Below are 461373 nucleotides of genomic sequence, written 5' to 3'. Positions count from 1 at the left end.
CCCTGACTTGCCATTGTCGTAGTATGCAAACGTGCTTATCTCTCGCTCCTTGCTGCGGTTTTCGGGAGAAAGGTTCTTTCCGCAAAGCGCGGAGCTGTTCAGGTAGGGCGTATATTCGTAGGGCATCCGCTTGCGAACCGGATGCACTACTATGCATTCAATCAAGTTGCGGAAGGCAAGGCGAGTTTCGATCGCCTTCGGATTGGTTTTGAGCGCGGTGATAAGCCTTCTAACCTCCGAGGAGTATCGGTCACTGAATTTCGGGCGATCGAAGCCAACTATATTTTCGCCGCCACCGCCGAGCAGCCGCAAGCGCTCTTCAACGCTTTCCCGCTCCAGGTCGCACTCATCGATCCGCTTGAGCAATTCGTCCGGCTTGCGGCGGCTATTTGCGATGGCATAAGAGAGGCGTTCGATCTCGGTAGTCAATACGCGGCGTCGACGCTCTAGCTTATTGTGTTCGCTACCATTGTTCCGATCGTTTTTGCGCTCCTCCTTCCAAGTACGCATCGCCTCTTCAATGGCTTTCGGCGAAAGCAATTTCACCTGGATTTTTTCGGAGGCATCCTCGAGCAGAACGTCCATATCAAAGCTACGGGTGTGCTCGCAGGTGCCCCGCTGATGCGCGCTCGCGCATGCCGCGCGCGGCGCACCGTTACGCGAGGATTGAGCGATTCGCATATGGCCATTGCAGACGCCACACCGGAGCACACCGGCAAGCGGGTGCTCATTGTTGCGCGGACTCACGGCGCGACGCCGCGGCTGGCCAGTCGGTCCGAACATAGACACCGCGCGCACCCTACGAACCTTCTGCGCTAGATCCCAGAGCCCTTGCGGAACGATCCGTAGCTCTGGCTTTTTGACGATAATGTGGCGTTCAGCTGGATTGCGGCGCTTCTGTTTCTTCTGCGTCTCTGGGTTAAGAGTTGTCGAGCGAACGTTCCAATGTATCTCGCCGATGTAGAGTTCGTTGCCGATAATGCCGCGACCATGCCGACCGCCTGTGATGCACTGATGGTTCCAGGTGGTGCGACCCGCCTTGTTCTTGTGACGAGTTGCCCCTGGTGAGGGCACACCTTCGCGGGTGAGGTCAGCGGCGATAGTTCGGGTCGAGCGGCCCGCTGCATATTCTTTGAAGATGCGGAGCACAATCTTTGCTTCGTTCTCATCGATTACGCGCTCGCCGGGCGCGCCCGGCCTTGGCCGATAACCATAGGCGTATGAGCCCGGAATTCTTCCGTTCGCAACAGCGTTGTCATGGCCGCGCCGAACCTTTTCGGCGAGCTGCGGCTTGTAAATCGTGTTGTACAGACTTGCGATGCTAATGTCAGTGGCGGTCGCGTAGACTCCTTTCTGATCCATCAGCTCAACGCCGTTGAACTCGAAAACCTGCTTGAGACGCTGGATGGTTGCGGGATCGCGCGACAAGCGGTCGAAATGCTCAACGACGACTACGTCAAACTGCCGGCTTCGCACACCGTTGAGCAAGCGCTGATAGCCGTCCCGCGCACCTTCGGTAAGACCAGATTTTGCGGCATCCACAAACTCGCCGACGACATCGAGGTTGTTGCGCAATGCGACCTTGCGGCAGAGTAACAGCTGACCGTCAATCGAGCTCGCCTTTTGCATGTCGCTCGAATAGCGCGCGTATATTACGGCCGTTTTCTTCGATGACGGTGTCGTCATGCCGGTCCTCTATCGGCTGCCCCGAGCCATGATTTTCATCCCGTGCGATCTGACGGCCGATGGCGCGCGCCAACTCAAACCAGATTTCCTCATTGTCCGGATTATCCCAGCTCTGAGGATGGGAGGGGGCAAGCGGTCGAATGGTCGCTCGTTGTCTTCGGAAAGATCGGATGCGGGTAGGCATTTGCAAACTCGCGAGCGGAAGCTAGCGTAAATTTCCGCGCTGCGCTACGGCCAAGCCGCAGCGATTACTCGCAACGCGTCCCTCATGCTGGCTTCGGCAGCGTCGAATGAAAATGAAATTCGTCAAGTGCCGCAGCGTGCGTGAGGGCATTCCTGGCGATGAGGCGCGTAGTCCAGAGCAGAAATGCTAAGCAAAGCGGAGTAAAAATACTGGCGGCGGCGTAAGTTTGTTATCGGGTGCGGGTGCGGGTGCGGGTGCGGGTGCGGGTGCCCGGTGCGTAGGAGCCGTCCTCGGTTCCCCACATATTGTAGTGGCTGCCGCAGAGCCCCGGCGAACTGTAACGTTCAGCCCAGACGCGGTGGTCCGACCCCAAGGACCCTTCGATGATTGGGTCTTTTCTTATTCCGCTTGTTCGATCTTGCGTCGAGGCTCCAAGAGCCAGCAATCGCGTCTTCGTGAGCTCCGCAGTAGGGCGCGAAAAGCACTGTCAGAAATACTCGTGTTCCTCAGCATGCTGTAACTGGCGCTCGGGCAACCGGTTCGCCGGCAAGAGGGCCGGGCCGGTCAGCTGGCGGCCGGAAGGCTGACGCTCGAATCATCGCTCAAAGGCGCGATGATTTCTAGCGTCATGTAACGGGCGCGCTGGACGGCCCATTGTCGTTCTGTTCGAGCAGGACCACTCCAATGAGGCGAACCATGGCCTCCTCGTTGGGGAACATGCCGACCATATGTCCAAACCGGTTCACAGCCTTGCTGCACCACATCGAGAAAGACGCTCTGCTTCGGGCGTTTCGACGACAAAAGCCCGCAGGCCGGCGCGGAGGTCGATGGGATAAGGGTGGCAAAGTACGAAGAGGGGCTCACGGACCAATCCGCGATCTCTGCGCACGGGTCCACACTGTCCCTACCGGCTACAGCCGGTGCGGCGCGTCTACATCCCCAACCCGACGGGGGTAGGCGGCCTCTCGGTGTGCCGGCCGCTAGAGGACAAGATCGTCCAAAGCGCGGTGGCCGAGGTGTTGAGCGCCGCCTATGAGCTCGAATTCCTCGGGTTCTCCTACGGCTCCCGGCCGGGGCGGGATCCTCAGATGGAGCTTGATGCCCTCGATCCGGCTATCATGACATATCCAGTGTCTTCGATTCGGTCGACCACGAGTGGCTGCTGCGGATGGTGGCGCACAGGATTGCCGATCCTCGTATCCTGCAGCTCATCGAGATGCGGCTGCGAGCTGGCGTTCGTGAGAGCGGCGAGAAGCAAGACACACGCCGCAAAGGGCAGGATCAGTCCGCTCCTTTCCAACATCTTCCTGCATTACCTCCTCGATCGCTGGGTCGACCACTGGAGCGGTCGCCATGCAGCGCGGTCGCGTTGTGACCGTGCGCTTTGCGCACGACTTCGTCATCGGCTTCGAGAGCAAGGCAGATGCCCAGGAAATGCTCTTGGCCCTCAATGCGCGACTGGCCGGCGCTCCATGCGGACAAAACCCGTTGATCGAGTTTGGCGCGGTTCGCGGCCCTCCCGCGTCAGCCGCGCAGCGAGCGGTGGCCGAGACCTTCGCCTTCCTGGGATTCACTTACTTTGCGGGCGGACCCGAGATGGCCGGTTCATCGTGAAGCACAAGACCGAAGGGAAACGCCTGTGCTCTCGAGCAACATCACAAGTCTCGCGCGGCTCATGCGGGCGTCGCTCTTCGACAAACGTTGGTATAGGTTATGCAACCCGTTCTATATCCCCCGCTTACCTCTGTAGAGTTGAGCTGCCCGTCGGCTTGTCTGTAGTTTCAGCGTCGAAGCTGGACCGTCCGAAGGGTGGGGCGGCGCGAAATCCTAAGCTGAGTTGATAAGTGTGCTGCAAGGCATTGCTGCCATTGAGGCGTGGGACGAGGTTAAATGGAAATACGTCAGCCCACTTCCGCGGTGGAGGTCCATCAGCACATTGTGTGCTCGCTCCAGAAGCAAGACCCAGTGATCTTGGACATCGGCTGCTACGACGGAGCTGACTCTTTACATTGTCTGCGGCTTTGCCCAGAGGCTCAGCTCTACTGCTTCGAGCCGGCCCCCCCGGGGCGGTTGCTAGCTTAAGAGAAACATGGGGCTATACCCTGAGAAGGTGCCCCTAGCCACAGTCGCCGCGTTGATGACTGTTGCTGTAGCCTGGCTTACTGGCGAATTTCCGTCAGTCTCTTGAATGCGAGCATCGCGATGGCATTTACCGAGCTCTTCATCAAACGTCCTATATTGTCTATCGTCGTCAGTCTCCTGATCCTGCTGACCGGCATTGGTGCGGCCACCGTTTTGCCAATCCGGCAGTATCCTAAGCTGACCAACACGGTCGTCAATATCACTACCTCTTATCCTGGCGCCTCCGCCGACATGATCCAGGGGTTCATCACCACGCCCCTTGAGCAAGCGCTCGCTTCGGCCGAAGGCGTTGATTACATTACGTCCTCCTCGGTGCTCGGTGCCTCGACGATCCAGGTCTATATCAAGCTCAATTTCGAGCCCAACGAGGCGCTCACTGAAGTGCTCTCCAAGGTCAACTCGGTCAAATATTTAATCCCTAAGGAATCGAACGATCCGGTCGTCACCAAATCTGCCGGTCAGACCACAGCTGTCATGTATATCGCCTTCTCCAGCGAAGAACTGACGGCCAGCGCGATCTCCGACTATCTCTCGCGCGTGGTGCAACCGATTATGTCAACTGTAGATGGCGTCGCAGCGGCAGACATCCTCGGCGGCCAGAGTTTTGCGATGCGGTTATGGCTCGATCCCGCGAGAATGGCGGGCCACGGCGTGTCGCCAGCTGATGTTTCTGCTGCAATCGCGGCCAACAACTTCCAGGCTGCGGCCGGCCAGACTAAGGGCTATTTCACTCTCTCCGACGTCACGGTCAACACTGATCTGCGGAGTGTTGATGAATTCAAGCGCATGATCGTCAAAGCCAATGACGGCGGCTTTGTGCGCATGGAGGACATCGCGACAGTCGAGCTTGCGGCGCAGAGCACAAACGCCAGCGTCGCGATGAACGGCGAACACGCTATCTTCGTCGCCGTGCAGGCGAGCCCAGAAGGTAATCCACTGAACATAGCGCGAGGCGTTCGGGCACTGCTTCCAGAAATGAAGCGCAGCCTGCCGCCATCGCTGAAGATGGAAGTGGCCTACGACTCCACCAAGTTCATCCAATCATCGATAGACGAGGTGGAGAAGACGCTCCTTGAGGCGGTCGCGATCGTGGTGTTGGTGATCTTCCTGTTCCTGGCCTCCTTGCGGTCTGTCATCATTCCGGTCGTCACCATTCCGCTGTCCATTATTGGCGTCTGCAGTATGATGCTGGCGCTGGGGTTCTCATTCAATCTGCTGACCCTCCTTGCGATGGTGCTTGCGATCGGTCTTGTGGTTGATGACGCAATTGTCGTGGTGGAGAACGTTCATCGCCATATGGAAGAAGGTGCGTCGCCCGCGCAGGCCGCTACGAACGGCGCAGGCGAGATCGTCGGCCCCGTCCTCTCCATGACGATTACGTTGGCCGCCGTGTACGCGCCCATCGGCTTTCTCGGCGGCCTCACCGGCGCGCTGTTCCGCGAATTCGCGTTTACACTGGCGGGTTCGGTGATCGTGTCGGGCGTGATCGCGTTGACGCTGTCGCCCATGATGTGCGCGGTCTTCCTGAAGAGCGCTGAAGAGGGGCGGTTTGCAAAGTTTGTGAATCGTGTGTTCAGCGCCATGACGCGCTGGTACGGCCGCAAGCTCGACCGCTCGCTCGACTATCGCCCGATTACCGGGCTGTTTGCGCTGACCATGCTGGGCCTCGTCGCCTTTCTGTATATGCACACTTCCAAGGAACTCGCACCCGAGGAGGATCAGGGCATCGTATTCGCACTGACAAAAGCGCCGAAATACGCCAATATTGATTACCTGGATTATTACGGCGCCAAGCTCGACAAGGCACTCCAGAAGTTTCCCGAGACGGATTTTCGCTTCGTGCTCAACGGCATCAGCGGTCCGCAGGGCGGCATGGCCGGGATGTTGCTTAAGCCTTGGGCCGAGCGCAAGCGCTCATCGATCGCGCTGAAATCGCTGGTCCAGGCCGAGCTGTCCAAACTGGAAGGCATCAACGCATTTGCCTTTAGCTTGCCGCCGCTTCCGGGCGGTTCGGGCGGCTTACCAGTGCAGATGGTGATCAAGTCGACGCTCGGTTTCCAGTACATCTACGAGCAGATGTCGGAGCTGAAGGATGCCGCGCGCAAGAGCGGTCTGTTCATGGTCAGCGACTCTGACCTTGAGTTCAACCAGCCGGGGGTGCGAATCAAGGTCGATCGATCCAAGGCGAGCGACCTTGGCATCACCATGCAGAACGTCGGTAGCGCGCTCGCGACCCTCCTTGGCGGAAACTACGTCAATCGCTTCAACCTGCAGGGCCGCTCCTACGAAGTGATCCCGCAGGTGCCGCGCGAGAAACGCCTGACGCCGGAATCACTTGGGAGCTATTATGTCAAGACAGCGGCGGGCTCGATGCTGCCGCTATCGACCGTGGTCTCCATCGAGACTGCGACCAATCCGAACGCACTCACCCACTACAACCAGCTCAACTCCGCGACCTTCCAAGCCGTACCGATGCCCGGCGTCACGATCGGTCAGGCTGTGGACTTCCTCGACGTCGAGGCAATGAAACTGCCCGCAGAGTTCAGTCACGACTTCCTCGGGGACGCCCGTCAATATGTGCAGGAGGGTAACAAACTAGTCATCACCTTTGCGTTTGCACTCATCGTCATTTTCTTGGTGCTTGCGGCGCAGTTCGAAAGTCTGCGCGATCCCCTCATCATCATGTTCAGCGTTCCCATGGCAATCGCCGGCGCCTTAATCCCGCTATTCTTTGGCTTGGCGACGATGAACATCTACACCCAAATCGGACTGTTGACATTGGCTGGGCTGATATCCAAGCACGGTATTCTGATGGTCCAGTTCGCCAATCAGCTGCAGCTCAAGGAGAGACTCGATTCCCGCTCGGCCATCGAGATGGCGGCGCGCGTCCGCCTCCGCCCAATCTTGATGACCACCGCGGCGATGGTCACGGGCCTCTTACCTTTGTTGACCGCAACGGGTGCTGGCGCCGCGAGCCGCTTCTCGATCGGGCTCGTGGTCGTCGCGGGCATGTCCATCGGCACGCTGTTCACGCTTTTCGTGCTGCCGGCGCTCTATGTCGCGATCGCGTCGGATCACCGCGCCGACGCGAGTTCCGATCACGTCCAGAACGCCGCCGAGCTCGCCTTCATCGGAGCATCCGATGCCCACCTGGCCAAGCGATGATCCTAACGATCAACTCGGGTTTGCTCGATCGCGCCGCTAGCGTAGCGGCGCTGCTCGCCGACCGCGGTAACTTGATCGCACTGGGTGCCTGCAGTTCATGGCGGCGGACAGGAAGGATGATCCGCGGCTGCTGCGCTTCGTCTCAATCTACTGCTTGCCCGAGGTGAAGGACTACATCGCGACCAAATACGGCCGCTTCATTGTGCAGATGTGGTGAGCGACGGATGCCTGGGAGGGTTTCACGGTCCCTTGCGCGTCCGGAGCTTCAAACCGGTGGTGCGAAGCTTGGGGGAATCATGTGTTCGGCGAAGAGCGCGTCGCGGATCCGTTTCTGCTCCGACAGGCGGATGCTGTTGTTACCTGACGAGCAGGCCACCGCCACGTGAGTTGCCGGACATCACGGCAGCATAACTCGCAGGATTGACGTCGCCCGGGACAGGGACAGAATCCATGTTCCCCGAATGGGTGGCGTACCCATTTTTCAATTGGTTCTTGGTGGAGAATTATTCACTTCCTGACCGCGCTGCAATTGCTGTCTGAAAAGAGACCGCTGATTTGCTGCAGGCTTAGATAGTTGCCAAGAAATTCAATCCCCGCCAATTTTGGGCGCGAAACGAGCCGGCCAAGACGCGATAGTCCGGCGATTACTCGAGCGCGGCCGCCATTTCGGCTAAGGTTTGGGGATCGGAGGCTCCCGGGATGAACCCGCGGTCGGTGCGGGCCTGACTGCACTCTATCGGATGCGGCGGGGCGAGGCATCGGTTCCTGTGGACAGCTGTTCGCCCGGTTTACGTCCGCAGCTATTGGTTGGGTGGAAATAACCAGTCGGCCAAGGGATGCATCCGTGACCAGTCAGCGCGGACGCTCGAGTCCGGCACCTCGCCAGCTTCAATTGAGGCTTCGCCCGTCGAAGTGTCGAACGGGGGGTATTGACGGCGATGTCTATGGCACGCTCGCGCACATGCGGGCTTGCGCGATCTTGCATCAACCCGTGCTCCTCGCATTGGCGGCTAGCGCCGACCTGCTGCAGCACCAAGTCGCCCAGCCGCAGCGTCCGGAATGGCGGGTCGTCTCGCCGGTACAATCAGCATCGAATTCGCTCCTGAGGACGAATCGCTCTGATCGTTCCGCGGTTAGCACAACGCGGGATTCCGAATCGTTTGGCCGGAAGCTTTTCGAATGCGGTCACGTGATGGGTGTCCTCATAGCCAAACCGGGCGCTCCGGTCGGATCCAAGGGCTCTTCTGTGAGCGCGGAAATCTGGCCGCGGGCGTGGCGGATGAAGAGCCGAATCGCAGATCGAGCAAGTCCGCTTCTGAGCCGAAGAACGACAGGCGCGCCGCATCGACACAGTCCCAAATCAGCGCTGAATTCAGCGATCGGGCCCGTCATATTCCGCCCAACTATCCGTCGTCTCGTACACCCTCACGCTCGAGAGTTGGGCGAGGCGCGGTTTCGCGTGCTCCCAGATCCAGATGGCGATATTTTCCGCCGTCGGATTTTCCAGTCCCGGGACGTCGTTCAGGCAATGGTGATCGAGCTTCTTTATAAGAAGGCCAAACGCTTCCTCCATGTTGAAGAAATCCATTACGAATCCGGTGTGCGGATCGACGGCCCCGTTCAGCACGACCTCGACGCGATAGGAATGACCATGCACCCGATGACAGCGATGTGTCTGCGGGACGTTTGGAAGTCGGTGCGCTGCCTCGAACTTAAATGCTTGGGATATCTTCATGTGATGCCGAGTGTTTGTGGGACTGCACGCTGAGCCGCCATTTCGGCTGAGCCAGGCAGTCCGAGATAGCCCGCCGCTCGACGGCGTCAGGGCGGTCTTTCGATCGAAGCAGAAATTGTTCAAGCCACGCTCATCGAACCGGTCTGGCAGGCTGCCGGTTGCGGCCACACGAATTTTCAGTTCGTGTCCGCGAGTGACGGCCAGTGCGGCGCGATTTACTGACGCAAATCCAGTCACCACGCTGGCCGGGGCCGGCAGCCTGCCGTTCGTCTCGATCGCGCTGAGGAACCCGATCTCGTGTAAAGATTGCAGGACATCATCGAACCACCACAGTGGTTCTGAGCACGTTCATTGCTTGTGCCATGCAGATGATGGAGCGTCTACTACAAGATCCGGTAGATGCCAAAACCAACTTGAGGCTCTAGGGTCTGGCCGCGTTTCCCCGCCGATCATCATCCCGAGAAGTGAACGCAACCGGCACGATGCTCAACCAAAGGGCGGAACGGCACAATATGACTAGCAGAACCTGGGGGCTACCCTCGAACACCTCAGTCAGTATTCGCTACAACTGACGGGAGGCGTATGCCCAGGCAAAAATCAGCTTTGAAAACGTCAACCTATCCAGGCGATCACGGCGTGCCAGAGCAGATCCAGAGAGGATTGCGCTGAGTACGCCATCGTCGAATTCGGAAAAATTCACTCGTCCGTGAATGGACCGAATACAGAATTCGCCCTCGACAGCAAGCGCAATGTGATGCCAAAGAAAAAACAGCACGTCGATCTATCGGACCAGAATCTCTTGAGTCTTATCCTGCGGCTCGCCATTCCGTCGGTTGTTGGATTATCGATCCATGCGCTGCAGCAGGTCGTCAACGCGATCTTTGTTGGCGCCCTAGGCGCGCAGGCGATCGCAGCTGTTAGCATGACCTTGCCGATCGTGGTCCTGCTCGCCGCAGCCGGACAGGGGATCGGTGTTGGAGCAGCGTCGTTCATATCTCGTCATCTGGGCGCTCGTGAGTACCTAGAAGCGAGTCGAGGCGCAAGCACGGCACTCGCGCTCGCCGCTCCGATCGGTATCATAGTCACCCTCACTCTGCTTCCAAATCTGCCAGGGATATTTGCAACGCTCGGAGCAACCCCAACCATCATGCCCGTGGCGCTCGACTACGCGGGAACGGTTTTGTTGGGGTGCACCCCGATGCTACTAAATACCGTCAGCGGGTTCATTGTAAGAGCCGAAGGCTATACACGATTTAGCATGTGGGTGATGATGACCGCGTTTATCCTGAACGCTGTGCTTGATCCCGTCTTCATATTTTCACTTGACCTTGGCGTGCGAGGCGCAGCCCTCGCAACGCTGGTGTCTCAGATCTCTGCTGTCGGACTGTATATCGCGTATTTTACGAAGCTTGGCGGGACGGTTCTCGTCAGGATATCTCACATATCATTGCGAGCAGATCGCATCAGACAGCTCGCGTTGGTAGGCGCGCCGGCGACAATGACGAGTATCTTATCTGCTCTTGCCGTTATGCTCTTGTACGGAGCTGCTGCGCCGTTCGGCGACGATTCCATCGCCGCGGTTGGAATAGCTGTGCGTATCTTGATGGTCGGCGCACTGCCTATCACCGGGTTCTGTATTGGCGCTCAAGCTATCCTGGGTTTCGGTTGGGGCGCACGCGACTATGCTCATATATTGAGGGCTGCGAAGTTCATGCTCTTCGTGACGATCGCATTCTCGGTGCTGTATTCTGCTGCCGTTGTGATTTTCGCGAGGCCTTTAGTGAGCCTATTTAGCGATAACGAGTACGTCACCGAAATTGCCGTCTCGACCTGCATCGTGTTCCATCTCTTCTTTGGACTGTTTGGGGTGCAGAGTTTCGTGACGGCAATGCTTCAGTCATTTGGGAGAGCGCGCCTCAGTGCAATTGTGTCCTTGGCCAGGCAGGGGTATCTCTTCATACCGGCCGTACTGTTATTCCCGCTGGTAGCGGGTTTTAACGGACTGTTAGCCAGTCAAGCGCTCGCAGAGCTTGGCGCCGGAATAATCGCTCTCATCGTCATGTTCAACCAGTTCGGCGAGCTCAGACGAGCGCTCCGGCACGGTCCTCAAGAGCGATCGGGATAGCGGGTTGAGCTGAGAACGGATATGATCGAGGCACAGATCATTGGGCGCTAGCCTCCTGGGAGGCTCGCCGTTAAAGCGTGATGGGACTAGCTTCGATAGCCTGAGTTTTTGAGGTAGTTGGCGCATTCTTCGGGTGTAAATGCATAAAGGAGTTCGCCGATGGCGGCGCAGACCGCATCGACGGTTCGTGCGGCTGCCTTGCGGAGCAGATGCTTGAGTTTGGCAAAGACTCGTTCGATGCGGTTCAGGTCGGGTGAGTATTTTGGCAGGAAGAAGAGCTTTGCTCCGGCGAAGCGGATGAGCTGGCGCACGGCTTTGCTTTTGTGGCTGCCGAGATTGTCCGGGACGACGATGTCGCCGGGCCGAAGGGTCGGCAGGAGAACCTTCTCCACATAGATCCGGAAGCTCACGCCATGATTGGTCCCTCGATGAACCATGGCGCATCGATCCGGTCATGGCGCAGGGCCGCCAGAAAGGTAATGGTTTTCCAACCCATCTGGCCCCGAGCAACGCTGCCGGTCTCATCGACCCGCTTCATCCAGCCGATCGCCGTGCTGATCGCCACTCCAAACTGCTTGGCGGCCCGATTGCGCGCCCTAACGGCCAAATTAAGGGCGTCAGCTCTTACGGCATTGATATCGGCCAAAGGCTGGAAAGTCGAAGCGCCCCAAGGCAGTGGCAATGTGGTCGGCCGCGAAGCGGGGGTGATCTCAATCGAGAGCTGACTGTCACACCAGTAACATGCGGTGTTTCCGAATTGGTGAATGGAAATGCGAACCCCCTTTGCGCTTTGCTACTCTATGGCAAGCAGCTAAATGCAATGGCGCCAATACAAAAGGTGATGCTAACTTTTGCTACAAACCAGGTAAACACTGGCACGGTCATCGACAAGGCCTACAGCCAGAGCATCTTGATTGACCTTACCTTATACTCAAACCGAATGTCGCATACGACATAAACAACGTCTGGGAGTGGGGAAACTTCAGCTGGGCCCAGTCGATACGACGGATGAGATTCTGACGCGCGCAGCTGCCTCTCGGCATCGGATGGATTTCGCGTGCCTCAGTGCCGTCTTGAATACGGCAGCGAACGAACGAAAAAATGTTGGGCCAGTGTTCGAACCTGCGGGACTCGATCACGCCTCGTGAATGTATCATCAGGTGAATCAGGCCGTAACCAGCTATCGGAGAACTTGCACATCTTGATCGGGCTACCGGCCGAACAGGATGTGAAGATTGGCGGAGGCCAGGACGGCCCCACGCGAATGGTTAGAATACGTTATCGACGATGTCTTACGTGTTTGCTGACTTTGCCGATCACTGCCCCTGGCACTACGGCCAGGCGCGTCCGTATAAGCACGACTTGAAGAGAGGCCGGAGCACTGACCTATGGACAAGCGGCCTCTCGATCGCGGCGCATCGTCTCATCCGCCGCATCGGGTTGGAGACAGGGCGATGGCGAGTTGGCTGTGGCATGACCTTCGTAGGTTGATCCTCTGGCGTTGTGCATCGACTCGCGGCATGCTCGTGAGCCCTTCGCGTACAAGGGCAAGTGCAGAATCGCGGCTCATGCGGCATTCTCGCGATAACGGGTGCTCTCGTGCAGCATCTGCAAAACCGCGCTACGGTTCAGAAGTCCGCGGTCGATCGCGATTTCGATGAAGGGCCGCATTTGCTCAGCGGCTGTAAGCACAAGTGTCGATACCTGTTCATAACCAAGGCGCGGTACGAACACGGTCGCAAGAGCCGAAGATTGCATCAAGTTGCTGAGCGACCGTTCCCGGTCTGCCCGGATCCCCGAGATGCATTGGTCGGCAAATATTCTGGCCGATCGCGTCAAAAGCTCGATCGAATCGAAGAGGCGCGAGGCGATGACTGGCTCGAAGTGATTGATTTCGAGTTGGCCGCTCAACGCTGAGAGAGATACTGCGGCGTCGTTGCCCACGATAGCGAACGCAACTTGCTGGATCATCATCGGCAGGACTGGATTGAGTTTACCTGGCATGATCGAAGAACCGGGCTGGAGAGCGGGCAACCGCAATTCGCCAAGCCCCGTATTTGGCCCAGAGGAAAGGATGATCAGGTCAGAGGCGATTTTCGCCATTACCTCTGCTGCGATGCGGATTTCCGACGACACGCGTGCGAAGGCGTCGGCGTTCTGCATGGCATCGAACATGTCGTCGCCTGGGCGTACCGCGTGGCCCAAGATTGCCGCAAGATGTCCATAAACGGCACGGCGATAGCCCGGCACTGCTCCGAGCCCGGTGCCAATCGCAGTGCCTCCGAGGGGAAGCACCATCAATTCCTGGCGCGCCACGGACAGCTTCAAGGAGAGCCGCTTGATCGCTGATGCGTAACCGCCGAACGCCTGACCGAGCGTCATCGGCTGGGCGGCCTGCATGCATGTGCGGCCGACGCGCAATACGTCAGCGAATACAATGGCCCGCTCCGAAAGAGCGGCCGCCACCTGGTCCAGCGCACCCACCAGATCGCCGGACTTTTCGTGCGCCGCCAACTTGAGCGCCGAGGGCAGCACATCGTTCGTCGACTGGCATAGGTTCACGTGATCATTTGGATGGATCACGTCGTACCGACCGGGCTTTTCACCGACAATTTGCAGGGCCCGGTTCGCCAGAACCTCGTTCATGTTCATGTTGATCGATGTACCGCCGGAGCCTTCGAGCAAATCGATGATAAACTGCCCATCGTGTTTACCAGCAATGACCTCGTCCGCAGCTGCGATTAGTGCTCCTGCTACTTTGGCGTCGAGGGCTCCGAGCTCACGGTTCGCCGCCGCGGCAGCGCGCTTGATGCGCGCTAGTGCCCGAAGAAGTGCCGGCTGATCACCGAGCTTCTGGAGTGAGATGTCGAAGTTCTCGCTCCCACGCAGGGAGGCCAAGCCGTACAGGGCGCGCAGCGGCAGCTCGCGCGTTCCTAGACTGTCTATTTCGGTGCGAGTCGCTGACATCTTTGATCCCGGGTTCGGACGCTACGCAAACAACTCTCTCCGAAGACGGGTGAGAGTTAAAGCTAAGATCGGAGATGTTATGAAGGCTAATAAGTATGATTAATTAGGGTTATACTGTTCGTCGAGAGTCCGGGTGGAGCCACCCGCAACGCACCGGCAGGCGGCGTCCTCGTGAGCGAGCGGATCCAACACGATGCTGCCGACGGAACGAGCCATCCAGGGAATTTGAGCCGCGATCTGGGGCAAGGTCCAGTTCCGCAGGAGCACACAAGTATCATCCGCTATTCGCGCAGCCAACGTGCCTAATCCGCCTTGCTTAGTCACCAACGCGATCGTGCGCGAGAGGCCGGTCGCCGGCAATGGCATGACTTCGAGCGCCGGTCGATGGACGGCAGCCTGCAATATGCACAGGGGTGTTGTAATCGCCACGCCCATGCCATTGGCGACCATCGAGAGCAGCGAGTCCGACGTGTCGAACGACATCGTCTGCGGATGCTCTATCCTTAGACGCCGGAGATGACGTTCAATTTGCGTTCCCATGTGCGAACGCGCGGTGTAGCGGATAAGTCGGTGCTCGAGTAGTAGGTCGTCCAGTGGACGATCGCGAAGAGTATCCGCCCAGGCAATCGGTGCTACCAGGAGGAATGGCTCGCGCAATAGGGGTAAGCGGGTAACTTCGTCAACGCCCTCCATTGGATCCGATGTGACAGCTGCATCGATCTCGTTGCGCATCAATGCCTCGGCGTGCGCGGGTACCAGCCCCGAATACGCGCTCACGCGAAGCGCGATTGAACCCGCCATGAGGCTGCGGACCAACAGTGGTCCCACTGTGGACGCGAACGTGTCGATCATCCCGAGCCGAAGGTCCTCGCGTTCGGGACGCGCTGCGGCGGCCCGCATTTCCTCGACAGCTCGTCCGACGCGCAGGGTTATCTCGCGCATGTGGGTGAGCAGAGCTTGCCCCGCCTCCGTGGGCCCAAGGGGACGACGATCGCGACGGACGAGGGATGCGCCAATATGCGCCTCCGCGCGCTTCATCGCTTGTGAAACGGCCGATTGAGTGATGCCAAGTCTGAGGCCGGCCGCGCTCATGCTGCCCTCTTCGATGACGACGGCCGCGACTTCCAGTACACGCAAATCAGGCAAACTAAACATAGGAAGCCTACGCTAATGGATTTTTATCGGGTGTGCCACTAGTCCGTTTTCTCAGTTGCGGCGAGTCAATCTACTCGACAGGTTGGCGCACCGGAAACTCGCGCTTACTGCGCAAACAGCCGATTCCAAAGCCGCAGCGGTGGAACTGTTCGATGACACTTCATTTATCGACATTTCCAACCGCTCCAATTTCGGCGCAGAGTTCGATCCGGTGTGTCTGGAGAGTCCGCGCCAAATGACAACATTTCCGGGTGGCGGATCGGCGGCCCTGGCCAGGTCGCCACCCAATTGTGCAAGTTCGGTCAAGTAGAATGCGGGGTTCCAAGGCGACCTCGTCGAATGCCGACGTCCTTGATGAGTTCATCGGGCAATACGATCTCGGTGTCCGTGGAGGCGATCTTCGGTGATGCGTCCGGGCCGTACGATTGAGCATGATGAGCCAGAGGACGCGCCAGCTGAGAGGGCAGACGACCGCCATCAAACTAGCGAGCCGCTCTGCGGTCCGCAGTTTTGAGTCCTCCGCCCTGCAGCCCGATTTTAGGAGCTTCTGGAACAGCTCGATTTTCGTGCACGCACCTATTGGATCATGGACGTAGCCGCGCCTCTCTCTTGTCAACGATGAGCGCGCCGCCTTTGTCCACGAGGTCAGAAGTTGACCGCGATGGCCGCCGCGCATGAGCTCCCTCTTGAGCCTTTTGGCCGACGCGGGCGTCGATGTGTAGGTGCCTGCGAGTTCGCGGATATGGGTATCCGCAGACACGTCCGACCACCGGCCGATGATCCAATGCGACGGCCGTCCCGAAAGGAGTGAAGCCACCTGCCACAATGCGCTCAAGAGCGTAAACTTGATCTAGAGGCCGCGCCGATCTTGCGTCTCGTCTTCGGCACCATCATGCGAGTTCATTGACAGTAAGCCCAGTTCTAGACCATGGCTTTGAGATCCCAGTGGGTCTAAGGACGCAATTGATCGAAGTCGCTGGTTGGAGTGCCATTGTGATGCTGGTGAGCGCTCAATCAGGAAAGCACGCAAGTAGACGTCATCAGCTTGCTCTTCCGCGCAGGAAGGCGATGATGGCTCAGCTGCTCGGCAGCGCCTCGGAAGAGCCAGCAAAGAGCGCCTTCGGTTGAGCGCAATAGGACCGATCATCGAGAAGCGCGTCACACGCCAGCGTGAGGACGCTCACGGGATGAAGAAGGCGAGCTTGCCCGTCTGTCGGGTAGCGTCAATTATGATGCTAGAATGCGGGGTAATCTCAGGACACAGACATTGTTGTGTGGAAAGAATGCAAAAGTGTCCCGCAGTGCGGTAGACCGCTCGACCGAATGCTCCTCGCAATGCCGCAACGGCGCAATCGCCCGAGATGTTCGCGTACATCGCCAGAAACTTCGATGCCGAGTTCCTCAACGAGTTCTCGGGCAAGGCCTGGCGTGGTGTTTCACCCCCCTTCGACCGGTCCGCCGGGCTGCACGAACATTTTGGTCCAACGCTCGCGTACCAGCGGAAGGTTTCGTGCGACATTCGTGGTAGGGCACGCGGCGATCCGCGCCGTGCGCACGGCTGCGGCGTTATCCATCAAGCAACGCCCCCTTTTTTAGATCACCCTCTGGGGCCGCTTGCGGGAGAACTATCAGCAGAGGGATGATGACGACCATACCAGCTGCCAGCATCACTCCTGATGGGCCGGCTACAGTCAACACCTGGGCGCCGAGGACGGCTCCGAAGCCGATGGCCGAATTGATGACCGCCGAGTGCATCGCGGCAGCAGTCATCACTGTCGAACCGGCGGCGCGCAGGATCCAGGTCTGGAGTCCCGCGAACAGCGCCGCGACGGCCGCGCCCCAGATGACCAGCAAGACAAGGACCCGGCCTGTCCCCAACTGGGGACCAAACCATCCAAGGCCAACGAGCGCCAGACACAGAGCAAGCAGCCCCGCAGTGATGATGGGTTTCATGAAGCGGTCGATGAGGACGCCCGCCAAGATGTTCCCCAGGAATCCTGCTCCGCCAAAGCCGAACAACAGCGCGCCAATCATGACTTGGGCAACATTTGGAATCTCGTTGAGGAATGGTTCTATAAATGTGTACGCCCCGAAATGCGCCGCCGCCATGAATGTCGTTACGGCATAGATCCCCAACAGGTCATGCCTGCGGCAGACTGATCCAAGCTCTCTCCATCCCGCTGGCGTCCCGGCCTGCATTTTCGGAAGAACTGCCACCATCAGGGCTGAGGTGATCAGTCCGATGGCGCCGATCAATCTGAACGCTGCACGCCATCCGCTCACCTGACCGACGAAGTTCGCGAGCGGCACGCCAACAACGGTCGCCATCGAGATCCCGCCGAATACGATTGCCGTCGCAACACCCATACTGCCGGACGGCGCAATCTTAGACGCAACCACAGCCGCCATGGCCCAATAGAAACCGTGAACGACAGCGCCCACCGTGCGTGCCAGCAACAGCCCTTCGAAAGTGTGAGACATCGTCGCCGCAAACGTTGTTGCGGAAAGGATAATAGTTAAGGCGATGACTAGCGGCTTGCGAGGAAACTTCTGAAGCAGAACGGGCGACAACAGAGCGCTGGCAGCACCGATCCAGGCATAGAGGGCCACCGTGAGCCCGACCGCTGCCTGATCTCGTCCGAGGTCGCGAGCAATCTGAGACAACAGCCCGATAGGTGCTATCTCTGCCAAGACGATGTGAAACGAGGCGATGCCTAGCACGATGACGGCGAGCCAGATGCGGAGCGAAGATTCTGTGCCGTCACTCGTCATTATTAAACATCACTGTAATAAACATCACTGTACGAAGGATCCGCCCGTTTCATTGGTCGATGATCAGCCGCTGCTTGTACGCATTTTTCATCCATGGACGTGGCGCCGCATGGCATGGGCGTCTCTCCGGATGTTGATCGACCTGCATCGGTAGTATCCGATCGTTACGGTTGCATGGGTCGTTCTCTCCATCAACTGCGAGAGTTGATAGTTGACACACGACAAACGGCACTCGGTGTCCTCCGACTGGCGTCCTGAGTGGGACTGTCGTTCCGGCCGGCATCGTGAAGGAGGGCCTGACCTTACTCGAAGAGCTGCGTCGCTCGCCACCAGGCGCTGCGCTTCGCCAACCGCGCCAAACGAACGGTGCAATAGAATCGTGATGCCTTTCGTGCGCACGGACGGCCTGCAGATTGCTGAGCTGCCAACACCAGGAGGAGGTCTCACTCACAATGTCCCGGCATTCGGACCCGCGAAACGTCGAAAATTGGCGAGAAATGAAACGACCCCAGTGCTTAAAGCGGCTGGGGTCGTTCCGAGGTAAGCGCCAGACATGGGCGGGGGGCTGAGGCCAGACGCCTACGACATGAAATCAGACACGCAGATTTTCCGCACTGCTTTTACCGCGCCTCGGGTCGACTTTAAGCTCGTAAGAGACTGCCTGCCCTTCCCGCAGGTCAGAGAGGCCAGCGCGCTCCAGGGCCTTTATGTGTACAAAAACATCTTGGCCGCCCCCATCCGGCTGAATGAAGCCGAAACCCTTCGTCGCGTTAAACCATTTCACAACACCCCTCGCCACTCCCATCTCCCATTTGAGCAATACTGTAGAGTAGTTCTGGTCGGACCATTCGGGCGGCGCCGATTCGCCCATTGACGCACAATCTCCGCTGCTTCGGCGTCAGCGTAGTCGCTTGAGGAGTTCGAGCATGGCGAGCCTGGGCGATCATGCTTTCATGCCAGAGACCAGGCACAGCCGACGGGTTTGACCCAGGTCGCATCGTTCTGATCTTCCATCCTGTTGCGTCACTTGGGTGACGAAGGTTACGTTGGTGGGTTCTCCTAGCAGGGAAGCCGCGAATTTCATCGGCCCAGATGGCTCATCGGCCACTATTTTGCGGACAAGCAGCGGCCTCGCAACTACCAAAAGGGGTAGCTGGACGAGCGTGCCGCACCAAATTAGCATGCTCCCATGACTGTTCGGAGAACATGGAAGATGAACTGGAAGAAGGAACTGGAGGCGCTGGTTCAACAATCCGCGGCACTCGTAGAGCGCGCACGGAGCGTAGCGCCTATTCCAAAGCTGGTAGCACCCATCGCGCCAATCGCAAAAGCTTCCCCGCCCGATTCTCCCCGGCGGTTGAGCTGGGACACCTCCGAGCGAGAGCACATCAGCAAACGAGTTGCGAATTTCAGAGCGCATCAAGAGCGCGTGCGCCGCGAGCGCGACGAATATTTTTCCCGCACGATGCAACGGACACGAGATCTCGCGAGAGGCCACGGCTCCGACGAACAGATGTAGGCGGTCGGACAGTCGCGCAACTTTGCTAACAATCCGCCAAATCGCGCCAGAAGAGTCGACTGCGGCCGACCACCGGCTGGGAACGGCGAGTAGCCGTGAGAGTCGTACGAGTCTCCAAAAGACGCCCGTCACAGCCCATCTGAGGATTGCCGCGCGCTGAGGATTGCCGCGTCGTGTCCTCACGCCATAGGTTGCTCTCGTACTGGATGCGCTGGGGGCAACCACGCGATCGTTGTAGTGGCGCCGCCGACGCCCACACGAATCTGGCGCATGGATTTTGCACCGCCGAGGAAGGCGTGGGTGTTGACCCTACCCCTCGGGCTTAATCCAGTTTGACGTTCGTTCTGGCCGAAGACGAGGACCAGAGCATGCAGCACGTTCGAGATCGGAAGGCCCGATCTGCTGGCTCGGCGCGTGAGGCAGAGACACGAGATGTGCGCGTCGGGGAAGAGTTGAGATCAGACGCGCTTCACTGGAGATCGCGACAGGCATTTTGCTGCATCGGACCGTTGTTGTCGCGGAGTGTGAAAGCACGGAGTCGACATCGTCCGCGATGATCGAGACGCTGGGAGCGAAATGACGAATGATGATCGTCGTGCACGGCATGACTTGGCTCACGATGTGTCGCATCGGAACGGTGATGTTCGAGGGCTGGAGCATCTGAAGCTGTGTCGAAAGCGCTCAATGATGCGCATGACGCCACCACAATCGGGCCAGGCAGGAACTTCGGCCCAGGTTTGAGCTTCCAAATCCACAGGCGGCGGCTCGCTGTCGTTTGGGGCTGTCTCATGATCGAGAAGTTCGCGGCAAAAGGCGAGCTTGGCAGCGCGATGGCGGTTGGCCATGAAGCCGAAGTGGCGGATGCGATGGAAACCGTCGGGCAGCGTATGAAGCAGGAAGCGGCGAATGAACTCGTCGGGCTTGAGCTTCATGATCTTTGTCGCGCCGTCCTGGCGGTAATCCTTCCATGTGAAGGCAACATGATCGTTGTCGGGTGCGACGAGCCGGCTGTTGGCGATCGCGACGCGATGGGTATAGCGGCCGAGATAGGCCAGCACCTGTGCGGGTCCGCCGAAGGGCCGCTTGGCGCAAGCGACCCAGTTGACGCGCTGCATGGCTTTGATGCGACCAGCGAAAGCGTCGAGTTCGGCAAGAGAAGCAAGATCGCCGAAGAAGCGCAAGGCGCCGGCGTTGAAGACCCCGATCAGGCGTTTGAGAAAAAGCCAGCTAAAGAGCCGGGACAGCGGTTTGACGGCCAGGAAGAAGTTCGGTCGGCTGGCGATCCAGCGTGTTCCATCAGGTGACGGGCCGCCGCCCGGCACGACACAGTGAATGTGGGGATGATGCGTTAGCGCTTGTCCACAGGTGTGCAGGACCGCGACGCCGCCGATCTCCGCGTCGAGCCGGCGCGGATTGGCAGCAAGCGTCGGTCATCGCCTCGGCGGCGGCCTTAAACAGGATGGCATAGACGACCGCCTTGTTTTGGAAAGCAATCGCGGCGATCGGTGCAGGAAGCGTAAAGACGACGTGGAAGTAGGGAACCGGCAGCAGGTCGGCTTCTCGCGCGGCACGGCACGCGGCTCGGGCTGGCCCCTGACACTTCGGACAATGCCGATTCCGGCAGGAATTATAGGCGATCCGCGTCATGCCGCAGTCATTGCGGGCCTCGACGTGGCCGCCGAGCGCCTCGGTTCGGCACCCAACAATGGCGCTCACCACCCGCCGCTCGACGCGACCGTGATGACCGGCATGGTCACGACAATAGGCGTCGCCATGCCGGCGCAAGATATCGGCAATGTCGATGGCGGGTCGGTGCGGGCGGACGTCGGGGGTCATAAGCCGGATCCCGGAGCCGTTGTCATGCCGGTGGCGTCACCTCCAGCGACAGGCGGTCGAGCGGGCTCTGGGGCGCCCGGATCGTATGGGTGGCGACCTGCGTGTAGCGCGCCGTCGACGACGGATTATTTTGCCCGAGCAGAACCTGGATGATCCGGATGTCGATTCCGTTCTCCAGAAGATGTGTCGCGAAGCTGTGGCGCAGCGTGTGCAGCGTGACGCGCTTGGTCAGGCCCGCAGCCTTGACCGCCGAGCGGCAGGCGGCATGCAACACGGTCGGATCAATCGGGTGACCTTCGTCACGCCCAGGGAACAGATAAAGCCGCGGCCGGGCGAGCCGCCAGTAGGTGCGCAGGATGCCGAGCAGTTGGGACGACAGCATCACGTTGCGATCCTTCGCGCCTTTGCCGTGGCGCACCTGGATGACACCGCGGGTGCTGTCGATGTCTTCGATCCGCAGTCCCGCGACCTCGGAGGCCCTGGGGCCGGCCGCATAGGCGGTGGTGAGCGCGGCGCGGCTCTTCAGGCTCGACACCGCCTCGAGGAACTGCACCACTTCGTCGGCGCTGAGAACGACCGGCAGCTTGCGGTGCTCTCGCGCATAGGGAATGCGCTCCGGGATGAGCGCCTCGCCGAGCGTGACGCCGTAGAAAAACCGTAGCGCACAGACGATGATCTGGTTCAGCGCCGGCCATGAGATGTCGGTCGAGACCAGATGCACCTGGAAGGCCCGGACGTCTTCCAGCTCCAACCGCTCAGGCGATCGGCCGAAATAGCGGCTGAACTTCGAAACCGCGCTGATGTAGGATCGCTGCGTCGCCGGCGACAGATTGCGGACTGTCATATCCTCGATCATGCGGCGGCGAAGAGGGCTCAAATCGGCCATCTCAATACCCTGTCTGAGGGGGGCTCCAACACCCGCATCCTCTCCGCCAGGAGGCGATCTACGCCACCTCGCCACGCACGCTGCGACAGCGGCTTCGTTCAATCCCAAATCGATTCGGTCTAACCCCATCCGGCTTTAGGCCGCACAATCCGCGAAACGTCCTAACCGCGCTTGCATCGATGTCGGCGCGCCGCAGCTTGGCCGTCAGGCCATGACGGCTCCAGAACACGCGCACCAGCACACATCACACGAGCAGCGTAATAGCCTTGAAGAAGCCTCCCTCCTGATGTCCGTGTAGGGATGGGTGGCGTCGAGATCGAGGATGATCTGCAGGCCTCAACAATGCGAGAAATGCGCGCTACGCTCAGGAGAGGCTATTGCGGCACCCGCTGAGCTGTGCGTTATAAACAGAACGCTGCCATTGTAGCTCAGCGCTCAGTTGCAGGCAGCAAACCAATCAGCGCTTTAGCCTCGGACTTCAGCACTTCAACGGCAGATTTCCGAGCATCTGCATCAAAGCGAGTGCGAATGGCGGAGACTGAGAGCGCGCCCCGCAATTTGCCATAGACATCGATTACGGGCACCGCTGCGGCCGCAACCTCAGGATCACGCTCGCCGATCGAGACGTAGAAGCCACGATCTCTGATCTTCTTTCCACCAGCTAATGCAAAATCGCGGTAAGCGGTAAGAACGCGGCCCGCAGCGCCGCGATCAATCGGCAATCGTTGTCCTTCTTCGAGGTGATGCCGGACGGAACGCGGAGAATTAACGCGATAAAGGCAAATGCGCTCGTCGCCCTCCGCGATGTAGAAGGATGCGGTCTCTCCGGTTGCTTCGACCAGACGATGGAGCGAGGGTCTGATCAGGTCACCGAGGTCCAGCCCACGCTGATAGAGCGCCCCAAGGCGCCATAGCTCCGGTCCGGGTCGAAATAGCCGGTCGGTCCCCCGCACCAGGAATCCGTCCGCTTCCAGGGATGCGGCAAGGCGAAGGACCGTGCTCTTGTAGAAGTCGGTCGCCTCGGCAATCTCGGTCAGCGTCATGGCTGCGCGCTCAGCGCCGAAGGCCTTGAGGATCGCCAGGGCGCGCCCGACCGCATCAACCCCTGTCTTTGCCATTGATACATTCCTCGTGTTCTGTCGTGCAGAACAGATATCCAGAATGGATAGAAAGTCCAGTATTCAATGCTCATCTGGGTTCTATGTTACAGAATGCAATTGACTCCGGATGTAGCGCCAGTTACCTGTTTTGAGGCTTAGAACAGGTTCTGAGGAGCGAAACAATGGAAGGGCAGCCGGCACTTGCCGTCGACCTGCGCGACGTAATGATTCGCTTCGGCGACTTCACCGCCGTGAAAAGCATGAACCTCCAGGTCGGCGAAACCGAATTCGTTGCAGTGGTCGGGCCGACCGGCTGCGGAAAATCGACCATTCTCAATACTGTCACCGGACTGCTGAAGCCGGCCGCCGGCGAGGTTCGCATTTTCGGCAAATCGCTTAGGGGCCTGAACGGTCAGTCCGGCTACATGCTGCAACAGGAAGGGCTGCTGCCCTGGAAAACCGCCCAGGACAATGTCGGCCTCGGGCTCGTGTTTCAGGGAAGCTCGATCGCAAAGGCGCGCGAGCAGGCGCGGCCCTGGCTCGCCAAGGTCGGCTTGAAGGGGTTCGAGGAGCGCTATCCGCATCAATTATCCGGAGGCCAGCGCAAGCGCGTTGCCATGGCCCAGACCCTGATCATGGAGCCGAAGATCGTCCTGATGGATGAGCCTTTCTCCGCGCTGGACGTTCACACGCGCCGCCTCATGCATCGCATCCTGCTCGAGCTATGGCAAGCGGACCGGCGCTCCCTCGTCTTTATCACCCATGATCTCGATGAGGCGATCACGCTGGCGGACCGCGTCGTTGTGATGTCTGCCGGTCCTGCCAGCCGCATGGTTGGCGATGTCAGGATCACGCTGTCCCGTCCACGCGACGTCTTGGCACTCCAGACCACGGATGAATTCGTCGCGCTCTATCGTGAAATCTGGTCGCTGCTCGGCGCCGAAGTGGAGAAAAGCTATGCGCAGGGGTAAGGTTGCTCTCACGCAGTTCGCCATCGTCCTCGGTGTGATCCTGATCTGGGAACTGGGTGTGAGGGTCGGGCTGATCGATCCTTTCTTCTTTCCGGCACCATCGACGCTTGTCGCAAGAATAGGCGAGTGGATGTCAACATCGGACTTCTGGACCGATGTTGGGACAACACTGCTGGAGACGGTGCTGTCTTTCCTGGTTGGGATCGGGATCGGCACCGCGCTTGGTATCTGGCTCGGCTTAAGCCCGTTTGCGGCCGAGGTGGTCCAGCCCTTTATCAAAATGTTCAACGCGATCCCCCGCATCTTGCTGGGACCCATCTTCGTCATCTGGTTCGGATTGGGGCTCACCTCCAAGGTCGCGCTCGGGGTAACGCTGGTCCTCTTTGTCGCATTCTTCAACACGTTTCAGGGGGTCCGCGAGGTCAATCCGGTCGTGCTCGCGAATGCCCGCTTGCTGCGTGCATCGAAGTCCTCGCTGCTGCGCCACGTCTACCTGCCGTCCGCCACCACGTGGATCCTGTCGAGTCTGCGGGTATCTGTCGGCATGGCCGTGATGGGAGCGGTGGTCGCCGAATATCTCGGTTCGTCCGCAGGATTGGGGCACCTGATTGCGCAGGCCGAGGGCGTCCTTGATGCCACCGGTGTCTTCGCAGGGATCATCGTCCTCTCCGCCTTCGTCATCGCGCTCGATGCCATCGTCGACCGGGTGGAAAAGCGGCTGCTGGTCTGGCGGCCGGCACCTGCCCACGAAGTTTGATCGTAGCGCTCCCATTCTCACGGAGGTTCCCATGCACGCTTTTCCGAGACTGATGGTGGTTATCGCGGCAGCTGTATTGCCGCTCATTTCAGCGCATGCCGCCGAGCCCGAGAAGACAAAATTGAAGATCGCAGTGGGATCACAGATCCTCAACTATATGCCTCTCGAGCTTGGTGTGAAGCTCGGTTCGTTTAAGGACCAGGGCCTTGAGGTGACCGTCGAAAACTTCCAGGCCGGTGGTTCGAAGGCTTTGCAGGCGCTGGTCGGCGGTTCGGTGGACGGGACAGTCGGCTTTTACGATCACACCATTCAGATGCAGGCGCAGGGCAAACAGATTTCCTGCGTGTTCCTGCTCAATGACATTCCCGGCGTGTTGCTCGGTATCCGCAGCGGCCTCGCTGACAAGGTCAAGTCCGGTGCCGACCTGAAGGGCCTCAAGCTCGGGATCACGGCGCCGGGGTCATCGACCGACACCATGGCGCGCTACTACATCAAGAAATCTGGGTTGGGTCCGCGCGACGTGAACATTATCGCGGTCGGCAGCGGGGCACCCGGTATGGTGGCACTCGAGGCCAGGAATATCGACGCGCTCGTCTATTTCGACCCGATTGCGACCCTTCTCGCGCGCAAAAAGAGTGCGACGCCGCTGTTCGACGCGCGCACACTCGAAGGCTCAAAACAGGCCTTTGGCGGAATCTATCCGACCGCCTGTCTCTACCTGCAGCAGACTTTCATCGACAAAAATCCAGAAACGGTCCAGCGCCTCGTCAACGCCTTGCTCAAAACCCACCGCTGGATCAACACGGCGTCGACGGAACAACTCGTCGACGCGATGCCTCCTGCATACAAGACCGACAATCGCGAGGTGAACATCGAGATCATGAACGCGTCGAAAGCGCTGTTCTCGCCAACAGGTCAGATGGACATCGAGGCGGCCAAGATCCCGCTGGCTGTCCTAGGCGACTTTGATCCGAAGATCGCAGCCGCAAAGATCGACCTGATCAAGACCTTCACGAATCGATTCGCGGAACGTGCTGCGCAGCAACTGAAATAAGTTGCGTACTAAGCGCTCGCTATCGGATCACCTACAAGAAGGCTCTTCAGATGTCTCTGCCGCTAACCGGTATCCGCGTTCTCGACCTGTCAAACGTGTTGGCGGGTCCGTTCTGCGGTTACCATCTTGCGCGCCTTGGCGCGGAGGTCATTAAGGTGGAAAATCCGAACGGCGGCGACCTGGCGCGGCGCCTCGGCGCGGATCCGCAAAGAGCGGAGCGCCTGCAGGGACTCTCGTTTGTCGCTGTGAACGCCGGCAAGCAATCGATTGCACTGGACCTGAAATCGGAAGCGGGCCGCGAGGTGTTCTTGCGACTGGTCAAGGAAGCCGACGTGGTGCTCGAAAACTTCCGGCCGAAGGTGATGGAACGCCTTGGCCTCGGCTTTGATGTGCTTGTCAGGCTGAACCCGCGTCTGGTCTACTGCGCGATCTCCGGCTTTGGGCAGAGCGGACCGTGGTCCGCCCGTCCGGCCTATGACCAGATCGTCCAGGGTCTCTCCGGAGCCATGAGCGTCACCGGCGATATAGCCTCGGCTCCCCTGCGCACGGGCTTTCCGATCTCGGACACGATTGCGGGACTGACTGCTGCGTTTGCTATCGCCGCGGCTCTGGTCGACCAGCGGCATAGGCAACGGGGTCGGTTCATCGACGTGTCCCTGCTCGAGGCCACCATTGCGGCGATGGGATGGGTCGTCTCCAACCACCTGAACGCCGGGATCGAGCCGCAGCCCATCGGCAACGAGAACTTTACCGCGGCTCCCTCCGGCACGTTCCGCACCGCAACGGGCCCGCTGAACATTTCCGCCAACGAGCAGAAGCAGTACCAAGCCCTATGCGACCTGATCGACCGACCGGACCTGAAGACGGATCCACGCTTTGCTGGACGCGAGATGCGCAAGGTGAACCGCGCTACGCTGAGCGCGGAGTTGAACAAGGCATTGAGTTGCAAGCCCGCTGAGGAATGGGAGGCCCAAATGAACTTGGCTGGTGTCCCTGCCGGCCGTGTGCTGACGGTCTCGCAAGTGTTGCAGCAGCCACAGGTCGTTGAGCGCGGATTCATCGAGACTTTGGCGCCAGAACAAGACGATGCGCAGCCGTTACGAATCACGCGGCCGGGGTTCCGGCTGGATGAGGAGTTTTCGGTGCCTTCACCACCTGCGACGCTCGGAGCAGACACTGAGCGATGGCTGCAGCGGCTCGGCTATTCGTATGCGGAGGTTGAGCAACTAGTCTCAAGCCGAGCCGTCGGGAGGCCAAAGCAAGGAGAGGCTGATTTCCTGCCCGTCCGCGCAGCCACGGACGGACCGATATCATGACATCCGACGGCTTGCGTCGGTTGGCAATCGGCAGGTTGAAAGGACGGAAGCGGAAATGAGCGAAGAAGAACTGAGACAGCAAGCGGCCAGTTGGTGGCGAACCTCCATTTGCGATATCGCGCCAGGTCGCATCGCCTATCGGGGTTATCCAATTGAAGATTTGATAGGCCGCGTTTCTTTTCCCGCCATGATTTGGCTGATGTTACGTGGCAATCTGCCGACGCCAGCACAGGAGCAGCTGCTGCAAGCTGCGCTGGTTGGATCCGTTGACCACGGTCCGCACGCGCCCTCCATTGCAATTGCCCAAATGGCGGTGAGCGTGCGGCCTGCCCCTGAATGGCGCAATGGCCTCGGCAATCAACACGCTCGATGACGTGCATGGCGGAGCAGGGGAGCAGGCTATCGAACTCTACGAGGATGTGCTGCGACGGCGCCAAGGGCGAGAGATCGAGCAGGCCGCTGGCGCTGCAATCGACCATTTCACCGCAACCCGCAGCAAATATCTGCCTGGCTTTGGCCATCGGTTTCATCCAGTCGACCCGCGCGCGGCCCCGCTATTGGCGCTGGTGGATGCCGCAGCTGACGAGGGCAGTGTCGGCGGCGATTATGCCAAGGCCGCTCGCGCGATCGAGCGGGTGATGCAACAGCGCAAGAGCAAGCTCATTCCGATGAACATCGATGGCGCGACCGCGGTCATTTACGGCGAACTGGGCTTCGCCTCTCCGCTCGCGCGGGGGGTCTTCTGCTTGTCGCGCGCGGTCGGAATCCTGGCTCACGCCTGGGAGCAAACTGGGCGCAATGATCGCAACAAGGGCCCGATGCCCAAGCAGTTCGGCTACAAATACGAGGGCCAGCCGCGTCGCAGGCTCGAAGGCGCATCATGAGCATCTCGAAAACCCGCCCAAGCTGATGGAGGTTAGCGTGTTCTCGTCGATGCCGGCGGAGTTTCGTCGCCCGGCTGTTTCTTCGGAATGGGCAGACGCGAACCGCGGGGCATATCCAGTAGATTGTTTCATCGAGGGACCGTCGTTCGACCAGTCCGGGAATCTCTATGTCGTCGACATCCCCTTCGGCTGCATTTCCGGATTTCACCGGAGGGCGTCTGGTCTTTGATCATCGAATACGACGGCTGGCCGAACGTCTGAAGGTTGCTCCGGACGGCCGGGTGCTCGTGTCCGACTATATCAACGGTCTCCTGGAGCTCGATCCACAGAGAGGGACCATCCGACCGTTGCTGGGCCACCGCAATTCCGAGTCCTTCAGAGGCTGCAACGACCTGCATATCGCGACCAAAGGCGACATCTATTTCACCGATCAGGGCCAGACTGGATTGCACGATCGGACCGGCCGGGTATTTCGACTTTGCCCTGACGGCCGGATCATTGCTTGATTTCTAATGGCCCGGGCCCGAATGGCCTGGTGCTCAGTCCGGACGAGACCGTATTGTTCGTTGCAATGACGCGCGACAATAGCATCTGGCATGTACCGCTGATGCGTGATGGCGTGGGGAAAGTCGGACGATTCAGCTGGTTCTTCGCGACGAGCGGTCCTGACGGACTGACGGTCGATCAAAAAAGGGCGGCTCTTTGTCGCGCATGATTCCCTCGGCCCACGTTTTCGTATTGGCGCCAAACGGCGAAGCGGTCCGCTTGCATCCAGTCCTGCGCATGGGGGAGCTGCACGAATGTCGTATTGGACGCGGCACTCGGCACATTGCTCATTACGGAATCCTCTACCGGATCAGTGTGATGGCTGATCTCGCGCACCTTCCTCGAAATTCGCCAGCAGGAGTGGCAAGGTGGTGCGGAATCCTTTCACGCGCCGGTCCGCCGCACCAAGATGCAGGAAATGAGTCTGGTAGACGACTGGCTGGCCAGTTGCCGAGAGAATGTAATTGGTGACGAATGGATGGCGTTTGTGTGGGTGATCTCAAGCCAGAGCCAGTAAATCGCACTGCATGGGAAGCGCAAACGAACGATTCGTAAGGCTGGGTCGGGCTTCGCCCGCGACGGGCCGCCGCCGACCTGTCGCCTTTTGGTCGGGCGGGTCGCGGTATCGCTTCCCACAATGCAGAATGATTGATCGCTGATATTTTCGAACGTTCTCGCCAAGAAGGCCGAAGAGGTAACCGCTCGCGGTGGGAGTCAGCACCGCATCAGCGTCAAAGGTTCTCGATCATGCTGGGCCGCGACGCACGCGTGAAGCGTTCGTTTTGAGAAGCAACAAGCCCAGGATTGACTGCGTGAAGGACTTTACCGATAGCACGCTAGCCCAGGAGCGCTTTAAGTGTGTGGCGCAGAGGTCGTACCACTGTCAGAGCCTCTTGCGCGCGCGCAATCCTCCAACCCGATATCCCCTCTCCTCGTAGAAGTGGCGTACCCGTTCTAGGGCCGGAAAGCCATCCGGAGGCAACGCAACCTCAATCATCTGCCAGCCGCGTCGCTTCGCCTCCGAATCTACCGCCTCGAGCAGATGCCGACCGCAGTCAGAGCTGCGGAAGTCACGAGAAATCCATAGCTCCTGAAGCACGCCGTACGCTCCGGCTGCTCTCACGGCCTGTACGGCCGAGATGCTAGCTACCCCTACGATCTGCCCGGTGCCTTGTTCCTCGACGACAAAAATGAAGCCCTGCCCGGGATCCTGAATCAGGCGCAACGCCGCCTGCTTCGCGCCTCGAAGGCTGAACTCCGGTCCGAGGCCACCTAACTCGGAAAGTAGCTCTTCGACCGCTTTTGCGACCGCGTTCTCATCTCCTGGCACGCTCTTGCGCAAAGCCGTGCCCGCGCTGGACGCGCCTCGCCCTTCAGCGCCAACACGAACACCTGACCGAGCCCTCTGGAGGAAATTCATGCTCAGGAGGATACAGAAAACGCAATTGAGAGCAACTATCTGGCTCGGTAGGAAGCAGCACGTCCACACTCACTATAGGCAACAGAGCTGAGGTAATTGCAAGCCATTGCCGTTCTCAGAATCGACTGCGGTTTGAGCAGCTGCGAACTCATGATGGGCTGCCTTCGATTGGAAAACAATCACCAAACGGCACACGCCGGTCATGTCGATCAAACGTTCGTAAGAGTGATTGCCGATCGTCGCTCACGAACTACTCTATTCAATAAATCGTGCGCCACGATGATCGCAGCGCCATAGAGCGTCAGCTCGGTCCGTCCGAAGGAGAGATTCCCACCTCGCGTACGACATCGTACAAAGTTGCGCGAAGCGCGACAGGTATCATACGCGTGCGCCCGATAAAATCGTCTGAGCAAGATCGCGAAAGATTTTGCACACTAATGCACTATCTTAAGCTTATCTCGAACAATCGAAAGATATCGGGAAGCACAGCTTGTTTGGACCTTCGCTCCTCGTTTAAGGCACCGTCACGGAACGGGAGTGGTTGCGATGGAACATGGGCAGGCCGAACTGGTCGGACGGAAACCTGTAATCTTCGGGCAACGTAAGGTGCGGCCGCGGGCATGCCTGGCCGTCGGCAAGCGGCATCTGCGCGCCTTTCTACGGGATGTGCTGGAGGATATGGGATTTGTTATCAGCGAATGCAGGACTGCTGACGAGTTGCCGCATGTACTCCGCACGGAGTTCCCTGATCTGATCCTGCTCGGCATTGGCTCGGACCGCATCGAGCCTGGACGATTGCTCGAGATACTGGTACGCGAAGAATTTGCAGGCCGCGTGCTGGCGTTCGGAGCGCGCGAGTCGATCATCATGGCGGCAGTGCAGCAGGTCGGCAGTGAATATGGACTTGCTATGCTGCCGCCGCTCAGGGCGCCGTTTGCAGCCGAGACGTTGCGCGATCGGATCGGCATGCTCTTGCCAAGAGAGCCGGCGCCCCGTCCCGCGGTCCATGTCGGAGAAGCCTTACACGCTGGCTGGCTTGAGCTCTGGTATGAGCCGAAGTTTGACGCGTGTACCCTTAGCCGCCGCGGCGCCGAGGCGCATGTGCGAATGCGGCACCCGACCTGGGGCGTTGTTCCACCGGCCTATTTCATCCCGGAACCTCACGATCCGCATTTTAGGAACTTGTCGCAGTTCGTGATCGACCGCGCGATCAAGGATTGGCAGTATCTTCTGGAGCAGCAAACTTCGATCGATCTCTCCATCAATCTCCCGGCAGCATTCCTGATTGACCCGCAGGCGGTACGCGATCTCTGTCGGCGCATGCCGTCGCACGCCGCTTTCGGCGGTTTGACGATTGAAATCGAGAGCGTGGAAGCGATCCAGAACCTAGATCTCCTGGTCGAGGTTGCGCGTGAGGTTCGCTTTCACAACATTGGCCTTGCAATCGACAATGTCGGTGCCAATTGGCCGCAGCTGATGGGGATGACAAAATTCCCGTTCATGAAATTGAAAGTGGATCGTCAGTTCGTCGGCGGCTGCGCGAATGGGCCCCTCAAGCGAACGGTGTGCCGCCATATCGTCGATCTAGCCAAAGAGTACAATGTGCGCACCGTCGCCGAAGGTGTGGAGAGCCAGGCTGACCTAATCGCTGTGGCCGAACTCGGCTTCGACCTTGCGCAGGGCCATCTGTTCGGAAAAGCCATGCCACTGAAGCAATTTGCACAGTCATCTTTCAACCCTGCTCCAGCTCGTCTAAAATAGTTGCGAGTGGCTGAGTGCGGCCAAGCGACGCTCACGAGCACCGCCATGCCTACTCGGCACCAGGCATGAGGCTGAGTGCAATTCGGTCTGCAGGGCCAGTGTCGGTCGTCCCGCCGCCACTTCATTTCCCTCCGAAGCTTGTTATACCACAAGCCCGTTTTGGCAAGCCTCCAGCGAGTCCTCCGCGCAGCTAGCGTTGCAGCCATGAGCGAGGCTTGCACAAACCTCCAGTCGGGGTGTGTGACCGGAGGTTTGCCGAGATCCAACGTAGACCTGCGTCCGTTGGCGGTTTTTTGTCGCCGCCGGTTGAGGAAGCGTCAGCCTCGCTTGCCCCGCGCTGACGTGCCAAACAAACCGACGGACGCTTCCAGCGTCAAGTCGCCACTGACTCTCGCAAGAGGGCCCGAGGGCTCGTAGCCTGAAATTGAAGCGACCTGTTGCTGTCGCAGATGCAACATGGTCTCAGACCCGGGACAGCCGAATTGGGCAAATTGCCCAACATTGAGCGCGTCTGCGTTTGGCACGGCATTTGAAAGGGATCGCCCATGGCATCGCTCGCCTAAGGAGTCGGAAGGCATGGCTTACAAGATCGTCGCTTCGCAATGCACCGTTTGTGGCGCATGTGAGTTCGAGTGTCCCAACGCGGCGATCAGTCTGAAGCGCGACATTTACGTTATCGATGCCAAAAAATGTACGGAGTGCGAGGGCCCATTGCGACACGCCGCAATGCGCGGTGGTCTGTCCGGTCCCTGACACCTGTGTCCCGTCCAAGACAGGATAGGCAGCCCGCGACCAAAAGGCCTCATCGCTCGATTTCGCGAACGAAGTTGTAGATGTGGGACCTTGAGGAGACCACGACCGCATGGGGCGCATCGAGTTCGATTAACATCGTTATGAGCTTAAGACGCTGAGCGACTCCGAGGAACCCCTCAAAGGGCTCTGTCGGAGGACACCGTCGAAATTGTCACGAACAAGGACAAGGCCCTCGATGCTCAGTGGCCGCGTTAAGGCCTATCATCGCTGGCCGCGAGTCGAGGCGAGGCAGACCGGCGTCGAGCGGCCACGGACGCATCGAAGCCGGCGCAAAAGTCGCTCAGCACGTGAACACCTATTGCACCGAGAAGATCATCTTGGCCAACCTCACGGAGGCGGACGACCTCGTGCCTGGTCGGGCCGCCGAACACCAAGGAGCCGACCTGATCATCCGTGCGGTCCTGGAGCAATCCGGCTTTCGAAATGTCTAGGGAGCCTCGTGGGCTGTGACCAAACGGATGCCGGCCGAGATGATCGCACCTTCCTGACGCGCTGGTTCGAAAAGCTGCTGACGGAAAAGGTCGCCTCCTCGCGATCACACAGATACCGAAAGCGGCCCGGGTTCGTTCCGGTCGTGGAGCTCAACCCTTACGCGAGCAAGGAGCGAATGCATTTCACAGCGGAGCCTCCACAGATCCGGGCGTGTTCACCAGGCCGCGAGCAAGACCGTCGTGCCCGCCTAGTGCGCTCGTAATCGCTTGGGCAATATCGCAACGAGAATCGGTAGGTTGACGCATCGATCCTCGTGCGCATAATTCAAGCCGTCGCGGTCTCCGGATTTCGTTTGATCTGGAGCTAAGAGGGAAGCCGGTGCAATGCCGGCGCTGCCCCCGCAACTGTAAGCGGCGAGCCGCTGTCCAACGAAGTCACTGAAGCCATGCGGCTTCGGGAAGGCCGGACAGCAGCGACGACCCGTGAGCCAGGAGACCTGCCTCGACAAGATATCGTCCACGGGCGGGGCGTCCCGGTGTGCGCCAAGCAGTTGTCGCTCACGCGATGTTCGCTGTCTGCGTCCGCCATGGCCTTTGCCCCAACAAGGGGTCTAAGCTATGTCAATCCTTTCGCTTCCCGTTGCCACACTGGGGACGTCACGCATCGGCCCACGACGCGAACTCAAATTCGCGCTCGAGAGCTACTGGGCGGGAAAATCCAGCGAAGCCGAGCTCCTCGAGGCGGGGAGTGGACTTCGTGCCGCTAATTGGGCACGGCAGAAATCCCGCGGTGCGACCGTCATTCCTTCGAATGACTTCTCGCTCTACGACCATGTGCTCGATACCAGCCTAATGGTCGGCGCCATTCCCGACGTTTACGGCTGGAACGAAGGTCCTGTGTCGCTCAAAACCTACTTCACCATGGCGCGTGGCGCTCAAGACGGTGGTCACGCTCAGCATGGGCCCGGCGTAGCCGCACAGGAGATGACGAAGTGGTTCGATACGAACTACCACTACATGGTGCCGGAATTTCACCAGGATCAGATCTTTAAGTATGCCTCTCGGAAGCCGATCGAGGAATATGAGGAGGCAAGAAGCCTCGGCTATCAGACGCGGCCCGTCCTAGTGGGCCCAGTCACTTTCCTGAAGCTCGGCAAAAGCGTAAATCCCGCCTTCAATCCGCTGTCGCTGCTTGATCGACTCCTCCCCGTCTATGTCGATGTTCTCCGCGAACTAGCCTCGCGCGGCGCTGAATGGGTTCAGCTCGACGAGCCATGCCTAGTGATGGACGTCGACGAAGCATCTCGGGCCGCTGTCCGCCGGGCCTATGCTCATTTCGCTAAGGCCGTGCCGGCCCTTAAAATCATGCTGGCCACATACTTCGGGGGTGTCGGCGACAATCTTGAAACAGTATTGGCCTTGCCCGTTGCCGGGGTTCATGTCGACCTGGTTCGTGCACCTGACCAGTTGGACGCGATTGTCGCCAGAGCAGGTAGAGATCTCGTGGTCTCGCTCGGTGTCGTTGATGGTCGCAACGTGTGGCGCTCTAATCTGCCGGCGCTACTCGACCAACTTGCTCCTATGGTCAAAAAACTGGGCAGGGACCGTGTTCAGATTGCCCCCTCCTGCTCGCTGCTACATGTTCCGACCGACATTGAACTAGAGATCGATCTCGATCCCAATCTGAAGACGTGGTTGGCGTTCTCAGTGCAGAAGATCAAGGAACTTTCGATATTGGGCAAAGCGCTGGCTGGCTATGCTGCCGACGTGGCCGATGAACTCACGCTCTCAGAGGATGCATCCGTCACCCGCGAAACATCGCCGAAGATCCACAGTGCGAACGTCGCCGGACGAATGGCCGCGATCGACGATAGCATGCGTCGCCGTCGCAGTGCGTTCACCCAGCGCGCCGACGTCCAACGCGTCGCCTTCGCATTGCCGATGTTTCCAACCACAACCATCGGATCCTTCCCGCAAACGGCGGACGTCCGCAATGCGCGTGCAGCTCATGCGCGGGGAGCGCTGAATGACACGCAGTACGAGCAGCTTCTGAAAGCGGAGACAGCCCATACCGTGCATTGGCAGGAAGATATCGGCCTGGACGTGCTCGTACACGGTGAGTTCGAGCGCAATGACATGGTTCAATACTTTGGCGAGCAGCTGTTGGGTTTCGCATTCACCAAGCACGGCTGGGTTCAGTCTTATGGCTCGCGGTGCGTTCGTCCTCCTATCCTGTTTGGAGATGTCTCCCGCCCGAAGCCCATGACCGTTAAATGGTGGCGACATGCGCAGTCTCTGACCAAAAAGCCCGTCAAGGCTATGCTGACCGGACCGGTGACGATCCTGAACTGGTCGTTTGTCCGTGACGACATCCCGCGGAGCGAGACATGCCGACAGATCGCTCTCGCGATCCGAGACGAGGTCATCGACCTTGAAACAGCTGGAGCGACCATGATCCAGATCGACGAGGCTGCGTTGCGGGAGGGATTGCCGCTGCGCAAATCGCAGTGGAAGGACTATCTCGATTGGGCAGTGGACAGTTTCCGCATTTGCTCCTCCGCTGTCGCTGACGGAACTCAGATCCATACGCACATGTGCTATTCCGAGTTCAACGAAATCATCGATGCGATCGCAGCAATGGATGCCGACGTCATTTCAATCGAGGCGTCGCGCTCCAAAATGGAATTGCTCGACGCTTTCAAGAGCTACAAATATCCTAATGAAATCGGGCCGGGCGTCTATGACATTCATTCACCGCGCATTCCCGCAGCAGCCGAGATCAAGCAGCTGATTGTGTTGGCGCGGCAGCGGGTTTCCGATCGGCAGCTCTGGATCAATCCCGACTGCGGACTGAAAACTCGAAGATGGGAGGAGGTGCGTCCCGCGCTCGTCAATATGGTGGCCGCCGCACGCGAGTTGCGGGCCGAGGCATGATCGTACTGAGCGTGTCGCCAACGTATCTGTGAATAAGATGAACGCGCTTTGGGAGCTCGCGATATCCTTGCGAGCTTCCAAAGTTTCCAGCGCCTGCAAATGCCGGTTTGCCCCGGCGGAGGCGATCGCATACAGCGGCGACAAGCTCGAATCCGGCGGACGACCGCATGCCGGCCATACCGATTAGGTGACATATTCCAAGTCACTTACGCCCGACGCGAACCACGGTCCTATCGCTTCATTTATCCATCGCGTGGATGCGTCCCATCACAACAATCTATTTTACCGCCCTTGCGGAATTTCATACCTAATTTGCGCCTTCGCGCGGTCTTCGGGAAGATTTGCTGGTATTCGGCGGTGCCAAAATACTGGCGCGTGACGGCAAACTGACGGTTGAGTTTCAGGGCTCGGCAGTCAAACCGCCTGCGCGATGGATCCTAGCTCCATCAAGGCGCTGCCCGTGCCAACCGGACAGCTGGCAAGTGTGAGCAAGTCCTGAAGTTTACGACAGGAGCGAAAGGCAAGCGGCTCGCTAAGTTGTGCAGAGCGATATCCGCTTCTCCTTGTTTGACGGCGAATGCCCTCGTCGTAAGTCGATCGCCGGTAGTCCTCCCTACCGACGAAAGCTGGAACGATGCGGAAAGCAGCGTCGCTCCCGCGTGACTTTCGCCCGGCCTCGCATTGAGGCCGGGCGGCTTTTTATGTGCCTGCTTATCAGTGACAGCAGGGGATCATTCATTTTGGCGTCATTGCGGGACCCCGGGTTCTTGGAGCGCATCTGTTGCTGTTCGGCAGGGAATGAGGCCGGTGCTGCTAAGGCTATCTGTCTATTGAAGGCTTTGGTGTCGTGTTGGTGCGCGTCGGCAGTATCGGATATTCGATCTTAGGCAGCCGACCGGTCAGCGAATTCAGAAATGAGACAATGTCGTTTTCCTCTCTATCGCTAAGCTTGGTGCCGAGCTGGATTTCACTCATCAGGGCAACAGCTTGCTTCAGGCTCCAAACCTGTCCCGAATGAAAGTAAGGGGCTCGCAACGCGACGTTTCGCAATGGCGCCGCGCGGAAGACATATTCGTCGCCGACCGCCCTGGTGACCGCAAACCGGCCCTTATCGGCGTCCGGAAGCACGCTTGCGTCCGGCTTTTTCATCACGCCGAACGGGAAGTAGGCCTGTCCACCGAGATTGATACCATTGTGGCAAGAAGAACATCCCTTCGCCATAAACAGTGCCAACCCTGACTTCTGTTGATCATCGAGAGCATGTGTATTGCCCTCCAGATACTGATCGAATGGAGCCGCAGGTGTAATGAGAGTCGCTTCAAAAGCCTCGATCGCCTTCGCAAAATTTTCAAAGGTGACCGATCTCGCTTCGTTCGGAAAAGCGTTCTTGAACAAGACGACATAGCTGGGCATTGAGTTCAAGATACCGAGCACATGATCTGGAGTCGCATTCATTTCGGCACTCGCCTGCACAGGCCCGGCGGCTTGCGCCTTGAGGTCCGCGGCGCGTCCGTCCCAAAATTGCGCCGCATTGAACACTGCGTTGTAGACAGTTGGGGCCCGGCGCAGGCCGACCTTCCAGCCGTGACCAACGGAGGTCGGACCGGCATCGACTCCGCCGGTGCCGAGATTGTGGCACGTATTGCAGCTAATGATCCCGCTCGCCGATAGCCGCGGATCGAAGAACAGCATCTTGCCAAGCTCGACCTTTCCATGCGTCACCGGATTGTCTTTTACCGCAGGAATGACCGAGGGGATTGGATGGAAGATCTGCTTGGCGTTTCTCATCAGATCATCGTCGGCGTTAGCTCCTGATGACATCAGCAGCCCAATAGCTAAAATCGATGCTTCAGCGACAAGCCGAAGCTCCGGGATTGACATGTTCATACACCGCCTCATTAGTTCTGATTGTTAAACAAGGAAACAGTCGAAAGCGATGCCACGCGTTCCTCGACGGTCCGGCGCAGTATGCAGCGGATCATCTGAAGCGAGGCTGCATCAAAATGTGCGACTTTGCAGCTCGCCGCCGGCGTTCACGCACGGGCTTGAGGGGCTTACGTGATTCGCGAGTTGGCTTTGAGCTTAGATCGCGGCCTTTCTGTTGGTCGATCAGCCTAGCGCCTCAACGTTCGGCGTGATGGTCGATCTGACAACAACAAGTGTGCCGCAAGCAGTAAGCTGTCCGGTGGCCGCATCGGTGCTCCATCGAGCGATTGGGTGGCCAATACGCTCCCGCAAAGTTGATGTATCCGTCTTACTCCGCAGGCCGCGCTCAGCGCTCACGGTGTCATTGGACAATTAGCAACTGCGATGCCAGTTGCGTCCGAGATGCAAGTTGCTGATTTAGTTGTAGAACGGGTCCGGACGAACAAACAAAGTCTGATGTCTTGGTTTGATCACTACATTCAGTGTCACAGATGCCACAAACGCCAGGCCCGGCTAGAGGTGATCGTAGATACTTTTGTGGTGAGGTTCGCTTGCTAGCTTGCCGGCCGCACGCGGGAACGGCGGTAACAAGACCTACGCAGCTGGGCGAGACACTGAGAGGCGCCGGCGGTGCGCATCGTTCACGATTTCGCCGAGTCCGGCCGACTGAAGCCTCTCCGACTTATATCTGGGCCGCTCTGGCGCGCCGTCACCACGAAGCCCGGCTCGTTTGTAAGGACGAGCCTCAGAACCGAACATGGCTTGTTTCAATTCCACCTGAGGTTCGCTGGCATGGCAATTGCCGTGCTCAAGTCCGAAAGGCGCGGCTGCCCAGAGTTTGACGGTGCGACCGTCCGATTGATCGCTACTCCAATTCGACAGGTGACCAGCCTGACCCCTGATCCGGTGGGTGTTGGTTGGATTACCAAGTCGGCCCACTCACGGGCTCGCTTTTGAAATCCTGCGCGCTGGGGCAAAATAAGCTGAACTTCTGCAGGAGCAACCGCTTCTTCGTGCTCTTGCGTTGAATCATGCCGATACAAGAGGACACGCTGGGAGGAGATCGTGACATCAGTCCGCAGATGGCCCAAGTCCTGAGATTTATCGGCGTGTTAGCGAGGAAGAACGTGATTGAGCACCTGTCCATGGCTGGTTCAAGTTGGATACGGTATCTGTGATGGTTTCGATTGACGATCGCTTGAATGAGATCAGATCCGTACGGAATGACATTTGGCGTTGTCGCAGAAGGCTTCAAAGCGAGCTAGATGATCTCCAGCGTAAGATGCTCGAGGAGCGTCTGCTTGAGCGGCAGTCTGCCTTTGAACGGCTCGTCTCGGCCACGTTTCCTTTTACATTGAGATTGTGAAGCAAAATTTCGGGACCTCTGCCACGGGAGCATTCCGCGTTAAATAGCGTCCGCTCACAGAGCGCCTGCGCCTGGGTCAGGAATGTAGCTCCGGCGCCGCGGCCGTCGCGCCCCTCATGGCCGCCGCCCACCTGAAAAGCTCGGCCCATAGCCTTGGTTCACCGACGTGCTGCCCGCTGAGCACCGATAATGAAATCGTTCCGGCACCATCCAAGGGCACTGCCGGGGGATGCCGCTTGCCTCGATTCTGCGACACCGCAGTCACCTGAGTAACGTTGATCCGGCAGAGCGATCGAAGGAGCTTGAATCGCCCGTAGCGTCAGATTGTACAGAGCAGGGAACGGTATTTCAGATCAGGTGCAGTCGAATGATAAGACCCGCTCTCGCTTTTGTACTATGTTCCGCTCTCGAGTGGATCGGGCTAGGCATGGGGGCGGTTGCGGAAACAAGGCGGTACGCGTGCACGATCACTGCCGCCGATCGAGAGCCGGCCGGAGTTCGGAATGAGCGGGTTATTCTTACCGTTCAATATGGCTGCCGGATCGCAGGTGGTCTCTTGACCGACGCAGAGATCACAGCAGTGTCGGTCAGCGAGTGGGCTGCTGACCAAAGGACATACTTGGCCTCCATGGAATTTCATCACGCGCTGGAGGGAGTTGCAATTGGGCAACTCTCCGAGGCGACCGACTTCTCTAGCATGGAAGGCGAGCAAGGCATTGGGGTCGCAACTTCCGGCACGACAGTTTTCGAGTTCGCATCTGGTTCATTGGCCGACCTTTCAGGGAAGACCCTTAAATTCAGGACAAAACCCACCGGCCTACGTAGCTTCGAGTTGGAGTTCACAGATTGGCCAAAATCTCTTCTATGGAAGTGACGCGTGTCTTACGCTGAATTCCGCAGGCGCGCGCACACACGAATACTGTCGATACTCTTAAGCACACACATATGTGCTCCCCGGCCTATATATGCCGTCCCCCAAGACGAGCACACCCGCAACAGGTTAAGCCAAAACTCCGAAGGCACTCGAGCGCGGTAGAGCGTTCAAATCCTTCACGCGGTCCGATCAGCAGCTTTTTTGGCCGCCGATCCGCATATGGGACGATCTGGTCTCGCATGACAGCGCCTGCGCGACACGGAAGCTATCAACACGGTATAAACGCAGCCCGATCATGAGCACGAAGAAGAAAGTTGCCGGCCAACCGCCTCCCGAACGCCGACGAGTACCAAGTCAAGGCAGCCCTCATTGTACAACTGAAGCGGTTGATGGCGGAGCGGGAGATCACTCAGACTGAAGCCGCGAAGCTCGTCGGCGTGAAGCAGCCCAACATCTCCAAGCTGCTTCGAGGGCAGTTCAAGTTGGTTTCTTGGAAAAGCTGCTGCGCATGCTGGCGGCGTTCGATCAGGACGGCGAAATAAAGGTAAAGCCACATCGGAAGCGTGGCGAGGGGCCGGATCACGTTCATTCGGGCCTAAGAGCTGCCGAAACGGAGGGTTCATGACCTCTAACCCGACGGCGGCAAAAGCGCTCATGAACTCACCCAGCAGTGCCCGATCTGCAATCGAGATTCGCCTGACTGAATCCTTCGCCCCCGCTGTTCTCGCCGAGACCCGCCAGCGTTTCCAGGAACAACTGGGCGAAGAAGGCGAGGTCGCCCGAGAGACCGAAGCGCTTCAGCAGGAGCGCGAGAAGCTCAAAAGGGAAGATTAACGGGTCGAACGCTAGGCCCGACGCGGCGGCTTAGTGCAGCAGCCAACTCGCCCCTACAGAAGCGAAAGGCGTGCGAGGCAGAGCGATCGATTCGGAGGAGATGATTTCCGCTTGCACGACGGGCATCTTCCATCCGGAGGGCAGATCGTAATCCGACATCGTTAGAGCGGATCCCGGCTCGAGTCTTTGCCAGCCCAAGTACCGAATGCCGTGACATGGCGTCCAATGCGGATTCGAGTACCAATCGGCGCCGACACGGAGAATCAATTTAGCAGAGCGCGGTCAAGCCAAAGACGACGTTCAGGATGGCCCCAGGCGTAGTGATGCCGAACCTAGAAGGCGATGATGGTTGGCAGAAGGTACGCCGCAGCAATTCGGATCATTTCAACCAGTCCAACGGACATGCTGATCAAAGCGTAAAGCGCGACGATGGCAGCGATGAGTCCGATCCCGAAATGCCGGTGCTCGGTGATGTTCAAGGTGAGCGATTGGGCGATACTTTCTTCGTCCCTCCCTCGAGCTTCAATGCGGCAAGTAACCGATCTTTGGCGGCGTCGATTTTCGAAGTGGAGCCGTTCATACTCCTCGCGAAGCGCGGCATCGACGAAAAGGGTCCGTCACGGAAGCCGAAGCTGATCATCTTGAAGAACACCGGCGCCGACCCCTGGGCTTTCGGGATCGCTTCGCTCACGCCCGATGGCCGGTTCTAACGTGAACTTCTCCTCCATCTCATTCAAGACGTAAAATGACTGAAACAACCGCGAGAAAGGCGACAGCAGCAATTGATCCGGTCCGGACACGTCCTCCCTGTGGGTCGTCCGCATAGATTCCACCCTGGATTTTCGTGTCGATGCTGGTCCCGTAAGCCCAGCACGAAATATAAACGCTCAGAATGGCAACCTGGATAATTTCAGGAGTTGCATTCGACAGCGCCGCCGATGGGTATGTCCTTGAGCGCAAGTCCCACGAACCCAAGCGCCATTACCGCCGTAACAGTGGTGATGCACCAATTTACAAACGTTGCAATGCGTGAAATCCGCACCTGAGCACTTCGCTCCGAGGTCTTGGCCCTTTTCGACCTGCCTTGTCTCGACTGCCGACACTTGCGAAGCTGCCGGCCTTTCCGTGAATCCGCTCAATCTGTCTGACGCGTCAGAATCCGATGTTCCCATTTGTCGAACTACGCCGAACGCAAAAACCTGCAGATTGTTTGATGCGGAGGCGCCCAGTGTCGTAGCCGGAAAATTCAAATCCGGGCAAGCCCAGGGTGACCGTTTGCGGAGTTTAAGCTACCGCGCTGCTTGGGAATTGATCAGCTTACATGCTCTCCACGGCGTCAGCTGTTCGCCCTCCGCGCGCGCCTCTCCGCGGTATCAAATAAAAGAACGCCGGAGCGAGAGACCATGCGGAAATGGAAGAGGACTGCTGCTGGGCAACTGCGTTCTTGTGGAGACATCTGCAGCAGGTGGTGGAGCGCTCGGATGCGATTCTTGCTCGGGGTGGGATCGCGAGCACGATGGGCACATCTAACCGCGCTGAAACCGCTTCGAACGGATGGTGTTTGCGATCGCTGGATCGGCGCGTACGAAGCAAGGCTGCGCATCGGAGTGACGTCGGCGCGGCAGACTCTAGCCACGCCGCTGGTGGAGAGCGTAACCGATTGTTTTGTTTCGGACAGGGCGTTGCGGCTACGCTTGTCGGTGGCAGACAGGGTCAGGTTTATAACAATCCGCATCCGGCAGCTATCTAGCTCTATAAACGTTGCTTTTTCTATTGGACCGGCGCTGGCACACTCGTTGCAGACCCCTGCGCAGGAGGCGGCGGCTGTTAGTCCTTTGCATCCCATGCACAGGGACATGCCCCGTGATCGCACGCGAGTGAATAAAGAAGCCGATATGACCAACCGCTGGAGAGCAGGCATGACTTCACGCGAGAAGCGTCATGGTCATCGATAGACAGCGTCACACATGGCGCTCCTAACCGCTCAGCCGAGATGAGCTACAACATCGTGAACGACCGCTGCGGCATGAACGTCGCGAAGTTGCGATCGGTAGGACCGCCCATGCAGATTGCACGCTTACCTGAACGCCGGATCGGAAATCCGTCGGTCTACCGCAAAAGCGTCGCTTCTTGCTGAGACCACAATCGAAAAGGAAACCTGTATGAGCCGAGCACCTACCCAAAGCGTTGCAGAGATCAAGGCGCGCAACAAACAGCTAATCGATGAGGTGTTGACGGTCTACCCCGAGAAGACCGCCAAAAGGCGCGCCAAGCATCTCAGTGTTCACGAGGCGGGGAAGTCGGATTGTGGCGTCAAGTCGAATATCAAGTCCATTCCCGGCGTGATGACCATCCGCGGCTGCGCCTATGCGGGCTCCAAGGGCGTGGTCTGGGGACCCATCAAGGACATGATCCACATCAGCCACGGTCCGGTCGGCTGCGGTCAGTACTCGTGGGGCTCGCGGCGCAACTACTACGTCGGGACGACCGGCATCGACACGTTCGTGACACTGCAGTTCACCTCCGATTTTCAGGAGAAGGACATCGTGTTCGGCGGCGATAAAAAGATCACGAAACTCATCGATGAGCTCCAGGAACTATTTCCTCTCAACAGGGGCATCACCATTCAGTCCGAATGTCCGATTGGCTTGATCGGTGACGATATCGAGGCGGTCTCCCGAGAAAAGTCGAAGGAATATGGCGGCAAAACCATCGTGCCTGTGCGGTGCGAGGGCTTCCGCGGCGTGTCGCAATCGCTCGGCCATCACATCGCGAACGACGCCGTTCGGGATTGGATCTTTGACAAGAGCGCCCCAGAGACCAGCCCTAAATTTGAACCGACGCCATATGATGTTGCGATCATCGGCGACTACAACATCGGCGGCGACGCATGGTCGTCACGAATCCTGCTGGAAGAGATGGGCCTACGCGTAATCGCCCAGTGGTCCGGGGATGGATCTCTCGCTGAATTGGAGGCGACGCCGAAGGCAAAGCTCAACATACTGCATTGCTATCGCTCGATGAATTACATCTCACGGCACATGGAGGAAAAATTCGGGATTCCCTGGTGCGAGTACAACTTCTTCGGTCCTTCCAAAATCGCGGAGTCGCTGCGAAAAATTGCAGGCTTCTTCGATGACAAGATCAAGCAAGGCGCCGAACGCGTCATCGCGAAATATCAACCGCTTGTCGATGCTGTGACCGCGAAATACCGGCCGCGGCTTGAAGGCAAGACGGTAATGCTGTTCGTCGGCGGCTTACGTCCTCGCCACGTCATCGGCGCCTATGAGGACCTCGGCATGGATGTTGTCGGCACGGGCTATGAGTTCGGGCATAACGATGACTACCAACGCACCGCCCAGCACTACGTCAAAGATGGCACGCTGATCTACGACGATGTCACCGGCTACGAATTCGAGCGCTTCGTCGAAAAGATCCGGCCAGACCTGGTCGGCTCCGGTATCAAGGAAAAATACGTCTTCCAAAAAATGGGCGTGCCGTTCCGCCAAATGCATTCCTGGGACTACTCGGGTCCTTACCACGGCTATGACGGCTTCGCGATCTTCGCCCGCGACATGGACATGGCGATTAACTCCCCGATCTGGGGGAAGACCACCGCGCCTTGGAAGGACGCTCCGCAGCCGAGCCTCATGGCAGCGGAATAGGAAGGCCGACCCCGGGCCGTTTCTTTCCGCAGAGGAGGGGAAGGGCAGGAGAACGAACGCAAAACCCAAAGAGTGCCATGATGACACAGAACGCCGAACACATACTCGACCACTCTGAGCTTTTCCGGGGAGACGAATACCAGCAGATGCTGGCCAAGAAGAAGGCGCTATTTGAGAATCCGCATGATCCCGCCGACGTCGATCGCATCAAAGAATGGTCCAAGACATCCGAGTACCGCAAGAAGAACTTCGCCCGCGAGGCGCTAACCGTTAATCCGGCGAAGGCTTGCCAGCCGCTGGGTGCGGTGTTCGCCGCCCTCGGGTTCGAGCGCACACTGCCGTTCGTCCACGGCTCACAGGGCTGCGTCGCGTATTATCGCAGCCATCTGTCACGGCACTTCAAGGAGCCGACCTCGTGCGTCTCCTCGTCCATGACGGAAGACGCGGCCGTGTTCGGCGGGCTTAACAATCTTACCGACGGGCTTGCCAACAGCTATAACATGTACAAGCCGAAGATGATCGCGGTCGCCACGACCTGCATGGCGGAAGTCATCGGCGACGACCTCAATGCCTTCATCAAAACATCAAAGGAAAAAGGTTCCGTCCCAGCGGACTACGACGTACCATTCGCTCACACTCCTGCGTTCGTCGGCAGCCACGTTACTGGCTACGACAACACGCTCAAGGGCATCCTCGAGCATTTCTGGGATGGCAAAGCCGGCACGGCCCCAAAACTCGAGCGCAAAGCGAACAACACGATCAACTTCATCGGTGGCTTCGACGGCTACACTGTCGGAAATGTCCGTGAGATAAAGCGTATCTTCGAGCTGATGGGCATCGGCTACACCATCCTCGCGGATAACAGTGACGTGTTCGATACCCCCACGGACGGCGAGTTCCGCATGTATGATGGGGGCACTACATTAAAGGATGCCGCGAACGCAGTCCACGCCAAGGCAACCATTTCCATGCAGCAATATTGCACGGAGAAGACGTTGTCCTTCATCAAGGCGCACGATCAGGAGGTCGTCGCTTTCAATCACCCGCTGGGCGTCAGCGCCACGGACGATTTCCTGATGACGCTGTCGCGTGTCACCAACAAGGCAATTCCAAATGCACTGGAGCAGGAGCGTGGGCGTCTGGTAGACGCAATGGCTGACTCCAGCGCGCATGTTCACGGCAAGAAGTTCGCGATCTATGGCGATCCAGACCTCTGCTATGGCCTGGCCGCATTCCTGCTGGAGCTCGGCGCTGAGCCGATCCACGTGCTGTCGACGAACGCGAGTAAGGCGTGGGAGCTGAAGATGCAGGCGCTGTTCGCGAGCTCGCCTTTCGGTAAAAACTGCCGCGCCTTCCCAGGCAAGGATCTCTGGCACATGCGATCGCTCCTGTTCACAGAGCCGGTCGATTTCCTGATCGGTAACACCTACGGCAAGTATCTCGAGCGTGACACCGGAACGCCGCTAATCCGCATCGGCTTTCCCATCTTCGATCGCCATCATCACCATCGTTATCCAGTGTGGGGCTATCAGGGGAGCATGAATGTGCTGGTCAAGATTCTCGACAAGATCTTCGATGAGATCGATCGAAAGACCAGCTCGGTTGGCAAGACAGACTACAGCTTCGACATCATACGCTAAGGCGAGCTCCCCGCCTCATCGTCCGCAGAAACAGCGGCGCTGCGGCGGGGATCACAGGTTCTCCGCCGGCCATCCTTGTGGTCTGCGGTGTGTTGACATCCCCGAGAGAGACACCATGACTTCGCTTCCCACGACCATACAGGACGTCTTTAACGAACCGGGCTGCGCCAGGAACGCGAGCAAGTCGAAGGTCGAGCGTAAGAATGGTTGCACCAAGCAGCTCAAGCCGGGCGGCGCCGCCGGCGGATGTGCCTTCGATGGCGCCAAAGTCGCGCTGCAGCCCTTCACCGATGTCGCCCATCTTGTGCATGGTCCAATCGCCTGTGAGGGCAATTCCTGGGACAATCGTGGTTCGGTCTCGTCCGGCTCCGATCTGTGGCGCAGAAGCTTCACCACAGACATGAGCGAGACCGATATCGTCTTCGGCGGCGAGAAGCGGCTGTACAGGGCAGTCAAGGAGATCACAGAGAAATACGACCCGCAGGCCATCTTCGTCTACCAGACATGCGTGCCCGCAATGATCGGTGACGACATCGATATGGTCTGCAAGGCGGCCTCCGCCAAATTCGGCAAGCCGGTCATTCCCATCAATTCACCGGGATTTGTCGGGTCGAAGAACCTTGGTAACAAGCTTGCTGGCGAAGCACTGCTGGAGCACGTCATCGGTACCGGAGAGCCGGATTACACGACATCGTATGATATCAACATCATCGGTGAATACAATCTGTCCGGCGAGCTTTGGCAGATCAAGCCCCTGCTCGATGAGCTCGGAATCCGGATCCTGTCGTGCATCTCGGGGGACGGCAAGTATCGCGAGGTCGCTTATTCGCACCGAGCCAAAGCCGCGATGATGGTTTGCTCAAGGGCAATGATCAACGTCGCACGCAAGATGAGGCAGCGCTACGGCATCCCGTTTTTTGAAGGCTCCTTCTACGGTATTGAGGATACCAGCGATTCACTCCGCCAGATCGCGCGCATGCTGATCGAGAGTGGTGCGCCGGCTGAGCTGATGGAACGCACGCAAGCCCTGATCGCACGCGAAGAGACCAAGGCCTGGGCTGCGATTGAACGTTTCAAGCCGCGCTTTGCCGGCAAGAGGGTTGTTCTCATCACCGGCGGTGTGAAATCCTGGTCGATGGTGGCCGCTTTGCAGGAGGCCGGGCTCGAGATCGTCGGCACGTCCGTGAAGAAATCGACCATGAAGGACAAGGAACGTATCAAGGAATTAATGGGCCAGGACGCCCATATGATCGAGGACATGTCGCCTCGCGAGATCTACAAGATGCTCAAGGACGCAAAGGCCGATATCATGCTCTCGGGCGGCAAGTCGCAATTCGTCGCACTGAAGGCGGCGATGCCGTGGCTCGATATCAACCAGGAGCGCTGCCACGCCTATATGGGCTATGTCGGGATTCTCAAGCTCATGGAGGAGATCGAGAAGGCCCTCTACAATCCGATATGGGATCAGCTCCGCCAAGCCGCGCCATGGGATGATTTCGACCGGAAGCTTCAGGCAAAGACGGCTGCGCAGATGTATGCGCAAGCCGCGGATCCAGTTCGGGACCCGAGCAGGAACGGCGTCAGGACGATAACTTTCTCCAATCAAGCTGAGGCCAGCGAGGGTGAGCGCGCGATTGCGCCGCATGGCCCGAAGCTCGGCGAGCCCAACAAGCCCTGCACCAGTTCCATCGGGCGTTGCATTGCTTGTAAGGACATTCCGTCCGATCTCCAGCCGGCGGCACTGCAGGCGGCGGAGTAGGGGACATGGCGATCGTCACTACCTCGAAGAAAGCCTGTTCGGTCAATCCGCTCAAGATGAGCCAACCGATCGGCGGCTCATTTGCCTTCATGGGGTTGCGCGGCGCGATGCCGCTTTTGCACGGCCCTCAAGGTTGCGCCTCCTTTGGGCTGACGCTGTTCGTGCGCCATTTCAATGAAGCCGTGCCGATGCAGACGACTGCCATGAGCGAGGTCGCAACCGTGCTCGGCGGCCACGAGAATCTCGAACAAGCGATCCTCAACATCTACAATCGCGCCGAGCCCGAAATCATTGGCATCAATTCAACTGGGGTCACCGAAACCAACGGCGATGACGTCGAAGCCTTCATCCGGTTGATCCGACAGAAGCACCCGCAGCTCGAAAAGCTCCCCCTTGTCTACGTCTCGACTCCGGATTTCAAGGATGCCTTTCAGGATGGCTGGGGCAAGACGGTGGCGCGGATGATCGAGGTGCTTGTGGCACCGTTCGACCCAGCCAGACCGCGCGATGCGTCCCGCGTTAACGTGCTACCTGGTTGCCACCTCACCCCCGGCGACCTCGACGAGCTTCGCACGATCTTTGAGGATTTCGGTCTCAAGCCCTCCTTCCTGCCGGACCTTGCAGGTTCGCTGGACGGCCACATCCCCGACGAATTCACGCCGACTACGATCGGGGGGATTGGAGTGGACGAAATTGCGACCATGGGGCAGGTGGCCTGGACGATCGCGATCGGCGCGCAAATGCGCGGTGCGGCCGAGACCATGCAGGTGCGGACAGGCGTGCCGTTCCGTCTATTCGAGCGGCTCTGTGGCCTTATCCCAAGCGACGAATTGATGGCGTTCTTGAGCCAGATCACCGGCCGGTCAGTACCCTCGAAGTATCGCCGGCAGCGTGGACAGCTGGCAGACGCCATGCTGGATGCTCATTTCCATATCGGCGGCCGCAAGCTCGCGATCGGCGCCGAGCCGGACTTGTTATTTGATCTCTCCAGCTCGCTCGACGAGATGGGGGCGCAGGTCACTGCTGCGGTGACGACGACGAACTCACCGGTGCTGCAGCGGGTCAGGACCGAGGACGTCCTAATCGGCGATCTGGAGGATCTTGAAGAGCTTGCCAGGTCGCGTGACTGCGACCTCTTGATGTCCCATTCACATGGTCGCCAGGCGGCTTCGCGACTCAATGTTCCATTCTTCCGGGTAGGCTTTCCCATGTTCGATCGCCTTGGGGCTGCGCACCTCACAATCGTTGGTTATCGCGGCACGCGCGACCTGATCTTTGATATCGCCAATCTCATCATCACCGACCGAGAGATTAACCATCGGCCGACGCCTGACAGCTGGCGATTCACCAACTCTGGCCTGCAGGTCGATTCGCCTGGGTTGCATTGAGCAGGGAGAGAAAACAACGCGGATGAAAGTTGCATTTGCCACTCAGGACTTGAAGCATGTCGATGCGCACTTCGGCTGGGCCAAGAACATCGCGATCTACGAGGTCGGCCCGGAGGGGCATCGGTTTATTGAGGCGATCCAGTTCGGTGGTGACCTCACGGAAGACGGCAATGAGGATAAGCTAGCGCCCAAGATCGAGGCGATCAGGGACTGCGCAATCCTCTATGTTGCGGCGATCGGCGGCTCGGGTGCTGCACGAGTCGTCGCGAGCAAGATCCATCCGATGAAGGTGCTGCAACCAGAGCCCATCGACGAACTTTGCGTCAAACTCGAAACCGTGCTGAAGGGCTCGCCGCCGCCCTGGCTGCGGAAGCTGCTCGCCAAAGACTCGGAACGTACAGTGGATTTCGAAACCTGAAGGAACGAGGATGGGAGATACGTCCGAAGTCACTCCAGCCGCCGCGGCGGCGGAGCGGCCATTTCTGAAAGAGCTCGTCAAGATCTGGCGCGCCCAGGACTCCCACGGTGCCTGGGAGGGCAAGAAGGATCTCGATTTGCTCGAACCCTACGTCCTCGACAAGCACAAGCGCCGTGCGCTGCCTATTGTCGGCAATCCCGACCCCAAGACGACATGGCGGCTGGAGCTGTTCTTTAACGCGGTTGCGCTCTCGATCGAGAAGGCGACCGGAGTGATGATCTCGCCAATGCTGAAGATGCACAACGAAGGGTTCGGTCGGATCGTGTTGATCGGCGGTCGGCTCGTTGTCGTGAGCAAGCAGCTGCGCGACGTGCATCGCTTTGGTTTCGACCATTTCTCTGATCTCGCTGATCAAGGCGACAAATTCGTCAACAGTGGCGTTGAGATGATCCGTAAGTTCCCGGAAGCGGCGAATTATTGAGGCAAGCATGAACGATGTTGAAGCGCTGAAAGCGGAAATAAAGAAGCTGTCGGCGAAGGCGACCCAAGCCAAGATGGACCTCCACGACCTCTCCGAGGAGCTGCCGGTCAACTGGTGCTCGATCCTGAGTGTGGCGCAGAAGGCCCACGCTGCCTTCAGCGAGCTCGAAAGCAAGCGCCAAAATCTCCAAGCGCTAGACAAAGCATAGCGGATCTCAAGCCATGTCATTTAGGACCCGAGACGGCCGCAGTTGGGAGCCGGATTACCTGGTTTCTATCGATCTCAAGAAGTGCATCGGCTGCGGCCGCTGCTATAAGGTTTGCGGCCGCGAGGTCATGACGCTGAAGGGGCTAAGCGAGGTTGGCCAAATCATCGATCTCGATGAGGAGGACGATGAGCTCGAAAAAAAAATCATGGTGCTGAATGACGAAGGCGCTTGCATCGGCTGCAGCGCCTGCGCGCGGGTGTGTCCAACAAACTGTCAGACGCACGCGCCACGGGGTTGAAGCGACTTTCTTCGCTATCAATCCAGCTTTCCTGAGCTGACCGTGCCCGAACATGGACTATTGGCTGTCCTTCGGGGGGATCGGTCAAATGATCAAATGACACGACCGCGCCGTCTCGTGCTCGCGGACCACAGTAACCACGGCGCAAGGAGTTGATGGGCTAGGTGACTTTGGTTGCGAATTCTGCATGGTTTCAGTGCGGCAGAAATGCTCGTGAGTAGCCTGTCGGGCTGGCTAGCATCGCCTTGTTCAGGGCTGCGCGCGCAGTCTCCGCCTTTGCGCCTGATCAACAGACACTCGGCAGGCGATGTGAGCGGCCTTGGGCACCCCGGCTAGATCGCGCGGCAGTTAAGGGGTGATCCTTAACTCGCTCAGCGCCCTGAGCCCGCCGCCGAGCGTTACGGCGAAGCCTACGTCGCGGCTCGGGGATGCGCATTCGCGTTTTGGTGACCGGAAGGGCGCGATGCGTGCCCGAAATCTAACGCTCACGCAAAGCATGTCAGTCTACAGTGGACCTATTGGGCGTGTGGATGTTTCTCAAAGCTTTTTCATGTGCTTAGTGCGCGCGGAGCGCCTGGCACGGTGATTGCTAACTCAGTGTAAAGACAAGCTCTCGCAACAACTGACTTTGGAGAAGAAATGATGGTGCTGTGCATGGCGACCCCGGCTCCTTCGCTCAAAGTCGAGAACTGGCTGCGTGGCGACCCCCTTACGAAGTTCCAGCCAGGGGGAGTGTACATCGTCGAATTTTGGGCAAGTTGGTGCGGTCCATGTGAGGAGGCGATGCCCCATCTCATTGAGCTGCAAGCAAAATACAAAGACGAGGGGCTTGAGGTCGTCGGAGTCGCAGCTAGCGAACAAGCACCAACGGCGGATGAGGCTCGTACCAAGCTGGACGTATGGTTGACTGAGAAGTTCTCAAATTTGAACTATCGAATCGGGTTCGACAGTACGGGCGAAATGAACAAGCTTTGGATGGATGCCAGCTCATCTGTTGGGATTCCGACATCGTTCGTCGTCGATCGCGACGGCCACATTGCCTATATCGGTCATCCGATCACACTCGACGACGTCTTACCGAAAATAATAAACGGCACTTGGCGCAGCAGCTATCAAGCTAAATTCGCTGATGCGAAACGGATTGCGGAAGGCCAGCGCCTAGCGCGCGAACGCTCAATGCACCGGAGAATTGGAGCGGCGATGGAAGCAAAGGACTGGCCGACAGCGCTATTAGCCGTCGAAGAGGGCATTGCCGCGACGCCGGACAATCTCCACTTCCGGGAGATTCATGCGCATCTGTTGCTTCACAAAATGCGCGACACGGCGACTGGTTTCCAGGTCTTACGCCAACTGGTTCGAGATGCGATTGAGACACAGTCAGAGGCTTTGAGTGCGCTGGTTGGCGCGATGAGGCAACTCTTTGATGCGGAGAACGACAACACGCACCTCCCGCGTGCGGAACGCTTTGCGATCGGCAGGGATGTTTCGGAACATATCCTCAATCCTGGGCAGGCCTTCGGCGGCCTCAACTGCTCTTCCTATATGGTGGTCGCTCAGTACTACCACGAGAGTGGTGACAAGCAACATGCGATCGAGCTGATCGAGCGGGCGATGACGTGGCTAGACGATCCGAAAGCTATGCCGGAATTGCCAGCGGAGCGTGCGAAGAAGTATTATATGCCACGGCTGCTCCAAGCCCTAGCCAACTACAGGGACGAGAAGGTTTCTTGCGGCGGATCTTGTTCGGTTCCGCGAGAGAAGTCTCCTGGGGCTCCCAACGTCCAGCCGCAGGAGGAGACATGAAGAGAAATGTTAATCAGAAGACGCACCATCGGGCCCAATTAGCGCCTTCGAATCGCTCGCCACCAGCAGAATCATTCAGGGCGATTGCGACACGCACGCCACAAGGAAAACCTAGCCGACAACGAGCGATGCCACGCCCTGCGGCTCTTCGTTGCTGGGTGTCTCGTTAGTGCTTGTATTCAAGGGATGCCGGCTCCGCCGTTTTTACAACTCAGGTTTGTAGCTCGACACTATCGATCTGCTACTCACATCGAGCATTACTCACGCAGTTATGTTTGCCGTTTCCGGCACAAACCGCCCCTTCGAAGAACTTAAATGCAGCATCGAGGTTCGATCTGGCAGTCTCCTACCGGTTGCGCCGCCCCAGACGTCGATCCCATGTTCTATTGGGCTAGCATAATGAACAGAACGTGTTGTTCTTAAAAAAAGGAGGTGGTCGGTTCAGAAAATGCTGAAGGCGACTTGAGAGTGTCGGATCTCGAATGCTTCAAACCATCGATCAGTAACTCTTCAACATCAATTCTTGCGAAGCATACCGCACAAGTAGCGGTCATGCTCACGATCACCAAACGCGCGACCAAGACCACCACGGCCTTCGGGGCCCGGAGAGGCATGCGCGCCTACTCGTCCACTGAACGCACCAGCTCTACCGAAGCCCCGCCGCCATTGGTCCCGCACTTTTTTGTTGTCTGCACAGGCTGATCCGGAAGAGTGGAATCCGAGTTTCCGACCAGATCATGCTCAAACGGAAATGGAGGAAAATGTGAGTAACGATCCCGTGCTCGCGATTGTCGGCGGTCACCGGCGGCGGGGGGGCGCCGAATTCTCGCCTCCACGGACAGCCGCGGCTTTCGCTTTGGCAGGCTGAAGCGCTGGCCAGCTCCCGCTCGCCCGGCAAGACGATGTCGTTCTGGAGCAAGGGCGTCGTGATCGAGGAGCTGACGACATCGCCCTGTTCTCGGACGGCAACGGCATCTCCAAAACGGACGCGCCGATCGCGGTCAGGGCAGGCGCTGTCGTGGTCGACAACTCCTCCGCTTTCCGAATGGATCCGAACCTGCCGCTGGTGATCCTCGAGATCAATGCGGGCCGCGTCTGCGACCGCAAGGGCATCATCGCACCAGAAGAATCGCATCAAGCGCGTGATAAGCGCAACTTAGCGGGTCACCAGCGGGGCCGGCGCCGCTGCGAAGGAAAAGGTTCCGGAAATTCACGCGTGTCAATCTCAATTGCCAACTTTCAAGATCTTCTCGGACGGGATAATCGTGACTGGTGTGACCTGCATCCGCGTACCCGTGCTGCGCGCCCATCAACTTCGAATGCGAGAAGCCGATCAGCGAGGAGCATGTGCGCCCAATCATGGCGCAAGCGCCCGGCGTGAAGGTCGTCCGACCGCACCAAAAACGAGGTCCGATACCAATCGCCGCCGCTGGCCAGGGTGATGTTCTGGTCGGCCGCATCCACAAGGACCTCAGCGATCCCTCAGGGCATCCGACCTCGATGTTCGTTGCGGCGGATCAACTGCTCAAAGGCCGCGGCGTTGCACGCCATGCAGATCGCAAGGGCTGTTGCTGGGCCTGTAATCAGGCGCACGCCCGAGACGATAGGTCGAAGCCTGCGTGGCCGAAGCCGAGGCTGACGGGAAGTCCACCCGCCTGCTCGACCTGCGGGTGCTGCTGATTACCGCGACGGGTACTCGGGCACTCCTACACAGTTGCCAGCACCTCCACCCCTTTGGCGACCACTCCGTCCTCCACACTCCCTGCGGCGGATTCTGTCAGGCGATTTCGCACGTACGCTACCGCGCATCCGGGTCGGCGCGAGTTCTGCATCCATCCGTGGTCGCTGCAGTGGCGGATGCCGCCGGCTTCCGCAGCACGGACATCGCGCACCCCCGGAATGTCCGGATCACCGCCGGCCCTTCCGTGAACCATCAGCATAGTGATCGCTCCTCGCGCGACATCTCAGCGCCGCCCAGGCCGGCAAAGGCCTGGAGCACAACGCCAAAGCCAATCCACACACCGTCGATCGGCCTTTGAAGTGTGACCGCGACCATGAACCGGTCAGACTTAGAATGTCCTGATCACGATAGACCCGCTCAGTCGGACCGTCGCGGTGAGCCGGCCACAGCGTGATGACGACAGTGCTCTTGGCCAACACACGACCAGCAGAGTGGGCATGTCATCTGCCCGAAAAGCTGGGCCGGAAGTGCATCGCCAAGGTTTGAAAGAGCCCGCCGCAGGCGAAGCGTTTGCAGTGAATCTCTTTGCGGCGGACTGTCGAGCTGGCGAGAAAGGGATCTGAGGCGATGCCTCAGACTGGGCGGTTTTCGCTTCTGTTCTTCACCGGCTCCATTTTGGCTAGGCCGTCCTCGTATGAGATCTCCGTGTATGATCCATCGAGTTCCTTGGCTGCATCGAGCAAGTAGTCGAGCCTTGCGGCGGTACCGAGCTTCTTGAGGTCGTTCTTGTCGATGCCGGCGAGGTCCATCATCTCCTTCCATACGGTTGATTCGTTGCAAGGCAGAATGCGGAAGGTGATGTCGCCTATTTTTGTGCGGTACTTCGCGAGCAGATCAATGTTGTTGCAGAAGATGAAATAGCTGCCGTTGGGGCTCAGCCTGCCATCCAGCACCTTCGCGGCCTCGGGTAGATAAGCGAAGGAATGCAGATATCCGGCAAGGACTGGGATGGCTGGTTCGCCTTCTTGTGCAATTGCAAGAACTTGTTCGATGGAATAATCCGGCGGTCGTTTTTCGTCGGCGAGCTGGGCTTGGAACTTCAGCGCGATGTCGCCTCGAAACCCAAATCGCCCGGACTTCGTTGTTTCACTCTTAAGCACCGCATTCAGCAATCGCCCCTCCTTGTCCAGCGGGCCAAGAGCGGTGTTGTCGATTGAGGTCATGGAAGTCTCCTCATCAATTTGTGGTGTGCACGGGTCGCCCAATGCGACGTGCCCCTACCTTCCTGCAAGTTGTTTGCCGTCCGCGATGTCTGCAGCGACGTAGTGCGTAAACGGCGGCTTGGCGCGATTTGCGGGGATACCTGCTGTCACCATCACGAGGCCTCGCACGCATGACATCCTGCTGCCGGAAAACCGCCTGTCGCGAACCCGACAGGTCGCAAATCGAATGGTGGGCCTCTGCAATAGAAGCTGGTTTCATCTGCATCTCGACTGGCATGGGATTTGCCATTTGTGCTTTGCGAGAGAACTGAGAACGAGCCAGAGATGATCAACCTAACGAATAGCGCCATCAACGCACTGAAGGCCGCAATCTCCTCGACAGTGCAGCCGGCAACCGGTTTGCGGATCATGATCGAAGGCGGCGGCTGCCAGGGATTCACATATAAAATGGGTCTTGCTCATGAGCCAAGCTCCGATGAGACCGTGTTCGAGCAAGGCGGGATTAAAGTCTTTGTCGACAACGCGAGCCGGGCGCATCTCAACGGCACCACGATCGATTTCGTGGTGTCGCTCGAAGGATCAGGATTCCGCTTCGATAACCCAAATGCCAAATCGAGCTGTTCATGCGGCAAATCGTTCAGCTGAGTCGCCTTGGTACGCTTGGCAATGGAATGAGCATCGAACATGGGCCCGAAGGCTGAACCTACGAAGCAGTCTCGGACTATCGAGCCTTCCGATCGCGAGCGGATTGTCCGCGCCGTGCTCGATGAGAGTCGGCCAAGCCTCAGGCGCGATCGGGGACATTGTGAGCTCGTCGCAATAGACGGCGACAAGATCATGGTCGGGCTAACCGGCGCTTGCAGGGTATGCAAGCTTGCGGGCACGACGCTCGCGGCTATTCAGGCGCGCCTGATCGAGCGGCTCGGAAAGTTTGCCCGCCTGATCCCGTTCCCCGGAGCTGCCAAAGTGAGGGCTTAAATGCAGAGCGAACTCTCCGTGCGTCCGATTTACCTGGACAATAACGCCACGACCCCTGCACATCCTTTGGTGGTCGCCGCGATGCTGCCGTTCTTCTCTGGGCAATTCGGCAATGCGTCGTCCGGGCATGCATTCGGCATTGAGGTTGCACCCGCATTGACGCAGGCGCGCCGAAATGTGCAGGCTCTCATTGGCGCGGCATTCGATCACGAAATCGTTTTCACCTCCGGCGCGACGGAATCTGACAACACTGCGATCCTGTCCGCGCTCGCCGTGCAGGAAGGACGCGACGAGATCGTCACAACCGCCGTTGAGCATTCGGCCGTGCTGTCTCTTGCCGAGGAGCTGGGCCGACGAGGAATCAAGATCCATGTCATTCCGGTCGATGCAAGCGGTCGATTGGACATCGAGAGTTATGGCAATGCCTTGTCGGAGCGTACGTCAGTCGCCTCGATCATGTGGGCGAATAATGAGACCGGTACGATCTTTCCGGTGAAGTCCCTCGCCAAGATGGCGCGCTCAGTCGGCGCGCTCTTTCACACCGATGCAGTCCAGGCCGTCGGGCGGATTCCCATTGACCTGAAGACGACGGACATCGATATGCTGTCGCTCTCCGGCCACAAGCTCCATGGTCCGAAGGGCATCGGCGCGCTGTATGTCCGCAAGGACATTAAGTTCCGGCCGCTGATCTTCGGCGGCGTGCAAGAGCGGCGTCGCCGCGCTGGCACCGAAAACGTCCCAGGCATTGTTGGGCTCGGCAAGGCGGCGGAACTCGCGGCGGCACACCTCATACAAGATCAGATCCAGATTTGCGCCCTTCGCGACCGGCTGGAGCGCGGCATTCTCGCGCTCGGCGGTTGCATCGTGCTTGGTGATATCAAAAACCGCCTGCCAAATACCTCTAACATTGCCTTCGAGCGTCTCGAAGCGGAGGCCATCGTCCACCACCTGAATCGCGACGGAATTGCCACCTCACTCGGTTCAGCCTGCGCGTGCGGCTCGATGGAGCCGTCCCATGTCCTGCGCGCGATGAGAGTAGCGCCGGCGTTTTTGCGCGGTGCGGTTCGCTTCTCGCTCTCGCGAGAGACGGCGCTGGATGAGATCGATCGTGTGCTGCAAGTCCTGGCGCACATTACTTCCGAACAGAGAGCCCTGTTGCGTGCGTGTCAGGAGCGTGCGGGCGAGAGTTCGCAACCTGCAGAGCCCCTATGAAGGTCATGATTCGTCGTTCGCCTGAGACAGGCCTTTCGATTTATGTACCCAAGAAAGATCTTGAGGAGCCGATCGTCGGCTGGGAGCACGAGACGCTGTGGGGTGGTTGGATTAAAATCGCAAACGGCTGGGTGCTCGACCTACCGGCGATGGCGAGCGACACCACCCTACCAATCACCATAAACGCCAAGAAGCGCGGCGGCGAAGCAACCGAAAAATGAAACTCCGTGTCTATGGACGTCGTCCAACCGGGATGTCCAGGGAAGTCTTGGCGGGCGCGGTGAGCGCGTACCGGTCAACGCGACAGCCCATGCAGCCTTGTTCGGAACCAAGATCGTGCTGCCGCGCGCTGCCAAAGGCAGTATCTTGGCCGGGGCGCAGCATCGAGGCATCCGGCCAGCGGGATGGCGTTGGTGGGGAGGCCTTCGCGACCTCCCCTTTTCGGCGGCCGCCAGGCCGCTCGTTGCATTCCGCGCGTCTTAACAGCGTCAGGCCAATGGCTGGACTCCATAAGGTTCAGCTTTGAATGGTTGAGTCGCGCGCCGGCCCAGATCGCAGGCTCAGAAGTATCAACCTTCGTGATGATCCCTGACCCTGGCGAGCGGGCGTTTCTCTTCACCTGGTTGACAATGCCCTTCCGGAGCATCACGCAGGGGTCCGCGTGATCTTCCATGGCATAGGTCAGTCACAGGACTGCTTTCTCTGCTTCTAGGCTCGCCTTATCAACCTGTCCTTCAAAGCGCCCCGGACGTCTTTTGCGGATTGTGCTTTGCCTAGGCGTCACGTTCTGACGGAAGATCAACTTTCAAACGACGCCACCCGCCTGCCGTTTGCCGAAGCCATAGCTGACGCTGCCTGCCGGGCCTCAAAACAATGGTGTCAGCGCTGTTGTGATCGCAACCCTTGTCAGCTTTCCAACATGAATTGATAAAGCTAACAATCGACCAGGGCTTAGCTAAGTACTTGAAAGCGAAATGTTAAATTCATCCTGCAGGAATGGCACGCCAGTTGCTCTTGGCTTTCCAGAAAGACTCTGGGGATGCTTGCCGAAAGGGTTCGGCTTGCGAAGAGAATTGGAACAATGAGTACTTCAGCGCAACACCAGGTATCCTGCGGCGGCGAGATCAGCGAGACCATGCAAGTCATGGCGACGCACAAGGGCTGCGGTACGATCGGTGGCAGCGGTAAGGCAAGCTGCGGATCTCAGGCTGGCATCGCCAATCTGCCAATTGAGATCTGGGAAAAGGTGAAGAACCATCCGTGTTACAGCGAGGAGGCGCACCACCATTATGCCCGCATGCATGTCGCCGTCGCACCCGCCTGCAATATCCAATGCAATTACTGCAATCGTAAGTACGATTGCGCTAACGAATCGCGGCCTGGCATTGTCAGTGAAAAGTTGACGCCGGTGCAGGCCGCCAAGAAGGTGCTGGCGGTCGCTTCCGCGATCCCTCAGATGAGCGTGGTCGGCGTTGCCGGTCCTGGCGATCCGCTCGCGAACCCGGACAAGACATTCAGGACATTCGAGCTCGTCAATAGGCTCGCGCCAGATCTCAAGCTGTGCCTCTCGACGAACGGCCTTGCGCTACCCGATCATGTCGACACAATCGCGAGACTCAAGGTCGACCACGTGACGATCACGATCAACATGATCGATCCCGAAATTGGTGCAAAGATCCATCCGTGGATCTTTTACGGCCACAAGCGCTGCACCGGCATTGAAGCCGCAAGAATACTCAGCAATCGACAGCTCCAAGGGCTGGAGATGCTCACCGCGCGCGGCGTCCTGTGCAAGGTCAACTCGGTGATGATCCCCGGGATTAACGATCAGCATCTGGTCGAGGTTAACAAGGCCGTGAAGTCGCGCGGCGCCTTCCTGCATAACGTGATGCCGCTGATATCGTCGCCGGAGCATGGGACCGTCTTCGGCCTCAGGGGGCAACGCGGCCCGACTGCACAGGAAGTGACAGCATTGCAGGATAGCTGCGAAAGCGAGATGAACATGATGCGTCACTGTCGCCAGTGCCGGGCCGACGCCGTCGGACTGCTCGGGGAGGACCGTGGCGCGGAGTTCACAATGGAAAAAATCATGGTGATGGACATCAAATACGACGAGCAGGCCCGGAAGGAGTATCAGGCTAAGGTTGAGAAGGCGCGCACCGCGAAGCTTGCGGCCAAGCAGGACGCGCTTGCGCGGCTCGCCAGCGCGTCCAGCGAAATCAAGGTGTTGGTGGCGGTTGCAACCAAGGGCTCGGGATTGATCAACCAGCACTTCGGCCATGCCAAGGAGTTCCAGATTTACGAGCTCTCGACTTCAGGCGCAAAATACGTTGGTCATCGAGCAATCCATTCCTATTGCCAAGGTGGTCATGGCGAGGACAGCAAGCTCGAAATGGCCATCGGCGCCATCAAGGATTGCCACGCCATATTCGTGTCAAAGATCGGCGGCTGCCCGAAGGCCGAATTGATCAAGGCCGGCATAGAGCCGGTCGATCGGTACGCCTGCGAGTTCATCGATGGCTCGGTCACCGCCTGGTTCAAACTCTATCTCGATAAAGTCAATGAGGGGAAGATCCATCACGTTGAAAGGGTCGATGCAGCGGCCCGCTCCAACGCGCTGACTTCCGCCGCCTGAGGATGGGTTCAAGTAATGCCGTTCAAGATCATCGCGTCGCAATGCACGGGCTGTTCGGCGTGCGAAACGCAATGCCCGAACCTCGCTATTTCCGAGCGAGCCGGCGTTTTCCTGATTGATCCTGAGAAATGCACCGAGTGCGCCGGCTACTTTGACGAGCCACAATGCGTGGCGGTTTGCCCCGTTGACAATACATGCGTGCGCGACGCGGCGCTGCCGCGTCACCAGGAGCCTGCTTGAGGGCCACGATGGATGTCATGACGACACTAGCGGTTCAGAAATTCGGGCGGTTGATGCTCCGCATTGACGGGCGGCGGCCGCGGCTGTGCGAGACGTTGTATCGAACTGTGGAACGGGGACGACAGCATGAGCAACATCGCCCGCGATAGTGAGATCGTCGAGCTGACGGACGCCCCCTTGTTTGACTATGGCGACAAGGTGCGGGCCAACCGCACCATCCGCAACGACGGCACTTATGTGGGCAAGGAGATTGGTGAGGTTCTGGTCAAGAAAGGTGAGCTTGGCTATGTCGTCTCGATCGGCACGTTCCTACAACAATTTTATATCTATGGGGTCGAATTCCTCGGCTCCGGCTATCGCGTCGGCATGAAAGGCAAGGAGCTCAATCTAGTCAGGCGAAGCCGCGAAGGCGAGGAGCCTTCCTTGCCAGGAGCGGCATCCCGATGATCGAACCAAGACTGCCAAGATACCAGTCAGGCCAACGTGTCAAGGCGGCGATAGATCTGCTCAATGACGGTTCCTTTCCGGACGCGTCGCCGGAAGAGTGTCTAGTCAGCGTCGGGCACGTTGGTGAGATCGTCCAGATCGGTCGCCATACGGACGCGAACCTATTCATTTATATGGTCGACTTCGGCAAGCAGTTGGTGGTTGGCTGCATCGAGGCAGAAATTTCTGCAGTCTAGGAGGTTGCGCAATGAACGCGGCAATCATCAGAAGACATCATTCCGGCTTGCCTGCGCATCCCAACGAGCTCGACCGATGGCGAATCGTGCGCGCACTCACGAAGCGCGAGCGCTACCGATATGTCTCGCCAGAGGTGACTGCGGTTCCTGGCGGCTATCTGGTCGAGAGCCCGTGTTGCTCAGGCAATATCAATGCGGAGGGCGGCCTGGTCGAGATCGCGCTGCTGCGCCACGACAGGACTGGGGCGGCATGGCAGCTGTTCCGCAAAGATCACGGTAAGGGCGTCTGGGAGTGGCATTCGACCCATCAACGGCTTGGCTTGGCGACAACGGTTCTGAATGCCGATCCTGAACGTTTATTCTGGCGATGAGGATTTGTGGATGGTGTGCCAAGGTGAATTGACCATGATTGAGCAGACGCTCGCCGCTATTGACACAGGCTCTGAGCCCTGCCTGACGCTCCGGCAGAAATTTCCACATCTTGCCTGGATTTGTTGCGACGCCTCCGACATGACGCACACTCCGTTCCGCCGGTTTGGCCAGTTCGACCTGCATTTACTCGACCGCGGAGATCAATGTGCGCAGATCACGAATGATCCGCGGCGCGCCAGCGGCATTGTGCTGGCCAAGCGCTCTGCCATGTCATGATCAAGCAATCGCTGCCGGTGCCAGGCTCACAGGGCGCTGGGCCCGCGGGTTTTTTGCCATGCCGTCGTGCCCGGCCTGGCGAAATATCACGATCAGGTCGCTCGCTCGTTCATCGGGTCCATGACACGGGGCAGGCGATGGTCTCGCATCTTGTTCGCTGAGGATGGAATTTCCTGGCTATCTCTACGTGGCCCCTTCGATCAAGAACACTGCGGCGGTCAAATGAGGAAGAGCAAGCCGTGCTCGGTCAGCTGACGAAGAAAACTTCATCCGTCGCAGGATGTCCGCAGAACCGAGCAGGTATGAGAGGACGTTTATTCTTCGCGCGGTAACGCCGTACACTCGTGAAGGCCGGTTCATCATGCGCGGGAGCACAACGATCGTCCTGGCCGATCCAGCGAGCGCTTTCGAGTTGTTGTTTGAAGGACCGAATCGAGCATCCCTGTCTCGATAGCTTGCTTCCATGTTGAACCGCCTGGCGCGCGTCGGGAATCGGGTTGGTCACGCGGATAAAGATACAGAAGGACAGAGAACAAATTCGCGTGTAGTTCATGTTCTTATCTGGAAGATAAAAGCCCGCTTGAATAGTTGCCGATGGTCATTGATATGGTAATGGGAAGCGGTTGCGTCGTTTTTCAAAAACAAGGCGCTGCAGATAGATGTGCAAAGCGAAATCGGAGAACATGACGTGGCGAAAAGCACCAAGCGCAAAGAATATAGTAAGGACGAGGTCAAGCTGCTCAAGGCGCACTCAAGGGCCCGCACCCCTGTAGCTAGGGTTTCAAAGCTTATGAAGCGATCCGAAGGCTCCCTAAGGCAGAAAGCGTCCACCTTGGGGATTGGCTTGGGTCACCAGCGCTGAGATGGGATCAAGCTTCGGAAATCGACCGGTGTGATGATCGAGACCGTCAGGCGGCGTGCGATTACTGGCCAGTTGGTCGTCTCAGGCTCGGCGCCGACGGTTAGGTCGCGCGGCGAACGAGCTGACCGGCTTCTCCGTCGATCCGGTTACTTGACCTAAACCCGACCGATTGTCGTGTTCAATCAGCGACTCAAGCGAATCCTCGTCGCAACGTGCTGCTTAGGCGCTGAATATAGATTTGCCGGGCCCGGAAAATACGTTGTGCGAGCGCGTCGATCGACGGCAGGCACACGTCGTTTGCGGCTAAGCCATCTGCCGCTGCGTCCATCCTTCTCAAGGCGCGGCGACTGAAACCTAGTACCCACTTTCCCTGGGAAGTGAGTCATGATTCAACGTCGAGGATGATACCCGAAGCAAGAGAAGTCCATCTTTCGAAGAAAGATCGCCAAGTGCTTGAGCAACGTTGCCGCTCACCGGTGACGTTGCAGCGCGATTTGAAGCGAGCCCGGATCGTTCTGCTGGCAGCAGCAGGTCGCAGCACCCGATCGATCGCCAAGGAGGTTGGGGTCCAGCCTCGGATTGTCAGCCTTTGGCGGCACCGCTATGCGGATCATGGTCTTGAAGGTCTGCAAAGCAAGCCCCTGCCGGGCAAACAGCCGATCTATACGAAGGCCACTGACAAGCGGATTTTGAAGTTGCTCGATAAGTCGCCCCCCGCTGGGTACGCGCGCTGGACTGGGCCTCTGCTGGCTGGGGAACTTGGCGATGTCGACGTGCAATATGTCTGGCGGTTCTTGCGCGGTAACAAGATCGATCTCGTCGCTCGCAAGTCTTGGTGCGAGAGCAGCGACCGGCAGTTTACGGCCAAAGCCGCCGACGTGGTTGGCCTCTATGTCGCCCCACCGAAAAAGGCCATTGTGCTATGCGTGGACGAAAAGCCCTCGATTCAGGCCTTGGAAAGAGCGCAGGGTTATCTGAAACTGCCCAACGGCAGATCCCTGACCGGGCAAAGTCACGACTACAAGCGGCATGGCACGACCACGCTGTTTGCAGCGCTGGAAGTCGCTACCGGGAAGATCCTTGCGACGCATTCGAAGCGACGTCGCCGGGTCGAGTTTCTCGACTTCATGGATCGCGTGACCGCAGCATTTCCGAACCGACAGCTTCACGTCATTCTCGACAACCTCAGCACCCATCAGAGGAACGAGGAATGGCTCGAGGCACATCCCAATGTGAAATTTCATTTCACGCCCACCAGCGCATCCTGGCTCAATCAGGTCGAGGTGTGGTTTTCGATCCTACAGGGGCAGTCGTTGAGCGGCGCCTCGTTCACAAGCCTCAAACAGCTCGAGCAGCACATCGATGCCTACATCAAAGCATATAACGGCAAGGCTGAGCCATTCGTCTGGACCAAGAAAAAGGTCCGCCAGCGTCCCTTCAAAGCTCGACGTATCACTCAGCTCTGATTCCGGGTACTAGAATGCCCAAGCGGGAGAGATTGGTACCCTGTTTCCGACCCCGTGGGCGCTGGATCGCCCCCTCGAAGTTGCATGCCGGTAAGCCGCAGACAAAAGAGAACCGCGGTCCGGCCTACGACGAAGTATAAGGAACTCCGGCGGGAGATGTGCGTCCGGCAGGCGCAGAAGCGTACAAGTGTTTGTATGTTCATGGGCAGCCGCGCTGGCATCCGCTTGTGTTCGGGATGATGTGAGTTGAGCGAAGCGGCCGTGAACGCTGTTCATCGTCGTGATCGAGACCGTGGATATCGCCGCCGCGACTGCCGCGCGAATATCGCGGCGGCGGCGTCAGAGTTCATGACCGGTAAAGAGACCTGAATTGCGGATCGCACGCGCTAGCAGTGTTTGCGGCAGCATCGTCTCACCTGACATCATCGAAGAACGATTGCGTCTGACGTCCCGCGGCCGGAACGCTCGTCCAACTGCACGATCGATATGTTGCCTCAGGCAATTTTAAGCGTGTCGCCGCCGATTTCGCGGTTGCAAGGGCAGAGCTCATCAGTCTGTATCGCATCCAGAACGCGTAACGTGTCGGTGGGGCTGCGGCCGACATTGAGGCTAGTCGCATAGACATGCTGGATCGTGTTCTCAGGATCGACGATGAAGGTATAGCGATGTGCGATGCCATCACGCGAGCGCACTCCAAGGCCATCGACCAGTGCGCCCTTGGTGTCGGCAAACTGCCAGATGGATAGACGGTGCAGGTCCTTATGGTCACGCCGCCAGGCGAGCTTGCAAAACTCGTTATCGGTCGACCCACCAAGCACGATTGCGTCGCGACCGGCGAAATCCTTCGTCAGACGGGCAAACTCGGCGATTTCGGTCGGGCAGACGAATGTGAAATCCTTCGGGTAAAAAAAGATGACTTTCCATTTGCCGGGGAAACTTCTCTCAGTCAGCGTCTCGAAAGCGCTTTGCCCATCCTCCTCCTGCAGGTGAAAGCCGGGCTTCACGCCTATGATGTCGAACGGTGGCAACTTACTTCCAATTCCAAGCATATTGTCCTCACACATCGGGTCACACGGAACATCGTTCCACGGCTGAGCAAGCAATATGCCACCCGATCTGGCGGCAAGTGCCCGCCATGCCCGTCGTGGAACATTCGCCTTTGATGGTGGCGATGTCCTCGAGCCCGATCTGCAACATGTCGTCTCCTCAATTGTCTCGGGCGTAAGGCGCGGGATTTCCCGTTTGTGCTCCTTGGCCGGCGCTCGCAGTGGAATCCGAGCGCCGAGGCTTTGTCGGGTTTCTGTCAGAGCCCTTGCGGCTGTCCGGTCCGCCACAGCACGCCGGCGTCCGAGGCCACGCTGTTAGTCGAGGGTGATCAGAGGCTTAATGCAGGTGCGAAGGAAATGGCACGCCAGTTGCTAACTGGATGGAGCAACAACGAGCGAGGGCTGAGGGCACGCCGACGCTGATGGCGAGCGATGGCCTCCTTCCCGAAACTCGTGTGCCCATGGTTTCTACGAGAGAAACAGGCTCGCGCATTCGGCGCGAAAAATTAGCAATCGGTTGATGGAGAGCAACATGTCTTCGCTGAGACAAATCGCGTTTTATGGCAAGGGTGGCATCGGCAAATCGACGACGTCGCAAAATACGCTGGCGGCCCTTGCTGAGCTGGGCCAAAGGATTCTGATCGTCGGCTGCGATCCCAAAGCGGACTCGACTCGCCTCATCCTGCACGCCAAAGCGCAAGACACCATTCTGAGCCTGGCGGCGAATGCCGGCAGCGTCGAGGACCTCGAAATCGAGGACGTCATCAAGCTCGGCTACAGGGACATTCGATGCGTCGAGTCCGGTGGTCCGGAGCCGGGGGTCGGCTGCGCCGGACGGGGCGTGATAACGTCCATCAACTTTCTGGAAGAGAATGGCGCTTATGAGGACATCGACTACGTCTCTTACGACGTGCTCGGCGACGTCGTCTGCGGCGGCTTCGCGATGCCTATCCGTGAGAATAAGGCACAGGAAATCTACATCGTGATGTCCGGCGAGATGATGGCGATGTATGCCGCCAACAACATCTCCAAGGGTATTCTGAAGTATGCGAATTCCGGCGGCGTGCGTCTCGGCGGGCTGATCTGCAACGAGCGGCAGACCGACAAGGAGCTGGAGCTTGCCGATGCTCTTGCCAAGAAGCTCGGTAGCCGGCTGATCTACTTCGTGCCGCGCGACAATGTCGTGCAGCACGCGGAGCTGCGCCGAATGACGGTGCTGGAATACGCGCCGGACTCGAAGCAGGCGGATCACTATCGCAATCTCGCGACCAAGATCCACAATAATGCCGGACAAGGCGCTATCCCGACGCCAATCAGCATGGACGAGCTCGAAGATATGCTCATGGAGCACGGCATCATCAAGCCCGTCGACGAGAGCCAGGTCGGCAAGACCGCTGCCGAGCTCGCCGCTATTTCGGCATAGTTCATGTTGTCGGCCTTCTCGATCCGGGAAGGCCGACATCGTCCACTCAGAAGCTGTGCGAAAGTTATGATCGGCAGACAAGGAAAAACGGCCGACACGATCTCATCTCGCGTATCGGTAGCTCACGCCGCCGAGCAGCGCGACGCGAGTGAGCTCTACCAGCTTCTGACCGGGCGCCATCCGGCAGAAGTCGACATCAGCGACAATGATGACTTCGATCACCATGTGCTCGCTTGCATTCTGGCCACATCAGCCATGGATGGCGGCCAACTTCCCGAGCGGGCTGGCTTGACCAACCAGGAGCTCAATGCGCTGTTGGTGCAATACTTCCCATCGACCCCGGTCAGGAGCTATACCTGGCGCGATCAGTCCGCCTTACCGGCGCCTGACGAGACAGTTATGGTACGCGACCTCCTGCTTGCGCAACGTTCTACTCGTGGCGAGGTTGGCGGCTGGCTCGCGACGATGATCGCGCGGCGCGCCATGGAGCCTAATCACTTGTGGGAAGATCTCGGCCTGCGGAAGCGGGATGAATTGTCCCGTGTCCTCATGCGCCATTTCGGGCCGCTGGCGGCTCGCAATACGAAGAACATGCGCTGGAAGCGCTTCTTCTATCGCATGCTATGCGAAGATGACGGCCTGGTGATGTGTACCACGCCGGTCTGCACGGAATGCAATGATTTTGATCTTTGCTTCGGCGAAGAGAGCGAGGAGAGCCGGATGGCCGGACGTCGGCGGGATCATCTGCGCCGCCTTGATGACGCCGTCCAAGCCGTCCCAAGCTTGAAAGGCTGAGTTCATTATTGATACCCCTCTTTGGCGCCATTGCGGGTATGTCCTACGAGCTTTCGGCCACCTGTCGCATAGGGGGTGAAAACAGGTCGGGGCAAACGATTGCGCGCACCCGACCTAGGGTCGAGGCGGCGTCTGATGATCGTGGGTTGATAGCTCGAGGAGCCGACAATGCGCCGCTGAAGGAAGTTGCCGTCGCACTCAGACAGCTCCGTTGCGGTGATACCGGCGTGCTGCTATCCGAACTGGAAAAAACCGCGGTCGTCGGTACAGCCCCTGCGTCCCGTACCGTGCCGCTTAACAAGGCGATTGTCGACGAGCATGTCTTTACCAAATGAATCCGGCATCCACGTCCACGGGCTGTTAAAGGACCCGGCGCAGCTACGAAGGGCTCGACTCGGGGCCGCCCGAGCGCTCCCTCCGGACTGTAATCGGCAAGCATTCAGGGTTCGCCGCGATCACCTTGCTGCTGTCGTGCAACTTTCTTTCGGCGCCGAGCAAAGCGAAACCATCTCCGCGCCCGTCCGCAAGCATGCCATCGAGCACCAAGGTCTGGTTGCGCAGGAAACGGTGGTGGCGATCTGGCGCGACATTCACGAGAGCTCGCTCGTCACCAGCGAATCAGCCACGCGCGTCGCGCGATCGGGTTGAAACATTCCAGCCTGGTCGTTTCTGGGCGCGGATCGAGATGGAGGTTGAGAATGACGACGGATGGGATCCTTGCGCGATTGAACAAGGCCTCTGCGGCAGAGGATTTTTTTGCACTGCTCGGCGTCGAGTACGATGCGAAAATCGTCGATGTGGCGCGGCTTCATATCCTGCGCCGCATGGGCCAATATCTCGCAGGCGAGGAGTTGACCGGTGCATCTGATCCTGAGATCGCCGCGCGTTGCAGGGCCACGCTTGAGCGCGCCTATGCCGACTTCGTCACGTCCTCGCCGATCGAACAGCGCGTATTCAAGGTGCTAAAGGATGCGACCGCACCACAAGCGAACAAGCATCCCGCATTGGTCCAGCTCGATTTGTTGGAGTGAATTGAGCTTATATGTCGTGCTCTGGACCGTGAAGGTCCCAAGAGCCTCACAGCAAGCCATGGCTTCGAATTCAAGCGGAAAGTTGCAGTTGCGCCTCGCGGATCCGCAGTTCATCACCACGGCTCCTTAGGGGCCAATCACGACTCACCGCCGATATTTCCATCCTTTCGAGCTGGTACGCAGGTGTACCTATCTCCTGCAATCATGTGCCGGCAGCGGGACCGCACATGTTGCGCGGAAAACTCAGCAATGTTCAGATGAGTGTCTTCTGTCGCATTCCGGACACGGGTCAGTACGATCTCGAATGTTTCGACCTCGTGAGAGGCCGCCAATCCGACTTCGTTCTTCAGTAAGATTGTGAAATAGCGGTCAATTTTCATCGCCTCCGCAATTGGTACGACAATTGCTGTCATATGCTCAGCTAGTCTGGAGCAGCGCATGCACGTCTTGGTCCGCATCGATTGTATTTTTGACGCCGCGCAGGTTCGCGCGCGCTGCCTGCCGGCACCATAATGCGTCGCGACGCCAAAGCGAGGGTCGCATACTTGGCTGAGCTGAAAGGTGCGTTTGATTCGTGCGCCCCCGTTGGCCGATCCTTGGCCGAGGTTTCGCGGGGGGAGCCGTTGCTCAACAGCGCCGGCCGTGCGGCGCTGTTGACCGGGAGCCTTGAGCGCCGCCCCTCCTGTCCTCGCCAGGAGTTGCGGGCCTGTCGCTATGATCGGCAAGAAACAAGCGCACTCGGAGCAATGAGATCGCGCTTCCACCGGCGACGACGCGGCCGACAATCTTACCAGCCGAGCCTCTCGCAGGTCCTCAATCTGTTGCACCTCGGTTGCATCTCTAAGATGAGGAGGACCAATCGACCGGCACGCCTGACCGGCCCGGTCGGTGCCTTAGCATTGCCCGGAACCAAACCGTCCTCCCAGAATGCCGCATCCGGAACGAACCCGAAGCGCATGCTTCCGGGCTCGTCGTCAAGATCCAGCAACGGCTGTGTCGGCCCCGCGTTGCTGCCAGGCGGTGCTGTCGCGATGCCGGCCGGCATCCGGCCCGACGCTTAACTGAAAAAACTTCAACGCGAATTCCAACCTGGAGGCGGAGCATGCTGCGCTGGCGAGCCGCAACTGAAGGCAAATGGGAGTACAGATGATGAGCACCACACCGAAAAGTGCAGCTCCGGCCGCGGGTGGTGGTCGCGCGGCGACCAAGAGGGAGCTGCCCGAGCGATTTAAGCCGTATAAGCACGTCTGGGTTTTCATCGAGCAGGAACGCGGGGTCGTGCACCCCGTCTCATGGGAGCTGATGGGTGCCGGCCGCCGGCTCGCCGACAAGCTCAATGTTGACCTCGCCGCGGTTGTCATCGGCCCGGTCGGGGAGACAACGCAGCAGGCGGTCGCCGAATCGTTCTGCTACGGCGCCGACCTGGCCTATATCGTCGCGGACAATCTCTTGGCCGATTATCGCAACCAGTCCTATACCAAGGCCCTGTCAGAGCTGGTCAACACTTACAAGCCGGAAATCCTACTCCTAGGGGCAACAACACTCGGCCGTGATCTCGCCGGCTCAGTGGCGACCACACTGCTCACCGGCCTAACTGCCGACTGCACCGAGCTCGATGTCGATGCCGACGGCTCGCTTGCAGCGACCCGGCCGACGTTTGGCGGCTCACTATTGTGCACGATCTACACACTCAACTATCGTCCACAGATGGCAACCGTCCGTCCGCGCGTGATGCCGATGCCCGAGCGCGTGACAGGCGCCGTCTCGCGCGTCATCTCGCATCCGCTCGGACTTGTAGAAGAAGATATCGTCACAAAGGTCCTGTCATTCCTGCCAGACCGCGATTCTACAAAGTCCAACCTTGCCTATGCCGACGTGGTCGTCGCTGGAGGGCTCGGTCTGGGATCGCCTGAAAATTTCCAACTGGTACACCAGCTCGCGGACGTGCTTGGCGCCGAATATGGCTGCTCGCGGCCGCTGGTCCAGAAGGGTTGGGCCACCTCGGACCGACAAATCGGCCAGACCGGGAAAACCATCCGGCCAAAGCTCTATATCGCGGCCGGCATTTCCGGCGCTATCCAGCATCGCGTCGGCGTGGAGGGCGGCGACCTCATCGTTGCCATCAACACTGACAAGAATGCTCCGATCTTCGACTTCGCCCATATCGGCATCGTCACCGACGCCATTCGACTGTTGCCGGCGTTGACCTCTGCATTCCGCGCGCAGCTATCGCCGCACTCGCACGACCGCATCGCTGGCTAGGGGAGCTTGTTATGATTCAGGAAAGATTCGACGCCATCGTCGTCGGTGCTGGCATGGGCGGGAACGCGGCGGCGCTTACAATGGCCGAGCGGGGCCTGAAAGTGCTGCAGCTGGAACGCGGCGAGTATTCCGGGTCGAAGAACGTGCAAGGGGCCATCCTTTATGCCGACATGCTGGAGAAGCTGATCCCGAATTTCCGAGAAGATGCGCCGCTTGAGCGGCATCTAGTCGAGCAACGCTTCTGGATCCTGGACGAGCGTTCGCACACCGGGATTCACTATCGATCCGATGATTTCAACGAGGAGAAGCCGAACCGCTACACCATCATCCGCGCCCAGTTCGATAAATGGTTGTCGCAGAAGGTCCGCGACGCCGGCGCTACAGTGCTGTGCGAGACCACGGTGACCGAGCTCCTCCAGGATTCCTATGGCAGGGTCGTCGGGGTGCGCACAGACCGCGATGGGGGTGAAATCCATGCAGATGTTGTCGTGCTGGCCGAGGGGGTGAACGGAGTGCTCGGGACGGGCGCGGGCTTAAGGGGGCGGCCGAAACCGGACAAGGTCGCACTCGCGGTTAAGGAGATGCATTTTTTGTCACGCGAGACAATCGACGCTCGCTTCAATCTCAAAGGCGACGAGGGGCTCGTCATCGAAGCGGTCGGAACCATCTCCCGCGGCATGACCGGTATGGGCTTCATCTATTCCAATAAGGAATGCATCTCGCTCGGTATTGGCTGTCTTGTTGCCGACTTCCAGCGTACCGGCGAGACGCCTTACGGCCTGCTTGAGGGTTTCAAGCGTCATCCATCCGTCGCGCCGCTCATCGAAGGTTCGGAGGTCAAGGAATATTCCGCACACTTGATCCCCGAAGGTGGGTACAGGGCGATCCCGCAGCTTTGCGGGGAGGGCTGGGTGGTCGTCGGAGACGCCGCCCAGCTTAACAACGCGATCCATCGCGAGGGGTCCAATTTGGCGATGACGTCGGGCCGTATCGCGGCGGAAGCGATCTGCCTTATCAGATCGCGAAAAGATCCGATGACGGCCAAAAATCTTTCACTTTACAAGAAAATGCTAACTGATTCTTTCGTGATCAAGGACCTGAAGAAGTACAAGGATATGCCGGCACTCATGCATACCCACTCGCAGAACTTCTTTCTCACATATCCGCAGCTCTTCTCCAAGGCGATGCAGGATTACGTGCGCGTCGACGGCACACCAAAGCTCGAGAAAGAGAAGCTAATGCTGAGCTCGTTCATCAAGGCGCGGTCTTGGAGTGGGCTGTTTAGCGATGCCGTGCGCATTGCCCGGGCCTGGCGGTGATCCAAACCTAAGACAACGACGAACGACGGAGCCAGAAACAATGCCGAGCGAGCCATCCCAACGTGTCGAGGATAAACTATTCTACAACCGTTATCTTGTCGATTCCGGCCGTGCCCATATCAAGGTGCGTCCGCACACCACGCCATCCTCGCGGCTCTTGTCGATGTTGAAGGCCTGCCCTGCACGGTGCTACGAGCTCAGCGATAAAGGTCATGTTGAGGTGACAGTCGACGGGTGTATCGAATGCGGCACCTGCAGGGTGATCTGCGAAGAAAGTGGTGATATCGAGTGGAGTTACCCACGCGGCGGTTACGGTGTCCTATTTAAGTTCGGTTAAAACTTCGGGTGAGGGCCCTGCCACGGCGGCTGCGTCGTTCTCGCGATCCAACGAGATCACGCGTGAAATCGGGGTTAACCCGGGCACGTTCAACCGGTGTCCCAATCTTTCCGTTTACCCGGCGGGCCCTTACATGGTGGACAAACCCAGTTTCCCGTTTCCGCTATAATATTCCCGAAGATAGCCAAAGCGAGCGGATCCGAAGCAAGGGTGCAAACGCAACGTCGTCCGTCTCGGATCTGGTCCACGGTCTGGTTGTCGTCCGGAATATCTGGCCGGTTTCGTCCTCCCTGGAAGGTTGGCGGTAATCCGCCCGCCGCCACCACCTGGCTGCCTATCACCTACTGACGGAATGTTGGAAGCAGGCCTTCGCTCGGCCGTAGCCACCGACCCGACAACATGCCATCCCGTGCCTTGTGGACTAAAAAAGCACGAGCGCATCACGAAAATGGCGCATTCTGAGTCCTTCGCGCGACCGCCGGTTCGGCGTTCGTCAGGCGGACTGCGCGCATGCACCACACAACTTTGCACTTTAATTCCGCTGTATTGCCGGGATATATCGTCCGCCGGAGAGCATGACGATGGTTCGGGTGCAAAAGAGCAGGGCAGCCGCTAACGCGCGGCGAGCAGATGCAGGGCGTGAGAGTTCGGTTGGCGACATCCAGGCTCGCATAGTCGAACTGAGAAGCTTGCCGCGCGACAAGCTCGCGGATGCGGCGTTTATGCTCTCGATGAATGCACGAAGCCAGCGCCAGTTGATACGAGAGGCAATCGAGAAGCGCGCCGCGGTCGAGTTGGACTTTGATCCGCCGGCGAAAGGGGATTTGGCGACCTATCTCGCCAATGATGTGGTCTCGACCTTACGCGACCACGTTGCTGAACTTCCGAGCTTGCTGGACCTCTTGGTTCAGCGAGCGCCTGACGTGGGTTTCACCGTCCATCGGGAGGAGGCCGTTTCGCTGCTCGCCGCAATCGTTCGCGAACAGCGGCTCGAAGGAGTCCTTGAAGGCCTCAGGCTCGCCGGCCTTCTGAACGAGCCAGCTAAGCATCGCCATGGCGGGTTCAGTTCAGAAGTGGATTTGGGGGAAGTTGCCGCCCGCACGTGAGTGGCGAGGGCGCTTTGAGGACAATCCCTGCAGATGGAATGTCTACAGGCAACAGGGACGTCGGATATCTCGGCGCCTGCATGCGAGGTCAAAACCGCTTGAAATTCGCGGCGCAGTTCCTTGTCGTCCGGTTATCGCTGACGCGGAGTTGCCATGCACGCTCATTGCAGTCCCGAGCGCGTATAGCTCGGCGACCGTCGCGTTAGTGAACCCGAGGACCGCGGTTCGGAGCTTTCATGTTCAGTTGTAACCCGCGCGGTGCGCTGCGCTCATCGATCCTGGAGCCTTTCGCTAACAGCCAAGCAAGGGAAATCACCGAAGGTGACGTCGACCGAGCCGCGGCGATGTGTCAAAGCGGCGAAAGGCCTTCGCTCATAGCGAGGCGCTCTGGTGAAATCGGCCGTCCTTGTTCCGGTCGTCACTGGCCGCGCGCTGGCGGACGACGAGGAAGGCCAGGCAAGTATTCCGCGAGCTACTCGGCAACAGTGGATAAGCTCAGTTGCGGTCCGCCGCAACCTGACAAAGGGTCTTCTCGGGTCACGCTGGATCGTCGGGGTGAACGCTCTGCCGCGCGTCTGCCATACACGCATCATCGTTGATCGATGTCCGGAGAACTGCGCCGGAAGTCGCCTAGCCTATTTGCTCGGTCGCAAGCCGCACAGGGATTTCGTCGAACCTCGCGTGCACGAGCACGGCGAAGGCTTGGCCAAAACACGCCGCCGCGTGCGCCGAACAGCGTGTTCCGCGCAACTACCGGGCCTGATACGTTAGTAGGCCCGCTCAGACGCCAGGAAAGCGCCTCGCGTGCTGTGACCAGCCGCACTTCACTGAGCTGCTGCAATAGTCTGACCGCATCCGATCGCAACTTCCATCGCGATCAGCACGACTATAACCCTCCAGACGCAGCGAGCGCCGTGTCTCGATGATGCCCGTCGGCGCGTGGCCGTTCCGGAGATGGCCCGCAGTTTGCGCTGGAGCATCTCAAGCCGCTCCTTCAATTCGTATCCGTCTTTCAGGCGCGAATAGAGCCGCTCCAGCGCCGGCTTGCCCCAGAGTGCGTCGGGCTTCTCGGCAATGGCTGCGCGGCCCGCCACACGCTGCTGGACCAGGAGCGCATCGCCGATCAGCTGGAGAATGCTCTTGGGTCCTCGCGCGGTCGGCCGCGCTCGGCTAGTTCGCGTGCAAAGGGTGTCTTCGCGCCGGCGGCCGCAGGATTTCCGATTCAAGGAGGGAGGTAGAACGATTGTTCGAAACGGCACAGGTTGAGCAAAGACGGGGCACCCATGTGTGTCCAATTTCATCCAGAGTATGTCAGCTAACTCACACGGCGAGCCTTGCGGGGACGGAACGTTTCAATGCGCAATCAGAGGCTTAAGCGCGGTGGCGGGGGTGGCATAGCTGTTGCTATCGAAGTCCCGCAGACCGAGCGGAGGCTATGTGCACACCCGGTCCGACATGGCGGAAGCAGGACGTTAGCGGTCGACCCAGGTGCGGAAACTGAAATGCCGTTTCGAGCGGTCTCCACACAAGGCCCGAGTAAAAAGGCAAGAGGGACCTGGACCATGCATATCGAACCGGGAATAGTAACAGGCGCCAAGCTTGTGTTGAGCTACGCCATAGGCCTTGCGACGTGCTGCGTCGCCGCCGAGCTTCTGGTCGAGGCTATGCGCGAGCGGGGCGCTCTGTCATTTGCCCTGCAAGCCATCGCCGCGACGCTTGTGTTCATGTTCTTCGAGATCCTGCCGCACTTTGCGGTTGGCGTCTCCGAGGTGCGCTTCGTCCCCGGCTCGATGCTGTTTCTGTTGTTCGGCGCGGCGGCGGCTGCGTTTGGTCTTGCGCTCGGCCTGTCGCTGGAAAACATACTCTTTGTTCCGGCCGACCTGCCGCAATTTGGTATGAATGCCACGACGCTTCTGGTGCCGTTGTTTGCGATGCAGGCGCTCGCCACTCGGCTCATCCCGTCCAACACCGCGCATCGCGATCTGCAGTACAGCAAGGCGCTTGCTCTCTCGACGGCGTATCAGTCTGGTATCGTTGTCTGCGTCACGTTTTGGGCCCTCTACGGCGCGGGCTTCGGCGCCGCCAATCTCTATAACATCGCATGGTTCGGGGTTTCCTACGCACTTGTGTCCCTGGTCCAGCTAGAGGTTGAGATGGCTGTGCTGGCGCTCGCGAAACAAGTTGGGCGGCGTGACTGCGGGCGGAGTTGTCGCCAACCGCCTGTAGAAGGCATGTTGCCGTTGATAACAACGATGGCCGTCGGAGCGCCCGTTTTGCTCAAGCGATGCATACGCTTTCCCTTACAGTTGCCGTGAGCAGCGACCGCGGACGGCGCGTGCTTGCTGCTATCGGTGCCAGAAAGGCGGCCGAGCTTATGCTCATTTCGGACAAGGCCACCGGGAAATCTTATCACGCCGACTTGCGGCCGGCCGTCTGCGCCTGCCTCGTCGCTAATCAGCGGACGCGCACGACGGAGTTCGTCCTGCCGGTGCGCGATGCAGCCGAGGCGGACTGCCGCAATGACGTGGAGCACGGGCCCGATTCGCTCAGCGCAGCAGCCGGGTCGCACAGCATCGCGGGCGAGGTTGGAGGTGAGGGGAGGGGTGCGCTGCTGATTCAGGAGGAATCATCTGTCGAGCGATCTTACCTACGGAACATTAGCACTGCTGCGATCGAGCGCCTTTGGCCACTTGGCAGCGCTCTGCTGCGCTCGTCGGGAATGGTTGCGGTCCGACAAAGAAAATCGCCATGCCAGGCTTGATCGTGGTGTTGACCATGCTCGCACTGTTCAGCATCGTCCTGGCCGGCGGGCTGACGGGGCCGGCAAAGGTCATCAGCACCGACACCCTTGAAATCAACAGAACACGCGTTCGACTCTGGGGCATTGACGCGCCGGATGAGACCCAAATGTGCCGAGATATCAAGGGCAATCCATATCAATGTGGCCTCAGGGCCGCGCGCGATCTTGAAAGCTTCGTTGAAGATCGCGAAGTCAGTTGCGTGCCAGTCCTGGAGGATGAGTGTGGACGGACGATAGCGACCTGTTCAGCTGGTGGCACCGATATTGGAGAATGGTTGGTGCGCAACGGTCTCGTGCTCGATTGGAAGCAATACTCCAGGGGACGATACTATGCTGCGCAACGCGCGGCCGATCGTGCCGGGCTGGGCTTATGGGCGGGCAGCTTTGCCGTACCTTGGTTATATCGAGCCTGCATTCGGTTGGGTGGTCGACCAGCCAGCTGTTCTGACGACGCGAACGCACATCCTTGATGGCTACCCCTACACCAGAATACGCGGTTGCTCCGCGTGAGGTGACAGTCACGGGCGAGCTGGCTCGATCGGGAGTGAGTCAAGCTCACCACTGCCGCCCAACCATGCTCAACGAGTAGGATGGTCTCGTACTCTTGGGCGGGATGGTCGGAAGCAGTTCGGAGCAAATGAAGACGCTCTGCCGATCATATCGTTCTGTGATGCATCTTCTCCCCTGCCGCTCCGTAGGGCAGACATCGTATGACTCGGGCAAGCGAACTTTCTTAGCCTGCGCCCCGGAGCATCAGCGGCATACCTGGGATCCATTACTGTTCTATTCGTATTCGCGAGTTCGGTGGCGAATTGTTCGTGCCGCTCCGCGTGGTACATCGGGTCAGACGCCATGGCCGTGGGCACGCCGGTTGCCGACGGGCGTATCGTCCTCACCATGGGCGTTCGCGTTGCGACACTGAGGCTAGCGGTCAACGGGTCTCGGCCCAGAGGGCCTGCATCGGCATCTGGTTCACGGCGACTTTCTTCGGCCACAGTATCACCGGGGCCGTTGTCGGCGCAGCGCCCTCGGCGGTGCGCTGGAACGCGCCCAGCTCAATTGTCCATGCCGGACAATCACGGCGGCAAGTCTCCGATCCTTGCGGCGTTGACCTAGTGGGTCAATGCTTTCGACGTTTTCGTCAGGACACTAGCTTCAGCCCGACAATGCCGGCCACGATCAGTCCGATGCTGGCAAAGCGAAACGCGGCGGCCGGCTCCCCGAACAGGATGATGCCGAGCGCCGCGGTGCCGACCGCGCCGATGCCGGTCCAGACCGCATAGGCAGTTCCAATGGGCAGCGTCTTCAGAGCGAGGCCGAGCAGGATCACGCTGCCAGCCATGGCCACGAGCGTGAGCACGGACGGAACGAGCTTGGTAAAGCCCTCGGTGTATTTGAGGCCAATTGCCCAGGCGACTTCCAGGAGGCCGGCGACCAACAAAATGCTCCAGGCCATGCCGACCTCCGTTGATGGCGGGGTCGTCCCCGCGGCTGATGTGATGATGAGCGGCAAGGCCGTCCTCGCCTGGGCTCCCGATTCGTTTCGATCAGTCAGGGTCAACTGCTCTCAAGGATGAGCATTCCGACCTCAGTGGCTCGGCGAATTCACATGTTCGACAAAGCAGAAGACCGTCCGCGCCGTTCATGCGACTGGCAATCTTGCCAAATGTCGCCCCTTCGAAGAGATCCTTGTGTCTGTCGCGGAGAAGGTTGCCCAGAACGTGCCGTCGCTCAAAATCCATGCAGCAGAAAGTAACGTCGCCGTTTGGGAGAAGAACATTCCGATATTGCCGTTCGTCAGGACATGTCAGCGCTCCAACGATTGGCTGTCTTGCTTCAACCATCCTAAGCTCGCCGCTCGCAGGCCTGCTGCGCGGGGGACGCGAGCGAACGAGCGCTTCGTCAGGTATTATGTCGACTAGTTCGGGATGCACCTCGCCCATGACTATGAAGAGCAGTGACGAAATGCCGGCATCAACAAGTTGACGCATCAAATCGACATAGTTGCGCCTGACGAGACCACTGTCCATATGCGTGCCGTCGTCAAAAACGTGCACCAGGAAACCGCGGAACTGCAACGCACGCAGGCGTCTTAGATCCCGCCCATTCATTCCTACGAGGGTTGTGAAAATCCGGATTCCATGGCCACACGCGTAGGCATGCTCAACCATTTCGGTGCAAGCCGGATTGAGCCAAGGCTCCGAATACCCGGAAAAGCTGATGTCCACAGTTGCTGGTACGCGCGCCAGGCATCGCTTGAAATCTTGCAAAGAAAGATGCTTCACGTCGGATATAGCTCTTTGCCGTTCGGCGAACTTGTCCTGCGGGCAATAAGAACATCCGACGACACAGCCCGTTGTCGTGGTTACCTCCAAGACCCTGCCGCCAGTAATTGCAGAGCGCAGCTCCTGTGCAGTCATCGATTGTATATTATCCACGTCCGCGCTCCGCCATTGGGAACAAAGAGATCTTGAGGGGGCACCCTCGCATTGCATCCCTCATGTCGGTTCGCTCATGCATCATCCTCGGTTCGTCGCCCATCACCGCAACACTTCACGGTCGCAAGCCGCGGCCGCGATAGATGAAGACAGCGCCGACGGCTCACTCACCCTAGCGCCCCCAGTCCAGCAGGATCCGGTGGCTGCCGAGTGCACATGCATCGACGGCATCGATCTAACCTCTCGCTTGTTCCAACAAGCATCACTCATGCCATTGCCGGTATTGTCCATAAGCCGACACATCCGCGATAACTGTCTTCGCAATGGCACAACGGAGGCGCAACTGCGATCGAAAGCGTACAATATGACGCTATGTACGATTTAAGCTCTCTCGAAATGAGTTGAATCGCAGCCTTCCTATGAAATGTGAGGCCGTTGCCGCCGCCCCAAGGGCCAAGTCATCATCATCGACGTGCATCGGGATCGGCCGCGCGAAGTGCCGACTGGGAATGCACTTTGCCGCAGTCAACAGTGCGAATTCTTTACCACCACTTCATGCACCAAGTCGTGAATCTCAATAGTTGGAAACGCTATACGAGGGAACGGCGTCGTCATGCTCTTTGTATGCTCGGGAGGGCGGCTGGATAAATATCCGGGCGCCAGGGCTACGGTCGGACTTGCGAGGCGTCTTCTCGATGATGGGTCCAGAACAGGAGTGGGGCCGCGCTGGCCTTGCGTACGAATGTTCCGCCCTACGGGCTTCCGACTTTTCTAAACCGCTGGAGCAAGTCGGCGGCGCTAGTAGGGCACGGGCGACTTCACCTATATCTACGGTATCGCGATGAGCAGTTTCACGGTGGGCTCGGGCGCGGTTCGCTCATCGTCTTTCACGGGGGATCAGTTCACCGACAACCTCATTGCGGTGTTCATCGGACAAAACTCGAGTGGCACGCGCAATTTCGCTTCGACTCCGAGCATCCTGCCGACCTTGATGCGCTTCTCGCTCGGTGTCGCGTACAACGACATCCTCAACCGACTTCGATATCCTTGGCTTCGCTTAAAGGCCTCTTTGTCTCGCCCAGTCGCTTGAAGTCAGGTTGAGCTGGTCCCGGTTGTCTGAACAGAATCTGCGCATCGATAAGTGGAGCGCGTCTGCCGGGGGTATGCTGCCAGGCGGAGCGGCAGCGAGGTGAAGTAGGCTTGATCGGGCGTGCTGCCGTCAAGACTCGAATGGGGACGTCTACTGTTATAAAAGTCGAGATATCGGCCGATCGAATTGCGCGCCTCGTTGACGCTATCATAGGCCCGTAGGTACACCTCCTCGTATTTGAGGCTGCGCCATGGCCGCTCGACGAACACGTTGTCCCGCCATGCGCCCTTGCCGTCCATGCTGATCGCGATGCCGTTGTCGGCGAGCACGCCGGTAAAAGCCTGTCCGGTGAACTGGGAGCCCTGATCCGTATTGAAGATGTCCGGCTTGGCCGAACCAAGCAAGATCAGTCCAGCCGTCGCAAAGGTGGTAGGCGAACACAAGGCGCTCGAACTCGCTGCCGCCGAAATCCTTGAAATGAATCGGCCGGACCGTTCGAGCTATCGTCACCTGCCTGCCTCCTGGCTTCCAAAGCTACGGAGCGGGTTGATGATTTGAACGCCCTCGAAGTCCTTTTCATTGTCGGTCACGACAACGCAGTCGTTAGCTTCGGCTACGGCGGCAATGATTGTGTCTAGGACGCTTCGCGAACGGCCTTTGGCTTTGCCATTGACCATCAGCCGCGCCCAGACGAGGCCAGCTTTCTCGTCGAACGATAGGACGCGGCCGGCGAACAGGGCTTGCGGGCCTTCGGGGCCGGCGAACCAAGTTTCAAGGCTGCTCCGCTTCTTGCCCTTCGGCTTCTCCAAGATACCTCGACAGATTTCGGCGACGGTAAGCGAAGCAATGAAGAGGTCGTTGTCCTTCTGCGCGCCCATCCAAGCCAGCAGCGAGCCCGACGGCTCCGGCTTTATGACGTTGCTGATGATATTTGTGTCAAGGAGATAGCGGGTCACAGATCGACCTTACGTCCCTCTTCTCGCGGCCGGCCGAGGTCGAGATCCGCGCCAACCAGAGGTGAGCGACGCAAAGCGGCGAGAATGCCGCCCGCTTTCGCAGGCTCGCCCGCCACTGCCTGCTGTATGGTGCGGCGAAGCTGCCCGGCTTCCGGACCTTCCTCCGTCAATTTCCGGGCAAGGGATCGGAGTAGATCGCGGTCGGCGTCGAGCGCCTGGATCTCGAACCGCGCGATGCCGCGCTCAGTCAGACGAGACCGATAATTCTCGAGGGCTCTCTTCTGCGCACTGTTGCTCATCGCCTGCCTCCGTGCTATATCCAGATATATAGCCACGTTTTCCTTGGAGTGCAAGGCTGGTGGAACTGTCGGTGCCGGCAAATGAAGACGGCCTCTCCAAGGTGCTGGGGAGTGCCATCATAGCAAGACGCCCCCCTTTCAAGGGAGGCGATCACAAAATATGATCGCTACGACGGACGGTCGACCCGTGCCTCGCCGCTACGCTGCCACCCTCCAGCATTCGCTCCGTTTCCATTCAAGTCATTGATTTACAACATCTTTCTATCTTGCCAACGCGCTATCAGTTGGCATCATTGTCACGAAGCGGAGTGTTCCGCACGAGGACAAGGACGCGATCGTGGCGCGACCGAGACGTACAACAGCCGAAAAGCTTCGTGTGGTCGCCGATGCGTCCCACGAACCGCCTGTGCTTGCGTCATCGAAGCCCGATCCACGCCTCGGCCAATCTGGTCCGACTGCTGGCGCCACAGGCCGCGCGGGACTTCGTTCAAGCCGAAGCAGACAGCCGGACGCGAGACCGCCTCTCGGAGTAAGGAGGTCGCCTCATGAAGGTCGCGCGCTATGCCCGCTACTCATCGGACAATCAACGAGACGCCTCGATGGAGGATCAGTTGCGGCTCTGCCGCCTGCATGCCGAGAAACAAGGCTGGACTGTCGTTGACAGCTGTACCGACCGGGCGATCTCCGGCGCGTCGCTCTTGCGCCCCGGTATTCAAGAGCTGATCAGTGACCAGCTGCGCAATGTAGTCGTGAGCCGCTTCGAACGCCATCTTGCGGATGATCCACTGTCCGTCATGATTGTAGACCTGATCGATTCCGCTTGGTTTTTGCCCAACACACAGCCGCTGAATTTCGTTGTCGTAGCCACAGCGTGACATGATGGTGCGCAAGCTGCGCCTTAGGTCATGCATGGTGAACTTGGCGACGCTCGCTTCCTTTAAGGCGGTCGACCATCTTGGTGAACCCGGACATCTGGCCGCCGGTCTTTGGTGACGGGAAGACATAGTCCGAGGTTGCCCGCTGGAAATGTTTCGCGGCCGTGAGCACCTCGTCAACCAGGTGAGTGCGCGGCACATCGTGGTGCAGCCCCATCTTTGTCCATGCCGCATCGAACGTGATACGGCCATCCATGATGTGCTTTCGCCACTCGATCATGGTTGGCTCGCTACGGCGCGGACCACCGAGCAGGCACATGCGTGCCAGGAGACCGAAAGCCCCGAGCTTGCCGGATGCATCCCAGACCGTGATGATTTCCTCATCGGTCAGCGCGCGACCCTTCGTTCGGCGTCCGACCCTTTGCGCGCGCGGTTCCTTGGGAGCGCGATAGCCAGCGAGTACGTTGTGCTCGACATAGCCCTCACCGACGCTCCATTCGAGGAAGGTATGCACGTGCTTGCGCAAGTCCCTAGCTGCACCGCGCTTGCCGGTCTTGGCAATCTTGTCGACCGCAGCCATGACCTGGCGTCGCGTCAGGTCCGCCACGCCGCTCTCGGCGTGATCCTTGAGCCCGCGCCGCAGCGCCGACATTGCCGGCTTCCAGTTGACGACCTGACGTTCGGTCAAGGACGTCTGGTAGGGGCCATCTTCAGCAATGAGGGTCGCGAGCGTGGTGCGCTGCTTCTCGGCTGCCTGTCGCCGCCTCGCCTCGCGCTTGACGTCGTTTGGGTCCAAGCCCTTGACGACCTCGCCTGCGGCGATGGTGGCGGCCTTGCGCGCGGCCTTCTCATTATATTTGGGCCATGCGCCGAGGGTCTTACGCTGGGTCCCCCTCACCCCCGGCTTGGTGAAGAGGTAGACCCAGGTCCGGCCGCCGGTGGCGCGCATCCGCAAAGCGAGGCCGGGCAGCTTGTCGTCGTGGAGATAGTGCTGCGCCTTACCTGGCGGCAGCGTTGCGTTGCGGATCACCGCATCGGTAAGTGTCAGCTGGTTAGCCGGCTCCGTCATGCTTCCTTCCCTCTCTCTGTGCCGGTGTGCCACGCAAGAAGGGCGATCAGCCCTCGATCTCAACTATGGCTGGAATTGGTTAGCTAGGGTCTACGGATTGTGGTTCTTGCTGGGGATGCCTACGATCTTATTGCCTCAGACCGATCACGGTTCGGGGCCGAGGCCATGGGCAGCAAGGAAGAAAAGACTTAAATTGAGGCATTTGGATCGCCAGGTAGTAGGAAAATGCCGCGCGCCACGAAGCGCCATCGCAAGAGCCGTGGCATGCCGCCGCCCGCGACATTCAACATCGATAAGCTGCCGGGCAGCTCCAACTTGACCGCATTAGAGGCGGCCACGGTTATCCGGCGCACGCCCGGTGCACTCGAGCCGGCGCGACCCGAACCAACCGCTGAAATGGCGCTACGTCGATGGCCGGCCACTCTATCGAACAGATGCAGTGCGTGACTATCTGGCCAAGTGCGACAAAACCACTAAGGCCCCTCAGCCGCATAATGCTCACAGAGACGCCCGAGGAGCTCGGCCTTGATCGGCCAATCGGTTCGTCCGCTGCAGGAAACCGCCGACTGCCTGCGCAAGGATGGGGACACGCTGCTGGCTTTCTACGACCTCCTGGCCGAGCATTGGAAACACCTACGCACGACGGATGAGATGGACAAGCGATTTGTTCATGACCGAGATGACGATTGCAGAAATCGCGTACGTCCATTCTTTTGTTCGGCTGCGCCGCGGGCCATTCTTCCGTCCCGGCTATCGATCTCGCAGCCGCCGCGCGCAGGAGCGGTCAAGGCTGGCCGCGTTTGCGGCCACCGCAAGGCTTGGCCTTGACCGGCCCGAGCACGGCGGCATGCTGGCGTGGAACGGGAATACATTCCTGGATGGCACTTGCCGTCAGACGGGATTACCCTCGGCGGGCGCGGGCGACCTCGTGGCGAAGCGTGGCGTATCGGCTGCAAGCGCCACCAGGCTGCCCTATTTTGTCTTGCCGACCTGAGGCGCCCGCGCGCCGGTTTTTGGCCGTGGTTTCCATTGCGTCACCAAGCGCTCGTAGCTTTGCTCCGCCTGTGCGGCAATCAACATCTCGCGGTCGCGCAATGCCTTGATGTTGTAGGCATACGCTAGCCCACGTCGGCTGCCTTTCTGTTGCGGATGTCCGGCTTGAAGCTGCATCGCGCGGGTCTTGATGGCGACCAGTGCCGGGCGCGGCCACAGGTAATCCTCGCGCTTCGTCAACAAATGCCAGCAAAGCACGGTGAGCTTCCGGGCCACGGCCACCGCGGCGATCTGATGGCCGCGCCGGGCGCGGATGCGCACGAAAAACGCATGCAGCGGACCGGGCGCCTTGGCCGCTGCCCAGGCCGCCTCGACCAGCATGGCGCGCGCGTGACTGCGGCCGATCTTGCTGATGCGGCCGTGATGGGCGGCGCCCAGTCCGGATTGCCGCACCCGCGGGTTCAGCCCAAAATAGCTCACCAGCTTCTGCGGGCTGTTGAACCGGCTTATGTCGCCGATCGCCGCCATGATGCCGGCAGCGACCGCCAAGTTGACGCCGGTGATCGTTATCAATCTGTTGACCGCGGAATCGTCGATGGCGTCCTGCGCGATCTCGCGGTCGAGCAGGGCCAGATCTTCCGCCAGCCGGCCAAGCTCGCGCACGTGCCGATCGATCGCTGCGCGCTCATCGTCCGGCAACGGTTGAGCGGCCAACCACGTCCGGCCGCGGCCGTTGAAAAGATCGGCATGCGGGCACTTTGGGATCAGGTGCGGCGTGCAGAATCGAATGGACCTCGTTTTTGAGCCGCGTGCGATGCCGCACGACCTGGTAGCGCCGCGCCACCAGCCGACGCTTGCGTTCCGTCTCCGCGTCAGGCGTCCATATCTGCGGCAGGTACCCGGCCGCCTGCAGACTGGCGAGCGTGCCGGCATCAATCTTGTCGGTCTTGACGTGAGCCTGGGCGATCGCCTTGACCTGCAGCGGATTGGCGATAATCACCTGTGCCACGAACGGGGCCAGAACCCGGGATACCGCCATGCTGTTGCCGGTCGCTTCGACCACCACCTCATCACTGGCCAGCAGGGTCTTGCCAAATCCTTCCGATGCAGTCCGCGTCATATCAATGCGGCCCGCATGTCGGAGCCTGCCATCCTCCCAAACCACCACCTCCCCGAAAGGTTCGGTGGACGTCGATGCCAATCACCCGTCGCATTCGCACCTCCTGCCAATCAGACCACAGAACGGGAGCTACGGGCGACACGACAACTACGGATTCGCGCTCTCAGCGCAACCGGGCGAGTCGCAGAGGCGGCCAGCTACTAACTCGAGCTCGCGGCTCATCGAATGCATCGGCCTGCCCGCACCTTTCGTGCTCCCGGTGCCTCTGTCCCGATGGTCGCACCATACGCTACGATCCTGAATATCGCAGCGGAACATCGGCACCGAGAAACTCTCATACCGGTTACCAATCCCATTGAAAGCACCTTCGCTACCTGCGACACCGCACGATCCGATCGAAGGGCTGCCTGTCCAACAGGACCGCGCTTGCGATGGTCTTCAAACTGGCCGTGGGCGCGCAGAGAAGCTGGCGCTGCCTCGACGGTCATAATCAGTTCTCAAAACCCGTTCTCGGTGTGACATTCAACGACGGGATCGAGGTCATCAACAAGTCACCGACCGTCAGCCCACAACCGCCGCCGCCTAACCGGCTCAGGCCGTCACCGAAATTTGGCGATAGCTCTCTCCCAAGCACAGCGTCGTCGACCTCTACAGCGGTGTTCTCAAGGACGTTCGCTTTGATGACAACGATAGCCCACGCGCGCTGCAACGTCTCGACCTAACCATGTGATCGGAAGTGATGTCGTAGCTCGTAAACTGATGGACTGTGACCTTCGCCACAGGGTTATCCCGCGGCCTGATCCTGGGGTTTTAGTCACGATGAGTTCGCCATGCATTACCATCATCCCGATCGGGCGATCCTGGCTACTACGCCTGAATCATGCGTGATCTAAATGATGCTCATAAGGGAACGTCGAGCCGGCTCGCTTCGAAATCGACAGCTTAAGGGGAATCATTGATCTGTGTGGCGCTTTCGAAAAAAACAGATGTCTCCACCGGATGGTCGCCTGCTCCCAATGAGGATTAAACGGTACGGCTTTGTTGGCCCGCGGCATTCGTCAGCGATCTAGGCTGAGCTCGCACATTTATTTTAACTGCGCGTGTAGCGAAACATTATCGAGTTCGCCTTCCCACCAGGACACAAACACCGCGGCAATACCGTTCCCGATGACGTTGGTCAGCGCACGCACCTCGCTCATGAACTTATCGATCGAGAATACGATCGCAATGCCAGGGACAAGTTCAGGACTGACCACAGTCAAGGTCGCGGCCAGGGTGACAAAGCCGGCACCGGTAACACCGCTTGCGCCTTTCGAGGTGAGCATCGCCACAATGAGTATCGTGAGCTGCTGGCCGAAATTGAGATCGATCCCGAGCGCTTGCGCAATGAACAAGGTCGCCAACGTCATGTAAATGTTCGTCCCATCCAAATTGAAAGAGTATCCTGTCGGCACCACCAGGCCAACGACCGCCTTCGAACAGCCGAGCCGTTCCAGTTTTTCCATCAACTGCGGCAGCGCGCTTTCGGACGACGATGTTCCGAGCACGATCAGCAGCTCATCCTTGATGTACCTGATGAACTTTAGAATAGAAAAGCCTACCAAGCGCGCGATCAGGCCAAGCACAATGATCACGAAGAGCCCGGCTGTCACATAAAACAGGGCAATCAATCCGAGGAGTTTACCGAGCGCGGACGGTCCGAATTCGCCGATAGTGTAGGCCATGGCGCCGAACGCCCCGATGGGCGCTGCCTTCATTACGATCCTAATGACTCCAAACACCGCTTGTGCGGCATCGTCAACCAGACCGCGCATCCGCTCACCCCCCTCCCCAAGCGCCATCAGCGAGAACCCGAATAGGACGGCAAACAGTAGCACCTGGAGCACGTCACCTCGGGCCAAGGCGCCAACTACACTATCCGGAATGATATTGAGGAGGAAATCGACCGTCTTCTGCGCTTCCGCCGTCTTGACGTAGTTGGCTACGGCCGCGGCATCCCCCTTGGGAGCGAGCCCACGACCGACCTGAGCGAGATTGCCCATCAAAAGACCTAGGATGAGCGCGAAGGTTGACACGATCTCGAAATAAAGTAGCGCCTTGACGCCGACTCGGCCGACCTTTCGTGCATCCTGAACATGCGAAATTCCGGACACAACAGTGCAGAAGATGATCGGCGCGATCACCATCTTGATCAGCTTGATGAAGCCATCACCAAGCGCTTTGACCCAGCTACTCGTCCCGACAGCGGGCCATAGCCAGCCAACGAGAATGCCGATCAGGATCGCTATGAGCACCTGGACATAAAGAACTTTGTACCAGGGCCCAGGTTGCCGGAACAGGGCGGCCGGTTTGACAGAGCGGCGCTGGCGCGGATTGTACATCATGCTCGCCCCGGCGCCGTGCTCGCAAAGAGGGCGCTCAATGAAGGTGCAGCTTCGCTCAGTGTTCCTTCACCAGCGGGCGCAGGGGAATCTGACGGCTCCGAACAGCACAGTCCAGAGCCACGGACTGGCGCCTCTCCCGAATCGGCTTGCCGTCCACGCGGAACGAAGTTCTGAACCGCTTCCGAGAGCAGCGATAGAACGTTGAGAAAGCTTCCTTGAGAGCTGGAAAGCATCAGCGTCACCACCCATTTCTATCTTTTTCTTTGTTCGAAGATGCCATCCAGCATCTTCTAGACGCCAATCTTAGCAGCCGCCGACCACTCTTCACTTTAGCAGGCACTCTCGCCGCTGTAGCGTCGAAGCGACCAACCTTGAGGAAACACTCGCCATAAGAACTCATGGTGGTGCGGCCTCGCCTGCGTTCACCGGCTCGCGCCTCCTGTCCTCACTTCATGTGAATGCCCCGACATTCCCAAGAGGCTTCGATTTCGATCGCAAAACCACGAGGCCGAAAAGACATGCCAAGCAGCATTGCTCACGCTGCCTCCCTTGGCGATCTCGGTTCCGGTTTTTCAAGAGCCGTGTTTTGCGGGGCTGAACAGCACTCCTGAGAGAGCTTCTCACGCCTGTAGCTCGCCAACGCCTGGAGAGAGCACTCCACGACGTCCCGTTTCGCTAGATCCGAGGCAGGCGCTGCATCCAGCCACTTCAGCGCCACCTCGACCAATTCGATCGCGCGGTCCCTCTTACCGGTTTCGTAATAGTACTGAGCGACCGCCCCGTACGACAGGAACTTCGCGCCCTCGCTGCCTCGGGGCGGATTCGCAGCCAGGATGTGTTCGGAGAGCTCCTTGCCCATGGCAAAGCGCTCCGCATGTGGAAAATCGGAGTAGTCTTTCGCGGGGTCGAACAGTTGGCGGATCGCGACGCTCATCCAAACCACGGACTTCTTCTCGATCGCGTCGCGAACTAATTGGCGCAACACCGGCAGGCCAGCCCCCGGGTCGCGAATTTTGTGAAGCAACAATTCCGCGTGAAGCCCACGGAAGGAGACCTCGGTCGGCATCGCCGCGAGGGCCTCCTCGATAGCTGAAAGGGCTGCCGGCCAATCCTTTCTCTTCATGGCGGGCTCAAGTCTGGCAAAGATCGGCTCCACTAGAGCTCTCTTCTGCGATAGTTCACGCTTTCTGCGTCGGCCCGTGTTTATCCTTTCCGCATCCAGCGCTTTGGCGTCATCGCTCATTGCCCAGGATCCGTTCAGAACTTTGGGCAAGGCATGATCGAGCTGCGTCGGATGGCCAATAAAGGCGATGCGGCCGTCACGGTCAACGATGAATGACGTGGGAATCCCGACAGAAAAGCTTGGATCCAGCCAAAGCTTGTTCATTTCGCCGGCGTAGTCGAATGCAATCGCGTAGTTCAGATTTGACAAGCTCTTTGTCAACCAGGCGTCCAAGCTGGCTCGCGCTTCATTTTCCGTCGAAGCTTGTTCGTGAGCCGCGATGCCCACCACCTCAACTCCGTTGTTCCTGTATTTATCTTGCAGGACCACCAGATTTGGCATCGAGGCGATACATGGCCCGCACCACGTCGCCCAAAATTCGAGGATATATACTTTCCCACGTTCGAACTTTCTAACGGGCTGGCCGCGTAGCCAGTTCTCCACTTCGATCGAGGGGGCCCGCGAACCGACGCTCAGCAGGTTCGCCGCACCGACTTGACTTGCGCTCTCAGTCAGACTGGTCATTGCTCAAATTCGCTTTACCTGGCTTTGCGGAGAAAAAATTGCAAGTCGCATGCCAGCCAGCGCTCATTGAAATTACACATTTCTTGTATCATGCCTGTCGAGCTTGCGACGCATGTCGCATATCCGACCAGCTGCTTGGAGCTTCTCAGGCAATCAGTCGGTCGGAGAGGCGGGAAGTCAGGCGGCGCAAGGTCGAGTTCACCACTCCACGTCCTGATCGGCTTCCAGGATGACCATTTCGGCGCTCTGGATCACGACGTGAACTGACCTGCTTTGGCCCGTCGACTTGCGCTTGAGTCCGATCTGAGACTTCCAATTTAACTTTTTGAGCCAAGGGGGATTGAGGGATAGTGTCCTTCCTTTGCCGGCCATTGCTGGAGAATTCACCCCGTCCCGTACTGGACGAGGAAAGCCCACCCGAAATGCAGAAGTTGAGCACCTGCTCATTCCGATCGATGGCGGTGTAAACAACAGCATCCCTAGGCGGCCCGATCCAGGAAGCGCTCAAGAGCCGCCTGGGCGACGACCCTCTCGCGCATCCCCGGGCGGTCAGTCGCGGCTTCAAGTCGCTGGAAAATGCTGTCTGAAAGTTGAATCGTTATCTTTCTGGTCCGCTGAGCTTCGCTTGGGCTCAGCTGCGCGTCCACCTCAGCTTCATTCCGACTTGAGCTCGGTGTTTTCCGGCGCTCGCTGCTAATCTGCATACTCCAGCTTGCTTCTCTCTGCGACTGCACATCGCCCGCACTTGCTCGCGTGGTCGGGATGTCCGGTCGAAACGACCCTGCTATGCCGCATGACAAACGGGACGAAAAACCGCATGCCGCGTCAACCGCGGGGACATCCTGTGTCGCCGTCTGGCGTACCGAACGAAAGAAACGGCGGACTTCACCGCGCCAGACCTCTCGTAGTCGCGTGCCCCTCTAGACAGTCAGGTCGCCGCAGACGAGCGATTTCGCGGATGGTGCCTGCACCCTTGCTTGAAATCGATAAAGTTGCCGGCCCAAAAACAGGCGCAGGCGCAATCTAGATGGCGCGCTCGCGCCGTGATCGCGCGAACGGGACGCACCGGCGTTGTTCCTGTGGGAGTGATGCGCGTCATACTAAGCGCACCAGCTCATGCGCGCGACCGAATACACCGCGCCTCGCCGAGGTCCGGCATACAACCCCAACGTGCGACAGGACTTACAACGGGTCGCGTGCCGCGCCGTTGAAACGTATCTGCTGGCCCGGTGCGACCACTCACTCATCGGGAACCTCCGCGTGGGAAGATCGCGCTGTTGGGCGCGCTCTCGCCGATGTGGATCTATGCCGCCTACGTTATTGCGGACGTGGCGTCAGCGCTGCGAAGAGGTTATCAAGCTCGCCGAGAATTCGGGAATCGATCTCAAGGCTGCCCATCTCGACCGAGACTTGGGATATCGCCAGTACGATCGCGAACTGCGCGCCCAGCAATTGCGAGATGCCCAGGAGCGGCCCGAACTTGTCGAGCAGATGCGCATCGACCTGCGGCGGACGGAGATGGGCTTCACCACGCTTGAGTTCATCCGGGTGGCGCTCGCGAAGCACGAGGTGAGCAAGAAGGGCAACAAGAAGCCCATTGCGTTCGCGCCGGGCCTTGCCCGTCCCAACCGCTGGTGCGGCTCGATGGAGTACGAACCGAGCAATGGTGGCGCGATCATCAGCTACGTCACGCGTCGCGACATCGCCGAGACCATCCGGTGCATTCCCGAGGCCGAGAATCCGAGCGACGAGGATCTGGCCGGTTTCCGAGCCTATATGAACCCGCCCGATGTCGAGGCTCCGGCCGGGTGATCGGATCATGAGCGAGAAGCCACCACCACAAGTCCCGGTTCATTGCTGCGATCGGTGCTGAGATTGACGAGCGAGATCGAAAGAAGATGGTTGAGGATCGTCTTGAAGAAGTCCTCCGCGTGCTTGTTGAGGTCGGTTAGGCCAAGGCGACCGCGGGTCGAGACCTGGCCCGCAACGTCGCTCAGGGCGTCTACGATCTCGCCAATGAAATACCCCCGTGTGAGCATGTGTAGTCCCGCTCTCGATCTCAGCTTCGTCGTGAATCAATATGAGCGCTTAGCGCTCTCAGGCTCGGATCGCGATGGAGGTCAGCTCGATAGGGCAGGCTGTGCCGAGTGCGTCGTGCCCTCTGACGGGGCAGCCATGTCGATCCAGAGGTGATGAAGTTGTATATCTGGAAGGCCTCCGTTTCGCTGGTGCATAGATTCCAGCAGCGCTCACCTTGCCGCCGTATCGCGCTTAGTGATGCGGAGCTCATCATTCAGACTCCACCCATCGACCGGAGTTGCGACCAACCCCTGAAGCCAGGCGCGAATCTGCGTCCCAGAAGTCAATTCACGAGACTGGATGTATCCAATCATGGGGCCGATCGCGTGAGCGGCACCGTGATGGGCAGCTTTGAAACGTTGAACGCCACCAGTCGAGGAATGAGCGCTATAAAGGTACTCGCGGTCATCGCGGGTTGCGCTGGCGGGGATGGGCAGGCGCTTGCATTCGATAGGAACGAGAGACGAATACTGCGAGTATTCGCGGCCTTCGATCCAGATCGTCGCTGCGCTAGGGGCCGGAACCAAGTCGACCTTTCGCCCACCGACGATTTCGTCAGGCTCCTCGATACGAAACTGGAGAAAATCCCATCCACCAGACTTCCTCGTTGCGCTATTCATATGAGCGCAGAGCCGGGACGTTAGCGATGTCTCGGCGGTTTCGATCGGCCGCTTGGGATCATCACGCCATTTTGGCAGCTCGTCGGCGAATCAAAAGCGGTTCGCGCCTCAGTTTACCCCAGTGAACCACATCATGACATGTCAGCGGATGGTTCGCGGGGAGGGCGACGACGCGTTCGCTCCAGAGCAACAATGACTTCGCCGCTCCATCTTGGATGCGGACTCGGCCGCGAAGGCGACGTCAATAGCGGAACTGGCGAGATCCGAGATCAGATGGTCGCTCGCTCCGTCGACCAATTGTCTCTCGACATGGGGAAAGCGCTGCCGATGCTCGAGGAGAGTGGCCCGGAGATTGCCGGCTGAGAGGGAGGTGTGAATGCCGATGATCAACCGACCACTCTCGCCACGCGAGCGGATCTTGAGGCGAGCGGTCATTGCGTCAGTTGCGCCTACGATGCGCCGGGCATCCTCGATGAATTCCTCACCCTCAATGGTTGGTTGCGTGCCGCCGTTCGTGCGCTGGAAGATCTTGCTGCCCAAGGCGTGCTCGAGATTTCGAAGAGAGCGACTAAGCGTCGGCTGCTTGATTCTGAGTGTGTCTGCCGCCTGGCGAAGGCTGCGATGCTGGGATGCGACGATCGCCCAGCGCAGAGCTCGAAATTCCACTGGCACGTCGAAGCTACGGGGGTTGCCTCTGACTAAGGGTTCTCTTGAAAGGAGCCTTGCTTGCACTGCTTCAGCGCCTCCTCGTCCGCGATACTATTCCGATGGCCCCGATGGGGCGGATCAATTGGCAAACCTGCTGCTTGCTGGGATTCCCCGCTCGTCCATGATGGCATAATTGTCCACGCGATGATGATGCGTCCGTTGGGAGCCTCGCCTTCTCGTGGCTGCGCTCCTTTGGCGCAGAACTATTCGTAACGCTCTAGTCCGAGATCCTCAGCTTCGATGTCGGGTTTTCTTCCCGAGACAAGGTCCGCTATGACCCGAGAGGAACCGCAGCTCATCGTCCAACCGAGAGTGCCATGCCCGGTGTTCAAGAATAGATTTCTGATCCTGGTCCCGCCGATGATTGGGGTGCCGTCTGGGGTCATGGGTCGAAGGCCTGACCAGAAGGATGCGCTCTTGGGGTCTCCGCCAGGGAACAGATCCATCACGGAACACTCCAGGGTCCGTCGACGCGCTTCGACGAGGTCATTGGTGTAGCCCGAGATTTCAGCCATCCCGCCGACACGAATTCGATCTCCCAGACGGGTAATTGCAATCTTGTATGTCTCATCCATGACCGTCGATTCGGGGGCACGGGAAACGTCGGTGATTGTAATTGTCAGCGAGTATCCTTTGACAGGATAGACTGGCAGCTTGATTCCGATCTTCTTGAGGAGAAGAGGTGAATAGCTCCCTAATGCGACAACTACTGCGTCCGAGCGAATAGTCCCGCGATCGGTGATCACACCACGCACCTGGCCGGCATCGATGTCCAGTCCATTGATGATATGTCCGTAACGGAAGTCAACGCCCAATGCTGAGGCTCTTTGCTCCAGCGCATTGGTGAACTTGAAGCAGTCGCCGGTCTCGTCTTTCGGAGTCAGAAGTCCTCCCACTATGCGGTCGCGAACGTAGCGTAACGCGGGTTCAGCCCGAACACAACCATCGCGATCCAGTACCTGGAAAGGGATGCCGTCTGCCGCAAGAGCCTTCACGTCCTTAGTTGATGCATCGAGCTGCTGCTGAGTTCGGAACAGCTGCAGGGTTCCCTGCATGCGCTCGTCATAGTTCAGGGAGGCCTCCCCTCTCACCTCGGCAAGCGCCATGCGACTGTAGTCGGCTAGGCGCAGCATCCTTCCCTTGTTGAGCGCATATCGGCTCGCCGTGCAGTTGGACAACATGCGGAGGAGCCAGGAGAGCATGGCCGCATCAAGCTTTGGCCGAAGGATTAATGGTGCATGCTGCATGAGCATCCACTTGATGGCCTTCGTTGGGATTCCGGGGGCAGCCCAGGGCGAACAGTAGCCGAAGGAAACCTCCCCCGCGTTCGCGAAACTCGTTTCCAGCGCTGGACCCGGCTGTCTGTCAAGAACAACCACTTCGTGCCCGAACTTTCCAAGTTGAAATGCGGTTGTGACGCCGATAACGCCCGCGCCTAAAACGGTGACTTTCATTATCTGCTCCAATGTTCTGCCAGATGATGCTGTTTGACTGGGGACAAGTTCAGCAATAGCTTCTTTGGAAGCGATGACCGAGGCCGGTGAGGATCTCGTAGGAGATCGTGCCGGCGTCAGTCGCCAGCATTTCGAGGGTCTGATGAGGACCGATCACTTCGACCAAGCTTCCGAAATCGAGCGCGCCATCCCGCAAATCGGAGATGTCGACGGTCATGCTGTCCATCGAGACTCGCCCCACGATGGGCAGACGTTGACCGCCGAAGTAGACAGCTCCGCGACCGCTCAAGCTGCGTGGGAGCCCGTCGGCATAGCCGGCGCAAAGTGTGGCAAGCCGGGTGCAGTCGTGGGTTACGTGCGTTCCACTATAGCCGACCATGGCACCACCCGGAACCGTGCGGGTCTGCGCAACTGCGATAGAGAGGCTCACGACGGGCTCCATCGGATTTACAGCGTTTACCTGCGGCGCACCGCCATAGAGCGCGATCCCTGGGCGAACGAGAGAGCCGTGATAGTCCTTTCCCATCAGCACGCCAGCGGAGTTGGCGAAGCAGGACGGTATCGGCCCGAATTCCTTTATCACGATCTGCATCTCTGCGAGCTGCGCGGCGTTTTGCGCTTTGGTAGGCTCATCTGCGGAGGCGAGATGGCTCATGACGTAGAGAATCTCGAGCTCCGGCGATTGCGCTATTTCCATGCGCACCGCAGCGCGCTCCGCGGGCGCCAATCCGAGCCGTGACATGCCAGTGTCGAACTGCAGAACGGCAGGAAGACGCCTACGCTCCATGCGGGCCTGAGCGCGCCATCCGTGAAGCTGGCTTAAGGAGTTGATCACCGGTATGACAGCGGCAGACGCGCAAGCAGCCTCTGCGCCGGGCAATAGACCGTTCAGCACGAAGAGCTGCACGTCCCCCGGAAGATGAGGTCGCAACACAATAGCTTCCGCCGCATGTGCCACGAAGAAGTGCTTGCAGCCGGCTGCAAGCAAAGACCTCGCCACTTGGATTGCACCCAGGCCGTAGGCATCGGCTTTCACCACTCCCGCCACGCGAGCTGGATTCGCGATCGATGCAATGAGCTGAAAATTGCGGCGCAATGCGGCCAAATCGACGGTCATGTAGCCCGGAAAGCCCTGCGCTTTCCCGTCCAACACCGCCCTCGAAGCAGTCCGGCCCAATGTCTCTTGGCTTTCCATGAGGAAAGGGTTAGCGCAATATTCGAGCAAGTGCCGGGCGTTCCTTGCTTGATTATTCGAGGAATGTTACAAATTCAAACAATCTACTAACTTCTCGAATAAATCGTACAGCGCGATGGATAGCATAGATCGCAATATCTTGCGCGCGCTCCGCGTGAACGCCCGGGCGAGCAATGTCAATCTGGCGGAGGAAGTTGGGCTTTCTCCTTCGGCGTGTCTGAGACGGATCAAGCTGCTCGAGAAGGCAGGCGTCATCCGCGGGTACACGGCACTCGTCGAGACGGGTGCCGACTCGCAAGGTCTTGCCGTTCTGATCAACATTACGTTGGAACGGCAGACAGTAGAGTATCTCAATAAATTTGAGGCTGCGGTACGCAAATATCCGGAGATACAAGAGTGCTACCTCATGACCGGGGGAGCGGATTACTTCCTGCGGGTGGAAGCGGCCAATGCTGTCGAGTTCGAGCGGATTCACAAGGAGATCCTCTCGACGCTTCCAGGCATCTCACGTATTCATTCCAGCTTTTCGATTAGAAACGTACTTGCGAACCGGCCAAAGGGCCGACACTGACATGTGCTTTGCGCGGTAAGGCCGCAATCTTGGCAGCTCCCAATGGCCCAGAAACGGTCGCTCTGTTGCTTTCCGTTCGAGCTTCGTCTTCGGCCATTTGGCGGTAGATTTTTCCGAATGATCTTATCAGTCGTCGTGATCGGCATATGATCAATGAACCGTACGACCCGGGCACGATCCTCCGACAGGCCGGCATCGACTAATGGCAGAGGTATCGCCCTATGCCTTTGGCACTCCGCGGGATTCCCGGGCGAATGCCTCGTGCAGTACTTCTTTTCCCCTGCGTAGAGGCAGGTAAGACGTGGGATGTAAGTATTCTGTCGGGGCCAGATTCGTGTGAGTCCCCTCATATGCCTAAAAGGACGGGGGAGTAAAATCGGGTCCGACTTTATCTGTTGGCTTTGACTCTGGGGAAGTTCGTGACCCAATTTCACTCGCAGCCTGCTTTGCTGTTTGACACTTGCTCTCGCTGCTGCAAATTTAGTCGCACGATCCTTCCACGCAGTCGGAGTGATCCTCCGCGCCCCCTCGATTAGGCGATTTACGGTTCGGCGGCAGTATTGAACTCGAGTTCGGGCGACATTTCGATGACTGCCTCAGAATGCCCGCTCTTTAGCACGAATTTGATGGCTTGGGCGCGGTCCACAAACAGGCCGCCGAACGCGCCGTTCTTCTCTCGAACGACCCAGTTACCTTGCTGATTCCTACCAACAAAGACGATAGACGCGGTAGAGCGACACAGGGGATCGACGAATTCACTCATCACATGCCTCTCCTGATGTTGGCAACAGATCGGGTGGGGTGCGTGTTCCGGAGCTGCTGGTTGATCACCGCTCTTGGGCTCAAGAACCTGAAGGAAAGCTGGGAGTCTCCCGCCTGGATGATGTAGTTGCACGCTCTCCGTTTGATGGGGAAGAAGTACGCGGAGACGAAATGTGAAGTCGCGTATGGGTCAAAGTACGAGCGCAACGAACGCGTCGTCGCACCTGAGGCGGCACGCATTCGCGTTGCACGTGGTCCAACATAACAGCCTCTCCTGAATAGCTGAGAGTCCGAATCCACGAACCTATTAACGCTAGTAGTCGCCTGTGCGCGTGACTTGCCTTCGTGGGTCTCGGTTCGGTGCCTCCTCTCCAAAAGTGTGCGCGAGAACGAAAAGCAATCGCGACGGTTAGATCAATTCTCTAACTCTCATCGATCGCCGGGAAGCGCCTATTTCTCAAGTCATGTGCTCGGATTCGGGCCTAGTGGTCCGCGGCTGGAGGTAGAGCGCCTCTATCCCCATCCGCCGCATCAGCGTTGTGGCATGCCGGCGGCCGATCTTGCACCCTTCGGCAGCCAGCAGGTCTCGCAACATTCGCGAACCGGCGAAAGGACATCCAAATGCAGCCGGTCGACGTTGCATGATCGCGAGGTCGGCGGGCGATACCGGACGTGGTAGACAATCGACACTCCACGGCTGATCTTCAGAACTTCCGCCTGTTTCGTGATTGGCAGGTCGTGCTCACGGCGATCATCGCTTGGCGCTCAGCAAGCTTTGCTGCGCGCGCCTTCTAAAAATCGTACTCCAGCGTCAGCTCCCCAATCTTGCCGTGCCGCGTTGTCACGTCTACGGCAGGCTCGGTCGTTCTGTTGCCTCCTGCAGGGCCAAATACCGCGGCCGCCGCTTCCTGAGGCTGGGGACTTTCACTGCGCGATCTGGTTCGGGTGCACGTCGATGCTCTGCCAGCTGGGCCAGCGTCACGGCTAACACCACGTTGGCCTTGAATGCCGGTGCGTCGTGCCGGCGGGCTCGTTTGCTCATCGTCTCTCCTGATTCGTGGGACAATCCTGCCCGCCGTCAGGCAGAAACTCGACTTATCGCCCTGTCCAGATTTCCGGAGCCAGCTCTAACATCATTCTCGGCTTGGTCGTCTTTTTAGCTGCCTCGATGCACGCCAGACGCGATCCGCGTCCCCATCAACTACTTTGCGAGGGGTACCGCTCTGCATTCCTCCTCGAAGGCACTTATTGGTCGGTGCCTCTGACTAAAATGCGCCACCGATCTCCTTAATTAGGGCTTCTGTGGAGACCAAGCGGCTATAAGTTGCACTGACTCGCAAACTGTTCTCGTGGCGCTGCTGGCTGTAAGTGGCACACGCATCTGGCACGAGAGTGACGAGGTAGCCGCGATCGCAGGCATCTCGGGCCGCAGACTCGACACACTCGTCAGTAACGACCCCCGCCAGCACGAGTTGCCTAACCCCTAGATTGCGCAGCAAATAGTCGATTTGAGTGGACACGAACGCACTCGATGACGTTTTCGGCAGTATGATTTCATCATCGCCGGGGGCGATCTGATCAATAACTTTCCCGTCCCATGCTCCCTTCGGCACGTGAAAGCCTAAGATCTTGTAGTTCAGCCCACGATCTCGACCGTCTTTGGTCAAATTTTCGATAGTTGTGTAGAGCACTTCTATGCCCGTTCTACGAAATGCCGCCTGCAACCGCTGCATGTTGGGTACCGCAATGGTACTCAGACGATCGAAATAATAGCCATACTTGGCTGCAAGCTCCGTGTCAGACACATTCTTGAACTCACCGCCATCACGGTGCACGCAAAAGTTTTGCACGTCGATGAACAGTAGCGCAGACTTCCTCGGATCGAGTGGAATCTCTCGCGTGGCCGGGCATTGTGTTTTTGACATACTCTCTCATCCTTGCAGTGGTCAAATAGCAGAGATCAAGGTTATCTATTACGCTGTGCCAACGCCGGGAAAGAACCATCGAAACACCCGACAAGTCGTATGTTGGTCCAGCAGACGCCGAGAGCGTGATGGAGCAGATTTGATGCTCGCAAGCGGCAATCGCGTCGGTCCCTTAGCAACTGCATCGCGCGTAGCAGAGGCAAGCCAACAGCGGCTTGACTACAACCCTAACCCCAGATCGGCTTTCTCTTCGGAGAATATGCGGCTTCTCAGCTCGTCGCCGGTGAGCCAAACCAGCCAATCGTCGTCGACAATTCCCTCTTCCACGAGCTGTAGTGCTGAGCCGCCTCTCTCTTGATGCGTATATCCGTATCGTGAGACCACGCCCTTATAGATCGCCCAGTGCGCCACGAGTGCACACACGAAATCAGGAGCCCATATGGCAAAAGACACGCCAAAAGCGAGTCCTGCTAAAATACTTGTCATACCAGCCCCTCGGTAGTCTCTGCGCACCCACACATCTCCGTGGTAGGCGACTTTCCCGGTCATTCTCTTTGCACCTTCTGCAATAGATACGCATTTGTCGTGAGGATGCGCATGTTGGGTTGGCGACGCGTAAAACGCCTTAAGAGATTCAAGGTGTTCTGCAAGGTTACTGCTTGAAAGGTCGTAAAGCCGAACTGCCTGCAAAACCGCAACTTCGTTGCCCTTGTCACGACCAACGACCCAAAATCCTTCCCCGGATTCAATTGGAGAGCGGTCAGGCCGAAAAACTGGAGATGTAGGCCCCTTGGTCGGAGTCGATTGAGTGATCGAGACGTATTCTCTAAAGTCATCCCCCAGCGAAAGCTTTATGCCTCTTTGGGACGCGGCAACATCATAATGCCGAATGACCCTAGCGACGTGTAGTAGGTCAACCGCGTTCTTCGTTGCATTGCTACGCGCTGTTGCGTTTAACACCGGAGCACCTTTCAGTCGCATGTTGCTAAAGCATTGTTCAGGATCGTTACACTACCTATTTCGATAGGTGGCTCAGCGCGACGATTGGTGAATTGGCTCTCCTCGAGCTCATCGAGAAAGGCGAGAACGAGGTCCGGATCGAGATTCTTGAAGGGCGAACGTCGCGGGTTTCTTCCGCAAACGGAGGGCGGCAAAGAGGCGCGAAGCGCGCTGCGGTCGCGCATCTGCAGTCCCTCTATAGCCTGTCGGAACGGCGGGCGTGCTCGATCGTGGGCGCGGATCGGAAGATGATCCGCTATCGCTCCATCTGTCCTTCGGACGTGGCTCTCCGTGGCCGGCTGCGTGACCTCGCCAACGAGCAGCTACGTTTTGGCTACCGCCGGCTGTTCATGCTGCTGGGACGGGAGGCCGGAGGACGAGCCGTCGGGGATCAATCAGATCCGGCTATGCGGCGGGCTCGCCGCAGGGCCGGGGAGGCTCGCGCTCCGATCCTGGGTGGAGGCCAAGCCCAACGCACGCTGGTGCTGGACTTTGTTCACGACCAGTTCGCCGAGGGCCAGCGCATTCGCATCCTCAGCGTTGTCGACGACGTCACTAAGGAATGCCCGGGCGCCGTTCCGGCAACGTCGATCCCAGGGCGGCGCGTGGACCCGCGAACTGAGGGCAATTGCACAGCAACGCGGCAAGCCGGGAATGATCGAGTCGGACCGTGGCACCGAGTCCACCTCTAACGGCATGCCCCCGTGCAAGGAGGTAGCCGAGAGTTTCAACCGCCGGATGCGCGACGAAATGCTCAACGAGACCCTGTTCTCCGATCTCAACGACGCCCCCGCCTGGCAATCGCGAGATCGTCGGTGCGATCCCTTCCCCTCCTTTTGCAGCGCGAATTGCTTTCCCCAATGCCGCCTCGCACCAGGCCGCTATGAAAGTGATATTCCATTCCAGTACCAGCGACGGAGAAGGGGACGGCTGTGAGGCGCCTTTCGATAGTTCTTAAAAAGGACCGTTGTCTGGTTCTCGATCAACTGACAAACACAGCATTGACTGCATCCACCGTGCTCTCGACGATGATATCGGCTTCGTGCCTTGTTAAGCACAACGGTGGCGCGAGCCCGAGAATGTCGCCCTGCGGCAAGGCGCGGCCGATGACGCCGCGCTCAAGCAGCGCGGCAGCGACCTGCTCCCCCACTTTTTTGGACGCATCGAAGAAGATGCGGTTATCCCTATCCTCGACAAATTCCACCGCCGCCATGAGCCCGTCGCCGCGCACCTCGCCGACGTTTCGATGATTGCCCAGCGTCTCAGCCAATGCAGACCGGAGATAGGCTCCAGTATCGCGGGCATTCGCGATCAGGCCCATTTCATCGATTAGCTCGAGATTTGCAATGGCAGCCGCTGCGCAGATAGGATGAGCGGAACAAGTCCAGCCATGGCCGATAGTACCGAGTTGGTCGGAGCCTTTCACGACAACTTGCCAAACTTTGTCCGAAACGATGACGCCGGAGAGGGGCGCGTACGCGGAGGTCAGGCCTTTTGAAATTGTGATCAGGTCCGGTCTGATATCGTAGTGATCGGAGCCAAACATCCTCCCTAGGCGGCCGAATCCGGAGACGACTTCATCCGCGATGAGTAGAATGTCGTATTTCTTCAACACGGACTGCACCTTCGACCAGTAGCCGGTGGGCGGCGGAATTATGCCGCCAGCACCTTGGATCGGCTCCCCGATGAACGCCGCGATTGTATTGGCACCCTCGGCTACAATCATGTCCTCAAGCTTGTCGACACAGGCCTGGGCGAACTGCTCCTCGTTCATAGTCGTATCAGCGCGACGAAAATAGTACGGGGCTTCAGTGTGGAGAATCGGCGCGCGCGGTAGATCAAAGGCGTTGTGGTACAGTTCAAGGCCTGTCAGCGAGCCCGTCATGACCGTTGAGCCGTGATAGCCGCGCCAGCGGGAGATAATCTTCTTCTTCTCCGACCGGCCAAGCACATTATTGTAGTACCACGCCAGTTTGATATTTGTCTCGTTCGCGTCCGAGCCTGATAGGCCGAAAAAAACGCGACTCATGCCCGCCGGCGCGCGATCGATGATCATCTTGGATAGTGTGATCGGGGCTTCTGTGCCGTGGTCGACAAATGCGTGGTAATAGGCGAGTTCGTTCGCCTGCTTTGCAATCGCTTCCGCGATCTTCCGGCGGCCATATCCGACATTCACACAAAAAAGACCCGCAAAGGCGTCAAGGCTGGTTCTGCCAGACTTATCTGTGATGTAGACTCCTTTACCCCCGGTGATCACGCGCGTTTGGATTTCACCTCGCGCATGGGCGCCAGCTTGCGTAGCTGGGTGGAAGAGGTGATCGCGGTCCCAGGCGCCGAGTTCGTTCGATCTGTCGAACATTCTGTTTCCTCTGCTACTTTGCATGAAAAGGCGTCGAGGCACATTCTATGGCGATAAGTGCCCCACCTGTGGCTCTATGGTGGGCTGCTTGCTGCCGCCGAAAGTTCGGATTCTTGTTGGGCGTTACGTTCGACAATAACGAACTCTGATGTTGCGAAAAGAGGCCCATCCCAGCCAGGGTTGGTAGTTGCGCCACAACGATGGCGCGGTACTCAGCTGAGAGCACGTCGAGCTCGGAGACCCGGCAGTGAACGTGCTCGGGCAGGCTGCTCGGCTACACGCTCACTTCTTCTCCCAAGGGCTGGGCAAGGTACGGAGCGCCGTCTCGTCCAGCAGCCCAAGGGTCGGCACGGGAAAGCTTTCGACCGGTAGCTGCGCGCAAAGCTTGCGGTGATCAGCCAAAAGGGCAAGCTGGTGATGCCCATCCGTTACGCGCTCTCACGCTGGGAGGGGCTGACGCGCTTTATCGGTGCTGGCCACATCGAGCTCGATAGCAACGCAGTCGCGCGCTCAATCCGCCCCGATCACGCTCAACCGGAAGAATACAGTCCTCGCAGGCTCTGACTGCGGCGTCCCGCATCAGCTCTGCCGCCAAGCAGTTCCAGCGCGCGAGCTGTCGCAAAATTGTGGTGACGGCCTGGCTGGTCGGGCTGCGGCGGTTATGAGCTGACGGTCAGTCGGTTTGTCGATGACCTCGATCCCGTCGTTGAATGTCACCCGAGAACGAGTTTTGGAAATTGGTTGTGGCCATCGAGACGGCGCCAGCTTTTCTGCGCGGCTTCAGGCAGTTTGAAGACCATCACGAGCGCCGTCCTGTTGGACAGGCAGCCCTTCGATCGGATCGTGCGGTGTCGCAGGTAGCGAAGGTGCTTTCAATGGGATTGGTAACCGGTATGAGATTTCTCGGTGGCATCGTTCCGCTGCGGTATTCGACATCGTGGCGTATGGTGCGTGCGACCATCGGGACAGAGGCACCGCAGCACGATGTGCGGGCAGGCCGATACACACGATGAGCCGAGAGCTCGAGTTAGTAGCTGTCCGCCTCTGCGGCTCGCCCGGTTGGGCCGAGAGCGCGAATCCGTAGTTGTCGTGTCGCCCGCCGCTCACGCGTCTGGCAGCAGGTGCAATTGCAAAGGGGTAAGTTGGATTGATGTCTACCGAACCTTCGAGGAGGTGGTATCTTGGGAGAACGGCTGGCTCCGCCATGCCGGCCGAGTTGATATGACGCGGACCGCGCTGAGGGATTTGGCAAGACGCCTGCTGCTGGCCAGTGAAGAGATAGTGCGCGAATGCGACCGGCAACATCATTGCGGTCTCGCGAGTGCTGGCGCCGTTCGTGGCGCGGCTGATTATCCAATCCGTTGCAGCTGAAGGCGATCGCCCAGGCTCACGTCAAGACCGATAAGATCGATGCTGGCACGCTCGCCAGTCTGCAGGCGGCGAGATACCTACGGCAGATATGGACACCTGACGCGGAGACCGAACGCAAGCGCAGGCTGGTGGCGCGGCGCTACCAGAACGTGCGGCATTACGCGGCTCAAGAACGAGGTGTGTTCGATCCTGCACGCACACCTGATCCCAAAGTTCCCACATGCCGATCCTTTCTACGCTCGCGGCCGGGCGTGGTTGGCTGCTCAACAGCTGCCGGACGATGAGCGAGCGGCCATCGATCGGCACGTCCGCGAGCGGTTGACTGGCTGGCGGAAGGCCTATGCTACTCGACCGGCAGATCGCGCAGGACGCAATCGAGGATTCCGCGGTCAATAGATTGATCACGATAACCGGGTGAATCTGGCGGTCGCTGCCGGCATCCTGGCGGCGATCAGCGACGTCTGCCGCTCCAACAGCCCGCAGAAGCTGGTGAGCTATTGCGGGCTGAACCCGCGGGTGCGGTAGTCCGGGCTGGGAGCGGCCCACCACGGCCGTATCAGCAAGATCGGGCGTAGTCATGCGCGCGCCACGCTGGTCGAGGCGGCCTGGGCGGCAGCCAACGCGCCCGGTTCTCTGCATGCTTTTTTCGTGTGCATCCGCGCCCGGCGGGGCCGTCAGATCGCCGCGGTCGCCGTGGCTCGCAAGCCCACTGTGCTCATTACCTATGGGCGCGCCCAGCGCTGGTCGCCGACAAGACCTGCGTGGTGCAACTTCGAGCCGGAAATCCACAACAAAAAGGTAGCCGTCCCGGCCCAGCCTATGCCTACAACATCAAGGCGCTGCGCGACCGCGACATGTTGATTGCTGCCCAGGCGGAGCAAAGCTACGAGAGATTTGTGTCGCAATGGAAAGCGCGGCGGCCAAAAACCGGCACGCGGGCGCCTCAATCCGGCGGGAGAAAATAGGCAGTCCGGTGACGCTTGCAGCGGACGCGTTACGCTTCGCCATGAGGTCGCTCACGCCGGAGAACCATAATCGCGGCTGACGGCAAGGTCGAGCCACGCCTGGAATGCAGTCCCGTTCCACGCCCGCGTGCCGTCGTGCTCTGGCCGGTCAAGGCCAAGCCCGTGCGGTGGCCGCAAGTGCGACCAGCCTTCACCGCCTGCCCGCGGCGGCTGCGAGATCGGTCGCCGGGACGGAAGAATGGCCCGCAGCGCGACCGAACAAAAGAATGGACTAGCAGCGACTTTCGCAGTCCTCGGCTCGGCAGAAAAAATCGCTTGTCCATCTCATCCGTCGTCCGCAAGTGTTTCCGGTGCTCGGCCGGGAAGTCGTAGAACGCCAGTAGCGTGTGCCGATCCTTGCTTAGGCAGTCGGCCGCCTTCTCGTATTTCGGCGTGTAGCTCTCGATGAACGCGTCGAACGCCAGCTCGGCCGCGGCCTTAATTTTGGCCATCCAGATCTCCTGCAACGCCCGTTTGGCCTTCGGCTGCTGGCTCGTCGGCAACGTGGCGATCGCATTCGCGGTCTTGTCTACCCAGCAACGCTGCTCGCACGTTTTTCGGCCAGAAATGTACTCATCTGATTCCGCACCAGTCGATTATTCCGGCGGCCAGAGTTTTCGTTGTCTCCTCCAACGAGGCGATGACTACGTACTCGTCACTACTGTGAAGACCGTCGCCAGAGGCGCCGTAGATCATGCTGTCCACCCCCGCGCCGGCGTAATGCGCGCAGTCGGCGACAGCGATGAATCCGGTGATCTTCGGCTTGCCGCCGAGTTGGGCTCGGCGCCTGAGAAGCGACTGTGCAATCGGATGATCGGATGGCGTATTCATCGGCGGGAAATGCAGGCCGCTGAGTTCCCACTGGACTTTGATCGGGTTATGCTGGAGCCAGAGGTCCTGCTGACAGAAGTGGTGCACAAAAGCTTCAAACTCGGACCGCACATCTTCCTTCGTTTGGTTTGGAAGAAATTTGTAGTCGAGGTCGATGACCGCGACGTCCGGGATAATTGCAGGATTCGTCATGACGAGCGGCAACCCATCCAGCCCGAGGCCCGCACCGGCGCGCATCGCGCCTACGTTTATTGTGTTCATGCCCGGCGGCAATAGCGGATGCTGGCGATAGCGACATCGCGAGCTTTCGAAGTGTCTAAGAGCGTCCAGAAATCGTGCAGCAATATCGATCGCATTTACAGCTCGCGCCGACCGATCAGGCTCGTCGCGCTGCGGCCAAATTTCATTGTAGCGCCAAGCGGAATGGCCTTGTCGACCCATAATGGTAACGCGGATCCATTCTAAGCCACCCTCACAAATCAGGATATTGCCCCAGCTTGGCTCGGTAATGATGGCTGCTTTGGCAAGATGACCCCGCTCCACCGCATCAATGGCGCCGAAGCCGCCAGCTTCCTCATCGATGACGGAATGGATGGAAACGCGACCATCAAGTTCGATACCGGCGGCCTTGATGCCTCGGACCGCGGCTATGGCGGCTGCTACACCGCTCTTCATGTCAATGGCGCCGCGGCCGTAAAGTCTACCGTCTTTAATTTCGCCCCCGAACGGATCCATCGTCCATGCGCTCCGCTCGCCGATCGGCACCACGTCGATGTGGCCGCACAAGAGTAGGCTGCGCTCCTCAGAGCCGGCTAGCTGACCAACGACATTCGGTCTGCCCGCGAACACGTCCCATCGGTCGATCGCCATTCCAAGTGACTTTAGCGTCGATTCGATCAAGTCTTGGGCCGCGTCCTCGCGATTCTGGATCGGGTCCTTCAGAAACTTTGGATTCACCGATGGAATCCGAACAAGCTTTCGAGTGAGTTCCGTCACATAACTCCGCTCACGATCGATCGCCGCCCAGGCAGCTGTGACTGCAGCTTCGAGAGTTTCCATAGGGCCTTGTTTCTCAGCGTTGCGGTTGATAGCGACCTCAGGGTGATCAGGCTAATGCTACGCGCCCGGATAAGTCCCCGCCGGTCATGCGCCGAGCTCTCGGGCGGCAGAGCTTAACGCGCGGTACCCGATCCCAGAGCCTTCAAGGAAGTGCCACGCCGGTCAGCCTGGCAAACTCTGCGATCATCCGCTCCTGGAATTCCGGACGGGTCGCCTCGTTGGCAGGCGCTTCTTGCCTAAGTCGGTGCCAATAGCCGCCGCTGACCTTGGCTGCTGGCTCGTCGCTCACGGCGAGCCAGCTCTGTGTGCGCTGACCGGTGTCGACGTCTACCGGGGCGGCGAGGCCGCCCATCTTCGTGCGCGCCCAGCCCGGATCGACGGCATGGCTCAACACCTGTGGCCACCGTCGCGACAGCGCGAGGGCGAGCGCGACGACGTGAAGCTTGCTTTCCGCGTAGGCTCTCGCCCAATCCCAAGGTCGCTTGGTCCAGTTGAGATCGCCGAGTGAACCTTCGCCGCCATGATGCAAACCGCTGCTGAGGTAAACCAGCCGAGCCGGGCGCTCGATCAAAGCCGTCAGCATGTATGGCGCCAGGGAATTGACGGCAAGCGTGTTCGGATGCCCCTCAGGGGTCGAGCCACGGGTTCGTTCGGTGTAGACGCCGGCATTATGAATAACTGCATCCATGCGACCGATCGCGTTCACTTGATCGGCGATGCTTTTGACCTCTCGCGCGCTGCAGAGATCGCCAACCGCAAAACCCGCGGCGCGCGAAGCAAAGTCGCCCATGGCAGGAATGCGGTCCTTTAACCTGGCATGGAGCAACACTCTGTGCCCTTCGCTCAGCAAGGTCTCGGCCGCCGCGCGTCCAAGACCGTCTGCACTTCCCGTAATGAAAACAATAGCCACTCGCTCATCCTCTCCGATCCTAACGGCGCAAACACATATCTCGGTCTGGCTTAAGTGAGACCCCGAGCTCTACAGCCAGCCCGCACCGCCCGTGTTTAGTGTTTACCCCGGGCTCGCCGAATGAGATTGTGCAACGGGCGCGCATAGAGATCGCCCTCCGGGTGGTACGAGATATGAAAGATACCATTCTTCTCCGCCGCGAAGATGCGGATGCCCGGTTCGTCGAACCAGCCGAGATCAACCGGATGAGCGACAAACGGCTTGGTGAAGAGACGAAGCCCATCGGCCAGGCTCTCTTTGTCTTTCTTTTGCGCCAGAGTGCGGGTCGATCCTGCCGAAAATTTGGGTATGTGGGCCTTTAGTAGGCGCCGCGCGTGCGATATCGATGTAGTCATCGAAATTGATTGCTATCGAGAGCCGTAAGCCTTTTTCCAAGGCGTCGACGTCATACGACTGAAGGAAACGCGATACATGCAAGGGATTAAAGAGGCCAGTCATTGCTACACCCTCGTCCTGTCGCGATGAGGAACATCATCTGCTGCGAGACAACTTTCCGGTACAACATGGAAGGACGACTGAGACACTACTAGTCTTGGTGGGTCGCTGGCCGGGTGATAATTGATCGGTACCGCGGAGGAGAGAACATTCCGGAACAAGGACGACATCATTTCGGTTTCAGGGAGCGACTAATCACCACCATCGGACCGTCGCATGGGTCCAAATGGCCTTATGTCGCCTTAGGCCTTGCAATCGGTTCGAGCCGAAGATGTCGGCAATTGAAAGCTTCCCGGAGGGGTACCGTTTACCGACGACACCATTACCAGGATCATCAACAGCCATCCAGGTAGCAGCATCGGCGAGCTAGGTCGCCAGCCTATTGCCCTCATGACTCAAGACGTTGGTTAAAAAAGACGCATCGGTCGCTTTCAAATTTCAAGCTGCCGCACAGGAGCTGCGGACTCAGAAGTTGTAGCCATCTAAAATGTCTCTTTTAATGGCGATAGCAGCGCTCTTTGGATCGTGCACGACAATCGCGTCATAAACTTCCTTGTGCCGTCGGGCAGCGCTTTGGAATAACGCTTCGTTTGGGACGGACTGCCTGATGGAGGGGCCGATGTGCATCCAAAGCGGTTCCAGAAGGGTACGGACGAACGCGAGCCGGCTCATATCGGCAACTAGCATGTGAAAGTGGTAATTTGCCTCTAAGAAGAGATCGATGCTGTTTGTTTCCGCTGAGCGGTCAATGTCCCTGACGAATACGGCGAGTGACGCTAGTTCATCGTCCGATCGCAGCATAGCTGCACGCTCCGCCGTGGTCGTCTCCAGGACGATACGTAGCGTGCAGATATCCTGAAGCTGCTTAGGGCTGAATTGAGGGACTGCCATCGTCCGATTGGCTGTTGAAACGACGCAGCCGGTACTTTCGAGACGCTGCAGTGCGTCCCGAACGGGCATCAGGCTTGTTCCTAAACTCTTCGCGAGCGTCCTCAGCGGTAGCTTCTGTCCAGGCGTGAACCGGCCCATCATCAGATTCCGCTTCAGACGGTCGTAGATTTGCTCGTGAAGCATGTCCCGCGAGACCGGAGTGAGGACCGGCCCCTGTACAGCTTCAGGAAGGAGGTCGTTTTCTGGGCGCATTGCTCAACTCCGTTTAGATTTTTTTGTTATAACACTAGACAATCCAGTTGACATCAAAATTTAGGAAGCGCAGATTTCATTCTGTTATAACACTAGACGGATTAATGGGATGAGCGTCACGCTGAACTGCGATATGGGGGAAGGCTACGGAAATTGGCGCTTTGGGAACGATGCCGGCATCATGCCCTTCATCGATTGCGCCAATATCGCGTGCGGTTTTCACGCCGGCGACCCCATGACCATGATGCAGGCGGTCGAGCTGGCCGCTTGCGAGGGAAAAAGGATTGGGGCCCATCCCTCACTGCCAGATCGTGAAGGCTTTGGTCGGCGTGAGCTGCGCTTGTCCCCGGAGGAATTGCGCGCAGCATTCATCTATCAGATTGGTGCTCTTGCTGGTGTTGCTCGCGCCGTCGGGAAAAGCCTGAACCATGTGAAACCACACGGCATCATCTACGGTATGGCCGCGCGCGACATGGCGCTTGCCACCGCAATGGCGGAGGCCGCGAAGACATTCGACCTTCCGCTCTTCGGAATGGCAGGCACTTTTCACGAGAGCGCGGCCAGGGCGGTGGGGACGCATTTCGTAGCGGAGTTTTTCGCTGATCTTTCTTACGGCGCGGCCGGCGAACTGATCATTCCGCGGACCCAGTCGGCGGTCGATATCGAAAAGACGGCCGCTCGTCTCGAGCGGGCGGTGCGAGAGGGGAAAGTCGAAGCGGTCGACGGTACTCTCCTCGACGTCTCGTTCCAAACTGTCTGCATTCACTCGGACCCGCCCAATGCGCGGGACGTCGCGGCTGCCATGCGCCGCGTGCTCGATACCGCTCAGCGGTAAAACAATCGGGCGGAAGACCCGAACAACAACAGAACGCACTCTTTCAGGAAGAAATGAACATGAGAGGACTGATGAGGACGAGCGTGCTTGCGGCTTTGGCCAGCTGCGCTTTTGTGGGAAGCGCGCAAAGCCAGCAGCCGGTTACGAGCTTCCCTGTGCAGCTTGTTGACGGGGGTAAGAAGACCGATGCCGACTGGAAGCTCTTGGGCGGGGAGGAAGTGACGAAGCCCTGGAACATCTGTGTACTCTTCCCGCATCTCAAGGACAGCTATTGGGTTGCCGCGAACTATGGCGTCGCGGCTGAGATTCATCGTGCTGGAAGCGCAATGACGCTTTACGAGGCCGGAGGGTATACGAACCTTTCAACCCAGCTCAGCCAGATGGACAACTGCATCGCGCAGAAATTCGACGGCATCATTCTGGGTGCGATCAGCGCTGACGGTGTTGGGCCTCTGGTCAAGAAGGCGACGGATGCTGGCATTCCGGTGATCGATTTCGTCAATGGCGTCAAAGAGCCGAGCGTTTCCGGTCACGCCCTCGTCAGCTTCTACGACCTCGCCTACCAGACCGGAAAATACATCGTCGAGCAGTCTGGCGGAAAGTCCACGGTAGTTGGCTTCTTTCCGGGCCCGCAGGGAGCGGGCTGGTCCGATGACGCGGTGCGCGGCTTCAACGACGCAATCAAGGAATCGAAGGTCGAGATTGCGGTGACGCGGCGCGGCGATACCGGCCTGAATGTTCAGCTCGACATGATCAACAACGCGCTACAGACGTACGACAAGCTCAATTGGCTGGTCGGCGTCGACATTGCCGCGCAGGCCGCTGCGGTTGCAGTTCGCAACGCCAATTTAGGAGGGAAGGTCAGCGTCGCAGCGTTCGATATTATCCCGCCGGTGTACGACGATATCGCCGCTGGAGCCACGAAAGCTTCGCCCACCGACTTTACTGTTCTTCAAGGGCGCCTCGCTGTGGACATGGTTCTGCGACTGCTGCAGGGCCAGAAGTTGCTGGCCAAGCGTGCGGGGCCGAAGCCCCAGATGGTGACCGCGGATACGATCAAATCGGTTAGCAAGACCGACATGTTTGCACCAGCGGGATACAAGGTCGAATTTTCGGTCGAAGCGACCAAGAAATGACCATCGTTAGCGACTTTCAGGAGGGCGAAGTATTTGCCTCGCTCTCCGGCGTATCCAAATTCTATGGGAGTTTCGCCGCATTGAAGGACGTGAGCATTACGCTTCGGTGCGGCGAGGTTCATATGCTTCTTGGAGAGAATGGGGCGGGCAAGTCAACGCTTGTTTCGTTACTTATTGGAGCAAATAGGCCCAATGAAGGCGCCCGCATTCTGTGCGGGCGCGCCTGCCCGGATCTTACTCCGTTGGAAGCGCGCGAGAGTGGAGTCAACGCCGTTCTGCAAGACTTTGGCCTGGCGCCCTCGATGACGGCGGTGGAAAATTACGCTCTTGGCCGAGAAAAAACACGAGGCGGGATTCTAGACAAGGCCGCAATGCGCGCCGGGATGATGAGGTCGATGGAGAAACTCGGCGTCGCCATCGACCCCGACGCACGCGTCGACACTCTAACGCGCGCTGAACAACAGCTCCTGGAAATCGTACGTGCACTTGGCGGAAAACCAGGTGCGTTGATCCTGGATGAGCCAACCGCAACCCTCAGCCACGACGAATCCGAGCATTTGTTTTCCACCGTGGAGGTGTTGAAAAAAGAGGGGTGGGCGATCCTCTACATCAGCCATCGTATGGAGGAGATCCAGCGCCTCGGCGACGTTGTGACAATCCTGCGAGATGGATGCTTTGTGAGCTTTCATCGGCTGGCAGACGTGACGAACGAGCAGATGATCGCTGAGATGGTCGGCCGGGAGATAGCGAATTTCTATCCCCAGATTCCGCATACTCCTCGCCATGCTGTCTTGGAGGTGAAAGGGCTTTGCTCCGGGCACAAGATCAAGAACGTCTCATTTGAGGTCAGGGCCGGCGAGATTGTCGGGCTTGGCGGGCTCGTCGGTTGCGGTAAGGCGGAGGTCGCCCGCGCGATCTTCGGATTGCAGGCGATTGACGCAGGGGAAATTGTGCTCGTCGGCGAGAGCATCAAGGCTCATTCGCCGACCGCCATGCTCAAACGCGGGTTGGTTTACCTGCCGCAGGACCGCCGGGGTGAGGCGCTCGCGCTGAACCGTCCGATAGCAGAAAACATCGCAATTGAGGTGCTCGGGGAAGCTGGGTCGGCGTACGCCGGCTTCGTGCGAACGACTGTCCTCGCGAAGATTGTGAACGGTCTGCTCGCAAGGCTGAAAGTTCAACCCGCTGAGCCCAATAAAGCAGTTCAGGAGCTTTCAGGCGGCAATCAGCAAAAGGTGGTGCTCGGCCGAGCGCTGAGCCGAAAGCGGAACCTCTATATGTTCGATGAGCCGACGGCTGGCATCGATGTTGGTGCCCGCCTTGACTTCTACCATCAACTCCAACGGCTGTGCGCCGAAGGTGCTGCAATCCTCCTCATCACTTCCGACCTCCAGGAATTGGTTCATCTTTCTCATCGTGTCCACGTCATGCATGAGGGCTCGTGCACGGCGAGCTTGGAAGGAGACGGGATCAACGAGGAAGCCGTCATCGCGTACGCCTTTGGCGATACGCCACAAAAGGATCTTCAATGACTCTGATACGCTCCCAGGCGGGTATCAAGCCTTCGGCAAGCGTCAATGCCGTATCGACACTCTTGACGTTCGGTGCGCTGCCGGTCGTCTTGGTTGTCTGCGTCGTCGTGTTCCAGTTTGGAAATCCGCGCTTTCTCAGCTCGGCCAATATGCTCAACATACTGCAGCAAGGCGTGTTCCTGATGCTGATCGCATTCGGGCAGATGCTCGTTCTGCTCGCTGGCGGATTCGATCTGTCGGTAGGATCAGTCGTTGCGCTGACTTCCATCATATCGGCGCAGGTCATGGTTGCCGTTTCGCTGGCCTATCCCGAAGCGCCCAGTCTTGCTATTGGCGCAGGTTTCCTCGCGACTGTCATCGTGGGTTTGATTTGCGGGCTAGTAAACGGGCTTGGTGTCGCGGTGCTGAAGGTGAACGCCTTCATTGTGACACTGGCGACGGCCTCGATCTTCCGCGGCGTGACGCTTGTTATCTCGCAGGGCCTGCAGGTAAGCGGCCTGCCGCGTGAATTCGTCTATGGCATCGGATCTGGTTTCTTCCTCGGCCTGCCTGTCTCGTTCTTCTTCGCACTTCCAGCACTGCTCGCCGTCTTTCTACTGGTCCGGCAAATGCGCTTCGGCCGCTACATCTATGCCATCGGCTCCAACATCCGCTCTGCTATGGTGGCTGGCGTCCACATCAACCGCTATCTTATCGCTTGCTATATGCTGTGTGCGACGATCACCGCCTTCGCAGGCTGGCTTTTGACCGCACGGGTGTCCTCAGGCGAGCCATTGCTCGGCGGTGAATTTCCACTCAACTCGATCGCAGCAGCGGTCATCGGCGGATGCTCCCTTCGTGGCGGTGAGGGCTCGCCGACGGGTGTCTTTATGGGCGTGATCTTCATCACCGTGCTGGCGAATGGTATGGACCTTCTACGGATAGGATCGAACTATCAGATGATCGTGCTGGGGGTCGTGCTCGTTGGTGCGGTCGTGCTGGATCGCTATCGGCTCGCGGATGCAACGAAGCGCTGACGAATGCCGGGAGCAGTCTGTTTTGATGCGCCGCTTCCGTTCTAACGAAACACCACCCGTTGGGTTTTTATATCCGAGGTCCGGGACATGCGCGATCTCGGGATGCCCATAGTAAGGACTACATGATGCTCAAACAACTTTCGAATTCCCTCGCTCATACCGACGTCTCCACAACGTTGCACCCCTATACCGATGCGCGGGCCCATGAGCGGGAAGGCCCGGTCATCATCGATCGCGGTAAAGGGATCTACGTCTACGACGATGCTGGCAAGGAATATATCGAGGGTCTTGCAGGTCTGTGGTCCGTGGCTGTCGGGTTTGATGAACCTCGCCTTGTGCAAGTCGCGAGTGCGCAGATGGCCAAGCTTCCCTACTACCACACGTTCAGCCACAAGGCTCAGGAGCCTTCGATCCGGTTGGCTGAAAAACTTGTCGGAATGACGCCCGCTCCCCTGAGCCGCGTCTTCTTCACGAGCTCGGGCTCCGAAGCAAACGACACCATGATTAAAATGGTGTGGTACATGAACAATGCATCGGGGCGACCCAAAAAAAAGAAGTTCCTTGCGCGCAATCGCGCCTATCACGGTGTTACCGTGGCTTCGGGCAGTTTGACCGGTCTGACTAATAACCACACCGATTTTGACCTGGCCGGTCATTCCGGTCCGTCACCTAACTTGCCCGCATTTTTATCGTTTCGCTCAACCCGACGAAACAGAAACTGGATTTGCTGCGCGCTTGGTCGCGGAGGCCGAAGCGGTGATTCTACAGGAAGGCCCAGAAACGGTCGCGGCTTTCGTTGGTGAGCCGCTGATGGCTGCCGGCGGTGTGATGCCGCCTCCTGCCGGGTACTGGAAGGGAATTGAAGCACTGTGCCGCAAGTATGACATCCTTCTGGTCGCCGACGAGGTGATTTGTGGCTTCGGACGGCTGGGTGCGACGTTTGGCTGCGAACTTTACGATTTTACCCCCGATATCATGATTGTCTCGAAACAACTCACTTCATCTTACATGCCGCTTGCTGCGGTGATCCTTTCGCAAAAGGTGTACGACGCCATCGCCGACAACACGGCGAAGATCGGTACCTTCGGTCACGGATTTACTGCATCGGGCCATCCTGTCGCGACCAGAGTAGCTTTGGAAAACCTCAAAATCATCGAAGAGCGCGATCTCGTCGGAAACGCCGCGCGTATGGGGCGGATTCTTCAGGCTCGCCTTGGCGAGCTTGCCGATCATTCGCTTGTCGGCGAGGTGCGAGGAGCGGGGCTAATTGCCGGGATTGAACTTGTCTCCGACAAGGAAACACGTCGTCCCTTTGCGGCCGCGAGCAAGGTTGGAGCAGCGGCTTTTGCTGCGGCCCAAAAGCACGGTCTCATCGTGCGCGCGATCGGCGATACGATCGCCCTGTGCCCTCCGCTCATCATCAATGAGGATCAAGTGCACGACTTGGTTGCCCGTCTGAGCGATGCGCTCGACGATGTAGCCCAATGGCGATCCGCCGAGAACCTTAGTTGACGTCAGCGAGGAGGCGTATGTGATTTACGAACAGCCAAAGTTCTTGCCTGCTGGCGACCGATATCTGCTGATTGAGTTTGGGAACGAGATGAATCTCGATCTCAACTTCACGGCACAGGGCCTGGCGTCAGCGGCTGCGGAGGCAAACGTACACGGCGTCATCGAGACGGCGCCTTGCTTTGCTTCGCTGCTCGTTCACTACGAGCCGACGCTGATCGGCTATGATGATGTGGTCCGCGAGTTCTCTCGGCTTTCGGACTCTCTGGGCTCGTCGGAGGATATCGAACTGGAAAGCCGGCTGTTCTACCTGCCGACGCTTTACCTCGATCCATGGACGAAGGCTTGTGTCGAAGACTACTGCGCGAAGATCGCGAGGAAGGTGCCAGATCCCGAGCTGTTGGTGCAGCAAAATGGCCTTGAGGATGTCAACCATCTAGTTCGGCTTCACTCGTCCTCGGAGTATTGGGTTGCGTCCCTGGGCTTCTGGCCGGGGCTGCCCTTCTTGATGGCGCTCGACCCGCGGGCGCGTCTGACCGCGCCCAAATACAACCCTCCGCGGACGGACACGCCGGAGGGGGCAGTTGGGTTGGGCGGCGCCGCAAACTCCATCTATCCTGTCGCCACGCCCGGCGGCTACCAAATCTTTGCCCGCACGCCAGTGCCAATTTGGGATCCAACTGGCAAACGCCCGGCTTTCGAGGGAAGTCTGTGTCTCTTTCGTCCAGGAGATCGCATCAAGTTCGTTCCAGTCACGCGCGAGGAATATGACGACGCGGAGCTAGCGGTGAAGGAGGAGCGCTACGACTACACGATCGTGGAGTACCAGAAGTTCGCGGTCCGCAACTACAACAACTGGGTCTCGAAAGTGAGCGGGGCCAACAAGGCGCATGTACCGACATGATCAAGGTATTGAAAGCCGGACTTGAAACATCGATCCAAGACTACCCGGGGCGCATCGGATATTGGAATCAGGGCTTTCCGCCCTCTGGCCCCATGGATAGCTGGTCATTCCGCTTGGCGAACGTACTCGTCGGTAATCAGCCAGGTGCTGCGGGGCTCGAATGCCAGTTCCTGGGGCCTACACTTTCCTTCGATGCTGACACGGTAGTCGCCGTTACTGGTGCAGACATGCGCCCGGCGCTTGACGGCGAGCCATTCCCCATGTGGCAGTCGCTCGCCGTAAGAGCCGGCCAAACACTAGCCCTAGGAGCAGCTCGTGTCGGTGGTCGTGCTTACATCGCGGTCGCTGGTGCGTTCGCGAATGAGGAGCGGCTTGGTTCGCGCTCCACCTTTAACAAAGCCGGTGTCGGCGGCATGGACGGCCATTCCATCAAGGCCGGCCAGGATTTGCCTGTTGGGGAAGCGAGAGCGACCCCCGGCCTCCTGGTGCCCAATAACCATAGGCCTGACATCCGCACAGACCGGACGTGGACCATCGAGGTCTGCGCGGGTCCAAACGATGACTGGATCGACGAGGCCGCCAAGGAAAGATTTCTGAGCTCCGCGTGGACACTTTCCGCTAAGTCGGATCGCACCGGCTTCCGGCTGCAAGGCCCCGAATGGACGTTCACGGAAAAGGCTTACAACAAGCCGAAAGAACATGGATCGTTACCGTCGAACATTATCGATCACGGTTATCCCATGGGAGCGATTAATCTCGCCGGCCAGACGCCGATCATTCTGGTGAATGACGGTCCCTCGATGGGAGGCTTCATCAACCCCTATACGGTTCCCTCAGCTGCATTCTGGAAATTGGGCCAAGCAAAGCCCGGGGAGCACCTGCACTTCCGGCTCGTCAGCGTTGCGGAAGCTCAAGGCATGGCTAGGCAAATCGCAGAACGTTGCGTGCGCGAGATTCTTGTAAACGCCTGATCGAGAGAAGAGGAAATGTCCGACATGGTCAAACAAATTTTGGCGCCCCTACCGGGCCTTTTCTATCGCAAATCTTCCCCGGACGACGCTCCGTTCAAGCAAGAAGGTGATCCCGTCGTGGCCGGCGAAACGATCGGGCTAATCGAAGCCATGAAATCCTTCTTCCCCGTTGAGGCGGGAGTTGCCGGCACGCTCGCTCGGTTTCTGGTGCAGGATGGCGAGACCGTCGACGCCGATCAAGCCATTGCAGAATTGGAGTAGGTCGGAATGGCTATCAAGTCGCTCTTCATCGCCAATCGCGGCGAAATTGCCGTGCGAATAAATAAAGCGGCAAAGGCCTTGGGTATTCGGACCATTCAGGCCGCCAGCGAGGCCGACACGGATTCGCTCGCCTGTCGTATGGCCGACGAGGTGGTTGTGATCGGTCCACCGCAAGCCGCAAAGTCTTACCTGGACGTGCAGGCGATCGTTCAGGCAATCAAGGCAAGTGGCTCCGACGCGGTGCATCCGGGCTACGGCTTCCTGTCCGAGAACCCGCGGTTCGTCTCAGCTGTTGAGGCGGCGGGGATCACATTTGTCGGTCCGGACGCGGCAACGATCGCGAAGATGGGCGATAAAGCAATGGCGCGCGCTGAGGCGGTGGCAGCTGGGGTTCCCGTCGTTCCAGGCAGTGAAGGCCGGATCGGTGACCTCGACGATGCGCGCCGACAAGCCGCCCGCATCGGCTATCCTGTAATGATCAAAGCCAGCGCGGGAGGAGGCGGGCGCGGCATCCGTGTCGTGGAGGACGAGGCAAGCCTGGAAAGGCTGGTGCCGCCGGCCATGGCGGAAGCGCGTGCTTCCTTCGGCGATGACGGTTTGTACATGGAGCGGTACATCCAGCATGCGCGTCATATCGAGGTGCAGGTGCTGGGGGACGGCACCGACGTCGTGCATCTGTTCGAGCGGGAATGCTCGCTTCAGCGCAAGCGCCAGAAGGTGTGGGAGGAGGCACCTGCGGCCATGCTTTCGAAAGCGGTCCGCGATGCCCTTTGTGATTCAGCTGTTTCACTGGCAAGGCGGGTGAACTACCGCAATGCCGGTACGCTCGAATACCTCTATGACAGCAAGACTCAGGAATTCTTCTTCATCGAAATGAACACGCGGATCCAGGTGGAACACCCGGTGACGGAGGCAATTACGGGAATTGATGTTGTGCAGGCGCAGCTCAGGATCGCCGGGGGCGAACGATTGTGGTTCGCGCAGCGCGACATCACTCAAACCGGTCACGCGATTGAAGTGCGTATCAACGCCGAGAATCCGGCCAAGATGTTCATGCCATCGCCTGGTTTGGTGACAACATATAGTTCACCGGAAGGCGACAATATCCGCTTCGATACGCTGCTGTTCGAAGGCTATCGGATAGTGCCCTATTACGACTCTCTTGTAGGTAAGCTGATTGTTTGGGCACCCGATCGTCGCGCCGCGATCGTCACCCTGCAGACCGCGTTGAACAGCCTGAAAGTGGAAGGGATCCACACGACAGTGCCACTGCATCGGGCGCTTGCCACGGATATTGAAGTGGGTGAGGGAGCTTTCCACACAGCTTGGCTGGAGAGCTGGATGGCCGCCCGTGAGCTGGAGGCGAGCCGCGCGTAAAGCATTCGAATGCAAGCTTTTTCGGTTTGCGCGACGGATCGAATTCGAAAGCGCGACAGCTCAGAGCATCGGCGGCGTTCCTGGAAAAGACAGACGAACTTCATCACTGCCGCGGTACTTGCGGCCCTCCAATAAGACGACCGGAGTTATGGACATGAAGCATAAAAGCTATGGCAATCTGTTCGTTCAGGCTGCCCTGATTGACGGTAAGTGGGTCGGCGCAGTTACAGGAAACACGATTGCGGTCATGAATCCGGCCACTCGGGAGGCCGTCGGTACCGTCCCAGATATGGCTCGCGCTGAAACGCGGTCTGCGATCGAAGCCGCCGAACGAGCCTTCGGACCGTGGAAGAGGAAAACACATGCCGAGCGCGCGGGCCTGCTGGACTCCTGGCACAGGCTCATGATCGAGAATCTGGAGGATCTCGCGCACCTTCTCACTTTGGAGCAAGGCAAGCCGCTGGACGAAGCACGGAGCGAAATCCGCTACGGTGCCTCCTTTGTGAAATGGTTCGCGGAAGAGGCTCGGCGCATTGGAGGTCATACGATTCCGTCTCCGACAGCCGATCGCCGTATTGTGGTGCTGAAGGAGCCGATCGGGGTTTGCGGCATCATCACTCCGTGGAATTTTCCAAACGCCATGATCACGAGAAAGGTTGCCCCCGCGCTGGCAGCAGGCTGTACTGTCGTCATCAAGCCGTCTGAATTCACTCCCTACTCCGCAATCGCGCTTGGTTTATTGGCGGAGCGAGCCGGAATCCCAGCGGGCGTCGTCAACATTGTCACAGGTATGCCGACGGAAATTGGTAACGAGCTGCTGCAGAACGAGACGGTTCGTAAGATCTCGTTCACCGGATCGACACGCATCGGATCCGTACTGATGCGCGGTGCAGCCGATAGTGTGAAGCGGCTCTCTCTCGAGCTCGGCGGCAATGCACCCTTCATCGTATTCGATGACGCCGATCTCGACGCGGCGGTTGAGGGAGCCATCGTTTCCAAATTTCGCAATGGTGGTCAAACCTGCGTGTGCGCGAACCGCATTCTGGTCCAGGCCGGCATCTATGATGCGTTCGCGGAAAAGTTGAGCGCCCGCGTAGACATGATGACAGTCGGTGACGGCACACAGCCTGGCGTCTCGATCGGTCCAATGATCAACGAAGCGGCCGTGCTCAAGATCAATCGGCATCTTCAAGATGCATTCGCGAAGGGCGCGAAAGTCATCACGAAGCGGCACGTTCTGCCGCCGGGCACGCAATATGTCGCACCTGTCGTCTTGACCAGCGCAACAACGCAGATGCAACTTGCAAGTGAGGAAACCTTCGGTCCGGTCGCACCGCTCTTTCGTTTCGAGACGGAAGATGAAGCAATCGCCATTGCCAATGGAACGCCTTTCGGATTGGCCGCCTATTTTTATACCGAGAGCCTCAAGCGCGCTTGGCGCGTCGGCGAGGCGCTCGAATTCGGCATGATCGGCCTGAACACGGGGCTGATCTCGACGGAAGTCGCACCCTTCGGCGGAGTAAAGCAGTCCGGGCTTGGTCGAGAGGGGGGCCAGGTCGGAATCGAGGAATATCTTGAAATGAAGAGCTTCCATATCGGGGGACTCAACTGAAGCGGCCTCTTCGATGCGTCATTTCTCGGATTTCGATCTGGGCAGCTACATTGCAGTACTCGTGCCGGCGCGGCATCAGATTTCGAAAAACCGACTCGCAATCTCGTGTCGCAATGAGCAGCCGTAACCGGTATCTCAGCGATGAAGACCGAGGGCGGGCCATCGCCATCCGGTCGTGGAGTGCCCGCTGTAAGGCCGCTACGCCGCCCCGCAGCACTGTGCGTGGTGGCCTATGTCGGTTCGACGAGGCTTATCGACAACGTGCTACTTCAGCCAACTCCGTAGGGCGACAGGGGAGAAGGAATCGTCTTGATTGAAGCTGCCCGACGCGAAGCGCCTCCCGCAAGCCGTCTTCACCCTTGCGGGGCGGCTGAAGAGATCATCTTCGAACAAGTGCAGCTTCGGCGCGCGCACCGTCAGGTCCTTGTCATTCCCGGGCTTTGCTTGGCTGAGCGCCGGATCGGCCTGATTGGTGACAATGGTTCGGGCAAGAGCACGATGCTGCGGCTTATGAACGGGTTGCTTCCGCCAACACGTGGCCGCGTCGAGGTGGCGGGGCTCGATACCGTACGGCATCGCAAAGACCTTCCGGCCAAGGTCGGCTTTCTGTTTCAGAACCCCGACCACCAGCTCATCTTCCCCACGGTTGTTGAGGAGGTCGCTTTTGGGCCTGCGGAGCGGGGAAAGCCAGCGCCACAGGCGCGCCAACAGGCGATGGCACTGCTGGAGCGGCACGGCTGCGCGCAGTGGGCGGAACGCAACGTCAATGAGCTATCCGGCGGTCAGAAGCAGCTTGTCTGCATCCTGGCGCTGCTCGCAACGGACCCGTCGATTCTGCTGATGGATGAGCCTTTCGCCAGTCTCGACTTGCCGACACGATTACGGATGTATCGCAGGATAGCGGCACTTCCGCAGCGAGTCGTAATGGCGTCTCATGATTTCGAACTGCTCGCAGAGTTCGATCGCATAATCTGGCTGGATGTGGGCCACATCCGCCTCGATGGCCGACCCGCCGAAGTGCTGCCTGCCTATCGGGCCCATGCAATGATCGTAGGGGCAGGGGAGGCCCACACGTCATGATGACCGACGGCCTCGCGCCACAGACCTGGTTGCACCGCGTACCGGCCGGCGTCAAGCTTGCGGGCCTTGCCCTCCTCAGCGTGTTTCTGCTGCCGATCAGCGACTGGCGAATTCTGGCGGGCGTGTTGGCGATGATTGCTATGGTCTATGCCGGCTTCGGCCGCGTCGGCATGGCACGCCTCAAGTTGCTACGACCATTGCTGCCGCTGCTTGTGGTCGTCGGCGGTGTGCAGGCCGCATCGGGGGGGTGGAATGCTGGCGCCGTCGTCACCATGCGGCTATTGGCGATGCTTCTGCTCGCCGATCTCGTCAGCATGACCACCACGATGAGCGCGCTGATGGATGTGCTGACGCCGGTGCTCCGCTTGCTACGCCCGTTTGGCGTCAATCCGCGCAAGATGGCGCTTGCGGTGGCCCTCGTCCTGCGTTTCGTACCCGTCCTGATGACGCGGTGGCGCGCGCGCGAGGAGGCCTGGAAGGCACGCACGCACCGGCGCATTCCGCCGCGACTGGTGGCCGCTTTCGTCGCCGACATTCTGCAACTTGCCGACCGCGTCGCGGAAGCGCTCGATGCGCGCGGTTTTGACCGGTCCTCCGCCGATCGTCATTCACCCCCCTTGTAGGAGAAAATCCTGTGGAGTCCCGCGCCATCGTTCGTATCGCCCTGCTCGCCGCCGTCATCGCAGCGCTTGGCATGGTGCCCGGCATCGTCTTGCCGATCGCCATGGGGGTGCCGATCACGGCCCAGACGCTCGGCGTCATGCTGGCCGGAATCATCCTCGGGCCTCGCCATGGCGCGCTGGCCGTGCTGCTGTTTCTGTTCGTGGTGCTGCTCGGAGCGCCGCTGCTGTCGGGCGGACGCGGTGGGCTCGGCGTGCTTTTCGGACCGTCCGTTGGCTTCCTGCTGGGCTTTGCTCCCGCGGCCTTTGTATCGGGTCTCGTGATGGCGCGGCTGAAGACCCTGCCGGTGTTCGCGGCGGCGTTCGTTGCCGCGATCACGGGCGGCATCGTGGTGGAATATGCCTGCGGCATCCTCGGCCTGATGGCGATGGCAAGGATGAGTTTAGCGCAGGCCGTGGCTGCAATCGCGGTGTTCGCGCCGGGCGATCTGTTGAAAGCGGTGGCCACCGCCTTCGTAGCGGAGGCATCGCACCGGAGCTATCCGGCTGCAATCGTCAGCCGTTCATGACCATGACCTCCACCATCACTGCAACGCTGTCGCGGCATGCCCGCGAAACGCCGGACCGACCGGCCGTCGTTTGCGACAATCATGCGGTGAGTTGGAAAGACCTCGATCAGGCCGTGAATCGTCTTGCCGGACATTTGGCAAAGGTGGTGCCGGCGGGCCGCGGCGTCGCCTTGCATCTGCCGAACGGGCCGGCACTCGTGCTGCTGTTTCTCGCTGCCTGCCGCGCGGGTCGGGAAGCCCAAATTCTCGATCCGTCCTGGCCGACGGAAACGGCGCGGCTCGCGCTCACGGCGCTGGCGCCGGGGATCGTCGTGAGTGGCGATGCAACATTGGCCAGTGGGACGGGGGTCCTGGCGGTTGTCGATCCTCATGGCCCATTCGAGTCCGTTGCGGATGCCATTGGCGCCAGTCCGTCGTCCGCGGCGATAACCGAGCCCGATTCGCTGACGCCGTTCTATGTCGGCTTCACCTCGGGATCGACTGGAATGCCGAAAGGATATCGCCGCCACCATCAATCGTGGATCGAGAGTTTTCTCGCGGGGGACCACGAGTTCGACATTGGCGCCGGCGACGTCGTCCTCGCGCCGGGAGCTCTGACGCATTCGCTATTTCTCTACGGCCTTGCGCACGGGCTGTATGTCGGGGCGACCGTCATTCTCTGTCGGCAGTTCCGGCCGAATCTCGTCAACCGCCTGATCGCGGTCACCCAGGTCAGCGTGATTTACGGCGTGCCGACCCAGCTCGAAATGATGATCGAGGCCGCCACGCGCGATGGCCTGCCGCCGTTCCCAAACGTGCGGTGGATGCTGTCGTCAGGTGCCAAATGGCAAGGTCGCGCGCTGGCCGAACTGCGACGGCAATTTCCCGCGACGCGCTTTTCCGAGTTCTACGGCGCCTCCGAGCTGAGCTTCGTGACCGTGGCGAAGGACGACGAGGACGTCCCATCGGACTCCGTCGGGCGTCCGTTCCCAGCCGTCAGTCTCACCATTCGCGACCATCTCGGGCGATGCCTTTCACCCGGGGAGACCGGTCAGGTGTTCGTGGCAAGTCCTTTCCTCTTCATGGAGTATGCCTGCGGAAGCGAAACGGTGCTGCCACGTCATGGCGACGCGGTGTCGGTCGGTGACGTCGGCATGCTCGACGAGCGTGGCTTCCTGCGGCTCGCCGGCCGTGCCAGCCGCATGATCATCACGGCCGGCAAGAACGTCCATCCAGAGGAGATCGAGCGTGTACTCGAGGGACATCCCGCCGTGGCCGCGGCGGGGGTTCTTGGCGCCGTCGACGAACGTCGGGGCGAGCGGCTGGTGGCTTTGCTGAGGCTGGGTCCGGATGGGTGCATAGCGTCTTCCGATCTGATTAGCCATGCCCGCCTGAGCCTGCCGCTCTACAAGATCCCGCGCCGGTTTGCCGTGCCACCGCATTGGCCGATGACCTCCTCCGGCAAGACCGATTTCCATGCGCTGCGCCGGCTCTGGGAATCCGGCGCCTGCGAGGTGCTGCGATGAGCGCCGCCTATCTCGTCGCCGCACGCCGGACGGCGGTCGTCCCTCGGGGCGGTGCGTTCAAGGCGGTGGAGGTCGACGAACTCGGCGCGGCGCCAATTCGGGCCGTGCTGGCCGACACCGGCATCGCGGCGGAGGCGATTGACGACGTCATCTTCGGCAACGCGCTGTACGGCGGGGGAAACCCGGCGCGGCTAGCCGCGCTGCGGGCGGGTCTCCCCGATCACGTTCCGGCGCTGACCATCGACACCCAGTGCTGCGGTGGTCTCGACGCGATCATGCTTGCTGCCGAGCGCATCGCGAGCGGAAGTGCGTACGCGGTCATCGCCGGCGGTCTTGAGAGTTTCAGCCGCGCGCCGCTGCGCGCGCGGCGGCCGCATCACGCCGGCGAGGTGCCGCAACCCTATGACCGTCCTCCGTTCGCCCCGTGGCCAGAGCGGGACCCCGACATGATCGTTGCCGCCGCGACGCTGGCTGATAGGCTTGGCATTTCGCGTGCACGGCAAGACGAATTTGCGATCGAAAGCCATCGCAAGGCGCTGCAAAATCCCTCCTTGGCGGCCGAGATCGTGCCGCTCGCCGACCTTTCGCACGATGCCTTTCCCCGCGCCCTGACGGGGGCGACCTGCGCACGCCTTGCGCCGCTTGCGGGCAATGCTGCGTTTGGCGTGACGCGCGCGACGGTGGCAGTCGAAGCCGACGCGGCGGCAGCCCTCCTCGTCGTGTCGGAGACGTTGGTCCGACGCCTCAACGCGAGGCGGCCCTTGCGGATCATATCGGCGACCCGCCGCGGCGGCGACCCGGCCATGCCCGGTACGGCGCCGATTGCGGCGGCTGAGCGCCTCCTTGCAGCGGAACGGATCGCGCCTGCTCGGATTGCCGTGGCCGAGATCATGGAGGCCTTTGCGGCCCAAGTGATTGCCTGTATCGACGGCATCGGGGTGTTGGAGTCTTCGCTCAATCGCTGCGGCGGCGGACTAGCGCGGGGGCATCCGATCGGTGCATCCGGCGCGATCCTAGCCGTACGCCTCTGGCACGAGATGCAATCGGAATCATCCGGTGCGATCGGGCTGGCGGCGATCGCGGCTGCGGGCGGGCTCGGCAGCGCTCTGCTTGCGACAGTTTGAAGAAGGACGGGCCGCGATGATTCAAATGCCACCACGCTCCGAACCACCGACACACGCGGGCGCACTTCGCGTTGCGCGCGCGGTCGATCTTGCAGCCTTTGTGGGCACCGAGCTTGCTCCCGGCCGCTGGCGATCGGTGACGCAGGATGAGGTCGATCGTTTCGTCGCGCTGACGGATGATCGGAACTGGCTTCATTCCGATGCGGAGCGTGCCAGGCGCGAACTGGACGGAGGTACGACGATCGTGCCGGGCCAGTTGCTGCTGGCGCTCGTTCCAGCTCTTTTGCAGGAGGCGTATGTGGTCACCGGTGCCGCGCAAGGCCGAGCGGTGAGCCTCCGTGCGGTTCGGTTTCGCCATCGGGTATGTCCCGGCGCTGTGTTCCGGCTACAGGCGCGATTGACGCTCGTGAAGCACCGGCCGCGTTTCGTGCAAGTCGACGCATCGTGCGACCTCGAGCTGGCCTCCGGACAGCGGGCTCTAACCTCACAGCGCACTGATGTCTTTTTCGACTGAGGCACGCACGCGACCCGAAAAATCAACAGCTTACAGGATGATTTTCGCTTCGGAACGCTGCATGCAGGAGAGGTTCGACGCCGGAGCTTGCGACGGCTTCATGTTGCAGGTGCCATATATTCCAGGCGGCTTGGAGGTGCTGGTCGACGAGTTGGTGCCCGAGCTGCAGCGTCGCGGCTTATTCCGCACGGAGTATGACGGCTCGACCTTGCGGGATTCGCTTCAGCTGGCCCGCCCGGCCGGCTAAGGGGCGCCCTCGGCCGATTCGACGTTCTGCTCTTCAGCATCGTCATGGCCGTTTTCATCCTCATGCTGTTCCCGCTGAGCACTCTTTGGCGCCGGTACGAACGCAAGGAGGCGGCCTAATGACCGCAACATCCACCGATATAGGAAGCTGATTGGCTTCGTGGACTCGGAGATCAAGAGCTACGGCTTGTCAGTGCTTGTGACGGTCCATCTCACTAAGGAGCGCATGGAGAAAGTCGCTGGCATGGTCATAGTGTGCCCTGCCGTTGGTGAGCTGCCGGGTGCAGGGGCCAATTATGTCGCCCACGATCTCCGGCCCGAGCACCTCAGTGCGATCCGACCAAAGCTCAAGCAAATCGTCGGGAATGTCTTGGCTCGAGCCGAACAGCTTCAACAGAGATCGTTCCCCGTCGGGCTCTTTGTCGTGGTGAGCCTTGGCCGCGTAAAAGGCAAACAGCCCACGGAATGCGTCGCGAGTAACAGCGGGCTTCGCCATCACCACTTCCTCGTAATAATTGAATTTCTAATGCGAGGAAGTCTGAAGCTCCCGTTTAGGAAAAGCCAGCAAAAAGTGAGACTACTGCGCTCTGGAAAAGAGACAGCAAAACTCACCAATTCATCAGGGCACCACGCAAAAAGCTACGCCATCAAACGTTGCGTTCGTCATAGCACGCCTGAGGAGCTTTATTCCTCATGCTGGAAGCCATTCTCATATTGCTGACGTCAGGGACCTTTTGCTGATCGCGTTCTGTGGATTGCACAAACACGTCTGAGCTGATTTGCGCCCAGCCGCTACCGATTATCCAGGGCAGCCGGGCGATCTGATTGAAGTTTGTTTCGAAGAGCGTTGGCTAATCTCTCGAGCTCTGATCGCTCTTCGCTCAAGCGCTTTTCGATAAACTTGCGCTCAAATTCGGTCAGGCGGGTTCGCAACAAACGGCGGTATCGTTGGATGTTGTTGTGACAAGCTTGTGTTCGAGCCGATTGCTCTGCTTCCATCATCGGCATCTCACACTGGCCTCTTTCATGCACTTCGAAGGCTCAATGCTGCCCCATGCCTCACCGGATCAGTGGCCTCGCCGCAAACGATCTGGTCACAAACTTGCGCCGCCCGGCTCGAAATACGGCGTCCTAGCGGCGTTTATTTCAGCCGGGCCCCTGAAATCCCCGGCAGAGTGAGCCTAGCAGGCCAACGGTGACGGAGGTGTGAAGCAGTTCACAAAGCGCCGAGACAACGATTAAGGTCCGCTCTCGCGGGTGCTTCAGCTTGATTCAATGCTTCTGACGCGCGCCACGGCTGGGGCCGATCGCGATGTTTGACACAATCCCCGCCAGCGGGGTCCGGCAGGCGGATGCGTCAGGACTCCTCCGTCCCTGGGGCAGCCTTTTTGTTTCGTCGTTTTCCATAGCTATGGTGTACCTTTTTCTCAGAACGTCCAGGTGCCGCTGACATGAAAAAGGCCCCAGGATCTGAGTGGATCCTGCGGCCTGTCCGGGAAAATTGATTGTTTACGGAATGAGCACTTCCAGCCCGGTTACCAGTGATGATTCCAGAACTTGGTTCGGGGGGTGAGTCCAAAAGCAACTGTTCCGAGGCGGAACATGAAGAGCTGTTGCGCAAGTGCAACGTCTTTACGTCACAGGCGAATAGGAACCCAATTTTTCTCGCAACATCGATTCAGAGCCCCGCCGGATGGAGCATGGTCAGGTGGGGAAGCGCAAATCCTTGCATGTTTGAATGTTGATGGTCCACCGGCAACTCAATATATCCGAGCGTCTATCCGTCACCAAGGACGTGTTCGCTAGGACCGACAAGCATATTGAGCAAGGTGACGCGCTCGGCGCCATTAGGCCCGCCGACTTCGAGCGGCGGTCCTATCAGATCAGCGCGCAAAGGCGGCGCCTCGATCTGGTCCCTTGTCACACGATCCGATGCCGGGAATGGTGCCGATGTCCGACCAGAACAAATCGACATGAAGATCATCGATTGAATTTGCGTCGAACAACGGGCGAGCATAAGAAATCGGCGTGTTCCTCGGTGAGGTCTTCGTTGACGAGGAAACGACGCTCGATTGGTTGAGCAATATTACGGAACGGTGTGCGGCACGATCTGATTGCCCGGTGGGCCGCGCGCGCATTGGCCGGCGCGAAGTCGGGCTCGTGGTGTCTGCCACCGCATCGGCCACTTTCGACTGAACGCGCCGAATCATACGTCTGCGGCGCGGGTTAAAGCGTGCAGGTTGCTCCCTCACTCATCGCGAGCCCACGCGCACCTCACCCCGCTCCCACCTTGACCTCCGTGAGCGGCCCCACCGGCATCGGCATTGTCACATAATCCTTCGGCAGATTCACCGGGCGATATTTCGGCTCCACCGCCATCCGCTTCAGCACGCTCTCATGCACATGCGCGCCTTCGGGAATGAATCGGGGTTCGCAATCGGGGATGTAGAAGCCGAGCACCACCTTCCGGTCCGGCCATTCCTTGTAGCTCGCGCTCTTCGGCAGAAATTCCAGCACGCGCCAGGCCGCACTCATGGAATCGTGCAGCTCGCCCGTCTTGCCGGTGAAGGCGGGCGCGACATAACTGAACGGGCTGTTCTTGCGCTTGATGCCCCAGGCGAGCTGATTCACCGTGCGCGGGTTGAAATTGAGGCCGGCCTTGGTCGCCTCCTCGATCATCCAGAGCAGCGGATATTTCGAGTCCCCGCTCTCGGCCTCCGGATAGCCGCCCCCGACGTCGCAATGCACGCCGGCGAACCACACCTGGAGAATGTCCTGCGGCACCTTTTTTTCGTCAGGCACGTAGCGGTGGCTCCAGAACTCCTGCGGCTCCTCATACGCTTTCAGGCGGAACATGCAGCGCCGCTCGTCGATCGCGATCGCCTGCCGGAAGATGTTGACGCTGGGATTGCGCAGCGTGAAGGCGAGCTCCTCCAGGCTGAACAGATAAAAGAGATTGTCACGCCGCGGCACGATCAGGCTCGCCACCGTGTCCCAGACGCCGATGAAATGGATGGTCGGCCAGCGCGTCGAGGTGATGCGCGCGAATTGCGCGGCGAGGTCGAACTGGTCCTTCGGCAGCGGCCCGTCGGCGTCGATGGCGATATCCTTGAGGTCTTCGATGTCGTTGCCGCGCCCGGTGCCGGAATATTGCTTGTAGGCGACGAGGCCGGAGCCGGCGAGGTTGACCTGCTCCGGCGAGATCAGCCCGATCTTGTGGATCAGCCCCGCCAGCACCCGCACGCAGTAGGCGCCGCGCGAGAAGCCGAACAGATATATTTTGTCGCCCGGTTTGTAATGCTCGACCAGGAAGCGGTAGGCGGAGAGCACATTCTCATCGAGCCCGAAGCCGGTGGCGAGCCCCAGCACCAAATTGACGTCGGCCTTCCAGCGATTCCATGTCGACGGCTCCGTCACGGTGCCGACGCCGGGATCGTAGAACACCTTCTGCGTCGGGTGGGTGTTGTCCGTCTTGCGCAGGCAGCGATAGACCTTGAGGACGTTGGAAATGTTCTCGGAGATCTCGTTGCCGGTGCCGTCACAGCAGATAACGAGGTTGTTGCCGTAACCGTTCATGTCGCCTCACGGACAGCTTTCGCGCCAGAACCGCTATTTGCCGCCATCGTGCTTCTTCCAGACGTCGCGAGCGATGCCGATCGAGTCGATCTTGTCATTGAACACGCGATAGTACACGTCCTCGCCTTCCTCGAGATCCTGGAAGCCCTGATCGCCGCCTTTGACGGAGCCGGCTGTGAAAATGATCCGCTCCCCATTTTCCTTCTTGATGACCCCAATACCCAGCTGACGGTAGATCGCCTCGACGGTGCCATATCCGTTCATGAGGCTTCTCCTGCATGTTCCGGCGACGAGAGCGTTGCTTGATTGTGATCCCTCAGCCGCCAGCGGACGTCCATCCCGGAACCGGGCAGCATGATCTCCTCATGGGAGAAATGCGCCTTGCGGCCCTCGAGAACCTGCTCCAGCCGTCGCTCGACCTTGCCGTCCGGAACGAGCCTGTGACCCAGCACGAAATACTCGAAGTCTCCTTTCACCACCACGTCGACTTTAGCCTTGTGCACAATCCAGGGAGCCGAGAAGGTAAAGTGGGGGAGTGACGACGGCACGACGGAATCGTATCGCATTCTCAGCGTCACCATAGTGCCGATCTTGGCCGCGAGCCCTGCGGGAAGACGGAATCTCCGCAGCAGCCAGGGGGCTGATGTCCTGGTGGTCGTCGGCCAATTGAACTCGTCTCCTTGCAGCACGACGTTATCGATGCTGATTGAAAGCCGGGGAAAGAACGTCGACCAGACCGCCTCATCGTCCTCATTCCTGAGGGTGGAGTCGATGGATTGCCGGAGCGCAGTCTGCTCGGCTTGCGGCAGCAGATCCAGTCCGACCTGGTGAATGTAGACCGGCGCCGGCTGGCGGGCCCAGAGCTCGGCGGAGGCGGCAAACGAGATGCCGAAGTCGATGAAGTCGCTGCCGAGGATGAAGCGGTATTCGCAGATCGTGGTACACGTTCCGTAGGCTGCCAGCGCACCGCTCCTCCGCGTGCTCTTGCGCAAATCGATCTCCGTGAAGAACACGAGATCCTTACTGACGCGGCCAAATCGACTGGCCCAGGTGTCCTGGCTTGCCCTCCAGACACGATCCAGCACGTCGGGGTCCGTTCGGCGCGCGATCTGCAGAAAGCTCTTGGCCTCCAAGTATCGCCTATCGTTGGCGGCCGCAGGCTTGACCAGTTGGATGTGATCGAATTGCAGGGGCTTCCAATCGATCGCACCATAGACCCCCTTGCCCGAGGCCTCGCTCACCGCGATATCGTTGTTGCCGGTCACGACGCGAACGGCGAAGCCACATGCGCTGGTCGCCGGCCTCTTCGTGACCGCCATTGACGACCCGCAGCGCCCACTGATCGAAAAGGCGCGTGAGAAACTCGCTCCCGGTCTCAAGGTCCACGAACTGTTGCTGGCTTTTCCGGAACAGGTCAATGGCATGACTGATGACCGGAATCTTCATGCCGACTCCATAACCAACCAGCCTTGCGACCTTGAGGAGATCGCTGCCTGTGGTCGGCGTTCCGTATAACAGGAGCCCGCTGATCGGAGGAGGCCCGTCCGGGCGCTGCAGCCTGTCAATGATATATTGCATGCACACCAGACCACCCATGCTGTGCGCAATGAAGACGATGCTGTCGTAGTGCCTTGGCAGGCTCGACACCGCGCTGGCGAGGTCCTTGGCGGCGTGGTCGATCGGCGGCCCGCGGTATTTTTTGGTGTAATATCCGAAGGCATAGACGTCGTAGTCCTGTAGCGCGACATCGGCGAGGATGAGCTCGACAAAGCCGGCCTTGAGCTCCTTGCTTTGCCACGTCTTGACGATATCGCCGGTCACGCCATGGACGAATATAACGCATCGTGTATTGTTGTCGTGCCCTACGCGTGGGTACCAGATGAGCTGATCCTGCACGATATGGGTGCCGATGATCTCGGCAGGCTTTGTCTCAAGGGGCATGATCACAACCCTTTTCTGTACAAGGCGGCCGACCCAGGTTGTCGGCGACAGTATGCTCGCTATAACTTTAGATTATATCAATCCTAGATAGCATACCTGTTTGGAGATGTCAGCACGACGGGGCGGCCATAATGGATGAGCACCTGAGCTGCGCGTGTTGTGACTGCGTCGGCGTAGCGGTGCTGGCATGATGGGCACAAATCTCCACGGCTGCGGTTTTTGTTGCGCAGCAGCTTATACCTTTCAGCTGAATTGCGGCGGGCCGGGCACCCCCGCCCGGGCTGGCTTGGATACACGGGACATTTGATGCGATCGATAAGCTTGCTCGAGCAGCGCTCCTCGTCGAGTTGGCGCATGCGAAACCTAGGGAAGACCTTAAGGTCGGCTTGTTATCTGCCTCGCCTAGACGGCGCAAACGGACCTGGGGCGGCGAATCGCGTCGGTTCGCCGCGAGCACTCAGCTCGCGCCACTGGTGCTCAGCAGCTCATTTCCGCCGACGGTGATTCAATGCGCGGTCGCCGTGTCGTCTTGCCGCGTTCAAAGCTTTGACCGGCTCGAATTACGATCGTTAGCGGTTGCGATTTGAGAGTGAAGCCACTAACAGTCGTATCGTATATTTGTCGTTTGATTCAGGTCACGCACGGTGGCGCTTAGCCAAGACTCCAAGGATAGTGTTGAATTCGGTGCATGGAAGGAGCGTGCACGCGCGCTTGCGACAACGCATGCCACCGTTAACGATTTCAGCGCCGAGAACCTTCGGCGCGTTCTTGTCCAACTGAATGGACTGTTTCTGAGTTCGACGGGGCCCATCCTCAAGGCTTATCGTGCCATGGCTGACGGAAGGATCGCGGGCCGGGAGAGGAAATTCTCGGATGCCCTCGCGACGGGATCGATCGCTTGGACGCTGCCCGACGGGCTGGAAGAGATCGCGGAGACGATCGGTGGTTTGATCCGAGCGGTCGATTGGACACTGGGCCAGTACCGCTCTCAATGGCCGAAGGAGCCGTCGCAATGGATCGTGGATAACTGTTACGTCATCCCGCGAGACAGCGTAAGCACGGCGAGGTCGCTATCGCAAACGCAACCATATCAGCGGCGTGGCTTGGTCTTTCATCGCATCATTCCCAAGGAGATCGATGGGTACGCCGTTGAGGTTTTCAATGGCCGAACCCTACATTTTTCTGCGGCGGATAAAAGCAACTGGAAGATGGGCGCGTGCCTTTTCGAGGAGTTGAAGCTCGATACAGACGTCTCCGAACATCTCGGAGAGAAACGCTTTGTCGTAAAGGGCGCGAATTCTCCCTATGCGGATGCGGTCGTCGAAGAGCAGATCACGAAGTGTTTGGACGAAGAGTGCGTTGCCGTGGTCTGGCCTGAACTGGCTGTACCTCCAAAGCTACGCGCTCGGATTAAGGCTCTTCTTCAAGATCGTGACGTGGCTGATGATCGGTTGCCCCCCGAAGTCGTAGTTGCGGGGACCTGGCACGAAGCTACGAAAGAGGGGGTCGTCAATCGCGCGCTCGTTTTCGACGGCTACGGGATCGAGCGGCTGGTTTACGATAAGATTGCTCCCTTCTCGGGTGGGGGCTGGGGCAAGGAAGACATCACGCCGGGTACCAAGTTGTGCGTTCTCGCAACGGAGGCCGCAATTATCGGCTTCGCGATCTGTTTGGACTTCTGCGACGCAGATGCCGAGACGAACCCGTTCACCAAAATGGATATCGACCTGATGCTCATTCCCTCGATGGGCAACGATCAAACCATGGAGGGACATCAGACGACTGCCGCCCAAATGGGAGTGAAGTTCGGCACGCGAACCTTCGTCGTTCAGCACATGACGGACACCGAGTTTGAAGACGGCCGCATAGGTGCTATATTACCTATGCCTAAGCGCCCCAATAAGGTTCCCGTGGAGCAACTGGGTCAAAAAACCGTTTGGAAGTCTTATCGCTGGCCTCAGGCCACCTAGATTCGAGAGGCAAAATCACGGTAAAGCGTACTAAAGCGTTATTAACCGTTATGATGTATGGACATGGTCATGGATGCCGCGCTCGAAAAAATCGAACTAGGCGACGCTTCGGCTTCGGAAGCTAGGCTTGCCGTGTCTGCGCTCCTGAAGGAGGGGTCCGAGACAAGTTACGCACGCCTGTATTCTGCGCTTGGCGCTTGGCTCTGGAAGGCGCTTGACGGAAGGCGCCGCGACGACGAGTTGCGTCAGTGGTTTGATATCTTTCGCCGTACGAGCGCCGCCCTCTTGACGAAGAACGCGGCCTATGCCGAGCGTTTGCGAGCGTTCTACGATCTATTGGAGATGTCGATTGCGACATCCAAAGTCGCGAACGTCAGCGAAATTCTCAGTCGGCAACACGTCCTAGCGATACTAAGGTTTCTTCGCTCCGCTGACGGGAAGCCTCTGGAAAAGGCCGCTATCGCTCGAAAACTCGGGCTCAAGCCGGCCAATCTGAGCCGGATACTGCACATGATGGCGAATGCCCGTCTTGTGGAGCGAACGACTTATGGGAAAGAAGCTCATTTTTGCGTGACGCGAGATGGCGCGATTGCGCTTTCAAAAAAGGAAGCTTCTGCCGCGCGTCCTGCGCGACCCATTAACGCTGCGCAACCCGCTCGCGCTGTGCAATCCCCGCGCGCCGTGCAGCCAGCTCGTCCGGCGCTGTTCGGCCGTCATGTGCAGCCTCTTCTCCCGCATGCACCGGCCCAGATCGCTGCGGACGCCGGAGAACTGTATCTCAACATTCTCAGAAAGGCAGTTCATGATCCGGTATTGAAGTCAGATTATGATCACCTGGTGCAGATCGGAGGCTTCCCGTTCAATAGACCTCCCCGACTAAACATGTTTGACGTGCTGCAAATGCTGGCAAATCATGAGCCGCCGACGATGGCGCCACCCGCGCCCGTGCCGGCGCAAGCGCATCATGTAAAGGTAGTAGGAAAGCGCTCCTATCGAGGTGCCCAGGTGGTGACGGCAAATGAAAAGAAGTCGGAAGCGCAAAGAACGCACATGCTCGTCGAGCCGGTGCAGCCAAAAGTGTCGCATTTTATAATGCACGCCTACAACGAGGAAAGCGAAAATCATGTCGACTGAGGATCAGTCTGCTCTAACGCCGACCGAAGGCCTCACCGAGGAAACGCTCGTTCTCTATAGCCAATCGGTAGTCGATCGTGTCATCTATGTTCCCTCTACCTACACCACATTGCTCACTTGCATGGGCAAAGTAAGTCAGGACGCGCCCGATGTGCTTGTCCCTTTGGTAGACGTGAGGCTAAATGGTCCGCTTGCGGAAGATGCAGCAGTTTCAAGCCCACTATTCTATCAATTGATGACGCTTGAGAACCTGACCTTTGTCCTGGAAGACATGACAAGCGACTTGGTCAAGGTTTGTCAGCATTTGGGCGCTGCCAGTTCTGGACGAGCCAAGCCGGATGTCGGTCAGCTTTCTTCCATGAGGTCCTATCTCTCTCAAGCAAAGGCCAATCTGGAAAAGTGCCTTTCTGAGCTGGAGCCGATCGCGTAGTCGCTAAAGACGGCTCGTGAACCGTCGCTCCGGACGCAAAGTCTGAGGAGCAGCAAGTCGTAGGCTACTTCCTTGCTAGACAATGAGGATTAATCAGCGGGCTTCTGCGCGACAGGATACTCGATCTGATGGATCACGCACATTTTGCGCGACCTCCGAGGAAGAGCCCTGCGGCTTCCGCCCACTTCCGGGCGGCGGAATCGCAGCGGATCGCCCTCGCAGACCAGGCAGACGTAGCGCGACCGGCCGGGCCCGACGTCGTCGAGCACGGCCGTCATCGGCTTACCGCACTTCGGGCACAGCTTCCGGCTGAGGTAGAGCCGAGTCATGTTTTTTGCCTGCTGGGAGCAGCTTAGTTCCCCTCGTGCCGCGAGCCCAAGTAAGTCGCCGAAAATTGTTCTCATGTACCAGGCCGCTTGACGCGGAGCGCGTCTCACGTTGAAATCCGATTTTCAGTGATGTTGCGGGGTGGCGTCGTGGAAGAATTTTATAGGGGCTTCGCACAGCGGGCGCGCGATCTGGCGGAAAACGCGGACCCATTCACCAAGCGGCGGCTACTCGACCTGGCCCAGCGATACGATCTCAAGAGCAGACCGGGAGCCCCGGGCGGTCGGACTCTCCCGCCGTCGCGCGCGGCGCCACCGACGGTGCTGTTTTCCGGCTCGGGCGAAGCTTAAGAGTAGTCGGATCGCGGCCCGGTCGTCGATTTTCTATGTTTTCATCGACCGGTCCGGGTGTCGGCCGCGCGCGGTCGCGGTGCTCGCGTTGGTACAAGCTGGCTTTACGGCACTGAACCGCGCTGACTGCGGCATGAGGAGTCATCGCGTACGCCGCCGGATCTCGTCAGCGACCATGCCCTCCGCCCGCACCAGCCGCTCATGCAGAGTCTCGAACATATCGAGGATGTCATCGATTGGGTTCATTCTTGCCCTGCTCGATGGATTCGGCGAGGAGCTCATCGAGGGGCGTCTCCTTCAATTGGCTTTTGAGTGGGATGGTGCGAACAACCCAACGACTTAGCTTTGTTTGCCTTCTCGTCAGCCTCGCCGTTGTCCGCACTTCCAATTGCAGGGAGCTCAGTGCCGGCATGCCCTTGACGATTTTAGCGAGCAAACGAGCGGTGGCTGAGGATCGTTCCGGATGGCCGTGGCAGAACGAAAGGAATTGGCCTTGCCTAGCTGAGAAGTGAATGTCACACTCTACCTGTAGTTTAGGCATTTGACCTTGCACTGAAAACGTTTTCCGTGGTTGGGCGGCCGGCGTCCGGCTGGGCGGATTCCCCGTCCCTTCGATCTGACCTGAGTTTTTTAGGAGCATCCCTTGGATTACGAATTGCCCACCGATTTGTATTCTTCCGAAGATCTTCTACGCGGCTACGATCCGACTTCGAAGATGGGACTGGCGGAGGCGTGGGATTTCCGGGTCTTCCGGCAATATGTCGCTGACGGCGCTGACAACCCGGCGACTCTGGACGTGCGGAGGAAGCAGGCCGACCACGATGCCAACATTTCTGACGCGCTCAGACGCTTCCTGACGCAGGAGACGCCAAAGCTCGTCGGCATTATGGGTGGGCACGAGCTGTCGAGGGCGGAACCTGCCTATGCGACGCTAGCAAGGCTGGCGCGTCAACTGACCGAACAGGGCTTTATGATCGTTACGGGCGGCGGCCCCGGTGCGATGGAGGCCGCTCACGTCGGCGCAACTTTCGCGGGCGCCGACGATGCGGCCTTCTCGGCGGCGCTGTTCATCCTCGGGAAGGAGCCCCTGCTTCCTGTGCTGGATCAGCTCGTGACCAGCGACGGAGGGGTCGCGCCGGGCCACGAGACCCAATTCGACGACGCGAGGCGCTGGATCAACGCCGCTCTGGACGCCAGGACGCGTGCACCGGCCAAGCCGAGCCTCAGCCTCGGTGTGCCCACCTGGCTCTATGGTCAGGAGCCGACCACGCCCTTTGCGACGCATTACGCCAAGTTCTTCCTCAATAGCATTCGCGAGGAGACACTCATCACCAACTCGCGCGCCGGCATCGTCTACGCCCGGGGTAGCGGCGGCACGATGCGCGAAATCTTCGAAGACGCCGAGCGAAACTGCTACGTCCCTGACGCAAAATCGTTCACGCCAATGATTTTCTTCGACGAGAACCGCTACTGGCAACGCGATGCCGAATACGATGCGAATGGTGATCCCATTCCGTCAAAGAAGGGCGTCAAGGTCGACGACACCGTCCGCAACCTGTTCACCTTGGCGAGAGCTCGCAAGAAAGATGGCGCGGCCTGTCTGCTCAAGGTCAGATTCACGGTAGACGCGAAGGAGATAGGCGATGTGCTGCGGCTTCATTCTGGCATAGCGCTGCAGAACTTGATGTTTGCGCTGGCCGACGAGCCGATGAAGGTGTCGACCAGCTTCTTGAGCCGAGCCTGACAAAGGGTCACATGCCCATCGAGGGGAGGAGGCATCGCCATGCCGGGTGCGGTTTCGAATACGGTCAATGGAACTCAGATACGAGCAACTGCCTATCATGATTGCGACGATGTCCAGCTCTTTTGGCGCGTCTCCAGCGGTGCTGCTTCGGACGTACCGATCCCCGGATGCCTGGGCTTCATGATTGAGCGCCAGCGCCAGGTGGGTGGGAATTGGTCGCCCACGGAGATCCTGCGCAATCGCGTGGGCTTTACCGATCAGCCGCCCGCCGATGGCGCTGATGACGCAAATAGCTCAAGGCCGTCGAATGTATGGCCTTTCCAAAGATACGAATGGACGGATCACGGCGCCAACAACGGCCAGACGGTCCGCTATCGCATCAATGCGGTAGGATCGTTCGGGGAGGGCATTGTCGGAGAAAGCACGCTGGTGTCCTTGGCGGATTCCGGCTGGACCGAAGCCATCGACGTGAATGGCCAAGCCGGCAACGGCATAGAGGCGTATTTCAATCGCGGCTTCGTCATGTCTCAATTCGTCGCACGCATCGCGCGTGAGAAGAACTGGAAGCCGCGCGACATCAAGGATCACATAGTCGACCTCGAAGAGCCTTTGAGGCGATTTCTCTCGGGTGAACTTCGCTTGGCGCTCCTGCGCTTGCTCGATGAAGTCATCGGGGATCCCAGGCTGGAGCTTTATCTGGCGATTTACGAGCTCTCAGATGAGGAACTGATCGCGCGGCTGAAGCTTTTGAAGCGGCGCGCGCACCTGGTGCTATCGAATGGCTCCGACAAGGGGGGCGACGGCAACGCGGATGTCCGCGAGGAGCTGAAGGCGGCTGGCGTTGACGTCCACGACAGGATCCTCGGCTCAAAGGGCCTGGGTCACAACAAGTTCGCCGTCGTTGTGTCCACCAAAGGCGACGTCGCAACGAAGGTGTGGACCGGAAGCACGAATTGGGCGCCGGCCGGCCTCTGCACGCAGGCTAATAATGGAATTCTGTTTGTCGACCCAAAGATCGCCGGATTGTATTTCGAGCAGTGGGGCCGCCTGAGAGATGCTGGCAGCGACTTCACGCCGGATCTCGTGGGCGACAACGCCAAATCGCCGCGTCCGGCGAACGGGACAGACGTCTGGTTCACCCGGGTCCGAAGCAAGTCGAAGAAGAATGTCCGGAAAGGTATCGACATCGAGGCGCTCATCGAGCTCGTGACGGGCGCCAAGGACATGATCCTCTATGTGATGTTCCAGCCCGGTCCCGATCCACTCGCTGATATTGTCGCAAGGGCCTCAGAGATCTACGTCAGGGGTGTCGTCAGCACCGTCACGTCGGATAACCGCGAAAAATTCTCGCTGAGAGGTCTCGATACCGAGTCCCATGAGTTTGAGACGGCTCTGGTGCAGCCCGAAGGCGTCGTGAAGTCCTTTTCGGACTGGATTGGGGAAGTGACGCGCAGCCAGTTTCTGTTTCCCAACCAGAACCCGGGCATCGGCCATGCGATCACGCACTCAAAGATGATCGTGATCGACCCCTTTTCAGACGACTGCAAGGTGGTCACCGGATCCCACAACTTTTCCGGGTCCGCCAGCGAGCAGAACGACGACAATTTTGTCGTGGTGCACGGCAATCGATCTCTGGCGGAGGCGTACAGTGTCGCCTGTCTTGCCACCTATGAGCACTATTCCTGGCGTGCCTACGTCAAGCGGCAGTTCGATCAGGGCAAGGTACCGTGGTCGCACTTGTCGGACGATCCCGCGTGGCAGGGCCGCTATCTATCCGCTTCGCGCAAGAAGCACTTGGCAGTATGGTGTCCACAGTAGCGTTCAATAAGGCACTGCGACGGTGAGTGGTGCGATATCCTTTCACTAGCGAATGGTTTCACGAATGGAATTGGATGCAAAGCCGCCCGTCGAAGGCAGGAATTTCCGTTTCACGATCCTGGGTGGCATCGGCGTGACCCGCATTACCGTCCGGCTGAGCGGGAAGGTGGTGTACGAGAGCGATTGTCCCGACCCGCCGTGTCACGAAGAGATGCGGATGCCGCAGGGCGCGGGCGGGACGGAATTGGTCGTGATCGCCAAGGATTCGACCGGAAAGGTCCTAGAACGGAAATTCATTGTCGGCAAAACGGAAGGTCAGGCGGGCGGAGCCATGTCAGCCTGAGATCCTCTCCATGAGCGCGCTTCAAGAGTTTTTTCAAGAGCTGTCTAAGCTGCAGCCGGCTACGTTGACGGCCGTAACGGCCGTCGTAGGTGCGACCGGCGCCGTGATCGTTGGCGTCATTACCGGGGTGATCACCAAATTTGTCGTAGGCGCGCGCGACAGACAAGATAGAGAGGTCGAATGGCGTAAGCATGCAATCGAGCTCACCAAGCTCGACCTCGCACCGCAAGCTCAAAACTCGAGCGCCGACAGACACACGGCCACTGAGGCCGAGCATCCTGGATTTCTTGGCCAACTATCGTGATCTGCAGGACCTCGACAAGGCCTCTCCGCGTGATCTTTATGCGACTATCCTGGCGATGCGGATCAAGAAACAGAATACGACGACGCCCGGGCTGTCCCCCAAAGAGCCGCCCGCGGCTGCCGAGCACGAAGATTGACGGATCGTTTCCGCGAGAGTGCTTTTCTGACTAGGGCCAAACGTGGTTCACGATCTCGGCGAGACGGGCTCCCGCCTTGGCAAGCTGCTGTCGCTTGATAGTATCCGCCGACTGAAGGTACGCAGCTCGATCCGAGAAGGAGATCGTCCATTTCCTGGGACCTATCTTCGTGTAAGTCACATTCGACATCGTCTGTTTCGCCACCACGATCGTGTCCGTGGCCCAAATTGCTGACCAGTTCTCGATGCGGTCCGTATCGGCCGGAACGGCCTTTGCGACGTTCACCAAAGCCAGCGGGGCGGTGTCTCCCAGATCGGATGGGGTGTCGTCCCAGGCATGATGGAAAGTGTCGTTTCCGACGGTGACGGCTTTATCGTGGATCCAGTTGCCGCCCGCGGTTTCGGTCGACGGGTCGATCGTGTGCGTGACGTCCGGATCGACCAGGCTTCCGTTGGGATCGAGGTACGGCGCAGCGACATGAAGGGGCTGTGCCATGTCGCCCACGAGATGAGCGAGTATGAACAGAGCCTCCTTCTTGTCCTTGATGTCGAAGGGCGGCGGCGCCGGCCGGCCAAGCAGCACGGCGATCGCGGCGTTGGTAGTCGCGACCAAATCATGATCATTGGTACCCGCATAGTTTCGATCGAACTTGTCGCGCCGAACGGCCACGTCGTCGAAATGGTACGTATTGTGACAGCCAAGATTGGCGGTCGCGCTCGCTCCTTCCGGATAGACGCAATCGATCCAGTTTCGGCCGGCGTAATCGACCATGGCGTTACGGTCGTTCGCGAAGGGGGTGCAGGGAGGTTCGTACTGGGGATCCACGACGTAGGCGAGGCTGCCATCGTTTTGCCTGTGGACGCTCTTCACGCAATCGAGCCATGGCCCGGCTTGCCGTAGGTCGACGCCCAGCAAGGTCTTCACCTGCTGCTTGGCATTCGGGGTCAGTAGTTGGTCAGCAATCGACCCGACCAAGCGGTGTCCGTCGGGTCCCCAAGCGGACGCGGGCTTTGCCAAGAAGAGGCTCAAGAGCACAATGACGCTGGCAGCAATTCTAGCCATGACGGATCCTCGCGTGGGAAAAACTTCAACACTTCGTTTCATTCATGAGCCTCCAGTGGCGCCGATCGCGATCGTGTTGGCGAGCGCCTCTGCCATCCGGCGGGCGCTCCAGTCACTGTGGTGGAGGCGGTCAGGATCGGTGGGATCGACCATCCGGTCAAAGGAGACCCGTTCTGCCTCATGCCACTGCTTCATCAATGCGAAGCGGTGGAACACGTTGACCGGGAAGCCGGCCCGGCCGGCTGCCGTCTCAATCAATGCCACCATTCGGTGTGCTCGCTCCTCCATGATCGGAGTGAGCACGGCCGGCACGTACTGAAGGTCCATGAGCACGACGTCCATCAATTCATTTGCGAACATCGCGAGACCGCGTTGGATCGCGCCGGCGGTGGCGTCCAGATCCTGGTTCTTCCAAACCGCGTTGGTACCAACCTGCCAGACCACGACCGATGGTTGCTCGCCGAGTACGTCGCCTTGAATCCTTCGTAGCTCGTCTGGAGCTTCTTCACCGCCGACGCCGCGGTTGAGAATATCGAAGTTCCTGCCCGGAAAGCTTGCGCGCAGCGCCCGCTCGAGACGCTGCGGATAGGGCACGATGTCGCCTTCACCCGCCGTGGTCGACGAGCCGATCGCCACGATCTTGATTGCTCCGACGCCGGCCAAGCGTCCCGACAACCACCGCATATGGTGCTGAAACCGCTTCGGTTGGGCTGGAATGGCGGTCTGATCGACTGCGGGCATGAGATTCAGCTACGCGCTCGAGAGTTTCGATGGAATTTGGTGCCGAAATGTGACGGGGCGATTACGCTATCGCAGTTGCATTCGACTATTATCAAGCCCTGTTGGATCTCGATCGCGGATACGCGGCTAGTAGAAATCTTAACCACTCAAATTTACGGCGGCTTTGCCGGAGGCGGCGGAACTGGTACTGGGCTGGGCGCGACGCCTGTAACGGGGCTCGAAGGTGACGGCGTTACATCGTGTAGTGTGTGGACACCGGCGGCAACGAGAGCTCCGATCAACAGTCCATAGACCACAAGCAGTACGCCGCGGGTCTCCCGATAGTTCTTCATCGCTTGTTCGATCGGCGTTTCAGCGATTTCTTCCCGCTCGCGAACGGAGATGTAACTAAAAAGACTTTGCATCCAGCTCCGTCGGGACGAGGCTTGGCTTTGGAAGAACGCGCCATTGATCCGCCACTGCAACGCGAACGACAGACCGATGAATACGGCGGCCGCAAAGTAGAATAAGGAAGAGATGAGAGGACCCGGTGTCTTGGCCGCATCTCCCAGGATCTTCAGTATAAAAGGCGCAGCCGAGACGGCCAGGTCGCGCCAGAGCGTAGCCGCAAGATCCTGCGCCCGTTGCGCTACCTTCTGAGTTTCATCAATCACGGTCTTGCGGAGATCGGCGAGCGCCTTCAGAGTCTCGCGGCTCGATGATTGGACGTGAGCTTCATAGGCAGCTTTGGCCGCCTCAAGCGCCTGCTCCAATGTCGTGGCGAGATCTTGCTGAGGACGGCTCGCCCGAGCCAACTCACCGGAAAAGAGCAGGTGGCGTGCCTCGACATCTGTCCCCGAAAGAAAAACCCAGTTGGCGGATTCAGTCAATCGAGAACGAGCGCCGGGCAGGGCAGGATCATCGGCTCTAATGCGATAGATCGGAGGCGTCGCCGCCGCTTGCAGCCAGACCTGGCCATCCTCGAGCCAGGCGCGGGAGACGAGACCGCCCAACAGTCTGCGGGCAGAAACCGTTTCCCAAGCTTGATACGCCGGCGATGAAACCGCTGGCGCGGCCAATAATAGCCAGGGATTGAGATCGGTAACGATTTCACGGTCGGGGACAAAGTCACGAACATAGCGAGTGGGGTCGATAGACCCAAGCAAAGGCTCGGCTCGCGGTGGCGTTTGCGCGAAATCCCATGAAGCGAACTCCAATCCTCGTGCGCGAAATGCCTGAGTGGAATTGAAGTCGGCGATCGCGAGGCGCGGAAGGACAGTTCGCTGCGCCAAGTATTGTGGGATGTCGGACTGGAAGATAAAGAAGGCGCAGCCGTCGGCAGTTGGCTTTCCGAGCGTGATCACGATCTCGCGGGTCGAATCAAAGATATCACTCCCAACGAGATCACCACCGAGACCCGGATTATAGACTTGCAAGGACGAGAACGGCGGTGGGACATCGTCGACGAAGCCGAGCCAGGCGACCTGCGCGTCGACGGACGGTAGCCGGCCTCGCAACACGAGGGCGTCAATACGTTCGTCCGCCACGGCGCCGTTCGCGACAAGCTCACGTACGCGTTCGACCAGATGTGTTGATCTCGAAGTCATCGAGTGTGATCTTGTCCCTGATGATAATCTCGCCCCTGTCGCGGTTCACCGAAATGACTGAAGACATCAAACCGACAGGGAAGGTCAATTTGACCCCGCTTGCCGTCTCAACGCGACGGTTCTTGGGAGCCTGAATTGCGTTCTTTTGGAGCACGAACGATTCGCCCGCCATTCCTTCGCGCTTCAGCTTTGCCTTGAAGTCGGTCAGCACGGGGCTATCATCAGGCAGCGGCCCGAAAATGCTCTTCAGCCAATTTTCAGCACTTTCGCCGTCGACGGAACCGCCTGATTGGCTGGCGTCGTAGAGGCGTTGCGCCAGATTTTTCATCGTGTCCTGCGGAAGTATGTCTTTGTGCTTGTGCGCAATGTTGCGCGTGACCTCGACGATTGTCCTTGTCAGCTCCTCTTCCGTTCGCTGGCGTCGCACAAGCAAGAACTGTTCGAAATAGGCCGCAGGCCGCTGCGGATTTTGACGATCGACAACGCAGATTTCGTCGCGCTCTTTGCCGAGCTTGATCAGCGCGGCCTTCTGCAGGGCATTGCGGTTCTGGACAAAAGTCCGCTCAATCTCGCCGAAGGTCGGCTTCGGCTTGCCCGAACGGCCGCGGCTGACGTCGTAGTCGTAGCTGAGAACCTTTTCGTCCTCGAATTTCAGAAGTGCATATAACCGGCCACCTGAACAAGACAGCGAGAAGATCAAGAAGGCACCGACAGCCGTGCTGCCTCCGTGAGCCTCATTGAACGCTGTCGCGAGTTTCTCGCTTTGCTCCTGGAAAGTTGCCCTATCCCGGCTGATCCGCGCCAGTTGCGCCCGCACCGGCGCGTCCGCGAGAAACTCGTATCGGTTTCCGCTGTTGACCGATCGGACGCGGCCCAGGAAAAAAGCTGCGTGTCGACCGGCATCGAACGCAGTCAGTAGCTGAAAATGTTCCTCTCCCGGGCCGACAATATGAAAAACGCTCTGATCGATGCGCAGGCTTTCGAGTTCCTGCTCAGTAAGGAAGGACATTCATCACCATAGAACAAAAAGAGAACTGATTGCAATCGCGGCGCTGTTTTATTCCAAAATTTGCGTCGTGTTCCGTTAAGAATCTTGCATCTTGTTAAGAATTCCATCCCCAACGTGTGGCCGGGCGCCGGTCTGTTGAACGGTGAACGAGCCGCCACGCCGCTAATTGGATTGCTGGTCCTCTCAAAAGCGTTCCCTTGGGTGGGGCGAGGGAGAACCCCAACGGTTTTCGCGAAGACATTTCACATTTCCCGGGTTGTGTGAGTGTTTTTCACGGCGTAAAAGGGTTTTGCGGCTCAAAGGCCAAGTTGAGAGTGAAATTCACGATTCGAGAACGTTTTTCACGGATCTGGGACAATGCAGACAAAGTTTTCAGGACCAGTGTCTGTTATTCATGACCGGCGGCTGCCGGAGATAGCAACTCCTGTTGGCTATGCTGCGCTGGTTGACGCCTACAGCCTATCCGTCCCGGTCCCGCGCGTGCTTTCCGCAATCGGAACAAAGCACCGGATCATTGAGCAGGAGGGGTGGCGCATCTACACGCCGCGCCATGCGCCGGACGCGACGCTTGAGGGGCATCTCACCTTCGCTCTCAAGAATGAAGGACTAGACCTTGCAATCCTGAAACGGCTTTTCCTCACTGTGAACGAGGATGAGATTGCGGATCTTGTGAGACAGAAGCCGACCGGTCTGTATACGCGTCGTATCTGGTTTCTGCATGAATGGCTATTGGGCCGCCAACTCAACCTGCCTGCGGCAGATAAAGTCTCTTACGTCGACGCCGTCGATACCGAACTTCAACATGCGACCTCCGGGCAGAATTCGGCACGACACCGCGTCCGGAACAATTTGCCAGGAACGCCGGAATTTTGTCCGCTTGTTTTCAAGACTGCAGCGCTGAGCGAATTTATTGCGCAGGATCTCAAGGAGCGCGCCCGTTTCGTGGTGAGCCAGGTTCCAAAGGATCTGCTGGCGCGAACCGCCGCCTTCCTTCTTCTCAAGGATTCAAGGTCAAGCTACGTCATTGAAGGAGAGAGACCGCCACAGGACCGTATCCAGCGGTGGGGCCGGGTCATCGGTGAAGCGGGACGGGCCCCGCTCGACGAGGCGGAGTTTCTACGCCTGCAGCGCATCGTGATCGGCGATGAGCGCTTCGTGAAACTTGGCTTCCGTAACGAAGGTGGTTTCGTCGGCGAGCATGACCGTGAGACGCAGCGACCTGTCCCGGATCATATCAGCGCGCGTCACGAAGATATCCCCTCCCTCGTGCGCGGACTGATCGCGTTCGATCATGCGGCGGAAAACGAGCTTGATCCTGTCGTCGCTGCCGCCGTGCTCGCCTTCGGGTTCGTTTATATCCACCCGTTCGAGGACGGCAACGGACGCATTCACCGATACCTGATGCACCATGTTCTGGCACGGCGCGGATTCAATCCCGCCGGGATCCACTTTCCGGTTTCTGCCGCGATTCTCGACAAGATCAGCGAATACAAGACCGTGTTGGAAAGCTATTCGACTAGATTGCTTCCATGTGTTGAATGGGAATCGACCCCACAGGGCAACGTCAAGGTCTTGAACGATACCGGTGATTTTTATCGTTTCTTCGACGCGACGCCCCACGCCGAGTTTCTGTACGAATGCGTGCAGAGGACCATCGAACAAGATCTTCCAAAGGAAACGCAATTTTTACGGAGCTTCGATACCTTCCGCGCGGGCATCGAGAACATGATCGAAATGCCGGAGCGGACGCTCAATAACCTCTTCGGATTCCTGCAACAGAATGGAGGACAACTCTCAAAGCGTGCCCGCGACAACGAATTCTCCGAACTAACGCCGGATGAAGTCACGAGGATTGAGGAGCTTTATCAAGCGGCTTTCTCGAAAGACTCTGGAACGGCGAGTTGACTGTGTCGGAGTGCCACCTTCATTGAATTGGGCCTGTCGGATCAGATGCTGGTCGACCTCTTGATAAAAAATAGCGCCCTCAATCGGCGTGGTCGCAGCTAAGACGCGCCGCATCGGTGAGTTTTGACCGTGGGAGGTTATCTTCTTTTTCTTCTTTATCCGCATCCCGCCAGAGTTTCCCCGCAGAGGACTGTACGCGCGCGTCTCGCGAGTGGATTCATTGAGCACGAGCCCTCATCGCCGTGCATCCTTCGAATTTGATTGCATCGATGCCGACTATGTTGATGGCGCCGGACCGCGGCTCTTGGACGGGTTTCGTGCTGAACAGACCAAACCATTCGCGCTCATGCGCGTAGTGACGACACCAGCCCGATTTGGCCACTTTGCGGGCGCGACACCGGCGCCAGCCGATTGGTTTTATCTCGAGATCGAGCGGGATGGCTCCGGCCTGCCGGCATGGCACGCTCAACTTGAAGGCAACGGCTACTCGGCGCACGCACGCGGAGTCCTCACCTACGCGCGGCAGCTTGATACACCGGACGAGACCCGAGGGCCGCGATCGAGACCCCAAACTCTCGGTGCCGCTGCCGCCCCACGGCTAGGGCTGCCGCGTTCGCTCGTCACTGCCTGTGCGCCATTGCCGAAGCCGGCAACGCGCGCCGCAATATCGACTGTTCTCAAAAGGGTCCCACAAGCGGCATCTGTCCTGGTCAGGGACGTCGGTCAGGCAAACTTTGTCTCCCTATGCGATGATCGCGGCCGCGCCATTCTGCACTTCGATGTCGGATTTCCGATCTCCTTCAATCGCCATACATTCCCCTCCAATTTCGACGTCAATCGAAGCGAGGCGCCCCCGATCGTTCTGTCGCATTGGGATTGGGATCATCTTCACGGTGCCTTCCACCTCCCCCATCTGCTAGAATGTCGCTGGATTGTTCCCAATCAGCGGCTGGGGCCTGGCGCGGCGCGACTGGCGCGAATACTCGCCCAAAAGGGCAATCTGCTCGTACGCCCCGCCAACGCAAGAATCCGCTTTCCGTTTGGTGAATTGGTAAGGAGTCGAGGCCCGGCCCGCGATCTCAATGATAGCGGATTGACCATCCTTGCCACCCTCACTAGCGGACGGTCGGCCTTGCTGACCGGAGACGCGGACTATGCGTACCTCATGCATGCCAATGCCACGAAGGTAGATCACCTCGTCGCAACTCATCATGGTGCGCGCTTCAATGCGGACGCGGCGTCGGTGCCGATGCCGAATAACAGGCATGGACAACTGGTGATTTCCTACGGTTATCGCAACGTCTACCGGCATCCACACGCGGAAGCGCTATCTAAGCACGCAAACTGGGGTTGGACGACGTGTCTGACCACCGCAGGGCGAAGAGGTGTCGCCAGCCGAGGCGATCGCATCGTGAATTGACGTTGGACAGCCAAGGTTCTGGCGCTACAGCTTTCCGTGCGGCCGGCACTTCGATGACTCGTGATCGATGGCGAAGTCCATTTCGCGTAATTTGCCGCACTGCGACGGACGCTCTGCAAGCAACATGGACGCCAGGTCAGACAGCATTGCATCACCTGTGTCGGCCCGACCAACGATCAAAAGAAGTATCACCGCCGATCGGCGTTAGAGCGCGAACGTCATATCTGGAGAGCCCCTTTAGGTGTGGGGCGACTGTTCGGCTCAACTCGGGGGCTTGATTGCGACTGCATCACAAGACGAGCCACAAAGCCTAGGCCTGTTGCTCCAATTCGGGCTCCAACGTGGTTGTCTTGATTCTCTCGACAATCAATTCGAGATCAAGCGGGCGTACGGCATGGTCGGCTTCGACGAACTCCTTGTCTTTATCGACAATCTTACCTCAGTTTGCCATCATTTGGGAGGCAGCGAGCCAAAACTCGCGCGCGTTGCATATTTACAACCCGCGCTGCCATTCGAGATACTAAGCTCCTTCATCGAGCCAACCAAAATATATTTCATGCGTACTTCAATATGATCGCGGGGGCGAAATGTATGATGTCTATCGCAGCAGCAAGCGCGACTTGCTCGTTCTGAGTACAGGCTCTGCCGTACCCCTGCTTTACTCTGCACACAAGTGGCGCAAGAGAAGAGCAAGAGTTCTCAAGGTCAGCGACGAAATCAAATCAGCCGTTCGGGCACAAGGCTACTACGTCCGCAGTCTGCACGCGAAGCCGAACCGCGTTTTCTTCCCACACTCCGGGGAGAAGGCTTTAGACATTCATCTCCAGCCTAACCGCGTAGAGGATCTGCACACCAAGATGGGAAGGAGATGATCCGCTTAGGACCGAAGCGGCGATATGTGTAGTTCCCAAGAAGTTCTTAGCCATCGCTTCTCGGTACGGAGCGCCAGTTCGCAAAATCATATTCGTCCCGCCACCGGTGCACGTTGGTTTTGCAGAATGCGCACCTGAAGTGACCAGGCTCTCGGACTTCCCGGCGGATTTGGTCAGCTACGAAGGCACCTGCGCATTTAGGGCACAAGAAAATCACTTTGGTCACAATTCACATAGTTTCTTTAGAACGCTGATTGCGGTGCTGCGGATTCCGACGAAGTCGCCCAGGCGTACCGATATGAAGTCGCCCGTGGATTCCGAGACGATGTCGCCCACCTTTCCGATTTGATCTCGCCCAGCGGCGAGGCGTTCTGGCCGGCTGGTTCTCTGGCATCGGTCAAGCCGCGTGGTCAATCTGGAATCGCGACTTCAACCTGTTTTTCTTCTTCTGCGGTTGCTGTGGGCATGTGGGCGACGCGATTGCGTTGTCCAAGCGCAGCGGCATGTCCACAGCGCCACGGGCTCAAGTCCTTCGGGCGGATTGCCGGGTTCGGCGCAGGCTCTCACCGGTGAGGTCGAGCCGATGGGCATTGTGGACGAGGCGATCGAGCACGGCGTCGGCATAGGTGGGATCTCCAATGAGCAGATGCCACTGGTCCACGGGGAGCTGGCTGGTGACGATGGTGGAGCGATGACCGTAGCGATCTTCGAGGATTTCCAGGAGGTCGTGACGGGCACCGGCGTCGAGCGGCTCGAGTCCCCAATCATCGAGGATCAGCAGATCGACACGGCCAAGGCCGCGCAACAGGCGTGGATGGCGGCCGTCGCCGCGGGCGAGCGCCAGATCGTCGAACAGTCGCGGGACGCGCTGATAGAGCACGGAGCGATTGTCGCGACAGGCCTTGTGGCCGAGCGCCGAGGCGAGCCAACTCTTGCCAACGCCGGCCGGGCCGCAGATCAGGAGATTGAGTGGTCGTCGATCCAGCGGCCCTCGACAAGCTTAGCGAACAGCGAGCGGTCGAGACCGCGCGGGGTGCGGTAGTCGATGTCCTCGACGCACGCCTGCTGGCGCAGCTTGGCGTAACGCAGGCGAGTGGCGAGCCGTTTGTCGTGCCGCAGCGAGGCTTCACGTTCGAGCAGCAGCGCAAGCCATTCGGTGTGACCGAGGCTTGCGGCCTCACCGGTGGCTTCGGGCCTTGGCCATGCCGTGGAGGCCGAGGGCGTTGAGGCGGTCGAGGGTCGGATGGGTGAGCAAGGGATGATCTCCTAATTGTAGTAGCGCGGTCCGCGGATGTTGGCATGCAGGATCGGCGCATCGTCCGCGGAACGCTGGTGCGCAGAACGCCGATCGAGATTGTTGGCGAGGATCGACTTGACCGAACCATAGGTGCGCGCGCCGATGTCGATTGCCCGCGCAGCCGCGGCGTCCAGCCGTTCGCGCCCATAGGAGGCGGCGAGCCTGAGGATGCCGAGGCAGGCGCGGAAGCCTTGCTCGGGGTGCGAGCGCTCGTCGAGAATGAGGTCGCACAACGCGCTGGTCGCCGGCCCGATCGCGGCGGCGTCCTGGCGGATACGCGCGATGGTCCAGCCGGCGTAGCGCCGATGGCTGGAGGCCATGTGCTCCGGCACGGTGGTGTGTTTGTGATTGCCGCTCATGCGCTGATGCGCGGCGATCCGCTCGCCCTTGTGGAAGATCTCGACGGTACGGGCCGTGAACCGCACCTCGACCTCGGCGCGGGCGAAGCGATGCGGAACGCTGTAGTAATGCTTCTCCACCTCGACGTGGCAATCGAGACTGACGCGGCGGATGATCCGCCACTCGGCGAGGACATAGGGGGACGCCGGCAATGGCTTGAGCGCCGGCCGGTCGACCTCCTCGAGCAACCGGCGGCGTGTCACGCCGAGCCGCCGGATCGGCCGTTCCTCATTCAGCCTCGTGAGCAGTTCGCCGATCGCCGCATTGACCTCGGCCAGGCTGTAGAAGGTGCGATGGCGCAGGCGGCCGAGCAGCCAGCGCTCGACGATGAGGACGGCCTGCTCGACCTTGGCCTTGTCGCGCGGCTTGCGCGGCCGCGCCGGCAAGATGGCGGTGCCGTAATGCGCCGCCATCTCCGCGTAGGTACGATTGATCTGCGGGTCGTACAGGCTCGCCTTAATGACCGCGACCTTGGTGTTGTCGGGCACCACCAGCGCCGGTATGCCGCCGATCGCCGCGAAGGCGCCAACATGGGCGCTAATCCAGTCGGCGAGCCCTGCGTCCACGTCGCCTGCGCGTAGGTGAAGCTCGATGCGCCGAGCACGGCGACGAAGATCTGCGCCGTTCTGCGCTCACCGGTCAGGCGGTCGACCACCACCGGCACGCCATCGCCGGCATAGTCGACGAACAACTTGTCGCCGGCCGCATGGGCCTGGCGCATCGTCACCGACAGGCGGCCCTCCCAGGCGCGGTAGAGCTCACAGAAGCGCGAGTACCGGTATCCGCCGGGCTCGGTGGCGATATATTCCTCCCACAGGATCGACAGCGTCACGTGCTTGCGTTTGAGCTCGCGGTGCACGGTCGCCCAGTCGGGCTCGGCGATGCGGCGGTGACCCTGACGGTTGCCATTGCCGGTCTTCGCGAACAGGCGAAGTTCCAGAACCGTGTCGGTGACGTCGTCTGGCAACGGCCAGCTCAAGCCCGCGGCCTCGAACCGCCGGAGCGCCAGGCGCACCGTCGAGGGCGCCGCGCCCACCCGTCGCGCAATCTCGCGGCTCGGCAGCCCGGCCGCCTTCATTCTGATCACATCGCGCACACGGCGCATCGCAAGCCTCTCCGTCGGCATCCAGGGTCCCCTTCGCAAAGCCGAAAGAGTACGGGTGGGCGACTTCAAATCGGAATGGTGGGCGAGATCATCTCGGAATCCTGGGCGACATCGATCGGAATCCGCACGGTGCAAACTGGAAAAGACGGCATGGCCCTTGTCGAACACTCCTTTGGACCAGTGCTCGTCATCCGGGTGTGGTCTGTTCTGTTCAGCTCCACGACCGACTTACTTCGTGCAAAGCCTCAGCTGTTCGGCAATGAGAGAAGCGAGGTGCGCTCGATCTGTCTCTAGCGGCCTCCTCTGTTCGGTCACGTCGTGACCGTCGCGTTCCAACACCTCCAGAAGAAATTCCTGATCGCGTATGCATCGCTGGCGACGTTCAATGTCGCGGAACAAGTCGGCAAACTCGCTGCGACATTCATTTAAGCCCCAAGCTGAAATGAAGACGTCCGGAACTAGGGAAAAGCAGGACGCCTTGATCGAAAAACGCGCGGCTAGTGGACCGATATTGGATGTGCAGGTTACCATGCGGTGATTACATTCCCACTAACTTTCCTGTCGTTTTTCGGCAGAGCAGCAGGAGACGCTTCGTCCAACGATCGAGATTGCGAAAATTCCCGTTCGATAAGCGTAAGGGAGGGCGGCTGGGCAACTGGTGGACCCGTCAATCTCAAGCCGCCCTCGACCACTTTACATTCTTTGATGTAATGACGACACCACCAGCTCACCTGCCGGGGGCGGTTGAGGTGAGGATGGTTGTTCTTCCTGCCAATTAGCCAACGAATGCCGCTGGTGTCGTAAAATGCGCAACATCATAGTTGCTTCAAGAGGCTATCGGAATTCGGAAATGCAAGTTGGCGTAATCTAAAACGCTGCTTTGTTGCCGCTGGCCCAGGGCATTGAAGTGCGGGGCCGATCGCAACCAGACTGCAGCCGTTTTCAATGAATACGCCGTTGGCTGCCTTCAGCGATCGCCCGCGTCACTGCCTCGAACTGCTGTGCCGCCTGGCGCATTCGCGTCGATGCCTTCTCCAATTCGGGCAAGATTTCCGCGGCGCCTCGCGTTGCAGCGCAAGCGAGCAGCCTAGTTACGTCTCGTCCGATTGCTTCGAGTTCTGCACGGCAATGAGCAAGCTCTGCGTTGAGAATAGCAAGATTGTCCAAGAGAATATCCTCACAGCGCTAGGCTGTGATGCTGCGGCAATCAGAATCACAGTGCCCAGCGGGCTTGCCCAGTATCGCACAATGGGTGAGCGCCGTCTGTTTTGCAACCCATTAACGACAGATCTACCTGTTGAAGGCACGCTCGGAGACCGTCGCACGCGAGCAGCGTTCCAGAACTTCTCTCTCGTGCAAAATGGGAAGCCGCTGCCGGTCGAGTGCTATTTCATGCGAAGGCAGGAGGGCGGACCCGGCCTCGAAGTCGCCGACTTCATCATGCATGCGATCGGCCGTCAGGCACGTCACAATGTCACCAAGCGGGGCCCGTTCCAGCCGAAGTTCGCCGCCGTCTTTCACGGCATCGATACAAAGCTGGTCAGTTTTATGGAGGTGTCATCAGTCGTGCCAAGGCAAGCGGGTGAGGCTGATACGACAGGCCATTAAGTAACCTAGTCCAGGCGGCACTTTGCCCGAGAGCTCTTTTCCGAAGACAGTCGAGGTCTCAAGTCCAATCCCCTTGCCATGAGCTTGGCTGTCCCTCCGAGTTCCCTCGATATTCGTTGCGCTTCATCGTTCAGTAAGGACATTAATTCCTCGAACCCGATGAGCTTGCCGGTCTGGGGATGCTCCCATTCGCGAATCTTTGCGATGGTCACAAGAAGACATCCTGTACGGCACTCGTCGGCGGCCATGTATTTGGTCAAGAGTTGATTGTGGATCGTGTTGAACAGGTCGGTTCCGGAGCGCTCATCTCCGAGTTTGAGTTCAATCGTTCCTTGCTGTCCGGACACAGTCGATCGAAACCGAATGTCGGTCTCCTTCTCGTCTGCCGTCACCGCCTCCTGATCGATGGTGTAGTTTTGCCTGGCGGCGTCCCGAAGGACGCCAGCCAATGCTCGCCGCATCACGTGTTCGTCTCTGATGCTGGCCCATAGCTCGCGAGGCGACACGTCCTGAAGCAACAGGTCGTCAATGTCATCGAGACGGTCCTGCATGAGCGCAAACATCGCTTCGCGGTTCTTTGGTTGCGCCTCTCCGGTCTTGTCAAGAATTGAGAATTCCGTCTCCGTAAGCGCAACGCTGTCCGCTTCCTCCGCCGCTTTTTGCTGCGCGAGCGCCATGGTGCGGTCCTTGATATGCACGTACAACGGATCGCCGGCCATTTCGATCTTTGCCGCCCAGCCTTCAGGGCCGGTTGAAGCGAACAGCGCGCTTAAGATTGCGCTCCGCCCCCGCTCAGCGTGGTCCCGCGTGTCAAGAGAATGCGACCCTTCGTGCTGCGTATCGTCGCCTATCCGAACTTGGGCATAGGCGAGCCGGAGAAGGCGAAGCAAAAGCGGTGGTGTAAATCCAGGCCCGTGGAGATCGAAACCAAGACCGCCGTATTCGTGGCCGAAAAGGTCCGCAAATAACTGAACGCCCGAGCCCAGCTTGGCGGCCGGCATATTCGCGAGACCCTTCTCCAGGAGATCGATGCCTGCGCCCGGATTTAGGTTTAGAAGCGCTGGCAACCACACCTTTGCGAAAGGAAGGGTGAGTCCCACAGCGAGACGTTGCTGTGCGGCCAGCTCTACAAAGCTGCGATCGTCATCGCTACCCGATTTGATTAGGATTTCGATCGCCTGACGCAGGTTTTGCTCATACTGCGGATCATTGGCGAGAGTCTGACTCTGCGCCACCTCGGCCAACCAAGTGCGGATACGCGGAACAAAGAGGGCGGCTACGATGGCCGGTGCGTGGTTGATATTCTGCAGGAACATCGAATAGCCGTTCGTTCTCGTGACCTCTTGCGGGGAGACGCTGAGTTCCTGACCAAGGACGCGATCCACGGTTTGCGGATACTCGACCGCAAGTGCTTCGAGCCACGACGGAAAGCTGTTGAGCTCTATCGGCGCGTAGCGGCAGGCGAGCTCAGCTTCGCTCTCCGTTAGCCGCTTGGCCCAATTTGGATCCTCCGCCTCTGCGGCAATCCCGGCGAGGCCAAACTGCCAGCGAACCAAGAACGAGTCCTTTTGTTCTTCCGCGCGTTCACTGCGCAGCGTCGGTCTATCCCTGCGCCACGCGGCCATCATTGTTTCACGAAGTCGGTTAGCGAAGGCCGCGCCGAACTGTTCCTGGATGAAGCGTCGATTCCATCCTGAAGCCCGGCTTTTTTCACCTGAGCGCTCGACCGCCCGCCATAGATCCCAGGCTGTACCGGCGGCGCGATCCGCAGCAAAGACCGCGTCCGGATTTTGCACGATCTCACGCCAAAACATCATCCAGCTTGCATGTGCCTTGGCTGTCCGACGTTCGGCTTGCTTTGCCTGTTTTGCTCGCTCCGCCTCCATCCGGCGGCATTCGGCTGAGCCATCCTGCGGCTTCAGGCGATTATCGATGATCGTGGTGAGGGCGGACGAGTCCGAAACAAGCGGCTTGAGGCTTTCAAGCAGCGTCTGAGGATCGGTCGCGTTGCTTGTGAGCAAGACCATCTCGGCCCATAGCATCATCTCGCGATGGTCGAGCGGCTCCTGACGCTCGGCGAGGCGTTTTCGAACCCATGCAGCATCCTTTTCGCCGAGCGGGATGCCACCATGGTGGGACACGTCGAAGATGCGTTGCCAGGCGTCCTTGACCTTATGAATCGTCGCGACGAAAGCATCTTCCTTCCAAAAGGCCGTCTCTCGCGCTTCCGGAGAAAGTTCTCCGAGCGCGTGCCGCAATCTGGCTAGAGCCTCTCTCTCGGTGCCATGCTCGTTCTTTGAGAGCCGAATTGCAAGTAGGCTCGACGAAATCCACGCTTCCGTCCGGACGCCTTCAGCCTCCTGCCGGCGGCATGTTGCTATAAGTGCCGGCAACAGCTCGTAGCGTTTGGTTCGTACATGCGGGTATTTATCAGGGGCCCACGCGATCCCATCAAGGATCAGATCCGTCAGCGCTTGGCGCAATTCATCAAGATCCTCTGGTGAGAGGCCCGCGATCTCAATCTCGTGTGGCAGACGGTGATTTAGTTCGCCGATGCTACGGACATTCTGCTTTACCCGCTTCAATATTCGTGACAATCGGCTTACCGAAAGATGGGTAGGGAACAAGGTGATCAGCGCACGGCGGCCCATCGCGTCAGGCCATCGAGCAGGCTCGTTTTCGAGCGACTCTGCCAGTGCTTCGAGATGCTCGTCGCTCAGGTGCACCAAGGCTTCAGTTGCGAGGCTGCGTTCATAATCATCGCCGGCAGCATCCATCGCAATCGCATAAACGATGTCCGCACACGCCTTTAGCTTTCCGGCAATAACGATCCGGAGCAAAAGGCTTCGCACTTCCGGATTTTCGATCCCGGATTTCCATAGCCTCCTAACACTCGGCGCAAGTTCCGGCGAGGCGAACCGATGAACCTGGATTTCCGGGGTGCTGAGGCCGCGCCAGCCGCCGCGGCCGTAGCGCTCGACATAAGCTTCGAGCGCTCTGATCCGCTGGGCCACACTCAGCGACTGCGGGTCGCCGTGATCCAAAACGACAGCCGGATCAAGTTCCACGATATCATCAAAGATGGTGTGGTGCCAAAGAGAAAGCCACGCCGCCACCGGATGCATCGAGGGGCGGACCGTCCGTACCCCTTGCGCCGTCTCTACGAACAAGAGCCGCTTGATGGATTTGATCGAAACACCGCGGGCGAGCAGGGCGTCGAGCCGCTTCGCGGCAAGAAACTCGAGCACGGACCGGTGGTGAAAGCGAACGCGGCCATAGCTGGCGAAGCCAAACAACGCTCGCTCCAAGAGGACCGATTGTGCCGCGTCGCTCCAGTCCAGCAAGATCTTGGATACGTCCAGCGCTGCCTCGCTTGCGTGGACGCTGTCCGCATCTGCCGAGTGGCGCAGGGTAACCTTCCGGGTCAGCAACGCAGCGAGAGCCAGGCGGCTGGAGCCTTCAATTGCCGTTTCTTGCGAGAACTCCACTCTCTCCTTCGGGGCCGTCCTCGGCTTCAGCTTGGTGGCGATGTTGCTCTCAACCTGTTCTCGATGGGAACGAATGCGATGATGCTCGCGCCAATCCGAGCACAACTCGATCAAGTCTTGGGGACGTTCCGCGAATTGTTCCGCATCGCGCTCCCGGATGTCGGCCAGCAATTTGTCGGGATCGGTCACGCCCTGGAGAACGGCAAACTCGCGCATCTGCTCCGTCGATAGCGGCATCAGACTGACATTGCGCCATGGCTTTGGCCTGGTTTCATCCTTGATCTTTTGTTGGTGCCGGTCCATCACCATGTCGGCGAACGCTTCGGCTGTAGACGTCGCCTTTCTCGCAGTTGGTATCGGCAAATGTTCGGCAAAAAGCTCGCGGTCGATCGGAACCGGCCGCGTTGTGACGATTATTCTCGCGCGTCCGAGCTGCCCCGCCAGCGCCTTGTTGAGACGTTTCAGCGCTTGCTCAAAGCTCCCAAGCGTCAGCTTAAGTTCGTCGTAAGAGTCCAGGAAGAAGGTCGCAATCTCGGATTGGGAGCGTAGCCACGCCTCGAAGCGCTGCTCCTCGTCATAGGTCAGCATATCGCGGACTGAACTGCCGCCCAGCGTCGCGAGTTCCAGAAAGAATGCTGGTTCGCCAGCCTTCCAGAGCCTGGCCTGCTGTGTTTGGCACTCGTAAGTCTTTCCCGCGCCAGCTTCGGAAACTATGACCACGCGTTGCGAGCGCAACAGCTCGTCCCAACCAAAACCACCGCTCCAGCCCATGCGCGAGAGACTTGATGCTCTTTCGATATCCGCGACCTCGATATCCGACAGGTCTCGAAACGAGCGCTTGATGGATGATGGGGTGGAGGAGGCAGTGGTTGTTGGTGACATGGCTGAGCAACTGGCCTGGTCCGAAGGAGTCGTTTGATTCGAGGGTGCTACAATAGCAGCGTGCAACGCGAGGGAATGGGAGCAATTGAATCAACCTGGGATGATCGAGGTCCGACCGGGTCGCAAACCCATCTCTCATTTCCGGAAGTGAATTTCCGACGGGTAAGGCTTCGACGAACGAGGAGCTCCCCGCCGAAGCGTTGAGGCCGGTTACCTCGAAACGAGGCAGCCGGTTTGCACCCTCAATTCCCGGGCGGAGCCAAGGATATCCCTTAGCGCACTACCAAGCGCATTGTTCCGGCGCCAAGCGACATCTGGGTCTGATCTGCCAGGAAAAGATCGGATCTCGAGGCACCCAAGAAATCGGGAAACCCACTAGGAAAATGGAGGACCGAAAATCGGCCCTCCATCCAATCTTACGAGACCCACCTGTAGTCGGGACAAGAGAGTCGTCCCTTGGGCTACCAGCCAAACGCCTTGGCGAAGGCCTTGCCCACTTCGTGGGTCGCATGCTCAACGCCCGCGCCGACGGCATGGACGGTCTCCTCGGCCTTACGGCCTGTCTCCTGGGGAAAGCCGTTCGGCCCACCGAGCGGCGTGTGCGTGGACACGTCCTTGATCTTGCCGCCGACCTCGACGCTGCCGTCGCTGCAGACGCTGACCCCTTCTTTGCTTTCGGCGTTGCCCATGATCTGCGTGCAATCCGCCGCGTGAGCGGACTGCATCACCGCGAGAAAGCCCAGCGTGTAAGCGGCCATTTTCAGTGCTGACTTCATCTTTCTCTCCTGTTGTTATGAGACGTTGTTGGGGTGTATCCGTTCTACCGACGCTCGATCGGTTGGACTTGGCTTCCCGGTCGCGTGTATTCCTTCACGATATCGTCGTGCGGAATACCGCGGCCAGCCTGACCGCCGCCATGGCCGGGCGTGACGGCCAAGGTGCCCGAACGGTCAGTCGTGACCGTCGTCGTCGAGCCGTCGGTGTGATGGATATCGGTCCGGCGGTCGGGCTGATCGGCCCATGCCACTCCCGCAAGGGCCACAGCTGCCGTGGCAGACAGAACGAGACGTTTCATGGAGTAACTCCTTGGCGTGAGAGGGAATGGTGTGTCCCCGCCGCAATAGGCCGGGACACACCGGTCTTGCTAGAAGTGAAGTTGAACGCGCGCGCCGCCCTCGTAGCCGCCGCCGGTGTTGCCACCGACGTAACCGCCGAGGTTGGTGTTGCCGCTCCGCGACGTCCAGTTCATGCCCGCCTGGGCACCGGGATTGCCGCCGGGCGCCGTCGGCACGATGTACTGGCTGGTGCTGCCGCGTCCGGCCGTGGAGCCTACGGCGGGCTGCGGCTCGGTCACCGGCTTATCCTCGGCGAAGGCGGCGGTCGCCAGCACGACCGCGGCGACGCTGGCCAGTAGAAAAGTCTTCATCACTTGCTCCTCGTCCGGACTACTCGCGATGGGAATATCCCGGCGCGGTGTCTCGACGGTTCAAGTCGCGAGAGCGAAATCCGTACCCGCTAATGAACTGATGAAAGTATGCAACCTCTGCGATTTCCGTGTAAAAAGCCCGCATACTCTTGTATCGGGGGCTGACCGGGGGGATGCATGCCTTTAGATCTTAACGCCCAAAAGGCGGTTCAAGCGCTTCTGACCGCGGCAAAAGATTGCTCGAAGGGGCTGGATTGGGAAGATCTGCATACGGAGCTGTTCAAGCTGGCCAATGGCAGGCCCCTGATACTCAACGAAACGAAAAAGGTCACGCCGGGCCAGCGCTTGGCTGGCGTCGCCTACACCGCGAACGGCAGGCCGCGCGTTCGGCCATCTGAGAACCTGGCAATCGTCCTGCTGGAATATTGGGAAGCGAAATCGGCCAAATGGCGGGAAGACCGCGAACTAGCGGAACATCTCACCCCTGGCAACACAGCGGTAGAAAGTCTGGCTTTTCTGAAGGAGCCCCCGCGCGCGGCGCAAGACAATCACTCCGATACTGGACCTTCACCCGATGACGAGCACGTTTCAGGAGAGCCAAAATGGAGCGACAACAAAAGATCGCGGCCTCACTCTTTCATTTCAGCGCTGGGGATCGATACCGATCTCAGTGACAAGGTCATCCAGAAATACAGCGGCAACTATCTGCACTTTGCATTAGACGAAGAACAAAATGTGGTTGTGGCCAGAAGCCGGCTATCGAAACAACGCGGCTCTGATTACGCGCCGATTTATCGATCGTGGCGTCAAGTCCCAGGCGGGGTTCGCCGGTCGCTTGGCGCCTATTTCTGCTCGGATGAGAATCTGTATATCATCGCAAGCCCACGCAGCTCTGTGGATTTGCGCATGTCCTTGTTCAATATTATTTTTGACGATGAACAGGTGCTTCTCAGGGGAGTCACGCTCTCAGTTGCGGAGGGCGCAATTCTTACGAGCCGATGTATGCTCGCAAAGGAAAGCGTCTTCGCCCATGACGTCAGGCAAACACTTTGCGCGGGACCACAGACCGAGCAATATTTGAAAGCAGCGCCTCACGACGAGAAACAAAGACCGTCGTTTAAAATCTTGGCCGAATGTGCTCGATTTCTGTTCGGGGAAGAAAAGCCAACAAAGGATATCGTCTTCGCGGTTCCTCGGCTTATCTAAGAAACAATCCAAGTCGGCTACTCAGGCGACCGTTCACGCCGTCGGCCGTGAAAGTAGCGGTCGGTCCATTGCGCATCCGTCACATAGTAAGGCCTTCGGCCAGACCGGGCTACAACACTGCCTGAGTGGGTCGTGGGACATTCCCATTCTGAAGAGTTGGTCGATGCCTTGGACCATAAGAGCACATACCGTCCGCCAGTAACGGTCTTCGCGCATTGTCGGCGTCGAAGGAGTGGTGTCGCTTCGCCTAGTACCCACTTTCCCTGGGAAGTGAGTCATGATTCAACGTCGAGGATGATACCCGAAGCAAGAGAAGTCCATCTTTCGAAGAAAGATCGCCAAGTGCTTGAGCAACGTTGCCGCTCACCGGTGACGTTGCAGCGCGATTTGAAGCGAGCCCGGATCGTTCTGCTGGCAGCAGCAGGTCGCAGCACCCGATCGATCGCCAAGGAGGTTGGGGTCCAGCCTCGGATTGTCAGCCTTTGGCGGCACCGCTATGCGGATCATGGTCTTGAAGGTCTGCAAAGCAAGCCCCTGCCGGGCAAACAGCCGATCTATACGAAGGCCACTGACAAGCGGATTTTGAAGTTGCTCGATAAGTCGCCCCCCGCTGGGTACGCGCGCTGGACTGGGCCTCTGCTGGCTGGGGAACTTGGCGATGTCGACGTGCAATATGTCTGGCGGTTCTTGCGCGGTAACAAGATCGATCTCGTCGCTCGCAAGTCTTGGTGCGAGAGCAGCGACCGGCAGTTTACGGCCAAAGCCGCCGACGTGGTTGGCCTCTATGTCGCCCCACCGAAAAAGGCCATTGTGCTATGCGTGGACGAAAAGCCCTCGATTCAGGCCTTGGAAAGAGCGCAGGGTTATCTGAAACTGCCCAACGGCAGATCCCTGACCGGGCAAAGTCACGACTACAAGCGGCATGGCACGACCACGCTGTTTGCAGCGCTGGAAGTCGCTACCGGGAAGATCCTTGCGACGCATTCGAAGCGACGTCGCCGGGTCGAGTTTCTCGACTTCATGGATCGCGTGACCGCAGCATTTCCGAACCGACAGCTTCACGTCATTCTCGACAACCTCAGCACCCATCAGAGGAACGAGGAATGGCTCGAGGCACATCCCAATGTGAAATTTCATTTCACGCCCACCAGCGCATCCTGGCTCAATCAGGTCGAGGTGTGGTTTTCGATCCTACAGGGGCAGTCGTTGAGCGGCGCCTCGTTCACAAGCCTCAAACAGCTCGAGCAGCACATCGATGCCTACATCAAAGCATATAACGGCAAGGCTGAGCCATTCGTCTGGACCAAGAAAAAGGTCCGCCAGCGTCCCTTCAAAGCTCGACGTATCACTCAGCTCTGATTCCGGGTACTAGCCGCGGACCTGCAGAAATGTAAGCAGCGCAGCGCGCATCAAACCCACGAAGAATGCTTCCAGTTCGAAGTGGTCGTCTTCCGGTAGCGCCTCGTGGACAGATGCGCGGATTCGATGTGCCGCTACCAGGTCGGCCACAATCTCGCCGCCCGGTTCCGCGCGCAAGGCCTGGAACGCCGCTTTCTGTGCCGCCCAGTTGCTCGGTAGCGTATACTGCTTACGCAGATCCGTAACGTGACTGCGATCGAGTAGACGCAAGACCTGCGAATCCTTCCAGAGGTGCCTGAATTTCTGAAAAAGCTGGGTGCCGGTGCCGCCCAAGGCAGCCGCAATGTGCTCGACGACGACGGATAGTCCCTGCACATCGCTTTTCATGGCCTCGATCGCGAATTCGTTGCCGCGCAGCGCATGCTCCTCGAATGATCGCAGCCGCCAGAAGAACGCTTCTTGGCCCTCCTTTGCCAAGAAGTCGACAAAGGCGTTGATATCAGCATCCGAAACGCTCGTTGAACCGACCGTCGCCAGCGATGCCTTGAGCGTAACATGTACGCGCTCTTTCTCCTCCGCCGCCCAATCCGGCCATATGACATCTAAAGCCGGCTTGAACCATCCGCCGACCCGTCCGATACGGTCGCGCAACTCGGCGAAATTCACATTGCCGGCCAGCCGGGCCAGGATGACGGCTTTTGCCAGAACGGCTTGATAGCCGTCCGCAATCAGCGGGCGCCCCTCTCGCTTCCATTCGGACCAACGTTCCACAAGAAACCGGATTGCCGCAATGAGTTGGTCGAGATTTACGGTAAAGCGGCCAACCGCCGCCGCCGACAACGCGACTGTCTCTTGTTCGTACTGCGCGCTCTGCGTCGGGCTGAGCCGAAAGCGCCCGCCGCCTTGTCCCTTGATGATGTCCGACAGGACACGCGAACGCTCCTCGGCGAACCAAACGACCGCATCCAGGGCTGCTTGATGCTCTGCAAATCTTCGCGCCGCATGGAACGGCGCAAAATCATAGGAAGGGCCAGAACCGTGAGGAAGCCTGCCGGCGTCCAGCGCTTCCATGGTGCGCTGGAAGGTAGCTTCGTCGCCCAGATTAATTCTGATGTGCACCCCTGCGTCTGCTAACTCGGCAGCCAACAGCACTTGCCACGTAGAATAGTACGTCTCGACATTTATGGCGTCGAACATGTTTGTCTCGACATCATTGCTTACGTCGACGCGCATATCCAGCCAGGCTTCAAACGTCGTTTCTGACGAGTGTTGGATGAATTCGGAAAAGCGCGGTGTTGGATCGTCGAGCGGATTGTCGGACGCGCCATAAGCCAAGCTATTTCGCCAACGATAAAGCGCCTCATCCAGCTCGACAGCGGCGTCCCAACGTGGCCCGTCCGGCTCGGTTGGATGGCGCAACTGGCGTGGGCCCCAATGTTCGTGCGCCATCAGCCAAAATCGGCGCGCTACCGGGTCAGGATAGCGGATGCGCATCCGCGGAGAGAGCAGTCCCTGCTGTTCAAGATATTCAAGCAACCCTGACCCGACTTTCCGGCCATGAAATGCGTGAAGGGAGCCCAGCTCGCGCGCGAACACGTCGGTGGCCATATAGCGTTGAAACTGCATGATCACCCATATCACGAGTCGCTGAGGTTCGCGGACGATGTACGCTTTCGAACGGGCTTGTCATCCGTCGCGCGGCGTGCCGCGCAACGTCCGTCCAAAGACCGAGCGCACGCTGTTGACCACCTCACGTTCTACCACGCGGCGCTGTGAAGGCCGAAGGACCGGTACTCGATCTCGTCGTCGACCGCAAACGGGGAATACTACGACACGCCGCTTTGGAAGCGCTCGCCGGAAGATTTCGTTCGGAAGAATTTCGACGGCGCTTTAAGATGATTAGTCCTCTTGGCTATCATCACGGCTGCGCGCTAATCAGTCATATTCCGTATTCGTCCCGCTGCATGAACTCGCTCCAGACGGTTGAAGCGCATTCTCCAAACTGAGTGCAAGCAGGCGGACACCACTTTGGTTTCCCCTCTTTGGCATCGCGGCGGCTGATCCGGTGCCACCAAAAACGTAATCCCTAAAAGAATCAAACAGTGCCGTCGTAAACAGGTTAGATCTGAGAGCATCCAATCGAGACTTCGCCGTCATGAGCGACTTCGAGCTGCTGAAGGGCCATCGACGGAATTGCGACCGCGGTCTACGCGGCCGCCCTCTTCAAGCGAGCGCGCCCACGGGCCAAGGGTCTTCGATTTGCTGATTTTGGAGGGCAGGCCGGGCAGGCAATGATGCTTTCCGGTCCAAATTCCACCGCGCCTTCAGTAAAGTTATCGAGCTCGCCAGCAAGTAGAGCTGTGACTTGCTGGTCAAAAGCTTTGCGCGTGACTGCATACATGCCGCCGCGGGCTCCTTCGAAGCCGCAGTTCCAGGCGGCAAGAGCCTGTCCATAACGAAGCGCAGCGCGTAGGCCTTGTGCGCCGGACTGTCGCAGTCCCGCCTGACCTCGCCCGGCAACCTTCGCGATGAGGCCTGCCGTGCACCAATCGCCCGAACCGCAGGTATCTGCCAGACGTGGAGCAGCAATGGCGCTGAGATGAAGCCAGTTTGAAACGGATCGTCCGAGGCGGTGGCGATACTTGAGGCCTTGCTCACCCAGGGTCTGGACTTCAACCAACGTTGCCGTACCGTCCTTCATCACGCCCTGAACGCCAGCAAGCCGTTGGTCCGCATACTTGACAATATGGGCGATGCCGATTGCCTCGGCAAATAGTTTGTCGGTTGCTTTGCTCGATGGCTCGAAGACCACCACCGCGCCTCGCTCGGCCGCTTGCGCGGCGAGCATCAGCGTCGCCCGAGACAAGCGGTCCAAGAAAAACACCGACGCGTCGTTCAATGCCGGGGTTACTTTTTCGACGGCTTCGATCGTCACGGCCTTAAAGCCGGGAAGCCATTGCCCGCACTGGGGGCATGACCAGGAAAATCGATGTTTGGGCCTGCCGTCGCGCCCGCGTCGGATCTTCTGGATAATAATAGGCGTATGTGCCGTTGGACCGCAGTTGGCGTAGTCCAGTCGGACACCCCAGCGCGCCATGTCGTCGCGAACGCGGACCGAGGCCGGATCGCCATTCATTCGCGCTATGGGATAACTGTCCCAGCCTAAATAAGCCAGAGCAGAGAGGACATTGCCGCAGGTTCCGCCCGCCCATGAACGAACGGGCGCCTGCGGATCCAAGCCGATGACTAGATCGAGCGCGATCAGGCCAGCTCCAAAGGCTTTTGGTCGCTCCACAGCAGTCATTTTGCAGTCTTTCCCTCTATGAGTAGTGCCGGCCGGGGTTGAGGATACACGTCCCCTTCCAACCAAATATGAACAAGATTGGGTGCGGCGATCTCCGTGGGAACCGACGAGCCCAGATCGTAGCCGATCGGCTCCAAATGCGCGACCGGCAAATCGCGCTCAAGCGCCGCCATCAACGCTCCCAAGGCCATGACTTTACTTCCGAAGGGCGAGAGCACGAGGAGCGAGCCGCCCGTCTCCGCGAAAACGGGCTTTCGCAGGTCGTCCAGCCGAAGAATGGTTCTGTAGAGGTCGACGGGGTCACTCTCGTCGGCATAGACAATGTTGCGCGTGTCTACCAACCAGCCGCTCTCCAATTCCGTGAGGTATTCCTCGGCCAAAGCATCGCCCAGTCTAGGATTGGTGGCCGGGAAGGGGAGGATCGGGCAGGTATCGTGTGGCGCCACGAAGTCGTGCAACCGACCAAGCGCTCTTCGACGCCCAGCCGCAAGTTGCGGTAGCCAGAGTTTCGCTGCGGTCGCGAAGCTGTCGAGGGTCGACCCTCCCTTGAAACCGTGCACATACCCGGGTGAGTCGCTCGGGACCGACCGGATGTCTGCATCGAGCTTCGGATCGTGCGCGACAAAAACATGCAGGTTTGCTGGACCCTTCCGCCGCTCGATGCGCTCCAAGAAATAGCGGATTATCGGGAAGCTGGTGCCAACCGAAAGTGCGCTGATGTCGATCACGATGTCCGTGATCCCGTCGAATTGCTGGCGATTGAGGATGGCTACCACATTTCGGCCACCGGTCACTGCACCATCGACGCCGAAAATATCCACGGGCACGACCTCCCGGTCCGCGATCGCCGCAAGAAGCGCATCCGTGTTTGCGCTTGCGCGGTCAATCAAGCCTTGCAGCGCATTCGGACGGTTCTCCTGGAAGAAGATGGCTCGGACCGACGCGCCTGCTGCAACCAGACGTGCAGCCACGGTTCTGGACCGGGGGTCGAACCCAGCGCCAGCCACGAACAATACGCGTCGATCCTTCAGGGCGAAGTAGTCCGCCACGAACGCATCCGCCTCCGGGCCGTGATGGGCGATACAGGGGTCCCAGCGACGGTCGCGTGCCATTTCAGCCCTCGCCCAGAAAGCGAAGGAGGTCTTCAGCACGCCGTTCGAGAAAGCCCCCTCGCTTTAAGGTCAGTCCTTGGTGGAGCAGAAACACGCCGCCCAATTCGATCAGGCACCACACCCGCTTTTTGGTGCCGTGGTTCGGCACAAGCACGAAAGCGTTGTAGGCCACCCCGAACTGCAGGACGCGGGCCAATTTTGGATTGGTCTCCGGAATCGCCTCGAATTCATCCTGCGGGATGCCAAACGCTGTGGCGCCGCCGCCCAGAGAGGCATTACCTTCAAGACTCTTGACGAGGCACTCGGCTGCGATTCCGTCGGCCAGCCGACGGACCTGTTGGTGTTGGGGAAAGTCCCATTCCCGCACCATCTCGCCGGCGCGCTCGCGCAAAAGCTTATGTTGAATACCACTCTTTAGGGTTGCTGCTTTGGCGCGGATGAGCTGGGTTTCCGATTGCGACACCAAACGGGCAGCGAGCTGCAGGAATTGCTCCGCATTCTCGGAGCTGGCGTCGCAAAGAGCGTCGATGCCGAAATAATACGGCCGATCGTGACGGTGCATCAGGTGAATGCGCGCGCCATCGGCCACGTCGGCGTCGGCGGTGAGGGGCCGGTTTGGCTCGGCATCATCGCCGCCTGCCTCGAACAAGCCCCGTTGCGGGGTGCGTTTGGCGTAGCGCTCCAGCAGGATCGCGAGCATGGCAAACCGCAAGTCCTCGCCATCTTCGCGAGCGCCGGCCAGATAGGTTTCGACCTCTTGTTCCAGCGCACGCCGCCGCTCGGCGGAAACGCCGTAACGGTGTTGCAAGACCTCGACTTGTTGGGCAAGCCTGTCGCGCTTGCCAGGCGGTATCGTTTCGGGCGCGGTCGCAAGCAAGTCGCCGAGGCTATTAAGGCGCCGTCGGTTGAACACCTCCATCTGACTCAGATATCGGCCAGCCATGTCCTTCGCCATCTTGCGGAACGCGCGACGCTGGCCCCCGCGATCATCGCTACTCTGCATCCAGATGTCGGTGATCTCGCGCGTATGCTTCAGCCCGGGTTCCTCGGGCCCCGCGATCTTATCCAGCAACACATCGCCGGGCGTTAGCGCGTCCAAACGGGTCAGCACCCATCTGGCGACCTTCATTTCGCGCCGGGTGAGCCACCGGCGCAGCGCAGCGAGTTGCGTCGGATGCAGGCTATGGGCATCATCGAAAATGACCAGCGGCCTGAGCTGCAGTACCTGTCCGCCGTCGGTAATACGGAACGACTCGATCACATCAAACGGCCGATAGACTGCCGCGGCTTCGCGATCGATGTCCTCGATATCGGGAGGCATCAACGCCGCCGAGATTTTATAGATCGCCAGCTCAACCTCGCGCGCCCGCGTAAGCAGGGCGGGACCATGCGTTCCGCCAATCGCGGTGAGCGCGGCGTCAGCTTCAGCGCGCGGAATGATTTCCACGCGATCGAGCGGTATCCCAGCGGCTTGAAAGTTGCGGAGCCAAGTTAGTACGGTTCGCGCCTGCAACAGCGCGATCATGAGGCCCGTCTTGAGATCCTCAGGATAGGGAAATTCCCAAAACTCGCGGTACTCGGCTTCAAGCGGCAGGCGGCCGCCGATCACAGTTGGGCGTTCGTCTTCGATCGCTCCACAAGCCGTCAAGGTGTCAATCAATGCCTTATAGGTGTTCAGGCCGCGGTTGCGAAGCAGTGTCGTCAGCGTGGAGAACTGGAAGAGCCGCGCCAGAGTGGTCTTACCGCTGCCCGGCGTTCCGATGATCATCGCAAGCCTGTCGTATAGTCGCCCCTCTTTGGCAGGTTTCTGGAAGAAGGTCGCAAGCGGCTCCGGCGTCACGACGGCTAAGAAAGCCTCGTCGTCTCGGAGATATTCGGTCGCTCGTTTCTCGAAAGGGTTCGCCATGCCGTCGCTTTTAAGCGTGCCGCTGACGGCGGCGGAACAGGGGGCGCATCGCCGGCACGACTGCGTTCTCCTGTACACCACCGTCAGTCTCGGCCCACAACAGCGCGACCGAGTTGTTGGGCGTGTTGTGCTCAAGCACCAGCGGAAGCGCGCAGCCGCCATAGCCAAGACCCAGATGGGGCGCGCCACCAACTTCGGTATGCTTCGTCTGGATCTTTGGATCATAGTAAGTCTGCGTCAGCTTGATGAACGCAGCATGCCGGCTATCGGTGTTGATTGGCAGATCCTGCGGTAGAATCGTGCCGAAGGAAGCGTGGACCTGTTTGGCCCATCCATCGCCGTTGAGTGCCGGCAGTGCTTCTTGATGGCGCTGGACGATAGCTTGGGCAGCGCCGGCCGAAGCGACGTAGTGGTGGATGCATAATTCCCAGCCCGGCGCGAGAATTCGATCGCCACCCAGCGCTGTCACCGCACTTTCGATCGACTCACGGAATTTAATGAGCTTTCCCTTCCACTTCTGCTTTTTCTGATCGTACCGGAGAAATGTTGTTCCAGTGCCGGTAAAGTCGTCAATCAGATAGACCAAACGAAAGCGCGCTTCGGGATCGCCGACGTCGGCGCGCAGGTTTTCGAGCAAGTCTGCCCATTTGTCTCTGTCGACCTGTGTTGCCAGAACCAGCTGCTCATTGGTGATCAGGCCGACATTAGCGTGCCGCACAGTGTCGATCCGGGCACCATCGCTCAGGCCCATGAATAGAGTTTGCCGCCGAAGCCGTTCAGCCGCTGCGCGGCCGTCGGCGTCAGCGAGAACACGATAGGTCGGGATGCCCCGCTCAGCTGCAACCGTACGGATAATCCGGTCCCGAACGGTTCGAGGATAAAATTGCTCGACCAGGCGGTGCATTTCGCTGGGGCCAATGTAGACAAGGGTGTACCTGACGAATGCGTACGCGGTTTCGCGCTCGGCGGGCGTAAATTGCTGCAGCCAGGTTGCTAGACTTTCGATAAAGCGCATGCCGGCCTGGAAGTCTCGGTAGCCGTCGTATTTCAGGCGCGCCATGAGCCGGAGCCATTGGAATTCCTCTCGCGCCCGTTCATCGGGCCAGTCCATGATCTGGCCCAGTATCTTGAGGCCAAGGTCCTGATTCATGCGAGGGCGCCCTTTGCAAAGCCGAGGATGCCGTCCTTCACGTGTAGAGATGAGAGATATTCAAACGTGGCCGCAGGCCCGCGTTGTCCCGGCTGCGCCAGATTCCAGCACGTGGCAGGATCGACACTAATCTCGTCGACGCCGAGTGCGTAAGGCCCACGCAAGAGCTCGTAATCATTACCAGGCCAGCGTCCCCGGTCACCAATGGCGAGCAACGGCGCGGAGCCGGCCAGATCACGCAGATGGGTCAGAATATTAAGCTTTGAAACTCCGGCCGCCACGATGTCGACCGAATGGCTCGATCTGGTGACGGTGACATCGGCGGTATCGGTCATCATGATGATCTGCCGTGCCAAGTCCCAAAGCCGGCTTTCGGGTATGACTCGAGTGACTTCCAGCGTAATTTGATAGCGCCGTTCGGTTTGCCGAGCGACCTGTGCGAGTTCGGGCTGATTGCGCAGCGCTGCGGCGAGCGATGCAAGCGCAGCGCACGTGCCTTCGGAGCCATCCGGTGCGTCTTCGTCGTCCAGCCGCGCGATCTCGGCGCCATTGTAATAGCCAATCAGAATCTTTGGCCAAAGCGTCTTCGGAAGCCGAGCCTGAAGATCTCGGCGGACCGACGCGCCGCGGCCGGTCGCGATAGCAACCCAAGCCCCCGCTGTTGCGATGCGTTCTAGCTGCGCGCACATCGACTCGCTGGCTGGCATGAAGCGGTCGCGTGTATCGACAATAGTGCCATCGTAATCAAGAACGACGCCTGCAAAGGCCGCCGCACGAAGCCCATCGCGGAAAGTGCCGAGCGCGAGCCGCCAGCGATCGAGCTCGCCGGCGCCCGCCATACGCTCGGGAGCAACGCCGGCCTTGCGCGCTATAGCCGCAGCGTCCCGCGCCGTGAGGCCGGTAAGGCTTTCTGCTCGCCCTGCACGAGGCAACGGTAAATTGTACAGCTTTCGACCAAAATCAGGCACACCCGGCCGGCCCGGGTCGATACCGCGCGCGGCGCCGGCCCAACCGCTGACACGTAGGGCCGCAACCAGAGCTGAGAGCGCGGTGGCGCTGGCGTTTCCGGCAAAACTCAGCTGCGCCTGAGGAATCTCCGGCGGAATCAACGCCAGGGTCCGCTCGGCCAATGACCGGTCGTCATCGGTGACGAAAGCGAGAACCCCGCTCGTCTCGCCGCGCTTGGCCAGCCAGTGATGGCGGCCATGGGCGAAGTTGCGATAGTCCGCGAGTTGGAGATTGCCGAGCGCGGCTTCTGTGAACTTGGACTCCAGATCGATGGCGCCAATGCGGGTCGAGGAACCATGGAGGACAAGCGTCGTTGGCCGCGACCATAGCTGCGTGGTTGCGTCTTCCCAGGTGGCGGCTGCGTTCGAATCCTCTTGCACGAGCGGGCGGAGGCTCGCTGCGGCGTCAGTCCATTCGGTCTCGAAGCCGAACTCCGCTTCGTAGGCGCGGGCAAGGAGCGTGGTGAAGCCAAGCAGTGAATTCGTGGCGAGGAAGCCGTCCTTGCCTGCCGGGGGTGGGTAGATGAGCAGATCCACGAACGGATGAGCGCGGCAGAGCTGGGCGAGAGGGCTGTCTTCGCGCCCGCACAGGACGGCCAGCTGCCGCGGTTCGCGTCCGATCAGCGCCTTGGCGGCGGCGATGATATCGACGTTGCCACCACCGGCGCTGAGTAGCCAGGTGGTGACAGTCTGGTCTAGCGGTTCTTCGACGGCTTCCAGAGGTGTGGCCACAGCCGCGATCCGTGCCGTAAAACGCTGGTGGAAGCTTGCCAGCGCGTGAGCAGCCGTGAGGGAGCCGCCGGAGCCGATGGCGCGCAAGGCAGACAGACCAGCTGTTCGGACTGCTTTCCGCAATGGGCTGACGTCAGCCGAGGCCGCCCACTCAAAGGTGTCAGCCAACTTTGCCATTTCACTCGCATAGGGGCGCGCCATGGTCTTCGAAACTCCGATCGCCTTTTTCAAGCCGACTCGCGTGAACAAAATAGGAACATACCATGTGGCGAGTCGCTGACAGCCATAATCTAGCACTGTTGTCCGAAAAATGTAGCCTTCTTCGGACAACGGAACTTTGACTTGTCCGAAAAATGCGTAATCCTTCGGACATGCCCGATTCAGCTAGCCCTGATCTCCGCTCCCGTTTGCTCCCGCGTATCCAGTCCGACGGCGACACCGTATGGACGCCAGCGGACTTCGCTGACCTCGGGGGACGTGCCGCCGTGGATAAAGTACTGCAACGACTCGTTGCCGCCGGAGAGCTGCGCCGGATTGATCGTGGACTCTATGATCGTCCTCGCCGAAATCAGCTAACAGGGCGTGATACCGTACCTGACTATCGCGCGGTGATCCGCGCTGTCACCCGGCGTGACCAGGCCCGCTTTGTTGTCGACGGCATGACCGCCGCCAACGATCTTGGTCTGACGACGGCCGTACCTGCTCGAATCGAAGTGCTGGTAGATACGCGGCTCAAGCCGATCAAACTTGGCGCCCAGGAAATTCACTTCAAGCCGGCGGCGCCGAGCCGCCTCTTCTGGGCTGGTCGTCCCGCCATGCGGGTCGTCCAGGCGCTCCATTGGATGCAAGACGTCTTGGCCACTCCAGAGGAGCATGAGCGCGTGGCGAACCACCTTCGCCGCCTTTTTGCCGACCCAGAACATGGACCTGCGCTCGGCGATGACCTGCGCCAAGGTTTCTCGGCGCTGCCGATTTGGATGCAGGACTTCCTGCGTGAGCTGATCTCACCGGCGCCGGAGGCGCAGGCATGAGTGCTGAAGCTTACCGGGAAGTGATTGCCGCGCCCGCGCGCGATCGTCTTGACCTCTTTCTAGCCGCGGCCAATCGGCTGGGCGCACCGATCGGCAATGTGGAGAAGGATTTTTGGGTCTGCTGGACCTTGAACACACTCTATCACCGACTCTCATCAGACGGTCCGCGCCTTCTGTTCAAGGGCGGTACGTCGCTCTCCAAAGCCTACGGGCTCATTCAACGGTTTTCTGAGGACATCGACGTCACAGTCTTTCGGGACGATCTCGACCAAGCCGCCTCCGTCGAGGAGCTTCAGAGACTATCGGGAAATAAGCGAAGGGCGCGTCTCGACGCGATCCGCGATGCCTGCCACGCTTACGTCACCGGGGATCTTCGCAATGCCCTGGCGGCCGCACTTGCCGAGGATACCGCAGGGGCCGGCCGCATCGAGGTTGATGTCGAGGACCCCGATGGACAGACGCTTCTCGTGTGGTATCCCGAAGTCGAGCCACGCGACGCAGGCTACGTACGTCCAGCGGTGCGTATCGAGTCCGGTGCCAAGTCAGCGCTCGATCCGAACCGACCCGCGTTGGTCCGCCCTTATGTAGCCGACGAAACAGATGCGCTCGACCTCTCGGTGCCAGAGGTGACGACCATCGAATCCGGTAGAACTTTTTGGGACAAGGTCGTGATCGCGCACGGATTGCGACGGTGGTTTGAACGTCGTGGCGTTTTGCGCCAGGAAGGCCAGCGGATTTCGCGTCACTACTATGATCTGCATTGCCTACTCTCGTCGGATGCTGGTCAAGCGGCCCTCGCCGACGTCACGCTCGCGAAAGACTGCGTCAGCCATGCAAGGATGTTCTTTGACCGGCCGGACTTTGATCTGGCTACCGCCGAGCCGGGCACGTTCGCCATTACACCGTCGCCGGCGATGGTGGATGCGCTGCGCCGGGACTATGCGAACACACAGGCAATGATCTTCGGCCGCGCCCCGGACTTCGACGCCATCCTTGCCTCCCTAGCGACACTGGAAGCGACAGCCAATCGGGCCGAAGCCGAGACGGACCGCGAAGGGGGTAGCTGAATGGTGGAGGGCCAAAGAGGATATTTTGTTGTCTTGTCTCATGGCACCCGGGTGCCGGTCCAAGCGCAGTCGACAGCCTATCTTCAAACGGATAACTGGGACGATTGGTTCAAATTCTCAACTCTTTACTCTTTGGTCATCTTCGATGCGGAAGGCGAGCGGCACGACATTGGTGGTGTCAAGATCGGTGAGTTCGGCATGGCTGAAAACCAACGCCGACCGGACATCCCAACTAGCTTTGATGAGCTTGACCAGAGGTTCTTCTCCCTCGGGCAAGATGACAGTTACTATGACGACCTGAACAATCTCGGCCCTGAGATGCGCGATAGAATTTTGCACGGTCTCCGGGATGTCGCACTTGACCCCGAGCTATTTGAACGCGCCCTCGATTAAAAAGTCACAGGCACATCGCTGCTGCGCTCAGTGTCGCCGGCAACCGTTCGCGGTCAATTCCATCGCATAGCCAGGGGCGGCGTCCGTCTGACGCGCTACGAATTCAGCTATACAGCACCACGACCGACCTCGCGACGCATCAACCCGCTGACCCTGGCGTTCGTTGTCGAGCCGGAGTCTCAGCCACCAACGAACATTCATGTTTTGATCGGTCGAAATGGTGTCGGCAAAACGACACTGCTCAACAATATGACCCGCGCAATCGTCGAGAAGAATGCGGAGGCGTCCGAGGTTGGCGCGTTTTCGATCGAGGTTGATGACTTGCTGGAGGAGCGGCTCTTCACCAATTTGGTGTCAGTGACTTTCAGTGCGTTCGATCCATTCGAGCCACTGCCGGTTCGGCAGGATAAATCGGAAGGTGTGCAATACGCATATATTGGTCTCAAACGGGCAGGCCTCAGCAAGGACGGGAAGCCGCTTCCGCCAAAATCGCCGGAGCGCTTGTCGATCGAGTTCGGGATCAGCGTTTCAGTTTGCCGGCAAGGGGCTCGGGCTAGCAGATGGCGCCGCGCGCTCGAGATGTTGGAGGCTGACCCGATCTTCCGTGACGCCGAAGTCGCAGCCTTGGCCGATGACATTATCGACGACGATGAACTGAAAGTGCAAGCGCGTAAGCTGTTCGCAAAGCTGAGTTCTGGACACAAGATTGTTCTGCTGACGATTACCCGGCTCGTCGAAACTGTTGAAGAAAAGACCCTCGTCCTTCTCGACGAACCGGAAGCGCACCTTCATCCACCTCTTCTATCAGCTTTTGTGCGCGCACTGTCCGATCTTTTAATCAACCGAAACGGAGTGGCAGTCATCGCCACCCATTCTCCCGTCGTTCTCCAAGAGGTGCCGCGAAGTTGCGCCTGGAAGATTCGTCGTACCGGTGCGCGCTCGGTAGCAGAGCGACCCGACATCGAGACTTTCGGGGAGAATGTAGGAATTCTAACGCGTGAAGTTTTTGGTCTCGAGGTTACAAACTCTGGCTTTCACAAGATGCTCAGAGACGCGGTTGCTCGCGAGGCCGATTTTGACGCCATAGTCGAAAGTTTCAATAATGAGCTCGGTGGTGAGGCGAGGGCCATTATTCGAGGGCTACTCGCCGCGCGCGGCGCTGATGGCGAAGACGATAATTAATGTGGACGCTTGATCGACCGGCACCGACGCCACGTGCATCCTTCACTGCTTGCATCAGCCGGGTGCGGAATCAAGCGCTTAAGGCGCGCTTGGAGGGTGTAACTCAGGCAGTCGTCGATGCATCGACTGCATTTGATGCAGCCGCGAAGCGGCACGCCTTGCATCAACTCGGGCAGGATCCACTCGTCGGTGGCACCGTCACCACGAAGGAGATGGAGAAGGTATATACCCAGCGCATGGCGAAGAGCGGCGCTCCGGGGCGCGCCATCTACGACGAGATTTTTAGTTCCTCACCCCAAGGGCGATGCCCATTATGTGCCCAGCGCCCCGTGGCAACGCTAGATCATCACCTTCCCAAGGCGCATTATCCAGCATTGGCTGTTACTCCTCTAAACCTCGTTCCATCCTGCTCCGATTGTAACAAGGCGAAGCTAAGCGCTGTCCCCCAAAAGGCCACTGAGGTCGGCCTGCATCCGTATTACGATGAAATTGATGACGAGGTCTGGCTTGCCGCACGCGTCGTGGAGACGGCACCAGCGGCACTGCGTTTTCATGTGGTCACGCCCGCCGGCCGGGATGGCGTTCTCGCGGCACGCGTGAAGAACCATTTCCAAACGCTTGGCCTCGGAAAACTCTATGCGTCGGAAGCGGCGGAAGAACTTGTCAATATTCGCCATCAGCTGGTTGAGATGCATCGCGACGGAGGGCTAGAAGTCGTGCGTAGCGAGCTGGAGACGCGCGCGGCGAGTTGCTCGCTGGCTCGACGTAACGGTTGGCGTGCCGCCACATATAAAGCCTGGGCAGCGAGTGACTGGTTTTGCGACGTGGGCTTCGCGCCTGTAGGATAACACGACGCGCCCATGGTTGTTGCTATATGATCAATTTCTCCCGTCGTTTCGCCGTATCGGCGAGAGTATTGGCCCCAATACTCTTATTCGCATTATGCCAATCGGCTTCCGCCCAAGTCAGAATTTCCCAGTTGGTCGGCCTATGACGCAAGGAAGCGCTGAGCCGCGCTGCTCTGGGTGTGACCGCCCTCGCCCCATCGTGTCCAAACGATTGCAGCAGGCGCCCCCAATGATGCAAGCTGCCGCAGGACTCTATGGCGACGAGAACTGGCGGAAGCCGCTCGAAGTAGCGGATCATCTCGGCTCGCCGAAACTGGCGCCGAACGACCACTATCTCATTCTCATCAACACCGCGAAGCTGGAACACGGACTTCGAAGTATCCATGTCGATACGAACGGGACATTCATTAGACTTTCCTCTCATCTTCTGTGACGCCAAGAGCGCCATCAAACCGTGGGGATGAGAGGCCGTCCACACCAGCACATCGGTCAGCCTTCGGTACGAAGGTGGCGCGGCTGCCACGCAAAGTTTAACAGAGTCGTGGACGGACGCCGGCCCGCCTTGGCGCATGTGCGGCAACGAAGCCGGCTGGCGAGATCGTGCACGAAGGTGGTCGGCGGATGCTTCATCGCCGCGAGGTCGACGTCGCTCGGCGTTTTGCAGCGCGCGCACCGGATCTCCAGCCAGGGGAAGTCGCCATTCACGGCCTGGTCGATGGCGGGCGAGGGATCAATCGGCTCTCCTTGGTCATCAGCATCACGATCGCTCCTCCGCCAAGGGACGAATCCTTGCAGCCCTCGATTCGTTCCGGTTGCTAACACAGAGCAGCGATTCCAAATCGTCGGGGCGGGTGCTTGTCCACGTGTTCCGCCGCTCTGTGCAAGACCAGCCACGCAGCAATCTTGTCTTCCTTGTCCACCTCGCGCATGACGATTTTCAGCGCTAGGTCCGGTAAGGGCGCTGCAGCGCCTTTGCCTCATCCCAACGGGCGCGCCGGGACGAAATTTACGCGATTTTGCCGGCTGGGCGGCCTGGCAGTCAACGCGACCGGCCAAGATATAAAGAATGACGGCGTCTGGAAGGCTTATGAATTCACTTGGCAGCCGGACGTAATTCTGTTCTGGGCTCGTTTCGAGGGGCGCTGGCTGCGCGGCACGCCAGTTTCATGATTCCAAGCGGCTGGAACACCCGCCGGCGCTGCACATTCGATAACTGGCCGAAATCCAGTCCGCATGGTTTGCGGTACCTACAAGGTCATTGCAAATGCGTCGAACCGCTGTCGCATTGATTCTCGCCATTCTGTCGAGCGGGGCCTTGGCCGATGATTTTGTCGGACAGGCCAGCGTGATCGACGGCGACACGCTGGACATGCATGGCGTGCGCATCCGGCTTTGGGGCATTGATGCACCGGAAAGCAGCCAGCTGTGCCGCGGCGAAGACAGCTTGCAATATCTTTGCGGTGCGCAGGCCGCAAACGACCTTGACGCCTTCATTGCCCGCCGTCCTGTCAATTGTGTCCCGGTCAGCCTCGACCCGTATGGCCGCACGGTTGCGACCTGCTCGGTCGCTAGTGTGGATCTCGGGGAATGGCTTGTACGCAACGGTCTTGCGTTGGATTGGCCCCAATACTCGAAGGGCAGATATCGCGAAGCTCTGCGCGAGGCTGAGCGCACCGGCCAGGGTCTCTGGAACGGCAGTTACGTGGAGCCGTGGCTCTATCGTGCATGCATCCGCGCACGTGGAAAGCCGTCCGCCTGTTCGGATGATGCAAATGCCCACCCTTGATGCGATCCCGGCAAGGCGCCAATCCACAACGTGCATTGGCCAATCACCGAACTTGGGCCGGTGGCTCTGGCGCGGTTTGGGCGACTCACGCTACCCATCATTCCCAGTCACCTCACTGCACAATGGGAATGAAATGGTTGCTGCCACCCGTGAATTGCCGGCCTCTGGTTACGCGCTTGAAGTGGACGGCCGGCTCAAAGCCGAATTTACAACGAGAGACGGCGCCAGGGCAGGTGGCGAAGAGCTCAAGAAGCGTTTTCCCATGCTTCAGATCAGGATCTATGACGCGCAGACGCATGCGCGCGAGGAAATCTAGGTTCTCCGACTCAAGCTTTGGGGGAGTTCTTCCGCTCGCGCGCGTGCGGCTCCGCCGCATCGGGCTTTCGTGAACCGAGCCGCTTTGCGTCTCGGCGATCCGGCTTTAATCCCTCGCGCAAGGGGATGCGGAGCTCCTCGCCGGGGGCACTCGGAAAAGGGGCTCGCCTGCGGCGATCGCTATCACTGCCCCGTTCCCGGGTGCCGCTATTGAACCGGTCCCGTGACGGCACTCGGACCCGCGTGCCCCTTCGGGTCGCTATGCTCACGCTCTCCGGGTGCCATTGGGAGGCGATGCGCCCCTGGCGCACGCCTGGTCGGGCCTGCGGCCTAGAGACTCAATGCCAAAGGCGGGCCGCGTCGCAGATGTCGCATTCTCTCAGGTAGAGGCGAGAGTCAGAGTGTCGGCCGGGTTTTGCCGTGACGGGTTACAGGCTGCGAGAAAGGCTCGCGGCGCCCGTCGCGGAGATCCGCGATGTCCAGACACCATACTCGGGCGCGCACCGGTGAGGACCGGGCAAACCTTTATGACGAAATCACCAACAAGATCATCACCGAACTGGAGGCTGGCCGAGTGCCATGGGTGCAGCCTTGGGGGACCGCGGCGGCGAAGGCGCCTCTGGCCATGCCGAAAAGCGCAGCGTCCGGCCGTCAATACAGCGGCATAAACATTCTAATTCTCTGGGGTACCGCCACGGAACGTGGATTCAGCGGTCAGAGCTGGCTTACCTTCCGCCAGGCGCTGTCGCTCGGTGGTCACGTCCGCAAGGGCGAGCGCGGCACGACCGTCGTCTATGCCGACCGCTTTGTGCCGGTCGACGAAAAGCGCCGCGCACATGAGACCGGCGAAGAGGCACAAGCTGTTCCATTTTTGAAGCGCTTCACAGTTTTCAATCTCGATCAATGCGACGGGCTGGGTTCGGACATCGTAACCGCTGCGCCACCACCGCCACCCGGCATGATCGAGCCGACGGTCGATGCTCTGATCAAGGCGAGCGGCATCGACTTCCGGATCGGCGGCAACCGCGCCTTCTATGCGCCGACGGAAGATTATGTGCAGGTGCCCCCACCGCAAGCCTATTTCGAACCGATCAATTGGCATCGAACGGCCCTGCACGAATTGGCGCATGCCAGCGGCCATCCATCACGTCTCAACCGCGACTTGTCGGGCAGCTTTGGTACCAGGAAGTACGCCTTCGAGGAGTTGGTTGCGGAAATCTCGTCCGCGTTCGGTTGCGCCTCGCTCGGTATCGTGCCCACGGTGCGGCACGCCGACTATATCGGCTCGTGGCTTGAAGTCTTGCGCGAGGACAATCGTGCAATTGTCCGGGCCGCTTCCCAGGCCAGCAAGGTCGCGGACTATCTCCTTGGATTCTTGCCGGAAGTGGTTGTCGACATCACCACGGAGAGAGCGGATCAGGAAGCGGCGTGAGGTTCTCCTCCGTCACCGCGAGCACGAGAGTGAGAGGGCAGGGGCGTTTCCGCGACGGGTTGGAGGTCGAGAGAGAGGCTCTCGGCTGCCCGTCGTGGAGAATCGATATGACGAAGGCTGTCCAAAAGATCACGCTGTCCCCCTCACGCGACATTCCGTTCAACAAGCTGGTCCTCAGCCAGTCCAACGTCCGGCATGTGAAGGCGGGCATTTCCATCGAGCAGCTCGCTGAAAGCATCGCGCAGCGTACGCTGCTGCAAAGTCTAAATGTGCGGGCGGCTGTGGACACCGAAGGCAATGAAACCGGCATGTTCGAGGTGCCGGCAGGCGGCAGGCGTTATCGGGCGCTGGAGCTTCTCGTCAAGCAGAAGCGCATGGCAAAGACCCAGGCAGTTCCTTGCGTTGTGCGCGAGGGGGCATCGCTGAGGACGATTCGCTTGCGGAGAATGGCGAGCGAATTGGGCTTCATCCGCTCGATCAGTTCCGGGCATTCCAGACCTTGAGTGGCTCCGGATTGTCCGACGAGGATATCGCTGCCCGGCATTTCGTGACACCGGCCGTCGTGAAGCAACGCCTCCGGCTGGCGTCGGTGTCGCCAAAGCTCCACGACGTCTATGCCGAAGACGGCATGACACTCGAGCAGCTCATGGCTTTCTCTGTTACAGCCGACCACGCCAGGCAGGAGCAGGTCTGGGAGAACGTCAGCCGATCCGGCTATGATGAGTCCTATCAGATCCGGCGAATGCTCACGGAAAATACCGTGCGCGCGTCCGATCGCCGCGTTTAGTTCATTGGGCTGGATGCTTACGAGCAGGCTGGTGGCGGCGTTTTGCGGGATCTGTTCGAGCACGATGATGGCGGTTGGCTTCAGGACGTTGCTTTGCTCGACCGTCTCGTGACAGAAAAGCTCAAAGCCGAAGCCGAGACGATTGCAGCCGAAGGCTGGAAGTGGATTTCGGTCGCCGTCGAATTCCCCTACGGCCACACGGAGGGCCTGCGCAAAATCGAGGGCAAACCTGTCGATCTTTCCCTGGAGGATCAGGCCACCGTCGACACCCTCGGCGCGGAGCAAGCCAAGCTTGAAGCCGACTATCAGGATGCCGACGAGTTGCCCGACGACGTCGACCAGCGTCTCGGCGAAATCGAGACGGCACTACTCGCGTTCGAAGACCGGCCGATGGTTTACGATCCGGCCGAGATCGCCCGCGCCGGCGTCTTCGTCAGCATCGATTTCGAAGGGCGCCTCTCGGTGGATCGGGGTTACGTCCGGCCGGAGGACGAGGTGGCCGCGGTCGATCCTGATGTCGGTCAGGGCGCCGATACACAATGGATCGAGGCGAAGGAGGCAGGTAGCTCCGTCCAGCGCACGGTCATCGCGTTTGCTGGCGGCGCTGCTGATACTGAAGACGATGACGAGGACGCGACCAAACCTCTGCCGGATCGCCTGATCACGGAGTTGACAGCGCATCGCACGCTGGCATTGCGGGATGCGCTGGCGGAAAATCCTGCAATTGCGTTCCAGGCGGTGCTGTACAACTTCGTGCTGATGGCTTTTTACCGGTTCGCATCGACCGGAAGCTGCCTTGAGATCAGCCTTCGCACGCCGACCTTTCCGGCTCAAGCGACTGGCTTGAGGGAAAGCGCGTCCGCGAAGGCCGTGGAGGCCCGGCACGATTCCTGGAAAGCACGGTTGCCGAAGGGCGAGAATGATCTCTGGGATGCGCTCACAGCCCTCGACGGCGCCGCACAGGCATCCCTGTTCGCTCACTGTGCGTCATTTGCGGTCAACGCCGTCCATGAGCCGGCCAACCGCTACAATCAGGGCCGCGTATCCGCCCCCGGCGTCCGCACCCGGCTCGACCGGGCTGACGTGCTGGCACGAGCGGCCGGCCCGGCCTCGACATGTTCAAGCGAGCTGGAAGCCCTCCGTCGACAATTATCTCGGCCGGGTCACCAAGCCGCGCATTCTGGAGGCGGTGCGGGAAGCAAGAGGCGAATCGTCCGCGCAACTGATCGACCACCTGAAAAAGGCGGACATGGCCAAGGAGGCCGAGCGTCTTCTCGATGGTTCGGGCTGGTTGCCGGAGCCACTGCGTCTTGTCGATCCCAATGCGGCGTCAGGGGAGCAGGAGAGTGAAGCGGGCCCGCTGCCCTAATTCCTCGCCGAGGACGAGGATCGGGACAACGCGAGCGACGATGATCCGCAACAGCTCGACGCGGCTGAGTGACATCGCAGAAGGGACGGCTCCGGCCGTCCGGCAATTGCTTGGGGACCGGTGTGCCGCGCCGGTCCCCATTTTTATGGGCGAGAGCTGAGAGGGAGAGCCGGGCCGGGAAGGGTTTGAGCCGTCGGGTCTTAAGGAGAGCACCTGATGGTTCGACCCGTTTCCTGCTCTCCGAAAGAACCCTGCCATGACCGAATCTCTCGCCGGCGGCGCGGCCGCCGCGCCGCTCTCGATGCGCGCCGCTGCATCTCTCACCTCCGCCGCCGTCAGGGCCGCCCGACAGCTCTCGACCGATCTCGAGCGCGGCCGGCGCATCGATGCCGCTGTCCTGCGCGGCGCCATGGAAGCTGCCGTCCGCGCTTCCGACGCCACTGGCGTCTGGAACTGGAAGACCGCCTACGATGTCTGCGAGGCGGCAACCGTTCTGTTCCTTCGCAGGTTCGGTCCGGCCATCCGGACCAAGGCTGACTCGACGGCCGCGATGCCGCCGATGCTCGCGAAGATCGCCAGTCTTCTTCCCACCCACACACGCCGCTCGGAGGACAGCCAGGCCCTTCAACAATTCTCGCCGCCGATCCCGCTTGGGCTCGCCGCATGCACCGCGGCCGGCATCACGCCGTCCGATCGGGTTTTGGAGCCCTCTGCGGGGACCGGCTTGCTCGCCATCTTTGCCGAGCTCGCTGGAGGCACCTTGGTACTGAACGAACTGGCCGAGACCCGCGCGGCGTTGCTCGACCAACTATTTGCCAAGGTTACGGTCACGCGGTTCGACGCCGCCCAGATCAATGATCACCTCGATGCGGGCGTCGCGCCGAGCGTCGTCCTGATGAACCCGCCGTTCTCGGCATTGGCAAACGTCGATCGACGCATGGCGGACGCGGCTATCCGGCATATCGGCTCTGCCTTGGCGCGGCTTTGCGACGGTGGGCGTCTGGTTGCCATCACCGGCGCAAGTCTCGCGCCGGACAATCCGGCATGGCGAGATGCCTTCGTTCGCCTCCAGCAACGCGGGCGGGTGGTGTTTTCTGCCGCCATCGACGGCGCGGTCTACGCGAAACACGGAACGCAGACCGACACAAGGCTGCTCGTGATCGACAAGCGGCCCGCCGCAGATCCAAAGGTATTTCCAGCCTCGCTGGGTATGGCGGGCGATGTTGCCACGTTGCTCGACTGGGTGAGCCGGCATGTGCCTGCAAGGCTGCCCATTGCCACGCCCGTCGTGGTCGACGTCATCAAACGCCCCGCGACGTCTCGGCCGGCCGGTGCCCTTGCACCCAGCTCTTCGTCCACTTCGGGAGACAGCGCGCCAAAGAGCGTCGAACTCACCTACGAGACGGTCGAGTGGACGCCTCCGGAAGGCGCCCGGCTCACCGACGCGCTTTATGAGGAATACGCGCTGCAGGCGATCCGCATTCCGGACGCGCATGCGCACCCCACCAAATTCGTGCAGTCCGCCGCGATGGCCTCGGTCGCGCCGCCGAGGCCGTCTTACCGACCCCATCTGCCGGCCAATCTCGTGGCGAATGGCACTCTGTCGGACGCCCAGCTTGAGAGCGTCATCTATGCCGGCGAGGCGCACTCCGAGTTTCTTGTGGGCTCCTGGACGGTCGATGCGACCTTTGATGTTGTGGCGGCCGCGCGCGACGACGCAGAGAATGCCGTGCGTTTTCGCCGCGGCTGGTTTTTGGGCGACGGCACCGGCGCGGGCAAGGGGCGGCAGGTCGCCGGCATCCTGCTCGATAACTGGTTCAAGGGGCGGCGCCGTGCCGTCTGGATCAGCAAATCCGACAAGTTGACCGAAGACGCGCAGCGCGATTGGTCCGCGCTCGGCATGGAGCGGTTGCTGGTGACGCCGTTGTCACGTTTCCGGCAGGGCACACCGATCCGGCTCGCGGAAGGCGTCCTATTCACCACCTACGCTACGCTGCGCACCGACGAGCGCGGCGAGAAGCTTTCGCGCGTGCGGCAGATCGTCGAATGGTTGGGCTCCGACTTCGACGGAATGATCGTCTTCGACGAGAGCCACGCGATGCAGAACGCGGCAGGCCAGAAGGGCGAGCGCGGCGACCAGGCGGCCTCCCAGCAGGGGCGCGCGGGGCTGAGGCTCCAGCACGCCTTGCCGAATGGCCGTGTCGTCTATGTCTCGGCGACGGGCGCCACGACAGTGCACAATCTGGCTTACGCCCAGCGGCTGGGTTTGTGGGGTGGAGATGATTTCCCGTTCGCTACCCGGGCCGAGTTCGTCGAGGCGATCGAGGAGGGCGGCGTCGCGGCCATGGAGGTGCTGGCGCGCGACCTTAAGGCGCTCGGTCTCTACGCGGCGAGGTCTCTATCTTACGAGGGCGTCGCGTACGAGCTCATCGAGCACCAGCTCACGCCCGAGCAGGTTCGGATCTATGACGCGTACGCCGGCGCGTTTAGCGTCATCCATAACAATCTCGATGCGGCAATGCGGGCCGCCAACATCACCGGCGAGACCGGCACGCTGAACGGCCAGGCTAAATCGGCCGCGCGATCTGCCTTCGAGAGTGCCAAGCAGCGCTTTTTTGGCCACCTCCTGACCTCAATGAAAACGCCGTCGTTGATTCGCTCGATCGAGCGTGATCTCGACGCCGGCCATGCCGCCGTCATCCAGATTGTCTCGACGGGCGAAGCGCTGATGGAGCGCCGGCTCGCCGAGATTCCGACCGGGGACTGGGGCGACGTCCGGGTCGACATCACCCCACGCGAGTATGTCCTCGATTACCTCGCCCATTCCTTTCCGATCCAGCTCTACGAGCCCTTCTCGGACTCGGAGGGCAACCTCTGCTCCCGGCCCGTCTATCGCGACGGCCAACCGGTCGAGAGCCGGGAGGCCGTCGCCCGCCGGGACCGCCTCATCGAGAAGCTCGCCTCGCTGCCGCCGGTGCCTGGGGCGCTAGACCAGGTCGTCCAGCGCTTCGGCACCGACATGGTCGCCGAAGTGACCGGCCGCTCGCGCCGCATCGTTCGCAAAGGAGACCGGCTGGTCCTTGAAAACCGGGCCGCTTCCGCAAACCTCGCCGAGACGTCGGCCTTCATGGATGAGGTTAAGCGGATCCTCGTGTTCTCCGACGCGGGCGGCACGGGGAGGAGCTACCATGCCGAGCTGTCGGCGCGGAATCGCCGCCTGCGCGTCCACTATTTGCTCGAGCCCGGCTGGAAAGCGGACGCCGCGATCCAGGGGCTCGGCCGTGCCAACCGGACCAACGAGGGGCAGCCGCCGCTGTTTCGTCCTATCGCTACCGACGTGAAGGCCGAAAAGCGATTTCTGAGCACCATTGCCCGTCGGCTCGACACGTTGGGCGCGATCACGCGCGGCCAGCGCCAGACCGGAGGGCAGGGCCTGTTCCGGCCCGAGAACAATCTCGAAAGTCAGTACGGGCGTGATGCGTTGCGCCAACTCCACACGCTGCTCGCGCGCGGCAAGGTCGAGGGCTGCTTGCTCGAGAGGTTCGAGGATGCGACCGGCCTGAAGCTCACGGATCCCAATGGGCTCAGGGATGACCTGCCGCCGATCACGACTTTCCTGAACAGGTTGCTGGCGCTCACGATCGATCTTCAGAATATCCTGTTCACCGTCTTCGAGCAGCTGTTGACTGCTCGGATCGAGGGCGCGGTTGCGTCAGGCAGCTATGACGTCGGGTTGGAAACGCTCCGCGCCGAGAGCTTTGTTGTCACCGACCGGCGCACGATTTACGTTCATCCCGGCACCGGCGCCGAAACCCGGCTTCTCACGATCACCCAGCGCCAGCGTAATCGTCCAATGAGCCTGGATGATGCTCTTGGTCATCTTTCCGATCGTAGCGCCGTCCGACTGATCAATGAGCGCTCGGGCCGTGCCGCCGTACAGCTCGCGGCTCCGAGCTTCATGCTTGATGACGGCGAGATCGAACGGCGCGTCCGCCTGATCCGCCCCATGGAGCAGCACGGCGTCTCCTTAAGAACGATGGTCGAAAGCCATTGGGTCGAAGCCGACCGCGAACGCTTCGCCGCGGCCTGGCTGGCGGAGGTTGCCGAAGTCCCCGAGTTCATGGAAAGCACAATCCATGTCGTGGCAGGCTTGCTGCTCCCTATATGGAAGCGGCTGCCGAACGAATCGACCCGCGTCTATCGGCTTCAAACCGATGCGGGTGAGCGGATCATCGGCCGCAAGGTCTCGGCGACCTGGGTCGCGAATGCCCTTGCGGCGGACGCGCCGGCGTTGACGCCGGACGCTGCCTTCGCCGCGCTGATGGAGGGACGGACCGTCCTCGAGCTTGCGGAGGGACTCCAACTTCGCCGTGTCCGAGTGATGGGCGCACACCGCATCGAACTCTCGGGCTTCAACGACACCATGCGCGATCGCTTGCGGGCTTACGGCCTCTTTGGAGAGATCATCTCCTGGAAGCTGCGCATGTTCGTGCCGACGGACGCGAGCGGCGTCGAGATCCTGTCGAAGGTGCTCGATACCTATCCGGTTGCGCGCATCGGTGAGCGGGAGGCCGCCTGATGCCCCGCGATGCTTCCGAACTGGCAGGCCGCCTCGCGCGCGAGGCGGAGGCGGTGTGCCGACACTATCTCTCCAATGGCAAGCGGGCGGGCCGGTACTGGCTGGTCGGCGACGTCCACAACACCCCGGGCCGCTCGCTATTCGTGCGGCTCCAGGAATCGCCGAAGGGGCCGGCGGGCAAGTGGACCGATGCGGCAACGGGGGAACATGGCGACCTCCTCGACATCATCCGCAAAAGCCTGGCTTTGCGAGACTTCCACGAGGTCGCCGAGGAGGCGAGGCGATTTCTGAGGCTGCCTCGTACTGAACCGGAACTCGTCCCGAAACCCTTTCGTCCATTAGCACCGGCTGGATCGCAAGAGACGGCAAGACGGCTTTTTGTCATATCGCAACCGATCGAGGGGACCGTGGTCGACGCATATTTGCAGCGTCGCGGAATAGGGCGCATCCACCATGGTGGCAGCCTGCGCTTCCATCCACGCTGCTACTATCGACCGGACGATCATCTGCCGACCGAGACCTGGCCGGCGATGATCGCCTGCGTCACGGATCTCGAAGGACAGATCACCGGCGTACATCGCACCTGGCTCGATCCGGACAGCTTCGATCGTGTTCGGCTCGGCAAGGCTCCGATCGATACTCCACGACGCGCCATGGGCGACCTTCTCGGCAATGCCGTTCGGTTCGGCGTGGTGGACGACGTGCTCGCTGCCGGCGAGGGTATCGAAACCATGCTGTCGTTGCGCTACGTGCTGCCGAGCATGCCGATGGCGGCTGCGCTTTCGGCCAATCACCTCTCAGCCATGATGCTCCCGTCTAGCCTGCGCCGGCTCTATGTTGCGCGAGATGCCGATGCCGCCGGTGATGCGGTGCTGGCAATTCTCAGCCAGCGCGCAGCAGACGCCGGCATTGAAGCGGTCGTACTGTCGCCCCAGCTGGGCGACTTCAACGAAGATCTGCATGTCTTCGGCCTCGACGCCCTCCGAGCAGCATTGCGGCTTCAGCTCGTGCCAGAGGATGTCGTTCGCTTTCTGCATTCGTCGACGGTGGCCGCGGAATAGCTCTTGGTCTCCGATCGACGGTGTATCGGCCGGTCGTAGGCGAGGCCAATACCGGAAGAGAACGCGACCTCGGCCTTCTAGAGGGCGATCGGACGGCAAGCGGCCCGGGCCGGCAATGGCTGCGTCCGGCTATTTTCCGCCGCGCGCCAGCGACGGAAAGACACATTGTGCATGTGGCCAGCGCGCTTTGCATCGCGAAGCAAAATAGCCGGCCTCCGCCATCCTCCGCTACCGCTTCGGCCCTGTCGGGTTCTGGCCCGTTCCGCCTGCCGTCAGAGGATCGCCACGAAGGCCGCGATGGTCGCGGCCGATCCGGCAAAGGACCCTTCCATGACCGACCATGACGACATCGAACCGCCGCATGCCTCTTCCCCGACCGACCACGTCCTCACCGAATTGCAGCTCTTCGGCTACCGCCCCTTCGACGACCAGCCCGATCCAAGACCCCTTCCGGAGGACAAAATGATCGCCGGCGCCGTGGCCGATATCTTCGATGCCCTGGTTGCGACCTTGAACGACACGCGGCTCGAGCCGGACCTCGACGATCTGCTCTGGTCGACCGTGAACCTGTTCCACCGTGCCGTCGATCGCATCGAACGCCACCTCGACGACAACGAGCAGGCGCAGCACCAAAGCCAGCGCGAACAGAACGGCTCCGAAGTACGTTCGGTCGAACTCGAGCGCATGACGACCGAAGGCATCACGCTGATCGAGCGCCGCAATTGCCTGGAACTGTTCCGGGATCAGGCCATCGCGCGATTTGAGGTCAACACCGGTTCAGCCTGGCGCCCACGATCGGGATCATTGGTCAATCACCGAACGCTCACCGCGGCAATGATCGACTCCCGCGACTTCATCGCCGCCAAGCGTCGTTCCGAGACTGAGGTCATGTTGCCACCAGGACCGAAAATCGCACTCACCGGTGGGCTCGACTTCAATGACCATCATCTGATCTGGGATCGGCTCGACAAGGTTCATGTCAAGCATCCCGACATGGTCCTGCTCCATGGCGGCTCGCCCAAGGGTGCCGAACTGATCGCCTCGAAATGGGCGACCAACCGCAAAGTACCGCAGATCGCCTTCAAGCCCGACTGGACGAAGCACGCCAAGGCAGCGCCGTTCAAGCGCAACGATGCCATGCTCGAACTCCTGCCGATCGGCGTCATGCATTTCCCGGGCACGGGAATCCAGGACAATCTCGCCGACAAGGCGAAGCGGCTCGGCATTCCCGTCTGGAGGTTCGGCGGCGCGTGAGCGCCGTCGCCTCCAAGACGCCAAGGTGGAGTTGCACGCCGCAACTCCGCCTCGTTTCGTTTTTACATCCAAAACTGCGCCGTGGTGGTGGTGGAAGGCGCGATCGATAAATCCATGCACATGGAGCCACCACCATGCTCGCGCTTGGACTTGTTCTCAACACACTCGGCATTGGCTTGTTCTGCTGGGCCATCTTTGCGCTCGCTGTGTATGCCCTGCCATTTTTCGTCGCACTCAGTGTCGGGATGTTGGCATTTCGTCATGGCGCGGGCGTCTTCGGCGCACTGCTTATCGGAATTGCTTCTGGCACGCTGACGCTTGCCGCTGGTCAGGTCGCCGTCGCCGTTAGCCGGTCCTTGACCTTGCGCGTCGCCATCGCAACCGTATTCACGGTCCCTGCAGCGATCGCCGGCTATCAGGTGATTTTTGCCCTGTCGCAGATCGGGGTGCCTTCATTGGCTTGGCGCGAGGCGTTCGCATGCCTAGGAGCGGTTTGCATCGGCGGCACGGCATGGACACGCTTGGTCGTTTTTGCGGGGACCCTCCCGTCGGAGTCGGCCGGGGTGGTGGAGAATGCGCCTGAACCAGTTCTCACAGCCGCCGCGCACGAGCGGTGAGGCTTCGTCGCCATCATCGGCCGAGCAAGACGGCACAGGGCGTCGCGTTGAACGAGGGATCATCGAGCTTGAGCGAGAGGTAACCGCGTTCCCTCCTCAGGGCGCTTAAGCAAGCCGTACCGGTCTCTGTCTGGCCCACATAGCTGCGGTGAAGCGACGCGCTCCGTTCGATCATTCCTTCCGGGACGATACCGCCCTTTGCGGCAGATTGTTTCTCTTTCTGCGCCGAACCGTACCAACCCCTTGTTCAGCGCAACCGAGATTCGCCAGTCTTCTTCCTAAGATTGCGGTTCAGCACGCGGACCACGTGGCCTCTTTGATGGCTTGATCTGGCCGAAGACCGGCTGCGCCTCGATCGTCTGAGCCGCAACGCCGTTGACGCGACTTTCTTCCCCTGGGCTTCGCCCATTCCGCGCGAGACAAGAAAGTCGCCACAACGACGTCCTCCGCTGCGCTGCGGCCCGCGAGCGGGTGCGTCGCCAATCGTCTTCGGCCTCTAGATCGCCATCGAGGCCGCGGTGGTCGCGGGCTCGAAACACAACAGGAGAAGTGACATGGCTAATATCGGTTCTTTCAGGAAGGTCGGCAACGACTTCCAGGGCGAGATCGTGACCCTGAGCCTGCAAGCCAAGGGCGTCCGTATCGTCGCCGAGACCAACCGCTCGAACGACAACGCTCCCAGCCACCGCATCTACGTGGGTCGGGCTGAGATCGGGGCAGCTTGGTCAAAGCGCTCCGAAGAGGGCCGCGATTACCTCTCGCTCAAGCTCGACGACCCTTCGTTCAACGCGCCGATCTACGCGAACCTGTTCGATGACGAAGGCGGCGAAGGCTACACCTTGCTCTGGTCGCGGCCGCGCAAGAACGGTGAGTAGGGCTCATGATCGCCCCGCCCGACGACCTCGGGCGGGGCTCCCTCTCGGAGAAAAGCCGACAGAGCAAAGCTGCAGCTGGACCGGCTTGCGTCAGTTGATTTCGAGTTTAAGACACGCACTTACGTGTCGCTTGTCCGCGTGGCTTGAACTCGCCCAATGCTATTGCTTCTTGGAACGTGGACGCGCTGACTTGCGACCCTTAGGCAATGTCTTGGGTGTCGCCGCTCCCTTGGGTGGCTGAACAAAGAACTCAGATAAATGAACACCCAGCGTCTCGGCGAGTCGATCGAGAAGATCAATTGTCGGATTCTCAGATTGCCGCTCAAGGCCGCTCATATATGAGCGGTCAATCCCGGCGTCGTAGGCCAGTTGCTCTTGCGGAATACCGCGATCCACGCGGATCCGGCGCACATTCCAGGCCACGAGCGCACGAGCTTTCATGCGCTCAAACAGCCATTAGGCCGACCATCAAACCACTGGCTATAACCGAACTATTTTGGTAAGTTTCGCTTACAATGCAGATTAGCGAAGTGCGCGCATAACCCTACATGACGAAGCCACCGTTAGATCCCGATGTCGCGGATGTCGCGCCGCATGAGCCGGTGTTGACGACCTATGACGAGCAGCATCTCGTGACGTACTGGCGACTTCTTGATGCCGAAGCCGATCGCGCGGACTGGAAAGAAGTGACCCGGATCGTGTTGCACATCGATCCGGATCGCGAACCTGCTCGCGCCCGCAATGCGTTTGATAGTCACCTGGCCCGCGCAAAATGGATGGCAGACCACGGCTACCGTGACTTGCTTCGCGGCGGCGCGCCCAAATAGCAAAATCTGTCATGAAGAATTCGCACCCGAGAACAGATTTCCCCTCTGACGCGTGATCGCCTGCAGGCATCACGCAATGCATAATTGGCGACTTCCGCAACAATCCCAAGCTTCATAGACATTGCGCCACAATCGTCTTACAGCAGGGGATCACAGCAATGTCCGAGTTCGACTGGCGCTCACCAGAGGCCTATCAGCACGCTATCAAGTCGGGCGAGATGGCGGATTTCGCCTGGGAGTCACTGCGGCGCAGCTCCAACTATCGGGCTTCCTATCGTGAAAATCGATCGCAGATGACTTCCGAATTCCGAAGGAGATGGGGCGTCTGCTTTCGCCCATGACCCGCAGGGGTCCTTTCACCAACAGACTATCTTCTGGGCACCTGAGGCGTTGCCGACGGTGGTGCCGGTCGTTCGCAGCGTGTCCGGCTCAAAAGCGGTCGGCGCGGGGCTACAGCTTGCCGACCTTTCATCGGGCGCCATCAGACAGGCATCTGACGGTTGGCATGCCGTATTGCGCCTTCAAGGGGCACAACATCATCTCTGGCTGAAAGAGGCGCCGCAGTTTGGTGTCTCTTATGCGGCCGAGCTGCCGCTCGATGCGGACTTTGAGATCCGCGCCCACGCCTCACATCGGCTGTGGCGCGCAATCAACGGCCGCCCGCCGGGACCTCCCCTTCATCAGCTTTCGGCGCAGCGGCGCGAACGACTCGTCTTGGTGCTGCGAGCGCTCGATGGACACATGGAGGGTGCTTCCTATCGCGTCATCGCCGAGGTGCTGTTCGGCCGAAAACGCATCCCTGAGCGCGCCTGGAAAACCCACGAATTGCGCAGCCGGACCATCCGCCTGGTGCAGGCTGGCTTGGCTCTGATGCGCGGTGGCTATCGCGCATTGCTACGTCCCTCATCTCGCAAGGAGTAGAGCAGGGGTGCCGAAAATCATCGCTCGATCTTCGGCATCCCCCTAAGCACGCTGACTGCGCCATCGTGACCGTCGACGCGCGGGCCGAGCCGGCCGCGCTCCAGACGACCACGGAGCCTCGCAAATGCCCGATCCGAACGCCGGCCTGCCGCCGCGATACCTGCGCACGCCCGAAGCGGCGCGCTTTCTCGGACTCTCCGGCCGAACCCTGGAAAAGCACCGCACCTATGGAACAGGCCCGACCTACCGCAAGCTCGGGGGTCGCGTTGTGTATGCGATCGAGGACCTGAAGGCGTGGGTTGACCGTGGCGCCAAAACGTCCACCAGCGATCCCGGCACAGGCACGGTCCTGCCCGCGAAGCGGCACACACCCATTCCGTATGCCGGCAAGGAGCGGCGCTGACCCATGCCGGACAGCAACTCCACTGCAAGCAGCAGGCGGCGATCAGAGCGCGACCAACTCGATCTGTTTCGCGCCCTCCCGGGCGATCTGGCGCCACGGGACGCGCAAGACCTGATGGCGTATCCGTTCTTTTCGCTGGCAAAGTCGAGGCGCATTGTTCCCATCGATTTCCGCGCAGGCACCGTCACCATTCGTGTTGAGGCCGTGGCGGAACATGGCATGGCGACGATCTGGGACGCGGACGTTCTGATCTGGGCTGCCTCGCAGATTGTCGAAGCCCGTGATGCCGGCCTGAAAACGTCCCGGCTGATGGCAGCGACGCCTTACGAGATCCTGACCTTCGTCGGCCGCGGCACCAGCGTGCGCGACTACGACCGCCTGAAAGCCGCACTCGACCGGCTGCAATCGACCACTGTGATGACATCGATCCGTCAGCCAAGCGAACGGCGGCGGCATCGCTTCTCCTGGATCAACGAATGGAAAGAGACAGCCGATCTGCACGGGCATGCCCGTGGAATCGAGCTGATCCTGCCCGATTGGTTCTACACGGGCGTTCTCGATGAAGCACTCGTGCTGACGATCGACCGCACCTATTTCAATCTGACCGGCGGGCTGGAGCGTTGGCTCTATCGCCTCGTCCGCAAGCACGGCGGCCGTCAGAATGGCGGTTGGAGCTTCGATCTCGTGCACTTGCATGCGAAGTCCGGGAGCCTGTCGCCGTTTAAACACTTTGCCTACGACCTGCGTCAGATCGTCCGTCGTCAGACATTGCCAGGCTATCGGCTCATCATCACGCGTCATCCGAATGGCGCCGAGCGACTGAATTTCGCACCAGCCCCCATCGGCCCGTTGAGCAAGCGACTGCGCAAGCGTGGCCTCGTCCTTCCTGCTGGGGATAAGCTGTGAATTCGCTCGTGCTATCAGGGACCAGAACGCTCGTGCCATCGGGGACCCGATGCTCGTGCTATCGGGGACCGGAATCAGAGCTAAGGTTCTGCGGCGCCAAGTCTTCCTGCTCCCGTAACTTTACTAACGTACTGACACTAACTTCTTGTTGTGAATCAGTGCGTTGTGAACAAGTCGGCGTTGCGTGCAGCGAAGATGCCTCATGCGCTTACTCTGTCACGCGCAAAACCTTCCTGCAATGCGAATCTGTTCTCCAAGATGCGCGCGCGTGCGCGATCGCGCGCAAAATCACGCAATCGCCAGCACCGGCAGCATCGCATCACGATCGTCGCCTTCCCTTGCGGCAGCTCGCTCGTCGAGGAGAACTCGCTGACGTCCGTGGTTGGCACTGCGACGACCACATGCCGGAATCTGAGGAAAGGGCGGTCAGGCTAACCAGCGCCGTGCTTGATGGCTTCAAACCTCGTCATGAAGCCGCCGGCAAGAAAAGTTGCGATCTCACCCACATCGCCGTCGCGGGAGACGCCGCTCCGCCCTGGCGGAAGGCGACGGCGCGCGTGGAAGCGGCGCGGTCGCGGAGGCCCTTAAGCCGCCGTAGCGACCCGGCCGCGCTTGCCGCCGGCGCCAAACCGGAAGGTGGTGCCATTGGTCCAGATCTTGTGCAGCAGCACGGCGAGTGCGCGTGCGACGGCCGTTGCTGCGCGCTTAAGAACCTTCTTCCTGGCCAGCCGCAGACCCCACAGCCGCAGCTTAAAGTTCTTCGGAATGCGGGTGAGGAGCGCGATCGCCGCCTCGTACAGCATCGCCCGCGTCAGCTCATCGCCGCATTTGGAGATGCTGTCAATCCGGCCGGTCTGGCCGGATTGATAGCGCCGCGGCGTCAGCCCGAAACGGGCGCCGACGTTGGTCGATTTCTTGAATCGCGCCGGATCATCGACGGCGGCGCGAAACGTCAGCGCCACACGGTGCAGTTTTGCCAACTGCTGCCGCATGGCGCTGCGGGCGTCCAACAGCGGTGCGACGATCGCTTCCAATTCCTTCTTCCCGGCCAAGAGATCGCGCACCCGCGCGTCAAGACGGCCGACCGAGATCTCGCCGACTTTGAAGCCAAACGGGCGCAACAGGCCCCGGATCATGTTCTCCATGTCCAGCACCTTGCCGAGCATCGCCTTGCGCGCAACCAGCAGCGGCGGCGACGTCTGTGCGCTCTCCGACTTGACATGAACCGCGCGGAACCAGCCAGTGCGCATCATCTGCCCAGTGTCTTTTGCGTCGTTGCGGTCCGTCTTGTTCAGCATCGCTCTCAGCGCCGCCTTGGCGTGCCGGTTCTCGATGCAGCTCATCGGGAGCTCCTTTTCGGCAGGCGCCGTGAACAGCCAGGTGCTGAACGCGAACGCTTCCAGGCCGACGCGCTTGAGATGAATTCCTCATTCCGCCAGCAACAGTTCGATCGGGTCCGGATCGGTGTCCAGCTTCGCCTCTCAGACGACCTTGCCGTCGCCGTCGATGACACAAATGTTCGTCGCCTCCTGCGACACGTCGAACCCTACATAGAAGTCCATCATGCGCCTCCGTTGCCGACTGCCGGAACGCACCGCGCGTTTCATTCGCGAATCGTTGCGAGGCATCATCGTCGCAATGCGACCGGCGATGGGGCACCGGTCAGTATCCCGGCTAACCTGGAATCCTTCGGCATCCTTCTAACGAATTGGTGCACTCGGCTGCGATCCTTGGCAGCAGCAGGAGTGCTGCAACGCTTGGACAAGCCGATCATCCACGCTTCATCACGACCGTTCTGCCGAAACCAAGGCTCTGACGCCGATGCGCCGGCGACAGCGCACCCGATGGCATGTCCAACATTCCTCTCAAAACTATGGAGTGGCCAGGTGAGCGACCTCACAACTGTAGAACTCTTGTGGCTCGAGAAGGGGATCGAGAACCGAATCCGGTTCGGCAAGCCTGTATCGGAGAAGATCATTGACCGGCACCGCCGCATTCTCTCGTTTGTGCCCGGCAGCATCTTTGCGTTCGTGCGCTGGACCTCCAATGATTTCGGAACCATCCTGTCTCGCATCGACATTCTGCGCGCGATCACGCCGGGACAGCGGTATTCGACCGTGCCTTGGGTCAGCCCCGGCGGCGAAAGCCTGCTGCGACTGGCTGGCTGGCGAAAGGTCGAGCGCGTTCTCCAGTTGATCGACGCCGTGGAGTCTCTCGGCATCGATCCAGCCGATGCAACGCCCGAGTATTGGCATCACATCCACAACCGTCTTTCCGTCAACGAAACGCCACGACCTTATACGCGTGCGCGCCACCAGGCATGGCTCCGCCGGCGCAGGATGGGGTTGTGATGGGACGGCTAAGGATCATCCTTGCGATATGTGGGGCCACAACGCTCGCGCTTTGGCCGTTCACCGACACCTCACTATCGTACATCTGGAACGCTTCCGAAAGTGTGCCGATCGGCCTCTACCGTTTGCAAGAGACCGCACGATTGCACATCACTGAACTCGTGGTCGTTCGGCCACCAGAACCGCTTGCGAGCTTCCTCGACTTCAACGGCTATTTGCCGAGCGGTCTTCCGATGCTCAAGCGCGTGCTCGCGTTGCCCGGACAAACCGTCTGCAGAACGGGACTCATAATCGCCGTCGACGGCATCGACATGGGCCAGGCACGTGAGCGCGACCGCCGTGGCAGGCCGTTGCCGGCCTGGCAGGGCTGCCGGGTCGTCGCTGAGGACGAGGTCTTTCTCATGAACTGGCAGTCGGCGGTGTCCTTTGACGGCAGATATTTCGGACCGCTCCCGATATCGACCGTCATCGGGCAAGCGGTACCGGTGTGGACCAGGGAGGACTGACGGATGCCGGCATTGCTCCACTGGGTTGCGGTTTCTCTATTCGACCGATCGCACTGTCATTCCTCCATCCCGGCCGTATTGTCGGCAATCGGCGCGCGTCGCGGCCGTCTCGCGCCGGCTCAGTGCCGGCCGGGAAGAGCTCTGTCCTTGGCGGCTGTCCGCACATTGCTATCTCGAGCCGCTGCTTGCTTTTTGGCAATTCTGCCGATGTTCGGAGCGCCATCGGCCGGCAGCGCGGAGGCTGGATCGCGCGTACAAGCTGCGCGCTCCTCAAACCTGCTTCCAGGCCTTGCATACGCCGCGTTCGTGACCGAAGCCTCGCATCGGTTCGCGGTCCCGGAGCGTTGGATCCGTGCTGTCATGCAGGCCGAAAGCGGTGGTAATGCGCACTCCATGTCACCTCGGGGAGCGCTCGGGTTGATGCAGATCATGCCCGCGACCTGGGTCGAACTGAGCGTTCGTTACAATCTCGGTATCGATCCGTTTGATCCTCACGACAACATCATGGCTGGGGCAGCATACCTTCGCGAGATGCTCGATCGTTTCGGATCGGAAGGGTTTCTTCCAGCCTACAATGCTGGACCAAGACGGTACGAGGAGCGCCTGGCCACCGGTCGAGCGCTTCCGGGTGAAACACAGATCTACATCGCTACACTCGCACCATTGATCGGTATTGAGCAGCGCAACAGCGGTGGTTCGTCTGCCAGACGCTTGGCGGCGTGGCAGCAAGCGCCACTCGTTGTTGTGCGGTCCAAGAGCTTATCGGCTGACACCAACTCGGCATCCGGTGTCCGCACAATGAATTCGTCGAAAGCAGCGCCTAGGGCGGGTGCAACTGCACTCGTCCCTCGCGCGACTGGCCTGTTTGTGCGGCGATCAGACGAGGTGCAGTCCCCATGATCGCAGTCGCATTTCGTCGCATGATGTCGAAGCCAGTCGCAACGTTGAGAGTGGTCGGCAGAGAGTCGGGAGTGGGCGACCGGGGAGGGCAGGGTAAAAGCCGCAAGGTGCGGCCGGTCGGTCGGGGCGGGAATCACCAGCAAATTCAAATCACGCTGCAAACATTGCCAATGTCCAGCAAACTCTGCGACTTTCGGCAACGCGCTATTTTGGTTCAGCTTTCGACACCCTGCGGAGCGGACGATGGCCGGTAACGATGATTTCCGCATCCGTCCCGGCCGCATCCGCTCGTCGCGCCCGGCTCGGACAAAACCGTTCCTGGCGCAGGCCCTCAAAGCTGCGCAGAAGGCCGGTGGCCTCTCGCGTGGTGGCCGCAGCCATGGCAGCACGTTTGGGCGCGGCCGCGCGGCGAGCCTTGCCGCGACCCGGCTCCTCAACAACCGTGCCCGCAGCGCCATCGTCAAGGCGCGGGTTGTGCGCCGCATGCGTTCGCCAGGCGCGCTGCGTGCCCATATCGGTTATCTCCAGCGCGACGGCGTCACCCGGGACGGAGCGCCCGGCAAGCTCTTTGACGCTAGCGGCGATGAGGCCGACGGCCGCGCCTTCGCCGAGCGCTGCGAGGACGATCGGCATCATTTCCGATTCATCGTCTCGCCCGATGATGCCGCTGAGCTCGAAAGCTTACGAACCTTCACCCGCGAACTGATGGATCAGGCCTCGCGCGACCTTGGCACCAAACTCGATTGGGTGGCGGTCGATCATTGGAACACGGAGCACCCGCATATCCACGTCCTCGTGAGGGGCCGTGGCGATGACGACAAGGACCTTGTCATCAGCCGGGACTATATCTCGAGGGGCTTGCGCGCCCGCGCCGGGGATCTCGTCACGCGTGAACTCGGCCCTCGATCAGAGCTGGAGATCCGCCAAAACCTGGACAGGGAAGTGACGGCTGAACGTTGGACCAGGCTCGATCGGGTGCTGGCCCGGGAAGCAGGGGCGGCGGACGGGGTCATTGATCTCCGGCCGGACCGGGAAGCCGCGCGCGACCCGTTGCGGGAGATCCGGATCGGAAGGATGCGCAACCTCGAGCGGCTGGGCCTGGCCGAGCCGGCCGGGCCGGCGCGCTGGGTGCTGGCGGCTGACGCGGAGCAGCGCCTGCGAGAGCTCGGGGAGCGTGGCGACATCATCAAGCGGCTGCACAAGAGCCTCACCAAGGATAGCGTCACGCGCGCACCGTCATCCTGGGCACTCGAAGGCGAACGCCATGGCGAACCCGTGATCGGCCGCCTTATCGCACGTGGGCTTGACGATGAGCTGAGGGGCTCGGCCTTCGCCGTCGTCGACGGCGTCGATGGGCGCGTTCATCACCTGAAACTCCCCGAGATCGAGGCGGCTGGTGACGGGCCGGTTGGCGGCATTGTAGAGCTGCGGCGGTTCGAGGATACGAGGGGCCGCCAGCGGATCGCGCTGGCTGTCCGCTCAGACCTCAATCTTGACCAGCAGGTGACGGCGGATGGGGCGACCTGGCTCGACCGGCGCCTGGTCGCTCGCGAAGGCGCCGATTTCTCTCGTGCCGGTTTCGGCGCCGAAGTCCGCGCCGCGCTCGACCACAGGATCGACGCCCTCATAGAGAAGGGCCTCGCCAGCCGGGACGGCGACAAGGTCACACTCGGTCGCAACCTGATTGGCACCCTGCGCAACCGCGAGCTCGAGACCGTGGGGCGGCGCTTGGCCTCCGAAACCGGGCTGGCGCATTTGCCCGCGGAGGCAGGAGAGTCCGTTTCGGGGGTTTAACAGCCGGAGGCTATCACTCGCCTCCGGCCGCTTCGCCATGATCGACAACGGCCTCGGTTTCCAGCTCGTGCCCTGGTTACCGTCGCTGGAGCGTGAACTGGGCAGGCAGGTGAGCGGCATTGCCGGTCCCGGCGGCGTGGATTGGAGTTTCGGCTGCAAGCGCGACCTCTCGCTCTGACCCGCCGATCTCCTCGCCAATCTGCGCGCGACTACGACACCGAGAGGTTCGCCGTTGCACAGGCACCAGACGTTGCCGCATTGCCTCGGTCCATGTCCGCAACAAAGATTGTCTGGAGCCAACTGATCGTCGTCTCGCTCGTCGTGCTCGCCTTCCTCTGGGCAGCGACCGAGTGGACGGCCTGGCGTCTGGCCTTCCAGCCGCCGCTCGGGCCTGCCTGGTTCGTGATCGGGCACTGGCCAATCTATCAGCCAGCCGCGTTTTTCATCTGGTGGTTCAAATTCGATGCCTACGCGCCCGTCATCTTCATGCAGGGCGCATGCATCGCCTCTGGGGGCGGAATAGCAGCCGTTGGCGTTGCCATCTTCCTCTCGGTCTGGCGGGCCAAGGAAGCGCAGAACGTCACGACCTATGGCTCGGCGCAATGGGCGGATGCGCGGGAGATTCGGCGTGCTGGGCTTCTTGGCCCCGACGGCGTCGTGCTCGGCCGCTTTGGCCGCAACTATTTGCGGCACAACGGTCCGGAACATGTGCTGTGCTTTGCTCCGACGCGCTCGGGCAAGGGCGTCGGCCTTGTCATTCCGACACTTCTGACCTGGCCGAGCTCCACCATCATCCACGACATCAAGGGCGAGAACTTCCAGCTGACATCGGGCTGGCGCGCCCGCTTTGGCCCCGTGCTCCTGTTCGATCCGACCAATTCGGCAAGCGCGGCCTACAATCCTCTGCTCGAGATTCGCAAAGGCGACTGCGAGGTGCGGGACGCACAGAACATCGCCGACATTCTGGTTGACCCGGAAGGCGCGCTCGAGCGCCGCAATCATTGGGAGAAGACCAGCCATTCCCTGCTAGTCGGCGCAATCCTCCATGTCCTTTACGCGGAGGCCGACAAGACGCTCGCCGGCGTTGCCAACTTCCTGTCAGACCCGTCGCGCCCGATTGAGGCGACGCTGAACGCGATGCTAGCAACGCCGCATCTGGGAAAGCGAGTTCATCCCGTGGTCGCCTCGGCGGCGCGAGAACTCCTCAACAAGAGCGAAAACGAACGTTCCGGCGTGCTGTCGACGACGATGAGCTTCCTGGGGCTCTATCGCGATCCGGTGGTCGCCAGGGTCACGGGCAGATGTGATTGGCGCATCCGAGATCTCGTGGACGGACCCCGACCGATCTCGCTCTATCTGGTGGTACCGCCCTCCGATATCGCCCGCACCAAGCCCTTGATGCGGCTTGTGCTCAACCAGATCGGACGGCGCTTGACCGAAAGCCTCGACACCAACCGCCGGCGGCAGCAACTGCTCCTCATGCTTGATGAGTTCGCAGCACTCGGCCGGCTCGACTTCTTTGAGAGCCAACTCGCCTTCATGGCAGGTTACGGCATCCGCAGCTTTCTCATCACCCAGAGCCTGAACCAGCTCGAACGCGCCTATGGGCCGAACCACGCTATTCTCGACAATTGCCATATCCGGATCGCGTTCTCGACCAACGATGAGCGCACCGCCAAGCGGGTGTCGGACGCGCTCGGAACCGCGACCGAGATGCGGGCGATGAAGAACTATGCTGGCCACCGGTTGAGCCCCTGGCTCGGCCACCTGATGGTGAGCCGCCAGGAGACCTCCCGGCCATTGCTCACGCCCGGGGAAGTCATGCAGCTCTCTCCCGATGAGGCGGTGGTGATGGTCTCGGGCGTGCACCCAGTGCGCGCCGGCAAGGTTCGGTACTACGAGGATCCGCAATTCCAACGCCGGATCTTGAAGCCGTCGCGCACCAAGCCAGTCACATCGACCACACGGTCAGATGAATGGTCGGGCCAGAAGCCGATTCCGCCGTCAGCCGAATTGCTCGCGGCGCTGAGGAACAAGACCCGCGATTCGAATGGCGGTATTCGCCGCGAGCCTGAGCTACCGCAGCATGAAGAAGTTGTGATCAGCTCCCCGCTTGCCGAAAACGAGTTCGACACCGCCCCGGATGATGCCGACGCTGATGTCGCGCAGGCAACGGCCTTAACCCGGTCGATGCAGGGCATGGCACGCACAGTCAGCCTCGACCCTGACGACAAAATGGGGCTTTGAGCGTCGCCATGAAAAAGGTCCAGCTGAGCATCTACCTCGATCCCGGCATCTTCGGCAGCCTCGAGGCTCTCGCAAAACGTCACGGCAAGCCCAAGTCTCTGGTCGCCGAGGCCGCGATCTCTTCATTCCTCTCGCCGGACGATTCCGACCGGCGGGAGGCGGCCATAGCCAAGCGGCTCGACCGCATCGTACGCATGCTGGAACGACTCGAACGGAATGACACCGTCACGCTGGAGACGATCGCATTGTTCGTCCGCTTCTGGCTGACGTCTACCCCCGCCTTGCCCGAGCAGTCGAGCCCAGCCGCGCGTGCCAAGGGCGGTGAGCGCTACGACCGCTTTGTCGAAGCTCTGGGGCGACGACTTTCTAGTGGATCGACGGTGCTTAAGGAAGTGAGCATGGAATCAAGCGATCCTGGGAGTACTACGCCAGTCACAGGCGATCCCGGCTCTCATTGATCGACCGACCATCCTTTCTTTTCCTACGCCGGAACACGAGCGCCGTCTCCTGTCGCTTGATACCGTTGCGCTGCTGCCTTTCCGTCGCCGTCAATTACTCGTCAATCCATGCGCAGCGTCGGTGTTGCGGGCCCAGACGGATCAGGACGGTGATGGCCCGATCCGCGTCGAACCAGCGCCATCCCGAATTTCTCTGTAAACGACGCCGTCGGCCTACTACGAGCATCCGCAATTTCAACGCCGGATATGGAAACCGTCGCCCACGGGCCTATCAGCTTCGCGGGCCAGTCCGACGACTGGTCGGTCGCACGCCGATCCCACTCCACCCTCAGCGCGATGCATGAGGCGGCTCTCGTCAATCGAGATCGCATGCTTGGCGTATTCGTCATCTGGTTACGACGATCGGCATATCGTCATGAATGATGGTGGCGTCCAAGGTCGAGCCTCCATCTCAATGGAGGCCTCGCTGGCGCGACGCCGCCAGCGGCTCTCGGGTTGACGAAAACGAGACGGCGCGCTCTTTTACGTCGCCTTTCCGGCGGCAACCATGTCGCGATAAACCTGCCCGCTATCCTTCCGCGCATCGCGCTGAAGCGAGCGCGGCAGCAGCGAGGACTTTCCTTTGGTCAGGACGCCAACCAGCAGAAACTCCGAGGAGCTTTAACGAGTGCAGTCCGACCGCGATGAAGTAATTTAAAGCCAGAGGTGTGCTGAACCGCGCAATTGCCGCCCTTCGCAATTCCCGGATCGGCTCGACATATTCCGGCGCCCCCGCAATGAGCTGATCGGGATCGTGGAACAATTTCATCTCTATCTCAACAAGATCGATGAGTTTGAAATCCGGAAATGCGGTCCTTCGAAATTCAAGCCGTATCGATGATTCAAGGGATACGAAGTCTTTGTAGCAGTGGTCGAGGCCAGCATACTCGAAATCGATCATCGCGAGATTGCGGCCCGAGCTGTCGATAAAGATGTTATTTGCGTTCAAGTCGCCGTGACCGAAGCATAATTCGATTTCACCGGCCCCCTTCTTTGCAAGTGTTCGGCGCAGCGATCCGCATTCGAACGTTCCAAAGCGGATTGCATCCGTTGATACAGTGCTAGACACACCCTCGTCGGCGCCAACCTCCGAAAGAACCGCGCGTAGACCGGCAAGCCTTCTGTCATCCTTTGATAGCTTGTACTCCTCTGAATTTGAGAAGTAGTCGTCTAGCCGCTGCGGCTTGGCCCTCTTCAGCGTGTACCACCCGGTTGTGTTCGATGAGAAAATCCGCTGAACTGCCGTTGTGACGGCAGCTGCATCGCCTTCCTTTAGTTTATCCGTTAAGGTGACAACTCCATCGGCCCGACCAAACGCGAACGCGTAGCAGGCTCCCGCCCATTCGCCGGCTTCCCCATAGCCGATCAGATCGACGCGCATATCGTGCGACAATTGCAGGCGCACGAACGAATTGTACCGTGTCGCCTCGTTAGACACATTCGCCTTCCGGCTGAACTTCAGGACGAACGGAATATTCTCGTAGCGTGTGGATCCGAAGAACTCCAAGCGGAACACGCTGGACCCTGAAAAGCCGCCAGTCAGTTTGTGGAGACGAACCTCGATGACCTCGTCGTCAAGTTCGTCGTTTAAGAAGCCAGCAATGCACTGTTCAATGATTGAAGTGAGCTCGGGCTCGACATTTGCAAACTCTGGGCGCACTGCGGGCGTCGTAAAACTTAGATTTCCAAATGGCAAACGCTGCACCCGCGACGCCAATGTCCTCCCGAGATAATTCTGATACTCGATATTTGAAAGATGTGTTTTCGTAACGAGCAAATCGGGATTTGGTATGCGCACCCCCAACTGATCAATGCTGAATGTTGCCTGGCTATAGAGCGCAAAAACCGTGTCGGTGTGGTGCGGCTTCACCCGGCTGATCTGCTCGATACCGAGATTATCCCTCGCCTTTCCGGGGCCGCCTCCAGGCACTTCGAAGACGTTGTCAAATATCGCGACATGGGGCCTTTTCTTCAGGAGAGGTCCGATCTCATCGAAATTTTCTTCGACCTGAATGTCGATCTCGACGCCTGCCGCTGCGAATGCCGCCTTCCAAACCGCAACGAAACGGCTTTTGCGATCGCGATCGTCCTCAACCAGGAGAACTCGAAAGTGACGCTTCATACTGCACCTTCGTTATCGTTTAGGGGAATGGAGAATGCCACGCCAAACAGTGAATTGCCTAATCCATCATCTATCATTGGGGCCGCAGACGCACTTCCGCCGACCATCCGGAGCTGAGCGGCCAACAAAAACAAACCGAAATGATACGTAGCGGATCGGCTATCCTTTATGGGTGAAACGCAGACCTGGGAAAGACGCGCAGTCTGTTGCAACGCGGCCTTCGGGCGGTACAGGATCTTCATCGTCGCGCTTTTCGAGGGCTCATCATAGTCGGTTTCAACACTGACGTCTTCGATCAGCAGGGGGGAATGGCCAGCATTCGAGCCCAAGGTATCGAGAATTTCCAAAACGAGCCCGTAAGATCGCGGCGATGCGTTATAGGCTCTTCCTTGTTGACTGACCTTTTCGCAAAGGGACCGCGTAAGAGGGGAGGCTGTCAGGCTTGGCACTGCGCTCACCATCGCCTCGGTCAGATTGTCGATATTTTCGACGTTTCGGAACCGGTTTTCGCTGTCTTGCACGATCGAGTACGATGACAGAAGCGAGCGGAGTTGGTCTGCGCGCTGCTCGTCGGTTTCCTGTATCTCTCGAATAATCGCTTCAATTCGATGACGGGCCGCATGCACGTAGGACATCCGCGATAACCACGAACGATCATTGGCCAGCTCGATCCTCCGGATCACCTCGCCGCACGTTATCGAGACGCGCTCGAAATATTGCCCTTCAGTAACTAGTCTTTTTGCACGCGACGACGCGAATTCGATCACAGCGCTCTTGGTGCTGCCTACCCAAATCGGCCTGGCGTGAGCGGCATCACTGAACTTGCCAATGTCGTTCGTGAGAAGCGGTTGTTCGGGCGTCTCGGCCGAATATTGATCGCGATGCTCCTGCCAGACAGGCTGGTCGGTGGCGTATGAACTTACGCATAACGACATAGCGTTCGACAAAGGGATGGCAACGTGGCGATAATTTGAGGGGAAGCCCACCGAAGCGATCTCAACGAACTCTTCGTTGAAGGGATCAAAGCGCCAGACCGCAATTTTTTCGGCCTGGCTCGCTGAGATGACTTCACGAAGGAACGATTCCAGAATGCTGCGAATTTCGCGTTCTAGGGCAGCGCGCGTCTCCACCGGCGAGGTCCCCAGCCGCTCTTCGGCATCCTGGGATGCCCTCATTACCTTGAATAGGGGGTCTTCACGTTCAGCGGATGCCTGCTCACGCAGGCTGGTGGATATGAGCTTCGTTGCATTATGGACCGCATCAAGGCTGAGCCGATCGCCACCTTTTATGAAGATCAGTACTGCTTGCCGCGCAACTTGAAACGCCGTGTCGCGACTTCCTCGGTCCAAGAACAAATGCTCTTCAGTCAGCGTGTTGATGCAATAATATATCTTTGGTCTGTTGATGTAACCGTAGTTTATCGACTTCCTTGCGATCGAACCGAAAAGGTCTTTCAAGAAGTCTTTGTTCTTGGATATATTTCTTAAAACCTTGGATGAGCCGCGGTCGATATCAATGATGTCTTCTATTTTTTGGACATCCTCGAATTTCAGAAACGGATTCTTCTGGAGCCCGAGGAGGATGTCTATCCCCAGTCGCCGTCGTATTTCGCCGAAGTGATGGTCGTAATCAATGATATCGCGCCCCGTCTTGCTGCTTACGAACTCGCGCACAAACCTTCTGGAAACGCTCTCGATGAAGTGCTCTCGGGAACCGCTGACGTGATAAAACACCAAAAAGGTGCGCCGAACTTGCTCCACAAAAAACCGACTGATGTCTGGATGCGGCACCCAGCGCACGACGGCGCTCTCGGTAAGAACCTCTTCGGTGTATTCCTCTGCGATCTCTGAATCTCGTTTTTGGAGGTCGGTTCTGTGACCAAACCTGTGAACTTCTCCATCGCAAATCTCGAACGCGAGATAGGGAAAAAGCAAATAGGGCGATTCGGCAGCATGAGGATCCGAGAAATGGCGACGCTGCCGCATATAGAAGAGTAGTTGACCGTGCTGAGGGATCGCACGCGCTATTTCTGCGATCACCTCGTCGACGATGTACATTTTGTTCGAACTAAGCAGTTCATCTTGGAGAAGCAGAATGGATTGGAGTCTATCTTCCACGTCAAACTCGCTAAAGTGTGCAACCATTACGCGAATATTGGCCAATTAAGGGGTTCCCGAGGCCGAGGTAAAGGCTAATCGTGACGGCAGTCACAGCTTTCCAGACTTTGAATTCTCGCAGCTATCGTCCGATGCCGGATTTCACCGCGTTATCCGAACGACTCCGGTGTCTGACGGCAACTGGCGCTCACCGTTAAAGTGTTAAAGTCGCGATTCGAAAGCACCGCGCCTATGCCGAATAGGAGCATCCCGCCGATCCAGATCAAGCTGCTGGCGGTCAGATAAGCGGACGTGCCGATACCTACCCGGCCGGTGAGACCAAATAGACTGCCCGGCATTGAACAGGAGGCCGACAATCCCCACAGCCAAAAGCGTGCAGATGGAAAGCCCTTCGCGATCGTATGATGGCTGCGCAGGCGCAACGTCCTTCAGCACGTTCGCAATATACTCAGCCAGGCCCTGTTTTGCCGGCATGGCAGCTTAAATATCATCACCACGAACAACGGCAGAGCCGGAGGATCGCCATGACGGTAGGGATTCGAACCTCCGCGACGCCATCGGCGGGACTATTCCGCGCGATTCAATGTGTCCTTCACGCTCTTGCAAACGCCTTCACGCACCTCTTCGATGATTGCGTTCACAACCTCGTCCGTGGCGCGCTCTAAGAAGTCCGCGTCCTTGTCCGTCTTCATCTTGAGGGCGACGTCAAGTCATGGGGCTGTTTCCTCGACAATGTCCCGCCTAAGCCTGCCTGTCCTGTCCTTCGCGAACCTGACGCCATCGGTAACCCATCGCGATCTTCCTAAGATGTCCCCTCAGGTGACATTTTGGCGTTATATGTCAATCCTATGGCATCTTTGACAGATTATGGCTGGTTCGAAGCCGGAACCGTTCGACCAGCTTTTTCCTCGACTTTAGCTATTGTCGGAAAATCGGACATACGGTATATTTACGTCTGATATTCGGACCAGCTAGAACGGAGGCTGTCATGGTCACGGCGGTTTCGAGCGCTCAGGTCGCTGCATTTCCAGGGGCGCAAGTCGAGGCCTGCATCAGAGATGCGCTCGCCGATCAGGCCGCTGATCAAGCCATCCTGAGACCACATCACCCGACGACTGCCCCCGGTATCGTTCCGGGCGCGTCATGGGAGCCAGAAGTCGACTCGCTGGTCGCGGTCGAAATCATCTGTGCAGTTGAGGAAATCCTAGGCCTCAAGCTGCCGGCAACATTCTCCCCACGCGGGGGCTATGACACCGCCGAAGCTTGCGTCAACGACCTTATGACCCAGGCGCAAGCGGCTTGGGAGCAGTCGACAAAGGAGGTTCAAAATCATGGCCAATGATCGCGTAGGCTTTTCGCAGCCGCAGCCAGAGCCGGATCGGCAAGCCCTTGGAGAGCGCCTCAAGGAAGCGCGTGAGTACATGGGTCTCAAGCAGGAGGACGTCGCGAAGGTACTCGGCATTCCACGTAGCGCGTTGTCCAATATCGAAGCCGGCGTGCGCAAGGTCGATGCCATCGAGCTTGCTCGTTTGGCGAAGCTGTATCAGCGGCCCGTAGCGTGGTTTACCGGGGAAGATCCCGAGGCGACTTCTGAGGTCGCCAAGGAGGTTGCTCATGTCGCGCGCGCAGCGGCGACTCTTTCCCAGCAAGACCGCCAGGAGCTCGCTCGTTTCGCCGATTTCCTGAAGTCTCGCGCGAAGGCCAAGGCTACACCCGATGGTCGATAACCGTGCCGCAATTCTGACAGGCGCGAAGGCGGCTCACACCCTCCATCGCGACCTTGGCATTCGCGAACAGATCGAGCGGGGCACTACGAGCCGCATCGATGTCTTTTCCGCCATCGCAAAGCTCGGAGCGACGCTGATGTTTCAGCCACTCGACAAGCTTCTCGGGGCCTATCTGCCCGCCGAAGAACTCGGCGTGCTGATTACGACCAAGCGGCCACTGCCGGTGCAGAGATTCACTGGTGCGCATGAACTTGGCCATCTCTACATGCGTCACGAGCCGAGTCTTGATGACGACAATATTCTCAGGCGCTCGCCTTTCGCGACAACCGGGACCGCAAACCGCCAGGAGCGGGAAGCTGATGCTTTCGCCTCGATGTTTCTGACACCGGCCTGGCTTGTCGCACTTGTCCTGCAGCGACAGCATTGGTCAGCCCACCAACTTGCTGACCCCGCCTTCCTGTATCAGGCTTCGCTTCGCCTTGGCACCAGTTATCGTGCGACCTGCTTTGCGCTTGAGCGGCACAAGGTTATTACTCGCGGGCAGCGCGAGCAATTGATCGATATCGAGCCGAAATCGATCAAACGACAATTGCTCGGCAACTATGAGCCGCCGGATTGGCGCGCTGATGTTTGGCTTCTCACCGAACACGACGAAGGCTCCTTCATCGAAGGTGGCCGCAATGATCTCTTCGTCGTCAAGTTGCGGGAGAACAGTGGCGCCGGTTATCTCTGGAATTTCGATCAGTTGCGTGACGCGGGATTCGCGCTGGTCGATGATGATCGCGAGGATGCCTCTCCAAACGCGATCGGAGGCGCTTTGACGCGCAAAGTCACGGCGCGGTCCGAAGATCGCGTGCAAGGCGAAGTCACTCTTCGCGAGTCTCGGCCCTGGGCAGCTGATGTCGCTCTCCACCAGCTCCACCTTCGTTACGATCTCCGCGGTCCGGAGAGCCCCGGGATGTGGGAGCCAGAACTCAGGCGGGTGCTGCAGGCTGCATAAACATGATCAAGACCATCGTCGACCTGCGCGGCAGCTTTGGTGCGGCGCGGGACCAGAATCCTCGTCCCACATGTCTGGCCTTCGCAGCGAGCGATACACACGCGGCGCTGCGACCGGGGTGGACTCCGCTGTCGGCAGAATGGGCCTACTACCACGCTGTGAAACGTGATGGCGGTCTCCCGCAGGATGGTTCGACGCTGGCATCGATGCTTGCAACGATCAAGCATGACGGCCAGCCGGCGGAATCGGAGTGGCCCTACATTCAAACTGCAGCCATCAACATCTCGTCTTGGCTTCCAACAGCCAGCCCATCGGCGCTTTTCTTCCGAGACCATGCCGCTTGTGGAACGACGCTTACGGATGTTGTCGATCAGCTTGATTCCGGCGTGCCGGTCCTCATTACGATGACCCTGTCGGACGCCTTTTATATGCCTGATGCAGGTGTCGTTGATCGCGTCGAGGCAATTGACTCCACACGGCGGCACGCCGTCGTTGCCGTGGGATATGGCGAGCGCGCCGGCAAGATGGTCAGCTTGGTCCGCAACTCCTGGGGCGAGGGCTGGGGACTCGAAGGCTATGCCTGGCTCGCAGAGAATTATTTGGCGCCCCGGTTGACTGAAGTGGTTATTCTGACGAAGGAGCTTTGACCATGTATACGCCCATTCCCCCGCAACCGACCAATCCCCAAGCCTGGCTCGCTGCCGCCGCTGCGGTTCAAGATGCGGGGGGAGAGGCATACAATGTCGTTATCGACATAGAGAATCCAATCGCTGTGTCTTCTACCGACCACGCCATCCTGACCACAGTCGATCGATTTCTGCGTGATCACCACGCGAATACCATCTCGGGAGTGGCCAACACAATTTTTCCTCAAGGACTGCTCGATCGCCATGGGGCCGATGGCCTTTATGCTGCCTACGACAAAGTCCTGCCACGCATGAAGCAGATGACGCGGGATTGGGGCCGCTATTTCGAGCGCATGACTTCGTGGAAAAAGGTCAAAGGACAGAACATCAGCGTCATTAATCCGCTGGACGATCTGATCCAATTCATGAAAGCCCAGATCGAATCGGAGCGTACCTATCGCAACACCTACGAAATGACGATTTATGACCCGACGCGAGACGCCGGCAAGGTCTCCAACCGGCAGTGCCTGAGCTTCATGAGTTTCAAGCTTACCGATGACAAGACGTTGATGCTCACGGTGATGTATCGCAACCACGCCTACATCGCGCGAGGCCTTGGCAATTTCGTCGGCCTCGGGCGGCTGCAGGCCTTCGTCGCAGCGCAAGCGGGAGCACGTCTTGGCTCGTTAACCTGCGTTTCGACCCATGCCGAGATCGACGCCGGCAAGAAAACCCAGAATTGCGTCGTACACGGCTGGAGCATTGGTGAGGCGAACGATCTCATTCGGCAGTGTCGAGCCTTGCCCGTTGCGGCGTCCTCGCCTGCGCTCTCTAGCCTTCCGGCCAACGCTCAAACCGAACTTCCCGCTCGATGAGATCTGCCGTGACAATTCCGCGTCGGTGGACCTGAAGCTCGCGAAAGACGGCATATCCCTGCAAGATAGCGCGATCCCACATCCATAGCGGCAGATGGTGCGCTTCGTAGCCCTGAACAAAATTCTTGACCGCTTTCAGCAGGTCAAGGCCAAGACGTGGCGTGTGGGCGAAGAACTGGTGCCGCTTCGCGGTCTCAAAAATCCAGGTCGACAGACCTTCCTCGATCAGGTTTGCGCGGGCCCCGTCCTCATTTTCGTCGATCGCCGGTAGGCTCTTTCGCTTGATCTTCAGTAAGGCCCGCGTCGTGGGGGACCAGCCAAGGACCGCAGCAAAGGCCAGGTGAAAGACGTCATGAAAGCGGTAGTCGTCTTCCGGAAGATGGTTGTCGGTCAGGCGATCTCCCAACAAGAACCCACCTGATTTCTGAAAGACGAACTTCTTGCCGTTGACCTCACGCTCGTAAACCTCAACACGCAGGAGGCGAGGGAGCTGCTCGTCGACATGCAGTCCCTCATCGAACAGTGGGGGAAATATCGGCCGTGTCGGCCAGCTTTCCTGCGTTTTGGCGATGTTCTTTGCCCCCGCTTCGTCAAGCGATACCTCAGCTGACGATGCCGCCTGGCCCAGCGGGCGGACAAATTTGATCAGATCGCCGCGAAGGGCATCAACATTGTCCGTGTAGGCGCCTCCTACATACCGCTTGGCGAGATCACCGCTCTCACCCGCAAGCTCGAGCAATGCTTTTTCGAACGCACCCTCGTCAATGCCGCGTGACCCGCGGGGTGCCAGTGCACCCAATGTCAAGGTGCCTTGGCTGGCAGCATCGCCGATCGCGCGCGACAAGATGTCTTCAAGTCCCGTTCCTCCACGACGGCCGACGGCAGAGACATACCACAGAACATCGCCCAACTCCTCGACGACGGCGTCGTGGTACCCAAGAAAACCGTCCGTGTCGCGACGCTTCTTCTTCAGTGCGCTGACGAGACTGCCGACTTCCCCGACGAGACCGAGCAGGGCGGTTTCCAACCTGGGCTCAAGCTGGTCAGTTGCAATCGCATTTCGTTCGAACTCGGACACCGAAATCTGCCGATCCATGCCTTTTGTCATCGATTCTCCTCTTCGCTGTCCAACGATCGTGACTGCCCATTCCCGACAGTATATCGTTTCGACGATTCTCTACCCGGTCGGACACGGACATCGTGGCCGAGAAACTCAGTGACAGGGCGTCGGATGACTCCAACCATTGTCTTCGACACCTATTGGCGCTTTGCCGCCGAGCGGCTTGCGATGTATTACCGTCGCCTCGCTGATCCTATTGGCCCCTCTACCGCTGATCCGATTCTGTCAGGCTTTCGGTTCACCAACACCTATCGGGCATCCGATCGGGTCAGCCAGTATTTGATATCAGAAGTTCAGGCTGGGACTGACCGTTCCCAAGAGCCGCGCGAAGTCTTCTTTCGAACCATTTTGTTCAAGATATTCAACCGAATCGAAACATGGGAAGCTCTGGAACAGCGCCTCGGCCCGATCACCTGGGCAAATCTAGATGCGGCTGCGCTCGATCGCGAGCTTGAGAACTTGCGCAGACAAGGGAACAGCATCTATTCGGCGGCCTACATCATGCCATCGCCGTCATTCGGTCGCGAGCGCAAGCACAGCAACCACATCGCACTTCTGCTCCAGATGATGAAGGATCGGCTTCCAGACCGAATCAGGCAAGCCCCCTCGTTGCGGACGGTCTACGAGCTTGCTTTGAGTTATCCGGGAATCGGCCCTTTCCTCGCGTTCCAATATACGATTGACCTGAACTACTCGTCGCTCCTCGATTTCAACGAGGCCGACATGGTCGTCGCCGGGCCAGGGGCGCTCGACGGCATTTCAAAATGCTTCTCGAATACCGGCCGGGCAACGCCAGAAGAGGTTATCCATTGGATGACCGATCGCCAGGAAAGCGAATTCGCCAGACTTGGATTGCGTTTTGATGGTCTCTATGGCCGCCCCCTGCAACCGATCGACTGTCAGAATGTCTTTTGTGAGATTTCAAAATATGCCCGGGTAGCACATCCCGATATCGCTGGCATAGCCAAGCGAACACGCATCAAACAAATTTACCGTCCCAATCACCGGCCATTGCCGGTTCCCCAATTTCCATCGCGCTGGGGATTGCAAGTTCCGTCCGAGCAGGCTGGACCGCGAAAGATCTCGTATCCCGAGCCTGTACAACCGTCGTTTTTCTAGTGGCGCGATGGGAAATCGACCGATCCCGCGCTATATTGTAGTGGCGCGGCGAACGACCGCTGTTTTCACTGGCAAACGGCGAGTCGACGATGTCAGATCCTACCGACCCTCCCGAAGATCCCGCGGCGGCTCTGCTCCGCGAGTTCCAGAATTCTCCCTCGCAGAAATGGATGAGCGAGCTGGCTAACTCGCCGAGCGCACAGTTAGCCCGCGAAATGGCGAATTCCCCCGCCGCCAAGCTGCTGCAGGAATATGCTACGTCCCCTGCGGCCAAGCTTGCGCGCGACCTGGCCGAATCTCCGGCTGCGGCGATCCTCCGAGACGTGGAATCAACCGCTAAGCTGGCTCGCGGGATCGGGTTGCCTTCGAGCGCGGAGCTGACTGCGATGGCGTCTACAGCAAAGACGCTCGCCGGGATCACAATTGATCCAGGTGTTGCCAACGTGCTTGCCGGGGTTAGGCAGCTTCATATCGAATCGCCATTCGCAGATGCAATCGCAAAGATCACGCCGATCGCAATTCCGCCGGCGTTTGCCGCCGCCATCAGTGAAGCCCGAAGGGTATTTTCCGACTTTGGGAATGCCCACGGTGGCTTCGCGAACGCGATGAAAGCGATCGAGGAACAAAAATCGCTCGTAGCATCGCTCGCCGGGACTGTTGGCGACATCGCCCGCATGAGCCAGTGGGCGAGCACTCTCGGCAGAATCGAAGTCGCTGATATCAGCAAGCTCTATCCCGCACTTCCAAACCTTACGGCCGAAGTCACTCGCCTGCATGAGTCAATTGGATCGATCGGCGTGGACCAACAGAACTTGAGCGCCGTGCTCGGACTGGATCAGAGCGTGAGCGCCGGCCTTGCATCGACCCGGTTCAAGATGTCTGCGTTTGCGGGCGTCACAGATATGATCGGCCCGCAAACATCTGCCTGGCGCGAGGCATATCAGTCTCTGTTCGGCGAATGGCGCACGCGCCCCGATCTACCCGAAAATTTTTGGCGAGATGCTCGAGTCCGTCGGCGTATGTACGATGCCGCTAGCGTTGATTCGGGGCTGGCTCGTGCGGATCTCGCGGTCGCGGTCGAAGTCATAGTCGAAAGCGGTCTTGCCAGCGGCGTCCGCTCTGACACGGACACGGTTGCGGTCATTGGGTTCGGTGATGTCTCAATGACAATCCGCTCGCGCGGTACCCGACACGACGCGTACAGGGTGCTCGAACGCTTCGAGGAAGAGCTAAGAGCTTACATTACCCGCAAATTGTCAGAGAAGTGCGGTCCTGACTGGTTCAAACTACGCGTCGACGGCAACGTCGCTAGCGATGCCAAGCGCATCCGCAGACAGGCTCTCGAGCGCGGGGAGGCCTCGATGCCACTGATCAATTATACCGAACTCGGTCATCTGTCATCCATCATCCAGGGCCGCAGAAATTGGGATGAGGTTTTCGGCGACACCTTCACAAATTCGACCGCGCTTGATCACGACATGCAGAAGCTCGTCGCCGCCCGGCGACCGACCATGCACATCCGCCCGATTGACGGTCTTCGACTCGTTGAACTGATTTGTGTGGTCCAGCGTCTTTCTCGCCAGATGGAAGATGATGGTGCCTGGAAGGTTGCTGCCGAAGCAGAAGACTAGCGCCGGGTAACCCTTTCGAATTGCCCGCGGTCCCGCGTTGGCGATGCTCATTCGCCAACGCTGGCCGAAACCGGCGCTGACACTTCAGCTTTTGCGCACGCCACGAGTGGCAGCCACTTCCAATTGGCGAATTTATCGTCAGTCTGACGCAGGTGACTATATCGCTTCAGGCTGCTCCAACTCCGGTGACCTGACACGCTTGCGGGTTGAGGTATTGTTTTGCCCATTTCAAACAGGCGCGAAATCCCGTCGTGCCTCAAATCGTGGAGGTGCAAATCATCAATGCCTAGGAATTTGCACGCACGCGTGAACGCAGCACCAATTGCGTCGACGGAGTAGGGGAATATTTCTTTCGCGACGCGTGGCATACTTTCGATAACTGCAGTCGCTTCAGGCGGCAGATCAGAGAATACGTCATTCCCCTGCTTGTCGCCTGGATGCTTCATGTCGCGAATAAGAACACGAGCATCTGGATGTATGGGTGGCGCTGCCGCTTGAAGATCCGTCCATGCTATCCGCGCGATCTCTTCCTGCCGGCGCGTACTGAAGATACGAACGCAATAATCTGCTGCATCGGGGCGGACCGAGGCCGATGAATTTTGGTCTTGCCGAAATGATGCATGAGGAGGTCCAGTTCCGCCAAAGTTGGTCGACGATCGCGCTCCTTGCTTTTCGAAGTAAGGCCGAGGTTTCCAGTCACTACCAGTGTTGCCGCCAATCGACTGCGGTGCAATTGGAGAGCGTGGAAATATCTCGTGCACAACTTAAGAATCTCGTCAATGTAGGCGGTGACATCTGATGTAGGGTGAACATGGCCGTGCAACTAATCTCCGAGAAGAAGGGCTGGCATTGGCTGATCACATGGGACAATCCGGATCCTGCTGACTCATCGTCGATGATCGCTGCCTTATCCGGCCTGGGCCGGGTGCAAACGGTTTATGCGAAGACAACTATGGTGCTTGCACCTCGCAAGGGATCGACGTGGCAGAAAATTCGGGCCGCGATCGAAGGCAATCTTAGTTCGTCCAAGCCCTATTTCGGAAAAGCCATCTACGCCAACTTGAGAAGTGGCCGATGCTTTGAATGCGTTATGGTACGGAAGAAACGTTGGAAGCGTGTAAAATAATCCCCGCCCAGCCGAAGCCAGGATGTCTTCAACGATTGGCGCCAGTATCGGGCGTGAATGAGGGAGCATCACCTGAAGTTTTTAGCTTCGCAGAGTTCGTTCTTCGCGAACGAAATTGAATGAGATGAAGAACAACCGATGAATGATCTTGCCCGTCTTATCTTTGACTTCACTATCGTGAGGAGGGCGTTTATTTTCTACTACGCCTGGGCCATCCATGTCAGCCCGAAAGACCACCTAGACCAGATCCGTCGTGACGGATTGATCGCGAATAGGGATGCCCCGATCCCGGACGAACTTCGCAGGTTGGTGCCGGAACCGAAGGTCCTGTGTCTACATCCGCTTGGTGCGGCCGCCTGTCCAGGGCCTGTGTGCAATACAATCGAGCCCCGATCTGAGGTAGAGATGGTCACGTTCGCAGTCCACAAGCACGACATCCCTCAACGCCTACACCTCGATTGGTCGAATGCCTGGCAACAGCAACAAAGCCTAATTTGGCGAGATGCTCAGTTGCCGGCCGAAGAGATCGTGAGACGCGTCCTGTTCGAAATCGGCTCGTTCGTTTCCTACGATAACATCACGTCGGATAAGCTGCGCGTTTTCTGCAAGAACAGTCAACCGACTAACCCCCTCAGTTGGCCAGCGCGTTCGCACTGTGCCGATCCCGTGACGTACCTCAAATAGGGGTCTTCCAGATGCCCCAAAATGCCTCGGCGCTTATCTTCTGCTCCTTCCACTCGAACTCCATGCTCGTTTGATCACAACGTAGGACGCAGGCCAATTTGATAGAGTAGGCGTGCCGTCTCCTCCGAGAAGTCGAACAACTCTGGAATGAGGGGTTTTGGTATATTGGGGTTCAAGAACGACAGATGCGCTCCTTATTTCGAAGGTGCATGATTTTTTTGACGCGGGGGTTTCTGTTCCACACCTCCCAAATGAGCCGCCAATCTTTGACCTGCTCTGGTCGCACGCCGCTCGGCACAAGCTCATTGACCAGCGCCTCGTCTTTAAGGATATCGAACGCGGTCGCCGCTGAATAGTCGCCCTTTCTGGGTGTGCCAAGGTGGCGACAGACGACGAGATGCAGCCGAGTGAAAAGGGCGCCTTGTACGGTGATTGCGGTGGGAGCTGCCCCGCGCCGATTGATCTCCGGAAAGATTTCCTTCTGGTTGCCTGCTCGCAGCACGTCGATGATCCGAACAAGCTCATGCGCGTCGTAGCCAGCTTGTTTTGCCGCAATGACAGCGATCTCGACAGGTTTCATATCTGCACCAAACAGCTCCCCAGGAGCGCCGGCCGAAGGTCATGGCTAAATCGGTCTCGGTATGTTGAACAGCATCGGCGTGACGATGTCGCGCTGCTTGTCCTCAGCCTGCGCGGGCGCAAACTCTAGCATGGATTGCAGCGGCGTGTGGTAAAGCCTTAGGGGTGGACAGGAATGGTGTGTGGCAGGGAAGACGCCCCCCCGTGAAGCGGCGCTGGCCAGGTCACAGAGGATGAACGTGAGTAGCGTCGCAGACGGAGACAAAAAGACCCCGGGAAGTAGGCGCGCGCCCGACGATCACCATTACAAATCCGTTCAGAGCATGCTGCGAGCGCCGCACGCAATCAGAAATATTTCGAACATCGACAAGCGAAGGGGATGGGAAGTCCTCAGGATGCGTGTGCCAGCATCCGACGAAGTGTAGGCCACGGCCAAACATCTCGTCGATCTCGCGCTGCTCGGCCCGCTCGTCGGGCCAATAGGAGTAGCGGCCTCCGCGGTCGGTTCTGCGCGGTCCGGTAATAGCGCAGACGTCGATCGCCGGAAGCGCCAGACGCGAGAACAGTAGACCTCCGGCTTCTCGATGCCAGATGCGCGTCTGCCGGTGCCGGTGGAAGTGGGAGAGGACCGCGTCGTCGAACGTCAACCGCTGTCCCGAGTGGCCGATGTCGTAAGAAATCACGCCGCGAGAATCCTCGCGCTCCGGCCCCAGCGTCGTTCGACGATCGTGGCGCCGTCGAGCGCGTTCGGCGCCACGGCGCGCAGTTCGTCGCTCCACGTGCCTCCTGCCGCTTCGACGTCCGTACGCCTGGCGAGCCAGATACGGTGCGTGCCGGATCGTATCCGGCCGAGCAGGGCGTCGAGCGCAGCCTGCGCGACCATAGAGGTGACGAAGCCCAGCTCGACCGGACCGTAGGGATCGAACGCCGCACCGCATGCCGGTTCGTACCGGCGCGGATCTTGCGCCCACCGCGCGGCGACGAGATCCGGAGTGCCGTAGGCGTCGAGACCGACGCGAAGGCTGTCGCCGGGGGCGGAGATAGCGATTGCATGTCCGGCAGCAGCGTACGGCTCGGTCCAGCCGTAGACGATAGGCATGCGGCGACCGTGGACGGCATGCCAGTCGTCGAGCAGGGACTCGGCGGGCCAGTCGCCCAGCGCCGACACGATCAGGTCCACTCCGGCCAGAAGATCGTCGTCGCGCAGCAGCAGTTCCTGTACCTCGGCGAGATGGTGGACGACCTCGACGTGAGGAAGGGCGGCCCGGATCTGGCTCGCGAGGGCAGGAGCCTTCGGATCGTCGATGGACTCCACGCCCAGGGTATGCCTGCCAACATTGGCGCTTTTTAGCAGCTGCTTGTCGACGAGGATCAGCTTTCCGACGCCGGACCGGGCGAGCGCATGAGCGACCGGTGCGCCGACCGATCCGCAGCCGAGCAAGGCGACGACGGAGCTCCGCAGCCGGGGCACGCGCGCGTCCCGGTCGCGGCCGTGGATCCAGGTCGGGTCGACCCGCTCGATCGAGTGACGGTCGCACCGCTCGCCGCCGAAGAAGCGGTTTCGGGCGACATGCTCCGGCACGATCGAGGGACGGAATCCTGCGGTCAGCGGGTCACGCCCTCTGACGACAGCGGGACGTTTCACGATCACGGTCGCGAGGGCCGGTCCGGAGTCCGCGAGAACGCCGAACGACACGAACGTACGCGGGGGCGCCTCACGCAGGAGTTCGTCGAGCAGTTCGGCTACCCCGTTGCGCTCGGCCAGCGCGTAGGCGTCGCCGGCCGAAGATGGATACTCCGCAGGCGTCGGCACCCGATCAAGCCATACGAAGGCGCCGGCCCGCGCCTTGATCTTGGAGGCGGCCACTTTCGGCGCCGCGTTCCGAAGCCAGGCGCAGAGTTGCTCGTCGCTCTCGGCGATGATGGTCTGGTTCACGCCCTCCCAGATCCGAACGCTGCGCGAGGGCGGGCCCGGATCGAGCAACGACAGCACGGTGCCGCCGCCGCCGCGTTGCGCGTGATTCCAGTAGGTCAGGAATTCGGTTCGGAAATCTCTGTCGAGCTTGCCGGCGATCGCGTCTTCCACCATGGCGAACGCCTCCTTCAGCAGCGCAGCGACGCCGTCGTAGGGCTCGTCAACCGACATCGTGGTCGTGTTGGGAAAGAGGCAGAGTACGCCGTCCTTCTCGACGTGAGGCCAGGTCAGGAAACGCGGCCTGTCGACGAGGGCGACGCGGGCCGGCACGAACGGGAACCCGGCGGTGACGATCACGTCGAGCCGGCGGAGGCCGCCCGGAAAATCGGCGGCGAAGCGCCAGCCCTTCACGGCGCCGCGTCCCGGATAGGCCGCCAGTTCTCTCCGGTCCAGCTTACGCGGATGTAAGTCGAGCTCTTCCCATCGGGCTTCGACCGCGGCGACGGCCGCGTCGAAACGCGCGATGAGAGGATGACTCGCGTCAGGCATTCCTGCGGTCTCCCTCGATGCGGGGCGGGGCGCGCCGCGCCTCGGCTTCGTCGCGGACAAGGCCGGACGTGAGCACCGCGGGGGCGCCCAGACGGGCGGCTGAGCGCTTCTTCACCCGGTCGGCGACGCCGCGACCCACCGACTTGGCGAGGGTCTCGGTGATGAGTTGCTTGTTCGAGAGCTCGGCCGCGTAGGAGAAATCGTGCCGGGCCCGCTCGAGCCATTCGAAGAAGGCCGCCGCCCGCTCCGGATGTTTACGCCACTTGTCGGCGAAGTTTTCGCTGGGGTCGCTCGGATTGGCGACCACGAAGTGGCCGTCGAGGGTCCGGCCGATGAACCGCTGCATGCCGGTGAGGATTGAGAACAGCGCATCCGAGATCTTCTCCTCGCCGTTGTAGGCGTGCGCGGCGAGCGTGGTGAGGATGATCGAGATCGGCCGCTCGTCGGACCGGGTTACGAACATGGTGTCGCGGTGGCGCTTGAGGATCATGATGGTAGACTGCAACGGCGTGCGCACCGCGTAGACCGGGATCGGCTCGGTGCCGGCGCGGATGCCTTTGCGGATCAGTTCGCGCTTCCGCAGCTCGAAGATGACCTCCATTCGACCCACGAACCATTTGAGGTATCCACGCGGATTTGATCGCGGCCAGTCCGCGGAGAGAATCCGGTAGGCGTGATGGTCGATGTCCGTGATCGCGATCGCGGTGTCGGCGAAGCGCTCGTCCATTCCCTGCGACTTGAGCAGCACGCGCTGTTCGGCGCCGTTCAACAGGCTCGGCGTCACGTCCATGTGGAATTGTGCCCCGTCGGCGTAGTCGAGACGCCAGCATCGCCGATGTTCGGCGACGGGGTTATTCATGTTGTGCTCTCGGGCGTAGGCTGCCATCTCGAACCCGAGCATGCGCTTGAGGTTCTGCTGCGTCGTCTCGGACTTGGTCAGCTTCCGGAATTCGCAAACGGCATCGACGTCGTAATCCTCGGCATCGCTAACAGGCGGGACGACCGTGCCGAGACCAAACGACCCCTGGACATGCACTTGCGGGTCAAACTGGCGGATGGCCGAGTTGGGCCTGTTCAGAAAATCGCCCAGCGACTTGTAGCTGCCAGCCGCCTTTTCGTAGGTGCTTTCGGGGATGGCGAGGGAGTCGGCCAGGTCTTCCAGCGTCTCTTCGGCCTGGGGCGTGACGGTCGGTTTGGCGAGGATGTTCATGAGGTCTCCTTGCTGTCAGCGGGCGTGTTCGAGCCGGAGGGCGAGGGCGAAGCCGCCCAGCTTCCAGTTCTGGTCGTGGATGGTGAGCGACGGATGAGCCTTCGGCTGCCATGACCGGCCTGCCTCGACCGCGATCGAGACCGGGACGGCGGGGAAGATGTTCAAGGCGACGTTCTCGCCGTGCGCGAGTTTGATATCGTCCAGGGTCTTGCGGAAGAGCTTGGCGAAGGCGGCGACGTCTTCGGGGCGGCGTACGATGTCGTTGTGCGCGCTGGCGGCCGCGATCGACCAGATCGAGGCGTCCGCCCCGAGGACGTTCGTGATGCGCTCGTCCGCTACGGGGGCGCTGATCTCAAGCTTCAGCGCGACAGGGCCGTCGGTCCGCGCCGGCCGAAGAGCTTCGTAGTGGACCGGCGCCGACGTGGTGTCCCACTTCCAGCCCTTCGGATCGCGCAGCAGCTGCCGGACGTCAGCGGTCGCGATGTCGCTGATCAGTCGACCGAGTTCGAACAGCAGCGGAATCGGCGCCAGGCCGAATACGGCGAGGCGCTTGATCTCCTGGCGCTCCATGCGGCCTCGGACCTTCTCGTTGAAGACGGTCCGCAGGTTCTTTACGTGCGTGGGCCAGAAGTCGGGGTCGTCGTCGCGGAGTTCCAGGTTGACGAGGTCTAGGTCGATCCAGCCGTCGTCGAGCGGGTAGCGGTCCGGGATCATCGACCACTTGACCGCGCCTTTTTCGACGGGCGACTCATTCGCACCGATCTTGGCAGCGTAGCGGATGACGTGGCTGCCGAGGTCTTCGTCGATGCCGGTTACGGTCCGGATGCGCGCTTCGTGGCGGCGTTTCATCGCGACGAGAACTTCCTCCGGATGTTCAGCGACCATCTCGCGGTCGAACACGCGATGGTGGATGTCGCAGACCAGCATCAGGTTGTCCGGGTCGTGCGCCAGCAGGGGCGACCGCACCTTGTCGCTTCGCGGACCATCGGGCGAATCCGCCACGATGTGGCCGATGTAGGCAGAATTCGCGTTCGCGGCGCCGGAGATCTGGTCTCCGACGAGCAGCTTGTTGCAGCCCGCGTACTGACAGCGACCTGCGGCGCGGCCCCACACGATGTTCTGAATCTTGAGCGGAATAGCCTTGCGTTTCGCCAAGCGGACCGCCCGCATAGGCTTGTTGGTACGGACCTCTCCGACCGCGACCGTCATCACGCGCTCCATGATGCCGTGCGGACGAAAGCGCGGTCGCGACGCGATCGGCGAAAAGGCTTGCCTCTACGGACAGAATCAAGCTTGTTTCGGCGGACCGAAAGGCAGCGCGAATTCAGGTCAGACACGGGCGCGATGGCACTGTGACCTAAAGATGCGGCGTCAAACCGCGCGCGTACGAGCTTTCGCGAAATCGCCATTGTGCCCCGTAGCTGGCTACCGTTTCCCCAATAGCCCTCAAGGTACCCCTGCACATAGGGGTGGGGTTCCGTGCTTCAAGATGTTGGTGGTCGAAATTTCTCTACCACAATCTATTGACACTGAGAATCGAGATGGCCAAAGCTGACGCGGGCTACCGTCGTTTCCGTCCGAGACCCTTTGGCTCCTTACGAAGCCAATGATCAAAGGCGAAACTAGGCGGTTGGGAACAGGGAGGTCGGCGACGATTGTGGACGCCTCGATCCCCTAACTGGTTGGCCCGACCGCCCTACGCATCGTACATTTTCAAGGCGACTTAACCCGTCTCAATGCCCGTGCCGACTTTGATGCAGCGGCATTGCCACAGCGATGTCGCAGAAAGAACTTCGCGAGTTCGTAATCTCAGATCGCCCATCCTGTGGCGGCGCCACGAACGCGACGTGGGTTCTTCGGCGAAACGTTCATCGAGACCTGGTCGCCCCGGCCGTGGAAAGCCTGGATCAGGCCAGCCCGTAGCGTGCCTTGGGCTCTGAAAACCCCGTCTGACTCAGTTTCCAAAGCTGGACTCAAAATAGGACTCATCTGACTCAAAATGGATCGAACGCCACAACATGGGCCATCGGTCATCGATGACTTAATTCGCATAAGGTTCCTCATGCGAAGGCTGAACGCGGTGTGACCTCGTACGTCCTGAAAGATACTTGTGGGCAGGAAAAGCACCTATTGTCTTGGGATGCCATCGCAAGCTGCTGAAATCACAGCAAATGCGACCGCCCTCCGAGCGCGCCAAGGGCGCGGAACGTTACGATCGCTTTGTTGAGGCGCTCGGACGGCGGCTTGCAACCGGATCCACCGTCCTGAAAGAGGTGAGCATCGACATGCACGCCTCTGAGAAGCCCGAGTAATCAGTACGCGCGCCCCAATGCGCCCTGGCAGCTCCTGACGATGGGTGCGGCGCTGAATCAGATAAGCCGACTGCAGGTCGGCAGCATGCCACGAAGCAACAAGCGATGGGCGCGTCACTCAAGGCGCCCGGGCCCGCTCCAGCCCGTTAGCTGCCCGCGAATGACACAGGCTTGCAAATCCCGCTCTTCTTGAGACCGCCTTGTCTTTCTTTGGCTACGCCAGACTACGACGCAGATGTCGGTGCAGTTGAAGTGACGTTCGGATTGGCCCTTGTGTCAAGTCCATCATCGCTGGGGGCGATTCAGCCGTTTCGATTCCGAAATCGACGCCGCGCGTGCCGCGGTGCGCGGGCAGGTCGCGGCCGCAAATTGGGAGTGAACGAGCAGTGCAAGTCGATGGAGAGCTTGGAGGCCAGCCCAGCTCGATTGTGAATCAAGCCGACAGCGATGCGCAGCCGAGCCCAAACGAGGGAGCGCGAACCAAGAAGGTTACCGTTCAGCTCTCCGAGAGCATGTTTCAGCGGCTTGAAGTTGCGACCGAAACGCCCGGGGCTCGGCAAGAGCATGGTCGTCGAGACGGCGCTTGAACGATTCCTGAATTCTGCACCGCCCATCGAGGGGCGCGTACATGAGGCTCTGGACCGGATAAGTGGCCAGATGGCCAGGCTCGAGCACGAGATCGCGATCATCGCCGAGACCGTAGCCCTGCATGCGCGCTATCACCTCACCGTGACGCCGCCCATACCGCCATCTGGGCAGCGGGAGGCGTGCCTGCTCGGGCAGCAGCGTTTTAAGGTATTGGCGGAGCAGGTCGAACGGCGGGTACGGCTCGGTCAGCCATTGATCCAGGAGACGATCGATCGGCTGGGCAGGCGCGGTCGACCTGCCGGTGAAGCTCTTGGCGGCGCGTCACAGCGCGCGGTAAAAGAACAGCCGAGAAAGGAAGGTCTGTCCGCAGTCGCGGCGGATGGAAACTCCGAGCCGAGCGCTGCCGCCGCGGAGGGCGGCAGCGCTCCAAACTTTCGAAACCTGCCCAACTCCTTTTGTTAGGCCGGCCGCCAGAAGCGTGCGGAAGGAGCTTGGGTCGCAAATATTGCCGGTGGCACGAGTTGAGCCCGTTCCTGTGTGGCGGCTGATCGCGTGCGTGTTTCTTCCCTTCGCGGCCGGGTACTACCTTTCATACCTGTTCCGGACCATCAATACACTCATTGCTGGCCGCCTCGCCTCTGATCTCGGGCTTGGCGCTGCCGATATCGGGCTGCTCACGTCAATCTATTTTCTAGTCGTTATGGCGGCCCAGATTCCGATCGGCATGTTACTTGATCGCCTTGGGCCGCGCCGGGTCCAGAGCGTACTCTTGGCTGTTGCTGCAGGGGGTGCCGCGCTCTTTGGGCTATCGACGGGATTCCTGTCGCTTCTTTTTGCTCGCGCGATTGTCGGACTTGGGAGTGCAGCAGCCCTGATGTCCGGGCTGAAAATCATCGTCCTCTGGTTTCCAAGAGAACGAATGGCCCTCATCAATGGCTATATGATCATGCTGGGCTCATTGGGGGCCGTTACCGCAACGGCTCCTGCCGAGGTGCTGCTGGACTGGATCGGATGGCGGGGTCTATTCGGCGTGCTGGCCGCCGCAAGCGCGCTTGCTGCCATTTTGATCTATCTCGTGGTTCCCGAACGAACCACTGGGCCGCAGGGTAGCAGGACGCCCGCCACTCTGAAAACCGTCTACTCGGATGCGCGGTTCTGGAGAATGGCGCCCTTATCGGCGACCTGCATCGGATCCGCTTGGGCACTGCAATCCTTATGGGCGGCGCCCTGGCTTTCCGATGTGGAGCGGCTGGATCGAACGAGACTCGTCAACGAATTGTTCGTGATGGCAGTCGCTCTGAGTCTCGGCGCTCTGGTCTTGGGCGTCCTTGCCAACTGGGTGCGCCGCCGGGCTAAGAAGAGCGAGGCTCTGTTTGGCTTGGTCGCGGCGATGTTGATTGTGGCGGAGCTTGTGCTGATCCTGCATCCGCCCTGGCCATCCCTCCTGCCGTGGTGCGTGCTGTCGATGGCCGGATCAGCCACTGCGCTGACCTACGCCATCATAGCGGATTATTTCCCGACCGAGCTGGTTGCGCGCGCCAATGGCGGTCTGAATGTCCTGCAGTTTGGCTGGGCTTTCGTCGTGCAGTACGGGACAGGCCTGATTCTGGAGCAATGGCCTCTAGAAGGGGGGCATTATCCTTTAATGGCCTATCAGACCGCGTTCGGTGTGAACGTTTTGCTGCAACTGGCAGCGCTGGTCTGGTTCGCCGCCGTCCCGTGGCTCGAACGCCGGAAACGGAAGGCTGGCGCTTCGGTCACACGTCAACCGGCGGGAGGCTGGAATTCGGTTGAGGCCGTTATTCCACCAGTCGAGCTCGCCATCCTGGAGGCGGATGATCATGCGGAGTGGTGAAGCCCGCCTGTCGCCGGGCTGATGTCCGGGGTCATGATGTTCGGCGCGTCAGAAGCGATCGTCCCTAATCTTTCTTCCTCTACGCCAGACTACGATTGACCCGGTCCCATTGTTGCTGTCGCGCAGGTTCTGCTTTTTCTAGTTGTCCTCATGTGAGGCGGCTAGACGCTAGCTGTCTCACTCAACTGGGGGCAGTCGTGGCGATCCATTCATTTCATTCGGAAGCCGAGTTGCGCGGAGCGCGCATGCTCCGCACGGCGCTGGGCTCGGCTATCGCAGGTTTTCTGGAAGATCCGTCGATCGTTGAGGTGATGCTGAACCCCGATGGCCGGCTGTGGATCGATCGGCTCTCGAGCGGCCTTATCGATACCGGCGCGAGTGTGTCGGCTGCCGACGGCGAGCGAATTGTCCGGCTGGTCGCGCACTATGTGGGCGCTGAGGTTCATGCCGGCTCGCCCCGAATCTCGGCTGAGCTGCCGGAGACCGGGGAACGCTTCGAAGGCCTGCTGCCGCCGGTGGTTGCAGCGCCCGCCTTCGCGATCCGCAAACCCGCGGTCGCCGTGTTTGGGCTGGACGACTATGTCGCTGCCGGCATCCTGAACTTGGAGCAGGCGAACGCGCTGCGTGACGCGGTCGCCACTCGCAAGAACATCCTGGTCGCGGGCGGCACATCGACGGGCAAGACGACGCTCACGAACGCGCTTCTGGCGGAAGTGGCCAAAGGTTCGGATCGCGTCGTTCTCATCGAAGATACGCGGGAGCTTCAGTGCACGGCGCCGAACCTCGTGGCATTGCGCACCAAGGACGGCGTTGTCTCGCTGTCTGATCTGGTGCGCTCGTCGCTTCGCCTGCGCCCTGATCGTATCCCGATTGGCGAGGTGCGCGGAGCCGAGGCGCTCGATCTGCTCAAAGCCTGGGGGACTGGACATCCCGGCGGTGTCGGCACGATTCACGCCGGCACCGCGCTTGGCGCGCTCCGCCGGCTCGAGCAGCTCATCCAGGAGGCCGTCGTCACGGTTCCGCGCGCGCTGATCGCCGAGACCATCAACGTCATCGCCGTGCTCTCTGGCCGTGGTGCCGAACGACGTTTGAGCGAACTCGCTTCTGTCACCGGGCTTGCTTCATCAGGCGACTACACCCTTTCGAAAATCGGAGATCAGTCATGAACGTACGATCATCTTTCGGGCGAGGTTTCACGTCAGTTGCGGCATTCGCTTGTCTGTATCTGGCCAGCGTGCCTGCCTGGGCCGCCGGCTCGAACATGCCCTGGGAGCAGCCCCTCAACCAGATCCTGCAATCTGTCGAAGGACCCGTGGCCAAGATCATCGCGGTCATCATCATCATCGTGACAGGTCTCTCGCTCGCATTCGGCGACACGTCGGGCGGCTTCCGGCGGCTGATCCAGATCGTGTTTGGTCTGTCGATCGCATTTGCCGCCTCGAGCTTCTTCCTGTCGTTCTTCTCGTTCGGCGGCGGGGTGGTGATCTGATGGATGAGCCAGTCCCGGGCTTTGTCGCCCCTGTCCACCGTGCGCTGACCGAGCCGATCCTGATGGGCGGGGCACCGCGATCGGTTGCCATTCTCAACGGCACATTGGCCGCAGCACTCGGCCTTGGTCTGCGCTTGTGGCTGGCCGGCCTTCTGCTGGCGTTCATCGGCCACATGGCCGCGGTCTGGGCCGCAAAACGCGATCCGGAATTCGTCGAAGTCGTGCGCCGGCACGTTCGTGTTCCCGGTCACCTCAGCGCTTGAGAATAGTCCCATGATGAATCTTGCCGAATACCGCCGCTCGAATACGCGCCTTGCTGATTTCCTGCCCTGGGCTGCTCTGGTCGACGAGGGAGTTGTATTGAACAAGGACGGCTCACTTCAGCGGACGGCGCGGTTCAGGGGACCGGACCTCGACAGTTCCGTGCCGGCTGAGCTTGTTGCGGTCGCAAGCCGGCTGAACAATGCGCTCCGGCGTCTCGGATCGGGCTGGGCGGTTTTCGTCGAGGCGCAACGGCATTCGGCAGGGCGCTATCCGCACGACACATTCCCGGATGTCGCATCCGCCCTGGTGGATGCGGAGCGCAAAGCGCAATTCGAGGAGGCCGGCAGCCATTTTGAATCGAGCTACTATCTGACCTTCCTTTATCTGCCGCCTGCAGAGAGTGCAGCTGTGGCAGAGCGTCTCCTGTACGAGGGCGGCCATCGAAGCGCGGGAGCGGATGCGCGCGAGGTGCTGAGTGGGTTCGTCGACCGGACCAACCGCGTGCTGCAGCTCGTTGAGGGCTTTATGCCGGAATGCGGCTGGCTCGATGACGAGGCAACGCTCACGTACCTGCACTCCACGGTCTCGACCAAGCGGCATCGCGTTCGGGTGCCGGAAATCCCGATGTATCTCGATGCGCTGCTTGCCGATCAGCCGCTGACAGGCGGGCTTGAGCCGATGCTGGGTGACGCGCATGTGCGTGTCCTGACGGTTGTGGGGTTTCCCACGACGACGACGCCCGGGATCCTCGATGATCTCAACCGCCTCGCATTCCCGTACCGCTGGTCGACGCGGGCGATCATGCTCGACAAAACGGATGCTCTAAAGCTCCTGACCAGGATCAGGCGGCAATGGTTTGCCAAGCGCAAGTCGATTGCCGCGATCCTGAAGGAGGTGATGACGAACGAGGCGTCCACGCTTTTGGATACCGATGCCCACAACAAGGCGATGGATGCAGATAGCGCACTCCAGGAGCTCGGCTCGGATCAGATCGGAGAGGCCTTTGTGACGGCAACCGTCACGGTCTGGGACAGGGATCCGCACGCGGCGGACGAAAAGCTACGCCTCGTTGAAAAGGTGATCCAGGGCCGGGACTTTACCTCCATGACCGAGACAGTGAATGCCGTTGAGGCCTGGCTCGGCAGCCTGCCGGGACAGGTCTATGCAAACGTGCGCCAACCGCCGGTGTCGACGCTAAATCTCGCCCACATGATCCCGCTTTCTGCGGTCTGGGCGGGAGAGGTGAGGGACCATCATTTCAAGGCGCCTCCACTGTTCTTCGGCAAGACCGAAGGATCGACCCCCTTTCCGCTTCTCGCTCCATGTCGGCGATGTCGGACACACTCTGATCGTTGGACCGACCGGCGCCGGCAAATCGGTGCTGCTCGCACTGATGGCACTGCAGTTCCGGCGATATCCGGCCGCTCAGATCTTTGCCTTTGACTTCGGCGGGTCGATCCGCGCGGCGGCGATAGCCATGGGAGGCGACTGGCATGACCTCGGCGGCGCGGTTGGTGGAGACTCGGCAGAATTCGTGGCGCTCCAGCCGCTTGCGCGCATCGACGATGTCGCGGAGCGCGGTTGGGCAGCCGATTGGATCGCATCGATTCTTGCGCGCGAGCGAATCGAGGTCACGCCCGAGACCAAGGATCATGTCTGGTCGGCCTTGACCTCGCTCGCCTCGGCGCCAGTTCGGGAGCGGACGCTGACGGGCTTGTCCGTTCTTCTGCAATCCAATGCCTTGAAGCGCGCGCTGCAACCCTATTGCCTCGGCGGTCCATTTGAGCGGCTGCTGGATGCCGAAGGTGAACGGCTGGGAGAGACCCCCGTCCAGGTGTTTGAGACTGACGGGTTGATCGGGATCGGTGTCGCGCCGGCGGTTCTCTCCTATTTGTTCCACCGGATTGAGGATCGCTTCGACGGCCGTCCGACCCTTCTCATCATCGATGAGGGCTGGCTTGCGCTGGACGATGCCGATTTTGCCGGCAAGCTCCGCGAATGGCTGAAGACGCTGCGCAAGAAGAACGCCTCCGTCGTGTTTGCGACTCAGTCGCTGGCCGATATCGATGGCTCCGCAATTGCGCCCGCAATTATCGAGAGCTGCCCGACCCGGATCCTGCTTCCCAATGACCGCGCGATCGAGCCGCAAATCATGGCGGTCTACCGGCGCTTTGGACTGAATGACCGGCAGATCGAGATCCTCGCCCGCGCGACGCCAAAGCGCGACTACTACTGCCAGTCGCGCCGGGGCAACCGCCTGTTCGAGCTTGGTCTTGGCGAAATCGCGCTGGCTTTTGCGTCCGCGTCGTCCAAGACCGACCAGGCTCTCATCGAGCGTGTTCTTGAGGAGCACGGACGAGACGATTTCGTCACCGGCTGGCTCAAGGCGCGCGACCTCGGCTGGGCCTGCAATCTCATTCCGCGACTTGCCAAGGAAGGTGGCTTGTCATGAAACGAATCCGTCCGCTTCTAGCAGCAAGTATCATCGCAATTAGCCTGACCCAGGGGCCCCGGGAAGGAAAGGCACAGTGGATCGTGTTCGATCCCAACAACTACGTGCAAAATGTGCTGACCGCCGCGCGCGAGCTGCAGCAGATTAACAACCAGATCACCTCGCTGCAAAACGAAGCGCAGATGTTGATCAATCAGGCGAAGAACCTGGCGAGTCTGTCGTACTCGTCCTTGCAGCAGCTCGAGCAATCGATTCAGCGCACCCAGCAGCTGCTCAGTCAAGCGCAGCGCATTGCCTACGATGTCCAGCAGATCGATCGTGCGTTCTCGACAATTTATGCGCCGGCGTCCACGAGCATGTCCAATGGGCTCCTCGTCGCCAACGCCCAGACACGCTGGCAGAATGCGGTTGCCGGGCTGCAGGACGCCATGCGGGTGCAGGCAACCGTCGTCGGCAATCTCGATACCAACCGCACCCAGATGTCGGCCCTGGTCACGGCGAGCCAGGGCGCGTCAGGTGCTCTGCAGGCAAGCCAAGCCGGCAACCAGCTTCTTGCGCTTCAAGCTCAGCAGCTTGCTGATCTCACCGCGACCATGGCCGCGCAAGGGCGCGCACAAGTGCTCGAAGCCGCGCAAAGAGCAAGTGCCCAGGATCAGGGGAGGGAGCAGCTGCGGCGCTTTCTGACCCAAGGTCAGGGCTATCAATCGACAACCGTGCAGATGTTCCACTGATGATGAAGAACAGATTTGAACGGCTGCCGATGGCGGTGGCAGTTAGCCTCACAGTCCTGGTCGTCGCCGCCTGCGCCATTCGTCTGCGCGGCGACGACAGCGCGACCCAATCTTCCGCCTCGCTCGCTGCGAAGCCCGATCCGGCGGCGGCAAAGCTCGAGCAGTGCCGTACCGTCACCTACGAGCAGAGAGAGGCTCTGCTCGAATGCCAGAGGATCTGGGCGGAACGGCGCAGCCAGTTCCTGGGGAAAAGCGGATCGGTAAACGGTTCGGATAGCAATGCGGGCACGGCGCCATTTTCCTCCGCGCCGCCGCGCAAGGACGAAAGCCGCCTGCCGTCGCTCTCACCCTCCGTTCCAAGCCAAAGCGAGTGAGCAATGGGCACCTCCGTCATCGACCAGTTTCTGGAAACCTTCACCCGCTATATCGATTCCGGATTCGGCCTAGTCGGGGGCGAAGTTGGATATCTCGCCACGACGTTAGCTGCGATCGACCTCACGCTTGCGGGCCTGTTCTGGTCCCTCGGAAGTGATGAGGAGATTCTTGCCCGGCTCGTCAAGAAAACCTTGTTTGTCGGTGTCTTTGCCTACCTGATCGGCAATTGGAACAGCCTCGCCCGCATCGTCTTCGAGAGCTTTGCAGGTCTTGGACTCAAAGCCTCGGGCACGAGCCTGTCATCGGCGGATTTCTTGCGGCCAGGTCGGATCGCGCAGGTGGGGCTCGATGCCGGCCGTCCGATCCTGGACTCCATCTCGGGCCTGATGGGGTATGTCAGCTTTTTCGAAAATTTCGTCCAGATCACGGTCCTGCTGTTCGCCTGGATCGTGGTGCTGCTGGCCTTCTTTATTCTCGCCATCCAGCTCTTCGTCACCCTGATCGAGTTCAAGCTGACGACGCTTGCAGGTTTCGTCCTGATCCCCTTCGGTCTGTTCGGCAAGACCGCCTTTGCGGCCGAACGGGTGCTGGGCAACGTCATCTCCTCCGGCATCAAGGTTTTGGTCCTCGCCGTCATTGTCGGCATTGGATCGACCTTATTCTCGCAGTTCACGGCAGGTTTCGGCGGCAATCAGCCGACCATCGAGAACGCGATGGCGCTGGTGCTCGGCGCACTTTCCTTGTTGGGGCTCGGCATTTTCGGACCTGGGATTGCCAACGGCATCGTCTCCGGAGGTCCGCAGCTCGGCGCAGGTAGCGCAGTCGGGACGGGACTTGCCGCCGGTGGAGTCGTTGCGGCTGGCGCTGGCCTTGCGGCCGGCGCTGCCGGTCTCGCCGGCGGCGCGATTGCAGGCTCGCTACGCGGTGGAAGCGCGATTGCAAGCGGCACCATGAGCGTGTTTCGGGCGGGGAGTCAGTCCGGCTCCGAGGCGAGCGCGTCCGGTGCTGCAAGCCCCTTGCGTTCGGTCGCAGCTGGTCTTGGTGGACCGGCGAGCGATGCCGGTAAGGGGGAAGGGGGTTCCTCGAGAGCTTCCGGCAGCGCGCCCGCTTGGGTTCGGCGCATGAAGAGAGCGCAGACGATCAGTCATGGCGCATCGGCGGCAACCCACGCGATCCGTTCAGGTGATCACGGAGGCGGCGGCGGATCTGTCGACCTCTCGCAAGAGGATCACTGACGCCTCCTTTCTTTCTAATTCGGTTCCCCGCCATCTCTTGAGGTCAAAACAATGTTTAAACGATCGGCCGTTCACTATGGCCGCACGCCGGAAGCCGTCACCCCCTATCAACGCGCAGCTCAGGTCTGGGATGACCGCATTGGGTCTGCGCGCGTGCAGGCCAAGAACTGGCGCCTGATGGCCTTTGGCTGCCTCTTCTTATCAGCCGGCTTTGCCGGCGCCCTGGTCTGGCAGTCCGCTCACGGGACGATCACGCCCTGGGTGGTCGAGGTCGATCAGTTGGGGGAAGCGAAAGCCGTTGCTCCGGCAAATGCCAGCTATCAACCGACCGATCCGCAAGTAGCCTTTCACCTGGCGCGCTTCATCGAGCATGTGCGTGGCCTGCCGATGGACGCCATTGTGCTGCGCGAAAACTGGCTCCGCGCTTACGACTTTACAACCGATCGCGGTGCGGCCGCACTGAATGACTACGCCCGCAACAACGATCCATTCGCCAAGCTCGGTAAGACGCAAGTGGCGATCGAGGTCTCGAGCGTCATTCGGGCTTCGCCTGAGAGCTTTCGCCTCGCCTGGATCGAGCGCCGCTACGACAACGGCCAGCTTGCCGCAACCGAGCGGTGGAGCGCGATCCTCACGATCATCGTGGAGATGCCGCGCGATCTCGATCGCCTCCGCAAGAATCCGCTTGGTATTTACGTGAACGCCATCAACTGGTCGAAGGAGCTGGGTTAGCAATGCCATCAGGTCTCGTTATTGCGTCACGGAGGGTCCGCCCGAGCCTGGCCCTGGCTCTTGTTATTGGTGTGTCCGCCCTTGGCGGTTGCACCACGTTCAAGCCGCCGCAAATCAGTTACGATAGCGATGTCCCGCCGGCTCCAGATCTGCCGGCGCTTGCCGACGATCGGCCGCGGCCGCTGCATGTTCCACCGGCCTGGAAAGCGGCGCGCGGCGGCAGGAACGCGGAAGCCAAACAGCCGATTGAGCGGATTGAAACCGCGAATGACGCCGCACGTGTGCAGCCGCGGAAGGCTGGCTACTTCAATGCGGTGCAGGTGTTTTCGTATAGTCCGGGCGCTCTCTATCAGGTCTATGCCGCGCCGGGGCAGATCACCGACATCGCCTTGGAGCCCGGCGAGCAACTGATCGGGTCGGGACCAGTTGCCGCAGGTGATACCGTGCGTTGGGTGGTCGGCGACACCGAAAGCGGCAGTGGCGACACGCGACGCGTGCACATCATGGTGAAGCCGACACGACCGGCGATCGAGACCAATCTCGTCGTCAACACGGATCGGCGTACTTACCTGGTCGAGCTCCGCTCCCGCGAAAGGCCCTACATGCCACAGGTCGCGTGGTTCTATCCGGAGGACCGGACCGCGCGTGGTCCAGCTCTGCCGCCCACACCCGTCATCCCGGATCAGGCGCAGCGCCGTTACCGCTACGCCATCGAGGGAGACAGCCCGCCCTGGCGTCCTGTCAATGCCTATGACGACGGCCGCAAGGTCTACGTCGAGTTTTCGCCCGGCATCGGCCAGGGCGAGATGCCGCCGCTCTTCTTGATCGGGCCTGATGGCAAGACCGAGCTCGTCAACTATCGCGCTTACGGCAATGTGCTGATCGTCGACCGGCTGTTCGCGGCGGCGGAACTGAGGCTGGGCGAGGAGCACCAGCAGAAGGTCAGGATCGTCCGAACCGACGGGAGGTCGCTGTGACAGAGACTGGCCAGCCGAATGACACACCCAAGGACGCTCCTCGGGTTAAGCCGCCGGAAGATATCGCCGAAACCCTTCGGCTCCGGCCGGATCGGCCGCAAGTTACGCGTCTATCGCGCAAGGTGCTTGCGGGTGGCAGCGCCCTTTTGTTGGTGCTCATCTCTGGTGCGGTCTTCTGGGCTCTCCAGGAGAAGCGATCACGCACACCGGCCACCGAGGAGCTTTACGCGACCGACCACCACAATGTTGCCGATCAGCTTGCAACCTTGCCGAAGGATTATGCTGAGATCCCGAAGGAGGTGCCGCGTCTTGGACCACCTTTACCCGGCGATCTTGGCCGGCCGATCGTTGCAGCACAGGGCTCTTCAACGTCCAGCCCGCTTGGTGTTGACGCTGAACAGCAGCGCGCCAATCAGGAGAGCGAGGCGGCACGCACCAGCAAGGTGTTTGCCAGCACGAACGTCCGCGCACAGGCCCCTGTCTCATCGCCAAGTGAAGCCCCATCAAATGCAGCGCCATCATCCGACGAAGCATTCGCCCAGAATGGGCAGGATCGAAAACTTGCGTTCGTCAGTGCTTCCGTTGACCGTCGAACCACCAGTCCCGATCGCTTGGCAAGACCGGTCTCTCCCTTTGTGGTCCAGGCGGGAACGGTCATTCCGGCTGCTCTCATCACGGGGATTCGGTCCGACCTGCCTGGGCAAATCACGGCCCAAGTCACAGAAGCGGTATACGATTCCCCTACCGGGCGAGCTCGCCTTATCCCGCAAGGAGCCCGGTTGATCGGGACGTATGATAGCCAAGTCGCATTTGGCCAATCGCGCGTCCTCCTGGTGTGGACGCGCCTCATCATGCCAAATGGGCGATCGATCGTGCTGGAGCGGCAGCCGGGCGCAGATGCCGCGGGCTACTCTGGTCTTGAGGATGAGGTCGACAACCATTGGAAGGAGCTGTTGGGGGCCGCTGCGCTTTCGACGCTGCTCGCCGTCGGCACGGAGGTGAATTCCGGATCGGATACGGGTAGCACCAACAGCGACCTCATCACTGCGCTCCGCCGCGGGGCGGGGGACTCGGTGAACCAGACGGGCCAGCAGGTGGTCCGCCGCAATCTCAACATCCAGCCCACTTTGACGATCCGTCCGGGATTTCCGGTGCGGGTGATCGTCAATCGCGATCTGGTGCTCGAACCGTACAGAGGGTGAGGTACGATGGCTAAGCTTAAACTTGGAGCGCTCGAAGACGATAAGCCGATCAAAATTGCGCATGAACTCCCGGCGAGCGTGCACAGGGATCTCGTGGCATACGCAGAAATCCTTGCACAAGAGAGCGGGCAGCCGATCGGGGAGCCGGCCAAGCTTATCGCTCCCATGTTGGCACGGTTTATGGCAGCGGACAGAAATTTTCGGAAGGCTCGACGGGCCCGTCAACATCCGAAAGGATAGCGCTCAGAAAGCAAGTTCCAGAAAGCAGCCAACGCAGGATTTTCCTTGTCGTCTCGCCAGTATGCAGAAAAGTCGAATCGGCTCGGACCGGCTGCGTCGCGCAATTCGCGGTAGACGAGGCCTGCATGGTTGATGCCCATGTCGGATTCCAGCACCAGGCTGATTCCTGTGTTCATCCTGATCAGGCTCTTGATGATACCGCGGCTGACGTCGTGGCGCTCGAGTTTAGGACGGTCCTCAGGCGACACGAGCTTGGAAAACAGAAGATCTTCAAACTCTTTTCCCGGATCGTAGTGGCTCATCAGGACCGTCTCGCCGCGCAGGTCAGTCCAATAGACCGTGTCGCGCGCGGCGAGGGGATGATCATGGGGTAAGGCGACCAGAACACGTTCGCTCCACAGCGGCATCACTCGGTTATCGACTAACGGCAGGTTCCCTGTGACGATCAGGATATCGAGAACGCCGTTGCGAAGTGCCGTCGCTAGTCGTGTTCGTGATTTCTCGATCGTCACAAGCTCGATTTGCGGGAATCGCTGCTTGAAATCCAGCAAGGACGTCTGCAGGTTGCCAATGGAAAGTGAGGTGCAGAGCCCGACACTCAGCCGGCCAGCCTCGCTGTTGCGTACAGCCCTCGCGGTCGCGATGAGAGCATCGAACTCCTCCAGAATTGTCCTTGCCAGGCGAAGAACACTGCGGCCTGCTTGCGTCGGGCGCACACCACCGCTGAAGCGCTCAAAAATCGCAATTCCCAGGTGATATTCGATCTCGCTGATTCTTCGGCTGAGACTCGATTGTTGGGTTCTCAGCAATTCCGCCGCTTGACGGAGGCTGCCACAATCAGCCGCAGCAACGGCCGATTGCAGGTGTTTCAGTTCGATTGCCTTGCTGGCTTGAAGGGAAGGTGTTGATCGACGTGGTTTGTGCATCGTAAGTCTTAAGCAGATGGGCTTTCCGCTCCAATGCGCAGCGATGCCCCGTTTGTACTTGCTTCCAGATCCTAGGCGGCCGCTCGGATGACTGGAGCCCAGAGCACCGGACCTGAGATGTGTCCCGCTTGGCGGATGCGCTCCAAAGCATCAGTCGACACTTCCAGATATCCGGCAATGGCCGTGGTGTTTCCGAGAGGACGAGCTTTTCCGATTTTGCGGAGCGGCCAGCCCGCGCGGCGAAGAATGCGTTCCATCCGGGCGTCGGTGACGGTAACGATTTCGGTCAATTCAATCGAAAGGCCGAATTCAATCATGCCCGCGAACAGCTCATAAGTAGCAGCAGCAAGTCCACCGCTTGCCTTCGGCGCATCCGGAGGAACATCGAGCGCGAATCGACTGCTCTCCCAAATCCGGTCGCTTCGTGGCGCCGGCCGGCCGTCCAGAAGGATCGGGAAGGTGTCTCTCAGCATGGTTGGGCCGGTGGACGGCAGAAGTCGGACGCAACCCTGAAGACGTCCAGCGTTTGAGCGGTTCAGGAGGTGCGCGGGTCGAAGGACATCAAACTCGTCGACTTCCATCTCGCCGCTGACTTCGACGTTCCAGTCCAGGCGCTGTTTGAAAACACGATACCGCAGCCGGTGCATCTCGGTGAGATCGTCGACGAATTCGCCGTAGTACTCCGGCGTGATGAGCTGCATCATTCTTGCCTCCTTGCCTTCAGGCAAGCAAGCAGAGAAAGCAGGAAAGCACATCCTGTGGAGTTTCACAGGTGCTTGCAGCTTGCGATTGATCTATTTTCGAGATTTTGACTCGGTCAACAGCACGATCGCTTGACGAAGCGAGCTGACGCCAAGCTTCGCGCGCGCGTTATCCAGGTGAAATCCCGCGGTTCGCTCTGCGATGCCGAGAATGATCCCAATCTCCCCAGCTGATTTGCCGCGCGCGGACCATTCGAGACACTGGTACTCGCGAGGAGACAGCACCACCCCACCGACCATGCGATCTATCGTCCAGAAGCGTTTTGCATGTGCATGGAAAAACATTGCGATTAACCGCAGGCTCTGAGCGTGCTCGACCAGCGAGCGCTCGAAACCAGTTCTCCGATCGTCGCTTGCAAAGCTCAGCGCGGCGATCGCGCCTTTGTCATCGTGGATAGGGAATGTAAATCCGCATCGAATCCCAAATTTGGCGGCTTCTTCGAACACAGCGCGTTCTGCCTCCGACCGATTTCGCGCTTCCAATCCAAGTCCCCATCGGAAGGGTTTAGGCTGGCGCATTGCCCGACGTACCACCGGATCGACGGATTCGTAGCCGCGCTGCAGATAGATGGCGGTCCAGGAGGGTGGATATGTCGATATCAGATTGGGAGCACTGCCCGGCCTACGGGGAAAAGCGAGATATGCGAAGCATGACAGTTCGAGCGCAGCGGCGACTTCGGCCATGCTCTGCTGAGCTGCGTCTCGATGCGTGCTTTCGGTCAATTGCTCAGCAAATCTTTGAAAAACCCGATCCATCGCGCATGAGCCCACGGGCCTCCCCGTTAGGCGCTCCTTGCATTATCGGATCGAGCATCACTGCGAATGGGGCAAAACAACGAAGAAGTCGATCTATTTCGGCTTCGATCGATCTTGACCGCGCGACCCTAAGTTGAGGCATATCGGGTCAGCCAAGACGTCGCGCTCAAGTTGTGATGTCATCGCGACCAGGTCCGCGAACCCCGTCGTCTGTTTGAAATCCTGCAAGAGGGCCCCGAAGGTCGCCGGATTTCTGCGTCCTTTGCGTTCCAAGTTGGAGGTTTGTACGGCACTTCCGATCTGATCGTCACGCCGCCAGTAACCACGCGTCTTCTTGGGTGACGGGAAATCGGGTCCGGAAATCAACGCCCCGCGCCCTCCCGGAGGCAAGAGCGAAGACTTCATACGGACGCGAAGTCAGGAAGGCGGCGCTCGGACCAAGCCTTCAACCCTTCCTGAGCATCGGCGCAAGAGAGACTTTCAAAGAACCTCGCGTTGACCTCAGCCGGATCGGCAGTGCCTCGGCAAATTGAATTGAGCGACGCCTTGAGACCGCGGAGCGAAGCCGGAGAACGCTGAGCGAGCATTCCGGCAACGACCTCCAATCGCGCTTCGAACCTCTCGGGCGCACAGGTTTCGGTGAGAAAGCCGATCCGCAACATTGTGGCGGTGTCAATCTGCTCCCCCATTAGAAACAACCGCTTGGCTTCGGGCAAGCCGAGTCTCTCTACGTATCGGCGGAGGCCGGAATGGTAGTACTGGATGCCTAGCCGTGCAGGAGACATCTGCAAACGACAACCTTCGACCCCGATGCGGAAGTCGCACGCGAGCGCGAAGTCAGTGGCTCCCCCGTAGACATTCCCGTTAAGTCCGCACACCGTCGGGATCGGCAACGCTTCGAGCAAGTCGCACATATCCGCAAACGCGGCGGTGCACTCCACCGCTCGCTCGCTTGACAGCGTGTCGAGGTCAAATCCCGAGCTGAAGCTCGGCCCGCTAGCCGTGAGGATTAGAACCCGCAGCCCCTTGTGTCCCGCCAATTCTCTTAGCATCGCCGAAAGCGCTTCGATGTCCGCCGGCTCGAACCGATTGTGCTGCTGCGGCCTGTTCAAAAGGATCCACGCGCTCATTTCAGACACACGCAACGTCGGCTGCCCTCTCAAGAGCTTTCTCCTGATCCATAGGTGTTTTATTGTTCTTAAAAAAAATATCTGTCAAGATGGAAATGTCTGGGCTTACTGCCAGGTTCGCTTTCATGGGGAGATGGTCGTGGATTCCGCTTTGCTGACCAAGAAGCCATACCGAACAGAGGAGATCGCGCAGTGGATTCGCCACGAGATCGAGTCAGGCGCCTTTCCGCCGGGCTCGCGTTTGGAGGAGCGGCCACTCTCGGAACGGTTCGGCGTCTCGAAAACGCCTGTGCGCGAGGCCCTTATCCAGCTTTCTTCGATCGGCCTGGTTGAGTTGCGTCAGCGTCGTGGCGCTATCGTTACGCTGCTTAGTGTCGAGCAGGTGATCTCGATGTTCGAGGTCATGACCGAGCTCGAAAGCATGGCGGCCAGGCTCGCCGCGTCGCGGATCTCGCCTGACCTCCGGGAGGAGCTGGCCGAGATTCACCGGCGCAGCGCGGCATTCATTCCGACCCAAGATTTCGAGAAGTACGACGCGATCAATAGGGAATTTCACGAGCTGATCTATCGCTGTTCGTGCAACGATTATCTCGAAACCAGCATCAAGGACGTCCGCGGTCGCTTACGCGTGTATCGCAGGTACCCCTTTCAGAAGCCAGGTCGCATCCGCCGCTCGTTCGCTGATCACGCCCAGATCCTCGAGGCCATATTGAGGGGCGACGAGGAAACGGCCGGGAGCGCGATGCGAGATCACATCAGCGTTGGCGGCCGCGTGTTCGCAGACCTAATTGTCGAAATGGGACGGCGCTCCTGACCAAGGACTGATCTGGAGGCCTAACAGCTCAACCCGCTGATTGGAATGGGGTCACCTCCGAGCTGCATTGAATCGAGTAAACGCGAATGACATCGGAAAAACACCGATGGACACATCAAGCGTGGGCCAGCTTTCATCACCTCTCGACGCACAGCTACGTAACGTGGCGTCACAACGCTGAGTGCAACTGGACGCACCGACGAAAAGCTGCATGAAGCGCCTCGCGCGCCGCAAAAGCCCCGAACCGTTGTGTAGCTCCTCCTGGCGGGAGAGGGCCGACTCGATCTCTGACAAATCCATAGCCTAAAGTTCGGCATTCCCTTCCCTTTGAGGACGCACTCAAGGCTGCCACTAAAGCTCTCATATTGTTTTCCTCTTGAAAAATATTTTTTTTACTAATATTAAAACATCAAAATTGGTTTGAGAAGACAGTTAGTGGCTGCCCCACCACCTAGAGCGGGTTGCGCCCCGGAGACCTAAAACGAAGACGGCTCAAATCATGACTGATGCAAATTTCTACCGGTTGTTCGAGACCTGGCTGCAACTGGAGCCAACCGGCGCGGTCTTCGAGCTCGAGACCGGCCAGACGCTCACGCGTGAATGGCTTCACGTTCTGTCAGGACGTTATGCGAATGCATTGCGGCGATCCGGATGCGCAGCGGGTGATCGCGTCGCGGTCCAACTAGAAAAGTCGGCGCACGCGTTCGCCCTGTACCTCGCCTGCTTGCGTGCAGGATTTTGCTATTTGCCGATGAACACGGCGTACCGGCCAGCCGAAATGGGTTATCTCCTGCAGGATGCTCAGCCGGCGGTATTCTTCAGGGGACTAACCGCGGAAGCTCTTGCGGGGGAGATCGTACCAGCGACAACGAAGGCCTTCACCTTCGGTCCACAAGGAGAAGGGACGTTCGCGCCCGTCGTTGAGTTGGTAGATCCGACATACCGGACGATCGAGCTGAGTGGAACCGCCCCGGCCGCGCTTCTCTATACGTCTGGTACCACCGGACGCCCTAAAGGTGCTCTCATCAGCCATGGTGCACTCTCGTACTCTGCGCGGACGTTAAGCGAACTCTGGGGCTTCTCCGCATCGGACGTCCTCCTCCACACTCTGCCGATCTTCCACAGCCACGGACTTTTCATCTCGTTCAACGTAGCTCTGGCAAGCGGGGCGCGGCTGCTTCTTCAAAGCAAGTTCGATGCTGCCGACGTACTCAAGGCCCTTCCGCGTTCGACCGTATTCATGGGCGTGCCGACCTATTACCATCGATTGTTGACGAGCCCGTTGCTAAACAGTGATCGGTGCAGACGAGTGCGGTTGTTCGTATCGGGGTCCGCACCGCTTTCAGTGGATGTGCATGGCCAATTCGAAGCCCGCACCGGTCATCGTATTCTGGAACGTTATGGTTCGACGGAAGCAATGATCCTCTGCTCGAATCCCTTGGAAGGCGAGCGCAAGCCAAGTTCAGTAGGCCTTCCGATTCCTGGAGTCGATCTTCGCATCAGTGGAAGTGGCGATGAGGTTTTAAAAGGGGGAACTATCGGAATGATTCAAGCGCGAGGGCCGGGCCTGTTTTCCGGTTACTGGAATAGGCCGGACCAGACTCGCGAGGAATTCACAGCGGACGGCTTCTTCCGCACTGGGGATCTGGGATTTGTCGATGACCAAGGATACGTATCGATTACCGGTCGAGCAAAGGATCTCATTATCAGCGGCGGCTACAATGTCTATCCCGCCGAGATCGAAGCAGTGATCGACGAAATGCCCTCTGTTCAAGAGTCAGCAGTCGTCGGTGCCCCGCATCCCGACTTCGGTGAGTGTGTCGTAGCTTTCGTCATCCCTTCAGACAAAGAGCTCCCGCCGGCCGCCGGCGAAGTGATTCAGCGTGTCAAGGATCGTCTCGCAAACTACAAGGTTCCTAAGCAGGTGATCATTGTCAATGAACTTCCGCGGAATTCGATGGGCAAGGTTATGAAGAAAGAGCTTCGGAGCTCGCTCGCTGAGCAATCGCGACGCCTCGTCATCGGGGCCCAATAACACACTTCAATCGTTCAGCGCGGTTGGAGCAATCCCCGTCTTTAGCTCGTCTAGCAATGCGTTGGTCACTTGAGAACCTTCTCGATCAGTTCGGTGGAGGGTTAAGCGAGAGCCTTAGGTCGCGTCTCGATATCGCACGCAAGAAGCCCGGTCCTGTGGATTCCTGCACTAACGTACAAAAAATAGCTGAATTTCTGCGCCACTTCGTGATGTCCGCTGCAGGTTAGTACGGCTGTTCCGACTACAAAGAGTTATCCAAACGAGGAGATTGCAAATGAAGGTCGGTGTTCCCAAGGAAATCAAGACACACGAATATCGCGTGGGTCTGACGCCTGGAGCCGTCCGCGAGTATGTTGCCGCCGGTCATAGCGTGGCGGTTGAGACGAATGCAGGGGCTGGCATTGGTGCAACAGACGAAACCTATCGCAAGGCTGGTGCAACAATCCTAAGCTCCGCTCGCGAGGTATTTGGGTCGAGCGAATTGATAGTGAAGGTCAAGGAGCCCCAGCCTTCCGAATGGACCCAGCTGCGAGAGAATCAGATTCTATTCACGTATCTCCACTTGGCGCCGGACCCAGAGCAAGCGAAGGGCCTCTTAAAATCTGGATGTACCGCAATCGCCTACGAAACAGTGACTGATGCGTATGGCGGACTTCCACTACTTGCGCCCATGAGTGAGGTCGCGGGGAGACTTTCGATCGAGGCGGCCGGTGTGGCCCTGAAGCGGTATGCAGGTGGTCGCGGGCTGTTGATTGGCGGTGTTCCGGGTGTTCAGCCGGCGCGCATCGTGGTGATCGGAGGCGGTGTTGTCGGTACGCACGCGGCCCGAATGGCGGTTGGATTGGGTGCCGAAGTTACAATCCTTGACCGGTCGATTCCCCGGCTTCGTGAACTTGATGAACTGTTCGAAGGGCGCGCTCGTACTAGATTCTCGACCATAGATGCTGTTGAGGAAGAGGTCTTTGCTGCCGACGTCGTAATCGGAGCCGTGCTCGTTCCCGGAGCGAGCGCGCCGAAGCTCGTTAGCCGCAAGATGTTGAGCTCGATGCGAAACGGATCGGTAATCGTTGATGTTGCGATCGATCAGGGTGGGTGCTTCGAAACATCTCATCCAACCACACACGCCGATCCAACCTACGAGGTAGATGGGGTCATTCACTACTGCGTCGCCAATATGCCCGGGGCTGTCCCGCTCACCTCGAGCCAAGCTCTGAATAACGCCACGTTGCCCTTTGGACTGGCTCTCGCCAACAAGGGATTTACTGCCGTGCTTGAGAACGAGCATCTGCGAGCGGGCCTCAATGTCTATCGTGGTCGGCTAACTTACAAAGCCGTGGCCGAGAGTCTCGGCCTGCCATACTCACCGATCGATCAGGCTGCGGCCTGATCCCCGAAGCCTCCCATGGGGGGCATTTCCTCCCTGACTTGACGGGCCACTCCTTCGGGGGTGGCCCTTTTTTGGTGTGCCGAGCATGTTCGACAGCTTGCAGGTGGAAGTCCTTTACCCAGCCTGATGGCGGCGAAGGGTTAGCGAAGCGCAAGGGCGTCATCGCGAGATGGGGTCTGAAGGAACTGTGGAGCAAACCTGGGCCCGATGGACAAGAACCGGATAACGAGGCCTACCCAGCCGGACGAGCGAGCCAATGATCGCAAAGTCCACAGTCATCAAGGGTTGGGGTGGTAAATCCGGCGGGCGTGCAGGGAAGGCGGTCGAACTTACCTCGGGAGATCTCCGGCGTGTCCGGTAGACCGGACTGAGCGGGCCGCAAGGTTCGTGATCGCGACGGAGAAGTCAGCAGACGGCATAGTAGGCGGAACGAGTTTCGCTGAAGGCCCGAACGCTGGAAAGACGTTTGGATGTGGAAACCTCGAGCCGGCCATGCGGCAGAAATCCAGGTCACTGGCCTTGGGAGAGGTGGGAAAGGGTGAAGCCCGGACGGCGCTGCCCGAAGGAGCCGAAGCCAGCACGACGAAGCCCACCATCTGAGCCTCTGGCGCGGACGCAAAACAAACCGTTCGCGCTCAATCTAGCGAACCGCCGTATACGGACCCGTATGTACGGTGGCGTGGGAGGGGAGGAGCCGCGAGGCTCCCCCTATCCCGATTCCCAGCCGTCCGTGAACTCAACAAACTCCGCGTGTCGGTCTTGCGGCTCTCAGATATTCGGCCTAGGTGCCGACCGACCTTGGGCAGAGATGAGCAAATGAGGCGGCCGGGCAGTGGTGATTGTTCGGGCCAACTTGATCATCCCTAGCGCCTGGCGAGAACGAGCCGTTCTGCCATCTGCGTCCCGTGACAATGCTCCGCCTCCGCACTTTGCGAGCAATAGGTGCACAGACAGTATGCTCCTGGAGGAAATCAATCCAGCATCCGTTCCCCGCTGACCGGGCTCAGCCGGCCCGGCCGCTACACGCCGGTCGCCGATTGTGAGGCCATCTTACGCTCTGCCGGATCAGTCCGCGCGGTTCCGACAGCGAGCCGGCGCGGATCCCATGAAGACCGGTCTCTCTATTCTCGATTACATGAGCGGATACACCGCCCCTCTACCCCGCGATGAATTGGCCGGTGCAAGAGCACCTCGGCGTCTGCCGGCTCAGCTGACTACCACGTCATAGAAATGGAGGATGGATTGGGGCGAACGCTGACCGGCAATCGTCGGCGCCGACAATCGCTCCAGAGTTCTGTTCAGATCGTAAGCATGGAAGCCGGCCGCGCCTCCCTGGAACGGCGGGAGATCAGGACGATGCTCTTGCGGATACTTGGCGAGCAGGGTGCGAAGGACTTCCCGTGGATCGCCCTCTAGAGCCTCTCCGTTGCAACTCGCTTGTCCGTCCGCGACGATGTAGGTGCTGAACGGGTCGCAGGTCAGATATGGGTAGCGCCCGAGCAACTCATGCCTTGCTGCGCTATCGAAGAACGCGAGGTGTGCTCGATGCGCGAGACAACGCATCGCTGTGACCGGCTCGATCCACTGCAGCTCGCGGACGTGCATGGGACTGTCAGTCACCGATGGGCGTGTTATGAGGCGTGCTCCGGTTGTGATCCCGACCCCAACGAGAGCGACGCTCTGGGACCCGCAAGCTCTTGAGATCGATTGTCAGGTTAACCCCCGCCAGTGGACACAGTGCGCCGAGTAACTTGGCTTTTCGCTGCCGTTGAGGCCAAATGCGCATCTGTAGATACATTGTAGTCCGCCGCGAACCGTAGCTCCCGGAGCGGTCGTACCCGCCTGATCGATTCCTGGTACATATCATGCGCCTTGTAAGCTGCGAGTTCCGTCTCGTTGTCGAACTCACCATAGACCACAACGTCGACATCGTTGCCGAGCTCGTCGGTCTTGCGATTGCGAGCAACTTCGAGCCGGCGTGCATGTGGGATTGTGGTGAGTACCGATAGGCCTTCGATGATTTGGTCGATATGGGCCTTATCCTTGGCGGTGAACAAGACGATGTGACGAATCATGGACGATAGCCGTCAGTGATTTCGGAAGTAGGTCGCATAACTACCTTAGGATCGAGGCCGCCGCAACGCTCGCCAAAGCGGTCGGTGGTTTGACGCCCTTGCGATGGTCTGCGGTTTTCAACGAAGCTCATCCGATCTTATTTCTGCTCAGGAAGCGGGAAGGGCAATGCGCTCAATCGTTTGAATGTGGCGTGCGAGCAGGTTACAGGCTTGATCGACCTTGCGCGCTCGCAGTGCCTGCAGAATCAGGCGGTGATCCTTGTTGGACCGTGGTCGCCAGCCGACACTTCGCGCAGTCGCGAACACCAATCGTGAATTTGCGAGTTGTAGTCCGTCAAGGCTCGCGAGCAGGCGCGGCATCGCGCAGGGTGCCACCAGCGCGTGGTGAAAGGCGCGGTTGGCCGTCTCAAACTCCTGAATGGTCTGGGCATTGTCTGCTTCAATCAGGGCGAGCTCGATCCGAGCCAAATGGGCGGATGTGAGTATTGGAGCTGCATTGCGCAACGCGACCACTTCGAGCGCAGCACGCATTTCGGCGATCTCCTTCACTGAATTGGCGTCGAGCGGGGCAACCCGCACACCGCGACGGCGTACAGCGACGACAAGGTGTCGGGCCTCCAGTTGCCGAAAAGCCTCGCGCACCGGGACGTGGCTGGAATTGAATTCCCGCGCGACATGATCCTGCCGGAGCGGGACGTCTGGCTGCAGCGCGCCGCTGATGATCCGCTCACCGATTGACTCCGCAATGCGCACCGCAATCGTCGTGTTCTCGTCAGTCATCATAGATTATCTATCATTGTCCCTCCGTCGATGATCGGCATAAGCCCCGCTCGTTTTGCAGAATTTCTGCAATCCCTGCAAACCTTCGCGGTCTTTGGGCGTCGTAATGTCTCATGTTGGAGAGGCAAAGAAGGCGGGAATAGATAATCGCGAAGATAATCTATTATAAGGAAGGCGAGACTTATGGTTGCTGCCATGGGAGTGGAACGGAATGACGGGTGCAACAGCGCGCCCGTCCGCCATGACTGGCAGCGCGTCGAGGCCGAAGCACTCTATGGCCTGCGGTTTGCCGACCTGATGTTGCAGGCGCAGAGCGTTCATCGCAATAACTTCGATCCAAACCACGTCGAAACCGCAAGCCTGCTCAGCATCAAGACCGGCGGCTGCCCGGAAGACTGCGGCTACTGCGCGCAGAGCGCCCATTACGACGCTGGCCTCAAGGCCGCCCGCCTGATGGATCGCACCGATGTGGTCGCTGCCGCGCAAGCCGCCAAGAACGCCGGCGCGACCCGCTTCTGCATGGCCGCGGCCTGGCGCAGTCCGAAGGATCGAGATCTCGATCAGGTCTGCGGCATGGTCAGCGCGGTTAAAGGTCTTGGCATGGAAACCTGCGTCACACTCGGCATGCTGACGACGAAGCAAGCCGCACGGCTCTCCGAGGCCGGGCTCGACTTCTACAATCACAACGTTGACACCTCGCCGGAGTTTTACGACAAGATCATCACCACCCGCACCCTGCAGGACCGCATCGACACACTTGCGCATGTCCGCGATGCCGGCATCAAGGTGTGCAGCGGCGGCATTGTCGGGATGGGCGAGCGCCTCGAGGACCGGCTCGGCATGCTCGTGCTGCTCGCCAATCTCCGTAAGCATCCGGAAAGCGTGCCGATCAATCTGTGGAACGAGGTCAAGGGCGTGCCGGTCAATGACACCGCGGATCGTCCCGATCCGATCGCGCTGGTGCGCCTGGTCGCGACGGCCCGGATTATGATGCCGAAGAGCGTGGTGCGGCTGTCCGCTGGACGGCAGTATATGACCGATGAATTGCAGGCGCTGTGCTTTTTGGCCGGCGCGAATTCGATCTTCATCGGCGATGTGCTGTTGACCACCAAAAACCCGCAGCGTGACCGCGACGCGAATTTGCTGGACCGGCTCGGCGTCACGTCCAGGCTTGCCTGATTAGAACAGCTCAACGAGCACGCTGTGCGCAAACTCCAGCTTAGGTGAGAAATGCATATTACCTTGATGAAAGGCAAAATCCATCGCGCCTCGGTGACCGAAGCCGATCTGCACTATGAAGGCTCGATATCGATTGATCGTAGGCTTTTGGATGCTGCAGGATTCTTGATCAACGAACGCGTTGAAATCTATAACATCGACACCGGAGCGCGGTTTGCCACCTATATGATCGAGGCGCCCCCGGGTTCGGGCGTCATAGGCCTGAACGGTGCGGCTGCGCGACTCGCGATGCCCGGAGACAAGATTATCATCGCTGCATATGCCTCCTTTGATGAGGCTGAAGCTAAACTCTTCACACCGCGCGTTGTGCTGGTTGACCGAGAAAATCGCATCTTACCAAATTGAAAGCCGAGAGGCAGATGTTGGAGCTTTTGTTCTTAGCGGCCGCCGGACCTTTTTGCACGATTCATGGCTACTCTGGGGGTGAAGAATGATCTCGGTCCATGCGGCCAAAGTTGCCGATTATGCCGCGGCCTTGCATGCCCTAAAGGAGGGCGACCGGCTGCGCGGCCTCAAGCCGCGCGCGGGTATCGATTTTGCCTCGAACGATTATCTTGCCCTGGCGAGCGCGCCGCGCATGAAAAAGGCTGTTTCCGCCGCGCTCGCGGCCGGCACACCGATCGGAGCCGGCGGGTCGCGGCTTCTGCGCGGCAATTGCGAGGAGCACGAATGGCTAGAAGCAGAAGCGGCTCAGTTCTTTGGGACGGAGACGGCGCTTTTCTTTGGCGGCGGTTATGTCGCAAATTTCGCCGTCCTGACAACGCTGCCGCAGCGGGGCGATTTGCTTGTTCTCGATTCTCTGGTGCACGCGAGTATTCATGAAGGCGCGCGAGCTGGCAGGGCCGACTTTCGGATAAGCGTCCATAACGACCCCCAGTCGGTCGAAAACACAATTCGTGAGTGGCGGGCCAAGGGGAGAACGGGCCGCGTCTGGATCGTGGTCGAGAGTCTTTACAGCATGGATGGCGATTTCGCGCCGATCAAAGATCTGGTCGCGATCGCCGACCGGCATGAAGCGTTCCTGATGGTGGATGAGGCTCATGCCACAGGCGTCTACAGCGAGCAGGGACGAGGGCTCACCGCGCCCTATGAGCGACGCGAGAATCTATTGGTCGTTCATACCTGCGGCAAAGCGCTCGGTGCAGCAGGTGCGCTTGTCACTGCATCCGGCGTGCTGCGCGACTTCATGGTCAATCGCTGCCGCCCGTTTATCTTCGCCACCGCGCCCTCACCATTGATGGCGGTTGCCGTGCGGGAGGCACTCTTCATCCTGCAAGATGAACCTGAGCGGCAGCAGCGTCTGGCCAAGCTGGTCGCGTTCACGCATCGGGAGATGGGTTTGCGCGGTTGGCGAAGTCCTTCGGTCTCGCAGATCGTGCCGTGTATGGTTGGCGACAACGCACGTGCGATGCAGCTCGCTTCCGCACTGCAGGCTCGCGGCTTCGATATCCGCGGAATCCGGCCGCCGACCGTGCCGGCGGGCACGGCTCGGTTGCGAATTTCCCTGACACTCAACGTCGGGGAGGATGACGTGCGTGCAATGCTCGATGCGCTCTTTGAGGAGACGGGAGGCTGGTCCCGATGAGTCAGCGGATCGTGGTGACCGGCACGGATACCGGGATTGGAAAAACCGTGTTTTCCGCGGGTCTCGCCGATCTCCTCGGCGCGAACTATTGGAAACCGATTCAGGCCGGCCTCGAAGGCGAGACCGATACCCAGCTCGTCGCACGGCTGGGCGGTCTCTCGGCGGATCGCATCGTGCCGGAGCTTTACCGTCTCCGAACACCTGCTTCGCCCCATCAATCCGCGGAACTTGACGGAGTTCGCATCAACGGGGACTCGCTCAATGTGCCGGACACCGGGGAGCGGCCGCTCGTGATCGAGGGCGCCGGCGGGCTGATGGTGCCGCTCAGTGGCGACACGCTTTACATTGATGTCCTCCAGCGATGGCGGCTTCCAGTCGTTCTTTGCGCGAGCACGGCGCTTGGCACCATCAATCACTCGCTGCTGTCAATAGAAGCTCTGCGAAAGCGCGAGATCCGCATTCTTGGGATTGCCTTCATTGGCGAAAGAAATGCTGAGACTCAGATTGCAATTCGCGAAATTGGGCGGGTGCGTTGGCTGGGCCGATTGCCCTGGCTTTCTCCTCTTACGGCTCACGCGCTGCAGACCGCGTTCAAAGCCTCATTCCGCTGTGATGATTTCAAACAATGAGACCGAAACCGAAGTCGCCGATCTGGCATCCGTTCACGCAGCACGCGCTGCACGATAAGATGACAAAGGTCGTGTGCGGGGATGGCGCTTATCTTTATACGGCCGATGGCCGCCGTATCATCGATGCAATCTCATCCTGGTGGGTCGTGACCCACGGTCATTGCCATCCATACATCGTGAGTGCCATCCAGAAACAAGCAGAGAAACTCAATCAGATTGTCTTTGCCGGGCACACTCATGAACCGGCCGAGGAGGTTGCCGCGTTGCTTCTGAAGCTTGCGCCGCGTGGCCTCGACTACGTGTTCTTCTCCGACAGCGGTTCGACCAGCGTGGAAGTGGCGCTGAAGATGGCGCTGGGTTACTGGAACAACATCGGCGAGCGGCGGACACGTATTATGGTGATGCAACATTCCTACCACGGCGATACGGTCGGGACGATGTCGGTTGGTGCCCGAGGCGTGTTCAATGCGGCCTACAAACCACTTCTGTTCGATGTTACCTCAATTCCATTCCCGGCGAGCGGTCATGAACAGGCGACGCTCGATGCGCTCGAATCTGCATGTCGAAACGAAATTCCGGCCGCCTTTATTGTGGAGCCTCTGATATTGGGGGCAGGCGGAATGCTGATGTACCCAGCGTGGGTGCTGAGAGAGATGAAGCGGATCTGCGAGGCCTCGGACATCCTATTCATTGCCGATGAGGTCATGACGGGCTGGGGCCGCACCGGAACATTATTCGCCTGCGAGCAGGCCGATGTCACGCCCGACATCGTCTGCTACTCTAAGGGAATTACGGGAGGGGCACTTCCCCTCGCGGTGACACTTTGCCGCGCAGACATTTTTGATGCTCACTATTCGAAAGATCGGACGCGCACGTTCTTTCATTCGAGCTCATATACGGCAAACCCTATCGCCTGCGCCGCAGCGAAGGCCAACCTGGATCTCTGGCAAGAGCAGGAATCTCGCCAGTGCGTGGCGTCGGTTGCCGCAATGCAGGAACAGGCAATTGAACCATTCCGCGCCGACCGGCGCTTTGTAAACGTCCGCCGGACTGGCACCATCACAGCGCTCGATCTGAAAGCGACAGATGCCGGCTATCTGGCGGGCATCGGTCCGCAGCTTCAGGCGTTCTTTAAACATGGAAGTCTGCTGCTGCGGCCGCTCGGCAATACGATCTACGTGATGCCGCCATATTGCGTCACAGCGGGAGACCTTGATGAAATCTATGCCGGCATCCGCGATGCTGCCGATGCGCTGGCCTGATACGTGCTTCGCGTGCGTAGACCCCCGCAGCTCAGCTATCGTTGGCCATTCCGGCGCAGGGTGATGATCCGTACTTGAATTTGAACCTACAGTACAGGATCTGAGACAGTGTCGCAGATGCATCCGGTACCGCACGTTGGCTGGTAGATACGCAATTTCCGCAGGGGGTGGGCAAGTGGTAGCGCTCCCATGCGTGGTCTCACGCACCGCCCTGCGTATGAGGAAAGAGCGGTCGGTAAATTCTCGGTTGATGGTCGCGCGACCATTGGATGTTTTGATGCGTCCATATCCGATTTTGGAGGAGCAAAGTTCCTTTTTGCCCCTGACCATTGACGGCTTTCTCTCTCATTGCCTAGGAAGCGCTCAACGCCGGGGTGCGGAGCACTTGAGGGATCGGAGCCTAATATGAGCCACATTTCGGAGCCGCCTGTTGAACGCCTCGCGATTCCGGTTCTGGCGCGATGGAGGGAGGAGGGACGTCGTATAGCGATGACCACCGCTTACGACGCGGTCACGGCACGCATCGCCGACCCCATCGTTGATATCATCCTTGTCGGCGACAGCGTCGGCAACGTCTGTCTTGGGTACGATGACACGTTGCCCGTCAGCATGGCGATGATGAACCACCACCTCGAGGCCGTTACGCGTACACGGCCTCGAGCCTTGGTCGTGGCTGACATGCCCTTTCTTAGCTTCCACCTCAGTCCTGAGGAGACGATACGCAACGCCGGAGGCTTCCTGCAGCGTGGTGCAGATGCGGTGAAACTGGAGGGTGGTACCAAGCGTGTCGAAATGGTGCGCGCCTTGGTCGATTGCGAAATTCCTGTGATGGGCCATCTCGGCCTGACCCCGCAGAGCGTCAATATCATGGGTGGGTTCAAGGTGCAGGGCCGGAAAGCCGATGATGCCTTACGCCTGCTCGATGACGCGCACCGTCTGCAGGAGGCCGGCTGCTTCGCTGTGGTCCTGGAGGGCATCCCGGCGGAGCTCGCCGCGCGAGCGACCGAATCCCTGAGGATACCAACTATTGGAATTGGCGCGGGTCCTCATTGTTTGGGCCAGGTGCTCGTGCTCCACGATGTGCTGGGCTTGACTGAAGGCCATCGGCCTAAATTCGTTCGCGCCTATGCAGACGGTTTTCAGCTGTTGCAGGAGGCGCTGTCGCGCTGGGCCTCCGATGTCCGCAACGGTGAATTCCCGGCACCACAGGAGTCCTACCGGCTTCCCGAAGGCCTGGGCGACGCGATCGCAAACTGGGCCCCTTCCAACCCAACCTGATGGAGAGCCCAACATACAACCAATTACGACGGTCGCTGAGCTTCGAGTGTAGCGGATCGCCTGGCTGACCACTGGATCAAAGCGCTCATAATGGCGCAGCAAATAGCGTGCCTTCCACGAAGGCGGATAAGCCGTGCAGTTCACGAGGAAGTGCAAGGATATGCAAAGCAACGCAGGTCAGGCACAGCGGTGATGTCCGCCATACTCTGTTGTAGAACATTCTGATCAGCGCTCTCGGTTAGCCGATCGACGAATTTCTGAAGAGCGTGATTCATCTTGGATGACCACACGGCGCCCTCGGTGCTTGATAGGGGAAAACCTGAATCTACCGCATGGGCTACTCTCGGGGAATTTACATCTTAGCGGAGTTTGGACATTGTTAGTTGCAGGCCGGTTGGGCAGGCGTGGGCCGGATGTGAAAGGCTGATTTGGAATTGGTGGCGCTGCAATCACCCTGTCGATCCTGCCGATAACAGACCTGTCTGGAATCCTACATGACGCCGAGACCAAAATCGCGGGAGTTCTGCGCCGGTTTGCAGTCTGCGTCGCAGGTTTGCACTGCTTTTTCGATTAGAGAGGTGTTCTTTAATCAGGAGATTGCCATGAAGGTCGGCGTTCCCAAGGAAAGTCAAGACGCACGAATATCGCGTGGACCTGCCCCCCTGGTGCCGTCCGCGAATACGTGGCCGCCTGTCACAGCGTAGTGGTCGAGACCAACGCTGGCGCTGGCATCGGCGTTACGGACGACAAATACCGCAAGGCGGGGCAACGGTTCTGGAGTCGGCTCGCGAGGTATTTGCATCGAGCGACATGATTGTAAAAGTCAAGGAGCCCCAGCCTTCTGAATGGGTGCAGCTGCGAGAGAACCAGATCCTATTCACCTTTCTGCACCGGGCTCCGGATCCGGACCAGGCTAAGGGTCTCCTAAACTCCGGGTGCACCGCAATCGCTTACGAAACCGTGACTGATGCGGATGTCGGGCTTCCATTGCTTGGACCGATGAGCGAGGTCGCTGGCAGGCTTGCGATTGAAGCGGCCGGTACAGCCCTGAAGCGATACACAGGTGGCGGGGGCTGCTGATCGGTGGCGTACCTAGCGTCCAACCTGCGCGTAGGTGGTGATCGGAGGCGGAGTTGTCGGCACCCATGCTGCGCGGATGGCTGCAGGATTGGGAGGCGAGCTCACGATTCTCGATCGCGCGATACCTCGCCTACGCGAGCTGGACGAACTTTTCGAAGGGCGAGTTCGTACGAGATTCTCGACGATTGAAGCCGTTGAGGACGAGGTATCTTCAGCGGATGTTGTCATCGGTGCGGTCCTCGTGCCAGGCGCGCGTGCGCCAAACTTGTAAACCGAAGCATGTTAAGCTCAATGCGCAAAGGCTCCGTGATCCTCGACGTAGCTATCGATCAGGGCGGATGTTTCGAGACGTCCCCTCCGACGACGTACGTTGATCCAACTTACAAGGTGGACAGCGTCATTCATTACTGTGTTGCAAATAGGCCTGGAGCTGTTCCGCTCACATCGAGCCAAGCGCTGAGTAACGCTCCACTGCCGTTCGGTTTGGCTCTTGCCATCAAAGGTTTTCAGCCGTCGTCGAAAGTCCTCATCTGCGCGCAGGCCTGAATGTCTATCGAGGCCGGCTGACTTACAAGGCCGTGGCCGATAGTCTCGGGTGCCGTTCTCACCTGTAGAACAAGCCGCGGCGTGACCCCGAAATATCCTGAAGACTTTTCGTTTTCTCCCTGACCTGGTCCTCTTCGGAGTGGCCTTTTTTGGATCTATCAGTCGGTCAGCGTGATCATCATCAGCATCCCGACAAGGCATCCGGCCTTTTGAATCTGCTCGGTTGACGTTAGAAAGGTCATTGCGGGCGTGCTCCTCGACGAGCGTGAATGTCTCACTGATAGATGTTCAGGTGCACCAAGGGTGACAGATTCACATTCTGTCGCCGTTGCAAACACTTTGAAGCGAAACTTGCAATCGTTTTCTCGATTTTTGCTTGTCGCCCGCTCTTTGTGATTACACCGAACTTTCGCTCGCGATACGGTCGGGCACTTCTTCCTTCCAGCGCACCGATCCGAAGGGGCGCTCGAGCATGCGGCGGACGCGCACAGGATCGGGACCTATATGGAAAGTTATGGCTTGACGATCCAGCGCGCGTTCCGCCCGGGTCCAGCGATTGCGCTGGCGCAGATAATCGAGCCACGTCGGGCAGTGATAGCGCTCCGTCCACAGCTCCGGATCGGCGATGTCACGCGCAATCGACCAACCATAAGCGCCGTTACGCTGGCGATACAGCTGGATTTCCTGCATCACATTGTAGAAGGCGCGAGCATTCTCCTGCGCGACTCGATATTCGATTTCCACCACAAGCGGCCCACTGCGATCGGTGAGGGGGAGTCGAGCCTCGGGATCCGCCAGCGCCTCGGCGTCCTCGCCGCGCGTGCCTATGCGGGGCATCCGCAACCAGAGCCCTAGTAGCGGCGAGGCCAACATCAGGGCTGCCGAGATCAAGAGTGCCGTTTGGACCCCCGCGGCGTCGGTCAGATGGCCCCAAACCCAGCTGCCGATGGCAATCCCGCCTGAGCTCGCCGCCTGATAGGCCGCGAGCGACCGGCCCGCCACCCACCGGGGCGCCGATAGTTGCACGCCGATACTGAACAGCACCCAAGCCATCATCCACGCAGCGCCCGCCAGCATTAGCGCGACTGCGCTCAACAGCGGGTCGCGGCTCAGCGCTACGGCGGCAACCGCCCCCCCCATAGAGAGCGTGCAGGCGCGGATCGCTGACTCGCCGCTCATGCGCTTGCGCATCTGGGTAATGTTGAACGCTCCGATCACTGCACCCACGCCAAAGGCGCTAAGCATCGTTCCATACGTCTGCGCGTCGCCATGCAGGAGATCGCGCGCTACCAGCGGCATCAACCCCGTAATGGAGCCGCCGATCACGCCCGTAACCATAGAACGGGTCAGCACTATCTTGATCGGTGGCGAGTTGATGATGTAGCGCACCCCAGAAACGATAGCCCGAGTGAGCGTTTCTGGCGGCAGACGCGAAGGTTCGGAGATGCGTTTCCACAACAACAACGCGGCCATGAGCGGCAGATAGAGGAACGCGTTCAATGCAAATGCCGCCACTGCCCCGGCGGTCGCAACCACAATCCCGCCTATAGCCGGGCCTAAGCTGCGGGCAATATTGTAGCTGATCCCGTTCAGCGCGATCGCGGCAGGCAGCGCTTCTGACGTCACCTGCTCGCTGACTGAAGACTGCCAAGCCGGTCCCATAAGCGCCATGCCGCTGCCGACGGCAAAGCAGAGCACCAGCAAGAGGTTCGGCGTGATCAGGCTTAGCCAGGCGAGCGTCGCGAGAGTGGCCGCGCCAGCGAACGCGATCCCTAGCGAGACCAGCACGACGATCCGCCTGTCGTGCATATCGGCCATCGCGCCGGCCGGCATCGATATCAGCATAACCGGCAGCAACAGCGCTGTCTGCACTAGCGCTACCTTGTCGGCCGCTGATGTCATCTGTGTCATTGCCCAGGCAGCCCCTACGCCCTGAACCAGAATCCCGAGATTGGAAAGCAGGCTTGCGAACCAAATGCGACGGAATGCCGGAAAGCGTAGTGGAGCTGTGATTCCATCAGCGCTGAACGTCTGTGGCTTGGCCGAATCGGTCATGTCGGTTCCTGCATCGCCCGGAATAGCTTGATTGTGGACCAGATCAGTGATGGCCTCGGAAAGATGATCGGCGCGCGCGGAAGCCTCGGGAGGCCTGCTAGTTCCCTGAGATGTGGTTATTGATTGACAGCTGCTGTACCCGCGCGCGCAACAGGGGCCCTCGTCAAAGTGGCAGCAACATTGCTCGGATCGGACGCGATGATCTCCCCGATCTGGGCGGAGCTAGCCGCGGTCAGGTTCATGTTCGTCACTGATCGCCTGAGGAGATCGCCATTTCGGCAGCCTAATCCCGGATAAAGTCGTTCGAACACATGGACATGCGCTAATGATGTCCTCACCGCCCAAGCAAGTGATCCGTTAGTTCTCGAGCCAAACGCTGTCGGCGAAGTTGAAGCCGCCAAGGTTGCCCGTTGGGATGGGACTCAGCCCCTTCACCTTGCTCGAGATAGCATCGATATAGCTGACGAAAGCTGGGATCGCGCTCCCGCCCTGCTCGTAGATGATCTTCTCGATTTCCCAAAAGAGCTCCTTGCGCTTGGCTAGGTCGACGGTACCGCGCGCAGCATCGATGAGCTGATCTAGGCGCGTATCCTTGAATTGAGTGTCATTCCATTTGGCGCCCGACTTCCAAACTAGCGTCGCCATGATACTTTCCGTCGGCCGCGGATTCCAATCGACAGCATGGAATGGCCGTTTCATCCAGATGTTCGACCAGTAACCGTCGGATGGCTCGCGCTTCAGGTTGATCGTAAGTCCGGCACGAGCGGCCTCGCGCTGCAGCACAAGCCCCATCTCAATACTGTTCTGAACGGCTTCCGAGACGTGGAGCTCAACACTGGCGTTCTCCATGCCCGCTTTTTTCAAGTGGAACTTTGCTTTGTCGATGTCGACCCCGCGCTGCGGCAGAGAGCTGTTGTAGACCGGGCTCTGCGGCATCACGAAGTGATCATTCGCGACGACGCCGTAGCCTTTCAAGATTTGATTCACAATCCGTTCGCGATCGAGCAAGTTTTTGACCGCGAGGCGGAAATCCGGATTGTTCGTTGGCGCCCGATCACACATCATTGCGAACTCAACGAAGCGGGGGCACCGCGTCGAGAACACCTCAATTCCCGACGCTCTTTTTGCTTCGTCGATCGCATTCGGTCGCAGGTCCGACATCATGTGAATATCGCCGGCGATGAGGGCATTCAGCCGTGCGACTGGATCTGCGATACCGAAATACTCGATCTCGTCGAGATAGGGTCGCCCCGACTTGAAGTAATTCTCGTTCCGGGTCACAACGGTGCGGACGCCCGGCTTGAACTCTTTGAGCCGGAAGGGGCCAGTCCCGACCGCCGTCGAGAAGTCAGTCGCCCCATTCTTTACGATCAGAAAGCCGAACGTACCGAGCAGGACAGGGATGTCGGCATTCGGCGCGCTGAGTTTGATCCGAACGCCGTCCTTTCCATCTGCCGTCACGTCGACAATGTCTTCGACCAGGCCCTTGGAAGCAGAGGCAACCTTCGGGTCCTTATGACGCATGATCGAGTACACGGCGTCCTCAGCATCGAACGTCTTCCCATCCTGGAACGTCACGCCCTTCCGAAGCTTGAAGTACCATTCGGTTACGTCGCCATTTGCCTCGAAAGACTCCGCAAGCTCAGGCACAGCTTCCCCAGCCCCATCGATACGGGTGAGCCCGTTGTAGAGCATGAAGCCGCGCGCATATTCCGTGCTTTGAATGAATTTCGCAGGATCGAGCGCGTCCTGAGCGCCTTGGATATGAGCCGCGACGCGTAGCCGTCCACCGCGGCTCGGTTGCGCGGATGCGATTCGTACTGGCACCCCGTCGGCTGCGAGTGCCGCGCCGGCGAGCAGCAATTTGTTGAAATCGCGACGGTTCAGCATCTTCTTGGCCATCTTGCTCGCACCCACACCGATCGATACTGTTCATCTTCTCGCGTCACGGAGCGGCGCCTCTTCTTGACATTTTGTCAAACTATGCCAATTTGTCAACACGTTCGCCCAGTGGGCGAGAAATGCGGTTCTTTCGACATGCTGACGCTTGATGCCCAAATCGCAACTTTGGTACGGCACGATAACAAGGGCCGACGCCCCAATGGTGGAGATCTTTGTTTCAGAAAAGTCGTGATGGATTGTCGATTGCGTGGACCAGATTCGTGGCGGCAGCGGTCCGTAGTCGGGAATGCGCTTGAAATGGCGGCAATGCGCAGGGAGGGCTGAGCGATGAAGCGCAAAGCAGGAAACGGCACCAACCGGGCAAGGGTGCAGGACGAGCAGCGTGCGCAAGATATCCTGGAGGCGCTGGCGCAGCTTGTGCCTCAGATCGCGCGCAGCATAACAAAAGATTGCGAGGTCGCGCTGCATGACAATCGGGCCTCGCCGCCCCGTATTCTTGCTATAGGCAACGGGCACGTTACCCGCCGGGGTGTGGGCGACCTTATGACACGCATCGCGGTAGGCGATGCCGAGTTGCAGGATCTTCGAGAGCCGCTGTTCAACTACGGATCGGTTGCTCCAGATGGCAGGCAGCTGAGGGTTAGTGTGCTGCCAGTTGTGGTTGACGGGAAAACGGTCGCTTACCTTGCAATCAATTTTTGCACCAGCGACCTGCTTATGGCTCAAAGAGCGATTACCCAGCTCACTCGAACAGAGCCGCATCCGAAAGAGATTCACGAGACCTTCTTGCCGAGTTCGCTCCCACTTCGGCAAGTTATCGATAGCCAGCTCGAGGAGTGCAATCGACCGCCACACCTCCTCGACCGTGAAGATCGCATCGACTTAATGCGACGTTTGCACGAACAGGGTGTGTTTCAAATGCGAGGCACGGTGCGCGAAATCGCCGGACGGCTTGGGATCAGCCGCGCTGCTGTCTACCACTATCTTAAGCTCGCGACTGGGGAAGCAAAGGATCGTAAGCCGCCCCGCACTCCCGCGCGCAACTGAAGCGCGAAAATCAAGGTACTCTCTAAATGACTCACCTCCTCGCCCCGCTCTTGGCGCCGCGCTCTATTGCCTTCGTTGGTGCCGGTCCCCGCCCGGATACACCTGGCAATGACATGTTGCGCATGATCGAAAAAGCGGGATTCACGGGCGAAATCTATCCGGTGAATCCGAAGTACGAGCGGATTGAACAGTATCAGTGCTGGCCCTCAATGGCGGCACTGCCAAAGTCGGTCGATCTGGCGATTCTGTCCGTCGCCAATATGCGACTTGAAGAGGCTGTAAAGCGGGCGATAGCTGCGAAGGCCCGTGCGGCGGTGATCTTCGCCAGTGGTTATCTAGAAAACGACACCCATCCACCGCTTACGAAAAGGATCGCGCGCTTGGCCCGCGAGGCCGGACTGCAGATCTGCGGGGGCAACTGCATGGGCTTCTATAACGACGCCGCGAAGGTCTGGGCTTCGGCGTTCGCTACGGAGCGCGAGCCGTTAGCAGGTGGGATCACGTTTATCAGCCATGCCGGTTCTGCGTTTGGCGCCCTCGCGCATAATGACCCACGCTTTCGTTTCAATCTGGCGATCTCCGCGGGGCAGGAGCTGACAACAACAGCCGTAGACTACATGGACTATGCGCTTGACCAGCCGGAAACACGAGTCATTGGCCTCTTCCTTGAGGAAGTCCGAGATCCGCGTGGTTTCGTGGCAGCGCTCGAGAAGGCGGCGACGAAGTCTGTTCCTGTGGTGGTCCTAAAGGTTGGGCGGACGGAGGCCAGCGCTGCCCTCGCGGTCAGCCACTCGGGGGCCATCGCGGGGAACGACGCCGCCTATCGGGCGCTGTTCGACCGCTACGGCGTCTTGCAGGTCGACACGCTCGATGAACTAGCCACGTCGTTGCTACTCTTCGCGCAGCCGCGGCGGCCGGCGAAGGGCGGCCTTGTGGCGATCGGCGACTCCGGCGGCGAGCGGGAGATGATCGTAGATCTCGCCGACCATGTCGGGGTTCCCTTCGCCAAGATTGGTAAGGCCACTGTGTCGCGTCTTGCGGCGCGGTTGGAGCACGGGCTTGAGCCAATTAATCCGCTCGATGCATGGGGCACGGGCGACGAGTTCGTCGAACGATTCGCAGATTGTTTCACAAGCTTGGTAGATGATCCCGACGCTGCTGTCGGTGTCTTCTTCAATGACCTGCGCGATGGAAATCAAGTGCATGACGGCTTTGTTGAGGCGGCGCGCCGCACCTTTGCTCGAACCGACAAACCAATCGCATATGCGAGCAACTTCAGCCGCGTACGCAACCCTAAGGCCTCCCTTGCCCTGACGCAGGACGGAATACCGGTCCTCGACGGCACCTTGCCGGCGCTCAAGGCGGTGCGCAACATGCTGGCGCATCGTGATTTCTTGGCGCGCATTGCCGATCCTGCGCCGTGTCCGGCTCCAGGTAAAGATTGGTCCTCCTCACTGCGTGGCAGGACGCCTCTGGGCGAAGCGGAGGCCCTTGAGCTGCTCGCCGACTATGGCATTGCGAGTCCGCCGTCGCGGATTGTGGAGACAGCCAACGCGGCTGTCGCGGCTGCCCGTGAGATCGGCTTTCCGGCTGTACTCAAGACGGCGGAGCCCGGAATCCTCCATAAGACGGAACGCGACGGCGTTAAATTGGGCCTCGGGGACGAGTCCGCAGTGAAGGCTGCCTGGGCGGATCTCGCATCCCGCATCGGTCCGCGCGTTCTCGTCACCCGGATGGCACCTAAAGGCGTCGAATTGGCGCTCGGCCTGACAATCGATCCCCAGTTTGGGCCCCTCGTGGTGGTCGCCGCAGGCGGGATATGGATTGAGGTATTGCGCGATGCTCAGCATGCGCTGGCCCCATTCGGTCCGGCAACCGCCCACCAACTTCTCAGTCGGTTGCGCGTGCGCCCGCTTCTCGAGGGGGCGCGTGGCAAGGCTCCTGTCGATCTTAACCGGCTCGCGGACACGATCGCGCGGTTCTCTGTGCTTGCGAGGGATCTTGCCGATGTAATCGCTGAAATCGACGTCAATCCGCTTATTGTGACATCGGAGGGGGTGCTTGCCCTCGACGCGCTCGTTGTACCTCGGATCGAGGTGTGATCGTCTGTTGCCCTGATAGCCGCCCCGCCGATCATCCAACCTCAGCTCATCACGCAAGGACACCCACGTTTGGAGGGCGCCTTCCCAGCGAAGGAAGGGGGCCTCTGAAGAACAAGCCCACGTTTCATATAGCGAAAACCGCTACATGCTTCGGCGACGTGCTCGCGCCTTAGCAAGCCGGTGCTTACCAAACGGCCGAGCTGGACGCCGCGACCGCGCACGTGAAGCGGTCGTCTTCGCCGTTTGCGTTGAGACAGAGTCCTCGCGTTTCCAGGGACGTCAAGCGAACGGAGACAGGGACACGCGATGACGAAAGACCCGACGGGGGCCTCACAGCCCAGGAACGCCCTACCACGAAGCAGCTGTTGGGTCAGAATCGTTGCGCAGAAAGGGAAGTTGCCGATACGTCAGCTCTACTTTACCATCTCCTCTGGACGCGACCTTTTGGTTTTGCGCTCGCTACCTGCTAGATTAAGGGTTTCATAGGTGGGTCAGCATCTAAAAAGTTTGCAGAATCGGCGGTCGACTGGTAAGCACAGCTTTATGCAACGGCTACGCTTCGCGCTCCCGCCGCCCTCTCTTCTCATCACATTTGAAGCAGCTGGACGGTGCCTCAGCTTTACCCAGGCGGCTGACGAACTAAACGTGTCGCGGGTGGCAGTGAGTCAGCAGATCAAAGCTTTGGAGAGCTTCATCGGCACTCCTCTTTTTTATCGTAAACAGCGATCAGTAGCGTTAACCCAAGTCGGTTCTCGCTATCATAAGGCGGTGTCGGCGGCACTCGCGCAGGTATTGGATGCGACAATAGAGATCAGCAAAAAGGCCGAGTCCAACGTAGTCAGCATCAGCGCAACCCCGGGCTTCACCACGTATTGGCTTCTGCCAAATATCACTACGTTTCAAACTGTCCACCCAAAGATCGAATTGCGCTTTATCGTTTCCGATACCGCGCTAGATCTGGCCCAAGAGAACATCGATGTCGGCATTCGTTATGGAGAGCCGCCATTCTCAGATTTAGATTCAACGCTGCTTGTTCGCGAGGAGATCAGCCCGACCTGCACGGCTAGCTATTTGAACGCCTGTGGTCTCGATGAAATTGAGGCGGCAGACCTCGTAAGACACCCTCTCATCGAACTGGACGGTCCTTACGACGAACAGACGCGTTGGTCGTCTTGGTTCCGCACGCAAGGCATTCACGTTGGAAAGTTACCTGGCGGAATCACTGTCAACACCTACACGAACCTCGTACAGGCAGCCCTAGACGGCCAAGGTTTTGCGTTGATCGGACCACCGCTGATTGATCGTTTTTTGGCGAACGGGACACTGGTTCAGCCTGTACTCTCACCTAAGGTTGTGCGACATGCTTTCCACCTGGTAACTCCGCTGCACGGCATACGCTCTGCTGCTGCAGGCGCTTTCATTGACTGGATTACACGTTGCTTCAAGGTCAGTGGTTGAGTTGATGCGTAGAAAAATGATTGGCTAATTTCCATAATCGGATCATTCGATTCGTGCGTCGTGCATCCAGCAGCGCCGACGGAGCCAATCGAGGTTGAGGACAGAACCTTTTGCTGGGCGAGCAGATCGATTGATCAAGCTCAGGAGGCCGGGACCGGGGAAAGATGGTCGTCGGTTTGCGGTTCTGTCACGACGATAGCCGTCTAGCGTTTCTCCTGGCAGGGACATGAGCGTTGCGCCGCGCTCGAACACAGCTTCAACGCTTCAACTTTGCCTTGAGTTTTGGTCTTACCTTTCGCGAGCCCAGCGCTGCAGCGCGCGATCGATGTTGGGACGCTTAAACCGTATGGGAGGAATACTGTACTGCTATTACCGCTCGCCTGTTGAGATTGACAGCAGGACCGATGCAGGCAATGCACCGGGCGCAAGCGTTCGACGCTGCATGCACGAGCTTTCTCACGATCGCAAGAGTGATCGCCTTGGACTGAGCGGGGAACCAGCCTCACTCGCTGAGATCAAGCGTTCGGCGCAAATGTCGTATGCGCGACCCGTAAAGCTCCCTGCACTTGCAGAAATGGCCGAGTCATAATGGTTGTGCGCGAACTCGTGCCGGGAAACTTAAACCAGTGAAGTACTGGAATAACAACAGAGCCGACGTCAGCTCGTCCGCGAGCAACCTTTTGGAGTAAGCAAGGCTTACGGCAAAGTTAGCTTTTTTCGACGTTTACAGGCTCCGGCGGTGGGGCTTAGGTAAGCCAAGAAATGACTTGAGCTGCGGTAAGTGGTCGATGGTGGACTTTGCAGCTTGGCAAACATCCGTAAGCCAGCGGTAACCATCGCAACATGGAGGGATCGACGATCATGACCAAACGTAAGATGAAGCTTGGGATCTCGATGCGCTACATGGGTTACCATGGCGGCTCTTGGCGACTTCCAGAGGTACAACCAGACGGTAGTTCGGATTTTCGTTGTTTTCTCAACATTGTCGAAACAGCCGAACGCAACAAGCTCGACTTGGTCTTTTTGGCCGACGGTATCGGTATCCGTTCTGACGACAATCCACGCGGCAGTCTTTGTAGAAGCCGTCAGAACGTTGAGCTTGAGCCGCTAACCCTTTTGTCAGCACTAGCGCCTCTCACGAAGCATATCGGCCTTATTGCCACGGCCTCCACCACCTACAACGAGCCCTACCACATCGCGCGAAAATTTGGCTCGCTGGACCAGATCAGCGCGGGCAGGGCAGGTTGGAATGTGGTCACCTCTTGGTCTGACCAGGAAGCTTGGAATTTCAATCGTGCCAAGCACTTGGATTATGACACGCGATATGAACGAGCCGAGGAGTTCGTCGACGTTGTAACAGGACTCTGGGATAGCTGGGATGCCGATGCCTTCGTTTGCGATAAGGAGGCTGGTATCTTCTATGATGAAAGGAAGCTTCATGTCCTCAATCACAGCGGTAAGCACTTTACGGTGCGTGGCCCACTCAGTGTGCGTCGTTCCCCCCAAGGAAGACCGATTTTGGTGCAAGCGGGCACTTCGGAAGTCGGACAACAAATTGCTGCCCGAGACTGTGACATCGTGTTCGCCGCCAAAAAGGACATCGAGTCGGCAAAGAGTTACTATAACTCAGTGAAGGCGCGGCTACCTCTTTATGGTCGTAATCGTGACGACCTATTGATGCTGGCCGGCCTGACGCCGATAGTCGCGCCCACGCGTGCCGAGGCTAGAGCAAAGTTTGAGCGGCTCGAAGGGCTCGTCGATCCGCTGGTAGGACTGGCAATGCTCTACCGCTCTTTTGGCGATCTCTCGCACCTGCCGCTCGACGGGCCGGTGCCGAAGCCAGATCTCGAAAGTGTGGGACTGCGGAGCAGTGCGCAAATGTACTGGGAGCTTTCTCAACGCGAGGGGCTGACGATACGCCAGCTGTATAAGAAGCTCGGCATGGCCCAGGAGCACAACACGGTAGTCGGTACGCCGGCTGACATCGTCGACGAAATGGAAGCTTGGATGGACGGCGGTGCGGCCGATGGCTTCAATATCACACCGACGCACTTGCCGCACGGTCTGAACGATTTCGTAGAATTGGTGCTGCCCGAGATTCGACGGAGAGGTCTGTTCCGAGATGAGTACGAAGGCAAGACTCTTCGCGAGAATCTAGGGCTCCATACCCCGCCGAGCCGCTATCAGCATCAGGCGGCGCGTGAGAGCCAGTCGGCTTGATGCTGTCGCCAATCAATTGTCGAATAGGTGCACCAATGTCCATAATGGTTAAAAGCGCTGCAACGGCGGGTATAGCCAGCCCCGGGGCACTAATAGAGGAAGGCAATCCGGCGGAAGACCCGCGTCTGTTCAGGCGCTGTTTAGGTCAGTATGCCACCGGAATTGCAATCATAACCACTGCAGTCGATGGAGAACGCGCCGGCGTAACGGTTAATTCGTTCACTTCGGTTTCGCTCGACCCACCCCTTGTTCTTTGGTCGATCAGCCGGGCTTCGCGTAGTTTCAGATTGTTCGAGAAGTGTGGCCGGTTTGCTGTCAACCTGCTGGGGGTGGATCAGACACGCATCGCCAGCCACTTTGCTAGCAAGTCCGATGACAAGTTCGCTGAGATCCGATGGCATGAAGGACTATCCAACGTACCCCTGATTGACGGGTGCGTTGTCAATCTTGAGTGCGAATGCGTTGCCCGTTACGACGGAGGTGACCACGTGATCCTGATTGGACGGGCAGAACATGCCAGGCGGTATCAATGCGAGCCACTGCTCTTTGTGCACGGCGGGTATGGTATCGCCTCCAGCCATCCGTCAATCTCGCCGACCCCAGGGTCAGAAGAAACTCCGGCGCTCGACAGCTTTGATAATCAGATCGTTCCCTTGATATTTGAGGCGCACAATGTGATGTCTGCGCGCTTCGACGAACATCGGTTTGCGGAAGGTGTTACGACTGCCGAGGCCCGGATTTTAGCTCAAGTCTATTTGGCGCCGGATACCAAACTTGACACGTTAGCAACCGCTACCTACCTCGGCCAACGTGAAGCGGAAGACGCGCTTAACGAACTTAAGGCGCGGTCACTTCTGATCTTGGAGCCTGATGGACGCGTAAGGCTGAGCCTTGAGGGAAAGCAGCTGCGAGAAGCGATCAGACGCCGTTGGCACCTGTTTCAGGAGAAACAGATTGAGGGTATTCCGGATGAGGATCTTAGAACTGCGATCCGAACGCTGACAAAACTAATTGTTCGAAACCGATAGCTCTGCGAGGCAAATCCGTGGCAACTCTGATGTAAATCAGTCACCAGCATCAAAGCCGAGCTAGAGTGCGTGTCGCACTGACGAACTGGAACTTGTCGGGCATGCCTCGACTAAAACGCTCATCGGCCGACGGTGAGCTTATGTTCTGCGGCAGGCGCGATCGGCTTTTCAGAAAAGGGGACTTGGGCGGACGTGTGGCACGGTATTAGTTCTCGTTAACCGGCAGAGACTCGCGAATTACGAGCGGTTCGTCTAGACTCTGCGGCCGTCATCGTGTTCCTGAGAAGGTAAGCGACTGTCATTGGTCCTACACCTCCGGGGACGGGAGTAATGTAGGCCGCCCTTTCTCGTGCTTGTTCGAAATCAACGTCGCCGACAATTCGACTCGGGACGCCGGGTGGGAAAACTCTATTGATCCCCACATCGATTATTGTCGCGCCCGGCTTAACCCAATGACCGCGAATAAGCCCCGGTGATCCAGCTGCAACCACGATCACATCGGCCCGGTTGCATATGCCGGGTAGGTCCCTTGTTTGAAGTTGCGCAGCTGTGACGGTGCAGCCAGCATCGCCAAGCAGCACACCAACGGGCTTTCCTACCAAGTTTGACCGTCCGACTACCGCGACATCAAGGCCGTCCAGGTCGTTCAGCACCGTTCGGATCAAGTGAATAACTCCCAGCGGCGTGCAAGGCGCTAGCATGGGACGGCCGACAGAGACACGACCTGCATTGTACGGATGGAAGCCGTCAACGTCTTTGTGCACATCGATAGATTCCAATACCCGCCAACCATCTATGTGCCGAGGCAACGGCAATTGAACGAGTATGCCATCGACGGCCGGATCCTCATTGAGAGCAAGGATCAGTTCGATCAACTCTTGCTCAGTCGCGCACGCGGGCAAGCGGTGTTCAAAAGAGTTAATACCGACCCGGTTGGCGAAGCGAATCTTGCTTTTGACGTAGATGCTGCTTGCTGGATCCTCGCCCACAAGGACAACGGCAAGGCCCGGTGCGGTATTGTAGGTCGCTACAAACCGGTCGACTTTCGAGGCGACTTGGTGGCGAAGGACGGCGGCGATGGCTTTGCCGTCTATGATCTGAGCTGCCATTACCTGGTCAATCTCGAAAGACCACAGTCTTGTGGCCATTTAGAAGAACGCGCCCATCCAAATGCCACGCAATGGCTCGTGAGAGCACCCGTCGCTCGATGTCCCGTCCCTTTCGCACAAGGTCCTCGGGAGTATCATGATGAGAGATTCGCTCGACGTCCTGCTCGATGATTGGGCCCTCATCGAGATCACCAGTGACGTAGTGCGCGGTAGCGCCTATCAGCTTCACGCCTCTCGAATGAGCTTGATGATAAGGCTTCGCGCCCTTGAACCCAGGCAAGAACGAATGATGTATGTTTATGCAACATCCTGCCAGTCTCGCAGAGAGAGAATCGGAAAGAATTTGCATGTATCTTGCCAAAACTACCAGGTCGACCTTCCGCTCTTGTACAACCTCCCAAATTCGACGTTCTTGATCTTCCTTGGTTTCTTTGGCGACAGGAAAATAGTCGAACGGGCTGCCATCGAAATCGAGATGAGCATAGGTCTCGCGGGGGTGGTTCGATATGATCCCTGCAAGCTCAAAATCCAGCTCCCCCGTCCGCCAACGATACAGAATGTCGGCGAGGCAGTGATCAGATTTCGACGCGAGAACCAGCACCCTTTGCCGAACACGGCGGCGGCGAAGATTGATCTTCATCCCAAAGGTCTCAGCGATGGCCTCAAATCCGTGGCAGATCAAGTCAATCTCGACCTGCTCGGGAATATCAAAGGCCACCCGCATGAAGAATTGCCCTGTTTCAGGATCACTGTATTGATGCGCCTCTTGTATGTTTCCACCGCACCCGTGCAGATGATGTGAAATCGATGCAACAATGCCGGGTCGATCAGGGCACGAAAGCGTGAGCAGCAATTGCGTGGGGGCACTGCTGAAACCCGGCTTAGTTTGAGTGACTTGCATTTCCGAATCCGCGAATACTTCACCTGCGCCAGTTTCGGTGATTGTCAAAGCCCAGATATGAGAGCAGAGCGGTTGCTCCTTGGCGAATTTCTTATCCTCGATACTTCCGGATGCGGACAGCACGAATGCGTCGATCCGGTATCACAGTCGCGACACGCGTTGCGCTTGATGCCGTCTGTCGAGCCGGTGCAAGCGGGCGGTGGCTGACCGAGCGTGGACGTGAACGGAACCGCGAGAAGATCGGGACGAGACGGGTTCGCCCGGTGAATGGCCATGCTCAGGCGGCGGACTTTGCGCCCGACCGCAAGCTGCTAGGGAACGCTCTTGACGAGCACGTGCATGGCTTCCGGGACGAGGCGCACCGAATGGGGTTGAGTAGATCCTGCAAGGCGATGCCTAGCCGCGTGTGCCGCCTCGGCAACCGGTAGCCATGAACACAAGCCGCCATGGTCGGCTATCGCCCTACTTGCGACAGTCTCTTGACATTTTGTCAAAACGTGGCAGTTTGTCAGCAGGAAATTCGCGATGGTTCGTTCGATATGCTCACCCTTGGTGCCCATATAGCGAATTCAGTACGGGGGATTCTAACGGCCGACACCGGAATGCCGTAGGTCTTTGTTTCGGAACCGGCCTGCTGGACGGCCATTACGCCCGACATTTCTCCGCTGGCGGGCGATCGGTGGTCCTCGGTAGAGTAGCTATCCTACGATGCTCACGGTCGCAAACGGACGCACAAGCCGCGCGTGACTGCCCGAATCATGAGGCCCTCAGTCGAGTTGCGAGCGTAAGATGAACCAGCCGAACAGCCGGAAGCAAAGGGCACCGCAAAACTCTCTGTCGGTGGGCTTTGTTCTGTTGCCGAATTTTACACTTACAGCGTTCTCCTGCATGGTAGACCTTCTAAGGCTTTCGGCCGACGAGGGAGATCGGAGTCGGCCCCAGCGATGCTCCTGGACCGTGCTCGGAGCTGACCTTAATCCGATTACGTCGAGCTGCGGCCTCCAGGTTGTTCCCTGGGAAACATTTAGTCAGCCGGAAAGATTCGACTATGTTGTTGTGATCGGGGGCCTCATTAGCAGAGAAATGAACTACAATCCGGTGGTGTTGAGGTTTCTGCAGAAAGTCGCAGCGGCAAGTATCCCCATCGTCGGGGTATGTACCGGCAGCTTCGCCCTTGCCGAGGCCGGTCTTCTAAAGGGACGCAAATGTTGCGTCAGTTGGTTTCACTTCTTCGACTTTCTTGAGAGGTATGCAGGTGTCGTTCCGGTCGCGGACCAACTATTTGTTGTAGATGGAAGTTTCATAACATGCCCGGGTGGTTTGGCTGCTCTCGATCTCGGCGCATGGATGATTGAGCGTCATCTAGGGCCGGGCTTGGTGCAGAAGGGCCTGCACATCATGCTTACGGACAAGGCGCGCTCTGCATTTGATGCTCAGCCTCAGCCTCCGGGAGTTGGGCCGGTGGCTGATGAGAGAGTTAAGCGCGCCATGTTGCTGATCGAGCAGAACCTAAGCACTCCGCCAAAAGTTGAGGAAATCGCAGCAAAGATCGGACTATCGAAGCGTCAGCTTGAAAGGCTTTTTCGGAAGATTGCTGGCAAGAGCATTCAAGAATTTTCGCGAGCCCTCCGCACCTATTACGGTCTTTGGTTGCTCGCGAACTCGACCAAAAGCATCACGGAAATTGCGTTCGAAGCGGGCTTTTCCGACCCGTCTCACTTCAACCGTCTCTTCCGCGCTACGTTTGGATGTTCGCCCTCAGCGATGAGGAGCGGGGGGGCCGATGCCATCCGGACGATCATTCAGAATAGACAAGATGCTGCCGCCGCACTGCCTGCGGACGGCCGTGCCTCAACGGCGGAAGCGCTCAATCGGAGCTTTCCGGACTGGACTGGCTTTCTTCAAAAGGAACGCCGTCCCTATCTGCAATAGCCATGTTTTGAGTGTGCCTGGCCTCGCAGTCAGGTTTTCACCTCTTCGCACTTGGGACACGCTTGCGCTCGACCGTAGCTCCTGCCGCAGAAAGAAACGGATCACCTGAGGTACAGCAGGTGCTAACGGTCGCTCTGACTGAGAGTACCCGGGCGTCACACCAAAGTATGGCATCAGCGAATGCTGCGCATGCACTCATCATCGAGCAATAAGCTTCCTTGGCGGCGATCTCAGCAATCTTCGCAACGATATCGGCGTAGTTGATTGTGTCTGCCAGGCTGTCAGTGACAGCAGGCCGATTGAGATCCGCTGATATGTCCAGGTTCAGACAGAGATTTTGACCGTGCTGCCTCGTTTTTGCTCCTATGTTGCTACTCTCGACAACGACGCGCACTCTGAGGCCATGCACGAAAATAGTATCGACTTGTTGCCCAAGCGAGCCAGGTGAAGCGGCCGACGAGGGTCGACTTTGATCGCCTATTCTAAGGCATCCTTGATCGCTGTAGCTGGGCGTCAAATTCGCACCCTCGAAACTGCCATGCAGAACTCCATTTCGAGACACATCGCCCAATGTATAATCGTTCTAGCGCCTCACGCCAATTTATCTAGCGCTAAGACAATCATGTCGCATGCGTACAAGGCTTGAGTGCGTTCAGTGCAGAGTGCTCACGTGGGCAAGCTTTGTGACGAGAGCGACGAGTTCGAACCGGGGGAATCCCCCGCGATACGCAAGGGTAGAGGCTAACCGAGTGCATGGTGGTCAAACCGCTAATCGCGGGATGCTCGAATTGTTCTTTCCGACTGGAAGTGAGGAGGCCGCTCTAAAAGGATCTTTTGGCGTCGCCACGAACTGCGCCAGCCAGAACATCGTCTGTTGGAATCATTCCGCGTTGACGTTCGGGCGTTCAGATCAGCTTTGTGTAGCTGCGCGGTCGGCTCCCAAGGAAACAACGATTGGATCGTGACCAGAAGATCTAAGGAACGCGATGGCGCTCTCTTGCGACAAAGACGTCGTGCGCGTGTTGATAAGAGGATGACAGTTAATGACCAGCCCGCTGAGTATTCGCTCATCCAGCACTACGGTCACCCGCAGCGCGGTGTCGTTACATGCTGCCAACAACGATACTGAACCTGGCTGAACACCCAACAGCTCCAAAAGTGCTTCGCGAGAACCGAAGGACATCCTCCCTCGCGCACCAATTTTCTGTGCTAGCGCGTTCAGGTCCACGATTGCACCTTCGTCGGTCACGATCAGAAAGTAGTTCCTTTTTGCATCTCGAAGAAATAGATTCTTGGTGTGAACGCCATCTATCTGGCCTCGCAATTCGCGAGCTTCTTCGACCGTAAAAACCGGTGGATGCTCTGTTGTCACGGGCTCCATACCTTTCGCGCTGAGTTGAGCCAACAGTTCATCACTCTTTCTTACGTCGTCTGAGAGATTCATGTTCTTCCTTAAGAAGCGCGGTGACGGTTAATAATACGATAGGCTAGCGACTCGGAGCAAAGGGAAATCATGGTCGTGTGCCCAAGTTTCCGCCAAACACTTGCCAAGCAAGCGCCGGCGGTTCTTATTTGCCTTGCCTTTGTGGGTTTTCCGGTAGAAATCAGCCTTCATGCGGCGTCAGTGCCGGAAGCTAAAGTGGTTCTCACAATTGGCTCCTGGATCGCAGCGACTTTGTTGGGGCTGCACACCATTTGCGTAGCCGCCTCTCAGGACGCAGGCGCAACATGGAAAACCCTCGAGAGGCGCAATTTGCTTCAGGGGGCGTTATTTGTTCTTGGTGCTGCCCTCGCGCTTTCAGGTTAGGGCCACGCCAAGCTCGGGCCCGCTTTGCGGTGTACGGAGAATGTCCTTCTAGCTGGACTTGGCCCGAATTCCGCAAGTATCTCGCTGGACTACCGTGTCGCCTGCGTACAATCGTGATGGCGGTTCGGTGCTCGTCGCAAGGTCACCTGAGCGGTATCGTTCGGGAGTCAACCCCCAAGGGTCCTATAGGGTCCTATCAAGCCACAAGGGTCCTATGAAGAGATTCTCCGGCTTTTCTTTGCTACGCGGCGGACTTAGCGGGCACACCAACTGGGAACGCCAATGGCGCTCGCCCAATCCGGAAGCGCGACAATGACGTTATCATCGGCGGCGGGCATGGGCTCGCGACCGCCTACTATCTGGCGACTCGATACGGAATTTCAAACGTAGCAGTCGTTGAGCGGGGATGGATTGGCGGCGGCAACGCAGCAAGAAATACGACGATCGTCCGTTCGAACTGCTACCTATTCGACGAAAGCGCCAGACTCTACGATCACGCCCTGAAGCTGTGGGAGCGGCTTAGTCAGGAGCTGAAAATGTCATGTACTCGCCTCGTGGCGTGCTTATGCTCAAGCATGCTCGATTGTTGATGTCAGTCACCGTTCGGAGGTCTTTGCGATATCAGGTCCACGTGCCGAGTACGTCTTAAATCACGCTTGTCCCCTGGACCTGTCCGAAACAGCGTTCCCAGTAGGCGCTTGCACTCGTACCGTCTTGGCGAAGGCGACAATCCTTCTTTCCCGAACGGCCCCCGAAACGTTTCATCTCGACATTTGGCGATCTTTTGCGCCTTACGCCTGGCAACTGTTGGACGAGGTATGCACGGAGTTTTCCGCAGCCCAAGCACGATGAAATGTGCGCGCGATCCGAGCCCATACAACCGGCGGCCGGGTTAAGGCGATGCTTTTTGCATTCGAAATGCGCGGCTCGACAGGTCGACTCGTCCTCGGTCAGATTGTCAGAAGTCTTCTCGATGTCAGTCTGCATTCCTGCATAATGGGCTCAATATTTGCCGGATTTCCGCGTCGTCACATCGTTAAAGTCAGCGATTAGTAGCGCAGTTCCGACTAGGACATCGCTGTGACCCGATTGGTTCTCGCCGACTACTCCAATTCGAGGAGCTTGCTGAACGGCCGGGGAGCCCTAGCTCTTGTTGCGGAAATGGAGCCGCTGTTGCCACCGCGCCCGCTAGCGAAAGTCACTTTGCTGACCGAATGGGGATGTCCCATGTGTCCGTCGAAACGGACGGTGAGCAGACATGCTCCGGAGTGACATGATGCTCGTGTGCTAAAAAGGTTGTCTTCGCGAATGAGAGCGCCAAGCCTCGGGTCCACATAGTGTCGGTTTGCTCGGTCTCGGCCCAAAAAGAGGAGAAAAGCAAGTGCGGAATATTGATGCCCAGGAATGGGAGGTCCGCTGCGATCTGGCCGCAGCGTACCGTTTGATCGCCCATTTCGGTATGGACGACCTAATCTATACTCACCTTTCCGCAAGACTCCCCGGCAAGGAGCATCTCTTTCTCCTCAATCCGTACGGATTGATGTTCGACGAGGTCACGGCGTCTAGCCTCGTCGTGGTTGACCCTGAGGGGCACGCGATTGAGGAGCAGAAAGAATCCAAGATCAACAGCGCAGGCTTCACAATCCATTCCGCTGTGCACATGAATCGACATGATGCTCAATGTGTCATGCACACGCATACTTTGGCGGGTATGGCAGTGGCTGCGCAGGAGCAGGGGCTATTACCGTTGAATCAAATGTCAATGGGCTTCTACGGCGGCATTGCGTATCACGGCTATGAGGGCATCGCGCTCGATCTCGACGAGCGCGAACGGCTGGTACGCGATCTCGGCGACAAAGACGTAATGATCCTGAAGCACCACGGTTTGCTTACGGTCGGTCGTACCATCGCTGAAGGCTTCTTTAACATGTACTATATGGAGCAATCCTGCCGCATTCAGCTCGCAGCAACGCAGGGTGGACAAAAAATCGCTCTACCACCCAGCGAAGTCGCCGCTCGTACGGCAGCGCAGTCCAATCGTAGTCCCAACACCAAGGGCCAACGGCCGTGGACGGCGCTCAAGCGTCGGCTCGACCGCATAAGCCCAGACTACGCGACCTGATGGTCAAGCAAGAATGGCTGAAGCGTAGGTCCTGACCCAGCAGCTTTGATGAACTTCACAAGCGCACTGCGCCGCGGCGTAAGAAACGAGCAGCGTCAATCTCGGGAGGGTTGGCTAAATGACAAACCAGATGCTGAACCGTCGCAATCTGAACAAATCGCTACTTGCCGCGGGTGTGACACTCGCCGCGAATGCATCACCCCTTTCGAGAGCCGTGGCGCAACCCAAGCGCGGCGGGCAGCTGCGGGTTGCAGCTCACGTTCAAGGTGTGCAAGACACGCTCGATCCAGCGAGATTTGTTCAAAGTACCGACTATGCGCGCGGCTTCATGCTTTATAATGGTCTGACCCGCATCGATGAGAAAGGGCAAGCCGTGCCCGAGCTCGCCGAGTCCTTTGAAGCGAATAAGGATGTGACCGAGTGGCAATTCAAGCTTCGGAAAGGTGTTGCGTTCCAGGACGGTAAAACGCTCGACGCAGATGACGTTGTGTACTCAATCATGCGTCATAAGGACCCAAAGGTTGCCTCCGCCTCCAAAGGCCTGGTGGAGGATATCATTGACGTGAGCGCGGACGGCAAGGACACGATTCGAATCAAGCTCAGAGCTCCCGATGCCGACATCCCAATCCTACTCGGCACGTTCGGATTTATGATCCTCAAGAATGGGACGACCGACTTCTCGACGGCTATCGGCACGGGCCCTTTCCGGATGAAAGAGTTCAAGCCTGGCGTCCGTACGCTGGTGACCCGGAATGAGAATTACTTTAAATCGGGGCGGCCCTACGTCGATGAGATCGAATATTTTGGCATCGGCGACCCGGCCGCGCGGCTGAATGCGTTGATGGCCGGCGACATTCAAATGATGTCGGGATTGCGCCCGAATGCAATCGACGATGTGAAGAAGGCGTCTGGGATCGAGGTTTTCTCAACACAGTGCCCGAATTTCATTCAGTTCGCGATGATGTGTGATCGCGCGCCCACGAACAATCTCGATTTCCGTTTAGCCATAAAAAATTTACTTGATCGCGAGCGGGTCGTGAATCAAGTCTTTAAGGGCTACGGCGTGATCGCGAATGATCACTTCGTTATGCCGCAGAGCCCATTGTACAATAGCTCTTTGCCGCAGCGTGGGGTCGACATCGAGAAGGCAAAGTTCCACCTTAAAAGGGCTGGGATGGAGAATACCAGCGTCGATCTACATGTATCGGAAGCCGTCTCGAACAGCATCGACATGGGGCTTGTTCTGCAACGAGAGGCGGGCCGCGCCGGACTTACGGTCAACCTGAGACGAGAGCCGGCCGACGGATACTATTCGAACGTCTGGATGAAGCGCGCTTTCCATGTCGCGGGGTGGAATCCTCGGCCGACGGAAACCATCATGGCCACCCTGGCCTGGAAGTCGGACGCCAAGTGGAATGACACCCAGTTCAAAAAGCCAGAGCTCGATAAGCTCATAGACGCGGCGCGTGGTACGGTCGACCCAGCCAGACGCAAGGAAGTCTTCTGGGAAATCGAGAGGATCATCTACGAACAGGGCGGCAATGCGATCCCCGCTTTCGTCAACTACCTCGATGCAATTTCCACCAAGGTGAAGGGGCTCACTCCTGTGCCAACGGGGAATCTCGGCGGCTTCAACTTCGCTGATAGCGTTTGGCTCGAGAGCTAGGAGAAGCTACTAGGCTCGTTTTTGTCTATATTGCTGGCTGGTTCGGTGACTGCGCCTAGCCTGCATGGGCATGAGCCTCCGAAGCGTTTCGCCGTCATGGTGGTGTAGGGGTATGCAACCACCTCTTCGAAGTTGCCTGCAACATACTGGAAGCCCAGCAGTTCGACGATGTGAACGGCGGTCTGTTCTTCGCCGGACGCTTTCATCCTGTGGACGGCAAAAACTCACGCTAGCAAGATTGCGTCATGGCTCTGCCTCAACAGCTGACCGGCTGGAGCTCAAATGGTCCATCCGGTCCCGCTCTGAACTTCGACGCGTCCTCCTACTGGTCTCCAAATTCGACCATTGCCTCGCCGACCTGCTGTATCGATGGCGGATCGGTGAAATCCCCATAGAGATTACCGTGATTATTTCCCATCCTCGCGAGGCCTATCGGCACCTTGATTTCGATGGGATCATTTTTCATTACCTCCCGATTACGCGGGAAACCAAGGCGCAGCAGGAGGCGCAAATCTTGCAGCTCGTAGAGGTCACAGGCACTGAAACCGTCGTGCTCGCCCGCTATATGCAGGTGCTCTCGGACGATATGTCCGTGGCGCTGTCTGGGCGATGCATAAACATCCATCACTCCTTCCTGCCCGGCTCAAAGGCGCGAAGCCGTACCAGCAAGCATATGAGCGGGGAGTGAAATTGATTGGCGCGACGGCTCATATGTCACCGCAGACCTTGATGAAAGCCCGATCATCGAGCAGGGCGGCGAGCGCATAAGCCTTAGATTCTGCTGAGGACATCGTCCGCAAGGGCCGGGATATTGAGCGACGGGTTCTCGCCCGCGCTCTGGCCTGGTATCTCGAGGACAGGGTTCTATTGAACGGAAGCAAGACAGTTGTCTTCAAGGATTAATCCCATGGTGGAAACCAAACTGATCGACGGCAAAGCGATCGCAGCTCAGCTGCGGGAGCGTCTCAAGGACCAGATCGCCCGACTCCCGGTCGGCGGAAAACCTGGCTTAGCGGTTGTTCTCGTTGGCGAGGACCCCGCGAGCCAGGTCTACGTACGGAATAAGTTGAGACAAACCGTCGAAGTCGGCATGCAATCCTTCGAACATCGCATGCCGGCCGAAGTTTCTGAGGACCAACTTCTCGACTTGGTACGCGAGCTGAACAGAGACAGGCAAGTACACGGCATCCTTGTGCAGCTGCCCTTGCCGAAGCACATCGACGCCCAAAGAATATTGTCCGAAATCGATCTAGACAAAGACGTCGACGGGTTCCATCCCGTGAACGCTGGAAGGTTGTCGCTCGGGCTAGACGGTTTCGTCCCTTGCACGCCTGTTGGCTGCAATATTCTGCTCAAACAAACCCTTGGTGATTTGGCAGGCAGGCGAGCAATTATAATTGGCAGGTCCAACATCGTCGGAAAACCAATAGCGCAGCTTCTCCTTAGGGAGAACTGCACGGTAGTGATTGCACATTCGAGAACGCGTGACCTTGCCGACGAATGTCGACGGGCCGACATTCTCGTGGCCGCGGTGGGCCAACCTGAATTCGTTAAAGGCGATTGGATCAAAGTCGGCGCTACCGTCCTGGATGTTGGGATCAATAGGGTCGCATTTGCCGATGGCCCGAAACTGGTCGGCGACGTTGCCTTTAACGAGGCTATCGGCAGGGCGGCATACCTTTCCCCGGTTCCTGGAGGCGTTGGCCCGATGACCATCGCATGCCTCCTCGCGAACACTTGGAAGGCCTATCGGGCGACGTCTCAGACGTTAGGCCCTCCTATCCTTTGAAAGGGATATGCGACAGCCTAGCGTCCGGATCAGCCGCCACGTCGGAAGCCTAGCTCCATCATCAGCCAGTCATCCATACGATGGGGGTGACTGGGGCGGTGCTGGCGCAGGCCGTTAAGGTCGCCGACCGCTGGCACCTGATGGAGAATGCCGTCGTGCCTTCCTCGATGCCGTAAGCAAGTCGATGTACCAGATCCGCAGCACTATCGGCGCCGCTGTGGTCAATCGTCCGCTTCTGAAGGCGCCGGAGAAGCTGCAATGTGACGAATATCTGCGGCGCGAGGAGATAAACGCAGCGGTCCTCGCTCCGTGGCAGAAGGGCGTGCCGATCAAGTAGGTTGTCAAGCGCACCGGGTATTACTGGATCGTTCGAGGCGAACGCAGCACGTGTTTCGGGCTCGGCAAAGTTATTTGGATGCTCACTTGCCCTGGCTCGAGGCGCAATGGGACGCGGGAGCGCGAAACGCAGCCGCTCTCTGGCGCACGATGAAGCCGAAAGGCTTTCGATGAACACGCGGCTAGTCGTCGGGCGCGTCTCCTGGCCGCAACGCACTGCGGCCTCAAGGCGATCTCGGAATGGGCGCGCCGCCGACCTGCCAAAAGGGCGGATGAGAGCAGCCCGGCGCGAGTCCAGTCGGCCCGGACCATCGCCCGGTCGATGACCACCGGTCCGCAAAGGCTGAAACTGTCACGATCGCGGCGATCGAGAACGGTGTGCGGTCGTTGCCGACTATGGCGCGATTGCACCTCCAATAGCATGGTCGCTTCCTTGCGAAGGGCGTCCGCCCGAACGAAGCCGCTGTGGGAGCACCGACCGTCTGCACCTGGTCAACATTCAGGCCGAAGCCCGGATTACCCGGCTCAAGCTAGTCAAACGCCAGATGTACAGCCGGGGGGAACATCGATCTCCTCCAGGTGCGGCTTTACGGTGCCCCGTGACTGAAGACCTCGGTGAAACTCGTCAGAGCCAGAGTTCAGTGGCGAGAATCTAACCGGAGATACTTGCAGAAGTGCCCGCTTTAGCGTCACAACCCAAGCCTATATCATTCTGCCCAGTCGAATTTTCGTTTGTGCCTTCACTTCGCCGTCACGATCTCATGTCGATAAGCATCGTTCAGCTACTTGATCCGCGTCGAGCGCTCACCCACGAGCCGATCGCGCCGCGATCTTCGCCGTTCAGGCGTCTTAGCCTGTGAATATCACAATCGGTCCCCCGGATTCATGCGTCTGATGTCGTAGTCGCTTCGGGCGGGATCCAGCGAAGCTCTCCCCATTGTTGGCCATCCCAGCGGAACCACGATCCGACTGCGATTAGATGCCCGGCGGCTCTTGTGAGCTTGGCTTTCTGAAGGCCATCGCTCATTCCTTAGGGACACTGGCGGTCGAGAGCCTACAGGTGATGAAAACACAGGTGCCGATCGGAGCATCGGCGATGCCCTAAATCAGGACTTCGATCAGACAAGGTCCAGACGATTGCACCGCTTCCGCGAGGGCTTTGTTGAATTCGTCCGCCGTTTGAACCGCACAACCGGGCACACCCAAACCTTTTGCGAGCGCCACGAAATCGATTGTGGGCCGGTCGATGCCAAGCATATCGCGGGCACGCTTGCCAGGCTCACCGGCGCCTACGTTGTCGAATTCACCACGCAAGATATTATAATTCCTGTTGGCGAACACGATCGTAACGACGTCGAGCCCCTCGCGCGCTTGCGTCCATAGCGACTGAAACGTGTACATCGCGCTGCCGTCGCCGACCATGCAAAAGACCTTCCGATTAGGACAGGCCACCGCGGCACCTGTAGCGACCGGCGTCGAATAGCCGATTGCCCCACCCATGTCTTGCAGCCAGTCATGCGGAGGGGCGGCCGCCGTCGGAGGGAAGAAGCCCCGACCGGTGGTGATCGACTCATCTGCAACGATGGCGTTTTCCGGGATCGCGCACGCGATGGCCTGCGCGATGGCTGCCAGCGTTAAGGGGCCGGTAGGTTTGACCAACTCGTCAAGCCGCTGCAACTTGACGTCCTTGGGGGTCGCCCCGATCGCCAATGCGAGAGCTTCGAGAGCCTCAACGGATTGCTCGCCCCAGTTGGTCAAGCGATGCACCTCGCAGTCCTCGGCTTTGAGATAACTCGGCTTGTTCGGATAGGCGAAGAACGCGACGGGATTGTTGGACTCTACCAGGATGATGTGCTTGAAACCCTTCAAGGTTTCGATCGCATGGTCGACCGCATATGGAACCCTGCCAACGTAAAAGCGGTTGCGGCCGCGCGCCATCCGTTGGTGACAGGTCTCTCCCAACACTGCACAGCCGCTCTTGCCGGCAATACGCTCCGCGAGGGCCAGCCCCCGTTCGCAGAGCGAGCTGCCAGCGACGAGCAGGAGAGTGGAGCTCCCCTCCCGGTGGAGGATGCGTGCGGCCGTTTCGACGGCTTGAGGATCGAAGCTTCGCGGCTTGTCCTCGGGTACCTTAGCCGAGCCCTCAGCCTCGTTCCAAGCCGTATCGGCCGGCAGGATCAGGGTCGCTATCTGCGGTGGCGCGCCTCTGGCGGCGGCGATAGCCGCAGCCCCGTCCGCCGCGACCGACCTCGCGCTCGGTGAGGTTCGGATCCAGTCTGACATCGGCCGTGCCAGGCCTTCGATATCCGACGTTAGCGGTGCGTTATGTGCGATGTGATGAGTCGCATGCTGACCGACGATGTTAATGACGCCGGAATGAGCCTTCTTAGCGTTGTGAAGATTGGCGAGCCCATTGGCCAAGCCGGGGCCAAGGTGCAGCAGGGTTGAGGCCGGGGTGCCCTTCATGCGAAAGTAGCCATCCGCAGCTCCCGTCACTACGCCCTCGAAGAGGCCAAGGACGCAGCGCATGCCCTCGACCCGGTCGAGAGCGGCTACGAAGTGCATCTCCGATGTGCCTGGGTTAGCGAAGCAGACCTCAACTCCGCCGTTCACTAAGGTTCTGACCAGGCTTTCCGCACCGTTCATTTCAAACTGCTCCTCGTTAAGCTTGATTTGACTATTTGTCAAAATATGTCATTTTGTCAACAGTGGAGTGCCGGTGAAAGCCGCGCCGGTCAAAGCCTGGGTTGCACCGGCAGCTCGGCTTCGCGTGGCCAAGTACGACGACCACCGCGTTTGTACCACCACGCGGGGTTTACTTCCGCGACGGCGTGGAGCAACACCGCTCGACTTTGGTCGATCGGGGCGGCCGTTCGGCGCGAATAGCCGTCAGGTGGCGCTATGGGCGCCGTGCCCATCACAACAAGCGCGGCCGGCCTGGGCGCGAATGAGGTGGTGGACGTGACGATGGTGCCGCCGCATGCGCGCGAAAGCGGTACAGGTATCAGTCGCCGCGTCGAGGACCTGCGCTCCGCCCTGACAGGAGTGGCTGCCGGCGTGACGGCGCACACTTTCGTGGAATCAGCTCAGTTGGCCTGCCGATACTGATGACGAGGAGGGCGGTGCCCTGCTTGAATCCCGGTATGGCGGCACCGGGCATGCGGTCGAATGTTTCGTTGATGATCATCTGCCCGTGAAGACATGGCGGGGCATTGCCCGAGGTTCCTTGTAGCGGTCGCGGTAGTCCTTTGCGGCTTGGCTGTCCGACGGCTCGAAGCCTAGCCATTGTGAAAGGGCCGGCAATTCTCGTTTGCAGATACGCTTAGCCACTGAAGTCCGGCTAGAAGGGCAATTCCTGCCTTGTCCCTTGGGCGCGCGTTGTGGGTCGAGCCGGTCAAGCAGACATGGTCAGGCCGGCCGTCGAGAAGTCCTTCGTTCCGCTCTTCCGAATTTTGAAGTCATAGGTGCCCGGAGCATGGGAACGTCCGACCTCGGCAAAATCTAGTAGGAGGGTCTTAGAAGCCGAAGCGACCTCAAGGTCATTGTGGCTCGTGATCGAGAAGATACGATTCTGAGCATCTAAGGTCTTTCTGTCTTGGAAGGTCACGCGCTGCAGCAGCTCGAGCATCCTATCCGTAACGTTCGCGTAAGCCTCGAAATACTTTGCCAGCTCACGCCCGTGTTCAACGCCAGGCAAAGTGAGGCTGCTCAACGTCGTAGACGCGAGTTTTTCGTCCGAGAAGGAGCTCTCTGAACTGAAATACCATGGCCGCAGCAGGAGCGTAGAGATGACTGCCGTTCAGTGCGATGCGCAACCCGGGACGGTCGCTTTCTTCCTACCTGGAACCACTCGCAAACGTCGTCGGTACATAGGTGCTCTAGCGATACGGTGAAAGCACTTGCCAACTCGGATTGTTGTAGATCGAAAGATCCTCTCCAGGGCACCGCCCATAAGACGACAGGGCTGATCCTGTAACCAGAGCGCGTCACATAATCGTCCAGGCGACCTAAAAAGTCCCGCTTTCGAACAAGGACACCTGTCTCTTCAGCCAGCTCCTTCCGAGCTGTGGAATCTACGCTCTCGCCGGCCTCGCATCGTCCACCAGGCAGGGCCCATTGTCCGGGATGTACGAAGCCGGCTCGCCCGTTCGACCACTACGATGGCGGGTGACGCTTTAACGTCAACGATCGCGATCGCAACTGCGGCATCCTTCACCGAGGGATGGTTGGGCTGGATGCGGGGTGCGAAAGTAGCGCAAGCGTCCGCCAGAACCATCTCGCAGCTCTTTCTAAGGCCGGCTCCATATCGGTGCGGGGCTACACGTCATGCATAACACTCATGCAGGTGGGTTGATCGTTGCACGATGGCTGCGGCCGCAATCTTGACGACTGAACGGGCGGCGGGGCCGCCTCGCATACAACTGCAAACGACGACGAGGGCGATAGTCGCATTTCTGCGTCACGAGAGCTGTCCCTCGACGAAGTCTGCAGTCAGGAACAGCCAAGTCAAACGCTGAGCGTACTAGCTCCGGCCGCCAGAGCCATTCCTGCCAATAGAAGCGTTTGCATAAATTCTCCATTGCGCGCCCCTCTGCGCCAAATTGATCGTCGCTCATCATAGCTTGGCGGCGAGGGTTGACATTTTGTCAATCTACGTCATTTTGTCAATCGCAAAGGGCGCTACGCAGATGTGTCGAGCAACAACCGGCGTATATGCAGCCTAGTGGCTAATGCCGACCGCTGGAAGGAGTGATGCACGATCGATGCTACGAATCGGATTTCTGTATGAGCTGGCAGGGCCAGGAACTCGCGCTGCCGATGGGGCCGTCCTCTGCACCGCCGGTGCGCCGGCGGTCGTGCGATCCCTACAGAGCACAATCGCGCGCGGCACAGCCGACCCCCAGCTCCAGGCGCACTTCATTGCCTCGCTCTCATCGAGCGACATGGTCGAACCAGCTCCCGCAGGCGCGATAGCCCTGCATCAATCCAGCCCGGTACAGGGTGATGGTACCGATCCAGACCCCGACCGCCGCCGCACGCCTCAGGAAGCTCACCGTGTCGGGATGCAGATTCTCGATCTCACCAACCATGCCGCCAGCGACCACGAGATGGTCGGATCGCGCCCGGTCGCCCAGGGGTTCCTCCGGCTGGAGGACGATGCCGCAGCTCGAGGCAATGGCCTGCATCGTCGGCGACAAGATGCGCCAGGCGCAGGGAATGAGCCGGTAACCGGTCGCCCTTGTAAGGAAGTTCGCAAAGGCTCAGAGCGTGAACCGGCAAGCTAGGATGAACCGACCGTCAATGCGGCCATTCGCCCTCCATGCCGCCAGCATCCAACACATCTGACGGGTTTATACAGCCCGAACTCGCGCCATTCCGGCATGTAGTTCAGGGAGAATTCGGAAGGTCGGCATGACACACTTCTCTTTTGCTCAGGTCATCAAGGGCGCGCTGGGCGGCCAGAAGAACTGGACGCCCCAGTGGCCGGACGCTCAGCCGAAAGCCGCCTATGACGTGATCATCGTCGGCGCCGGCGGGCACGGCCTCGGCGCGGCCTATTACCTGGCGAAGGAGCACGGGATCATCAATGTCGCGGTGATCGACAAGGGCTGGCTTGGCGGCGGCAATACCGGCCGCAACACCACGATCATCCGCTCGAACTATCTCTACGACGAGAGCGCGCGGCTCTATGATCACGCGCTCGATCTCTGGGAGACGCTCTCCCAGGACCTGAACTACAACGTCATGTATTCCAAGCGTGGCGTGATGATGCTGGCGCACCATGTCCATGACGTTCAATCCTTCCAGCGCCATATCCACTCCAACCGCCTGAACGGCGTGGACAATCAATGGCTGACGGCGAAGGAGGCGAAGCTCTTCTGCCCGCCGCTCGATATCTCGCCCTCGGCACGCTATCCGGTCGTCGGCGCGGCCTTGCAGCGCCGAGCCGGCACCGCCCGGCACGACGCCGTCGCCTGGGGCTATGCCCGCGGCGCAGCCGCGCGCGGCGTCGACATCATCCAGAACTGCCCGGTCACGGCGATCCGCCGCGGCCCGGACGGGCGGGTGATCGGCGTCGAGACGCCGAAGGGCTTCATCGGCGCAAAGAAGGTCGCGGTCTCCGCCGCCGGCCACACCTCGGTCGTGATGGAGACCGCCGGCGTGCGCCTGCCGCTCGAATCCTATCCGCTGCAGGCGCTCGTCTCCGAGCCGATCAAGCCGATCTTTCCCTGCGTCGTCATGTCGAACTCGGTGCATGCCTATATCAGCCAGTCCGACAAGGGTGAGCTCGTCATCGGCTCCGGCACCGACCAGTATGTGAGCTACTCCCAGCGCGGCGGCCTGCCTCTGATCGAGCACACGCTGGCGGCGATCTGCGAGATCTTCCCGATCTTCCGGCGCATGCGGATGCTGCGGAAGTGGGGCGGCATCGTCGACGTGACGCCCGACCGCTCGCCGATTATCGGATTGACGCCGGTCCCGGGCCTCTACGTCAACTGCGGCTGGGGCACCGGCGGCTTTAAGGCGACGCCGGGCTCGGCGCATGTCTTCGCCCATACCATCGCCCGCGATCAGCCGCACCCGATCAATGCCCCGTTCACGCTCGAGCGTTTCACTACCGGCCGGCTGATCGACGAGGCGGCCGCTGCCGCCGTCGCGCACTAGATTTTTGATTTTCCATCGGATTCTTCCGAAAAGTGGATTCCACTTTCCGGTCCGATGCTCTGAGGACCCGCCATGCTGCTGATCCGTTGCCCCTATTGCGAGCAGGACCTGCCCGAGCTTGAGTTCGCCTATGCCGGCGAGGCCCATATCGCCCGACCGCAGGACCCGTCGAAGCTCAGCGACGAGGAATGGCGCGACTTCCTCTTCATCCGCTCGAACCCGCGCGGTGTCCATTTCGAGCGCTGGCGCCACGTCAACGGCTGCGCCCGCTTCTTCAACGCGGCGCGAGAGACCGTCTCTGACCGCTTCCTTCACACTTACAAGGCGGGTGAGGCCCGCCCCGACATCTCCGGCCTGACGGGAGGCACCGAATGACCAGCCACCGCCTCCCCGGCCGCGGCCGCGTCGATCACCGCAAGCCCGTCCGCTTCACCTTCGACGGCAGGAGCTATCAGGGGCTAGCCGGCGATACCCTCGCTTCGGCGCTGCTCGCCAACGGCGTCCACCTGATGGGCCGGTCCTTCAAGTACCACCGCCCCCGCGGCGTGGTGTCTGCCGGCTCCGACGAGCCGAACGCGCTCATGGGCACAAGCCGCGGCCGCGGCCGCTTCGAGCCGAACACCCGCGCGACGATCCAGGAGCTCCGCGATGGTCTCGAGGTGACCAGCCAGAACCGCTGGCCGAGCCTCGCCTTCGACCTCGGAGCGGTCAACGACCGCCTGGGCTCGCTCTTCTCCGCCGGCTTCTACTACAAGACCTTCATGTGGCCCCGCGCCTTCTGGGATCGCGTCTACGAGCCCATCATCCGCAACGCCGCGGGCCTTGGAGTCTCTCCCACCGAGCCCGACGCCGATCGCTATGCCAGCCGCTTCGCCCACACCGACGTGCTCGTGATCGGCGCAGGCACTGCCGGCCTTGCCGCGGCGCTCGCCGCCGGCCAGTCCGGCGCCTCCGTCATCCTCGTCGACGAGACCGCCGAGCCCGGAGGCAGTCTTCTCTCCGAGCCATCGGTGACGATCGACGGCAAACCTGCTTGGGATTGGCTCGCCGCGGTCCTCGCCGAGCTGGCTGCGCTCCCGAATGTCACCATCATGCCGAGGACGACGGCGATCGGTTACTACCACCAGAACTTCATTGGCCTCGCGCAGCGCCTGACCGACCATCTCGCCACCCCGCCCGAAGGCGCACCTCGCGAACGCCTCTGGCGTGTTCGGGCGCGCGAAGTGGTCCTCGCGCAAGGAGCGCTGGAGAAACCCCTCGTCTTCGACGGCAATGATCGCCCCGGCGTGATGCTGGCCGGCGCCGCGCAGACTTATCTTCATCGCTACGGCGTCAGGGTCGGCGACCGCCCGGCCATCATCACCACTCATGACTCGGCCTGGTTCGCGGCCTTCGACCTCGCGGAGGCCGGCGCGAAGCCCACCGCGATCGCCGATATCCGTGCGAGTGTCGACCCGTCCCTTGCGGCTCGTGCTCGCGCCCTCGGCATCGAGACCCTGCTCGGCCATACTGTTACCGGAACCTCGGGACGCCTGCGAGTGAAGTCGCTGCGCGTCAACCGGATCGAGAACGGCGAGGTCGGCGCCGCGCGCACGGTCGCCTGCGACGCGGTCCTAATGTGCGGCGGCTGGACCCCCAGCCTGCATCTCTTCAGCCACACCAAGGGCAGCCTGACCTGGGACGGCGGGCTTCAAGCCTTCCTGCCGGGCGAGAAGACCGAGGCCGTCCACATGGCCGGCGCCTGCCGAGGCCTTTGGGGCATCGCCGCCGTCCTCGACGACGGCGCCGCTGCGGGAGCCGAGGCCGCCCGCGCCGCCGGCCGGGACGCGGCGGCACAGAGCTACACCGTAAACACCGACCGCACCGGCTCGGGCGTCACGCTCACGGAGCTGGCGACTGACCGCGACCCGGGAAGCGCCAAGGCGTTCATCGATTTCCAGAACGACGTCACCGCCAAGGATATCCGCCTCGCGGTCCGCGAGGGCATGCGTTCGATCGAGCACGTCAAGCGCTACACCACCAACGGCATGGCAACGGATCAAGGCAAGATGTCGAACATCAACGGCCTGATGATCGCCGCCGATGCGCTGGGCAAGGAGCCGCCGCAGGTCGGCCTCACAACCTTCCGCCCACCTTACACGCCGACCACCTTCGGCATCTTCGCCGGCTACCACCAGGACGCCACCTTCGAGGTCACGCGCAAGACGCCGATCGACCCATGGGCCGAGGCGCAGGGCGCTGCCTTCGAGCCCGTCGCCCTCTGGCGCCGCGCCTGGTACTTTCCCAAGGCGGGCGAAGACATGCACGCCGCCGTCGCCCGCGAGTGCCGCGCGGTGCGCGCCTCCATCGGCATCTTCGACGCCTCGACGCTCGGCAAGATCGAGGTCGTCGGGCCGGACGCCATCACCTTGATGGAGCGGATGTATACCAACCCCTGGGCGAAGCTCGGAGTCGGGCGCTGCCGCTACGGCCTGCTGCTCGGGGAGGACGGCTTCATCCGCGACGACGGCGTCATCGGCCGGCTGGCGCAGGACCGCTTCCACGTCACCACGACCACCGGCGGCGCCCCCCGCGTCCTCAACACGATGGAGGACTACCTCCAGACTGAATGGCCAGACCTCAAGGTCTGGCTCACCTCCACCACCGAACAATGGGCCGTCATCGCGCTGCAGGGCCCAAACGCGCGCAAGCTGCTCCAGCCCTTCGTCGAGGACCTCGACATCTCCGAAGCCGCTTTCCCGCACATGTCGGTCGCGACCTGCACCGTCGCCGGCTTCCCGGCCCGGCTGTTCCGCGTCTCCTTCACCGGCGAGCTCGGCTTCGAGGTCAACGTTCCCGCCCGCCACGGCCGAGTCCTCTGGGAGAAGCTATGGCAGGCCGGCCAGTCCTACGGCATCACGCCCTATGGCACCGAGACCATGCACGTGCTGCGGGCTGAAAAAGGCTACATCATCATCGGCCGGGACACCGACGGCACGCTGACCCCGGACGATGCCGGCCTCACCTGGGCGATCGGCAAGGCCAAGCCCGACTTCGTTGGCAAGCGCTCGCTCGTGCGCCCCGACATGGTGGCGACGGGCCGCAAGCAGCTCGTGGGCTTGCTGACCGACGACCCTAATATCGTGCTGCAGGAGGGTGCCCAGATCGTCGCCGACCCGAACCAGCCGAAGCCGATGACCATGCTCGGCCATGTGACGTCCTCCTACTGGAGCGAGGCGCTCGGCCGGTCGATCGCCATGGCGGTCATCGCGGACGGCCGCGCCCGCGACGGGCAGACGCTGCACATCCCGATGCCGGACCGGACGCTGACGGCCCGCGTGGTCAAGAGCACGGTCTTCTACGATCCCGAAGGCACACGCCTCAGCGCCCGAGAGGAAACGCCATGAACGTCATGACCGCCTCGTTTGTCCCAGTGACGATCACCGTGCTGCCGCCGACCACCCGGATCTCGCTACGCACCGCCGACCCGGCCGCCACCGGCGCCTGCCTCGGCCTCGAGCTCTCGGCGAGTGTCGGCACCCGCGCAGTTGCCGGCGCCCGCACCGCCCTGTGCCTCGGTCCCGACGAGTGGCTCCTCGAGGCGCCCGAGGCAGAGGCCGCCGCGCTCGCCAAGCCCCTCGCCGAGCTAGCGGCGCGGTTGCCGCTCAGCGCCGTCGAAGTTTCCGACCGCGAGATCACCGTCGCGCTCGCCGGCCCTACCGTCCGCGACCTGCTCAACACCGGCTGCCCGCGCGAGATCGCGAAGCTCGCGGTCGGCTCCGGCTGCCGCACGATTTTCGACACCGTTCAGGTGGTGCTGACCCGCGAGGCCGAGGACCGCTTCCACCTGACGGTCTGGCGCTCTTTCGGGCCCCATCTTCGTACCCTTCTCGACATTGCCGCCCGCGAACTGGCCGTCGGCCTTTGAAAATTGGAGGAATCGCCATGCTCGATACCTCTCCGACCAGGCCGTGCAGCCGCCATCGGCCGCGAGCTTGGCCGCCAGCAGAAGCAGATCGAGCTGATCGCCTCGGAGAATATCGTCTCCATGACCGGTGCGACGACCGTCCACAATCTCGCGTATGGTTATCGGCCAGGGGCCGCCTGGCGGCGGGATTCGCCCTCCTTCAGCCGAGCCAAGTTCATTTAGGCGGTTGAGGAATGGCGGAGTCGTGGCAATGGAGGCGCTTGACCACGATCTCCGAATCGTCTGCCCGCTGAAAAAGCGCGCCTGCTTTCCTGTGATGGGGTCGAATAAAAGCTGGTCGAGCACTAGGTCACCGGAGGAGACTCGCATTTTCGACGCTATGCAGGCGCCTTCGCAACTCGAGGCGGTGAAGCAGGCCGCGAACATCACCGGCGACAGCGGCAAGTTGAAAGTCCGTACGCAGTTGGCCGCGAGCTCGGCTTTTGAAAGCGCGAAGCAGCGCTTCGTCGGCGATTTATTCCGACGCTAATCCGCGCGATCGAGCAGGACATGGGTCGAATACATTCCGCTGTCGTCCAGATCGTCTCGATCGGGAAAGCACTGATGGAACGTTCTTTGGCGGAGATGCACCTCCGGAGGAATGGCCTGAGATCGAGCCTGCGGCTAGGATCGGCTCAGCGATGGCTCCGCCATGCCAGTCGTCAATCCGCAAGTTCCCGCCATTTACGCTCGCCCCACTCAACCGGCATAGCCATGCCGGGCAAAGAAGCGATCGAGCTCCTTTTGCTCCGGTGCCTGGCCGGTGAAGGTCTTCACATATTCGGGAATTCGCTTCATGCGAACGGTAATATCCTCGCGCGTCTGCATAGAAATATATCCGATCTGGACAAGATAAACCGTACGGGAGTGGACTTCCGCCAGCATCTCATCGTGGCCGAAACGTAGGAGCATCCGCTTTAGGGCGTCAAGGCGAAGCACGTCAGCCTTTTGGACTTCCGCGAGTATGTCGGGCGACTGCAGTGCCCAACCTCGGACCGCGTTCTCAAACTGCGAGTCGAATAACTTCTGGTCCAGCCAGCAGTCGAAGACGTTCAGCATTGCCTCGGCGATCGTCTCCGCATAGGCCTCCGACTGCTTGACCAGATTTCCTGTGTTCTTGTCGCGCCAGCGCGAGACCAGGGCTGCGAGAAGTTCCTCGCGATCCTTGAAGAACCAATAGAAGCTCGTCCGCGATAGGTGGAGTTTCTTGGCAAGCGGCAGGATTTTGACCGCGTCTATGCCGGAATCCAGCAAGGAATCGTACGCCGCTTCAACCCAGAGTTCCTCTGATCCGCGCGAGCCGCCGTCACTTACTGTTTGATCCATCACCGTCCCCATAAAGGTTCGTAGACCGCGACGCTTGGAAATGTACATCAATGTTCATGAAGAGGACATAAGAGTCACACAGATTGACACAGGTGTCCATTCTCCGTTAGCGTCACCGATAATTGACTAAGCCGGAGCCCCGCGCATGTCCAACGACCCCCTCCTTCAGCCCTATCGCCTGAAACACCTCACCATGCGCAATCGCATCATCGTGACCTCTCACGAGCCGGCCTATCCGGAGGACGGTATGCCGAAGGAGCGCTATCGGGCCTATACGGTGGAACGGGCGAAGGGCGGCGTCGCCCTGACGATGACGGCCGGCTCCGCGGCGGTCTCCAAAGACAGCCCTCCGGTCTTCAACAACCTGCTTGCCTACAAAGATGAAATCGTGCCGTGGATCAGGCAGATGACGGATGCCGTGCATGAAAACGGTTCGGCCATCATGATCCAATTGACCCATCTCGGCCGGCGTACGCGCTGGGATAAAGGCGACTGGTTTCCCGTGGTGGCTCCGTCCCATCATCGTGAAGCCTCACATCGCGCCTTTCCCAAGAAAATCGAAGACTGGGACATCGAGCGCATCATCAAGGACTTCGCCGACGCCGCAGAGCGCATGAAGGCGGGCGGCATGGACGGCGTCGAACTCGAAGCTTACGGGCACTTGCTCGACCAGTTCGCCTCTCCTCTTACTAATGAGCTCGACGGCCCCTACGGCGGTCCGCTCGAAAACCGCCTACGCTTTTGCATGGATGTGCTGAAGGCTATCCGTTCGCGCGTCGGCGAGAACTTCATCCTCGGCGTGCGATACACGGCCGACGAGTGTCTCCCCGGCGGCAACGGAAAGGCCGAGGGTATCGAAATCTCCAAGCGTCTCAAAGAGAGCGGGCTCATCGACTATTTGAATGTGATCCGCGGCCATATCGATACGGATGCCGGCCTGACGGACGTCATCCCGATTCAAGGCATGGCAAATTCACCGCATCTCGATTTTGCAGGTGAGGTCCGTGCCGCGACAGACTTCCCGACGTTTCATGCCGCGAAAATCCCGGATGTTGCCACCGCCCGGCACGCCATCGTCTCTGGCAAGGTTGACATGATCGGCATGACGCGCGCACACATGACCGATCCGCACATCGTCCGAAAAATCATCGAGCAGCGCGAGGATGACATCCGCCCCTGCGTCGGAGCCAATTACTGTCTTGATCGCATTTACCAGGGCGGCGCGGCCTACTGCATTCACAATGCGGCCACGGGCCGTGAGCTCACCATGCCGCACCAGATAGCCAAGACCGATCAACCCAAGAAGATCGTGGTCGTCGGCGCTGGCCCGGCCGGACTCGAAGCTGCCCGGGTCGCTGGCGAGCGGGGCCACGACGTCGTCGTGTTCGAGGCGGCGGGCCAACCCGGCGGACAGATTCGCCTGACTGCCCAGAGCCCCCGCCGCCGCGAAATGATTAGCATCATCGATTGGCGCATGGCGCAATGCGAGAAGCTCGGCGTACGATTCAATTTCAACACATGGGCGGAAGCAGACACCGTCCTCGCCGAAAATCCCGACGTCGCGATCATTGCGACAGGAGGCCTTCCGCATACAGAAATGTTGTCGAAGGGAAACGAACTCGTCGTGTCAGCCTGGGATATTATTTCAGGCGACGTGAAGCCGGGCGGCAACGTGCTGCTGTTTGACGATGCCGGCGATCATGCCGGCCTGCAGGCAGCCGAGTTCCTGGCGAATGCGGGCGCCAAGGTCGAGGTCATGACGCCCGATCGCTCCTTTGCGCCCGAGGTGATGGCCATGAACCTCGTGCCCTATATGCGCTCACTCCAGAAGCTCGACGTGACCTTCACCGTGACCTTCAGGCTCGCTGGGGTGGAGAAGCAGGACAACCAGCTCATCGCGCATATCGGCAGCGACTATGGCGGTGTCGCAAAGCAGCGCTTCGTCGATCAGGTGGTGATCAATCATGGGACAATCCCGCTCGACGATCTCTATTTCGAGTTGAAGCCGGCCTCGCGCAATCATGGCGAACTCTCCCACGAGCAGCTCATCGCCGGCGTGCCGCAGTCGGTCATCCGCAATCCCGAGGGCAGGTTCCAGCTTTTCCGCATCGGCGATGCCGTAGCGGCCCGAAACACGCACGCGGCGATCTACGATGCGCTTCGCCTGGCCAAGGACATTTGATTCGTCGTTCCGCCGCCTAAGCTGCGATTTGTTCTGTGATTCATCGAACCGAGAACCTGCAACGTTCCCCATCTCGTCAACACGACGAAGTGCGGAGCCGATCAAATTGGCGGCGACCGAATGAGCTCGAACGGATTTATGCGGCCCATGACGGTCCACTCAGACTAAAATCCATGATGGCCATCGCCATTCTTACTTCTTCATCTTTCCTTTGATAGACGATCACGCGGAGAAGCCGAAGAAGTAACCCGGACTTAACATGGCCAAGCGGTCGCCGGCTGAACCAGGGAGAAGAAGGATCATGGAAACTATCGTCATTCATCCGTCGGTCGACCAAGGCTGAATACCTACAGGGGGAGGACGTTCTCCAGAGGCACGCTCGTCTGTGAATGCGTAACTGCTCCTGTGAAGGTAAAGGTCGAGAGCGACATTGCGCATAATCACACGTGCGGCTGCACGAAGTGTTGGAAGCCTTCCGGCGCGGTCTTCTCCGTTGTCGCCGTCGAGTGAGAGCATCGAGGTTACGGAAAATGCAGACAAGCTTGCCATCGTGGACCCGTCGGCTTTGATCCAGCGTCATGCCTGCGAGGCGTGTGGCGTGCACATGCATGGTCCGGTCGAGCGCGACCATCCGTTCAAGGGGCTGTCCTTCATTCATCCCGAGCGTTTCACGGAAAGCGGCTGAGCACCGCCTGGATTTGCGGCGTTCGTTCTCCTCGATCGTTGAGAGTGGCTACGATCTCACGAAGATGGACGAGGTGCGCGCCCGTCTGAAAGACTTGGATCTCGAGCCCTACGATTGCCTGTCTCCGGGGCTAATGGACTATATCGCCACCTGGACCGCTAAGAAGAACGGCGTTCTTCCTGCGTAAGATCAGTCGGGAGCCTTGTCGACGGCAGGGCTCCCGTTCCAGTAAGGGCAGTCCACTGCTGCAAATGGACCATCTTGTCGGATCATCTGATTCTAAGCCCATGGAATTTAGGACGAACTTCCCGATTTCCAGGACGATCGCGATCGTAACGGTGGATCGGCATCCAGCGTGTGCCACCGTCTTTTCTTGCCCAGGTACTTTTCGCCTGGCGCAATCTTCAGGTTCAGGAGGGGCTCGGCAGTGATCCGCACGCCGGCGTCGTCCGGCAGAACTGCAAGAACGATGATCACGATTGACTCATGGGTGCAGCTCGCTGGCTTCCAAAAAATGTCTGTCCAGCTTATCCTTGAACTGCGATAGAACCATCCCGGCGTGACGGTGCTCGCCCATCCCGAACACCCATCCGAGGTGGTCGCCGAGGCCATTTTCGCCGGCTGGACCGCTGGCGTGCCCGCCTATGTCGAACGACACAAGGCGGCTTGCGTGGTGCTGATGACCGAGTGCTCGATGAGCGACAACGTCGCGCTCCAGCATCCCGACGTCGAGTTCATCCGCCCCTGCAATCTGTGCCCGCACATGAAGCGGATCACGCTCGCCAATATCCGTGAGTCCCTCGAACAAAACCGCCATGTTGTCTCCGTCGACGCGGAATTCGCCGGGCAGGAGCAGTTGGCCGTCGAGCGGATGATTGCCGTATGAGTGTGGATGTTAGTCGTCCAGTCATTATCGGCGGCGGCATTGCCGGATTGCTGACCGCAGTGCATCTCGCGCCAGAACCGGCGCTCCTCCTGTCGAAAGCTCCGCTGAACCGAAGCGTTCAGCGTCTGGGCGCAAGGTGGCCTCGCCGCCGCCATGGGCGATGACGACGATCCGTCCTTGCACCTGGCGGACACCCTCGCGGCCGGCGGTGGCCTCTGCGACCCGAATTTAGCCAAATGCATCCTCGATGCGGGACCCGCCGCGATTGAGGCGCTGGCCGCATTCGGCGTTCACTTCGATCGCACCGAACAGGGGAGACTGCGCCTGGCTCTGGAAGCCGCGCATATCCGGCGACGCATCATTCATGCCGAGTGACGGCAGCGGACGGGAAATCATGCGCGCGCTGATCGGGGCCGTGTGGTCGACGCCTTCGATCGTGATCATCGAAGGCATGGATGTGCGTCGGCTCGGAATGGTGGACAACACGGTTGATGGAGTTTGGGCGAATTGTCCAGGAAGGGAAGGCGTTCTTTGCATCGCGGCAAGTCGTATTGGCCAGCGGTGGGGTCGGCGGCCTGTTTTGGAAACTACCAATCCGTTGGGCAACTGAGGACAGGGTCTCGCGCTCGCTGCGCGCGCGGGTGCCTTTCTAGCTGATCTGGAGTTCGTCCAGTTTCATCCGACAGCGCTCGAAGGCTCGGGAAGTCCGATGGCGTTGATTCGCGGCGAAGGAGCTATCCTCGTCAACGAAGTCGGCCAGCGCTTTCTCGCAGGTGTCGATGGCTCGGAGCTCGCACCGCGCGACGTCGCTGCTCGTGCCGTCTGGAAACAGCTCGCAAGCGGCCATGGTGTTTCTCGATGCCCGCGAGAAGCTCGGTCCAGCCTTCTCAGCACTTCCCGCAATTGCGGCGGCTTGCGGAAAGATCGACCTTGACCCGGGGCGGGACCTCATCCGATCCGCCCCGCCCAGCATTACCACATGGGCGGTGTCGCCGTTGATAGAGCAGGTCGTAGCTCCATCGACGGGCTCTGGGCATGCGGCGAGGTCGCATCGACCGGGCTGCATGGTGCCAACAGGCTCGCCAGTAATTCCCTGACACAGGCCATCGATTGCTGGCGCTGGGTCGCTGAGGATCTCGCGGGTATCGCTGCGCGTCCTAGCCGGCACCTCCCGGCACACTTTGCCGTTTCGGCCCATTCAGCCCCCGTTCGTGCGGTTGTTTCGCGTGCGTTTAGCGTTGTGCGCGATGAAGATACCCTGGCGACTGCCGCGCGGGCTTTATCGCCGCCGGCGGAGCGCGAAGACGCGGCCTCGGATCCAGCAGCAGTCGGCTTGATGATCGCGGCTGCCGCCCTGCTTCGACAGGAAAACCGCGGCGCCCATTATCGAGCCGACGTCCCGCATCAGGCACCCGTCGCCACGCGCTCCAAAATGACTCTGGCACGGCCCTGACGGTCGCACGATCCCTCGGCGGCACGCCGGCACTGGAGAGTCTCTCGGCATGACCGACATTTCACCGCTACCGACGATCACGCTGAAGCCTTTGGTTCGAAACTCCCTCCTCGAAGATCTGGGCCGGGCCGGCACTCTGACCATAGATGCGATCGTCCCGAAGGAGCAGCGCGTCAAGACCGTTCTCGCGGCGCGCCAGTCCGGGGCGGTCGGCGGTCTCGATCTGCCGCGCTTGGACATGGGCGGCGGTTTCCTCGTCAGTTCTTGCTCTGGGGCAGCCCCGCGGGCGATAGCGGATAAAGATGGCAGGCCACGGCATTCTCGCCGCCCGGGTCGCGGAGGAGCAGGGGCGTGACGGTGTCGCAGGGCTCGAAGCGGCGAGCGCAGCGCGGGTGGAAGGGGCATCCCGGTGGCGGGTTGAGCGGGTCGGGGAAGGCCACTCCGAGATGCGTGTCCGGTAAGCCGAGGCCGGGCTCTGGCGTGAGCACGGAAGCGAGAAGGGCCTGCGCGTATGGGTGGCGCGGGTTGCGGAAGAGACTCTCCGTGTCGGCCAGCTCGACCACGCGGCCGAGATACATCACCGCCACGCGGGTCGCGATGTGCTCGACCACCGCCAGATTGTGGCTGATAAACACGTAGGTGAGGCCGAGCTCCTTCTGCAGGTCCATCAGCAGGTTCAAGATCTGCGACTGGACGGAGACGTCCAGGGCGGAGGTGGGCTCGTCGCAGATGACGATTTCGGGGGTCATCACCAGCGCCCGGGCGATGGCCACGCGCTGGCGCTGGCCGCCCGAGAGCTCCCGCGGGTAGCGGTCCGTGAAGCGTTGGGGCAACCCTACGCGGTCCAGAATGTCGAGCACCTTGAGCCGGCGCTCCTCGGCCGTGCCGACGCCGTGCACTTCGAGGGGCAGGGCCACGATGGAGGCGATGGTGCGTCGCGGGTTAAGGGACGAGTACGGGTCCTGGAATACGGGCTGGACGCGGCGTGCCACCGTCTTGTGGCCGAGCTCGCGGATGTCCCGCCCATCGAGCGCGATGGCGCCGGCGGAGGGGGGCAAAAGGCCCAGGAGCATCCGGGCCAGGGTGGACTTGCCGCAGCCGGACTCGCCCACGATGGCGAGCACCTCGCCCTTGCGGATGTCGAGCGTGACGCCGTTCACGGCGTGCAGGGTCCGGCGGCGCCGGAATATGCCCTGGCCCACGTCGAAGGAGCGGGTCAGGGCGTCAGCCGTCAGGAGCGCGTTCACGCGGCCTCCTCCAAGATGCAGCGCCAGCGATGGCCCTCGGTCTCGCGGACGGGCGGCTCTTCGGCACAGACCGGGCGCACGAGGGGGCAGCGGTCGCGGAAGCTGCAGCCCTGGACATCGCCGACCAAGGACGGGACGACACCCGGAATGGCGCCGAGCTGGCCGCCACGGGCGGTGCGGCCAGGGACGGGGACGCAGTCCAGGAGGCCGCGCGTGTATGGGTGGCGCGGATCGCCGAAGAGAGCGGCGGCGGGGCCTTCCTCCACCACCTGGCCGGCGTACATCACGGCCACCCGATCGGCGATACGAGCCACCACGCCGAGGTCGTGCGTGATCAGCATAATGGCGATGCCGAACTCCTTCTGGAGGTCTGCGAGGAGCCGCAGGATCTGGGCCTGGATGGTGACATCCAGCGCGGTGGTCGGCTCGTCCGCGACCAGCAGCTCCGGCTCGCACATCAGGGCCATGGCGATCATGACGCGCTGGCGCAGGCCGCCAGAAAGCTGGTGCGGATACTGGCCGAGCCGCTCCGACGGGGCAGCGATGCCGACCTTGCCGAGCAGGTGGACAGCCCGCTCGCGCGCCTGGGCGGCGCTGGCACAGCGGTGAAGCCGGTAGGGCTCGGCGAGTTGGTCGCCGATGGTGTAGGCCGGATTCAGGGCCGTCATCGGCTCCTGGAAGATCATGGCCATGCGGTTGCCGCGCAGCGCGTTGAAGCGCTTGCCCGGGGCGCGGCTCAGGTCCTCGCCGGCGAAGGACAGGGATGCGGCGCGACGGCGGGCGCCCTTGGGCAGCAAGTCCATGATGGCGAGTGACATCATCGACTTGCCGCAGCCGGACTCTCCGACCACGCACAGCGTCTTGCCGCGGTCGACCTTGAGGGAGATGTCGCGGACCGCGTGGAGGACACCGCCGGTGGTGGCGATGTCGACGCTGAGGTTGCGCACGTCTAGGATGGTCTCGGTCAATGGCATCAGCTCCGGCGATCCGGCGAGATGACGTCGCGCAGGCCGTCGCCGGTCAGGTTGATGGCGAAGATTAGCAGGGCGAGCGCCGAGCCCGGAATGGCGATCAGCCAGAAGGAGAAGAACATGTAGGCCTTGGCCTCGGAGATCATCAGGCCCCAGGATGCCAGCGGGGGCTGCACGCCGAGGCCCAGGAACGACAGGGCCGCCTCGAGCAAGATGGCGCTGGCCGCCTCCAGAGTCGCCACGACGATTAGCTGCGGGGCGATGTTGGGCAGCACCTCGCGCAGTATGATGTGCGCGGTCGAGGCGCCGGCCGCGCGGGCGGCGGCCACGTAGTCCTGCGAGCGCACCTGCTGGGTGGCGCTGCGCATCACCACTGCGAAGCGGTCCCATTTCAGCAGGCCGAGCACCAAGATCACGATCCACAGCGAGCCGCCGACCATCGCCACCACGGCCAGCGCCACCAGGATCACCGGCAGGGACAGCCGGGTGGTGACGATAAAGGTCATTGCCATGTCCATGCGCCCGCCGAAATAGCCGGCGAGGAGGCCCATGGCCGTGCCGATCAGGCCGGCGATGACGACGACGTTGGCGCCGATCAGCAGCGAGATCCGCGCGCCGTAGAGGAGGCGGGACAGGTAGTCACGGCCAAGCTGGTCAGTGCCGAGCGGGTGGAGCCAGCTTCCCTTGGCGTACCAAAGGGGCGGCATGGTACGCTGCGACAGGTTCTGCACGTAGGGGTCGTGTGGCGCGAGCAGCGGCGCGAAGATGGCGACCAGCGCGATCAGCGCGAGCAGGCCGGCACCGGCCAGGAAGGCGGGCTGGCCGCGCATGCGGCGCAGCAGGCGGGCAGTCCAGGACGGCTCAGCGGCCGGAGAGGGGAGGGCGACGCTCATCTCAGGCTACTCGAATGCGGGGGTCGAGCCACGCGTTGGCGATGTCGGATACCAGCGTGAGCAGGACGTAGATGACGGACAGCATCAGGACGATGACCTGCATGACCGGGAAGTCCTTGTACGTGATGCTCTGGTAGGCGAGATAGCCCAGCCCATCGAGGGCGAAGATTGTTTCTATCACCACCGAGCCGCCGAGCAGGAAGCCGAGTTGGACGGCCGTGAGAGCCACCACTGGGACCACGGCGTTGCGCAGGGCGTGCTTGAAGATCACGGTACGGGCCGGCAGGCCCTTGGCGCGTGCCGTGCGGATGTAGTCGGCCGAGAGCACCTCGATCATGCCGGCGCGGATCAGCCGCATGAAGGCAGGAGCCACGTAGTAGCCCAGTGCGATGGTGGGCATCACGAAGTGGAGCCACGTAGAGGACCCCGACACCGGCAGCCAGCGCAGCGTGATGGAAAACAGCATTACGAGGCAGAGCGCGAAAAAGAAGTTCGGCAGCGCCTGCCCGACCACGGCGACGCCGAGCGCCAGGCGGTCGATCCAACTGTTTGAATACACTGCCGCCAGCACGCCCAGCGGGATGGAGATCAGCAGGGCGAAGACTAGCGAGCTGAGGCCCAGCAGCAGGGTCACGGAGATCTTCGCCGACACGAGACTGCTCACGTCGGTCTTGAAATAGATGGAAGTGCCGAAGTCGCCATGTAGCGTCTGCCAGAGCCAGGACAGGTACTGGAGGACGAGCGGCCGGTCGAGGCCGTAGGACTGACGGATGAGGTCGATGTCCTCCTGGCGCGCGCCCTCGCCGGCGATGGCGGCGGCCACGTCGCCCGAGAGGCGGACCAGGAAGAAAGCGAGGGCCGAAACCGCAAGGGCGACCAGCAGGGCCAGCCCCAACCTCTTGACGATATAAGCGATCATGACAGCCTCTGGGCATCCCCGGCCCTGGCCGCGAGCGCTCGCGGCCAGATTCCATAGTTGAGCATCACTTCCAGGTCGTCTCCCAGAAGCGGGGAATCTCGTCCGGATAGGCCTTAAAGTTCAGTTCCGCGTTCGCTACATAGTAGACCGGCAGGGAGTAGAGCGGGACCGCATAGGCCTTGTCGGCGATGATTTTGAGCGCTTGCTTATAGGAGTCCTTGCGCACCTGAGGATTAAGCGAGCTGTTGCCCTTTAAGAGCAGATCGCGGACCTCTGGGTCCCGGTTATCGTCCTCGGCAGTGAAGGCGAAGTAGTTCGGAGTGGCAGCCGAGACATCGTTGACCGAGTTCGAACCCCAGGTCTGGTGGGACAGCATCTCTTTGCCGCTGGCCCTAACGTCGCGGATCGCCGCGTATTGCAGGAAGCGCAGGTTGGTACGGATGCCGACAGCTTTGAGATAGCCGATGATCGCCTCAGTCTGGTTGCGCTCGCGGTAGGCGATGATGTCGAGGTCGAGGCCGTTCGGATAACCGGCCTCGGCCAGCAGCTTCTTTGACAGGGCCGGGTCGTAGTCGTAACGCGCTGCGCCCTCGTCCGTACAGCCGAACTGGGACGGGAAGCAGATCGTATTCAGCACGCGCGAACCCGCGCCGACGATTTCTTTCGCCATCGTCTCGCGATCGATGGCATGGTTGATGGCCTTGCGCACCCGCTCGTCCTTCAGGGCAGGGGCGGGTGTGCTATCGGTGGTGTTCATTTGTATGAACACGATGCGCATGGTCGCGCCCGAGACCACTTTCAGGGCCGGGACCTGCTGCAGCTGTTCGGCCTGGTCCTTGGCCACGCTCATGATGAAGTCAACGCCACCCGAAAGAACCTCGGCGACCTGCGTCTGCCGGTCGGGAATAAAGCGGATCTCGATCTTGGAGATCTTCGGCTGGTGCTTCGGCGAGTCCTTGAAATATTCCGGGTTCCTGGCCAGTGTGATGGATTTTCCCGGCACATAGCTTGAGACCATGTACGGGCCGGTCCCGACGGGTTTTTGATTCTGACCCTTGGGGCCGACCTTCGCGTAATACTCGTTCGGGTGGATCACCACGGGGCCGGCCAGGTACTCGATGGCCGCCGGAAATACCTGCTTGGTGATCACCCGTACCTTGTACTTGTCGACCTTCTCGGCCCTTTCGATCCAGCTGACGCTCTGCTGGGTGACGACCTTGTTCTCGGGATTCGAGATGAAGTTCAGGGTATAGACGACGTCATCGGCGTCGAACTCCTCGCCGTTGTGGAACTTCACGCCCTGGCGGAGGTCGAATTCTAGGGTACGGTCGTCGATTTGGCGCCACGCCGTGGCGAGCTGGCCCTTGTACTCGCCCGTGTCGGGATCGCGATAGACCAGAGTGTCCCATACATGCTGGCCGATAATGACCCCGATGCGAACGTTGTTAAAGAACGGGTCAACGCTCTCGGGGGCCTGGTCATAGGCGACGCGTAACGTGTCGTCCGCCTTGCCGGCCAAGGCCGGTCCTGCGGTCGCGGCGGTGAACGCCAAGCCAGCAAGGGCCATCAATCGCAAGTTATTCATATTCGTTCCCTAATCCCTAATTCTTGTCTTGTTATATTGAGCCACACACTTGGCGCTCTTCGGCGCATTGAATTGGTGAGGTGCATTCATTTCCAATGCACCGAACCCAGCATGTCTTGCTGGCTGCCGTGCGAGCTTTCGTGGGCCCAAGCGCTGCTCGTCAGGGCTCGGCTACCCTGGTTGGGTTGCCAGTTACTCCTCTCCGAAGGACACGGCTCTCATGCCTCCAGGAAAAACCAACCGTTCCGTATGCGGCCAGCGTCGTCCTGAGAGATGCACGCGCGCAGCAGAAGCCAGGGCCGGTTCAGATCTGACACTTCGTCTATTATTGGCAATCTGTCAACATGGATAAAGATAGAGAGTCTGGCCGGCGCGTGCTTCCAGGTGTCGGAGCACGATAGCTCCGTCTTGCTTGCTAGTTGCCGCAGAAAGAGTAACTCGCGCAGGAGTGCCGCCCGCCACTCATTGCGCCATAGGCGAGGACGAAGCCAGCTGATACTGCCCGCTACTCCGCCCCAAAACCGCCCCGCGGAAAGCGGATTGACGTGGTCTCGGTCAGTGGGGGAAGGCCGTGTGGTTAGGGCGTTTACAGCTCGGTGCCAATGCTCCCGGCGCCCATGTCAGCGGCAGCACTGGACGCTGCTCAGGCTACGATGATGGTCGCGCTTCAGGCCATGCGCCCTGAAATAGAGGCCAAAATGGCTTGTGATGTCGAGATGATCCAATCTCCAACATCTTCGGCGAGGCGTCGTGAAGGACCGTAGCCGGGATAGACCAGACAATAGCTTCTGCCTGTCCTAAGCGTCCGTGGCAGCGCGGGTACAAGCAGGCCCTCTCGGATCAGATATCCGCAGGATGTCACGTATCCCAACGCGACGCCGCGGCCATTCAAGGCTGTTTGGATAACGACGGAATAATCCGGTACCCTGATTTCCCGCGTGGGCGCATCAAGGGCCTGGTTGGTCTGCTCAAGAAACTCCTGCCAGGCTATGCGAGGTGTCACAAGCGTGACAAGGGTGTGAGCGCTCGCGTTTGCTGGGCGGTCTAACATTCCATTTCGTGCGATGTAATCGGGTGACGCAACAGCAATTAGCCACTCGGGCGCGAAGGATATAGCGCGATCCCCGGTGGCAACCTTGCTGTCGAGGCGCAGGCCCAGGTCACATGAACCCATCGGTCCCATAGCCTCCCCGCTGGTCAGTTGGAAGTTGAGAGTTGTATCGGGGAACGCGTGACGGAACTCGTCCATTTGAGGAATTAGCCAGTGAGCTGCAAAGGCAGTTGACAGCGATAGTGTCAGCGCGTCAGGCCGCCTGGGTTTGGGTGAAATTCGATCGATCGCCGTTTCCAGAGCCATAAAGGTTAGCTGAATCGCCTGGTGCAGGGACTCGCCTTCCGCCGTAAGAGCCAGCTTTGCTTTCTCTCTTTTAAACAGCTTCACTCCGAGATGATCTTCTAGGGCCGCAATGCCTTTGCTGACCGCCGGCTGCGTGACATTCAGAAGTCTGCCGGCCTCGGAGAAGCTCATTGTCTTGGCAGCTGCTTCGAAGGTGAAGAGTGCGGAGGCAGAGGGTAGTTTGGTTCGCAAGCTCATAATGCTGAGTTATACCCTTATGAAGCGGATGTGCATTCATAGAAGCCAATTCTTGTGGTCTGTTTCCAAAGGCCGAGAGCACACAGCCTATCCGACGCCGGTCGCGCCGACCTAACCTGAATGAATAACAGGTCGCGTCTACAGGAAAGCTAAATGAAAGTATTTTTCATGAACTCGGAATTGTTGTTCGCAACTGGCCAGTCTCAGGCTGTTGAGGAACACCGAGTCAGGTGTAGGACGAGAGACAGATTGATCGAGGCGTCTGCCAAGGTCTCGTGACGTTCGGTGCACCTTCAGGGCAGGCACACGTCAGACGCTTCGCGAATATGTAAATCCCCCAGATAGAGCGACGGTCGACGAAGCTCTCGCGGGTTTCATGAGTAATGCTCGCTGCGTCTGCCCAGCAGTTAGGAGTGATGTGATGGAAGAAACTCGGAAAGCTACAAAAGACCCTCTCCTGCAGCCGATTACAATACGGAGGTTGCGCCTCAAGAATCGTGTGATGAGCACCTCGCATGCCTCGGGTATGGACGACGACAACATGCCAACCCTGCGCTATCAGCGGTATCACGAAGAAAAAGCCAAGGGTGGGCTGGCGCTCACAATGTTCGGAGGTAGCTCCAATGTCGCACCGGATTCACCTTCCGTGTTTCGGCAACTGGACGTCGGAAGCGACAGGATCATTCCTTACTTCCAGCAATTTTCCAACAGGATTCACCAGCATGGCGCTGCGCTTATGTGCCAGATCACGCACCTGGGCCGACGAGGCGACGCGCAAGCGGCTGCGTGGCTGCCTACGATCGCGCCGTCGGCGGTGCGTGAAGAGCTGCACAGGAATTTTCCTCGCGAGATGGTTCGCCAGGACATCGACCGTGTTGTTCGGGCATTCGGCCAGGCGGCTCGGCGATGCCGGGAAGGCGGGCTCGACGGCCTGGAAACATTGGCGGGCGGACACCTGATCGGCCAATTTCTCTCGCCACTTACGAACCGAAGAACGGATCATTTTGGTGGTCACATCGAGAATCGCGTTCGGTTTGCGCTCATGGTGCATGAGGAGATACGCCGCCAAGTCGGGGACGATTTCATCGTTGGTATGCGCCTCTCGCTCGACGAAGGGGAGGGCGGTCTGCGTTTTGAAGATGTCCTGCAGGTGGCCCACATCCTCAAACGCGAAGGGGCCGTAGATTTCTTCAATTGCATGGTGGGTCGCATGGATACCGAGCTGACTTTGGTTGAAGAAAACATGCCGGGAATGAGCCGCCCGCTAGCCCCTCATCTGGACCACGCTGGACGCTTTCGACGGGAGATCGGCTTACCGCTTTTTCACGCCGCTCGTATTACAGACTTGGCGACTGCACGCTTTGCGGTCCGCGAGGGGATGCTCGACATGGTTGGGATGACCCGCGCCCATATCGCTGACCCTGAGATCGTCAACAAGCTTGCGCGGGACCAAGAGGATCGGATCCGTCCATGCATCGGAGCATCGCATTGCCTTCATAAGAAGCCCCATTGCATTCACAACCCGGCATCCGGCCGCGAAACGGTACTTCCCATGACCGTTGCAACTAGCCCGAGGCCGGGGAAAAAAGTGGTCGTGGTAGGTGGAGGGCCGGCAGGACTGGAGGCTGCGCGGGTAGCTGCGGAGCGCGGCCACAAGGTCATACTTTTCGAGGCTGCAACACGCTTAGGCGGGCAGGTCCAGCTGGCAGCGAAGACATCCTGGAGAAAGGATCTTATCGCAATAGTCGACTGGCGCTCCAGCGAATTGGACCGGCTTGGGGTGGATGTTCGTTTGAATTCCTACGTAGAAAGCGCCGACGTTCTGGCTGAAGAGCCCGACTATGTTTTCATCGCGACTGGCGGTATCCCCACGGGACGCGATTTTCCAGGGGCAGAACTTGCTGCCTCAAGCTGGGACTTGCTGTCAGGGGACTTGCGTGCCGAAAAGGATATACTCATCTGCGACCAGATCGGCCGCCACGAAGCGGTTGCCACAGCGGATCATTTGTCGCGCATTGGGCATGATGTCACGTTGGTCACCACGGACGCGTATGCCGCGCAAGAGATGGGTTACGCCGACCGTGTCATTTTTCACAAACGACTTGCAGAGCAGTGTGTAAAAACGCTGCCCTATCATAAGCTGGCCGCAATCAGGCGCGATGGCAACCGGCTCGTCGCAACGCTGATCCATCAGCTGTCAAAGGCTCGGACCGAAGTTACGACCCAGCAGGTTGTTTTGGAGGCAGGAACGGAGCCCGCGGCAGATTTGTTCGAGGCTCTGCGGAAGCAATCAAGCAATGAAGGAGTAGCTGACATTGACGCAATGGGGCAATGGGCGCCCCAGCCGACATGGCCCGGCCTCGGGTTCGTTCTGCACCGGCTCGGTGATGCCGTAACCTCACGCAGCATTCATGCCGCAATACTAGAGGCGTATAGGCTGACAGTTGATCTTTGATCATTCGATGATTGACATTCGCGCGATCGGGCTCGCTCGGTGCAGCAGCTCAAGACGCTGCAAATCCGCACTCGCCCGGAACCCCGATCCGCAGCGAACAGATCAGCCAACAGCTGAGCGACACCTGTATCTTTGGACCATGGAAATTGGTTCCGTGTCGCCTCAGCTGAGAACGCCGCGCCGGCATCATTTGGGCAGTACGACGATGGGCAGATCGAAGGCTGCCAGGAGGGCCTTGCGGTCCGAAGATGCAGCGACGGCCGGGGTATTCCGACCGCGCCTTGGCCGAAGTGATGGGGCCAGCGGTTGACCGCGTCGATTCCACCTGGTTCCAACCCATGGGGCTTTCCCGCTATTTCAACGGCTAAAGCCACGCGAACTTGTCGCGGCAAGGTTCGCGCCCAACCAATCTCTCACCATATTTTCTTCGACGAGGTCGCCCAACGTCAATTCCCTGCCGATGTTTTCTTATTGACCTTTCCGTGCCGTGCCCGATCAGGGGAATAAAGTCTTGACACTATGTCAACATATGACATTTTGCCAAAGTGGCCGGGGGGGAGCACTCGGTCAGTTGAAATCAGGCGGCAACCAACGAAATGGCCGCCCAAGGGCAAGAGCCTGGGGAATCTAAATGCGTTATTCGTCCCGAGTGGACCGGATCAGCGGCAGCAGCGTCAGTGCCTGGGACATTCATTTGGCCGCACGAAAAGCCAAGTTGCGGGGCGACAACGTGATTCTGCTGTCTGTCGGCGATCCGGATTTTCCGACGCCTGCACCCATCGTCGAGGCTGCGGTCTCGGCTTTGCGCGCCGGCGATACGCATTACACGGAGATTCTCGGCCGGTACGAGTTACGGAGGTCGATCGCGGAGCGTCATTCACGCTTGTCTGGCCAGGAGGTGTCGGCCGAAAACGTCATCGTCCTTGGTGGCGCGCAGAACAGCCTGTTCTCCGTCGCGCAGTGCCTTTTCGAGAAAGACGACGAGGTCGTTACTCTTGAGCCGACCTACCTTACCTATCATGCGAGCGTCGGCGCGAGCGGTGCCACTCTCATCCCGGTGCCGCTGTCCGTCGAAAAAGGAATGCGTCTCGACACGCAATCGCTGGCCGCGGCTATAACGCCGAAGACGCGAGCCTTTTACTTCGCCAATCCTAACAACCCGACGGGCGTCGTGATGACGCACGAAGAACTCGAGGCTATCGCCGATCTCGCTCGGCGGCACGACCTTTGGATCGTTGCTGATGAGGTCTATGCCGAGCTCACCTTTGAGGCGCCCCATGTCTCGATCGGGGCCCTACCGGGCATGGCGGAGCGTTGCGTCACGATCGGCTCTCTGTCGAAGTCGCATGCGATGACGGGATGGCGCATGGGCTGGACCATAGCGCCCACTGCCCTGATCGAACACATGAGCAATCTCTCGCTTTGCATGCTTTATGGCCTGCCTGGTTTCGTGATGCAGGGCGCGCTCAAAGCGATCGCCGAGAGCGACACGGTCACGGCGGAGATGCGCGCCGTTTATCGCCGTCGCCGCGACTTGGTCTTCGATCTACTAAGCGAAGTGCCCGGTCTGCGGTGCGCCAAGCCGGAAGCTGGTATGTTCATGCTCGTCGACGTGAGAGCTACCGGGCTGTCAGCGCACGACTTCTCCTGGAGCTTGTTTCGAGAGGAGGGAGTATCGGTGCTCGACGCATCGGCTTTCGGTGAGAGTGCCGAAGGGCATGTGCGGCTCTCCTTCACGTTGAGTGACGAGCAGCTCGCCGAGGCCTGCCGCCGACTCGCTCGTTTCGTGAGGGGTAGCAAGGCTGCCGAGACATTCTCGGCCGGTTCGCGCCCACCGAAATTCACAGGCCTCTGAAAGAACGGGACGCTTCTTTTGGCGTTCTAAATTAGCGAACGTCTGAAGAACGGTATTTCGCACGACGAGGGGCTTGAGATCGCGCGGCGTCTGACCGCTTCTGGCTCAATAGACTTCATCAACGTGATCCGGGCTCATATCGATACCGACGAGGGTCTGAGCCACGTGATTCCGGGCATGGGCGCGAGGTCCGCTCCCCATCTTCTTGATTTCGCCGGCGAGGTGCGAGCTGCGACGAATTGGAGGAGCGGATCATTGGACAGTGGCATTGCTCTTTCTCTCCTGCGCCTTGGGCGGCGGCGACTCTCGTGCACCAACTGCCTCGTAATTTTTACTATATGCTGCGTGCGATCTGGGGCCCAAGCGGGGCCAGCGCTTACTGACTAGCGTTGCCAAGCGGTCATTAAGTTACGGTTTGTCGTCCTGTGCGCGTTCGCAGGTAAGGCATTTTATTGCACGGGGCACGAACCACTGCTCGTGAACGGCGTGGCCGATAACCGGGCTGGCAATTCCGAAAGTCATATCTTCGGCCATTGCTGCGATCGGCCGCCAGATGATGGCGCACTGAAGCTGGATATGGGCATTCCGCATCAGCATGTCGAGCAAACTGCCTTTCTCGCGGTGTCGCGGCCTGAATGATTCCTGTTGACAAAATGGCAGCGTTTGACAAAATGTCAATAAGGACGCTTGTAACCGCCATGTCACGCGGTACATGAAGATGAACAGTAACGATCCCGGGAGAGCGACCAAGATGGCCAACCAAATTCCGAATCGTCGCGATTTCAACAAATCGCTGCTCGCTACAGGCGCGACACTCGCAGCCAGCGCGTCCCCGCTGCGTGAAGCCTTCGCGCGACCTGCCCGTGGCGGGCGGCTGCGCGTCGCGCTTCACGTGCAAAGCGCGCAGGACACGCTCGATCCTGCGAAATTCGCGCAAACTTCGGAATATGCGCGCGGCTTCATGCTCTACAACGGGCTCACCCGTATCGATGGGGCTGGGGAAGCTGTGCCTGAGCTTGCGGAGTCTTTCGAGGCAAATGGCGACGTAACCGAATGGTACTTCAAGCTTCGGAAGGGCGTGACGTTCCAGGATGGGAAGACGTTCGATGCTGAGGACGCCGTGTACTCGATCATGCGTCATAAGGACCCGAAGGTTGCCTCTGCTTCCAAGGGCCTGGTCGAAGACATTGTCGACGTGACGGCAGATGGAAAGGACGGCGTTCGGATCAAACTCAGCGCGCCGAATGCCGACATCCCTGTCCTGCTCGGTACGTTCGGCTTTCTGATCGTAAAGAATGGGGCGACTGACTTCTCGACGGCGGTCGGGACTGGCCCCTTCCGGCTCAAAGAGTTCAAGCCGGGCGTCCGCACCGTTGTGACCCGGAACGAGAATTACTTCAAGTCGGGGCGACCCTATCTCGACGAGATCGAGTATTTCGGTATCGCAGATCCAGTCGCACGGCTGAATGCCCTCATCGCCGGCGATATTCACATGATGTCGGACCTGCGACCGAATGCGATCGACGAAGCAAAAAGAGCGTCGGGAATTGAGGTGTTCTCGACGCGGTGCCCCCGCTTCGTTGAGTTCGCAATGATGTGTGATCGGGCGCCAACGAACAATCCGGATTTCCGCCTCGCGGTCAAAAACTTGCTCGATCGCGAACGGATTGTGAATCAAATCTTGAAAGGCTACGGCGTCGTCGCGAATGATCACTTCGTGATGCCGCAGAGCCCGGTCTACAACAGCTCTCTGCCGCAGCGCGGGGTCGACATCGACAAAGCAAAGTTCCACTTGAAAAAAGCGGGCATGGAGAACGCCAGTGTTGAGCTCCACGTCTCGGAAGCCGTTCAGAACAGTATTGAGATGGGGCTTGTGCTGCAGCGCGAGGCCGCTCGTGCCGGACTTACGATCAACCTGAAGCGCGAGCCATCCGACGGTTACTGGTCGAACATCTGGATCAAGCGCCCCTTCCACGCTGTTCAATGGAATCCGCGGCCGACGGAAAGTATCATGGCGACGCTGGTTTGGAAATCAGGCGCCAAATGGAATGACACTCAATTCAAGGATACGCGCCTAGATCAGCTCATCGATACTGCTCGCGGTACCGTCGACCTAGCCAAGCGCAAGGAACTCTTTTGGGAAATCGAGAAGATCGTCTACGAGCAGGGCGGGAACGCGATCCCAGCTTTCGTTAGCTATATCGATGCTATCTCGAGCAAGGTGAAGGGGCTGAGTCCCATCCCAACGGGCAACCTTGGCGGCTTCAACTTCGCCGACAGCGTTTGGCTCGAGAACTAACGGATCACTTGCTTGGGCGGTGAGAAGATCATCTCCCTCTTTGAGAGTTTGCCTATGGTCCAATTGATCGCTCGTCGTGTGCTGCAGGGGGTGCTGACGTTGCTCCTGGTTTCTCTTCTAGTCTTCGTCGGAACTGAGCTGCTGCCTGGCGACGTAGCGCAAGCTGTGCTTGGGCAGAGCGCCACTCCCGAAAGCGTTTCGGAGTTGCGAGCTCAAATGGGTTTGGATCGGCCAGCGCCTCTGCGGTACCTCAGCTGGCTTTTCGGCATCCTGCATCTCGATTTCGGTATGTCGCTCGCAAATCAGACCCCGGTGAGTGTGCTTATTGGTGACAGGCTCGGACACACGCTGGTCTTGGCGGCTCTGTCCGCGGCGGTGGCGGTTCCGTTGTCATTCGCCATCGGACTGACCGCCGCGACCCGGCCGGCCAGCAAGTTCGACCGCGTCAGCTCTATCGCGGTTCTGTGCGTTGCTGCCTTACCGGAGTTCTTCCTTGCAACTGTCTTGGTGCTCATCTTCGCGGTGAATCTCCGCTGGTTGCCGGCGATCGCGTACGTCACTGAATACCGGTCGATCAATCAGTTTGTAACCTCGCTAGCGATGCCGGTCGCGACCCTCGCCGCCGTCATCATCTCACAGATGGTTCGTATGATTCGTGCAACAGTAGTGAACGTCCTCTCGTTGCCCTATATCGAGATGGCGGTACTTAAAGGCGTGCCGTTCCGCCGTGTGATCCTGGTACACGCGCTACGTAACGCAATCGGCCCAATCGCCAACGTCGTCGCGCTCAATCTTGCGTACTTGGTGAGCGGAGTCGTGGTTGTTGAGACGATCTTCGCATACCCAGGTTTGGCGCGCCTGCTCGTCGATGCTGTTTCCTCCCGCGATTATCCGGTAATCCAGGCCTGTGTGCTTATTTTTTGTGTTGCCTATATTGGCTTGATGCTGGTTGCCGACATCGCGGCAATCCTCGGCAACCCACGGCTACGACACGCGGCGGTGAAAAAATGAGCGCCTTCACAACTAATTCGACCACCACGTCGCTGAAGCCTCGGCGAGTTCAGCTGAGCATTGGCGCGCTAATCGCCGTAGCGATTCTCCTTTTTTGGTCCTTCGTAGCTGTGTTCGGTCCATTGCTTGCGCCGTATAACGAGGCGGACATCATCTCCGATCAAAACTTGGCCCGACCTGCTGCCGCATTCTTCCTGGGCACGGACTATATCGGGCGTGACATTCTCTCTCGCTTGATGGCTGGAGCCCGGACGACGCTCGGAATGGGGCTAACCGCAACCCTGATCGCCGAGTTCGTTGGAGTTTATCTGGGTTTGTTCGCTGCGATTCGCGGCGGCTTAGTCGACACCCTGATGAGCCGGCTAAATGATGCACTCCTTTCGTTCCCGCACATTATGATGGGCCTGGTCGTCATTGCGGCACTCGGCTCATCGATCCCGGTGCTCATCGCCACGAGCGGATTCATCTACGCCTCGGCGGTGTTCAGGATCGCGCGAGCGCTTGCCATGGAGTTGCGGGAGATGGAGTTTATCGAGGCGGCGCGTGCGCGAGGCGAGGGCGTCTGGTGGGTGCTCTTTCGGGAGATGTTGCCGAACGCTGCGTTGCCGCTGCTCACCGATTTTGCGTTACGACTTTCTTTCATCATCTTGTTCATGAGCAGTCTGAGCTTTCTCGGATTGGGCGTGCAACCGCCGGTGGCCGATTGGGGCAGCATGGTCCGGGAAAATATCGAGGGATTGGGATCTGGCTCTCTGGCGCCCATCATTCCGGCAGCGGCAATCGCGAGCATCACCGTTGCTTTGAATCTTCTTGTCGATGAACTGTCATTGCGTTCCGGGCGAGACTACAGCGGGGCGCGCGAATGAACCGCCGCGTCCTTGAGGTTGAAAACCTCACTATCGAAAACGTCGCGACGCGAGCGCCCGTTGTGCGCGGCGTCAATCTTGCTATCGCGCCTGGGGAAGTGCTTGCCATCATCGGCGAGTCCGGTTCGGGAAAGACTACTCTTGGTCTTACCGCACTCGGGCATATCCGGCCGGGATTGAAGGCTACCTCAGGACGCGTGCTGCTTGATGGAGCTGATGTCTTTACGCTTGACCCTGCCAAGCTTTGTAAGATCCGCGGTAGCCACGTCGCGTACGTCGCGCAGAGTGCCGCAGCCAGCTTTAATCCGTCGCTCATGATTGGAGAACAGGTCATCGAGCCGGCGTTAGTTCACCGAATTATGCCCGCCGATCAGGCCCGCGCCCGATCACTTGAACTCTATGGCGAGTTGGCTCTGCCCGATCCCGTTCACATCGGAGCGCGCTACCCTCATCAAGTCTCAGGTGGCCAACTGCAACGCCTCATGGCCGCCATGGCGATCTGTTGCGGGCCGAAGCTTCTCATTCTGGATGAACCGACAACCGCCCTGGACGTCACAACCCAAATCGGGGTTCTTGAGGCATTCAAACGCGCGATCCGGCATCAAGGGGCAGCGGCGCTCTACATCAGCCATGATCTCGCCGTCGTGTCCCAGATCGCTGACAGGATATTGGTGATTCATAACGGGGTCGTCCAAGAGGAGGGCAGCTCCGAATCGGTCATTACTGCACCCAGGGCGCCGTACACTCGTACTCTGCTTGCGGCTTGCAAAAAATGGACGCCGGGTGCCGTTGCTGCGCCCACCGCAATCGCCGGGCCGCCGCTCCTTAACATTTCGAACGTCACCGCTGGTTACGGACGAAATAGAGCCCAAAATCCCGTCGTAGTAGCCGTGAAGTCAGTCGATCTTGTCGTGCGCCGATCTTCGGTACTCGCCATAATCGGTGAATCCGGGTCGGGTAAAAGCACCTTGGCGCGGGTTGTCGCCGGCCTGCTTCCTCCTGCCCACGGAACCATTCAACTTGCCGGAGAGCGGCTGCCGGACACCGTCCAGAAACGATCAAAAGACGCGTTGCGCCGCATCCAAATGGTCTTCCAGTCCCCCGATGTCGCTCTCAATCCTGCGCATACCGTTGGGCAAATTCTGGGTCGACCGCTGACCCTCTTCCGAGGCAAGGCTGCCGGCGAGCGCGGCGAACTAGTGAGAGATCTCTTGGAAATGGTGCAGTTGCCACCCGAATTTGCGCTGCGCAAGCCTGACCAACTCTCTGGTGGCCAGAAGCAACGAGTCAATCTCGCTCGAGCGCTTGCCGCAGACCCCGAACTTATCCTTTGCGATGAGATCACGTCAGCTTTGGATACGATAGTCGCGGCCTCGATCATCGAATTGTTGCGTCGCTTAAGAACTGAGCGCGGATTGGCGTTCATGTTCATTACACATGACATCTCTACTGCCGCCAGCTTCGCCGACGAGATTGCCGTTATGCACCGCGGCGAAATTGTGGAGCGCGGCCCGACAGACGAGGTGCTGAACAGGCCTCGACATGCGTACACGAAAATTCTAGTGGCCTCGGTCCCGCAACTCCAGGCTGGCTGGCTTGAAGGCGCTGTGGCCAGGCGCGAACGGTTGTTGGGGGCCGGTGGCCTCGCGCTGGCAGATTGAGAGCGATGATGTCCAAGGGACCCCGTCGCGTTCTCCAGCCGCTTGAGACGCGTGGACGCCCGCGCGGCTGCATTCCGCCGTGTTCCATTTCCTTGGATGTCTTCGCCCATTGCAGCACGATCCCAGCCGTCTCGGTGAGGCTGCATAGTCATTCAACGTCCTCGCCAGCGCGGCGGCCGCTTTTCGGCGAACGCGCGTGGTCCCTCCTTAAAATCCTCGGAAGCACGCAGCCTATGGTAGGCCGGGCACGCGTCGCTCCGCATAACGCGGTACGCTTCAGGCAGCGGCAGGTTCTCAGTTTTCAGCAGCACCTCCTTGTAGGCTGCAATCGCAAGAGGTGCCGAGGTGCAGATGCTATCCGCAAGTTGACGCGCGTGCGGGAGAACCTCGGTTCGTGGCGTGACGGCGTTGACCAGCCCACGTTCCAGCGCTTCATCAGCGCTCATGCGCCGCCCGGTGAGAAACATCTCCATCGCGATCGCGTACGGCAATCGGCGCGGCAAGCGGAGCACGCCACCCGCATCGGCGATGACTCCGACGCGTGCCTCCGGGAGAAGAAACTCGGCATGCTCAGCTGCTACGACGAGATCGCAAGCCAGCACAAGTTCGAAACCGCCGCCGGCGGCGAGGCCATTCACCGCGGCGATCACTGGCTTGGCAATATCGAACAGCTCCGTAAGCCCAGCGAAGCCCCCCTGACCCCAATCGCGGTCCGGCGATTCGTCAGCACCGGACTTGAGATCCCAGCCGGCCGAGAAGAAGCGTTCGCCGGCACCGGTAACTATACCCACGCGCAACGAAGGATCGTCACGCAATGTAATGAACGCTTCGCCAAGCGCTCGGCTCGTTGCTCCGTCGATCGTGTTTGCGCTCGGTCGATCCAACACGATCTCGAACACCGCCCCGTTGCGCCGCGAATGCACATTCATCATCTCGATTGTCCTTTCGTTGTTGATCGCCGCGGACATACAGCATGAGGCAGGTCTTTGCGTCAAAACTTTTCGCCGGCCGAGTTGCGCTAGTAACCGGAGGTGGCAGCGGCATTGGATTTGCGATCGCAGAACAACTGGGCGAACTCGGCGCCAGCGTAATCATTGTCTCTCGAAGCGCCGAGCGCCTTGCGGCGGCGGCACATCGCCTCCAGACGAAAGGGATTGCTGTGGATGTGCAAACGGTCGATATCCGCGATGAGCAAAACGTTGAGGCGGCTTTCGACAGTTTGTCCGAGCGCGGGCTTATACCCGACGTGCTCGTGAACAACGCCGGCGGCCAGTTCGAAGCCGCTGCGCTGGGCATCTCCGCGAACGGATTTCGGGCGGTCGTCGATCTCAATCTCACAGGAACATGGCACGTGTCGCGGGCATTCGCGGGACGCCTCATCGCTGCGGGTGGTCGCGGGCGTATTATCAACATTGTGCTTTCCATTGCAGGCGGCTTGCCTGGCTACGCGCATAGCGCCGCAGCGAGAGCCGGAGTCATCAGCCTGACTGAGACGCTCGCTAGCGAGTGGGCGCCGTACAACATCACCGTCAACGCAATCGCACCAGGTACAATCCGGACCAGCGGGCTCGCGCAATATAATCCGGCGCAGATCGAGGCCGGCATTGATATCTTGCCCATCCGGCGTATGGGCGAACCGGAGGAAGTAGCCGAGGCAGTCGCTTACCTCGCATCCCCCGCGGGCGACTATATCACCGGCACCGTGCTTTTCGTGGATGGCGGCAAGCATCTGGCGCGCAGCAATTTGACCCGTTGCGCAGCAACTTGAGAAAGGATTGAGACTCATGGATCTGACACTTTCAAAGCGCGAGCGCGACCTGCAGGAGAGAGCCGCCTGGTTTGCTAAGGAGCACCTCTTTCCCAACGAAATGGCGATCGAGGAGCACAACACGTTGCCTGGCGATATCTTCTCGCGGCTCAAGAAGGAGGTCCTCGCGGCGGGGTTCAATGCGATCAACCATGCGTCCGAGCATGGGGGCCAAGGCTTGTCGTTGTTCGAGCAGGCGCTTGTCAACGAGCAGTTCGGGATGGCGACGGGCGGAATCTGGGGCGTGGCGTACCAACCCGCAATCCCTCTAAAGGAGGGCAACGCCGAGCAGCGGCGGCGCTACCTCGAGCCATGTTGCCGCGGCGAACGCACGTATTGCTTTGCAATTTCAGAAGCAGGCGCAGGATCCGATCCGCGCCAGGTGAAAACCACGGCGGTGCAACGTGGAAACCGCTACTATCTTTCTGGCGAAAAGTGGTTCGTTACCCACGGCGATATCGCCGATTTCATCATGGTGCACGCCCATGTCGATGGAGATCCGGCAAAGCCCACAGTATTTCTTGTCGATAAAGATCGGCCGGGAGTCCGTGTCAAGCGTGTACCAAAGTTCATGCATACCTACATTTCAGAGCATCCAGAGTTCGTATTTGAAGAGGTGGAGCTTGGGGATGAGGACATACTTGGTTCAATCGGTGGCGGTCTCGACCTAACGAAGGATTGGTTTGTCGAGACGCGTCTCAAGATCGCAGCCCATTGTGTCGGCGCAGCGACAAGGGCGACCGAAATCGCGAACGCCTATGCGACGGAACGTGTCCAGTTCGGCAGAGCGATACGTGACTTTCAGGCGATCGAGTTCATGCTCGCGGACATGGCTGTCGAAATCATGGCTGCAAAATCGCTTGTCTATCGTGTCGCATGGCAGGCATCCCAACGGCCAGACCGGAAGCTGGCCCACGCCCATGCAAGCGCAGTGAAGCTACAGGCGAGCGAGATGGCAGGACGCGTCATCGATAAAGCGGTGCAAATTCTGGGTGGCCGCGGATACATGCGAGAGAATCCGGTCGAGCGGCTCTATCGCGATGTTCGCGTTGACCGGATTTGGGAAGGCTCGTCAGAAATCCAGCGAGTGGTGATAGGCAGCCAAATCAGGAAGCGCGGGCTCGCTACCTATACGGACTGGGTCAGCTAAGCTGGCAGACGTTGTGTCCGGTCTGGGTGAGGCCCAGTCCGGTTCACGGAGCCGCCAGCGAAGCCCGGTGGGTTTAGTGAAGATCTATTGGTTCAACGAGATGAACTCAACCGTGTTATCTCCTATAGACTGTAGCCCAGCCATGGAACTCGACAGAATCGACGCCCGGCTTCTTGATCTTGTACAACGCAACAATCGCCTGAGCAGCGAAGAGCTCGGCGCGAAAGTGGGGTTGTCTGCTTCCGGAGTACAGCGCCGACTGAAGCGCCTGCGATCGGAAGGGGTCATAGAAGCGGACATTTCGATCGTCTCGCCAAAAGCGATCGGACGAAATGTGACCATGCTGGTTCTCATTTCCTTCGAGCGCGGTCAGGCGGACGTCGTTGACAGGTTCAAGCGGGCAATCTGCAAAATGACTGAGGTCATGAGTGGATTCTACGTTACCGGGCAAGCCGATTTCGTCCTGCTCGTCACGGCAAATAACATGGAAGATTACGAGCATTTCACGAGGCGGCTGCTTCACGAAAACTCAGACATAAAGCGCTTTGAGACTATGGTCGTTTTGAATCGAGTCAAAGTGGGATTCACCCTACCGGTTGCTCCCGCTGGTGACCAATGTTGAGAGGACACTTGGCAGCATTCGCACCGGTTCGTGAGTGAATCCCGCGTGGACCGCTCAGTAGCGGGCGAGCATTTCGCAATAGTGCGCGCACCTTATCGAAAAGCATATGCAAGCCAACAGTTCTCATCCCTAGGGGATCTCGCTCAGTCTTGCCAACCCTTTGCTTTCGATAGAGGCGCTTCAGAGCAATTCAACTGGCTTTGCGAACCGTGCGATGGTCGGCGGCAACTGAATTTCAAAGTTGGCGGCAAGAAGGAACTTTCTGGATACTGAGATCATCCTCGTAAAGTCCGCACCTCCTTCTGCAAACAACATCAGTGCCTTCTGCGATGAAAAAATGGCCGCGCGAGGTTACGCGCGGCCAAGTCAGGGAGGAAAACGCCCCAACCGGGGCCTGTCAAGGAGCATCGAGGGCGAGACTGATGATCACCGAGGACGCTCCAAGCTTGTGAGAACCGGAGGATTGCGAACGCAATTGGCTTCCATTCGTGCTGGCGAAACCGCTAACGAGTAAATCGCTAAGCCAAAGTCGATCAGCTTCGAACGTGTTCAATAAACCCTTCCCGCAAGTTCAGATGGCAGGAAGCGCATATGCCTAAATCGACAACATGCAGGACGTGCGCTCCAGGATCGATGAACGACTGATCGTATAGCCGCTTCGTTGTGCCGCTTGGCGGTGAGTCTTGACGATATTTGCGGATTTTCTGCATGAAGACGTGTCGGATCGACGGATATGAGGGTCCTGAGTTGTATACGGCAAACGGCGTGTTTGCGCGGCGGCTAGAAAGCCGAGCAGGATGCATTCTTTTCGCACCCTGCGGAGCCGCCGAAGCAGATCATGCGGTTCACGACACCGCCGTTGTTGGCCGTACTCAAGCCGTCGGAGATCTGAGCTAACGGACGGGTTTTCACCTCGATAGAGAGAACGGCCGGTTCGACCACGGTAACGAAAGAGAAGATGACATGCCCCCTCTCAACTGGTTTGCAGACGTCCAAGCTGAAATTGCAAGCTGGCGACGCGATTTCCACGCGAATCCCGAACTCGGATTCGACGTCTGCCGGACAGTCGACACGGTTACTGAGAAACTGTGGGCCTTCGGTATCGACGAGGTAGTTACAGGCATCGGCCACACCGGCGTGGCCGGGGTCATTAAGGGCAAGCAAACGGACTCCGGACGAGTCGTCGGCATGCGTGCCGACATGGACGCCCTTCCTATCGTCGAAGCGACGGGCTTGCCGTATGCTTCCAAGCTTGAGGGCAGGATGCATGCGTGCGGTCACGATGGGCATACAGCGATGCTTCTTGGCGCCGCTAAGTATCTCTGCCAGACGCGGAACTTTAACGGCACGGCAATCCTCATTTTCCAGCCGGCTGAAGAAATCGGCGGCGGCGCGCGCGAGATGGTCAACGACGGCATAGTGGAACGTTTTGGCATTCAGCAGGTCTACGGTATGCATAATATGCCTAACTTGCCGGTTGGCGAGTTTGCCATCCGTCCCGGTTCGATCATGGCGGCCTCTGACCCATTCAGCATCGAGATCGAAGGACTTGGCGGCCATGCCGCGATGCCCCACCGGTGTATCGACACTACGCTCGTCGGAGCGCAGATGGTCACCGCTCTTCAGTCGATCGTGTCCCGCGCCATTGCTCCGCTCGAATCGGCTGTTGTGTCGGTAACCTCATTTCAAACCGAGGACGACGCGTTCAACGTTATCCCGCAAACGCTCCGGATGAAGGGTACTGTGCGCACTCTCGAGGCCGGCGTGCGGGATCTAATCAAGGAACAGATGAACCGTATCGTCGAGCATACGGCAAAGGTTTTTGGTGCCAGGGCGGTGCTCAATTATCAGGATGGTTATCCGATCACGCGCAACACGGAGGTAGAGACTTTCTTCGCCGCCGATGTAGCCGCTGAGTTGGTGGGAGAAGGTTGCGTCAGTCGTAACTCCGAGCCGCTGCTAGGCAGCGAAGATTTTTCGTTTATGCTGAACGCGCGTCCCGGTGCTTTTATGTTTCTAGGGAACGGGGACACGGCGGGTCTCCACCATCCGAAATACGATTTTAACGATGACGCGATCCCCTTCGGCTGCTCCTACTGGGCGAAGATCGCTGAGCGGGCCATGCCAGCTCGATAGTCTTGAGGTTCTCTGCCACGTGGAGAGTGGCCTGCCGATGAACATGGGGTGTATCGCGCCAGCAATGAAAGACGCGCGCGACAACAACGATCCGCCCCCGATCGCAATATGACGCGCCCCCAAAATGCTGATGTAGTGGCCGGCCAATGATCCTGATTTGGCATCGCGAGCCCTAGCTAGGTGGTGTGGACTCTAAGGATTCCCTTTTAGGACCAAATCAGATTCAAGACTGCTTTTGGGGAGGCAGTTTTGGGCGTGATGGATCGGTTGGTTTTGAACGACGCGGCGTGGCAGCCGATGGCACTACCTGATCACAGGCCGGCCTGACCAAAAAGGTTCGACCGGCCGCGACAATGCAGAAATAATTTGGCTTCGGTGGAGTGTTCTGCGGCCCGCAGAGGGCGCGGCTCGGTACCGTCAGCTTGTCCTGGTAGTTAGCCAATCCCATTGTGCCTACAAGCGATCGAAAGATTTGAGCAAAAAAGGTCTACATCGCGCATGCATTCATCGTATATTCGCAGGCAAGTCCGAAAATCTGCCGACGTCGTTCCATATACTATGGACATGACGGGCACACGAAACGGGGCGCTCGAGCGCGCACAGATGTATTTCGACACAGGTGGCTTTCTCGCTGACCTGCAACGGCGCGTGGCGATCCCAACGACGAGCCAGGAAAAGGACTCGATCCCAGCCCTGCACCAATATGTTGCGGGCGAGATGACCAAATCACTCAAGAAGCTCGGCTACGAGTGCGAGGTAGTGCTCAACCCACGCCCCGAATTTGGACCGTTTCTAATAGCACGCCGTTTCGAGAACCCGGCCCGGCCAACCGTACTGACCTACGGCCATGGCGATGTGGTTCGCGGGCAACAAGGACGGTGGCGCTCAGGCCTGTCGCCCTGGGAAGTTGTGATAGAGGGGGACCGCCTCTATGGCCGTGGTACAGCCGACAACAAAGGGCAGCATACGATCAATATCGGCGCACTGGAGTGTGTTTTGGCTGAGCGCGGATCGCTGGGCTTCAACTCGACCATCCTGATTGAAACCGGTGAAGAGGTCGGATCGCCGGGGCTGGCGGACTTCTGCAACGCAAACAAGCATAAGCTCATGGCCGACGTGCTAATTGGCTCGGATGGCCCAAGAGTCGATCGTTACCGTCCCACCATCTCGGGCGGTGCGCGTGGCGTCTTTAACTTCACACTAAAACTCAATTACCGCCAAGGCGGCCATCATTCCGGCAACTGGGGCGGTCTGCTGGCCAACCCTGGTATCGTAATGGCTCATGCACTTTCAGTCATCACTGACGACCGCGGGCAGATCAAGGTGCCAGAGTGGCGGCCCCAGAGTCTGTCCGGTTCAGTGCGCGCGGCGTTGGCCGATGTCCACATCGATGCGGGCGATAACACGACTAAAATCGATCCGGAATGGGGTGAAATATCGCTGTCACCGGCCGAACGCGTGTTTGGCTGGAACAACTTTGAGGTATTGGCCTTCAAGACAGGCGACCCGGATCAGCCGGAGAATGCTATTCCTCCAAACGCTGTTGCGCATTGCCAACTGCGCTTTGTGGTTGGCACAGATCCTCATGATATCTTGCCGGCGCTGAGTCGACATTTGGCCAAGCACGGCTTTGGCGAGATCGAGGTCGTGCCGACGAGTGGCATGATCATGAATGCCACGCGGCTGGATCCTGACAACCCATGGGCGAAGTTCGCAGCAACTTCGATCGAGCAGACGGTCGGCCAAAAGGCGAATATATTGCCCAATATCGGCGGTTCACTCGCCAACGACGTCTTTACCGATATTTTGGGAATGCCTACCGTCTGGGTGCCCCATTCTTACGCTGGTTGCTGCCAACATGCGCCAGACGAGCATTTGCTTGCTCCTCTGGCGCGCGAAGGGCTTCGCCTCATGACTGGTCTGTTTTGGGACCTTGGCGCCGAGGGGTACCCGCCTGAGTCGTGACGAACTTACAAACGTGAGTGATGCTATGATGGCGGTAAAAACCGGGTGGGCCTTTCTAAACTCGGGAGATTTCCGTCCTGGAGCCAGGTTGAAACTGGTCTGTTGTCCGGGCGCAGGACCTTAGTGTCCCCCTGGCGGTGCTGGGGCGCTTTTCATTGGATAGCCGAGGGGTTGATGGACGCACATCAGAGCGCGTGGTCGACACTGCACCTGGATTTCTCGGTCAAGTTTATCGGCGTCGACATGCGAGAGTGCTTTGTGGGCGATCTCAATCGTCTCCTCGAGCCGCAGACATCGCGAGCCAGTGCACGATTGTTCAAGAAGATTTTGTCGCGTGTCTCGATTAGCTCGCTCTCATCTCCTTCAGCCCAGCTGGCAGTTAGCTGGCTCCAAGCCAACAACCCCCAAGCTCAGATCACCTCCGGTGCTTTGCTCGTGAAGTCCAGAGCTTGCCGTTATTCAGTACATGAAAAAACCGCGAACTTTCTAGGTTGTGCGCGGAAATTCTGAGTTCCGAAGAGCCATATTGGGGAATTTCGACTATAATTTCTGTCATATTTGGGAAAAGTGAAAAAGACGAGTTGCGAGAATCGACTAGCTGCCCGCCGCTTGAATGCGAGACCTCTCGATTTCTATGGGTGGAAGGTTCTCTGACGACTCCGGAGCGGACGGTGAGGGTCAGGATCAAGGGGCGAATTGGATGCATGACGCTAGTTGGCCTCCTGAGAGGCGCGATGTTGCGTCCGCGCGGCAACACGCTGCGGCGTTTCTGGACAATCTAACTCTCAACGAGAACTTTAGGTCTGTAGGACGGCAGAGCTGGATCTCAAAATGGACCAAGCTCGGGGATGAGCAAGGTATCCTTGGCGACCTGAAGATCAAAAAGGGCGCCTTGGATGAGGCGGCGGAGGCATGGCTTTGTGCGCTAACAGCCTTTGAAGTTGCCAAGCGGCTAGGCGATGAAGACGATCAACAAACCGAAGCGATCATCGCAAAAATCGAGACCGGTGTTCAAAGATTAGCGACTTCTTTGAAACGTAAGGTAGAAAGTGTGCAAATCGGAAGTTACGATGACTCCGAATTTCTAGCCTACTACTTGCCCGCCTTTAGTCGCGATTTGTTTGCTCCGGCCGTTATCTGCATCAGCCGGGAAGAAGAGTCTGCTGCCACGCTGCTTGGACGAGTTTTCCCGGCGGTGATCGGTCGAAGCATCGCGGTTTTGGTGGTCGCTCATGAGGATGTCTCAAGTCACTGGGGCGGCCAATCGGAAGCCTTGTTGTCTTCCTGCTTGGATTACTTATTAGTTCGGCCCGAGATCGATTCCGCTCACGTTGGCGTCTATGGACAAGGGTTGTCGGCTGTTCTGGCTACTGATTTCGCGGTATCTGATCGCCGGGTCGCTGCGGCGGTTTGCGATGGCGGCCTTTGGAATTGGACGCGAGTTCTCGCCTCTGTAACCTGGATGACGAGAACTGCAGATGAAGCGGGGGCGGATATCGTCTCGGGGCGTCGCTTGCGAATGGTGGAACATTTGAGATGCCCAGCACTCGTCGTCGCAGGCGGACCGGGAAACGTCTGCGTATCGGAGGCGATCAAACTGCAAGCTGACTGCACGGCAGCAGGCATTGATTTGGAGGTCGCCCTACCAAGAATAACCAGAGGTTCAATGGGCGAGATTGAAAACTTTGTGACCTCGGACGATTCTATTTTTGCTTGGCTAGAGCACAAGCTAATCCAGAGATCGGCTCCATAGCTTTATTGGCAGCAGGCACCGCAAGAAGAGTCCCGATTACCGCTGACGCGCCCCCGCCAAATTAGGCCAGTTTGAGCTGGAATTTTCCATTTATGATCCCCTGACGGGACGAGGAGAGTTCCATGAAGGCATCGAAGTTTTCAGAGGCGCAGATTGCATTCGTGCTGAAGCAGGCTGAAGACGGCTCGGCGGTGGCCGAGGTCTGCCGCAAGGCCGGGATCAGCGAGGCAACCTTCTACAACTGGCGGAAGAAGTATGCAGGCTTGATGCCCTCGGAGATGAAGCGGCTGCGTCAGCTTGAGGAAGAGAACGCGAAGCTGAAGCGGATTGTCGCCGACCTGTCGTTGGACAAGGCCATGCTTCAGGATGTGCTCTCAAAAAAGCTCTGAGGCCTGGCCGCAAGCGCGAGCTTGTCGACAAGGTGCGAAGTGACTGGAAGGTGTCAGTCAGGCGGGCCTGCTCCACGCTTCGGGTTGATCGCGCTCTTTACGTCTACAAGTCGAAGCGCGGCGACCAGGCCGCTCTCAAACACCGGATCAAGGACATCTGCGCGACGCGGGTGAGATACGGCTACCCGAAGAGCATTCGTGTGGATCAGGGATCGGAGTTCATCTCCCGCGATCTCGACATCTGGGCTTATCAAAGAGGCGTTGTGCTCGACTTCTCACGTCCCGGCAAGCCGACGGACAATAGCTTCATCGAATCGTTCAACGGCAAGTTCAGAACCGAATGCCTGAACACGCACTGGTTCCTGAGCCTTGACGACGCCCGGCAGAAAATGGAGGATTGGCGTAGAGACTACAACGAAGTCCGGCCCCATAGCGCGATCGGCAACAAGGCGCCGATATCGCTGTTGAATGGCTCATCGGCGCCCCCGCCGGCATGAGCTAAACCCCGGAAAATTCCAGCATCAGCTGGCCTAGTTTTGGGGAGCACTTCACATCCGCCGAGACTCTAATCGCCAATGGATGAAAGTTCAGCGGCAGGTCACCTGCATGAGCCATTGTAATCGAGCGCCGCCTAAGGACCGAAATCGCGAATCCGGCCGTGACCTATTTCCGAACGTTGGGCACAACTCAGTTCGTCTTTTTGAAGCTCTCAAGTTCTAATCGGCAGGTTCGCTGGCCAAGTTGGTAACCAAATGGCGCTTACAATAATCCTAAATTCAGCTTTTGAGACGCCAATCGGCTATTCTTCGCGATCGAGGCCAGTCGTTTGTTGAGGTAGTCAAGTGACTCTTCGTCAAGCCCAGCAAACATCGTGGAGTTGAGAGCTTGTCTTTTGATTGAGAGCTTCGCGATTTCAGTCCGCGCTCTTTGTGTCAGCGAGATCTGCAGAAATCTTGCATCGTCAGGGGACGTCACCCGGGCAAGTAGCTCCATGCTTTCGAGCTTTTTCGTTTGGTTGGTCACAAAAGCGGGATGGATCCTGAGTTTGTTCGCAACCGAAATCCCGGAGACTCCGCTACCTCTGTCGAGCTCGTCGATCGCCATCAAGATCAACCACTGAGGTTCGGTTATCCCCATCATCTGGGCCCAGCCCTTATGGATTTCCTGAAGTTGAGAGTGGATCTCGACAATATTCCAGATGAAGTCCCTGACGACTCTATCCTGTTCTTCTTTTTCGGCCATCTTGTTTCCGCCAATCCTCGGTGCCGCTGACGCGCAACTCATTCCTCATTACTGAGGACGCTCATGTCCGTCTTGGAGAATGTGAGAGGCGCGCAACATGTCCACTACCTCAAAAAAGTAATTGACAGCAACAATTGCACTATACTACTTTTGTTACCAGACCGTTAACGGTTTACGTCCAGCGGTCATGTTAAACCTCCAAAATGGACCCTCCGGGATGCCCCTTGGGGGGTCTTTTTGCTGCTACGACCCCTTTTCTACGTAGCTGGTAGCATTGTGTTGCTCCAAGGCAACATGTCCGCTCGACCTGTTGCCTCCCTTAGATAATTAATTGTAATAATTGATGCCGTGAATTATACGACGATGGACAGCGAGGGGGCGCCTCGAAGTCGTTCCGTCAAGCACCCGCCCCGTGAGGCGCGTCTAGAACGGCGGATCTTTGAAAGACGGAAACGGCGTTTCCAACTTAGGGGTTCATCAATGAAACTGACAAAGAGTCTCATTCTCGGTTCTGCGGCAATGTTGGTGTGCAGCAGCGCGCTTGCGGCCGATCTCCCCGTGAAGGCCAAGGCGATCGAATACGTGAAGGTCTGCTCATTGTACGGCGCGGGGTTTTACTACATTCCCGGTACCGACACGTGCATCAAGCTAGGCGGCTATTTGCGCGCCGAAGTGGCGCTCGGCACTAGCTATCATCACGACGCTGCGAACAATGGCATTGGCGGCGCTCGCAACCGCCTGAGCGACTATTACAACGCTCGCTCTCGCGAAGACCTTACGATCGATACGCGCACCGCGACCGAGTACGGTGTGCTCCGCACCTACTTCGAGGGTGTGTTCACTTGGACCAGCGGTACCTATACGGGCGCTGGTACCACCGCTGTGAATGGGTCCACCGCCTACACCACGTCGACCGGTTCTGCTGTCGCTGGCGGTTCGCTAGGGGTCTACTACGCCTTCATGCAATTCGCTGGGTTCACATTCGGTAAGGCTAGCTCGCAGTTCACGACGCCTTGGGCCGAGTATCCAGCGAACATCTTCGAATTGCCGGGGGGTGGCGGCTGGGATCCCGTCAACCAGATCAGCTATACCGCCGATTTCGGTCAGGGCATCACAGTCTCGTTCTCTGCTCAGGATCAAGTCGCCAACTATACAACCAACGTTTGGAACGTAAGTGCTGCGACAGCCGCAGGTCTTTCGACCGGTGCGTACGGTGCAAACGACATCGGCGGTTCGCGAGCTCCAGATTTGGTTGCGATGCTCCGCGTTGATCAGGCTTGGGGTCTATTCCAGGCCTCGGCTGCCGCACATGACAACCATCCTGCGTATTACGGCGCGTCCGAGGCCACAGGCCATCCGGGCGACAAGTGGGGTTGGGCTGGGCAGCTGGCGTTGTCGATCAAAAACATCCCGACCGGCCCGGGGGACACGATTAACATGTCGGGAGTGTATACCAATGGTGCGAGCCGTTACAACTTCCACGACTATCTGTCGACCACCTATGCTATGTACGGTGGGACTGGGGCTGCGGGCGCTTACCAGAGCATCGGTCTTGCTGGTCTCTCTGACTCGGTGTTTGTGACGGGTTCTGGCCTCGAGCTGACCACGACTTACGGCTTCCAGGGTGGCTACACCCACAACTGGGACCCGCGATGGAGCACCTCCATCTTCGGTGCATGGACTGCTGTACGGTACAATAGCACGGCGAAGGGCTACATTTGCAGCGCCTTTGTCGCGAGCCTTGCGCTGTCGAGCGGCGTTGGCGGCTGCAATCCCAACTTCAATTACTCGGTGATTGGTACGCTCACACGCTGGACACCAGTAAAGAACCTGACCTTCTCCGCCGAACTCGCCTACACAATGCTCGACCAAAAGTATGGGAGCGGAAGCACGGTGACGCTGCCCGTCCAGTCGGGTATCGCCAAACCGGCTGCTGTGTACGAGCTGAAGGACCAGAACAGTCTCACGCTGTTGCTCCGCGCTCAACGCAACTGGTGATCGAGATCGACTGATCGGCTAGTTGAATAAACCTCCGGCGGGAAACCGCCGGAGGTTGTCTTTCGCGAATAATACGAGCCCCCGCATAGGTTCTCAAGGCTTGCTGATCCTATGATCGGGCACGAAGCCGGAACAATCTGGTTGATGTTCGTGTGCGACTGATAGGGTTTAGCACCAGAGCGGATCATGCGACCGCGATCCATGTGGGAACAAGAGATTGAGAAAGGGCGCAGATCGCACTAAGAGGTCGCGCCGCACCGAAAGCTTGTCGCCAGACGAGTTGCGTCACCGTCCGCCGGGCGATGGCCGAGTTCGACTTGGGCTCTGCCAAAAAAGGTGAGCGTCGTGAGATAACGAGAACTCCTTTAGAAGGTCTCTGCGATCCGCAAGAAGTTCGTAAACAGCACGTGCCCTTGTTCGGTGAGTATTGATTCCGGGTGAAACTGCACGCCGTATGTGGGGTGACAACGATGCGTGAGAGCCATGATCTCGCCCTCCTCGGAGCGCGCCGCTACAGTGAGGCTGGGTGCAGATTCCTTATCGAATTCGGCTACAAGAGAATGGTAGCGCCCGACACAAAGTGGAGACGGAAGATCTCTAAAGAGCCCACGGTTGTTGTGCGTCACGTACGAGCACCGACCATGCATAGGGCGCCGTGCACGAACCACCCGTCCGCCGAAAATGCTCCCGATGCATTGATGTCCCAGACAAATGCCAAGGATCGGAATGCGACCAGAAAGTTCGCGGACAATCGTTGTCGATATGCCTGAGTCCTCCGGAGCGCACGGGCCTGGTGAGACCACTACTGCGCGCGGCTTGAGCTCAAGAATTTGCCCTATGCTGATCGCGTCATTCCGGACAACCTCCGTTGACTCACCGAGCCTGCGGAAGTAGCGCGCAATATTAAAGACAAAGGAATCGTAGTTGTCGATGATGACAATCAAGATGCACCGGATGTTACAGACCTGAATGCATCGAAGATCCGTTGTGCTTTCGCAAGCGTCTCCTGATATTCGCCCTCTGGGTCTGACATTGCCGTTATCCCGCCCCCAGCATGAAGCACGGCGACATCGTCATCGATAGCTACGGTGCGGATCGCAATATTCGTGTCCATCTGACCATTAAAACCAATGAAGCCGATAGCGCCGCAATAAACCTGCCGCGCGATACGTTCGATCTCCGTAATGATTTCCATCGCTCGTACTTTTGGGGCTCCGGTGATTGAGCCGCCGGGAAAGCAAGCTCGAAGAAGAGTCACGGCGTCTTCTTCTCGCTCAAGCTGCCCCCTGACGATGGACACGAGATGGTGCACCGAGGCGTAGGATTCCAGGCTGCACAGTGCCGCAACTTCAATCGAGTCCGGGATGCACACGCGTGACAGATCACTACGCAGAAGATCGACTATCATAATATTTTCGGCGCGGTCCTTTTCGGACGCAACGAGGATTCGTGCGCGGCGCTGATCTACATTGCGATCCGCGGAACGGGCGATCGTGCCTTTGATGGGGCGCGTTTCGACCTCTAGGCCATTGAGTCGTATGAATCGCTCCGGCGAGCTGGATGCAATAGTGAGCTTGCCATAGCGCAGGAGCGCAGCAAAGGGGGCAGGGTTCAGCTTGCGCAGTTGGCAGTAGAAGGCGACCGCATCAAATGACGTGGACAGCCCAGCGCTGAAGCGTTGCGCGATGTTAGCTTGGAATATGTCTCCAGCCAGAATTAAGTCGATCACGCGCTGCACCGCCCCAATGTAGCCTTCGCGACTGAAGTTGGAGTGCCATGCACCGACTGTGTTAGGGACGAAAACTCGCGCTGGTTCCGGGCCCACAAGTAGGCCAGTAAATTCATCGGCACGACGACGCGAACGCTCCATTCGATGCGCGGGGACCTGCTCAGGCCATCCAGTAGAAACTAACCAACATCTGTTTTCGTGATGGTCGAAGCTTACTACCACGTCATAGAAATGCAGCATGGAGTCGGGCAGGCGCTGATCACAAACGGCGGCAAGTGGCAACCGCTCCAATGTCCTGTTCAGATCATAGGCAAAGAAGCCTGCCGCGCCTCCCTGGAACGGCGGAAGGTGTGCGCAATGCTCTTGCGGAAAGCTACCGAGAAGGGAGCGAAGAGTGGTCCATGGATCGCCCTCGAGTGCCACTCCATTGTAGCTCGCGCCTCCGTCGACGATCACATAAGTGCCGAAGGGGTCGCAGGTTAGATATGAGTAGCGCCCCAGCGACTCATGCATTGCTGCGCTGTCCAGAAACGTGAGGTGAGGTCGATGGGCTAGGCGTCGCATCGCAGCAACAGGATCAATCCACTGCAGTTCGAGGACGTACATCGAGCTGTCGGTCAGCAATGTTGTATGTTGTTAGCCGCGCGTCGATTGTTCTTTCCAACCGGCGACGCGCGTCTACGGATCCGGACGCGCTTCAGATAGGCTAACAAATTAACCCCCGCTGGTGAAATGGTGCACCGGATAGCTTCGCTTTTCGCGACCACGCCGGCAGAGCGCGCGTCCACTGATACGTTGTAGTCGGCAGCGAACCGCAGCTCTCGGAGTGGTCGGACCCGCCTGATCGACTCCTGATATAACGATGCGTTTTGTCGGCGGCGAGATCCGTCTCGCTATCAAACTCACCATAGACGACGATGTCTATTTCGTTACCGATCTGATCACTCTTTCGATTGCGATCAATCTCAAGCCGGCGTGCGTATGGGATAGTTGTGAGAACCAATAGGCCTTCGATCACTTCATCGACGTGAGCCTTATCCTTGGCGGTGAAAAAGACAATGTGCCGTATCATGGATGGTAGTCGTGATCTCGCGAGTGGCGCGCATACCTACCTCAGTATCGCGCCCATCGCAACGACTGCAGCCCCTTTAAGCTCTATCGAGCGGGTGTACTCCCACTGCGATCGAGAGCGTCCGCGCACGCAGAGGCGCGATTGCGCTCAGCTCGTAGCGCAAAGACACAGGCGACGACATTCTGCGTCAAAGTAGCAAAGTTCGCATGATGTCCGCGCCCGAAGGGAAGTTGGCGATTTTCTTCCTCGGGACAAGATCTGTTATCACCTGTGGTTGCGCTAGGCGATCGTTGCATATTGCGAAGTGAGTCTATGGCAGCTGCTGTGGGAGTAGACGGAAATGACAGCGTCAAAAGCCCGCCAGCCTGGAACTGCTGGCAGCGCACTGAGGCCGAAACACTCTTATGGCCAGCCGTTCCCGACCTAGTACTGCAGGCGCAGACCGTCCATCGCGAGAACTTCGATCCAAACTACGTGGAAACGGCAAGCCCGCTTAGCATCAAAACTGGAGGCTGCCCGGAAGTTTGTGGCTATGTTCACAGACTGGCCATTATGACACCGGCGTGAAGGCTCTCCCGACTTATGGATCTGACGGAGGTGGTGGCGGCCGCGCAACGCGCCAAGGACGCGGGTGCGACCCGTTTCTGCATGGCTGCAGCATGGCGTGCACGAGTCGCAATGCCGGGAGACAAGCTCATCACCTTGCGTATGCCTCTTTTGATGAGGAGGAAGCAAGAAGGTTCAGACCGCGCACCGTGTTGGTCGATAGAGATAATCGTCTGCGGTCGGGCTGAAATGTGCACTGGCGGGCCTTCGTCTTTAGTAGCGCGCCTGGAGTGAGCAGTGAAACCAGCTCATAACGGCAAAGTAGATCGTTGCGTTCGGGCCCTGAATGATCTGAAAGAAGACAACAGCTTGCGGAGCCTCAAGCCTCGCAGAGGGATTGATTTTGCATCAAATGATCATCTGGCGCTCGCGAATGCTCCGCGTATGAAAAAAGCTGTTGCCGCAGCAATTGAGGCCGGTACACCAACTGGTGCCGGCGGGTCGCGGCTTCTGCGCCGCAATTGCGAGGAACACGAATGCCTTGAAGGAGAAGCTGCCAAGTTCTTTGGGGCCGAGACGACGCTCTTTCTTGCCATCGGTTATGTCGCAAATTTTTCTGTCCTCACAAGGCCGCCGCAGCGGGGCTATCTACTCGTTCTTGATTCTCTCGTGCACGGGAGCATCCACGAAGGCGCGCGCGCAGGGCGGGCCGAGTTTCGGATAAGCGCGCATAATGATGCCCTACCGGTCGAAGACAGAATCCGTGAATGGCGAGCACAGGTTGGAATGGGGCGCATCTGGATCGTCGTCGAAAGTCTCTACAGTATGGATAGCGATTTCGCGCCCCTTGATGACCTGGTTGCATTCGCGGACCGGCACGACGCGTTCCTGATGGTGGATGAGGCGCATGCCACAGGCGTGCACGGCAAGCATGGACGAGGACTTACCGGCTCATGTGAGGGGCGCGAGAATCTGGTTGTCATTTCATACCTGCGGCAAAGCGCTGGGCGCTGCCGGGCACTTGTCACTGCCTCCACGGCGATTTCATGAACAAGCCGGCTGCCGCAAAAACGTCGTCCATCCAAATCGTCTCGTCGCAGAAATGTCGACGCAGGTCGCGGCAGCATCCGACAAAGTCGCCCGGAAGGCCTTGAGCACCGAGGCCCCGCGGGTGCTGACATCTGCAAATGCGCTGACCCCAGGTATGGTCCGTACGTGCCTTGCAAATGGTTTCGCCGCGCTGGCGGTGAGCGGTCTTGCATTAATCTATCCGGCCGTTGATTGGAGTATTTGCCCCGGGCCATCATGGATATCAGCGCGCGTGCGTTCTCATTAGCTTACAGGCCTCGATCGGGCCATTTGGGTCACCAGTGTTCGCACGCGCTCGGAAGAACGAGTCCATCTCTTCTCATCCTCTCGCAGACCTCGGCTGGAAACTGTTGATAGGGTTACGTCATCGCATGCTCCAGATATCGCGCAGTTCCTTTGGTCGAGCCAAGGGCCGTTCCTTCGTCCCGGCCCGCAGAACCGTCGATCGCGTTTGCGCGCAGGGGCGGTCAAGGCCGGCCCTCGCGCTTGCCTTGCGGGTGGCTCCGACGTTGCCAGGCCGCCCTGACCGCACCGAGCACGGCGCGAGGATGACGCGGGTCGGACTACGCCTGCATCGTCGGTCCTTGTCAGCTCGGTCCCTTCCGGTTCAAACCTCACGTAGACTTCGACATGCAAACAGTCACGACTTTGGTTGAGCTTCGTCACGTCCTCGCGCGGGATCGCGGTGACAAACGCGTCGGTTTCGTGCCGACCATGGGCTATCTGCATGATGGCCATCTAGCGCTGTTGAAGGCGAGTCAGTCGCAATGCGATGTCACGATCACGAGTATTTTTGTCAACCCGACGCAGTTCGGAGCAAACGAGGATCTTAGTACCTATCCGCGTGACTTTCTGCGCGATAAAAAGCTGTGTCTGGAAGCCGGTGTTGCGATCGTCTTTGTGCCGGACGTCCAGGAAGTTTATGCTACTCACTTTGAGACCTTTGTCGAACCGGGCGAGCTCGCAAAGCCATCTGCGGAGCGTTCAGGCCTGGGCACTTTCGCGGCGTCGCAACTGTCGTCTGCAAGCTCTTCAATATGGTGCAGCCGGATGTTGCGTTCTTCGGACAGAAGGATTTTCAGCAGTGTGCTATCGTGCGTCGCATGGCGGTTGATCTCAACCTTCCGGTCCAGATCGTCACCGTACCAACGGTGCGGGAAATTGATGGGCTCGCAATGAGCAGTCGGAACCGGTATCTGAACGCGGAGGAGCATCGGCGCTCTTTGTATCAGCCGCGGCCTGTTCGCCGAAGAAGAACGGTTTCGCTCAGGAGAACGGGACGTGGGAAAGCTGATTGCGGCCGCCCAGAAGTTCTTAGATTCAGTCGATCGCTTGCAGTATCTTGAGCTTGTCGACGCTGATACACTTAAGCCCGCCGGGGCCCCTCTATGGCGCCCCGCTGCTCTTTGTGTCGCTGCTTACGTTGGCTCAACGCGGCTTATCGACAACGTAATCCTGACGCCACCAATTTGATCACACGGATTAAAGAAGGCCCATAACGGGCTTAGGCGCTATCGAACTCGCCTAAATCGAGAAGTGGTCAATCGGTCACATAAAGACGTGAAGTGTGGTTAAAGAGGAATGTTCTGAACGACCCAATCCAACAACGAACCGAAGCGGGATCTGCTAATCTAGATCATTCAGCATCGCTTAGCCTCGAAACTAGACTTCTGAGATTGGCGTCGGATCCAGCGATCCAGCCGCTCTCCACCCGAAGCAACGGCGAAAGGTGTCGGCTCAATCGAGAGCTTCCGATGCAAGTTGCGTCCCACTTGCGTCCCACCAAGTCCTGCTCGATCCGCTAAATAGCAGGTTGTGTATTGGCCGTCACACGGCCTGATTGCCTGATTGTCCCTCGCCTCAGGTCGGCAGTCTGATCAGGCCATCATTCGATGAACGTCGAACGCATCTCAGGCACAAGTCGCTGCGCGATAGACTTGAGAATTTCCGAGCTCCAAAAACCGCCGACGTGACGGATCGGATGCTGCTCGTGTGACCGTGCCGTAGTGTGGACGTAACCTCACGATCTCGTGAGTGTGATCGGTCTCCCTCAGCCATTCTCAACGAAAATTTTCTGTTGACAAAACGTCATGAAGTGACAAAATGTCAATCGGTGTGGAAGAACGCGTGGTCTTACCGCCACAAGTGGCCGCTCCGCTCGCCGTCACGGTAAAGCCTCAACCACCCGCGCGAGCGTCGTTGTGGCGGAGGATAGAGGGCGGCGAAGTTTTGGCAGCCCTATTGCCTTGCAAGTCCCTTGTTCACGTGTCTGCCAGCGAAACACGCCCGCGTACGCGGAGCTGTGTCAATGGGGCGTAATTCAGAGCCGAACTCTTGCGCTCGGTATACGTGCGTGCTGCGAGAACCGGCATGGCCGACGTCGCGTGCAGCGTTGTGTCGCGGAGAAGAAACTGCGGGGGTCATCCACGTAATGCCCATAGGAGGCGAGAATGAGCAGCAGCTTCCATGCTTCACGCCACAGCTCAGTGAAGTGCTGTGCGATATGCGGTGGAAAGTTCGGGTTGATCCGCTACTACTGGTGGCGAACGGCCCTGTGCTCCAAGAAATGCGTCGACCGCTTCAACGCGCGCCGGGAGGTCGACTACAAATGGCTTCGCTGGTTGCGAGCAGCTTGATACCTAGCACCTAGTACCAAACACCCTCTGAGGGAAGGTGCAGAAAATCATGCACAAACTTCTTTTCGAGTGTGCAGTAGCGCCTCTTGGTAATGCTGGGTTAGGCGGCAAGAAGCCGCACAAGCATACGCCAGGTCGCGCCGCAGAAGGTGGAGCTGTAATAGGCGCAATTCCGACGGCAGATGCGGCCTTCATGAGCTCGGAAGGACCAGGACGGTTTTGATCGAGCACAGATGGTCCGCCGTGGGTCGAGAGCGGCGCGACACTTCATACTGTAACTTAGCCGAAGGCCGAGACTCGAAAAGGGCCGCGCTATGAAATTCATACTCGTGAACCATAGAACCCCTCGCGGAGACAGTGCCTGCACGGAATATTGTCGGTCCTTAGGTTCAGGTTACGTGCGAGATGTGGCAACACAGAAAGAATATTGCGACTACGATTGCTATCGACGTGATCATCTATTTGATAGCGTCTTTCCTTACCTTTCGACGCACGGGCGTGAAGCCGGAGCAGATGGGCGGAATACGGGCTCGGTTCCAGGAGCTTGGACTTGAGCCTTATGACTGCCTGTCGCCGGCGCTGATGGACGCGGTTGCGAGTCACGTCGCAAAGAACAAGGCAACCTGAACAGGACATTCTAGCACGAGGGGGCTGCACCAAAAATAGGTGCGGGTTTCGAAGCAAGTCTCCGATTGACGATATCCCTTTTTCGCGATTTGAAGGTGTCGCCTCGCTCGACCATCCCCGAGCGAGGCCTTTTTTTATCCCTTGCGGGCCAAGCGATCACATAGGACGCCTTGCTCGTCCTCCTTCCTTAGGAGTTGGCCGTTTGATTGGAAACGAGGTTTGGATGAAAATCCCTATAATGTAGACGTCATTGGCGATCTCCTCTTCGTCGCGGCCAAGCGCGTAGCCAAGGACGATTTTCGAACTGAAGCCGCGTAGTGGGCGTGGGGGATCGGTCAGCCGGCCCCACGCGCTTGCACCCCCGTGTTTCAGTTCGATGCGAAGCGCCCGGGTCAACTTGATATTTAACAAGCTTGGCATCAGGCGGCCCTCGAGCGCCTTCAGCGGCGAGGCTTCGCTGATCTCGGTGCTCTTGTTGCAGACCAGCTCCGCGGTGACGCCCTCGCCGAGATGGGCGTGCGGCACGCCGATCACGGCGGACTCGATCACGCCCGGCATGGCGTCGATCTCGCTTTCGATTTCCTTCGGATAGACGTTGAAGCCGCCGGAGATGACAAGATCCATGCCGCGACCGAGGATGTTGACGTAGCCCTCGCCGTCGATCTTTCCGAGATCGCCGGTGATGAAGAAACGGTCGTCATGAACTTCGGCTTTGGTCTTCTCCGGAATGCGCCAATATCCCTTCAACACGTTCGGGCCCTTGACCTCGTCATACCGATCTCCTCGCGCGGCAATTCCTTGCCGGTCTCGGGATCGGTGGCGCGCACTGAGCTGTGCGTACGGTAGATCGGCAGCGTCTGGATCAGCACATCCTTGTCGGTAAAGCGCCAGAAGCCAACAGGCTCAGCGAGTTCCCCGCCAGATTGTCGGTACGCATACGACGAAGGCCGCCTGATTGACGCATGCGCGCGAGCGCGACGAGCTCTATGAAGGGCGTTGCGTGAAGATCAGGCAGCCTGCTGATCGGCGGGAGTGTCGCCTTGGCGGAGGAGCTTCCATTCCCAGGGCAGCAGTTCGTGCAGACGCGATACGGGAAGATCGGCGATACGGGCGACGATATCGGCGAGCCAGGCCTTGGGATCGACATCGTTGAGACGACAGGTGGTGATCATCGTCAGCATGATGGCGGCGCGGTCGGCACCGCGCAGGCTGCCGGCGAAGGTCCAATTGCGCCTTCCCAGGGCGATGCCTCTCAATGCGCGCTCAGCACAATTGTTGGTCAAGCAGATCCTGCCATCATCGAGAAAGCGGGCGAAGTCGTCCCAGCGCCTGAGCATGTAATTCATGGGCTTCAGGACCTCGGAGGAGCGCGAGAGGGGTTCGCGCTCGAGGAGCAGCCAGGCATGCATGTCCTCGAGAAGCGGCTTGCTCTTTTCCTGGCGCACGGCGCACCGCTCGTCGGCGCCGCGGCCGTTGATGGCGCGCTCGATCTCGAACAAAGCGTCGAGGCGTCTGACCGCCTCCAACGCGATCGGCGAGACCGGTTTGCCCCTGTGGCCTTCCCGGGCGTTCTTCTCGATGTCGGCCAGCTCGAAGAAGCCCCGCCGCGCATGGGCGAAGCAAAACGCCGGCGTAGCCGGCAGCACCTTCTTCTGCGGATCGAACAACGGCTCGAAGCCGTTGTAGCAATCAGCTTGCAGGATACCGGCGAAGGCGGCCAGATGCTTCTGTGGATGCTCGCCTCGACGGTCGCTCGAGGCGTAATAGACCGCCGCCGGTGGCGCTGGCCCGGCGAAGGGCCGGTCATCCCGCACATATGTCCAGATCCGACCGGTCTTGCACTTGCCCTTCGCCAGGATGCGGATGGTGGTGTCGTCGCCATGCAGGCGCTCGGCAGCAAGCACATGGCGTTCGATCAAGTGGAAGAGCGGCATGACGGCGAAGGTCCCGTGGCCGACCTGGTCGGCCAGCGTCGACAATGGCAGGTCGATCCCCTCGGCCTTAAAGCGCGCACTCTGGCGATTGAGCGGGATGTGCATGCCGAACTTGTCGAACAGAATCGTCGCCAGCAATTGTGGGCCGATGAAGCCGCGCGGCGTCGCGTGGAACGGCGCCGGCGGCTGGCTGATCTTCTCGCAATCGCGGCAGGTGAACTTCTCGCGCACTGTCTCGATGACCTTGAAGCGGCGCGGGATCTCCTCCAGCGTCTTGGTCACATCCTCGCCGATCTTCGCGAGCCGCGATCCGCCGCAGCAGGCGCAGCTCGTCGGAGCCTCGATAACGATGCGCTCGTGTTCGATGTCGTCCGGCCAGGGCTTGCGTACCGGCCGCTTGCGCGTGAAGGCGCGCACGCTCTGGGTCTTCGCCGCCGCGGCCTGAGCCGCAAGCTCATCCTCGCTCGCCGTGGTGGCGAGTTCTTCGAGTTCCAATTCCAATTGTTCGATCAGACGCGCCGTGCGCTCGGAGCGCTGCCCGTACAGTTCGCGCTTGAGCTTCTCGATCCGCAGCTCGAGATGCGCGATCAGCGCCGCGTTGTCCGACAACTCCGCCCGCGCACTGGCAGCCACCGCCTCGGCGAGCAGCCGCGCCTCACGCTCGGCCTGCAGCGCCGCCAGGGCACTCACAAGGTCCGATGGAAGTTCGTCCGGCTTCGATATCATGAAGCCATTGAATCAGATCAAGCAGCAGATTCAAACCCAAAACGGCTATCCGATCCGCGTCGGACGCTGGGCTTCTTGCGGGTTGCGCCAATCGATTCCGGACAACAGGTAGCTCATCTGCGCCGGAGAGATCGTCACTGCTTCGCCCGCAACCGAAGGCCAGATGAACCGCCCTCTCTCCAGCCTTTTAGTGAACAGGCATGCTCCCTGGCCATCGTGCCAGATCACCTTCACAAGATCGCTTCGGCGACCGCGGAAGACAAACAGATGACCGCTGAGCGGGTCCTTGCGCAGCACCTCCTGCACCTGGAGTGCCAGCGTTGGAAAGCCTCGGCGCATGTCCGTGTAGCCTGTCGCAAGCCACACGCGCGCGCCCGTCGGAACCGGGATCATCGGCGTACCAAAGCATCGAGAACGCGACGCAGGGCGTCTCCATCAACGTCGCCATCGACCCGGATGCGGTGCCCGCTACCAAGGTCGATCTCGATGATGCCATGGCTCTTCCGTCGACGCGCCGCCGTCGTCGTCAGCGGCGCTTCGGCCACCTCCCGCGGCGGCACAGACGGCCCAATCTCGACCGGCACGAACGGCGCTATACTCGCTTCAGCGTGCTTGCAAAGCTCTTTGCGCCACCTGAACAGCTGGCTTACATGAAGGCCAGCCATGCGAGCCACCTCGGAAACGCAGGTTCCGGGCTCGAGCGATGCTGCAACAAGCCGTTCCTTCTCATCCTGCGACCACCGGCGCCGCCGCTCGACCGATGTGATCACCTCCGCCCTCGAAATCGTCATAGCGCTTCTCCTAGGATTACCCCTAGGACCTGCAGCGTTCGCGTCCGTCAAACAAGGCGGCCCTCAACGCAGGAATACGATTGTCGTGGGTCAGCATCGCGTCCTTGGAACGGCCGGTGGTGCCGGATGTGTAGAGGATGGCGGCGAGATCGTCGCCTGCTCCCAAGACGGTGGTGAAGTCGGCGCTTGCTTGGCGGCGGCTTCGGTCAACGAACCCTTGCCGTCAGGACCGAGCGTCTCAACTCTGGCTTCCACCTTGGCGGCGATCGGGGCGAGGCCGTCGGCCTTGGAGGGATCGCAGACCACCAGCGAAGGTTCGGCGTCGCCGATGAAGTAGTCGAGCTCATTGAGCGTATAGGCGGTGTTGAGCGGCAGGTAGACCGGGGCGCGCCCGGTCGCCAAGTACAGCACAATATTGGTGACGGATTTTTCCAGCTGCACCGCGACGCGGTCGCCCGGTTTTACGCCGCGGGCAACCAGCACATTCGCCATTTGCGCGGCACGCGCGATCAGATCGCCATAGCTGATGTGAGCCCCGTCATGGGTAGCTACCGCGAGCCGCTTGGGTCGTCGAGACTGTCGAACAGGCGGGAAAACAGGCTGGCGTTGGCTGGTTAGTTCAATCCAAAACTCCTCGGTGACAAAGGCCGGGTAAAATCAAGGCCGAATTGGCGAATAACCCCTGTGAAGCCGCAGAGGCGTCCGTGACAAAAGGCAGGAAACGCACGTGGCTTGGGTCACGACCGATATGACAGCGGAATGTGCTTCAACTTACGAGGATACCGGCAATCCTAATCTTGCTGTTTTAGCAAGAATCGCCAGCTAGGGCACGTTGACCGCTGGCATAGCGGTCGTCGGGCGCGGCACGAAACCCTGCTGGTGGCGGCCGCCTGCCACCCAAATCATTGCAAAGACCACAAAGAGGATTATGGATCGACGCATCCTACAAATGTACTTCCAAGAACAGTGCCTCACGATGAGCTGGCTCAGAACGCTGTAGACACCGCCTGGCACGCAAACCCGTCGCGCCAGATCAGATGCCTACGTTGCCGCTGCACACCCTGAAGAACTAGACAAAGCACGGCGGCGGGAGCAGTGTCCCTTAGGCGTGCGGTAGGAATGCTTTTTCCCGCAAACGAAGCGGGAATTTTGCGCCCTCTGCTAAGCCGACCAAAGCAGTCGCCGCTTCTTCTCCTTCGAGAGGCGACCTGTTTCACGAGAAATTCCGATCGTCGCCATGCCGTCTTCGGAAGCTTCACGTCCTTGATCGCCTGGAACGGACCTTGCGAGGTCGAATTTTGATGGACATCTGGTGGCCGGTGATGCCAAGCAGCAGCATTGTTAAATTGGGGCGGTTGTAAAAAAGGCCGCAGCTCTCGGTGGGTCATGCCGCATACTCATCGCGGTCGCAGGCGATAGCGCTAGCTAGTGCACTCCAATGTCGGTCTCGCGTTGTTTCACGATCTCGCTGAGTGCTTCAACGGAAAGAGCATCAAGACTCGGCGATTCGAGCCCCACTCAATGTGACTGACATAGCCGTCTCTCTCAGGTAACGAAGACTCTTTGTCAAATCTGCTTGCACATAGGCGCTCATAGCTCAGGCGCGCAATTTCGGCGTCGTTCCTGAGCTTCATGCAGAAATGCAGCGCCTCTTGCGCCTTTAGAAAATGTGTAGAGCTCGCATAGGCGCAAATTGCTTTGCGCAGAACTGGACGAGTTTACCGCGCTTTGACGAATCTGATTTGATTTTTCGTCCATCGGAGGGCCGCTTGCGGCCTCGTCGTTGTAGGAAGAACATAGTGGGGTGGGGGCGTCCGGGGTTATCTCGTCAAAGCCAAAGCGTGCGGGTGTTTTGGCTCTTAGATTCCGCGCAAATATCATTTTCGGTTTTGCCGGGGTCCCTGTCATCTCTGCCGTCAGCATGGGGTTCGGCTATCGCGGCTTTGAACGCGTATCGGCCGGTGTCGCTTCCTACCGCGCCAGCGTTTCTGAGGCTGACCTCGCCCGCAACATCGATCGCGAGCTGCTCACTTACCGCGCGGCCGCACGCCATTTCATTGTCACCGTGCAGGCGCTGAAGCCACTTGATCACGAAAGCCACACCGAAGAAGAAAGCCCTCGTTCAGCTCACTGCCGGAACGGGCTTCCGCAATGAGAACTGCATTGCCGCGCGCGGTCTTCTCGATCTCTTGGCCGGGACCAACAGGCTCGATGCGGATTTCGGCAAAATCGACTGCGTGCAGTGGCGCGACGTGGGCTGGCTTGCAGACGATCTTGTGATCGGGTGCTCGGCTTCCACCGGCAAGCGCGCCGCCGGCATTTCGATCAAAAGTGATCGGCAAGTGACGAGAGCGGGCTTTTCCCCGGACTTCGTTGCCACCACTTGGGCGCAATGGTTCGGGAAGGAGGAGCCTCTACCGAGAGTCCGCTGCCCTCGTGTGAAATTGTTTCCTTTTCAAAGAAACACACGTGTGCATTTCTGGATGCTCTGCTAGCTCCTCTGAGAACGGTACGTTGCTCCTGCGCAGCGGACTATCAATTTTCGAACGCGTGTTCAATCTCCCGGGCCCCAGATGGCACACTCCTTGCTGAGTTGTGGCGAGGAGCTGTGGTCAGGCCAGATGGTCTGGGGCAGGACCGATCGGTGTTGTGCGAGACCAACGACCATAATCGCCAGGGAGCGTCACCATGTCAGCCATTGCTCACGAACTGTCACCACCAGCATCCTGTCGGAAGCAACTCTACGAAATCGGTGAGATTCCGCCGCTTGGACACGTCCCCGACCGCATGTACGCGTGGGCCATACGCCGCGAGCGCCACGGGCCGCCGGAAGCCTCAATTCTCGTTGAGGTCGTGCCTACCTGGCCGATTGCCGATCATGAGGTACTCGTGTTCGTGGCGGCCGCCGGCGTCAACTACAACGGAATCTGGGCGGGGTTGGGCAGGCCAATCTCACCGTTCGACATGCACAGATCCCATTTTCACATTGCCGGGTCAGATGCGGCCGGGGTTGTGTGGGCGGTAGGAGCAAAGGTGCGGCGTTGGAAGGTCGGTGACGAGATCATCGTTCACTGCAATCAGGACGACGGCGATGACGAGGATTGCAATGGAGGCGAACCGCTCCTCTCGCAGTCCCAGCGGATCTGGGGATATGACACCCCGGACGGGTCGTTCGCACAGTTCTGCCGTGTGCAATCACGACAGTTGATGCCAAAACCCGAGCACCTGACCTGGGAGGAGGCAGCCTGCTACACGCTAACCCTCGCAACGGCCTACCGGATGCTGTTTGGGCATGTGCCCCATGTCCTCAAGGCAGGCGACGACGTGCTAGTATGGGGCGCGTCGGGCGGACTGGGAGTGTTCGGGGTGCAACTCGCAGTCGCATCCGGTGCTAACGCGATTGGCATAATTTCCGAAGCGAGTAAAGCCGAATACGTTCTGGCACTCGGCGCCAAGGGTGTCATTAACCGTAAAGAATTCAACTGCTGGGGCACCATGCCCACGGTAGATTCGCCCCAATATAAAACCTGGATACAAGAGGTTCGGCGGTTTGGTAGAGCAATCTGGGATGTCACCGGAAAGCGCGACGTGGATATCGTGTTCGAGCATCCAGGTGAGCAGACATTCCCAGTCTCAACCATCGTCGTTAAGCGCGGTGGCATGGTTGTGTTCTGCGGCGGCACCACAGGACTCAACATTGCATTCGACGCCCGGTACGTCTGGATGCGCCAGAAACGAATCCAAGGATCGCATTTTGCCAATCTCAAACAGGCCAGTGCGGCGAACCGGCTTGTAGTCGATCGTCGCATCGACCCCTGCATGAGCGAGGTCTTCCCGTGGGAGGAAATCGCCCGAGCGCACACAAGGATGTGGAAGAACCAGCACAAGCCGGGAAATATGGCCGTCTTGATCAACGCGCCGCGTGCCGGCCTACGAAATTTTAAGGATATCCTCAACGTGGCCGGTGCTTGATACGCAGCCCCGTCGCGTGGCTCTGGGCTCAGATTCGTGAATCCGAAGACATAGCGTGAGATTCGCAGTTATCCATTTCGCTGTGGAAGCGGCCCACGGTCGAGCTGTGGTAGTACTTGGGACGGCTGCCTGAGGCACTCGCCCTTGTGGTGCATGACAGTGGGCTGGCGCGGAGTTCTGTTCAAGCTTGGCTCAGTTGACCTACCGCAAGCGCCGCAAACGCGCTGTTCCTAAAATTTACCTGGAGCAGTGTACGATCGGCGTGCATCGTTTGTCTTGTCTGTGGACGCCTACGAAGTCGCGTGGGTGTACCGGTGTTATGGCGCGTTGATCAGGGATCCTTTTGCCTATTTTGTATAGCTTGATCGCGACGGAGCTCGGATCGTTGCCCGGTCGTCCCCAAGAAGTCAGAACGAGAACGCAATCCGAGCAGCTTGCTTGATCGGACTTTTGTAGTTTGAGGGCCCGATTCTGCTGATTTGGCCTCCGGCCGAACTGGTTGTCTGGAGGGTTGTTATTTGCTGTCCGACTGCACCGATGTCGCGGCGGCGATGTTGGCGAGCTCTTGAGCCCGCTGCTGCCTGCTTGTGTGATCATTCATCGAGTTCGGCGATGTCGCTACAACGGAGAAGGGATACAACCGCGTCGCCAGCTCGACTGCGGTCGGCAGTTCCGAAGGTAATGCAAGCAGATGGCCCCTAAGTGCGACAGATCAACAGCTCGCCGAGCCATCAGACGGAGCCAAAGTTCGTGCCGGATATTGAGCATCATGACTGTTTTTCACGGGCCGATTGGCCCCTTCGGCGACGCCTCGCAGTTCATCGACGTACTCCGGGATAGCTTCTCGATGGAGGAAAGCCAACATTCCGATCCGGTTCGTACGGCCTTCTGATCGCTGCCGTACGCACACAAAATCGCTTCAAATAGAATTCCGCACTTTCTGCGATTTCCGATCGCATTATCTCCCCGTGTTGCCTTCCACGCTCTCGAGGCGCTCCGGCGAAGGTAATGAACTTCAAAGTCAACAATCGACTCCCAAGTCTAGTGAATTTAAGAGCACCCGCTGCTTTCTTTGAGTCGCTGAGCGGCTTGTGCGCACACCTTCCTCGCTGGGACAACCGACTTAACGGACGAGTGCGCCTATCGGGTCGCGTGTCTCAAGTTCCAACTGCACAAAATGCCCAGCTGTGCGAGAGCGGCAAGCGATGAGATGGCGAGGAGTAGAGGTCCGAGGTTCTGTCCGACCACGTTGAGCTTGGGGTACCGATCGAGGCCGGGCAGCAGATGCAGGCCGAGCAGCGTGTCGCGGTATGTGCTCCGCGCCCAGCGAAGCTGTTGCCGCAGATACGGCAAAAGCGTTTCCGAGACCACTGATGGCGCCAATGGCCACCAGAACGTACTCGGTTCGAAATCCTGCTTTGAGCAAAGGATCGTCGGATGGCGGTCCTCACCGGAGTCGCTCGGCTTTCCTTGAAAGAACTGTGTCTCGTACTGGTCCAGCAGCAAGAGGGCGTAGAAAGACGGTACATGGCACACGGCCCGCAGCAGCACATGACGGCACCAAACGCGTCTGCGCCGCGCGCTCCTCATTGCAAGCCAACCACTACTCCTTGTTCATGGTGCATGTATGCGCTGCACGGTCGGTGCAATATGCATGATGGCAGGGACCCGGTCCTCGCTGATCGGCTTCTCGCATTCGAATGTGGTGGCCTCGCAATGGGCGCGCAGCACCGGCACGCGAACGCAGGTGGCGCCGATCGCGATGTTCTCGTCCTCGAAGATCTTGCGGGTTTCCTGAATGACCTTGGCTCTTCGTCGTTGTAGCGGTTTGCCAATCTCCTGAACCAGTGGCCGCGATTGCTGAACTTAGCAAAGCAGGCCTGCGACAGCTGCTTCGCGAGTGACGCTCAAGAGCGCTACTGTAGCTGCATGCCTCTTGCACGCCAGGCTCGTCATCCTCTTGGAAGTAAGATCTTAAATCGCTACAACACGCGACGGCAGTCGGGAAGCGAAACTGGAAGTTCGGGCCGGCGGAGATAGGGGTGCCGCGTCCGGCCCATCTGCAGAACTGCGCGTCAGACCTCTCGCAAGTAGTCGTTGATAGACTGGCTTTGGGTCTACTACGATAGTTCATAGCTGACGACCCAAGAGCGTAGGCGACGCCGTCCAAATTTCGCATCCTGCCTAGGAGTGAGGCGCGTGCGCCGGGATGCTTCGCTGCGGCGCGGCAATCAGGATGGAAGTGCGTGGCGAGAGCTTCGTTGCCCTGGCCGAAGGGCTGCAGAATGCCCTCTGGTCGCTCGGTGGGGCACCGCGGGAGCATCGGGCCGACAGCCTGTCGGCCGCCTTCTGCAATCTCGACTGCAATGGGAGGGACGATCTGACCCGGCGGTTCGAGGACCTCTGCGCCCGCTACGGCATGCGGCCTTCCCGCAACAATGGCGGCATCGCCCACGCGAACGGGGCGATCGAGAGCTCCATGGCCATCTCAAGCGGACGATCGCCGATGCGCTGCTGTTGCGCGGCACTGCCGACTTCGATGATCTCGCCGCTTATAGCGGCTTCATCGACGAGATCGTCAGCCGCCGCAATGCCCGAACACCAAGCGCATCGACCACGAGCGCGCCACGCTGCAGGGGTTGCCAGATCGCCGCACCTCGGACTAGGAGGAGGTGATTGTCCGCGTGACGTCAAGCGGCGGCTTCACCTTGCGCAAGGTGTTCTACACCGCGCCGTCGCGTTTGATCTGGCACCAACTGCGGGTGCGCCTTTACGACGCTCGTCTCGACGTGTTCGTCGGCGGCACCCATCTCGTCACCCTGCCGCGTGGGCGGCCGCATTCCATTGGCAAGCACGAACCAGGTCGTCGATCGGCGCGTGATCCATTCCTTGCGGCGCAAGCCAATGGCGCTGCTCAATCTCGTCTACCGTGATCAGCTGTTCCCACGCGATGCCTACCGCCGAACCTTCGATCGCCTGCGCGAACGGCTGCCGGACAAGAAAGCCTGCCGGCTCATGGTCGATCTGCTCGCTCTGCCTCACGAGCGCGGTTGCGAGGCCGAACTCGACGATCAGCTCGCGACCGAGCTTGATGCCGGCCGACTGCCCGACCTCAACCGGCTGGCCTCCCCTCGCTTCGGTGTGGTCGCGCGATGATAGCGTGTGGCACCGCAGCTTCCCTCATGTCTGGCCCAAAAGCAATTGTCCTCTGGTTTCCGAGAGAGCGCGTGGCGCTCGTCAACGGCTATATGATCATGCTGGATGCACTGCGCGCCGCGACGGCAACTGCACCAGCCGAGGCGTTGCTTAACTGGATAGGCTGGCGCCGTCCATTTGAGGTGCTTGCCGCATCCAGTGCCACCACAGCCGCTGTGATCTATCGTTTAGTTCCAGAGCGAGACGCAGCTATGAAGACCGTCTATACGGATGGCGGTTCTGGACAATTGCGCCGATGTCTTCAACATGTATCCGATCCGCATGGGCCCTGCAGTCCTTGTGGGCAGCGGCTTGGCTGAGCGATGTGGAAGATCGAACATCGGCGCGTTGCTGCTCGGTGCGGTCGTCGACTGACTGCGCCGGCATGGCAAGAACATTGAAGCGTGCTCGCGATCATAGCTGCCGTGTTCATTGCAGCCGAACTCGCGCTGATCTTGCATCCACCTTACCTGTCGCTAGCGTCATGAATCAGTGTGGCGGCGGTTGGCTCGAATATCGCCTTCAGCTACGGGATCATCGGAGATTACTTTCCGACCGAATTGATCGCCCGCGCAAACGGCGTGCTCAACGTTCTGCATTTCGGGTGGGCTTTCCTGGTCCAGTACGGGAGGGGGTTAATTCTCGAGCAATGGCCGGCAAAGGACGACACTACCCCGGCGCTCCAGCAGAGCCGCGGCAAAGACGCGCAGCTCGGCTGGATCCCTCGCTTAGGTCGCCTCGGATATCGCGTGTTTGCGAGCCAGCCAGGTCGGCCGTCTTTGCGCCGGCCTCTTACTCCTTCAACACAGCGACAATCTGCTCTTCCGTAAACCTTGCTCGCTTCATCTTTCCGGCCTTCTTCAGGCCGGACTCTAACTCATTTTTGAGGAAATACGCAGTGGCAGGTAACAAAGCCTCCGCGCCAGCTCCCGTCGCTTCCACCGCACCCCACCGAGCAGATCCAAAAGCCGGGGCGAACTCAGGACTAGGTAACACTTGGATACAGGGTTAAACGCGGTCGATCACATTCTAATAACGTCAGCGACCGGCCGATAGAGCAACCCTTTCTTTTGTGCGGACAGGGCGTGAGTCAGGTGGCCAGCGCAGCAACAGACGCCGTTTCGCAGATTTTCATCTTCCGTTATCGCCTGAAAGAATCCGACATTGGCGATATGACGAATGTACTCGAACGTTCGCTCCGAGAGTAGCCGGGTCGCGGTATTTGCCACTAGCGAAGGAATATGATCGCAATTGTAATGCACGATGTCCTCCTCTCGATACGAGTAGTTGAGCAATGAGGAGGACGTGCAGGTTTCAATCAGGTCTCGATCGCAGGCGGTACAGTCGCAGACAATGCTACTCTGCTGCATCGTTCGAATCATGCTGCGGTCGATCAGGTATTCCAGTTTCTCCTTTGGAAGGTATGGACGACGCACCGCACAATTGAGGACGATGTCGGTCTCCGGCAGTACGGCCGCAATCATCTCCTGCGTACGCGAAGGACACTCGTGGTCCATCATGAGTGTCTTTGTGCCGGTTTTCCCAATGTAGTCAATTCGTTCAGTGCCGAAGCGGACGTTGGCTTTACGATTGAAATCGTCGCCGCTCCGAGACACAACGACGGTCAACGGAATCCCAAGATCGGACAAGCATTTGAACGCGGACAAACCGATGTTTCCAGCGCCAATAATGAGTGCGCGCCCGCCGGGAAGAAAGTCCTCATTCCGAGGGCAAAATACGCCCTTTTCCTGGGAGCACAACTCCAATGCCTTTTGGGCGAACAGATAACCTGTAAGTCGGCTCATTGGCTCGAGCAGTGGATATCGGTCAGCTCTTCCCACCCACTCATAGGCGATCCCTTGGAAACCTCGGCTAACGAGTTCGGATATGTCCTGAGCGGGAAAGTTCTCATCGAAATGCAAGTACGTGAAGAGGATGTGATGCGGAGCATAGTCAGCATATTCCGAGCGCAGTGGAGCTTTCACCTTGAGCAAGAGCCGGGCTCGGGCAAGGACCTCGCCCTTGCTCACCATTTCGGCTCCATTGGCTTGATAATCCTCGTCGCGGAATCCAGCCGCTTCGCCAGCTCCGAGCTCAACATAGATCTTGTGGTCAAGCCTTGAAAGAGCGTTCGCCTGGATCGGCTGGAGCGCAACACGGCGTTCGTCCTGTTTGACTTCCTTCAATATGCCGATGTCCATGCAAAGTCTCCTTGGTCCTTCTTGAGGCCGCGATCTGGTCTGCCGCAGTGACAGTCCTTCTCAAAACTTAAGGGCGGGGCCCTTTTCGAGCTTGTTCGTTGTTTTGTTACCGGCGGCCTTACCTATCAAGTGACCGCTTGAGCGCTGCGCCAAACGGATCTGTCCTGAATTCGCCCAGAAAACAAAACCACCAGAAAGCGAGGTGCGGCGGATACCGAGTAGTGGCTGTCGACAAGTTGTCGCTGGACTGCCAAATCAGCGTTCGCAGGAGCCGATGTGATGGCGGCCAGTCTTCGAAAGAGCCGGGTACGCGAGGCCGCGTGCCCGGGTCTCTGGGCGAAGCCGAATAGCTGTGCTACTCGAGCATGCTCGAAGTACGCCTAGGATCTATATCCAAGCCAAGTCGTGACGTGACCTCGTTCCACAAAGGAGCCAGATGGCGAAAGCGACAATAGCAAGCGACGAATACGTGTCGTAAACTCGTCTCGCCGATGTCCGAGGGTACCTGGCGCAGCAAGGGACGTTGAGTAGAGGTAGCCAAGAAGATCATCAATACTCCAACTGTGCTCGTAGTAGTGACGAAGCTCCGTCACCTCAGAGAAATCGGAAGCTCGGAGGACTTCGGGATAAGTCATCGTCGGTACACGCCGAACGGCTCCGGGACCCGCCGGAAAACTTCCTCCCCAGAACTCTTTGATATCGCTCAACATGGCGTTGTACCATTCGCCAGGTTCCGAGCGATCCCGCTCACGGTACATGACCGCCACGCAGCCATTCGGCCTAAGCATTTGGACGAGCTTTGCCAGCACCGCCTCCTTATCCATCCAGAGAAAGGAGCCCGCCAGTGTTGCGATATCAAACGACGAGGTTGGTCCGGCCAGGTCTTCAGATCTCGACACTAAAAAGTCGATGTTTTTGATGCCTTCGGCTTTGGCGACCCGCCTCCCTTCCTGGACCATTTCCTCACTGGGGTCTACGAACAATACGTCCCCGATCGAGCGCGCCAATGGGATAGCGATCTGTCCCGTGCCGGCACCAAGATCGAGTGCACGACTGCTCTTAGAGAGGCGGCAAAGGCGAACCAATGATCGAAATAGGTCGTCTGGATAGGAAAGCCCGTACCTAGCGTAGTATGGCGCCGCACCACGATAGATTTCACTCACTACGATCATCCACTGTCTCCGTAATCGAATGTGGCTACAGGATTGCTCAACGGGAGCATTCTAGAAAAGCGGCTACGACCCGCAGCGGCTAGAGATGCGGATTGTAAGTCCACCGCTTCATAGAGCTCCGTTGGCAAGGACCATGCCAATTAAGCGAGCCATCTATCAGGGTATTCCGGAGCGAGCTTGTCGTGAGCCACACGGAATGTCGCAAGTACGACAGTGGACACTAGAGATGCCTCGGGATCTCGCGGAGCTTAGGTGTGCTCTTGCCAAGAGTCGTGCATCCAGTGAAAAGAAGGTGCGCAGCCCGAATGGGATCCTTGAATACCCGCGACGCCGAGAAGATCGAGAAGCGAGCATAAGACATTTGATAGAAGGAAGTGCGCGCGGCGTCTACGCGACCGTCTCTAGCCAGATAGGTCGGCCGGCTAATCGAGTGGACGACGTAGCATCGTTTTGTTTCGTAATTCGTTCTATTTCGAGAAGCGGAAGATGCACGGCCCTACCAACCCCAATGCGCACTGAAGCGAACGGTCTGGCTCATTCCGAACATCTTGAAAGCCACCGAAACAATCCAGGTTCACTGGAACGAGAGCAGGAACTATAGTCATCTCAACTTGTCATCGCGACGATAGAGGAATGTGAGCCAAGCCAAATGCAATAGCTTGCGTCTCGTCAACTACAAACGTTAGGAGTTGATCTAAGAGAAAGCGATGTGCCAATTCATCGGCTGAGATTGGGGCGGCCAAACGCCGCCTCTAGGATTTTTTCGGCATGCAACGCCAGCCACAATCGCTCTCCCGACAGGCCGCCATCGCTACGTGCTCGCGTTTTGGTTTTGTTGCGATGCTCGGCTACGCCGGGAGCGGGCCTCGCACTCTGGCGATGCCGATCTGGCCCTGTGATATGCCCCCAAAATTGCCGTGTCTTCTTCCGCGCTTAGCATGCGCGAAGAGACGCCGCAAAGTGCCAGTCCGTATCCTCGTTACTAGGCAATCAACAGCCAGGCTCAGGGCTCGCCAGCGACTTGCAGCTGCATCCAGGCCGCGAGTCCGCGCGCTGGCGCAACATAAGTGCGAGGTCGGACGAGAACCGGCTCGGGGCACACGAGTTCGTTTGTCTGCTGACGCAAGGGCAGCATGATTTCCATAGACAAAATAGCCGAAAAAAGCCAGGTCACAGCTACACGGCACCGAGTGAGAACACGAGCTGCCTGCCAGCAATTCGTCGTCGAGCTTTGCGAAACCACTAAACTCGCATCCCCAATGGCCCTGATGCAGCTTGGACAAGTCGCGATGATGGCGACCAATGTTGCTTTGATCGGTCGCATCGGCGTGGAGGCACTCGCCGCGGCAGCGCTCGGGGGCACCATCTATTTCGTGGGCGTCTACTTCGGCACGGGACTGTTGGCGCCGGTCGCCGCCTTTGCAGCAAGGGCGTTTGCTGAGGACAATCTGGGTGTGGTACGGCGCGCACTGCGCATGGGGCTATGGGCGGCGCTGATCGTCTCGGTGCCGATCATCGGGCTTCTCCTGACAGGTGAGCAGATGTTGCTCGTTCTTGACCAAGCGCCGGGCGCGGCCAGGCTCGCACAAGAATATCTCTTCGGACTCGGATGGGGCGCACTACCAGCTCTGTGGTTTGCGGCTATCCGCAGTTTCATGGTTGCCGTCAAGCGTCCCAAGCCCGTTTTATGGATCACGGTGGCAGCCGTTCCTGTCAATGCAATGTTGGTCTACGTCTTGATCTGGGGCGAGTGCGGCCTGCCGACCCTGGGGCTGTTCGGAGCGGGTTTGGGTACAGCGCTAGTGAACTGCGCGACCTTCCTGACTTCTTTGTGGTACGTCACAATGGGTGGCCCTTTCCGTGACTATCGAGTGCTTGCTCGGCTCTGGCGCCCCGACTGGACCATGATGCGGCAGCTGATATTGATCGGAACACCGGTCTCAATCGCATTTCTGACCGAGTACGGAGTCGTCTCTGCCGCGGCGCTTATGATGGGCGTGATCGGCACGACGGCGGTTGCGGCTCACCAGATTACGTTCCAGGTAGCCACGATCCTGATCAGAATTCCTTTTGGCATCGGTATTGCGGCTTCCGTACGCGTCGGTCATGCTCTCGGACGCAAAGACGGTCCTGGGATTCAGAGGGCAGGCTTGGCCGCGATGTTCCTGGGTGTGGTAATCGCGGCGGTGCTCACCATTGGGGTGATCACTGCGCGTTCTCAAATTGCTGAGTTGTTTTTGGGCGAAACGGTCGATGACGCGAACGCGACGACCGGACTCGCTGCACACCTGCTTTTGATCGGATCAAGCTCCTTTATCCCGGCTGCAATGTACAGCGTTGCGGCGGGCAGCTTGCGTGGGCTGAAGGACACGCGCGTGCCGCTTCTGTTCGCCCTAATCGGCTACTGGTTCGTCGGCTGTTGCAGCTCCTACATACTTGGTTTGAAGATCGGCCTTGGGGCGAGTGGTGTCTGGATGGGCTTATCAATTGGGACGGCCGTGTACGCCGCGCTCCTTATCATTCGATTCCAGCTGTTGGTAAGCAGGATCACTCGTCAGAGCGTATGTTTTACCGTGTAGTCGCCGGGGACGTAGCCCTGCTCGTCGAGCTAGAACGCTGGTGTGCGGTGACCGGACAGCGCGCTACACGCAGGTCGCCGCCGGTACGCTCCGGGCGACGCAGAGGCCGCTCGATCGCCTGTCGCGGGAGGTGACGCCACCTCGATGATCCGACGGGATGCGGGTGATGATCCGCGCCGACAGCCGCTCCAGCAGGTCCGCCATCGAGATTGCCGATACTATGCGCCGGCTTGGCGACACCTATCGCCGTGTACATGTCGGTCATCTCAGCGGCGTGTGATGAGCGCGATCGTGGCGTGCCGGACCGAGGCGCTCGGCGGCTGTCAGGGCCAGCCGGAGCCGCGTGGCTCGCCGCGCGAGAAGCCGACCTGCTGCCGGTTCCCTATTTCCACGTCGGTTCCAGGCTGCCGGCTCCGATCGCCGCGATCGCCTTTCAGAACAAGGCCAGCGTTTATGCGATCCTGTTCAAAGCCGCCGCCGAGGCAATGTCGAGGCTCGCCGCCAATCCACGCCGGCTCAGGGCCGGGATCGGCGTCGTCGCCGTCCTCCACACCTGGGGCAGGCGCTGACGCTCCATCCCCACTTCCACTGCGTCGTGCCTGGCGGCGACCTCTCGCTCGATGGCGCGCGCTGGATCGCCAGCCGACCACACTTCTCCTGCCCGTCAAACCGCTCGCCCTACTGTTCAGATGGTTGTTCCTCGAAGGCGCTGACCGCCGCCTGCACTTCTTCGGCGATCTCCATCCCTGGCCAAGCCTGCCGCCTTCGCAGCTCACCTCGACGCCATGCGGCGCATCAGCTAGGTCTAAGCCAAACGGCCGTTCGGCGGCCCCGCGCAGGTGCTGGGTTATCTCGGCCGCTATACCCATCGCCTTGCAATTGCCAACAACGGGCTCGTCGCCCTCGACGAGGATCACGTCGCCTTTACCTGGAAGGACTACCGCCGCATCCTCGACGAGTTCGTTGCGAAAACGGGCTTCCATCGAAAGCATGCGATGTGGTTGCTGCGCTGCGATTCTGAGGGCCAGACAGAGAGTCGCCGCAACCGTCCGCGGATCTACCAAGACGCGGAGCGAAATGCGCTGATGCTGCTTTGGGAGGCTGCAGACCGGGTGTGCGGCAAGCGTCTGAAGCCCCTCTGATGCCGATCTTGATTGAATCGATGGAGCGGCACGGCCATATCGACCTGGGGTCAGAGATTCGGGCTAAATTACTGTCGATGAGTGCGGCGACGATCGACCGGGCACTTCGATGCGTTTGTGAGCAAAGCGATCGGCCGCGTCGTCGCTCTGTGGCAAGTGCTCTGCGACGCAGCATCCCTAGGCGGTGGGGAGATCCGGCGCCTGGGTTCGCCGAGGCCGATCTTGTCGCCCACAGCAGTCCTTAGGCGCGCGGCAGTGCCGTCCACACGATTGTTCTCACGGACATCGCGACCGGCTGGACGGAATGCGCGCCACTTCTGGTGCGTGAGCAGAAGCTGTTGAGCACGATTCTGACCGAGCTTCGTAAACAGCTACCGTTTGCGCTCCTGGGTCTGGACACCGACAACGACTCTGTGTTCATGAATGAGATCTTGAAGGTATACTGCGGACAGGCTGGTATCGTCTTCATGCGCTGTCGCCCCTATCGCAAGAACGATGAGGCCTTCGTCGAGCAGAAGGACGGCGCGGTGGTCAGACGAATGGTCGGCTACCGTCGATTCGAGGGGGTCGAAGCGGCTGCTTTGCTCGCGCAGCTTTACCGTTCGGCCCGCTCGTTCGTGAACTTTTTCCAGCCGTCGTTCAAATTCATACGAAAGGAGCGCGACGGAGCAGGTGTCCACAAAACGTATAGCGCGCCGGCGACCCACATCAGCGGCTGGTTGCGGAAGCAAGAACACCTGATGCCGCCCGGGCAGCGTCGATGAAATACATGCCCGCCTGGATCCGGTCGCCTTATTGCGCGATATCCGAGCCGTGCAGGAGAAGTTGACCAGTCTCACCGACGCCGCCGCGGCAAGCCATCCAACTGCGGCTCCACCTATCGAACAGTTTTGGTCGAGCTTGCGGATCGCGTGGAAAGAAGGAGCGGTCCGCCAGACCGACAGGACAATTGCGAAGCCGAAGCGTGAGCGACGACGCCCTGATCCGCTCGTCAAGGCTACGCCACAGCTGCGCGAATGGTTCGAGGCCGAGCCGTGGCGAACGAGCGAGCTCGTTTGCAAGCTTCAGGCAGAATGGCCCGGGCTTTACCGAACAAGGTACTCCGAACTCTTCAACGTCGTCTCAAATCGTGGCGCAGCGAGCAAGCAAGCGCATTGTTGTTTCAGCTCGCGGGAAAACGCAGCACATACACAGGTGATCGACATATCACCGGAAAGCCCGCCGCTGCTGGATAAAGGAACGGCGGTGTGAAGGAGACCGGTGATGGACCGTGCTCGATGCTGGCGCTTCGCGCCACCGCCTTCGGCGGCTGGCGGCCTTGACCACGCCCGATCAACGGTCTGTTTGCTTTGCAAGCGCTCGGTCGAGGATCGAGCGCGACATCGGCGCGCTCGAATGCCCACAAGTTGTGCGACTGGCTTCCATCGCTCCCGTAGCTAGCGAGCAAAATAGATGAGGCAATAATAGGTTTACCGGGAACGTCGCGACATGCGGCAATACCATGGGCAGAACGAGGCCGTGATTGACGTTGCCGCCGTCCAGCAACGGCGCCCAGGCCGGCAGCCTGCGCCGCATCGCGGCCTAGAATCCCTAACACCAGGGTCGCGGATCGACGTCGCCATTGGGCTTGCGCCGGTGCATCGGATCGAACTGGTCGGGCGCGGTCGTAAGGACGTTGCTGACGTTATGGCGCAGCGCGACAGCGGAGAGCGCCGCGAACTCCGGGGTGTCGCCATGGTTGAAAGCATCGGCATCGATGGCGAGCAGCGGACAAATCCAGTCGAGCGGTCTCATCGACACCGGTCCGGCCACGATCGCGGCGACATAACCGTCGAGCATGGGGATGCTGGTGGCGGCAGGAAGCGGGTCCACGCGAGCCTGCAGTCACCGATCGAGCTCCGCAAGGGGCATCGCGGCGGCCGGCATCGACGACGAAGCGTTGTGACGATGCGGGCTCATGCGGCGGACAGTGCGGTGGTGTGCTGGTGCGCCGCCCTCCAGTTCCGGGCGAGCAGTTCGTGCAGCTGAGGCTCTCGGTTGGCCCGGAAACGATGCGCTCCAGCACGTCACCAGCTAGGCCTGCGGATCGAGCTCACGGAGCTTTGCCGTGTTCACGATTGACGCCAGGATCGCCCAGCTCTCGGCGCCGCCTCGCTGCCGCTGAATAATGAGTTGCGTCTTCCCATGGCAATCGGGCGCAGGGATCGCTCGACTGTGTTGGAATCGGCCTCGACACGACCGTCCCGGAGAAACAGCGTCAGCGCATCCCAGTGATTGAGCGCATGGTTGAGCGCCTGTGTTAGCTTCGATTGGGAGAAGAACTGGCCGACATCTTGGTCAGTCGCGCCTTGAGTGCCGCCATCAACGGCGCGCTCCTGGTGCGGCAGACGGCCAGCCGCTGCTCGGCACTGCTGCCGCGGATCTCATCCTGGATGGCATAGACCGTCTGCAGGCGTTTGATCACCTCGCGCGCGAACGGCGATTGGGTCGTCTTGAACACCTCGACGAATTTGCGTCGGGCATGAGCGAGACAAAAAATGAGCTGGATCGCGCCACCACGATCGCGGGCGAGCGCCTTGAGGGCCCATAACCGTCCACCTGCAAAATGCCGGAAAACCGGCCAATTGTCCGCCGATCTCCTCGGTGGCGCGGCCGTCGGCGAACACGTACGCGACCGCTCGCGGCGCAGGGCCACCCCATGGCCGATCATCCATGGCATGCGCCCAGAACTGGCAGATGCGGGGGTGATGTCGTCCGGGATCGAGCACGGGCATCGGGGTCTCGTCGCAGAACACACGCGCCGAGGCCTGGATCGTGCGCAGCTACAGCTCGTAAAAACCCTTGAGCCACCAGGCGCACGCTTCACACAGCCGGCAAGCGTCGCCCGGTCGAGATGGAGGCCTGGCCGGCCAGAATCTGCACCTGCAGCGGCAAATACCACGCGAACTTAGAGACCACGTGGGTCACGAGTGCGGTCGCAGCCATGCCGCCCTCGATCAGGCGCGGCAGCACCTTCGCCTGGACCACACCATCGGTGCAGCTCCGCAGCCGTATTTAGGTCGCATCGTGCGCAGCACCTGCAGGATCGCCGGAATCACGTCCAGCACCTCGCTCACGTCCTCGCCAATCTTGTGGAGCTGGCCTTGGCAGCACGGGCACGCGGTCGTCTCCGGCTCCAGCACCTGGTCGCTGCGCGGCAGCTGCTTGGGCAGTCCGCCGATATTACGGCGCGCCTTCTTGCGCGGCTTGCTTCGCCGCAGGCTCATCGTCGTTGACGCGCACAGCAGCGTGGCGTCGGTATAGAGGTCGCCATGCTCGAGCGCTAGCTGCTCGGCCACGAGCACCGCAAGCCGCTCCGAGCGCTTCCGAGGATCATCTCCTTGAACGTCTGCATCGCCACACGAAGCTTCTCGTTCTCGGCGTCAAGCGCGGGCACCATCTCGCTCAGAGCCGCTGGATTGGTCGGGAGAGCGTCGGGGCGAATCGCCATGATCAGACGATACATGCACCATGAGTGCGACGCAGCTCGCGGTGCTGCTCGACGGCCTTGAGTGGACGCGTGTCTCACCAAGCCAGTGAAGCAGCCGGCCATTGTTGGCTGAGAAATGACGTTCTTAGTACAACAGCACCATGCCGCTGCCGTCTTGGTCGGGAGGGTGATGGCCTTCGGCTGCACCGTGGTGTCGACCGTGACGCGCTTGAGGTCCTGGCTGCGTAAGGCGCCGGCCTCGTGCGCCACCCGCAGACTCTCCGCCAGCAGCAGCTCCAACTTGTCGCCGAGCCGCTTGCGCCAATGGCTCAGGTCCGAGCGCTCGTGCGGGAAGGCATGCTGAAAGACCTCTTCCCCGGTGAAGAACTGGAGATACAGGTCGTGAACCCAGCGCTCGCAAACGCCCTCATCGGACAACCCGTAAGTGTGCTTGAGCAACAGCAGCCCGATCATAAACCGGGTCTCGATCCCGGGCCGGCCATTCTCGCTGTAGAGCGGCGCGACCTCGCCGTCGATCCAGTCCCAATCGATCTTGCCGGCGAGCTGAACCAGCTCGTGCTTCATGTTGATGATCTGGTCCAGCGGCGCTCGGAACAGATCGTTCGATCCCGTCCTCCTGTGCTTCTTCGGTCCCATCGGCCCCTCCGATGCGACGACGGAATCACGACTGGCGATTCGACGGAATCCTGAAAATGAAATTGCCAGGTTCCGATGCCCGAAGCATCAAAACCCTGCAATCGCAAAACCGTCCACAACGACAAATGCGATTCCACTTAATGCTTAGCAGCTCTTCACGGACGACTATCTAGCCAACCGGCCCGCGGCAACGAATCTGCGCACGCTGACCGCTACCATCAACGCACGATGGATTTGTGAGCAGGCGCATGAGCAACTGAAAGAGGAGCTTGGACTCGATCACCTCGAACGGCAATCATGGCAAGGTCTTCATCGTCACGCCTGATGACGATGATTGCCTACGCCTTCTTGCAACATCGTCGTCTAGCATACGCGGGGCGGAAAAAACAATCAACGGGCCTCCGCCTCAAGCAACTATGCCGGCCGTACGTCACGCCATCGTCGATCTCACCCTTCGGCCGTCGTCTCAACGATGCCCACATTGTCGGAAACGTATCCGTGACGGACTTCAACACAAAACGATTCTGCCAAAGTAGTGCTAGGGTCTGTACCTAATTAGCGAGTTCTGATTCCCTCGTGCCAAGTTGATTCGGCACAGGGGACTTCGATGCGCAAAGGACTGTTCTGGCTCAACGACAAGCAGTGGGCTCAGATAGAGCCGAATCTGCCAACGAACCAGACCGGCCCCGCGCGCGAAGACGATCGACGCATCATCAGCGGTATCGTTCACATGCTCCAGTGCGGCGCACGCTCGCGCGATTGCCCGCCCGACTATGGCCCTTACACGACAATCTACAATCGGTTCAATCGCTGGGCTAAGCGCGGACATTGGCAGGCTATCTTTGAAGCGCTCGCCCGCTGCGGCAAGGACCGCCTGATTTTGTCGATCGACTCCACCTCGATCAAAGCGCATCGCTCCGCGAGCGGCGGAAAAGGGGGGAGCATGAACAGGCGATCGGCCGCTCACGCGGCGGGCGGAGCACGAAAATCCACGCGCTGAGCGACCCCGATTGCAAACCTTGCGCATTTCATCTCACTCCCGGGACAAGCCGCAGACATTGCCGCAGGACCGGCCCTTTTGAAGCTCGCGCCGCCCATGTCTTCCCTCATTGGGGACAAAGGCTACGATGGCGACGGCTTTCGCGCCGAAATCGTCAATCGCGGCGCGAAACCCGTCATTCCAAACAAATCCAACCGGGTAACCCTCCACAGCTTCAGCAAGCGCCTCTATAAAGGGCGCAATGTTATCGAGCGCTGTTTCTGCCGGCTCAAGGATTTCAGGCGTGTTGCTACTCGCTACGACGAAACTTGCCAGAAACTTCTTGGCCGCCGTCCACCTCGCCGCTCTCGTCGCTTATTGGATCAATTGAGTCTGAACCCTAGTATGATACCTTAGTTATTTTGAGGCTATGCATTTCGTGCTTAGCGGAACCGGGCGCCCTCGCGTCGGCGCTTGAATCGGCCCTTGGCGGCGGAGCCCAAAGACTCGCGCTGCCCAACGTATGTGCGCGCTTGTCGAGCCACCAGGAGCCCTCCCAATCGCGAGCGTTGCCGGCGGTTCGCTCTCTGCCCATCGCAAACACATCCGGTGGGCACCTGAACTGTTGGCAGCTTGGCTAAATAAACAGGGTTTGTTCGCGCCGTCCAGAAGCACATACCGCTTGGGCGGGATACGATTCATGCTAGCTTCTTCCATAGCCATACGAGGTTATGCCATTCACCATTGATCAGTGCCGCTTCGTGTAGCACCGCGACGCGCTCGAATCCGAGATTATCCGCGCTTTTCATACTTCGGAGATTGCTTTCGTATGCGTTCGACACAAGCAGTCGTAGTCCCAGATTAGTGGCGCTCTCAATCAAGTGAGTAAGCATAATCCTGCCAATTCCCTTTCCTTGATGATTCTCGTCGATATAGCGTGAAGTTTCGGCGATACCAGTGTATTCGGGGCGCACATAGAGCTTATTCAGTGAGCACCAGCCGATCACTCCACTATTTTCGAGTTCATAGACGAACGCCGGATAAGGGTCCTGATGATCGCTGAGCCAAGAGATGCGTTCGTTGCGAGTATCGGGAGCGCTTTGACTTATGGCAAAGATGCCTGGCTTCATCGCCTGGTTGTAGATCCTCGCCATTTCGTCGGCATCCGCATTAGTTGCACGTCTAAACATTGGGTCTAAACTCGTCCGTTATTCGTTAGTGTGCGGCGCGGTGCCTTTGCGGTGATGCGACTTTGTCGAGAGATTTCTCATTAACCGGCAACTCGGCGTCTGTTCCTCACGTAAAGTGAGCGTCTCTGCTCCGCCGCCCAAGGAATCACAGTGACCTGCTCTAGGCAACCTATCAGCTCTGGCAGCTTGCCACGAACTCCGAACGACGGCACGGTCACGCAACTCTCCCGACTCCACCGCTCTGCACTGCCCTGAGAACATCTGCCTCAGACCATCTTCTGGCACGGAGCATCGGTAGTTCACGCTTAACACGGGGTCCTTATCATGAGAAAGAGTCGTCACTGGCTTAATCGCCGACAGCCTAGTATCCACTTTTCTGAAATGGTGAGCCGTGATTCAAGATGTGGGATACCCGAAGCAAGAGAAGTCCACCTTTCGAGGAAAGATCGCAAGGTGCTTGAGGCGTGTTGGCGCTCAGCGGAGATGTTGCAGTTTGATTTGAAGCGGGCGCGAATCGTTCTGTTGCCGGCGGAAGGGCGCAGCACCCGATCGATCGCCAAGGAAGTTCGGGTCCATCCGCGGATTGTCAGTCTTTGGCGGCGTCGCTATTCCGACCATGGCGTTGAAGGGCTGCAAGATAAGCTGCCCCACAAGGGATCGCACCCTGGACGAGTCCTCTGCTGGCCGAGGCGCTGGACGATGTTGACGTCTAATATGTCTGGCGGTTCCTGCGCAGCCACAAGACCGACCTCGCAGCTCGCAAGTCCTGGAGCAACGACCCGAACTTTACCGCAAAAGGCGCTGATATCGTCGGCCTCTACGTCGCGCCGCCCGCGATGGTCACCGTACTATGCGTCGACGAGAAGCCCTCGATCCAGGCCTTGGAGCGAGCGCAGGCCTATCTGAAGCTGCCCAATAATCGCGCCTTGCCCGGCCAGAGCCACGGTTACAGGCGGCATCGTACGACAACGCTGTTTGCGGCGCTTGAGGTCACTACCGGAAAGATCATTGCAACGCATTCACAAACGTCGCGCCGTGTCGAGTTTCTCGACTTCATGAACAGCGTCACCGCGGCCTTTCCGGGCCGAAAGCTTCGCGTCATACGCGACAAAACCTCAACGCCCATAAGAAGAACGAGCTCTGGCTCAAGGCATTTCACGTCGACAAGTGCGTCCCGGCTCCATTAGGCCGAGGTCTGCTTTTCGATCTTGCAGGGTCAGTCACTTACCGACACCTCCTTCACAAGCCTCAAGCAGCTCCAGGAAACACATCGATGCCTACGTCAACGCGCACAACGACAAAGCCGAGCCTTTCGTCTGGACCAAGAAAAAGGTCCGCCAACGACGTTTCAAGGACCGCCGTATCTCTCAACCGTGATTCTGGACATTGAATGTCGAAATGTTAAATCGCGTCCGAACAAGAGTATCAGATTCAGAGTTCTCAATTGTTCAATTGACGTCCAAGCATGTTAATTTCGGAGACGCGGATCCCGACGCAAAACGAGAGTGGAGTGAATCGAATGTCGTACCAAGTGCGCCGCTTCCAAGTAGGTGATCTGCCAGCCGCGACACAGATCTACAATGCTGCATGTCAGGCCAGAGAATCAACATGGGGAACGCGTTGTTGGACTGTCAAGGAACTGAATCAAATCCTGTTTGAATTACGTCCTTTATTTGACTCGTACACATGCACCCACGAAGGCGCCTTAGTCGGCTGGGCCGCGCTCACGCGACATCACGCGCGGGAAGGACTTAAACACACAGCTGAAATGTCAGTTTATGTTCAAGAGCCATTTCGTGGCAAAGGAGTTGGGGCCGCTCTTGCTCGCACTCTTCTAAGCCGAGCAAGTATCCTCAATGTGCGTTGCATCTTGGGGATGGTATTCAAAGATATGCCGCGCGTCGTTTCGTTCGCGGAGAGAAAATGTGGATTTTCGGTAGTTGGCTGTCTTCCAGAGATCTTTTCTCAGGGCGGGAGGCACTACGACATTTTGATGCTCGAAAAGCTTGTGGTCCCGCGAAGCTGATATCTATGGTGGTTGACCTGCCACTGCGCGTTTCCTGCAGATGGAGTTAGAGCCCGGCCTGAAGAAGACTGACAGAGGAAGCGAGCACAGTTTACGGAAGAGCAGATTGTCGCTGTGAAGGAGCAAGAGGCCGGCGCAGAGACCGCCGGCCTCGAGGCGGCCTTCTATAACCTGGAAGGCCAAATTTCGGCGGCACGGATAGGAGAATGCGAACCTGAACAAGCTCTCGGCCGAGCAGATGCTCGATGCGGCCGCCCTACACGAGCTTCTTTCAAAAAATCGTAGGGCCCGCCGCAAGCCGTCGGAGTGGCGCACCTGAAGGGCGCGATGCGCCTGTCGGAGCGGCGGGGCTGTTCGATCGTGGGCGCCGACCTTTGACTCTCCACACCCTGGAATGGTCGAACCCGATCAGGATGGTAGAGGAGGCTCTCGAGGCCCTGCTCTTCGCGTGCCAGCGGCGCGAGTGCAGCAGCCAAACCGCGCGAACTTGACCGCTTGGCCTCGCGCCCCAGAAAGTCGTCGTCGCTCGTTGGCAAGCTCAGGAGCGCGTTCGAGCTTCGATTCCAGGTCGGTCACAGCTTCATTGCCCGTGGCAAGTGCGGCTGACAGCTGCCGAAGAGACCCTTTCGGGTCCCGCTCTCGCCGAGGAGTCCAGGCCAGACGCAAGAAATTGATCCGCGAGGCCGCGTAGTCGCAAGATCTCGGGAGTGAGATCCAGCGAAGGCCTTAAGTTGATGTGCTACAATCGATATCAGAGTCGGAGAAACCCTGGTATCTGAAGCGACATGAGAGCAGGTCCGCCAAGCTATGCGATCGCCTGAACCGAATCGGAGAAAACGCTTGCTGGGCGGTCCAAGCCGTAGTGATCGCGCAGCGTTTTGCACGCGTAGTCGTGCCGGAACAGACCGCGCTTGCGCAGGATCCGCACGACCTGCTCGGCGAAGATGTCGAATCCACCGGGTAGCCAAGGCGGCATGAGGTAAAAACTCATCCGCCCTCGTTCTCGAACCAGGTCTGGATATTGTCGACGATTTTTTCCGGCGGAGCGGCAATCACCCAATGGCCCCGCCCGGCTAGTCGTTGCACCAATTGACGAAGGGTCGGTTTCTCGCGATCGACGATATCGACCACCAGCTTGAAGCGGCCGCCTGTCATTCAGCATGCAAAATTGGCTCTGGCTCATATGTGGAACGGCCCGGGCTGCAAGATCTTTCTCTGGTTGAACAAGGGATGACGGTGCGGTCATATGTTCGGCCTGTGAACGCGGCGCCTGGCCGCTGGCCACGATGATATCCGCGGAAGCAATCGCCCAATCAATTTCTCGCGCTCGAAGCGCAGTGAGTCAGGCGGTCTGATTGCTACCGGGAATGACGTCATTCGGGGTTCATCCAGATTTGCACCTTGCCTCCTCGGCAGCGTTCTTCTTCCGCCGGAGAGCTCTTGAGATTAGGATTTCAGCATTGCGGCCGGCGCCTGATAGTTGCCGCCTCTGACCACCAAGGCCCAGATCGTGCGCGCAATCTTATTAGCGAGCGCGACCGATACGACCTTGACCGGCCGTCTTTGCAGCATGGTCCGAATCCAGAGTGGGACTTTCAAGCCTCGTTTAGCAAGCTTGATGATAGAGGTCGCACCAACGATCAGGAGCGTCCGTAGTTGCCGATTTCCGCGCTTTGATATCGCGCCGAGCCTTTCTTTCCCGCCGCTCGACTGTGCCCTCGGTGTGAGCCCCGTCCAAGCCGCAAAATCTCGTGCAGTCGCAAAATCGCGAGCATCCACGACGGATGTCCGAACGGTAGCGGCGATGAGAGGACCGACACCCGGAATGCTCATCAGACGCCTTGCATCAGGGTCCTTTCTGACGGCAACCAAAATCTCTCTGTCGAGCTTCTCTATGCGGGTTGTAAGCAGCTCAATCTGTTCAGCGAATAGGATCAGGGCAAAGCGGGCGGCGCCGGGAATCCTATTGTCTTTTTCGTCCCGGAGAAGCACCAGGAGTTTTGCGATGCTTGCCATGCCTGTGCCAGCGATAATGCCCAATTCGGCCATATGGGCACGCAGGGCATTTGCAGTCTGGCTGCGCTGCTCCATCAGCATCTCTCGCGTTCGCAAAATCATGCTGGCTGCTTGTTGTTCGGCAGTCTTCACGGGCACGAACCGCATTGTCGGGCGGTTGACCGCCTCACAAATGGCTTCAGCATCCGCCGCGTCGGTCTTGTTTCGTTTGACGTAAGGCTTCACGTAGGCTGGCGGCATCATGCGGACAGAGTGGCCCAACGCCGCTATCTCGCGTGCCCAGTGATGGGCACTCGCACAGGCCTCCATACCTACCACGCAAGCTGGAAGGCTCCGAAAGAAGGGCAGAACCTGCGATCGCCGCAATGTGCGATGAACCAAGACTTTCCCGTTTTCGGCGATGCCGTGAACTTGAAAGATCGACTTGGCCAAATCCAAACCCACTGTGATAATCTTCTCCATGGAACGGTCCTTCCTTTGTGGCGCCTCTCTACGCGACCACGTTAGGCACTTTTGATGCCGGTTCGAAGGGCCGTTCCACACCATCACTTTTGATGAAATTCGAGTGCCGGCTCGCGTTGGTTTCACAAAGGAATCAATATGTGCAGAGAACACTACGTCCGTCGGCCTTGGTCCCCGCGGGTTTGACCTGGAAAGCGCCTTCTGTGATGGCGCTACGACGGTGATCACCGTACGTCCCACGAGCGGGACAAGTCTCTGTCCCGGATGCGGGACCAGTTCTGCGCGGACCCATAGCCGATATCAGCGGCGCCTCACCGATCTGCCGCTGGCGTGGCGGCAGGTTCGCCTAGTGGTCGTGGCGCGCCGCTTCCGGTGCGTTTCGGTTCTGTGTGGTCGGCGTATTTTCACCGAGCGCTTCGATGACGGCGCTTTGGCACCGTGGGCGCGGCGACAGGACCCGGCTCGATCTGATCGTCCATCACCTTGGCCTTCCTGGGCGGCCGCCCGGCGGTGAAATGGAGCCTGATTTTGGCACCAGAGGCTAAGTTGGAAAGGGGCCGCTCCGTTCGATAGACGGAGGGCATGATGACGAAGAAGACACGACGGAGGATCCACGCGGCGTTGAGGGCGAAGATTGCGGTGGACGCGCTACGAGAGCAGGCGACGGTGGCGGACCTGGCGCAGCGCTACGAGGTGCATCCGAACCAGATCTATGCGTGGAAGAAGCAACTGCTGGACCAGGCGGCCCGGGCCCTTCACGCGGGTGTCGGGCGGGAGAGCGAGGAATCGCGCGAACGCGAGAACGAGAAGCTGCACGCCAGGATTGGACAACTGACAGTCGAGCGGTTTTTCAGCGCAGAGGTCCGGAGGATGAGCACGCCGGACCGTCGAGGAATGCTCAATTGCGCTGACAAGGCGCTGTCGATCCGCCGGCAATGCACGTTACTTCGCATTGCGCGCTCTGGGGTCTACCGGCCGCTACGGCCGACCAACGACAACGAAGTTGCCCTGACCGACGACGCCGGCGCCGGGCCACAAGACTTATCCCTATCTGTTGCGCAACATGCCGATCGACCGGCCGAACCAGGTGTGGCCGGCCGACATCTCGTATTTGTCCATCGGCCGTGGCTTTCCTTATTTCGTCGCCTTTCACTGGGCGAGCCGTGCGGTTCTGGCGTGGCGTATCTCCAATACGGTGGATACCTCGTTCTGCCTCGCTGCGCTCGACGAGGCTCTGGCACGGTATGGCAGGCCGGAAATCTTCAACACCGACCAAGGCAGCCAATTCACCGGTGCGGCCTTCACGGTGCGGTGGCGGGCGCAGGGATCAAGATCTCCATGGATGGCCGCGGTCGTTGGATGGACAACGTCTTCATCGAGCCGCTGTGGCGGTCTCTCAAGCACGAGGACATCTAGCGTAAGGGCTATGCCAACGGCCGCGAGGCCAAGGTGGGCATTGCAAACTGGATTGCCTTCTACAACGATCGTCCCCTTCATCAGCCGGTCTGGAGCGAACGGATGCAGGCCGCGAAGGCTGTGGACATGATGGACAACGCTGACGCGTTGACCACAGCTATCTGATAAACGGCTGCAGGATCTGCCCTAAAAACTGGGGTGCCTCGCGAACCCGCCAATCGCGACAGTATGTGATGCCCGCACGCGCCCAAGCAGCACACGGTGATAGGGGGGCAAGCTTGGTGTGGAACTCTCGTGATCCTGCTACCCTATGGCGCTTGCACATCCTTCGCCATTTTCATTCATCGACTTGCTATCTGCGTCGGGAAAGGCAGAGTGCTTCTTCTACATATCATTTACCGCTCCGATCGGGGGCCGGCGCTTGGGTTGCGACGCTCTGGTGTGCATCACCGCCACTGAACTCTCATCTAGGAGCCTCAATAGTTGTGTCCCGGAGCCGCCTTCAAATTCTGATCGTTTCGGGTAACGAACCAATGCCGATTCGATAGCTGACAATACGACAAGAGCGAAAGGCAGATCTCCTATCACGTTTGGGGTGGCATCGGGTTTATCCGCACAGCCGGATATCAGAGTTCGCGAAGCTCACAGCGAGCCGGTTTCTCTCGCATGCTCCAAAGAGCTGGCAAGTTACGTCAGTGCCGGAGCTCATGTTTGGATTCGCGGCGCAATCGACTGTCTCGGCGCTTCGAGTCAGGGGGCTGCATGTCGGAGAGGCTGCTCGTTGGTTTGTGTGCCATTGATCGTCCGGACACTCGCGCTTCAACCCAAGTCTCGGTCGCGATCGCATGGCTGCCGGATTTGATTCTGTAAAAAGCAAACGATGCTCGTGCGCGGAACGCGCCAGGTTTGTTCTGAGCGTGACGTACCGTCAAAAATTCGGAACGGTCGTTCACCGAACGGTTCTGCAAGGAGTGCCATTTCGGTTTCCGTTGGATCGACGCCAACTTTGATTGGTTCGCACCCGAAGTTCTGTCTGGGACGCAAGCGAGAGGAGATCAGAAGACGTAAATGATCTTGTACTCGTCGGGCTCGGTCCTCACGCAATGGCCAGGTATATTCCTCTGATCGAGAGCGCCGTCGCTAGCGGGCGAGGCTCGGGCTTCCATGTGGTTGAGCTCGCGAGCACGAAAAATGCTGTGCGTAGCTATAGCGCGACAATCTGGATGGGAAGCGCGCGACAATCAGGATGGCGAGTCGGTGTCGCGGCGGAGTGATGATTGTCGCAACGACTGTCGCGCAACGCTTTTTGAGCGCTGATTGTCGCGGAGCGTCAATCAGCGAGTGTTTTTGGTGTGGCGTGCGAGGGTGGTCGCCCTGGACCCCGCTTCCGTTCGAGCGCGGTGCGCCTGCGATAGCTTTCGACGTTCATCTCGACGATGGTGGCGTGGTGAACGAGATGATCGATGGCGGCGAGCGTCATAGCAGGATCCGGGAAGACCCTGTTCCATTCTCCGAAGGGCTGATTGGCGGTGATCAGCATGGAACACCGCTCGTAGCGTGGGCTGATGAGCTCGAACAGCACGCTGGTCTCGGCCTGGTCCTTGGTGACGTAGGCAAGATCATTCAGATCAGGAGGTCGAAGCGATCGAGGCGGTTAATGGCGGCCTCGAGATTGAGCTCGCGGCGCGCCACCCGGAGCTTCTGCACGAGATCGGTGGTGCGGGTGAAGAGGACGCGCCATCCGTTCTCGATAAGGGCCAGGCCGATCGCTGCCGCCAAGTGGCGTCTTGCGGCCGCCGGGCGGGGCGAACAGCCGCAGATTGGCGCCCTTGCCGAGCCAATCATCGCCGGCGGCGAGCGCGGTCACCTGCGCCCAGGAGATCATCGGCACAGCCTCAAAATCGAAGTTGTCGAAGGTCTTTCCAGTGGGCAGCCGCGCCTCGACGAGATGGCGCTCGACGCGGCGGCGGCCGCGTTCGGCGATCTCGTGCTCGGCAATGGCGGCGAGGAAGCGGGCCGCCGGCCAGCCTTCCTTGTCGGACTGCTAGGCAAATTGCGGCCACAGCACCTTGATGGCGGGCAGCCGCAACTCGTTGAGCAACAGATTGAGGCGCGCCGTGCGAGCTGCACCATGACCTGCGGCACGCAGGCCGGATCCGGCGCGAAGCGAGCGCGCAGCCGGTCGAGGTCGGGCAGTCGGCCGGCATCAAGCTCGGTCGCGAGCTGATCGTCGAGTTCGGCCTCGCAACCGCGCTCGTGAGGCAGAGCGAGCAGATCGACCATGAGCCGGCAGGCTTTCTTGTCCGGCAGCCGTTCGCGCAGGCGATCGAAGGTTCGGCGGTAGGCATCGCGTGGGAACAGCTGATCACGGTAGACGAGATTGAGCAGCGCCATTGGCTTGCGCCGCAAGGAATGGATCACGCGCCGATCGACGACCTGGTTCGTGCTTGCCAATGGAATGCGGCCGCCCACGCGGCAGGGTGACGAGATGGGTGCCGCCGACGAACACGTCGAGACGAGCGTCGTAAAGGCGCACCCGCAGTTGGTGCCAGATCAAACGCGACGGCGCGGTGTAGAACACCTTGCGCAAGGTGAAGCCGCCGCTTGACGTCACGCGGACAATCACCTCCTCCTAGTCCGAGGTGCGGCGATCTGGCAACCCCTGCAGCGTGGCGCGCTCGTGGTCGATGCGCTTGGTGTTCGGGCATTGCGGCGGCTGACGATCTCGTCGATGAAGCCGCTATAAGCGGCGAGATCATCGAAGTCGGCAGTGCCGCGCAACAGCAGCGCATCGGCGATCGTCCGCTTGAGATGGCCATGGAGCTCTCGATCGCCCCGTTCGCGTGGGCGATGCCGCCATTGTTGCGGGAAGGCCGCATGCCGTAGCGGGCGCAGAGGTCCTCGAACCGCCGGGTCAGATCGTCCCTCCCATTGCAGTCGAGATTGCAGAAGGCGGCCGACAGGCTGTCGGTCCGATGCTCCCGCGGTGCCCCACCGAGCGACCAGAGGGCATTCTGCAGCCCTTCGGCCAGGGCAACGAAGCTCTCGCCACCGAGCACGACATGGGCGTGTTCAAACCCGCAATAGGCCAGCCGGAAGTGATAGAGGCGATGATCGAGCGGCACGCCCGCGATGGTGACCCCAAGCTCGCCCACATCGGTGAAGTCGGAGAGGCCGACCTGGCCCACGTCATGGGTCTGGCGGAAGATGACCTCCTGCTCCCCGCCATGGATTGCTCGCCAGGCGCGGATCCGGCGCTCCAGGGTGCGGCGGATTCCGCGCCCCCAGCTCAGGATGCCGTCGGAGTATCTCCTCGAAGATCGCCACGGGCCGCACGCCGGGAGCCGCCTTCAGCATCGGCACGACCTCCAGGTCGAAGACGTTGGCCAAGGGGTCCGGCTGGCGCCTTTGCCGCGGTGACTTCTTGCGACGGAAGACGCAGATTCTTCTCGAGCCGATAAGCGGTCGACGCACTGAATGACGCCTTGGTTGCCGCCACTGGCGGGCTATCGGTCTGACGGTACTTCATGTAGAGCCTCATCTGGTGATCTGTGATGTGTCGGCCGGGCAAGCGAGTGATTCCTCTTGGCGGAAGAACCACTTGCATAACCCAGCCGGCCGCGATCACCAGTCCGCGCGGTCCCGTTCGGATCGCGCCGACGCCGGGCTCGTAACTCCGGTCAGGCTACGCCCTCCCTGCGTCACGGGCCCGCCGAAGCTCTCTCATCCTGATTGACGCTGCACCTCCATCCTGATTGCCGCGCCGCAGCGTGCCTTTTTCGAGAGCCGCGCGTGCAAGCCGATGAGTATCTCTTGGGTACCCGATCTCCGAGTACGCATACGACGAAGGCCGCCTGATTGACGCATGCGCGCAAGCGCGACGAGCTCTATGAAGGGCGTTGCGTGAAGATCAGGCAGCCTGCTGATCGGCGGGAGTGTCGCCTTGGCGGAGGAGCTTCCATTCCCAGGGTAGCAGTTCGTGCAGACGCGATACGGGAAGATCGGCGATACGGGCGACGATATCGGCGAGCCAGGCCTTGGGATCGACATCGTTGAGACGACAGGTGGTGATCATCGTCAGCATGATGGCGGCGCGGTCGGCACCGCGCAGGCTGCCGGCGAAGGTCCAATTGCGCCTTCCCAGGGCGATGCCTCTCAATGCGCGCTCAGCACAATTGTTGGTCAAGCAGATCCTGCCATCATCGAGAAAGCGGGCGAAGTCGTCCCAGCGCCTGAGCATGTAATTCATGGGCTTCAGGACCTCGGAGGAGCGCGAGAGGGGTTCGCGCTCGAGGAGCAGCCAGGCATGCATGTCCTCGAGAAGCGGCTTGCTCTTTTCCTGGCGCACGGCGCACCGCTCGTCGGCGCCGCGGCCGTTGATGGCGCGCTCGATCTCGAACAAAGCGTCGAGGCGTCTGACCGCCTCCAACGCGATCGGCGAGACCGGTTTGCCCCTGTGGCCTTCCCAAGCGTTCTTCTCGATGTCGGCCAGCTCGAAGAAGCCCCGCCGCGCATGGGCGAAGCAAAACGCCGGCGTAATCGGCAGCACCTTCTTCTGCGGATCGAACAACGGCTCGAAGCCGTTGTAGCAATCAGCTTGCAGGATACCGGCGAAGGCGGCCAGATGCTTCTGTGGATGCTCGCCTCGACGGTCGCTCGAGGCGTAATAGACCGCCGCCGGTGGCGCTGGCCCGGCGAAGGGCCGGTCATCCCGCACATATGTCCAGATCCGACCGGTCTTGCACTTGCCCTTCGCCAGGATGCGGATGGTGGTGTCGTCGCCATGCAGGCGCTCGGCAGCAAGCACATGGCGTTCGATCAAGTGGAAGAGCGGCATGACGGCGAAGGTCCCGTGGCCGACCTGGTCGGCCAGCGTCGACAATGGCAGGTCGATCCCCGCGGCCTTAAAGCGCGCACTCTGGCGATTAAGCGGGATGTGCATGCCGAACTTGTCGAACAGAATCGTCGCCAGCAATTGTGGGCCGATGAAGCCGCGCGGCGTCGCGTGGAACGGCGCCGGCGGCTGGCTGATCTTCTCGCAATCGCGGCAGGTGAACTTCTCGCGCACTGTCTCGATGACCTTGAAGCGGCGCGGGATCTCCTCCAGCGTCTTGGTCACATCCTCGCCGATCTTCGCGAGCCGCGATCCGCCGCAGCAGGCGCAGCTCGTCGGAGCCTCGATAACGATGCGCTCGTGTTCGATGTCGTCCGGCCAGGGCTTGCGTACCGGCCGCTTGCGCGTGAAGGCGCGCACGCTCTGGGTCTTCGCCGCCGCGGCCTGAGCCGCAAGCTCATCCTCGCTCGCCGTGGTGGCGAGTTCTTCGAGTTCCAATTCCAATTGTTCGATCAGACGCGCCGTGCGCTCGGAGCGCTGCCCGTACAGTTCGCGCTTGAGCTTCTCGATCCGCAGCTCGAGATGCGCGATCAACGCCGCGTTGTCCGACAGCTCCGCCCGCGCACTGGCAGCCACCGCCTCGGCGAGCAGCCGCGCCTCACGCTCGGCCTGCAGCGCCGCCAGGGCACTCACAAGGTCCGATGGAAGTTCGTCCGGCTTCGATATCATGAAGCCATTGAATCAGATCAAGCAGCAGATTCAAACCCAAAACGGCTATCCGATCCGCGTCGGACGCTGGGCTTCCTGCGGGTTGCGCCAATCGATTCCGGACAACAGGTAGCCCATCTGCGCCGGAGAGATCGTCACTGCTTCGCCCGCAACCGAAGGCCAGATGAACCGCCCTCTCTCCAGCCTTTTGGTGAACAGGCATGCTCCCTGGCCATCGTGCCAGATCACCTTCACAAGATCGCTTCGGCGACCGCGGAAGACAAACAGATGACCGCTGAGCGGGTCCTTGCGCAGCACCTCCTGCACCTGGAGTGCCAGCGTTGGAAAGCCTCGGCGCATGTCCGTGTAGCCTGTCGCAAGCCACACGCGCGCGCCCGTCGGAACCGGGATCATCGGCGTACCAAAGCATCGAGAACGCGACGTAGTGCGTCTCCATCAACGTCGCCATCGACCCGGATGCGGTGCCCGCTACCAAGGTCGATCTCGATGATGCCCAGGCTCTTCCGTCGACGCGCCGCCGTCGTCGTCAGCGGCGCTTCGGCCACCTCCCGCGGCGGCACAGACGGCCCAATCTCGACCGGCACGAACGGCGCTATACTCGCTTCAGCGTGCTTGCAAAGCTCTTTGCGCCACCTGAACAGCTGGCTTACATGAAGGCCAGCCATGCGAGCCACCTCGGAAACGCAGGCTCCGGGCTCGAGCGATGCTGCAACAAGCCGTTCCTTCTTATCCTGCGACCACCGGCGTCGCCGCTCGACCGATGTGATCACCTCCGCCCTCGAAATCGTCATAGCGCTTCTCCTAGGATTACCCCTAGGACCTGCAGCGTTCGCGTCCGTCAAACAAGGCGGCCCTCAACGGAGGAATACATCTCCGACCACAGGGCATCTGGTACTCCGGCGAGGGGGAGGACGCTCTCAGAGCGTTGGCAATTCCACGCTCTAAAGTCATTGTCTCGACCGAACCGAACGCCCATCTGGAGTACCTGCGCGCTGCGCTTGGACTTGGCCTTGATTGTCTGGTCGACAAGCCAGTTGTGCTTCCAATGGGTTCGAATGGGCGACCTGCAGTCGACAGAGTTGTTGGGGGGCGGCGGAGCTCGAGGCGATCTGTAGCCGGAGGCGGTCGTTGTGTCGTGATGGCGCCGCGCCGGTACAACGCAGCCTACGACCTGATTGGAGCTTATGCGCGTCAAGCCTCTCGTAAGCTCCGCACGCCCATTACCTATATTGGCCGCCAGAGGCCCGAAGTTGTCTTCAATATCACCCAGAAGGCTTCAAAAATATCGACGTGGTGATAGCCGGAATGACAAAGCATTCCATAGCCATACCGATATGGATGGTCCTGGCGGGAGAGAATCTCATCTTCCGCGTTCCAGACCTCCTCGTGATGTTCGATGTTGGTCCCGAGCCGCGCGATGAAGGCTTCGGTGCAGGCGATGCCGGTATATCCACGTCCCGCCTCGCTACGGGGAGAAAATGGCTTGATGCAAACGATCTACCGGGCACATGCCCTGCTTGAGTGCTGTCGGTGAGCAGTACTCGAGCCAATCCATACGACAAAAGTCGTCTCGTCGGGGACAGAGTCAGAAGCAAACTACAACACAACACTGGCGGCAACGAAACAAAAGAGAGAGAGCACATGGAACGATCGTGAGTTGAATTTAAGTATTCTTTCCTCCAGAAGGCACAAGAAGTGGGAAAGAGGTGCAAGCGGACCTGCGGAGAGCGGTGATGCAAACCGAACGAGTTTCGTTCGCGGGGCGGAAGCGTCGGCCTCACCTGAGCTATCCTATTGGGCCTAGGAACCGCTACTTCAAGAGCAGACCCGTAGAGACCGGAAGCGCGGACATAATGTCAAGTGTCGCGATTGTTGCAAGTGTTATGTCGCACTGACGACGCATGTCACGATGCAGTCGGTATTCCTTGGTGCCGCCGTTGGAGTCGCAAGCTTCCACGCTTGTATCGACATTTCTCGGAGTATTGCGGTGCGAGATTTTGCGATCGCTGTCGCGTGGTACGGGATTTGCTGTTCTCGTCCTTAGATCGTCTCGGCTCCGGGAGAAACACATGGTCGATGTGCAAGACGTGGTGCTGTCCGCACGGGAAAAACAGTGCTTGCAGTGGGTAGAGGAGGGTAAATCATCCTGGGCAATCGGAGTCATACTTGAGGTTAGCGAGAATACTGTCAATTTTCACCTTAAGAACGCGATGCGAAAGTTGGAAACAACCAGCCGCACCCATTGCGTTGTCAAGGCGCGCCGCCTCAGGCTTATCTGAGTTATGAGCAGCCTGCTGCCATTCAGCCCGTGCCCGGCGACCCCTATCGTCAGGTACCGGAATCAATCCGCTACAATCCAATCTCGTCTCCCGAGAGCAGCGGGTTGCGCGACCCATGATCTGGCGGTTCCGGGGTGCGATTGCTCCAATGCATCGCCGGTCTTCTGGCGTTGGATCCCTGCAACCAGACCCAGCTGCGGCCGAGGAAGCCGCCCGCGAACGGAGCCCTGATTCGCGTCCGCCAGGGGACGATCGTGTACGGCCTGGAGAGCCGCGGTGTGCCGTGCTTTCGAATCGCCGCACTATGATGCTGCGGGTCTGAGTTTCTGGAGCATCCGACGGTGCCGCCGTCATACTAGCGACAGGGGCGCCGCCCGTATCGCCCAGGCAGCTGAGCGTTCGCGCTTGATGGAGCAACGCGCGCTCAGCTTTCGCTAATGCCATGCGCCCTTTCTTGCGGCCGGTTCGAATTGAGTAGGGTGCGCCGCCGATCCAAAACTACTGGGTGGCGCGGAAAACGCGCATTAAGATCGGTATCTCGAGCGCAAGCAGAGCGACGGCGCCGTTATCGAGCTCGTCAGGAACGGGTGAACAGTAACCGAGATCGGACAGAATCGGAATGTCATTCCGTTTCGCAGCGAGAGGGCCCGGCTAACCAGAGTCTCCGGTCCTCTACTATGTGGTCGCCACGAAGAAAGTTTATGGAGTGTGGCGCTTTGCCAATTCAAGGCATAAAGTTCTTATCGCGCCGTTTGCAAGACGCAGCACACCCCGCTCGCCGTTGTCGACCGAGCACTCCAAACGAGTTCGTAGCCGATCATAGAGCAGGTTCGAGGATTATGTGCCAGGATCGGATCTGTCTCCACAAAGCCAGGCCTTTATAAATGCGGCGCTCACAAGAGCCTCATGAGGCGGGATACGCTCCGGTTCGATCCGATCCATGATGAAAAGACCCCAAACAAGTCTGACACACAGCGCAACAGTTGTCGTGCCGGAGCTCGGGTTCTTTGGAGGTGTAAACGCGATCCGTGCCCTCACACCCTCACTGGACCAGTGATGCAGCGGATAGTTATAGAGGCGCTTCTTAAAACTATAATGACGGACGTACGGCTTCGATCCAGCAAGTGTGCCTTCGAGTTTTGCGTAATACCGTCTGTGAAAACCTCGTTGTCGATTGCCCCTACTTCAACGACCCCTCCTCGGGCTTGAACAGTAGGTGTGCCGGATGGTGCTTTGCACCAAACACCTGGTCATCAAATCCGGTCTGGACCAGCTTATCGAGAACTAGGCCTGCAGGGTGACGCACAGTCCGAAGACCAATGTGCGAAGCTACATCAGCGGCCCATTTAGCAAGCCGGCAAGCATGGCCGCTTCGCTCAGGTCGATGTCCTGAACGCGTTTGTTGAGATAGAGCCGTGCCGCGTCACTCACGCCGAAGGCAGCGCCTCCGATCTGCACCCGGCTCAATAGATCGTTAGGATTTCACCTTGGTGAGCCGCCATTCGAGCCAAGTCGCGACAAGTGCCTCGCGAACCCTGCCTCGACGCTGCCTCCAGTTGACCGGAATAGAATTCTCACAACCTGCTGGCTAACGGTCAAGATGTATGCCGTCTACGTCCCAATTAGCATAGAGTGAGCGGGCGATAGCAGCAAGGTCAATGCCGAAATCGCTGTAGAAGCGACAATCGTCGGTCGCAAGCGTCGCCTTGATCAAGACGTCCGGAAGCTCTTTCGGTCCAATCGAGATACACGTAGCGCAAGCGCTGGTCTGACCCGCGCGGCAGTCCGGCAGACACACTATAGGGTCAGAGTCCTCGTCCCAATTCTGCCCTGCGGTCTCATGAAAAACCGGGATTGTCACGATCAAGGACAGTATCAGGCTGATGATTCAAATGTTAGAGCCTCCGAAAGCGGCTCGACGATCACCCAGCGTAACGATCGGCCAACACGCGGCGCACACCGCATCAGCTCCGCAATCATAGTGGTAATTGAACAGATAGGCGTGGCGATTCCCATTATACGCTTTTGGATCGCGGCGGTCCGGCTTCGCGGCATCATCTGATTCACTTACTGCTTTCGATTATCTGGAGTTCGCGCGTCGAAAGGCGCGCCGCTGTCGGCGTGCCGCTCGGTTCCTTGTTTCCATGGTTTTCATTGAAAGCGCCGAAAGAAAAGCTTGTGTGGTGGTGCAATCAGACAATTCGGAAGGTGCGACACACTGCGGCTAGAACGACACAACGCCAGCTTGCAAATGGGGCGTCAGCTCTGAGGCGATGAGGCCACTACGGCCGCAGTTATGAGGGTGATCGCGGACCGTGAATCGTTCAGCCGGCACGCTGTATTCTCGATGGCATCTAGTCTGCAGCATCCGATGCTGGTTGCCAGCAACAAGCGAGCCTTCGCTAGTCGGCATCACGGCTGAAGCTGTCACTGTGGTATATCATTGCTTGCGCGTCTCGGAAATTTGAGTGGTGCTTTCGCAGGAGCAGCGGATTGGGCATAAGCCATATGCAGCCGCGCGCGCTCTCGCCGCCTGCGAGAATGCCCGCTGCGGACGGCATAGTCGGCGCCAGGCCCGGCGATAAAGATCAGAGCGAGAAGAACAAATGCGGCCATCAAGATTCATCCATTCCAGCACCGCCTCGCAGATCGTCAACGTGCTGTGCCGTCGTTAATGAGGCGGGTAATGTCTCAGTTGAGCGAATCGAACCTTTAGCTGGTACAACTTGACGCTAGGTACGATTCAAGCCTTTAGGAGGTCTTGGGGCATGGTTGCTGGATCACTCGGGATGCGTTGGAAGACCAACTCTCGATTGGCCCAGGTGTTGGGCTGTTGCAAGTTGTGCGGTCTGGGCGTAGTGCCCTAGCATATGTCCGTTGCGCCAGAGAGGCTGACGTCGTCGCCGTCGCGGTGATCGGTCGTTATCTGCGCAAATCCATGCGAGCTTTCGATCTGAACACCATGTGAGTGGGCGCGACTGAGAGCGTTCAATGGGTATCGGCAAAGGCAAAGCCACCCCCGAGCCTCCTAAGAAAGGCGCTTGTCGATACCGATGAGTATGGCCCCGAACTTATTTAGCCTTGGCGAATTGCGCAGATGGCGCGTCTGTTTGTCGGACAAGAATTTCAATGGTGCCCAGGCAATTGTGCCGTGCAGGGTAATCCGTCTGAAACGCCCGACCTGCGCATCTCGCCCAGCGCTTGCTCACTAAAAAATGCACGAAAGCTGTTCAAGGGCTTTCCGGAGCGCTGTCCGGAACGACCTCACTCTGCAGTCGGCCCTCGCTTTGAACTGCGAGGCCTCGCCTATGTGAACTTTTGGGGCTCCGACTGCGACGAGCTACTAGCCCAGGAGAACGGGTTTGCATGATGCAGCAAGCGGCCTAGCGAACTGCATAGGCGTGTCTGGCTCGTGTGCAGCAGAGCCCCGACCCATAGGGCGGGGGCTTTCGATCCGCCGTTCGAACGACAGATCAACACTTGAGAAGAATCGAACCGCCGAACTTATACTTGAGCCGTGCGGTCATGAGATCGAACTCCTGGCGGATGCGATCGGTCCCATCGGCGGGCGCGGCGAAGTTCACCGCCGCGGGCTGCTTGAATGAATGATCGGGCTCGAAGCCAATCGACCAGTTCGGCGCGAAGCCGTACTCGATGCCGGCTCCCAACGCGCCGCCCTAAAGAACGTGCTCGCCGTTCCTATGCGGCGCGCCCGTGAGGCTCGAGCTGATCTGATAGGTGTTGCTCGTCACTGCGCCGCCGCCTTTGGCATAAAGCAGTACCTTATCGAAGGCATAGCCGATCTGCCCCGTGACGAGACCGAACGCATCAACCTTGGTGTGGTTGACGTCCGAAAACGTGACACTGACGTTCGAGCCGTGCAAATCAGCCCAGTTTCCCTGCCCTTCAACACCAATGACGATCTGGGCCATCTGCCATCGATAGCCGATCTGGGCACCCACAGTTGCGCCGGTCGCATCATGACAGCCCTCAGGCGTGCCGCCATTCAAATCCCAGCATTCGAGCTTGCGCGGAAACCACCGTCCATGCCGATATAGTAGCCGCTCCAGTCGTGGATCGCAGCCGCGACAGGCTGCGGAGCTTTGGTCTAGAGAGGCTGGACGGGCCGCGCAGGCAGATCCGCACCAAATGCGGGCGTCGCCACGCCGAGCACCACAATGCTTACAGTCGCAAGCAACAAGTTCTTCATTTCTACTCTCATCCCTTGAGGGCCCCAGCCTCGTGCGTCTTAACAAACTCCGCGCGAAATGCTGTAACTGCTTCGCAACATTTGCACCTAAAGCAATATTCTTATCGAACGCTGCGTCAGGTTGCGGCTTTTCAGGTCATCTCCAACTGCGCCCCAATGTTCGGTCGCATGCGGGCAAAGCTAGCGTACGTGTGGAAGTGGGCTGCTGATCTAGCGGATAAACCACACGAGAAGCCAGATGATGCCAAGCCACACCGCAATGGAGAAGAGCAAGGCGTTTTGCAACGTCCTCGCTCGTATCCTGTGACGCCATCGAAGGAGCTGCGATGAGCAACCGGTGAACCGCCGACCGCGTACAACAGCTATCACGTCATCGTAATCTGCAAACCGGAAGTGGCTGCGATGCTTGCGAATGTAGGCCAGCCGCTCAGTGGGTGAGAGGCACTGTGTCCACACCTCCCATGCCTCATCATCAAAACACGCGATATTTTCAAGGACTTCGACGAGGCGTTCGTCAGGCTTCATGATGCATCCGCTGTACTGCCGGTCGCGGATGGAGTTCTAGGAAGGAAGCCGCACCGCCGAAACTATCAGTTTTGGTAGGCTACTTCAGGGAATCTAGCTCGGCCAGGAACCATTGGTCATGGTCAGCGCGAGTGTGATCCTGACGCGAGATCAAATCCGAGGCGTGCGAGCGCTCTGCATCTCTCGTTTCACGCAGTGCAGATCGCGACGGGCGACGAGGCGCCGTAGATGCCGTCGTAAATTGAAAATACTCCTCAGCGACGGCGTCGCAATCGTGCTCGTCTCGTCGAAAATCTTTGTCAAAAATGCGGAAGACTTATGGAGAGAAGAGGTCACCGTCTCCTTCTGGGGCTGTTCGCCTGCCCACGCTCCTGCCGCTAGCCGCGGTTATCGCGCTCAACTCCAGGTTGGTCGCGACGAGTTCGTTTGTGAGTTCGTCGAACAGCTTGATCGCTTGGAGCGCGAAGTTGCCCTGGCAGATGAGTTCAGCCACGACCTCCAATTGGAGAGCAATCCGGTTCTGGAGGTGCTGAATGCACGACTTGAAAACAACCTCCTTCGGTTTATCGGTTCTGGGGACGGGGTACAAAAGCTGGCCATTCGTTCCAGCTTCGTCGGCAGAACGTGGTAGTCTGCGGGAGAGCCAATCGCTGTTGCTCAAGGTACAGAGCGCATAGGCTTTCATCGGAGCAGGAGGAAGATGTTGATCGGGGTGTGCAGCGAGAAGCCGAGAAATCGAAGCTCGCCGGCCCGAACGGCCGCTACGCTGCATCGAATCATGGTCATCGCGATGATGGCCAGAGCGGTCCACCAGGGAACGGTGCCCGTGAGCGCAAGCTGAGCGAGCGCGGCAGTCGGCGAGCAGCAGCGGCCCGAGGTTCTGTCCGACCGCGTCGAGCGTGAGTCCGGTCGAGGTCGGGCAGCAGGTGCAAACCGAGCAGCGTGTCGCGGTAGGTGCTGCGTGCCCAGCGGAGCTGTTGGCGCAGATACGGCAAGAGCGTGTCCGGGACCACCGTGGCGGCGATGGCGTCCGGAACGTACTCGGTTCGGAACCCCCGCCTTGAGCATGAGGATGGTCAGATGACGGTCTTCACCGAAGTCGCTCGGCTTTCCCCGGAAGAACTGCGTCTCGTATTGGTCGAGCAGCAACATGAGCGCGGCACGGCGGTACATGGCACATGGCCCGCAGCAGCACATGACGGCACCAAAGCGCGTCTGCGCAGCGCCCTCCTCGTTGCAAGCCAACCAGTACTCCATATTGATCAATCGGGTCAGCCAGCTGTCGTTTCGGTTGCTGGCCTTCAATTGGCCCATGGCTGTCGCGGCAAGCGATCGACGAGCGGGGGCATGCGTCAATGCATCTTGCGATGGGCGCTCAAGATGCCGACCTCGCTAAGGCGATCCTGCGTGCGGTGCGGTTCGCTGGCCATGAACATTTTCATTGCAAAGTCCAGCGAGTTGTATGCTCGGTCGCGGATTGCCTGCGGCAAATCAGGAGTTGCGTCGATCGCAGCGCGCGCGTCGCTCATAATCTTATCTTTTGCGGAAAGAAGCTTCGCGTCTAAAATCACATGAAGCGTCTCTCGAAGGTCAGGTAAGATTGAGCTGTCGCCATCGATCAATTCTCGAAGTTTGAAAAATATACGCTCGACTGCTACCATCGATCCTAGGACTGACATCAGTCTTGGTGACATCATAGACGATCTCCTTCTCCAGCCAGATTCTGGCGACCTTTCCAGCGGAAACAGATCTGTCCCCGTTTAACGCCCGCGCGCGAGGTGACCTCGAACAGGCAAATGACTGGGCTTACGTTTCCGCTGCTACGCTCCAGCGGGCGCGAGACGGATGTTCAAGAGTTGCTCAGGGGAACTCGCAATGATTGCGATTTGCGAGCAAGGCGTTTATTGTTCCTGTGCTCCTAGGCAGCAACCCAGGGTACGTGCGGTGGCGTCCAAAACCGGTATGGAGGGTGTTCGCCGTTTTCGGTTTGCCATACGGTGGATGTCTACTGAAGGGCCCGTGCTCTTCCGCTTGTTCACTCCGATCGCTCTGTTGACGAGGTCGAATCCGCCGAGTGATCTCACGCAAAGCTGGTGATCCGATATCCTGGTGCTCGGAGCGCCCACGCGTTTTGCGATTCCGTGGCTGGACCGAGATCGAGGCTCATGATCTTGCGAGGGTGTGTGTTGGTCGTGCGCCACGCTGAGTTCGATCAATTTATTGATTCTCCACCGGCCGTCTGGTCGAGCCCAGGAAGCGAGCAACTTAAACGCACAGACCAGTTCCATGTGCAGGATCCCCTATCTCGGATTGATTCATTTCGTCTGTCTTACTGTCCCCGTCACTGCACGGCTATGCTGTGCAAACCGTGCATTTCACCCACCAGCGGCCCCCGCGTTTCTCCGCGCGCAGCCTGCCGCGGCGGATTCGCGAGAGCACGGCTTCGGGGCTTATGTGATTCATCGCTGCGAACCGCTGAACGGTGAGGTAGTCCTCATGGAGAGGTGGAGGGGCGCCAATGCCGTGCGCAGCCAGCAGAATGCGCAGCGAAGCCAGCTCCGCCAGCACGATCTCGAGCTTACGCGCGATCTCCTCCGTCCGGTCGGAGCGCCGCCGGCACTGCGTCACGATAGGCCCGCTCGGGTGATAAGCCACACCTTGGATTGGTCTGGAATGCAATCGACGAGCAGGCGGGCCAAAGCGGGATCGGCGTGAGCAAACTCACCTGTCCAGACAAACCAATGCTCGGACAATCTCAACCCAGGCGAAATGAGCGATAGGCGATTTATTGTTGTTAAGCGTTCTGTTTGCTGATGCAGCCGAAAGGGGGCGCGTGCACGTAAAAGCCATTTGAACGATAGGAGCGGCTGACCGAACCATTCGGCTGCGGTGCTCATCGGCGTCGCTATAACCATTTATTGTCAGGTCAAGGGCGAACTTATTGGAATCGCTGTTGGGTCATAGCCTGCGCTCCGCCGCTATGAGCTCGGAGTGAATCGCAGTTGCGGTGTTGAGGCAGGCCTCCAGTGGCAGAGATCCGAAGGCGAGCTGGCAAAGGAGATAGTTGACGCCTGCCTCTTCGACGTGATCGAGAAGAGTTTGGCGCACGGAAGCGCGCGTTCCGACAACGCACAGTTCACTCTCAATTGCAGCATCCAAGGTCAGGGGCAGGTTGGACGGAGGCGGGATGTCATTGAGCTCGTACAGGAACTTAAAGCTTTTGAGCCATGTTTCGTAGGCAGGCGCGGCTAGGGAATGGGCCGCTGCTTCAGAGCTGGCAATCACGACCATGCGGAGCAATGCGAGAAATGGCGCTGAGCTGTTGGCGTCACCCTTAAGGTTTCGATTAGCGCGATAGACATCGGTTATCTTGCGAACGGCAGCAGAGGGGCCCATGCACGCAAGATTGGCGCCATTTGCCGCCGCCCAGCGGGCGGAGTCCGGCCGATTTGTTGCAATCCATGTCGGGGGACAAGGACGCTGGTGAGGTGAAAGCGTCAAAGGGACGTCGCTCAGCGCAAAATGCTGCCCTTCGTATGAGAGCGGGCCGCCATTCATCGCGCCAACGAAGATTTGGGAAGCTTCCTCGTAACGGCTCGAGGCGACATCGGCTCCAACGCCAAAATAGCTCAGTTCGATCGGCAGAGAGCCGCGACCAAGGCCGACCTCAACCCTGCCGCCGCTCAGGTGATCCAACATGCAGATCTCCTCGAATGCACGCAGCGGGTGATAGAGGTTGAGCAGCATGACTAAAGGACCGACGCGAAGTCGCCGTGTGCGTTGTATGACGCTTGACAGAAACAAGTTCGGCGACGGACCCAGTCCATGCGGAGTGCAATGATGCTCCGCCAGATGATAGGCATAGAAACCGAGCCGGTCGTAGGCCTCCGCCAGGGTAAGGCGGTCAGCGTATTGCCGGGTGATATCGCGGCCGTTCTCGTCAAGATGATCAAAGATCCCGCAGGTCAGGTTTGAGGGAACAACGTTTCTCACTCAGTTATCTCCTATAAAGAGAGGACGGGAATCCGCCGGGTTTCGGGAGTGCAAAAGGCGCTCGCTGGCAATGCGCTGTGTTACTGCGGAGCCGTTCACAACTGGTCGTAGTGCGGCGACTGGAGAAAAACTGACTCAGCGCTGCGTCGCGAAGCTGCATCAGGTGTGGGTCCGGATCGATTGCGACGGAGATCTATGACATGAGTGGAAGGGACCACTAGCCACGACATCCCACTTTCCTAAGAATGCTGCCGACGGCTGCAAGAAACGCATCCATCTGGCGCTTTGTACCGATGCTAACCCGAATGCACTCTTCCAGGCCGGCATCCGGAAAGAAGGCAACAAGGACTCTCTGGTCTTGCAACGCCGCCTGCCACCATCTGCCGCCCTGGCCTACCGGCACACGGGCGAGGAGGAAGTTCGCGTGGGAAGGCGTTACAGAGAACCCAAATTCAGAGAGGGCGGCGGTTACGCGCTGGCGCTCAAGCCTGACGTGGCGATGGTTCTGCTCGTAGGCATCGCGATGCGCAAGGACGCTCATGCCCACTGCCTGCGCGACCACATTCATGTTGAATACATTCTGGATGTTCCGAAGCCGCCCAATCAGCTCGGGATGGCCGAAACCGAAGCCGACGCGAATGCCAGCGGTGGAATGACTCTTGGAAAACGTCCGCAGCACCAGAAGATTCGAATGGCGCTCAACAAGGCGTAGGCCGTCCTCAGGTGCGAAATCGACATAAGCTTCGTCCAATACGATCAATTGGTCGGATCGTATTACGAGGCGTTCGATCTCGGCGAGCGGAACAAAGGTTCCGGTCGGATTGTTTGGGTTGGCCACTAGAATGAATTTGGCATCTTTAGCCGCCCCGAACAGCAGCTCATCCATGGGCAAGCAGCCAGGTTCAGACCAGGGAATTTCAATGAAGCGGGCCCCTTGCAACATGGCAAGCTTGCGATTGAAGGAAAAACCCGGCGACATCATTGCGACCTCGTCGCCCGGGGCAAGAAAGGCTCTGTAAATGAGGCTGAGCAGTTCAGACGATCCATTGCCAGCCATCACGCGATCAGTTGCAATGCCATAGGCAGCTGCGGCCGCTTGCCTCAAGCTGACATTGTCGTCTTCTGGATAGCGGTATTGCAGCTCGAGAGCTGCAATTGCGCTTCGCATCACGACGCCTGGCAAAGGAAAGGGGTTCTCGTTCGTGTTTAGTTTCACGCAATTGTTGTCGGTGGTGGGCCGCCCGGACGGTAGAGCATTCAATTCCCGAGCCACCGGTGAGAGCGCGGAAAGCATAGTCTGCAACTTTGCATCCAAAGTGGTGTCTCCCCTTTTTGTCCACGAGAGTAGTTGAGGGCGTTCGGCGAGCCTACGTGGGTGCGTGCGCTTTGTTCGGACCCGAGAAGCGCGAGGCTCGCGTGAATGTGAGTGTTGGAAGGCGGACTTGGCTCTAAGGGCCGTACCGGATCAGACTCCGTCTCAAGGTCCGAAAGCGATCAGCACGGATCAGGCGTCGCACGGCGTTTTCCGAGCCAATACCTGCTTCTAGGAAAGGGATGGAAGGCCACGTCCCTCGACCGAACAGCGCAGCTAACGATTGGCTCGAACTCGCGCAATCCGCAGACGGACTGCGCGTGACTGACATCGTTTCACGACGTACGTTCGTTCTAGAGAGGTCCTGACAGCTCACTCCCGAGAGCGAGGCGGGCATCAATTTCACTGGCTGGAAGAAGACACCGGTCTTCGTCGGCCTTACGAATGTGGATGTCATGCTCACTGCAGTGGCACCAGACGAATGGGAACGTACTCTTCGGGCGGCCCTGCGAGCGCGCACGATAGCTGTGATAGCATTGCTGCGAGGGTGAGAAATGCTGCGACTGCCGCGATTGCGAGGCACGTGAGCAGCGCGTAATCGATATATCGAGGATGGTTCATCATTCGAACGCTCCGTACGGTGTTGGCACGGGCGGTCAGTTCTGCTCGACCGCTTCGACGGTATTGTCGCGCCAGCGGTAAACGCTGAAACCAGGAGCGGCATTGTCTCCCTTGGAGTCGAATCTAACAGTGCCAATAGCCGTGTCGATTGACTCGGAGCGGAGGGCCGCAGCGACCCGCATAGCATCGAAGGTGCCGGACCGTTTGACGGAGTCGGCCCATGCGTGAACCGCGGCATAAGCGTAGAGCGTGTAACCTGCGGCGGTTAGGCCCGAACCCTTGAGCTTGGCGACAGCAGCTGCGCCTGCAGCATTCTTCGTCGGGTCCGGCATAAAGGTAAAGAGCGTGCCGTTCGCGGCCTCGCCGGCAATGGCCCAAAAGTCGGTTGTCATCAGCGGATCGTTGGCGATCACGGTCAGACGTGCGCCCGCCTCCGCGGCTTGACGCACGATCAGGCCGATCTCGTTGTAATAGCCGCCGATATAGACGAGCTGGATTCCCTCTCGCTTCAGTCGCGAAACGAGAGCGGTATAATCCTTCTCGCCTGCAACATAGCTTTGTCGAACGGGATGCTCGCCGGCTGCACGAAGGCGCGATTCAACGATATCGGCGATACCCCTGCCTGCTGTGCTCTTGTCGTCGAGGACTGCGAGCTTTGCACCTTGGTGATGCCGCGCGATGTATTCGGCGGCAACTCTGCCTTGCTGGTCATCGCGGCCGCAAATCCGAAACAGGGTCGTTAGGCCACGCTCTGTCAGACGGGGATTGGTGGACCCAGGTGAAATCTGAATTACCTCGGCTTCGGCGTATATGTCTGAAGCCGGAATCGACGACGATGAACAGAAGTGACCAACGACGAGCTTGATTCCGTCAGTTGTCAGGCGATTGTCGACAGCGACAGCCTGCTTGGGATCGCATGCGTCGTCGGCGATTCTCAATATGAGCCTTGTGTCAGGCAGCAGACCCGAAGCATTTATCGAATCCACAGCTGCGGCCGCTCCATCGCGTATCTGCGCGCCGAGCGCCGCAGTGCTTCCCGTCATCGAACCCGCTATGGCAATGTAAACATCTTTTGCCCTGGCGCTCGAGCTCAGGGCCACGGAAAGGAGCGCAGCAGCTGCAAGCCTGTGAATGCGAAGGATCGTCATATATGAATCCCGGTGTCTCGCGAGACGACTTGGTCTGCTTCGCCATTCTGGTATGACGCGGCGGCCAACAATCTGGCGCAATGATGTTTGGATCGAACTCAGGTTGCGTACGAATAGGCTCAGGTTGTTGCCAGGTTGGGCCATAAGCTTCGGGCGGGCACGGACGAGCAGACGTTCCGACACTGGGTCAAGAGAAGCGGTCGTCTAGGGGCTGACAGGACCAATATCGAACATTCTGCTGATACCCGGTAGATTCGCCAGTCTCCCGTGCTCGACAGGCGTGTGCCGAGGAGGCGCTTGGAAGGCGCGTACGACCATCCATCGACTTGTTCTCGTCGAGAACTCTCACCGAGAACTTCCGAAACTAATGCCGATCATTGGAGTCTCCCTCGGTTTAACCGGCGCTCTGTCTGTCGCCCGTCGCAGCGTCGATGCTTTAGAAGGTACAATGTGACGCTACGTACGAGTCAAGTACTTCGAAGCGTGCTCGTTGGGGTTGATTGCCAAGATCGACAGAGCGAAAGAGCGAAAGACCCAACCGACAACGCAGAGTCCGAGGCGACTGCTAGGGACAAACCATCCGCGGTCAGACAGGATCACCATCACCTCATCCGGTTTCGAGACATTTCAGTAATAGGGCGTCGCAACGGGTGCGCTCAACTCTTTCCCAGCTGGTCCTCCAGCGCGGCGAGGGCGAGATCGAGGTATCGCATGAGGCTCGCATCCCAGCCGGCGAGATTGTGTGGTTCGGTCAATCGCGTCAGCACCTTAAGTATCATCGAGACAGTCGAATCAACTCCTGCGATCTCAGTCAGCAGCGAACGGGCCTGACGCGCGATTGCATTTGCCCGCTCGCAGCACGGAGGCTCACCCTGGTCCATGCAGCTTCGCAGCTCGTCCCGAATCTTTCGCCACCGATCTTCGCGGCTAGCGTTAGAGGCGCACGTGCAGATGGCAGAGGGGGTACGCTCCTCAATCCGCGACATGGCATCTAGCGTCGCCGGCAGCTCGTCGACACCGACTTCTGTCTCACCTTGCGTCGTCATAGTGCGCAATCGATCCCGTAATAACGTCGCGCGCGCGACTTGAAGCTCAATCCGCTCCAGATGGTTTCGCAACAGGTCCGTGAGAGATGTCCGCCCCTCGATCGCCTTGCGGATCTCAGGAAGCGAGAAGCCGAGCTCACGTAGAGCGCGAATCTGGGAGACGCGTTGTAGGCTTTCCCGATCGTACATGCGGTGACCGCCACAAGTACGTTCCGACACCGTCAATAACCCGGTATGTTCGTAATGATGCAGAGTGCGTACGGTTACACCGGTCGCCTCTGCAAGTTCTCCAATGCGCCATCGGCGCCGTCGTGGTATCGCGTTTGTCATGATCCTCAATTTGCAAGCCTACAACCTGACGTCACGTGAGAATCAAGTTATTTCAATGATCTAGATGATGCGTCTCTTGCTGCGGGCCCCAGAAGGTTAGAGTGCATGCCGGTGCTCAAGCGGCCGAGACAAGTGCAAGCATCAAGTACGCGAGCGACGCCAATTCGTCCCTCGCTGCGCGTTGCATCACCAGTCTGGCGATCGCCACGCGATTCTCGCTGGTTCGCATGCATGACGGTAAAGACGCGATCGCTTGATCGAACAGCCTTCCCAAGCTCGCGAGATCATCCGGATCGTAGACTCCGCTCGGCGTTTCCAACAGAAACCTCCTTTGGTGATTGCACTCGTGCCGCACGTGACGAAGCCGTTTGGCTGTGGTGGGGCAAAAAGGAGACGGAGCGGCGACGTGCGTGAAAGAATGTGACAGGTGCGTCCACGTGATGCCGTTGTGCAACATGGCGTTTGCTTCCTCTGCCCGACGGTGCGCTAACCCAAAGTGTGCAATGTCTCCTAATCCTGCAGCAGCGGTGGCTATTCTGCGGCCTGATCATCAGGAAAGCGAAAGCATGTGCGTGACAGCCGCTGAGACACGGCCTCCCGAAACGGCGAACCCAGACACAGCACTGATCTCATCGGATGGCTCTCTTTCAGTCGCAATCCTTGCCGTGACGTCTATCACCTCGGCGCGCGGTGCGGTTGATTGGGTTGATCATCGCGGATCAGTCGCACCACCAGTCGTGGCGCGGTGGCGGGCTTGGCGCCTAACAGCTTTTTCGATCGTCCGCTAGTCCTGTTGTGGTACTGTGGGTTCAAAGGCGTCGCTCGCGTGATCGCTGCCCAGGTTTTGAGTGCCGGAAGATGATGGCTGCTCTTCAACGGCGCAGGTCCGCCGCCGTAAACGTCGGGAGAATGAGGGAAGGCGGAGCTCAAGACCAGTCCTGAAGACATCACCTCAATACAGGCGCATCTGAAGCGCCTGGCAAAACGTTGCTCCCAATTTAAGGACCGGGTCTCGAACAATCGTGCCATATCCGTTGCATGTGGCGGCACTCAAAACGCGTCTACGGCCGCCCCAAGTGCCGCGCGCTCACGCCCGGGGAAGCCTTGGCATAACTAATACAGCCATAACTTGCGTGTTTAGGCGTGCGCCGGCTCGGTGTCGCGGAGCGCAGTACATCGGACGGCCCTCGGCAGATGTAATCCAACCGAAGTGCAAGGATCCCTAGCGACACTGCCTTTGCAGAATCACTTGGCAAGCCTTTGGTAGCCTCGCTATACGGGTCCGCAATAGCAAAGCAGAGATGATGTAGCTTGGTGGAGGAGTTTAATGCGTGTCTTTAGACAGTGCTCAAGTCAAAGCGACTCCCAGATCGGGGGGCAGTGTCTGGCGGATTCGCCGTAAGGATCCCATCGAACATAAGACTCGACGGCGAGCTGTCACGGTATTGGCTTGCTCGTGCGACCGCTCACACCTCAATTCCAGCCTCTAACAGTATCGCTTTGGCATGCGCGCTGGGACATAGATGCTTCGGGTAAGATAGGCAAATCATCTTGCCGCAGCAAAGGAGCCCTTCGGGGTCAGCGGTGCGAGGCAGCAGCTCGAGATGGACGGCGGTGGCGCGGTGTGAGTCACGCCGCGATCTTTCGAAAAACGCGATTGTCGCGACACCGGAAAGAAGGACCCGGCACCGATCATCCGATTTGGCTGGGGATGTCGGCCGAAATGATCGAAAGCTGGAGGAGGAGCAGGCTTGGCGAGTGGGAGCGGCGAGCGCTTACGCGGCCGCACCTTGGCACAGTTGCGGTCCTCTCATCATGAACACTCCTCACCGCAACACGCGCGCAGCCGGAAAAGTGCCGCCAGCTGATGTCACTTGATCCGGGTTGATCCTGCGGTCTGCAAGCTTGCAGTTGCACTCGATCACGCGGCATCGCGCGCATCGAGAGGAAGATAAGCGCCCTCGAGAGAGGAAGTGTTCCGAATTTCCATTGTGACATTGTGCAAAGAGACGCAGTCTGCCCCGCCCATCCGGGTTTGCGCGGCTGGCGGTTGGCTTTGGGGTGCGCGATCGTGGGCGGCGTTTGCGTTCAGCTTTCATGTTGATTCGACCGGAACGAGCACGAAGCGCCTCTGCCGGTTCATCAGCCATTTGTATCCAGTGGCGCGCTTCGGGACTAACTCCATCGCTGTTGAAGGCAATGAGATCCACCAGTTAAGGCAAACAGCGATGCGGGTTCGCTACCAGGTGAAGCCTGCAACTTCGATCGCAGGTGCTGGCCTTGAACCTGACGCGGCGTGCGATTCAAGCGAGCTTGGTGCTGAGGCCGAACATTGTTCGCCGGACAGGCCACATAATTTTTGCGTACTCTGAAGCTGGCGCATGCACCTGTGATGCGGTCCCGTCCGAATCAGCGGAAAGTCCTTAGCCGCCAAGCGAGCTGTGTGATGCGCAGGATCGTCACGGCACCGCGAGTCAATCGGCTGCGGCCCGACCAAACTACGCTTAAGCGCGCTTTTTTCACTATGCCAAACGTCAATCAGAGGACCGGGGGGCTTCGGCTTGGCGTAAGTCCGGTTAGCGGGAGCAGGCCGCAACCGGCCCGAACAGTCCTAGGACGGGCCGTGACATTGGCTGATCTCGGACGGAGAGACCATCGTGGATGCCTGCTGCAAGAATATGTTGCGCAACCACATGCTTGCAGGATCAGTATTATGAATGGCGGGCCATTGGACGGCCTCTGTGAATGTGAGAAGTCGCAGGGGAGGTTCGACAACCCGCAGCGGCATCGTCTGTGCGAAATGGCTGACCAATCTTGAGGGCATGCTCGCTATACGGTTGGTGCCCAATAACATAGGCGGAATCATGCCAAAACCCTGCACCGCGACCTCGGTGCGTATCTTGAAACCATGCTCGAGCAAGAGCCATTCGTGGAAGGAGGGCCTCAGGGAGCGCCCGAACTGGGCTTCCACGTGCCCGATCGAGATGTATTTCTCGAACGTGAGACGCGAAGCGAGCTGCTTGTTCATGGGGCAGCCCACGCAGACGAAAGTGTCCTCGAACAGAGCCGCCTTCGGATGCGCGCTCGACATGAACATCTGCGGATACATGAGAAAATCGACTTCACCGCGCCGGAGAAGCTCATCAGGTTCCTCTGCGGGCGGCAGCAACTCGAAGCTGATTGTTGGTGCTTCCCGCGCGACGCGGTCCACGACCCCTCGAAGAAACACGACAGTCATGAAGTCGGACAGGATGATCCTAAATCGTCGATTCGATTGAGACGGATCGAAGCCGTCTGGAGAAATAATGGAGTGCTGAATGTGAGCGAGAGCCTCGCGAATCGGCGCTGCGAGCGCTTCAGCCCGCGGCGTTGGGACAAGCTTCCGTCCTTTCATGGTGAATAGCTCATCGCGAAAGTAAGTGCGAAGCCGCGCGACGGCGGCACTCATGGCAGGTTGACTGAGGTTGATGCTTCTTGCCGCCGTAGTGAGATTGCCTTGCGTCACCAGGGCGTCGAACGCGACGAGGAGATTCAGATCAAGGCCCTTGAAACGCATAATCCGGAGCGATCCACGCTGTGAATGTGTTCTATCGATATAATCGATTTTACCATTTGTACCGAATGAGGATAGCAAACGATAGTTTAGCGAGATGTCAGATCCATCAGAATGGTTACAAATCGTTGCGCGTCTCAGCCCAGCGCTAGGTGTCAATCAAGACGTCTCGATCGAGCGGTCGCAGTTTCGCGCGTGTTGCGCAAGCCATATTCCGGTGAGCTAGCACGATCGGAATCCGCAAAGTTGCGTGGGCGTATACGACGAGCAAACCATCGTATGGCTTCGCCAACCCATTCTATATCCACCGTGTACCGCCGTAGAATTGAGCGAACCCTCAACCACGCCGTAGATTGCCGTCCGGTCGCACCCCTCCGGTTGCGGGTGCCAAATGTGCCTTGGTCGCATCCGATTGGATTGCGTCCTTGCGACGGTGAAATCGTGCGGAACATGCAAGCGAAGGCGTCCTTGGCGAATCTGATGAAAGTTGCGCACACGCGCGATGTGGTCGCGATTAGGAATGCAGATCAGTCAGTGCGTGAAGATCTGACGGATATGGTGTTTTCCGCAGGTTACGTGCCTGAACCATTCGCGAGCGCAGAGGGGTTCTCGAAATCAGACCGCCGTTCGATCACGTCGTGCTTGAGCGCGGACCTGCACTCGAGCGCGATGAGTGGCCTCGAGCTCTTCGATCATCTGGTTGCATCCGGAGGCGCGAGTCCCACTATTCTGCTCACAGGCCACTCCGAACACGATGTGAGGCGAGGCCCTGGACTCCAGTTCATGAGCAAGCCTTTCGAAGGTAGCGAACTGCTGGCCTGCGTCAGGAGCCAGATAGCGAACAGGAATGACGCCCTATGAACATGATCGTGCCCGAATCCACACGAGGTGTTTCGGCGCGCCCTCCAGTCCGTTGGAGGTTGTGCTGGGAGAATGACCTTGAACTTGCTGACCATATTGAATTATCCGACTTCTTCCGGAAGACCTATGGTCCGACCGGGGAATTCAATGCAAAGCCCTTTGAAGGTCATCGAAGCTGGGCCGGCGCAAGGCCTGAAATTCGGGCAATCGGCTACGATGATCGTGGCGTTGCGATTCACATCGCGGCACTACGCCGCTTCATAAAAATTGGTCAGACCGACCTGCTCGTGGCTGAACTCGGATTGTACGGGGTTCGCCCGGATCTGGAGGGGCTTGGAATAACCCACTCGATCCGAGTGATGTATCCCGTATTGCGAGATCTTGGCGTGCCGTTCGGCTTTGGCACAGTCCGAGCTGCCCTGCAGAAACATATTACCAGGCTGCTCGGGCGACAGGGATTGGCGACTGTTCTGCCAGGGCTCCGTGTCCGGTCCGCTCGTCCGGACATCTACCTCACTGTGCCTCCGACGCGTGTGGAGGACGTGGTCGGCCTCGTTCTGCCGATTGCGAGACCCATGAGCGAATGGCCGGCGGGTGACACGATCGAACGGAACGGGCCAGAACTGTGAGGTCCACAAACGACGCGACTGAAGCGCGGAGCGACTACGCCGATGCCGGCGGAGAGCCTTGCGTCTATCTGAGCTTTGATGATGGTCCCAACCCGCTTTGCACGCCGGCTATCCTGGATGTTCTGGCGCAGCATCGGACGCCCGCCACCTTCTGCGTGATCGGTGCATACGCGGCGGCCCAGCCACAGCTGATCCAGCGCATCATTGCAGAAGGGCACGAGGTCGCAAACCACACAATGACGCACCCGGACTTGGCCAAATGCATCGCCGATGAGGTGGAATACGAGATCCTCACGACGAATAAGGTCATTGGAATGGCCTGCCCCGGGGCCTCTTTGCGGCACATGCGTGCGCCGTACGGGATCTGGAGCAAGGAGGCCTTCGCCGTGTCGGCGAAGGCCGAACTGGCAGCCCTGCACTGGTCAGTCGACCCGCAAGACTGGTCGCGTCCGGGCGTCGAGGCGATTGTTGCCGCGGTGCTGGCCTCGGTCCAGCCGGGCGCAATCGTGCTCCTGCACGACGGATGCCCTCCCGACGAGTTGGGACGCTGCCCTCATGCTGGTCGGCGCGACCAGACCGTGACGGCGCTCGCCCAACTCATTCCAGCACTGCATGACCGTGGATTTGCAATCCGGTCGCTTCCTCAACCTCACTGAATAGATCGATTCCCATGAGCCTGCTTGCCACCATCAGCACCGCTGCTGTTGCCTCCTACGCGTTGCTCTCCAGCGTCCACAAGAGCGCGCAGGCGCTTTATGCGCTGCGAAGCGACGCTCCACTGCCGCCGTACCACCGGGTCGATGCCGATGCTCTGCCCAGCGTCGATGTCATCGTGCCCTGCTTCAACGAGGACCCGCGCACGCTGGCGGCCTGCCTGAAGTCTATCGCAAGTCAGGATTACCCAGGGCGATTGCAGGTCTACGTGGTCGACGACGGCTCGGCAAATGTCGGCGCAGTGGCCGCGGTCCACGCGAGCTACGCGTATGACCCGAGATTCACCATCATTCTGCTGCCAAGCAATGTTGGAAAACGCAAGGCGCAGATCGCAGCGATTCGCCGCTCATTCGGCGATCTCGTGCTCAACGTCGATTCCGACACGGAAATCGACAGCGACGTGGTCAGCAAGCTCGTGCGCAAGATGCAGGACCCAGCCGTCGGCGCGGCCATGGGCCAATTGAAGGCCAGCAACCGAAACGACAGCTGGCTGACCCGATTGATCGACATGGAGTACTGGTTGGCTTGCAACGAGGAGCGCGCGGCGCAGACGCGGTTTGGTGCCGTTATGTGCTGCTGTGGGCCGTGCGCCATGTACCGGCGCTCCGCGCTGCTGTTGCTGCTCGAGCAATACGAGACGCAGTTCTTCCGGGGAAAACCCAGCGACTTCGGGGAGGACCGTCATCTGACCATCCTCATGCTCAAGGCAGGGTTCCGAACGGAGTACGTTCCGGACGCCATCGCCGCCACGGTGGTACCGGACACGCTCTTGCCGTATCTGCGCCAACAGCTCCGCTGGGCGCGCAGCACCTACCGCGACACCCTGCTCGGTTTGCACCTGCTGCCCAGCCTCGACCGGTACCTCACGCTGGACGTCATTGGACAGAACCTCGGCCCGCTGCTGCTCGCCATCTCATCGATTGCCGCGCTCGCTCAGCTCGCGCTCACGGGCACCGTGCCCTGGTGGACCGGTCTGACCATCGTCGCGATGACCCTGATTCGATGCAGCGTGGCCGCCCTGCGCGCCGGCGAGCTTCGATTTCTCGGCTTCTCGCTGCACACCCCGATCAACATCTTCCTCCTGCTCCCGATGAAAGCCTATGCGCTCTGTACCTTAAGCAACAGCGATTGGCTCTCGCGCAAAATAGCGAAATCGCCAGACGTTGATGAATCGAAGGCCTCGACCGAAGACGCGACAACTGGACCAAGCCTTAACCCCGGATTGGAAATGCCTGGCGCAATTCGCAAGGCAGGTCTTTCGCGCGCTCCATCGCAGCTGATCGCGCCCGATGGCATTGCGGCCGAGACTGAGTAAGCAGCTTTGTAGGAGATTAGGTCGTGAACGTGCATCAGACATATCAATCGTTGGAACGGGAGCTGTCTAATGAGGATCCGTGGCGGCTCGACGACAATCCGTTCGAACGTGAGCGTCACACCCAATTGCTGCGGCTGTCGCTGTCGAACAGCGCCGTCTCAAATGGCCTCGAAATCGGCTGCGCGGCCGGTGCGTTTACAGAGAAGCTTGCTCCTCACTGCAAACGGCTCACGGTCATCGATGTTATGCCGCGAGCGATCGGTCGCGCGGTCCAGCGGACCAAGAGGTGGTCGCATATCAGCTGGGCGGCGACTGACATTCTGCAGTTCTCGGCCGCAGAGCTGTTCGATCTGATCGTGGTCGCCGAAGTTCTCTATTATCTCGAAGACATGACACAAATGCGTATTGCAGTCGACAACATGGTCAAGATGCTTGCTCCGGGTGGGCATCTGGTCTTCGGATCTGCACGTGATGCGACCTGCAAGCGATGGGGGCATGTCGCTGGCGCCGAGACGGTCATCACGATCTTGACTGAAGCTCTCATTGAGGTCGAACGCGTGCAGTGCCAGGGGCAGTCGGCTGACGAAGACTGCCTGTTGGTCCGCTTTCGGAATCCGGAGCCATCTTCGATCCCACCCAACGGCCGAGGCTGAGAGGAGCCACTATGCGTATCTGCGGTATCAAGTTGACGCATGACGGGGCCGTCGCTCTGATTGAGGACGGGCGAGTGGTGTTCTGCGTCGAGCAGGAGAAGCTGAACAATAATCCGCGTTATCAAACCATCGACAACCTGGATTCCGTTGTTAGCGCCTTGGCGGAGCACGGGCTCGATCCGAGCGATGTCGATCAGTTCGTCATTGATGGTTGGGATGGAGAGTTCGAATCCCAGTTTGAAGTTCTTAGTGGGACGACGACCGTCAAGCTCAAGGGCGCGCCGTATATCGAACCCCAAGGCGATAGCCCCCTCGCGTCCCGCGATCGCATCGGCCTTATGCTTGATGGGAAACTATATCCCTATCAAAGCTATCCCCATGTCAGCGGGCACGTAGCATCCGCATACTGCACCAGCTCGTTTGCCAAATCCGCACAATCTGCTTTCTGCTTGGTGTGGGACGGCTGCATGTTTCCGCGCCTCTACTATGTCGAGCCGCACGGCATCCGGTTCATCGAGTGCCTGTTTCCGATGATAGGCCACGCCTATGCGACGGCAGGACATCACTTTGGACCTTACAAGCGGGCAGACCGGACCAGCTGGGATCTCGGCATCGCCGGCAAGCTGATGGCCTATATCGCACTGGGAGCTCCCGACGAGGAGATTATTGCGACGTTTCAGGAGCTTTATCAGGCGCACTTTGCCAAGGATGCTGAGGGCGCTTGTCATAAGCTTGCACAGATCAACAGCTCACTATCACCACTTGAAGCTCTGCACGACTTCTTCGATGCGTGCGCACTGCGATTGAAGGCCAAGCAGGCCGAAGACATCCTTGCGTCATTTCACGTCTTTCTAGAGCGCCTGCTGGTTCGCACAATTGCTGATGTTGTGCAGCGACATCCGGATCTTGCGGGGGTGCGTAACCTCTGCATAGCCGGCGGCTGTGGCCTGAATATCAAGTGGAATAGTGCATTTCGTGCGACCGGCCTGTTCGATGACGTGTGGGTGCCGCCCTTTCCGAACGACAGCGGCTCAGCGATCGGAGCTGCTTGCTGTGCACTGGCGGCACAGCAAGGCTTTAGAGCTCTGGAATGGACGGTCTACAGTGGACCGGCCGTTCGTCCCAGCGAAGTCCCGCCCGGATGGGACGGCGCGCCCTGCACTATGGGCGAACTTGCGGCAATCCTCGCGAGTGACAAGCCCGTGATCTTCCTTGCCGGGCGTGCCGAGCTCGGACCACGTGCGTTGGGTGGCAGAAGCATTCTAGCGGCTGCGAGCTGGGAGGGAATGAAAGACCATCTCAACGACGTCAAGCTTCGAGAGCATTTCAGGCCGGTAGCGCCGATATGCCTGGAGGATCGTGCGGCGGAGATTTTTAGCCCTGGAGTACCCGATCCGTACATGCTGTTCGATCACCAGACGCGACCGGAATGGCGGGACAAAATTCCCGCCGTCGTGCATCTCGATGGATCTGCTCGCCTACAGACAGTTTCCAGAACATCTCAGCATAAAGTGGTCGAGCTTCTCATCGCGTACGAGAAGCTCACAGCCATTCCGCTGCTTTGCAATACCAGCGCCAATTTGCATGGACGCGGCTTTTTCCCGGATGCTGCCGCCGCGTGCCAGTGGGGACGCGTCGATCACGTGTGGTGTGACGGCCTGCTTTGGACGAAAAAGTACGCATCAAAGGACGCGGTGCGAACAACGTCCGTCGCGATCGCGTAAGCAAATGTCAACAGCGGCAATCGACCTTTTCGAGGTGAGCAAGTCCTACAAGGACCGGACCGTCGTGGACGCTCTTTCGTTTACGGTCACGCCCGGAGAGTGCTTCGGTCTGCTGGGACCAAACGGCGCGGGTAAAAGCACGCTTGCGCGATTGATCCTGGGTGTTGCATCGCCCGACGCAGGTAAGATCCACGTGCTTGGCGAGCCGGTGCCGGCACGTGCGCCCTTGGCGCGTCGGGGCATCGGGGTTGTCCCACAGTTCGATAACCTCGATCTTCAGCTCACCGTGCGCGAAAACTTGCTCGTTTTCGGTCGCTACTTCGGCATGAGCGCGACCGACGTCAAAACGGTGACTCCGTCACTGCTCGAATTCGCCCGCCTGGAGAACAAGGCGGACGCGCGCGTCGCCGAACTGTCCGGCGGCATGAAGCGGCGACTGACGCTGGCACGTGCCCTCATTAACGACCCGCAGCTCTTGGTGCTTGACGAGCCGACGACTGGCCTCGATCCGCACGGCCGGCATCTCATCTGGGAACGCTTGCGCTGGCTATTAGCGCGCGGCAAAACGATCCTTCTGACCACCCATTTCATGGAAGAGGCGGAGCGATTGTGCGATCGCCTGTGCGTGCTTGAACACGGCCGCAAAATCGCGGAAGGGCAGCCTCATGTCCTGATCGAGCAGCAGATCGGCTGCCAGGTGATCGAGATCTACGGTGGTAATCCCCATGAGCTGCTGCCGCTGGTCAGAACCACAGTGCAGCACGCCGAGGTGAGCGGGGAGACACTGTTCTGCTATGTCACGGATCCCGAGCAGGTGCGTCGCCGACTTGCCAGCCGTACGGATCTCCGCCTTCTGCAGCGTCCGCCAAATCTGGAGGATGTCTTCTTGCGGCTAACCGGGCGAGAGATGAAGGACTGAACGATGTGGCAACGTTTTGCGCCCGCGCTCCCTGCTAATCCATGGAACTGGATCGCGGTGTGGCGCCGCAACTTTCTGGTCTGGCGGAAAGTCGCTCTGGCCTCGATTCTTGGGAATCTGGCCGAGCCGATGAGCTCTCTGTTCGGTCTTGGCTTTGGCCTCGGAATGATCGTAGGTGGCGTTGAGGGAACTTCATACATTGCGTTTCTGGCGGCTGGCATGGTCGCCACAAGCGCAATGGTCTCCTCAACCTTTGAAACCATCTATGGGGCTTACGCTCGCATGCAGACAGGTTGCACGTGGGAGGCGGTGCTCTGTACGCCTCTCACGCTCGGCGACATTGTTCTAGGTGAAGTGGCATGGGCAGCAAGCAAGGCCTTGCTCGCCGGGACCGCGATCACGATTGTTGCCGTCGCGCTGGGGTATGCAGAGTGGTCGTCCATTCCCTATGCGTTACCAGCCATCGCCCTCACTGGCGTTGCTTTCGCGAGCCTCGCAATGGTCGTTTCAGCTCTTGCACCGAGCCACGACTATTTCATCTTCTACCAATCACTTATCCTCACCCCCATGATGTATCTGAGTGGCGCGATCTTCCCAATCAGCCAGTTACCGGGTTCATTTCAACGCATAGCGGCCTTGTTGCCCCTGACACATTCGGTCGATCTCATTCGTCCAGCAATGCTCGGTCGGCCGGTCGACAGCGTCGGTTTGCATGTGGGCGCACTTTGCATCTGCGCAGCGTTGCCCTTCATCGTCTCGGCCGCGCTGCTTCGGCAACGCCTGATGCGGTAAGAGGAATAAGACCTAAAGCGAAGCGTCGCGCGTGCGAGATCAGATACCGGACGTAACGAATGTTCGAGTCGCGGCCGACGCTTATATGAGCCTCGTTTCGTTGGCGATGACTGCGGCCCCGCGGCGACGTGCGGCCTACTCGCCAAGCGAGCGATACGAAATAGGTCAACGGACCTCTCAGAATGAACGGAGAACAACATGCTGTGTCTAGGATTGAGTGGCGGGCTTGACAGGGTCTATGAAAACCCCCTGCAACTACCGAACACGTTTCTGCACGACGGCGCCGCGGTGCTCGTCAAGGATGGTCGCGTGATCGCTGCCGTCGAAGAGGAGCGTCTCAACCGAATCAAACATTCAAACAAGCTTCCGAGTAGTGCGATAGAATACTGTCTAGCAGCCGCAGGCGTGGAGCTTCGCGACGTCGATCGTATTGCGTTCTACGCGACTGAAGCCTACTGCAATTCGATGCTCGAACGGTTGTTCATCTCACAGCCTGAGATCTCAATTCCGCTGGATGCGAATCTCCTGTTGCGGCACCTTCTCGCGGCAGAGTTCGGTACCCAAGTTGACCCTTCGCGGGTGTCATTCGTAGGCCATCATCAGGCCCATGCCGTAAGCGCTTTGGCAATGTCCGGCTTTGAAGAGAGTCTGGTTCTCGCGATCGACGGCTGTGGCGACTTCCTCTCGGGTCTGTTGGCGGTGGGGTCGGGCACCGAAATGACCGAGCTCATGACGTTTCCAGAGACCAACTCTCTCGGACTGTTCTATCTGGAAACGATCCGATACCTCGGCTACGGCCTGTTCGACGAATATAAGGTCATGGGATTGGCTCCTTATGGAGATCCCGCTCGCTATCGCGAGCTTTTCTCCCAATTTTATGAGCTCTCCCCCAACGGTGCCTACCGCGTTCACCTCGACCGTATCGGCCCGGCATTGCTGCGCAATATCGAGGTCCGGCGAAAGGGAATGCCGTTCACGCAACAACACCGAGATGTGAGCGCTTCATTGCAGGAGGCGCTGGAGCGGATCGTCTTTCACATTCTTCGGCATTATCGTGAGCAGACCGGAATGAAACGGTTGTGCCTGGCTGGCGGGGTAGCCCACAACTGCACGCTAAACGGAAAACTGCTGTACTCAGGGCTATTCGAAGAGATTTTTGTGCAGCCGGCCTCGCATGATGCCGGATGCGCATTGGGTGCGGCGCTGATGGTGTCGAAGGAGGCCGGGCAGGCTCCGCCCCGCGAACGACTACAGGCGGTTTATTGGGGGCCCGATGTCGGCAGCGACGACAGCATTGAACAGGAACTGAAGGGATGGGCCGGACACCTCGAGATTGAACGGACCGCTGACGTCGCAGCCAGAGCAGCCGAGTGGATCGCTGATGGCGCTGTGATCGGGTGGGTACAGGGCCGGTCCGAGTTCGGCCCTCGTGCGCTCGGCAACCGCAGCATTCTTGCGGACCCGAGGCCCGCGGCAAACAAGGACCGGATCAACGCGATGGTCAAGAAGCGCGAGAGTTATCGACCGTTCGCGCCATCGGTTCTCGAGGAGGATGCGGGCGCGTTCTTTGAGTTGCCGGATGGTCGCGCAGAATATCCCTTCATGAATTTCGTCGTGCGCGTGCGCGAATCCATGCGTGCATTGCTGGGCGCGATCACGCATATCGATGGTACGGCTCGGCTGCAAACGGTGTCCCGCACGAGCAATGCCGCCTATTGGGAACTTATCAATGCGTTCAAAGCTCGAACGGGCGTCCCGATTCTGCTTAATACGTCGTTCAACAACAATGCCGAACCGATCGTAGATTCCGTTGCCGATGCGATTACGGCGTTTTTGTCGACCGAGCTGGATGGCCTTGTGGTCGGGTCATTCCTCATCAAAAAACGGGCAACAACGCTCGAAAACTGGACCGCGCTCGCTGTATCACTGCCGCCCCATGTATCTCTTTACCGGGTTCGCGCTCATGCGGGCCGAGACCGCCAGGAGACAATCTGCGAGATCCGCCTGGGTCACTCCAGCCATGACAGCGTACGCGTCTCGCATGACCTATTCGACATGCTGATGCAAATCGAGAAGGAAGCTGTTCTGGCCGATCTTCTCGCCAGGGTCACGTCCGACAGGACCAGGCGCGAAGCTCTCCTGAACGAACTGCGCGGGCTGTGGGATCAGCGTCGTATTCGGCTGCATCCGTCACAGACTGGGCCGTCGTAAAAGGTGCGTAATGTGACACCTCTAGCATGACCTGCCAATCGCAGTGCCGTGCAGGATGAGTTTGCGGGTTGGGTGACTTGCGTCCAGGTGACCAGCGCCCGGCGTGGATCGGCATCGCAGATGAGTTGGTGCGCCACACTCGCGCAACGAGAAGGGTTTGATAACGTGACGAAGGAACGCTTTGTTGTTTCTCGGAGGCGCACCGGCTTTGGTGATTGCCTCTGGTCGTTGGCATCAGCCTGGTCGTACGCGCAGCGGACCGGGCGAACGCTCGTTATTGACTGGCGCGGTTCCTGTTATGTCGACGAACCGTTCAGCAATGCCTTTCCGGTGTTCTTCGAGCCGGTTGAGGAGATCGCTGGCGTGCCGGTGATTTGCGATGACAGGGTCAACCAGCTCTCGTTTCCCGGCCCGTTCTTCCCGCCGTGGTGGAATAGGCCATCGATCGACTGTATCAATCGTCCGGACGAGCAGATCTTCCGAGAACGTGACGAACTGACTGAGCTGTTCCAAGCAGGAGACGATAACGAGGCCAACACCATTGTCTGTGACGCTTGCCTGATGTGGCGTTGTGATGAGGAAGCCGAACGACTGATCTTCCGAAACATCAAACTCAGGTCTGAGATTCGAGCGCGGATCGAGGACTTGTATGAGCAACACTTTAGCGGCCATAGTATCATCGGCGTTCATGTTCGGCACGGCAATGGCGAAGATATCATGGGGCATGCTCCGTACTGGGCCGATTCGGAGCTCGCTCTTCGTCAGGTCTGCATGGCAGTCCGTAAAGCCATGGCTTTGCCATATCCAAAGCCTGTTAAGATCTTCCTGTGCACGGATAGCGCACAGGTGCTCGATCACATATCGGGTCTGTTTCCCGATATCTTCGCCGTACCAAAACGGTTCCATGCCGATCTGGCAGGGCCGTTGCATAGTGCGGAAATGGGAATTGAAGGTGGAGCTTCCGCGCTCATCGACATGTATCTTCTTGCGCGATGCGCCACCGTGATCCGCTTTCCCCCCACCAGCGCCTTTACGCGCTATGCCCGTCTGCTCGTGCCACGCATTATTGAATTCGATCTGAGCAACCCGGAGCAGTTGACCCTGGTCGATAATCCATACGAGCATTTCGCGGCTTCATGAGGTGCCGCGAATCTGAACCTGCGCAATCGTCGCCTAGATCGTCGGCCTGACACTGCTGGCTTCCACAGCATCGGGTTTCGCAACGTCCGCAGCTGAGAGCTGACCGACGCACTGCCGGGATGCAGTGGTACAGCGAATGCCCGGCGAAGCGTAGGCCAATCCCGGCGAGCATCGGCGGCCTTGTCCCGGGATATGTCGGACTGCGACGTGTAAGTCGACTGGCCGGAGAAAAGGTTAGGGTCCCGGCATCGCCGGGCCGAAACCGCCATCGGCGGCCACGCGGTGAAGAGCACGGCAATGGTGGCCCGGGCCGCCGAGGAATCTGACGTAGCAGACGGTCACGTCAGAATGTCCCAGCAGCAAGGACGCGCGTCAGGTAGACGTATCGCCGTTTCTGCGTTAATCCCTTCGCGGTCAGCTCGTCTTCTGGACGACGGCCTTGTTCATGCGCTGGTTGCGAAATACTTTCGACCGCATCTGATCAACGGCACGAGCCCCAGCCCACCGATGTCGAACCAGAGCCGCATCTGCGGCGGCGCGTCCAACCGAGAAAATTGAACGAACTGGCCATCGATCCTGATCTCCGCACAAGGCAGCTAAACTATCTCCGCCAATTCGAATGAGCCACAGACCACCCCTGGAGTGCGACGCGGTCAACGGGCCGTGGGGGCTTGACGCGGCGTTGCTGTTGTCGAAAAGCAAACAGGCCAGATGTTCAGAACCTGCCATTTGTCGCAAAAGTGCGCCCCTTATGCCCTGCGTCGCTTTGGCCCGGATCCTGCACCAGGTGCACAGCCGATGGGAGCGGAAGGGAGCCGCGTGTGAATCTAGATCTACCAGATGACAAAGCGGTCGTACCTCAATCGTCGGAAACGGACCCTAGCGGTCCAATTCACGCCGATCGAGCGGGCCGTCCGCTGCGTGAGCGAAAGACGCTGGTATTGACCGGGGCATCGCGCGGTATCGGTCGCGCCACCGGAAAATTGTTTTCGAAAGCCGGTTGGCGCATCATTTCTTGCGCGCGCCAACCATTGGACGCGGCGCGTCGCCCATCAGACTCAGAGGGCGACAGCTATATCGAAGTCGACCTGGGCGATCATCGGATGCTGCCGCGCGTGATTGCCGAGATCAAGGAGCGCCTTGCTGGCGCACCGTTGCACGGACTGGTAAACAATGCCGGAAACTCACCAAAAGCGGCAAACGGTACCAGGCTGACATCGCTGGCGACCTCAGTCGACACCTGGATGAGCGTGTTCCACCTCAATCTGGTGGCACCGATCCTACTCGCTCAAGGCCTGTTCGACGAATTGAAAAGGGCGTCAGGCTCGATCGTCAACGTGACGTCGATCGCCGGCTCGCGGGTGCATCCATTTGCTGGCTCGGCATATGCGACTTCGAAAGCTGCGCTCGCTTGTCTCACGCGCGAAATGGCGCACGATTACGCCGCGCATGGCATTCGCGTCAATGCGATCGCGCCCGGCGAAATCAAGACGGGCATTTTGTCGCCTGACACGGAAGCGCATCTTGTGCCAAAGATCCCACTCCGCCGAGTGGGTACACCCGAAGAGGTCGCCAAGGTCATTTTCTTCCTATGTTCAGATGCGGCAAGTTATGTCACCGGCGCCGAAGTGCCGATCAATGGCGGGCAACACTTATAATTCAATCAGCCCCCAAGAGCCCCGGCTGTTCTGAGCTTCATCGATGGAAGTCATGTTGGCCGGGGTGAATCCGCGCAGCGAGTTGGAAAACAAAGCGGCAAAGCGAGTTACTCTAAGTGCTGCCGACGTGCCATGAAGAGGGGTAATCTCTCGTCCCGCCCTGAGAACAGGATGTCAGATCGGGCATGCAACACGAATCCAACAAGTCCGATGGGGAGGATCGAGAAAGGAACGGAGAAGTCGTGATGCTAGACAGCATTTCCCTGCGCGAAAAGCCAAACTCAACCTCCGACGCGGACGCTTCCGCTTGTATTGTGCGGTCCCAAGAGAAATCGCTAAGCACGATCGTTGAAATAGCGCACACGCTCACTGGCCTATGTCGGCTCGAGGCTAAGCTGGCGAGCGTCATCGAGCGCCTGGGATCGCTCGTGCGGATGCGGCGCGGCATCGTATGTCTGTTCGAGCATGACGGCGGGCCGGAGATCATCGTAGAGGACGGCAGGAGCGAAGACCGCGACGCGCGCTGCCGGGTGCGCTTGCCGCAAGGAGCAATCGATCAAATCGTCGCGTCGGGGCAGCCGCTCATCGTGGAGAATCTAGCGCTGCATTCGGCCTTCAGTTCTTCGGAGGTCGATATGCTAAATGCCGGCGGTCATACGCGTGTTGCGTTCATCGGCGTTCCCATAGATGTTGACGGCAAAGTTGTGGGTACGCTGAGCATTGACCGCATCGCGGACAATGGGACGCGTGCGCAGCTCGAGGACGACCTCCGCCTTCTGACGATGGTCGCCAGCCTGCTAGGCCAGACGACGAAACTGCATTGCTCGTTTGTGCGCGATCGCGGGCGCCTTATGGACGAGGAGTTCCGGCTGCAGAAGCAACTTTCCGAGCTCAAGCCTCATGGGCGGGACCGTAAGAAGGTCCAAGTCGAGGGAATTATCGGCGACAGCCCGGCGCTGCGCGCGCTACTTGACAAGATCGAGGTGATCTCAAAATCAAATAGCACGGTTTTGTTGCGTGGCGAATCGGGTACCGGCAAAGAGCTGGTCGCGAAGGCTATTCACGAGCGTTCAGCGCGCGCCAAACGCCCCTTTATCAAGCTGAATTGCGCAGCCCTCACAGAGACGGTGCTGGAATCCGAATTGTTCGGACACGAGAAGGGGGCGTTTACGGGCGCATTCAACGCGCGCAAGGGGCGCTTCGAGATCGCCGACAAGGGAACGTTGTTTCTGGATGAGATTGGAGAGATCTCGGGCTCGTTCCAGGCGAAGCTCCTGCGCGTGCTTCAGGAGCAGGAATTCGAGCGGGTGGGCGGCAATCAGACGATCAAAGTCGACGTCCGCGTGATTGCGGCCACGAACAAGAATCTTGAAGAGGCGGTGGCCAGGAACGAGTTTCGTGCGGATCTCTATTACCGCATCAGCGTGGTTCCTCTGCTATTGCCGCCGCTGCGCGAAAGACGCACTGATATTCCGCTTCTCGCCGCTCGTTTTTTGAAGAACTTCAACGATGAGAACGGCCGTGCCCTGGTATTCGATTCAAGTGCGATTGAGGTCCTCATGAATTGCGGATTTCCCGGCAACGTCCGTGAGCTCGAAAACTGCGTGCAGCGGACCGCGACGCTAGCGCTAGGATCGTCGATCGTAAGAGATGATTTTGCGTGCTGCCATGGGCAATGCCTGTCGGCCTTGCTATGGAAGGGTGGACCGGCGGAAGTGGCGCGACAGCCGAGCCCGACAATCGCACCGCCCGCGAGGCTGAGCATGCCGGCAACGGAAGCCGCGACACCCGTTCGGCCGGTGAGCAGCGAGCTGACGCCGCTAGGGCCGCCTGGGCGCCCCGTGGTAGGTGCCGCGAAAGTCACCGATCGCGAGCGCGTCATCGCAGCCATGGAAAGATCCGGGTGGGTACAGGCGAAGGCGGCGCGCCTGCTTGGACTGACCCCACGCCAGATTGGCTACGCCTTGCGAAGACACGGCATCGAGATCAAACGCTTCTGAGCCAAGCGTCGAGCTCGCTCCTCTCTCTCTCTCGCTCGGCCGACTGGCATAGGAGAGCGTGGAAAAGAGGGCGGTCGCCAGCTCGGATGCATGATCGGGATGCTAGCGTTGTGCCTTGGGTTGGGATTTACTCGCCGGCGACGCGTAGGGCGTCTTCGCTTAGCCCAGTCTTGTCATCGTCTGTTTGCAACCTACGCGCCCTGAAAATGGCTTTGGCGTCGAAGCGGCGCGTGATCGCTGCGGCTCCGTTGCCGCCCCTGACTCCGATCAGCTTGAGATCACGCCGGTGCGTAAACCATCGCAGTTGCGACAACCGGCTCGTCGTCAGCCTGCATTCATTCCTCGTTGGCGAAATGCCTTGGATGGTATGACATTTGCTGCGTCGGGAGTCGGCTCGGCATCTTAGGAGAAGTACATGCACAGCATCGTCTGCATCAAACAAGTCCCCGACTCCGCGCAAATCCGCGTGCACCCTGTTACGAACACGATCATGCGCCAGGGCGTGCCGACAATCATCAACCCCTATGATCTCTTCGCATTGGAAGCTGCGCTCGAGCTAAGAGATCAATTCGGCGGCGAAGTCACCGTCCTGACAATGGGACCGCCGTCGGCCGAAGAATCTCTCCGAAAGGCACTGACATTTGGTGCCGATCGCGCTGTCCTGCTCACCGACCGTAGCTTCGCGGGCTCGGATACGCTGGCGACGAGTTACGCGTTGGCGAGCGCGATTCGCAACATCGGCAAGGAATATGGCCCACCGGACGTCATATTCACCGGCAAGCAGACGATCGACGGCGATACGGCGCAGGTGGGACCTGGCATTGCAAGGCGGCTCGGGGTCCAGCAGCTCACTTATGTTTCCACGATCAAAGCGTTGGACCTCAAGCTACGGACCATCGAGGCCGAACGGCGCTGCGAAGGGGGCGTCCAGGTGTTGGGTTCCAAGCTGCCGTGTCTCGTCAGCATGTTAGAGGCAACAAATCAAATTCGCCGCGGCGCAATGATAGATGCGTTGCGTGCCGCCCGCACCACAATCGTAAAATGGAGCGCCCAAAGTGCTGGCGTGGATGACATGGCCAATTGCGGTCTGAGGGGATCGCCGACCGTGGTCAAGCGTGTGTTCGCGCCCTCCGCGCGAGCGGAGAAGGCGACGTGGGTGGAGGCGGCCGAGCAGCCGGCCCAAGCATTGATCGACGCTATGTTCAAGCGCAACCCTATGCTCGAAACGGAGCTCGCACAGCTCGCCTCATCTGCGCAAGCTCGCGGTGCGTGAGGTCACGGCTGATCGAGCGCAGCGAGCAACAGCCTGGGTCTGGTTACGCATTGGCCCATCGCTCGTTGTACAGGCACGACCAAACTTCTCGACCACTCCCCGCCAGATGCGACAAGAAGGTGAGCCTTCAACCTGCGTACCCGAGCGCCGAGAGGTCGGTATCGGACCAGGATACAAGACGGCCCGCTACGCTAACGTTTGTCGCTACCTGCGAGACGACCAGTCCGCTGGGGAATTCACGCAGCCCGAGGATGTGCGCCTTCGAGTTTTGTGGCGGCCGCACAGAATATCAGAGCGTGGAGCTCGCGCGAGGGATCCCAGTCCTCGCGCGAAATCCGCCGTGTTTCACGCAACTGCAAGTGCGGGCAGCGCACCGTCCGACCACCGGACGGAATCGAGGTTGGCTGATAAGCTAAGCCTTTCCCGGTCAACATCACCGCCAGCTCGTCCCTATACTGCCCCAGATCACATAGGAAGAACCGTGATCGCCAGAACGGCCGCGCAGCATCGTGAAAATCACCGCAGGGATAGTCGCGCACCAACTTCAGTTCAGCCTTCGGCCCCCAACGTCCCGCGGGCGCGCGTGCTAACGCGTGGTAAATTGCGCGCTTACCGCCAAGTTAGGCCGCTCGGGTCGCAACGGCTTTCGCAACTCTCTTGGTGTTTCCTGGATAAATCGTGAGCGCGGCGATAATGCCGAGCAAAGCCGCAAACATCAACCAGAAACCGGGCGACGCCTTGTCATCTGTCCGGTCGATCAGCCAAGTCGATGCAAGCGGCGTAAACGTGCCAAACAGAGCCGCGGCGAGTGCGAACGCCAAAGAAAAGCAAGTTGTGCGAATGTGCTTCGGCACGATTTCGACCAGAGCGCCCAACATGGCGCCGCTATAGGTGCCAAAGTAAAACGAGAACATCATCTCCACGATCAGCATCTTGCCAAAGCTTGGGTCCGTTACAAGCCAAGACAACGCCGGATATGCAGTCACCAAGGCTAGGCCGGCAATGGTCAGCAGGACCGGTTTCCGGCCGATTCTGTCGGAAATCGCGCCGCCAATTGGGTTCCACATGAAGTTCGTCACCGCGACCAAGAGCGTCACCAACAGCGTGTTCTGCGAGGACAACTGCAATACGTGCCTGCCGAACGTAGGCGTGTACACCGTCACGAAATAGAAGGTCGTGGTCGTCAGCATCGCGATCATCATGCCGAGAATGACGATGCGCCAGTTCGCAAGTGTGGAGGCAAAGATCTCGCGGGCCGTCGGGTGGTTCTTCATGACCAGAAACTCCGGAGTTTCCTCCAGCGTCCGGCGCAGGAAGAAGATAAGCGGTACGATCAAGCAGCCAAGGAAGAACGGGATCCGCCAGCCCCAAGCGGCAACCATTTCGGCCGGAAGTGCTTCGCTCAAAAAATATCCGATAAGGGCCGCGACAAAGATCGCAACCTGCTGGCTCGAGGACTGGAAAGATGTGTAAAAGCCGCGGTTGCCCGGAGTGGCAATCTCGGAGAGGTAAACGGAAACACCACCAACCTCAACGCCGGCAGAAAAGCCCTGCAACAGCCGTCCGAACAGCACGATCGCAGGTGCGGCAATGCCGATCGTCGCATAGCCCGGACAAAAGGCGATGATGATGGTGCCAATGGCCATGATCGAAAGCGTGATGATCAGGCCTTGCCGACGGCCAATCTGGTCAATATAGGCTCCAAGCACGATCGCACCAACAGGTCGCATCAAGGCACCCAGCCAGAACACACCGAAGGTGTTAAGCAGTGAAGCGGTTTCGCTTCCTGATGGAAAGAACGCGTTTCCGATGGCACTGGCGTAGAACCCGAACAAGAAGAAGTCGAACTGCTCGAGGAAGTTGCCGCTCGTGGCACGTAAGATGGCGCCAATGCGCGATTTGGCATTTGAGGCGTGCGCAATGGGCGCTGGTGACATGGCGAGTTTCCTCTCGATTTTGAAATGGCCGCTTCCGGAGAAAATCTCACCGCAGCCGCGTGCAGTTTCATGGCCGCGAATCGGTCATCAGGGCACTGTCGACCAAGCCGTAAGCGCCTGACGTTTCCGGCATATTTTCGGCAATTGCCGCAAACCCTCACAATTTTCGCTCGTTATTCCGCTCGTGCAGCAGGAGTGGCTCTCAAGCTACTGAACCCTCGGGCAATTCTCGGCGCCAAGGTCGGCGACAAGGTTGTTGTCTTTGGCGTGGCCGAAGTTCTCATCAAGCGTACCGATATGCAGTGAAAGGGGAAGGACGAGATCGGTGGCATACAAGCCACAGCGAGGAGCTCCGTGAGATGTCGTGCTAGAACAGCTCGCGAGCCTGCGATTGGGCCGAACTGCGCTATTATCCCGCCCGATCTCCAGCGATGTCGATATGCTCAAAGTTAGCCGGAGGTTCGCCGAATAGGATTTTGTGAGCGCGCCGGCGATCAAGCGCGACGCCGATGGCCATGCTTGTAAACAGCCCCGTTGTCGTCGAGCGAGGCGCGCCTCGTACTTCAAGTGGCGCTCCGCTTCGTATGCGATCCAAACCCGGCGTCTCCGTAAACAGGGCAAGAACAGGCACAAGCCTCGGCGGCATAGGGGCCTGGAAATGGGCGGCACATCGTGAGTCGATCTGACCGCGGCTTGCGCATTCGGAATCTGACCACGATAACCGAGGTCGCATCACTTTGCCTTATTCGACGGTGACCGATTTCGCGAGATTTCGGGGTTGGTCGACGTCCGTGCCCATGAGGATGGCCGTGTGGTAGGCTAGGAGCTGCACCGGAATCGCATAGACAATCGAGGTGAATGTCGCACCCATCTCCGGCAACACAATCGTCGCGAGTGAATCCATGGACACGTCTGCGGCTCCCCTGGCGTCCGTTATCAAGATAATCTTGCCACCGCGTGCAGCGACCTCCTGCATGTTCGAGATGGTCTTTTCGAACACCCGGTCGGAAGGAGCGATGACGATTACGGGAACACTCTCGTCGACCAAGGCGATCGGGCCGTGCTTGAGCTCCCCGGCCGCATAGCCCTCGGCGTGAATATAGGAAATCTCCTTCAGCTTCAGTGCCCCTTCCATGGCCAGTGGAAACGACGTGCCGCGACCAAGATATAGCACGTCACGCGATTTGGTGATGTCGCGTGCGAGCTTCTCGATCTGCGGCTCGTTGGCCAGCGCCGCTGAAACGAGCCGAGGAATTTCGATCAGCTCGCGTAGCAGATCGATGCTGTCGCTCTCCGACAATTCACCGCGGGCCTTGCCGGCAGCGACCGCCAGCGCCGCCAGGACGACCAGCTGGCATGTGAACGCCTTGGTCGAGGCAACACCGATTTCGGGCCCCGCGAGTGTCGGCAATGCTGTCCCGCTTTCGCGCGCAATGGTCGAACTGAGTACGTTCACGATCGAGAGCGTATGCAGGCCTTGCGATTTGGCGTAGCGGAGCGCGGCCAGCGTATCGGCGGTCTCGCCTGACTGCGAGATGAAGATAGCAAGATCTCCTTGGCGCATCGGTGCCTCACGATACCGAAATTCGGAGGCGACATCGAGCTCGACCGGAATACGAGCCAGCCGCTCGAACCAGTATTTGGCGATGTGGCCGGCGTAGCCTGCCGTACCGCAAGCCGTGACCGAGATATGTCCGATCTCATTGAAGTCGAACGGAAGCTCCTGCGGCAGTGCCACGCTCTCGCGGGCAATATCGACGTAATGCGCCAGCGTCTGCCCGATCACCTCTGGCTGTTCGTGGATTTCCTTCGCCATGAAGTGGCGGTAGTTCGCTTTATCGACGAGTGCCGACGACGCGCCAGAGTTCACCACATCCCGGCGGACGACTGTGCCTTGTGCGTCGTAGACCACGCTGAAGTTGCGGTTGAGCACAGCCCAATCGCCATCCTCAAGGTAGGTAATCAAGTCGGTAAGGGGCGCGAGCGCGATAGCATCCGATCCGAGATACATTTCGCCTTCGCCATGCCCGATCGCGAGTGGTGAGCCCTTGCGCGCACCGATCATGAGGTCGTGTCGGCCCTTGAACAGAATTGCAAGCGCAAACGCGCCCACTAGCCGCGGCAGCGACGCTTTTACTGCCTCCTGCGGCGAGCTGCCATTCTTCAGATAAGACTCGATGAGATGCGCCACCACCTCCGTGTCTGTTTCAGAGGCGAAACAGGCGCCATGCTGTTTCAGCTCCGCGCGCAGCTCCCGGAAATTCTCGATTATGCCGTTATGGACGACCGCAACATTGTCCGTTGCATGCGGATGAGCGTTGTGTTCGGTTGGCTTGCCATGAGTAGCCCAGCGCGTGTGCCCAATCCCGACATGGCCTGAAAGCGGATGGCGGCGAACACGTGTCTCAAGGTTTTTCAGCTTTCCCTCGGCGCGTCGAAGCTCGATGTGATTTCCTTTGAGCGTTCCGATGCCAGCTGAGTCGTAGCCGCGATATTCCAGTCGTTTAAGTGAATCGATGAGGCGATCCGCGACCGGACCGCGCCCCAAGATGCCTACAATTCCGCACATGGTAGCCAGTTTACCTCAACTTCAAAACAGAGCGTCTCGCAAGACGCGCCTGACCAATTCGCTCGCTATTTATCGACCGGTGTAGTCGTGCCGGCCTTCCATCGCGCACGCGTCACTCGGCGTGCGCGAGCTCAAAGCAACACCGGAAACCCAATCGAAGTCGCCAGACGATCCGAAGCAACTTTCTGGGAATCGGAAAATGAGCGCCGTCAGCAATTAACAGCTGCATGATTCTCTCCTTTGTCCGATTTGGCCGATACCGCTAAGAAGTCCTGATAGGTCTGCCGCATTCCATCTGTAAGCCATGTCCTCGCGCGCCAGCCGAGCTTTGCGAGGCGGCTGACGTCGAGCAGCTTGCGCGGCGTGCCGTCGGGGCGCGAGGTGTCGAAGGCGATCTCGCCGCTGTAGCCGACGATCTCTGCGACGACGCGCGCGAACTCGGCGATGGTGACGTCCTCGCCGGTGCCGATGTTGATCAGCTCTGCTCCCGAATAGGTCTTCATCAGGTACACGCAGGCGTCTGCCATGTCGTCGACATAGAGGAATTCGCGCCGTGGCGTGCCGGTGCCCCACACGGCAACGCTGTTGGCACCCGCGACCTTCGCCTCGTGGAAGCGCCGGATCAGCGCCGCGACGACATGGCTCAGTTCGGGATGATAATTGTCGCCGGGGCCGTAGAGATTGGTCGGCATTACGCTGATGAAGTCGCTGCCATACTGGCTGCGATAGGCCTCCACCATCTTGATCCCGGCGATTTTTGCAATTGCATAGGGCTCGTTGGTCGGTTCCAGCGGGCCCGTCAGGACCGCATCTTCTCGCATCGGCTGCGGCGCCAGTTTCGGATAGATGCAGGACGAGCCCAGAAACATTAGCTTCTCGGCGCCGTTCTGGTGCGCGGCCTGGATCACGTTCGCCGCGATCGCGATGTTGTCGTAGATGAACTCGGCGCGCAGCGTGTTGTTGGCGACGATACCGCCGACCTTTGCCGCGGCGAGGAAGATCACCTGCGGCCGCGTTCTTGCGAACCAGTCGGACACCGCCGCCTGGTTGCACAGATCAACCTCGCGCCGGTCCACGGTGACGAGCTTGACGTCCTCCCGCGCCAGCCGGCGCGCAAGCGCGCTGCCGACCATGCCGCGATGGCCGGCTACGTAGACACTCTTGCCTGTCAGCTCAAACGGAGCGTTTGCCACTCGTCGCGTCCCGTTTTGCTACCGCCAGATCGCTCGCCATCATCTCCGCGACGAGCTCTGCAAAGCTCCGCTTCGGCCTCCAGCCGAGCACCTCGCGCGCCTTGCTGGCGTCGCCGACGAGGAGATCGACCTCGCTGGGCCGGAAATAGGTCGGATCGATCTTCACCACCGTCTTGCCGCTCATCTCGTCCACGCCGGTCTCCTCGACGCCTGTCCCGCGCCATGCGATGCGGCGACCGAGCTGGGCGAACGATAGCTCGACCATCTCGCGCACCGAGTGCATCTCGCCGGTGGCGAGCACGAAATCGTCGGGCTTGTCGGCTTGCAGGATCTTGTGCATACCCTCGACGTAGTCGCGCGCATGGCCCCAGTCGCGCTTGGCTTCGAGATTGCCGAGATAGAGCGTCTCCTCCAGCCCGACCTCGATACGGGCGACAGCGCGCGTGATCTTGCGGGTCACAAACGTCTCGCCGCGGATCGGGCTCTCGTGATTGAACAGGATACCGTTGCTCGCGAACATGCCATAGGCTTCGCGGTAATTCACCGTGATCCAGTAGCCGTAGAGCTTTGCGACGCCGTAAGGCGAGCGCGGATAGAACGGCGTGGTCTCCTTCTGCGGGATCTCCTGGACGAGGCCGTAGAGCTCCGAAGTCGACGCCTGGTAGAACCGCGTCTCCTTCTCTATGCCGAGGATGCGGATCGCTTCCAGCAGGCGGAGTACGCCGATGCCGTCGGCATTGGCCGTGTATTCCGGGCTCTCGAAGCTGACGGCGACGTGGCTCTGGGCGGCGAGATTGTAGATCTCGGTCGGCCGGATCTGCTGCACCAGGCGGATCAGATTGCTCGAATCCGTCATATCGCCGTAGTGCATCAGGAACGGCACGTCGCCGACATGCGGATCCTGGTAGAGATGATCAACGCGCGCGGTGTTGAACGAGGACGAGCGCCGCTTGATGCCGTGCACGACATAGCCGAGCGACAGCAGATGTTCGGAAAGATAGGCGCCGTCCTGGCCGGTCACGCCGGTGATTAGAGCGACCCGCCGTTTGCTCTCTTGGCTTAACAAATGATTCCTCTGCGCAGGCTAATGTCGTTCCCCGATCGACGACGTCAATCGCGGCTGGCTCTTCGAAATGCGGAAGCGTCACGCTCTCGAACTGCCGAAGTGTGGACCTCTACAGGTATTGCGTCGATGGCTCAACTGTACGGAGGTAAACCTCCCACCTCGAAAGAGTTTTGAAGGACTATACGAAAGTTTGTAGTCCGGCAGATTTCGTTCGGCCTTCGTCAGGCGCTTCTCTATTGCTTGAGTGCGCTCAATAAATTCGGCGCAGTCAAAAGGTAAGCAGGCCGTTCGGCCGAGAAGCGTTCTGCAGTCTCTCCATGCTCAGCTCGCGCGTCGAGCCAAGGAGTGTCCCTCATTTCTTGTCCTTGCCTAGAAATTTCGAGTCTTGCTGTTCATCCAGTGCAACTGCGAGCAAGCCCGGCAAACAAAGCCTTGAAAGTTGTTCTCTGTCGCGCAGTCCGTATCATCGATCAATCTCGGGACGATCGTGTTGGTGGTCGGATAAGCATAGGTGAAGGCGCGCATATTGCAGTCCCACGGCAGAAACACGCGGGATGAGCTGATCGTCGAGGGAGCCGACTCGGGCTGTTTAAGCGCGCGCCGCCTGCTCGAATGCGCGAAAAGGGGCGTGAGCTTAGAGGCACGCCATCGAAATGGATCGCTGCCTTATCGGGTTTGAACGCCGCCGAGATCAATCTTCGATCGCTCGCGTGTCTAAACTTCCACATCATTGCCGTTCCAAGGCGATCACATGAGGTTTCCAATGCTCGTTCGTCGGGTGTTGAGGGGCTCGTTGCCTGCATCGCGTTCGGCCCTGGGGCAATCGTCAGGCCTGCATCTCGAGCAGGCCCAGCTCGCGGAGCTAGCGGCAGCTCTCTTGCTGCCGCAATCAGCCGCTTACCATGCCGCGCGCTCGTCCCGGACTACTCGTTGTCATCTAGTCTGCTTTTCGTTTAAGGACGGGCGCGTCCGTCCGACCATGGCATGACGTGCATTCGGACATGGTGATAAGCGCACCATGATGACGGTTTTTGGCGCAGTCCCGTCACAATTGGTTCCCCGCACATATACGCTCTTCCAGGATCGCCATTCTTGAAGCCAACAATTGCCCGACATTGGCCCTCACAATGGTCGACGAGCAACACCGTGTTGGATCCATCGGGTCTTCTCACATCACCGCTCCAGGATAGCGCATCAGTCTCGCGGCGGCTCGTTGGCACTTGGCGCTCGCAACCGTATTTCGAAGTCTCCAATGCTGGATTGGTCCTTCTTACATCTGGGCAATCGTGACCTCATGCGACCTGGCAATTTGCGTAGACAGAACAGGAACAGCGTCCTTCGCACTCAGCGCGATCCTCAGCCGCTTTGGCAGAACACCTCTCATGACACGCGATCGGCTTGCTCCGCTTTTGCCCACAGGAATTCTAGGGCGACTGAAGATTGGAGCCAACTAGCAGGGGCACTCTACAATCTGACGCTACGTACGATTCAATCCCCTGCGGGGGTTATCGCGGGAATATGTCACGCCAGGAGCCAGCCGCGACGGGAGGAGGGCGGGAGGCGCTGCGCCAAAGCGGCTGGCTTTCGCTATTCGTCCTCCGCGGAATTGCGCAGCCAGGGTCTGCTCAAGTGTGCCGGCATAGCCACGCCGCGGCAGTGAGGCTGCTGGTCGTGGCAATGAGCGATAACGCGTGTCAATGAAGTTCTTGTAAGGTCCATGGAATAGGAGCGCGCTCGCCGGCCGAATCAAGCGTCCATGGCGAGGATGCTCTGTGGCATCTGTGCGAATTGGCGCCTCGTCTATCCGGCCGAGCTCTCCCGCTACACTGTCTGGATGGGGCTGTTTCCCGGGATTTCTCGGGGCTGGCGCCGCTGGGCAGAATGGGAAACGAGATCCATCGGCAGCGGTTATTCTGGTAATGAGTGCAATTCCCGTCAAGGCACTGAGCAGTGACTTTGCCGTTCCAGACAACTTGGACGATGGACCTCGAAAGGCGCCGTCAGGTGCAGGCCGCGTCAGGTCAACGATGATTGCGGGTTCGATCCATGTGGGGGCCGTCATGCGTTGGAAGACGGCGCCCAAGCGGTGCTCAGCCCTGGTCCCGTTCAGAGCATCGCGGTTTAAGTCCGAATTGGTGCGTTTGCTACAATCGTGGCTGGTCTCCAACAGTTGCTATGGGCGCGTGCAACTCCAGAGCGGCCACGGAATAAGGCGGAAAGTCTGCCGGCAATCAAACGGCTGTTGGAACGAGCGGCGCAGCCCATGCTCTCGGATCGCCGGGCAGGGCCTCGTAGGCGCCGATCGGCGCTCCTCCCCATTCATCTTGAGGCGCGAGCGACTGTTAAGCCGGCATTCTCCAGTGCATCCAAGATCCTATCAGCAACCACCCGGGGATCGCGCTGGTCCTCTATGCTCACGCTACAGGCCAAGGTAGCTGCCATGATCGCGTGAGCCGTTTTGCGCTGGAGGCTGTCGTACTCGGCATACTCGCCGCAAATGTTGCAGGTGATCACTGGTCGGCCGGCCCAGGGGTCGTGCATTGCGATCTCGCACCAGTTATCTCCGTGACATTTCTGGCAGAGCATAATTAGAGAGTTCCTTGTGGTTTGAGCTCGCGCTACGTGGTCGTCTGTTGAACGACTGCTTGGCATCCAAAGCTGCAGAAGCCACTGCACTCTGGAGGCGCTGTTGCCGTCCTGAAAAACACGATGTACGCGGGCTCCGGAGCAATCCGCCCGAAAGGGCTGCGGCGTGAGCGAACACTTGATGCATCTCTGCCGAGAGCGGCGGCGATGACGCGCCTCCGTTCTCTTCTGGAAAATCCGTTGAACGCAGAGCGCCGAGCACCTGCAGAGATCTGCCGCGGCCGTTCAATGTACCATTCGACATAGTGCCGCCCGTCAAAACCTCGCTACTCACTACGCGTGGATCATTGCCTTTGATGGCCGAAAGTACGACCTGAAATCCGCTCCGCTGAAGAGCTTGCGAGCCCATCTCGTCGCCTATCTCGATCACCTCGCGCCTAAAAGTGTGGTGCCGTTGGTCGCGCCGCTTGCTCGCGTCATCCTGCATTGAGTTATCGTCCTTTGGAGCAGCGCCGCCCTTCGTGCCTTACGAGCGGTGTGCAGCCGTGTTCCGTTTGCTTCAAAACGCCGCATGACATGGTGTTCGTCGTCGGTCACCTAGCGCTGTCCAATTGCCGATAGCCGCAGCGGCTCGATGACAGATCGCCACTTCGGGCCACTTGGCTAACCCATTCGCCAAGTATGCGAACTCTTGCTCGGTGAAACGCGCAGTCCCGGTGAGGCGGCGCAGGACCTCCTGGGAGATTACGACGGCGACTTCGCGACAGGTGACCTCTTTCGGCCAGTGACTGAACGCACGCATGAGCTGAGCAAGCTCCTGCTCGCTAAAATCACAAACCTGGAAAGTGCGGCGAAGAATCTCCTGCGCGATGGCTACCGTCGCATGGCGAGAGATCTCCTCTTGTCGCCATTTGCTGAAGCCGTTGGCGAGGATCGCCAGTGCTCGACGCGTAAAATGAGAAAGCCGGTCGGAACGGCAGGCCCGAGAAAGGACCTCGTGCGCGATCGCAGTCTTAGCTTCGCGCAGCGGAACTTCCGTTGGCCATTTGCTGAAGCCGTTCAACAGAATAGCCAGTCCTTGCTGCGTAAAATCACAGAGCTGACCGGCCCGTCGGGCGCGGTAAACGACCTCCCGGGCGAGCGCAGCCGTCGCGTCGCGAAGAGACAGCTGTTGTGGCCACTTGCTGAACCCATTTACGAGGTTCGCCAGTGCCTGTTCAGTAATGCAGGAGACGCCGTCGGCGCGGTCACAGCGGGCGAGCACTTCACCGGCAATTTCAATTGTGGCTTGGCGGCAGCTCGGGTCCTGCCGCCATTTGCTGAAACCGTTTACCAGCACCCCGAGTTCCTGGTAACGAAAATAAGAGAGGCGCTCGGCACCGCGAGCGTGACGGATGACTTGATCCGCGATCGCGACGCTCGCCGCGAGACAGGCAACCTCCGCCGTCCATTTGCTGAAGCCGTTTACCAGACTCGCCAACTCATGGTGATCGACGGAAAGCCCGCGACGAACGAGTTCTCCTGCAATCTTGGCGGTGGCTTGCCGAGGCGCGAGCTCGCCCGGCCACCTGCTGAATCCGTTTACGAGCTTAGCCAGGCGCTGCTGACTGAAATCGGAGAGCTGATCGGAGCGGCGGAGAAGTTCGTTGCTGATCGCGATCGCTGCCTTGCGACAACTCGAATCTTCCGGCCGCTTGCTAAAGACGCTGATCAGATTCGCCAGCTGTTCCTGGGTAAAATCGGAGAGTCGATCGCTTCGGCGCACAAGCTCATCTGCGACGATCACAACCGCCGTGTGAAAGCGTTCCTCTGCTAGCCATTTTCCGACGCCGTTCACGAGCAATGATAGATGCCGCGGGGTGAGCGCTGAGAGGCGATCATCCGAACGCGTACGGCAAGAAATCTCAGTCGCGATCCTGAGAGCGGCTTCACGAACCGCCGGTTGATCCGGCCACTTGCTAAAGCCGCTTATCAGCAATGATAGGTGCTGGCCGGTTAGGTCCTGGAGCGGCTCGCTCTTGTCGCGGCAAACTTCAGCAATTCTGATCATGCCATCGCGGCAGTCGGAAGACGCAGGATGGCGGCCAAATGAACACGCAAAGAGCGAAAGTGATGTGAATTCGACTTGTTCCATCAGTGCATCACTAAGGCGGGAGAGCTGAGCCGCCAGAGCTTTGGAAAGATCGGTACCTGCCTGACCGCCAGACTGCCGGCTGAGCGCATCACATATTGTGGCGTATTTCGATGCTAGCTTGAGGCGGATGTCTTCCTCAAATCGTGGAACAAATGCGATCCTGAACGCAGTCGCGGCCTTTCGCAGGAAGCGTGCGCGATTTGATCTCGTGAGTTGCTTGGAATCGTCGAATAGTGAACCTGAGAATGCGCGCACGTCCTGACAACGGCAAGCGTGCCTGATTGTTGCGAGAAGCTCATCGAGTGTGGCCATCGTTCGATTTGGTGGCTCTGAGTGCTCCGCGCGAACGTGCTGCTCGAAGCGGAGCCGGTCGAGTGAGACTGCTTGTCCAGGGCGCGTCATCTGTCGACCCTTCCCTGGCCAGGATCTCGAACTGAAATCGGATCGCGACATTGCTCACGCAAGCTGACTCGAGTTCGGACAGGTAGCGCTGGCGCCCTCACCCCGTAATGTCTGCTGCACAGGCCAAGTGCGTTCCGTCTGCAAGCCGTCGCTCCCAAGCCATCGGCAGGCGATCGTGGACGCTCGCCCGCAAGAAGACCCTACAATCTGACGCTGCGTCCGATTCAAGCCATTTATGTCGAGAGCCGCGCATTTCGCGCAGAATTCTGCGTGAACGGCCGGTGAAGCCAAATCTCGTCCATCATGCCGCGTGGCCCTTCCAATCGGCCTTCTCAACCGAGGGATTGCAGTGAAGCTTACTCGCCGCGCTTACGTTTCGCCCAGCGGGCTTGTCGCATGTCGGACATTAACAAAGCGAGTGACAGCGCTAACGGCAAATGAGGTGCTTTAGTGAAAGCCAGCCTACGGGATCTTACGTAGGGCCCGTGTCGCATTTTCTTGATCTAAACATTGCATCCTCTTTTGCATGAAGCAGAAAAATCTATTCTCAGACGCCAAACATTGGCGAGGCCGTGCGGAAGCGACCCGACTAAAAGCGGAGTCGATCGAGGACGACACATCTAGATGCAGGCTCCTCAAGGTCGCTGAGGAATATGACAAGCTGGCTCGCCTCGCGGAGGGGCGGCAAAGAAGCGAGCTTGACGGGCAGTTCTGATCGCTACCGGAGCGAACTGTGACTGCGGCCACCGAAGTCTCGCCGTGTTGGAGCTCGAGGCCCTCTAGGGCTGAACTGCGAAGCTTCGTCACGCGTTCCCTGGCCGTGGATCCATTGTGACCGGCCACATAGATGACGCATTGACGGTGTCTCAGGCGGTAACCGGCTAACCGCTCGACATGAAAAGGACTGAGATGAAAGCCCACCGTCAGATCGTCGCAAGAGCAAAGCCTCTCGTTGACGAGCTGGCGATACATTGGCGTCGCTTTGCATCATGTGCTGAAGCCGATGACGTCTGTTTGGTGCCAAACTAGCCGGTTCGCCGGATCATGCCGCGCCAAATGGCCTCCGCCGCCATTGTTGATCTAAGGCATTTCAGTCGGTTCTGGCATCAAGCACCAACGCCATACCTTGCGGACTTGTTTAGGCAAGGGGCGGCAGCAGCTCCTGCAGGCCCGGCTTGCCGCGACAACCATCGTAGATGTCTGTGCCGATTGTCTGCATGAGGCAAGTTCGCAACGAAGGCACGAATGACGCGAAAATCCAAGGAAAGATTCAGATGTCGAAAGATAAACTGCAGGAGAAACTCTCCGCTGGACGATCCGGACAAAGCCGATGTTCGTCTTCCAACTAAGTTTGGTGCAGATGGTCCGCAGTAGTTGGGATTGCCCATGCCGGCGCGGCGGCCGGTCAATGTATGAGTCGGACAACACGAGTGGTGCCGGATTCGACCCTATCGGTCAAAAGAGGGAGGAGGTGTGAGGAAGCAAATTGTAGAAAGGCTCGAAGCGGGACGCGTGCGCGATGGCCGGTTCGCCACCGCACCCGGATCTGGTCCTTCCGGTCTCTTCTTCGTGCAGGGGCCTTGTGGCTGCCAGCTCAAGATCATCGGCTTCGTTCGTCCGGGATGGGAGCATGTCTCTGTGTCGACGCCTCGGCGATCTCCAAATTGGGAGGAGATGTGTCTCGCCAAAGATCTGTTTTGGCATCAGGAGGAATGCGTGATGCAGCTGCATCCTCCTCAGTCACAGTATGTGAACAACAGTCGCTATTGCCTGCATCTCTGGAGGCCGACCCGTCAGGTCATTCCGATGCCTCCGTCAGCCTTCGTGGGCATCGTCGGGCTGGGGCCGTCTGAAGCGGCAATTCTGTTTGCGCAGATGAGTGCCATGTCTTAACGGACCCGGCCGCATCGATGCCAAGTCGAGCGGCGGCACGTAATCGAGAGCGCAGTGGCGCTGGAGCCTAGGCGGCCACAGGCCCGCCAAGGGCCCGCGGGCACCACTCTGCGCACCAAAGGCCGCTGCGCTTCTCAAAGCGGCAAGGCACGCCGCAGAATCGGCTCGTCTATTGTGCGCAATATGACGCGCATAACAACGCCAGCGAGGAATCGGCCAGGTGACGAATTAGAGCGGATCGGTCGATCCGGTACACATTGCGGGCGGCCAAATCCTCGCATCAGTAAAAGACCTACGGGGCGCAACTACGTACGCATCGGCTAGTGACCTGGGTGAGGCGCGTCGGGCAGCGTTGTTGCGCGTGCCTCGATGCTGCGATCAAATCCTGGAAGGCGGGCCGGCTATTAGCCTGATATGCGCGCGATGGCCCGCGCAACTCGGCGATATTTCTCCTTCATTACCGGGCAAGAGTGCGTTTCCGGAGCTGCGCATGTGGGTGTTGCTTGTATCCAGTGGACTGAAGGCGGCTCGCTTGATGGATCGGTCTGACGTGGTCTCCGCCGCGCAACGGGCCAAGGCCGCCGGGGCGACCCGCTTCTGCGTGGCCGCGGCCTGGCGCAATCCAAAGGACCGCGACCTCGATCAGGTCTGCGATATGATTGCGGCCGTTAAAGATTTTGGCATGGAGACGTGCGTAATGCTCGGCATGCTCACGCCAAAGCACGCCGCACGGCTCGCCGATGCCGGCCTCGATTTCTACAATCACAACGTGGACACCTCGCCTGAGTTCCACCGCAGCATCATCACGACCCGGACCTTGCAAGAGCCAATCGACACTCTTACGCCCGCGCGCCAGGCGGGCATCAAAATCTGCTGCGGCGGAATTTTCGGCATCGGTGACGACGCCGAGGACCGTCTCGGCATGCTGCTACTGCTCGCCAATCTTCCGAACTATCCGGAAAGCATCCGGATCAAGCTCTGGAACAAGGTGAATGGCGTGCCGGTGAGGTTCACGGCGGAGCGTCCCGATCCGATTGCACTGGTGCGCCTGGTGGCGACCGCGCGGATCATGATGCCCAACAGCGTCATACGGTTGGCCGCCGGGCGTGAGTACATGACTGATGAACTCCAGGCCCTATGCTTCTTGGCTGGTGCGAATTCCATCTTTGTCGGCGATGTGTTGCTGACGACCAACGCAAGTTGACGGGGATGCAAGTGTGCTAGCCCGGCTCGGTATTATGCCTGACCGCTTAAGTCATCCAGAACAATGGGCGTGGCGCGCGCAAGCCATCAGCGTAGGTGAAGAAATGCAGATTGTCCTGATTGAAGGGAACGATTCATTGCACCTCGGTCACTGAATCCGACCTGCACTATGAAGGCTCGATCTCGATTGATCGTGCGCTGCTGGACGCGGCCGGTATCGGATTAACGTTCGCGTCGAACTGTACAACCTCGAGACGGGAACACTCTTTGCAACGTTTGTGACAGAAGCGCCACAAGGGTCCGGCACCGTAGACGTAAACGGTGCGGCGGCGCGACTGGCGATGTCCGCAGATAAGATAAGTATTGTTGCATACGCGTCACTTGACGAGGAGGATGCGAGCATCTTCAGGCCGCGCATTGTGCCGGCTGATCGAGAAGATCCCATCCTGCAAGTTTGAACCCACAAGCCAACGCGGGAAGACCCTGTCCGGCCAGTTGGGAGTTTTGCGGCGTCCATCGTTGCTCAGCGAGTGATGAATGAATTCCGTCATTGCGGGTATGTTGCTGTGCTGACAAGGCTGTCGCAACAAGAGTAAGCGCTGTTTCGGTCCCACCTTCCATTGAAGGCGTGGAGTGAGGAATGATCGATCTCTGATTTGGAGATCGGCTTGTGTCTAAGCTTGACCATATGCTTGAGCCCAGGACCTCGGTTCGTCGGGTCGAGGTCATCACGGAGAGCGGCCGACGGCGGCAGTTCTCGGCCGACGACAAGGCGCGGTTCGTCGAGGAGACGCTGGCCCCGGGAGCCGTGGTATCGGAGGTCGCGCGGCGGCACGGATTGTCGCCGCAACAGCTGTTCACGTGGCGTCGGCAAATGCGACAGCCGGTTGCGATCCCAGTGGCTCCCGAGCCGCAGACATTTGTGCCCGCTGTCGTTACCCCAACGTCCACGCTGCCGGAGCGCTCACCGCGGCAGCGCCGGCGCCTCCGCGAAGGCGCTCGAGGGCGCCGAGAACAGCAGCATCATCGAGCTCGAGATCAACGGCGTCGCGGTCCGGGTCGGCCGCGGCGCGGATGCCGCGACGATTGCGGCCGTGATCCATGCGCTGAAGACCTGCACGTGATCGGTCCGACGGGCGCGGTGCGGGTGATGGTGGCGACCAGGCCGGTCGACTTCCGCAAGGGTGCCGAAGGGCTCGCGGCCCTGGTGCGTGAGAGCATCCAGGCCGATCCGTTCTCCGGCGCCGTGTATGTGTTTCGCGCCAAGCGCGCCGACCGGGTGAAGCTGATCTATTGGGATGGCACGGGTGTGTGCCTGTTCGCCAAGCGGCTTGAGACCGGTTCGTTCTGCTGGCCCAACGTGCAGGACGGCGTCATTCGCCTGACCGCGGCGCAGCTGTCGGTCTTGCTCGAAGGACTGGACTGGAAGCGCGTCCACGCCGCGCGCGAGACACCGTCGCCGATCCAGGCGAGTTGAACTGCGGCACAGTGAATCAGTATGCATGTCGCGCTCGCGAGATGCCGCGACGCATGGTGTAATCGCATCATGGCGACGACGGCCGACACGCTTCCGGACGATCCCGGCACGCTCAAGGCGATGCTGCTGGCCGAACGGGCGCGCGCCGCGCGGCTTGAGCAGATCATCAAGGAGTTGCAGCGTCATCGCTTCGGCCGCCGGGCTGAGACGCTGCCGGAGGACCAGTTGCTGCTCGGCCTGGAGGAGGTCGAGCAGATCGAGGCGAGCAGTGATGCGGCGACCGATGCAGCCAATGCTGCCGAGCGATCGAGCCGAGCCGCACGGCGCCGCAGGAACAGAGGGGCGCTGCCGGCGCATCTGCCGCGGGTCGAGATGCTGATCGACCTCGACGATCACGCCTGCACGTGCTGTCAGCAGGCGCTGCACCGGATCGGCGAGGATGTGAGCGAACGACTGGATATCGTCCCGGCCCAGTTCCGAGTCCTGGTCGTAAGGCGGCCGAAGTATGCCTGCCGAGCCTGCGAGACCATGGTGCAGGCACCGGCGCCAGCGCGGCTGATCGAGGGCGGGCTACCCACCGAAGCCACCGTGGCGCAGGTACTCGTGGCCAAATATGCCGACCATCTGCCGCTGTATCGGCAGGCTCAAATTTACGCCCGCCAGGGCCTCGAACTGGATCGCTCGACCCTGGCCGATTGGGTCGGGCGGGCAGCCTTCCTGTTGCGGCCGGTGCATGAGCGACTGCTCGCGAGGCTGAAGCAGTCGACAAAGCTGTTTGCCGACGAGACCACCGCCCCGGTACTCGATCCCGGACGCGGTCGCACCAAGACCGGCCAGCTCTGGGCCTATGCCCGCGACGACCGGCCCTGGGGCGGCACGGACCCGCCCGCCGTCGCCTATGTCTACGCTCCAGATCGCAAGGCCGAACGGCCGATCGTCCACCTCGCGGGTTTTGCCGGCATCCTCCAGGTCGACGGCTATGCCGGCTATCGGGTCCTGGCCGAGCGCGGTGACGTAGAGCTGGCGTTCTGCTGGTCCCATGTGCGCCGGCGCTTCTACGAACTCGCCGCGGCCGGTCCCGCACCGATCGCCAGCGAGGCGCTCGAACGTATCGCCGGGCTCTACGTCATCGAAGCCGAGATCCGCGGCCGCACCGCTGACGAGCGTCGCGCCGTCCGCCAAGAGAAGAGCCGGCCGATCGCCGACGAGTTCGAACCCTGGCTGCGCGGCAAGCTTGGTCTGATTAGCCAGAAAACCAAACTCGCGGAGGCCATCCGATATGCGCTGTCGCGTTGGGACGGGCTGACGCGCTTCATTGCCGACGGCCGCATCGAGATCGATTCCAACGTCGTCGAGCGCGCTATCCGCCCAATCGCGCTCAACCGCAAGAACGCCCTGTTCGCTGGCTCGGACGGCGGCGGCGAACACTGGGCCGTCATCGCCTCACTGATCGAAACCTGCAAGCTCATCGGCGTCGAACCCCACGCCTATCTCGCCGACGTCATCACTCGCATCGTCAACGACCACCCGAACAGCCAGATCGACGAACTGCTACCCTGGGCCTATCTCGATACTCAAGAACGCTGGCGCGTGGCCTGAGAACATCGCTTACCAACAAGACGACCTGCTCGTCCTTGATTCGCCGGTTCACTCCAGTATTCATGAAGGAGCGCGAACGTGCCGAGCAACGTTTCGAATCAGTGCCCATAACAATCCGCAGGCTATCGAAAGCGGCAATTTGCGACTGGCGCCCGGCCGCAGGAGCCTGGCGGGTCTGGATCGTAGTCGAGAGCCTCTACAGCATGGATGGCGAAGTCGCACCGCTTGGAGACCTGCTCGGGATCGCGCACCTGCACGACGCGTTCATGGTTGTCGACGAAGCTCATGCAACGGGCGTTTACGGCGAGCAAGGGCGAGGGCTCACGGCGGCCTATGAAGGACGCGAGAATCTCCTCGTTGTTCATACCTGCGGTAAGGCGCTCGGAGCTTCCGGCGCGCTTGTCACTGCCACAGGCGTGCTGCGCACGATCAATCGCTGTCGCCCGTTCATCTTCGCGACCGCTCGGTCGCTGTTGATGGCGGTGGCCGTGCGGGAGTCTCTCTTGATCCTGCAGGGGGAGCCGGAGCGAAGAACGGTTGACGAAGCTGGTCGCGTTCTTGCATCGGGAGATGGCTGTGCGAGGCGAGAGAAGTCCTTCGAATTCGCAGATCCTGCCCTATATCGTTGGCGAGAATCGTTTTGAAGGGGAGACCGATAGCCAGCTGGTTGCACGGCTGAGGGGTCTTCCGGCCGATCGGATCGTTCCGGAGCGTTACCGCCTTAAAATACCCGCTTCCCCGCATCATTCGGCCGAGATAGACGGAATTCGCATCGACCCGGATTCGCTCATCGGGCCGCAGGCTGGGGAGCGACCGCTCGTCATCGAAGGCGCCGGCGGGCTGATGGTGCCGCTGAACCGTAGCCCACTCTACATCGACATCTTCGAGCGGTGGCGGCTTCCCGTCGTGCTCCGCGCCCGCACGCTACTCGGGACCATCAATCACTCCCTGCTGCCGATTGAGGCCTTGCGAAAGCGCCAGATCGACATTCTTGGGATCGCATTATCGGGGGAAAGAAATGCTGAAACTGAAAGCGCAATTTGTGACATCGCGCGGGTGCGTTGGTTAGGCCGGCTGCCCTGGATTTCTTCTCTGACGGCAGACAGCCTACGGTCGTCTTCAAAGACTCGTTCATTTCCAGCGACTTCCAGCCATGAAGCCAAACAACAGGTGGCCCATCTGGCATCCATTCGCGCAGCATGCGCTTCACAAGAGATGACCAAGGTTGTGCGTAGCGACGGTGCTTATCTCCACACTGCGGATGATCATCGAATCATAGATGCAGTCGCATCCTGGTGGGGTCGTCACTCACGGCCATTGCCATCCGCAGATCGTGAGCGCGATTCACGAATAGGCCGGCAAATTGAAGCGAGTCATTTTCGCCGGCTACACGCATGATCCGGCCGAGGAGGTCGCTCGGCTCCTTTTGAAACTCATAACCCAAGGCTTGGACCATGTGTTCTACTCGGACAGTGGCTCAGCCGCTTGAAGTCGCCCTTGAACATGGCACTCGGCTATTGGCACATTAGAGGCAAACAGGGAACACGCATCGTTGTCAAGCACTCCCATCACGGCGACACGTTCGGCGCGATGTCGATTGGTGCCCGCGGTGTCTTCAACGCGGCGTACGGACCGCTCCTGTTCGACCTGACCTCAATGCCATTCCCTGCGAGCGGTCGTGAGCAGGCAACGCTTGATGTGCTTGAATCAGCATGTCGGTACGAAAATCGCGCAGCCCTTATTGTCGAGCCTGGTGTTGAGGCAGGCGGAATGCTGAGGTACCCAACTTGGGTGCTAAGTGAGATGAAGCGGATCTGCGAGGCGTCGGACGTCCTGTTCATTGCCGATGAGGTCATGACGGGCTGGAGCCGCACCGGAACAATCTCGCCTGTGAGCAGGCCAATGTTGTGCCAGATAGAGCGTGCTATTCAAGGGCCTCACGGGAGGGGCGCTGCCGCTCGCTGTGACACTGTGCTGGCCAGGGATTTTCGATGCTCATTACTCGAAAGACCGTACGCACATTCCTTCACTCGAGTTCGTTCACGGCAAATCCGCTGGCCTGTGCCGCCGCCAAGGCTAACCTGGAACTGTGGAAAGACAGGTCAGACGCATTGCTGCGCTCGCAACCATGCAAGAGCAGGCAATTGAACCATTCCGCGGCGATCCGCGCTTTGCAAACGTTCGCCGTAGCGGCGCCATCACAGTGCACTCGATCTGAAGACGAAGGATACCGGCCATTGGCAGGCGTCGGCCCGAAGCTTCACGCCTTCTTTAGGAGTCTGAGTTGTCGTCGGCTTCCGGAACGAGTTGAGAGTGCCTTGCCATAAGGTGCCGAAATGGACGATGGTTACTCGCATGTTACGTTACTCTATGCCGACCGGCTCGGCCGGTGGACGCCGACGCCGCCCGATCGGGCTTCGAACGCTATTCCGGCGGCAGCACAAGGCGATGCCATCGCAACATCCTGCCGTACTCGGACGATCAAATGCATACAGCTAGTTCATTGCGGGTTTGGCTCGCGGGAGACCTGACCGCGGTGGCATTCCAAGGACGAGCTGAGACAGATATGGAATGCCGCGAACAGTCGAGCGGACCACTAGCGCGATCGCAACAATTGCCGCCCCGAGCAGACCCGCGATGATCAACTGGGTCGTGAGATCCCAAAGTTCTCCGAGCTGTATGAAATCCATTAGACGGAACACGGTACCCTGGACAAGGTAGAGCAGCAGCGTGGTCTGGCCCAACTCCATAGCTATAAAGCGGGCGATTCGGGTTGAGTGGCTAAAGCGCCAGCATTGCAGCAAGAGTTCGATGGCGATTGCTGAGGCAGCTGCAGCGCCAACAAACATCAGAAGCACGTCTTTGGCCGACCGAAAATCGTGAATTAGTCCAAGATTATTGTAGACATAAGTGTCCTTGCCCCAGGCTACAAAACATACGCAAGTCAAGACCGAGAGAAATAAAATCAAGAGCGGCTTGTGAGATCGCGATGTAGTCGTCCATCGTTCGTTCGATTGAGCAAACAAGAATCCCAAGCAGAAGAACGGGTAAGTGAACCTGATCAAGGGTGATATGGAGAACGTCAGAGGAACGAGTGCAATCAGTATCGCTGAGCCAGATATGACCAACGATCGGTGGCTCAGCCTGGTGAGTATCTTGATGAGAAGGTAAGAAACAAACGTGGCCCAGATGAACCAGTATGTGCCGGCAAGATCGTCTACAAATTCCAAAAGTCCGGTAGTTAGGCTGGTCGCGCGCCACAATGCCGCTGACTTAGCTGTCTCCATGAGCGCCCACCAAAACAGCATGGGCAGTAAGAGCTGCGTCGCACGGGCGATGGCGGCCTGAGTGAACGACTTCTGCAGCAACGATCGAGAAGAAAGATAGCCGCTTATCGCCATAAAGAGTGGCATGTGAAACATATAGATTGCTTTGTAGTACGGCGAATACCAAAAGCCGCCGTCTCGATAGATGACATACTGGATCAGGTGCCCAACGATTACCAAGACAATGAGCGCACCTTTCGCGAAATCTAAGCTCAGATCTCGATCGCTTGCCCCGGTCGTGCGCGAGCTCGGGGCCATTATTCCAGTCACGCGTTGCAATCTATCAAACATCTAGATATCTGTTGTTGATGAGCCGGCGGCCCGTTTGTCCGCTTCTTCTGCCTCATTTTTGGTTGAGACGAAAGGTGATGGTGGGAGTTTTTGGAAGGGCAACAAGCTCAACTGGTTAGGCCTTGAGGAACTAGCCGTGGGCCGAGCATCTCTGTACGCCTCAGCAAACTGTGCGGTAGAGAGCCGATATTTGGTTTGAGACGCTGGGCTAGCAGTGCGGGCACGGCATGCTAGTTGCAGACGCGGCTCTGGGAGGAAGACTGTCGCACTCAGTCTCCCACTCAGCCCGACGCATCTCGGACCCGGCAGATGCGTCGGGCTTCTTCGGTTCGCCCAGCATAGTCGACATTTGGTCCCGTCGACGCCGGGGTGATCAAGCTAACGGGGCGTCTGATAGCTGAACTCGATCACGCCAACTTGGGCTATGGCATCGGGCTGGGGGGCACACGGATATCGGTGCTCCGAGTTGTGGAGCGAAAGCCGAGGACCAACGCTTTTTGAATTGAGCTGCTCGTTCGGCTTCGTGCAACTCACGCCTGAACCGCGCTTGCCGTGACGACTTTTGTCGTAAAGCCGCCGCCGCAGTGATTGGTGCCGCATTTATGGTGTAAACGGCTCGGCTGGATCGCAGCTGCGGAATGTCTACGGTCCTGACAAAGTCCGCACCCGTGTGATGGACACGTGCTCATGAAAGCCAGGCGTGAAACGGGCTGCGCGTGTGGAGTACCATCTCTAGCTGAAGCTCGTCGCTTATGTGCATCCGGGGGAGGCCTGGTTGATCGTACTTGGGCGGATGACCAACTGCGTTCGAGCAACATGACCTAATGCTGCAAGGAGGCCAGATCTAACGCAGGAGTGCGTGAAAGAGCACGGTCAGATGGGCGTGCGCGACGTCGCCGAGGCAGGCTTCTCGATCAATATCAGCTGAGCTTGGCGTGGGGATGAGGCGGTAGATCGCAGCGGCGGGCGGACTCTCCTCACTTGTGGACTGGCTTAGATGCGATCGTCATTCAATAACTCGTCGCGCAGCACTTTGAAGGCCTACTACACCATTCGACTCCGCTCCGCCAACGAGGTCGCCTTCGGCGGACCTAGGGGGCTCCACACTCACGTGTTGCGGACCAAGCAGGGAGCAAGGCGTTCTTCGCGCACCAGCGACTCAGCGGATCACAAACAGCGCTGGCGTTCAGGCGTTAGCTCCACATTATTGCCTCACAACCCCTGACCGTTTCGGCGCGAAGCAAGGGCCGACGCCAGTGTCGTTGGCGGCGATGCTGTCGCTAGGACCAGTGTCTCTCGTGTGCCGGCAGGTTAGCTTGGTCGGGTCAACTTCAAGGTTTCAGTCAATGACTCCTCGAATATATCGAGCCCTTGTTCCAACGTTTCTTCGGCGATCGTAAGTGCAGGCAAGAACTTGACAACCTGATCCGTCGGTCCGCATCGCTCGATAATCAATCCCTTCACAAATGCTCTCCGTGACGTCGCCTCTGCGATCTCGCTCGTTTTGCAATCGAAGCCGCATACCATGCCGCGTCCACGAACGGCAAACTCGTTTCCGTGCTGATGCGCGATAGCATCGAGTCGACGCCGCATAAATGCACCCAAGCGTTGGATCTGTTGCGAGAACGTCTGGTTGCGCCAATACAGATCCAATGCCGCCTTGCCAGAAACGAGTGCAAGGTTGTTTCCGCGAAATGTTCCCGTATGCTCGCCTGGTTCCCATGCGTCGATCGCTTCCTTGATCAAGAGCATCGACAATGGCAAGCCGTAACCACTCAGCGATTTCGACATCACGACAATGTCTGGCGACAACGCAGCGAACTCGAAGCTGAAGAACTCACCTGTGCGACCACAGCCCATTTGGATATCGTCAACTATGAAAATAGCTCCGACCTCTTTTGCCAAAGCCTGCATTGACTGCAGCCATTCCTTGCCGGCGACGTTAATGCCTCCCTCTCCTTGCACGGTTTCGACGAGAATGGCGGCTGGAAGATCAGTACCACTGCTCTCGTCCATTAACACCTTTCGAACGTAATCCGCCGGACTGTACGAGGAGCCAAGATACCCATCATAGGGCATGAAAGTTGTGCCGGATAAGGGAATCCCGCTGGCTTTACGGTAAAAGCGGTTACCGCTCGCGGCTGTGGCTCCCAAGCTTTGGCCGTGATATCCGTTCGTGAAAGAAATGACGTTGTGACGCCCTGTGATTTTACGCGAGAGCTTTAGAGCTGCTTCAACGGCGTTAGCTCCTGTAGGCCCGGTGAATTGAAAGCGATAGGAAAGATTCCGTTCCCGAAGAATAACAGAGCTAAAGGTCTCCATGAATTCGACTTTTGCTGGAGTGGCCATGTCCAAGCCGTGGACGACCCCGTCCGACTCCAGATAGTCGCTGATTGCTGCTTTGATCTGCTGATTGTTGTGGCCATAGTTTAGCGTTCCAGCGCCAGACAGAAAGTCTATGACCTTTCGGCCGCCCTCTGTGAACATAATTGAACCGCGCGCCCCATTGAAGACAGCAGGAAAGGAACGTGAGTACGCACGCACATTGGACTCTAGCGTTTCAATTGTCTTCATTCGGCTCCCCTGTGTACTCCAACCATGCGGTCGTCGCGTCGACCAGACAATCTGCCCGATGAAACAACGCGGGCCAACATCGTGCAGGACTGGCAGGCCATACCGCGGGTTCCGCGCCTCTCGGCATCGTTTGGGTTGCGCGTAGCGCATCTAAAAATCAGCTCCAACGGGTTACCTGAGAACCAGGCGGAACAAAGCTACCATCTCTAGTAGCTTCGTCCCCATCCAGCGACGGCCCCCGTGTTAAGTCATCTTTCGCGAACGGGTTTACCTAGCCGCGCGGGAAGACGTTGCGCATGCGTGCGGTACCTTGCGTCAGGATACCGCGAGCCGGAAGCGACATGCTCAGGCCACGGTCTCAGGGACTAGAAGGACACGCCCGCCGCCCGACCGGTTTTGGCCTTGCGCTTGGTCGACACAATCGCCGGGCAGTCGTCGGCGTGGATGCGTTCGGCAGCAAAGGCATGGCTTGAGATCGAATCTGCCAGCGGCACTTGTGTTGCCATTCCAACGGATGCGTAAGCTTCCGGTGCTTCAGTCCGAAGAGTTGCTGGGATCGAACCGAATTTAGCGGATCTGGCGGTGCAAACCGTTGGATCCGCCAACATTCGATCTGCCAACATACGTCTTTGCGGCTTCTCGGAATTCCGCAGCGAACGTCTTGACAAACTCCGTGATGTTGGCCGCGATCGCCGCCTCCTTTTCCCCCAACTCGGCGACCGGACCCGTGGCGCTTTCGCGCCGAACTCAGCAATGGTTGTCGCACTCAAGATCGCGCGCTCCTGGGTTAACGCGACGAGCGCTTCGGCCTCGTCGGATTACGCGATCATACGAGAGGCATGTTGTCAGGGGCCCGAACTAGCAAGTGCTTCAACCAGACGTCAATCGCGCGTTGATCGACATCGTGAGCGCCGCGCGAGCGCGGCTTGGTCCAGATTGCTTGCCCCGCTTTCAGGCGTTTGTTCCGGGACGGTGCTCGCGGAGTACTTCATCGACGCAGGCCATCAACTCCAGAGCGGGAAACGGTTTAGCGAAAAAGCCGGTCACGCCGGCGCTCAAAGCGCGGGCTCGCGTGCGATCATCCGCGAAGGCAGTAATCAAAATGAATGGCGCAGCGTGGCCTTGGGCCCGCATCTGTTCTAAAAGTTCAAAGCCGCTCATCGTGGGCATCTGCACGTCTGCAATTACACAGGACGTGCTGTTCAATTGAGACGACTCCAGGAATTCCTCGGCCGAAGCAAACGTATGAACGATGTGGCCCTGTGATTTCAAGAGGTTGTTCAGCGCGACACGAATTGAAGGATCATCGTCGACAACGGAAATAGTGTTAGACAAGACCACCCGTCCTGGTTGGGCGAAGGCACTGGCCGAAGCATGGCGGCCAGCTGAAGGGTGCGCGTGTACGAAGAAATTGTAAAATCATACTTAGGTTTGTACTCTGAAACGGTCGGTCCCAATTCCCAGCCTCTCCGCCATTCTAATCAAATCGGCTAGTGATCGAGCACCCATCTTCTTCATCACGTGCCCCCGGTAGATTTTGACTGTAATCTCGGCAAGCCCGAGTTCCGCGGCTACCTGTTTGTTCAAGAGGCCCGTGGCGACCAGTCTCAAGACATCCTGCTCTCGTGGACTTAGAGCCTCGAACAAGGACTGCAGCTTCGTGACAACCTTGTCTATAGCTCGTCTCTTGCGATCCTGTTCGATCGCTGCGACCACTCCATCGAGCAGTTCCTGATCGCGAAACGGCTTGCCGAGAAAATCGATTGCTCCATTCTTCATCGCTTTGACGGTCATCGGAATATCGCCATGAGCGGTGATGAAAATAATGGGAATGTGAACCTTCAGTTTGGCTAATTCAATCTGGAGCTCCAGCCCGCTCAAGCCCGGCAGTCTGATATCAAGCACAAGGCAGCTGGGAACATCAGGAAGCTCGCTCTGGAGCAGTTCTTGGGCCGATCCGAAAGCAACAACGTCTAGACCGATCGAACGAAACAGGTTGACGAGCGATTCGCGCATTGAGAGGTCGTCGTCGACGACCAACACGCTCGGTCTCACCTCCGGCCCTTCGACAGTTGCGGCTTGCTTCCGCGGTTCAGAGCGCTTGGTCACGATAAAAGCCTCACTTTTGCAATCGTGGTAGAAGTTCCGTGGAGCCACGACCAAAGGTTGCTCGTGGCGGCCTTCTCAGGAGCTTTCGCGCAGTGCAAATCTCTGAGATCTTCCAGGTATGCGAACGGCCAGCCGTTTGCGTGCGTAAGACATTATCACGAAAGTCTAGCAAAAAGGGCCCGAGTGGTCGAGAACTGGCTTCCGTCTGTCCGCCGTCCCGTTGGAACGGCCCGGCGGCATTGATCAAATCAATCAGCAGCCAAGTTGAGGCGCTCGCTCTAGCTGGCGGCGGATGCCGCTTGGCATCCCCGTTCAGGCGCATGAGGCGTCGGCGGACTCTCGTTAAGCGGCCGGATCAAAATGCCCGCCGCCTCGGTAGCTGCACGCGGGGGCGCGAGCTGAGCGAATTGGGGCCAATGTGCCTGTGCATGCGCCGATCCCGCCGGCGTTGTTGAGATCGGCATGAGGCGTAGACTATCGCACCCGCAGCAAAGAAAATGGACATCAGAACGAGTAGCAGCGGCATCAGCACATAAATTCTTTTTTGCGTCGTCAGAGCGCCTGTGAGTTGCGTCTTTAGCGAGCTTGGGAAAGCACCTTGCATCGGTTTCGTACAACCTGACGCATGGTGCGATTCAAGTCCTTTCGGTCGTGCTTTGTAGGAAATGTAATCATCTCGAGCTGCGGGGGCGCCCACGTTCGTGCGTCCTGCCGATTGCTTCGCTGCTCGTATCCGAAGATGATGTGTGTAATTCAAATGGAGAGGGCGCATTCGCGGGATTGGCGGGCACCATAGGTGCGTATCGAGCACGCTGATTCGAAGCTTAGCTCCTCAATGCCGCAGTATAGGGCTGAAACTGGCTCGAGCGGTCCGCTTGGAGCAGCCGCCAACCGCCCACTAGCTCATCAATCTTCCGACGCAACTCATTAAGGCGGCCCGGCGCACTCCTTTGAGAAGAAGTGTGCCGGGTTCGCCCCACATCGCCAGTACATCCGTGGTGATGGTGTCCCAGATGATGTGACCCGCGTGGCAAAACCGAGACTCGTTTAGCAGCCAAAGTAGATGGTGACTCCCTGCTACTTCACACAGACGGGAAAGGCTTGAATCGTACGTAGGGTCACGTTGTACATGTCTTTTAGATTGATCGAGTTAGCATCTCTCGAGCCGACTAGGTGGAGTTCGTAGTTGGCAAGTTAGATCTGTCGCAGCGCGACTGGGACGAGAAGGCGTTCCGCTGTTCTCCAGTGGCTGGGATCTCCAGTCGGAGGGTTTCGGAAGCTTCATGCGGTGTTTGGAGTCGTCCGTTGGCCTGCGTCCTGGCCCCGGGTGGTCGAGCGTGAACGAGATCGTCTTAACGGCCCACTGTCGTGCTGACATTGCGGGGTTGTTCGCCAATCCAAGGCTGGTGGCCGGCCTTGGTCAGGGCAAGGAACACGTCGTTCAGGATCGCAGCCGTCTCCGTTCGAAAGGGCTATCGAAGAAGGGCTCGCTGGAACCCAGCTTGTAAGGAGCGTCGCTGGGTTTTAGGCAGCGCACCCATCTTCGTCGAGGAGATGACGGATCAAAGTATGTGCCGACCCGAGATTGCCCACAAAGCGAACCCTGTGCTCTCCTCATCCGAAGCCGGTGAACGCGCATTGCAAAACACCATTCGTCGGCGCAATCGACTTTCAGTACGATCCGTCCTGGCTTGCCTGGGAGCATGCGCTGCCCGTGTCGCTATCTCTGCTCTGCGTGAGGGACCGCTATATCGGTGCCGCTGTCGTCGCCGTTTCCGACAATCTCCTGCCCGACAGCATGCCCATCCGCCATCGTATGGCGGAGCGAGTCCACGCTCAGGGCATCGACGCTTACAACCTACTCATTGGTGTCGGACGGGACTGCGTCGGTCCATTGCAATTCCTGCCGGACGGCATCGAACCCGGCCGCTGCCGGGGCTGTTGACGGCAGACCCGTTGACGACGAGAATCGCCCCGCTTCTCGGCGACCTTTGCATCGGCTCTCCTTGAGCTTGGTGAGGACGAGGACTTTCGGATCTCGATCGCCGGCGCCCAGGAAAAGACCGCGCTCTTGTTCTGGAAAGGGCGTTGGTACAAGCCGCTGGCGACTACAGCCACGACGCACATTCTCAAACCGCGGATTGACCGACTACCGAACGGCCTCAATCTTTCCTACAGCGTCGAGAATGAGTTCTTCTGCCAGCTGACAGCAGCTCTCGGACTTCCGAGCGCCGCCATCGCGATCGAGGAGTTTGAAGGCAACCGTGTGCTCGTGGTTGAGAGGTTCGATCGCCGCTGGACCGGCGACAACCGTCCCCTACATTTGCCTCAAGAGGATTGCTGCCAGGCTTTGTCCGTGCCGCCGCCTTGAAATACGAATCAGAGGGCGGCCCGGTATTCCAGCTATCTTTAACCTTTTCGTGGCAACCCAGCGGCATCACGCAGTTTCGGGCGCTCCAGCCGGGCGAGTTGTTCCTCTTCAAAGTAGACGTGCCAAACAACTTCATTGTTAGTGGCGGCATTTTCGGCCACACGTCAATCGAGCCGCTGTCCTTGGCGTGGGAAGCCTTCGGCTTGAGTCGCTCTATCGCGAAGGACTCCTTCCGCGCCGGCGCGCTGCGTAGTCCGGAGCCGCCGCCCGGGCTCGAGCTGCGCGCAGGGCTGCGCTCGATCGACACGATCGGGCTCTAACATACAGCTTGCGTCCGTTATATTGTGCTTGCTGCGGGCTCTCTTTGGCGGCCATGATCCGGACCCTGCAGCGAATTTTGTGAAGTTCCTTCACAATGGCGCCTCTTATGTGTCAGATTTGGCGCGCGTCTTCTTAGTCTGGTCAGGCAAATGCCGCGCGCCCCTCCCAGCCGAAATGTGTTCGGCTCAAATCTCGACAACGACATCCAGCCCCTGTGGAGGGACGGAGGTCGTGTGTTCTGCCGTGCGTGGCGGCAAATCAACGGCAGCAAGGCTGTCGTGCTTCTCGTGCGGCCCACCGGGGAAGACCCCGCCACGATCGAGTGCCTCGCCCACGAGTATGAGCTGAGAGAGGAGCTAGATGAGGCATGGGCGGTGCGACCTCTGGAACTCATCCGGGAAGCTGGTCGTACCATGCTGGTCCTGGAGGATCCATGCGGCGAGCCGCTGCTAAACTTAGTTGGAGTCGGCATGGAGCCTCAGCGCTTCCTGCGCCTTGCTATTGGTGTCACGAGGTCCGTGGGCAAGCTCCACCGCCGCGGCTTAATCCACAAGGACCTGAAACCCGGTCACATTCTGGTCAATTGTCCTGACGAACAAGTGCGACTCACCGGATTCGGGCTGGCGTCCCGGCTTTCCCGCGAGCGGGTGCCGCTTGAGCCTGCCGAGTTCATCGCCGGCTCGCTGCCCTACATGGCGCCCGAGCAGACCGGACGAATGAATCGCTCGGTCGACTCTCGCAGTGATCTCTATTCACTTGGGGTGATATTCTACCAGATGCTGACCGGCGCGCTGCCGTTCACGGGCTCAGACCCGTTGGAGTGGATTCATTGTCATATTGCAAGAAAAGCAACACCGCCCCTCGAGAAATCGCAAAATGTCCCGGAGCCAATCTCTCACATTGCGATGAAACTCCTCGCGAAAACCGCCGAGGAACGCTACCAGACTGCCGCTGGCCTTGAACACGATCTGCAACACTGTCTGGCAGCATGGGCCAACCATGGTCGCATCGAGCCTTTTGAACTTGGCGCAGACGACACACCTGATCGGTTGATCGTCCCCGAGAAGCTCTATGGGAGAGCCCGCGAGATCGAGACCTTGCTTGGCTCTTTCGATCGAGCGGTGAAGAGCGGCGCGCCGAGGTTGGTGCTGGTTGCCGGTTATTCCGGCATCGGTAAGTCTTCGCTCGTCCAGGAGCTACACAAAGTACTCGTGCCCTATCGCGGGCTCTTGGCATCAGGCAAATTCGACCAAGTGAAGCGCGATGTGCCATATGCGACACTAGTGCAGACCTTTCAGAGCCTTGTGCGTCCTCTTCTCAGCAAAAGTGAGGGCGAACTCGCGACTTGGCGGCAGGCGTTCCGGGAGGCGCTCGGTGGGAATGGACGGCTGATGGTCGAATTGATCCCCGATTTGAGCCTTGTTATCGGCGAGCAGCCCGCGGTTGCTGAGCTTCCAGCTCGCCAAGCGCAAATCCGTTTCCAGCTCGTGTTTCGTCGCTTTATTGGCGTGTTCGCCCGGCGAACCCATCCATTGGTGCTCTTCCTCGATGATTTGCAGTGGTATGACGCCGCAACACTCGACCTGATCGAGGATCTGCTGACCCAGCCGGATCTGCACCTGCTGCTTATTGGAGCTTACCGCAGCAACGAAGTTGATGCAGATCATCCGCTCAAACGCAAGCTCGAGTCCATCGGGAGAGCCGGCCTAAATCTACAGGAGATCACGCTATCGCCGCTCAGCGCAGACGACGTCGGGCAGTTGGTTGCGCATACCCTTCGCTGCGGACCAAAACGCGCTGCCCCGCTTGCGAAGTTGGTGCATCAGAAGACGATGGGCAATCCGTTCTTCGCCGTTCAATTCTTGTCTGAACTAGCCGGAGAGCAGCTGTTGACGTTCGATCACGTGTCGGCGCGCTGGCGTTGGGATCTGCAGCAAATTCACGCAAAAGCGTACACCGAGAACGTCGTCGATCTGATGCTCGGCAAGCTCATCCGGCTGCCCAAGGAAACGCAGGAAGCGCTGCAACAGCTGGCCTGTTTCGGCAACATCGCCGGGACGGCGGAGCTTGCGATTGTGCTCGAAATTCCAGAGGAGCAAGTGCACGCGACCGTGTGGCCGGCAATCCGGCAGGAACTGATCGTGCGGCATGGGACAGCCTACCGCTTTGTCCACGATCGCGTTCAAGAGGCGGCCTACTTGCTGATGCCGGAATCCTCGCGCGCTCCTTCCCATCTGCGGATCGGTCGGATGCTCGCGGCACACATCCCTGCGCACAAACGCGAAGAGGCCATCTTCGACATTGTCAGTCAGCTCAATCGAGGCGTCGCGCTCATCGCTTCCGATCAGGAGCGAGAGCAGCTCGCCGAGTTGAACTTGATCGCAGGGCAGCGTGCCAAGGCCTCGGCGGCCTACGCCTCGGCGCTAGCATATTTCACCGTCGGTGCTGCGCTGCTCGCGCCCAATTTTTGGCAAAGGCGCCGCGAGCTCGCGTTCGCACTCGAGACCAGCCGGGCCGAATGCGAATTCTTGGTAGGCCAGCTGGAGATTGCAGAGCGTCTCTTGTCCGCACTGTCGAAGCGAGCTTTGAACGGGCCACAACGAGCAACGGTCGCATGTTTGCGGGTCGATCTTTACTTGACGCTGGGTCAGCACGGCCGGGCAGTGCTCATAGGTCTCGAATATCTTCGCGACGTCGGGATCGAGTGGTCGCAGCGTCCGACGGACCATGAAATGCTGGCCGAATATCAGCGGATGTGGTCACAGCTGCCCGACGCAATCGAGGATCTTGCTGGTTTGCCTCGAATGACAGACCAGGCCAAGCTTGCCACGCTCGCCGTGTTGACGCGGATTCTTCCGGCTGCAGGTTTCACAGACGCCAATTTATCCGCTTTAGTGATCTGCCGAGCGGTCAGCATCAGCCTCGAATACGGCAACACTGATGCTTCCTGCGCCCATTACGCATGGTTAGGCCGAATCTCGGCCGGACGCTTCGGTGACTACCAAGCGGCCGATAAATTTGGTCGTCTTGCTTGCGATCTGGCTGATCGCGGCGAGTTCTCTCGTTTTCGGGCTCACGTCTATTTGGCCGTCGGAGCCACCGTGATCCCGTGGACGAAGCCGCTTAGAGACGGCCGAGTTTTGATCCGGCGAGCCCTCGAAGCCGCGGTCAGTAGCGGTGATGTCATCTATGAGGCGTACAGTTCGGTCCATCTAACCGGAAGTATGATGATGGCCGGAGATCACCTGAAAGAGGTACAGAACGAGTTAGAGAAAAGCGCTGCTACGATCCGGAACAGAAAGGTACAATTTGCTGCTGAGGCGGTAGCCGCTCAGCTCGCAATCGTCAGAACCATGCGCGGCCTCACGCGCTCGCTCGGTTGCTTCGACGACCAACAATTTGACGAGCTAGACGTTGAACGATCGTTGGCGGGAAGTCCGGAGTCACCTAGCGAAACCGTTTACTGGATCCGCAAACTTCAGGCGCGCTTCCTATCCGGCGATTATGCTGCGGCTGTTGAGGCTCGCTCGAAGGCCGAGCCCAAACTATGGACCATACCAACAGAGCCCTTGACCGCGGAGTTTCACTTTTATGGTGCGCTGTCTCACTCGTGTTATTGCGACAGGCTGGGCGAAGGCGAACAACAGCCACACCGAGATGTCATTGATGCTCATTACAGGCAACTGCAGACATGGGCGACGAATTGCCCCGACAACTTCGAGAATCGGGCTGCCTTGGTCGGCGCTGAAATTGCGAGGTTAGAATGCCGGGATGCAGACGCAATGCGACTGTACGAACACTCGATCCAAACCGCAGGACGTAACGGTTTCCCCCACCACGAGGGGATCGCTTGTGAACTTGCAGCGCGCTTTTATGCTGCACGCGGTTTTGCCAGGATCTCCCGGGTTTACCTGCAGGACGCGCGGCGCGGCTACCTTCGTTGGGGAGCGGATGGTAAGGTGCGTCAACTCGAGGAGCTGCATCCGCATCTCATGCATCAGGAGCCCCCGCTTGCCGTGAATGGCATGACGATCGGAGCTCCGGTTGAGCAACTTGATCTGGCGACGGTGATCAAAGTGTCGCAGGCGATTTCCGGCGAGATTGTGCTTCAGAAGCTAATTGACAAGCTTATGCGGACTACCATTGAGCAGGCCGGCGCCGAAAGAGGTGTGTTGATTCTGCTGCATGGCGACGAGCCACGGATCGAAGCGGAAGGCAAAACGGTAGCAGATGCGCTCGTTATAAAGGTGGATGAACAGCCCGTAACTCCGATGGCTCTTCCCGAATCCGTGCTGCAATTCGTGCTACGTGTCCGCGAAAACGTGGTTCTCGAAGACGCTGTCGTCCAGCCTTCATTTGCCGAAGATCCTTATATCCGCGAGCGCAAAGCGCGTTCTATTCTTTGCCTGCCACTCATCACGCAGGGCAAGCTGATCGGCGTACTTTATCTGGAGAATAATCTCGCCCCGCGCATATTCTCGGCTGCCCGAACATCAATGCAGAAAATGCTTGCCTCTCAAGCTGCAACAGCGCTCGAAAACAGCCGGTTGTACAGCGAAGTTCAGCAACGGGAGGCGAAAATCCGGCGCTTGCTCGACGCTAACATCATCGGAATCTTTATCATTCACGAAGGGGGCGAGATCATCGAAGCAAATCAAGCCTTCCTCACGATGGTTGGATACGAGCAAGAAGATCTCCTCGCAGGCCGAGTGAACGGTCTCGATCTGACGCCTCCAGAATGGCACGAGCGCACAATGGATGCTCACACAGAAGCAAAAAGGACCGGAGCTGTTCAGCAGTTCGAGAAAGAGTATGTTCGGAAGGATGGCAGTCGCGTGCCAGTGCTCATTGGCCTCGCCGTGTTCGATGCGCGAGAGGACCAAGGTGTTGGCTTCGTCCTGGACCTGACAGAACGAAAGAGAGCGGAAGCGGAGGCCCGCGAAAGCGAACGGCGCTATCGCGAGACTCTGATGGGCCTTGCACATGCCAATCGGATCACGACAATGGGACATCTGGCCGCCTCGATCGCGCATGAGGTGAACCAGCCGATTGCCGCGATCAGCAGTAATGCGGGGGCGGGGCTAAATTGGCTCGGTGCTCAACCGCCAAATCTGGAAGAGGTTCGGCAGACCTTCGGTTTGATTGTTCGTGACAGTATGCGCGCAGGAAACGTGATCCGTCGGATCCGCGCTCTTATGAACAAAGCGCCCATGCAAACCGAGCTTCTTGCAATTGACGAATTGATCTTAGAGGTGTTGGCCCTAGTCCGCGCGGAACTTGCACAAAATGACGTGTGGGTGCAAACCCGAAGGCCTGAGGCTTTGCCGCTCGTTCGGGCAGATCGCGTTCAGGTACGGCAGGTGATTCTCAATCTGATCACGAATGCCATCGAGGCTATGAGCGAGATCAACGAAGGCGAACGCGAATTACTGATCACGACGCGCACAGATGGCTCGAATAATGTATTGGTCAGCTTTCGGGATACAGGTCCAGGACTCGATCCAAACAGCGCAGACCGTATGTTCGAGGCGTTCTACACCACCAAGTCAGAAGGCATGGGCATGGGGCTGGCCATTTGCCATTCCATTATTGAGGCGCATGGGGGCCGGATCTGGGCGGGCGCCAATGATCCTCACGGGGCCTTCTTTCAGTTCAGCATACCCGTTGCGCCGGAGGGCGTCGAGCAGGCGAAACAGGTCTCTTGGACGCCTTAGGCCGAATTCGAGGTCGAGCAGGTGGTCCGGGAGCCCCGATCATTGTGACAGAAGTGAGCTGCGCGACCTTGCAAATGTGAGACATTCGCGTTTCTTGCTGCCCGTCGGGAGTGTGCGCGACCGCAGATTGTCGTGAAGTGTCAGAGAGTCTGCAATCTGACCGCAATGTCAGATTCCAGACGCTTGGAGGGCTCCTTGCAAATCTCTTGAGACTTGCACGCCATAAAAGCTGGAGTTGGCCTAGCGGCTTGGGCGTTCGCGGTGCCGCTCGCGGACGCCGCGCGTTCCTGTGCTGTGTAAAGCACCTGCCGCGAGCAGACCCGCCGCCCGCGCGTGGTTGTGCAGAAGGACAGCAGTCTAGGAAGTGGAGGAAGTCCACGTGACACCGGTTCGTTTACAATACCTCGATCGGGTTCGTCATCCTTTCGGAATGAGGTGAGCCGCACGACGGTCTTCCTCACGGTTGCTCTTGGATAAGCCCTCGATGACGCCGGCGCGATCCGCGGCATTGCGGTTCTGGCTCATCTTCCGTGAGCCATCTAGCCGTGTAATTTGCAATCGCAGGCCGATAATCCCCTCGAGCTCCGCTTTGATGAAATCGGCAGGTGCGTCCGAGACCGCCCAGCGGTCTTTGCTTGAGCGCTCATGTACATCGGTCAGCCGTGTGACTACCTCGCGGAGCCGATCGGAATCCTCGAAGAACTCAACTTGTCCGTAGGCATGCACAGCGACATAGTTCCACGTTGGTACGGCCTCGCCTCTCTCGTGCTTGGTCACGTACCATGAAGGGCTGATATAGGCCTCCGCCCCAGCGAAAATTGCCATCGCCTCTCCGGTTGGTGTCAGCTTCCACTGCGGATTAGCACGCGCCACGTGCGCGTAAATCGTGCCCATCGAGCCTGCGCTCTCGTCGAGTACTACGGGCAGCAACGTTCCAACAAGCCCCTCGTGAGTGGCGGTGACCAGTGTCGCTGTCCGTGCCTCGCGCATTGTTTGTTGAAGGCCGGCGATATCGAGAACTTGGAAGCAGGACGGCGTGTACATCAGTGAAGCTCCCAGACAGCCCGACGGAAGCCGGGCGTCTCATGATTTGAACTGCGGTACGCCTCATTCGGGATCACAGGAACAGCTAGGTTTGGTAGTTGCATTCCAGGGCCTTAGGGCAGCTAGCCCATCAAGCGTCGAAGGCGCAAATCAAAGAGCGCGGTTGCAAGCTGGTCCCGCCGTTGCCTTCGAGCCGTGCGCGTTACGGTGAAACGTGGGATAAGATGTTGCTTTCATTCTGACCGCGTTCTCGAAGCATCGACCGCTGTTTTCATCAGTCGTGAGCCGCTCAATGGCTACCCAGGTCGATTCCATCTGGCACGGTGCCTGCGGCTGCACACCTCGACCGTTGTTTAGCATGCTTCCGATGTTACCAGCCTGCCTTATTGACGACGATCTAATGGCGTTAACGCCGCATGCTGATGGCCCCGTCTAGTTCAGCATCTCGGCTCGAAAATTCAGGTTGTCGTGCGGAATTGCGGAGGTAAGAGAGAGCATCATATGCCTATGAAACACACGATGGAGCACATCAAGCGTTCGTTGTGCGTGCTCTGCGGACTTGCTGCCGTCCTCGGCGTCTCGTCCCTCCTCGGACCGAACGATGTGCGATCGGAGGCCATCATGGGCTTTGGCTCTGCAGCGACGGGCGGGCTGGGAGGCGAGATAGTTCAAGTCAGATCAACCAAGCTCTGAATTATGAGTTATGTCGGTGGTACAGCTTCGGCCAGTGCAATGACGATAGTTCGCGCGAGATCCAGGTAATCGGAACCATAGACTTTACCGGTACGGAGGGGCGAGGCGAAGGGCAGGGGTCCCAATACGGCCGTGCCTGTTCGGCACCTTACAAGCGTGAGTCCCTTCTTCTTATCGATGGAAACGACACGCATTGCGATGGCAAGGAGAAGACGTCGGTCGCATTCGACAGGGCCGGCAAGCGCCCGCTGGAAATTGGCTCAAACAAAACGGTGATCGGCATTGGCTCGGCCGCTATCGGCCGCTTTTTCCCCACGACGAATATTACGCTTTCCTGGAACGACTTCGATGGCAGCGATGTCTATTCCTCCTATTCTAACGGGAAACACTATTGGAACCTCCTGTTTCTTGGTGTCCCGGAGACGATCACTATCGCAAATAACTATTTTCATGAGATCTCGGGGCGGGCGCCGCACATTGACGGTGCGCAGGCCATTATCCATCTCGTTAACAATTACTTCCACAACACGAATGCGCAACACAGCTGCGGAGTTTTCCATGCAGTGGTTGCTGGATCATCTGTGCAAGCACTCGTCGAGGGTAATTACTTCGACAACATTGAAACACCTATAACGACCGGTAGTGGACATATCTTTGCCGTCTTAGGCAAAGCCACCGGGACAATGCCGAGCATCTGCCTCACCGCCCTCGGACGTCGGTGCATCGAGAACATCGCGATCCCAGTGCCGCGGGTCAATGGCTTTCGCCTGGATGAAACCGTAGTTCAATCGTTTGGGTCTCTTCCAAGGTCATCTATTCCTCTTCCATTTCCAGCGGATGAAGCCGGTAGTGATCGCGGCCAGGGCAGGTCCCGGACACCTTCAGAGCAGGTGATGGCTCGTTCGCAGACGCGGCCCGTATTTGGCGGATTGCTGCAAACAGTTGGGCAGGTGCCATACTGGACGAGAACGGCACGCACGGCTCGCTGCTCAAAGTTGCACGAAGGCCGTATGGCGCGTTTCTGTTCGGGTACCGAGCGGTACAATTCCTCTCGGTGTTGCGTGCCTTTCGCCCCGGACCGGGGCGCTAGCCTCAGAGTTTTCACCTCTGGTGTATTTGCGGGTTCGGATTGCAAGAGGATTGGAGGTGCCATCGAGCTCCTGGCAAGCTGTTCGGATCATCAACCTGACGTTCACAGCTCGTGTCCGACTGGCATGGTGCTTGCTCAAGAGTACCCGCAGCGCGAGGTTCGTCATCGAAAGCGAGCGAGATGCACCCTCGTCTGCTTGAACAATCCGCAAAACTTGGAAAAAATTGCAATGAAAGAAACGGCTTCGACCGAGCGTGTCATTCCAGCGACCGACATCGTCAAGCGCGCCGCGCGCATCGGTGTTGAAATCAGAGATATCAAACTTTCGGGTGATTTGCCGAGCCAAACCGTCGCTGCAATCAATAGCCTGCTGCTCGAACATAAAGTGATCTTCTTCCGCGATCAGCGGCATCTTGATGACGCGGAGCAGGAGCGCTTTGCCGCTTGTTTGGGAAAGCTGGTGCCGCATCCCACACTCGGTACGATCAATGGAACGACCTCGATCCTCGAGCTTGATTCCGCGCGTGGAGGTAGCCGAGCCGATGTATGGCACACCGATGGAACCTTTCTAGCGGCTTATCCCAAAGCTGCGGTGCTGCGAGCTATTGTGATCCCATCGTCCGGCGGCGATACGATTTGGTCGAATGCTGTGGCGGCCTACCTCGATCTGCCGCGGCCGCTCCAACGGCTTGCCGACGAACTCTGGACCGTTCACAGCAACGCCTTCGACTACGCCGGGACCTGCCGTGTTCGCGACATCGATCAGAAGCATTTTGATGAGGTCTTTACCAAAACAATCTATGAGACGGAGCATCCGGTGGTCCGTGTACATCCCGAGACCGGCGAGCGCGCGCTGGTGCTCGGCGATCTGGTGCAAAGGTTTATTGATATCCCAAAACGCGACAGCCAGAAGCTGTTTCAACTATTCCAGTCCTATATCACGGCGCCCGAAAATACCGTGCGCTGGACCTGGAAAGAAGGCGATGTCGCGATTTGGGACAATCGCGCAACACAGCATTATGCCCTTAACGATTACGGTGACCAGCATCGCGTCGTTCATCGTGCCACACTCGATGGTGACGCGCCCGTCAGTGTCGATGGTCGATGCAGTGTGACGCGCCTCAAGATGACGAAGCACCCGTCCACGAAAGTTGCCTAGCAGTGCGCGGCAAATTCACATAATTGCACTGGCCTTGTCGCATGTTCGCGCGAATAGATGTTTGCGAAGAGAAGTTAAGCCGAGCAGAACGCCACGCGCAATTGGATGGGAGGAGCTAACGCGCGCGCAGACCCGGGAGGCGACCTACTTGCTGAAGTAAGATGCTCAAGCTCATCTCGTCCGGCCGAAAATGATTCAGCGCCGAGTGGCGCGAGTCATCCGGCCGCGTCCGGTTGACTTTCCCACGGAAGGGGGTGCGTTTCCGCCGACCTTGCGCATCGCCTTTCGGACGACGGCACGACCGTCGGACAGACAGAGCGCGATTGCCGGAGCTGGCTGAATTTTGGCATCTGTGTCGCGGTTCCACTTACCAAGTCTCGTCGCGGGAATCTCCGAGGGCACGATTTCGGCGTTGTCATGGCAGAGTAAGAGCTCGGACGCGAGTCTGACGAGCTGCAGGAGCAGCTAACGTGAAACAATGTCGCTCCGCAAGAGGATACGACTTTTGCGCGATACGGCGCCGGTCTATCGCTCGTAGACCGAATCAGCAAAGGCTCCAAGCTACCATTCCCAACAGCAGGCTACCTTGGACATGCCTAAATTCACGCGGTACCCGGCCTCGCGCCAGGAGCACAGAGATAGCAAAACGCCGCGATGACCTGCCCAAGCCGTTGAAAGGGAACGATTGTGATTTCGACTACATGCCGGTGAATTCACGCCCAGTCCTGAGCCCTTAGAAGAATACGGACGTAGATACTAACATATTCAGGGCGTGTCCGGTTTGCGGTGTGTAGGTAACGCTTGTCGGGTGATTGATGTAGGTCAGTCCTACGGTTGTATATATCCCCGGCGCCAGATGCGCCGTGTACAGTCCTGAAATAGCAGTACTGTCACGGTACGCCAGCTGTTCTTTTGCCAGTGCAGCGTCCACCGCGACATGGCTCCAGATGGTATTGCTGACAACAAGACTCATCTGATCTGTGGGCCGGCTGTCCAATAGGCCCTTCGCATAAAGGCGAATCTCGTAGTATTGACTAGCTCTATTTAGGTCAGGCGGAGCATACATTGCAGAGAGCCCGCCATAGACTCCGCGAGATGCCGAGCCGTGGACGGCAGACTGCCAGAATTGCCTGTCCGCACCTACATAGTAGACGCTGTTGGCCTTGGTCGTCGCTTCTGTCGGATGCTGCAGGTCCGTGTAGCGGCTGTTGTTGAAGCCCGCGCCAGCCCGCAGCCAAGTCTCCATTACACCCGGAGTAGGCTTGTTCCTGTAGGAAAGCTCATCAAGCAAAAGAATGCCTGCGTCGCGCGTGCTCCAGTTCAAGCCAGTGGGATTCTCGCTTACATGCGCATATTGTCCTGCTGGACTGACCGAGCGCTGGATTGAGAGCTTGTTATATAGGCGATCATCAAAATTGTACTTCAGATTAAGAGCCGGCGTTGGCGCCCAATTGTTGCTCACGCCAGCTTGGAACAGCATTTTCGATGAGGGTCCGAACACTTTGTCTCCAGCGCCCGCAAACTCATGTTGGTTCCTGAGGTAGCCCACTTTGAGTTCGATCCTTCTGTCGAATAACGTTTGATAGTAAGAAACTGCATTGAGGCCCAGCCGATCTGGCCCAGCGCTCTGCCATGTCCAGTGTTGATGCTCGGCTCCGACCACGATCTGACCATCGGGAATTCCAAGCCGAGCGAGGTCATAAGTAACGATCATAGAGTTGACCGTACTAAATGTCGGATTCTGGCCGACATATTGCTGATTGGCGATGGTGCTTCTGGCGCCATTGCCGAGTTCATTGTCGACAAACGTGTTTAGCGTCCAGCCAGCAAATCCAATCCCGAGATCCGAAAAATGGGATCTGAGAGAAGCTGTATCCTGATCTATCGTGTCCGCAGGACCAGGAGCAGTGAAAGCGCCACCTCTTTCGCGAAGCTTCTCGAATTTTGCGAATGGGTCGATCGGCTTTTCAATTCTGCTCTTGGCCGTCTCCATGGCGACGTCGCGCTTAATCGTGGTCGAAGCTGTTTTTGGCAAGGAGCTCCTAGAAAGGCGCGCTGCTCCCTTGGGCCGCCCGCTTCGGAATGTGATGGCCGGATCCGAAATTGTTCTGCTTGTTGCCTCATCGAGCTCATCGGGGCTGGGGCTTCTTGGGCCAGAGATCTCGCGACTCGGCGCCGCCGAACTGCTGGCGAGACTAGCTATCAGACAAAGGACAATACGACCTCGTGGCTTCGCAGTTGGTCCAGACATGAAAGCAACGACGCCAGCCAGGTATGCTTGCGTGGATAGCGGCGTTATAACGCAACGATGCATGGTGAGTTTCGCGCTCATCGATTTGAATAAAGTGCACTTCCACTGACGGCCTTAGAGCGGATGTCAAATCTTGTCCCTCAATGTGGTGGGAGACGCTTGACACCAGGCGGCCTCTCTATGTCAGCGAGACCCACCTTGCGCGCTATCACCACAGCGGCGCCGCTTGGCCTACGTGTGGGTACACAGCGCAAAACAACCCAGTCGCTCGATCGCTAATCAAGGCGAGCTTCTGCTGGAGGGTGTCGAGACATTAACGGGCTGCTCGGTGTGCGCGTTCGCTAGCAAGAGATTGGTGGCCGATACACGGAGCCCAGGAACCTTGCGACAAACCCGCTGCCAAAACGAAGGAGAATAGTTTTCAACAGAGAGCAGCGGCAATAGCGGGGCTCGCAGAACAACACGCCCGATCCAAGAAAAGCCGCTCGCTGCTCGGTCGATGGGATGAAGCACGGGCAGGCAGAAGGGGCTAACATCCTTGGCGGCCCGTAAACTCGCCGCCACAAACCCTCGAGTGGCTCTTAGAGGAAGATGGAGGGCACGATTGGAGACAGTTTGATACCTGGGGACGACGAGGCAAGACATTCATCAGCTCCATTGATCGATGAAATCGCGCGGCGACTTCTTATGCGGCCCGAGCGAATTTCACCGCCACTGACTGGCATGTCTCCGTCGTCTCCATCAATTGCTAGGTTTGGTAGTTGACTGAGCGGGAGGTCGGCTGTCGCTGCGTGAATCGTAGCTAATGTGTCGCTCGACTCCACAGCCCCGGCGTTCCCGGCCGATCGGTATCGCAGCGTCGGCGGGTGAATTCTAGGCGTTTGCTTCGATCCACGTCGCGCGAAGCTCTTACAGGGAACGATCTTTTCGAAGACCGTGATCCCGCCGGATCTGGTTGTAGTTGTGGCGCTCGAATATCCTTTGCGCCGTATCACGCATGATTTCGGCTGCCACCGCCGGAGCCAAGGGTCAGATGTCCTTGTCCATCCGGACGAGCTCGATCAGGGTTTTCGATCCGGAAGTCCCTAAACGTCGAGATGTCATCATCTCGACGACATAAGATGATCAGTTCTCGATCTCCAGTTGGTTGGCGGCGTCGCGCAACCAGTCGTCGTCCCCATCGAGATCCTTGGCTACACGGCTAATGGCGGTGATGGGATGAAACTTGTCGAGATGTAGGGTCACGCTGCTTGAGCGAGGAGCATTGTTGTCGGGGCGTCCAATTCCCGGCAGCAGTGCGTCCAGCTTGTCTTCGCGGCGCGGGTCAGGGCGACTCTCCGCCGCACAGCTTCGCACGGCGTCGTTGATCGATTTGGAGCTGGTTGTGAGTGTGCCAGATGAGCGAACGCATTCCTCAGGCTTGCTGGCGCGTGCAGCAAAACGTGATTCATTTCATCCAATCATTGCGTTGGCTGGTCTGAACAGAGGGGGCGCGAAAGTAACAATCGAATGCGGCTGCCACAGCCCGGGTGAGAAAACGATGCTCCGGCCTCACGCGGAGGAATCCCTTTTCCATTTCGACGATCCCATCCTCAGCGAGGATTGCTAAGCGTTCGCCTGAACCGAGCAAGCCGATCGGGTCAAATCCATGAGCAGCGCAAATTGCCGGCACGTCCACCTCGAAATCGCACATTAGCCGCTCAATGATCGCGGCCCGGAGGCGGTCTTCAAGGCTGAGACAGTAGCCCTTTGACGTCGCCAGAAGGCCGGCGTTGATTTGGCCGCTGTAGGAACCCGCTGTAACTTCGTTCTGGACGTAACCCTCGCCAAGCCGGCCGATCGCCGACGGTCCGAAGCCGATCACTTTATTGCAGGTGTCGGCGGAGTAACCGAGTGAATTCCGCCGCAGGCGATCGGCTTTCTGCGCCAGCGCGAGCTCATCGTGCGGCAAGGCGAAATGGTCGAGTCCGATCTGGCGGTAGCCCGCTGCAGTCAGTGTATTGGCCATCGCGGCTGCTTGTTCTGCACGGGCATGGCTGTCTGGCAGCGCTGCCTCGTCGATCAGGCGCTGATTCTTCTTGAAGGAAGGAACGTGCGCGTAGCCGAACACCGCAAGCCGGTCTGGTCGCATTGCCAGCGCCGTTGTCGCGGTCTGAACGCAGGACTGCACCGTCTGATTTGGCAGCCCGTAGATGAGGTCGAAGTTGACGCGCATGATTCCATGCTGCCGCAGCGCCTGGACAACGCGCTCTGTTTGTGTCTCACTCTGGACCCGGTTGATGGCTTTTTGGACAATTGGATCGAAGCTCTGGACGCCGAGGCTCGCGCGGTTCACGCCGGCAGCCGCCAATCCTTCGCATGTGGCGAGCGTGAACGTGCGCGGGTCGATCTCAACAGCAATGGCGGCCGTGTTCGAAATCGCAAAGCGTCGGCGCAGAAGCCCCATCAACCGGCGGAATTCCGTTGGCTCGATGAGGGTCGGCGTTCCACCGCCGAAGTGGACGTCGCTCACAGGCAGCGGTTGCGCAACCTGCGCCGCGACCAAATCGATCTCCTTACGAAGAACCCCCAAAAAGTCGAGGATAGGAGAATGCCGGCGAGTGATGCTTCGAGCGAAGCCACAATACCAGCAAATCGATCGACAGAACGGAATGTGGAAATAGAGCGACACCGATTGGTCAAGCGGCAGCTGCTGCAGCCATCTCTCACAGGCGTCGCCGCCGACTGCTTTGGAGAACTGGGCTACAGTTGGATAGATGGTGTACCAAGGAAGGCGAGCATCGTAATACGTGCTTAAGATCGAGGTCTGCAAGGATTGTTATCCCATCTTTACGAAGTTTTACGTCGCAAGCGAATTGTCCTGCATCCCTTTGCTTGCCAAGGGCGATCGGGACTGTCGCTAGGCAATTGGGAGCTTGCGTGACGGCCGATCTGCGGAAGAAACGCGCTGTCGGATGACGATCCGCTCCCCTCGGACACAGAGAACAAGTTCTGCAAGCGAGATACTCGAATCAACACAGCCACGGCGGGGTCCCCAATTCGTCCGCCTTGATAATCTTTGATCTTCGGCAACGAGACACCCACCAGGGCCGTTTAAGCTGCTAGACCTCGAACTGCTCCACGATTTGACTCGTGCGAGGTTCAATGACCAACATTGATACGGTCCCGTATTCTCCGTCAACTGACAAGGTTGGTAGTTGAGTCTGCGTGGCGTATTCCCCATCGGTCCAGGAATAATGGGTCCGCTTGGCTCCGTCCCGGTATGTAGTGAAATTCGCCAATGAAGGGATTGTCGGTGGGCGTCTTCATGGATCCCTCGCAGAAGAAGTCCTTTCATGCGTCCGTTACTCGGCGGCAATATCGCTACGAGCGAAACTCTCCTATCGGCGGCTCTCGCGCAGCTGGCGTGACGAAATGAGCCGGGTAGGTGAGCGAGAACGGATGGGTGCAATTGAACAGCCGGCCGCCTCAGAGGCGCCGCCGGTTTTGCGCAGACGTCAAGGCACCTACGTTGGTGGTAGCCGTTTTCGTGTGTCTGCGCACCGCAGGAGCCGACCTTTTAAACGACGTCAGGCAATATCCCGCGAGGGCAGCTCGTCAAGCCGCTCCAACGCTAAGCATAGCGCCGCCCGACGACAGGCGATTCTATCGGAGGTTCTTTCGGGAGAACAGGCGAAGATCGAATAGTGGAGCTATCTGGTACTCACCGCTTCACCTTCTTCCGTTTCATCTCCGCCGTCAGCTCAAACCTATCGAAGCCGGCGAGGAAACTCGCGCCTTCGTCTAAACCCAGAAGGTCCGATCACAGTCGGAGGGCCACCGGGCTCACCCCCGGAAACGTCGTACCTCGATGATTTGCCGAGTGTTCAGTCCCAGTCCAGCTCTCCACACGCCTGTCGCAGATATCGAAAGTGGTTGAGGATCAAGCGGCTTCACCCGGTCTCGTGTAGTTCGTTGGGCGCGGTGTGCCGAAAGCTCCGAACACCGCGCAAACCAGGACGGCGGGCGCTTCCCCAAAACGCATACCCGGAAAACTCAATAAGCAGAACGCTCTCTTCTCTCCAATTCAGCGCATCCGGCCTCTTGAGATTGGATGACTTGATGTACGATCGAGCCCTCCTGCCGCGAACGTTCTACTGGACGCCACTGTTCGTCGGATAGGCACAAATCGCGAAACCAAATAGCCCGAATGAACCGACTGCGGCGGCCTAGACCCGGGAGATCGCGGCGCCGATAGCTCTAGACGGTATTCCTGACCGCCTCAGCTAGGATTGCGTAAAGCTGCCGCTTGCTCATTTCCTGAGGCCGCGTTTTTAGCGCCTATTGCAGCAGCTTCTTTCGGACGCGATCGCGGCGGGCAGCCATCAACGTCGGCCCTCCGCTTGGGCACCGATCTAATCTTGGGTTTTGTGCTGTTGGTGGCTTGTGACCTCGACTGAGACCCAACCGAGTCGGCCTGCCGCAAACGGCGTTGCGACTGCACTCGAGATGACCCGCGATCTGCGCGGCACTCTGTCCCTCGGACCAGAGCTGTTTCAGCTGTGCCAATTCTCTTCTATTCCAGCGCATGGAAGATACTTTGTTGCCAGTTCGGACGTCCGTCGCCTCGGCAATGTAAGTGGTCGAGTGGCAAAGGGGCTGCCTGCCCGAGAAAATGACGATAACCGGCTGGGTGCCACAGCTGCGAGTGCTTGCGGCTTGATGTTGACTACCACAAAGGGCGCGTTCGCGCGCCTCCCAATCCTGATAGGGGAGCTTCGCTCGCCTTTCCATTATTCTTCGTTGACGGGGACCAAACCAAAGTCCGTAACATGATTTCAGATTTCGGACCTCGCGCGAAGTCCAGCCATGATCATGCGTGACACATCGTTAGTGCACCGCCCAAGCTCGTCGTGTTTCGAGCGCGCTTCCCCCGAACTCTAGACAGCGCACTCAGCTGATCCAGCAAAAGTGCAAGCCAATGTCAGCGAGACAATCATGACAGCGTTATCGACAGAAAGCGCCTGCGAGAGCACTGATATCCCGCTGAGCCGCCTTGATGTAAGCGAACCCAAGCGCTTCGAGGATGATACCGTTTGGCCTTATTTCGAGCGGCTGCGAAGGGAAGATCCCGTTCATTATTGCGAAAACAGCCCATACGGACCATATTGGTCGATAACAAAATACCGCGACATCATAGCCGTGGACTCAAATCACACAACATTCTCATCAGAGCGAAGCGTCACAATAGTCGACCCGCCGGAGGAGTATTGGACCCCCAGTTTTATCAAAATGAATCCTCCTCTCCATGCTCAGCAACGTAAGACTATCAGTCCGATAGCGGCATCGGAGAACTTGGCAAATCTTGAAGGCTTGATCCGCTCGCGGGTTCAGAAGATTTTGGACGGTTTGCCGCGCAACGATACCTTCAACTGGGTCGACAGGGTCTCGATCGAGTTGACGACCCAAATGCTGGCCACGCTGTTCGATTTTCCATTTCAGGATCGGTGTTTGCTGACCTACTGGTCGGACGTAGCTGCCTTGACTCCACAAATGGGCGACCAGATCGACAGCTGGGAAAAGCGAAAGGTGGTGCTGTCGGAGTGCCTGGACTATTTTACGCGGCTTTGGAGCGAACGGGTCAATTGTGAGCCGCGCGGTGACCTGATCTCGATGATGGCGCATTCACCGGCGACCCGAAACATGGAGCCCCGCGAGTTCCTGGGCAACCTCATTCTGCTGATTGTTGGAGGTAACGATACTACGCGCAACTCAATTACCGGGGGCGTCTTGTTCATGAGTCAAAATCCATCCGAAATGCGAAAACTCCGGGATGATGCTTCGCTGGTGTCCGGCGCGGTATCCGAGATTATACGATACCAAACCCCCATTGCACACATGCGCCGGACCGCTGTGGACGATTTCATGATAGGCCACAAGCGAATCAGGCGAGGCGACAAAGTTGTGATGTGGTACATCTCTGGCAACCGAGATGACGAGGTCATTGCGAGAGCCAACAGCTTCATCATCGATCGGGAAAATGTACGGCAACATCTCTCTTTCGGATTTGGGATTCATCGCTGCGTGGGTAGGCGCCTTGCCGAGCTGCAGCTGAAAATCCTGTGGGAGGAGATGCTGAATCGATGTTTGGAGGTAAATGTGGTCGGCGAACCGGAGCGAGTTCAATCGAATTTTGTGCACGGTTATTCCGCACTGCCGGTGCAGATCCCAGGTTAGTCTCTGCTGCGGCCGACCTTCAACACTGTCATGCCGTTCAGAGCCGGCGGTTAGGACAATGACTTTCTGGAGACCAGTTTTCTGGGTAAGTTCACCGGCGTTGCGTGACGGGCTTACGGTTGTTTCGAAGGTTGCGGGCAGGGGCCGCTATCGCGTCGAGGATTTTGGCCGGGCGGCTACGATACTCATCACGGCCTGCTGGAGCCGTGCCAGCGTTCAAAGTCTAGGGAAGCAGTCCGTCCAGTCGATGAACTGAATGACCAGAGACTGGCCATACGAGGGGGCTTACTTCATGTGAAGACGAGGACAAGCAGGCTCGAGCAGAGTAGCGCAAATCCGGCTGCGGTCAGCCCGAGGAAACTGCTGGAGACAAGATCATGACTGCCCATGAACGACCTCTGCGGCGAGGAATAGAGATCGGCAATCGCCGCTCCGCTTCCCTTTCTGGCCAATCTCGGCATTGTTATTCAAATGAGCCGCATAATTCCTGCCGGTCTCGTGGCAGAGCGCACTTTTCCAGCAAGATCGAGCGACAGTTCGCCGCGTTCCGGCGGGCATCCTCGTTAGTGCTCTCGTGGTTGCAAACGGATCGCTCCGCCAGAAGCTGAGTAGACCAGAGCATCTTGACAGCAAAACTCACTCAATCGTGCCGTCCGCGTTTGAGCGCTTGCAGGATTGAGCGCCCATCTGAACGGCCGCCGCGGATTTGGCGGAGGCTCCAAGTCTTGAGAAGGTGGAGCCATGACAAGCAAGACGACGAGAAATGTTCACCCGAGGCCCGAGCCCGAGGGGGTCGTATAGCTCTGTATCAGGCCAACGAGCACAGGTCGCGCTGGACGACGGTGACTTCCATTGCGGCCAAGATTGGCTGCACGCGCAGACCTTGCATGACTGAGTCAAGTAGGTCGAGATCGACAGTGGGCAGCGGGCCGGCGTTCCGACCGAGCTGGCCGAGAAGCCCAAGGCTCTGGAACGGAAGAACCGCGAGCTTCGCCAGCCAACGAGATCCTGCGCAAGGCAAGCGCTTATTTTGCGACGGCGGAGCTCGACCGCCGGTCCAAGCCATGATCGCATCGACGATGATCGTGCGGCGCGTGGGGTTGAGCCGATCTGCAAGATGTTGCCGATCGCCCCCTCGACCTACCGCGGAAGCAGATTATTCCCAAAGGCGGGCGACATGCCACCAGCGATGTTCAGATCTTCGGCAAAGGCGATCTCGGGGCAATAGCTCTCATTGGTAGAGCACGAAGAGATCGCGCCTCTCAAGGTGCAGGGCCAATCGATCCAACAGATTGGACGTCGCCTGGGGCGGGCTGATTCGACAGTCTCGCGTGAACTGCGGCGCAACGGCCGCCCGCGCCGAACCAGAGGGCCATGGCCGCCCATGTGAGGACCATAGCGCCCGCATGAGGCCGGCCCGGCGCTCAGGGAAATGCGAGAGCCCGGAAATCCGAGCCGTACGGGACGATTCCGTCCTCCTCGCAACGAGACGTTTCGAACGCGGCGCGATCGTTTCAAACGCAAGCGCCGCGCGAATTGCGAGGATACCAAGCCGCGTCAAACCATGAATTCACTTCTGCACGCGAGAGGCTTTTAACCGCTCGGCAAATGTGCGCTATACCGAGTGCAAAGAGGGCACTAGCCTTATCGCATTATCCCTCGAAAGGAGAGATGGAGCGTGAGCGAATTTACGGGAGAGGTTCAAGCGAACATGGGCCTGGTCTTGGATCAGGTCTGTGCGGGGCTGCCGAATGGCGGTGACCACGAGAGCCGCCGGTATGTCGCTGAGCAACTGATCCAAGCGGTACGTGCGGGAAAAACGACTCTGGGGGAGCTGACCTCTGCGGGACGTCGCGCTGTCGTCTATCTGAAGAATGCGCCGAAATCAGCCTAGCAGTCCCTTGTTGCCGGCCCGATCTGCCCTGCGTTCGCTCGCAGGCAACCGCGTACCCGACAGACCTCGTGGTGTTAGGGCACATTGACGGGTGGCATGGGCGCCGTCGGGCGCGGCATGAACGCGCTTTGGCGGTGGCCGCGTGCCGCCAATATGATCGCGAAAGCCGTGAGAACGATCAGGAGTCCACGCATATCGACAGATTACTCGGAGAGCTGTATCGCAATTATGAAACGGCTCATAGCCGGTGTGCCGAATCAACAAGAAACGAAGCTGTTGTATCATTCGATGAGGCGAACGCGGTTGGACTGCAAAGCGCCAAAGTCATAACGCTTGGTCTTGCGGCAAGACGGCAAAGTCATGCCTTTTGTGCCGAAAACGTGCGTACGGGCCTCGTTGGAAGCAGAAATCTGCGGCGGATTTCAATCGTAGGATCAATCGCTGGATGCCTTCGTTCTTGGCCTTCTCTTGGGCTTTCGTCCCCGTCACGAGTCCACCGAACGGGCCGCGGATCATGAGCGTCTAGGCCTCCAAGCTTCTCCTGACCACTTGCGACAGAGGCTGACCCACGAGCTGTTCGTAAGCGCCAGGATCCGTCGCGCCCTCGGTATTGATGAGGAAGACCCGTGCGTCAGGTTCAAGACCAGTCAAGCGCGCGAGGTCGAATCGGCCGCAACTTTCAGCAACCCTGCCAGACCAACCCCGCCACTTTCGCCTGCAACGATAGCCGGATCACCGTCCCGGGGATTGGCCAAACGGTTCATAACCCCGACGGCCTCGTCATCGACAATCATAAAAGCGTCGGCTGCGCGCGAAAGGATGCGCCAAGCGACGAGCGAAGGTTCGTAGCACTCTAGCATCGCCATCACTGTCGGATGCCCATGAGCTACCTTGACGCAATGCCCGGTTCGAGCGCTTTCAAACAGGCACGCTGCGCGCGATGGATCGACAACCGTGAAGGACGGGCGACTATCACCTAACGACACCGAAAAATGTCCAAGACCGCTGCGGCAAGTCCACCGACTCCTGACTGGACGAGGACGTGGGTCGGAGGTTCGGGCAACTGTCGTAGTGCTTCAGTCAGGAGCGCGGAGATCCCTGCATTACCAGACCAGGGATAGCCCGGCCAGGACCTGTCAGACACCGTGATTCAGCCGTTCTCTGCGGCAACTCGGGATGCTTCGGCAACGGAGTCATCGTAGTTGCCGCTGACGCGGATCATCTGCGCGCCATGTGGGACGATTGCTGCGCTACGCTGATCGCTGACGCCCGAGTGAATGAATATAGCGCAGTTCGCCCCCACGAGCTGAGCGCCGTGCGCTACGGACCTGCCATGATTGCCGTCCGTTGGCGCAGGATACCGTCATCCCCCGTGCTACGGCCTTCACCTCAGGTGCGTGAAGCTCCGAGATGTCAACAGCCCTGCCGAGGCGCGGAGTTGCTTGCTTCTAAGACGAGCCGGATGACGGCATAGGAGCCGCCCAAAGCCTTGAAACTGCCAAGCCCGAGCCGGTGACCCTCGTCGTTGACTTGGACCGAGCCCACGCCAATCTCGTGGGCGAGGCCCGGCAAGGAAATCAGCGCTGTTTCCTTGTGGCCATTGCGATATCAAGAAACCGTTCCACCTCGCACGCAGCTTCGCGACTCAGCATGTTGCCATCCGCACTATCCAAAGGCGCCCGGTGGTCAGTGCGATGGTTAGGAAGCAACATGGTTCGAGTTGGCGCCGATCTAAGCATCGCGGCGATGCGCTTGCCGAAACACTAGCGGCAATCCCAGCGATGTCACGCCTTCTCGCTAATCCGCAAGAAAGGGAGGCCGCTCTCGATGACGACCCCGACGGTGCTCAGGCTCGGGCGGGTGATGCTGATGTTTGAAGATCCGGCAGGAGGGCGTTGCGGCCATCGCTCACCCGTTCCCGGCTGCACTCCTCGTTTTGAGCACGAGGAAGGATGACGATTTCTAGGCCGTGGACACGAACTCGGTCCTCATCACGTACCCAGATCCAGCGGCACGAGAGCAAAAGGCAGCAGAGGCAAGCGCGTTGGATTGCAGTGGCGGGCCTTGCTCCCAGCCGGTTGATGCGTGCCTTCATGTTCTGCCGGCACGGACGGCCAAAGCGCGGCCGAAGTCGAACCAGCATCGACGCTGGTCGTGATCCCGTTGCACGGTGAAGCAAGGACCTCCGATGGCAAGGCGTCCTTCGTAGCCGAATGGAGACTCTGCGCGCTATTCGAGCGCGGAAATTCGGCAGCGTGAACTCGTGCGCCGTGCGAAGAGTAGCGTTGGCCCCAGCCCGCAGATGATGGCGCCTGATGCCTGTCGCGCCTGAACGAAGAATGAGGGCCTTTTTTGCAAAGCCATCCCTCGTCTTCTGTCCCCAATAGGTCACAATCAGGTCTACGCTCGTGTTGAGTGCGAGCGAAATGAGCCCAGGACGATGAACTGCATGCTGACACTCCCAGATGGGTCGACGAGTTGCGGGATGAACACGAGAAAGCATGCGGCTGTATTGGGGTTGAGCGCCTCTATGACGATGCCCTGGCGAAAAGCAGAATGCGCATCTGTCGTCTGCAATTCTATCGGATCGACGCTTGTCTCGCGCCACGCCTTAATCCCGAGCCAGATGAGATATAGGCCTCTGGCGATCTTTAGGAAGGTGAACGCTTCTGCGCTTGCGACAACACGGGCAGACAGACCGACGGTGCCGCCGAAAACGTGGACAAGCCCTCCGGTACCCAGGCCAACGCTCGATGCGAGCCCTTCACTTCTGCCGCCAGCAAGCGTGCGGGCCACAATATAGAAGAGACCCTGGCCCGGCGTGACCACCACAAACAATGCCACCACCAGGAACAAAAAGAACGTATGCGAGTTGAACATCGCTCAACTTATCGTTTCAACTGGCGTTAGCGGCGCCAATCTTCTTGCATGATGGCTAGACCCGTTTCACGCCCGAGTGCAATTGCAGAAAGCTCAGGACTGCAGCGGCCGTTTGGCTCGCTACAAAGCCATTTGTAACGCCGCCGGCCGGCCGCTGGACGGTTTTGGCTCATTTGCGCTCTTGTCGGAAGACGGAATGCACAGCCGACGCCTCGCAGGCCTTTGCGCCGACGAAAGCGGCGGCGCGTGACTGAGCGACCCAAGGCTTCGCGGTCATGGTTGTCCAACAGTCGGATGACCAGTTTCGGCTGCTCGAAGAAGGAATGCACGTCTTCTCTGAGAGATGTTCCTACTGCCGGGTTGACGGCCTTGACCAGAACCAGAGGACGTCAATCTGGTACAGCAAGAATGCCGCAGACTGGCTCTATGGAAGGAACCAGTTCTAGCCTACATCGGTGTCATGAATGCTCCACAGCATAGGCCACCGAGATGAGCAATGAAAGCGCTCACCTGCACTCTGACCCAGCGATCGGCGCACCGGTTTACAAGACCTGGATGTGCGCGCTCTGCGGGGTTGTTTACAGCGAGCGGGAGGGATGGCCGGACGAGGGCATTCCGCCGGGCACTCGCTGGGAAGACGTCCCCGACGAGTGGATCTGCCCCGATTGCGGCGCAGACAAGAGTGAATTCCAGATGACTGAGGTCTGAACGAAATCCCGTTGATGCTGCGAGCAGCGTGCGCGGCATTCATCACTTGCCAGGGAGCTAGCATGTACGTCCCCCCACATTTCGCCGAGTCGCGCCCTGAGGCGCTTCACGATCTCATCAACAAAAATCCTCTCGGCATCCTCTTTACTAACGGGAAGAGCGGGCTCGACGCAAATCACCTGCCTTTCGAGTTGCACGCGAAGGAAGGGCAGCAGGGCGTGCTTCATTCACATGTGGCTCGCGCAAATCCCATTTGGCAGGATATCGCGACGGGAAACGAGGTGCTGATCGTATTCCGCGCCGGGGATGCCTACATCGCGCCGAACTGGTATCCGAGCAAGGTCGAGTTCAAGAAGCAGGTCCCGTCCTGGAACTATATGGTGGCTCATGTGTACGGACGCGTGACAATCCGCGACGATGAGCGTTACGTTCGTGGCATGGTCGCGCGGCTGACGCGCATCCATGAGGCGAAGCAGGCCGATCCTTGGAAGATGACTGACAGCCCCAAGGACTACATCGATATGATGCTCAAGATGATCGTCGGAATCGAGATCGAGATCACACGACTCGTGGGCAAGTCGAAGCTTAGTCAGAATAAAGAGGTCCGGGACATTCTCGGTGCAGGGAACGCGCTCAAGGCCCAGGGCAAGGATGTGATCGGCGATGCAATGCTGGCCGCCGCTGTGGCCAAAGCGGAGCAGGCCTGACTCATATCCGACGGAGCGACATGCTCGGAGAAATCGTGGCGCAACGACCTACTTGTGATCCTCGGGTATGACGGGGCCAAACCCATCGGCGGCCCTGCGCAAGCATGGATAATCTCATTCGCCCTACGATCGTCTGCCGCTGGCGAAAGCTGTAGTTGGACCCAAAAACTGGAGATCAGTGCGCGTTCTTCCCGGCGTGCTGCGGAGCACCCAACCCAATGTTCAAGTTCGCGGCGAGCGCCGATTGCCGCGAAAGAGACCTGAGCGCGGCCATCCAGATATTATCTGGCAGTTTCCATCCGTGGGCGCTTGGACAGTTTGGCCTTTCTGTTCGCGCGGACCGATGTCTCAAGGACACCTTTCAGGCGGACTGCGGCCGCCTGCAATTCCGCGACGGAAAAGCCGCCGAAGCCGAGCATTAGACCGAACCGAGCAGGCGCATTTTGGTACATGGGCGAGATCGGTCGCACAACCAGCCCGGCCTTGTGTGCTTGCTCGGCAAGCTTGACGTCGTCGAGGCCGGCAGGAAGCCAAAGCACCAGGTGCATACCTTGGTCGCTGGGTTGGAGCGCTGTCCAGGACGGCAGCTCCGTCTCAATGGCGGAGATCAGGGCCACGCGCCGTTCTGCGTAAGCGCCCCGGATGCGCCGTATGTGAGCTTCGAAATAGCCCTCGCGCATATATTGCGCGAGCACATATTGATCGGCTGTCGGAGAATGGCGGTCAATAAGAGCACGGGCGCCCGCGAATGCATCCACCAGCGGAAGGGGAACGATGGCGTATCCGATCCGCATGGATGAAAACAGCACTTTGCTCATCGTCCCGAGATAGACGACACGTGTAGGATCGAGTCCCTGCAGGGACGGAAATGGATGTCCCGCGTAGCGAAGTTCGCTGTCGTAATCGTCCTCGACAATCCAGGCATTGTTTTGACGGGCCCAGGACAGCAGAGCCGTGCGTCTCCCCATGCTCATCGGCATGCCGAGCGGATATTGATGCGATGGCGTAACGAACGCGACCCGAGCCTTCGGGCATCGGACGAGACCTTCGTGGACGTCGATGCCCTGCGCATCGACGGGAATGCGAGAGGTCTGGACGTTGAAGTTTCCGAGAACCGCGACAATACCGGGATAGGCGGGGTCTTCCGCCCATACTGCGTCTCCGTCCGCAAGAAGAACGGTTGCAGCCAGAAAAAGACCCTGCTGCGTACCCGCCGTGATCACGACCTGGCCGGCCTCGCATTTCACTCCACGGGCTTTACGAACGTAGTCAGTAATCGCGAGCCGCAAATCAGGCAATCCTTTCGGGTCGATGTATCCCGACGGGGCAGCCACGCGCAGCGCTCGGACGCGATTACCGAGACGGCGCCACTTGTCATCCGGGGCGACCGCGCCTGCCGGATGAGCGATTGCAAATGGCGCCGTCCCTTGCGGCCGAAGAGCTTGCGCGACCTCTGCAAGACGGGCGACGTTCTCCCGCAACACAGGGCCGATCCGCGGCGGCGCAATGAATGCCTGCGGTGGGCTGACGAGTTCGCGACCGCCGTTGACGTTGGCGACGATCGTGCCGCCTCTGGCGCGCGCCTCGAGGTAGCCTTCCGCATGTAGCTGACCGAACGCCTCGATGACCGTACCCCTCGCGAGTTGGAGCGACGCCGCGAGGGCGCGGGTGGACGGCAGCCGTTCGCCCGGCTTCAACATCCCGTTTGATATCGCCTCGCGAAGTGCCTGTGTAAGTTGTTGTCCGACCCGGCCTGCGGCCTTGTCGAGAGAGCCCAGCGAGGGAATTGCGATGATGTTTCGGCGCCTTGCCATTGCCGTTCTGGTCTACCTGTCCGCTCGTACTTTGAAGTCCAGAATAGACCAACTCTGTGAGTCATTGAAAGAAATCGTCACATACCGCTCTACCGCTCGGTTTCGACATCCAACCCGCCGAGCAGCGATGGCCTTGCGGGTCAACGACCATTTCCCCACGACGTAGGTAGCTCGGCCCGAGGCCGTGGAAGATCGCCTCGTTGAATCGACGGGCTGAGCATCTTCGTTGTTGAGAGGCTATCCAGTTTCGAAGCCCGTCGAGAGTGTGAAATCCATCAGCCGCGTAGCAGCGGACGTCCGGAAGGAAAGCCTCATCAATTCGGCGAGCGCATGTCCCGGATCGAGGTCCAAGCACCCTGCTGGCCCTCAGCTCTGCCAGGGCCTCCGGGGTCCCGACCGCTCGATGAGGCGCGCGAGCCGCAAAGTGAGCTTCACTGTTGCATCGCTTGCGGAGAAGATGCGCTCGCCGTCGCCTCCTGCGATCAGAATCCGCTGGCTTTCGATCGGCCTCGCGCCTGCTGGCGGCGAGCGCCTCTTGCAAGGGTTTGCGGGCGCGCGCGAGCCGTGACGTGCGGGAAGTGATCTCAATGCGTGTCTATATGTTGAAGGCGGCTGCGGCGCTCAGGCGCTACATCGATGATCGCCTTGGACAGATGGATCGGCGAGCATCAGCGATAGCTCCCTACCAGACCAATGAAGAATGCATGATCTGAGGTTCTCCGCAGGCGCGGACGCCCCCGCGGCGAGGGTTGCTGTTCGGCGCCAAGCAGAGGTTTGCCCTGAACCAAGCTCCAGCCAGACCTGCAGTTCATTGCGAGGAGCGGGCGTCTTCACCGTCGAGCTGAGCCAGCAGCCAGTCTGCAAACGCTCGTACGGCCGATCTTTGTCGGCTGGCGCGCGGATAGATGAGACGGTGACCGACGTAACTGATATCGGTCGCACGTCCCGCCAATGGGGCAACCAATCGCCCATTGGCCAGTTCAAGCTGGGCCAGGAGGGTTGATTCCAACGCCAGTCCCAATCCCTCCGCAGCGGTCGCAATTGCAAGAAAGCTCCGATCGAACCTCATGCCGTGGAGCGCGGGGGCTTCCAATCCGTTGGCAGCGAACCATTGATGCCACTGCACCTGCTTCACGTCTGAGCGGATGAGCGTCTGATCGAGGAGATCAGCGGCCTTCCTTATCGATTTTGCGAGCGAGGGAGAGCAGAGCGGCGTGACCGTCTCCTCTGGTAGTGGAACAATCTCGACGCCTTCCGCGCGCGGCGGACCGTAGACGATGTCGATATCGAAATCATCGTTGCTGAAGCGCGCATAATCCGTGCTTGCGGCCAGTCGAACCTCGAGCTTCGGGTAAGCAGCGAGAAACTGCGCAAGCCGTGGCGCCAGCCATTGCGCAGCAAAACTTGGGGCGGAATGGACGCGCACCAGTTGTGCGCCGCGGGCGGCGACTTCTTCAAGCCCGCGGCGGAGCTGATCGAACGCCGCCCCGGCGTGACGCATCAGATTTTCGCCGGCTGGCGTGAGCCGCACAGATCGCGCGCTGCGCTCGAACAGAACGGTCCGAAGCGTGGCCTCCAGCTTGCGAATCGCGTGACTGACGGCGCTCGGCGTCAGGTGAAGCTCATTCGCCCCATCGCGAAACGATCCGGTCCGGGCTGCGGCTTCAAAGGCACGAATTGAGGATATCGGGATCTTCGAGAGCATTCGATAAGTGAACCAGATTCATCGATCCGTGACAACTGCGCGTTTGTAGGGCCGGCCTCCGCAGGTCATTCCTAAATCCAGCAAGGAAGAACAATTTGCGGGAGGAATTGATGCTGCTCAGCGGTAAGACGGCAATCATTTCGGGCGCGGCCTCGCCGCGGGGCATCGGGCTCGCAGCCGCCCGGCGGTTCGCCGCCGAGGGCGCTCGGGTGGCCATTCTGGATATCGACGCGGGCGCCGCGGCGGAAGCTGCGGCGTCGCTTGGAAAGTCCCACATTGGACTGGCGTGCAACGTCGCCGACAAATCGTTCTGCGAACAGGCAGTCACCCGTGTGATCGAAACCTTCGCAGGCATCGATATCCTGATCAACAATGCCGGGATCACCCAGCCCGTCAAGTTCCTGGACATTTCGCCGGCCGATTGGGATCGAATTCAGGACGTCAATCTCAAGGGTATCCTGTTTCTGTCCCAGGCGGTGATCCCGCATATGCGCGCACGGAAGTCCGGGTCGATCGCGTGCATGTCGTCCGTCTCGGCCCAGCGCGGTGGTGGAATTTTTGGCGGGCCACACTACTCGGCTGCGAAAGCAGGGGTCCTTGGCCTCGCCAAGGCGATGGCGCGGGAGTTCGGCCCTGACGGGATTCGCGTCAACTGCGTTACGCCCGGCCTGATCGGCACGGATATTACGGCAGGCAAGCTGAATGATGAAATGAGAGCGAAAATTCTGGAAGGCATTCCGCTCAATCGCCTCGGCACGGCAGAAGATGTCGCCGGTATCTACACCTTCCTGGCCTCGGACCTATCTGCCTACGTCACGGGTGCCGTGATCGACGTCAACGGCGGCATGCTTATCCACTGAGCCAGCGAGATAAGGTCCAGATCGATGGAAACGCCCACCAATGCGCTTATCAACGCGCCCAAGCTAGCGGACCGCGCCTACAACATCCGCCGCAATGCGCTGCGCATGGGCGAAGTCCAGGGGCAGGGTTATATCGCGCAGGCGCTCGACATCTCCGATGTTCTCGCCGTGGCCTATTTCCACGCCATGCGTTACCGGCCTGAAGACCCGTCATGGGAGGGCCGGGACCGCTTTCTGCTCTCCAACGGACATTATGCCATCGCACTCTACGCAGCTTTGATCGAGGCGGGAATTGTCCCGGAGGAAGAACTCGAAACCTATGGCAGCGACGAGAGCCGCCTGCCGATGTCGGGCATGGCCTCCTACACGCCCGGAATGGAAATGTCGGGCGGATCGCTCGGACTTGGGCTGAGCATTGCCGTCGGCATGAGCCTAGGACTCAAGCGCAAGAGATCCGAGGCACAGGTATACACGTTGTTTTCCGATGGCGAACTCGACGAAGGCTCCGTCTGGGAAGCGATCCAGTCGGCAGGCCACTACAAGCTCGACAATCTGATCGGCATCGTCGACGTCAACAATCAGCAGGCGGATGGTCCTTCCACGCAGGTTATGGCCTTCGAGCCGCTGGTCGACAAGCTTCAGGCCTTCGGCTGGTTCGTGCAGCGGATCGACGGCAACGATCTCGATGCCGTACTTACCGCGTTCGACGCCGCCAAGTCCCATCCCGAGCCCAAGCCGAGGATGATCGTCGCCGACACTCTGATGGGGAAGGGCGTTCCTTTCCTGGAGCAGCGCGAGAAGAATCATTTCATCCGCGTCGAGCAGCACGAATGGCAGCTCGCGCTTGCCGCGCTGGAAGCTGGGAGGCAGGCATGAGGACCATCAGATCAGCACCGCAGCCGCGCAAGCCGCGCCTGACCACCTCCGCCATGATCGCATCGATCGCTTCTGAAAGACAGAAGACGAAACCGGCGCCCTTTGGACATGCGCTCGTCGAGCTCGCCCGCAGCCGCCCTGAGGTTGTCGGCATGACGGCCGATCTGGGCAAATACACCGATCTGCACATCTTCGCGAAGGAATTTCCGGACCGTTATTATCAGATGGGCATGGCCGAGCAGCTTCTGTTCGGCGCTGCGTCGGGCCTTGCCGCCGAAGGCTTCATGCCGTTCGCGACCACTTACGCCGTGTTCGCATCGCGACGGGCTTACGACTTCATACACCAGACGATCGCGGAGGAAGATCGCAACGTGAAGATCGTCTGCGCGCTGCCGGGGCTGACCTCGGGCTATGGCCCGAGCCATCAGGCCGCAGAAGATGTCGCCCTGTTTCGCGCGATGCCGAATATGACGGTCATCGATCCCTGCGATGCTCACGAAATCGAGCAGCTGGTGCCCGCCATCGCGGCCCATCACGGGCCTGTCTACACCCGCCTGCTGCGCGGCCAGGTGCCGCTCGTGCTGGACGAATATGATTACAAATTCGAGCTTGGCAGGGCCAAGCTGATTCGTGACGGGAAGGACGCCCTGGTCATCTCATCCGGCATCATGACCATGCGTGCGCTCGAGGCGGCGCAAACCTTGAAGGGCGACAGCATCGACACTGCGGTGCTGCATGTTCCAACCATCAAGCCGCTCGACACTGAGACGATCTTGCGTGAAGCCGGCAAATCGGGCCGTCTTGTCGTCGTTGCCGAAAACCACACGTCGATTGGCGGCCTTGGCGAGGCAATTGCCGCGGTTCTAATGCGTTCAGGCGTTCATCCGCGTTTCCGCCAGATCGCATTGCCGGACGAATTTCTTGACGCTGGCGCACTTCCGACACTGCACGACCGCTACGGGATTTCTACCGCAGAGGTCGCAAGGCAGATCAAGCAGTGGCTTGCACCGGCGCTAAGCGCCAATCCAGCCAAGTCCTTGTGAGGAGCTACACCCGTCGCATGTTGCGCCGGGGAGCGATGACTCTTGCCTACATGCCGGCGGTCGAGAGCGGGGAACCAAGAGACGCGAAAGCTGCACGCCAGCGCAGGCTGATGCTGTCGGCACCAACGTCAATGCAGGATCAGGAGGAAACATGATTGTCTCGAAGCCCGGAAGGATGAGCCGCCGTACGCTATTGATGGCAGCCACGGCCGTACCTCTCTGCGGGATTCTTACTCGTCCGGCTTCCGCAGCCGAGTTCGTTTACAAGTTTGCGACCGGGCAGGATCCGACCCACCCCGTGAATATCCGGGCCCAAGAGGCGATCGACCGATCCGCGAAGCGACGAGCGCGGGCTGGAGATCAGGCTGTTTCCGGCCAATCAGCTCGGCTCCGACACCGAACTCCTGACCAGGTACGCAGCGGCGTGAGTTCTTCAACCAACCGTCCTCGATCCTTGCCACCCTGGTGCCGAGCGCGGGCATGCACCGTCTTCGCATTCGCCGATTACGACAGCGTGTGGAAGGCGATGGACGGCAAACTCGGCACCTAAGGAATTCCGGTCATTGCCCGTCACGACGACATGCTTCCTTTTGCGAGCTTTATTGTCCCGAGGATGCGCTTTGGGTCTCCCCTTTCGCGGATGAGAACCAGCCCGTCGTCGTCAAGACACTCAAGCGGACCGCGGCGATCGGCAGCTATCGCCGAGCTGTCGGCTGGACCCATGAGACGCGGGGTCGGCGCGGCATCGACAGGAGCTATCTACTTTTTGGTCAATGAGTTGGGCTGCCGCCGCGCCCTGCCCACTTAAGATGCATGCGTTCGCGGGCTTCGCGGCGACGCTGGCGCCGTTCGCGTCGGCGCTTCGCTCGCTCTGCCGGCAGCGGCAAGGATGGCACTGGTGGCCCGGCCGTTTCGACTGGCACCTTCTCGACCGGCTCGTGTTCGGTCCGGCGCGCCTCCATGGATTCGAGC

Annotated in this window: 342 protein-coding genes, 75 pseudogenes, 1 riboswitch and 1 other annotated feature (3 of these 419 cut by a window edge); of the genes and pseudogenes, 252 read left to right on the top strand and 165 right to left on the bottom strand. The window is 59.2% G+C overall.

Features of this window, described 5'->3' with window-relative positions:
* A pseudogene (locus ACVIN2_RS15860) lies at position 1 on the top strand (acyl-CoA thioester hydrolase); its annotated part reaches 80 nt to the left of the window's first position; the annotation flags it as partial.
* On the opposite strand, the gene ACVIN2_RS15855 reads toward ACVIN2_RS15860, so the two are convergent.
* A protein-coding gene (locus ACVIN2_RS15855) for a recombinase family protein (RefSeq protein ID WP_456766254.1) crosses the window boundary here: on the bottom strand, positions 1 to 1686 show its 5' portion. The gene continues 18 nt to the left of window position 1, outside the view; only the first 1686 of its 1704 coding nucleotides appear in the window; its start codon is at positions 1684 to 1686; its stop codon lies off the left edge, out of view. The pseudogene ACVIN2_RS15860 and the gene ACVIN2_RS15855 sit on opposite strands and share 19 nt — an antisense overlap.
* Before the next feature lie 748 nt (positions 1687 to 2434).
* Positions 2435 to 2595 (bottom strand): annotated as a pseudogene (locus ACVIN2_RS15850) (IS256 family transposase); the annotation flags it as partial.
* Between the two features lie 628 nt (positions 2596 to 3223).
* Between ACVIN2_RS15850 and ACVIN2_RS15845 the strand changes: the two are divergent.
* Together ACVIN2_RS15845 and ACVIN2_RS15840 are read left to right on the top strand one after the other, a co-directional pair.
* Positions 3224 to 3484 (top strand): hypothetical protein, encoded by a 261-nt coding sequence (locus ACVIN2_RS15845; RefSeq protein ID WP_317245410.1) that lies wholly within the window; start codon positions 3224 to 3226, stop codon positions 3482 to 3484.
* Positions 3485 to 4072: 588 nt separating this feature from the next.
* The gene (locus ACVIN2_RS15840) at positions 4073 to 7177 is read left to right on the top strand and encodes an efflux RND transporter permease subunit (RefSeq protein ID WP_317245409.1); all 3105 of its coding nucleotides are present in this window, start codon (positions 4073 to 4075) and stop codon (positions 7175 to 7177) included.
* Positions 7178 to 8549: 1372 nt separating this feature from the next.
* On the opposite strand, the gene queD is transcribed toward ACVIN2_RS15840, so the two are convergent.
* The gene (queD, locus tag ACVIN2_RS15835; RefSeq protein WP_085361592.1) at positions 8550 to 8912 is read right to left on the bottom strand and encodes a 6-carboxytetrahydropterin synthase QueD; all 363 of its coding nucleotides are present in this window, start codon (positions 8910 to 8912) and stop codon (positions 8550 to 8552) included.
* Positions 8913 to 9618: 706 nt separating this feature from the next.
* On the opposite strand from queD, the gene ACVIN2_RS15830 reads away from it, so the two are divergent.
* Entirely contained in the window at positions 9619 to 11037 is a 1419-nt protein-coding gene (locus ACVIN2_RS15830) for an MATE family efflux transporter (protein ID WP_317245407.1), read from the top strand.
* A gap of 86 nt (positions 11038 to 11123) precedes the next feature.
* Here the strand turns inward: ACVIN2_RS15830 and ACVIN2_RS15825 are convergent.
* The 5 genes and pseudogenes from ACVIN2_RS15825 to ACVIN2_RS15805 all read right to left on the bottom strand — a co-directional run.
* Positions 11124 to 11527, bottom strand: a pseudogene (locus tag ACVIN2_RS15825) (transposase); the annotation flags it as partial.
* Between the two features lie 1076 nt (positions 11528 to 12603).
* Positions 12604 to 14004 carry an aspartate ammonia-lyase gene (locus ACVIN2_RS15820; RefSeq protein WP_317245406.1) on the bottom strand — a complete coding sequence of 467 codons (1401 nt, stop codon included), beginning with the start codon at positions 14002 to 14004 and terminating at the stop codon, positions 12604 to 12606.
* A 99-nt stretch (positions 14005 to 14103) separates the two neighbouring features.
* Positions 14104 to 15159, bottom strand: coding sequence for a LysR family transcriptional regulator (locus ACVIN2_RS15815; RefSeq protein WP_456766253.1), 1056 nt, complete (start codon positions 15157 to 15159; stop codon positions 14104 to 14106).
* 1566 nt (positions 15160 to 16725) lie between these two features.
* A complete protein-coding gene (locus tag ACVIN2_RS15810; RefSeq protein WP_456766252.1) occupies positions 16726 to 17931 on the bottom strand; it encodes an MFS transporter in 1206 nt (401 codons plus the stop codon).
* Between the two features lie 592 nt (positions 17932 to 18523).
* On the bottom strand, positions 18524 to 18730 hold the full coding sequence (locus ACVIN2_RS15805; RefSeq protein ID WP_456769735.1) for a cold-shock protein: 207 nt from the start codon (positions 18728 to 18730) through the stop codon (positions 18524 to 18526).
* Between the two features lie 414 nt (positions 18731 to 19144).
* Between ACVIN2_RS15805 and ACVIN2_RS15800 the strand changes: the two genes are divergently transcribed.
* On the top strand, positions 19145 to 19450 hold the full coding sequence (locus ACVIN2_RS15800; RefSeq protein ID WP_085351784.1) for a hypothetical protein: 306 nt from the start codon (positions 19145 to 19147) through the stop codon (positions 19448 to 19450).
* 614 nt (positions 19451 to 20064) lie between these two features.
* On the opposite strand, the pseudogene ACVIN2_RS15795 reads toward ACVIN2_RS15800, so the two are convergent.
* From ACVIN2_RS15795 to ACVIN2_RS15785, 3 genes and pseudogenes are all read right to left on the bottom strand, one after another.
* Positions 20065 to 21286: pseudogene (locus tag ACVIN2_RS15795) on the bottom strand (IS91 family transposase).
* A 22-nt stretch (positions 21287 to 21308) separates the two neighbouring features.
* Positions 21309 to 22172 carry a site-specific integrase gene (locus ACVIN2_RS15790; protein ID WP_456766251.1) on the bottom strand — a complete coding sequence of 288 codons (864 nt, stop codon included), beginning with the start codon at positions 22170 to 22172 and terminating at the stop codon, positions 21309 to 21311.
* A gap of 428 nt (positions 22173 to 22600) precedes the next feature.
* Positions 22601 to 23290 (bottom strand): IclR family transcriptional regulator, encoded by a 690-nt coding sequence (locus ACVIN2_RS15785; RefSeq protein ID WP_456766250.1) that lies wholly within the window; start codon positions 23288 to 23290, stop codon positions 22601 to 22603.
* Between the two features lie 164 nt (positions 23291 to 23454).
* On the opposite strand from ACVIN2_RS15785, the gene ACVIN2_RS15780 reads away from it, so the two are divergent.
* The 7 genes and pseudogenes from ACVIN2_RS15780 (at position 23455) to ACVIN2_RS15750 (ending at position 28969) form a co-directional block, all read left to right on the top strand.
* The gene (locus tag ACVIN2_RS15780; protein WP_456766249.1) at positions 23455 to 24243 is read left to right on the top strand and encodes an ABC transporter ATP-binding protein; all 789 of its coding nucleotides are present in this window, start codon (positions 23455 to 23457) and stop codon (positions 24241 to 24243) included.
* On the top strand, positions 24230 to 25000 hold the full coding sequence (locus ACVIN2_RS15775) for an ABC transporter permease (RefSeq protein ID WP_259217608.1): 771 nt from the start codon (positions 24230 to 24232) through the stop codon (positions 24998 to 25000). Before ACVIN2_RS15780 ends, ACVIN2_RS15775 begins: the two co-directional genes overlap by 14 nt.
* A gap of 31 nt (positions 25001 to 25031) precedes the next feature.
* Positions 25032 to 26054, top strand: a complete 1023-nt coding sequence (locus tag ACVIN2_RS15770) for an ABC transporter substrate-binding protein (protein WP_259217606.1) — start codon at positions 25032 to 25034, stop codon at positions 26052 to 26054.
* A gap of 50 nt (positions 26055 to 26104) precedes the next feature.
* On the top strand, positions 26105 to 27370 hold the full coding sequence (locus tag ACVIN2_RS15765) for a CaiB/BaiF CoA transferase family protein (RefSeq protein WP_259217605.1): 1266 nt from the start codon (positions 26105 to 26107) through the stop codon (positions 27368 to 27370).
* 55 nt (positions 27371 to 27425) lie between these two features.
* Positions 27426 to 28254 (top strand): annotated as a pseudogene (locus ACVIN2_RS15760) (citryl-CoA lyase).
* A gap of 167 nt (positions 28255 to 28421) precedes the next feature.
* Positions 28422 to 28760 carry an SMP-30/gluconolactonase/LRE family protein gene (locus tag ACVIN2_RS15755; protein WP_310473285.1) on the top strand — a complete coding sequence of 113 codons (339 nt, stop codon included), beginning with the start codon at positions 28422 to 28424 and terminating at the stop codon, positions 28758 to 28760.
* A 65-nt stretch (positions 28761 to 28825) separates the two neighbouring features.
* Entirely contained in the window at positions 28826 to 28969 is a 144-nt protein-coding gene (locus ACVIN2_RS15750; protein WP_456769734.1) for a hypothetical protein, read from the top strand.
* Between the two features lie 714 nt (positions 28970 to 29683).
* Here ACVIN2_RS15750 and ACVIN2_RS15745 read toward each other — a convergent pair.
* Positions 29684 to 30142 carry a GNAT family N-acetyltransferase gene (locus ACVIN2_RS15745; RefSeq protein ID WP_456766248.1) on the bottom strand — a complete coding sequence of 153 codons (459 nt, stop codon included), beginning with the start codon at positions 30140 to 30142 and terminating at the stop codon, positions 29684 to 29686.
* 624 nt (positions 30143 to 30766) lie between these two features.
* Here ACVIN2_RS15745 and ACVIN2_RS15740 point away from each other — a divergent pair.
* From ACVIN2_RS15740 to metE, 3 genes and pseudogenes are all read left to right on the top strand, one after another.
* Positions 30767 to 31981: an EAL domain-containing response regulator gene (locus ACVIN2_RS15740; protein WP_456766247.1), complete on the top strand. Its 1215-nt coding sequence runs from the start codon at positions 30767 to 30769 to the stop codon at positions 31979 to 31981.
* A gap of 576 nt (positions 31982 to 32557) precedes the next feature.
* Positions 32558 to 32762: pseudogene (locus ACVIN2_RS15735) on the top strand (4Fe-4S binding protein).
* A 782-nt stretch (positions 32763 to 33544) separates the two neighbouring features.
* Positions 33545 to 33744, top strand: a riboswitch (cobalamin riboswitch).
* Between the two features lie 99 nt (positions 33745 to 33843).
* On the top strand, positions 33844 to 36159 hold the full coding sequence (metE, locus tag ACVIN2_RS15730; RefSeq protein WP_456766246.1) for a 5-methyltetrahydropteroyltriglutamate--homocysteine S-methyltransferase: 2316 nt from the start codon (positions 33844 to 33846) through the stop codon (positions 36157 to 36159).
* Between the two features lie 819 nt (positions 36160 to 36978).
* Here the strand turns inward: metE and ACVIN2_RS15725 are convergent.
* The gene (locus ACVIN2_RS15725; protein ID WP_317245394.1) at positions 36979 to 38046 is read right to left on the bottom strand and encodes a cytochrome-c peroxidase; all 1068 of its coding nucleotides are present in this window, start codon (positions 38044 to 38046) and stop codon (positions 36979 to 36981) included.
* A gap of 1961 nt (positions 38047 to 40007) precedes the next feature.
* On the opposite strand from ACVIN2_RS15725, the gene ACVIN2_RS15720 reads away from it, so the two are divergent.
* From ACVIN2_RS15720 to ACVIN2_RS15655, 14 genes and pseudogenes are all read left to right on the top strand, one after another.
* Complete coding sequence (locus ACVIN2_RS15720) at positions 40008 to 40325, top strand: hypothetical protein (protein ID WP_456766245.1); 318 nt, start codon at positions 40008 to 40010, stop codon at positions 40323 to 40325.
* Positions 40326 to 40639: 314 nt separating this feature from the next.
* Positions 40640 to 40867 carry an XRE family transcriptional regulator gene (locus ACVIN2_RS15715; protein ID WP_456766244.1) on the top strand — a complete coding sequence of 76 codons (228 nt, stop codon included), beginning with the start codon at positions 40640 to 40642 and terminating at the stop codon, positions 40865 to 40867.
* 79 nt (positions 40868 to 40946) lie between these two features.
* The gene (locus ACVIN2_RS15710; RefSeq protein ID WP_456766243.1) at positions 40947 to 41159 is read left to right on the top strand and encodes a hypothetical protein; all 213 of its coding nucleotides are present in this window, start codon (positions 40947 to 40949) and stop codon (positions 41157 to 41159) included.
* Positions 41160 to 41482: 323 nt separating this feature from the next.
* Positions 41483 to 41869 carry a hypothetical protein gene (locus tag ACVIN2_RS15705; RefSeq protein WP_456766242.1) on the top strand — a complete coding sequence of 129 codons (387 nt, stop codon included), beginning with the start codon at positions 41483 to 41485 and terminating at the stop codon, positions 41867 to 41869.
* Between the two features lie 1452 nt (positions 41870 to 43321).
* Positions 43322 to 44824, top strand: a complete 1503-nt coding sequence (gene nifD / locus ACVIN2_RS15700; protein ID WP_456766241.1) for a nitrogenase molybdenum-iron protein alpha chain — start codon at positions 43322 to 43324, stop codon at positions 44822 to 44824.
* An 80-nt stretch (positions 44825 to 44904) separates the two neighbouring features.
* Complete coding sequence (gene nifK, locus ACVIN2_RS15695) at positions 44905 to 46464, top strand: nitrogenase molybdenum-iron protein subunit beta (protein ID WP_456769733.1); 1560 nt, start codon at positions 44905 to 44907, stop codon at positions 46462 to 46464.
* Positions 46465 to 46579: 115 nt separating this feature from the next.
* The gene (gene nifE / locus ACVIN2_RS15690) at positions 46580 to 48223 is read left to right on the top strand and encodes a nitrogenase iron-molybdenum cofactor biosynthesis protein NifE (RefSeq protein ID WP_456766240.1); all 1644 of its coding nucleotides are present in this window, start codon (positions 46580 to 46582) and stop codon (positions 48221 to 48223) included.
* A 5-nt stretch (positions 48224 to 48228) separates the two neighbouring features.
* A complete protein-coding gene (gene nifN / locus ACVIN2_RS15685) occupies positions 48229 to 49611 on the top strand; it encodes a nitrogenase iron-molybdenum cofactor biosynthesis protein NifN (protein WP_456766239.1) in 1383 nt (460 codons plus the stop codon).
* 22 nt (positions 49612 to 49633) lie between these two features.
* The gene (gene nifX, locus ACVIN2_RS15680; protein WP_456766238.1) at positions 49634 to 50029 is read left to right on the top strand and encodes a nitrogen fixation protein NifX; all 396 of its coding nucleotides are present in this window, start codon (positions 49634 to 49636) and stop codon (positions 50027 to 50029) included.
* A 10-nt stretch (positions 50030 to 50039) separates the two neighbouring features.
* Positions 50040 to 50510: a NifX-associated nitrogen fixation protein gene (locus tag ACVIN2_RS15675; RefSeq protein ID WP_456766237.1), complete on the top strand. Its 471-nt coding sequence runs from the start codon at positions 50040 to 50042 to the stop codon at positions 50508 to 50510.
* A gap of 7 nt (positions 50511 to 50517) precedes the next feature.
* Positions 50518 to 50718, top strand: coding sequence for a CCE_0567 family metalloprotein (locus ACVIN2_RS15670; protein WP_369726381.1), 201 nt, complete (start codon positions 50518 to 50520; stop codon positions 50716 to 50718).
* 13 nt (positions 50719 to 50731) lie between these two features.
* Positions 50732 to 51016: a ferredoxin III, nif-specific gene (fdxB, locus tag ACVIN2_RS15665; RefSeq protein WP_456766236.1), complete on the top strand. Its 285-nt coding sequence runs from the start codon at positions 50732 to 50734 to the stop codon at positions 51014 to 51016.
* A gap of 642 nt (positions 51017 to 51658) precedes the next feature.
* The gene (locus tag ACVIN2_RS15660) at positions 51659 to 52819 is read left to right on the top strand and encodes a TlpA disulfide reductase family protein (protein ID WP_456769732.1); all 1161 of its coding nucleotides are present in this window, start codon (positions 51659 to 51661) and stop codon (positions 52817 to 52819) included.
* Between the two features lie 751 nt (positions 52820 to 53570).
* Positions 53571 to 54458 (top strand): annotated as a pseudogene (locus ACVIN2_RS15655) (aspartate-semialdehyde dehydrogenase).
* 674 nt (positions 54459 to 55132) lie between these two features.
* On the opposite strand, the gene ACVIN2_RS15650 reads toward ACVIN2_RS15655, so the two are convergent.
* Complete coding sequence (locus tag ACVIN2_RS15650; RefSeq protein ID WP_085394607.1) at positions 55133 to 55723, bottom strand: hypothetical protein; 591 nt, start codon at positions 55721 to 55723, stop codon at positions 55133 to 55135.
* A 324-nt stretch (positions 55724 to 56047) separates the two neighbouring features.
* On the opposite strand from ACVIN2_RS15650, the gene ACVIN2_RS15645 reads away from it, so the two are divergent.
* The 11 genes from ACVIN2_RS15645 to ACVIN2_RS15595 all read left to right on the top strand — a co-directional run bounded on the left by ACVIN2_RS15645 (position 56048) and on the right by ACVIN2_RS15595 (position 64447).
* Positions 56048 to 56368: an iron-sulfur cluster assembly accessory protein gene (locus ACVIN2_RS15645; protein ID WP_317245389.1), complete on the top strand. Its 321-nt coding sequence runs from the start codon at positions 56048 to 56050 to the stop codon at positions 56366 to 56368.
* Positions 56369 to 56407: 39 nt separating this feature from the next.
* Positions 56408 to 56701 (top strand): NifU family protein, encoded by a 294-nt coding sequence (locus ACVIN2_RS15640; protein ID WP_456766235.1) that lies wholly within the window; start codon positions 56408 to 56410, stop codon positions 56699 to 56701.
* Positions 56702 to 57913, top strand: a complete 1212-nt coding sequence (gene nifS / locus ACVIN2_RS15635) for a cysteine desulfurase NifS (protein WP_007600029.1) — start codon at positions 56702 to 56704, stop codon at positions 57911 to 57913.
* Entirely contained in the window at positions 57910 to 58134 is a 225-nt protein-coding gene (nifT, locus tag ACVIN2_RS15630; protein ID WP_007600030.1) for a putative nitrogen fixation protein NifT, read from the top strand. The genes nifS and nifT overlap by 4 nt, the downstream gene beginning before the upstream one ends.
* An 860-nt stretch (positions 58135 to 58994) precedes the next feature.
* The gene (gene nifB, locus ACVIN2_RS15625) at positions 58995 to 60548 is read left to right on the top strand and encodes a nitrogenase cofactor biosynthesis protein NifB (protein WP_456766234.1); all 1554 of its coding nucleotides are present in this window, start codon (positions 58995 to 58997) and stop codon (positions 60546 to 60548) included.
* A gap of 15 nt (positions 60549 to 60563) precedes the next feature.
* Positions 60564 to 60788, top strand: coding sequence for a 4Fe-4S binding protein (locus ACVIN2_RS15620; protein WP_456766233.1), 225 nt, complete (start codon positions 60564 to 60566; stop codon positions 60786 to 60788).
* A 126-nt stretch (positions 60789 to 60914) separates the two neighbouring features.
* Positions 60915 to 61235, top strand: a complete 321-nt coding sequence (locus tag ACVIN2_RS15615) for a nitrogen fixation protein NifZ (RefSeq protein ID WP_456766232.1) — start codon at positions 60915 to 60917, stop codon at positions 61233 to 61235.
* Positions 61232 to 61471 (top strand): nitrogen fixation protein NifZ, encoded by a 240-nt coding sequence (locus ACVIN2_RS15610; protein WP_456766231.1) that lies wholly within the window; start codon positions 61232 to 61234, stop codon positions 61469 to 61471. The genes ACVIN2_RS15615 and ACVIN2_RS15610 overlap by 4 nt, the downstream gene beginning before the upstream one ends.
* An 11-nt stretch (positions 61472 to 61482) precedes the next feature.
* Entirely contained in the window at positions 61483 to 61842 is a 360-nt protein-coding gene (locus ACVIN2_RS15605; protein ID WP_456766230.1) for a DUF3024 domain-containing protein, read from the top strand.
* A gap of 10 nt (positions 61843 to 61852) precedes the next feature.
* A complete protein-coding gene (locus ACVIN2_RS15600) occupies positions 61853 to 62119 on the top strand; it encodes a hypothetical protein (protein ID WP_456769731.1) in 267 nt (88 codons plus the stop codon).
* Positions 62120 to 63382: 1263 nt separating this feature from the next.
* Entirely contained in the window at positions 63383 to 64447 is a 1065-nt protein-coding gene (locus ACVIN2_RS15595) for an IS630 family transposase (protein WP_456766185.1), read from the top strand.
* Between the two features lie 494 nt (positions 64448 to 64941).
* Here ACVIN2_RS15595 and ACVIN2_RS15590 read toward each other — a convergent pair whose 3' ends face one another.
* Positions 64942 to 65496: a peroxiredoxin gene (locus tag ACVIN2_RS15590; RefSeq protein WP_456766229.1), complete on the bottom strand. Its 555-nt coding sequence runs from the start codon at positions 65494 to 65496 to the stop codon at positions 64942 to 64944.
* Between the two features lie 529 nt (positions 65497 to 66025).
* Here ACVIN2_RS15590 and nifH point away from each other — a divergent pair.
* From nifH to nifW, 4 genes are all read left to right on the top strand, one after another.
* Positions 66026 to 66916, top strand: a complete 891-nt coding sequence (gene nifH / locus ACVIN2_RS15585; protein ID WP_007600043.1) for a nitrogenase iron protein — start codon at positions 66026 to 66028, stop codon at positions 66914 to 66916.
* Positions 66917 to 66982: 66 nt separating this feature from the next.
* Positions 66983 to 67711: a nitrogen fixation protein NifQ gene (locus ACVIN2_RS15580; RefSeq protein ID WP_456766228.1), complete on the top strand. Its 729-nt coding sequence runs from the start codon at positions 66983 to 66985 to the stop codon at positions 67709 to 67711.
* A gap of 471 nt (positions 67712 to 68182) precedes the next feature.
* Positions 68183 to 68359, top strand: coding sequence for a hypothetical protein (locus tag ACVIN2_RS15575; RefSeq protein WP_157158627.1), 177 nt, complete (start codon positions 68183 to 68185; stop codon positions 68357 to 68359).
* 50 nt (positions 68360 to 68409) lie between these two features.
* Positions 68410 to 68742 carry a nitrogenase stabilizing/protective protein NifW gene (nifW, locus tag ACVIN2_RS15570; RefSeq protein ID WP_007600046.1) on the top strand — a complete coding sequence of 111 codons (333 nt, stop codon included), beginning with the start codon at positions 68410 to 68412 and terminating at the stop codon, positions 68740 to 68742.
* Between the two features lie 137 nt (positions 68743 to 68879).
* Here the strand turns inward: nifW and ACVIN2_RS15565 are convergent, their stop codons facing one another.
* Positions 68880 to 69155, bottom strand: coding sequence for a hypothetical protein (locus ACVIN2_RS15565; RefSeq protein WP_456766227.1), 276 nt, complete (start codon positions 69153 to 69155; stop codon positions 68880 to 68882).
* A gap of 733 nt (positions 69156 to 69888) precedes the next feature.
* On the opposite strand from ACVIN2_RS15565, the gene ACVIN2_RS15560 reads away from it, so the two are divergent.
* From ACVIN2_RS15560 to ACVIN2_RS15545, 4 genes are all read left to right on the top strand, one after another.
* Entirely contained in the window at positions 69889 to 71004 is a 1116-nt protein-coding gene (locus tag ACVIN2_RS15560) for an electron transfer flavoprotein subunit alpha/FixB family protein (protein ID WP_007605656.1), read from the top strand.
* An 11-nt stretch (positions 71005 to 71015) separates the two neighbouring features.
* The gene (locus ACVIN2_RS15555; protein WP_456766226.1) at positions 71016 to 72323 is read left to right on the top strand and encodes an FAD-binding protein; all 1308 of its coding nucleotides are present in this window, start codon (positions 71016 to 71018) and stop codon (positions 72321 to 72323) included.
* A gap of 40 nt (positions 72324 to 72363) precedes the next feature.
* Positions 72364 to 72660 (top strand): ferredoxin family protein, encoded by a 297-nt coding sequence (locus tag ACVIN2_RS15550; protein ID WP_007600062.1) that lies wholly within the window; start codon positions 72364 to 72366, stop codon positions 72658 to 72660.
* A gap of 575 nt (positions 72661 to 73235) precedes the next feature.
* Positions 73236 to 73766 carry a hypothetical protein gene (locus ACVIN2_RS15545; protein WP_456766225.1) on the top strand — a complete coding sequence of 177 codons (531 nt, stop codon included), beginning with the start codon at positions 73236 to 73238 and terminating at the stop codon, positions 73764 to 73766.
* 824 nt (positions 73767 to 74590) lie between these two features.
* Here the strand turns inward: ACVIN2_RS15545 and ACVIN2_RS15540 are convergent.
* Positions 74591 to 74955, bottom strand: a pseudogene (locus ACVIN2_RS15540) (RMD1 family protein); the annotation flags it as partial.
* Positions 74956 to 75328: 373 nt separating this feature from the next.
* Between ACVIN2_RS15540 and ACVIN2_RS15535 the strand changes: the two are divergent.
* Together ACVIN2_RS15535 and ACVIN2_RS15530 are read left to right on the top strand one after the other, a co-directional pair.
* Positions 75329 to 76081 (top strand): energy-coupling factor ABC transporter permease, encoded by a 753-nt coding sequence (locus ACVIN2_RS15535; RefSeq protein WP_456766224.1) that lies wholly within the window; start codon positions 75329 to 75331, stop codon positions 76079 to 76081.
* A 433-nt stretch (positions 76082 to 76514) separates the two neighbouring features.
* Entirely contained in the window at positions 76515 to 77036 is a 522-nt protein-coding gene (locus ACVIN2_RS15530) for a thermonuclease family protein (protein ID WP_007605661.1), read from the top strand.
* 671 nt (positions 77037 to 77707) lie between these two features.
* Here ACVIN2_RS15530 and sugE read toward each other — a convergent pair.
* Both sugE and ACVIN2_RS15520 read right to left on the bottom strand, forming a co-directional pair.
* Complete coding sequence (gene sugE, locus ACVIN2_RS15525; RefSeq protein ID WP_007600067.1) at positions 77708 to 78022, bottom strand: quaternary ammonium compound efflux SMR transporter SugE; 315 nt, start codon at positions 78020 to 78022, stop codon at positions 77708 to 77710.
* Between the two features lie 91 nt (positions 78023 to 78113).
* Positions 78114 to 78986: an SPASM domain-containing protein gene (locus ACVIN2_RS15520; RefSeq protein WP_456766223.1), complete on the bottom strand. Its 873-nt coding sequence runs from the start codon at positions 78984 to 78986 to the stop codon at positions 78114 to 78116.
* Between the two features lie 859 nt (positions 78987 to 79845).
* Between ACVIN2_RS15520 and ACVIN2_RS15515 the strand changes: the two genes are divergently transcribed.
* Positions 79846 to 80094, top strand: coding sequence for a hypothetical protein (locus ACVIN2_RS15515; RefSeq protein ID WP_317245378.1), 249 nt, complete (start codon positions 79846 to 79848; stop codon positions 80092 to 80094).
* A gap of 2 nt (positions 80095 to 80096) precedes the next feature.
* Here the strand turns inward: ACVIN2_RS15515 and ACVIN2_RS15510 are convergent.
* From ACVIN2_RS15510 to ACVIN2_RS15500, 3 genes and pseudogenes are all read right to left on the bottom strand, one after another.
* Positions 80097 to 80483 (bottom strand): annotated as a pseudogene (locus ACVIN2_RS15510) (transposase); the annotation flags it as partial.
* 117 nt (positions 80484 to 80600) lie between these two features.
* Complete coding sequence (locus ACVIN2_RS15505) at positions 80601 to 81050, bottom strand: PIN domain-containing protein (RefSeq protein ID WP_456766222.1); 450 nt, start codon at positions 81048 to 81050, stop codon at positions 80601 to 80603.
* The gene (locus ACVIN2_RS15500) at positions 81047 to 81349 is read right to left on the bottom strand and encodes a hypothetical protein (RefSeq protein WP_317245359.1); all 303 of its coding nucleotides are present in this window, start codon (positions 81347 to 81349) and stop codon (positions 81047 to 81049) included. Before ACVIN2_RS15500 ends, ACVIN2_RS15505 begins: the two co-directional genes overlap by 4 nt.
* 545 nt (positions 81350 to 81894) lie before the next feature.
* Here ACVIN2_RS15500 and ACVIN2_RS15495 point away from each other — a divergent pair.
* Positions 81895 to 82089: pseudogene (locus ACVIN2_RS15495) on the top strand (recombinase family protein); the annotation flags it as partial.
* Here ACVIN2_RS15495 and ACVIN2_RS15490 read toward each other — a convergent pair.
* Positions 82078 to 83293: pseudogene (locus ACVIN2_RS15490) on the bottom strand (tyrosine-type recombinase/integrase); the annotation flags it as partial. The pseudogenes ACVIN2_RS15495 and ACVIN2_RS15490 overlap by 12 nt on opposite strands.
* A 670-nt stretch (positions 83294 to 83963) precedes the next feature.
* On the opposite strand from ACVIN2_RS15490, the gene ACVIN2_RS15485 reads away from it, so the two are divergent.
* Positions 83964 to 84287 carry a hypothetical protein gene (locus tag ACVIN2_RS15485; protein WP_456769890.1) on the top strand — a complete coding sequence of 108 codons (324 nt, stop codon included), beginning with the start codon at positions 83964 to 83966 and terminating at the stop codon, positions 84285 to 84287.
* Here the strand turns inward: ACVIN2_RS15485 and ACVIN2_RS15480 are convergent.
* Positions 84266 to 85482, bottom strand: a pseudogene (locus tag ACVIN2_RS15480) (IS110 family RNA-guided transposase). The gene ACVIN2_RS15485 and the pseudogene ACVIN2_RS15480 overlap by 22 nt on opposite strands.
* Positions 85483 to 85715: 233 nt before the next feature.
* Here ACVIN2_RS15480 and ACVIN2_RS15475 point away from each other — a divergent pair.
* A pseudogene (locus tag ACVIN2_RS15475) lies at positions 85716 to 85992 on the top strand (IS256 family transposase); the annotation flags it as partial.
* 499 nt (positions 85993 to 86491) lie between these two features.
* Here the strand turns inward: ACVIN2_RS15475 and dctA are convergent.
* Together dctA and ACVIN2_RS15465 are read right to left on the bottom strand one after the other, a co-directional pair.
* On the bottom strand, positions 86492 to 87787 hold the full coding sequence (dctA, locus tag ACVIN2_RS15470; RefSeq protein ID WP_456769730.1) for a C4-dicarboxylate transporter DctA: 1296 nt from the start codon (positions 87785 to 87787) through the stop codon (positions 86492 to 86494).
* Between the two features lie 538 nt (positions 87788 to 88325).
* Positions 88326 to 89537 (bottom strand): TlpA disulfide reductase family protein, encoded by a 1212-nt coding sequence (locus ACVIN2_RS15465; protein WP_456766221.1) that lies wholly within the window; start codon positions 89535 to 89537, stop codon positions 88326 to 88328.
* Positions 89538 to 90947: 1410 nt separating this feature from the next.
* On the opposite strand from ACVIN2_RS15465, the gene ACVIN2_RS15460 reads away from it, so the two are divergent.
* Positions 90948 to 91349, top strand: coding sequence for a hypothetical protein (locus ACVIN2_RS15460; RefSeq protein ID WP_456766220.1), 402 nt, complete (start codon positions 90948 to 90950; stop codon positions 91347 to 91349).
* A gap of 5 nt (positions 91350 to 91354) precedes the next feature.
* Here the strand turns inward: ACVIN2_RS15460 and ACVIN2_RS15455 are convergent, their stop codons facing one another.
* The 5 genes and pseudogenes from ACVIN2_RS15455 to alr all read right to left on the bottom strand — a co-directional run bounded on the left by ACVIN2_RS15455 (position 91355) and on the right by alr (position 95593).
* A complete protein-coding gene (locus ACVIN2_RS15455) occupies positions 91355 to 91576 on the bottom strand; it encodes an SMEK domain-containing protein (RefSeq protein WP_456766219.1) in 222 nt (73 codons plus the stop codon).
* Between the two features lie 801 nt (positions 91577 to 92377).
* On the bottom strand, positions 92378 to 92776 hold the full coding sequence (locus ACVIN2_RS15450; protein WP_456769729.1) for a LysR substrate-binding domain-containing protein: 399 nt from the start codon (positions 92774 to 92776) through the stop codon (positions 92378 to 92380).
* Positions 92777 to 92902 (bottom strand): annotated as a pseudogene (locus tag ACVIN2_RS15445) (LysR family transcriptional regulator); the annotation flags it as partial.
* A gap of 245 nt (positions 92903 to 93147) precedes the next feature.
* Positions 93148 to 94398, bottom strand: coding sequence for a D-amino acid dehydrogenase (locus tag ACVIN2_RS15440; protein ID WP_456766218.1), 1251 nt, complete (start codon positions 94396 to 94398; stop codon positions 93148 to 93150).
* A gap of 49 nt (positions 94399 to 94447) precedes the next feature.
* Positions 94448 to 95593: an alanine racemase gene (gene alr, locus ACVIN2_RS15435; RefSeq protein ID WP_456769728.1), complete on the bottom strand. Its 1146-nt coding sequence runs from the start codon at positions 95591 to 95593 to the stop codon at positions 94448 to 94450.
* A 115-nt stretch (positions 95594 to 95708) separates the two neighbouring features.
* On the opposite strand from alr, the gene ACVIN2_RS15430 reads away from it, so the two are divergent.
* Positions 95709 to 96164, top strand: coding sequence for an Lrp/AsnC family transcriptional regulator (locus tag ACVIN2_RS15430; RefSeq protein ID WP_456766217.1), 456 nt, complete (start codon positions 95709 to 95711; stop codon positions 96162 to 96164).
* Positions 96165 to 96705: 541 nt separating this feature from the next.
* Here the strand turns inward: ACVIN2_RS15430 and ACVIN2_RS15425 are convergent.
* From ACVIN2_RS15425 to ACVIN2_RS15410, 4 genes and pseudogenes are all read right to left on the bottom strand, one after another.
* Entirely contained in the window at positions 96706 to 96927 is a 222-nt protein-coding gene (locus tag ACVIN2_RS15425) for a hypothetical protein (protein WP_317245349.1), read from the bottom strand.
* Between the two features lie 465 nt (positions 96928 to 97392).
* A pseudogene (locus tag ACVIN2_RS15420) lies at positions 97393 to 97968 on the bottom strand (IS3 family transposase); the annotation flags it as partial.
* 223 nt (positions 97969 to 98191) lie between these two features.
* Positions 98192 to 98851 (bottom strand): isochorismatase family protein, encoded by a 660-nt coding sequence (locus tag ACVIN2_RS15415; RefSeq protein ID WP_438745937.1) that lies wholly within the window; start codon positions 98849 to 98851, stop codon positions 98192 to 98194.
* 219 nt (positions 98852 to 99070) lie between these two features.
* On the bottom strand, positions 99071 to 99832 hold the full coding sequence (locus ACVIN2_RS15410; RefSeq protein ID WP_456766216.1) for a hypothetical protein: 762 nt from the start codon (positions 99830 to 99832) through the stop codon (positions 99071 to 99073).
* Between the two features lie 182 nt (positions 99833 to 100014).
* Between ACVIN2_RS15410 and ACVIN2_RS15405 the strand changes: the two are divergent.
* Positions 100015 to 100543, top strand: a pseudogene (locus ACVIN2_RS15405) (DDE-type integrase/transposase/recombinase); the annotation flags it as partial.
* A gap of 289 nt (positions 100544 to 100832) precedes the next feature.
* Here the strand turns inward: ACVIN2_RS15405 and ACVIN2_RS15400 are convergent.
* On the bottom strand, positions 100833 to 102209 hold the full coding sequence (locus tag ACVIN2_RS15400) for an aminotransferase (RefSeq protein WP_456766215.1): 1377 nt from the start codon (positions 102207 to 102209) through the stop codon (positions 100833 to 100835).
* 372 nt (positions 102210 to 102581) lie between these two features.
* Here ACVIN2_RS15400 and ACVIN2_RS15395 point away from each other — a divergent pair.
* Positions 102582 to 102789: pseudogene (locus ACVIN2_RS15395) on the top strand (IS66 family transposase); the annotation flags it as partial.
* 68 nt (positions 102790 to 102857) lie between these two features.
* Here the strand turns inward: ACVIN2_RS15395 and ACVIN2_RS15390 are convergent.
* Positions 102858 to 103095 (bottom strand): annotated as a pseudogene (locus ACVIN2_RS15390) (IS256 family transposase); the annotation flags it as partial.
* An 899-nt stretch (positions 103096 to 103994) separates the two neighbouring features.
* On the opposite strand from ACVIN2_RS15390, the pseudogene ACVIN2_RS15385 reads away from it, so the two are divergent.
* Both ACVIN2_RS15385 and ACVIN2_RS15380 read left to right on the top strand, forming a co-directional pair.
* Positions 103995 to 104441: pseudogene (locus tag ACVIN2_RS15385) on the top strand (transposase).
* Positions 104342 to 104545 (top strand): hypothetical protein, encoded by a 204-nt coding sequence (locus tag ACVIN2_RS15380; RefSeq protein WP_456769889.1) that lies wholly within the window; start codon positions 104342 to 104344, stop codon positions 104543 to 104545. Before ACVIN2_RS15385 ends, ACVIN2_RS15380 begins: the two are co-directional and overlap by 100 nt.
* A 308-nt stretch (positions 104546 to 104853) precedes the next feature.
* Here ACVIN2_RS15380 and ACVIN2_RS15375 read toward each other — a convergent pair.
* From ACVIN2_RS15375 to ACVIN2_RS15355, 5 genes and pseudogenes are all read right to left on the bottom strand, one after another.
* Positions 104854 to 105141: pseudogene (locus ACVIN2_RS15375) on the bottom strand (transposase); the annotation flags it as partial.
* Between the two features lie 16 nt (positions 105142 to 105157).
* The gene (locus tag ACVIN2_RS15370; protein WP_317245344.1) at positions 105158 to 106474 is read right to left on the bottom strand and encodes a M20 family metallopeptidase; all 1317 of its coding nucleotides are present in this window, start codon (positions 106472 to 106474) and stop codon (positions 105158 to 105160) included.
* Between the two features lie 142 nt (positions 106475 to 106616).
* Positions 106617 to 107384, bottom strand: a complete 768-nt coding sequence (locus tag ACVIN2_RS15365) for an SDR family NAD(P)-dependent oxidoreductase (RefSeq protein ID WP_438745941.1) — start codon at positions 107382 to 107384, stop codon at positions 106617 to 106619.
* Between the two features lie 95 nt (positions 107385 to 107479).
* The gene (locus ACVIN2_RS15360) at positions 107480 to 107779 is read right to left on the bottom strand and encodes a hypothetical protein (protein WP_456766214.1); all 300 of its coding nucleotides are present in this window, start codon (positions 107777 to 107779) and stop codon (positions 107480 to 107482) included.
* A 565-nt stretch (positions 107780 to 108344) separates the two neighbouring features.
* Entirely contained in the window at positions 108345 to 109022 is a 678-nt protein-coding gene (locus tag ACVIN2_RS15355; protein ID WP_438745942.1) for an FCD domain-containing protein, read from the bottom strand.
* A 109-nt stretch (positions 109023 to 109131) separates the two neighbouring features.
* On the opposite strand from ACVIN2_RS15355, the gene pxpA reads away from it, so the two are divergent.
* From pxpA to ACVIN2_RS15265, 18 genes and pseudogenes are all read left to right on the top strand, one after another.
* Positions 109132 to 109857, top strand: coding sequence for a 5-oxoprolinase subunit PxpA (pxpA, locus tag ACVIN2_RS15350; protein ID WP_456766213.1), 726 nt, complete (start codon positions 109132 to 109134; stop codon positions 109855 to 109857).
* A gap of 71 nt (positions 109858 to 109928) precedes the next feature.
* On the top strand, positions 109929 to 110993 hold the full coding sequence (torT, locus tag ACVIN2_RS15345; protein ID WP_456766212.1) for a TMAO reductase system periplasmic protein TorT: 1065 nt from the start codon (positions 109929 to 109931) through the stop codon (positions 110991 to 110993).
* Complete coding sequence (locus ACVIN2_RS15340) at positions 110990 to 112525, top strand: sugar ABC transporter ATP-binding protein (protein ID WP_317245338.1); 1536 nt, start codon at positions 110990 to 110992, stop codon at positions 112523 to 112525. The genes torT and ACVIN2_RS15340 overlap by 4 nt, the downstream gene beginning before the upstream one ends.
* Positions 112522 to 113541: an ABC transporter permease subunit gene (locus ACVIN2_RS15335; RefSeq protein ID WP_438745946.1), complete on the top strand. Its 1020-nt coding sequence runs from the start codon at positions 112522 to 112524 to the stop codon at positions 113539 to 113541. The genes ACVIN2_RS15340 and ACVIN2_RS15335 overlap by 4 nt, the downstream gene beginning before the upstream one ends.
* Before the next feature lie 125 nt (positions 113542 to 113666).
* Positions 113667 to 115053, top strand: a pseudogene (locus tag ACVIN2_RS15330) (aspartate aminotransferase family protein).
* Between the two features lie 19 nt (positions 115054 to 115072).
* Positions 115073 to 115954: a 5-oxoprolinase subunit B family protein gene (locus tag ACVIN2_RS15325; protein ID WP_317245335.1), complete on the top strand. Its 882-nt coding sequence runs from the start codon at positions 115073 to 115075 to the stop codon at positions 115952 to 115954.
* On the top strand, positions 115951 to 116925 hold the full coding sequence (locus ACVIN2_RS15320; protein ID WP_438745950.1) for a 5-oxoprolinase/urea amidolyase family protein: 975 nt from the start codon (positions 115951 to 115953) through the stop codon (positions 116923 to 116925). Before ACVIN2_RS15325 ends, ACVIN2_RS15320 begins: the two co-directional genes overlap by 4 nt.
* Before the next feature lie 15 nt (positions 116926 to 116940).
* Entirely contained in the window at positions 116941 to 117186 is a 246-nt protein-coding gene (locus ACVIN2_RS15315; protein WP_410706211.1) for an acetyl-CoA carboxylase, read from the top strand.
* A gap of 6 nt (positions 117187 to 117192) precedes the next feature.
* Complete coding sequence (locus tag ACVIN2_RS15310) at positions 117193 to 118563, top strand: acetyl-CoA carboxylase biotin carboxylase subunit (RefSeq protein WP_456766211.1); 1371 nt, start codon at positions 117193 to 117195, stop codon at positions 118561 to 118563.
* A 154-nt stretch (positions 118564 to 118717) separates the two neighbouring features.
* Positions 118718 to 120175, top strand: a complete 1458-nt coding sequence (locus ACVIN2_RS15305) for an NAD-dependent succinate-semialdehyde dehydrogenase (protein ID WP_456766210.1) — start codon at positions 118718 to 118720, stop codon at positions 120173 to 120175.
* Positions 120176 to 120282: 107 nt separating this feature from the next.
* Positions 120283 to 120460 (top strand): annotated as a pseudogene (locus ACVIN2_RS15300) (pantoate--beta-alanine ligase); the annotation flags it as partial.
* A gap of 24 nt (positions 120461 to 120484) precedes the next feature.
* Positions 120485 to 121255: an energy-coupling factor ABC transporter ATP-binding protein gene (locus ACVIN2_RS15295; protein ID WP_456766209.1), complete on the top strand. Its 771-nt coding sequence runs from the start codon at positions 120485 to 120487 to the stop codon at positions 121253 to 121255.
* Positions 121252 to 121878: an energy-coupling factor transporter transmembrane component T family protein gene (locus tag ACVIN2_RS15290; RefSeq protein WP_456766208.1), complete on the top strand. Its 627-nt coding sequence runs from the start codon at positions 121252 to 121254 to the stop codon at positions 121876 to 121878. The genes ACVIN2_RS15295 and ACVIN2_RS15290 overlap by 4 nt, the downstream gene beginning before the upstream one ends.
* An 11-nt stretch (positions 121879 to 121889) precedes the next feature.
* Positions 121890 to 122444 (top strand): biotin transporter BioY, encoded by a 555-nt coding sequence (locus tag ACVIN2_RS15285; RefSeq protein WP_456766207.1) that lies wholly within the window; start codon positions 121890 to 121892, stop codon positions 122442 to 122444.
* Entirely contained in the window at positions 122441 to 123949 is a 1509-nt protein-coding gene (locus ACVIN2_RS15280; RefSeq protein ID WP_456766206.1) for an AMP-binding protein, read from the top strand. Before ACVIN2_RS15285 ends, ACVIN2_RS15280 begins: the two co-directional genes overlap by 4 nt.
* On the top strand, positions 123946 to 125073 hold the full coding sequence (locus ACVIN2_RS15275) for a thiolase family protein (protein WP_456766205.1): 1128 nt from the start codon (positions 123946 to 123948) through the stop codon (positions 125071 to 125073). Before ACVIN2_RS15280 ends, ACVIN2_RS15275 begins: the two co-directional genes overlap by 4 nt.
* Before the next feature lie 16 nt (positions 125074 to 125089).
* On the top strand, positions 125090 to 125587 hold the full coding sequence (locus ACVIN2_RS15270) for a MaoC/PaaZ C-terminal domain-containing protein (RefSeq protein WP_456766204.1): 498 nt from the start codon (positions 125090 to 125092) through the stop codon (positions 125585 to 125587).
* A 61-nt stretch (positions 125588 to 125648) separates the two neighbouring features.
* Positions 125649 to 125834 (top strand): annotated as a pseudogene (locus ACVIN2_RS15265) (nitrilotriacetate monooxygenase); the annotation flags it as partial.
* A gap of 189 nt (positions 125835 to 126023) precedes the next feature.
* Here the strand turns inward: ACVIN2_RS15265 and ACVIN2_RS15260 are convergent.
* The 5 genes from ACVIN2_RS15260 to ACVIN2_RS15240 all read right to left on the bottom strand — a co-directional run bounded on the left by ACVIN2_RS15260 (position 126024) and on the right by ACVIN2_RS15240 (position 131350).
* Complete coding sequence (locus tag ACVIN2_RS15260) at positions 126024 to 126329, bottom strand: hypothetical protein (RefSeq protein ID WP_317245325.1); 306 nt, start codon at positions 126327 to 126329, stop codon at positions 126024 to 126026.
* A gap of 296 nt (positions 126330 to 126625) precedes the next feature.
* Positions 126626 to 126835: a hypothetical protein gene (locus ACVIN2_RS15255; protein WP_317245324.1), complete on the bottom strand. Its 210-nt coding sequence runs from the start codon at positions 126833 to 126835 to the stop codon at positions 126626 to 126628.
* A 1272-nt stretch (positions 126836 to 128107) separates the two neighbouring features.
* On the bottom strand, positions 128108 to 129409 hold the full coding sequence (locus ACVIN2_RS15250; RefSeq protein WP_456766203.1) for a DUF2235 domain-containing protein: 1302 nt from the start codon (positions 129407 to 129409) through the stop codon (positions 128108 to 128110).
* A 33-nt stretch (positions 129410 to 129442) separates the two neighbouring features.
* Positions 129443 to 129673: a hypothetical protein gene (locus tag ACVIN2_RS15245; protein WP_456766202.1), complete on the bottom strand. Its 231-nt coding sequence runs from the start codon at positions 129671 to 129673 to the stop codon at positions 129443 to 129445.
* Positions 129674 to 130549: 876 nt separating this feature from the next.
* Positions 130550 to 131350: an esterase/lipase family protein gene (locus ACVIN2_RS15240; RefSeq protein ID WP_456766201.1), complete on the bottom strand. Its 801-nt coding sequence runs from the start codon at positions 131348 to 131350 to the stop codon at positions 130550 to 130552.
* 644 nt (positions 131351 to 131994) lie between these two features.
* On the opposite strand from ACVIN2_RS15240, the gene ACVIN2_RS15235 reads away from it, so the two are divergent.
* From ACVIN2_RS15235 to ACVIN2_RS15225, 3 genes are all read left to right on the top strand, one after another.
* A complete protein-coding gene (locus ACVIN2_RS15235; protein ID WP_456766200.1) occupies positions 131995 to 133320 on the top strand; it encodes a hypothetical protein in 1326 nt (441 codons plus the stop codon).
* Between the two features lie 69 nt (positions 133321 to 133389).
* On the top strand, positions 133390 to 134454 hold the full coding sequence (locus ACVIN2_RS15230) for a helix-turn-helix domain-containing protein (protein ID WP_456766199.1): 1065 nt from the start codon (positions 133390 to 133392) through the stop codon (positions 134452 to 134454).
* Positions 134444 to 134884, top strand: a complete 441-nt coding sequence (locus tag ACVIN2_RS15225) for a hypothetical protein (RefSeq protein WP_456766198.1) — start codon at positions 134444 to 134446, stop codon at positions 134882 to 134884. The genes ACVIN2_RS15230 and ACVIN2_RS15225 overlap by 11 nt, the downstream gene beginning before the upstream one ends.
* Positions 134885 to 134973: 89 nt before the next feature.
* Here ACVIN2_RS15225 and ACVIN2_RS15220 read toward each other — a convergent pair whose 3' ends face one another.
* Entirely contained in the window at positions 134974 to 135213 is a 240-nt protein-coding gene (locus ACVIN2_RS15220) for a hypothetical protein (protein WP_456766197.1), read from the bottom strand.
* 147 nt (positions 135214 to 135360) lie between these two features.
* Between ACVIN2_RS15220 and ACVIN2_RS15215 the strand changes: the two genes are divergently transcribed.
* From ACVIN2_RS15215 to ACVIN2_RS15190, 6 genes are all read left to right on the top strand, one after another.
* Entirely contained in the window at positions 135361 to 135561 is a 201-nt protein-coding gene (locus tag ACVIN2_RS15215; RefSeq protein WP_456766196.1) for a hypothetical protein, read from the top strand.
* 643 nt (positions 135562 to 136204) lie between these two features.
* Positions 136205 to 137305, top strand: a complete 1101-nt coding sequence (locus ACVIN2_RS15210; protein WP_317245316.1) for an LOG family protein — start codon at positions 136205 to 136207, stop codon at positions 137303 to 137305.
* Between the two features lie 39 nt (positions 137306 to 137344).
* Positions 137345 to 139123: a phospholipase D-like domain-containing protein gene (locus ACVIN2_RS15205; protein WP_456766195.1), complete on the top strand. Its 1779-nt coding sequence runs from the start codon at positions 137345 to 137347 to the stop codon at positions 139121 to 139123.
* A gap of 64 nt (positions 139124 to 139187) precedes the next feature.
* Positions 139188 to 139466 (top strand): hypothetical protein, encoded by a 279-nt coding sequence (locus ACVIN2_RS15200; RefSeq protein WP_456766194.1) that lies wholly within the window; start codon positions 139188 to 139190, stop codon positions 139464 to 139466.
* 10 nt (positions 139467 to 139476) lie between these two features.
* Positions 139477 to 139770 carry a hypothetical protein gene (locus ACVIN2_RS15195; RefSeq protein ID WP_456766193.1) on the top strand — a complete coding sequence of 98 codons (294 nt, stop codon included), beginning with the start codon at positions 139477 to 139479 and terminating at the stop codon, positions 139768 to 139770.
* Positions 139754 to 139906 carry a hypothetical protein gene (locus ACVIN2_RS15190; protein WP_456766192.1) on the top strand — a complete coding sequence of 51 codons (153 nt, stop codon included), beginning with the start codon at positions 139754 to 139756 and terminating at the stop codon, positions 139904 to 139906. The genes ACVIN2_RS15195 and ACVIN2_RS15190 overlap by 17 nt, the downstream gene beginning before the upstream one ends.
* A 30-nt stretch (positions 139907 to 139936) precedes the next feature.
* Here the strand turns inward: ACVIN2_RS15190 and ACVIN2_RS15185 are convergent, their stop codons facing one another.
* From ACVIN2_RS15185 to ACVIN2_RS15170, 4 genes are all read right to left on the bottom strand, one after another.
* Positions 139937 to 140968 carry a S1/P1 nuclease gene (locus ACVIN2_RS15185; protein ID WP_456766191.1) on the bottom strand — a complete coding sequence of 344 codons (1032 nt, stop codon included), beginning with the start codon at positions 140966 to 140968 and terminating at the stop codon, positions 139937 to 139939.
* Positions 140969 to 141010: 42 nt separating this feature from the next.
* Positions 141011 to 141709: an SGNH/GDSL hydrolase family protein gene (locus tag ACVIN2_RS15180; protein WP_456766190.1), complete on the bottom strand. Its 699-nt coding sequence runs from the start codon at positions 141707 to 141709 to the stop codon at positions 141011 to 141013.
* Between the two features lie 152 nt (positions 141710 to 141861).
* Positions 141862 to 143295 carry a hypothetical protein gene (locus tag ACVIN2_RS15175; RefSeq protein ID WP_317245310.1) on the bottom strand — a complete coding sequence of 478 codons (1434 nt, stop codon included), beginning with the start codon at positions 143293 to 143295 and terminating at the stop codon, positions 141862 to 141864.
* A complete protein-coding gene (locus ACVIN2_RS15170; RefSeq protein ID WP_317245309.1) occupies positions 143255 to 144304 on the bottom strand; it encodes a nucleoid-associated protein in 1050 nt (349 codons plus the stop codon). The genes ACVIN2_RS15175 and ACVIN2_RS15170 overlap by 41 nt, the downstream gene beginning before the upstream one ends.
* Before the next feature lie 357 nt (positions 144305 to 144661).
* Between ACVIN2_RS15170 and ACVIN2_RS15165 the strand changes: the two genes are divergently transcribed.
* The 3 genes from ACVIN2_RS15165 (at position 144662) to ACVIN2_RS15155 (ending at position 148501) form a co-directional block, all read left to right on the top strand.
* Positions 144662 to 146209 (top strand): Fic family protein, encoded by a 1548-nt coding sequence (locus ACVIN2_RS15165; RefSeq protein ID WP_317245308.1) that lies wholly within the window; start codon positions 144662 to 144664, stop codon positions 146207 to 146209.
* Between the two features lie 211 nt (positions 146210 to 146420).
* Positions 146421 to 147629, top strand: coding sequence for a metallo-hydrolase/oxidoreductase (locus ACVIN2_RS15160; RefSeq protein WP_456766189.1), 1209 nt, complete (start codon positions 146421 to 146423; stop codon positions 147627 to 147629).
* Between the two features lie 587 nt (positions 147630 to 148216).
* Positions 148217 to 148501 carry a hypothetical protein gene (locus ACVIN2_RS15155; RefSeq protein WP_456766188.1) on the top strand — a complete coding sequence of 95 codons (285 nt, stop codon included), beginning with the start codon at positions 148217 to 148219 and terminating at the stop codon, positions 148499 to 148501.
* A 523-nt stretch (positions 148502 to 149024) separates the two neighbouring features.
* On the opposite strand, the pseudogene istB (ACVIN2_RS15150) reads toward ACVIN2_RS15155, so the two are convergent.
* Together istB (ACVIN2_RS15150) and istA (ACVIN2_RS15145) are read right to left on the bottom strand one after the other, a co-directional pair.
* Positions 149025 to 149756: pseudogene (gene istB, locus ACVIN2_RS15150) on the bottom strand (IS21-like element helper ATPase IstB).
* 11 nt (positions 149757 to 149767) lie between these two features.
* Positions 149768 to 151302, bottom strand: a pseudogene (gene istA, locus ACVIN2_RS15145) (IS21 family transposase).
* A 945-nt stretch (positions 151303 to 152247) separates the two neighbouring features.
* Between istA (ACVIN2_RS15145) and ACVIN2_RS15140 the strand changes: the two are divergent.
* The gene (locus ACVIN2_RS15140; RefSeq protein WP_456766187.1) at positions 152248 to 152910 is read left to right on the top strand and encodes a hypothetical protein; all 663 of its coding nucleotides are present in this window, start codon (positions 152248 to 152250) and stop codon (positions 152908 to 152910) included.
* A 5-nt stretch (positions 152911 to 152915) separates the two neighbouring features.
* Here ACVIN2_RS15140 and ACVIN2_RS15135 read toward each other — a convergent pair whose 3' ends face one another.
* From ACVIN2_RS15135 to ACVIN2_RS15120, 4 genes are all read right to left on the bottom strand, one after another.
* A complete protein-coding gene (locus ACVIN2_RS15135) occupies positions 152916 to 157280 on the bottom strand; it encodes a hypothetical protein (RefSeq protein WP_456766186.1) in 4365 nt (1454 codons plus the stop codon).
* Between the two features lie 461 nt (positions 157281 to 157741).
* Complete coding sequence (locus tag ACVIN2_RS15130) at positions 157742 to 158056, bottom strand: hypothetical protein (RefSeq protein ID WP_317245302.1); 315 nt, start codon at positions 158054 to 158056, stop codon at positions 157742 to 157744.
* A gap of 44 nt (positions 158057 to 158100) precedes the next feature.
* A complete protein-coding gene (locus ACVIN2_RS15125) occupies positions 158101 to 158355 on the bottom strand; it encodes a hypothetical protein (protein ID WP_317245301.1) in 255 nt (84 codons plus the stop codon).
* 69 nt (positions 158356 to 158424) lie between these two features.
* Positions 158425 to 158706, bottom strand: a complete 282-nt coding sequence (locus ACVIN2_RS15120; RefSeq protein WP_317245300.1) for a hypothetical protein — start codon at positions 158704 to 158706, stop codon at positions 158425 to 158427.
* A 177-nt stretch (positions 158707 to 158883) separates the two neighbouring features.
* On the opposite strand from ACVIN2_RS15120, the gene ACVIN2_RS15115 reads away from it, so the two are divergent.
* Together ACVIN2_RS15115 and ACVIN2_RS15110 are read left to right on the top strand one after the other, a co-directional pair.
* Positions 158884 to 159912: a hypothetical protein gene (locus ACVIN2_RS15115; protein WP_317245299.1), complete on the top strand. Its 1029-nt coding sequence runs from the start codon at positions 158884 to 158886 to the stop codon at positions 159910 to 159912.
* A gap of 294 nt (positions 159913 to 160206) precedes the next feature.
* Positions 160207 to 161271, top strand: coding sequence for an IS630 family transposase (locus ACVIN2_RS15110; protein ID WP_456766185.1), 1065 nt, complete (start codon positions 160207 to 160209; stop codon positions 161269 to 161271).
* Between the two features lie 9 nt (positions 161272 to 161280).
* On the opposite strand, the gene ACVIN2_RS15105 is transcribed toward ACVIN2_RS15110, so the two are convergent.
* The 6 genes from ACVIN2_RS15105 to ACVIN2_RS15080 all read right to left on the bottom strand — a co-directional run bounded on the left by ACVIN2_RS15105 (position 161281) and on the right by ACVIN2_RS15080 (position 170713).
* Entirely contained in the window at positions 161281 to 162897 is a 1617-nt protein-coding gene (locus ACVIN2_RS15105) for a hypothetical protein (protein WP_456766184.1), read from the bottom strand.
* A 580-nt stretch (positions 162898 to 163477) separates the two neighbouring features.
* Positions 163478 to 164575: a PfkB family carbohydrate kinase gene (locus ACVIN2_RS15100; RefSeq protein ID WP_456766183.1), complete on the bottom strand. Its 1098-nt coding sequence runs from the start codon at positions 164573 to 164575 to the stop codon at positions 163478 to 163480.
* Entirely contained in the window at positions 164572 to 165687 is a 1116-nt protein-coding gene (locus ACVIN2_RS15095; protein WP_456766182.1) for a hypothetical protein, read from the bottom strand. Before ACVIN2_RS15095 ends, ACVIN2_RS15100 begins: the two co-directional genes overlap by 4 nt.
* A gap of 1 nt (position 165688) precedes the next feature.
* On the bottom strand, positions 165689 to 167593 hold the full coding sequence (locus tag ACVIN2_RS15090; protein WP_456766181.1) for an ORC-CDC6 family AAA ATPase: 1905 nt from the start codon (positions 167591 to 167593) through the stop codon (positions 165689 to 165691).
* Positions 167594 to 167603: 10 nt separating this feature from the next.
* Positions 167604 to 168743: a phosphoribosyltransferase-like protein gene (locus ACVIN2_RS15085; RefSeq protein WP_456766180.1), complete on the bottom strand. Its 1140-nt coding sequence runs from the start codon at positions 168741 to 168743 to the stop codon at positions 167604 to 167606.
* Entirely contained in the window at positions 168740 to 170713 is a 1974-nt protein-coding gene (locus ACVIN2_RS15080) for a sucrose-6-phosphate hydrolase (RefSeq protein WP_456766179.1), read from the bottom strand. Before ACVIN2_RS15080 ends, ACVIN2_RS15085 begins: the two co-directional genes overlap by 4 nt.
* 140 nt (positions 170714 to 170853) lie before the next feature.
* On the opposite strand from ACVIN2_RS15080, the gene ACVIN2_RS15075 reads away from it, so the two are divergent.
* From ACVIN2_RS15075 to ACVIN2_RS15055, 5 genes are read left to right on the top strand one after another with little or no spacing between them, the layout of a single operon-like run.
* Entirely contained in the window at positions 170854 to 171513 is a 660-nt protein-coding gene (locus ACVIN2_RS15075; protein WP_456766178.1) for a DUF6088 family protein, read from the top strand.
* The gene (locus tag ACVIN2_RS15070) at positions 171510 to 172580 is read left to right on the top strand and encodes a nucleotidyl transferase AbiEii/AbiGii toxin family protein (RefSeq protein ID WP_317245290.1); all 1071 of its coding nucleotides are present in this window, start codon (positions 171510 to 171512) and stop codon (positions 172578 to 172580) included. Before ACVIN2_RS15075 ends, ACVIN2_RS15070 begins: the two co-directional genes overlap by 4 nt.
* Positions 172581 to 172973: a hypothetical protein gene (locus ACVIN2_RS15065; RefSeq protein ID WP_456766177.1), complete on the top strand. Its 393-nt coding sequence runs from the start codon at positions 172581 to 172583 to the stop codon at positions 172971 to 172973.
* A 30-nt stretch (positions 172974 to 173003) separates the two neighbouring features.
* On the top strand, positions 173004 to 174155 hold the full coding sequence (locus ACVIN2_RS15060; RefSeq protein ID WP_456766176.1) for an AAA family ATPase: 1152 nt from the start codon (positions 173004 to 173006) through the stop codon (positions 174153 to 174155).
* Positions 174155 to 175003, top strand: a complete 849-nt coding sequence (locus ACVIN2_RS15055; RefSeq protein WP_317246507.1) for an HNH endonuclease — start codon at positions 174155 to 174157, stop codon at positions 175001 to 175003. Before ACVIN2_RS15060 ends, ACVIN2_RS15055 begins: the two co-directional genes overlap by 1 nt.
* Positions 175004 to 175166: 163 nt before the next feature.
* Here the strand turns inward: ACVIN2_RS15055 and ACVIN2_RS15050 are convergent.
* Both ACVIN2_RS15050 and ACVIN2_RS15045 read right to left on the bottom strand, forming a co-directional pair.
* Positions 175167 to 175427: pseudogene (locus ACVIN2_RS15050) on the bottom strand (hypothetical protein); the annotation flags it as partial.
* Between the two features lie 65 nt (positions 175428 to 175492).
* A pseudogene (locus tag ACVIN2_RS15045) lies at positions 175493 to 175747 on the bottom strand (hypothetical protein); the annotation flags it as partial.
* A 520-nt stretch (positions 175748 to 176267) separates the two neighbouring features.
* Here ACVIN2_RS15045 and ACVIN2_RS15040 point away from each other — a divergent pair.
* The 8 genes and pseudogenes from ACVIN2_RS15040 to ACVIN2_RS15005 all read left to right on the top strand — a co-directional run bounded on the left by ACVIN2_RS15040 (position 176268) and on the right by ACVIN2_RS15005 (position 188203).
* Positions 176268 to 176789: a thermonuclease family protein gene (locus ACVIN2_RS15040; RefSeq protein ID WP_456766175.1), complete on the top strand. Its 522-nt coding sequence runs from the start codon at positions 176268 to 176270 to the stop codon at positions 176787 to 176789.
* Between the two features lie 133 nt (positions 176790 to 176922).
* Entirely contained in the window at positions 176923 to 177105 is a 183-nt protein-coding gene (locus ACVIN2_RS15035) for a hypothetical protein (protein ID WP_007605933.1), read from the top strand.
* Positions 177106 to 177579: 474 nt separating this feature from the next.
* Entirely contained in the window at positions 177580 to 178536 is a 957-nt protein-coding gene (locus ACVIN2_RS15030) for an ArdC family protein (RefSeq protein WP_456766174.1), read from the top strand.
* Positions 178537 to 178643: 107 nt separating this feature from the next.
* Positions 178644 to 180764 (top strand): annotated as a pseudogene (locus ACVIN2_RS15025) (ParB/RepB/Spo0J family partition protein).
* Positions 180765 to 180948: 184 nt separating this feature from the next.
* Positions 180949 to 185271, top strand: a complete 4323-nt coding sequence (locus ACVIN2_RS15020; RefSeq protein WP_456766173.1) for a strawberry notch-like NTP hydrolase domain-containing protein — start codon at positions 180949 to 180951, stop codon at positions 185269 to 185271.
* Positions 185271 to 186332, top strand: a complete 1062-nt coding sequence (locus ACVIN2_RS15015) for a DUF7146 domain-containing protein (protein WP_456766172.1) — start codon at positions 185271 to 185273, stop codon at positions 186330 to 186332. The genes ACVIN2_RS15020 and ACVIN2_RS15015 overlap by 1 nt, the downstream gene beginning before the upstream one ends.
* 330 nt (positions 186333 to 186662) lie before the next feature.
* Positions 186663 to 187586: a DUF2493 domain-containing protein gene (locus tag ACVIN2_RS15010; protein ID WP_456766171.1), complete on the top strand. Its 924-nt coding sequence runs from the start codon at positions 186663 to 186665 to the stop codon at positions 187584 to 187586.
* A gap of 134 nt (positions 187587 to 187720) precedes the next feature.
* Positions 187721 to 188203, top strand: a complete 483-nt coding sequence (locus ACVIN2_RS15005; protein WP_456766170.1) for a hypothetical protein — start codon at positions 187721 to 187723, stop codon at positions 188201 to 188203.
* Positions 188204 to 188216: 13 nt separating this feature from the next.
* Here the strand turns inward: ACVIN2_RS15005 and ACVIN2_RS15000 are convergent, their stop codons facing one another.
* Complete coding sequence (locus ACVIN2_RS15000; RefSeq protein WP_456766169.1) at positions 188217 to 188378, bottom strand: DUF736 family protein; 162 nt, start codon at positions 188376 to 188378, stop codon at positions 188217 to 188219.
* 379 nt (positions 188379 to 188757) lie between these two features.
* Between ACVIN2_RS15000 and ACVIN2_RS14995 the strand changes: the two genes are divergently transcribed.
* Positions 188758 to 189078 carry a DUF736 domain-containing protein gene (locus ACVIN2_RS14995; protein WP_456766168.1) on the top strand — a complete coding sequence of 107 codons (321 nt, stop codon included), beginning with the start codon at positions 188758 to 188760 and terminating at the stop codon, positions 189076 to 189078.
* 159 nt (positions 189079 to 189237) lie between these two features.
* Here ACVIN2_RS14995 and ACVIN2_RS14990 read toward each other — a convergent pair whose 3' ends face one another.
* On the bottom strand, positions 189238 to 189519 hold the full coding sequence (locus ACVIN2_RS14990; protein WP_148778165.1) for a helix-turn-helix domain-containing protein: 282 nt from the start codon (positions 189517 to 189519) through the stop codon (positions 189238 to 189240).
* Positions 189520 to 189626: 107 nt separating this feature from the next.
* Here ACVIN2_RS14990 and ACVIN2_RS14985 point away from each other — a divergent pair, with 107 nt between their 5' ends.
* From ACVIN2_RS14985 to ACVIN2_RS14965, 5 genes are all read left to right on the top strand, one after another.
* Entirely contained in the window at positions 189627 to 189905 is a 279-nt protein-coding gene (locus tag ACVIN2_RS14985) for a DNA -binding domain-containing protein (protein ID WP_354126484.1), read from the top strand.
* A gap of 158 nt (positions 189906 to 190063) precedes the next feature.
* Positions 190064 to 190246, top strand: coding sequence for a transcriptional regulator domain-containing protein (locus ACVIN2_RS14980; RefSeq protein WP_085398890.1), 183 nt, complete (start codon positions 190064 to 190066; stop codon positions 190244 to 190246).
* A 49-nt stretch (positions 190247 to 190295) separates the two neighbouring features.
* Positions 190296 to 190826, top strand: a complete 531-nt coding sequence (locus ACVIN2_RS14975; protein WP_456766167.1) for a DUF2285 domain-containing protein — start codon at positions 190296 to 190298, stop codon at positions 190824 to 190826.
* A gap of 124 nt (positions 190827 to 190950) precedes the next feature.
* Positions 190951 to 191229: a helix-turn-helix transcriptional regulator gene (locus ACVIN2_RS14970; RefSeq protein WP_007605953.1), complete on the top strand. Its 279-nt coding sequence runs from the start codon at positions 190951 to 190953 to the stop codon at positions 191227 to 191229.
* A 3-nt stretch (positions 191230 to 191232) separates the two neighbouring features.
* On the top strand, positions 191233 to 192135 hold the full coding sequence (locus ACVIN2_RS14965; RefSeq protein WP_456766166.1) for a replication initiator protein A: 903 nt from the start codon (positions 191233 to 191235) through the stop codon (positions 192133 to 192135).
* 584 nt (positions 192136 to 192719) lie between these two features.
* Here ACVIN2_RS14965 and ACVIN2_RS14960 read toward each other — a convergent pair.
* Positions 192720 to 193700: pseudogene (locus tag ACVIN2_RS14960) on the bottom strand (transposase).
* A 321-nt stretch (positions 193701 to 194021) separates the two neighbouring features.
* On the opposite strand from ACVIN2_RS14960, the gene ACVIN2_RS14955 reads away from it, so the two are divergent.
* The 6 genes and pseudogenes from ACVIN2_RS14955 (at position 194022) to ACVIN2_RS14930 (ending at position 200391) form a co-directional block, all read left to right on the top strand.
* A complete protein-coding gene (locus tag ACVIN2_RS14955; RefSeq protein WP_456766165.1) occupies positions 194022 to 194486 on the top strand; it encodes a DUF2840 domain-containing protein in 465 nt (154 codons plus the stop codon).
* Entirely contained in the window at positions 194486 to 194992 is a 507-nt protein-coding gene (locus ACVIN2_RS14950) for a S26 family signal peptidase (RefSeq protein ID WP_456766164.1), read from the top strand. The genes ACVIN2_RS14955 and ACVIN2_RS14950 overlap by 1 nt, the downstream gene beginning before the upstream one ends.
* A gap of 3 nt (positions 194993 to 194995) precedes the next feature.
* Positions 194996 to 195892, top strand: coding sequence for a lytic transglycosylase domain-containing protein (locus ACVIN2_RS14945; protein ID WP_456766163.1), 897 nt, complete (start codon positions 194996 to 194998; stop codon positions 195890 to 195892).
* A gap of 243 nt (positions 195893 to 196135) precedes the next feature.
* Positions 196136 to 197864, top strand: a pseudogene (locus ACVIN2_RS14940) (relaxase/mobilization nuclease domain-containing protein).
* 92 nt (positions 197865 to 197956) lie between these two features.
* A complete protein-coding gene (locus tag ACVIN2_RS14935) occupies positions 197957 to 199933 on the top strand; it encodes a conjugal transfer protein TraG (RefSeq protein WP_456766162.1) in 1977 nt (658 codons plus the stop codon).
* A gap of 8 nt (positions 199934 to 199941) precedes the next feature.
* Positions 199942 to 200391, top strand: a complete 450-nt coding sequence (locus ACVIN2_RS14930; RefSeq protein ID WP_456766161.1) for a CopG family transcriptional regulator — start codon at positions 199942 to 199944, stop codon at positions 200389 to 200391.
* A gap of 568 nt (positions 200392 to 200959) precedes the next feature.
* On the opposite strand, the gene ACVIN2_RS14925 is transcribed toward ACVIN2_RS14930, so the two are convergent.
* Together ACVIN2_RS14925 and ACVIN2_RS14920 are read right to left on the bottom strand one after the other, a co-directional pair.
* On the bottom strand, positions 200960 to 202552 hold the full coding sequence (locus ACVIN2_RS14925; protein WP_456766160.1) for a phosphotransferase: 1593 nt from the start codon (positions 202550 to 202552) through the stop codon (positions 200960 to 200962).
* The gene (locus ACVIN2_RS14920) at positions 202549 to 204714 is read right to left on the bottom strand and encodes a hypothetical protein (protein ID WP_456766159.1); all 2166 of its coding nucleotides are present in this window, start codon (positions 204712 to 204714) and stop codon (positions 202549 to 202551) included. Before ACVIN2_RS14920 ends, ACVIN2_RS14925 begins: the two co-directional genes overlap by 4 nt.
* 943 nt (positions 204715 to 205657) lie before the next feature.
* Here ACVIN2_RS14920 and ACVIN2_RS14915 point away from each other — a divergent pair.
* Genes ACVIN2_RS14915 through ACVIN2_RS14895 form a run of 5 tightly spaced genes read left to right on the top strand, consistent with a single transcriptional unit; the run spans position 205658 to position 208897 of the window.
* Positions 205658 to 206011: a hypothetical protein gene (locus tag ACVIN2_RS14915; protein WP_456766158.1), complete on the top strand. Its 354-nt coding sequence runs from the start codon at positions 205658 to 205660 to the stop codon at positions 206009 to 206011.
* Positions 206001 to 206396 (top strand): helix-turn-helix domain-containing protein, encoded by a 396-nt coding sequence (locus ACVIN2_RS14910; RefSeq protein WP_370204376.1) that lies wholly within the window; start codon positions 206001 to 206003, stop codon positions 206394 to 206396. Before ACVIN2_RS14915 ends, ACVIN2_RS14910 begins: the two co-directional genes overlap by 11 nt.
* Positions 206386 to 207396 carry an ImmA/IrrE family metallo-endopeptidase gene (locus tag ACVIN2_RS14905; protein WP_456766157.1) on the top strand — a complete coding sequence of 337 codons (1011 nt, stop codon included), beginning with the start codon at positions 206386 to 206388 and terminating at the stop codon, positions 207394 to 207396. Before ACVIN2_RS14910 ends, ACVIN2_RS14905 begins: the two co-directional genes overlap by 11 nt.
* A 2-nt stretch (positions 207397 to 207398) precedes the next feature.
* Positions 207399 to 208043 (top strand): C1 family peptidase, encoded by a 645-nt coding sequence (locus ACVIN2_RS14900; protein WP_456766156.1) that lies wholly within the window; start codon positions 207399 to 207401, stop codon positions 208041 to 208043.
* 2 nt (positions 208044 to 208045) lie between these two features.
* On the top strand, positions 208046 to 208897 hold the full coding sequence (locus ACVIN2_RS14895; protein ID WP_456766155.1) for a hypothetical protein: 852 nt from the start codon (positions 208046 to 208048) through the stop codon (positions 208895 to 208897).
* On the opposite strand, the gene ACVIN2_RS14890 is transcribed toward ACVIN2_RS14895, so the two are convergent.
* Positions 208854 to 210005: a MazG nucleotide pyrophosphohydrolase domain-containing protein gene (locus ACVIN2_RS14890; RefSeq protein ID WP_456766154.1), complete on the bottom strand. Its 1152-nt coding sequence runs from the start codon at positions 210003 to 210005 to the stop codon at positions 208854 to 208856. The two genes, ACVIN2_RS14895 and ACVIN2_RS14890, sit on opposite strands and share 44 nt — an antisense overlap.
* A 123-nt stretch (positions 210006 to 210128) precedes the next feature.
* Between ACVIN2_RS14890 and ACVIN2_RS14885 the strand changes: the two genes are divergently transcribed.
* Together ACVIN2_RS14885 and ACVIN2_RS14880 are read left to right on the top strand one after the other, a co-directional pair.
* Positions 210129 to 211136, top strand: a complete 1008-nt coding sequence (locus tag ACVIN2_RS14885) for a nucleotide kinase domain-containing protein (RefSeq protein WP_456766153.1) — start codon at positions 210129 to 210131, stop codon at positions 211134 to 211136.
* 89 nt (positions 211137 to 211225) lie between these two features.
* A complete protein-coding gene (locus tag ACVIN2_RS14880; RefSeq protein WP_456766152.1) occupies positions 211226 to 212767 on the top strand; it encodes a Swt1 family HEPN domain-containing protein in 1542 nt (513 codons plus the stop codon).
* 47 nt (positions 212768 to 212814) lie between these two features.
* On the opposite strand, the gene ACVIN2_RS14875 is transcribed toward ACVIN2_RS14880, so the two are convergent.
* Complete coding sequence (locus ACVIN2_RS14875; RefSeq protein ID WP_456766151.1) at positions 212815 to 213528, bottom strand: tyrosine-type recombinase/integrase; 714 nt, start codon at positions 213526 to 213528, stop codon at positions 212815 to 212817.
* A 44-nt stretch (positions 213529 to 213572) separates the two neighbouring features.
* On the opposite strand from ACVIN2_RS14875, the gene ACVIN2_RS14870 reads away from it, so the two are divergent.
* Both ACVIN2_RS14870 and ACVIN2_RS14865 read left to right on the top strand, forming a co-directional pair.
* Positions 213573 to 213893 carry a hypothetical protein gene (locus ACVIN2_RS14870; protein WP_456766150.1) on the top strand — a complete coding sequence of 107 codons (321 nt, stop codon included), beginning with the start codon at positions 213573 to 213575 and terminating at the stop codon, positions 213891 to 213893.
* Between the two features lie 138 nt (positions 213894 to 214031).
* On the top strand, positions 214032 to 214577 hold the full coding sequence (locus tag ACVIN2_RS14865; protein ID WP_456766149.1) for a hypothetical protein: 546 nt from the start codon (positions 214032 to 214034) through the stop codon (positions 214575 to 214577).
* A 172-nt stretch (positions 214578 to 214749) separates the two neighbouring features.
* Here ACVIN2_RS14865 and ACVIN2_RS14860 read toward each other — a convergent pair whose 3' ends face one another.
* The 5 genes from ACVIN2_RS14860 to ACVIN2_RS14840 form a co-directional block, all read right to left on the bottom strand.
* Positions 214750 to 215157, bottom strand: a complete 408-nt coding sequence (locus ACVIN2_RS14860) for a hypothetical protein (RefSeq protein WP_456766148.1) — start codon at positions 215155 to 215157, stop codon at positions 214750 to 214752.
* A 223-nt stretch (positions 215158 to 215380) separates the two neighbouring features.
* Positions 215381 to 215839: a Mov34/MPN/PAD-1 family protein gene (locus tag ACVIN2_RS14855; RefSeq protein ID WP_456766147.1), complete on the bottom strand. Its 459-nt coding sequence runs from the start codon at positions 215837 to 215839 to the stop codon at positions 215381 to 215383.
* A complete protein-coding gene (locus ACVIN2_RS14850) occupies positions 215836 to 217620 on the bottom strand; it encodes a ThiF family adenylyltransferase (protein ID WP_456766146.1) in 1785 nt (594 codons plus the stop codon). The genes ACVIN2_RS14855 and ACVIN2_RS14850 overlap by 4 nt, the downstream gene beginning before the upstream one ends.
* The gene (locus ACVIN2_RS14845; RefSeq protein WP_456766145.1) at positions 217613 to 218830 is read right to left on the bottom strand and encodes a nucleotidyltransferase domain-containing protein; all 1218 of its coding nucleotides are present in this window, start codon (positions 218828 to 218830) and stop codon (positions 217613 to 217615) included. Before ACVIN2_RS14845 ends, ACVIN2_RS14850 begins: the two co-directional genes overlap by 8 nt.
* 15 nt (positions 218831 to 218845) lie before the next feature.
* Positions 218846 to 220039: an SAVED domain-containing protein gene (locus ACVIN2_RS14840; RefSeq protein WP_456766144.1), complete on the bottom strand. Its 1194-nt coding sequence runs from the start codon at positions 220037 to 220039 to the stop codon at positions 218846 to 218848.
* A gap of 971 nt (positions 220040 to 221010) precedes the next feature.
* Here ACVIN2_RS14840 and ACVIN2_RS14835 point away from each other — a divergent pair.
* The 14 genes and pseudogenes from ACVIN2_RS14835 to ACVIN2_RS14770 all read left to right on the top strand — a co-directional run.
* A pseudogene (locus ACVIN2_RS14835) lies at positions 221011 to 221142 on the top strand (CopG family transcriptional regulator); the annotation flags it as partial.
* 564 nt (positions 221143 to 221706) lie between these two features.
* Positions 221707 to 222192, top strand: a complete 486-nt coding sequence (locus ACVIN2_RS14830; RefSeq protein ID WP_456766143.1) for a hypothetical protein — start codon at positions 221707 to 221709, stop codon at positions 222190 to 222192.
* A gap of 73 nt (positions 222193 to 222265) precedes the next feature.
* Complete coding sequence (locus ACVIN2_RS14825) at positions 222266 to 223585, top strand: MFS transporter (protein WP_456766142.1); 1320 nt, start codon at positions 222266 to 222268, stop codon at positions 223583 to 223585.
* A gap of 245 nt (positions 223586 to 223830) precedes the next feature.
* Positions 223831 to 224751 (top strand): P-type conjugative transfer ATPase TrbB, encoded by a 921-nt coding sequence (gene trbB, locus ACVIN2_RS14820; RefSeq protein ID WP_456769727.1) that lies wholly within the window; start codon positions 223831 to 223833, stop codon positions 224749 to 224751.
* Positions 224748 to 225074: a TrbC/VirB2 family protein gene (locus ACVIN2_RS14815; RefSeq protein WP_456766141.1), complete on the top strand. Its 327-nt coding sequence runs from the start codon at positions 224748 to 224750 to the stop codon at positions 225072 to 225074. The genes trbB and ACVIN2_RS14815 overlap by 4 nt, the downstream gene beginning before the upstream one ends.
* On the top strand, positions 225074 to 225337 hold the full coding sequence (locus ACVIN2_RS14810) for a VirB3 family type IV secretion system protein (protein WP_007600323.1): 264 nt from the start codon (positions 225074 to 225076) through the stop codon (positions 225335 to 225337). The genes ACVIN2_RS14815 and ACVIN2_RS14810 overlap by 1 nt, the downstream gene beginning before the upstream one ends.
* Positions 225338 to 225347: 10 nt before the next feature.
* A pseudogene (gene trbE, locus ACVIN2_RS14805) lies at positions 225348 to 227790 on the top strand (conjugal transfer protein TrbE).
* Positions 227787 to 228521 (top strand): P-type conjugative transfer protein TrbJ, encoded by a 735-nt coding sequence (trbJ, locus tag ACVIN2_RS14800; protein WP_456766140.1) that lies wholly within the window; start codon positions 227787 to 227789, stop codon positions 228519 to 228521. The pseudogene trbE and the gene trbJ overlap by 4 nt, the downstream one beginning before the upstream one ends.
* Positions 228521 to 228895 carry a putative entry exclusion protein TrbK-alt gene (trbK-alt, locus tag ACVIN2_RS14795; protein ID WP_456766139.1) on the top strand — a complete coding sequence of 125 codons (375 nt, stop codon included), beginning with the start codon at positions 228521 to 228523 and terminating at the stop codon, positions 228893 to 228895. Before trbJ ends, trbK-alt begins: the two co-directional genes overlap by 1 nt.
* A 3-nt stretch (positions 228896 to 228898) precedes the next feature.
* Positions 228899 to 230131, top strand: coding sequence for a P-type conjugative transfer protein TrbL (gene trbL / locus ACVIN2_RS14790; RefSeq protein ID WP_456766138.1), 1233 nt, complete (start codon positions 228899 to 228901; stop codon positions 230129 to 230131).
* A gap of 51 nt (positions 230132 to 230182) precedes the next feature.
* Entirely contained in the window at positions 230183 to 230863 is a 681-nt protein-coding gene (gene trbF, locus ACVIN2_RS14785) for a conjugal transfer protein TrbF (RefSeq protein ID WP_456766137.1), read from the top strand.
* 2 nt (positions 230864 to 230865) lie between these two features.
* Positions 230866 to 231840: a P-type conjugative transfer protein TrbG gene (gene trbG, locus ACVIN2_RS14780; RefSeq protein ID WP_456766136.1), complete on the top strand. Its 975-nt coding sequence runs from the start codon at positions 230866 to 230868 to the stop codon at positions 231838 to 231840.
* Positions 231837 to 233042: a TrbI/VirB10 family protein gene (locus ACVIN2_RS14775; protein ID WP_456766135.1), complete on the top strand. Its 1206-nt coding sequence runs from the start codon at positions 231837 to 231839 to the stop codon at positions 233040 to 233042. The genes trbG and ACVIN2_RS14775 overlap by 4 nt, the downstream gene beginning before the upstream one ends.
* 6 nt (positions 233043 to 233048) lie before the next feature.
* Positions 233049 to 233282, top strand: a complete 234-nt coding sequence (locus tag ACVIN2_RS14770; RefSeq protein WP_456766134.1) for a DUF2274 domain-containing protein — start codon at positions 233049 to 233051, stop codon at positions 233280 to 233282.
* Here the strand turns inward: ACVIN2_RS14770 and ACVIN2_RS14765 are convergent.
* From ACVIN2_RS14765 to ACVIN2_RS14750, 4 genes are all read right to left on the bottom strand, one after another.
* A complete protein-coding gene (locus tag ACVIN2_RS14765; RefSeq protein ID WP_456766133.1) occupies positions 233264 to 234208 on the bottom strand; it encodes a LysR family transcriptional regulator in 945 nt (314 codons plus the stop codon). The two genes, ACVIN2_RS14770 and ACVIN2_RS14765, sit on opposite strands and share 19 nt — an antisense overlap.
* A 71-nt stretch (positions 234209 to 234279) precedes the next feature.
* Positions 234280 to 234912 carry an acyl-homoserine-lactone synthase gene (locus ACVIN2_RS14760; RefSeq protein ID WP_456766132.1) on the bottom strand — a complete coding sequence of 211 codons (633 nt, stop codon included), beginning with the start codon at positions 234910 to 234912 and terminating at the stop codon, positions 234280 to 234282.
* 90 nt (positions 234913 to 235002) lie between these two features.
* Positions 235003 to 235725 carry a helix-turn-helix transcriptional regulator gene (locus tag ACVIN2_RS14755; protein ID WP_456766131.1) on the bottom strand — a complete coding sequence of 241 codons (723 nt, stop codon included), beginning with the start codon at positions 235723 to 235725 and terminating at the stop codon, positions 235003 to 235005.
* A gap of 401 nt (positions 235726 to 236126) precedes the next feature.
* Complete coding sequence (locus ACVIN2_RS14750; RefSeq protein WP_456766130.1) at positions 236127 to 236855, bottom strand: enoyl-CoA hydratase/isomerase family protein; 729 nt, start codon at positions 236853 to 236855, stop codon at positions 236127 to 236129.
* A gap of 151 nt (positions 236856 to 237006) precedes the next feature.
* Between ACVIN2_RS14750 and ACVIN2_RS14745 the strand changes: the two genes are divergently transcribed.
* From ACVIN2_RS14745 to ald (ACVIN2_RS14735), 3 genes are all read left to right on the top strand, one after another.
* Entirely contained in the window at positions 237007 to 237669 is a 663-nt protein-coding gene (locus tag ACVIN2_RS14745) for a GntR family transcriptional regulator (RefSeq protein ID WP_456766129.1), read from the top strand.
* Positions 237670 to 238168: 499 nt separating this feature from the next.
* Positions 238169 to 239704, top strand: coding sequence for an AMP-binding protein (locus ACVIN2_RS14740; protein WP_456766128.1), 1536 nt, complete (start codon positions 238169 to 238171; stop codon positions 239702 to 239704).
* 274 nt (positions 239705 to 239978) lie between these two features.
* A complete protein-coding gene (ald, locus tag ACVIN2_RS14735) occupies positions 239979 to 241091 on the top strand; it encodes an alanine dehydrogenase (RefSeq protein ID WP_456766127.1) in 1113 nt (370 codons plus the stop codon).
* 1206 nt (positions 241092 to 242297) lie between these two features.
* Here the strand turns inward: ald (ACVIN2_RS14735) and ACVIN2_RS14730 are convergent.
* From ACVIN2_RS14730 to ACVIN2_RS14720, 3 genes are all read right to left on the bottom strand, one after another.
* The gene (locus tag ACVIN2_RS14730) at positions 242298 to 242696 is read right to left on the bottom strand and encodes a hypothetical protein (protein ID WP_456766126.1); all 399 of its coding nucleotides are present in this window, start codon (positions 242694 to 242696) and stop codon (positions 242298 to 242300) included.
* A 110-nt stretch (positions 242697 to 242806) separates the two neighbouring features.
* Complete coding sequence (locus ACVIN2_RS14725) at positions 242807 to 243166, bottom strand: Dabb family protein (protein ID WP_456766125.1); 360 nt, start codon at positions 243164 to 243166, stop codon at positions 242807 to 242809.
* Between the two features lie 147 nt (positions 243167 to 243313).
* On the bottom strand, positions 243314 to 243949 hold the full coding sequence (locus ACVIN2_RS14720) for a GntR family transcriptional regulator (RefSeq protein ID WP_456766124.1): 636 nt from the start codon (positions 243947 to 243949) through the stop codon (positions 243314 to 243316).
* Between the two features lie 180 nt (positions 243950 to 244129).
* On the opposite strand from ACVIN2_RS14720, the gene bioB (ACVIN2_RS14715) reads away from it, so the two are divergent.
* The 7 genes and pseudogenes from bioB (ACVIN2_RS14715) (at position 244130) to ald (ACVIN2_RS14685) (ending at position 251650) form a co-directional block, all read left to right on the top strand.
* Positions 244130 to 245125, top strand: a complete 996-nt coding sequence (gene bioB / locus ACVIN2_RS14715; RefSeq protein ID WP_456766123.1) for a biotin synthase BioB — start codon at positions 244130 to 244132, stop codon at positions 245123 to 245125.
* 51 nt (positions 245126 to 245176) lie between these two features.
* Positions 245177 to 245530 (top strand): aspartate 1-decarboxylase, encoded by a 354-nt coding sequence (panD, locus tag ACVIN2_RS14710; RefSeq protein ID WP_456766122.1) that lies wholly within the window; start codon positions 245177 to 245179, stop codon positions 245528 to 245530.
* Positions 245531 to 245615: 85 nt separating this feature from the next.
* Positions 245616 to 246770 carry an 8-amino-7-oxononanoate synthase gene (locus ACVIN2_RS14705; RefSeq protein ID WP_456766121.1) on the top strand — a complete coding sequence of 385 codons (1155 nt, stop codon included), beginning with the start codon at positions 245616 to 245618 and terminating at the stop codon, positions 246768 to 246770.
* Positions 246767 to 247399, top strand: coding sequence for a dethiobiotin synthase (bioD, locus tag ACVIN2_RS14700; RefSeq protein ID WP_456766120.1), 633 nt, complete (start codon positions 246767 to 246769; stop codon positions 247397 to 247399). Before ACVIN2_RS14705 ends, bioD (ACVIN2_RS14700) begins: the two co-directional genes overlap by 4 nt.
* Positions 247396 to 248661 carry an adenosylmethionine--8-amino-7-oxononanoate transaminase gene (locus tag ACVIN2_RS14695; RefSeq protein WP_456766119.1) on the top strand — a complete coding sequence of 422 codons (1266 nt, stop codon included), beginning with the start codon at positions 247396 to 247398 and terminating at the stop codon, positions 248659 to 248661. Before bioD (ACVIN2_RS14700) ends, ACVIN2_RS14695 begins: the two co-directional genes overlap by 4 nt.
* Before the next feature lie 405 nt (positions 248662 to 249066).
* On the top strand, positions 249067 to 249939 hold the full coding sequence (panB, locus tag ACVIN2_RS14690; protein WP_456766118.1) for a 3-methyl-2-oxobutanoate hydroxymethyltransferase: 873 nt from the start codon (positions 249067 to 249069) through the stop codon (positions 249937 to 249939).
* Positions 249940 to 250541: 602 nt separating this feature from the next.
* Positions 250542 to 251650 (top strand): annotated as a pseudogene (gene ald / locus ACVIN2_RS14685) (alanine dehydrogenase).
* Between the two features lie 311 nt (positions 251651 to 251961).
* Here ald (ACVIN2_RS14685) and ACVIN2_RS14680 read toward each other — a convergent pair.
* Together ACVIN2_RS14680 and ACVIN2_RS14675 are read right to left on the bottom strand one after the other, a co-directional pair.
* Positions 251962 to 253620: an MFS transporter gene (locus tag ACVIN2_RS14680; protein ID WP_456766117.1), complete on the bottom strand. Its 1659-nt coding sequence runs from the start codon at positions 253618 to 253620 to the stop codon at positions 251962 to 251964.
* A 357-nt stretch (positions 253621 to 253977) separates the two neighbouring features.
* Positions 253978 to 255522 (bottom strand): ABC transporter substrate-binding protein, encoded by a 1545-nt coding sequence (locus ACVIN2_RS14675; RefSeq protein WP_456766116.1) that lies wholly within the window; start codon positions 255520 to 255522, stop codon positions 253978 to 253980.
* 327 nt (positions 255523 to 255849) lie between these two features.
* On the opposite strand from ACVIN2_RS14675, the gene ACVIN2_RS14670 reads away from it, so the two are divergent.
* From ACVIN2_RS14670 to ACVIN2_RS14650, 5 genes are all read left to right on the top strand, one after another.
* On the top strand, positions 255850 to 256569 hold the full coding sequence (locus tag ACVIN2_RS14670) for a helix-turn-helix transcriptional regulator (protein WP_456766115.1): 720 nt from the start codon (positions 255850 to 255852) through the stop codon (positions 256567 to 256569).
* Between the two features lie 26 nt (positions 256570 to 256595).
* The gene (locus ACVIN2_RS14665) at positions 256596 to 258671 is read left to right on the top strand and encodes an acetate--CoA ligase family protein (protein ID WP_456766114.1); all 2076 of its coding nucleotides are present in this window, start codon (positions 256596 to 256598) and stop codon (positions 258669 to 258671) included.
* Positions 258672 to 259157: 486 nt separating this feature from the next.
* Positions 259158 to 260129, top strand: coding sequence for a LysR substrate-binding domain-containing protein (locus ACVIN2_RS14660; RefSeq protein ID WP_456766113.1), 972 nt, complete (start codon positions 259158 to 259160; stop codon positions 260127 to 260129).
* Positions 260130 to 260990: 861 nt separating this feature from the next.
* Complete coding sequence (locus ACVIN2_RS14655) at positions 260991 to 262349, top strand: LLM class flavin-dependent oxidoreductase (RefSeq protein ID WP_456766112.1); 1359 nt, start codon at positions 260991 to 260993, stop codon at positions 262347 to 262349.
* 35 nt (positions 262350 to 262384) lie between these two features.
* A complete protein-coding gene (locus ACVIN2_RS14650) occupies positions 262385 to 263377 on the top strand; it encodes a flavin reductase (protein ID WP_456766111.1) in 993 nt (330 codons plus the stop codon).
* A gap of 215 nt (positions 263378 to 263592) precedes the next feature.
* Here the strand turns inward: ACVIN2_RS14650 and folD (ACVIN2_RS14645) are convergent, their stop codons facing one another.
* Together folD (ACVIN2_RS14645) and purU are read right to left on the bottom strand one after the other, a co-directional pair.
* A complete protein-coding gene (gene folD, locus ACVIN2_RS14645) occupies positions 263593 to 264525 on the bottom strand; it encodes a bifunctional methylenetetrahydrofolate dehydrogenase/methenyltetrahydrofolate cyclohydrolase FolD (RefSeq protein ID WP_456766110.1) in 933 nt (310 codons plus the stop codon).
* Positions 264494 to 265387, bottom strand: coding sequence for a formyltetrahydrofolate deformylase (gene purU / locus ACVIN2_RS14640; protein ID WP_456769726.1), 894 nt, complete (start codon positions 265385 to 265387; stop codon positions 264494 to 264496). Before purU ends, folD (ACVIN2_RS14645) begins: the two co-directional genes overlap by 32 nt.
* Positions 265388 to 266176: 789 nt before the next feature.
* Here purU and ACVIN2_RS14635 point away from each other — a divergent pair.
* The gene (locus ACVIN2_RS14635) at positions 266177 to 267319 is read left to right on the top strand and encodes a GlxA family transcriptional regulator (RefSeq protein WP_456766109.1); all 1143 of its coding nucleotides are present in this window, start codon (positions 266177 to 266179) and stop codon (positions 267317 to 267319) included.
* Positions 267320 to 267356: 37 nt separating this feature from the next.
* Here ACVIN2_RS14635 and ACVIN2_RS14630 read toward each other — a convergent pair whose 3' ends face one another.
* Both ACVIN2_RS14630 and ACVIN2_RS14625 read right to left on the bottom strand, forming a co-directional pair.
* Positions 267357 to 267713, bottom strand: a complete 357-nt coding sequence (locus ACVIN2_RS14630) for a dihydroneopterin aldolase (RefSeq protein WP_456769725.1) — start codon at positions 267711 to 267713, stop codon at positions 267357 to 267359.
* Positions 267714 to 268229: 516 nt separating this feature from the next.
* Entirely contained in the window at positions 268230 to 268763 is a 534-nt protein-coding gene (locus ACVIN2_RS14625; protein ID WP_456766108.1) for a prolyl-tRNA synthetase associated domain-containing protein, read from the bottom strand.
* A gap of 69 nt (positions 268764 to 268832) precedes the next feature.
* Between ACVIN2_RS14625 and ACVIN2_RS14620 the strand changes: the two genes are divergently transcribed.
* The 8 genes and pseudogenes from ACVIN2_RS14620 (at position 268833) to ACVIN2_RS14585 (ending at position 275040) form a co-directional block, all read left to right on the top strand.
* The gene (locus ACVIN2_RS14620) at positions 268833 to 269126 is read left to right on the top strand and encodes a hypothetical protein (RefSeq protein ID WP_456766107.1); all 294 of its coding nucleotides are present in this window, start codon (positions 268833 to 268835) and stop codon (positions 269124 to 269126) included.
* A 214-nt stretch (positions 269127 to 269340) separates the two neighbouring features.
* Positions 269341 to 269703, top strand: a pseudogene (locus ACVIN2_RS14615) (FAD-dependent oxidoreductase); the annotation flags it as partial.
* Positions 269704 to 269708: 5 nt separating this feature from the next.
* Complete coding sequence (locus ACVIN2_RS14610; protein WP_456769724.1) at positions 269709 to 269978, top strand: sarcosine oxidase subunit gamma; 270 nt, start codon at positions 269709 to 269711, stop codon at positions 269976 to 269978.
* A gap of 529 nt (positions 269979 to 270507) precedes the next feature.
* A complete protein-coding gene (locus tag ACVIN2_RS14605) occupies positions 270508 to 271248 on the top strand; it encodes a class II aldolase/adducin family protein (protein WP_456766106.1) in 741 nt (246 codons plus the stop codon).
* 118 nt (positions 271249 to 271366) lie between these two features.
* Positions 271367 to 272914 carry an ABC transporter substrate-binding protein gene (locus ACVIN2_RS14600; protein ID WP_456766105.1) on the top strand — a complete coding sequence of 516 codons (1548 nt, stop codon included), beginning with the start codon at positions 271367 to 271369 and terminating at the stop codon, positions 272912 to 272914.
* A gap of 122 nt (positions 272915 to 273036) precedes the next feature.
* Positions 273037 to 273817, top strand: a pseudogene (locus ACVIN2_RS14595) (formyltetrahydrofolate deformylase); the annotation flags it as partial.
* A gap of 4 nt (positions 273818 to 273821) precedes the next feature.
* Positions 273822 to 274703, top strand: coding sequence for a bifunctional methylenetetrahydrofolate dehydrogenase/methenyltetrahydrofolate cyclohydrolase FolD (folD, locus tag ACVIN2_RS14590; RefSeq protein WP_456766104.1), 882 nt, complete (start codon positions 273822 to 273824; stop codon positions 274701 to 274703).
* Positions 274704 to 274887: 184 nt separating this feature from the next.
* Positions 274888 to 275040 carry a hypothetical protein gene (locus ACVIN2_RS14585; protein WP_456766103.1) on the top strand — a complete coding sequence of 51 codons (153 nt, stop codon included), beginning with the start codon at positions 274888 to 274890 and terminating at the stop codon, positions 275038 to 275040.
* 1100 nt (positions 275041 to 276140) lie between these two features.
* Here the strand turns inward: ACVIN2_RS14585 and ACVIN2_RS14580 are convergent.
* Positions 276141 to 277685, bottom strand: coding sequence for an acetolactate synthase large subunit (locus ACVIN2_RS14580; protein ID WP_456769723.1), 1545 nt, complete (start codon positions 277683 to 277685; stop codon positions 276141 to 276143).
* A gap of 255 nt (positions 277686 to 277940) precedes the next feature.
* On the opposite strand from ACVIN2_RS14580, the gene ACVIN2_RS14575 reads away from it, so the two are divergent.
* Complete coding sequence (locus tag ACVIN2_RS14575) at positions 277941 to 278147, top strand: hypothetical protein (protein ID WP_456766102.1); 207 nt, start codon at positions 277941 to 277943, stop codon at positions 278145 to 278147.
* Positions 278148 to 278433: 286 nt separating this feature from the next.
* Here the strand turns inward: ACVIN2_RS14575 and ACVIN2_RS14570 are convergent, their stop codons facing one another.
* From ACVIN2_RS14570 to ACVIN2_RS14560, 3 genes and pseudogenes are all read right to left on the bottom strand, one after another.
* Positions 278434 to 278667 carry a hypothetical protein gene (locus tag ACVIN2_RS14570; protein ID WP_456766101.1) on the bottom strand — a complete coding sequence of 78 codons (234 nt, stop codon included), beginning with the start codon at positions 278665 to 278667 and terminating at the stop codon, positions 278434 to 278436.
* Between the two features lie 80 nt (positions 278668 to 278747).
* Positions 278748 to 279161 (bottom strand): annotated as a pseudogene (locus tag ACVIN2_RS14565) (NUDIX hydrolase); the annotation flags it as partial.
* Between the two features lie 809 nt (positions 279162 to 279970).
* The gene (locus ACVIN2_RS14560) at positions 279971 to 280225 is read right to left on the bottom strand and encodes a hypothetical protein (RefSeq protein WP_456766100.1); all 255 of its coding nucleotides are present in this window, start codon (positions 280223 to 280225) and stop codon (positions 279971 to 279973) included.
* A gap of 226 nt (positions 280226 to 280451) precedes the next feature.
* On the opposite strand from ACVIN2_RS14560, the gene ACVIN2_RS14555 reads away from it, so the two are divergent.
* The 5 genes from ACVIN2_RS14555 to ACVIN2_RS14535 all read left to right on the top strand — a co-directional run bounded on the left by ACVIN2_RS14555 (position 280452) and on the right by ACVIN2_RS14535 (position 286141).
* A complete protein-coding gene (locus tag ACVIN2_RS14555; RefSeq protein WP_456766099.1) occupies positions 280452 to 281705 on the top strand; it encodes a sarcosine oxidase subunit beta family protein in 1254 nt (417 codons plus the stop codon).
* Positions 281706 to 281777: 72 nt separating this feature from the next.
* The gene (locus ACVIN2_RS14550) at positions 281778 to 282080 is read left to right on the top strand and encodes a sarcosine oxidase subunit delta (RefSeq protein WP_456766098.1); all 303 of its coding nucleotides are present in this window, start codon (positions 281778 to 281780) and stop codon (positions 282078 to 282080) included.
* On the top strand, positions 282077 to 285091 hold the full coding sequence (locus tag ACVIN2_RS14545; RefSeq protein WP_456766097.1) for a sarcosine oxidase subunit alpha: 3015 nt from the start codon (positions 282077 to 282079) through the stop codon (positions 285089 to 285091). Before ACVIN2_RS14550 ends, ACVIN2_RS14545 begins: the two co-directional genes overlap by 4 nt.
* Complete coding sequence (locus ACVIN2_RS14540) at positions 285088 to 285612, top strand: sarcosine oxidase subunit gamma (RefSeq protein WP_456766096.1); 525 nt, start codon at positions 285088 to 285090, stop codon at positions 285610 to 285612. Before ACVIN2_RS14545 ends, ACVIN2_RS14540 begins: the two co-directional genes overlap by 4 nt.
* Positions 285613 to 285862: 250 nt before the next feature.
* Positions 285863 to 286141, top strand: coding sequence for a hypothetical protein (locus ACVIN2_RS14535; RefSeq protein WP_456766095.1), 279 nt, complete (start codon positions 285863 to 285865; stop codon positions 286139 to 286141).
* Positions 286142 to 286350: 209 nt separating this feature from the next.
* Here ACVIN2_RS14535 and ACVIN2_RS14530 read toward each other — a convergent pair whose 3' ends face one another.
* On the bottom strand, positions 286351 to 286977 hold the full coding sequence (locus ACVIN2_RS14530; RefSeq protein ID WP_456769722.1) for a TetR/AcrR family transcriptional regulator: 627 nt from the start codon (positions 286975 to 286977) through the stop codon (positions 286351 to 286353).
* Positions 286978 to 287122: 145 nt separating this feature from the next.
* Here ACVIN2_RS14530 and ACVIN2_RS14525 point away from each other — a divergent pair, with 145 nt between their 5' ends.
* Entirely contained in the window at positions 287123 to 289159 is a 2037-nt protein-coding gene (locus ACVIN2_RS14525; protein ID WP_456766094.1) for an oxidoreductase, read from the top strand.
* Positions 289160 to 289460: 301 nt separating this feature from the next.
* Positions 289461 to 290031 (top strand): annotated as a pseudogene (gene gfa / locus ACVIN2_RS14520) (S-(hydroxymethyl)glutathione synthase).
* Between the two features lie 107 nt (positions 290032 to 290138).
* On the opposite strand, the gene ACVIN2_RS14515 reads toward gfa, so the two are convergent.
* Positions 290139 to 290321 (bottom strand): hypothetical protein, encoded by a 183-nt coding sequence (locus tag ACVIN2_RS14515; RefSeq protein WP_456766093.1) that lies wholly within the window; start codon positions 290319 to 290321, stop codon positions 290139 to 290141.
* A 70-nt stretch (positions 290322 to 290391) separates the two neighbouring features.
* On the opposite strand from ACVIN2_RS14515, the pseudogene nadA reads away from it, so the two are divergent.
* From nadA to ACVIN2_RS14490, 5 genes and pseudogenes are all read left to right on the top strand, one after another.
* A pseudogene (nadA, locus tag ACVIN2_RS14510) lies at positions 290392 to 290730 on the top strand (quinolinate synthase NadA); the annotation flags it as partial.
* A 153-nt stretch (positions 290731 to 290883) separates the two neighbouring features.
* Positions 290884 to 291105: an FAD-binding protein gene (locus ACVIN2_RS14505; protein ID WP_456766092.1), complete on the top strand. Its 222-nt coding sequence runs from the start codon at positions 290884 to 290886 to the stop codon at positions 291103 to 291105.
* 19 nt (positions 291106 to 291124) lie between these two features.
* Positions 291125 to 291340, top strand: coding sequence for a hypothetical protein (locus ACVIN2_RS14500; RefSeq protein ID WP_456766091.1), 216 nt, complete (start codon positions 291125 to 291127; stop codon positions 291338 to 291340).
* A gap of 48 nt (positions 291341 to 291388) precedes the next feature.
* Positions 291389 to 291766: pseudogene (locus ACVIN2_RS14495) on the top strand (FAD-binding protein); the annotation flags it as partial.
* Between the two features lie 300 nt (positions 291767 to 292066).
* Positions 292067 to 292183, top strand: coding sequence for a hypothetical protein (locus ACVIN2_RS14490; protein ID WP_456769721.1), 117 nt, complete (start codon positions 292067 to 292069; stop codon positions 292181 to 292183).
* Positions 292184 to 292440: 257 nt separating this feature from the next.
* Here ACVIN2_RS14490 and ACVIN2_RS14485 read toward each other — a convergent pair whose 3' ends face one another.
* The 6 genes from ACVIN2_RS14485 to ACVIN2_RS14460 all read right to left on the bottom strand — a co-directional run bounded on the left by ACVIN2_RS14485 (position 292441) and on the right by ACVIN2_RS14460 (position 299392).
* On the bottom strand, positions 292441 to 293430 hold the full coding sequence (locus ACVIN2_RS14485; RefSeq protein ID WP_456766090.1) for an ABC transporter ATP-binding protein: 990 nt from the start codon (positions 293428 to 293430) through the stop codon (positions 292441 to 292443).
* Complete coding sequence (locus tag ACVIN2_RS14480) at positions 293427 to 294398, bottom strand: ABC transporter ATP-binding protein (protein WP_456766089.1); 972 nt, start codon at positions 294396 to 294398, stop codon at positions 293427 to 293429. Before ACVIN2_RS14480 ends, ACVIN2_RS14485 begins: the two co-directional genes overlap by 4 nt.
* Before the next feature lie 5 nt (positions 294399 to 294403).
* Entirely contained in the window at positions 294404 to 295294 is an 891-nt protein-coding gene (locus ACVIN2_RS14475) for an ABC transporter permease (RefSeq protein ID WP_456766088.1), read from the bottom strand.
* A gap of 1 nt (position 295295) precedes the next feature.
* The gene (locus ACVIN2_RS14470) at positions 295296 to 296213 is read right to left on the bottom strand and encodes an ABC transporter permease (RefSeq protein WP_456766087.1); all 918 of its coding nucleotides are present in this window, start codon (positions 296211 to 296213) and stop codon (positions 295296 to 295298) included.
* Between the two features lie 64 nt (positions 296214 to 296277).
* Positions 296278 to 297798: an ABC transporter substrate-binding protein gene (locus ACVIN2_RS14465; protein ID WP_456766086.1), complete on the bottom strand. Its 1521-nt coding sequence runs from the start codon at positions 297796 to 297798 to the stop codon at positions 296278 to 296280.
* A 667-nt stretch (positions 297799 to 298465) separates the two neighbouring features.
* Positions 298466 to 299392, bottom strand: a complete 927-nt coding sequence (locus ACVIN2_RS14460; RefSeq protein WP_456766085.1) for a LysR substrate-binding domain-containing protein — start codon at positions 299390 to 299392, stop codon at positions 298466 to 298468.
* Positions 299393 to 299768: 376 nt separating this feature from the next.
* Here ACVIN2_RS14460 and ACVIN2_RS14455 point away from each other — a divergent pair, with 376 nt between their 5' ends.
* The 3 genes and pseudogenes from ACVIN2_RS14455 to ACVIN2_RS14445 form a co-directional block, all read left to right on the top strand.
* The gene (locus ACVIN2_RS14455; protein ID WP_456766084.1) at positions 299769 to 301847 is read left to right on the top strand and encodes an FAD-dependent oxidoreductase; all 2079 of its coding nucleotides are present in this window, start codon (positions 299769 to 299771) and stop codon (positions 301845 to 301847) included.
* 631 nt (positions 301848 to 302478) lie between these two features.
* On the top strand, positions 302479 to 303702 hold the full coding sequence (locus tag ACVIN2_RS14450; protein WP_456766083.1) for a pyridoxal phosphate-dependent aminotransferase: 1224 nt from the start codon (positions 302479 to 302481) through the stop codon (positions 303700 to 303702).
* A gap of 57 nt (positions 303703 to 303759) precedes the next feature.
* A pseudogene (locus ACVIN2_RS14445) lies at positions 303760 to 303945 on the top strand (hypothetical protein); the annotation flags it as partial.
* A 165-nt stretch (positions 303946 to 304110) separates the two neighbouring features.
* Here ACVIN2_RS14445 and ACVIN2_RS14440 read toward each other — a convergent pair.
* On the bottom strand, positions 304111 to 304308 hold the full coding sequence (locus ACVIN2_RS14440; protein WP_456766082.1) for a hypothetical protein: 198 nt from the start codon (positions 304306 to 304308) through the stop codon (positions 304111 to 304113).
* Positions 304309 to 304453: 145 nt separating this feature from the next.
* Here ACVIN2_RS14440 and ACVIN2_RS14435 point away from each other — a divergent pair, with 145 nt between their 5' ends.
* The 4 genes from ACVIN2_RS14435 to ACVIN2_RS14420 are packed head-to-tail and all read left to right on the top strand — an operon-like array spanning position 304454 to position 309539.
* Entirely contained in the window at positions 304454 to 306001 is a 1548-nt protein-coding gene (locus ACVIN2_RS14435) for an ABC transporter substrate-binding protein (protein WP_456766081.1), read from the top strand.
* Between the two features lie 12 nt (positions 306002 to 306013).
* The gene (locus ACVIN2_RS14430; protein ID WP_456766080.1) at positions 306014 to 307012 is read left to right on the top strand and encodes an ABC transporter permease; all 999 of its coding nucleotides are present in this window, start codon (positions 306014 to 306016) and stop codon (positions 307010 to 307012) included.
* On the top strand, positions 307009 to 307878 hold the full coding sequence (locus ACVIN2_RS14425; protein ID WP_456766079.1) for an ABC transporter permease: 870 nt from the start codon (positions 307009 to 307011) through the stop codon (positions 307876 to 307878). The genes ACVIN2_RS14430 and ACVIN2_RS14425 overlap by 4 nt, the downstream gene beginning before the upstream one ends.
* A complete protein-coding gene (locus tag ACVIN2_RS14420; protein ID WP_456766078.1) occupies positions 307875 to 309539 on the top strand; it encodes an ABC transporter ATP-binding protein in 1665 nt (554 codons plus the stop codon). The genes ACVIN2_RS14425 and ACVIN2_RS14420 overlap by 4 nt, the downstream gene beginning before the upstream one ends.
* 152 nt (positions 309540 to 309691) lie before the next feature.
* Here ACVIN2_RS14420 and ACVIN2_RS14415 read toward each other — a convergent pair whose 3' ends face one another.
* On the bottom strand, positions 309692 to 310471 hold the full coding sequence (locus ACVIN2_RS14415) for an enoyl-CoA hydratase-related protein (protein ID WP_456766077.1): 780 nt from the start codon (positions 310469 to 310471) through the stop codon (positions 309692 to 309694).
* 41 nt (positions 310472 to 310512) lie between these two features.
* On the opposite strand from ACVIN2_RS14415, the gene ACVIN2_RS14410 reads away from it, so the two are divergent.
* The 8 genes and pseudogenes from ACVIN2_RS14410 (at position 310513) to ACVIN2_RS14375 (ending at position 319858) form a co-directional block, all read left to right on the top strand.
* Positions 310513 to 311307 carry an SDR family oxidoreductase gene (locus ACVIN2_RS14410; protein ID WP_456766076.1) on the top strand — a complete coding sequence of 265 codons (795 nt, stop codon included), beginning with the start codon at positions 310513 to 310515 and terminating at the stop codon, positions 311305 to 311307.
* 16 nt (positions 311308 to 311323) lie between these two features.
* Positions 311324 to 312496 carry an acyl-CoA dehydrogenase family protein gene (locus ACVIN2_RS14405; RefSeq protein ID WP_456766075.1) on the top strand — a complete coding sequence of 391 codons (1173 nt, stop codon included), beginning with the start codon at positions 311324 to 311326 and terminating at the stop codon, positions 312494 to 312496.
* 142 nt (positions 312497 to 312638) lie between these two features.
* A complete protein-coding gene (locus ACVIN2_RS14400; protein ID WP_456769720.1) occupies positions 312639 to 313118 on the top strand; it encodes an Lrp/AsnC family transcriptional regulator in 480 nt (159 codons plus the stop codon).
* A 963-nt stretch (positions 313119 to 314081) separates the two neighbouring features.
* A complete protein-coding gene (locus tag ACVIN2_RS14395; RefSeq protein WP_456766074.1) occupies positions 314082 to 315254 on the top strand; it encodes a M20 aminoacylase family protein in 1173 nt (390 codons plus the stop codon).
* Positions 315255 to 315752: 498 nt separating this feature from the next.
* A complete protein-coding gene (locus ACVIN2_RS14390) occupies positions 315753 to 317219 on the top strand; it encodes a M20 family metallopeptidase (protein WP_456766073.1) in 1467 nt (488 codons plus the stop codon).
* 174 nt (positions 317220 to 317393) lie between these two features.
* The gene (locus tag ACVIN2_RS14385; RefSeq protein WP_456766072.1) at positions 317394 to 317729 is read left to right on the top strand and encodes a hypothetical protein; all 336 of its coding nucleotides are present in this window, start codon (positions 317394 to 317396) and stop codon (positions 317727 to 317729) included.
* Between the two features lie 190 nt (positions 317730 to 317919).
* Positions 317920 to 318972: an alpha/beta hydrolase family protein gene (locus tag ACVIN2_RS14380; RefSeq protein ID WP_456766071.1), complete on the top strand. Its 1053-nt coding sequence runs from the start codon at positions 317920 to 317922 to the stop codon at positions 318970 to 318972.
* Between the two features lie 122 nt (positions 318973 to 319094).
* Positions 319095 to 319858: pseudogene (locus ACVIN2_RS14375) on the top strand (integrase core domain-containing protein).
* A 262-nt stretch (positions 319859 to 320120) separates the two neighbouring features.
* Here the strand turns inward: ACVIN2_RS14375 and ACVIN2_RS14370 are convergent.
* Positions 320121 to 320603 (bottom strand): MarR family winged helix-turn-helix transcriptional regulator, encoded by a 483-nt coding sequence (locus ACVIN2_RS14370; RefSeq protein ID WP_456766070.1) that lies wholly within the window; start codon positions 320601 to 320603, stop codon positions 320121 to 320123.
* A 480-nt stretch (positions 320604 to 321083) separates the two neighbouring features.
* Between ACVIN2_RS14370 and ACVIN2_RS14365 the strand changes: the two genes are divergently transcribed.
* Positions 321084 to 322601: a porin gene (locus tag ACVIN2_RS14365; RefSeq protein ID WP_456766069.1), complete on the top strand. Its 1518-nt coding sequence runs from the start codon at positions 321084 to 321086 to the stop codon at positions 322599 to 322601.
* A 365-nt stretch (positions 322602 to 322966) separates the two neighbouring features.
* Here the strand turns inward: ACVIN2_RS14365 and ACVIN2_RS14360 are convergent, their stop codons facing one another.
* The 3 genes and pseudogenes from ACVIN2_RS14360 to ACVIN2_RS14350 form a co-directional block, all read right to left on the bottom strand.
* A complete protein-coding gene (locus tag ACVIN2_RS14360) occupies positions 322967 to 323545 on the bottom strand; it encodes an anthranilate synthase component II (RefSeq protein ID WP_456766068.1) in 579 nt (192 codons plus the stop codon).
* A complete protein-coding gene (gene pabB / locus ACVIN2_RS14355; RefSeq protein WP_456769719.1) occupies positions 323542 to 324936 on the bottom strand; it encodes an aminodeoxychorismate synthase component I in 1395 nt (464 codons plus the stop codon). Before pabB ends, ACVIN2_RS14360 begins: the two co-directional genes overlap by 4 nt.
* A 176-nt stretch (positions 324937 to 325112) precedes the next feature.
* A pseudogene (locus tag ACVIN2_RS14350) lies at positions 325113 to 325402 on the bottom strand (Dabb family protein); the annotation flags it as partial.
* Between the two features lie 312 nt (positions 325403 to 325714).
* On the opposite strand from ACVIN2_RS14350, the pseudogene ACVIN2_RS14345 reads away from it, so the two are divergent.
* From ACVIN2_RS14345 to ACVIN2_RS14330, 4 pseudogenes are all read left to right on the top strand, one after another.
* Positions 325715 to 326068, top strand: a pseudogene (locus ACVIN2_RS14345) (biotin synthase BioB); the annotation flags it as partial.
* A gap of 177 nt (positions 326069 to 326245) precedes the next feature.
* Positions 326246 to 326972 (top strand): annotated as a pseudogene (locus ACVIN2_RS14340) (aminotransferase class I/II-fold pyridoxal phosphate-dependent enzyme); the annotation flags it as partial.
* Between the two features lie 695 nt (positions 326973 to 327667).
* Positions 327668 to 328510: pseudogene (gene panC / locus ACVIN2_RS14335) on the top strand (pantoate--beta-alanine ligase).
* Between the two features lie 1655 nt (positions 328511 to 330165).
* A pseudogene (locus ACVIN2_RS14330) lies at positions 330166 to 330300 on the top strand (S-(hydroxymethyl)glutathione synthase); the annotation flags it as partial.
* Between the two features lie 420 nt (positions 330301 to 330720).
* Here the strand turns inward: ACVIN2_RS14330 and ACVIN2_RS14325 are convergent.
* The 5 genes and pseudogenes from ACVIN2_RS14325 to ACVIN2_RS14305 all read right to left on the bottom strand — a co-directional run.
* A pseudogene (locus tag ACVIN2_RS14325) lies at positions 330721 to 331130 on the bottom strand (malonyl-CoA synthase); the annotation flags it as partial.
* 177 nt (positions 331131 to 331307) lie between these two features.
* Entirely contained in the window at positions 331308 to 332960 is a 1653-nt protein-coding gene (tnpC, locus tag ACVIN2_RS14320; RefSeq protein WP_456766067.1) for an IS66 family transposase, read from the bottom strand.
* 45 nt (positions 332961 to 333005) lie between these two features.
* Positions 333006 to 333353 carry an IS66 family insertion sequence element accessory protein TnpB gene (gene tnpB, locus ACVIN2_RS14315; protein ID WP_231188510.1) on the bottom strand — a complete coding sequence of 116 codons (348 nt, stop codon included), beginning with the start codon at positions 333351 to 333353 and terminating at the stop codon, positions 333006 to 333008.
* Positions 333350 to 333751 (bottom strand): IS66-like element accessory protein TnpA, encoded by a 402-nt coding sequence (gene tnpA, locus ACVIN2_RS14310; protein ID WP_456766066.1) that lies wholly within the window; start codon positions 333749 to 333751, stop codon positions 333350 to 333352. The genes tnpB (ACVIN2_RS14315) and tnpA (ACVIN2_RS14310) overlap by 4 nt, the downstream gene beginning before the upstream one ends.
* A 79-nt stretch (positions 333752 to 333830) precedes the next feature.
* Positions 333831 to 334350: pseudogene (locus tag ACVIN2_RS14305) on the bottom strand (AMP-binding protein); the annotation flags it as partial.
* 1253 nt (positions 334351 to 335603) lie between these two features.
* Between ACVIN2_RS14305 and ACVIN2_RS14300 the strand changes: the two are divergent.
* The 4 genes from ACVIN2_RS14300 (at position 335604) to ACVIN2_RS14285 (ending at position 338615) form a co-directional block, all read left to right on the top strand.
* Positions 335604 to 335906 carry a hypothetical protein gene (locus ACVIN2_RS14300; protein WP_456766065.1) on the top strand — a complete coding sequence of 101 codons (303 nt, stop codon included), beginning with the start codon at positions 335604 to 335606 and terminating at the stop codon, positions 335904 to 335906.
* A complete protein-coding gene (locus ACVIN2_RS14295; protein WP_456766064.1) occupies positions 335836 to 336246 on the top strand; it encodes a hypothetical protein in 411 nt (136 codons plus the stop codon). Before ACVIN2_RS14300 ends, ACVIN2_RS14295 begins: the two co-directional genes overlap by 71 nt.
* A 193-nt stretch (positions 336247 to 336439) precedes the next feature.
* Positions 336440 to 337723, top strand: a complete 1284-nt coding sequence (gene ccrA, locus ACVIN2_RS14290) for a crotonyl-CoA carboxylase/reductase (protein ID WP_456766063.1) — start codon at positions 336440 to 336442, stop codon at positions 337721 to 337723.
* A 769-nt stretch (positions 337724 to 338492) separates the two neighbouring features.
* On the top strand, positions 338493 to 338615 hold the full coding sequence (locus tag ACVIN2_RS14285; protein ID WP_456766062.1) for a hypothetical protein: 123 nt from the start codon (positions 338493 to 338495) through the stop codon (positions 338613 to 338615).
* Positions 338616 to 338899: 284 nt separating this feature from the next.
* Here the strand turns inward: ACVIN2_RS14285 and ACVIN2_RS14280 are convergent.
* Positions 338900 to 339326 (bottom strand): annotated as a pseudogene (locus tag ACVIN2_RS14280) (chitooligosaccharide synthase NodC); the annotation flags it as partial.
* A 29-nt stretch (positions 339327 to 339355) separates the two neighbouring features.
* Positions 339356 to 339546, bottom strand: a pseudogene (locus tag ACVIN2_RS14275) (Asd/ArgC dimerization domain-containing protein); the annotation flags it as partial.
* 425 nt (positions 339547 to 339971) lie between these two features.
* Between ACVIN2_RS14275 and ACVIN2_RS14270 the strand changes: the two are divergent.
* Positions 339972 to 340846 (top strand): annotated as a pseudogene (locus ACVIN2_RS14270) (IS21 family transposase); the annotation flags it as partial.
* A gap of 104 nt (positions 340847 to 340950) precedes the next feature.
* On the top strand, positions 340951 to 341238 hold the full coding sequence (locus ACVIN2_RS14265) for a hypothetical protein (RefSeq protein ID WP_456766061.1): 288 nt from the start codon (positions 340951 to 340953) through the stop codon (positions 341236 to 341238).
* A 702-nt stretch (positions 341239 to 341940) separates the two neighbouring features.
* Here the strand turns inward: ACVIN2_RS14265 and ACVIN2_RS14260 are convergent.
* On the bottom strand, positions 341941 to 343119 hold the full coding sequence (locus ACVIN2_RS14260) for a hypothetical protein (RefSeq protein ID WP_456766060.1): 1179 nt from the start codon (positions 343117 to 343119) through the stop codon (positions 341941 to 341943).
* Positions 343120 to 343499: 380 nt separating this feature from the next.
* Positions 343500 to 344291, bottom strand: a complete 792-nt coding sequence (locus ACVIN2_RS14255; RefSeq protein ID WP_456766059.1) for a class I SAM-dependent methyltransferase — start codon at positions 344289 to 344291, stop codon at positions 343500 to 343502.
* Positions 344292 to 345550: 1259 nt separating this feature from the next.
* Between ACVIN2_RS14255 and ACVIN2_RS14250 the strand changes: the two genes are divergently transcribed.
* Complete coding sequence (locus ACVIN2_RS14250; protein ID WP_456766058.1) at positions 345551 to 346870, top strand: MATE family efflux transporter; 1320 nt, start codon at positions 345551 to 345553, stop codon at positions 346868 to 346870.
* A 63-nt stretch (positions 346871 to 346933) separates the two neighbouring features.
* On the opposite strand, the gene ACVIN2_RS14245 is transcribed toward ACVIN2_RS14250, so the two are convergent.
* A complete protein-coding gene (locus ACVIN2_RS14245; protein WP_456769888.1) occupies positions 346934 to 347074 on the bottom strand; it encodes a hypothetical protein in 141 nt (46 codons plus the stop codon).
* Between ACVIN2_RS14245 and ACVIN2_RS14240 the strand changes: the two are divergent.
* Both ACVIN2_RS14240 and ACVIN2_RS14235 read left to right on the top strand, forming a co-directional pair.
* Positions 347037 to 347814, top strand: a pseudogene (locus ACVIN2_RS14240) (IS91 family transposase); the annotation flags it as partial. The gene ACVIN2_RS14245 and the pseudogene ACVIN2_RS14240 overlap by 38 nt on opposite strands.
* Positions 347815 to 349247: pseudogene (locus ACVIN2_RS14235) on the top strand (ISNCY family transposase); the annotation flags it as partial.
* A 355-nt stretch (positions 349248 to 349602) separates the two neighbouring features.
* Here the strand turns inward: ACVIN2_RS14235 and ACVIN2_RS14230 are convergent.
* The 6 genes and pseudogenes from ACVIN2_RS14230 to ACVIN2_RS14205 all read right to left on the bottom strand — a co-directional run.
* Complete coding sequence (locus tag ACVIN2_RS14230) at positions 349603 to 349884, bottom strand: UPF0149 family protein (RefSeq protein ID WP_456766057.1); 282 nt, start codon at positions 349882 to 349884, stop codon at positions 349603 to 349605.
* A gap of 239 nt (positions 349885 to 350123) precedes the next feature.
* Positions 350124 to 350512 (bottom strand): annotated as a pseudogene (locus ACVIN2_RS14225) (IS66 family transposase).
* A complete protein-coding gene (locus ACVIN2_RS14220) occupies positions 350436 to 350786 on the bottom strand; it encodes a hypothetical protein (RefSeq protein WP_456766056.1) in 351 nt (116 codons plus the stop codon). Before ACVIN2_RS14220 ends, ACVIN2_RS14225 begins: the two are co-directional and overlap by 77 nt.
* Positions 350787 to 350874: 88 nt before the next feature.
* A complete protein-coding gene (locus ACVIN2_RS14215) occupies positions 350875 to 350997 on the bottom strand; it encodes a hypothetical protein (RefSeq protein WP_456766055.1) in 123 nt (40 codons plus the stop codon).
* 11 nt (positions 350998 to 351008) lie between these two features.
* Complete coding sequence (locus ACVIN2_RS14210) at positions 351009 to 351356, bottom strand: IS66 family transposase zinc-finger binding domain-containing protein (RefSeq protein ID WP_456766054.1); 348 nt, start codon at positions 351354 to 351356, stop codon at positions 351009 to 351011.
* Between the two features lie 302 nt (positions 351357 to 351658).
* Positions 351659 to 352138: pseudogene (locus tag ACVIN2_RS14205) on the bottom strand (transposase); the annotation flags it as partial.
* A 166-nt stretch (positions 352139 to 352304) separates the two neighbouring features.
* On the opposite strand from ACVIN2_RS14205, the pseudogene ACVIN2_RS14200 reads away from it, so the two are divergent.
* Both ACVIN2_RS14200 and ACVIN2_RS14195 read left to right on the top strand, forming a co-directional pair.
* A pseudogene (locus ACVIN2_RS14200) lies at positions 352305 to 352640 on the top strand (IS701 family transposase); the annotation flags it as partial.
* Between the two features lie 105 nt (positions 352641 to 352745).
* Positions 352746 to 353508 (top strand): annotated as a pseudogene (locus tag ACVIN2_RS14195) (IS5 family transposase).
* 307 nt (positions 353509 to 353815) lie between these two features.
* On the opposite strand, the gene ACVIN2_RS14190 reads toward ACVIN2_RS14195, so the two are convergent.
* Positions 353816 to 354307 carry an N-acetyltransferase family protein gene (locus ACVIN2_RS14190; protein WP_456766053.1) on the bottom strand — a complete coding sequence of 164 codons (492 nt, stop codon included), beginning with the start codon at positions 354305 to 354307 and terminating at the stop codon, positions 353816 to 353818.
* A gap of 324 nt (positions 354308 to 354631) precedes the next feature.
* Between ACVIN2_RS14190 and ACVIN2_RS14185 the strand changes: the two genes are divergently transcribed.
* The 3 genes and pseudogenes from ACVIN2_RS14185 to ACVIN2_RS14175 form a co-directional block, all read left to right on the top strand.
* Positions 354632 to 355213 carry a helix-turn-helix domain-containing protein gene (locus tag ACVIN2_RS14185; protein WP_456766052.1) on the top strand — a complete coding sequence of 194 codons (582 nt, stop codon included), beginning with the start codon at positions 354632 to 354634 and terminating at the stop codon, positions 355211 to 355213.
* 559 nt (positions 355214 to 355772) lie between these two features.
* A complete protein-coding gene (locus ACVIN2_RS14180) occupies positions 355773 to 356333 on the top strand; it encodes an N-acetyltransferase family protein (protein ID WP_456766051.1) in 561 nt (186 codons plus the stop codon).
* 105 nt (positions 356334 to 356438) lie between these two features.
* Positions 356439 to 356705 (top strand): annotated as a pseudogene (locus ACVIN2_RS14175) (IS3 family transposase); the annotation flags it as partial.
* Between the two features lie 433 nt (positions 356706 to 357138).
* On the opposite strand, the pseudogene ACVIN2_RS14170 reads toward ACVIN2_RS14175, so the two are convergent.
* Both ACVIN2_RS14170 and ACVIN2_RS14165 read right to left on the bottom strand, forming a co-directional pair.
* Positions 357139 to 357476 (bottom strand): annotated as a pseudogene (locus tag ACVIN2_RS14170) (LLM class flavin-dependent oxidoreductase); the annotation flags it as partial.
* Positions 357477 to 357779: 303 nt separating this feature from the next.
* A complete protein-coding gene (locus ACVIN2_RS14165; RefSeq protein ID WP_456766050.1) occupies positions 357780 to 358811 on the bottom strand; it encodes an IS110 family RNA-guided transposase in 1032 nt (343 codons plus the stop codon).
* 140 nt (positions 358812 to 358951) lie between these two features.
* Between ACVIN2_RS14165 and ACVIN2_RS14160 the strand changes: the two are divergent.
* Positions 358952 to 359333, top strand: a pseudogene (locus ACVIN2_RS14160) (transposase family protein); the annotation flags it as partial.
* Positions 359334 to 359396: 63 nt separating this feature from the next.
* A pseudogene (locus tag ACVIN2_RS14155) lies at positions 359397 to 360392 on the top strand (DDE-type integrase/transposase/recombinase).
* A 1165-nt stretch (positions 360393 to 361557) separates the two neighbouring features.
* Here the strand turns inward: ACVIN2_RS14155 and istB (ACVIN2_RS14150) are convergent.
* From istB (ACVIN2_RS14150) to tnpA (ACVIN2_RS14130), 5 genes and pseudogenes are all read right to left on the bottom strand, one after another.
* A pseudogene (gene istB, locus ACVIN2_RS14150) lies at positions 361558 to 362376 on the bottom strand (IS21-like element helper ATPase IstB).
* Positions 362343 to 363798: pseudogene (istA, locus tag ACVIN2_RS14145) on the bottom strand (IS21 family transposase); the annotation flags it as partial. The pseudogenes istA (ACVIN2_RS14145) and istB (ACVIN2_RS14150), both read right to left, overlap by 34 nt.
* A 339-nt stretch (positions 363799 to 364137) precedes the next feature.
* Positions 364138 to 365790, bottom strand: coding sequence for an IS66 family transposase (tnpC, locus tag ACVIN2_RS14140; protein ID WP_456766049.1), 1653 nt, complete (start codon positions 365788 to 365790; stop codon positions 364138 to 364140).
* A 45-nt stretch (positions 365791 to 365835) separates the two neighbouring features.
* Complete coding sequence (tnpB, locus tag ACVIN2_RS14135) at positions 365836 to 366183, bottom strand: IS66 family insertion sequence element accessory protein TnpB (RefSeq protein ID WP_456766048.1); 348 nt, start codon at positions 366181 to 366183, stop codon at positions 365836 to 365838.
* The gene (gene tnpA / locus ACVIN2_RS14130) at positions 366180 to 366581 is read right to left on the bottom strand and encodes an IS66-like element accessory protein TnpA (RefSeq protein WP_456766047.1); all 402 of its coding nucleotides are present in this window, start codon (positions 366579 to 366581) and stop codon (positions 366180 to 366182) included. Before tnpA (ACVIN2_RS14130) ends, tnpB (ACVIN2_RS14135) begins: the two co-directional genes overlap by 4 nt.
* 1296 nt (positions 366582 to 367877) lie before the next feature.
* On the opposite strand from tnpA (ACVIN2_RS14130), the pseudogene ACVIN2_RS14125 reads away from it, so the two are divergent.
* A pseudogene (locus ACVIN2_RS14125) lies at positions 367878 to 368069 on the top strand (LuxR family transcriptional regulator); the annotation flags it as partial.
* Between the two features lie 1329 nt (positions 368070 to 369398).
* On the opposite strand, the gene ACVIN2_RS14120 reads toward ACVIN2_RS14125, so the two are convergent.
* The 11 genes and pseudogenes from ACVIN2_RS14120 to ACVIN2_RS14070 all read right to left on the bottom strand — a co-directional run bounded on the left by ACVIN2_RS14120 (position 369399) and on the right by ACVIN2_RS14070 (position 384810).
* On the bottom strand, positions 369399 to 369527 hold the full coding sequence (locus ACVIN2_RS14120; protein ID WP_456766046.1) for a transglycosylase domain-containing protein: 129 nt from the start codon (positions 369525 to 369527) through the stop codon (positions 369399 to 369401).
* 130 nt (positions 369528 to 369657) lie between these two features.
* Entirely contained in the window at positions 369658 to 369867 is a 210-nt protein-coding gene (locus ACVIN2_RS14115) for a transglycosylase domain-containing protein (RefSeq protein ID WP_456769718.1), read from the bottom strand.
* A gap of 1675 nt (positions 369868 to 371542) precedes the next feature.
* Positions 371543 to 372279, bottom strand: a pseudogene (locus ACVIN2_RS14110) (outer membrane protein).
* A gap of 210 nt (positions 372280 to 372489) precedes the next feature.
* A complete protein-coding gene (locus ACVIN2_RS14105) occupies positions 372490 to 372804 on the bottom strand; it encodes a hypothetical protein (RefSeq protein WP_456766045.1) in 315 nt (104 codons plus the stop codon).
* Between the two features lie 316 nt (positions 372805 to 373120).
* A pseudogene (locus tag ACVIN2_RS14100) lies at positions 373121 to 374121 on the bottom strand (glycosyltransferase family 2 protein); the annotation flags it as partial.
* A 35-nt stretch (positions 374122 to 374156) separates the two neighbouring features.
* Complete coding sequence (locus tag ACVIN2_RS14095; protein WP_456766044.1) at positions 374157 to 374501, bottom strand: hypothetical protein; 345 nt, start codon at positions 374499 to 374501, stop codon at positions 374157 to 374159.
* A 1261-nt stretch (positions 374502 to 375762) separates the two neighbouring features.
* Positions 375763 to 376797, bottom strand: coding sequence for an LLM class flavin-dependent oxidoreductase (locus ACVIN2_RS14090; protein ID WP_456766043.1), 1035 nt, complete (start codon positions 376795 to 376797; stop codon positions 375763 to 375765).
* A gap of 217 nt (positions 376798 to 377014) precedes the next feature.
* Positions 377015 to 378091: a histidinol-phosphate transaminase gene (hisC, locus tag ACVIN2_RS14085; RefSeq protein ID WP_456769717.1), complete on the bottom strand. Its 1077-nt coding sequence runs from the start codon at positions 378089 to 378091 to the stop codon at positions 377015 to 377017.
* A 674-nt stretch (positions 378092 to 378765) separates the two neighbouring features.
* On the bottom strand, positions 378766 to 379878 hold the full coding sequence (locus ACVIN2_RS14080) for a branched-chain amino acid ABC transporter substrate-binding protein (RefSeq protein WP_456766042.1): 1113 nt from the start codon (positions 379876 to 379878) through the stop codon (positions 378766 to 378768).
* 656 nt (positions 379879 to 380534) lie between these two features.
* The gene (locus tag ACVIN2_RS14075) at positions 380535 to 381254 is read right to left on the bottom strand and encodes a MerR family transcriptional regulator (protein ID WP_456766041.1); all 720 of its coding nucleotides are present in this window, start codon (positions 381252 to 381254) and stop codon (positions 380535 to 380537) included.
* 2611 nt (positions 381255 to 383865) lie between these two features.
* Positions 383866 to 384810: a LysR family transcriptional regulator gene (locus ACVIN2_RS14070; protein ID WP_007605762.1), complete on the bottom strand. Its 945-nt coding sequence runs from the start codon at positions 384808 to 384810 to the stop codon at positions 383866 to 383868.
* An 854-nt stretch (positions 384811 to 385664) separates the two neighbouring features.
* Here ACVIN2_RS14070 and ACVIN2_RS14065 point away from each other — a divergent pair.
* The 12 genes from ACVIN2_RS14065 (at position 385665) to ACVIN2_RS14010 (ending at position 400696) form a co-directional block, all read left to right on the top strand.
* Positions 385665 to 386297: a GNAT family protein gene (locus ACVIN2_RS14065; protein ID WP_456766040.1), complete on the top strand. Its 633-nt coding sequence runs from the start codon at positions 385665 to 385667 to the stop codon at positions 386295 to 386297.
* A complete protein-coding gene (nodB, locus tag ACVIN2_RS14060; RefSeq protein WP_456766039.1) occupies positions 386294 to 386953 on the top strand; it encodes a chitooligosaccharide deacetylase NodB in 660 nt (219 codons plus the stop codon). Before ACVIN2_RS14065 ends, nodB begins: the two co-directional genes overlap by 4 nt.
* Before the next feature lie 14 nt (positions 386954 to 386967).
* Entirely contained in the window at positions 386968 to 388326 is a 1359-nt protein-coding gene (gene nodC, locus ACVIN2_RS14055) for a chitooligosaccharide synthase NodC (RefSeq protein WP_456766038.1), read from the top strand.
* Positions 388327 to 388349: 23 nt separating this feature from the next.
* Positions 388350 to 388979, top strand: a complete 630-nt coding sequence (gene nodS / locus ACVIN2_RS14050; protein ID WP_456766037.1) for a nodulation methyltransferase NodS — start codon at positions 388350 to 388352, stop codon at positions 388977 to 388979.
* Between the two features lie 11 nt (positions 388980 to 388990).
* Positions 388991 to 390703, top strand: coding sequence for a nodulation protein NodU (nodU, locus tag ACVIN2_RS14045; protein WP_456766036.1), 1713 nt, complete (start codon positions 388991 to 388993; stop codon positions 390701 to 390703).
* A gap of 4 nt (positions 390704 to 390707) precedes the next feature.
* Positions 390708 to 391622 (top strand): nodulation factor ABC transporter ATP-binding protein NodI, encoded by a 915-nt coding sequence (gene nodI / locus ACVIN2_RS14040; RefSeq protein WP_456766035.1) that lies wholly within the window; start codon positions 390708 to 390710, stop codon positions 391620 to 391622.
* Positions 391623 to 391625: 3 nt separating this feature from the next.
* A complete protein-coding gene (locus ACVIN2_RS14035) occupies positions 391626 to 392414 on the top strand; it encodes an ABC transporter permease (protein ID WP_456766034.1) in 789 nt (262 codons plus the stop codon).
* Between the two features lie 198 nt (positions 392415 to 392612).
* Positions 392613 to 394625, top strand: a complete 2013-nt coding sequence (locus ACVIN2_RS14030; RefSeq protein WP_456766033.1) for a carbamoyltransferase family protein — start codon at positions 392613 to 392615, stop codon at positions 394623 to 394625.
* Positions 394626 to 394745: 120 nt separating this feature from the next.
* Positions 394746 to 395765, top strand: a complete 1020-nt coding sequence (locus ACVIN2_RS14025) for a nodulation protein NodZ (protein WP_456769716.1) — start codon at positions 394746 to 394748, stop codon at positions 395763 to 395765.
* 821 nt (positions 395766 to 396586) lie between these two features.
* Positions 396587 to 397423: an SDR family NAD(P)-dependent oxidoreductase gene (locus tag ACVIN2_RS14020; RefSeq protein WP_456766032.1), complete on the top strand. Its 837-nt coding sequence runs from the start codon at positions 396587 to 396589 to the stop codon at positions 397421 to 397423.
* A 185-nt stretch (positions 397424 to 397608) separates the two neighbouring features.
* A complete protein-coding gene (gene nifA, locus ACVIN2_RS14015) occupies positions 397609 to 399423 on the top strand; it encodes a nif-specific transcriptional activator NifA (RefSeq protein WP_456766031.1) in 1815 nt (604 codons plus the stop codon).
* Between the two features lie 415 nt (positions 399424 to 399838).
* Positions 399839 to 400696: an electron transfer flavoprotein subunit beta/FixA family protein gene (locus tag ACVIN2_RS14010; RefSeq protein WP_007605808.1), complete on the top strand. Its 858-nt coding sequence runs from the start codon at positions 399839 to 399841 to the stop codon at positions 400694 to 400696.
* A gap of 620 nt (positions 400697 to 401316) precedes the next feature.
* Here ACVIN2_RS14010 and tcuC read toward each other — a convergent pair.
* Entirely contained in the window at positions 401317 to 402633 is a 1317-nt protein-coding gene (tcuC, locus tag ACVIN2_RS14005) for a tricarballylate/proton symporter TcuC (protein ID WP_456766030.1), read from the bottom strand.
* Between the two features lie 24 nt (positions 402634 to 402657).
* Between tcuC and ACVIN2_RS14000 the strand changes: the two genes are divergently transcribed.
* Positions 402658 to 402939 (top strand): hypothetical protein, encoded by a 282-nt coding sequence (locus ACVIN2_RS14000; RefSeq protein WP_456766029.1) that lies wholly within the window; start codon positions 402658 to 402660, stop codon positions 402937 to 402939.
* A 436-nt stretch (positions 402940 to 403375) separates the two neighbouring features.
* Here the strand turns inward: ACVIN2_RS14000 and glmS are convergent, their stop codons facing one another.
* From glmS to ACVIN2_RS13980, 4 genes are all read right to left on the bottom strand, one after another.
* Positions 403376 to 405202, bottom strand: coding sequence for a glutamine--fructose-6-phosphate transaminase (isomerizing) (gene glmS / locus ACVIN2_RS13995; protein ID WP_456766028.1), 1827 nt, complete (start codon positions 405200 to 405202; stop codon positions 403376 to 403378).
* A gap of 209 nt (positions 405203 to 405411) precedes the next feature.
* Complete coding sequence (gene fcl / locus ACVIN2_RS13990) at positions 405412 to 406395, bottom strand: GDP-L-fucose synthase (RefSeq protein ID WP_456766027.1); 984 nt, start codon at positions 406393 to 406395, stop codon at positions 405412 to 405414.
* Positions 406376 to 407461 carry a GDP-mannose 4,6-dehydratase gene (gmd, locus tag ACVIN2_RS13985; protein WP_456766026.1) on the bottom strand — a complete coding sequence of 362 codons (1086 nt, stop codon included), beginning with the start codon at positions 407459 to 407461 and terminating at the stop codon, positions 406376 to 406378. The genes fcl and gmd overlap by 20 nt, the downstream gene beginning before the upstream one ends.
* Before the next feature lie 3145 nt (positions 407462 to 410606).
* Entirely contained in the window at positions 410607 to 412493 is a 1887-nt protein-coding gene (locus ACVIN2_RS13980) for a hypothetical protein (protein ID WP_456766025.1), read from the bottom strand.
* A 1563-nt stretch (positions 412494 to 414056) separates the two neighbouring features.
* On the opposite strand from ACVIN2_RS13980, the gene ACVIN2_RS13975 reads away from it, so the two are divergent.
* From ACVIN2_RS13975 to ACVIN2_RS13960, 4 genes and pseudogenes are all read left to right on the top strand, one after another.
* A complete protein-coding gene (locus ACVIN2_RS13975; protein WP_094183635.1) occupies positions 414057 to 414476 on the top strand; it encodes a DUF7694 domain-containing protein in 420 nt (139 codons plus the stop codon).
* 511 nt (positions 414477 to 414987) lie between these two features.
* Positions 414988 to 415834, top strand: a pseudogene (gene bioB / locus ACVIN2_RS13970) (biotin synthase BioB); the annotation flags it as partial.
* A pseudogene (locus ACVIN2_RS13965) lies at positions 415800 to 416137 on the top strand (aspartate 1-decarboxylase). The pseudogenes bioB (ACVIN2_RS13970) and ACVIN2_RS13965, both read left to right, overlap by 35 nt.
* Positions 416138 to 416367: 230 nt before the next feature.
* A pseudogene (locus ACVIN2_RS13960) lies at positions 416368 to 416616 on the top strand (transposase); the annotation flags it as partial.
* Between the two features lie 27 nt (positions 416617 to 416643).
* Here ACVIN2_RS13960 and ACVIN2_RS13955 read toward each other — a convergent pair.
* A complete protein-coding gene (locus ACVIN2_RS13955; RefSeq protein WP_456769887.1) occupies positions 416644 to 416799 on the bottom strand; it encodes a hypothetical protein in 156 nt (51 codons plus the stop codon).
* Between ACVIN2_RS13955 and tnpB (ACVIN2_RS13950) the strand changes: the two genes are divergently transcribed.
* From tnpB (ACVIN2_RS13950) to ACVIN2_RS13930, 5 genes and pseudogenes are all read left to right on the top strand, one after another.
* Positions 416800 to 417156 (top strand): IS66 family insertion sequence element accessory protein TnpB, encoded by a 357-nt coding sequence (gene tnpB, locus ACVIN2_RS13950; RefSeq protein ID WP_456769715.1) that lies wholly within the window; start codon positions 416800 to 416802, stop codon positions 417154 to 417156.
* 69 nt (positions 417157 to 417225) lie between these two features.
* Complete coding sequence (gene tnpC / locus ACVIN2_RS13945) at positions 417226 to 418755, top strand: IS66 family transposase (protein WP_456766024.1); 1530 nt, start codon at positions 417226 to 417228, stop codon at positions 418753 to 418755.
* A 35-nt stretch (positions 418756 to 418790) separates the two neighbouring features.
* Positions 418791 to 419399, top strand: a complete 609-nt coding sequence (locus ACVIN2_RS13940; protein ID WP_456766023.1) for an aminotransferase class I/II-fold pyridoxal phosphate-dependent enzyme — start codon at positions 418791 to 418793, stop codon at positions 419397 to 419399.
* A gap of 7 nt (positions 419400 to 419406) precedes the next feature.
* Positions 419407 to 419912 (top strand): annotated as a pseudogene (bioD, locus tag ACVIN2_RS13935) (ATP-dependent dethiobiotin synthetase BioD); the annotation flags it as partial.
* A pseudogene (locus ACVIN2_RS13930) lies at positions 419909 to 421031 on the top strand (aminotransferase class III-fold pyridoxal phosphate-dependent enzyme); the annotation flags it as partial. The pseudogenes bioD (ACVIN2_RS13935) and ACVIN2_RS13930, both read left to right, overlap by 4 nt.
* A 219-nt stretch (positions 421032 to 421250) precedes the next feature.
* On the opposite strand, the gene nolL reads toward ACVIN2_RS13930, so the two are convergent.
* From nolL to ACVIN2_RS13905, 5 genes are all read right to left on the bottom strand, one after another.
* Entirely contained in the window at positions 421251 to 422372 is a 1122-nt protein-coding gene (nolL, locus tag ACVIN2_RS13925; RefSeq protein ID WP_456766022.1) for a nodulation factor fucose acetyltransferase NolL, read from the bottom strand.
* A gap of 1311 nt (positions 422373 to 423683) precedes the next feature.
* Positions 423684 to 424946 carry a diaminobutyrate--2-oxoglutarate transaminase gene (gene ectB, locus ACVIN2_RS13920; RefSeq protein WP_231189061.1) on the bottom strand — a complete coding sequence of 421 codons (1263 nt, stop codon included), beginning with the start codon at positions 424944 to 424946 and terminating at the stop codon, positions 423684 to 423686.
* A gap of 365 nt (positions 424947 to 425311) precedes the next feature.
* Positions 425312 to 425452, bottom strand: a complete 141-nt coding sequence (locus ACVIN2_RS13915; RefSeq protein ID WP_158091512.1) for a hypothetical protein — start codon at positions 425450 to 425452, stop codon at positions 425312 to 425314.
* Positions 425453 to 425897: 445 nt separating this feature from the next.
* Entirely contained in the window at positions 425898 to 426287 is a 390-nt protein-coding gene (locus ACVIN2_RS13910) for a response regulator transcription factor (RefSeq protein ID WP_007600141.1), read from the bottom strand.
* An 84-nt stretch (positions 426288 to 426371) separates the two neighbouring features.
* Complete coding sequence (locus ACVIN2_RS13905; protein ID WP_088941395.1) at positions 426372 to 427001, bottom strand: response regulator transcription factor; 630 nt, start codon at positions 426999 to 427001, stop codon at positions 426372 to 426374.
* A 1681-nt stretch (positions 427002 to 428682) separates the two neighbouring features.
* Here ACVIN2_RS13905 and ACVIN2_RS13900 point away from each other — a divergent pair.
* From ACVIN2_RS13900 to ACVIN2_RS13885, 4 genes are all read left to right on the top strand, one after another.
* Entirely contained in the window at positions 428683 to 429000 is a 318-nt protein-coding gene (locus ACVIN2_RS13900) for a HipA N-terminal domain-containing protein (RefSeq protein WP_456766021.1), read from the top strand.
* Positions 429001 to 429126: 126 nt separating this feature from the next.
* The gene (locus ACVIN2_RS13895; protein WP_246648954.1) at positions 429127 to 429426 is read left to right on the top strand and encodes a HipA domain-containing protein; all 300 of its coding nucleotides are present in this window, start codon (positions 429127 to 429129) and stop codon (positions 429424 to 429426) included.
* Positions 429423 to 429746 (top strand): hypothetical protein, encoded by a 324-nt coding sequence (locus tag ACVIN2_RS13890; protein ID WP_231189043.1) that lies wholly within the window; start codon positions 429423 to 429425, stop codon positions 429744 to 429746. The genes ACVIN2_RS13895 and ACVIN2_RS13890 overlap by 4 nt, the downstream gene beginning before the upstream one ends.
* A 150-nt stretch (positions 429747 to 429896) precedes the next feature.
* Entirely contained in the window at positions 429897 to 435461 is a 5565-nt protein-coding gene (locus tag ACVIN2_RS13885) for a trifunctional serine/threonine-protein kinase/ATP-binding protein/sensor histidine kinase (protein WP_456766020.1), read from the top strand.
* Between the two features lie 417 nt (positions 435462 to 435878).
* Here the strand turns inward: ACVIN2_RS13885 and ACVIN2_RS13880 are convergent, their stop codons facing one another.
* Positions 435879 to 436505 carry an FMN-binding negative transcriptional regulator gene (locus tag ACVIN2_RS13880; protein WP_007600152.1) on the bottom strand — a complete coding sequence of 209 codons (627 nt, stop codon included), beginning with the start codon at positions 436503 to 436505 and terminating at the stop codon, positions 435879 to 435881.
* A gap of 2012 nt (positions 436506 to 438517) precedes the next feature.
* On the opposite strand from ACVIN2_RS13880, the gene ACVIN2_RS13875 reads away from it, so the two are divergent.
* Positions 438518 to 439447 (top strand): TauD/TfdA dioxygenase family protein, encoded by a 930-nt coding sequence (locus ACVIN2_RS13875; protein WP_007600153.1) that lies wholly within the window; start codon positions 438518 to 438520, stop codon positions 439445 to 439447.
* 733 nt (positions 439448 to 440180) lie between these two features.
* Here ACVIN2_RS13875 and ACVIN2_RS13870 read toward each other — a convergent pair.
* From ACVIN2_RS13870 to ACVIN2_RS13855, 4 genes are all read right to left on the bottom strand, one after another.
* A complete protein-coding gene (locus ACVIN2_RS13870) occupies positions 440181 to 441482 on the bottom strand; it encodes a carbohydrate porin (RefSeq protein ID WP_456766019.1) in 1302 nt (433 codons plus the stop codon).
* 1341 nt (positions 441483 to 442823) lie between these two features.
* The gene (locus tag ACVIN2_RS13865; RefSeq protein ID WP_157158633.1) at positions 442824 to 443054 is read right to left on the bottom strand and encodes a hypothetical protein; all 231 of its coding nucleotides are present in this window, start codon (positions 443052 to 443054) and stop codon (positions 442824 to 442826) included.
* A 91-nt stretch (positions 443055 to 443145) separates the two neighbouring features.
* Positions 443146 to 444510 (bottom strand): oxygen-independent coproporphyrinogen III oxidase, encoded by a 1365-nt coding sequence (gene hemN, locus ACVIN2_RS13860; RefSeq protein WP_456766018.1) that lies wholly within the window; start codon positions 444508 to 444510, stop codon positions 443146 to 443148.
* Positions 444511 to 446018: 1508 nt separating this feature from the next.
* A complete protein-coding gene (locus ACVIN2_RS13855; RefSeq protein WP_456769714.1) occupies positions 446019 to 446267 on the bottom strand; it encodes a GcrA family cell cycle regulator in 249 nt (82 codons plus the stop codon).
* Positions 446268 to 446675: 408 nt separating this feature from the next.
* On the opposite strand from ACVIN2_RS13855, the gene ACVIN2_RS13850 reads away from it, so the two are divergent.
* The 4 genes and pseudogenes from ACVIN2_RS13850 to ACVIN2_RS13835 all read left to right on the top strand — a co-directional run bounded on the left by ACVIN2_RS13850 (position 446676) and on the right by ACVIN2_RS13835 (position 449808).
* Positions 446676 to 447914, top strand: a complete 1239-nt coding sequence (locus ACVIN2_RS13850; protein WP_456766017.1) for a cytochrome P450 — start codon at positions 446676 to 446678, stop codon at positions 447912 to 447914.
* A gap of 725 nt (positions 447915 to 448639) precedes the next feature.
* Positions 448640 to 449058: pseudogene (locus ACVIN2_RS13845) on the top strand (IS3 family transposase); the annotation flags it as partial.
* Positions 448937 to 449049, top strand: a sequence feature (AL1L pseudoknot). Its footprint overlaps the pseudogene before it by 113 nt.
* Before the next feature lie 3 nt (positions 449059 to 449061).
* Positions 449062 to 449274 (top strand): annotated as a pseudogene (locus ACVIN2_RS13840) (helix-turn-helix domain-containing protein); the annotation flags it as partial.
* Positions 449275 to 449592: 318 nt separating this feature from the next.
* A complete protein-coding gene (locus tag ACVIN2_RS13835; protein ID WP_085348737.1) occupies positions 449593 to 449808 on the top strand; it encodes a hypothetical protein in 216 nt (71 codons plus the stop codon).
* Between the two features lie 522 nt (positions 449809 to 450330).
* On the opposite strand, the pseudogene ACVIN2_RS13830 reads toward ACVIN2_RS13835, so the two are convergent.
* Together ACVIN2_RS13830 and ACVIN2_RS13825 are read right to left on the bottom strand one after the other, a co-directional pair.
* Positions 450331 to 451520, bottom strand: a pseudogene (locus ACVIN2_RS13830) (diaminopropionate ammonia-lyase).
* Between the two features lie 688 nt (positions 451521 to 452208).
* On the bottom strand, positions 452209 to 452688 hold the full coding sequence (locus ACVIN2_RS13825; protein ID WP_456766016.1) for a LysE family translocator: 480 nt from the start codon (positions 452686 to 452688) through the stop codon (positions 452209 to 452211).
* Positions 452689 to 453177: 489 nt separating this feature from the next.
* On the opposite strand from ACVIN2_RS13825, the gene ACVIN2_RS13820 reads away from it, so the two are divergent.
* Entirely contained in the window at positions 453178 to 453396 is a 219-nt protein-coding gene (locus ACVIN2_RS13820) for a rubredoxin (RefSeq protein WP_456766015.1), read from the top strand.
* 62 nt (positions 453397 to 453458) lie between these two features.
* On the top strand, positions 453459 to 454103 hold the full coding sequence (locus tag ACVIN2_RS13815) for an FMN-binding negative transcriptional regulator (RefSeq protein ID WP_007600163.1): 645 nt from the start codon (positions 453459 to 453461) through the stop codon (positions 454101 to 454103).
* A gap of 281 nt (positions 454104 to 454384) precedes the next feature.
* Here the strand turns inward: ACVIN2_RS13815 and pdxR are convergent, their stop codons facing one another.
* Together pdxR and ACVIN2_RS13805 are read right to left on the bottom strand one after the other, a co-directional pair.
* Positions 454385 to 455917 (bottom strand): MocR-like pyridoxine biosynthesis transcription factor PdxR, encoded by a 1533-nt coding sequence (gene pdxR / locus ACVIN2_RS13810; protein WP_456766014.1) that lies wholly within the window; start codon positions 455915 to 455917, stop codon positions 454385 to 454387.
* Between the two features lie 808 nt (positions 455918 to 456725).
* A complete protein-coding gene (locus ACVIN2_RS13805) occupies positions 456726 to 457622 on the bottom strand; it encodes a LysR substrate-binding domain-containing protein (protein ID WP_456766013.1) in 897 nt (298 codons plus the stop codon).
* Between the two features lie 110 nt (positions 457623 to 457732).
* Here ACVIN2_RS13805 and ACVIN2_RS13800 point away from each other — a divergent pair, with 110 nt between their 5' ends.
* The 4 genes and pseudogenes from ACVIN2_RS13800 to ACVIN2_RS13785 form a co-directional block, all read left to right on the top strand.
* Positions 457733 to 458482 carry an SDR family NAD(P)-dependent oxidoreductase gene (locus ACVIN2_RS13800; protein WP_456766012.1) on the top strand — a complete coding sequence of 250 codons (750 nt, stop codon included), beginning with the start codon at positions 457733 to 457735 and terminating at the stop codon, positions 458480 to 458482.
* A gap of 24 nt (positions 458483 to 458506) precedes the next feature.
* Positions 458507 to 459358: a transketolase gene (locus ACVIN2_RS13795; protein WP_317245102.1), complete on the top strand. Its 852-nt coding sequence runs from the start codon at positions 458507 to 458509 to the stop codon at positions 459356 to 459358.
* Entirely contained in the window at positions 459355 to 460401 is a 1047-nt protein-coding gene (locus ACVIN2_RS13790; protein ID WP_456766011.1) for a transketolase family protein, read from the top strand. Before ACVIN2_RS13795 ends, ACVIN2_RS13790 begins: the two co-directional genes overlap by 4 nt.
* Positions 460402 to 460552: 151 nt before the next feature.
* Positions 460553 to 460945: pseudogene (locus ACVIN2_RS13785) on the top strand (TRAP transporter substrate-binding protein); the annotation flags it as partial.
* A 226-nt stretch (positions 460946 to 461171) separates the two neighbouring features.
* Here ACVIN2_RS13785 and ACVIN2_RS13780 read toward each other — a convergent pair.
* On the bottom strand, positions 461172 to 461373 hold the 3' portion of the coding sequence (locus tag ACVIN2_RS13780; protein ID WP_007600175.1) for a hypothetical protein. 227 nt of this gene lie beyond the right edge of the window; 202 of the gene's 429 nt are visible here — the last part of the coding sequence; its start codon lies off the right edge, out of view — the gene reads right to left on this strand; it ends in the stop codon at positions 461172 to 461174.

Source organism: Bradyrhizobium sp. USDA 3650 (assembly GCF_054057395.1).
The sequence above is the reverse complement of the archived record's forward strand: the minus strand, read 5'-3'. Positions and strand labels throughout refer to the sequence as shown.

Excerpts from the sequence above, each read along its gene's own strand:
- ACVIN2_RS15410 (WP_456766216.1), bottom strand. The coding sequence starts at position 99,832 with ATGCGACTGAAAGGTGCTCCGGTGTTAAACGCAACAGCGCGTAGCAAT.
- ACVIN2_RS15320 (WP_438745950.1), top strand. The coding sequence starts at position 115,951 with ATGATCAAGGTATTGAAAGCCGGACTTGAAACATCGATCCAAGACTAC.
- ACVIN2_RS14965 (WP_456766166.1), top strand. The coding sequence starts at position 191,233 with ATGCCGGACAGCAACTCCACTGCAAGCAGCAGGCGGCGATCAGAGCGC.
- ACVIN2_RS15465 (WP_456766221.1), bottom strand. The coding sequence starts at position 89,537 with ATGACCAGTCTGACTGAGAGCGCAAGTCAAGTCGGTGCGGCGAACCTG.
- folD (WP_456766104.1), top strand. The coding sequence starts at position 273,822 with ATGGTGGAAACCAAACTGATCGACGGCAAAGCGATCGCAGCTCAGCTG.
- ACVIN2_RS15820 (WP_317245406.1), bottom strand. The coding sequence starts at position 14,004 with ATGTCAGCGACTCGCACCGAAATAGACAGTCTAGGAACGCGCGAGCTG.
- ACVIN2_RS15725 (WP_317245394.1), bottom strand. The coding sequence starts at position 38,046 with ATGAACATGTCAATCCCGGAGCTTCGGCTTGTCGCTGAAGCATCGATT.
- ACVIN2_RS14945 (WP_456766163.1), top strand. The coding sequence starts at position 194,996 with ATGCCGGCATTGCTCCACTGGGTTGCGGTTTCTCTATTCGACCGATCG.
- ACVIN2_RS14245 (WP_456769888.1), bottom strand. The coding sequence starts at position 347,074 with ATGGCGGACCTGCTGGAGCGGCTGTCGGCGCGGATCATCACCCGCATC.
- tnpA (WP_456766047.1), bottom strand. The coding sequence starts at position 366,581 with ATGACGATTTCGAGGGCGGAGGTGATCACATCGGTCGAGCGGCGACGC.
- ACVIN2_RS13795 (WP_317245102.1), top strand. The coding sequence starts at position 458,507 with ATGGAAACGCCCACCAATGCGCTTATCAACGCGCCCAAGCTAGCGGAC.
- ACVIN2_RS15015 (WP_456766172.1), top strand. The coding sequence starts at position 185,271 with ATGCCCCGCGATGCTTCCGAACTGGCAGGCCGCCTCGCGCGCGAGGCG.
- ACVIN2_RS14500 (WP_456766091.1), top strand. The coding sequence starts at position 291,125 with ATGCGCGCGCTGATCGGGGCCGTGTGGTCGACGCCTTCGATCGTGATC.
- ACVIN2_RS14935 (WP_456766162.1), top strand. The coding sequence starts at position 197,957 with ATGTCCGCAACAAAGATTGTCTGGAGCCAACTGATCGTCGTCTCGCTC.
- trbL (WP_456766138.1), top strand. The coding sequence starts at position 228,899 with ATGGGCACCTCCGTCATCGACCAGTTTCTGGAAACCTTCACCCGCTAT.
- ACVIN2_RS14545 (WP_456766097.1), top strand. The coding sequence starts at position 282,077 with ATGACCAGCCACCGCCTCCCCGGCCGCGGCCGCGTCGATCACCGCAAG.
- ACVIN2_RS15840 (WP_317245409.1), top strand. The coding sequence starts at position 4,073 with ATGGCATTTACCGAGCTCTTCATCAAACGTCCTATATTGTCTATCGTC.
- ACVIN2_RS15785 (WP_456766250.1), bottom strand. The coding sequence starts at position 23,290 with ATGGCAAAGACAGGGGTTGATGCGGTCGGGCGCGCCCTGGCGATCCTC.
- ACVIN2_RS15660 (WP_456769732.1), top strand. The coding sequence starts at position 51,659 with ATGGTGCTGTGCATGGCGACCCCGGCTCCTTCGCTCAAAGTCGAGAAC.
- hisC (WP_456769717.1), bottom strand. The coding sequence starts at position 378,091 with ATGCTTTCCGCGCTCTCACCGGTGGCTCGGGAATTGAATGCTCTACCG.
- ACVIN2_RS15135 (WP_456766186.1), bottom strand. The coding sequence starts at position 157,280 with ATGTCACCAACAACCACTGCCTCCTCCACCCCATCATCCATCAAGCGC.
- ACVIN2_RS15315 (WP_410706211.1), top strand. The coding sequence starts at position 116,941 with ATGTCCGACATGGTCAAACAAATTTTGGCGCCCCTACCGGGCCTTTTC.
- panD (WP_456766122.1), top strand. The coding sequence starts at position 245,177 with ATGCATATTACCTTGATGAAAGGCAAAATCCATCGCGCCTCGGTGACC.
- ACVIN2_RS15340 (WP_317245338.1), top strand. The coding sequence starts at position 110,990 with ATGACCATCGTTAGCGACTTTCAGGAGGGCGAAGTATTTGCCTCGCTC.
- ACVIN2_RS15455 (WP_456766219.1), bottom strand. The coding sequence starts at position 91,576 with ATGCTCACACGGGGGTATTTCATTGGCGAGATCGTAGACGCCCTGAGC.
- pdxR (WP_456766014.1), bottom strand. The coding sequence starts at position 455,917 with ATGGCAAGGCGCCGAAACATCATCGCAATTCCCTCGCTGGGCTCTCTC.
- ACVIN2_RS15105 (WP_456766184.1), bottom strand. The coding sequence starts at position 162,897 with ATGCAGTTTCAACGCTATATGGCCACCGACGTGTTCGCGCGCGAGCTG.
- alr (WP_456769728.1), bottom strand. The coding sequence starts at position 95,593 with ATGGAAAGCCAAGAGACATTGGGCCGGACTGCTTCGAGGGCGGTGTTG.
- trbB (WP_456769727.1), top strand. The coding sequence starts at position 223,831 with ATGCTCCGCACGGCGCTGGGCTCGGCTATCGCAGGTTTTCTGGAAGAT.
- purU (WP_456769726.1), bottom strand. The coding sequence starts at position 265,387 with ATGCAAGTCACTCAAACTAAGCCGGGTTTCAGCAGTGCCCCCACGCAA.
- ACVIN2_RS14980 (WP_085398890.1), top strand. The coding sequence starts at position 190,064 with ATGTCCGAGTTCGACTGGCGCTCACCAGAGGCCTATCAGCACGCTATC.
- ACVIN2_RS14455 (WP_456766084.1), top strand. The coding sequence starts at position 299,769 with ATGAGTAATGCTCGCTGCGTCTGCCCAGCAGTTAGGAGTGATGTGATG.
- tnpB (WP_456766048.1), bottom strand. The coding sequence starts at position 366,183 with ATGATCCCGGTTCCGACGGGCGCGCGCGTGTGGCTTGCGACAGGCTAC.
- tnpB (WP_231188510.1), bottom strand. The coding sequence starts at position 333,353 with ATGATCCCGGTTCCGACGGGCGCGCGCGTGTGGCTTGCGACAGGCTAC.
- ACVIN2_RS14550 (WP_456766098.1), top strand. The coding sequence starts at position 281,778 with ATGCTGCTGATCCGTTGCCCCTATTGCGAGCAGGACCTGCCCGAGCTT.
- ACVIN2_RS14180 (WP_456766051.1), top strand. The coding sequence starts at position 355,773 with ATGTTAATTTCGGAGACGCGGATCCCGACGCAAAACGAGAGTGGAGTG.
- ACVIN2_RS14525 (WP_456766094.1), top strand. The coding sequence starts at position 287,123 with ATGTCCAACGACCCCCTCCTTCAGCCCTATCGCCTGAAACACCTCACC.
- ACVIN2_RS15545 (WP_456766225.1), top strand. The coding sequence starts at position 73,236 with ATGACGATGGTTCGGGTGCAAAAGAGCAGGGCAGCCGCTAACGCGCGG.
- ACVIN2_RS14255 (WP_456766059.1), bottom strand. The coding sequence starts at position 344,291 with ATGATCGTAGTGAGTGAAATCTATCGTGGTGCGGCGCCATACTACGCT.
- ACVIN2_RS15615 (WP_456766232.1), top strand. The coding sequence starts at position 60,915 with ATGAGCAACATCGCCCGCGATAGTGAGATCGTCGAGCTGACGGACGCC.
- nolL (WP_456766022.1), bottom strand. The coding sequence starts at position 422,372 with ATGTTTGATAGATTGCAACGCGTGACTGGAATAATGGCCCCGAGCTCG.
- ACVIN2_RS14460 (WP_456766085.1), bottom strand. The coding sequence starts at position 299,392 with ATGAGCTTGCGAACCAAACTACCCTCTGCCTCCGCACTCTTCACCTTC.
- ACVIN2_RS15270 (WP_456766204.1), top strand. The coding sequence starts at position 125,090 with ATGATTCAAATGCCACCACGCTCCGAACCACCGACACACGCGGGCGCA.
- ACVIN2_RS14655 (WP_456766112.1), top strand. The coding sequence starts at position 260,991 with ATGACCAAACGTAAGATGAAGCTTGGGATCTCGATGCGCTACATGGGT.
- nifK (WP_456769733.1), top strand. The coding sequence starts at position 44,905 with ATGACACAGAACGCCGAACACATACTCGACCACTCTGAGCTTTTCCGG.
- ACVIN2_RS14910 (WP_370204376.1), top strand. The coding sequence starts at position 206,001 with ATGGCCAATGATCGCGTAGGCTTTTCGCAGCCGCAGCCAGAGCCGGAT.
- ACVIN2_RS15095 (WP_456766182.1), bottom strand. The coding sequence starts at position 165,687 with ATGGCACGCGACCGTCGCTGGGACCCCTGTATCGCCCATCACGGCCCG.
- ACVIN2_RS15705 (WP_456766242.1), top strand. The coding sequence starts at position 41,483 with ATGCCGAACCTAGAAGGCGATGATGGTTGGCAGAAGGTACGCCGCAGC.
- ACVIN2_RS15430 (WP_456766217.1), top strand. The coding sequence starts at position 95,709 with ATGGATAGCATAGATCGCAATATCTTGCGCGCGCTCCGCGTGAACGCC.
- nifA (WP_456766031.1), top strand. The coding sequence starts at position 397,609 with ATGCAACACGAATCCAACAAGTCCGATGGGGAGGATCGAGAAAGGAAC.
- ACVIN2_RS15110 (WP_456766185.1), top strand. The coding sequence starts at position 160,207 with ATGATACCCGAAGCAAGAGAAGTCCATCTTTCGAAGAAAGATCGCCAA.
- ACVIN2_RS15010 (WP_456766171.1), top strand. The coding sequence starts at position 186,663 with ATGACCGACCATGACGACATCGAACCGCCGCATGCCTCTTCCCCGACC.
- ACVIN2_RS14925 (WP_456766160.1), bottom strand. The coding sequence starts at position 202,552 with ATGAAGCGTCACTTTCGAGTTCTCCTGGTTGAGGACGATCGCGATCGC.
- ACVIN2_RS14770 (WP_456766134.1), top strand. The coding sequence starts at position 233,049 with ATGGCTAAGCTTAAACTTGGAGCGCTCGAAGACGATAAGCCGATCAAA.
- ACVIN2_RS14970 (WP_007605953.1), top strand. The coding sequence starts at position 190,951 with ATGCCCGATCCGAACGCCGGCCTGCCGCCGCGATACCTGCGCACGCCC.
- metE (WP_456766246.1), top strand. The coding sequence starts at position 33,844 with ATGTCAATCCTTTCGCTTCCCGTTGCCACACTGGGGACGTCACGCATC.
- ACVIN2_RS14705 (WP_456766121.1), top strand. The coding sequence starts at position 245,616 with ATGATCTCGGTCCATGCGGCCAAAGTTGCCGATTATGCCGCGGCCTTG.
- ACVIN2_RS14750 (WP_456766130.1), bottom strand. The coding sequence starts at position 236,855 with ATGAGCGCGTGGATCCTTTTGAACAGGCCGCAGCAGCACAATCGGTTC.
- ACVIN2_RS15645 (WP_317245389.1), top strand. The coding sequence starts at position 56,048 with ATGATCAACCTAACGAATAGCGCCATCAACGCACTGAAGGCCGCAATC.
- ACVIN2_RS15535 (WP_456766224.1), top strand. The coding sequence starts at position 75,329 with ATGCATATCGAACCGGGAATAGTAACAGGCGCCAAGCTTGTGTTGAGC.
- ACVIN2_RS15440 (WP_456766218.1), bottom strand. The coding sequence starts at position 94,398 with ATGAAAGTCACCGTTTTAGGCGCGGGCGTTATCGGCGTCACAACCGCA.
- ACVIN2_RS14505 (WP_456766092.1), top strand. The coding sequence starts at position 290,884 with ATGGGCGATGACGACGATCCGTCCTTGCACCTGGCGGACACCCTCGCG.
- ACVIN2_RS14540 (WP_456766096.1), top strand. The coding sequence starts at position 285,088 with ATGAACGTCATGACCGCCTCGTTTGTCCCAGTGACGATCACCGTGCTG.
- ACVIN2_RS14730 (WP_456766126.1), bottom strand. The coding sequence starts at position 242,696 with ATGCACGTCCGCGAGCTGCAGTGGATCGAGCCGGTCACAGCGATGCGT.
- ACVIN2_RS14845 (WP_456766145.1), bottom strand. The coding sequence starts at position 218,830 with ATGAACATCCTCGCCAAACCGACCGTCACGCCCCAGGCCGAAGAGACG.
- ACVIN2_RS15185 (WP_456766191.1), bottom strand. The coding sequence starts at position 140,968 with ATGGCTAGAATTGCTGCCAGCGTCATTGTGCTCTTGAGCCTCTTCTTG.
- ACVIN2_RS14650 (WP_456766111.1), top strand. The coding sequence starts at position 262,385 with ATGTCCATAATGGTTAAAAGCGCTGCAACGGCGGGTATAGCCAGCCCC.
- nifD (WP_456766241.1), top strand. The coding sequence starts at position 43,322 with ATGAGCCGAGCACCTACCCAAAGCGTTGCAGAGATCAAGGCGCGCAAC.
- trbK-alt (WP_456766139.1), top strand. The coding sequence starts at position 228,521 with ATGATGAAGAACAGATTTGAACGGCTGCCGATGGCGGTGGCAGTTAGC.
- ACVIN2_RS15800 (WP_085351784.1), top strand. The coding sequence starts at position 19,145 with ATGAACTGGAAGAAGGAACTGGAGGCGCTGGTTCAACAATCCGCGGCA.
- ACVIN2_RS14390 (WP_456766073.1), top strand. The coding sequence starts at position 315,753 with ATGCATTCATCGTATATTCGCAGGCAAGTCCGAAAATCTGCCGACGTC.
- ACVIN2_RS14080 (WP_456766042.1), bottom strand. The coding sequence starts at position 379,878 with ATGACGATCCTTCGCATTCACAGGCTTGCAGCTGCTGCGCTCCTTTCC.
- ACVIN2_RS15500 (WP_317245359.1), bottom strand. The coding sequence starts at position 81,349 with ATGAGCAACAGTGCGCAGAAGAGAGCCCTCGAGAATTATCGGTCTCGT.
- ACVIN2_RS13880 (WP_007600152.1), bottom strand. The coding sequence starts at position 436,505 with ATGTACACGCCGTCCTGCTTCCAAGTTCTCGATATCGCCGGCCTTCAA.
- ACVIN2_RS14880 (WP_456766152.1), top strand. The coding sequence starts at position 211,226 with ATGTCAGATCCTACCGACCCTCCCGAAGATCCCGCGGCGGCTCTGCTC.
- nifX (WP_456766238.1), top strand. The coding sequence starts at position 49,634 with ATGAAAGTTGCATTTGCCACTCAGGACTTGAAGCATGTCGATGCGCAC.
- ACVIN2_RS13805 (WP_456766013.1), bottom strand. The coding sequence starts at position 457,622 with ATGCTCTCGAAGATCCCGATATCCTCAATTCGTGCCTTTGAAGCCGCA.
- ACVIN2_RS14830 (WP_456766143.1), top strand. The coding sequence starts at position 221,707 with ATGGTCGTCGAGACGGCGCTTGAACGATTCCTGAATTCTGCACCGCCC.
- ACVIN2_RS15120 (WP_317245300.1), bottom strand. The coding sequence starts at position 158,706 with ATGAAGACTTTTCTACTGGCCAGCGTCGCCGCGGTCGTGCTGGCGACC.
- ACVIN2_RS14755 (WP_456766131.1), bottom strand. The coding sequence starts at position 235,725 with ATGGATCGGGTTTTTCAAAGATTTGCTGAGCAATTGACCGAAAGCACG.
- ACVIN2_RS14895 (WP_456766155.1), top strand. The coding sequence starts at position 208,046 with ATGTATACGCCCATTCCCCCGCAACCGACCAATCCCCAAGCCTGGCTC.
- ACVIN2_RS15770 (WP_259217606.1), top strand. The coding sequence starts at position 25,032 with ATGCACGCTTTTCCGAGACTGATGGTGGTTATCGCGGCAGCTGTATTG.
- ACVIN2_RS15610 (WP_456766231.1), top strand. The coding sequence starts at position 61,232 with ATGATCGAACCAAGACTGCCAAGATACCAGTCAGGCCAACGTGTCAAG.
- ACVIN2_RS15710 (WP_456766243.1), top strand. The coding sequence starts at position 40,947 with ATGACCTCTAACCCGACGGCGGCAAAAGCGCTCATGAACTCACCCAGC.
- ACVIN2_RS14725 (WP_456766125.1), bottom strand. The coding sequence starts at position 243,166 with ATGATTCGTCACATCGTCTTGTTCACCGCCAAGGATAAGGCCCATATC.
- ACVIN2_RS14435 (WP_456766081.1), top strand. The coding sequence starts at position 304,454 with ATGGCCAACCAAATTCCGAATCGTCGCGATTTCAACAAATCGCTGCTC.
- ACVIN2_RS15580 (WP_456766228.1), top strand. The coding sequence starts at position 66,983 with ATGATCGGCAGACAAGGAAAAACGGCCGACACGATCTCATCTCGCGTA.
- ACVIN2_RS14095 (WP_456766044.1), bottom strand. The coding sequence starts at position 374,501 with ATGATGTCACCAAGACTGATGTCAGTCCTAGGATCGATGGTAGCAGTC.
- ACVIN2_RS14070 (WP_007605762.1), bottom strand. The coding sequence starts at position 384,810 with ATGCGTTTCAAGGGCCTTGATCTGAATCTCCTCGTCGCGTTCGACGCC.
- ACVIN2_RS14380 (WP_456766071.1), top strand. The coding sequence starts at position 317,920 with ATGCATGACGCTAGTTGGCCTCCTGAGAGGCGCGATGTTGCGTCCGCG.
- ACVIN2_RS15125 (WP_317245301.1), bottom strand. The coding sequence starts at position 158,355 with ATGAAACGTCTCGTTCTGTCTGCCACGGCAGCTGTGGCCCTTGCGGGA.
- ACVIN2_RS15280 (WP_456766206.1), top strand. The coding sequence starts at position 122,441 with ATGACCATGACCTCCACCATCACTGCAACGCTGTCGCGGCATGCCCGC.
- ACVIN2_RS15590 (WP_456766229.1), bottom strand. The coding sequence starts at position 65,496 with ATGCTTGGAATTGGAAGTAAGTTGCCACCGTTCGACATCATAGGCGTG.
- ACVIN2_RS15245 (WP_456766202.1), bottom strand. The coding sequence starts at position 129,673 with ATGAACGGATATGGCACCGTCGAGGCGATCTACCGTCAGCTGGGTATT.
- ACVIN2_RS14990 (WP_148778165.1), bottom strand. The coding sequence starts at position 189,519 with ATGAAAGCTCGTGCGCTCGTGGCCTGGAATGTGCGCCGGATCCGCGTG.
- ACVIN2_RS14625 (WP_456766108.1), bottom strand. The coding sequence starts at position 268,763 with ATGAATCTCTCAGACGACGTAAGAAAGAGTGATGAACTGTTGGCTCAA.
- ACVIN2_RS14405 (WP_456766075.1), top strand. The coding sequence starts at position 311,324 with ATGGATCTGACACTTTCAAAGCGCGAGCGCGACCTGCAGGAGAGAGCC.
- ACVIN2_RS15550 (WP_007600062.1), top strand. The coding sequence starts at position 72,364 with ATGCCGAGCGAGCCATCCCAACGTGTCGAGGATAAACTATTCTACAAC.
- ACVIN2_RS15225 (WP_456766198.1), top strand. The coding sequence starts at position 134,444 with ATGTCGACTGAGGATCAGTCTGCTCTAACGCCGACCGAAGGCCTCACC.
- ACVIN2_RS14885 (WP_456766153.1), top strand. The coding sequence starts at position 210,129 with ATGACTCCAACCATTGTCTTCGACACCTATTGGCGCTTTGCCGCCGAG.
- ccrA (WP_456766063.1), top strand. The coding sequence starts at position 336,440 with ATGTCAGCCATTGCTCACGAACTGTCACCACCAGCATCCTGTCGGAAG.
- ACVIN2_RS15595 (WP_456766185.1), top strand. The coding sequence starts at position 63,383 with ATGATACCCGAAGCAAGAGAAGTCCATCTTTCGAAGAAAGATCGCCAA.
- ACVIN2_RS14720 (WP_456766124.1), bottom strand. The coding sequence starts at position 243,949 with ATGATGACTGACGAGAACACGACGATTGCGGTGCGCATTGCGGAGTCA.
- tnpA (WP_456766066.1), bottom strand. The coding sequence starts at position 333,751 with ATGACGATTTCGAGGGCGGAGGTGATCACATCGGTCGAGCGGCGGCGC.
- ACVIN2_RS15605 (WP_456766230.1), top strand. The coding sequence starts at position 61,483 with ATGAACGCGGCAATCATCAGAAGACATCATTCCGGCTTGCCTGCGCAT.
- folD (WP_456766110.1), bottom strand. The coding sequence starts at position 264,525 with ATGGCCACAAGACTGTGGTCTTTCGAGATTGACCAGGTAATGGCAGCT.
- ACVIN2_RS14535 (WP_456766095.1), top strand. The coding sequence starts at position 285,863 with ATGGAGGCGCTTGACCACGATCTCCGAATCGTCTGCCCGCTGAAAAAG.
- ACVIN2_RS14385 (WP_456766072.1), top strand. The coding sequence starts at position 317,394 with ATGGACGCACATCAGAGCGCGTGGTCGACACTGCACCTGGATTTCTCG.
- ACVIN2_RS14025 (WP_456769716.1), top strand. The coding sequence starts at position 394,746 with ATGAGTTGGTGCGCCACACTCGCGCAACGAGAAGGGTTTGATAACGTG.
- nifB (WP_456766234.1), top strand. The coding sequence starts at position 58,995 with ATGAGTACTTCAGCGCAACACCAGGTATCCTGCGGCGGCGAGATCAGC.
- ACVIN2_RS14585 (WP_456766103.1), top strand. The coding sequence starts at position 274,888 with ATGTACCAGATCCGCAGCACTATCGGCGCCGCTGTGGTCAATCGTCCG.
- ACVIN2_RS14635 (WP_456766109.1), top strand. The coding sequence starts at position 266,177 with ATGAACCAGCCGAACAGCCGGAAGCAAAGGGCACCGCAAAACTCTCTG.
- ACVIN2_RS15370 (WP_317245344.1), bottom strand. The coding sequence starts at position 106,474 with ATGGAAACTCTCGAAGCTGCAGTCACAGCTGCCTGGGCGGCGATCGAT.
- ACVIN2_RS15400 (WP_456766215.1), bottom strand. The coding sequence starts at position 102,209 with ATGTTCGACAGATCGAACGAACTCGGCGCCTGGGACCGCGATCACCTC.
- ACVIN2_RS15670 (WP_369726381.1), top strand. The coding sequence starts at position 50,518 with ATGAACGATGTTGAAGCGCTGAAAGCGGAAATAAAGAAGCTGTCGGCG.
- ACVIN2_RS15200 (WP_456766194.1), top strand. The coding sequence starts at position 139,188 with ATGGAATTGGATGCAAAGCCGCCCGTCGAAGGCAGGAATTTCCGTTTC.
- ACVIN2_RS15425 (WP_317245349.1), bottom strand. The coding sequence starts at position 96,927 with ATGAGTGAATTCGTCGATCCCCTGTGTCGCTCTACCGCGTCTATCGTC.
- ACVIN2_RS13980 (WP_456766025.1), bottom strand. The coding sequence starts at position 412,493 with ATGGCCACACTCGATGAGCTTCTCGCAACAATCAGGCACGCTTGCCGT.
- ACVIN2_RS14105 (WP_456766045.1), bottom strand. The coding sequence starts at position 372,804 with ATGAAGCCTGACGAACGCCTCGTCGAAGTCCTTGAAAATATCGCGTGT.
- ACVIN2_RS14575 (WP_456766102.1), top strand. The coding sequence starts at position 277,941 with ATGGGCGCCGTGCCCATCACAACAAGCGCGGCCGGCCTGGGCGCGAAT.
- ACVIN2_RS15115 (WP_317245299.1), top strand. The coding sequence starts at position 158,884 with ATGCCTTTAGATCTTAACGCCCAAAAGGCGGTTCAAGCGCTTCTGACC.
- ACVIN2_RS14415 (WP_456766077.1), bottom strand. The coding sequence starts at position 310,471 with ATGATGAATGTGCATTCGCGGCGCAACGGGGCGGTGTTCGAGATCGTG.
- ACVIN2_RS14395 (WP_456766074.1), top strand. The coding sequence starts at position 314,082 with ATGCCCCCTCTCAACTGGTTTGCAGACGTCCAAGCTGAAATTGCAAGC.
- ACVIN2_RS15750 (WP_456769734.1), top strand. The coding sequence starts at position 28,826 with ATGACGCGCGACAATAGCATCTGGCATGTACCGCTGATGCGTGATGGC.
- ACVIN2_RS15030 (WP_456766174.1), top strand. The coding sequence starts at position 177,580 with ATGTCCAGACACCATACTCGGGCGCGCACCGGTGAGGACCGGGCAAAC.
- ACVIN2_RS14930 (WP_456766161.1), top strand. The coding sequence starts at position 199,942 with ATGAAAAAGGTCCAGCTGAGCATCTACCTCGATCCCGGCATCTTCGGC.
- ACVIN2_RS14665 (WP_456766114.1), top strand. The coding sequence starts at position 256,596 with ATGACTCACCTCCTCGCCCCGCTCTTGGCGCCGCGCTCTATTGCCTTC.
- ACVIN2_RS14680 (WP_456766117.1), bottom strand. The coding sequence starts at position 253,620 with ATGACCGATTCGGCCAAGCCACAGACGTTCAGCGCTGATGGAATCACA.
- tnpC (WP_456766024.1), top strand. The coding sequence starts at position 417,226 with ATGGCGACGACGGCCGACACGCTTCCGGACGATCCCGGCACGCTCAAG.
- ACVIN2_RS13790 (WP_456766011.1), top strand. The coding sequence starts at position 459,355 with ATGAGGACCATCAGATCAGCACCGCAGCCGCGCAAGCCGCGCCTGACC.
- nifH (WP_007600043.1), top strand. The coding sequence starts at position 66,026 with ATGTCTTCGCTGAGACAAATCGCGTTTTATGGCAAGGGTGGCATCGGC.
- ACVIN2_RS14890 (WP_456766154.1), bottom strand. The coding sequence starts at position 210,005 with ATGACAAAAGGCATGGATCGGCAGATTTCGGTGTCCGAGTTCGAACGA.
- trbF (WP_456766137.1), top strand. The coding sequence starts at position 230,183 with ATGTTTAAACGATCGGCCGTTCACTATGGCCGCACGCCGGAAGCCGTC.
- ACVIN2_RS15560 (WP_007605656.1), top strand. The coding sequence starts at position 69,889 with ATGATGAGCACCACACCGAAAAGTGCAGCTCCGGCCGCGGGTGGTGGT.
- ACVIN2_RS15755 (WP_310473285.1), top strand. The coding sequence starts at position 28,422 with ATGTCGTCGACATCCCCTTCGGCTGCATTTCCGGATTTCACCGGAGGG.
- ACVIN2_RS14840 (WP_456766144.1), bottom strand. The coding sequence starts at position 220,039 with ATGACGGTCGCGGTCGGAGAGGTCCGTACCAACAAGCCTATGCGGGCG.
- ACVIN2_RS15035 (WP_007605933.1), top strand. The coding sequence starts at position 176,923 with ATGGTTGCTGCCACCCGTGAATTGCCGGCCTCTGGTTACGCGCTTGAA.
- ACVIN2_RS15815 (WP_456766253.1), bottom strand. The coding sequence starts at position 15,159 with ATGTTTAGTTTGCCTGATTTGCGTGTACTGGAAGTCGCGGCCGTCGTC.
- panB (WP_456766118.1), top strand. The coding sequence starts at position 249,067 with ATGAGCCACATTTCGGAGCCGCCTGTTGAACGCCTCGCGATTCCGGTT.
- ACVIN2_RS15310 (WP_456766211.1), top strand. The coding sequence starts at position 117,193 with ATGGCTATCAAGTCGCTCTTCATCGCCAATCGCGGCGAAATTGCCGTG.
- ACVIN2_RS13875 (WP_007600153.1), top strand. The coding sequence starts at position 438,518 with ATGAAAGAAACGGCTTCGACCGAGCGTGTCATTCCAGCGACCGACATC.
- ACVIN2_RS14695 (WP_456766119.1), top strand. The coding sequence starts at position 247,396 with ATGAGACCGAAACCGAAGTCGCCGATCTGGCATCCGTTCACGCAGCAC.
- ACVIN2_RS15055 (WP_317246507.1), top strand. The coding sequence starts at position 174,155 with ATGTGGACGCTTGATCGACCGGCACCGACGCCACGTGCATCCTTCACT.
- ACVIN2_RS14285 (WP_456766062.1), top strand. The coding sequence starts at position 338,493 with ATGACTGTTTTTCACGGGCCGATTGGCCCCTTCGGCGACGCCTCGCAG.
- ACVIN2_RS15040 (WP_456766175.1), top strand. The coding sequence starts at position 176,268 with ATGCGTCGAACCGCTGTCGCATTGATTCTCGCCATTCTGTCGAGCGGG.
- ACVIN2_RS14000 (WP_456766029.1), top strand. The coding sequence starts at position 402,658 with ATGGCCGCTTCCGGAGAAAATCTCACCGCAGCCGCGTGCAGTTTCATG.
- ACVIN2_RS13820 (WP_456766015.1), top strand. The coding sequence starts at position 453,178 with ATGAGCAATGAAAGCGCTCACCTGCACTCTGACCCAGCGATCGGCGCA.
- ACVIN2_RS15275 (WP_456766205.1), top strand. The coding sequence starts at position 123,946 with ATGAGCGCCGCCTATCTCGTCGCCGCACGCCGGACGGCGGTCGTCCCT.
- glmS (WP_456766028.1), bottom strand. The coding sequence starts at position 405,202 with ATGTGCGGAATTGTAGGCATCTTGGGGCGCGGTCCGGTCGCGGATCGC.
- ACVIN2_RS14995 (WP_456766168.1), top strand. The coding sequence starts at position 188,758 with ATGGCTAATATCGGTTCTTTCAGGAAGGTCGGCAACGACTTCCAGGGC.
- ACVIN2_RS15530 (WP_007605661.1), top strand. The coding sequence starts at position 76,515 with ATGCCAGGCTTGATCGTGGTGTTGACCATGCTCGCACTGTTCAGCATC.
- ACVIN2_RS15100 (WP_456766183.1), bottom strand. The coding sequence starts at position 164,575 with ATGACTGCTGTGGAGCGACCAAAAGCCTTTGGAGCTGGCCTGATCGCG.
- nodI (WP_456766035.1), top strand. The coding sequence starts at position 390,708 with ATGTCAACAGCGGCAATCGACCTTTTCGAGGTGAGCAAGTCCTACAAG.
- ACVIN2_RS14760 (WP_456766132.1), bottom strand. The coding sequence starts at position 234,912 with ATGATGCAGCTCATCACGCCGGAGTACTACGGCGAATTCGTCGACGAT.
- ACVIN2_RS14765 (WP_456766133.1), bottom strand. The coding sequence starts at position 234,208 with ATGCACAAACCACGTCGATCAACACCTTCCCTTCAAGCCAGCAAGGCA.
- ACVIN2_RS13815 (WP_007600163.1), top strand. The coding sequence starts at position 453,459 with ATGTACGTCCCCCCACATTTCGCCGAGTCGCGCCCTGAGGCGCTTCAC.
- ACVIN2_RS15650 (WP_085394607.1), bottom strand. The coding sequence starts at position 55,723 with ATGACCTCAATCGACAACACCGCTCTTGGCCCGCTGGACAAGGAGGGG.
- ACVIN2_RS15675 (WP_456766237.1), top strand. The coding sequence starts at position 50,040 with ATGGGAGATACGTCCGAAGTCACTCCAGCCGCCGCGGCGGCGGAGCGG.
- ACVIN2_RS14530 (WP_456769722.1), bottom strand. The coding sequence starts at position 286,977 with ATGGATCAAACAGTAAGTGACGGCGGCTCGCGCGGATCAGAGGAACTC.
- ACVIN2_RS14165 (WP_456766050.1), bottom strand. The coding sequence starts at position 358,811 with ATGGAGAAGATTATCACAGTGGGTTTGGATTTGGCCAAGTCGATCTTT.
- ACVIN2_RS15600 (WP_456769731.1), top strand. The coding sequence starts at position 61,853 with ATGGTGTGCCAAGGTGAATTGACCATGATTGAGCAGACGCTCGCCGCT.
- ACVIN2_RS14465 (WP_456766086.1), bottom strand. The coding sequence starts at position 297,798 with ATGAATAACTTGCGATTGATGGCCCTTGCTGGCTTGGCGTTCACCGCC.
- ACVIN2_RS15485 (WP_456769890.1), top strand. The coding sequence starts at position 83,964 with ATGACCGAGATGACGATTGCAGAAATCGCGTACGTCCATTCTTTTGTT.
- ACVIN2_RS14865 (WP_456766149.1), top strand. The coding sequence starts at position 214,032 with ATGAATGATCTTGCCCGTCTTATCTTTGACTTCACTATCGTGAGGAGG.
- ACVIN2_RS14560 (WP_456766100.1), bottom strand. The coding sequence starts at position 280,225 with ATGCAGGCCATTGCCTCGAGCTGCGGCATCGTCCTCCAGCCGGAGGAA.
- ACVIN2_RS14555 (WP_456766099.1), top strand. The coding sequence starts at position 280,452 with ATGACACACTTCTCTTTTGCTCAGGTCATCAAGGGCGCGCTGGGCGGC.
- ACVIN2_RS15555 (WP_456766226.1), top strand. The coding sequence starts at position 71,016 with ATGATTCAGGAAAGATTCGACGCCATCGTCGTCGGTGCTGGCATGGGC.
- pabB (WP_456769719.1), bottom strand. The coding sequence starts at position 324,936 with ATGTACGTCCTCGAACTGCAGTGGATTGATCCTGTTGCTGCGATGCGA.
- ACVIN2_RS14815 (WP_456766141.1), top strand. The coding sequence starts at position 224,748 with ATGAACGTACGATCATCTTTCGGGCGAGGTTTCACGTCAGTTGCGGCA.
- ACVIN2_RS14185 (WP_456766052.1), top strand. The coding sequence starts at position 354,632 with ATGAGAAAGAGTCGTCACTGGCTTAATCGCCGACAGCCTAGTATCCAC.
- torT (WP_456766212.1), top strand. The coding sequence starts at position 109,929 with ATGAGGACGAGCGTGCTTGCGGCTTTGGCCAGCTGCGCTTTTGTGGGA.
- queD (WP_085361592.1), bottom strand. The coding sequence starts at position 8,912 with ATGAAGATATCCCAAGCATTTAAGTTCGAGGCAGCGCACCGACTTCCA.
- nifT (WP_007600030.1), top strand. The coding sequence starts at position 57,910 with ATGAAGGTCATGATTCGTCGTTCGCCTGAGACAGGCCTTTCGATTTAT.
- nodC (WP_456766038.1), top strand. The coding sequence starts at position 386,968 with ATGAGCCTGCTTGCCACCATCAGCACCGCTGCTGTTGCCTCCTACGCG.
- ACVIN2_RS15355 (WP_438745942.1), bottom strand. The coding sequence starts at position 109,022 with ATGCGCCCAGAAAACGACCTCCTTCCTGAAGCTGTACAGGGGCCGGTC.
- ACVIN2_RS14950 (WP_456766164.1), top strand. The coding sequence starts at position 194,486 with ATGGGACGGCTAAGGATCATCCTTGCGATATGTGGGGCCACAACGCTC.
- ACVIN2_RS14860 (WP_456766148.1), bottom strand. The coding sequence starts at position 215,157 with ATGAAACCTGTCGAGATCGCTGTCATTGCGGCAAAACAAGCTGGCTAC.
- ACVIN2_RS14250 (WP_456766058.1), top strand. The coding sequence starts at position 345,551 with ATGGCCCTGATGCAGCTTGGACAAGTCGCGATGATGGCGACCAATGTT.
- ACVIN2_RS14740 (WP_456766128.1), top strand. The coding sequence starts at position 238,169 with ATGACTGATGCAAATTTCTACCGGTTGTTCGAGACCTGGCTGCAACTG.
- ACVIN2_RS15845 (WP_317245410.1), top strand. The coding sequence starts at position 3,224 with ATGCAGCGCGGTCGCGTTGTGACCGTGCGCTTTGCGCACGACTTCGTC.
- ACVIN2_RS15790 (WP_456766251.1), bottom strand. The coding sequence starts at position 22,172 with ATGGCCGATTTGAGCCCTCTTCGCCGCCGCATGATCGAGGATATGACA.
- ACVIN2_RS15195 (WP_456766193.1), top strand. The coding sequence starts at position 139,477 with ATGAGCGCGCTTCAAGAGTTTTTTCAAGAGCTGTCTAAGCTGCAGCCG.
- ACVIN2_RS15065 (WP_456766177.1), top strand. The coding sequence starts at position 172,581 with ATGGTGGAGGGCCAAAGAGGATATTTTGTTGTCTTGTCTCATGGCACC.
- ectB (WP_231189061.1), bottom strand. The coding sequence starts at position 424,946 with ATGAAGACAATTGAAACGCTAGAGTCCAATGTGCGTGCGTACTCACGT.
- ACVIN2_RS15020 (WP_456766173.1), top strand. The coding sequence starts at position 180,949 with ATGACCGAATCTCTCGCCGGCGGCGCGGCCGCCGCGCCGCTCTCGATG.
- ACVIN2_RS15290 (WP_456766208.1), top strand. The coding sequence starts at position 121,252 with ATGATGACCGACGGCCTCGCGCCACAGACCTGGTTGCACCGCGTACCG.
- trbG (WP_456766136.1), top strand. The coding sequence starts at position 230,866 with ATGCCATCAGGTCTCGTTATTGCGTCACGGAGGGTCCGCCCGAGCCTG.
- ACVIN2_RS15240 (WP_456766201.1), bottom strand. The coding sequence starts at position 131,350 with ATGCCCCTTGAGACAAAGCCTGCCGAGATCATCGGCACCCATATCGTG.
- ACVIN2_RS15205 (WP_456766195.1), top strand. The coding sequence starts at position 137,345 with ATGCCGGGTGCGGTTTCGAATACGGTCAATGGAACTCAGATACGAGCA.
- ACVIN2_RS15765 (WP_259217605.1), top strand. The coding sequence starts at position 26,105 with ATGTCTCTGCCGCTAACCGGTATCCGCGTTCTCGACCTGTCAAACGTG.
- ACVIN2_RS15565 (WP_456766227.1), bottom strand. The coding sequence starts at position 69,155 with ATGACAGCAATTGTCGTACCAATTGCGGAGGCGATGAAAATTGACCGC.
- ACVIN2_RS15360 (WP_456766214.1), bottom strand. The coding sequence starts at position 107,779 with ATGACTACATCGATATCGCACGCGCGGCGCCTACTAAAGGCCCACATA.
- ACVIN2_RS15780 (WP_456766249.1), top strand. The coding sequence starts at position 23,455 with ATGGAAGGGCAGCCGGCACTTGCCGTCGACCTGCGCGACGTAATGATT.
- ACVIN2_RS15640 (WP_456766235.1), top strand. The coding sequence starts at position 56,408 with ATGGGCCCGAAGGCTGAACCTACGAAGCAGTCTCGGACTATCGAGCCT.
- ACVIN2_RS15775 (WP_259217608.1), top strand. The coding sequence starts at position 24,230 with ATGCGCAGGGGTAAGGTTGCTCTCACGCAGTTCGCCATCGTCCTCGGT.
- ACVIN2_RS15070 (WP_317245290.1), top strand. The coding sequence starts at position 171,510 with ATGAGTGCTGAAGCTTACCGGGAAGTGATTGCCGCGCCCGCGCGCGAT.
- bioB (WP_456766123.1), top strand. The coding sequence starts at position 244,130 with ATGGTTGCTGCCATGGGAGTGGAACGGAATGACGGGTGCAACAGCGCG.
- tnpC (WP_456766067.1), bottom strand. The coding sequence starts at position 332,960 with ATGATATCGAAGCCGGACGAACTTCCATCGGACCTTGTGAGTGCCCTG.
- ACVIN2_RS14620 (WP_456766107.1), top strand. The coding sequence starts at position 268,833 with ATGGTCGTGTGCCCAAGTTTCCGCCAAACACTTGCCAAGCAAGCGCCG.
- ACVIN2_RS15250 (WP_456766203.1), bottom strand. The coding sequence starts at position 129,409 with ATGAACGGTTACGGCAACAACCTCGTTATCTGCTGTGACGGCACCGGC.
- ACVIN2_RS14900 (WP_456766156.1), top strand. The coding sequence starts at position 207,399 with ATGATCAAGACCATCGTCGACCTGCGCGGCAGCTTTGGTGCGGCGCGG.
- ACVIN2_RS14675 (WP_456766116.1), bottom strand. The coding sequence starts at position 255,522 with ATGGCCAAGAAGATGCTGAACCGTCGCGATTTCAACAAATTGCTGCTC.
- ACVIN2_RS15140 (WP_456766187.1), top strand. The coding sequence starts at position 152,248 with ATGAATACGCCGTTGGCTGCCTTCAGCGATCGCCCGCGTCACTGCCTC.
- nodU (WP_456766036.1), top strand. The coding sequence starts at position 388,991 with ATGCGTATCTGCGGTATCAAGTTGACGCATGACGGGGCCGTCGCTCTG.
- ACVIN2_RS14810 (WP_007600323.1), top strand. The coding sequence starts at position 225,074 with ATGGATGAGCCAGTCCCGGGCTTTGTCGCCCCTGTCCACCGTGCGCTG.
- ACVIN2_RS14450 (WP_456766083.1), top strand. The coding sequence starts at position 302,479 with ATGCGTTATTCGTCCCGAGTGGACCGGATCAGCGGCAGCAGCGTCAGT.
- ACVIN2_RS15620 (WP_456766233.1), top strand. The coding sequence starts at position 60,564 with ATGCCGTTCAAGATCATCGCGTCGCAATGCACGGGCTGTTCGGCGTGC.
- fdxB (WP_456766236.1), top strand. The coding sequence starts at position 50,732 with ATGTCATTTAGGACCCGAGACGGCCGCAGTTGGGAGCCGGATTACCTG.
- ACVIN2_RS13915 (WP_158091512.1), bottom strand. The coding sequence starts at position 425,452 with ATGGCAACACAAGTGCCGCTGGCAGATTCGATCTCAAGCCATGCCTTT.
- ACVIN2_RS15155 (WP_456766188.1), top strand. The coding sequence starts at position 148,217 with ATGTATGATGTCTATCGCAGCAGCAAGCGCGACTTGCTCGTTCTGAGT.
- ACVIN2_RS14190 (WP_456766053.1), bottom strand. The coding sequence starts at position 354,307 with ATGTTTAGACGTGCAACTAATGCGGATGCCGACGAAATGGCGAGGATC.
- ACVIN2_RS14370 (WP_456766070.1), bottom strand. The coding sequence starts at position 320,603 with ATGGCCGAAAAAGAAGAACAGGATAGAGTCGTCAGGGACTTCATCTGG.
- sugE (WP_007600067.1), bottom strand. The coding sequence starts at position 78,022 with ATGGCCTGGAGCATTTTGTTGGTCGCCGGCCTCCTGGAAGTCGCCTGG.
- ACVIN2_RS15230 (WP_456766199.1), top strand. The coding sequence starts at position 133,390 with ATGGATGCCGCGCTCGAAAAAATCGAACTAGGCGACGCTTCGGCTTCG.
- ACVIN2_RS15520 (WP_456766223.1), bottom strand. The coding sequence starts at position 78,986 with ATGACTGCACAGGAGCTGCGCTCTGCAATTACTGGCGGCAGGGTCTTG.
- ACVIN2_RS14035 (WP_456766034.1), top strand. The coding sequence starts at position 391,626 with ATGTGGCAACGTTTTGCGCCCGCGCTCCCTGCTAATCCATGGAACTGG.
- nifS (WP_007600029.1), top strand. The coding sequence starts at position 56,702 with ATGCAGAGCGAACTCTCCGTGCGTCCGATTTACCTGGACAATAACGCC.
- ACVIN2_RS15165 (WP_317245308.1), top strand. The coding sequence starts at position 144,662 with ATGCAGACAAAGTTTTCAGGACCAGTGTCTGTTATTCATGACCGGCGG.
- ACVIN2_RS14600 (WP_456766105.1), top strand. The coding sequence starts at position 271,367 with ATGACAAACCAGATGCTGAACCGTCGCAATCTGAACAAATCGCTACTT.
- ACVIN2_RS14215 (WP_456766055.1), bottom strand. The coding sequence starts at position 350,997 with ATGGCTGCGACCGCACTCGTGACCCACGTGGTCTCTAAGTTCGCGTGG.
- ACVIN2_RS15810 (WP_456766252.1), bottom strand. The coding sequence starts at position 17,931 with ATGACGAGTGACGGCACAGAATCTTCGCTCCGCATCTGGCTCGCCGTC.
- nifW (WP_007600046.1), top strand. The coding sequence starts at position 68,410 with ATGACGACGGATGGGATCCTTGCGCGATTGAACAAGGCCTCTGCGGCA.
- tcuC (WP_456766030.1), bottom strand. The coding sequence starts at position 402,633 with ATGTCACCAGCGCCCATTGCGCACGCCTCAAATGCCAAATCGCGCATT.
- ACVIN2_RS14580 (WP_456769723.1), bottom strand. The coding sequence starts at position 277,685 with ATGAACGGTGCGGAAAGCCTGGTCAGAACCTTAGTGAACGGCGGAGTT.
- ACVIN2_RS14985 (WP_354126484.1), top strand. The coding sequence starts at position 189,627 with ATGACGAAGCCACCGTTAGATCCCGATGTCGCGGATGTCGCGCCGCAT.
- ald (WP_456766127.1), top strand. The coding sequence starts at position 239,979 with ATGAAGGTCGGTGTTCCCAAGGAAATCAAGACACACGAATATCGCGTG.
- ACVIN2_RS14260 (WP_456766060.1), bottom strand. The coding sequence starts at position 343,119 with ATGGACATCGGCATATTGAAGGAAGTCAAACAGGACGAACGCCGTGTT.
- ACVIN2_RS15180 (WP_456766190.1), bottom strand. The coding sequence starts at position 141,709 with ATGCCCGCAGTCGATCAGACCGCCATTCCAGCCCAACCGAAGCGGTTT.
- ACVIN2_RS14010 (WP_007605808.1), top strand. The coding sequence starts at position 399,839 with ATGCACAGCATCGTCTGCATCAAACAAGTCCCCGACTCCGCGCAAATC.
- ACVIN2_RS14420 (WP_456766078.1), top strand. The coding sequence starts at position 307,875 with ATGAACCGCCGCGTCCTTGAGGTTGAAAACCTCACTATCGAAAACGTC.
- ACVIN2_RS15415 (WP_438745937.1), bottom strand. The coding sequence starts at position 98,851 with ATGTCAAAAACACAATGCCCGGCCACGCGAGAGATTCCACTCGATCCG.
- ACVIN2_RS14365 (WP_456766069.1), top strand. The coding sequence starts at position 321,084 with ATGAAACTGACAAAGAGTCTCATTCTCGGTTCTGCGGCAATGTTGGTG.
- ACVIN2_RS15000 (WP_456766169.1), bottom strand. The coding sequence starts at position 188,378 with ATGATCGAACGGAGCGCGTCGCTTCACCGCAGCTATGTGGGCCAGACA.
- ACVIN2_RS13885 (WP_456766020.1), top strand. The coding sequence starts at position 429,897 with ATGCCGCGCGCCCCTCCCAGCCGAAATGTGTTCGGCTCAAATCTCGAC.
- ACVIN2_RS15260 (WP_317245325.1), bottom strand. The coding sequence starts at position 126,329 with ATGGCGAAGCCCGCTGTTACTCGCGACGCATTCCGTGGGCTGTTTGCC.
- ACVIN2_RS15090 (WP_456766181.1), bottom strand. The coding sequence starts at position 167,593 with ATGGCGAACCCTTTCGAGAAACGAGCGACCGAATATCTCCGAGACGAC.
- ACVIN2_RS14220 (WP_456766056.1), bottom strand. The coding sequence starts at position 350,786 with ATGCCCGTGCTCGATCCCGGACGACATCACCCCCGCATCTGCCAGTTC.
- dctA (WP_456769730.1), bottom strand. The coding sequence starts at position 87,787 with ATGTACAATCCGCGCCAGCGCCGCTCTGTCAAACCGGCCGCCCTGTTC.
- ACVIN2_RS13855 (WP_456769714.1), bottom strand. The coding sequence starts at position 446,267 with ATGCGCTGGAATAGAAGAGAATTGGCACAGCTGAAACAGCTCTGGTCC.
- ACVIN2_RS14425 (WP_456766079.1), top strand. The coding sequence starts at position 307,009 with ATGAGCGCCTTCACAACTAATTCGACCACCACGTCGCTGAAGCCTCGG.
- ACVIN2_RS13850 (WP_456766017.1), top strand. The coding sequence starts at position 446,676 with ATGACAGCGTTATCGACAGAAAGCGCCTGCGAGAGCACTGATATCCCG.
- ACVIN2_RS15130 (WP_317245302.1), bottom strand. The coding sequence starts at position 158,056 with ATGAAGTCAGCACTGAAAATGGCCGCTTACACGCTGGGCTTTCTCGCG.
- ACVIN2_RS15305 (WP_456766210.1), top strand. The coding sequence starts at position 118,718 with ATGAAGCATAAAAGCTATGGCAATCTGTTCGTTCAGGCTGCCCTGATT.
- ACVIN2_RS15170 (WP_317245309.1), bottom strand. The coding sequence starts at position 144,304 with ATGTCCTTCCTTACTGAGCAGGAACTCGAAAGCCTGCGCATCGATCAG.
- ACVIN2_RS15515 (WP_317245378.1), top strand. The coding sequence starts at position 79,846 with ATGAGCAGTTTCACGGTGGGCTCGGGCGCGGTTCGCTCATCGTCTTTC.
- ACVIN2_RS15255 (WP_317245324.1), bottom strand. The coding sequence starts at position 126,835 with ATGATGGAAGCAGAGCAATCGGCTCGAACACAAGCTTGTCACAACAAC.
- tnpC (WP_456766049.1), bottom strand. The coding sequence starts at position 365,790 with ATGATATCGAAGCCGGACGAACTTCCATCGGACCTTGTGAGTGCCCTG.
- ACVIN2_RS15175 (WP_317245310.1), bottom strand. The coding sequence starts at position 143,295 with ATGACTTCGAGATCAACACATCTGGTCGAACGCGTACGTGAGCTTGTC.
- ACVIN2_RS14470 (WP_456766087.1), bottom strand. The coding sequence starts at position 296,213 with ATGATCGCTTATATCGTCAAGAGGTTGGGGCTGGCCCTGCTGGTCGCC.
- ACVIN2_RS14570 (WP_456766101.1), bottom strand. The coding sequence starts at position 278,667 with ATGCTCGAGCTGCTGCAGCGCGTGACCTTCCAAGACAGAAAGACCTTA.
- ACVIN2_RS14065 (WP_456766040.1), top strand. The coding sequence starts at position 385,665 with ATGAACATGATCGTGCCCGAATCCACACGAGGTGTTTCGGCGCGCCCT.
- ACVIN2_RS14490 (WP_456769721.1), top strand. The coding sequence starts at position 292,067 with ATGATCGCGGCTGCCGCCCTGCTTCGACAGGAAAACCGCGGCGCCCAT.
- nifE (WP_456766240.1), top strand. The coding sequence starts at position 46,580 with ATGACTTCGCTTCCCACGACCATACAGGACGTCTTTAACGAACCGGGC.
- ACVIN2_RS13825 (WP_456766016.1), bottom strand. The coding sequence starts at position 452,688 with ATGTTCAACTCGCATACGTTCTTTTTGTTCCTGGTGGTGGCATTGTTT.
- ACVIN2_RS15335 (WP_438745946.1), top strand. The coding sequence starts at position 112,522 with ATGACTCTGATACGCTCCCAGGCGGGTATCAAGCCTTCGGCAAGCGTC.
- ACVIN2_RS14030 (WP_456766033.1), top strand. The coding sequence starts at position 392,613 with ATGCTGTGTCTAGGATTGAGTGGCGGGCTTGACAGGGTCTATGAAAAC.
- ACVIN2_RS14905 (WP_456766157.1), top strand. The coding sequence starts at position 206,386 with ATGGTCGATAACCGTGCCGCAATTCTGACAGGCGCGAAGGCGGCTCAC.
- pxpA (WP_456766213.1), top strand. The coding sequence starts at position 109,132 with ATGAGCGTCACGCTGAACTGCGATATGGGGGAAGGCTACGGAAATTGG.
- ACVIN2_RS15740 (WP_456766247.1), top strand. The coding sequence starts at position 30,767 with ATGGAACATGGGCAGGCCGAACTGGTCGGACGGAAACCTGTAATCTTC.
- ACVIN2_RS14475 (WP_456766088.1), bottom strand. The coding sequence starts at position 295,294 with ATGAGCGTCGCCCTCCCCTCTCCGGCCGCTGAGCCGTCCTGGACTGCC.
- ACVIN2_RS13800 (WP_456766012.1), top strand. The coding sequence starts at position 457,733 with ATGCTGCTCAGCGGTAAGACGGCAATCATTTCGGGCGCGGCCTCGCCG.
- ACVIN2_RS14915 (WP_456766158.1), top strand. The coding sequence starts at position 205,658 with ATGGTCACGGCGGTTTCGAGCGCTCAGGTCGCTGCATTTCCAGGGGCG.
- nifN (WP_456766239.1), top strand. The coding sequence starts at position 48,229 with ATGGCGATCGTCACTACCTCGAAGAAAGCCTGTTCGGTCAATCCGCTC.
- bioD (WP_456766120.1), top strand. The coding sequence starts at position 246,767 with ATGAGTCAGCGGATCGTGGTGACCGGCACGGATACCGGGATTGGAAAA.
- ACVIN2_RS14410 (WP_456766076.1), top strand. The coding sequence starts at position 310,513 with ATGAGGCAGGTCTTTGCGTCAAAACTTTTCGCCGGCCGAGTTGCGCTA.
- ACVIN2_RS14400 (WP_456769720.1), top strand. The coding sequence starts at position 312,639 with ATGGAACTCGACAGAATCGACGCCCGGCTTCTTGATCTTGTACAACGC.
- ACVIN2_RS15005 (WP_456766170.1), top strand. The coding sequence starts at position 187,721 with ATGCTCGCGCTTGGACTTGTTCTCAACACACTCGGCATTGGCTTGTTC.
- ACVIN2_RS14075 (WP_456766041.1), bottom strand. The coding sequence starts at position 381,254 with ATGACAAACGCGATACCACGACGGCGCCGATGGCGCATTGGAGAACTT.
- ACVIN2_RS15085 (WP_456766180.1), bottom strand. The coding sequence starts at position 168,743 with ATGAATCAGGACCTTGGCCTCAAGATACTGGGCCAGATCATGGACTGG.
- trbJ (WP_456766140.1), top strand. The coding sequence starts at position 227,787 with ATGAAACGAATCCGTCCGCTTCTAGCAGCAAGTATCATCGCAATTAGC.
- ACVIN2_RS15220 (WP_456766197.1), bottom strand. The coding sequence starts at position 135,213 with ATGACTCGGCTCTACCTCAGCCGGAAGCTGTGCCCGAAGTGCGGTAAG.
- ACVIN2_RS15075 (WP_456766178.1), top strand. The coding sequence starts at position 170,854 with ATGCCCGATTCAGCTAGCCCTGATCTCCGCTCCCGTTTGCTCCCGCGT.
- ACVIN2_RS14670 (WP_456766115.1), top strand. The coding sequence starts at position 255,850 with ATGAAGCGCAAAGCAGGAAACGGCACCAACCGGGCAAGGGTGCAGGAC.
- ACVIN2_RS14850 (WP_456766146.1), bottom strand. The coding sequence starts at position 217,620 with ATGCCTGACGCGAGTCATCCTCTCATCGCGCGTTTCGACGCGGCCGTC.